The 461,373-nt window shown below is 33.6% G+C and carries 410 protein-coding genes and 9 tRNA genes (1 of these 419 running past the window's edge); 220 read left to right on the top strand and 199 right to left on the bottom strand.

Translation table 11 applies throughout. From position 1 onward, the window contains the following. Nucleotides 1-200 precede the first annotated feature (200 nt). Nucleotides 201-863, top strand: coding sequence for a ribulose-phosphate 3-epimerase (rpe, locus tag BB050_RS05820; RefSeq protein ID WP_066032930.1), 663 nt, complete (start codon nucleotides 201-203; stop codon nucleotides 861-863). On the opposite strand, the gene BB050_RS05825 is transcribed toward rpe, so the two are convergent. Then, on the bottom strand, nucleotides 840-1,625 hold the full coding sequence (locus BB050_RS05825; protein WP_236940424.1) for a DNA/RNA non-specific endonuclease: 786 nt from the start codon (nucleotides 1,623-1,625) through the stop codon (nucleotides 840-842). The genes rpe and BB050_RS05825 overlap by 24 nt on opposite strands. A 92-nt stretch (nucleotides 1,626-1,717) precedes the next feature. Next, the gene (locus tag BB050_RS05830) at nucleotides 1,718-3,901 is read right to left on the bottom strand and encodes a carboxy terminal-processing peptidase (protein ID WP_008466486.1); all 2,184 of its coding nucleotides are present in this window, start codon (nucleotides 3,899-3,901) and stop codon (nucleotides 1,718-1,720) included. Nucleotides 3,902-4,113: 212 nt separating this feature from the next. Between BB050_RS05830 and surE the strand changes: the two genes are divergently transcribed. The 5 genes from surE to BB050_RS05855 all read left to right on the top strand — a co-directional run bounded on the left by surE (nucleotide 4,114) and on the right by BB050_RS05855 (nucleotide 8,917). Continuing rightward, entirely contained in the window at nucleotides 4,114-4,893 is a 780-nt protein-coding gene (gene surE / locus BB050_RS05835; protein WP_008466485.1) for a 5'/3'-nucleotidase SurE, read from the top strand. Next, on the top strand, nucleotides 4,886-5,155 hold the full coding sequence (locus BB050_RS05840; RefSeq protein ID WP_008466484.1) for a hypothetical protein: 270 nt from the start codon (nucleotides 4,886-4,888) through the stop codon (nucleotides 5,153-5,155). Before surE ends, BB050_RS05840 begins: the two co-directional genes overlap by 8 nt. 66 nt (nucleotides 5,156-5,221) lie before the next feature. Further along, nucleotides 5,222-6,343 carry a lipid-A-disaccharide synthase gene (lpxB, locus tag BB050_RS05845; protein ID WP_066032932.1) on the top strand — a complete coding sequence of 374 codons (1,122 nt, stop codon included), beginning with the start codon at nucleotides 5,222-5,224 and terminating at the stop codon, nucleotides 6,341-6,343. A gap of 6 nt (nucleotides 6,344-6,349) precedes the next feature. Then, nucleotides 6,350-6,835, top strand: a complete 486-nt coding sequence (locus BB050_RS05850; RefSeq protein WP_066032933.1) for a C40 family peptidase — start codon at nucleotides 6,350-6,352, stop codon at nucleotides 6,833-6,835. A 51-nt stretch (nucleotides 6,836-6,886) separates the two neighbouring features. Next, on the top strand, nucleotides 6,887-8,917 hold the full coding sequence (locus BB050_RS05855) for a ComEC/Rec2 family competence protein (RefSeq protein ID WP_066032934.1): 2,031 nt from the start codon (nucleotides 6,887-6,889) through the stop codon (nucleotides 8,915-8,917). Between the two features lie 2 nt (nucleotides 8,918-8,919). Here BB050_RS05855 and BB050_RS05860 read toward each other — a convergent pair whose 3' ends face one another. The 6 genes from BB050_RS05860 to BB050_RS05885 all read right to left on the bottom strand — a co-directional run bounded on the left by BB050_RS05860 (nucleotide 8,920) and on the right by BB050_RS05885 (nucleotide 16,182). Then, nucleotides 8,920-9,318: a thioredoxin domain-containing protein gene (locus BB050_RS05860; RefSeq protein ID WP_008466480.1), complete on the bottom strand. Its 399-nt coding sequence runs from the start codon at nucleotides 9,316-9,318 to the stop codon at nucleotides 8,920-8,922. A gap of 308 nt (nucleotides 9,319-9,626) precedes the next feature. Then, entirely contained in the window at nucleotides 9,627-10,079 is a 453-nt protein-coding gene (locus BB050_RS05865; RefSeq protein ID WP_008466479.1) for a hypothetical protein, read from the bottom strand. Between the two features lie 215 nt (nucleotides 10,080-10,294). Continuing rightward, nucleotides 10,295-10,762, bottom strand: coding sequence for a thioredoxin family protein (locus BB050_RS05870; RefSeq protein WP_008466477.1), 468 nt, complete (start codon nucleotides 10,760-10,762; stop codon nucleotides 10,295-10,297). 47 nt (nucleotides 10,763-10,809) lie between these two features. Then, the gene (locus tag BB050_RS05875) at nucleotides 10,810-12,294 is read right to left on the bottom strand and encodes a peptide MFS transporter (RefSeq protein ID WP_066032935.1); all 1,485 of its coding nucleotides are present in this window, start codon (nucleotides 12,292-12,294) and stop codon (nucleotides 10,810-10,812) included. A gap of 5 nt (nucleotides 12,295-12,299) precedes the next feature. Next, entirely contained in the window at nucleotides 12,300-13,976 is a 1,677-nt protein-coding gene (locus tag BB050_RS05880; RefSeq protein ID WP_066032936.1) for a peptide MFS transporter, read from the bottom strand. A 34-nt stretch (nucleotides 13,977-14,010) separates the two neighbouring features. After that, nucleotides 14,011-16,182, bottom strand: a complete 2,172-nt coding sequence (locus BB050_RS05885) for a S9 family peptidase (RefSeq protein WP_066032937.1) — start codon at nucleotides 16,180-16,182, stop codon at nucleotides 14,011-14,013. A gap of 180 nt (nucleotides 16,183-16,362) precedes the next feature. Here BB050_RS05885 and BB050_RS05890 point away from each other — a divergent pair, with 180 nt between their 5' ends. Together BB050_RS05890 and BB050_RS05895 are read left to right on the top strand one after the other, a co-directional pair. Continuing rightward, nucleotides 16,363-17,676: a hydroxymethylglutaryl-CoA reductase, degradative gene (locus BB050_RS05890; protein ID WP_066032938.1), complete on the top strand. Its 1,314-nt coding sequence runs from the start codon at nucleotides 16,363-16,365 to the stop codon at nucleotides 17,674-17,676. Between the two features lie 94 nt (nucleotides 17,677-17,770). Continuing rightward, complete coding sequence (locus BB050_RS05895) at nucleotides 17,771-18,679, top strand: GYDIA family GHMP kinase (RefSeq protein ID WP_066035105.1); 909 nt, start codon at nucleotides 17,771-17,773, stop codon at nucleotides 18,677-18,679. Nucleotides 18,680-18,690: 11 nt separating this feature from the next. Here BB050_RS05895 and BB050_RS05900 read toward each other — a convergent pair whose 3' ends face one another. The 7 genes from BB050_RS05900 to BB050_RS05930 form a co-directional block, all read right to left on the bottom strand. Then, nucleotides 18,691-19,134, bottom strand: coding sequence for a hypothetical protein (locus BB050_RS05900; RefSeq protein ID WP_008466471.1), 444 nt, complete (start codon nucleotides 19,132-19,134; stop codon nucleotides 18,691-18,693). 270 nt (nucleotides 19,135-19,404) lie between these two features. Further along, the gene (locus tag BB050_RS05905; RefSeq protein ID WP_066032939.1) at nucleotides 19,405-21,504 is read right to left on the bottom strand and encodes a peptidylprolyl isomerase; all 2,100 of its coding nucleotides are present in this window, start codon (nucleotides 21,502-21,504) and stop codon (nucleotides 19,405-19,407) included. 107 nt (nucleotides 21,505-21,611) lie between these two features. After that, on the bottom strand, nucleotides 21,612-22,868 hold the full coding sequence (locus BB050_RS05910) for a hemolysin family protein (protein ID WP_066032940.1): 1,257 nt from the start codon (nucleotides 22,866-22,868) through the stop codon (nucleotides 21,612-21,614). A 3-nt stretch (nucleotides 22,869-22,871) separates the two neighbouring features. Next, nucleotides 22,872-23,066 (bottom strand): hypothetical protein, encoded by a 195-nt coding sequence (locus BB050_RS05915; protein ID WP_008466468.1) that lies wholly within the window; start codon nucleotides 23,064-23,066, stop codon nucleotides 22,872-22,874. A 4-nt stretch (nucleotides 23,067-23,070) separates the two neighbouring features. Next, entirely contained in the window at nucleotides 23,071-23,628 is a 558-nt protein-coding gene (lptC, locus tag BB050_RS05920) for an LPS export ABC transporter periplasmic protein LptC (RefSeq protein WP_008466465.1), read from the bottom strand. 51 nt (nucleotides 23,629-23,679) lie between these two features. Next, nucleotides 23,680-24,909, bottom strand: coding sequence for a membrane protein (locus tag BB050_RS05925; protein WP_008466463.1), 1,230 nt, complete (start codon nucleotides 24,907-24,909; stop codon nucleotides 23,680-23,682). Continuing rightward, nucleotides 24,902-25,636, bottom strand: coding sequence for a type III pantothenate kinase (locus tag BB050_RS05930; RefSeq protein ID WP_066035106.1), 735 nt, complete (start codon nucleotides 25,634-25,636; stop codon nucleotides 24,902-24,904). Before BB050_RS05930 ends, BB050_RS05925 begins: the two co-directional genes overlap by 8 nt. 99 nt (nucleotides 25,637-25,735) lie before the next feature. Here BB050_RS05930 and BB050_RS05935 point away from each other — a divergent pair. From BB050_RS05935 to BB050_RS05950, 3 genes are all read left to right on the top strand, one after another. Further along, nucleotides 25,736-25,808, top strand: a tRNA-Phe gene (locus BB050_RS05935). A gap of 296 nt (nucleotides 25,809-26,104) precedes the next feature. Next, on the top strand, nucleotides 26,105-27,598 hold the full coding sequence (locus BB050_RS05945) for an MFS transporter (RefSeq protein WP_066032942.1): 1,494 nt from the start codon (nucleotides 26,105-26,107) through the stop codon (nucleotides 27,596-27,598). Nucleotides 27,599-27,611: 13 nt separating this feature from the next. Then, a complete protein-coding gene (locus BB050_RS05950) occupies nucleotides 27,612-27,845 on the top strand; it encodes a DUF6814 family protein (protein WP_008466457.1) in 234 nt (77 codons plus the stop codon). Between the two features lie 139 nt (nucleotides 27,846-27,984). On the opposite strand, the gene BB050_RS05955 is transcribed toward BB050_RS05950, so the two are convergent. The 4 genes from BB050_RS05955 to BB050_RS05970 all read right to left on the bottom strand — a co-directional run bounded on the left by BB050_RS05955 (nucleotide 27,985) and on the right by BB050_RS05970 (nucleotide 36,396). Next, a complete protein-coding gene (locus BB050_RS05955; protein ID WP_066032943.1) occupies nucleotides 27,985-30,858 on the bottom strand; it encodes an alpha-amylase family glycosyl hydrolase in 2,874 nt (957 codons plus the stop codon). 79 nt (nucleotides 30,859-30,937) lie between these two features. Then, the gene (locus BB050_RS05960) at nucleotides 30,938-31,753 is read right to left on the bottom strand and encodes a SusE domain-containing protein (RefSeq protein ID WP_066032944.1); all 816 of its coding nucleotides are present in this window, start codon (nucleotides 31,751-31,753) and stop codon (nucleotides 30,938-30,940) included. Nucleotides 31,754-31,777: 24 nt separating this feature from the next. Next, complete coding sequence (locus BB050_RS05965) at nucleotides 31,778-33,385, bottom strand: RagB/SusD family nutrient uptake outer membrane protein (protein ID WP_066032945.1); 1,608 nt, start codon at nucleotides 33,383-33,385, stop codon at nucleotides 31,778-31,780. Between the two features lie 35 nt (nucleotides 33,386-33,420). Next, nucleotides 33,421-36,396 carry a SusC/RagA family TonB-linked outer membrane protein gene (locus BB050_RS05970; protein WP_066032946.1) on the bottom strand — a complete coding sequence of 992 codons (2,976 nt, stop codon included), beginning with the start codon at nucleotides 36,394-36,396 and terminating at the stop codon, nucleotides 33,421-33,423. Nucleotides 36,397-36,632: 236 nt separating this feature from the next. On the opposite strand from BB050_RS05970, the gene BB050_RS05975 reads away from it, so the two are divergent. The 13 genes from BB050_RS05975 to BB050_RS06035 all read left to right on the top strand — a co-directional run bounded on the left by BB050_RS05975 (nucleotide 36,633) and on the right by BB050_RS06035 (nucleotide 53,196). Further along, nucleotides 36,633-37,664: a LacI family DNA-binding transcriptional regulator gene (locus BB050_RS05975; RefSeq protein WP_008466448.1), complete on the top strand. Its 1,032-nt coding sequence runs from the start codon at nucleotides 36,633-36,635 to the stop codon at nucleotides 37,662-37,664. 175 nt (nucleotides 37,665-37,839) lie between these two features. Beyond that, complete coding sequence (locus tag BB050_RS05980) at nucleotides 37,840-39,195, top strand: MFS transporter (protein WP_066032947.1); 1,356 nt, start codon at nucleotides 37,840-37,842, stop codon at nucleotides 39,193-39,195. An 18-nt stretch (nucleotides 39,196-39,213) separates the two neighbouring features. Continuing rightward, a complete protein-coding gene (gene pgmB, locus BB050_RS05985) occupies nucleotides 39,214-39,867 on the top strand; it encodes a beta-phosphoglucomutase (protein ID WP_066032948.1) in 654 nt (217 codons plus the stop codon). A gap of 76 nt (nucleotides 39,868-39,943) precedes the next feature. Next, nucleotides 39,944-42,247: a glycoside hydrolase family 65 protein gene (locus tag BB050_RS05990; protein ID WP_066032949.1), complete on the top strand. Its 2,304-nt coding sequence runs from the start codon at nucleotides 39,944-39,946 to the stop codon at nucleotides 42,245-42,247. Nucleotides 42,248-42,275: 28 nt separating this feature from the next. Beyond that, a complete protein-coding gene (locus BB050_RS05995) occupies nucleotides 42,276-44,390 on the top strand; it encodes a glycoside hydrolase family 97 protein (protein WP_066032950.1) in 2,115 nt (704 codons plus the stop codon). 142 nt (nucleotides 44,391-44,532) lie between these two features. Beyond that, nucleotides 44,533-46,395, top strand: coding sequence for a glycoside hydrolase family 13 protein (locus tag BB050_RS06000; protein ID WP_066032951.1), 1,863 nt, complete (start codon nucleotides 44,533-44,535; stop codon nucleotides 46,393-46,395). A gap of 195 nt (nucleotides 46,396-46,590) precedes the next feature. Continuing rightward, entirely contained in the window at nucleotides 46,591-48,252 is a 1,662-nt protein-coding gene (locus BB050_RS06005) for an alpha-amylase family glycosyl hydrolase (RefSeq protein WP_066032952.1), read from the top strand. A 115-nt stretch (nucleotides 48,253-48,367) separates the two neighbouring features. Then, nucleotides 48,368-49,045 carry a glycerophosphodiester phosphodiesterase gene (locus BB050_RS06010; protein ID WP_066032953.1) on the top strand — a complete coding sequence of 226 codons (678 nt, stop codon included), beginning with the start codon at nucleotides 48,368-48,370 and terminating at the stop codon, nucleotides 49,043-49,045. A 142-nt stretch (nucleotides 49,046-49,187) separates the two neighbouring features. Continuing rightward, the gene (locus BB050_RS06015; RefSeq protein WP_066032954.1) at nucleotides 49,188-50,423 is read left to right on the top strand and encodes a BaiN/RdsA family NAD(P)/FAD-dependent oxidoreductase; all 1,236 of its coding nucleotides are present in this window, start codon (nucleotides 49,188-49,190) and stop codon (nucleotides 50,421-50,423) included. A 4-nt stretch (nucleotides 50,424-50,427) separates the two neighbouring features. Beyond that, nucleotides 50,428-51,075, top strand: a complete 648-nt coding sequence (locus BB050_RS06020) for an HAD family hydrolase (protein ID WP_066032955.1) — start codon at nucleotides 50,428-50,430, stop codon at nucleotides 51,073-51,075. A gap of 4 nt (nucleotides 51,076-51,079) precedes the next feature. Next, nucleotides 51,080-51,652 (top strand): Crp/Fnr family transcriptional regulator, encoded by a 573-nt coding sequence (locus BB050_RS06025; RefSeq protein WP_066032956.1) that lies wholly within the window; start codon nucleotides 51,080-51,082, stop codon nucleotides 51,650-51,652. A gap of 61 nt (nucleotides 51,653-51,713) precedes the next feature. Then, on the top strand, nucleotides 51,714-52,391 hold the full coding sequence (locus BB050_RS06030) for an MBL fold metallo-hydrolase (protein ID WP_066032957.1): 678 nt from the start codon (nucleotides 51,714-51,716) through the stop codon (nucleotides 52,389-52,391). A 73-nt stretch (nucleotides 52,392-52,464) separates the two neighbouring features. Continuing rightward, nucleotides 52,465-53,196 carry a hypothetical protein gene (locus BB050_RS06035; RefSeq protein WP_066032958.1) on the top strand — a complete coding sequence of 244 codons (732 nt, stop codon included), beginning with the start codon at nucleotides 52,465-52,467 and terminating at the stop codon, nucleotides 53,194-53,196. A 41-nt stretch (nucleotides 53,197-53,237) separates the two neighbouring features. Here BB050_RS06035 and BB050_RS06040 read toward each other — a convergent pair whose 3' ends face one another. Then, nucleotides 53,238-53,714: a TspO/MBR family protein gene (locus BB050_RS06040; protein WP_008466421.1), complete on the bottom strand. Its 477-nt coding sequence runs from the start codon at nucleotides 53,712-53,714 to the stop codon at nucleotides 53,238-53,240. A 252-nt stretch (nucleotides 53,715-53,966) separates the two neighbouring features. Between BB050_RS06040 and BB050_RS06045 the strand changes: the two genes are divergently transcribed. The 6 genes from BB050_RS06045 to BB050_RS06070 all read left to right on the top strand — a co-directional run bounded on the left by BB050_RS06045 (nucleotide 53,967) and on the right by BB050_RS06070 (nucleotide 59,207). Next, nucleotides 53,967-55,073 (top strand): diphosphomevalonate decarboxylase, encoded by a 1,107-nt coding sequence (locus BB050_RS06045; RefSeq protein ID WP_066032959.1) that lies wholly within the window; start codon nucleotides 53,967-53,969, stop codon nucleotides 55,071-55,073. Nucleotides 55,074-55,102: 29 nt separating this feature from the next. Next, on the top strand, nucleotides 55,103-55,453 hold the full coding sequence (locus BB050_RS06050; RefSeq protein ID WP_066032960.1) for a four helix bundle protein: 351 nt from the start codon (nucleotides 55,103-55,105) through the stop codon (nucleotides 55,451-55,453). Nucleotides 55,454-55,483: 30 nt separating this feature from the next. Next, entirely contained in the window at nucleotides 55,484-56,422 is a 939-nt protein-coding gene (locus BB050_RS06055; RefSeq protein WP_066032961.1) for a mevalonate kinase family protein, read from the top strand. Nucleotides 56,423-56,487: 65 nt separating this feature from the next. After that, nucleotides 56,488-57,078 (top strand): DUF502 domain-containing protein, encoded by a 591-nt coding sequence (locus tag BB050_RS06060; RefSeq protein WP_066032962.1) that lies wholly within the window; start codon nucleotides 56,488-56,490, stop codon nucleotides 57,076-57,078. Nucleotides 57,079-57,137: 59 nt separating this feature from the next. Next, a complete protein-coding gene (locus BB050_RS06065; RefSeq protein ID WP_008466409.1) occupies nucleotides 57,138-58,094 on the top strand; it encodes a geranylgeranylglycerol-phosphate geranylgeranyltransferase in 957 nt (318 codons plus the stop codon). Nucleotides 58,095-58,298: 204 nt separating this feature from the next. Beyond that, on the top strand, nucleotides 58,299-59,207 hold the full coding sequence (locus BB050_RS06070; protein WP_008466407.1) for a pseudouridine synthase: 909 nt from the start codon (nucleotides 58,299-58,301) through the stop codon (nucleotides 59,205-59,207). 63 nt (nucleotides 59,208-59,270) lie between these two features. Here the strand turns inward: BB050_RS06070 and BB050_RS06075 are convergent, their stop codons facing one another. After that, nucleotides 59,271-59,873: a DUF937 domain-containing protein gene (locus BB050_RS06075; RefSeq protein ID WP_008466405.1), complete on the bottom strand. Its 603-nt coding sequence runs from the start codon at nucleotides 59,871-59,873 to the stop codon at nucleotides 59,271-59,273. 284 nt (nucleotides 59,874-60,157) lie between these two features. Then, nucleotides 60,158-60,658: a DUF456 domain-containing protein gene (locus tag BB050_RS06080; protein WP_066032963.1), complete on the bottom strand. Its 501-nt coding sequence runs from the start codon at nucleotides 60,656-60,658 to the stop codon at nucleotides 60,158-60,160. 153 nt (nucleotides 60,659-60,811) lie between these two features. Here BB050_RS06080 and BB050_RS06085 point away from each other — a divergent pair, with 153 nt between their 5' ends. Next, complete coding sequence (locus tag BB050_RS06085) at nucleotides 60,812-61,297, top strand: hypothetical protein (protein ID WP_066035107.1); 486 nt, start codon at nucleotides 60,812-60,814, stop codon at nucleotides 61,295-61,297. Nucleotides 61,298-61,406: 109 nt separating this feature from the next. Here BB050_RS06085 and BB050_RS06090 read toward each other — a convergent pair whose 3' ends face one another. Together BB050_RS06090 and BB050_RS06095 are read right to left on the bottom strand one after the other, a co-directional pair. After that, nucleotides 61,407-62,510, bottom strand: a complete 1,104-nt coding sequence (locus tag BB050_RS06090) for a glycosyltransferase family 2 protein (protein WP_066032964.1) — start codon at nucleotides 62,508-62,510, stop codon at nucleotides 61,407-61,409. Beyond that, a complete protein-coding gene (locus BB050_RS06095) occupies nucleotides 62,507-63,451 on the bottom strand; it encodes a lysylphosphatidylglycerol synthase transmembrane domain-containing protein (protein ID WP_066032965.1) in 945 nt (314 codons plus the stop codon). The genes BB050_RS06090 and BB050_RS06095 overlap by 4 nt, the downstream gene beginning before the upstream one ends. 102 nt (nucleotides 63,452-63,553) lie before the next feature. On the opposite strand from BB050_RS06095, the gene ruvC reads away from it, so the two are divergent. The 7 genes from ruvC (at nucleotide 63,554) to BB050_RS06130 (ending at nucleotide 68,215) form a co-directional block, all read left to right on the top strand. Further along, a complete protein-coding gene (ruvC, locus tag BB050_RS06100; protein ID WP_083219901.1) occupies nucleotides 63,554-64,108 on the top strand; it encodes a crossover junction endodeoxyribonuclease RuvC in 555 nt (184 codons plus the stop codon). Nucleotides 64,109-64,175: 67 nt separating this feature from the next. Then, nucleotides 64,176-65,321: a radical SAM family heme chaperone HemW gene (gene hemW, locus BB050_RS06105; protein ID WP_066032966.1), complete on the top strand. Its 1,146-nt coding sequence runs from the start codon at nucleotides 64,176-64,178 to the stop codon at nucleotides 65,319-65,321. Nucleotides 65,322-65,400: 79 nt separating this feature from the next. After that, nucleotides 65,401-66,150: a cyclase family protein gene (locus BB050_RS06110; RefSeq protein WP_066032967.1), complete on the top strand. Its 750-nt coding sequence runs from the start codon at nucleotides 65,401-65,403 to the stop codon at nucleotides 66,148-66,150. Nucleotides 66,151-66,317: 167 nt separating this feature from the next. Next, nucleotides 66,318-66,719, top strand: coding sequence for a GNAT family N-acetyltransferase (locus BB050_RS06115; protein WP_066032968.1), 402 nt, complete (start codon nucleotides 66,318-66,320; stop codon nucleotides 66,717-66,719). Beyond that, nucleotides 66,716-67,066 (top strand): DUF4260 domain-containing protein, encoded by a 351-nt coding sequence (locus tag BB050_RS06120; RefSeq protein WP_066032969.1) that lies wholly within the window; start codon nucleotides 66,716-66,718, stop codon nucleotides 67,064-67,066. Before BB050_RS06115 ends, BB050_RS06120 begins: the two co-directional genes overlap by 4 nt. 6 nt (nucleotides 67,067-67,072) lie before the next feature. Next, a complete protein-coding gene (locus BB050_RS06125; protein WP_066032970.1) occupies nucleotides 67,073-67,432 on the top strand; it encodes an MmcQ/YjbR family DNA-binding protein in 360 nt (119 codons plus the stop codon). A gap of 81 nt (nucleotides 67,433-67,513) precedes the next feature. Beyond that, entirely contained in the window at nucleotides 67,514-68,215 is a 702-nt protein-coding gene (locus tag BB050_RS06130; RefSeq protein WP_008466384.1) for a PH domain-containing protein, read from the top strand. A 137-nt stretch (nucleotides 68,216-68,352) separates the two neighbouring features. On the opposite strand, the gene BB050_RS06135 is transcribed toward BB050_RS06130, so the two are convergent. Next, complete coding sequence (locus BB050_RS06135; protein ID WP_008466381.1) at nucleotides 68,353-69,453, bottom strand: DUF4407 domain-containing protein; 1,101 nt, start codon at nucleotides 69,451-69,453, stop codon at nucleotides 68,353-68,355. Nucleotides 69,454-69,692: 239 nt separating this feature from the next. Here BB050_RS06135 and BB050_RS06140 point away from each other — a divergent pair, with 239 nt between their 5' ends. Further along, nucleotides 69,693-72,503: a TonB-dependent receptor gene (locus BB050_RS06140; protein WP_066032971.1), complete on the top strand. Its 2,811-nt coding sequence runs from the start codon at nucleotides 69,693-69,695 to the stop codon at nucleotides 72,501-72,503. Between the two features lie 76 nt (nucleotides 72,504-72,579). Beyond that, nucleotides 72,580-73,638, top strand: coding sequence for a phytase (locus tag BB050_RS06145; RefSeq protein ID WP_066032972.1), 1,059 nt, complete (start codon nucleotides 72,580-72,582; stop codon nucleotides 73,636-73,638). 126 nt (nucleotides 73,639-73,764) lie between these two features. On the opposite strand, the gene pckA is transcribed toward BB050_RS06145, so the two are convergent. Next, nucleotides 73,765-75,369: a phosphoenolpyruvate carboxykinase (ATP) gene (gene pckA / locus BB050_RS06150; RefSeq protein WP_066032973.1), complete on the bottom strand. Its 1,605-nt coding sequence runs from the start codon at nucleotides 75,367-75,369 to the stop codon at nucleotides 73,765-73,767. Between the two features lie 301 nt (nucleotides 75,370-75,670). Continuing rightward, on the bottom strand, nucleotides 75,671-76,057 hold the full coding sequence (locus tag BB050_RS06155) for a DUF423 domain-containing protein (RefSeq protein ID WP_008466361.1): 387 nt from the start codon (nucleotides 76,055-76,057) through the stop codon (nucleotides 75,671-75,673). Between the two features lie 187 nt (nucleotides 76,058-76,244). Here BB050_RS06155 and BB050_RS06160 point away from each other — a divergent pair, with 187 nt between their 5' ends. Next, entirely contained in the window at nucleotides 76,245-77,609 is a 1,365-nt protein-coding gene (locus BB050_RS06160) for a saccharopine dehydrogenase family protein (RefSeq protein ID WP_066032974.1), read from the top strand. A gap of 111 nt (nucleotides 77,610-77,720) precedes the next feature. On the opposite strand, the gene BB050_RS06165 is transcribed toward BB050_RS06160, so the two are convergent. The 6 genes from BB050_RS06165 to BB050_RS06190 form a co-directional block, all read right to left on the bottom strand. Further along, nucleotides 77,721-78,944, bottom strand: coding sequence for a M56 family metallopeptidase (locus BB050_RS06165; RefSeq protein ID WP_236940425.1), 1,224 nt, complete (start codon nucleotides 78,942-78,944; stop codon nucleotides 77,721-77,723). Beyond that, nucleotides 78,941-79,315, bottom strand: coding sequence for a BlaI/MecI/CopY family transcriptional regulator (locus tag BB050_RS06170; RefSeq protein WP_008466353.1), 375 nt, complete (start codon nucleotides 79,313-79,315; stop codon nucleotides 78,941-78,943). Before BB050_RS06170 ends, BB050_RS06165 begins: the two co-directional genes overlap by 4 nt. Further along, nucleotides 79,312-80,274, bottom strand: coding sequence for a DUF6624 domain-containing protein (locus BB050_RS06175; protein WP_066032975.1), 963 nt, complete (start codon nucleotides 80,272-80,274; stop codon nucleotides 79,312-79,314). The genes BB050_RS06170 and BB050_RS06175 overlap by 4 nt, the downstream gene beginning before the upstream one ends. 19 nt (nucleotides 80,275-80,293) lie before the next feature. Further along, on the bottom strand, nucleotides 80,294-80,725 hold the full coding sequence (locus tag BB050_RS06180; RefSeq protein WP_066032976.1) for a hypothetical protein: 432 nt from the start codon (nucleotides 80,723-80,725) through the stop codon (nucleotides 80,294-80,296). Between the two features lie 204 nt (nucleotides 80,726-80,929). Continuing rightward, nucleotides 80,930-81,385: an energy transducer TonB gene (locus tag BB050_RS06185; RefSeq protein WP_066032977.1), complete on the bottom strand. Its 456-nt coding sequence runs from the start codon at nucleotides 81,383-81,385 to the stop codon at nucleotides 80,930-80,932. Nucleotides 81,386-81,619: 234 nt separating this feature from the next. After that, entirely contained in the window at nucleotides 81,620-83,008 is a 1,389-nt protein-coding gene (locus BB050_RS06190; protein ID WP_008466344.1) for a dipeptidase, read from the bottom strand. 110 nt (nucleotides 83,009-83,118) lie between these two features. Between BB050_RS06190 and BB050_RS06195 the strand changes: the two genes are divergently transcribed. From BB050_RS06195 to BB050_RS06205, 3 genes are all read left to right on the top strand, one after another. Beyond that, nucleotides 83,119-83,200: transfer RNA gene (locus tag BB050_RS06195), tRNA-Leu, on the top strand. Nucleotides 83,201-83,425: 225 nt separating this feature from the next. Beyond that, the gene (locus BB050_RS06200; RefSeq protein WP_066032978.1) at nucleotides 83,426-84,400 is read left to right on the top strand and encodes a DNA cytosine methyltransferase; all 975 of its coding nucleotides are present in this window, start codon (nucleotides 83,426-83,428) and stop codon (nucleotides 84,398-84,400) included. A gap of 13 nt (nucleotides 84,401-84,413) precedes the next feature. Continuing rightward, entirely contained in the window at nucleotides 84,414-85,415 is a 1,002-nt protein-coding gene (locus BB050_RS06205) for a BsuBI/PstI family type II restriction endonuclease (protein ID WP_066032979.1), read from the top strand. A 202-nt stretch (nucleotides 85,416-85,617) separates the two neighbouring features. Here BB050_RS06205 and BB050_RS06210 read toward each other — a convergent pair whose 3' ends face one another. After that, nucleotides 85,618-85,857: a hypothetical protein gene (locus tag BB050_RS06210; RefSeq protein ID WP_066032980.1), complete on the bottom strand. Its 240-nt coding sequence runs from the start codon at nucleotides 85,855-85,857 to the stop codon at nucleotides 85,618-85,620. An 87-nt stretch (nucleotides 85,858-85,944) separates the two neighbouring features. Between BB050_RS06210 and BB050_RS06215 the strand changes: the two genes are divergently transcribed. Both BB050_RS06215 and BB050_RS06220 read left to right on the top strand, forming a co-directional pair. Further along, the gene (locus BB050_RS06215; RefSeq protein WP_066032981.1) at nucleotides 85,945-86,175 is read left to right on the top strand and encodes a helix-turn-helix domain-containing protein; all 231 of its coding nucleotides are present in this window, start codon (nucleotides 85,945-85,947) and stop codon (nucleotides 86,173-86,175) included. A gap of 18 nt (nucleotides 86,176-86,193) precedes the next feature. Then, on the top strand, nucleotides 86,194-86,955 hold the full coding sequence (locus BB050_RS06220; RefSeq protein ID WP_066032982.1) for a hypothetical protein: 762 nt from the start codon (nucleotides 86,194-86,196) through the stop codon (nucleotides 86,953-86,955). 94 nt (nucleotides 86,956-87,049) lie between these two features. Here BB050_RS06220 and BB050_RS06225 read toward each other — a convergent pair whose 3' ends face one another. Beyond that, nucleotides 87,050-87,406 carry a GIY-YIG nuclease family protein gene (locus BB050_RS06225; protein ID WP_066032983.1) on the bottom strand — a complete coding sequence of 119 codons (357 nt, stop codon included), beginning with the start codon at nucleotides 87,404-87,406 and terminating at the stop codon, nucleotides 87,050-87,052. Nucleotides 87,407-87,410: 4 nt separating this feature from the next. Beyond that, on the bottom strand, nucleotides 87,411-88,001 hold the full coding sequence (locus BB050_RS06230) for a TetR/AcrR family transcriptional regulator (RefSeq protein ID WP_066032984.1): 591 nt from the start codon (nucleotides 87,999-88,001) through the stop codon (nucleotides 87,411-87,413). A 301-nt stretch (nucleotides 88,002-88,302) separates the two neighbouring features. Here BB050_RS06230 and BB050_RS06235 point away from each other — a divergent pair, with 301 nt between their 5' ends. Continuing rightward, nucleotides 88,303-89,094, top strand: a complete 792-nt coding sequence (locus BB050_RS06235; protein WP_066032985.1) for a hypothetical protein — start codon at nucleotides 88,303-88,305, stop codon at nucleotides 89,092-89,094. Nucleotides 89,095-89,343: 249 nt separating this feature from the next. Here BB050_RS06235 and BB050_RS06240 read toward each other — a convergent pair whose 3' ends face one another. From BB050_RS06240 to BB050_RS06280, 9 genes are all read right to left on the bottom strand, one after another. Beyond that, on the bottom strand, nucleotides 89,344-90,003 hold the full coding sequence (locus BB050_RS06240; protein ID WP_008466331.1) for an HAD family hydrolase: 660 nt from the start codon (nucleotides 90,001-90,003) through the stop codon (nucleotides 89,344-89,346). 309 nt (nucleotides 90,004-90,312) lie between these two features. Continuing rightward, nucleotides 90,313-91,896, bottom strand: a complete 1,584-nt coding sequence (locus BB050_RS06245; protein WP_066032986.1) for an MFS transporter — start codon at nucleotides 91,894-91,896, stop codon at nucleotides 90,313-90,315. A 1-nt stretch (nucleotide 91,897) separates the two neighbouring features. After that, a complete protein-coding gene (locus tag BB050_RS06250) occupies nucleotides 91,898-92,947 on the bottom strand; it encodes an HlyD family secretion protein (RefSeq protein WP_066032987.1) in 1,050 nt (349 codons plus the stop codon). 120 nt (nucleotides 92,948-93,067) lie between these two features. Beyond that, the gene (locus BB050_RS06255; RefSeq protein ID WP_236940426.1) at nucleotides 93,068-94,360 is read right to left on the bottom strand and encodes a TolC family protein; all 1,293 of its coding nucleotides are present in this window, start codon (nucleotides 94,358-94,360) and stop codon (nucleotides 93,068-93,070) included. A gap of 435 nt (nucleotides 94,361-94,795) precedes the next feature. Beyond that, nucleotides 94,796-95,617, bottom strand: a complete 822-nt coding sequence (locus BB050_RS06260) for an AraC family transcriptional regulator (RefSeq protein WP_066032989.1) — start codon at nucleotides 95,615-95,617, stop codon at nucleotides 94,796-94,798. Between the two features lie 183 nt (nucleotides 95,618-95,800). Continuing rightward, nucleotides 95,801-95,874: transfer RNA gene (locus BB050_RS06265), tRNA-Asp, on the bottom strand. Between the two features lie 694 nt (nucleotides 95,875-96,568). Further along, nucleotides 96,569-96,642: transfer RNA gene (locus BB050_RS06270), tRNA-Asp, on the bottom strand. Nucleotides 96,643-96,728: 86 nt separating this feature from the next. Beyond that, nucleotides 96,729-97,655, bottom strand: a complete 927-nt coding sequence (locus BB050_RS06275; RefSeq protein WP_066032990.1) for a DUF58 domain-containing protein — start codon at nucleotides 97,653-97,655, stop codon at nucleotides 96,729-96,731. Beyond that, on the bottom strand, nucleotides 97,652-100,219 hold the full coding sequence (locus BB050_RS06280; RefSeq protein ID WP_066032991.1) for a M1 family aminopeptidase: 2,568 nt from the start codon (nucleotides 100,217-100,219) through the stop codon (nucleotides 97,652-97,654). Before BB050_RS06280 ends, BB050_RS06275 begins: the two co-directional genes overlap by 4 nt. 992 nt (nucleotides 100,220-101,211) lie before the next feature. Here BB050_RS06280 and BB050_RS06290 point away from each other — a divergent pair. The 4 genes from BB050_RS06290 to BB050_RS06305 are packed head-to-tail and all read left to right on the top strand — an operon-like array spanning nucleotide 101,212 to nucleotide 105,602. Then, a complete protein-coding gene (locus BB050_RS06290; RefSeq protein WP_164085577.1) occupies nucleotides 101,212-101,643 on the top strand; it encodes a DUF4625 domain-containing protein in 432 nt (143 codons plus the stop codon). Further along, complete coding sequence (locus BB050_RS06295; protein ID WP_066032994.1) at nucleotides 101,640-102,110, top strand: DUF4625 domain-containing protein; 471 nt, start codon at nucleotides 101,640-101,642, stop codon at nucleotides 102,108-102,110. The genes BB050_RS06290 and BB050_RS06295 overlap by 4 nt, the downstream gene beginning before the upstream one ends. A 10-nt stretch (nucleotides 102,111-102,120) precedes the next feature. After that, nucleotides 102,121-104,328: a TonB-dependent receptor gene (locus BB050_RS06300; protein ID WP_236940427.1), complete on the top strand. Its 2,208-nt coding sequence runs from the start codon at nucleotides 102,121-102,123 to the stop codon at nucleotides 104,326-104,328. Between the two features lie 50 nt (nucleotides 104,329-104,378). Beyond that, nucleotides 104,379-105,602, top strand: coding sequence for a hypothetical protein (locus BB050_RS06305; RefSeq protein ID WP_066032996.1), 1,224 nt, complete (start codon nucleotides 104,379-104,381; stop codon nucleotides 105,600-105,602). A 228-nt stretch (nucleotides 105,603-105,830) separates the two neighbouring features. Here BB050_RS06305 and trxA read toward each other — a convergent pair whose 3' ends face one another. Beyond that, nucleotides 105,831-106,148: a thioredoxin gene (trxA, locus tag BB050_RS06310; RefSeq protein WP_008466289.1), complete on the bottom strand. Its 318-nt coding sequence runs from the start codon at nucleotides 106,146-106,148 to the stop codon at nucleotides 105,831-105,833. Nucleotides 106,149-106,380: 232 nt separating this feature from the next. On the opposite strand from trxA, the gene BB050_RS06315 reads away from it, so the two are divergent. Both BB050_RS06315 and BB050_RS06320 read left to right on the top strand, forming a co-directional pair. After that, entirely contained in the window at nucleotides 106,381-108,852 is a 2,472-nt protein-coding gene (locus tag BB050_RS06315) for an AsmA family protein (RefSeq protein WP_066032997.1), read from the top strand. A 184-nt stretch (nucleotides 108,853-109,036) separates the two neighbouring features. Next, on the top strand, nucleotides 109,037-109,822 hold the full coding sequence (locus BB050_RS06320; RefSeq protein ID WP_066032998.1) for an HNH endonuclease: 786 nt from the start codon (nucleotides 109,037-109,039) through the stop codon (nucleotides 109,820-109,822). A 45-nt stretch (nucleotides 109,823-109,867) separates the two neighbouring features. Here BB050_RS06320 and BB050_RS06325 read toward each other — a convergent pair whose 3' ends face one another. After that, the gene (locus tag BB050_RS06325; RefSeq protein WP_066032999.1) at nucleotides 109,868-110,101 is read right to left on the bottom strand and encodes a hypothetical protein; all 234 of its coding nucleotides are present in this window, start codon (nucleotides 110,099-110,101) and stop codon (nucleotides 109,868-109,870) included. Nucleotides 110,102-110,443: 342 nt separating this feature from the next. On the opposite strand from BB050_RS06325, the gene BB050_RS06330 reads away from it, so the two are divergent. After that, nucleotides 110,444-110,758: an HPF/RaiA family ribosome-associated protein gene (locus tag BB050_RS06330; RefSeq protein WP_066033000.1), complete on the top strand. Its 315-nt coding sequence runs from the start codon at nucleotides 110,444-110,446 to the stop codon at nucleotides 110,756-110,758. A gap of 222 nt (nucleotides 110,759-110,980) precedes the next feature. On the opposite strand, the gene BB050_RS06335 is transcribed toward BB050_RS06330, so the two are convergent. Next, a complete protein-coding gene (locus tag BB050_RS06335; protein WP_066033001.1) occupies nucleotides 110,981-111,640 on the bottom strand; it encodes a hypothetical protein in 660 nt (219 codons plus the stop codon). Between the two features lie 232 nt (nucleotides 111,641-111,872). Here BB050_RS06335 and BB050_RS06340 point away from each other — a divergent pair, with 232 nt between their 5' ends. From BB050_RS06340 to BB050_RS06360, 5 genes are all read left to right on the top strand, one after another. Then, the gene (locus tag BB050_RS06340) at nucleotides 111,873-112,361 is read left to right on the top strand and encodes a nuclear transport factor 2 family protein (RefSeq protein WP_066033002.1); all 489 of its coding nucleotides are present in this window, start codon (nucleotides 111,873-111,875) and stop codon (nucleotides 112,359-112,361) included. A gap of 263 nt (nucleotides 112,362-112,624) precedes the next feature. Next, a complete protein-coding gene (locus BB050_RS06345; RefSeq protein ID WP_066033003.1) occupies nucleotides 112,625-114,007 on the top strand; it encodes an ammonium transporter in 1,383 nt (460 codons plus the stop codon). A 137-nt stretch (nucleotides 114,008-114,144) separates the two neighbouring features. Then, a complete protein-coding gene (gene trmB / locus BB050_RS06350) occupies nucleotides 114,145-114,822 on the top strand; it encodes a tRNA (guanosine(46)-N7)-methyltransferase TrmB (protein WP_008466277.1) in 678 nt (225 codons plus the stop codon). Between the two features lie 42 nt (nucleotides 114,823-114,864). Further along, a complete protein-coding gene (locus BB050_RS06355) occupies nucleotides 114,865-115,503 on the top strand; it encodes a lysine transporter LysE (protein WP_008466275.1) in 639 nt (212 codons plus the stop codon). Nucleotides 115,504-115,586: 83 nt separating this feature from the next. Beyond that, nucleotides 115,587-115,913: an MGMT family protein gene (locus BB050_RS06360; RefSeq protein ID WP_066033004.1), complete on the top strand. Its 327-nt coding sequence runs from the start codon at nucleotides 115,587-115,589 to the stop codon at nucleotides 115,911-115,913. Between the two features lie 169 nt (nucleotides 115,914-116,082). On the opposite strand, the gene BB050_RS06365 is transcribed toward BB050_RS06360, so the two are convergent. Together BB050_RS06365 and BB050_RS06370 are read right to left on the bottom strand one after the other, a co-directional pair. Beyond that, nucleotides 116,083-117,408, bottom strand: coding sequence for a sensor histidine kinase (locus tag BB050_RS06365; RefSeq protein ID WP_066033005.1), 1,326 nt, complete (start codon nucleotides 117,406-117,408; stop codon nucleotides 116,083-116,085). Between the two features lie 137 nt (nucleotides 117,409-117,545). Further along, nucleotides 117,546-118,898: a sigma-54-dependent transcriptional regulator gene (locus BB050_RS06370; RefSeq protein WP_066033006.1), complete on the bottom strand. Its 1,353-nt coding sequence runs from the start codon at nucleotides 118,896-118,898 to the stop codon at nucleotides 117,546-117,548. A 160-nt stretch (nucleotides 118,899-119,058) separates the two neighbouring features. Here BB050_RS06370 and BB050_RS06375 point away from each other — a divergent pair, with 160 nt between their 5' ends. The 3 genes from BB050_RS06375 (at nucleotide 119,059) to BB050_RS06385 (ending at nucleotide 123,679) form a co-directional block, all read left to right on the top strand. Then, nucleotides 119,059-120,309 carry an efflux RND transporter periplasmic adaptor subunit gene (locus tag BB050_RS06375; protein ID WP_083219811.1) on the top strand — a complete coding sequence of 417 codons (1,251 nt, stop codon included), beginning with the start codon at nucleotides 119,059-119,061 and terminating at the stop codon, nucleotides 120,307-120,309. A 102-nt stretch (nucleotides 120,310-120,411) separates the two neighbouring features. After that, nucleotides 120,412-121,119, top strand: a complete 708-nt coding sequence (locus tag BB050_RS06380; protein WP_066033008.1) for an ABC transporter ATP-binding protein — start codon at nucleotides 120,412-120,414, stop codon at nucleotides 121,117-121,119. Between the two features lie 133 nt (nucleotides 121,120-121,252). Then, entirely contained in the window at nucleotides 121,253-123,679 is a 2,427-nt protein-coding gene (locus BB050_RS06385; RefSeq protein WP_066033009.1) for an ABC transporter permease, read from the top strand. A 65-nt stretch (nucleotides 123,680-123,744) separates the two neighbouring features. On the opposite strand, the gene BB050_RS06390 is transcribed toward BB050_RS06385, so the two are convergent. Next, nucleotides 123,745-125,346 carry a L,D-transpeptidase family protein gene (locus tag BB050_RS06390; RefSeq protein WP_066033010.1) on the bottom strand — a complete coding sequence of 534 codons (1,602 nt, stop codon included), beginning with the start codon at nucleotides 125,344-125,346 and terminating at the stop codon, nucleotides 123,745-123,747. A gap of 406 nt (nucleotides 125,347-125,752) precedes the next feature. On the opposite strand from BB050_RS06390, the gene BB050_RS06395 reads away from it, so the two are divergent. The 4 genes from BB050_RS06395 to BB050_RS06410 all read left to right on the top strand — a co-directional run bounded on the left by BB050_RS06395 (nucleotide 125,753) and on the right by BB050_RS06410 (nucleotide 128,275). Beyond that, a complete protein-coding gene (locus BB050_RS06395) occupies nucleotides 125,753-126,883 on the top strand; it encodes an Mrp/NBP35 family ATP-binding protein (RefSeq protein ID WP_008466265.1) in 1,131 nt (376 codons plus the stop codon). 79 nt (nucleotides 126,884-126,962) lie between these two features. Continuing rightward, on the top strand, nucleotides 126,963-127,202 hold the full coding sequence (locus BB050_RS06400) for a NifU family protein (protein ID WP_008466263.1): 240 nt from the start codon (nucleotides 126,963-126,965) through the stop codon (nucleotides 127,200-127,202). A 215-nt stretch (nucleotides 127,203-127,417) separates the two neighbouring features. Then, nucleotides 127,418-127,897 (top strand): hypothetical protein, encoded by a 480-nt coding sequence (locus tag BB050_RS06405; protein WP_066033011.1) that lies wholly within the window; start codon nucleotides 127,418-127,420, stop codon nucleotides 127,895-127,897. A gap of 60 nt (nucleotides 127,898-127,957) precedes the next feature. Next, on the top strand, nucleotides 127,958-128,275 hold the full coding sequence (locus BB050_RS06410; protein WP_008466258.1) for a 2Fe-2S iron-sulfur cluster-binding family protein: 318 nt from the start codon (nucleotides 127,958-127,960) through the stop codon (nucleotides 128,273-128,275). 68 nt (nucleotides 128,276-128,343) lie between these two features. Here the strand turns inward: BB050_RS06410 and BB050_RS06415 are convergent, their stop codons facing one another. From BB050_RS06415 to BB050_RS06430, 4 genes are all read right to left on the bottom strand, one after another. Continuing rightward, nucleotides 128,344-128,853 (bottom strand): SMI1/KNR4 family protein, encoded by a 510-nt coding sequence (locus BB050_RS06415; RefSeq protein WP_066033012.1) that lies wholly within the window; start codon nucleotides 128,851-128,853, stop codon nucleotides 128,344-128,346. Between the two features lie 120 nt (nucleotides 128,854-128,973). Further along, entirely contained in the window at nucleotides 128,974-129,963 is a 990-nt protein-coding gene (locus tag BB050_RS06420; RefSeq protein ID WP_008466254.1) for an aspartate-semialdehyde dehydrogenase, read from the bottom strand. A 175-nt stretch (nucleotides 129,964-130,138) separates the two neighbouring features. Then, a complete protein-coding gene (gene mscL, locus BB050_RS06425; protein WP_008466253.1) occupies nucleotides 130,139-130,519 on the bottom strand; it encodes a large conductance mechanosensitive channel protein MscL in 381 nt (126 codons plus the stop codon). Nucleotides 130,520-130,718: 199 nt separating this feature from the next. Beyond that, nucleotides 130,719-133,190 (bottom strand): bifunctional UDP-N-acetylmuramoyl-tripeptide:D-alanyl-D-alanine ligase/alanine racemase, encoded by a 2,472-nt coding sequence (locus BB050_RS06430; RefSeq protein WP_066033013.1) that lies wholly within the window; start codon nucleotides 133,188-133,190, stop codon nucleotides 130,719-130,721. Between the two features lie 199 nt (nucleotides 133,191-133,389). Here BB050_RS06430 and BB050_RS06435 point away from each other — a divergent pair, with 199 nt between their 5' ends. Next, nucleotides 133,390-133,995 carry a hypothetical protein gene (locus BB050_RS06435; protein ID WP_035691522.1) on the top strand — a complete coding sequence of 202 codons (606 nt, stop codon included), beginning with the start codon at nucleotides 133,390-133,392 and terminating at the stop codon, nucleotides 133,993-133,995. On the opposite strand, the gene BB050_RS06440 is transcribed toward BB050_RS06435, so the two are convergent. Then, nucleotides 133,990-134,694: a porin family protein gene (locus tag BB050_RS06440; RefSeq protein WP_008466247.1), complete on the bottom strand. Its 705-nt coding sequence runs from the start codon at nucleotides 134,692-134,694 to the stop codon at nucleotides 133,990-133,992. The genes BB050_RS06435 and BB050_RS06440 overlap by 6 nt on opposite strands. A 227-nt stretch (nucleotides 134,695-134,921) precedes the next feature. Here BB050_RS06440 and BB050_RS06445 point away from each other — a divergent pair, with 227 nt between their 5' ends. The 4 genes from BB050_RS06445 to BB050_RS06460 all read left to right on the top strand — a co-directional run bounded on the left by BB050_RS06445 (nucleotide 134,922) and on the right by BB050_RS06460 (nucleotide 141,224). Continuing rightward, complete coding sequence (locus tag BB050_RS06445) at nucleotides 134,922-135,275, top strand: hypothetical protein (RefSeq protein WP_066033014.1); 354 nt, start codon at nucleotides 134,922-134,924, stop codon at nucleotides 135,273-135,275. Between the two features lie 160 nt (nucleotides 135,276-135,435). Next, entirely contained in the window at nucleotides 135,436-137,643 is a 2,208-nt protein-coding gene (locus BB050_RS06450) for a TonB-dependent receptor (protein WP_066033015.1), read from the top strand. A 160-nt stretch (nucleotides 137,644-137,803) separates the two neighbouring features. Beyond that, nucleotides 137,804-139,912 carry a prolyl oligopeptidase family serine peptidase gene (locus tag BB050_RS06455; protein WP_066033016.1) on the top strand — a complete coding sequence of 703 codons (2,109 nt, stop codon included), beginning with the start codon at nucleotides 137,804-137,806 and terminating at the stop codon, nucleotides 139,910-139,912. 316 nt (nucleotides 139,913-140,228) lie between these two features. Next, nucleotides 140,229-141,224 carry a Gfo/Idh/MocA family protein gene (locus BB050_RS06460; RefSeq protein ID WP_066033017.1) on the top strand — a complete coding sequence of 332 codons (996 nt, stop codon included), beginning with the start codon at nucleotides 140,229-140,231 and terminating at the stop codon, nucleotides 141,222-141,224. Nucleotides 141,225-141,335: 111 nt separating this feature from the next. Here BB050_RS06460 and BB050_RS06465 read toward each other — a convergent pair whose 3' ends face one another. Both BB050_RS06465 and dnaE read right to left on the bottom strand, forming a co-directional pair. Then, nucleotides 141,336-142,268, bottom strand: coding sequence for an outer membrane beta-barrel protein (locus tag BB050_RS06465; RefSeq protein ID WP_066033018.1), 933 nt, complete (start codon nucleotides 142,266-142,268; stop codon nucleotides 141,336-141,338). Nucleotides 142,269-142,445: 177 nt separating this feature from the next. Continuing rightward, on the bottom strand, nucleotides 142,446-146,981 hold the full coding sequence (gene dnaE, locus BB050_RS06470; protein ID WP_066035110.1) for a DNA polymerase III subunit alpha: 4,536 nt from the start codon (nucleotides 146,979-146,981) through the stop codon (nucleotides 142,446-142,448). Between the two features lie 337 nt (nucleotides 146,982-147,318). On the opposite strand from dnaE, the gene BB050_RS06475 reads away from it, so the two are divergent. The 6 genes from BB050_RS06475 to leuB all read left to right on the top strand — a co-directional run bounded on the left by BB050_RS06475 (nucleotide 147,319) and on the right by leuB (nucleotide 154,699). Next, the gene (locus BB050_RS06475) at nucleotides 147,319-148,122 is read left to right on the top strand and encodes an SDR family oxidoreductase (protein WP_066033019.1); all 804 of its coding nucleotides are present in this window, start codon (nucleotides 147,319-147,321) and stop codon (nucleotides 148,120-148,122) included. A gap of 77 nt (nucleotides 148,123-148,199) precedes the next feature. Beyond that, entirely contained in the window at nucleotides 148,200-149,120 is a 921-nt protein-coding gene (locus BB050_RS06480) for a helix-turn-helix domain-containing protein (protein WP_066033020.1), read from the top strand. Nucleotides 149,121-149,636: 516 nt separating this feature from the next. Continuing rightward, on the top strand, nucleotides 149,637-151,031 hold the full coding sequence (leuC, locus tag BB050_RS06485; protein ID WP_066033021.1) for a 3-isopropylmalate dehydratase large subunit: 1,395 nt from the start codon (nucleotides 149,637-149,639) through the stop codon (nucleotides 151,029-151,031). Between the two features lie 112 nt (nucleotides 151,032-151,143). Next, nucleotides 151,144-151,740, top strand: a complete 597-nt coding sequence (gene leuD / locus BB050_RS06490; protein WP_066033022.1) for a 3-isopropylmalate dehydratase small subunit — start codon at nucleotides 151,144-151,146, stop codon at nucleotides 151,738-151,740. A 219-nt stretch (nucleotides 151,741-151,959) separates the two neighbouring features. Next, nucleotides 151,960-153,480 carry an alpha-isopropylmalate synthase regulatory domain-containing protein gene (locus tag BB050_RS06495; protein WP_066033023.1) on the top strand — a complete coding sequence of 507 codons (1,521 nt, stop codon included), beginning with the start codon at nucleotides 151,960-151,962 and terminating at the stop codon, nucleotides 153,478-153,480. Nucleotides 153,481-153,643: 163 nt separating this feature from the next. After that, entirely contained in the window at nucleotides 153,644-154,699 is a 1,056-nt protein-coding gene (leuB, locus tag BB050_RS06500) for a 3-isopropylmalate dehydrogenase (RefSeq protein ID WP_066033024.1), read from the top strand. Nucleotides 154,700-154,818: 119 nt separating this feature from the next. Here the strand turns inward: leuB and BB050_RS06505 are convergent, their stop codons facing one another. After that, nucleotides 154,819-155,163 carry an RNA recognition motif domain-containing protein gene (locus BB050_RS06505; RefSeq protein WP_012023384.1) on the bottom strand — a complete coding sequence of 115 codons (345 nt, stop codon included), beginning with the start codon at nucleotides 155,161-155,163 and terminating at the stop codon, nucleotides 154,819-154,821. A gap of 110 nt (nucleotides 155,164-155,273) precedes the next feature. Next, complete coding sequence (locus tag BB050_RS06510) at nucleotides 155,274-155,768, bottom strand: DUF6252 domain-containing protein (RefSeq protein WP_066033025.1); 495 nt, start codon at nucleotides 155,766-155,768, stop codon at nucleotides 155,274-155,276. Between the two features lie 189 nt (nucleotides 155,769-155,957). On the opposite strand from BB050_RS06510, the gene BB050_RS06515 reads away from it, so the two are divergent. The 4 genes from BB050_RS06515 (at nucleotide 155,958) to BB050_RS06530 (ending at nucleotide 158,405) form a co-directional block, all read left to right on the top strand. Then, complete coding sequence (locus BB050_RS06515; RefSeq protein ID WP_008466226.1) at nucleotides 155,958-156,518, top strand: 30S ribosomal protein S16; 561 nt, start codon at nucleotides 155,958-155,960, stop codon at nucleotides 156,516-156,518. Nucleotides 156,519-156,533: 15 nt separating this feature from the next. After that, a complete protein-coding gene (gene rimM / locus BB050_RS06520; protein ID WP_066033026.1) occupies nucleotides 156,534-157,058 on the top strand; it encodes a ribosome maturation factor RimM in 525 nt (174 codons plus the stop codon). 202 nt (nucleotides 157,059-157,260) lie between these two features. Next, nucleotides 157,261-157,611 (top strand): four helix bundle protein, encoded by a 351-nt coding sequence (locus tag BB050_RS06525; protein WP_066033027.1) that lies wholly within the window; start codon nucleotides 157,261-157,263, stop codon nucleotides 157,609-157,611. Nucleotides 157,612-157,697: 86 nt separating this feature from the next. Continuing rightward, entirely contained in the window at nucleotides 157,698-158,405 is a 708-nt protein-coding gene (locus BB050_RS06530; protein WP_066033028.1) for a tRNA1(Val) (adenine(37)-N6)-methyltransferase, read from the top strand. On the opposite strand, the gene BB050_RS06535 is transcribed toward BB050_RS06530, so the two are convergent. The 4 genes from BB050_RS06535 to BB050_RS06550 form a co-directional block, all read right to left on the bottom strand. Next, complete coding sequence (locus tag BB050_RS06535; RefSeq protein WP_066033029.1) at nucleotides 158,402-159,697, bottom strand: HlyD family secretion protein; 1,296 nt, start codon at nucleotides 159,695-159,697, stop codon at nucleotides 158,402-158,404. The two genes, BB050_RS06530 and BB050_RS06535, sit on opposite strands and share 4 nt — an antisense overlap. A gap of 2 nt (nucleotides 159,698-159,699) precedes the next feature. Continuing rightward, entirely contained in the window at nucleotides 159,700-161,892 is a 2,193-nt protein-coding gene (locus tag BB050_RS06540) for a peptidase domain-containing ABC transporter (protein WP_066033030.1), read from the bottom strand. Between the two features lie 749 nt (nucleotides 161,893-162,641). Beyond that, nucleotides 162,642-162,803: a hypothetical protein gene (locus BB050_RS21815; RefSeq protein WP_162927158.1), complete on the bottom strand. Its 162-nt coding sequence runs from the start codon at nucleotides 162,801-162,803 to the stop codon at nucleotides 162,642-162,644. 82 nt (nucleotides 162,804-162,885) lie between these two features. Continuing rightward, a complete protein-coding gene (locus BB050_RS06550) occupies nucleotides 162,886-164,442 on the bottom strand; it encodes a vitamin K epoxide reductase family protein (RefSeq protein WP_066033031.1) in 1,557 nt (518 codons plus the stop codon). A gap of 517 nt (nucleotides 164,443-164,959) precedes the next feature. Here BB050_RS06550 and BB050_RS21820 point away from each other — a divergent pair. Both BB050_RS21820 and BB050_RS21825 read left to right on the top strand, forming a co-directional pair. After that, nucleotides 164,960-165,109, top strand: coding sequence for a hypothetical protein (locus tag BB050_RS21820; protein ID WP_164085578.1), 150 nt, complete (start codon nucleotides 164,960-164,962; stop codon nucleotides 165,107-165,109). 40 nt (nucleotides 165,110-165,149) lie between these two features. Continuing rightward, nucleotides 165,150-165,299, top strand: coding sequence for a hypothetical protein (locus BB050_RS21825; protein WP_164085579.1), 150 nt, complete (start codon nucleotides 165,150-165,152; stop codon nucleotides 165,297-165,299). Between the two features lie 11 nt (nucleotides 165,300-165,310). Here the strand turns inward: BB050_RS21825 and BB050_RS06555 are convergent, their stop codons facing one another. Then, on the bottom strand, nucleotides 165,311-167,077 hold the full coding sequence (locus tag BB050_RS06555) for an AraC family transcriptional regulator (RefSeq protein ID WP_066033032.1): 1,767 nt from the start codon (nucleotides 167,075-167,077) through the stop codon (nucleotides 165,311-165,313). Between the two features lie 165 nt (nucleotides 167,078-167,242). Between BB050_RS06555 and BB050_RS06560 the strand changes: the two genes are divergently transcribed. From BB050_RS06560 to BB050_RS06585, 6 genes are all read left to right on the top strand, one after another. Beyond that, nucleotides 167,243-168,421 carry an acyl-CoA dehydrogenase family protein gene (locus BB050_RS06560; protein WP_008466210.1) on the top strand — a complete coding sequence of 393 codons (1,179 nt, stop codon included), beginning with the start codon at nucleotides 167,243-167,245 and terminating at the stop codon, nucleotides 168,419-168,421. A 91-nt stretch (nucleotides 168,422-168,512) separates the two neighbouring features. Further along, nucleotides 168,513-169,295: a DUF3050 domain-containing protein gene (locus BB050_RS06565; protein WP_066033033.1), complete on the top strand. Its 783-nt coding sequence runs from the start codon at nucleotides 168,513-168,515 to the stop codon at nucleotides 169,293-169,295. Nucleotides 169,296-169,427: 132 nt separating this feature from the next. Next, nucleotides 169,428-170,201, top strand: coding sequence for a helix-turn-helix domain-containing protein (locus tag BB050_RS06570; RefSeq protein WP_066033034.1), 774 nt, complete (start codon nucleotides 169,428-169,430; stop codon nucleotides 170,199-170,201). A gap of 67 nt (nucleotides 170,202-170,268) precedes the next feature. Next, nucleotides 170,269-170,697, top strand: a complete 429-nt coding sequence (locus BB050_RS06575) for a hypothetical protein (protein ID WP_083219812.1) — start codon at nucleotides 170,269-170,271, stop codon at nucleotides 170,695-170,697. 52 nt (nucleotides 170,698-170,749) lie between these two features. Then, nucleotides 170,750-171,502, top strand: a complete 753-nt coding sequence (locus BB050_RS06580) for an SGNH/GDSL hydrolase family protein (protein WP_066033035.1) — start codon at nucleotides 170,750-170,752, stop codon at nucleotides 171,500-171,502. A 189-nt stretch (nucleotides 171,503-171,691) separates the two neighbouring features. Further along, nucleotides 171,692-172,198 carry a GNAT family N-acetyltransferase gene (locus BB050_RS06585; RefSeq protein ID WP_066033036.1) on the top strand — a complete coding sequence of 169 codons (507 nt, stop codon included), beginning with the start codon at nucleotides 171,692-171,694 and terminating at the stop codon, nucleotides 172,196-172,198. On the opposite strand, the gene BB050_RS06590 is transcribed toward BB050_RS06585, so the two are convergent. The 10 genes from BB050_RS06590 to BB050_RS06635 all read right to left on the bottom strand — a co-directional run bounded on the left by BB050_RS06590 (nucleotide 172,188) and on the right by BB050_RS06635 (nucleotide 180,445). Beyond that, entirely contained in the window at nucleotides 172,188-173,219 is a 1,032-nt protein-coding gene (locus BB050_RS06590) for a hypothetical protein (protein ID WP_008466195.1), read from the bottom strand. The two genes, BB050_RS06585 and BB050_RS06590, sit on opposite strands and share 11 nt — an antisense overlap. Next, nucleotides 173,197-174,825: a flavin monoamine oxidase family protein gene (locus BB050_RS06595; RefSeq protein ID WP_083219813.1), complete on the bottom strand. Its 1,629-nt coding sequence runs from the start codon at nucleotides 174,823-174,825 to the stop codon at nucleotides 173,197-173,199. Before BB050_RS06595 ends, BB050_RS06590 begins: the two co-directional genes overlap by 23 nt. After that, nucleotides 174,800-176,320, bottom strand: coding sequence for a polyamine aminopropyltransferase (locus BB050_RS06600; RefSeq protein ID WP_008466191.1), 1,521 nt, complete (start codon nucleotides 176,318-176,320; stop codon nucleotides 174,800-174,802). Before BB050_RS06600 ends, BB050_RS06595 begins: the two co-directional genes overlap by 26 nt. Further along, entirely contained in the window at nucleotides 176,313-176,528 is a 216-nt protein-coding gene (locus BB050_RS06605; RefSeq protein WP_008466189.1) for a DUF350 domain-containing protein, read from the bottom strand. The genes BB050_RS06600 and BB050_RS06605 overlap by 8 nt, the downstream gene beginning before the upstream one ends. 15 nt (nucleotides 176,529-176,543) lie before the next feature. Then, nucleotides 176,544-176,729 carry a hypothetical protein gene (locus tag BB050_RS06610; protein ID WP_236940428.1) on the bottom strand — a complete coding sequence of 62 codons (186 nt, stop codon included), beginning with the start codon at nucleotides 176,727-176,729 and terminating at the stop codon, nucleotides 176,544-176,546. A 1-nt stretch (nucleotide 176,730) separates the two neighbouring features. Then, nucleotides 176,731-177,960, bottom strand: a complete 1,230-nt coding sequence (locus BB050_RS06615) for a DUF4178 domain-containing protein (RefSeq protein WP_066033038.1) — start codon at nucleotides 177,958-177,960, stop codon at nucleotides 176,731-176,733. A 3-nt stretch (nucleotides 177,961-177,963) separates the two neighbouring features. Next, entirely contained in the window at nucleotides 177,964-178,326 is a 363-nt protein-coding gene (locus BB050_RS06620) for an S-adenosylmethionine decarboxylase family protein (RefSeq protein ID WP_066033039.1), read from the bottom strand. A gap of 309 nt (nucleotides 178,327-178,635) precedes the next feature. Then, a complete protein-coding gene (locus BB050_RS06625) occupies nucleotides 178,636-179,271 on the bottom strand; it encodes a transposase (protein WP_206352869.1) in 636 nt (211 codons plus the stop codon). A 154-nt stretch (nucleotides 179,272-179,425) separates the two neighbouring features. Continuing rightward, a tRNA-Ser gene (locus tag BB050_RS06630) sits at nucleotides 179,426-179,512 on the bottom strand. A gap of 60 nt (nucleotides 179,513-179,572) precedes the next feature. Beyond that, nucleotides 179,573-180,445, bottom strand: a complete 873-nt coding sequence (locus tag BB050_RS06635; protein ID WP_066033040.1) for a LysR substrate-binding domain-containing protein — start codon at nucleotides 180,443-180,445, stop codon at nucleotides 179,573-179,575. A gap of 91 nt (nucleotides 180,446-180,536) precedes the next feature. Here BB050_RS06635 and BB050_RS06640 point away from each other — a divergent pair, with 91 nt between their 5' ends. After that, complete coding sequence (locus tag BB050_RS06640; RefSeq protein WP_066033041.1) at nucleotides 180,537-181,778, top strand: MFS transporter; 1,242 nt, start codon at nucleotides 180,537-180,539, stop codon at nucleotides 181,776-181,778. Between the two features lie 120 nt (nucleotides 181,779-181,898). Here the strand turns inward: BB050_RS06640 and BB050_RS06645 are convergent, their stop codons facing one another. From BB050_RS06645 to BB050_RS06670, 6 genes are all read right to left on the bottom strand, one after another. Next, nucleotides 181,899-182,927 carry an asparaginase gene (locus BB050_RS06645; RefSeq protein ID WP_066033042.1) on the bottom strand — a complete coding sequence of 343 codons (1,029 nt, stop codon included), beginning with the start codon at nucleotides 182,925-182,927 and terminating at the stop codon, nucleotides 181,899-181,901. Next, the gene (locus BB050_RS06650; RefSeq protein WP_066033043.1) at nucleotides 182,917-184,053 is read right to left on the bottom strand and encodes a 1-acyl-sn-glycerol-3-phosphate acyltransferase; all 1,137 of its coding nucleotides are present in this window, start codon (nucleotides 184,051-184,053) and stop codon (nucleotides 182,917-182,919) included. Before BB050_RS06650 ends, BB050_RS06645 begins: the two co-directional genes overlap by 11 nt. A 64-nt stretch (nucleotides 184,054-184,117) precedes the next feature. Beyond that, nucleotides 184,118-184,897: a TatD family hydrolase gene (locus BB050_RS06655; protein ID WP_066033044.1), complete on the bottom strand. Its 780-nt coding sequence runs from the start codon at nucleotides 184,895-184,897 to the stop codon at nucleotides 184,118-184,120. A gap of 379 nt (nucleotides 184,898-185,276) precedes the next feature. Continuing rightward, nucleotides 185,277-186,926, bottom strand: a complete 1,650-nt coding sequence (locus BB050_RS06660; protein ID WP_066033045.1) for a S41 family peptidase — start codon at nucleotides 186,924-186,926, stop codon at nucleotides 185,277-185,279. Between the two features lie 133 nt (nucleotides 186,927-187,059). After that, nucleotides 187,060-187,785, bottom strand: a complete 726-nt coding sequence (locus BB050_RS06665; protein WP_066033046.1) for a tetratricopeptide repeat protein — start codon at nucleotides 187,783-187,785, stop codon at nucleotides 187,060-187,062. A gap of 2 nt (nucleotides 187,786-187,787) precedes the next feature. Further along, nucleotides 187,788-188,372: an RNA polymerase sigma factor gene (locus tag BB050_RS06670; protein ID WP_066033047.1), complete on the bottom strand. Its 585-nt coding sequence runs from the start codon at nucleotides 188,370-188,372 to the stop codon at nucleotides 187,788-187,790. Nucleotides 188,373-188,502: 130 nt separating this feature from the next. On the opposite strand from BB050_RS06670, the gene BB050_RS06675 reads away from it, so the two are divergent. From BB050_RS06675 to BB050_RS06695, 5 genes are all read left to right on the top strand, one after another. Next, nucleotides 188,503-188,802, top strand: coding sequence for a hypothetical protein (locus BB050_RS06675; protein ID WP_066033048.1), 300 nt, complete (start codon nucleotides 188,503-188,505; stop codon nucleotides 188,800-188,802). Between the two features lie 179 nt (nucleotides 188,803-188,981). Continuing rightward, nucleotides 188,982-189,965, top strand: coding sequence for a hypothetical protein (locus BB050_RS06680; protein WP_066033049.1), 984 nt, complete (start codon nucleotides 188,982-188,984; stop codon nucleotides 189,963-189,965). Nucleotides 189,966-190,077: 112 nt separating this feature from the next. Further along, entirely contained in the window at nucleotides 190,078-192,030 is a 1,953-nt protein-coding gene (locus tag BB050_RS06685) for a DUF7849 domain-containing protein (RefSeq protein WP_066033050.1), read from the top strand. Nucleotides 192,031-192,182: 152 nt separating this feature from the next. Further along, complete coding sequence (locus BB050_RS06690; protein ID WP_066033051.1) at nucleotides 192,183-194,786, top strand: CHAT domain-containing protein; 2,604 nt, start codon at nucleotides 192,183-192,185, stop codon at nucleotides 194,784-194,786. Next, on the top strand, nucleotides 194,755-195,192 hold the full coding sequence (locus BB050_RS06695) for a retropepsin-like aspartic protease (RefSeq protein ID WP_066033052.1): 438 nt from the start codon (nucleotides 194,755-194,757) through the stop codon (nucleotides 195,190-195,192). The genes BB050_RS06690 and BB050_RS06695 overlap by 32 nt, the downstream gene beginning before the upstream one ends. Before the next feature lie 67 nt (nucleotides 195,193-195,259). On the opposite strand, the gene BB050_RS06700 is transcribed toward BB050_RS06695, so the two are convergent. From BB050_RS06700 to BB050_RS06725, 6 genes are all read right to left on the bottom strand, one after another. Further along, nucleotides 195,260-196,510 carry a TCR/Tet family MFS transporter gene (locus BB050_RS06700; protein ID WP_066033053.1) on the bottom strand — a complete coding sequence of 417 codons (1,251 nt, stop codon included), beginning with the start codon at nucleotides 196,508-196,510 and terminating at the stop codon, nucleotides 195,260-195,262. Between the two features lie 333 nt (nucleotides 196,511-196,843). After that, nucleotides 196,844-200,020: an efflux RND transporter permease subunit gene (locus BB050_RS06705; protein ID WP_066033054.1), complete on the bottom strand. Its 3,177-nt coding sequence runs from the start codon at nucleotides 200,018-200,020 to the stop codon at nucleotides 196,844-196,846. 91 nt (nucleotides 200,021-200,111) lie between these two features. Further along, the gene (locus BB050_RS06710) at nucleotides 200,112-201,179 is read right to left on the bottom strand and encodes an efflux RND transporter periplasmic adaptor subunit (protein WP_008466154.1); all 1,068 of its coding nucleotides are present in this window, start codon (nucleotides 201,177-201,179) and stop codon (nucleotides 200,112-200,114) included. Between the two features lie 12 nt (nucleotides 201,180-201,191). Further along, nucleotides 201,192-202,523, bottom strand: a complete 1,332-nt coding sequence (locus tag BB050_RS06715; protein WP_008466153.1) for a TolC family protein — start codon at nucleotides 202,521-202,523, stop codon at nucleotides 201,192-201,194. An 88-nt stretch (nucleotides 202,524-202,611) separates the two neighbouring features. Beyond that, the gene (locus BB050_RS06720; RefSeq protein ID WP_008466151.1) at nucleotides 202,612-203,211 is read right to left on the bottom strand and encodes a TetR/AcrR family transcriptional regulator; all 600 of its coding nucleotides are present in this window, start codon (nucleotides 203,209-203,211) and stop codon (nucleotides 202,612-202,614) included. Nucleotides 203,212-203,318: 107 nt separating this feature from the next. Further along, entirely contained in the window at nucleotides 203,319-203,840 is a 522-nt protein-coding gene (locus tag BB050_RS06725; protein WP_008466148.1) for a YceI family protein, read from the bottom strand. A 264-nt stretch (nucleotides 203,841-204,104) separates the two neighbouring features. On the opposite strand from BB050_RS06725, the gene BB050_RS06730 reads away from it, so the two are divergent. Both BB050_RS06730 and BB050_RS06735 read left to right on the top strand, forming a co-directional pair. Next, nucleotides 204,105-205,079, top strand: coding sequence for a polyprenyl synthetase family protein (locus tag BB050_RS06730; RefSeq protein WP_066033055.1), 975 nt, complete (start codon nucleotides 204,105-204,107; stop codon nucleotides 205,077-205,079). 75 nt (nucleotides 205,080-205,154) lie between these two features. Beyond that, nucleotides 205,155-205,508, top strand: coding sequence for a hypothetical protein (locus tag BB050_RS06735; protein ID WP_008466146.1), 354 nt, complete (start codon nucleotides 205,155-205,157; stop codon nucleotides 205,506-205,508). Nucleotides 205,509-205,529: 21 nt separating this feature from the next. Here BB050_RS06735 and BB050_RS06740 read toward each other — a convergent pair whose 3' ends face one another. After that, complete coding sequence (locus tag BB050_RS06740) at nucleotides 205,530-205,925, bottom strand: hypothetical protein (protein WP_066033056.1); 396 nt, start codon at nucleotides 205,923-205,925, stop codon at nucleotides 205,530-205,532. A gap of 74 nt (nucleotides 205,926-205,999) precedes the next feature. Then, entirely contained in the window at nucleotides 206,000-206,551 is a 552-nt protein-coding gene (locus BB050_RS06745) for a hypothetical protein (protein ID WP_066033057.1), read from the bottom strand. A gap of 117 nt (nucleotides 206,552-206,668) precedes the next feature. Between BB050_RS06745 and BB050_RS06750 the strand changes: the two genes are divergently transcribed. The 7 genes from BB050_RS06750 (at nucleotide 206,669) to BB050_RS06785 (ending at nucleotide 217,147) form a co-directional block, all read left to right on the top strand. Next, nucleotides 206,669-209,446, top strand: a complete 2,778-nt coding sequence (locus tag BB050_RS06750; RefSeq protein WP_008466143.1) for a 2-oxoglutarate dehydrogenase E1 component — start codon at nucleotides 206,669-206,671, stop codon at nucleotides 209,444-209,446. A gap of 97 nt (nucleotides 209,447-209,543) precedes the next feature. Beyond that, the gene (gene odhB, locus BB050_RS06755) at nucleotides 209,544-210,794 is read left to right on the top strand and encodes a 2-oxoglutarate dehydrogenase complex dihydrolipoyllysine-residue succinyltransferase (protein WP_008466142.1); all 1,251 of its coding nucleotides are present in this window, start codon (nucleotides 209,544-209,546) and stop codon (nucleotides 210,792-210,794) included. 217 nt (nucleotides 210,795-211,011) lie between these two features. Further along, entirely contained in the window at nucleotides 211,012-213,501 is a 2,490-nt protein-coding gene (locus tag BB050_RS06760) for a TonB-dependent receptor (RefSeq protein WP_066033058.1), read from the top strand. A gap of 52 nt (nucleotides 213,502-213,553) precedes the next feature. After that, complete coding sequence (locus BB050_RS06765) at nucleotides 213,554-213,823, top strand: hypothetical protein (RefSeq protein WP_236940429.1); 270 nt, start codon at nucleotides 213,554-213,556, stop codon at nucleotides 213,821-213,823. A 77-nt stretch (nucleotides 213,824-213,900) separates the two neighbouring features. Further along, complete coding sequence (locus tag BB050_RS06770) at nucleotides 213,901-214,200, top strand: hypothetical protein (protein ID WP_008466135.1); 300 nt, start codon at nucleotides 213,901-213,903, stop codon at nucleotides 214,198-214,200. Between the two features lie 5 nt (nucleotides 214,201-214,205). Continuing rightward, nucleotides 214,206-215,756 (top strand): PepSY-associated TM helix domain-containing protein, encoded by a 1,551-nt coding sequence (locus BB050_RS06775; protein WP_066033059.1) that lies wholly within the window; start codon nucleotides 214,206-214,208, stop codon nucleotides 215,754-215,756. A 278-nt stretch (nucleotides 215,757-216,034) separates the two neighbouring features. After that, nucleotides 216,035-217,147 carry a PepSY-associated TM helix domain-containing protein gene (locus tag BB050_RS06785; RefSeq protein WP_066033061.1) on the top strand — a complete coding sequence of 371 codons (1,113 nt, stop codon included), beginning with the start codon at nucleotides 216,035-216,037 and terminating at the stop codon, nucleotides 217,145-217,147. Nucleotides 217,148-217,205: 58 nt separating this feature from the next. On the opposite strand, the gene BB050_RS06790 is transcribed toward BB050_RS06785, so the two are convergent. Further along, nucleotides 217,206-217,553: a toxin-antitoxin system YwqK family antitoxin gene (locus BB050_RS06790; protein WP_066033062.1), complete on the bottom strand. Its 348-nt coding sequence runs from the start codon at nucleotides 217,551-217,553 to the stop codon at nucleotides 217,206-217,208. A 211-nt stretch (nucleotides 217,554-217,764) separates the two neighbouring features. After that, nucleotides 217,765-218,760, bottom strand: a complete 996-nt coding sequence (locus tag BB050_RS06795) for a TlpA family protein disulfide reductase (RefSeq protein ID WP_066033063.1) — start codon at nucleotides 218,758-218,760, stop codon at nucleotides 217,765-217,767. A gap of 158 nt (nucleotides 218,761-218,918) precedes the next feature. Between BB050_RS06795 and aspS the strand changes: the two genes are divergently transcribed. The 18 genes from aspS (at nucleotide 218,919) to BB050_RS06885 (ending at nucleotide 238,974) form a co-directional block, all read left to right on the top strand. Next, entirely contained in the window at nucleotides 218,919-220,670 is a 1,752-nt protein-coding gene (aspS, locus tag BB050_RS06800; RefSeq protein ID WP_066033064.1) for an aspartate--tRNA ligase, read from the top strand. A 308-nt stretch (nucleotides 220,671-220,978) separates the two neighbouring features. After that, nucleotides 220,979-221,173, top strand: a complete 195-nt coding sequence (locus BB050_RS06805) for a cold-shock protein (protein WP_007137066.1) — start codon at nucleotides 220,979-220,981, stop codon at nucleotides 221,171-221,173. A gap of 243 nt (nucleotides 221,174-221,416) precedes the next feature. After that, on the top strand, nucleotides 221,417-221,782 hold the full coding sequence (locus BB050_RS06810) for an NADH-quinone oxidoreductase subunit A (RefSeq protein WP_008466117.1): 366 nt from the start codon (nucleotides 221,417-221,419) through the stop codon (nucleotides 221,780-221,782). Between the two features lie 149 nt (nucleotides 221,783-221,931). After that, nucleotides 221,932-222,480 carry an NADH-quinone oxidoreductase subunit B gene (locus tag BB050_RS06815; protein ID WP_008466114.1) on the top strand — a complete coding sequence of 183 codons (549 nt, stop codon included), beginning with the start codon at nucleotides 221,932-221,934 and terminating at the stop codon, nucleotides 222,478-222,480. 1 nt (nucleotide 222,481) lies between these two features. Next, entirely contained in the window at nucleotides 222,482-223,003 is a 522-nt protein-coding gene (locus BB050_RS06820) for an NADH-quinone oxidoreductase subunit C (RefSeq protein ID WP_066033065.1), read from the top strand. A 21-nt stretch (nucleotides 223,004-223,024) separates the two neighbouring features. After that, nucleotides 223,025-224,263: an NADH-quinone oxidoreductase subunit D gene (locus BB050_RS06825; protein WP_066033066.1), complete on the top strand. Its 1,239-nt coding sequence runs from the start codon at nucleotides 223,025-223,027 to the stop codon at nucleotides 224,261-224,263. A gap of 90 nt (nucleotides 224,264-224,353) precedes the next feature. Next, nucleotides 224,354-224,884 carry a complex I 24 kDa subunit family protein gene (locus BB050_RS06830; RefSeq protein ID WP_066033067.1) on the top strand — a complete coding sequence of 177 codons (531 nt, stop codon included), beginning with the start codon at nucleotides 224,354-224,356 and terminating at the stop codon, nucleotides 224,882-224,884. Nucleotide 224,885: 1 nt separating this feature from the next. Further along, on the top strand, nucleotides 224,886-226,253 hold the full coding sequence (gene nuoF / locus BB050_RS06835) for an NADH-quinone oxidoreductase subunit NuoF (RefSeq protein ID WP_066033068.1): 1,368 nt from the start codon (nucleotides 224,886-224,888) through the stop codon (nucleotides 226,251-226,253). An 82-nt stretch (nucleotides 226,254-226,335) separates the two neighbouring features. Beyond that, nucleotides 226,336-227,367 (top strand): NADH-quinone oxidoreductase subunit G, encoded by a 1,032-nt coding sequence (locus tag BB050_RS06840; RefSeq protein WP_008466109.1) that lies wholly within the window; start codon nucleotides 226,336-226,338, stop codon nucleotides 227,365-227,367. Nucleotides 227,368-227,370: 3 nt separating this feature from the next. Next, complete coding sequence (gene nuoH / locus BB050_RS06845) at nucleotides 227,371-228,423, top strand: NADH-quinone oxidoreductase subunit NuoH (RefSeq protein ID WP_008466108.1); 1,053 nt, start codon at nucleotides 227,371-227,373, stop codon at nucleotides 228,421-228,423. Between the two features lie 87 nt (nucleotides 228,424-228,510). Beyond that, on the top strand, nucleotides 228,511-229,056 hold the full coding sequence (locus tag BB050_RS06850) for a NuoI/complex I 23 kDa subunit family protein (protein WP_035691504.1): 546 nt from the start codon (nucleotides 228,511-228,513) through the stop codon (nucleotides 229,054-229,056). After that, nucleotides 229,057-229,596: an NADH-quinone oxidoreductase subunit J family protein gene (locus tag BB050_RS06855; protein ID WP_066033069.1), complete on the top strand. Its 540-nt coding sequence runs from the start codon at nucleotides 229,057-229,059 to the stop codon at nucleotides 229,594-229,596. Then, a complete protein-coding gene (gene nuoK / locus BB050_RS06860; protein WP_008466103.1) occupies nucleotides 229,596-229,916 on the top strand; it encodes an NADH-quinone oxidoreductase subunit NuoK in 321 nt (106 codons plus the stop codon). The genes BB050_RS06855 and nuoK overlap by 1 nt, the downstream gene beginning before the upstream one ends. 6 nt (nucleotides 229,917-229,922) lie before the next feature. Continuing rightward, nucleotides 229,923-231,806 carry an NADH-quinone oxidoreductase subunit L gene (nuoL, locus tag BB050_RS06865; protein ID WP_066033070.1) on the top strand — a complete coding sequence of 628 codons (1,884 nt, stop codon included), beginning with the start codon at nucleotides 229,923-229,925 and terminating at the stop codon, nucleotides 231,804-231,806. A gap of 10 nt (nucleotides 231,807-231,816) precedes the next feature. Further along, nucleotides 231,817-233,256 carry a complex I subunit 4 family protein gene (locus tag BB050_RS06870; protein ID WP_066033071.1) on the top strand — a complete coding sequence of 480 codons (1,440 nt, stop codon included), beginning with the start codon at nucleotides 231,817-231,819 and terminating at the stop codon, nucleotides 233,254-233,256. A 67-nt stretch (nucleotides 233,257-233,323) separates the two neighbouring features. After that, on the top strand, nucleotides 233,324-234,715 hold the full coding sequence (locus BB050_RS06875) for an NADH-quinone oxidoreductase subunit N (protein ID WP_066033072.1): 1,392 nt from the start codon (nucleotides 233,324-233,326) through the stop codon (nucleotides 234,713-234,715). A 163-nt stretch (nucleotides 234,716-234,878) separates the two neighbouring features. Continuing rightward, nucleotides 234,879-235,649, top strand: coding sequence for a Bax inhibitor-1/YccA family protein (locus BB050_RS06880; protein ID WP_066033073.1), 771 nt, complete (start codon nucleotides 234,879-234,881; stop codon nucleotides 235,647-235,649). A gap of 469 nt (nucleotides 235,650-236,118) precedes the next feature. Further along, a complete protein-coding gene (locus BB050_RS06885; protein ID WP_066033074.1) occupies nucleotides 236,119-238,974 on the top strand; it encodes a pectate lyase family protein in 2,856 nt (951 codons plus the stop codon). A gap of 62 nt (nucleotides 238,975-239,036) precedes the next feature. Here the strand turns inward: BB050_RS06885 and amaB are convergent, their stop codons facing one another. Beyond that, nucleotides 239,037-240,590, bottom strand: coding sequence for an L-piperidine-6-carboxylate dehydrogenase (gene amaB, locus BB050_RS06890; RefSeq protein ID WP_066033075.1), 1,554 nt, complete (start codon nucleotides 240,588-240,590; stop codon nucleotides 239,037-239,039). A 181-nt stretch (nucleotides 240,591-240,771) separates the two neighbouring features. Here amaB and BB050_RS06895 point away from each other — a divergent pair, with 181 nt between their 5' ends. Beyond that, entirely contained in the window at nucleotides 240,772-241,728 is a 957-nt protein-coding gene (locus BB050_RS06895) for an MBL fold metallo-hydrolase (protein ID WP_066033076.1), read from the top strand. A gap of 46 nt (nucleotides 241,729-241,774) precedes the next feature. On the opposite strand, the gene BB050_RS06900 is transcribed toward BB050_RS06895, so the two are convergent. Continuing rightward, a complete protein-coding gene (locus tag BB050_RS06900; RefSeq protein WP_066033077.1) occupies nucleotides 241,775-242,314 on the bottom strand; it encodes a 3-hydroxyanthranilate 3,4-dioxygenase in 540 nt (179 codons plus the stop codon). 105 nt (nucleotides 242,315-242,419) lie between these two features. Then, entirely contained in the window at nucleotides 242,420-243,511 is a 1,092-nt protein-coding gene (locus BB050_RS06905) for an endonuclease/exonuclease/phosphatase family protein (protein WP_066033078.1), read from the bottom strand. 229 nt (nucleotides 243,512-243,740) lie between these two features. Between BB050_RS06905 and BB050_RS06910 the strand changes: the two genes are divergently transcribed. The 3 genes from BB050_RS06910 to BB050_RS06920 all read left to right on the top strand — a co-directional run bounded on the left by BB050_RS06910 (nucleotide 243,741) and on the right by BB050_RS06920 (nucleotide 245,911). Next, entirely contained in the window at nucleotides 243,741-244,640 is a 900-nt protein-coding gene (locus BB050_RS06910; RefSeq protein WP_066035114.1) for a S66 peptidase family protein, read from the top strand. Nucleotides 244,641-244,758: 118 nt separating this feature from the next. Next, complete coding sequence (locus BB050_RS06915; RefSeq protein ID WP_008466089.1) at nucleotides 244,759-245,130, top strand: YraN family protein; 372 nt, start codon at nucleotides 244,759-244,761, stop codon at nucleotides 245,128-245,130. 124 nt (nucleotides 245,131-245,254) lie between these two features. Further along, a complete protein-coding gene (locus tag BB050_RS06920; protein ID WP_008466087.1) occupies nucleotides 245,255-245,911 on the top strand; it encodes a hypothetical protein in 657 nt (218 codons plus the stop codon). A gap of 505 nt (nucleotides 245,912-246,416) precedes the next feature. Here the strand turns inward: BB050_RS06920 and BB050_RS06925 are convergent. From BB050_RS06925 to BB050_RS06935, 3 genes are all read right to left on the bottom strand, one after another. Next, nucleotides 246,417-246,971 carry a DUF5683 domain-containing protein gene (locus tag BB050_RS06925; RefSeq protein WP_066033079.1) on the bottom strand — a complete coding sequence of 185 codons (555 nt, stop codon included), beginning with the start codon at nucleotides 246,969-246,971 and terminating at the stop codon, nucleotides 246,417-246,419. Nucleotides 246,972-247,146: 175 nt separating this feature from the next. Next, nucleotides 247,147-250,512 (bottom strand): transcription-repair coupling factor, encoded by a 3,366-nt coding sequence (mfd, locus tag BB050_RS06930; protein ID WP_066033080.1) that lies wholly within the window; start codon nucleotides 250,510-250,512, stop codon nucleotides 247,147-247,149. Next, a complete protein-coding gene (locus tag BB050_RS06935) occupies nucleotides 250,505-251,113 on the bottom strand; it encodes a hypothetical protein (RefSeq protein WP_066033081.1) in 609 nt (202 codons plus the stop codon). Before BB050_RS06935 ends, mfd begins: the two co-directional genes overlap by 8 nt. A gap of 322 nt (nucleotides 251,114-251,435) precedes the next feature. Between BB050_RS06935 and BB050_RS06940 the strand changes: the two genes are divergently transcribed. Beyond that, the gene (locus tag BB050_RS06940) at nucleotides 251,436-252,374 is read left to right on the top strand and encodes an L-threonine 3-dehydrogenase (protein WP_008466080.1); all 939 of its coding nucleotides are present in this window, start codon (nucleotides 251,436-251,438) and stop codon (nucleotides 252,372-252,374) included. A gap of 75 nt (nucleotides 252,375-252,449) precedes the next feature. On the opposite strand, the gene BB050_RS06945 is transcribed toward BB050_RS06940, so the two are convergent. Both BB050_RS06945 and BB050_RS06950 read right to left on the bottom strand, forming a co-directional pair. Continuing rightward, nucleotides 252,450-254,330 (bottom strand): M1 family metallopeptidase, encoded by a 1,881-nt coding sequence (locus tag BB050_RS06945; RefSeq protein ID WP_066033082.1) that lies wholly within the window; start codon nucleotides 254,328-254,330, stop codon nucleotides 252,450-252,452. A gap of 64 nt (nucleotides 254,331-254,394) precedes the next feature. Next, complete coding sequence (locus BB050_RS06950) at nucleotides 254,395-256,029, bottom strand: S8 family peptidase (RefSeq protein ID WP_066033083.1); 1,635 nt, start codon at nucleotides 256,027-256,029, stop codon at nucleotides 254,395-254,397. 598 nt (nucleotides 256,030-256,627) lie between these two features. Here BB050_RS06950 and BB050_RS06955 point away from each other — a divergent pair. Continuing rightward, nucleotides 256,628-261,676 carry an RCC1 domain-containing protein gene (locus tag BB050_RS06955; protein ID WP_066035115.1) on the top strand — a complete coding sequence of 1,683 codons (5,049 nt, stop codon included), beginning with the start codon at nucleotides 256,628-256,630 and terminating at the stop codon, nucleotides 261,674-261,676. A gap of 71 nt (nucleotides 261,677-261,747) precedes the next feature. On the opposite strand, the gene BB050_RS06960 is transcribed toward BB050_RS06955, so the two are convergent. Then, on the bottom strand, nucleotides 261,748-262,605 hold the full coding sequence (locus tag BB050_RS06960) for an MBL fold metallo-hydrolase (protein WP_066033084.1): 858 nt from the start codon (nucleotides 262,603-262,605) through the stop codon (nucleotides 261,748-261,750). Nucleotides 262,606-262,679: 74 nt separating this feature from the next. Beyond that, complete coding sequence (locus BB050_RS06965; protein WP_008466074.1) at nucleotides 262,680-263,600, bottom strand: coiled-coil domain-containing protein; 921 nt, start codon at nucleotides 263,598-263,600, stop codon at nucleotides 262,680-262,682. Nucleotides 263,601-263,932: 332 nt separating this feature from the next. Here BB050_RS06965 and BB050_RS06970 point away from each other — a divergent pair, with 332 nt between their 5' ends. The 4 genes from BB050_RS06970 to sufD all read left to right on the top strand — a co-directional run bounded on the left by BB050_RS06970 (nucleotide 263,933) and on the right by sufD (nucleotide 268,046). Further along, nucleotides 263,933-264,262 (top strand): HesB/IscA family protein, encoded by a 330-nt coding sequence (locus BB050_RS06970; protein ID WP_008466073.1) that lies wholly within the window; start codon nucleotides 263,933-263,935, stop codon nucleotides 264,260-264,262. Nucleotides 264,263-264,347: 85 nt separating this feature from the next. After that, nucleotides 264,348-265,796: a Fe-S cluster assembly protein SufB gene (sufB, locus tag BB050_RS06975; RefSeq protein WP_008466071.1), complete on the top strand. Its 1,449-nt coding sequence runs from the start codon at nucleotides 264,348-264,350 to the stop codon at nucleotides 265,794-265,796. A 120-nt stretch (nucleotides 265,797-265,916) separates the two neighbouring features. Continuing rightward, nucleotides 265,917-266,663, top strand: a complete 747-nt coding sequence (sufC, locus tag BB050_RS06980; protein WP_008466070.1) for a Fe-S cluster assembly ATPase SufC — start codon at nucleotides 265,917-265,919, stop codon at nucleotides 266,661-266,663. A gap of 66 nt (nucleotides 266,664-266,729) precedes the next feature. After that, nucleotides 266,730-268,046, top strand: coding sequence for a Fe-S cluster assembly protein SufD (gene sufD, locus BB050_RS06985; protein ID WP_008466068.1), 1,317 nt, complete (start codon nucleotides 266,730-266,732; stop codon nucleotides 268,044-268,046). 278 nt (nucleotides 268,047-268,324) lie between these two features. Here the strand turns inward: sufD and BB050_RS06990 are convergent, their stop codons facing one another. Continuing rightward, nucleotides 268,325-269,674: a serine hydrolase domain-containing protein gene (locus BB050_RS06990; RefSeq protein ID WP_066033085.1), complete on the bottom strand. Its 1,350-nt coding sequence runs from the start codon at nucleotides 269,672-269,674 to the stop codon at nucleotides 268,325-268,327. A gap of 218 nt (nucleotides 269,675-269,892) precedes the next feature. Between BB050_RS06990 and BB050_RS06995 the strand changes: the two genes are divergently transcribed. The 6 genes from BB050_RS06995 (at nucleotide 269,893) to BB050_RS07020 (ending at nucleotide 274,042) form a co-directional block, all read left to right on the top strand. Then, on the top strand, nucleotides 269,893-271,107 hold the full coding sequence (locus BB050_RS06995) for an aminotransferase class V-fold PLP-dependent enzyme (RefSeq protein ID WP_066033086.1): 1,215 nt from the start codon (nucleotides 269,893-269,895) through the stop codon (nucleotides 271,105-271,107). An 86-nt stretch (nucleotides 271,108-271,193) separates the two neighbouring features. Beyond that, nucleotides 271,194-271,547, top strand: coding sequence for a hypothetical protein (locus tag BB050_RS07000; protein WP_008466061.1), 354 nt, complete (start codon nucleotides 271,194-271,196; stop codon nucleotides 271,545-271,547). A gap of 2 nt (nucleotides 271,548-271,549) precedes the next feature. Next, nucleotides 271,550-271,975: a SufE family protein gene (locus BB050_RS07005; RefSeq protein WP_066033087.1), complete on the top strand. Its 426-nt coding sequence runs from the start codon at nucleotides 271,550-271,552 to the stop codon at nucleotides 271,973-271,975. Nucleotides 271,976-272,106: 131 nt separating this feature from the next. Continuing rightward, nucleotides 272,107-272,430: an SUF system Fe-S cluster assembly protein gene (locus BB050_RS07010; protein ID WP_008466058.1), complete on the top strand. Its 324-nt coding sequence runs from the start codon at nucleotides 272,107-272,109 to the stop codon at nucleotides 272,428-272,430. A gap of 72 nt (nucleotides 272,431-272,502) precedes the next feature. Then, complete coding sequence (locus BB050_RS07015) at nucleotides 272,503-273,012, top strand: DUF2480 family protein (RefSeq protein ID WP_008466057.1); 510 nt, start codon at nucleotides 272,503-272,505, stop codon at nucleotides 273,010-273,012. A gap of 79 nt (nucleotides 273,013-273,091) precedes the next feature. Next, complete coding sequence (locus BB050_RS07020; RefSeq protein ID WP_008466056.1) at nucleotides 273,092-274,042, top strand: DUF3078 domain-containing protein; 951 nt, start codon at nucleotides 273,092-273,094, stop codon at nucleotides 274,040-274,042. A 143-nt stretch (nucleotides 274,043-274,185) separates the two neighbouring features. On the opposite strand, the gene hflX is transcribed toward BB050_RS07020, so the two are convergent. The 12 genes from hflX to BB050_RS22035 all read right to left on the bottom strand — a co-directional run bounded on the left by hflX (nucleotide 274,186) and on the right by BB050_RS22035 (nucleotide 289,684). Beyond that, nucleotides 274,186-275,418: a GTPase HflX gene (hflX, locus tag BB050_RS07025; RefSeq protein WP_008466055.1), complete on the bottom strand. Its 1,233-nt coding sequence runs from the start codon at nucleotides 275,416-275,418 to the stop codon at nucleotides 274,186-274,188. Between the two features lie 166 nt (nucleotides 275,419-275,584). Then, nucleotides 275,585-276,442, bottom strand: coding sequence for a hypothetical protein (locus BB050_RS07030; RefSeq protein WP_008466054.1), 858 nt, complete (start codon nucleotides 276,440-276,442; stop codon nucleotides 275,585-275,587). A gap of 136 nt (nucleotides 276,443-276,578) precedes the next feature. Next, entirely contained in the window at nucleotides 276,579-277,913 is a 1,335-nt protein-coding gene (locus BB050_RS07035) for a DUF5689 domain-containing protein (protein WP_066033088.1), read from the bottom strand. A gap of 20 nt (nucleotides 277,914-277,933) precedes the next feature. Next, nucleotides 277,934-280,753 (bottom strand): carboxypeptidase-like regulatory domain-containing protein, encoded by a 2,820-nt coding sequence (locus BB050_RS07040; protein WP_066033089.1) that lies wholly within the window; start codon nucleotides 280,751-280,753, stop codon nucleotides 277,934-277,936. Nucleotides 280,754-280,975: 222 nt separating this feature from the next. Beyond that, nucleotides 280,976-282,190 (bottom strand): MFS transporter, encoded by a 1,215-nt coding sequence (locus BB050_RS07045; RefSeq protein WP_008466050.1) that lies wholly within the window; start codon nucleotides 282,188-282,190, stop codon nucleotides 280,976-280,978. A 461-nt stretch (nucleotides 282,191-282,651) separates the two neighbouring features. Continuing rightward, a complete protein-coding gene (locus BB050_RS07050) occupies nucleotides 282,652-283,695 on the bottom strand; it encodes a Gfo/Idh/MocA family oxidoreductase (RefSeq protein WP_066035116.1) in 1,044 nt (347 codons plus the stop codon). A gap of 64 nt (nucleotides 283,696-283,759) precedes the next feature. Then, complete coding sequence (locus tag BB050_RS07055; protein WP_066033090.1) at nucleotides 283,760-284,830, bottom strand: NADH:flavin oxidoreductase/NADH oxidase; 1,071 nt, start codon at nucleotides 284,828-284,830, stop codon at nucleotides 283,760-283,762. A gap of 116 nt (nucleotides 284,831-284,946) precedes the next feature. Continuing rightward, nucleotides 284,947-287,097, bottom strand: coding sequence for a peptidase domain-containing ABC transporter (locus BB050_RS07060; RefSeq protein WP_066033091.1), 2,151 nt, complete (start codon nucleotides 287,095-287,097; stop codon nucleotides 284,947-284,949). Beyond that, the gene (locus BB050_RS07065) at nucleotides 287,098-288,240 is read right to left on the bottom strand and encodes an HlyD family secretion protein (protein ID WP_066033092.1); all 1,143 of its coding nucleotides are present in this window, start codon (nucleotides 288,238-288,240) and stop codon (nucleotides 287,098-287,100) included. It lies immediately after the preceding gene. 911 nt (nucleotides 288,241-289,151) lie between these two features. Next, nucleotides 289,152-289,304, bottom strand: coding sequence for a hypothetical protein (locus tag BB050_RS21830; RefSeq protein ID WP_164085580.1), 153 nt, complete (start codon nucleotides 289,302-289,304; stop codon nucleotides 289,152-289,154). Between the two features lie 53 nt (nucleotides 289,305-289,357). Then, the gene (locus tag BB050_RS21570; protein WP_083219814.1) at nucleotides 289,358-289,525 is read right to left on the bottom strand and encodes a class IIb bacteriocin, lactobin A/cerein 7B family; all 168 of its coding nucleotides are present in this window, start codon (nucleotides 289,523-289,525) and stop codon (nucleotides 289,358-289,360) included. A gap of 12 nt (nucleotides 289,526-289,537) precedes the next feature. Beyond that, nucleotides 289,538-289,684, bottom strand: a complete 147-nt coding sequence (locus BB050_RS22035; RefSeq protein ID WP_236940430.1) for a class IIb bacteriocin, lactobin A/cerein 7B family — start codon at nucleotides 289,682-289,684, stop codon at nucleotides 289,538-289,540. Between the two features lie 323 nt (nucleotides 289,685-290,007). Between BB050_RS22035 and rseP the strand changes: the two genes are divergently transcribed. From rseP to BB050_RS07080, 3 genes are all read left to right on the top strand, one after another. Then, a complete protein-coding gene (gene rseP, locus BB050_RS07070) occupies nucleotides 290,008-291,351 on the top strand; it encodes an RIP metalloprotease RseP (RefSeq protein ID WP_066033093.1) in 1,344 nt (447 codons plus the stop codon). An 83-nt stretch (nucleotides 291,352-291,434) separates the two neighbouring features. Then, a tRNA-Asn gene (locus BB050_RS07075) sits at nucleotides 291,435-291,508 on the top strand. 39 nt (nucleotides 291,509-291,547) lie between these two features. Further along, nucleotides 291,548-291,621: transfer RNA gene (locus BB050_RS07080), tRNA-Asn, on the top strand. Between the two features lie 530 nt (nucleotides 291,622-292,151). On the opposite strand, the gene BB050_RS07085 is transcribed toward BB050_RS07080, so the two are convergent. Together BB050_RS07085 and BB050_RS07090 are read right to left on the bottom strand one after the other, a co-directional pair. Further along, nucleotides 292,152-292,832, bottom strand: a complete 681-nt coding sequence (locus tag BB050_RS07085; RefSeq protein WP_066033094.1) for a hypothetical protein — start codon at nucleotides 292,830-292,832, stop codon at nucleotides 292,152-292,154. A 119-nt stretch (nucleotides 292,833-292,951) separates the two neighbouring features. Further along, nucleotides 292,952-293,230, bottom strand: coding sequence for a hypothetical protein (locus tag BB050_RS07090; protein ID WP_066033095.1), 279 nt, complete (start codon nucleotides 293,228-293,230; stop codon nucleotides 292,952-292,954). Nucleotides 293,231-293,405: 175 nt separating this feature from the next. On the opposite strand from BB050_RS07090, the gene BB050_RS07095 reads away from it, so the two are divergent. Then, nucleotides 293,406-293,798: a helix-turn-helix domain-containing protein gene (locus BB050_RS07095; protein ID WP_066033096.1), complete on the top strand. Its 393-nt coding sequence runs from the start codon at nucleotides 293,406-293,408 to the stop codon at nucleotides 293,796-293,798. Between the two features lie 5 nt (nucleotides 293,799-293,803). Here the strand turns inward: BB050_RS07095 and BB050_RS07100 are convergent, their stop codons facing one another. From BB050_RS07100 to BB050_RS07190, 18 genes are all read right to left on the bottom strand, one after another. Then, nucleotides 293,804-294,886 (bottom strand): hypothetical protein, encoded by a 1,083-nt coding sequence (locus BB050_RS07100; RefSeq protein WP_066033097.1) that lies wholly within the window; start codon nucleotides 294,884-294,886, stop codon nucleotides 293,804-293,806. Then, the gene (locus tag BB050_RS07105; RefSeq protein ID WP_066033098.1) at nucleotides 294,870-296,645 is read right to left on the bottom strand and encodes a restriction system-associated AAA family ATPase; all 1,776 of its coding nucleotides are present in this window, start codon (nucleotides 296,643-296,645) and stop codon (nucleotides 294,870-294,872) included. The genes BB050_RS07100 and BB050_RS07105 overlap by 17 nt, the downstream gene beginning before the upstream one ends. Beyond that, entirely contained in the window at nucleotides 296,642-296,959 is a 318-nt protein-coding gene (locus BB050_RS07110; RefSeq protein ID WP_066033099.1) for a hypothetical protein, read from the bottom strand. The genes BB050_RS07105 and BB050_RS07110 overlap by 4 nt, the downstream gene beginning before the upstream one ends. Nucleotides 296,960-296,973: 14 nt before the next feature. Beyond that, nucleotides 296,974-298,032: a restriction endonuclease subunit S gene (locus tag BB050_RS07115; protein WP_066033100.1), complete on the bottom strand. Its 1,059-nt coding sequence runs from the start codon at nucleotides 298,030-298,032 to the stop codon at nucleotides 296,974-296,976. Beyond that, on the bottom strand, nucleotides 298,029-299,651 hold the full coding sequence (locus BB050_RS07120) for a type I restriction-modification system subunit M (RefSeq protein ID WP_066033101.1): 1,623 nt from the start codon (nucleotides 299,649-299,651) through the stop codon (nucleotides 298,029-298,031). Before BB050_RS07120 ends, BB050_RS07115 begins: the two co-directional genes overlap by 4 nt. A 310-nt stretch (nucleotides 299,652-299,961) precedes the next feature. Then, entirely contained in the window at nucleotides 299,962-301,158 is a 1,197-nt protein-coding gene (locus BB050_RS07130) for a C1 family peptidase (RefSeq protein WP_066033103.1), read from the bottom strand. Nucleotides 301,159-301,371: 213 nt separating this feature from the next. Next, nucleotides 301,372-302,532 carry a BamA/TamA family outer membrane protein gene (locus BB050_RS07135; RefSeq protein ID WP_066033104.1) on the bottom strand — a complete coding sequence of 387 codons (1,161 nt, stop codon included), beginning with the start codon at nucleotides 302,530-302,532 and terminating at the stop codon, nucleotides 301,372-301,374. Between the two features lie 86 nt (nucleotides 302,533-302,618). Further along, the gene (locus BB050_RS07140; RefSeq protein ID WP_066033105.1) at nucleotides 302,619-303,794 is read right to left on the bottom strand and encodes a helix-turn-helix domain-containing protein; all 1,176 of its coding nucleotides are present in this window, start codon (nucleotides 303,792-303,794) and stop codon (nucleotides 302,619-302,621) included. Nucleotides 303,795-303,923: 129 nt separating this feature from the next. After that, nucleotides 303,924-304,502, bottom strand: coding sequence for a DUF4136 domain-containing protein (locus tag BB050_RS07145; RefSeq protein WP_008466016.1), 579 nt, complete (start codon nucleotides 304,500-304,502; stop codon nucleotides 303,924-303,926). Nucleotides 304,503-304,771: 269 nt separating this feature from the next. After that, nucleotides 304,772-306,172, bottom strand: coding sequence for a DUF2252 domain-containing protein (locus tag BB050_RS07150; protein WP_066033106.1), 1,401 nt, complete (start codon nucleotides 306,170-306,172; stop codon nucleotides 304,772-304,774). 13 nt (nucleotides 306,173-306,185) lie between these two features. Then, nucleotides 306,186-307,004, bottom strand: coding sequence for a hypothetical protein (locus BB050_RS07155; protein WP_066033107.1), 819 nt, complete (start codon nucleotides 307,002-307,004; stop codon nucleotides 306,186-306,188). A 91-nt stretch (nucleotides 307,005-307,095) separates the two neighbouring features. Next, nucleotides 307,096-308,112 (bottom strand): HAD family hydrolase, encoded by a 1,017-nt coding sequence (locus BB050_RS07160; protein ID WP_083219815.1) that lies wholly within the window; start codon nucleotides 308,110-308,112, stop codon nucleotides 307,096-307,098. Between the two features lie 58 nt (nucleotides 308,113-308,170). After that, nucleotides 308,171-309,847, bottom strand: a complete 1,677-nt coding sequence (locus BB050_RS07165; protein WP_066033108.1) for an arylsulfatase — start codon at nucleotides 309,845-309,847, stop codon at nucleotides 308,171-308,173. A gap of 603 nt (nucleotides 309,848-310,450) precedes the next feature. Then, the gene (gene pyk / locus BB050_RS07170) at nucleotides 310,451-311,884 is read right to left on the bottom strand and encodes a pyruvate kinase (protein ID WP_008466005.1); all 1,434 of its coding nucleotides are present in this window, start codon (nucleotides 311,882-311,884) and stop codon (nucleotides 310,451-310,453) included. 5 nt (nucleotides 311,885-311,889) lie between these two features. After that, nucleotides 311,890-312,378: an IPExxxVDY family protein gene (locus tag BB050_RS07175; RefSeq protein ID WP_008466002.1), complete on the bottom strand. Its 489-nt coding sequence runs from the start codon at nucleotides 312,376-312,378 to the stop codon at nucleotides 311,890-311,892. Nucleotides 312,379-312,503: 125 nt separating this feature from the next. Next, entirely contained in the window at nucleotides 312,504-313,244 is a 741-nt protein-coding gene (gene rnc, locus BB050_RS07180) for a ribonuclease III (protein WP_008466000.1), read from the bottom strand. 10 nt (nucleotides 313,245-313,254) lie between these two features. After that, entirely contained in the window at nucleotides 313,255-314,508 is a 1,254-nt protein-coding gene (gene fabF, locus BB050_RS07185) for a beta-ketoacyl-ACP synthase II (protein ID WP_008465997.1), read from the bottom strand. A 239-nt stretch (nucleotides 314,509-314,747) separates the two neighbouring features. Continuing rightward, a complete protein-coding gene (locus BB050_RS07190; RefSeq protein WP_007137004.1) occupies nucleotides 314,748-314,984 on the bottom strand; it encodes an acyl carrier protein in 237 nt (78 codons plus the stop codon). 175 nt (nucleotides 314,985-315,159) lie between these two features. Here BB050_RS07190 and purN point away from each other — a divergent pair, with 175 nt between their 5' ends. After that, nucleotides 315,160-315,723, top strand: coding sequence for a phosphoribosylglycinamide formyltransferase (gene purN / locus BB050_RS07195; protein WP_008465995.1), 564 nt, complete (start codon nucleotides 315,160-315,162; stop codon nucleotides 315,721-315,723). A gap of 149 nt (nucleotides 315,724-315,872) precedes the next feature. Beyond that, the gene (gene rnhA / locus BB050_RS07200) at nucleotides 315,873-316,352 is read left to right on the top strand and encodes a ribonuclease HI (RefSeq protein ID WP_008465993.1); all 480 of its coding nucleotides are present in this window, start codon (nucleotides 315,873-315,875) and stop codon (nucleotides 316,350-316,352) included. Nucleotides 316,353-316,416: 64 nt separating this feature from the next. Here rnhA and BB050_RS07205 read toward each other — a convergent pair whose 3' ends face one another. Then, nucleotides 316,417-316,764, bottom strand: a complete 348-nt coding sequence (locus tag BB050_RS07205) for a DUF6249 domain-containing protein (protein WP_008465992.1) — start codon at nucleotides 316,762-316,764, stop codon at nucleotides 316,417-316,419. A 308-nt stretch (nucleotides 316,765-317,072) separates the two neighbouring features. Here BB050_RS07205 and BB050_RS07210 point away from each other — a divergent pair, with 308 nt between their 5' ends. The 4 genes from BB050_RS07210 (at nucleotide 317,073) to BB050_RS07225 (ending at nucleotide 321,157) form a co-directional block, all read left to right on the top strand. Beyond that, nucleotides 317,073-317,660: an RNA polymerase sigma factor gene (locus tag BB050_RS07210; protein ID WP_066033109.1), complete on the top strand. Its 588-nt coding sequence runs from the start codon at nucleotides 317,073-317,075 to the stop codon at nucleotides 317,658-317,660. Next, nucleotides 317,644-318,048: a hypothetical protein gene (locus tag BB050_RS07215; protein ID WP_066033110.1), complete on the top strand. Its 405-nt coding sequence runs from the start codon at nucleotides 317,644-317,646 to the stop codon at nucleotides 318,046-318,048. Before BB050_RS07210 ends, BB050_RS07215 begins: the two co-directional genes overlap by 17 nt. 206 nt (nucleotides 318,049-318,254) lie before the next feature. Then, nucleotides 318,255-319,178 (top strand): PfkB family carbohydrate kinase, encoded by a 924-nt coding sequence (locus BB050_RS07220; RefSeq protein WP_008465988.1) that lies wholly within the window; start codon nucleotides 318,255-318,257, stop codon nucleotides 319,176-319,178. Nucleotides 319,179-319,258: 80 nt separating this feature from the next. Beyond that, on the top strand, nucleotides 319,259-321,157 hold the full coding sequence (locus tag BB050_RS07225) for an amidophosphoribosyltransferase (protein ID WP_066033111.1): 1,899 nt from the start codon (nucleotides 319,259-319,261) through the stop codon (nucleotides 321,155-321,157). Between the two features lie 849 nt (nucleotides 321,158-322,006). Here BB050_RS07225 and BB050_RS07230 read toward each other — a convergent pair. The 4 genes from BB050_RS07230 to BB050_RS07245 all read right to left on the bottom strand — a co-directional run bounded on the left by BB050_RS07230 (nucleotide 322,007) and on the right by BB050_RS07245 (nucleotide 325,395). Continuing rightward, nucleotides 322,007-322,618: a superoxide dismutase gene (locus BB050_RS07230; RefSeq protein WP_008465979.1), complete on the bottom strand. Its 612-nt coding sequence runs from the start codon at nucleotides 322,616-322,618 to the stop codon at nucleotides 322,007-322,009. A gap of 139 nt (nucleotides 322,619-322,757) precedes the next feature. Further along, a complete protein-coding gene (pth, locus tag BB050_RS07235; protein ID WP_008465978.1) occupies nucleotides 322,758-323,387 on the bottom strand; it encodes an aminoacyl-tRNA hydrolase in 630 nt (209 codons plus the stop codon). 381 nt (nucleotides 323,388-323,768) lie between these two features. After that, entirely contained in the window at nucleotides 323,769-324,380 is a 612-nt protein-coding gene (locus BB050_RS07240) for a 50S ribosomal protein L25/general stress protein Ctc (protein WP_008465977.1), read from the bottom strand. A gap of 73 nt (nucleotides 324,381-324,453) precedes the next feature. Further along, complete coding sequence (locus BB050_RS07245) at nucleotides 324,454-325,395, bottom strand: ribose-phosphate pyrophosphokinase (RefSeq protein WP_008465976.1); 942 nt, start codon at nucleotides 325,393-325,395, stop codon at nucleotides 324,454-324,456. Between the two features lie 288 nt (nucleotides 325,396-325,683). On the opposite strand from BB050_RS07245, the gene BB050_RS07250 reads away from it, so the two are divergent. Then, a tRNA-Leu gene (locus BB050_RS07250) sits at nucleotides 325,684-325,763 on the top strand. 112 nt (nucleotides 325,764-325,875) lie between these two features. Here BB050_RS07250 and BB050_RS07255 read toward each other — a convergent pair. The 9 genes from BB050_RS07255 to BB050_RS07295 all read right to left on the bottom strand — a co-directional run bounded on the left by BB050_RS07255 (nucleotide 325,876) and on the right by BB050_RS07295 (nucleotide 335,475). Then, entirely contained in the window at nucleotides 325,876-326,400 is a 525-nt protein-coding gene (locus BB050_RS07255) for a GNAT family N-acetyltransferase (protein ID WP_083219816.1), read from the bottom strand. Further along, entirely contained in the window at nucleotides 326,384-326,677 is a 294-nt protein-coding gene (locus BB050_RS07260; protein ID WP_066033113.1) for a type II toxin-antitoxin system TacA family antitoxin, read from the bottom strand. Before BB050_RS07260 ends, BB050_RS07255 begins: the two co-directional genes overlap by 17 nt. Before the next feature lie 513 nt (nucleotides 326,678-327,190). Next, entirely contained in the window at nucleotides 327,191-327,655 is a 465-nt protein-coding gene (locus tag BB050_RS07265) for an OsmC family protein (protein WP_066033114.1), read from the bottom strand. Between the two features lie 25 nt (nucleotides 327,656-327,680). Further along, complete coding sequence (locus BB050_RS07270) at nucleotides 327,681-328,172, bottom strand: DUF4468 domain-containing protein (protein ID WP_066033115.1); 492 nt, start codon at nucleotides 328,170-328,172, stop codon at nucleotides 327,681-327,683. A gap of 154 nt (nucleotides 328,173-328,326) precedes the next feature. Then, nucleotides 328,327-329,511 carry an aldose epimerase family protein gene (locus BB050_RS07275; RefSeq protein ID WP_066033116.1) on the bottom strand — a complete coding sequence of 395 codons (1,185 nt, stop codon included), beginning with the start codon at nucleotides 329,509-329,511 and terminating at the stop codon, nucleotides 328,327-328,329. A 108-nt stretch (nucleotides 329,512-329,619) separates the two neighbouring features. Then, entirely contained in the window at nucleotides 329,620-331,128 is a 1,509-nt protein-coding gene (gene araA, locus BB050_RS07280; RefSeq protein WP_066033117.1) for an L-arabinose isomerase, read from the bottom strand. 151 nt (nucleotides 331,129-331,279) lie between these two features. Further along, the gene (locus tag BB050_RS07285; protein ID WP_066033118.1) at nucleotides 331,280-331,981 is read right to left on the bottom strand and encodes an L-ribulose-5-phosphate 4-epimerase; all 702 of its coding nucleotides are present in this window, start codon (nucleotides 331,979-331,981) and stop codon (nucleotides 331,280-331,282) included. Continuing rightward, nucleotides 331,965-333,656: a ribulokinase gene (locus BB050_RS07290; protein ID WP_066033119.1), complete on the bottom strand. Its 1,692-nt coding sequence runs from the start codon at nucleotides 333,654-333,656 to the stop codon at nucleotides 331,965-331,967. Before BB050_RS07290 ends, BB050_RS07285 begins: the two co-directional genes overlap by 17 nt. Before the next feature lie 274 nt (nucleotides 333,657-333,930). Continuing rightward, nucleotides 333,931-335,475, bottom strand: a complete 1,545-nt coding sequence (locus BB050_RS07295; protein WP_066033120.1) for an alpha-N-arabinofuranosidase — start codon at nucleotides 335,473-335,475, stop codon at nucleotides 333,931-333,933. A 533-nt stretch (nucleotides 335,476-336,008) separates the two neighbouring features. Between BB050_RS07295 and BB050_RS07300 the strand changes: the two genes are divergently transcribed. After that, a complete protein-coding gene (locus tag BB050_RS07300) occupies nucleotides 336,009-336,698 on the top strand; it encodes an NUDIX hydrolase (RefSeq protein ID WP_066033121.1) in 690 nt (229 codons plus the stop codon). Nucleotides 336,699-336,708: 10 nt separating this feature from the next. Here the strand turns inward: BB050_RS07300 and BB050_RS07305 are convergent, their stop codons facing one another. Next, nucleotides 336,709-337,701, bottom strand: coding sequence for a GntR family transcriptional regulator (locus BB050_RS07305; protein ID WP_066033122.1), 993 nt, complete (start codon nucleotides 337,699-337,701; stop codon nucleotides 336,709-336,711). A gap of 109 nt (nucleotides 337,702-337,810) precedes the next feature. Here BB050_RS07305 and BB050_RS07310 point away from each other — a divergent pair, with 109 nt between their 5' ends. The 5 genes from BB050_RS07310 to BB050_RS07330 all read left to right on the top strand — a co-directional run bounded on the left by BB050_RS07310 (nucleotide 337,811) and on the right by BB050_RS07330 (nucleotide 344,102). Then, nucleotides 337,811-338,863, top strand: coding sequence for an aldose epimerase family protein (locus tag BB050_RS07310; RefSeq protein ID WP_066033123.1), 1,053 nt, complete (start codon nucleotides 337,811-337,813; stop codon nucleotides 338,861-338,863). Nucleotides 338,864-338,896: 33 nt separating this feature from the next. Continuing rightward, nucleotides 338,897-340,057: a galactokinase gene (gene galK / locus BB050_RS07315; protein ID WP_066033124.1), complete on the top strand. Its 1,161-nt coding sequence runs from the start codon at nucleotides 338,897-338,899 to the stop codon at nucleotides 340,055-340,057. A 16-nt stretch (nucleotides 340,058-340,073) separates the two neighbouring features. Next, the gene (locus tag BB050_RS07320) at nucleotides 340,074-341,132 is read left to right on the top strand and encodes a UDP-glucose--hexose-1-phosphate uridylyltransferase (protein WP_066033125.1); all 1,059 of its coding nucleotides are present in this window, start codon (nucleotides 340,074-340,076) and stop codon (nucleotides 341,130-341,132) included. A 251-nt stretch (nucleotides 341,133-341,383) separates the two neighbouring features. After that, nucleotides 341,384-343,072 (top strand): sodium/sugar symporter, encoded by a 1,689-nt coding sequence (locus tag BB050_RS07325; RefSeq protein ID WP_066033126.1) that lies wholly within the window; start codon nucleotides 341,384-341,386, stop codon nucleotides 343,070-343,072. Between the two features lie 250 nt (nucleotides 343,073-343,322). Next, nucleotides 343,323-344,102: an SDR family oxidoreductase gene (locus BB050_RS07330; RefSeq protein ID WP_008465924.1), complete on the top strand. Its 780-nt coding sequence runs from the start codon at nucleotides 343,323-343,325 to the stop codon at nucleotides 344,100-344,102. A gap of 140 nt (nucleotides 344,103-344,242) precedes the next feature. Here the strand turns inward: BB050_RS07330 and BB050_RS07335 are convergent, their stop codons facing one another. Then, complete coding sequence (locus BB050_RS07335) at nucleotides 344,243-345,106, bottom strand: AraC family transcriptional regulator (protein ID WP_008465922.1); 864 nt, start codon at nucleotides 345,104-345,106, stop codon at nucleotides 344,243-344,245. Between the two features lie 171 nt (nucleotides 345,107-345,277). Between BB050_RS07335 and BB050_RS07340 the strand changes: the two genes are divergently transcribed. From BB050_RS07340 to BB050_RS07360, 5 genes are all read left to right on the top strand, one after another. Next, nucleotides 345,278-346,933 carry a UxaA family hydrolase gene (locus tag BB050_RS07340; RefSeq protein ID WP_066033127.1) on the top strand — a complete coding sequence of 552 codons (1,656 nt, stop codon included), beginning with the start codon at nucleotides 345,278-345,280 and terminating at the stop codon, nucleotides 346,931-346,933. A gap of 36 nt (nucleotides 346,934-346,969) precedes the next feature. After that, nucleotides 346,970-347,734: an SDR family NAD(P)-dependent oxidoreductase gene (locus BB050_RS07345; protein WP_066033128.1), complete on the top strand. Its 765-nt coding sequence runs from the start codon at nucleotides 346,970-346,972 to the stop codon at nucleotides 347,732-347,734. Between the two features lie 152 nt (nucleotides 347,735-347,886). Next, nucleotides 347,887-348,741, top strand: coding sequence for a fumarylacetoacetate hydrolase family protein (locus BB050_RS07350; protein ID WP_066033129.1), 855 nt, complete (start codon nucleotides 347,887-347,889; stop codon nucleotides 348,739-348,741). Between the two features lie 9 nt (nucleotides 348,742-348,750). Continuing rightward, a complete protein-coding gene (locus BB050_RS07355) occupies nucleotides 348,751-349,086 on the top strand; it encodes an L-rhamnose mutarotase (protein ID WP_066033130.1) in 336 nt (111 codons plus the stop codon). 160 nt (nucleotides 349,087-349,246) lie between these two features. Next, nucleotides 349,247-349,852, top strand: a complete 606-nt coding sequence (locus BB050_RS07360) for a hypothetical protein (protein ID WP_008465914.1) — start codon at nucleotides 349,247-349,249, stop codon at nucleotides 349,850-349,852. A gap of 14 nt (nucleotides 349,853-349,866) precedes the next feature. Here BB050_RS07360 and BB050_RS07365 read toward each other — a convergent pair whose 3' ends face one another. Then, a complete protein-coding gene (locus BB050_RS07365; protein ID WP_008465912.1) occupies nucleotides 349,867-351,117 on the bottom strand; it encodes an NAD(P)/FAD-dependent oxidoreductase in 1,251 nt (416 codons plus the stop codon). 101 nt (nucleotides 351,118-351,218) lie between these two features. On the opposite strand from BB050_RS07365, the gene flxA reads away from it, so the two are divergent. The 36 genes from flxA to dusB all read left to right on the top strand — a co-directional run bounded on the left by flxA (nucleotide 351,219) and on the right by dusB (nucleotide 386,321). Continuing rightward, nucleotides 351,219-352,739 carry a flexirubin biosynthesis tyrosine ammonia-lyase FlxA gene (gene flxA, locus BB050_RS07370; RefSeq protein WP_008465911.1) on the top strand — a complete coding sequence of 507 codons (1,521 nt, stop codon included), beginning with the start codon at nucleotides 351,219-351,221 and terminating at the stop codon, nucleotides 352,737-352,739. Between the two features lie 251 nt (nucleotides 352,740-352,990). Beyond that, nucleotides 352,991-354,202, top strand: coding sequence for a WG repeat-containing protein (locus BB050_RS07375; RefSeq protein ID WP_066033131.1), 1,212 nt, complete (start codon nucleotides 352,991-352,993; stop codon nucleotides 354,200-354,202). 95 nt (nucleotides 354,203-354,297) lie between these two features. Continuing rightward, entirely contained in the window at nucleotides 354,298-355,029 is a 732-nt protein-coding gene (flxB, locus tag BB050_RS07380; RefSeq protein WP_008465909.1) for a flexirubin biosynthesis SDR family reductase FlxB, read from the top strand. 83 nt (nucleotides 355,030-355,112) lie between these two features. Continuing rightward, the gene (locus BB050_RS07385) at nucleotides 355,113-356,348 is read left to right on the top strand and encodes a beta-ketoacyl-[acyl-carrier-protein] synthase family protein (protein WP_066033132.1); all 1,236 of its coding nucleotides are present in this window, start codon (nucleotides 355,113-355,115) and stop codon (nucleotides 356,346-356,348) included. Beyond that, the gene (locus BB050_RS07390; RefSeq protein ID WP_008465907.1) at nucleotides 356,341-356,595 is read left to right on the top strand and encodes an acyl carrier protein; all 255 of its coding nucleotides are present in this window, start codon (nucleotides 356,341-356,343) and stop codon (nucleotides 356,593-356,595) included. The genes BB050_RS07385 and BB050_RS07390 overlap by 8 nt, the downstream gene beginning before the upstream one ends. Then, nucleotides 356,596-357,480: an LpxL/LpxP family acyltransferase gene (locus BB050_RS07395; RefSeq protein ID WP_066033133.1), complete on the top strand. Its 885-nt coding sequence runs from the start codon at nucleotides 356,596-356,598 to the stop codon at nucleotides 357,478-357,480. It begins immediately after the preceding gene. Between the two features lie 286 nt (nucleotides 357,481-357,766). Continuing rightward, nucleotides 357,767-358,669: an NADPH-dependent FMN reductase family protein gene (locus tag BB050_RS07400; RefSeq protein WP_066033134.1), complete on the top strand. Its 903-nt coding sequence runs from the start codon at nucleotides 357,767-357,769 to the stop codon at nucleotides 358,667-358,669. A gap of 17 nt (nucleotides 358,670-358,686) precedes the next feature. Then, nucleotides 358,687-359,820, top strand: a complete 1,134-nt coding sequence (gene darB, locus BB050_RS07405; protein WP_008465904.1) for a dialkylresorcinol biosynthesis protein DarB — start codon at nucleotides 358,687-358,689, stop codon at nucleotides 359,818-359,820. Then, nucleotides 359,820-360,251, top strand: coding sequence for a hotdog family protein (locus tag BB050_RS07410; protein ID WP_066033135.1), 432 nt, complete (start codon nucleotides 359,820-359,822; stop codon nucleotides 360,249-360,251). Before darB ends, BB050_RS07410 begins: the two co-directional genes overlap by 1 nt. Before the next feature lie 7 nt (nucleotides 360,252-360,258). Continuing rightward, nucleotides 360,259-360,723: a hotdog family protein gene (locus BB050_RS07415; RefSeq protein WP_008465902.1), complete on the top strand. Its 465-nt coding sequence runs from the start codon at nucleotides 360,259-360,261 to the stop codon at nucleotides 360,721-360,723. 322 nt (nucleotides 360,724-361,045) lie between these two features. Continuing rightward, complete coding sequence (gene DarG, locus BB050_RS07425) at nucleotides 361,046-361,450, top strand: flexirubin biosynthesis protein DarG (protein ID WP_066033137.1); 405 nt, start codon at nucleotides 361,046-361,048, stop codon at nucleotides 361,448-361,450. Beyond that, nucleotides 361,451-362,449 carry a BtrH-related acyltransferase DarH gene (gene darH, locus BB050_RS07430; protein ID WP_066033138.1) on the top strand — a complete coding sequence of 333 codons (999 nt, stop codon included), beginning with the start codon at nucleotides 361,451-361,453 and terminating at the stop codon, nucleotides 362,447-362,449. A gap of 63 nt (nucleotides 362,450-362,512) precedes the next feature. Continuing rightward, entirely contained in the window at nucleotides 362,513-363,211 is a 699-nt protein-coding gene (locus tag BB050_RS07435; RefSeq protein WP_066033139.1) for an ABC transporter ATP-binding protein, read from the top strand. Then, nucleotides 363,201-364,484 carry an ABC transporter permease gene (locus BB050_RS07440; protein WP_066033140.1) on the top strand — a complete coding sequence of 428 codons (1,284 nt, stop codon included), beginning with the start codon at nucleotides 363,201-363,203 and terminating at the stop codon, nucleotides 364,482-364,484. The genes BB050_RS07435 and BB050_RS07440 overlap by 11 nt, the downstream gene beginning before the upstream one ends. Then, nucleotides 364,459-364,908, top strand: a complete 450-nt coding sequence (locus BB050_RS07445; RefSeq protein WP_066033141.1) for an acyl-CoA thioesterase — start codon at nucleotides 364,459-364,461, stop codon at nucleotides 364,906-364,908. Before BB050_RS07440 ends, BB050_RS07445 begins: the two co-directional genes overlap by 26 nt. A gap of 114 nt (nucleotides 364,909-365,022) precedes the next feature. Further along, nucleotides 365,023-366,162 carry a beta-ketoacyl-[acyl-carrier-protein] synthase family protein gene (locus tag BB050_RS07450; RefSeq protein WP_066033142.1) on the top strand — a complete coding sequence of 380 codons (1,140 nt, stop codon included), beginning with the start codon at nucleotides 365,023-365,025 and terminating at the stop codon, nucleotides 366,160-366,162. A 1-nt stretch (nucleotide 366,163) separates the two neighbouring features. Beyond that, nucleotides 366,164-366,847, top strand: coding sequence for a hypothetical protein (locus BB050_RS07455; protein ID WP_066033143.1), 684 nt, complete (start codon nucleotides 366,164-366,166; stop codon nucleotides 366,845-366,847). 15 nt (nucleotides 366,848-366,862) lie between these two features. Beyond that, nucleotides 366,863-367,321, top strand: a complete 459-nt coding sequence (locus tag BB050_RS07460) for a hypothetical protein (protein ID WP_066033144.1) — start codon at nucleotides 366,863-366,865, stop codon at nucleotides 367,319-367,321. A gap of 4 nt (nucleotides 367,322-367,325) precedes the next feature. After that, the gene (locus BB050_RS07465) at nucleotides 367,326-367,943 is read left to right on the top strand and encodes a 3-oxoacyl-ACP synthase (protein WP_066033145.1); all 618 of its coding nucleotides are present in this window, start codon (nucleotides 367,326-367,328) and stop codon (nucleotides 367,941-367,943) included. Between the two features lie 2 nt (nucleotides 367,944-367,945). After that, the gene (locus tag BB050_RS07470; RefSeq protein ID WP_008465883.1) at nucleotides 367,946-368,203 is read left to right on the top strand and encodes a phosphopantetheine-binding protein; all 258 of its coding nucleotides are present in this window, start codon (nucleotides 367,946-367,948) and stop codon (nucleotides 368,201-368,203) included. A gap of 139 nt (nucleotides 368,204-368,342) precedes the next feature. Further along, nucleotides 368,343-369,539, top strand: coding sequence for a beta-ketoacyl-[acyl-carrier-protein] synthase family protein (locus BB050_RS07475; protein ID WP_066033146.1), 1,197 nt, complete (start codon nucleotides 368,343-368,345; stop codon nucleotides 369,537-369,539). Continuing rightward, a complete protein-coding gene (locus BB050_RS07480; RefSeq protein ID WP_066033147.1) occupies nucleotides 369,539-370,603 on the top strand; it encodes a beta-ketoacyl synthase N-terminal-like domain-containing protein in 1,065 nt (354 codons plus the stop codon). The genes BB050_RS07475 and BB050_RS07480 overlap by 1 nt, the downstream gene beginning before the upstream one ends. Then, nucleotides 370,600-371,376: a polysaccharide deacetylase family protein gene (locus BB050_RS07485; RefSeq protein ID WP_066033148.1), complete on the top strand. Its 777-nt coding sequence runs from the start codon at nucleotides 370,600-370,602 to the stop codon at nucleotides 371,374-371,376. The genes BB050_RS07480 and BB050_RS07485 overlap by 4 nt, the downstream gene beginning before the upstream one ends. Before the next feature lie 119 nt (nucleotides 371,377-371,495). Further along, on the top strand, nucleotides 371,496-372,122 hold the full coding sequence (lolA2, locus tag BB050_RS07490) for a flexirubin biosynthesis/transport protein LolA2 (protein ID WP_008465876.1): 627 nt from the start codon (nucleotides 371,496-371,498) through the stop codon (nucleotides 372,120-372,122). Beyond that, nucleotides 372,088-372,723 (top strand): flexirubin biosynthesis protein LolB2, encoded by a 636-nt coding sequence (gene lolB2 / locus BB050_RS07495; RefSeq protein ID WP_066033149.1) that lies wholly within the window; start codon nucleotides 372,088-372,090, stop codon nucleotides 372,721-372,723. Before lolA2 ends, lolB2 begins: the two co-directional genes overlap by 35 nt. A gap of 37 nt (nucleotides 372,724-372,760) precedes the next feature. Beyond that, the gene (locus BB050_RS07500; protein ID WP_066033150.1) at nucleotides 372,761-373,348 is read left to right on the top strand and encodes a porin family protein; all 588 of its coding nucleotides are present in this window, start codon (nucleotides 372,761-372,763) and stop codon (nucleotides 373,346-373,348) included. Nucleotides 373,349-373,350: 2 nt separating this feature from the next. Next, complete coding sequence (locus BB050_RS07505) at nucleotides 373,351-373,962, top strand: outer membrane beta-barrel protein (protein WP_066033151.1); 612 nt, start codon at nucleotides 373,351-373,353, stop codon at nucleotides 373,960-373,962. A 5-nt stretch (nucleotides 373,963-373,967) separates the two neighbouring features. After that, nucleotides 373,968-374,339 carry an ApeI family dehydratase gene (locus BB050_RS07510; protein ID WP_008465872.1) on the top strand — a complete coding sequence of 124 codons (372 nt, stop codon included), beginning with the start codon at nucleotides 373,968-373,970 and terminating at the stop codon, nucleotides 374,337-374,339. Nucleotides 374,340-374,341: 2 nt separating this feature from the next. Next, nucleotides 374,342-374,827 carry a hypothetical protein gene (locus BB050_RS07515; protein ID WP_008465871.1) on the top strand — a complete coding sequence of 162 codons (486 nt, stop codon included), beginning with the start codon at nucleotides 374,342-374,344 and terminating at the stop codon, nucleotides 374,825-374,827. 16 nt (nucleotides 374,828-374,843) lie between these two features. Beyond that, the gene (locus BB050_RS07520; protein WP_066033152.1) at nucleotides 374,844-376,019 is read left to right on the top strand and encodes a DUF2062 domain-containing protein; all 1,176 of its coding nucleotides are present in this window, start codon (nucleotides 374,844-374,846) and stop codon (nucleotides 376,017-376,019) included. A gap of 89 nt (nucleotides 376,020-376,108) precedes the next feature. Continuing rightward, nucleotides 376,109-379,783 (top strand): 1-acyl-sn-glycerol-3-phosphate acyltransferase, encoded by a 3,675-nt coding sequence (locus BB050_RS07525; RefSeq protein ID WP_066033153.1) that lies wholly within the window; start codon nucleotides 376,109-376,111, stop codon nucleotides 379,781-379,783. Beyond that, nucleotides 379,783-381,300 (top strand): phytoene desaturase family protein, encoded by a 1,518-nt coding sequence (locus BB050_RS07530; protein ID WP_066033154.1) that lies wholly within the window; start codon nucleotides 379,783-379,785, stop codon nucleotides 381,298-381,300. Before BB050_RS07525 ends, BB050_RS07530 begins: the two co-directional genes overlap by 1 nt. Before the next feature lie 6 nt (nucleotides 381,301-381,306). Next, a complete protein-coding gene (locus tag BB050_RS07535; RefSeq protein WP_066033155.1) occupies nucleotides 381,307-382,971 on the top strand; it encodes a C45 family autoproteolytic acyltransferase/hydolase in 1,665 nt (554 codons plus the stop codon). Next, a complete protein-coding gene (flxY, locus tag BB050_RS07540; RefSeq protein WP_066033156.1) occupies nucleotides 382,968-384,254 on the top strand; it encodes a flexirubin biosynthesis putative acyl-CoA ligase FlxY in 1,287 nt (428 codons plus the stop codon). The genes BB050_RS07535 and flxY overlap by 4 nt, the downstream gene beginning before the upstream one ends. Before the next feature lie 143 nt (nucleotides 384,255-384,397). Then, entirely contained in the window at nucleotides 384,398-385,237 is an 840-nt protein-coding gene (locus tag BB050_RS07545) for a toxin-antitoxin system YwqK family antitoxin (RefSeq protein WP_083219817.1), read from the top strand. 91 nt (nucleotides 385,238-385,328) lie between these two features. Continuing rightward, nucleotides 385,329-386,321 (top strand): tRNA dihydrouridine synthase DusB, encoded by a 993-nt coding sequence (gene dusB / locus BB050_RS07550; protein WP_066035118.1) that lies wholly within the window; start codon nucleotides 385,329-385,331, stop codon nucleotides 386,319-386,321. A 57-nt stretch (nucleotides 386,322-386,378) separates the two neighbouring features. Here the strand turns inward: dusB and BB050_RS07555 are convergent, their stop codons facing one another. The 5 genes from BB050_RS07555 to rbfA form a co-directional block, all read right to left on the bottom strand. Continuing rightward, complete coding sequence (locus BB050_RS07555; RefSeq protein ID WP_008465857.1) at nucleotides 386,379-386,591, bottom strand: hypothetical protein; 213 nt, start codon at nucleotides 386,589-386,591, stop codon at nucleotides 386,379-386,381. Nucleotides 386,592-386,607: 16 nt separating this feature from the next. Continuing rightward, a complete protein-coding gene (locus tag BB050_RS07560) occupies nucleotides 386,608-387,150 on the bottom strand; it encodes a DUF6934 family protein (RefSeq protein ID WP_008465856.1) in 543 nt (180 codons plus the stop codon). Nucleotides 387,151-387,231: 81 nt separating this feature from the next. After that, complete coding sequence (locus BB050_RS07565) at nucleotides 387,232-388,659, bottom strand: MATE family efflux transporter (RefSeq protein WP_066033158.1); 1,428 nt, start codon at nucleotides 388,657-388,659, stop codon at nucleotides 387,232-387,234. A gap of 172 nt (nucleotides 388,660-388,831) precedes the next feature. Next, on the bottom strand, nucleotides 388,832-390,031 hold the full coding sequence (locus tag BB050_RS07570; RefSeq protein ID WP_066033159.1) for an ABC transporter permease: 1,200 nt from the start codon (nucleotides 390,029-390,031) through the stop codon (nucleotides 388,832-388,834). A 1-nt stretch (nucleotide 390,032) separates the two neighbouring features. Then, on the bottom strand, nucleotides 390,033-390,425 hold the full coding sequence (gene rbfA / locus BB050_RS07575; RefSeq protein WP_008465852.1) for a 30S ribosome-binding factor RbfA: 393 nt from the start codon (nucleotides 390,423-390,425) through the stop codon (nucleotides 390,033-390,035). Between the two features lie 124 nt (nucleotides 390,426-390,549). On the opposite strand from rbfA, the gene BB050_RS07580 reads away from it, so the two are divergent. After that, nucleotides 390,550-390,969: a CBS domain-containing protein gene (locus tag BB050_RS07580; RefSeq protein ID WP_008465851.1), complete on the top strand. Its 420-nt coding sequence runs from the start codon at nucleotides 390,550-390,552 to the stop codon at nucleotides 390,967-390,969. Between the two features lie 29 nt (nucleotides 390,970-390,998). Here BB050_RS07580 and BB050_RS07585 read toward each other — a convergent pair whose 3' ends face one another. The 18 genes from BB050_RS07585 to BB050_RS07675 form a co-directional block, all read right to left on the bottom strand. Then, entirely contained in the window at nucleotides 390,999-392,252 is a 1,254-nt protein-coding gene (locus BB050_RS07585) for a murein hydrolase activator EnvC family protein (protein WP_008465850.1), read from the bottom strand. A 24-nt stretch (nucleotides 392,253-392,276) separates the two neighbouring features. Then, complete coding sequence (lolB1, locus tag BB050_RS07590) at nucleotides 392,277-393,056, bottom strand: lipoprotein insertase outer membrane protein LolB1 (protein WP_008465848.1); 780 nt, start codon at nucleotides 393,054-393,056, stop codon at nucleotides 392,277-392,279. Further along, complete coding sequence (locus tag BB050_RS07595; RefSeq protein ID WP_066033160.1) at nucleotides 393,057-394,415, bottom strand: tetratricopeptide repeat protein; 1,359 nt, start codon at nucleotides 394,413-394,415, stop codon at nucleotides 393,057-393,059. It abuts the gene before it with no gap. Between the two features lie 48 nt (nucleotides 394,416-394,463). Further along, nucleotides 394,464-395,480 carry a sugar phosphate nucleotidyltransferase gene (locus BB050_RS07600; protein WP_066033161.1) on the bottom strand — a complete coding sequence of 339 codons (1,017 nt, stop codon included), beginning with the start codon at nucleotides 395,478-395,480 and terminating at the stop codon, nucleotides 394,464-394,466. A gap of 56 nt (nucleotides 395,481-395,536) precedes the next feature. Beyond that, the gene (dut, locus tag BB050_RS07605; protein WP_008465845.1) at nucleotides 395,537-395,971 is read right to left on the bottom strand and encodes a dUTP diphosphatase; all 435 of its coding nucleotides are present in this window, start codon (nucleotides 395,969-395,971) and stop codon (nucleotides 395,537-395,539) included. 27 nt (nucleotides 395,972-395,998) lie between these two features. Continuing rightward, a complete protein-coding gene (locus tag BB050_RS07610) occupies nucleotides 395,999-397,459 on the bottom strand; it encodes a lipopolysaccharide biosynthesis protein (protein ID WP_008465844.1) in 1,461 nt (486 codons plus the stop codon). Nucleotides 397,460-397,555: 96 nt separating this feature from the next. Next, a complete protein-coding gene (locus BB050_RS07615) occupies nucleotides 397,556-398,002 on the bottom strand; it encodes a GNAT family N-acetyltransferase (protein ID WP_008465841.1) in 447 nt (148 codons plus the stop codon). Between the two features lie 665 nt (nucleotides 398,003-398,667). After that, nucleotides 398,668-399,528: an ATP synthase F1 subunit gamma gene (gene atpG, locus BB050_RS07620; RefSeq protein WP_008465839.1), complete on the bottom strand. Its 861-nt coding sequence runs from the start codon at nucleotides 399,526-399,528 to the stop codon at nucleotides 398,668-398,670. A gap of 85 nt (nucleotides 399,529-399,613) precedes the next feature. Next, nucleotides 399,614-401,191, bottom strand: coding sequence for a F0F1 ATP synthase subunit alpha (gene atpA / locus BB050_RS07625; RefSeq protein ID WP_008465838.1), 1,578 nt, complete (start codon nucleotides 401,189-401,191; stop codon nucleotides 399,614-399,616). A 37-nt stretch (nucleotides 401,192-401,228) separates the two neighbouring features. Further along, entirely contained in the window at nucleotides 401,229-401,762 is a 534-nt protein-coding gene (gene atpH, locus BB050_RS07630) for an ATP synthase F1 subunit delta (protein WP_008465837.1), read from the bottom strand. A 4-nt stretch (nucleotides 401,763-401,766) separates the two neighbouring features. Beyond that, on the bottom strand, nucleotides 401,767-402,267 hold the full coding sequence (locus tag BB050_RS07635) for a F0F1 ATP synthase subunit B (protein ID WP_008465836.1): 501 nt from the start codon (nucleotides 402,265-402,267) through the stop codon (nucleotides 401,767-401,769). Nucleotides 402,268-402,357: 90 nt separating this feature from the next. After that, nucleotides 402,358-402,555, bottom strand: coding sequence for an ATP synthase F0 subunit C (gene atpE / locus BB050_RS07640; RefSeq protein WP_008465835.1), 198 nt, complete (start codon nucleotides 402,553-402,555; stop codon nucleotides 402,358-402,360). A 34-nt stretch (nucleotides 402,556-402,589) separates the two neighbouring features. Continuing rightward, nucleotides 402,590-403,765 carry a F0F1 ATP synthase subunit A gene (atpB, locus tag BB050_RS07645; RefSeq protein ID WP_008465834.1) on the bottom strand — a complete coding sequence of 392 codons (1,176 nt, stop codon included), beginning with the start codon at nucleotides 403,763-403,765 and terminating at the stop codon, nucleotides 402,590-402,592. A gap of 568 nt (nucleotides 403,766-404,333) precedes the next feature. Continuing rightward, nucleotides 404,334-404,495, bottom strand: coding sequence for an AtpZ/AtpI family protein (locus BB050_RS07655; RefSeq protein WP_418251618.1), 162 nt, complete (start codon nucleotides 404,493-404,495; stop codon nucleotides 404,334-404,336). A 46-nt stretch (nucleotides 404,496-404,541) separates the two neighbouring features. Beyond that, nucleotides 404,542-404,940 (bottom strand): bactofilin family protein, encoded by a 399-nt coding sequence (locus BB050_RS07660; protein ID WP_008465829.1) that lies wholly within the window; start codon nucleotides 404,938-404,940, stop codon nucleotides 404,542-404,544. A gap of 12 nt (nucleotides 404,941-404,952) precedes the next feature. Further along, nucleotides 404,953-407,481, bottom strand: coding sequence for a type IX secretion system periplasmic lipoprotein PorW/SprE (gene porW, locus BB050_RS07665; RefSeq protein ID WP_472342780.1), 2,529 nt, complete (start codon nucleotides 407,479-407,481; stop codon nucleotides 404,953-404,955). Nucleotides 407,482-407,655: 174 nt separating this feature from the next. Next, nucleotides 407,656-408,351, bottom strand: a complete 696-nt coding sequence (locus BB050_RS07670) for an ABC transporter ATP-binding protein (RefSeq protein ID WP_066033164.1) — start codon at nucleotides 408,349-408,351, stop codon at nucleotides 407,656-407,658. Nucleotides 408,352-408,444: 93 nt separating this feature from the next. Continuing rightward, a complete protein-coding gene (locus BB050_RS07675; RefSeq protein ID WP_066033165.1) occupies nucleotides 408,445-409,905 on the bottom strand; it encodes a DUF5687 family protein in 1,461 nt (486 codons plus the stop codon). A gap of 127 nt (nucleotides 409,906-410,032) precedes the next feature. On the opposite strand from BB050_RS07675, the gene BB050_RS07680 reads away from it, so the two are divergent. The 3 genes from BB050_RS07680 to BB050_RS07690 all read left to right on the top strand — a co-directional run bounded on the left by BB050_RS07680 (nucleotide 410,033) and on the right by BB050_RS07690 (nucleotide 412,081). Then, nucleotides 410,033-411,085, top strand: coding sequence for a 2Fe-2S iron-sulfur cluster-binding protein (locus tag BB050_RS07680; RefSeq protein ID WP_008465821.1), 1,053 nt, complete (start codon nucleotides 410,033-410,035; stop codon nucleotides 411,083-411,085). 118 nt (nucleotides 411,086-411,203) lie between these two features. Then, nucleotides 411,204-411,512 carry a hypothetical protein gene (locus tag BB050_RS07685; RefSeq protein WP_066033166.1) on the top strand — a complete coding sequence of 103 codons (309 nt, stop codon included), beginning with the start codon at nucleotides 411,204-411,206 and terminating at the stop codon, nucleotides 411,510-411,512. 137 nt (nucleotides 411,513-411,649) lie between these two features. Continuing rightward, entirely contained in the window at nucleotides 411,650-412,081 is a 432-nt protein-coding gene (locus tag BB050_RS07690; protein WP_008465819.1) for a hypothetical protein, read from the top strand. 209 nt (nucleotides 412,082-412,290) lie between these two features. Here BB050_RS07690 and BB050_RS07695 read toward each other — a convergent pair whose 3' ends face one another. Both BB050_RS07695 and BB050_RS07700 read right to left on the bottom strand, forming a co-directional pair. Beyond that, nucleotides 412,291-413,301, bottom strand: a complete 1,011-nt coding sequence (locus BB050_RS07695; RefSeq protein WP_066033167.1) for a glycosyltransferase family 9 protein — start codon at nucleotides 413,299-413,301, stop codon at nucleotides 412,291-412,293. A 43-nt stretch (nucleotides 413,302-413,344) separates the two neighbouring features. Then, on the bottom strand, nucleotides 413,345-413,950 hold the full coding sequence (locus BB050_RS07700; RefSeq protein WP_066033168.1) for a DUF4254 domain-containing protein: 606 nt from the start codon (nucleotides 413,948-413,950) through the stop codon (nucleotides 413,345-413,347). 110 nt (nucleotides 413,951-414,060) lie between these two features. Here BB050_RS07700 and upp point away from each other — a divergent pair, with 110 nt between their 5' ends. Next, nucleotides 414,061-414,714 (top strand): uracil phosphoribosyltransferase, encoded by a 654-nt coding sequence (gene upp, locus BB050_RS07705; protein ID WP_066033169.1) that lies wholly within the window; start codon nucleotides 414,061-414,063, stop codon nucleotides 414,712-414,714. Here upp and BB050_RS07710 read toward each other — a convergent pair. After that, a complete protein-coding gene (locus BB050_RS07710) occupies nucleotides 414,709-415,638 on the bottom strand; it encodes a DUF6427 family protein (RefSeq protein WP_008465815.1) in 930 nt (309 codons plus the stop codon). The two genes, upp and BB050_RS07710, sit on opposite strands and share 6 nt — an antisense overlap. A 141-nt stretch (nucleotides 415,639-415,779) precedes the next feature. On the opposite strand from BB050_RS07710, the gene BB050_RS07715 reads away from it, so the two are divergent. Further along, nucleotides 415,780-416,010: a DUF6341 family protein gene (locus BB050_RS07715; protein ID WP_008465813.1), complete on the top strand. Its 231-nt coding sequence runs from the start codon at nucleotides 415,780-415,782 to the stop codon at nucleotides 416,008-416,010. 43 nt (nucleotides 416,011-416,053) lie between these two features. Here BB050_RS07715 and purD read toward each other — a convergent pair whose 3' ends face one another. Then, complete coding sequence (gene purD, locus BB050_RS07720; protein ID WP_066033170.1) at nucleotides 416,054-417,328, bottom strand: phosphoribosylamine--glycine ligase; 1,275 nt, start codon at nucleotides 417,326-417,328, stop codon at nucleotides 416,054-416,056. A 134-nt stretch (nucleotides 417,329-417,462) separates the two neighbouring features. On the opposite strand from purD, the gene BB050_RS07725 reads away from it, so the two are divergent. Continuing rightward, nucleotides 417,463-418,773, top strand: coding sequence for a phenylacetate--CoA ligase family protein (locus BB050_RS07725; protein WP_066033171.1), 1,311 nt, complete (start codon nucleotides 417,463-417,465; stop codon nucleotides 418,771-418,773). A gap of 44 nt (nucleotides 418,774-418,817) precedes the next feature. Then, entirely contained in the window at nucleotides 418,818-419,348 is a 531-nt protein-coding gene (locus BB050_RS07730; protein ID WP_066033172.1) for an ORF6N domain-containing protein, read from the top strand. A gap of 75 nt (nucleotides 419,349-419,423) precedes the next feature. Here BB050_RS07730 and BB050_RS07735 read toward each other — a convergent pair whose 3' ends face one another. From BB050_RS07735 to BB050_RS07800, 14 genes are all read right to left on the bottom strand, one after another. After that, entirely contained in the window at nucleotides 419,424-420,191 is a 768-nt protein-coding gene (locus BB050_RS07735) for a glycosyltransferase family 2 protein (protein WP_066033173.1), read from the bottom strand. Between the two features lie 29 nt (nucleotides 420,192-420,220). Then, nucleotides 420,221-421,204: a UDP-glucuronic acid decarboxylase family protein gene (locus tag BB050_RS07740; protein ID WP_066033174.1), complete on the bottom strand. Its 984-nt coding sequence runs from the start codon at nucleotides 421,202-421,204 to the stop codon at nucleotides 420,221-420,223. Beyond that, complete coding sequence (locus BB050_RS07745) at nucleotides 421,201-422,523, bottom strand: O-antigen ligase family protein (RefSeq protein ID WP_066033175.1); 1,323 nt, start codon at nucleotides 422,521-422,523, stop codon at nucleotides 421,201-421,203. The genes BB050_RS07740 and BB050_RS07745 overlap by 4 nt, the downstream gene beginning before the upstream one ends. Then, nucleotides 422,483-423,571 carry a DUF1972 domain-containing protein gene (locus BB050_RS07750; protein ID WP_008465804.1) on the bottom strand — a complete coding sequence of 363 codons (1,089 nt, stop codon included), beginning with the start codon at nucleotides 423,569-423,571 and terminating at the stop codon, nucleotides 422,483-422,485. Before BB050_RS07750 ends, BB050_RS07745 begins: the two co-directional genes overlap by 41 nt. After that, the gene (locus tag BB050_RS07755; RefSeq protein WP_164085581.1) at nucleotides 423,568-424,680 is read right to left on the bottom strand and encodes a glycosyltransferase family 4 protein; all 1,113 of its coding nucleotides are present in this window, start codon (nucleotides 424,678-424,680) and stop codon (nucleotides 423,568-423,570) included. The genes BB050_RS07750 and BB050_RS07755 overlap by 4 nt, the downstream gene beginning before the upstream one ends. A gap of 1 nt (nucleotide 424,681) precedes the next feature. After that, nucleotides 424,682-425,743: an O-antigen ligase family protein gene (locus BB050_RS07760; protein WP_164085582.1), complete on the bottom strand. Its 1,062-nt coding sequence runs from the start codon at nucleotides 425,741-425,743 to the stop codon at nucleotides 424,682-424,684. Between the two features lie 173 nt (nucleotides 425,744-425,916). After that, nucleotides 425,917-426,723: a glycosyltransferase family 2 protein gene (locus BB050_RS07765; protein ID WP_066033177.1), complete on the bottom strand. Its 807-nt coding sequence runs from the start codon at nucleotides 426,721-426,723 to the stop codon at nucleotides 425,917-425,919. Continuing rightward, on the bottom strand, nucleotides 426,724-427,998 hold the full coding sequence (locus BB050_RS07770; RefSeq protein WP_066033178.1) for an oligosaccharide flippase family protein: 1,275 nt from the start codon (nucleotides 427,996-427,998) through the stop codon (nucleotides 426,724-426,726). 65 nt (nucleotides 427,999-428,063) lie between these two features. Continuing rightward, nucleotides 428,064-428,588: a hypothetical protein gene (locus BB050_RS07775; protein ID WP_066033179.1), complete on the bottom strand. Its 525-nt coding sequence runs from the start codon at nucleotides 428,586-428,588 to the stop codon at nucleotides 428,064-428,066. Nucleotides 428,589-428,604: 16 nt separating this feature from the next. Next, nucleotides 428,605-429,606 (bottom strand): hypothetical protein, encoded by a 1,002-nt coding sequence (locus BB050_RS07780; RefSeq protein ID WP_236940431.1) that lies wholly within the window; start codon nucleotides 429,604-429,606, stop codon nucleotides 428,605-428,607. Between the two features lie 7 nt (nucleotides 429,607-429,613). Continuing rightward, the gene (locus BB050_RS07785; RefSeq protein WP_066033180.1) at nucleotides 429,614-431,293 is read right to left on the bottom strand and encodes a DUF6909 family protein; all 1,680 of its coding nucleotides are present in this window, start codon (nucleotides 431,291-431,293) and stop codon (nucleotides 429,614-429,616) included. Nucleotides 431,294-431,425: 132 nt separating this feature from the next. Further along, on the bottom strand, nucleotides 431,426-432,049 hold the full coding sequence (locus tag BB050_RS07790; protein ID WP_066033181.1) for a transposase: 624 nt from the start codon (nucleotides 432,047-432,049) through the stop codon (nucleotides 431,426-431,428). A 69-nt stretch (nucleotides 432,050-432,118) separates the two neighbouring features. After that, nucleotides 432,119-433,606, bottom strand: coding sequence for a GH3 auxin-responsive promoter family protein (locus tag BB050_RS07795; RefSeq protein WP_066033182.1), 1,488 nt, complete (start codon nucleotides 433,604-433,606; stop codon nucleotides 432,119-432,121). Nucleotides 433,607-433,617: 11 nt separating this feature from the next. Continuing rightward, nucleotides 433,618-434,124, bottom strand: a complete 507-nt coding sequence (locus BB050_RS07800) for a hypothetical protein (RefSeq protein WP_008465791.1) — start codon at nucleotides 434,122-434,124, stop codon at nucleotides 433,618-433,620. 213 nt (nucleotides 434,125-434,337) lie between these two features. On the opposite strand from BB050_RS07800, the gene BB050_RS07805 reads away from it, so the two are divergent. Continuing rightward, nucleotides 434,338-434,517 (top strand): Sec-independent protein translocase subunit TatA/TatB, encoded by a 180-nt coding sequence (locus tag BB050_RS07805; RefSeq protein WP_008465789.1) that lies wholly within the window; start codon nucleotides 434,338-434,340, stop codon nucleotides 434,515-434,517. 91 nt (nucleotides 434,518-434,608) lie between these two features. Here the strand turns inward: BB050_RS07805 and BB050_RS07810 are convergent, their stop codons facing one another. Continuing rightward, the gene (locus BB050_RS07810; RefSeq protein WP_066033183.1) at nucleotides 434,609-436,732 is read right to left on the bottom strand and encodes a Tex family protein; all 2,124 of its coding nucleotides are present in this window, start codon (nucleotides 436,730-436,732) and stop codon (nucleotides 434,609-434,611) included. Nucleotides 436,733-436,848: 116 nt separating this feature from the next. Here BB050_RS07810 and BB050_RS07815 point away from each other — a divergent pair, with 116 nt between their 5' ends. Then, entirely contained in the window at nucleotides 436,849-437,118 is a 270-nt protein-coding gene (locus BB050_RS07815) for a DUF1294 domain-containing protein (RefSeq protein ID WP_066033184.1), read from the top strand. Nucleotides 437,119-437,257: 139 nt separating this feature from the next. Here the strand turns inward: BB050_RS07815 and rpiB are convergent, their stop codons facing one another. Together rpiB and BB050_RS07830 are read right to left on the bottom strand one after the other, a co-directional pair. Further along, a complete protein-coding gene (gene rpiB / locus BB050_RS07820) occupies nucleotides 437,258-437,689 on the bottom strand; it encodes a ribose 5-phosphate isomerase B (RefSeq protein WP_008465784.1) in 432 nt (143 codons plus the stop codon). Nucleotides 437,690-438,492: 803 nt separating this feature from the next. Then, nucleotides 438,493-438,726: a putative signal transducing protein gene (locus BB050_RS07830; RefSeq protein ID WP_008465783.1), complete on the bottom strand. Its 234-nt coding sequence runs from the start codon at nucleotides 438,724-438,726 to the stop codon at nucleotides 438,493-438,495. A 110-nt stretch (nucleotides 438,727-438,836) separates the two neighbouring features. Here BB050_RS07830 and rnr point away from each other — a divergent pair, with 110 nt between their 5' ends. The 3 genes from rnr to BB050_RS07845 are packed head-to-tail and all read left to right on the top strand — an operon-like array spanning nucleotide 438,837 to nucleotide 442,405. Beyond that, the gene (gene rnr, locus BB050_RS07835) at nucleotides 438,837-441,020 is read left to right on the top strand and encodes a ribonuclease R (protein ID WP_066033186.1); all 2,184 of its coding nucleotides are present in this window, start codon (nucleotides 438,837-438,839) and stop codon (nucleotides 441,018-441,020) included. A gap of 22 nt (nucleotides 441,021-441,042) precedes the next feature. After that, a complete protein-coding gene (locus tag BB050_RS07840) occupies nucleotides 441,043-441,711 on the top strand; it encodes a head GIN domain-containing protein (RefSeq protein WP_066033187.1) in 669 nt (222 codons plus the stop codon). A gap of 13 nt (nucleotides 441,712-441,724) precedes the next feature. Further along, the gene (locus tag BB050_RS07845) at nucleotides 441,725-442,405 is read left to right on the top strand and encodes a LysE family translocator (RefSeq protein WP_008465780.1); all 681 of its coding nucleotides are present in this window, start codon (nucleotides 441,725-441,727) and stop codon (nucleotides 442,403-442,405) included. A gap of 368 nt (nucleotides 442,406-442,773) precedes the next feature. On the opposite strand, the gene BB050_RS21835 is transcribed toward BB050_RS07845, so the two are convergent. Together BB050_RS21835 and folB are read right to left on the bottom strand one after the other, a co-directional pair. After that, nucleotides 442,774-442,844, bottom strand: a tRNA-Cys gene (locus tag BB050_RS21835). A gap of 94 nt (nucleotides 442,845-442,938) precedes the next feature. Further along, nucleotides 442,939-443,298 (bottom strand): dihydroneopterin aldolase, encoded by a 360-nt coding sequence (gene folB / locus BB050_RS07850; RefSeq protein WP_008465779.1) that lies wholly within the window; start codon nucleotides 443,296-443,298, stop codon nucleotides 442,939-442,941. Between the two features lie 107 nt (nucleotides 443,299-443,405). Between folB and BB050_RS07855 the strand changes: the two genes are divergently transcribed. From BB050_RS07855 to BB050_RS07875, 5 genes are all read left to right on the top strand, one after another. Continuing rightward, nucleotides 443,406-445,523: a glutamine--tRNA ligase/YqeY domain fusion protein gene (locus BB050_RS07855; RefSeq protein WP_066033188.1), complete on the top strand. Its 2,118-nt coding sequence runs from the start codon at nucleotides 443,406-443,408 to the stop codon at nucleotides 445,521-445,523. A 1,205-nt stretch (nucleotides 445,524-446,728) separates the two neighbouring features. Beyond that, nucleotides 446,729-447,208 (top strand): hypothetical protein, encoded by a 480-nt coding sequence (locus BB050_RS07860; protein ID WP_066033189.1) that lies wholly within the window; start codon nucleotides 446,729-446,731, stop codon nucleotides 447,206-447,208. A gap of 93 nt (nucleotides 447,209-447,301) precedes the next feature. Continuing rightward, nucleotides 447,302-447,628 carry a YtxH domain-containing protein gene (locus BB050_RS07865; protein WP_066033190.1) on the top strand — a complete coding sequence of 109 codons (327 nt, stop codon included), beginning with the start codon at nucleotides 447,302-447,304 and terminating at the stop codon, nucleotides 447,626-447,628. Between the two features lie 75 nt (nucleotides 447,629-447,703). Then, complete coding sequence (locus BB050_RS07870) at nucleotides 447,704-448,054, top strand: competence protein (protein WP_066033191.1); 351 nt, start codon at nucleotides 447,704-447,706, stop codon at nucleotides 448,052-448,054. A 2-nt stretch (nucleotides 448,055-448,056) separates the two neighbouring features. Next, nucleotides 448,057-448,311 carry a DUF6327 family protein gene (locus tag BB050_RS07875; protein WP_066033192.1) on the top strand — a complete coding sequence of 85 codons (255 nt, stop codon included), beginning with the start codon at nucleotides 448,057-448,059 and terminating at the stop codon, nucleotides 448,309-448,311. Between the two features lie 19 nt (nucleotides 448,312-448,330). Here BB050_RS07875 and BB050_RS07880 read toward each other — a convergent pair whose 3' ends face one another. Together BB050_RS07880 and gltX are read right to left on the bottom strand one after the other, a co-directional pair. After that, a complete protein-coding gene (locus BB050_RS07880; RefSeq protein WP_066033193.1) occupies nucleotides 448,331-449,314 on the bottom strand; it encodes an SPFH domain-containing protein in 984 nt (327 codons plus the stop codon). Between the two features lie 254 nt (nucleotides 449,315-449,568). Continuing rightward, entirely contained in the window at nucleotides 449,569-451,074 is a 1,506-nt protein-coding gene (gene gltX, locus BB050_RS07885) for a glutamate--tRNA ligase (RefSeq protein ID WP_066033194.1), read from the bottom strand. Between the two features lie 163 nt (nucleotides 451,075-451,237). On the opposite strand from gltX, the gene BB050_RS07890 reads away from it, so the two are divergent. From BB050_RS07890 to BB050_RS07915, 6 genes are all read left to right on the top strand, one after another. Then, nucleotides 451,238-454,639 (top strand): DUF4175 family protein, encoded by a 3,402-nt coding sequence (locus tag BB050_RS07890; protein ID WP_066033195.1) that lies wholly within the window; start codon nucleotides 451,238-451,240, stop codon nucleotides 454,637-454,639. After that, a complete protein-coding gene (ybeY, locus tag BB050_RS07895) occupies nucleotides 454,636-455,055 on the top strand; it encodes an rRNA maturation RNase YbeY (protein WP_066033196.1) in 420 nt (139 codons plus the stop codon). The genes BB050_RS07890 and ybeY overlap by 4 nt, the downstream gene beginning before the upstream one ends. A gap of 783 nt (nucleotides 455,056-455,838) precedes the next feature. Further along, complete coding sequence (mnmG, locus tag BB050_RS07900; protein WP_066033197.1) at nucleotides 455,839-457,710, top strand: tRNA uridine-5-carboxymethylaminomethyl(34) synthesis enzyme MnmG; 1,872 nt, start codon at nucleotides 455,839-455,841, stop codon at nucleotides 457,708-457,710. Nucleotides 457,711-458,134: 424 nt separating this feature from the next. Continuing rightward, entirely contained in the window at nucleotides 458,135-458,983 is an 849-nt protein-coding gene (locus tag BB050_RS07905) for a class I SAM-dependent methyltransferase (RefSeq protein ID WP_066033198.1), read from the top strand. 239 nt (nucleotides 458,984-459,222) lie between these two features. Next, nucleotides 459,223-459,807, top strand: a complete 585-nt coding sequence (locus BB050_RS07910; RefSeq protein ID WP_066033199.1) for an OmpH/Skp family outer membrane protein — start codon at nucleotides 459,223-459,225, stop codon at nucleotides 459,805-459,807. A gap of 104 nt (nucleotides 459,808-459,911) precedes the next feature. Continuing rightward, on the top strand, nucleotides 459,912-461,373 hold the 5' portion of the coding sequence (locus BB050_RS07915; RefSeq protein WP_066033200.1) for a helix-turn-helix domain-containing protein. 818 nt of this gene lie beyond the right edge of the window; the window shows 1,462 of its 2,280 coding nt (coding positions 1-1,462); the start codon lies at nucleotides 459,912-459,914; its stop codon lies off the right edge, out of view.

Here is a 461,373-nt window from a genome sequence, read left to right on the forward strand (position 1 = left end):
TGAACGTTTTTTACCGCAAAGCACGCTAAGAATTACGCAAAGTTCGCTAAGTTTTTTTAAGATATATTTTTAATAGAATTCAGAAAACACAAAGCTTTGCGAACTTCTCATCCTTAAATAATTTTGCGAACTTTGCGTAATTCTTAGCGTGCTTTGCGTTTAAACTTTATCTTTGTAATAAAACAACACACAACACTACAATGAAAAATACATTTATTGCCCCTTCAGTCCTTGCTGCCGATTTTGGCAATCTGCAACGCGATGTCGAAATGATCAACAACAGTCAGGCTGATTGGTTTCATATCGATATTATGGATGGAGTTTTTGTACCAAACATTTCTTTTGGAATGCCAGTTTTAGAAGCCATTTCAAAACATGCCAAAAAATATATCGATGTCCATTTAATGATTATCGATCCTGACCGTTACATTAAAACTTTTGCTGATTTAGGCGCAAATGGATTGACTGTTCATTATGAAGCTTGCATACATTTACACAGAACACTGCAAGCTATTAAAGCTGAAGGAATGAAAGCAGGCGTAGCCATGAATCCGCATACCAATGTAGATTTATTGGAAGATATTATAAACGATATTGATGTAGTTTGCATTATGAGTGTAAATCCTGGGTTTGGTGGACAATCATTCATCGAAAATACTTATGATAAAGTAAAAAAACTAAAAGCGCTTATAACACGTAAAAATGCTTCAACACTAATCGAAATTGATGGTGGTGTGACCAGCAAAAATGCAAAACAATTAGTAGAAGCGGGCGCAGACGTTTTAGTTGCTGGAAGTTTTGTTTTTAAGGCTGAAAACCCAACAGAAACAATTGCAGATTTAAAAGTTCTTACTGCTTTTTAGGTTTTTAAGATTCGGAAAGAAATCAATTCCAGTCATTTTCTCCAAAGTTTCAATTGGAACTACAAAATCATAAATCGATTGATCACTTTTTTCGTTTGGAACCAAGAAAGCAATTGCTTTATGCTCTTTCCCTGTTTTAGCCAAAACAATTTTATAGAAATATTTAGGAACAGCCACTTTTTCTGTTCCTATTTTTTTATCCGAATCTTTTGCAATCCCGCCAGTTACCACATAAATATCGTTGTATTTTCCTGCCCAATAGCGAGTCTTCTGCTCTATCCTATTCCAAATTCCGGCATTAAAATCTCTTTTCTGAGGAGAAATATTCGAAGTATAAAAAGTGTCATTATAAGCATCTTTGCTGAACTCCATATCCCCTGCAGGACAAAGATGACCTTTATCGTAACCTGATTTTTTATAATTTCTCCAATCTGCAGAACCTGTAGTTACTTTTGGATCTTCTATAAAATAGGGACGTTTATAATCATTATTTTTTAAATATTCCTTTTTCAATTCGTAAGCTACCCACTCTGCCTGCTCAAACTTTTCATTGTAAGAAAGCGTATAATATTGATGCTTTACAATCTGTTTGGTTGTTGAAGTCGGGAGATAAGCAGTGGTATATAGAGAATCTCCATAAGTAGAATTTCCTTTAAAAGAAACAATTTCATTACTATTTATTTCTTGAGTATTTTTTACATTTTCTTTTTTACATGACAGTAATGCAAAACCTAGTAAAATCAAACCAAAACAACCTTTCATATTTTTATTTTTAAAAGCTAAACTTACAAAAAAACGCTCCATAAATTCAAAATTTATAGAGCGTTTTTAAACAAATTAAATTCTATTCGAACTTAAGACTTCACTAGTTTATCCTTTTTCATTTTAGGATTAACTGTATTTTTTACCAAACTTTTCGTTTGCAAATCATCCAATACATTTAAAGCTTCTTCTACATAAACATCTTTAGATAATGCTTGATGCCATGCTTCTCTTTTCTCTTTTAAAGAAGCGTCAGCTTTCATTTCTTCTTCTTCATAAGGAAGCGATTTAAAAATCAGATTGTTTTTGTAATCAGAAATTGGTTTATATTTTTTTCCTTCGTTTTCAACTTGTTCCTGAGTCTCTTTAAAACTCTTAATATTCAAACTATAAACATTTTCTTTATTCTTGACATCGATCCATTTTGCATTATCATCAATTAATTTGAATTGAGGATTTTGTGCAATTCTGTTTCTACTGTTATTGATAGCTTTAGTAAAGTTTTCATTAGAAGTCCAAGTACTATAATCAGCTGGATCAATTTTATCCCAAGGCATTGCATTATCAATATCTCTCTCACCCATTTTCAAGTAAGCATAACGATCTGGCATTACAACATCACTATGAACTCCTTCTAGCTGAGTAGAACCACCATTAATTCTATAAAACTTCTGCCCTGTAATTTTCAATGCTCCAAGATCTCCATAATTTGCGTTACGCACAAATTGATTTAAATCAAGTACATTTTGTACAGTTCCTTTTCCATAAGTTTGTTTGCTTCCGATAATTACACCACGTTTGTAATCTTGAATGGCAGCAGCTAAAATTTCAGACGCCGAAGCAGAAAAACTGTTTACCATGATAACCAATGGACCATCCCATTCGATTTTTTTATCTTTATCATATAAAACTTCTTTCTTTTTACCAGCAGATTTCACCTGAACAATTGGTCCGTCTTCGATAAATAAACCAGCAATATCAACAACTGTAGAAAGAGATCCTCCACCATCATCACGAACGTCAAGTACAATTCCGTTGATGTTTTCTTTTTTCAATCTTTCTACTTCACGAGCAATATCTTTTCCTGCATCACGTCCGTCTTTATTTTCAAAGTCGATATAGAATTTAGGAAGATAAATTACTCCATATTTCAAGCCGTTTTTCTCAACAACACTAGATTTTGCATACGTTTCTTCAATTTCAACAACATCACGAATGATAGAAATTACTTTAATAGAACCATCAACTTTTTTAACTGTCAGTTTTACTTCAGTTCCTTTATGACCTTTAATTTTTTTCACGACATCATCCAAACGCATACCCACAACATCCACAGGCTCCTCATTTCCTTGAGCAACTTTCAAGATTAAATCACCAGCCTCAAGCTGTTTTCCTTTCCAAGCTGGACCTCCAGAAATTAACTCGTCAATTTGAGTAAAATCATTTTTCTTAGTCAAACGAGCTCCAATACCTTCTAGTTTTCCACTAATATTTACATCAAAACGATCTTTTTCTTCTGGTGCAAAATAACTTGTATGCGGGTCAAAACGAGCCATAATCGAATTCAAATACACAGAAAACCAGTATTCTCTATTCAAATCTTTAATTACACCAAAATTATCATCTAGCGATTTTAAAGAGCTTTCGCGAGTTTCTTTTTCTAAAGTTTCAAAAGATTTCTCTTTGTAAGCTGGGTCTTTTTTCTTCTTTTCTTCTTCAATTTTTTGTTTGGTCACTAAAGAAGAAAGAGTCGATAATTTAATTTGTTTTCTCCATCTTTCATTAAGCTCCGTTAAGTTTTTTGCATACGGAATGTGCTCATAATCTGCATTAAAAGTCTCGTCAACATTATAATTAAAAGGCTGAGCTAAAATCGTTTTATAACGTTTTTTACTTTCCTCCATACGCTTCATCAACCTGGTATAAGTAAGGTTAAAGAAAGTAATATCTTTATTCAAAAATTGATCATCAAGCATTAATTCATATTGCTTGAACTCGTCAATATCTGACTGAAGGAAAAATCTTTTTGAAGGGTCTAGAGCGTCAATATAATCCTTAAAAATGCCTTTTGAAAATTCATCATTTATTTCTGCTGGACTATAATGCCCTTTTTCAATAACAAATGCTAATAATTCTAAAAGTGTCTTGTCTCTATTTGGATCTGGGTCGATTGTCCTATCGGCATTCATCTTAAATGCAAACAAGGTAAGCGATAAGCACAATACGGCTATGAGTATCTTATAATTTCTTTTCATAAACTTTATAATAGCATTCATCAATTTTTTTATCTAAGTTACGTTAAAAACTATGCCACGAGAGCTAACGCTTCGATAATTTTTTGTTAAAGATATAAAAATGTTTAATTCGCAAAAAAGTTCTTTACCTTAGTTGACAAATTTTACACTATTTGTGACTTATCGCAAATAATTGTGATTAATTTTGTTCTTAAAATCCTACAATTGTTAAATCTACACATAATATTTATTAAATGAAAGCTGAGAAACCACTAATATTAGTGACTAACGATGATGGTATTTTGGCTCCCGGAATTAGAGCCCTTATTAGCGTTATGGAAACCATAGGCGATGTCATCGTTGTTGCGCCAGACAAACCTCAAAGCGCAATGGGGCACGCCATCACAGTCAACAATACCTTATTTATAGATAAAATTTCGAAAGACGATGACACAATTGCAGAATACAGCTGTTCTGGAACTCCTGTGGATTGCGTTAAATTGGCAGTAAACGAAATCTTAAAACGCAAACCAGATTTATGCGTTTCAGGAATCAACCATGGATCAAATTCTTCTATCAATGTCATTTATTCTGGAACCATGAGTGCAGCTGTCGAAGCTGGAATAGAAGGCATTCAGGCTATAGGATTTTCTCTTTTAGATTTTGATTGGAACGCTGATTTTGAGCCGATCAAATCTTTTGTAAAAAAAATTGCTTTAGAAACTCTGGCTAATAAACTACCTCCGGGAGTAGTTTTAAACGTCAACTTTCCAAAATTAAAAGAATCTGAAATTAAAGGAATTAAAGTTTGTCGTCAAGCGAAAGCTTATTATGCGCAGAAATTTGACAAAAGACAAACTCCCTTCGGAAAAGATTATTACTGGCTTGCGGGCAAATTTGTAAACGAAGACAAAGGCGAAGATACCGACGAATGGGCTTTGGCAAACGGATATATTTCAGTGGTTCCGGTACAATTTGACTTGACTGCCCATCACTCTATTCAGCAACTTAATACTTGGAAATTAAATGACTAAAGAAATACTAATCGGTTTTTTAATCGGAATTTTTACGGCTCTTCTGGGAAGCTATCTGTTCATTACATTTTTTACCACATTTGACATTTCATCAGGATTTAAAATGATTCGAGAATACGGATATCTCGGAAAAATAATTACCATAGGAACACTTTTAGACCTTGGTGTATTTGCTATTCTTTTAAAAAGAAACAAAGAATACATGGCTCGAGGTGTGATTTTAGCCGTGATTGTATTGGCAATTTCGACATTAGTTATTTAAATCTTATCTTTGCGAGGTTAGCGCTTTCGCGGATTTACAACTTAGCACATTTACAAAAAAACCAACATGAAGTATTACATAATTGCAGGAGAAGCCTCTGGAGATTTACATGGTTCAAATTTAATGAAGGCATTATATGTTGAAGATCCCGAAGCAGAAATTAGATTTTGGGGCGGAGATTTAATGCAAAAAGCAGGTGGAACTCTGGTAAAACATTATCGCGACTTGGCTTTTATGGGCTTTATTGAAGTGGTTTTCAATTTAAAAACCATTTTAAACAATATTAAAATCTGCAAAAAAGACATCACGGAGTTTAAACCAGATGTGATCATTTTTATTGATTACCCGGGTTTTAATATGCGTATTGCAAAATGGGCAAAAGAATTAGGCTATAAAACACATTATTATATTTCTCCTCAAATTTGGGCTTGGAAAGAAAACCGAATTAAAGCGATCAAGCAAGACGTCGATAAGATGTACGTAATATTGCCTTTTGAGAAAAGCTTTTACGAAGACAAACATCATTTCCCTGTAGATTTCGTTGGGCATCCGCTTATCGATGCGATTCAGAATCAGCCAGCCTTTGATGAAGCTTTATTTAGAAAAGAAAATAATCTAGGCGAAAAACCAATCATTGCAGTTTTACCTGGAAGCCGCAAACAAGAAATTACCAAAATGCTGAGTGTAATGCTGAGCGTTGTTGATGATTTTCAGGATTACGAATTTGTTATTGCTGGAGCTCCAAGTCAGGAATACGAATTTTATCAGCAATTCTTAAAAAATAAAAACATTGCATTTGTTTCCAATAAAACGTACGATTTGCTTCGTTCTTCGACAGCCGCTTTGGTAACTTCTGGAACGGCGACTCTTGAAACAGCTCTTTTTAAAGTCCCTGAAGTTGTTTGCTATAAAGGAAGTGAAGTTTCATATCAGATTGCAAAACGCATTATCACTTTAAAATATATTTCTCTTGTCAATTTGATTATGGATCAGGAAGTTGTGACGGAATTAATTCAGGAAGATTGTAATAAAAAACGAATTAAAGAAGAGCTCCAAAAATTATTAGAGCCTGACTATCGCAATAAAGTGCTGCAAAATTACGATATATTAGAACAAAAATTAGGCGGAGTTGGCGCAAGTAAGAATACAGCGAAACTCATTGTTGCCGATTTAAAACAAACTAATTAATCTATTTTGAAAAGAATACTCCTTTTTCTGCTTTTAGCAATTGCTTTTACTTCTTGTAAATCAACTTCTTCTGTTGCAAACAAAAACGAATCTAAAAAAGAAAACAGATCGTTGGTAAATAATTTAATTGAAAAAGCAACAGACAATATTGGCGTGCGCTACAAAGCTGGAGGAACTACAAAAAACGGATTTGATTGTTCCGGATTGGTTTATACTACATTTGAAAGTGAAAATATACAACTTCCGAGAAGTTCTTATGAGCAAGCAAAAATTGGAAAAGTAATTCCATTAAACGATGCCCGAAAAGGCGATCTAATCTTCTTTAAAACCAATAAAAGCAGACAAATTAACCATGTCGGATTAATTACAGAAGCCAATTCTGATGAAGTAAAATTTGTACATTCGTCAACCTCAAAAGGAGTTATTATTTCTTCTACCAAAGAGCCTTACTACAAGAATTCTTTCGAACAGGTAAATAGAGTCATTCCTTAAAAATTCATTTTATTTATTATTTTTCTTACAAATATTTAATACTTTTATGCCATGAAAGTATTAGATTTTCCGTTAGTAAAAATCACACTTGCGTTTATTCTTGGCATAATCGCTTCTTATTACCTGCATTTTTCTATTTCGATTATTGCCTTTTGGGTTTCAGTTAGCTTTATAGCATTTTGTGGTGCTTTCTTTTGGAATTTAAAGCATAATAATAAATCTATTTTATTTGGAAACACCTGTTATGTTTTGTCTTTCTTTATTGGAGCATTGACACTTTTATGCCACACACAAAGTCTTCAAAAAAGCAATTACACGCATTGTAAAATAGCTTTCAAAAATCCCGAATTTATCACATTAACTTTAAGAGAAAAATTAAAGAGCAACGATTATAGTGATCGTTACATTGGTCTTGTGAAAACAATATCAGGAAAAGCTTATTCGGGAAAAATAATTGTAAACGTTCAGAAAGACAGCATTCGAAACCCATTAATTGTAGGGAGTAGTATTAAAATTCAAACCATTTTAAAGCAAAACAAACCCAGTAAAAATCCGAATCAGTTTGATTACAGCAAATATTTAGCAGACAAACAAATCTACGCTCAGATCTATTGCCAGAAAAAAGAAATTTCGGTCAGCAAAACGATTCAAAAAGACATTTGGTATTATTGCGCACAATTGCATTCCAGAATAATTTCCAATCTTGAAAAATCAAAATTTAATACAGCTGAAATGAATGTTGCTTTGGCTTTAATTTTAGGGCAGCAGCAAGAGATTTCACAAGATATTATCCAAGATTATCAATATTCTGGAGCTACGCATATTTTATCTGTTTCGGGGCTTCATGTGGGCTTTATAATGCTTTTCATCACTTTCATTTTAAAACCTATTCCCAACACAAGAAAAGGCTCTTTTTTAAAACTGACTTCAATTCTAATTTCTTTAACAGGTTTTGCCATAATTTCTGGTTTATCTCCTTCCGTTTTGAGATCCGTAGTTATGTTCTCTTTTGTTGCAATTGGAAGTCATTTACGCCAAAACGGCAATATCTATCATACTTTACTAGTTTCTATTTTATTGATTTTACTTTTTGAACCCTATTTCTTATTTGATGTCGGTTTTCAATTAAGTTACATCGCATTATTTTTTATACTTTGGCTACATCCCATTTTAAAAAACATCTATAAACCGAAATACAAGATAATCATTTACATTTGGGAAGCTCTCACCGTTTCTTTTGCTGCACAAATTGGCACTTTGCCTTTATGCCTTTACTATTTCCATCAATTTCCCGGTTTATTTTTTGTCACAAACATTATTATATTACCTATCTTATCATTCATTATGATTGCAGGAATTGTAGTTATGATTATCGCTATTTTTACAAGTCCGCCATTATTTATGATAATGATTTTTGAGAAAAGCATTTATTTGCTAAATTTCATGATTCATGCAGTTGCTTCTGTCGACTCATTTGTTATTCGAGACATCAGCTTTAATTTATATCACTTGTGGGCATTCTCATTCTTCATAATTTGTACGGTAGTCTGGATTAAAAAACCAAGCTTTAATAAATTGACTTTAGTGCTGGTTTCAATTATCTCAATCCAACTTGCTTTCATTTTTACTAAGGCCGAAACTGAAACCGAAGAGGAGTTAATCGTTTACAATGAAAAAAACAACACGCTTATTTCTGAGCGCTTAGGAAGAAACATAGTACTCTATAGTAGAGATACTATAGATAAAAACATGAATAAAAGAAATATAAATTCTTATCTCGTTGGAAATTCAATTACTTTGTCTAAAATCAAAGAGATTAAAAATGTGCTTTACTTTAAAAATACTAAAATTTTAATAATTGATAGTACTAAAGCTTTCTCAGAAAAAATTCAGCCAGACATTCTAATTATTACCCAAACCTCGAGAATAAATCTAGATCGACTGTTACTGCATATTCATCCAAAAATCGTGATAGCTGACGGTTCGAATTCCAATTCAATTCAGAAATACTGGAGAAACAGCTGTCTTAAAAAAAATATCCCTTTTCATTCAACAAAAGAAAAGGGATACTATCAATTATAATTTTATTCTGGATTTAAAATTGAATTGGATTCAGAAATCCAACTTTTAACGCCAGACCCTGTATAGCCAATAAGTCCTAACTTATTAAAGTTTGTCTTTCCTTTTCTGACCGTTACTTCAGAAAAGCACACTTGAGGAATATCTTCTATACCGAAAGCATTCTTCAACATTAGGTTTTGTTCTTTAACAGCATCAGAAGCTGAAGAATCTGAAAGGTCTAGTTTTACCAATATGACATTTCGCGACCATTCTTCAAAATCTCGGGTAGCAAAAATTTCATTTTGAAGTTGAGGACTTACGCCTTGAGCAGTAAAAAAAATCAATAACGGTTTTCTTTTTTCTGCACTTACGGCTACAGCATCATTAATGTCGGTTTTCCAAATTATATTTTGAGAATTCATACAAAATGGACTTAAAAATAATAGCAGGATGAGTAATTTTTTAGGCATATAATTTAGGGTTTGGTTATGTTAATAAAACTAAAATAACACAAAAAAAGAATTCAATAAAAATTTTTAATGAATTAAAAACCAAGTTATAAGCATTAAAATCAAATTAACAATAAATGGCTGATTTTTTAATAAATGTTAAATAAACACTAATAAAAATAATCAAATTCTCTGTTTCGATTTAGAAAAAAAAATCCCCTCTCTGTAAAACAGAAAGGGGACTAAAAAAAATTAAAATAAAAGTCGAATGAAATCGTTTACTATTCTACTGGATGCAAAATTGCATTTGATTCTGCAATCCAAGCTTTCGCTCCTCCAGGTTTGTAGGCTATTTTTCCTAAAGCGCTAAATGTAGTTTTGTTTTTTCTTACTGATGCCATTGCAAAACATACTTCAGGAAGATCCTGCACTCCAAATGCATTTTTCAATTTTACATTCTGTTCACGATCACTATCTGAAGCGTTCATATCAGATAAATCTAATTTTACTAGGACCACATTGTCTCGTGACCAAACAGCAAAATCGGGTGTTTTGAAGATTTCGTTTTGAAGATTTTCTGCTACACCTGAGGCAGTGAATAAAATCAGCATTGGTTTTTTCTGTTCATTACTTATAGCAATAGCATCTGTCATGTTTGTTCTCCATGCTAAATTTTGTGCTTGCATCATAAATGAACCTATAAAAAACACTAGGGCAAGTAGTTTTTTAGTCATATAAATTGGTTTTTGGTTAGATTAGCAAGACGAAATTAACATTATATTTTAATTATCCAAATTATATTAATATAAAAAATATATTATGTGTTTTTTTACATGCAATAAAATAATAAATACTCAATTTAAAGCAACTTTTACAAAGCGTTTTTCCTACTAAATAAAAAAGGTCCCTTACAGAGTAAGAGACCTTTCATTATTTTTAAAATTAAAATTTACATTTTCTTCGGATGCACTATTCCTTCTGCAACAGTTAACCAAGCTGATGGTCCGCCGGCCACATATCCTGTTTTACCAAGACCTTTAAAGTTAACTCTACCATCTTTTGTTTCTGCACTAGTAAAGAATATAGTTGGAAAACCTTGAATCCCAAAAGCTTGCTGCAATTCATTATTCTGGCTTTTAAGTTCTGGTGTCTGAGGAACAGATCTAGGATAATCCAACTCAACTAAAACAACATTATCTGTTGCCCATTTTTTAAATTCTGCTGTCTTTAAAACTTCATTTTGCAAACGAATACACCATCCGCACCAATCACTACCAGTAAAAAACATCAACATTGGCTTTTGTTCTTTATTACTTACAGTAATTGCTTCTCTAACATCTGTATACCATTTTAATTCTTGTGCCTGAAGATTTGCAGCACCAATTAAAAACAAAGCAATAAGTACTATTTTTTTCATAATGAGAAATTTTATACAAATTTATGCAAAAACTAATTACAATATAATTATTTAACTTCTTGCATTAATTTTCTAATCAACGGAGTTAGCACAATAAATGCAATCCCAGCAACAAGTGCATATAAAGCTAATTGATAATATCCATCCGTGTAAGCAATAAGTTTAGACATTAATGTAGTTCCAGTGTTGGCATCAGACATTTCAGCTCCTAATTTTCCTGCAGCAAATTGGCCAAATGCACTTGAAAGAAACCATAATCCCATCATCATTCCGAACAATCTTTTAGGCGATAATTTTGTTATCACAGACATTCCGATTGGACCAATACATAATTCCCCTAGTGTATACAAAAGATATCCTAAAGCAAATACATCCAACGAACTTAATCCGTCTTGGTTTACAAAATATCGAGCAGCATAAAAAATAAAGAACCCTGCCGCTAATAAAATAAATGACAAACCAAATTTAATAACGGTATTAGGCTCTATTTTTCGTTTAGACATATAGATCCACAAAAATCCTAATAATGGACTAAAAATAATAACATACAATGAATTTATACTATTATTTACCACATTTGGATCGATATTAAAGAACAATAATTTATTGGTCAAATTATCTTTCGCAAATAACGACAATGAACCTCCTGACTGTTCAGAGATTGCCATAAACATAAAATATGCAAAAATAAAGATAAAGGCAGCAAAAAACTTAAGTTGTTGCTTTCTCTCTTTTATCATTATCAATTCATACAAAAAATATCCCAATGCCAGAACCCCGATTGTATACATAAAATACTCTGTAAAATCAGAATTAATAACCATTATATACACTAATGGAATTACAGCAAAAGAACCTACATAAACGGCTATTTCAGAAAGATTACGTTTTTTAGATGTCTGATTTTCTAATGGGGAATTTCCAATCGGCGCTAAGTGCTTTTTCGTTAAAAGAAAAGTTACAACTCCAATTATCATAACAATTGCTGCAGAAAGGAAGCAAAGACTCCAAGAATAGTTTTTCCCTAAATAAATAGGAATCGCCCCTCCAAGCATTCCTCCAATATTAATTCCTGCATAAAACAGTCCGTAACCTGCGTCACGACGACCGTCGCTCTCATGATACAATTCGCCTACCATTGAAGAAACGTTTGGTTTAAAAAAACCGGTTCCAATAATAGAAAGTGTTATTCCGTAATAAAAGAAATCATGTGGATTTGCCGCAATAAGCAAATTCCCCAAAATCATCACGATTCCTCCAAAAAGAAGTGATTTTTTAAACCCTAAAATTTTATCAGCAAAAATTCCACCGATAAAAGTAAATGCATATACAAAAGCCTGAATCGCCCCATATTGCAAATTTGCTTTCCCTTCAACCAAACCTAATTGATCTACCATGAAAACTGCTAAAACCCCTCTCATTCCGTAGAAACAGAAACGTTCCCACATTTCAACCAAAAACAAGTACCACAATTGCTTTGGGTACTTGCCTTTAAAATTTTGAATTTCTTCTAAAGTAATATTGTTTTCCATTCTAATTATCTAACACCGTGCATTAATTTCTTCAATAGTGGTGTTAAAGCAAACAATAAAATCGCTGCAATACCAGTCAAGACAACAAATACCATAAAGAATTCATATAAATTATGGATTTCAAATCCTGCAAATATTGGATTTTGCGCACTAATCTGATGTTGATCCAATAAAGCCAATTGGTCTGCTGAAAGCGTTATTTTTTTATCTAAAACTGCCTGAAGATCTATTCCAAGTTCTTTTGCTTTTGCAAATTTATCACCAGTTGCTGGTAAAATAGAACCTAAAGTTCCTCCTAACGCATATCCAGACGCATTAGACAAAAAGAATACTCCATATAATAATGATGCAAAACGTTTTGGAGATAATTTACCTACCAATGATAAACCAATTGGAGATAAACACAATTCAGCACATGTATTTAAGAAATATAATAAGATAAGCCATTTAACTAATAAAAGCCCTGAAGTTCCGATATAAGAAACCTGAGTTGCAATCATAAAGAAACTGATAGAGATGATTACTAATCCCGCTGCTAATTTTACTGGAGAAATTGGCTCTTTTCCTTTAGCTCTTAAAGTATCCCAAAGAACACTGAAAGGAACTGCTAAAACCACAACAAACATTCCGTTAAAAATTTGAACCATCGATGGCGGCATTGCCCAGCCAAAGAAATGTCTGTCTGTTTGGTTATCTGCAATAAAAGTTAATGATGAACCTGCTTGCTCAAATGCCGCCCAAAAGAAAATAATAAAGAACGACACGATATAAATTACAATAATTCTATCTCTTTCAACTTTAGTTAAAGAGGTGTCAGAAATAATTAATCCTGCTAAAGCCAAACCACTTGAATAAATCAAAGTATAAATCAAGTTCTGACCTACAACGTAATGGAAAAAGAATCCTAAAGCAACAAATGCAATTCCTGCACCAATAAGAGCTTTTGTAGAAAAGTTTGCTTTTTGCGCTTCTCCTTCTTCAAAATCCGAAGCATCATTTTTAGAAGGAAGCCCTCCTAATGGTTTTCCTTCTGGAGAAACCACATATTTATTTTTTAAGAAGTAAAAAAGAATTGTACCTAATAACATAGCCACAGAAGCCGCCATGAACCCCCATCTGAAAGCATGGATATCTCTAATTCCTCCTGCATCTTTAACATCTCCTAATAAAGGACAGATAGACTGACCTAAAAATGCTCCAATGTTAATTCCCATATAGAAAATAGTAAAAGCACTATCAAGTTTTGTTTTCTCTTGTTTTGGATACAAACTTCCAACCATACTAGAAATATTTGGTTTAAAGAATCCGTTACCAAAAACAATTACTCCTAACGCGGAGTACATAATGATTTTTGCCAAGCCTAAATTAGATTCGAAAACACTTCCGCTGGTAAACAAAAGCATTTGCCCTATCGCCATTAATAATCCTCCTAATAGGATACAATTTCTGTTTCCTAAGTAACGGTCAGCAACAAAACCGCCCAACATTGGTGTCAAATAACAAAGTCCAAGAAAACCTCCATAAATTAATGATGCTTCTTCTTCCTTCATCAATAATGAATTCACAAGAAATAAGGTCAATAAAGCGCGCATTCCATAAAAATTGAATCGCTCCCACATCTCCGTTCCAAATAATACCCAAAGACCTTTTGGATGCGCTGTTTTTACTTGAGTTTCTCCCATACTATTCTATTTAATTAGGTTTAATGTTTTTAGATTATAAATTTTCTTTAATAAAGTTGGTCATTTTGGTATAAAGCTGAACTCTCGTTTTTCCGCCATAAATACCATGATCTTTATCTGGATAAATTTGAGAATCAAATTGTTTATTTGCCTGAATTAAAGCTTCCATCATTTGCATTGTATTCTGAACATGAACATTGTCATCTGCAGAACCATGAATCAATAAGAACTTTCCTTTCAATTTACCAACGTGATTTATAGGAGAGTTTTGATCGTATCCGCTTGCATTTTCCTGCGGAGTCTGCATATATCTTTCTGTGTAAACACTGTCATAAAATCTCCAGTTTGTAACTGGCGCAACAGCAATTGCCATTTTGAAAACATCGTTTCCTTGGAAAATACAGTTCGAAGCCATAAATCCACCATAGCTCCATCCGAAGATTCCGATTCTTGAAGCATCCACATAAGGATAAGCACCTATTACTTTTGCCGCATCAATCTGGTCTTCAACTTCGTATTTTCCTAATTCTTTTTGAGTTACTTTTTTGAAATCGGCTCCTTTGTAACCTGTTCCTCTTCCGTCAACACAAGCTACAATGTAACCTTGCTGAGTTAATGAAGCGAACCAATAATCATTAGAATTATTCCACTGGTTAGCTACCTGTTGAGATCCTGGACCAGAGTATTGGAACATGAAAACAGGATATTTTTTTGAAGGATCAAAATCTTTTGGTTTTAAAATCCATGCATTCAATTCGTTTCCTTTAGCTGTTTTTAAAACAAAGTATTCTTTTGAAGGAAGATCATACGCTTTCAATTTATCAGCAAGCGCCTGATTATTTTCGATAACCTGAATTTCTTTTCCTGTTTTAGCCTCGTTTAAAGTATAAGTTGTAGGCTGTGTATTACTTGAGAAAGTTGTAATAAAATATTGGAAATTCGGACTGAAAGTCGCTGCACTTGTTCCTGTTTTTGAAGACAAACGCACTTTATTTTTTCCATCTAAACCAATTCTATAAAGATCTCTGTTGATAGAACCATTTTCTGTAGATTGGTAGAAAATAGTTTTTGTTTTTTCGTCGAAACCGTAGTATGAAACAACTTCCCAGTTTCCTTTTGTAACTTGATTTTTAAGTTTTCCGTTTTTATCATACACATAAATATGATTAAAACCATCTTTTTCGCTTGTCCAGATAAAACTGTTATCTTTTAAGAAAGTCAAGTTATCAGTAATATCAACGTAAGCTTTATCTTTTTCATTTAAAACTACTTTTGCAGTCGCTGTATTACCATCAACAAACAATAAATCTAAATTATCTTGATGACGGTTTAAAACCTGTGCAGAAAGTACATTTGCATCATTTGTCCATTGCATTCTTGCAATGTAGAAATCATTATATTTCCCTAAATCTACTTTTTTAGTTGCTCCAGCAGCGACATCATAGATATGCAATGAAACTTCTGAGTTTTTTTCACCTGCTTTAGGATATTTAAAAGTTTCAATTTTAGGGTATAAATCTTTATGGAAGATTGACATTGAAAACTCAGGAACTTGGCTTTCGTCAAAACGAATATACGCTACTTTTTTACTGTCTTTACTCCAGTCGAATGCACGCACAAAAGCAAATTCTTCTTCGTAAACCCAATCAGTAATACCATTTATAACCGCATTTTTCTTTCCGTCAGTAGTAATCGGAGTAGATTTTTTTGAAGCTACATCGTACACATATAAGTTGTTTTCTCTTGCATAAGCGATTTTAGTTCCATCAGGTGAGAAAGTTGGCTCTTGAATTTGGAAATCAACAAGTTTAATCAGAGATTTTGCTGCGATATCGTAAAGGTAGTAATCAGCAGTGAAGGAGTGACGGAAGATTTTAGAAGAATTACAAGCAATTAAGATCTTTTTTTCAGAAGCATCAAAGGTATAGCTATCAATTCCGTCGACAAGTTCTTTGTAGTTTTTAGTATCAATAAGATTCGATACTTTTTTTAGGGTTGCAAAATCGTATAAATCAATCTGCATACTTCTGCTCGCCTGGTCAACATTTAAAACAGTATATTGATTTGTATTTTTCAGCGATTGCAGTTCATCCATTCCTTTAGCCCGGAAAGTACCGCTAAAAACATTTTCGACAGTTATTTTCTGCTGTCCAAAAACAACCGCAGTTAAAAATAAAAATACTGCAGTAAATTTACTTGTATTCATTAGAATTATTTTAAATATAAAAAGAGCCCAATTTTAGTAAAAAAAATAAACATAATACACATTTTAAGTGTTAAATGTTAAAAAAAATAACGATTGCGCACTTTCATGTCTGAAATAGATTGCAATCAAAACTCTTAAAATAGTATCTTTGCCGCAACAATATTATTTAATACATTGAGAATGAACAACGCTGTTGCCGGATTTTCTAAATTATCCAAAAAAGAAAAAATTGACTGGATTGCAAATGAATACTTTTCAAATCCAGAAGAGGCACAAAATATTATAAGAAATTACTGGAATTCAGACGAAAAGCTTCAGCAGCTTCATGATGAATTTATAGAAAATACGATCACAAATCTTTATATCCCACTTGGAGTTGCTCCTAACTTTTTGATCAACGGAAAATACAAAACCATTCCGATGGCTATTGAAGAAAGTTCTGTGGTTGCAGCAGCTTCTAAAGCAGCAAAATACTGGTCCACTAGAGGAGGATTTAAAGCCACTATAATCAATACCGAAAAAATTGGCCAGGTTCATTTTACTTATAGCGGAGATGCAGAAAAACTGAACAACTTTTTTGAACAGATAAAACCTAAATTCTTCTCAGAAACGCAAAGCATAACCAAAAATATGCAGCAACGTGGTGGCGGTATTCTTGATATTAAATTAAAAGACAAAAGAAGTTTACTAGAAAATTACTATCAGCTTCATGCTACTTTTGAAACCAAAGACAGCATGGGAGCCAATTTTATCAATTCTTGTTTGGAGCAGTTTGCTTCTACTTTAAAAGAAGAAGCTCAGAATTCTGACTTATGCCAAAATGGTGAAAAGCTGGAAGTTATTATGAGCATTCTCTCTAACTATGTACCGCACTGTCTTGTTAGAGCCGAAGTTTCTTGCCCAATAGAAGATTTAGCAGAAAAACATATTACCAATCCGCAAGAATTTGCAGAACGTTTTGTTCAAGCAGTGCAGATCGCAGAAGTTGAACCTTTTAGAGCGGTTACACATAATAAAGGCATTATGAATGGTGTAGATGCTGTTATTTTGGCAACAGGAAATGATTTTAGAGCTGTAGAAGCTGGCGTACATGCTTATGCTGCCAAAAATGGACAATACGCAAGTTTATCACATGCCAAAATTGAAAACGGAATTTTCACTTTTTGGCTTGAAATTCCTTTAGCCGTTGGTACTGTTGGAGGCTTAACCTCTTTGCATCCTTTAGTAAAATTGTGTCTTGAAATTTTAGAAAAACCTTCTGCTCCAGAATTAATGGAAATCGTAGCCGTGGCAGGATTGGCACAAAATTTTGCTGCATTACGCTCCTTAACCACAACAGGAATTCAGGAAGGACATATGAAAATGCACCTTAATAATATCATCAATCAATTTGAAGCTACCGATGAAGAGCGTCATTTAATTAAAACGCATTTCAAAAAAACAGCCGTTTCTCATAGCGCTGTGGTAGAATTTATTGAGAATTTAAGAAAATAACCTAGTTAAGAAAATCCAATATTTTAATTCCAAATTCCAATGTTAGTTCTTGGAATTTGGAATTTCAGATTTGGAATTTATAATAAAAACAAGTATGCCTACAACCTTTTATAGTAACGGAAAACTTTTTATCGCTGGTGAATATCTCGTTTTAGACGGAGCAGATGCTTTTGCATTGCCTACAAAATTTGGCCAAGATTTGGTCATTGAAGATTTAGACAACAAACAGATCGAATGGAAAAGTTATGATTACGACAAACACTTATGGTTTGAAGAAACAATCTCGTTTGATGAAATTATAAAAGGTTCAGATCCGCAAATTGATAGCGTAAAATCAACTCTAGTCAATATTCTGCATGAAGCTTATATTTTAAATCCAAAATTTATTGATAGTGCTAGTGGATATAAGGTAAGCACGCACTTAAGTTTTCCAAGAAATTGGGGATTAGGAACTTCTTCCACTCTTATCAATAACATTGCTCAATGGACTGGAATTAACGCCTATACTTTACTGAAAAACAGTTTTGGCGGAAGCGGTTACGATATTGCATGTGCACAAAACAACACTCCAGTTTTATACCGAATAAAAGATAATTTTGTACAGCAAGTTGAATTTAATCCCGATTTTAAAGAACATCTTTATTTTGTTTATCTGAATAAAAAACAAAACAGCAAAGCTGCTATATATTCATACAACAATCATAAAAATAGCCATTTATCAGAAAGTGTCGCTCAAAACAACAAAATCACAAACGCGATACTTCATGCCAAAACATTAAAAGAGTTTGCCGCTGCGATACAGAAACACGAAATTCATCTTAGTAATGTTTTAGAAATGCAGACTATAAAAGAGGCTGTTTTTCCAGATTTCAATGGCGTAATAAAGAGTCTTGGAGCTTGGGGCGGAGATTTTATTCTAGTGGTTTCTAAAGAAAATCCGAAAGAATATTTCTTTAATAAAGGATATGAGACCATTTTGACTTATGAAGAAATGATTCTATAAAGCAAATACAACTAATAATTTGCTTTTTTAGTTTTAACGTGTTTTGTTTCCAAACGACGAACCGATTTGCTCTCCTGCTCGTTTGATTCTATAAGTCTATTATGCAAGCGCTCTGCCATTTTTTCGATGCTATTGGTAATTGAATCGTAAACCACTTCCATACGTCGGTGTTTTTCTTCTTTTACGGCTTTTAGCACATCTTCAACAAAAACCTTATCGTATTTTTCAGCTACAGAATCATGCGTATTGGTTAGCCTGATTACATAATCATTACTCAAAATAGTAACTTTAAAATGCTGTTCTTCGTTACTCAAATAATACTTTCCACCCAATTCATCAACATTGATGTCGGTGCTGCTCACTTTTAAAAGCTCTGTAATAATACCATAAATATGACTTTCTATTTTGGTATATACTCTTGGCTTCCTTCTAAAAAATTTAAAAGTAAAAAACATTAAATGATTTATTATTAAGCTTTTTGTTTATTGGATAATTTATTTTATTGTGTGGCAAAAGCCAAAAATATGTTAAAGTTAAAAATCGAGCAAATTAACTGTAATATTTTGAAAATCACAAGTTTTTTAAATTAAATTTCGATAATTCCTATATACTTTCAGAAAATTAACAGTAAAAAATTACAAAATATAATTACTGCTAGATTCTAAAAAGAAAAACCCGAAACACTTAAAGCGTTTCGGGCCTTTATAAGCTCGATTACTGTTTAATTAGTAATTAAATTGTAATCTGTTATCTTCAATTTTAGCGTTGTTTTTCAAAGCTGGCAATACTCTGTTCACATCAGATGCGCTTTGAGCTTTTACTTTCTCTACATAAGCAGCATGATTAGCAATTGCAGGAGCTTTTACAGTTTTAATGTTTTTAACTACATATACACCTGTATTTCCTTCAATTGGAGCAGAGATTTTGTTTGCTGTTAAAGCAAATGCATTACCTACCACTCTTGGCTCTTGTCCAACTCCTCCAGGTAAAACTGGATTATCTAGAGTTACATCAGTAGCTTGCTGAACAGCAACTCCTGCTGCTTTAGCGATAGCCTCAAGGCTTGAACCTTGCATTTTAGCCTTTAACAATTCAGCCTTTTTCTTATTTTTCAAGATTGGCTCTACATACGGTCTTGCCATATCAACAGAAACTAAACCAGATTTGTTTTCACCTTTATATTGTGCGATAACGTGCCCTACGTTTGCAATTTCAAAACGTTTTACATCTCCTTTATCTGTTTCTTTATCAAAAGCCCATCTTACAATGTTACGTTGGTTTCCTAATGGTCCAAACGCTTCATCCATAGCTTTAGCATTAACTGGCTGAGCAACTTTTAAACCTAATTCTTTTGCTGCAGCATTGAAGTCTTTCTCAGCAGCATCCATTTCAAATTTAGTTGCTAATGTAAATACTTTATCAGAAGTAGCTTCAGATGGCTCGATTTTTTGAGCAATTGTCGCTAAACGAATTCCGTCTTGTTTGTCTGTAATTTTGATAATGTGAAATCCGAAAGGAGTTTCAACTAAACCAACTTTACCAATTCCGTTGCTGAATACAAAATCATTGAAAGGTTTTACCATTTGGTTTGGCCCAAAATATCCTAAATCACCACCTTGCTGAGCAGATGAATCATCAGAACTTGTGAAAGCCAACATCATAAAACTATCTGGATTAGCTTGAACTTGTGCTAAAATTTCTTCAGCTTTAGCTTTAGCTTCTTCTTTAGTTCTTTTTTCTTTTGGGTTTGGAGTTTGAGATCCTTCATAACCAATTAAAATATGGCTAGCTTTTGCATTAACACCAGCTTTAAATCCTTGAGATTTAGAAATTGCATAGTATCTTCCGTAAACATATGGTCCGTAGATTGCTCCAGCAGGCAAGCTGAATAATTTGTCAGCATCAACAGCTGGCAATGCATTTTTAGGAACATAAGTAGAATCGTAAGGAACATCAGAATTTGCATTTACAAATTCAGCAATGTTTGTAGCGTTTTTAAATCCTGGCAATGTATCATTTTTACCAGTTTTTGCGTTATAAACAACACTTCCTGATAATAATGCAGTTAATTTAGCTTTAATTTCAGCCTCATCTTCTTTAGAAGCTTTGTCTTCAACTAAAACGTATTGAATTTCGCGAGTTGCATCTGCTTTGAATTTTTTCTCGTTTTTCTTCATGTAAGCAACAATCTCATCGTCAGAGATTTTTACTTCACTATCTTTAATAGAAGAATAAGGAGCTGCAGCAAAAGCAAAACTTACTTTGTTAGTTTCCATTTCATACTTTAATTTTCCTTCACTAGCAGTTGTGTAAAGTCCTGATTTAATTAAAGTATTATAGATTTGAAATTTTGCGTTCAATTCAGCATCTTTCTCTTTTTGAGCAATATATTGTGCTGCTTCTGGGTTTGATTTAAAATAATCTTTGAACTTAACAACATCAAAAATTCCTGCTGCGTTTAAGAACATTGGGTTTTTACCAATATTTGGATCTGATTTTAAAACCTCTAAAATGTGTTTTTCACCAACTCTCAATCCTAATTTATCAAATTGCGATGACAATAAAGCGATTGAAACTTCTTGATCCCAAACTCTGTTTGCAGCTTCAGTGGAAGTTATACCTTGCCCACTTTTTTCAACATTACTAACTTTAACTCTAAAGTCTTCAAATGAAATATCTTTTCCATCGATGCTTCCTACATCTTTTGAACTTTGACCAAATGTTCCTCTTGTGAATAGATCTTGTATTATAAATGCAAATAATGCAAGTGCAATAACTCCTATCAATAAAGCGGAACGCTGTCTAATTTTTGCTAAAACTGCCATTTTATTATCGTTAATTTTATATTCAGTTTGCGAAAATACAATTATCTAGTTAATAACAATACAACTAGCGTTTTATTTTCAACATTTTTTTTCATTAATTTAAAAAATCACTCTTTAATTGTCAATTTGACTAGTTCTATTTTCTTATTTGAAGCCTCTACAATAGAAAAATGAAACTTATCTATTACAATCTTATCCCCTTTTTGTGGGATTTCTTTAGTATGATTGACAATGAAACCTCCTAATGTGCCATACGAATCTTCTTCGGGAATCATCAATTTATAGGTTTCATTCAAGTATTCAACATCCAATCGGGTTGAAAACAAATATTTGCCCTCTTCTATTTCTTCTTCAATTAATTCTTCGTCTAAATCATGCTCGTCTTCGATTTCGCCAAAAAGTTCTTCTACAATATCTTCAATGGTAACAATTCCAGAAGTTCCTCCATATTCATCCAAAACTACTGCAACGTTTTTTCGTTTTTTGATCAATAAATTCAATACATCTTTGATCAAAATTGTTTCAGGAACAAATTCGACAGTCATCAAAACCGATTTTATCGTTGATGGTTTTTTAAACAGATCAAAGGAATGAACATAGCCTACAATGTCGTCTAATGAATTTTGGCTAATAATAATTTTAGAATATCCTGTTTCTATAAACAAAGCCTTCAGATCTTCGACCGTATCAAACAAATCAATATCTACAATTTCTGTTCGAGGCGTCATAATATCGCGCGCCTTTACATTTGAAAATTCTAAAGCATTCTGAAAAATCTGGATTTCAGAGTCCACCTCTTCATCTTCTTCAACTGTACTCATTTGTTCTGTAATATAATTTCCCAGCTCAATACGGCTAAACAAATGGATTTGATTTCCTTCTGTTCTAAAAAATTTACTTAGCACAAAATCTGCGATCCAAATAAAAAATGTAGAGATGTAATAGAATAATCGGTAAAATAAATAAGCGGGAAGTGCCAGAATTTTAATTAAAGAATTGGCATAAATCTGAAAAAACACCTTCGGAAAAAATTCTGAAGTCAGCAAAACTACAAATGCTGCAAGTAGTGTTTGGATAAGAATATTCCACCAATTAGAGAAAAATAGACCAAAATAAGCCATCCAACCTAAAATCAGATCGCCCATAAAAAAACCGTAAATCACCAAAGCCACATTATTGCCAATAAGCATGGCCGCAATAAACTTAGATGGATTTTCGGTCAGTTTTGTTAAGATTCGAGACAAAAAATCGTCTTGTTTCTTTTCAATTTCGAGATAAATTTTGTTGGCGGATGTAAAAGCGATTTCCATCCCAGAAAAAAAGGCGGCTAGTATTAAACAGATTATTATAATACTAATTTCCATTTTTTATTGTTTTTTGTTTCTGTCGTTATGCCTGTTAAGAAATCTTCTTCTAAAGAAAAACATAAAAACAGCCATCCCTGCAATCACAAAATATAAAGGATAGCTCTCATCACCCTCATTTAGTTTTACGATACCATCATAAGTAAAGAAAACTGCAAAAAGGATGTAAACATATTGTGTATATTTTAAATAACCCATAATATTATAATTCTTCGTTTGATTCAATTTCACCACTTATTCGTTGCGAATTAATCACTTTAAAATCTTTGCTAAAATCTATTCCCTGCCCATGGGAAACTCCTTTTGTATCGGTCAATTTAAATTTTCTTTCCGTGTAAAACCATTCGTTTTTCTGGTCAAAATACAATTGTTCTGTTTCTAAAACCTGTCCAGCTTCTGAAGTGATTTTTACTTTTCCTATCAGATCAATGATTCCTGTATTCTTATACGAAACTGCATAATTTCCTCTTATAAAGGTACGTTTCTGCTTTTTATCGTATAAGGTAACATCAATCCCTTTAGGAAATTCTGTAAAAGGAAAATCAAGATTTGAATAATCTAGCATTTTCGGACTTATCAAAACGCCTGTAATGCGTCCAGAATCTGTATATTTAATATTTACAGTATCGGCATCGCTGGCAGGAACAAATTCTGAGAAGTTAATTTTCTGAACTTCTTTAAAATTACTTTCGCATCCAAAAAATAGTGTCACAGCAAAAACTGTGACAGCTACGAGACTATATCTTTTTGGTAAATTCATTTGCCAAATGTAGTAAATTGTAATGAGCTTCGAAAAGATAATATGTTTTGATTATTGGTATTTGCTCTTCACGAACCATTTGTCGTTGAAAGAGAAACTCACACTGAAATTAACGTAATTCTCTTGCACTAAATCTGCAGAAGTTGTACCGCGTTTACCAAATTCAATTCCTAAGTTTACATTTGAAAATGATCCCGGAATTGGAATTCCTGCTCCCAATGACATTCCGATATCTTTAATTGATTCATTATTTACAATCAAACCAATTTTTTCATATTTCAAACCTGCTCTATAGGTAATTCTGCTCATATAACTTGTAAAAGAAGAGTAATTTGGAAGATAGTATCCTCCAAGAGCATATTTAGAGTAGCTTTCGTATCTTACGTTTTCAGCTGCATTGTAATAATTTGCCAACTGTCCGTCTCCTTGAAAAGTCATATTTGCTCCCACAAGCCATTTTCTAGCCTCACCAACTCCTAATCCAATACTTAATTTATTTGGCAGTTTTAATTTTGTTGACTCTGTTGGAACCACATAAGGATCTGGATCTCCTTGAACCGAAATAACTCTGGTATTATCTGAATTCAGGTTGCTTGAGAAAGTGTAACTTAAACTAGAAAACATACTAACCTTTTTGTATATTTTTTTCTGATACATCGTTCCAAAACTAAATGCTGTACCCGAAAGCTCAGAAGTATTTACCTCTGCTGTTCCGTTTTGTACCCCTGTAATTGCTTCAACGCTTGTTGTGGTAATTTTTCCAAAATTATACTGTGCATCTACCCCAATATTCCAGTCTTTCATTATTTTATATGATAAACCAAAATATACCTTATTTACACCACCTTTTCCGTCAAGCTGTGAACTTGTTGCCCCTTCTGTTGCAGAATTATCGTTACGAATTTTATATCCTACTGAAGTTACTGGTATCAAACCGAATGAAGCACCAAATTTTCCCATTGGAATTCCTAATGCCAAATAATCAAAAGTAGAACGCTGTGCTTTTTCTGATGCAGAAGTTGTTTTTAAATTTGAAGTCGCAAATGTTCCTCCAACTGTAAAAGTTGTTTGAATTAAGCTGGCATAACTTGCTGGATTTTCTAAATTTAAGTGAATCGTATCTTGCTCTACTGCAACTCCTGCCATAGATCTGTTTTCAAGAGTTCCCTTGAATCTCACATCTCCTATTCCGAAAAAAGAATAAGGTGAAGCAGTACCTTGTTGAGCGAATGAAACGAACGATATAAGCAAACAAGCGCTTAGTATTACTTTTTTAATCATTGTCGATTTTATATTGATATGTTTGGCTCAAACTCTCCAGAAGGAAATTTGAATTGGCAAATATGGTATTTTTTAATCGTTTAGCCAAAAAATCTGCATCGCCTCCCGTTAAAATTATGATAAAATTTGAAAACTCTTTGCGATATTCATCGATAAAACCGTCAATCTCATAGACGAAACCATTCACAACGCCAGAATGTATGGCTTGCGCGGTAGAGTTTCCTATATAAGAATCGGGAGCTTCTAAGCTTAATAACGGCAGCCTAGCAGTAAAATTATGCAGTGATTCATATCGCAAACGAAGTCCTGGAGAAATGGCTCCTCCCAAATAATTATCATTTTCGTCGATAAAATCGTAAGTAATGCAAGTTCCTGCGTCTATAACCAAACGGTTTTGTTTTGGAAATTGCAATGTCGCCCCTGCTGCCAAAATCATTCGGTCTATTCCCAAAGTTTTTGGAGTTGCATATTTATTGTGAAACGGAAAAACATCTTCGTGAGTAAAAAAATGAACTTTAAGTCTATTTTCGAAAGTTAAAAAGGATTGTTTTTCGATACTTCCGACTGAAGCAACGACCAAATCGGAGCATTTTGGATATTTTTCTAAAATTTTTTCAATTTTTTTTTCGAGTTCGTTTTTTTCAAAAACAAAATTTTCGAGAGCAGTATTATCCTCAAAGACAGACGCTTTAATTCTGGTGTTTCCGACATCAACCGTTAAAATCATATTTTCTTTTTTGCTTTTGCGAAGATACGAATTGATTTTTTCTAAAAAATGTTTTGCACAAACCAAAAATGATTATATATTTGCACCCGCAACAAGCACGGTACCTTAGCTCAGATGGTAGAGCAATGGACTGAAAATCCATGTGTCCCTGGTTCGATCCCTGGAGGTACCACAAAACCCGAATAGAAATATTCGGGTTTTTTGTTTTTTATACTTTTCTGTTTTATCTAACCGCAAAGAGCGCAAAGAAAAAAAGCGCAAGGTTCGCAAAGTTTAAAAATAACTTTGTGAACCTTTGCGTAAATCTTTGCGCTCTTTGCGGTTAAATCCTTTTTCACTTCGAAATCAATTGTCAACAAATAAATAGTTTTTGTTAAAAAAGTATTGACCGAATAAAAAATAATCTTATATATTCGTAAAACTGTATTTTTATATTTCATTCATTAATAAGATCTCAAAGCAGTTTTTATGAGTAAAACTTCTACTAAGGGCATTTGGAAAGTAATTTCGGCCTCTTCTATGGGCACCATGATTGAATGGTACGATTTTTACATTTTTGGCAGTTTGGCTGTCGTTATTTCAACAAAATTTTTCCCTAGCGATAATCCAACCGCAGCGTTTCTATCTACTTTAGCCACGTTTGCTGCCGGATTTGTAGTTCGTCCATTTGGAGCTTTATTCTTTGGAAGGCTTGGAGATATTATTGGACGAAAATATACTTTTATGGCTACCTTATTATTAATGGGCGGTTCAACCTTTTTAATAGGATGTATTCCAAGTTATGAAACAATTGGTTTTCTAGCTCCAATATTAGTTTTGATTTTACGCCTGCTTCAAGGCCTTGCTCTTGGGGGAGAATATGGCGGCGCTGCTACTTATGTGGCCGAACATGCACCAGCAGGAGAAAAAGGATATTGGACTTCTTGGATTCAGACTACTGCGACTGTTGGTTTATTTATTTCGCTAATGGTTATTCTGGCCACGAAAAGTGTGCTTTCTGCAGAAGCTTTTGATTTATGGGGATGGCGCGTTCCTTTCTGGGTTTCGATTGCTATGGTTGGAGTTTCTTATTTAATCAGAAAAAACATGGATGAATCTCCTGTTTTCGCGAAAGCTAAAAAAGAAGGAACAACAAGTGCAAATCCGTTGAAGGAAAGTTTTGGAAACCGCTACAATTTAAAATTTGTTCTTTTAGCATTATTTGGAGCCACAATGGGACAAGGCGTTGTTTGGTACACTGGACAATTCTATGCAATGAGTTTCATGAAAACGGTGATGAATATTGATTCTTCGCAAGTTGATGAATTATTAGGAATTGCGCTTTTAATTGGAACTCCATTTTTTATTGTTTTTGGATGGTTAAGCGATAAAGTCGGACGCAAATACATTATGATGCTGGGAATGCTACTGGCTATTTTTTCTTATAGACCAATTTATAAGATGATGTATGACACAACGGATGTAAGCAAGAAAACGGAGATTCTTGAAACTCCAAGAATTACAACTGAAAACAAGACTAACGGAAGCTCTATTACAATTACGGAAAAAAAATACACAGACGGAACATCCGTTGTGGAGAAAAAAACGTATCTGGACAAAAAAGACACTCAAACTAACGTATCAATAGTAATCAATTCAAGCGATAAATGGACATTGACTTTCCTAGTTTTTATTCAAGTATTATTTGTAACCATGGTTTACGGTCCGATTGCGGCATTTTTAGTCGAAATGTTTCCAACTAAAATCAGATATACTTCTATGTCACTTCCTTATCATGTTGGAAATGGAATTTTTGGCGGATTGCTTCCTGCCATATCAACTTACTTTGTATCACACGCCAAAACAGCAGGCAAAGCCGATTTTTATTTGGACGGATTATGGTATCCTATAATTATTGCTGGAATCTGCTTTGTTATTGGAATGATTTATATTGAAAACAAAAACAAAATTACTCACCTTTAAAATTTAAAAAAAAATGAATGCGATTAAACAAGTTTTAGGGGCGTTATGGATTGCTTTGGCTGCGGCGGCTGCCTATTTTTGCGTGTTTGAATTTGGTTTGCCTAAACTTCTTTCAGACCAACAAGACGATTTGGTATTTGGTGCAATTATTCTATTTATACTGACGCCGCTTATTGTTATGGGCTTAGGAACATTTGGATATTATTCTTTAATTGGGGAGTATAATGATCCTAAAAAGAAAAAATAAGTAAAAACAATTACGGTTAAATCATAGAACTCCATCGACTTATTTAATCACCTCAAAAAACATATTTATATTACAAAAAACTACTTTAAGCAAAAAAGGCTGTCCATTTCTAGACAGCCCTTTTCATTACTAACCAAACCTAATTTTTAATTAACTTCACAACGCGAACTTTATTATTCTCATCAAACGTCTTTACGAGATACAACCCAGAAGCTAAACTACTTACTGAGAATTGATATTCTGTATTTCCGTTTGTATTAAATGTTTTTACTAATTGCCCCGTAATAGAATAGATATCTACTTTTAAAGTTTTAAACCCTAAAGTAAAATAATCGGCAACAGGATTTGGATATAAAGCAACTTGATTTCCTTTTTCAAAATCTTCTATTGCCAAATTTGCTTGTTTATTGCCATAAATTCGATATTCTCCTGGAGCAAGATTTATTGGAGTATTTACATCGGCAACATTAATCGTTGAATTATCCATTAAGTTGTACCACGCTCCAGTATATTGAAATCCTGGAATCATATTTTGTGCTGTTGTATCAAAATTGGCCAAAATCACAACATCTTTAAGCTGAGCCGAAGTCAAATTGCTATTTGTAATTTTGATATTTACTAGTAAAGTAGTCGCATTGGCCATTGTTGCTGTTCCTAAAAATACTGGTTCTGTTTTTTTAAGGGTAATCATCTTAGCCCAATCGTTGTAAATCTTGTTTCGATTAGCATCGCCCAACCAATTTTCTGTCCATTGTGGCTGTGGTTTTGTATCCAATTTACAATCTCCCGGAGTCGCAGACGATTCATCATTTACAGTTCCGTTATTACAGCTAAAAATAGAATCGTCCATTCCCAGTTCTCCAAAATGCCAGATCATTTTTGGACCAGGAATCAGCAAAGAAACTGCTCCAATAGCAGACATTCTAGATAATGCCGTATTTAATGTTTTTACATTATAACTTCCGTTTGAAGCGCCATACTGCACATTTTTATACATCAAACGTTCTTCATCATGACTTTCTGCATAACCCATCAAACGGTTTGCTGCGAAGCCGCGGTTTGCACTATTCATTCTAAAAATATTACTTTCAGAAACATATCCCATAGACAATTGATTATACTCTTTTGTCATTTTTCCCCACATCATTACACCCTTGCTTGGTGTTTCTGTTACTCTGTAATTTGCCCATTGCTGTTCTTCAGCATCAGACCCTAAGTGCTCAAAAATAGTATAATGCGTTGGATCTATTGCCCAAGAAAAATCAGCGTATTTTTTCAGAATATCAACACGATCTTGTTGGTACGAATCGGTACAAGCATTATCGCTTGACGTACATGATTGCGTAAATCCTTTGGTCAAATCCCAACGGAAACCATCAATTTTATATTCTTCAATCCATTGTTTGATAACACGATTTACATAATACTGTGTTTTTAAAGATTGATGATTAAAATCTTCACCAACGTTATAACTATGTTTTGCTACTGTATTGAAATATGGATTTTCTGCAGTTGGCGAACCAAAACCATCTCCATCAGGATCATTCATCCACATTCTTACCATCGGATTTCTTCCGAAAGCATGATTTAAAGCTACGTCGAGGATTACCGCAATTCCATTCTGGTGGCATAAATCAATAAACTCTTTTAACTTATCTGACGTTCCGTAAAACTTATCTAAAGCCATATGAAACGAAGTATTATAACCCCAACTTTCATTTCCTTCAAACTCCATTACCGGCATTAACTCGATAGCATTAATTTTTAGATTTTTAAAATAATCTATTCTATCAATTAAACTTTGATAGCTTCTTGATGCATCGAAATCGCGAACTAAAACTTCATAAACAACTAATTTCTCTTTTGCTGGTTTTTCAAAATTTGTTACCTGCCAATTGTAAGGAGTCTGTCCTGTTTTTAAGACTGTAACCTCAAAATTTTGTCCTGTCGGATAAACTGGCATATTTGGATATTTTGAAGCAGGAATTGAAGGATCATCGTAAGGAGATAACACTAAAGTAGAATACGGATCTGCTGTTTTTACCATTGCTGGCGAATTCGCAAGTGGCGTTGTATCGACAACCCAATATTGATACATATTGTTTTGCCCCGAAACCAAGCCAGTTATTTCCAACCAAAATTTTCCCGAAGATGGATCTTTTTTCATGGCATAAGCTGATGTAGGCTGCCAATTGTTAAAACTTCCAGCCACATATACAAAATCTTTTAAAGGCGCATCTAAGACCAAAGTCGCTTTAGTAGCGTCTGAAGCATTGTAATTAATCCCGTCAACCAAACCTGCGGGCATCGCCTCAGAAACAGTATTTGGATTTACAACTACCGCAAATTTCTTAGAAACTGTAGTCGCTCCTTGAGTTGCAATTAATTCGTAACTCTGATTTCCTGTAATATTGGTATGTGTATAGGAATAACTTGAAGTGCTGGCGTTTGTATTAATTATTGTTCCATTAGCTTTTAAAGTATAACTACCTGCTCCTCCTGTGTTTGTTGCACTAATAGTAAAATTTGAGCCAGAATTGATGATCGAAGTGCTATTTTCAACCGGAGAAGTCAAAGTAACTTGGAAAGATCCGACTTCAACCAAAATATCTTGCGATTTTTTATCTCCTGTTCCGTCTTTAGCCTTAACCAAAAAACCAATTCGTCCTATTCCGTTTCTTGCAAAATATGTAGCAGGTGTAATTGTTTTAGTATAAGTATCAGTTCCTGCGTTATAGGTAAATTTACTTGCTTCGTTGGATGAAGTCCAAGTCCCGTTGGACGGACTATCCGATTGATTAGTATCATTTACATCATACGACCATGACCAAAGATATAAAGCATTGCCTGTAACGCTCCAAGTACCTTCGTTTATGCTTGCACCCGCGATTGAAATAGTAATCGAAGTTGTTTCTTCAAAAGTGGAGGGATTTATTGAATAAGTAACTGTTTGAGGCTGGGCAAAAACGGTTACTGCCATCAATAAAAATATTGATAGTAAAATTTTTCTCATAATCTCGTGGTTTTGTGTGGTTAGTTAGATTAAAAAAGGGCTATCTGGAGATAGCCCTTTTTATAATTACATTTAAACTTTAGTCTAATGTTATTTTTTTCGCACCATTGTCAATAGTTAAAACTCTTGGTCCAGTTGGTCCAGTATATTTGAAGTTACTATCGCCATCACCAGCATTTACCAATTCGTCATCTATTGTATAACCTAAGTTTGAATAATAAGTATAATTATGGCTTTGATCCCAGTTACCATCGCTTGTAAAGTTATTACCTAAGAATTCTCTAAAAGCTTCTCCACTTTTAAGAACAATAGTTACTTTATAAACATTTGTTGTGCCAACTACTAATGGGAATTCAGTTTCAGCATCACCAGCCCATGTCCAACCTCCTGGAGTAGCCGCGCCAACTAACCAGTGAGAACTTGCTAATGGCACGTGATATGGCGTAGCTGTAATTGTATAAAAGTTAGAATATTGAGGAAGTCCTGAAGCACCAACAACAGCTTTGATACGAATATCAACTTTATTTGCCTCTTTCTCAACAAAACCACCATTTACTAACGCTGAATTTAATTCAGACACCGTTAAGGCTACAAATTTTTCTGTTGTATTTGTTACAGTGATAGGGGCTGCAAATTTTGTTCCTGCTTTAGCTATCTCAACAGTATAATTTACTACAGTTTGCATTCCAGTATATGCAGCATTATCCCACACAACAGTTGTTGCAACCTCATTTTCAGTCTCTTTTGAAAGAACGATCGTAAAATCAGATTTAGGGTTCAACAGAACAGGAGCTGTTGCTGCTTCGATTACTGGTCTGTCTTCTACATCATCAGCATTACATGAAACTGCTAAAACACCGATGAAAGCAATTAAAATTTTATATATATTTTTCATTTTTAATATTTTTTATAAGGTTAGTTAGTATCCTGGATTTTGTTTTAAAGTTGGGTTTGCCTGTATAATTCTAGAAGGAATTGGCATTAAATCTCTATAAGATTCAGTTGCAATTCCGTTTATAGAACCACCTTTCCATTGCCAAATTTTTGATCCTCCCGTGAATTTACCAAAACGAATTAAATCCGTTCTTCTATGACATTCCCAGAACAATTCTCTTCCTCTTTCATCCAAAATAAAATCAAGATTTAATTGAGATGCAGTAATATTTGCAGCATTTGCTCTTGTACGAAGCTGATTAATATAACCAACTGCTGTTCCTATATTAGCAGATGAGGCTCCTCTTACAGCTGCCTCAGCATACATCAAGTAAACATCAGACAATCTGAACATTGGAAAATCTGTATCAGGAATATCGTTTCTTTGTGCAGCAGATCCGTCAGACTTTTTATTAATATATTTCGTTACCGCATAACCATCAGTAAATGTTCCAACATTATTAATATCTTTTGATTGCCCATTTGTATAAAAAGTTCCTCTTTTATCTCCAGTTGCAGTTTCATCAGGGAAAATATTTACAAACTCTCTACGAGTTCTGATTCCCTGCCATCCACCATCCATACCTCTCGAGGCAGCATCCATACTACCTCCAATAGATGCATGAAGAATAAAACTCATTCCTCCTCCTGTTGCTCTAATGGCATTACCATCACTTATAACTGGAAAAATAAATTCATTTTGAGCTCCATTTACGTCATTATCAGCAGAGAATAAGTAGCTATAAGGGACATTTGCAAATGTATATCCTGAATTATTAATAATATCAGCACATAAAGTTCCAGCATCATTGAATCTGTCTGTACCAGTATAAACTTTAGAGTTTAGATAGATTTGAGCTAATAAAAATTTAGCTGCAGTTTTATCAACTCTTCCATATTCATTTGTTCTTGAAGCTACTAAACTATTGTCTAGATCTTTTAATTCAGCTTCAACAAAAGCGAAAACTTCAGCTCTTGTTTTTTGTACTGGATAGAAGAATCCTACAGGATCTGCTTCTGTTGTAATTGGCACATTTCCGAACAAATCCATTAAATTAACATAAGAAAAAGCTCTTAAAAAACGAGCTTCAGCTCTAAATTTAGCGATATCGGCTTTTAAGCTTGCATCAACTCCTCTTGCATTTAGCTTTTCTTCTGTTGTTTGTCTTAAAAACTCATTGGCAACACTAATTTCATAGAATGCTCTCGAATATGTTCCTGCCAAAAATTCATTTGCAGGAGACCATGTTTGAGAATTTAATGTAGGCAATGTTCCGTCTGCCCATGCAATAATAGCCTCGTCTGTGGTGAACTCTTGTGTCACAAAAAGCAAACGCAAATAACTGCTAAAATCTCCTCCAATTCCAGAGATATCTGGCTGGCCATCACCATCATTTCCTCCTACATAAAGACCTGCATATAATTTCGCTAAAACTTGTTTATATGATGCTGGATCCTGAAAGAATTGCTCTGACAAAAACTCATCATCATCAGTCGGAGTAACATTCAAATCGTCCGTACATGACGTAAGCGTCATATTCAATCCTAAAACAAGTAGGAAAAAATAAGATATATATTTAAATGATATTTTCATTTTATATTTTTTTAAATTTATTTTTCAATAATCTACTAGAAACTTGCATTCACACCAAACAAGAAAGTTCTAGCTCTTGGATATACATTATTATCAATTCCATTGAATCTCTCTGGATCTAAACCATTGTATTTTGTTAACACAAATACATTTTGAACTCCCGCTGTAAATCTTAAAGAAGCAGCTTTTAATAAATTTTTATCGAAAGTGTAACCTAAAGTAATATTATCTAATTTGATAAAAGAAGCATCCTTAATATAATAATTAGACAAATAACGTTGTGTACCATTATCTTCATATCTAAAACCAGTATTCAAATAATCTGCGCTAACATTTGATAAATCTGTATCTCTTCTTAAAGCAGCATCAGAATATCCTAAGTTTGAGCTTACGTTATCGAAAATATAATTTCCTAAACTTGCTCTCCAGTTCATTGTAAAATCAAACTTTTTATAATTTAAAGTAGAGAATAAACCAAATGTGTAATCTGCTGTAGGCTTATGGAATCTGTAACGATCTGAAGCATCAATTTTTCCGTCACCATTTCTATCTACATAAGCACCTGCTATAGGCTTTTTATTTGCATCATATAGTTGCTCATAAACCAGGAATGATCTTGGAGCATAACCTACAGAGTTAACTTGTATCTGATTTCCTGACCCCCCTGCAATATTATCACCAGTTAAATATCCTTGAAAACCAGGAACTGTAGTACCTAAATTGTCAATTTTCTGATCTATATAAGTAGTATTAAAAGCAACATTCCAAGTTAAATTATCATTTTTAATAACATCTGATTGAATGCTAAACTCAACCCCTTTTGTTCTAACACTACCAATATTATAAGTACCTTGATTTCTAATATTTGCTCCATCAGGCACGACAACATCAGCTAACAAATCGCTTGATTTTTTATCAAAATAGTTTACAGATCCTGTAATTTTATCATTTAAAAATCCGAAATCAATACCAATGTTCATCTCTGCTAATTCCTCCCATTTAATATTTTCATTATAACCTTCTGGTCTTGCAGTTGAATAGACTTTACCACCGAAAATATACTGAGTATTAATTGTTCCAAGAGTCACTCTTCTTAAGTAATCATATGCTGCAGAAATATCTTGCTGACCAGTTGTTCCATAACCAAATCTTAGCTTAAGACTTGACAAGGTTTCATTATCTTTCAAAAAAGCTTCTTCAGCCACATTCCAAGCTAAAGCAACTCCACCAAAATTACCCCATCTGTATTTTTCAGAAAAACGAGAACTTCCATCTCTTCTATAATTTACAGTTGCTAAATATCTACTATCATATCCTAAGTTAACACGGCCGAAATACGATTGTAAATTAATATCTGGACTTGTAATGACATCTGTGTTAGGATTTGGCTGTCTTAATTCTCCTGATTGATATCTTTCTCTCTGGAATAATTGGTAATTGTAACCAGCTGTTGCATCAACTTTAAACTTGCCTAAATCCTTAACATAATTAAAGTAAGCATTTAAGTTCTTATTTTGAAGCATATCTGTGTACTTAGAATAGTTTCCATAATTTACATAATCAGGACCGTTAAATGGTTTTGGCTGATATCCTAAGATACTTTCTGTACTTACCGTAGTATTTCCATTACTGTCAAATCTATCAATACCAGCTTCAACAACGGCTCTTAAATCTTCAAAGAAGTGAAATTTGTAATCCAATCTAACATTCCCCCATTTTCTAGTCGAAGTAGCTCTTCTATTATCTTGATTTAATCTTGCAACCGGGTTTCTTGCCGGTAATAATGGCACATTCCCATTAGCTTCTAACCATTCAAAATATCCTCCATAACGAGATCCTTCTTCATAAACTGATTGTGTTGGATCAAACCCGATAGCACTTCCAATAACAGCATTTTCATCTTGAAATTGATTTTTTCCAAAAGCTAAGTTTCCGTTAATATCAATTTTCAAATGATTATCAAATAAAACAGGATTTAACGATATCGATGTCGTAGTTCTTTCAAAAGAAGTATTTCTAAGAATTCCAGGATTATCAACATTTCCAACAGATAAACGTACAGGCAATTTATCAAACAAAGCCCCACTAACAGAGATATTATTGTTAGTTGTTAAAGCTGTATGGAATATTTCATCCTGCCAATTTGTATTTGCTGTTCCTAACAATGCTTTTTGAGCAGGAGAACCTTTTTCGTTAACTAACGCACGAAATTGATCTGCATTTAAAACATCTACTTGATTTGCAACAGTATTTATACCAACTTGAGAACTAAAATTAACTTTCACTCCTCCTTTTGATCCTTTTTTTGTAGTAATAACGATTACACCGCTAGCTGCTCGAGATCCGTAGATTGCAGCCGCTGAAGCATCTTTCAATACCGTAAATGACTCAATATCATTTGGATCAATTGTAGATAAAATACTAGTAGCTCCATTAGGAACGTCATTAGTTAAAGGAAGCCCATCTAATACAATTAAAGGCTCATTCGATGCACTTAATGAAGACCCACCACGAATTCTAATATCTGCTTTTGCTCCTGGAGCTCCTCCACCAACAACATTCACACCAGCAATACGTCCACTGATTAATGTTTCTGGAGTTACGTTAATTCCTTTATTAAAATCTTTTGCTGAAATTTGAGAAACAGATCCTGTTGCATCTTTTTTCTTAACAGTTCCATATCCTACTTGCACTACAACCTCTTTAAGCTGATTGGTATCTTCTTCTAAAGAAACGTTAAGTGTTTTTTGACCTGTGTACTCAATTGTTTCTGTTTTATAACCGATAAAAGAAACAACGATTTTATTACCATTTTTAACATTTGACAGTTGGTAATTTCCATCAAATCCTGTTGATGCGCCGCTTGGAGCACCTTGTACATTTACATTTACCCCCGGTATTGGCTGACCTGTTGCTTTGTCAACAACAGTCCCTTTTAAAGTGTTCTGAGCCAACACTGTAAAAGGCAACAATAGGAATAAAAATAACAACTTTTTGTAAATTGTTTTCATACTTTTTGTTTAAATTAGTTTTGAGTTTTTGAATGTTAGTTAAGTTTTTAATTTTACTTCGAATTTCAAAATTATGAATTTATTAACATGCTCAACCAGAGACATTTTTTATTGCTTTACGAAAACGTGGTAGTGTTGAAAACTTTCTATATTTTGTAATCTTTTAGCGTTAAAATTGTCAATTATAAAAATTTCAGATACCTTTATTATTAAATAGATTTTTTTCAATTAACTACATGAAACGAAAAATAACCCTAAAACAGATTGCAAAAGAACTGGATGTTTCTATTTCAACTGTCTCAAAATCACTTAGAAACAGCCTTGAAATTGGAGAAGAAACAAGGCTAAAAGTGCAGGCTTTTGCTAAGTTTTATAACTACAAACCCAACAATATTGCCCTTAGTTTAAAAAACCGAAAAACGAAAAGTATTGGGATCATTATTCCTGAAATCGTACACTACTTTTTCTCTACTGTAATCAACGGAATTGAACAGGTTGCGAACGAATATGGCTACAGTGTTGTCATATGCGTATCTGATGATTCTTTTGATAAAGAGGTTCTAAATATGGAGATGTTAGCCAATGGAAGTATCGACGGTTTTATCATGTCTCTTTCTAAAGAAACCCAATATAAAGGCGACTTTCACCACATCACAGAAGTGATCAATCAAGGAATGCCGGTTGTCATGTTTGACCGCGTTACCAATGATATTTTATGCGATAAAGTAATTATTGATGATAAATCTGCAGCTTATGAAGCCGTTCAGAGCTTAATTGACAGCGGACGAAAAAAAATTGCACTCGTAACAACTGTTGATTATGTAAGTGTTGGAAAACTGAGAACAGACGGTTACGAAAAAGCTTTATTAGATAACGGACTGCCTTTTAATGAAGATTTAATCATAAAAATTGAAGATGTCGATACTTGCGAAATAACCATTTCTGAGCTGCTGCACGCCAGAGCTTTTGATGCTGTTTTCGCGGTAAATGAACTTTTCGCAGTAACTATTATCAAAACTGCAAATAAAATGGGGTTGAAAGTTCCCGAGGATTTAGCCGTAATTGCTTTTACAGACGGAATTATTTCAAAATATTCTACTCCAACCATAACTACTGTTAGCCAGAGCGGAGAAAAAATGGGGAATAAAGCAGCCAAAATGCTTATAGAAAGAATAGAAGCCGAAGAAAATGAGGATGAAGAGCACACTGAAAATTACATTACAGAAGTTATAGAAACTCATCTCATAAAAAGAGAATCCACTGACTAAATTTCTTAAAATCAATACTTTCTAAAGCCATAAAGAATATTTATGGCTTTTTTATTAGCATATATAAAAAAATAATTTATAATTTTACGCCCGTCAAGGCTTTTAGTTTTACTTCGAAAGAAACAAAGTTTTGATAAGCAAAGCGCTTATCGTATAATTTTCACAAATTACGATAATGGAAAAGCGTAAATTAAGTTTCTGGGAAATCTGGAACATGAGTTTCGGGTTCTTGGGAATCCAAATGGGGTTTGCACTTCAGAATGCAAATGCCAGCAGAATTCTTCAAATTTTTGGTGCCGACGTACATGAACTTTCGTGGTTCTGGATTATTGCTCCCCTTATGGGATTAATAGTGCAACCCATTATTGGTCATTACAGCGATAAAACCTGGGGAAGATTCGGCAGACGAAAACCTTTCTTTTTAGTGGGGGCCATTTTAGCTTCGGTAGGATTAATTCTAATGCCGCAAGCTAACATTTTCATTTCTGTTTTACCGGCCTTATGGGTTGGAGCTGGAATGCTAATGATTATGGATGCCTCTTTCAACATTGCGATGGAGCCTTTCAGAGCACTTGTTGGAGACAATTTAAGAACAGATCAGCGTACTGCAGGATTTAGCATCCAAACTTCTTTAATTGGTTTTGGAGCCGTAATTGGTTCTGCATTGCCATACATTCTTACGAAATATTTTGGCGTACCTAATAGCACAGTTCCTGGAAGCGTTCCATTAAACTTAACCTTGTCATTTATAATTGGCGCGGCAGTTTTAATTGGTTCAATCTTAGTTACGCTATTTACAACCAAAGAATATTCGCCAGAAGAATTGGCAAAATTTGAAGATCCTCAAAATGATGCGATTTCCGATTCTGAAGAAAAGTCAAAAATTACAGACATCTTTACCGATTTTGCAAAGATGCCTGTTACAATGCGCCAATTAAGCTGGGTGCAGTTTTTCTCTTGGTTCGGATTATTTGGTATGTGGGTTTTTACCACGCCAGCAATAGCACACCACATTTACGGGTTGCCATTAGAAGATACTTCAAGCCAGCAATATCAAGATGCTGGTGACTGGGTCGGAATTCTGTTTGGCGTTTACAACTTAGTTTCTGCCATTGTCGCTTTGTTTTTCTTGCCTTATATCGCTAAAAAAATTGGAAGAAAAGCAACACATTCTCTTTCATTGGTTATTGGAGGAATCGGTTTAATCTCTATTTATTTCATGCCAAATGAAGACTGGGTTGTACTGCCAATGATCTTAATCGGAATTGCTTGGGCGAGTATCCTAGCAATGCCTTACGCGATTCTTGCGGGTTCTATAACACCTAAAAAAATGGGAGTTTATATGGGAATCTTCAACTTCTTTGTTGTTATTCCTCAAATTGTAAACGCTCTAATTGGTGGTCCAATCGTAAAATACCTTTACAATGGAGACGCTATTTATGCCTTAGTTACAAGCGGAGTTAGCTTTCTAATTGCTGCTGCGTTAGTTTCTAAAGTAAAAGACGTAGACGACTTTACTCAAAAATCATAATTAAGAATTTTCCATACAATGAGCAAAAAAGCATTCATATTCGATCTTGACGGAGTGATCGTTGATACCGCTAAATACCACTTTTTGGCTTGGCAAAAAATTGCCAAATCGTTAAATATCAATTTTACGCACGAAGATAACGAACTTCTAAAAGGTGTTAGCCGCGTTCGTTCGCTAGACATTATACTTGGGTTAGGAAATGTTCAAGCTACTCAAGAACAAAAAGATCAATGGTTAATTCAAAAAAATGAAGATTACCTATCTTATTTAGTTGACATGGATGAAAGTGAGGTTCTTCCAGGAGTTTTAAAAATTCTAAAACTATTAAAAGATAAAAATCAAGGAATTGCACTGGGTTCTGCCAGTAAAAATGCAAGACCAATCTTAGAAAAAACAGGCGTTCTGTCTTACTTCGATGTTATTGTTGATGGAAATGATGTGAGCAATGCAAAGCCAGATCCTGAAGTTTTCTTAAAAGCGGCTCAATTATTAAACATTGATCCAAAAAATTCAATCGTATTTGAAGATTCTGTTGCTGGAATTCAGGCAGCAAACATAGGAGAAATGGTAAGTGTGGGAATTGGTGAGGAAACAATTTTACATGAAGCTGACTATATTTTTAAAGATTTTACCCAAATCACAGCAGACTTTATAGAAAAATTAATCAATTAGAAAATGTGCCAATTAGATAATTTCTGAATCGTACAGTTATCTCATTTTCTAATTAACTCATTATCAAATTAAACAAATGAATCAAGATTATATAAAACCAGACAATTGGTCAATTATCGAGGAAGGATTTGACGCAGAGCGCGTAAAATCGTCCGAAAGTCTTTTTAGTATCGGAAACGGTGCTATGGGACAACGTGCGAATTTTGAAGAAACATATTCTGGCAAAACTTTTCAAGGAAGTTATATTGCTGGAATCTATTACCCGGACAAGACAAAAGTGGGCTGGTGGAAAAACGGTTACCCAAAATATTTCGCTAAAGTTCTAAATGCTCCAAACTGGATTGGAATTGACATTGAAATCAACGAAGAAAATCTTGATTTGAACACGTGTACAGAGGTTAGAAACTTCCGCAGAGAATTGAATATGAAAGAAGGATGGTACAATCGTTCTTTTGAAGCTGTTCTGAAAAATGGAACCGAAATCGCGGTAAACATCCGTCGTTTTCTTTCATTAGATTTAGACGAAGCCGGAGTCATCAAATACGATATTACACCTTTAAACAAAGATGTAAAAATTGTTTACAAACCATATATCGACGCTGGTGTAACCAATGAAGATGCCAACTGGGAAGAAAAATTCTGGGAGCCTTTGGAGGTTAAAAAAGGAACCAACGAAGCGTTTGTAACGGCTCAGACTTTCAAAACGCATTTTAAAGTTACAACTTTCATGCACAATACGATTTTTGCTAACGGAGAAAATGCAAATATTTCACCTTCAACAATCGATTCTACGGTAGATAAAGTTCAGTACACTTACGGAACTATTATCGCAAAAGGACAAACCTCATCAATCCAAAAAATTGGTGGATATACGGTTTCTTTAAACCACGAAAATACTTTGGCTGGAGCCGAAAAAGTAATCAAATCTGCTGTTGCTTTAGGTTACGAAACCTTGCTTCAAAACCAAATCGATGCTTGGGCAAAAGTTTGGGAAATGTCAGATATTACTATTGAAGGTGATGTAAAAGCGCAACAGGGAATTCGTTTCAATATTTTCCAATTAAACCAAACGTATTCAGGAAAAGATTCTCGTTTAAACATTGGTCCAAAAGGATTTACTGGAGAAAAATACGGGGGATCTACGTATTGGGACACTGAAGCTTATTGCATACCGTTTTACATGGCGACAAAAGATCAGCAGGTGGCGAGAAACTTATTGACATACCGTTACAATCAATTAGACAAAGCGATTGAAAATGCTAAAGACAATTTAGGTTTCAAAAACGGTGCTGCTTTATACCCAATGGTTACCATGAACGGTGAAGAATGCCACAACGAATGGGAAATCACACACGAAGAAATCCATAGAAACGGTGCGATTGCTTTTGCGATTTACAACTATAACCGTTATACGGGCGATTACTCTTATATTCCCGAAAAAGGCTTAGAGGTTTTAATCGGAATTGCGCGTTTCTGGCATCAAAGAGCTTCTTTTTCAAAAGATAAAAATCAGTACGTAATTCTGGGAGTTACTGGTCCAAACGAATACGAAAACAACATCAATAATAATTTCTACACCAATTATATTGCAAAATGGTGTATTGATTTTGCTGCGGAGCAAATCGAAAAAGTAGCTTCAGAATATCCTGCAGATCATAAAAGAGTAATGGAGAAAGTAAATCTTTCTGCAGAAGAAATCAAAGAATGGAAAAAAGTGGCAGATGACATGTATTTCCCTATTTCTGAAGAGCTTGGAATCTACTTACAGCAAGACGGTTTCTTAGATAAAGAATTAGTTCCGGTAAAAGATTTAGATAAATCACAGCGTCCTATCAACCAAAAATGGTCTTGGGATCGCGTATTACGCTCACCATACATTAAACAAGCCGACGTTTTACAAGGTTTTTATTTCTTCGAAGATCATTTTTCGAAAGAAGAATTAAAACGCAATTTTGAATTTTACGAATCATTTACAGTTCACGAAAGTTCGCTTTCGCCTTGTGTACACTCGATTCAAGCTGCTGCTTTAGATAAAATGGACATGGCATATACCTTTTATTTAAGAACTTCTCGTTTAGATTTGGACGATTATAATAAAGAAGTGGAAGAAGGTTGTCATATCACATCAATGGCTGGTACTTGGATGAGTATCGTAGAAGGTTTTGGAGGAATGCGTGTGAAAAATAATCAGCTTCATTTCTCTCCAAAAATTCCAAAGGAATGGAAAGGCTATACGTTTAAAATCAATTTCAGAAACCAAATTCTTAAAGTATCTGTAAATCATAGCGAAACAACTTTTACTGTAGACGGCGATCAAGATTTAACAATTATCGTTAACGGAAAACCTGTAACTGCAAGTAAATTTGTACAAATAAATTAAATTACAATACATCTAAAATCTAAAAAACATGAAAAACTTATTTTTCGCAAGTTTAATTTTGTTTGCGTTCAGCACTGTTGCAAAAGCGCAGCAATTAAAATCACCCGAAGGAAAGTTCGTAATGGAATTTTCTCTTCAAAACGACGGAACTCCAGTTTACAATTTAAAATACAAAAACAAAGAAGTTATTAAAACCAGTAAACTAGGTCTTGAACTTAAAGATGACAAAAAATCTTTATTGAACGACTTTACAATTGCTGACACGAAAACTTCAACTTTTGATGAAACTTGGAAACCAGTTTGGGGAGAAGTAGATCACATCAGAAATCATTATAATGAGCTGGCGGTTACTTTAAACCAAAAAAGTACTGACAGACAAATCGTTATCCGTTTCCGTTTATTCGATGACGGTTTAGGATTCCGTTATGAATTTCCAGCGCAAAAAAATCTTACTTACTTTGTAATCAAGGAAGAAAGATCACAATTTGCCATGACTGGAGATCATACCGCTTTCTGGATTCCAGGAGATTACGATACTCAGGAATATGATTACACAAAATCAAAATTATCAGAAATTAGAGGTTTATCTCAAAAAGCGTATACAGCAAATGTTTCTCAAAAATCATTTTCACCAACAGGGGTTCAGACTTCGTTGATGTTAAAAACAGTTGACGGAATCTACATCAACTTACACGAAGCTGCTTTGATTGACTATTCTTGTATGCACTTGAATTTAGATGATAAAAATTTCGTTTTCGAATCTTGGTTAACTCCAGATGCAAAAGGAGACAAAGGTCATATGCAGGCGCCAAATCACTCTCCTTGGAGAACGATTATGGTAAGCGATGATGCTAGAGAAATCTTAGCTTCTAAAATGACTTATAATTTAAACGATCCATCAAAAATTGACGATACGTCTTGGATTAAACCAGTAAAATACGTTGGTGTTTGGTGGGAAATGATTACAGGAAAAAGCTCTTGGTCATATACTAATGACTTCCCAACAGTTCAATTGGGAGTTTCTGACTTTTCAAAAGCAAAACCAAACGGAACTCACGGAGCAAACAATGCGAATGTGAAAAAATATATCGATTTTGCTGCTGCAAATGGTTTTGACGCTGTTTTGGTAGAAGGATGGAATCAAGGATGGGAAGACTGGTTTGGCCACTCAAAAGATTATGTTTTTGATTTCTTAACTCCTTACCCTGATTTCGACGTAAAAGGTCTTCATGAATACGCAAAATCGAAAGGTGTAAAAATCATCATGCACCACGAAACTTCTGGTTCTGTTCGCAACTACGAACGACACATGGACAAAGCATACCAATTCATGAAAGACAATGGTTACGATGCTGTAAAAAGCGGTTACGTAGGCGATATTTTGCCAAGAGGTGAAAACCACTACAGCCAATGGATTGTAAACCACTATCAATATGCAATTGAAAAAGCGGCTGATTACAAAATTATGGTAAACGCTCACGAAGCAGTTCGCCCTACGGGAATTGCAAGAACGTATCCAAACTTAATTGGAAACGAAGCAGCAAGAGGAACAGAATACCAAGCTTTTGGAGGCTCTAAACCAAATCACGTTACGGTACTTCCATTCACTCGTTTAATCGGTGGCCCAATGGATTATACTCCGGGAATCTTCGAAATGGATATTAGCAAAATGAGTCCTGATAACAAATCTCATGTAAACAGTACAATCTGTAACCAATTGGCTTTATATGTTACAATGTATAGCCCACTACAAATGGCTGCTGACACTCCAGAGAATTATAACCGTTTTCCAGATGCATTCCAATTCATTAAAGATGTAGCTGTAGATTGGTCAGAAAGTAAATATATTGAAGCTGAACCTGGAGATTTTATCACAGTTGCCCGTAAAGCAAAAGGAACAAATAACTGGTTCGTTGGAAATGTAAACGGAGAAACGCCACGTACTTCAAACATCGATTTCAGTTTCCTTGAAAAAGGCAAAAAATACACTGCAACAATTTACGCTGATGCAAAAAATGCGCATTACAAAACAAATCCGCAAGCTTACACTATCAAGAAAATTGCTGTAACAAGCAAATCAAAATTATCTCAGTTTTCTGCTCCTGGAGGAGGATATGCGATAAGCATTATAGAAAACAAATAATTTTTTAAAGACAAGTAATTTCCCCCATGATTGCTTGTCTTTTTTTTAATCAACATCTTTTTGTCACATCGAGCGGAGTCGAGATGCCGCAAAGGTTTTCGACTCCGCTCGAACTGACAATGAAGAATAATTTCTTATTACTATGAAAACCCAAAAAACATCATTTATCTATAAATTAGTCTTAATGGTTTTGTTGTTTTCCGCTTCCGCGAAAGCACAAATCCAAAAAGTAGAACCTCCGTTTTGGTATGCAGGAATGAAAAATTCGGAACTGCAGATTATGTTCTACGGAAAAAACATTGCTCAATATGAAGCTTCGGTTTCAAATAATGTTGTGATTAAAAATGTAGAGAAAACAGAAAACCCAAACTATCTTTTCGTAACCATCGATACGAAAGACATAAAAGCTTCTGAATTAACTTTTTCTTTCAAAAACAAAAACAAAGTAGCTTTTACTCAGAAATATACGCTAAAAGAAAGAAGAGCCAATTCGGCCGATAGAAAAAGCTACGATGCATCTGATTTGATTTACCTAATCATGCCTGATCGTTTCGCTAACGGAAATCCTAAAAACGACAGCGATACTTCTTTAACTGAAAAAGCAAACCGTCAAGATCCAAGCGGACGCCACGGTGGAGATATCGAAGGAATCATCAAAAACTTAGATTATATTTCTTCTCTTGGTGCAACAACAATTTGGAGCACGCCTTTATGCGAAGACAACGACAAACAGCATTCGTATCACACTTACGGGCAGTCGGATGTTTATAAAATAGATCCACGTTACGGAACCAATGACGATTACGCTCGTTTATCGGCAGAAATGCACAAAAAGAACATGAAACTGGTTATGGATTATGTTACCAATCATTGGGGAATTACGCATTGGATGGTGAAAGATTTACCAACAAAATCATGGCTTAATCAATTTGAAAACTACACACAAACTCACCACAGACGTGAAGTAATAACCGATATTCATGCTTCAAAAATCGATCAGGAAGTTTGTATTGATGGATGGTTCGTTCCTTCAATGCCTGATTTAAATCTTAGAAATCCGTTAGTAGCAAAATACTTAACGCAAAACGCTATTTGGTGGATTGAGTTTGCAAATCTTGACGGATTCAGAGTAGATACTTATAATTACTCAGATAAAACGGCAATGGCAAATTGGGCAAAGTCTATTACAGATGAATATCCAAACTTTAATATTGTGGGTGAAATCTGGATGCACAATCAGGCGAATTTAGCTTTTTGGCAGAAAGACAGTAAAATTGGTGCAATTGAAAACTACAATTCAAACCTTCCAAGTGTAATGGATTTTACGCTTCAAAGCCAAATCACTTCTGCTTTCAGTGAAGATGAACCAAACTGGGACAGCGGATTGATTAAATTCTACAACAATTTTGCAATGGATTTTCTATATCCAAACACGAATAACATTTTGGTTTTTGCCGAAAATCACGATACAGACCGTATGAACGAAAAGTTCAAATATGATTTGCCAAAATACAAACTAGCTATGACTTTATTGGCAACCGTTCGTGGAATTCCGCAAATCTATTACGGTTCAGAAATTGGAATGGGCGGTGATAAAGGTAAAGGCGGAGATGCCGATATCCGTCAGGATTTTCCAGGCGGATGGGCTGGCGACAAAAACAATGCTTTCACAGCAGCAGGAAGAACTGCTCAACAAACTGCTTTCTTTGATTTCTCTTCAAAATTATTCAACTGGAGAAAAACAAACGAAGCCGTTCATTTCGGTAAAATGACACATTACATTCCAGAAAACAATACTTATGTATATTTCAGATATACTGATAAAAAAACGGTTATGGTAGTTTTCAATAACAATGCAAAAGAGCAAGTTGTAAAAACAAATCGTTTCAAAGAAAGCATCAAAAACTATAAAACAGGTAAAGATGTTATCACAGGTAAAACATTTGATTTAGCTACTGAAATCACTTTAGAACCAAAATCGGCCTTGGTTTTAGAATTGGAATAACGATATTTTTTCTCTCGCAGATTTTGCAGATTGAGCAGATAATTAAAAAAGAAAATCTGCCGAATCTGCGAGATCTGCGAGAAACTATTTTTCCGCCACAAATTCACGAATTACTTTTGACAATCTTTGAGAATAAAATTCGTGAATTCGTGGCTATTTTTTTCAACGCAATCCATCCTAAAATATTCTAAAATAATGAAAAAATACACTTTCCTTTTTTTATCTTTAGTATTCATAATTACGGGTTGTTCTGGCTCAAAATCAGTTACAATGAATACTACTTCGAAAACACCTTTCGTTTGGGAAGGAGCAAATGTTTATTTTTTACTTACAGATCGTTTTTACAACGGAGACACTTCCAACGATGTCAATTTTAACCGAACCAAAACTCCTGGAAAACTACGCGGATTTGAAGGCGGTGACATCATCGGAATCACTAAAAAAATCGAATCAGGTTATTTTGAAAAACTAGGAATCAATGCCATTTGGCTTACGCCGATTGTTGAGCAAATCCACGATGGCGTTGATGAAGGAACTGGATTGAGTTATGGCTTTCACGGTTATTGGGCAAAAGACTGGACAGCTCTAGATCCAAACTTTGGAACAAAAGAAGATTTGGCAAAACTGGTAAAAAAAGCACACGAAAAAGGAATCAGAATAATTTTGGATGGCGTGATCAATCATACAGGACCTGTAACTCCAGAAGATCCCGTTTGGCCTTCTGATTGGGTTAGAACTGGTGTGGTATGCGATTACAAATCTTTCGAAAATACTACGATGTGTACTTTAGTTGAAAATCTTCCAGATGTTAGAACAGAAAGTACACAAGAAGTCCAACTTCCTCCTTTCTTAATCGAAAAATGGAAAAAAGAAGGGCGTTATGAAAAAGAAATTGCTTCATTAGATGCATTTTTTAAAAGAACAGGCTATCCAAGAAGTCCAAAATATTACATTATAAAATGGTTGACCGATTATATTCTGGAATTCGGAATTGACGGTTACCGCGCCGATACTGTAAAACATACAGAAGAAGGCGTTTGGGCCGATTTCAAAAAGGAATGCGATTACGCTTTTGAAACTTGGAAAAAACACCATCCTTTACAAGTTCTAGATCAAAACCCATTTTATACGATTGCCGAAGTTTACGGTTACGGAATTAGTGGCGGACAGGATTATGATTTTGGAGATCGAAAAGTCAATTATTTTCAGAATGGTTTCAATAGTCTAATCAATTTTGAGTTTAAATGGAATGCAGCTCAAAACGATTACGAAGGTTTATTTTCTAAATATTCGAATGCATTAAATAATGATTTAAAAGGATATTCTGTCCTTAATTATATGTCTTCTCATGACGACGGACAGCCTTTTGATGCCAACCGCACAAAAAGCATTGAAACTGCCAATAAATTACTGCTTTCTCCAGGAATGTCTCAGGTTTATTACGGAGATGAATCGGCTAGATCTTTAGTTATTGAAGGCACTCAGGGCGATGCAACCTTACGTTCAAATATGAATTGGGATGATATTCAGAACAATCCTGAAATTCAGAAAACACTTTTACACTGGCAAAAATTAGGGCAGTTTAGACGAAATCATCCTGCTGTTGGTGCGGGCGTTCATAAACTAATTAATCCATATCCTTATACTTTTTCGCGAACGTTTACAAAAGGTTCTTTTACAGATAAAGTAGTTATGGGAGTAGATTTACCAAAAGGTAGAAAAGAACTTCCTGTTGGTGATATTTTCCCAAACGGAACAAAACTAAAAGACACTTACTCGAATCAAGAAGTTGAAGTAATTGATGGAAAAGTGATTATAGATAATGATTTTGATATTGTTTTACTCGAACTGATCTAAAGGTTTAACCGCAAAGGTCGCAAGGGAAAATCGCAAGGTTCGCAAAGATTATAAAAAACTTTGCGAACCTTGCGTAAAACTTTGCGACCTTTGCGGTTAAGAAAAAAACTGTAGAATGCTAAAAATAGCTCACAGAGGCGCCAAAGCCTACGAACCTGAAAATACTTTACAAGCTTTTCAAAAAGCATTAGACCTAAATTCAGACGGAATTGAACTCGATGTTCATTTGAGTTCAGATGGATATTTAATTGTAATTCACGACGAAACCATTGATAGAACCACTAACGGAAAAGGTTTAGTCAATGATTTTACTTTAGCAGAATTAAAATCATTTTTGATTGATGGAAAATATCAGATTCCAACTTTAAACGAGGTTTTCGACTTAGTAAATAAAAAATGTTTCATCAATATCGAATTAAAAGGTTTAGAAACTGCTCCTAAAGTTGTCAGCTTAATAGAGGAATATATTTCAGAAAAGGACTGGAAATACGAGCATTTTATTATTTCAAGTTTTGATTGGAACATGCTAGAAGAAACATCAAAACTAAATCCGAATATCTCAATTGGTGTTTTAACAGAAGAAAACATAGATACTGCTTTAGCTTTCGCCGAAAAAATAAAAGCAAAAGCCATTCATCCTGATTTTAATTTATTGAATGAAGAAAATGTTCATCAAATTCAGGAAAAAGGTTTTCTAGTTTTACCTTGGACAGTAAACTCAGAAGAAGACATTCAAAAAGTAAAAAGTTATCAAGTAAACGGAATTATCTCTGATAATCCAGACAAAATATAAGTTTAAAAATAGCACAGATTAAAATTTTTTTTGCCACAAATTGCACAAATTTTCACAAATTAATTATTGCATTTAAATTTGTGAAAATCTAGCTAAAAAAATTAGTGCCAATTCGTGTAATTCGAGGCAACCAAAAAATAATATGATCAAAAATTTCGACATAATCATCGTTGGCGGGGGCGCTGCCGGTTTTTTTTCTGCGATTAATATTGCTGAGAAAAACCCAAAACTGAAAATCGCTATTTTAGAAAGAGGAAAAGAAGTGCTTTCTAAAGTTCGCGTTTCCGGAGGCGGACGATGCAATGTAACGCACGCTTGTTTCGAACCCAACGAATTAGTGAAGTTTTATCCTCGTGGAGAAAAAGAACTTCGCGGGCCTTTCCATCAGTTTTGTTCCGGCGATACAATCGAATGGTTTGAAAAACATGGCGTAGAATTGAAAATCGAAGAAGACGGAAGAATGTTTCCTGTCTCTAATTCGTCACAAACGATTATAGATTGTTTCCTAAAAGCAACCGAAAAACTAGGTATAAAAGTTTTGACAGGTCAAAGCGTTCAGTCGATTTTCAAAAAAGAAAATCATTGGAAAATTGATACACAAACTGACAATTATGCTGCTGAAAAATTAGTAATGGCAACAGGAAGCAATCCTAAAATCTGGGAAATGCTTCAGGAACATGGTCATGCCATTGTAAGTCCTGTTCCTTCCCTATTTACTTTTAATATCAAAGATTCACGAATTAAAGAATTACCGGGAGTTGCAGCACAAGTTTCGGTAAAAGTAAAAGATACTAAACTAGAATCTACTGGGCCTTTGTTAATTACGCATTGGGGAATGAGCGGTCCAGCAATCCTGAAACTTTCAGCTTGGGGCGCGCGAATCCTGCATGATAAAAATTATCAGTTTACGATTTTTGTGAATTGGCTAAATGATGTCGATTTTGAAGATGCTGAAAAAATCCTAAAAGATTTAAAACAGGAACACGCTAAAAAAGCCGTTTCTAAAAAATCACCTTTTGACTTTCCGAATCGTTTATGGGAAAGTTTGGTTTTGGCTTCGGGAATTGATTCTGACTCGAGCAATAGCGAACAGGCGAAGCAAACGAAATGGGCAGATTTATCTAAAAATCAATTGCAGAATTTGGCTTCACAACTCACAAAAGCCGAATTTAAAGTCAACGGAAAAAGCACTTTCAAGGAAGAATTTGTAACCGCAGGTGGAATCGATTTAAAAGAAATCAATTTCAAAACCATGGAAAGCAAAATTCATGAAAACCTTTATTTTGCTGGGGAAATTGTCAATATCGATGCTATTACCGGCGGATTTAATTTTCAAAATGCCTGGACGAGCGGGTTTATTTTGGCTCAAAATATTTAATAGAATGAAATTTAAAGGAATTATTTTTGATTTAGACGGAACTTTAGTCAATTCATTACATGACATTTCAGATGCTATGAATAAAGTGCTTACCGCTCTAAATTATCCTACACATAGTTATGACACTTATCAATATTTCATCGGAAGTGGTTTACGAAATCTGGTAAGCAAAGCTCTGCCAGCTGCAAACAGCTCTGATGATGAAATTGAAAGTTGTTTTGAATGTATGGTTGATGAATATACTAAAATCTGTACACTCAAAACAAAACCGTATGACGGAATTGTAGAACTACTTGAAAAACTGACTTCACAGAACATTAAAATGGCTGTTTTCTCTAATAAAGCCGATGAGTTAACTAAAAAAATTGCTCATGAATTATTTCCTGAACAATTTGACACAGCTGTTGGTTTAAGCACAGAAGAACTTAAAAAACCAAATCCGTTTGAAGCGATTGAGATCAGCAAAAAATGGAATTTAAAACCAGAAGAAATACTTTTTGTTGGCGATTCTGATATTGATATGAAAACCGCAGTAAACGCTAATATGTTTCCTGTTGGTGTTACCTGGGGTTACAGAACCGAAGAAGAATTGAAAGCCAGCGGTGCAAAAACGGTTATTAATACTGCTTCGGAACTGATTGCTATTTTATAAAATCATGAATCCTTCTTTAAAAAAACAAATACTATCAATTGCTTCGTTTTCTGAAAAAGAAATCGAAACGATAGATTCGTGTTTTGAGTATGAAAAATTCAATGCTAAAGAATACCTTTCGTTAATGGGAAAAATCAGCAACAAGATTTTCTTTATTATTGAAGGATTGGCGCGAGTTTATTATCTTAAGGATGGAAAAGAAATCACGACTTACTTAAGCTGTGACGACGGCTTTATTGCTTCGTATTCAAGTTTTATAAATCAATCTGTTTCTTTTGAGAATATTCAATGCATTGAAGACTGCAAAGTGCTTTCGATCACTTTTGAAAAAATGCAGTTTTTGTATAACGAAATTCCAAATTGGGAACGTGTCGGAAGAATTCTTGCTGAACAAAATTACCTTTGTATGGCAGACAGAGTTTTAAAACTTCAAATGATTCCTGCCAAAGAAAAATACCAGACTTTTTTAGCTTCGGCTCCAGCCAAAATAATCCAGCGAACACCTTTAATTTATATCGCCTCTTTTCTCGGAATTACACCAGAATCGCTGAGCAGAATCCGTCAGGATATTTCTTAACATTTATCAAGTGAGTTGAAAAACGGAATTCGAATCTTTGCCAAAATAAAAATTGAAAAAGATGAAGAATATTGCCAAAGACGTTTATCAAATTCCCCTATTTCCAAGAAATGCCATTAATTGTTATTTGATTGAAGATGTTTTAATTGACGCAGGAATCAGAACTTCTGCAAATAAAATTTTTAAAGCAATTAAAGACAAAACCGTTGCCAAACACGCATTAACACACGCCCACGCCGACCATCAGGGAAGCAGTAAAATAATCTGCGAAACCTTGAAAATCCCTCTTTTATGCAGTGGACCAGAAAAAGAGTTTGCTGAAAGCGGTAATGTATTTACAGAATACCCAAATCCGAATCATATTTTTTCAAAATTTCAGAAAAACTTCTGGGCGGGTAAAGGAACTCCTGTTTCTGAAACTTTAAAAGAAGGTGATCAAATTGGCGGATTTACAGTTATTGAAACTCCTGGACATTCCAGCGGTCATATCTCATTTTTTAGGGAGAAAGACAGCGTTTTGATTGTTGGCGATGCCATGACCAATATGAATCTGCTCACTACAAAAGTCGGATTGCACGAACCTCCACATTTATTTACCGCTGATAAGGAAACCAATAGAAAATCAATATTAAAACTTGCATCTTTAAAACCCAAAATATTGTGTTTTGGCCATGGTCCTATTTTGTTTAATAACGGTGAACTTGAAAAATTCATCCAAAAAAGCAACATTGCTTATTAACAAGAATTTACAGATTCTGTAAGTTTTCATTAAGACTATTCTAATAATTTTACTCTCAACTAATTAATCCTATATGAGAGTAAAATTACTTACCACAATTTCTTTTTTCACCTATCAACTCACTTTTTCTCAATCCGAAAAACTATTAACTGGGAAAGTTCTTTCACAAAACATTCCGCTTAATAAAGTAGAAGTAATTAATAAAACAGCTCAAACCAGTACAAGAACAAATGAACTTGGTGAATTTTCGATTCTGGTTCGTCCAAAAGACAGTCTGTTGTTTTTCTCTAAAGATTATTTTTTTAAAAGGCTTAAAATTTCTCAAGAAAATATAGACCAGAACAATATTGTGGTAAATATGATTCTGAAACCTGAAGAATTGGATGAGGTCTTAATCACAACTATAAAATTCCCCCACGTAGGTCCAGCTGCAGAAGTTTCAGATTCGATTGCATCAATAAAAGCTTCCAATAATTTAAGTAAATATACCGGCGTTTACGATGGCACCATTACAAACGGAATGAATTTTATCGCAATGGGAGAAGGACTTATTAGATTATTTAAAAAGGAAAAAGAAAAACCTAAAAAGAAAACCCCTGAATTGGATTTCAAAACATTCGTAGAATCAACTTGCCCGTTGGACTTTTTCACAAAAGACTTAAAATTAAATCCCGATGAAAAAGCTCTTTTCCTAGACTTTTGTACAGCCGATCCGCAATCGGAAATTATTCTAAAAAAGAAAAATTTACTGTATACAATGGATTTTTTGTTTACCAAAAATGAAGAATTTAAGAAACTGAAGTAGCCTAACTTGAAACAAAGAAAACTTGAAACTTAAAACAAAACTTATTTATTCAACCACCAAATACTGGCATTTAAAACTGTTGCAAACCCAACCCAAGCTAAATATGGAATCAATAAATAACCAGCAGTTTTATTGATTTTGATGAATTTCAAATACGTTTCGTAAATCATCAGCCATAAAAGCACAATTTCAATTAAAGCTAACATCGGGTTCTTTAATCCGAAGAATAAATAAGACCAAATTGAGTTTAAAATCAATTGAATAATGAAGAAAAGCAGAGCTTTTTTAACTTCCTCGGTATTTTCTTTTATTCTATCCCAAACCAACGCTGCCGCAACAGCCATTAAAATATATAGTACTGTCCAAACCGGCATAAAAATCCAATTCGGCGGATTAAAAACTGGTTTTTCTAGCATGACATACCAAGTTTCAATACTGGGTCTTGTTACTAAACTGGCAGAATATCCTACTGTTAAACAAATTACTAAAGCTATAGCGATTTTTACAAACTTATTCATGACATCAAATTTTGAATTCAAAAATAGGCAAAAGAAAATTTAAACCATATAAGTTATAATAAGTTCATTTGAAGGATTTAATTCTGTGTTAGGCTGAGCGGAGTCGAAGCCCTTTCCAATTCATAAGCCTTAGACTCCGCTCGGGATGACAATCATGTCAAAGTTCATTTTTAGTAAACCATGCTTATAATTTCTTAAATAACTTACATGTTGAAAAATGAAAAAGTTATCTTTGCCAAAATTTTATAATTCATGTTAACAGCAGCTGATTTTATTCCAAATAAATATACTTCAACAATCGAAAACGGGAACTTTGAATGGAGCGCTCCAAGCAACATTGCCTTAGTAAAATACTGGGGGAAAAAAGAGAACCAGATTCCAGCAAATCCTTCGGTAAGTTTTACGCTTAACAACTGTAAAACAATTACGAAATTGGCTTTTTCTAAAAAAGGCGCTTCGACTCCACCGAGCGGAGCAAATGGTTTTTCTTTTGATTTGCTTTTTGAGGGAAAACCAAAAGAAGATTTCAAACCTAAGATTCAGAAGTTTTTGGAAAGAGTTGAGGTTTATCTGCCATTTTTAAAGGATTATCATTTTACGATTGATACTCAGAATACATTTCCGCACAGTTCAGGAATTGCTTCTTCAGCTTCTGGAATGGCTGCATTAGCGATGAATTTTATGAGTCTGGAAAAATTACTGAATCCAGAAATGACTGATGATTACTTCTATCAAAAAGCTTCATTTTTGGCTCGTTTAGGTTCAGGAAGTGCTTGTAGAAGTGTAAAAGGAAATGTTGTAGTTTGGGGAAATCAGGCCAATATCAAAGGAAGCACTGACTTGTTTGGTGTTGAATTTCCGTACACAATTCACGAGAATTTCAAGAATTATCAAGATACTATTTTATTGGTTGACAAAGGCGAAAAACAAGTTTCGAGTACGGTGGGACACGATTTAATGCACAATCATCCGTATGCAGAAAGACGTTTTGCTCAAGCACATGAAAACCTGGATAAATTAATCGCCATTTTTGAAAGTGGAAATTTAGACGAATTCATTAAAGTTGTAGAAAGTGAAGCACTGACTTTACATGCTATGATGATGACTTCAATGCCTTATTTTATTTTGATGAAACCAAACACGCTTCACATCATAAATGCGATTTGGAAATTTAGAAATGAAACCCAAATTCCAGTATGTTTTACGCTTGATGCTGGAGCAAATGTGCATGTACTTTATCCTGAAAACGTTGCAACGAAAGTACTCGAATTTATTCAAGACGAATTAGTTGTATTTTGTCAGAATAGTCAATACATTTGCGACAAAATTGGAAGCGGTGCATTATTAATTAACAATTGATAGTTGTTAATTAATAATTGATTAAATTTATGGAGAAAAAAAACGTTATTAAAGAAAAATCTTTTGCTTTTGCAATTGAAGTGGTTAATCTTTATAAAGTTTTGGCTGAAAAGAAAGAGTTTGTTTTATCTAAACAAATGTTGCGATCAGGAACATCAATTGGAGCAAATATTAGAGAAGCTGAACATGCTCAAAGCAGAGCTGATTTCATTCATAAATTATCAATTTCATTAAAAGAAGCAAACGAAACGGAATATTGGCTAGATTTGCTACATGAAACGAAATTTCTGTCTGAGATGGATTTTCAAAATATTAAACCTAAAATAACAGAGTTATTACGATTGTTAACAAGCATTGTAAAAACTTCAAAAAGTATATAATTATCAATTGTTAATTATCCATTTTCAATTATGAAAGGACCTTTATTTTACTCAAAAATATTACTCTTTGGAGAATACGGAATTATCCGCGACTCTAAAGGACTTTCTATTCCTTATAATTTTTATAATGGCGCTTTGAAAAAAAGCGAAGAACCTACAGAAGAAGCTATTGCTTCTAACAGAAGTTTAAGAAGTTTTGCGGCTTATCTTGAAGTGCTGCATACACAACAGCCAGAATTGGTTACATTTGATTTAGAAACTTTAAAAAATGATGTTGAAACTGGAATGTATTTCGATTCTAGTATTCCTCAAGGATATGGTGTTGGAAGCAGCGGCGCGCTTGTTGCGGCTATTTATGACAAATATGCTACAAACAAAATCACTGTTCTAGAGAATCTGACTCGCGAAAAATTATTGCACTTAAAAAATATATTCTCTCAAATGGAAAGCTTTTTTCACGGAAAAAGTTCTGGTTTAGATCCTCTAAACAGCTATTTGAGCATTCCAATCCTGATTAATTCAAAAGACAATATTGAAGCAACTGGAATTCCAACCCAAAGTTTTGACGGAAAAGGTGCTGTATTTTTGTTAGATTCAGGAATTGTTGGAGAAACTGCTCCAATGGTTAGCATTTTTATGGAAAATTTAAAAGATAAAGGTTTCCGTGCGATGCTTAAAAATCAGTTTGTGAAATATACAGATGCCTGCGTAGAAAACTTCTTGCATGGCGATATGAAATCTTTGTTTACCAATACCAAAAAGCTTTCTAAAGTTGTTCTAAATCATTTTAAACCAATGATTCCGGAACAGTTTCATGGAATCTGGCAACACGGAATTGACTCTAATGATTATTATCTAAAACTTTGCGGTTCTGGAGGCGGCGGTTATATCCTTGGATTTACTAAAGATTTAGAACGTGCAAAAGCAGCTTTAAAAGACTATAAATTAGAAGTTGTTTACCAATTTTAACGCTTTAAACCCAGAAATTATTTGAGTAAATTCCCATAAGTTTTCATCCTAAAAAGTTATTTATTATGAAAAGTATTTTTAAAATAATTAAAGCAACTTTTTTAGGAGGAATTCTCTTTTTGGCACCATTGGTTGTACTGCTCGTTATTCTAGAAAAAGGTTATGGCATTATTCAAAAAATCACGCTTCCGCTGGCAGAACACCTTCCTAGAATACATGTTTTAGGAATTGCTCTTCAAGAACTTGCTGGAATAATAATCATAATCCTTATTTGTTTTGTTGCGGGTTTATTGGCGAAAACTGCCAAAGCAAAAAATTTGATTCAGAAATTAGAAGATGGCATTCTGAGCTTTGTTCCTGGATATTCATTTATGAAAAACATGAATGAAAACATTATGGGACTTGAATCTAAGGATGATTTAAAAGTCATTTTGGTACCAACAGATGCTGGATTGCAATTTGCTTTTTTAATTGAAGAGATAAACGAAAACAAATTTGCCGTTTTTATTCCAGATGCGCCAAATCCATGGAGTGGATCTGTAGTTTTTGTTGAAAAGAAAGACATAACAGATGTTGATATTTCTCAAAAACAAGCTTTGGCCTGCATTAGAAAATTAGGATTCGGTTCTAAAGTTTTATTAAAAAACAAGCTTTAATTCCTCTAGAAAAAATAATAGCCTTAAATTACCACTATAAAAACTATAACCTATAAGAAATGCTGAGCAGACAAAATAAACTTTTAATAATGAAAATTGTTAGTTTGTTCTCTGTGGTGAGAGGTTATAACATTCCAATAATCGTTTTAGCACAATATTTATCGGCAATTTTTATATTGGCGCCAGAAATTAGAGCACTAGATATTCTGTTGGATTTTTATTTGTTTCTAATTGTTTTTGCTTCGGCTATCACAATTGCTTCAGGCTATATTATCAACAATTTTTACGACAGCCAGAAAGACTTAATAAACAGACCCAACAAGTCTATGCTAGATCGTTTGGTAAGCCAGAAAACAAAACTGAATGTTTATTTCAGCTTGAATTTCTTAGCAGTTTTAATGGCTTCTATTGTTTCGTGGCGCGCTTTTTTATTCTTTTCCGCGTATATTTTCATGATTTGGTTTTATTCGCATAAAATTAAAAAGTACCCAATTATCGGAAATCTAATGTCGGCATTACTGGCTGTCACTCCATTTTTTGCCATTTTGCTGTACTTCTACAATAAAATTTCGTTTGAAGAAATCGAAAATCATATGAGTCATTTTGTCGTGATCTCTGCTCATGCGGTTTTCTTGTTTTTACTTTTATTGATTCGCGAAATGATAAAAGATCTTGAAAATCTGAAAGGCGATTTAGTAACCGATTATAGAACCATTCCTGTTTTGTATGGCGAAAAAATTTCAAAACAAATCATTACGGCTTTGACTTTTTTAACCATTGTGCCAGTTTATGTTTTGGTCAACATACATGATGTGGGTTATATGGATATCTATTTTTATATATGTTTTGGTGTCCTGCTTTTCTTCCTGATTTATTTATGGCAATCCAATTCTAAAGAACAATTTCTAAGGCTCCATAATGTTTTAAAATTCCTGATTGTTTCTGGCGTTTTCTGCATTATACTGATTAATCCTAGTGTTTTATGGCATGGAAAGGAATTGATTTCTAATTATTAAGCTATATTCCACGGAGATACACAAAGATTTTTCTGCGAGACTTTGTGTCCAACTTTATGAATCTTTGCAAAATATTCAAAATGTTTAAACGAAGCCAATTATCACGCTTCTAATTTATTAAAAAATCAGCGCTATTAATCTAAGAACATTGAACTTAGGATTTATTAGCAGGAAAAAACTATCTTTGCACAAATTAATGATTCTATGAACAATAAGGAAGGCAACAATAAAAGAGGCGGATCGAGACCAAACAGCTCACGATCAAACTCTAACAAGCCAAAACCTGCTTTACCAAAACGCGCGCAGGGACCGAAAAAAGTAAAACCTGAAGTAAAAGCAGCTCAAGAAGCAGCAGCTGAAAAATTCAGAAAACAAAATCAGCCGGCTAAGAGACAAAAAGCTTCAGATGAAATTCGCTTAAACAAGTACATTTCTAATTCTGGTATTTGTTCTCGTCGTGATGCCGATATTTACATTCAGTCTGGAAATGTAAAAGTTAACGGAACGGTGGTTACTGAAATGGGGTATTTGGTAAAATTAAATGATGTTGTAAATTTTGACGGCGTTACTCTAACTCCAGAAAAGAAAGAATATATCTTATTGAATAAGCCTAAAAACTTTACGACTGCGCTTGACGAAGGCCAGGAATATCGTAACGTTCTAGAGCTAGTTCGTGGTTCTACAAATGCAAAAATTGCTCCTGTCGGAAGAATGGACAAGAATACAACTGGTTTGTTATTGTTTACTAACGACACCGATATGATTCGTAAATTTACGTTGCCAAATCAAAAATCGTCTAAGATTTACCAAGTTTCTTTAGACAAAAACTTAAAATTTGAAGACTTAGAAAAAATCAGCAAAGGTCTTGTTCTTGACGGACACCGCGTTTTTGTTGAAGAAGTAAGCTATATCGATAATGAGCCAAAAAGCGAAGTTGGCCTTAAATTGCGTACTGCTAACGTAAAGGTGGTGCGTGCTATTTTTGAATCGTTTGATTATAATGTATTACGAATTGACCGTGTTTCATTTGCCGGACTGACCAAAAAGAATCTTCCTCGTGGAAATTGGCGCTTTTTGACCGATCAAGAAATTATCAATTTGAAAAACATGTAATTGTTTTTCAAATTAAATCATAAATGAATCCTGTTTTCTTCTTGAAAATGGGATTTTTTATTTTTAAAAACTAAAGAAATTATGTCCGAAAAGGGTAAAAATAGATCTTCCGATAGATTGGTTTTTGTCTTCTACTGTTTCGTAATTTGAAAAACCTAGGATGATTTTGATTCCGGGAGGAATGCTGTTTAAAATATCTCTTTTTTGATCTTCTAAAAGGAGTTTTAAACTTTCAATTAATTGAAGATTATATCTTAAGTAAGACATTACAAGTAATGCTGAAAAGTTTAGTATTTCTCTGGCTGTTTCGCTTTTTATGCCAACTTCGTTAGAAACCATTTCTGAAATTCTGCCTTTTTTATTTGAAAACAACTCTTTCAGCAATACATTTCCCTCTAAACGGTAGCAGTCGTCGACTGATAAAATTCTGCCTGCATTAAAATCTACTTCTTGGTAAAAAGTGGAATCTTCTTGGATTAGCGAGACAATTTCGGAATAAAAATCAGATTCTTCTGCTTTGTTGTAGAGTCCCATCAGAATTGTGCCGATCGAGACATCTATTCCTTTGATTAAAAGCGCATCATTTTCAAAATAAAACTTGTTTAACTTGGAGACAACATTAGAAGAAATAAAGCGTCTAAGTTCAATTTGTAGGTTTGGGGTCATACTCATAACTTAAAAAATGATTATTTATACTTATTTAAAATAACCGATAAAATGAGGCTTTTCATCGATTATCGTGATAAAAATATAAAATATTTTAACATTTCCAAAAATTAAGTTAAAAATTTAGGTGGTCGATTTTCAAGCATTTAGCCCTAAAAAATGAGGAAATGAGCAAATATAAAGCTTGACGTAACCTATAAGATACAAAAATTATTTCTAAAATTTTAAGAGTTTTTTTCAAAAAATCAAAAATATAAGAAAAAGCTTAAAGTCAAAATTACCATTTAGAAAATAAGCGCTCTATTTTGCCAAAGGATAGTCAGAAAAATCCCGAGATAAATTACTGAAAAAAAGAAGTTCACAAAACTCGAAGCCAAGAATCCGAGAACAGAACCTGTAGCCGCTTTTAGCGCACGTTTATGATTTTGAGAGTCGAATAATAATTCGCCAATAAGCGCACCTACAAACGGACCAATGATGACTCCAAACGGAATTGGCGCTATAATCCCGACAATCAAACCAATATTGGTTCCCCAGATTCCATAAGAACTTCCTCCAAACTTTTTGGTTCCCTTAGATGGAATCACATAATCTAAAATGGTAATCGTTACCATCAAAACAAAAGTGATTCCAAGAACCCAATAATTGTTTTCTACTGCCTTGGTTAGATACAGGAGCAACAGCCCAACCCAACAGCTTGATAATCCAGGCAACACAGGGAGAAAACTTCCAAAAACACCTACTATTACGCATATAAACCCCAACAGCACTAAAAGTAAATCCATATTATTTTTATCAATTTATTTTTACAAATTACTACTTTATTTTTTTTCGTACAAACCTTAAAATATGTATCTTTAAAGTATGAAGATGCCATGAACCTAGGCAAGCTTCACAAAAAAAATTGTATTTTTGTTCATTCATTCAATTTTAAAACTTTGAGGCAGTTTTTCCCTTTTTTTATTTGTATTCTTTTCAATTCTTGTCAATATTTTGAGAAGCAGGTTCCGTCTGAAAAAGAATTACTTCAAAAAGAGCTAAAGTCAATCAATTGGAAAGAAGTTGACGAATATCCTTCTGTTCCTAACTGTGATAAAATTGCAGATAAAAAACTTCGTCAGCAATGTTTTTTTGAAGTTATGTCAAACCTTATCCAAGAAAAACTAAACGTAGATACTTTATCGATATTATATCCAGAATTGGATACTATCGAAGTGAAAGTTACTGTCTTTCCAAATTCAACCATGAAGTTTGAACCTCAGTTTCCTAAAGATTCAGTAGCGTATGACACCATAAAAATCGACAGCATTCTGCATGCTCGCTTAGTCGATTTCCCAAAAGTAAATCCGGCTATAAAACGTGGTATTCCAGTAAAAACACAATTTATTCTACCTGTTATTCTAAAAGCAAAAGACGATAAATAAGTTTTATAAGGAGCTGATTCCTGCTGTCCGCTATATTTTTTGCTTTTTAAAGAAAAAAGCAAAAAGATGCCGCTCCCATCAGGGCTAAGGCACTCTATTTCAAAAGAAATTATTTTTTAAACTGACGATCTTTCCATTCATAAGAGCCAAACAAACTATATAGGGCTATTGTTGAGCTAAAAAACGGATACAACAAACTACTCAACAAAAGACTTTTTATTCTGTTTTTAGTCAAAAATTGATTCGTTATTGAAAGCAAAACATAATCGATTGCAAACTTAAAAAAAGCAAAAAGCACAAAAATCGGATAAGACCAAATTCCGAAAAGAAGAAAGAAAAATCCAAAAACAAAACTCAAATTTCCGAAAAAAACAATCAACCCGAGAAATTTACCAAAAGTGCTTTTATATGATGTTGTTTTGGCCGCCCAGCGCACTCTTTGATAAAATAATGATTTCCAGTTTTCGGTTGGTTTTGTAACGACAATTGCTTCGTCAGCTTTTAGATACTGAACTTCTTTTGGAAATTTTTCAATTGCTTTCTGCAGTAAAAAAACATCATCTCCGCTGGCGATTTTTTCGTTTCCTCCAAAGCCATTCAGTTTTTCGAATAATGATTTCGTATAGGCAAAATTAGCTCCATTGCACATAAAACCTTTATTGATTCCGAAACTTCCAATGGTTGCACCTTGCAAACTTGTCAAGTCTAATTGCTGAAAATGATCTAAAAAAGAATTTTCACATTGATACCTTACAGCACCAGCTAACATCGAAACTTTGTTCTCCTGAATGTAATTATCAAAGGCCAAAAGCCAATTTTTCAGAACAATGCAATCAGCATCTGTGGTAATAACCCAATCGGTTTTTACATGTTGCATTGCCGTTGTAATCGCGTCTTTTTTTGGAGAATTTGAAATCCGAATATTATCGATTATCGAAACTTGAAACCTGAAACTTGAAACCTGAAACTTTTCATTTGAAGAATCATCAACCAAAATCACTTCAAATAAATCTGTTGGGTAATTTAAGTTCGAAATGCTGTTTAAAAGATTTGGCAGATTTTCTTTTTCATTTCGAAACGGAACTATAATCGTAAAACTCGTTTGCGGTTTTAAATCTGTTTTTTGATATTTCTTCACTTTAAAAAAACCATAAATCAGCAAAAAAATGCTAACAATATAAATTGCTAATATGCTGAATAATATCAATGTCATTCTGCTATTCTGGTTTTAAAATTCAGCACAAAATAACTTCCTAAAACTACTGGCAATACTACATTCAAAAACCACATTAAAGTGCTGATGAAAATTACAATCCATTCGTTTACACCCAAAATTCCGAAGAAATATATCGCAACGCTTCCTTTTACGGCAAAGTCTAAAAACTGAAAAGTTGGTAAAGACGAAGCCAAAAAGTAAACCGAAGTTATCGCTGCCATTAAAGTCAAATAAGGAAGATCGACATCAAAACCTAAAAACAAAAAGTAATATTGATGCGAAAAAACCAAATAGCGGCAGATTCCCAAAAAGATATTTTTTTGATGAACCGATTTCGGAATTTCATTGATTTTATGAACCAGCTTTTCAATCGAATAGCCTTTTACTTTTATTTTTTTAATGGAGAATAACAGAATCAAAATCAGCATAAATCCGCCAAAGAGAATCAGGACTGTTTTGGTTGTAATTACATTAAATTCAGCGTTAAAATATAATAATCCGAAAATTCCAAAAATGATGGTTAGAATCATTTGGATTCCGTTGCAAATCAGGTTTAAAAAAACAACTCTCTTGGCTTCAGATTTTGCATAATACAATGCTTTTCCAGCATACTCACCTACTCCATTTGGCGTAAAAATTCCAGCTGTTAATGCCGCTAAAACCTGTTTTGTGGCTTCGTAAACTGATATTTTATGAATAACCTGCGCAAGATTCTGCCATTTTAAAATCTCAAAATAACGATTCAAAACACTCAAAAGAAGAATAAACGAAATCCCTAAAACCGACTGGTTTTTCTTGAACAAGACAATAAACTTCTGCCAATCTAATTTGTCGTTGTTAGCCAGTTGATTGTAAATAAAATAAAATGCGCCGCCAACAATCAAAAGTTTGGCCAGAAGAACTAGGAATTGCTTAGCTTTGTGAGGAATTGAAATCATGCCGCAAAAGTAATCAATTTGAAAATGTGGCAATTTGAAAATGAGAAAATGAATTGTTTGATTTTCAAAAAACTTGAAACTTCAAACCTGAAACAAAAAAAATTGACACAAGAACGCATCATATTAGGTATTGACCCTGGAACCACAATTATGGGTTTTGGATTGATTAAAGTAACAAATAAAAAAATGGAATTTCTGCAGTTAAACGAATTGCAACTTTCCAAATACGATAATCATTACCAAAAACTAAGAATCATTTTTGAAAGAACCATCGAATTAATCGAGACGCATTGCCCAGACGAAATTGCGATTGAAGCACCTTTTTTCGGAAAAAACGTGCAATCTATGCTGAAATTAGGTCGCGCGCAAGGCGTTGCCATGGCTGCGGGACTTTCAAGAGGCATTCCTATTACAGAGTATGAGCCTAAAAAGATAAAAATGGCGATTACCGGAAACGGAAATGCAAGTAAAGAACAAGTTGCCAAAATGCTCCAACAGCTTTTAGGCTTAAAAGAATTACCCAAAAACCTTGACTCTACAGACGGTTTGGCGGCTGCAGTTTGTCATTATTTTAATTCAGGAAAAGTCGTAGCCGGAAAGAGTTATTCGGGTTGGGACGCTTTTGTGAAACAAAACGAAGATCGAATTAAAAAGTAGTTTTCAGTCACAGTCACAGTTTACAAGCTGAGACTGAGACCGAAAACTGAGACTGAAAACTAAAAAAATGAGCGGTATCTACATCCATATTCCTTTTTGCAAACAAGCTTGCCATTACTGCGACTTTCATTTTTCGACTTCGATGAAAAAGAAAGACGAGATGGTTTTGGCTTTGGCTAAAGAAATTGGTATGCGAAAACCCTTCGGCTCCGCTCAGAATGACAATATCATTGAAACGATATACTTTGGCGGAGGAACGCCTTCTGTTTTAAGTAATGACGAAATAAACTTTTTAATTTCTGAAGTTTACAAAAATTATAAAGTTATCGAAAATCCAGAAATTACTCTTGAAGCCAATCCTGATGATTTGTCTACGGAACGTATTTTAGAGTTATCCAAAAGTCCGATAAACCGACTAAGCATCGGAATTCAGTCTTTTTATGAAGAGGATTTGAAAATGATGAATCGTGCTCATAATTCGACGGAAGCCAAAAAATGTTTGGAAGAAGCGACAAAATATTTTGATAATATTTCACTCGATTTGATATATGGAATTCCTGGAATGAGTGACGAAATGTGGAGACAGAATATCCAAACCGCTTTAGATTTTGGTATTCCGCATATTTCGAGTTATGCTTTGACGGTTGAACCGAAAACAGCTTTAAGCAAATTAATTCAGACTGGAAAAATTGCTGAACCTCAAGATGAAGTAGCTTCCAACCATTTTATGATTCTGGTTGAAATGCTTCAAAAAAATGGTTTTATTCATTACGAATTATCGAATTTCGGAAAAGAAAACTATTTCTCTAAAAACAATTCAGCTTATTGGCTGGGCAAAAAATATATCGGAATCGGACCATCGGCACATAGTTATGACGGCGAAAAAAGAGGCTGGAATATTGCAAATAATTCATTGTATTTAAAAGCAATTCAAAACAACGAACTTCCAATTGAAACAGAAGTCTTAACTACTTCAGATCGTTATAATGAATATATTATGACAGGATTGCGAACGATTTGGGGTGTTTCTTTAGATCGAATTGAAAAGGAATATGGTTCAGAATATTTGAATTATTTATTAGAACAATCTCAAAAATTCTTAAATGATGATTTGCTTTCGATTGATAACAATATCCTAAAACCAACACTTAAAGGAAAATTTTTAACGGATGGAATTGCTTCAGATTTATTTTATCTAAATTTGGAAGAATAAAATTAGCCACGAAGGCACAAAGGCTCAAAATTATTAAACTTTGTGACTTAGCGTCTTTGCGGCATAAAAACCCAAATTTGTGTTAGCAAAAATCAACAACTTCGAAATAGACTTATCAAAACCCATTGATATCTCTATCCCATTAACAAATACTGACGAAAACCCAATTGCTTGGTACATCGAAAAGCCTTCAATTGAACCCGTCATTTTTGGCGATTGGATTGGAAAAGTTTCGGAAGGAAAATCATCTACGAATTTTAATAATATTTTTTTCAATCCGCATGGACATGGAACGCATACGGAATGTTTGGGACATATTACAAATGATTTTTACAGCATCAATCAATCCTTAAAACAGTTTTTCTTTTTTGCTAAATTGATTACAGTTGAACCTGAAAAAATTGGAGAAGATTTTGTGATTACGAAAGAGCAAATTGCGAGTTTAATCACTGAAAAAACGGAAGCATTAATTATCAGAACGCTTCCAAATCAGCTGGAAAAAAAATCAAGAAAATATTCGAATACGAATCCGCCGTATTTGTCTGAAGATGCTGCGATTTTCATCCGCGAAAGCGAAATTCAGCATTTATTGATCGATTTGCCAAGTGTGGATAAAGAACATGACGAAGGAAAATTATTGGCTCATAAAGCGTTTTGGAATGTTAAGGACACACATAATCTAAATCCTGACGCGAGATTTAGTGCCACAATCACCGAAATGATTTATGTTTCAGACGAAATTGAAGACGGAGATTACATACTAAACCTTCAAATCGCTTCGTTTGAAAATGACGCTAGTCCATCGAAACCAATACTATACAAAATTTAAAATCAACCACAAATTACACAAATTTTCGCGAATTTCTTTTTTTATTTTGCCACTCCCAATAGCTATCGGGATAAAAAGATTTATACAGATTTAATCATTTGTAAACTTTAATCTTAAAAAATAATTTGTGAAAATTTGTGTAATTTGTGGTTAAAAAACATCCCTTAATGATAACAGTATCAACTGACAAAACAAAACTCGATGTTCCGTTTATACAGAACTTTTTAAAAGATATTTATTGGGCTGCCGGAAGAACTATAGAAGAAGTGCAACGTACCATTGATGCTTCGGTTTGTTTCGGAATTTATTTGGATGGCAAACAAATTGGTTTTGCGCGCGTTATAACCGATTATGTTGTTTTTGCTTATTTAATGGATGTTTTTATTACCAAAGAACACCGCGGAAAAGGATATTCGTCCATTTTAATCGAAACGATGGTGAATGAGCCTCAACTCCAAGAAGTCAAAATCTGGCGATTGGCAACAACCGATGCTCACTTTTTATATGAGAAATTCGGATTTACAAAACTGAATCATCCTGAAAAGATGATGGAAAAAATAGTCAAATGAAAACAGTCTTAAAACTCGAAGAAGCCGCTTTATTTATTCTCGGAATATTTCTTTTTAACCGCTTAAGCTATGAATGGTGGTGGTTTCTGGTTTTGATCTTGGCTCCTGATTTATCGATGATTGGATATGTTTTTGGAAATAAAATTGGTGCTTTTACTTATAATTTATTTCATCATAAAGGAGTTGCACTTTTAATTTATGCCATTGGATGTTATTTAAGTATTGAAAGCATTCAATTAACAGGAATTATTCTATTTTCGCATTCGGCTATGGATCGTGTTTTTGGTTATGGCCTTAAATATGAAACAGGCTTTAAATACACTCATTTGGGTGAAATTGGTAAATAAACAGTTATGAATTTAGAAACGTTTTACGAATATTGTCTTTCGAAGAAAGGTGTCAGTGAACATTTTCCTTTTGATGAAGATACTTTGGTTTTTAAAGTTGGCGGCAAAATGTTTGCCTTATCTTCTTTATCGCAATGGGAAAAAAACGAGCAATCGGTCAATTTAAAATGCGATCCAGACCGCGCGCAGGAACTCAGAGCCGAATATGACGAAATTCAACCTGGATATCACATGAGCAAAGTGCATTGGAATACCGTAGATCTCAACGGAAACTTAGCAGATAAATTTGTAAAAGAGCTCATAGACCATTCGTATGAATTAGTTTTCAAAAGCTTAACAAAGAAAATTCAGAGCGAAATTATCTAATTATAAAATTAGGCATTACATTTGTAGCATCAGTGAAAAACTCAGCGACTTAGTAGCTTAGCAACTTAGAACCTTAAAAAAATGAAAGAACAATTTAAAAAATTTCTAAACGAAGAACAAGATCCAAAAGCGATTGAAAAAATCACTTCGAAACTTAACGATTTATTGATGAAAGGCGAAGAAGTTGGATACATCGCAGTGCAAAAGAAACCTGCTATTACTGTTTTTCCAGACAGCATTGTATTAACTAACAAGCGTATTATTATCTGCAAGCCTAAAAATTTAGGTCTTTCTATGGATTTTACCGATTATACTTGGGATGATATTGCGAGTACTTTTGTAAAAGAGAACATTTTAGGTTCTGAATTTTCATTTGGCACTAAAACAGATTTAGCTGTTTCTATTGATTATATTCCGAAAATTCAGGCTAGAAAAATTTATACTTATGCTAAAGAACAATTGGATTTATTGAAAAATCCTGTTCAAACAGCAACTCCAATTCAGGAAACTGCTGAACCTGTTTTTGAAGAAGAAGCAGAGGAAATTGAAGAAGTTGAAACAGAAGAAGTAACAAGCTTTGCAGAAATTTTACCTGCAGCGCCGGCTGTTACAGAAACTTATGAACCGCTTCCGACTCAGCCAGCAGGAGAACGTAAATTGAGCGATTTATCTAAAGAAGAGCTTTTCGATAAATTACAGAATTACAAAAAACTTCTTGATAATGGTTTGATTATGCAAGGAGAATATGATGCTTATAAAAAAGAGATTTTAAGTTATATGTAGTTTAAAAGTACAAAGTTCTGAGTACAAAGTACAAAGATTATTGACTTTATCTAAAATAAAAAAGGCCCGAAATAGAGATTCTATTTCGGGCTTTGTATTTAAACTTTGCACTTAGAAACTTTGCACTTTGTACTCATTTACAAAGTCGCCTTCTGTTTTTCTACAAATTTATGCGATTGCAGTTCCAGCAATTCTTTTGCATTTTTTCGCTGTAAATCAAATAATCCTTTGTCTTCTGAGATGTCAGCGTAAACTTTATCGTGCATTTCGGCACTGGTTTTCACTAATAAATCGCGTTGGTATTTATTTTGTGCCAAAGTAGCTTTCATTGCAGTTTCGGCTTCTTCTTGTTTGAAATCGAATTCACCTTTTGGCGCCAATAATTTGGCAATAATTGGTGAAGTTTCGATTGCCAAAAACAACAGCATAATGAAAAATGAAGGCAGCCAAGGCAGTTTATTCAAAGCATTAATTCGCGCCATTAATCCATCGAAACCTTCAATGATGGGTTGGGTTTGCGAAACTTTTTTGTCTAAATCGGCTTGAAGCTGTACGCCTGCTTTTTCTTTTTCAGCAATTTTAGCTTCGTTTGTCTTTTTTAAAGTTTCAAACTCTTTAAGAGCGGCGTCGTGTTTTTCACGTTTTTCTTTATAAACTGGACCTTTTCCTAGCTTTTTAGTTCCGGCAGTTCCTTCTGCTTCTGTAATGTAAGTTGAATATAAAGCGTTTACTTCTTTCTCTTTTTTTACAATATCAGCTTTTAAAGCAGCTATTTCGGCTTTATTTTTATCTAAATCTGTTTTAAAATACGTTCCGATTTGTTTTTTATTGGCCAATTCCATTTCATTTTTTTCTTTCAATAAAACGGTATTGATTTCTTTTTCGAAGATTTTAATTTCCAAAGGTTTCGAAATTACGATGGCAATAATAATAGCCAAAGCAATACGCGGAGTTGCTTGCAGGAATTCGTCCAGAAAACGATCTCTTTTTTTAATCGTAGAAACGATAAATCGATCTAAATTAAAAATCAATAAACTCCATACAAATCCAAAAATCAAAGCGGGATAAATAGAATCAAAAACGGTAAAAAGCGCATACGCACTGGCCAAGAAAGCCATAACTGCTGTAAAGAAAACTGTGGCACCAATACCAACATATTTGGTTTGTTCGCCTTCTGAACAGTCTTTCAAGAGGTCTCTATCGACTCCTGAGCATAGGATAAAAAATTGTTTTAACATGATTGATGATTTTTGATTGTGATTGATACGGCAAATTTAACGCCAAATTTTCAAATACAGTCAAATTATTGTTTTTCTTTTTAATTGTGAATCAATTATTTGTCAGCTTTAGTGTTATTTAAACATTAATAAATTTCAAATTTCAATGGACAATCATAACACTATGTTAATTTTTTTTCAAGGCTTTAGTAATACAGGGGTTTTAGCTTCGCAATCGAAAATCAAACTAAACACACACAATGAAGAAATTTTATCTATTAACCGCATTCTTTTTATTCGCCTTTACAGGTTTTGCTCAGAAAGCGATTATATCTGGAAAGATATTAGACGCCGATGACAAACTGCCTCTTCCTGGAGCTATGGTTCAAATTGTAGGCGAGAAAAAATATACTGTTTCTGACTATAACGGCCGTTTCGAGTTATTAAATATTAATGAAGGAACTTACAAAGTTGAAGTAAAATATATTGGATATACTGCTTTAACTCAAGAAATAAAAGTGGAGCAAGGAAAGAACAATGTAATTGACTTTGCGCTTAAAGCTTCTCAAAACGAACTAAAAGAAGTTGTTGTTGGAGACATCTTAAAAGGTCAGGCAAAAGCATTGAACCAACAGAAAAACAACAAAAATATCGGAAACGTAATCTCTTCTGATCAAATGGGACGTTTTCCAGATGCTAACGTGGGAGATGCTTTAAAACGTGTTCCAGGTATCACAATGCAGAATGACCAAGGTGAAGCTCGTAACATCATTATTAGAGGTTTGGCTCCATCTTTAAACTCTGTTACTTTAAATGGAGATCGTATTCCATCTGCTGAAGGAGACAACAGAAACGTACAAATGGACTTAATTCCATCTGATATGATTTCAACTATCGAAGTAAATAAAACATTGACTTCAGACATGGATGCTGATGCGATTGGAGGTTCTGTAAACTTAATTACAAGAGCCACTCCAAACGGAGAAAGAATTTCTGCAACAATGGCTGGAGGATATTTGCCAATTCGTGACCACGCTTCTTATACTGCTGGTTTAGTTTATGGAAATCGCTTTTTTGATAATAAATTAGGCGCTGTTTTCAGCGGATCATACAATAATGTAGATTATGGTTCTGATAACATCGAAAACGAATGGGTAAAAGATGATTTTGGAAATGAGTATTTACAAGCATCAGAAATTAGAAAATATGATGTACAGCGTATCCGTCGCAGTGCTTCTGTTGCTTTAGATTACAAATTCGATGACAACAACACCATTTTTGCAAATGCAATCTACAACTGGAGAGATGATAGAGAAAACCGTTTTAGAACCACTTACGATGATATCGAACCTCTTTATAATGGTGAAGAAATTGTTGGTTTTGAAGGCCGTGTAAAACGTCAGACAAAAGGGGGTTTAGACAATAACAGAAATAAAAACAGAAGATTAGAAGATCAAAGAGTACAAAACTATTCTATTCGCGGAGAGCATTTAATCAATTCGACATTAGATTTAGATTGGTCTGCTAACTATGCAAAAGCAAGAGAATACCGCCCAGGTGAGCGTTATATCGAATACCGCCAAAAAGGTTTAGAAATGTTTGAAGATTTATCAGACATCAGATTTCCTCTAATGACAACTGTTGGCGAGTCTGTTGACGAATTTAAATTTGATTCTGTTACTGAAAACACAGATGAAACAAGCGAAAGCGAATTCGGTGCAAAAGTAAATATCCGTTTCCCATTCTCTGTTATTGCTGGTGAAAAAGGAAGATTGAGAACAGGTCTTAGACTTCGTTTAAAAGAAAAAGAAAGAAATAATATGTTCTATTCTTATACTCCAATCAACGACGACATGGAATTATTATCTCAGGTTCCAACCTCTTATTTTGATGGAAAAGATTTTAATCCAGGGAGTAAATATGTGCCAGGAACTTTTGCTTCTGCAGCTTTCTTAGGAAGTTTAGACTTAAACAATGCAACTTTATTTGAAAAAGAAGCTGATCCAGCAGAATATTTAGCGGTAAACTATAATGCCAAAGAAAGAATTACTGCTGCTTATGTAAGATGGGATCAGGATTTTAACGATAAACTTTCAATGGTTTTAGGTTTCCGTGTGGAGAATACTCATATTGATTATACTGGAAACCGTGTATTAGACGAGGAAGAATTGGAGAGTAAAATCAACAATACCAACTCTTACACTAATTTATTGCCAAGTATTTCATTGCAATATAATGCAACAAAAGATTTAGTTTTAAGAGCTGCCATAACAACAGCATTAGCAAGACCAAACTATTACGCATTGGCTCCTTATGTAAATAATATTGCTGCCGACAAAGAAATTACAGCTGGAAATCCAGACCTTAATGCTACTTATTCATACAATTATGATTTCATGGCAGAGAACTATTTCAAATCGGTTGGTTTAATTTCTGGAGGTGTTTTCTACAAAAGATTAAACGATTTTATTTACAACTATAGTGACAATCAATATACTGCTGATAAATTTGCTGCAGATTTCCCTAATCAGGTAAATCCAATTCCAGCGGGAGAAAACTGGTCATTTTTACAATCAAGAAATGGGGAGAATGTTGATGTTTACGGGTTTGAAGTTGCTTTCCAACGTCAGTTGGATTTCCTTCCAGGCAAATTCTTAAAAGGTTTTGCTGTATACTTAAACTATACTTACACAAAATCTAAAGCAAGCGGAATTGCTGATGAAGACGGAAATGAAAGAAAAAATATCAGTCTTCCAGGAACAACGCCTCACATGTTTAACGGATCTTTATCTTGGGAAAACAAACGTTTTTCTGCAAGAATCTCAACTAACTTTACATCTGATTATTTAGATGAATTAGGTTCTGAATCTTACAAAGACAGTTACTATGACAAGCAGTTTTTCTTAGATGCCAATGCTTCTTATAAAATCACTCCAAAACTTCGCTTTTTTGCAGAGGCAAATAACCTAACAAATCAGCCATTACGTTACTACCAAGGAGTGGCTGCACATACAAAACAAGCTGAATATTACCAGCCACGTTACAATTTCGGATTGAAACTAGACTTGTAATCTGCACTTTTTTAAAATTCTTAAATTAGACAGAGTTTTGCGCTCTGTCTAATTGCATTAAAAATATATAACACAAATGAAAAATACATCTTTAATTGCTTTTTTACTTTTAAGCTTATCCTTTACAGCTTGCAAAAAAGATACTTTAGCTCCAATTCAGCCAAATGCCGTAAAACCAACAGCGGTTACAGAAGCTTTGCCTCACGATACAGATGATCCTTCAATCTGGATTAATCCAACTGATGCTTCAAAAAGTATTATTATAGGAACAGACAAAGACACAGATGGCGGTTTGTATGCTTTTGATTTAAATGGAAAAATCCTTAAAAAATCAATTCCGTTAAAGCGTCCAAACAATGTTGATATCGCTTACGGATTAAGTATTAACGGAAAAAAAGTAGATGTTGCTGTAACGACGGAACGTGAAGAAAATAAAATCAGGATCTTCAGTTTACCTGATTTAGCGCCAATTGATAACGGCGGAATTCCTGTTTTTGAAGGAGAAACGCAACGCGATCCAATGGGAGTTGCTTTATACACTCGCCCAAGCGATGGGAAGATTTTTGCTATTGTAGGAAGAAAAACAGGCCCTTCTGGAAGTTATTTATGGCAATATGAACTTTCTGGAAATGGAAAATTCGCTGCTGCGAAAGTGGTTCGCAAATTTGGAACTTACAGTGGCAAAAAAGAAATTGAAGCAATTGCTGTAGATAACGAATTAGGTTTTGTTTACTATTGCGATGAACAAGCTGGAATTAGAAAATACAAAGCAGATCCAGCTTTAAATGATAATAAAGAATTGGCATTCTTCGGTCAGAAAGATTTTAAAGCAGATCACGAAGGAATTGCCATTTACAAAAAGACAGATTCTACAGGATATATTTTAGTATCAAATCAGCAGGCAAATTCTTTTATGGTTTATCCAAGAGAAGGCGCCAACGGAAACCCGAACAATCATCCTTTATTGGCAGAAGTTCCAACTTCTACAATCGAATGTGATGGTGCAGATGTTACAAGCGTAAACTTAGGTCCAAAATACAAAAACGGACTTTTCGTAGCGATGAGCAACGGAATGACTTTCCATTATTATGCTTGGGATTTAATCCAGAAACGTATAGACGAAGCTAAAAAATAAAAGTTTCAAGGTTTTCAGTCGCAGTCCCGTGTTCAGTGTCTATTTTTTTTACTGCGATTGGAAACCAACTAAAAAAAAGCTGTTCATTTCTGAACAGCTTTTTTATTTTGAATCAAATAATTCCTTTTATTCTGTAATTGGTGCGCCTGCTAAGATTTCAGCATTGGCAAACTCTTCAAATTTGGCAAAATTAGCTTTAAATTTGTGAGCTAATTCTAGCGCTTTTTTATCGTATAAATCTTTGTCTTCCCAAGTATTTCTAGGATTCAAAATCTCGTTTGGAACATTTGGACAATCTTGAGGAATTTCAATTCCAAATACTTCATGATTTTTAAACGCTACATCATTCAATTCTCCTTTTAATGCAGCAGTAATCATAGCACGAGTATATTTCAACTTCATACGGCTTCCTGTTCCGTAAGCTCCACCAGTCCATCCTGTGTTAATTAACCAAACTTTTACTCCCGCATCTTTCATTTTCTTGCTTAACATTTCAGCATAGCGAGTTGGGTGCAAAGGCATAAATGGCGCTCCAAAACAAGCAGAGAAGTTTGGTTGAGGCTCAGTTACACCCGCTTCTGTTCCAGCAACTTTTGCTGTATATCCAGAAATAAAGTGGTAAGCCGCCTGACCTGGAGTCAATCTTGAGATTGGAGGCAGAATTCCGAAAGAATCCGCCGTTAAGAAAAATATATTTTTTGGATTATGTCCAACCAAACCTGGCTGTACATTATCAATATGCGTAATTGGGTAACTTACACGAGTGTTTTGTGTGATAGAAACATCATCAAAATCAACAACGTTTGTTCCTGCTTTGAAAACCACATTTTCTAAAAGCGCTCCTTTTTTGATTGCTCTAAAAATGTCTGGTTCATTTTCTTCTGTTAAATTAATAACTTTTGCATAGCATCCGCCTTCAAAATTGAAAACAGTGTTTTCATTTGTCCAGCCGTGCTCATCGTCTCCGATTAATTTACGTTCTGGATCTGCAGATAAAGTTGTTTTTCCTGTACCAGACAATCCGAAGAAGATTGCTGTGTCTCCTGCTTCACCAACATTGGCGCTACAGTGCATTGGAAGTGTATTTTTGAAAACTGGAAGAATAAAGTTTAATGCAGAAAAAATTCCTTTTTTCATTTCTCCTGTATAACCTGTTCCACCAATTAAAGCAATTTTTTTAGTAAAATCTAAAATAGCAAAATTAGACTGGCGTGTTCCGTCTACAGCAGGATCTGCCATAAAACTTGGAGCACAAACTACTGTCCATTCTGGAGTAAAGTTTGCCAGTTCTGAAGCTTCTGGGCGTAAGAACATATTGTAGCAAAACAAATTTGACCAAGCTGTTTCTGTTACAACACGAACATTCAATCTATAATTTGGATCAGAGCACACATAAGAATCGCGAACAAAAACTTCTTTGTTTGATAAAAATGCTGTTACCTTATTATAAAGCTTTTCAAAAGCTTGGGGCTCAAATGGGATATTTACATTTCCCCACCAAACTTGATCTTTAGTAATATCGTCTTTTACGATAAAACGATCTTGTGGAGAACGACCTGTAAATTCGCCTGTATTAATCGCTAACGCTCCGGTAGAATTCTCAACACCTTGACCTGACTGCAAAGTAATCGCATGTAATTCATCTGCAGATAGTTGATAACGAACTTTTGCATTTTCAATTCCTAACTCTTTTAACGAAATCGATTGCGCGAAAACTGTATTAGTGTCCATAAATTTTTAAGTTGTGTGTGATTTTTTGTTTAAAGCAAAATTACAGATTAATTTTTATTTCTTTCAAAATACTTAAATTTCACTTTGATTTATACGAAAAAAGAGAAATTTCACTTTAAAAATTACAAAAAGAAAAAAATAACCGCTTCTAATTTGTTTAATTACAACTTATTAAGTGATTTTGTTATATTATTTTTGTTTAACAAGAGAAAATACAAAAAAGTCACACAAATAAAGTTATATGTTATTTATGTGACAAAATTAAAGATTAATTCTTAGACAGAATTTTTTTTTCGGGATTTTATGATTTTCTCTTCAAAATCGTAAAGAATAATAGCGTCCAAGCAATAATTAATAAGAAACCACCCAAAGGTGTTGCGAATACGATAATTTTAGATTCAAACAAAGTGTAGTCTTTTGTCGCCAATAAATAGATTGAACCGCTGAAAAGCAAAACGCCAGCCACTACCAAATTATAGATCGTTTTTAAGGTCTTTTCTGCAAGGTCTTTTTGCGTTGATAAAAAAAGAAGAAAAAGAGCGTGGTACATTTGGTAACGAACACCAACTTCAAAAGTATTTAATTGGTCAACCGACAGATATTTTTTCAATAAATGAGCACCAAAAGCACCCAAAATAATAGCCAACATACCAATAAAAGCTCCAGTTAAAATGATTCTTCTTTTCATAATATATCTCTTTTGAAATTTCTAACAAAAATACTTCAAACGAACTGAAAAACCGTCTTTGTTTCTAGATTATTTAGAACAAAATCAGATTATTTTTTGGGTTTTGCGAAAAAAATAATTTTATTTTCTTTAATTTGAATTGTTATACTTATAACATTTAAATATATTTGTGTTAAATATTTAAGACATGAGAAACATTTTAATATTTGGAGCAGGAAGATCTGCATCTTCTTTGATTCGCTATTTATTATCAAAATCTAATGAAGAAAAACTGCATTTAACGGTAGCTGACCTTTCATTGAATCTTGCGAAAGCAAAAACACAAGATCATCCAAATGCCACTCCGCTTGCCTTAGATATTTTTAATGCCGACGAAAGAAAAAAAGCTATTGAAAATGCATCAATAGTTATTTCGATGCTTCCTGCGCATCTGCATATTGAAATTGCAAAAGACTGCCTTGAATTCAAAAAACATCTTGTTACGGCATCTTATATAAGTGACGCTATGCAGGCTTTAAACGAAGAAGCCATCAAAAACAATCTGATTTTCATGAACGAAATTGGTCTTGATCCAGGAATCGATCATATGAGCGCCATGAAAGTCATTGACGAAATCAGATCGAAAGGCGGTAAAATGCTTTTGTTTGAATCTTTCTGCGGTGGACTTGTAGCTCCTGAATCGGACAATAATTTATGGAACTACAAATTTACTTGGGCGCCAAGAAATGTAGTTTTGGCGGGTCAAGGCGGTGCTGCAAAGTTTATTCAAGAAGGGACTTATAAATACATTCCATATAGCGCTTTGTTTCGCAGAACCGAATTTCTAGAAGTAGAAGGTTACGGAAAGTTTGAAGCGTATTCTAACCGCGATTCTCTTAAATATCGTTCGGTTTATGGTTTAGATGATATTCTTACTTTATATAGAGGTACAATTAGAAGAGTGGGGTATTCTCGCGCTTGGAATATGTTTGTACAGCTTGGAATGACTGATGATAGCTATATTTTAGAAGGGTCAGAAAATATGAGTTATCGTCAGTTTATCAATTCTTTTCTTCCGTATCATCCGACAGATTCTGTCGAAATTAAAACTCGATTGATCTTAAAAATCGATCAGGACGATATTATGTGGGACAAGCTTTTGGAACTGGATTTATTTAACCCAAACAAAAAAGTAAATCTGCCAAATGCTACTCCAGCACAAATTTTAGAAAAAATCTTGACCGACAGCTGGGCTCTTGAACCTGAGGACAAAGATATGATCGTGATGTATCATAAATTTGGTTACGAACTGAATGGCGAAAAGAAGCAAATCGATTCTAAAATGGTTTGTATTGGCGAAGACCAAACGTATACTGCAATGGCAAAAACAGTCGGACTTCCGGTTGCGATTGCCACTTTGTTAATCTTGAACGGAAAAATCACAACTCCAGGCGTTCAGCTTCCGATTAAAAAGGAAGTTTACGAACCAATTTTGAAGGAGTTAGAAGAATATGGGGTAATTTTTAACGAACAAAATGTACCTTATTTTGGATACAATCCAGATTTGTTCTAGTCTGGATCTGCATGTTTATTTTAGAATTTTTTTTAATTAGTTTTTAATTTTATCCGCTTCTCCCATCAAGAAGCGGATTTTTTTTGAAGCAACAAAGAAGCAACGACTTTCTTATTTGGGTGCCTGAATCGTAATTGGTAAATTATAAGTAACTCTGACTGGTTTTCCGTTTTCAGTTGCGGGAATCCATTTTGGAGAAAGCTTTAAAACTCTTACGGCCTCATCTCCAACCCCATAACCTAAATCTTTCACTATTTTAAATTCAGACAGACTTCCATCCTTTTCCACCATAAACTCCATAAAAATTTTCCCCTCCATCTTTTGTTTCGCAAATTCTGTAGGCATTTTAAAGTTTTGGCCAACAAACATGTAAAATTTTTCTATTCCTCCCGGAAATTGTGGTTCTTTTACACTTGTAGTGTCGTAACTTATTTTATAATCATTTTGATTTTTTGCATTAATACTGGATTGTGCAATTACTTCGGTATTAAATACAAATAGCAACAGAACATAGACAGTGGTTACAGAACCTACTTTCAAAATCATTCTAATCGGAGACTTTTCTTTAGCCATCATAAGCAAACGTTTTTTGGTTATTAAATAATTGAGATTACTCGCCAACGGAAGAGTATTTTTATGAGAGACAAAATCTAAAAGCAGATTCTGATAATTTCGGACTTCTCCAAATTTTTTATTCACCGCTTCATCCGCTAAAAATTCATGATTGAGTTTTATTGCTTTTTCATACAATAGATATAAAGGATTAAACCAAAACACAATTTTCAAAACCTCGACAAAAAGAATATCAACCGTATGTTTTTGTTTTAGATGTGCTTTTTCATGAACAATTAATTCTTCCGGAATCATATCATTTTCAAAATCTTCCTGATTAATAAAAATGATATTCCAGAATGAATGAGGCAATACTTTTTCTTTTGTCAAAACCACTTTTCCTCCTTTTACAATTTCCACCTTACTCTTTTTCATTCTGAAATAAAAGGAGAATAAATTTCGAATAAATCGAACAACCAAAATTGTTGTAACTACTCCATAAACTACAGCTAAAAAATAAATCAGAATTTGACTGTAATTTATCTTATCTAAAACCGCTTTACTGGTTACAATCATAATTTGATTTAATTGAATCTTTTGGTTTCCGTTTGAAAAAACAGATCCAAGTGAAAACAATTGCAACGGAATTGTCAAACTAAAAACTATACTCGCGAGAAGATAAATACGATTAAAATGAAACATTTTTTCGTTTTCCAAAAGAATTTTATAAACAATATAAAATACAGCAAGCAGCAAACCCGATTTTAAAAGATACGTTATCATTTTTTCTTTTTTTGAATTTCTGAATCGATTATTTTTTTAAGATCTTCCAATTCTGAAGCCGATAAATTGGTTTCGGTTGTAAAAAACGAAGCAAATTGCGAAGCCGAATTATTAAAGAAATTACTAATTAGTCCTTTCACATGTTTGGCAAAATAGTCTGTTTTCTTTACCAGCGGATAATATTCTCTCGAATTTCCAAATTCGTTATACGCCACAAACTTCTTGTCAATCATCCTTTTCAATAAAGTTGCAACCGTTGTTGTGGCCGGTTTTGGTTCTGGATACGATTCTAGTAAATCTTTCATAAAAGCTTTTTCAAGCTTCCATAAATGCTCCATTAACTGTTCTTCTGCATTTGATAATTGTATCATGGTTTCGTGTTTTCAAGTTTTTCTGTTTCAGCCAATTCCTTTTTATATTCCTCCAAATTCCATTCAATATTCAATTTTGTTGCATATTCGGCCATTGTGCCAAGTCCGACCTCTGCACGTCTTTTGTCTACATTATCTGGATCTATCATTGGCGCTATGCATATTTTACCAGTCTTTTTATTCTTCGAACTCTGACTGCCATAAATTTGTTTTTTTCCCTCTCTCAAAGCTACTCGATCTTCTAAATACGCTAGATTTCCTGGATTGGCATTGCCATTTTTAACGGCCTCTCTCATCATAGGCAGATATTTTTGCTGATATTGTAAATCGGCATGCTGAATAACCAGAAACAAAGTCTGATTTCCCTGTGTTCCTACCACATTTTTTCCCAACCAGCCTCTTTCATCCAGTATTTTCATCACCTTAATGAGGTTGATACTGTCTTTTCTTTCCATAATCTTTCCAATACTGTCAATTTTCTTTTTATCAGGTTTTGTAGCTCTGTAAACATTCATAAACTCTCCACGAATTTCCTGATCTTCGGTATAAATTTCTGCAAGTTGTTTTTCTAGCGCCTTATCGTAATTTGCTCCAATAACATCCAATTTCTTTTGCAGTTTTTCAATTGTTTTATTCCACTGTTTTTCTGAATGCAAGTGCTTTAAATCTTCATCAATTTTTATATGAGCCATATTCTCATATCCGTTATCAATAGAGAGATTCAGCCATTTAAATGCTTTTTTATGCTGCCCAGCCATAGAAGCCGAACAGCTAGCATTATATAAATCAGACCAAGATTTCTGTTCTATTTTAAACGCTTTATCATAATATGAAACAGACAACTTATAATTTTTTGCCGTGTAGCAAGAATCTGCTTTATGAACCCACTCTTTATACGTTTGAGCTTGCATAAAAAGACAGGGCAGCATAATAAAGCAAAGCGTGATTATTTTTTTCATGGTTTAGGGGTTGGTTAGTTTATTTAATATTTTGTTCCGAAATCAATTGTCCTTGATCGTAATTTTTGATTTCCTTTAATTTTCCTTTGTCCGAATAAAACTTCCATTCTCCAAAATAAAACCAATGCGTTTCAACCGAATTCGTTTCTAATTTTGTTTTCCCTTTCGATTCCAGTTTTCCGTTTTCGTAATAACTTTTTACGATACAGATTCCGTTTTTATATTTTTCTGTTTTGTAGATTTTTCCGTTAATGTACGTTCTCCATTTTTTAACCGGAAGATCATTTTTATAATATTCATACGATTTGTAATTCGTTCCATCTTGCGAATAACTATCAATCCAAACACCTTCTTTTTTCTTGTCAATTTTCTGATTGATCGGTTTGCTTTTACAACTCAAAAGCATTAATCCGCAAAACAATAGTAAAAAAAGGGTTTTCAAATTCTTCATTGTTCTACAATTATAGATTTGTTTCTACAAATGTAGAGTTAAATTTTAAATATGCAAGAAAAAGAAGTCTTTTTTTTTAGTTACAAAGGTTCAGAGAGACAAAGTGACAAAGGTTTTTCTTTTAAATTTTAAAAAGTTCAAAATATTGGAAACAAAAAAATCCGCTCATTTCTGAACGGATTCTAAACTTACTTACTATGTATATTACTTCTTTTCAAAATAAATGCGCTTACTTTCTTCATTTTCTGTATCAATATAAATTGAAAAGGTTTTTAAACTTTTAACTTTTTTTCCATTTAAAGAAGCATATTTCCATTTTGGCGAAAGCTGAACAACACGCAAAGCTTCTTCATCTAAACCAAAACCCAGATTCTTCAAAACCTTGATATCTGACAAAGAGCCATCTTTTTCCACTACAAACTGCATCGAAATTTCTCCCTTCACTTTTTTTCTCACAGCCTTTTTAGGAATCTTAAAATTGGTTTTTACAAAATCACGAAATCTATAAATTCCGCCTGGGTAATCAGCTTCGATATGAACAGCAACAAAAATATCATCATTTGACTGATCGCTTTTTTGTGATGTAAGATCCTGAGCCATACTTTTGGCGCTAAACAAAATCATTATCAATATAAAACCTTGACTTAGTATTTTTTTCATATCTGTAATTTCTGTCTTTTGCAGACAAATATAATTGTTTAGTTCAATTTAAATTGTTCTGATATTATCCTGTCGAAAAATCTCAGCGTATAATTTAACCGCAAAGAACGCAAGGATTTTATTTTAGGCTTGCACATAAAAACACAAAGTTCGCAAAGCTACGAGATGAAGCTTTGCGAACTTTTATAATCTTATTTTTAAAGAACCTTTGCGCTCTTTGCGGTTAAAAAAAACTTATTTAGAAAGCTCCACAAAATACTTGTAAAACAACGGAATAGTCTCAATACCTTTCAAGTAATTAAAGATTCCGAAATGCTCATTTGGCGAGTGAATAGCATCGCTGTCCAAACCAAATCCCATTAAGATGGTTTTACTTTTTAATTCTTTTTCAAACAAAGCCACAATCGGAATACTTCCTCCAGAACGAACCGGAATTGCAGGAACTCCAAACGTTTCTGTATACGCTTTGTTCGCTGCCTGATAACCAATGCTGTCAATTGGCGTTACATAACCCTGACCACCGTGGTGAGGCGTTACTTTTACTGTAACTCCAGCCGGAGCAAGACTTGTGAAATGTTTTGTGAAAAGTTCTGTAATCTCTTCCCAATCCTGATTTGGAACCAAACGCATCGAGATTTTAGCAAAAGCTTTGCTCGCAATAACCGTTTTAGCACCTTCACCAGTATAACCGCCCCAGATTCCGTTTACGTCTAAAGTCGGACGGATAGAGTTTCTTTCGTTGGTTACATATCCTTTTTCGCCGTAAACATCAGCAATGTTTAAAGCATTTTTATATTTTTCTAAGCTGAAAGGCGCTTTTGCCATTTCTGCTCTTTCTTCTGCAGATAATTCTTCTACTTTATCGTAGAAACCTGGAATTGTAATATGATTGTTTTCGTCGTGAAGCGAAGCAATCATTTTTGCCAGAATATTAATTGGGTTTGCCACAGCTCCACCGTATAAACCTGAATGCAAATCGCGATTCGGACCTGTAACTTCTACTTCAACATAACTCAAACCTCTTAAACCTGTCGTGATAGACGGCTGTTGGTTGGAGATCATTCCTGTATCTGAAATCAAGATTACGTCGTTTTTCAGTTTTTCCTGATTACGTTCTACGAACCAAGCCAAACTTGCAGAACCTACTTCTTCTTCTCCTTCGATCATGAATTTTACGTTACAAGGCAACGTATTGCTTTGCACCATTAATTCAAGCGCTTTTACGTGCATGTACATCTGACCTTTGTCGTCACACGCTCCACGGGCGAAGATTGCGCCTTCTGGGTGAATATCTGTAGTTTTAATAACCGGTTCAAAAGGTGGTGAAGTCCATAATTCTAATGGATCTGGCGGTTGTACGTCGTAGTGACCGTAAACTAAAACCGTTGGAAGATTTGGATCTATTATTTTCTCTCCGTAGATAATTGGGTAACCTGGAGTGTCGCAAGTTTCAACATAATCGCACCCTGCTTTTGATAAACTTTCTTTTACAGCCTCTGCTGTGTCAATAACATCTTGAGAATATGCAGTGTCGGCAGAAACCGACGGAATTTTTAATAATTCGATCAATTCGTTGATAAACCGATCTTTATGTTGTTGAACGTAGGACTTAATATTTTCCATTTAAATAATTTTTATAGAAACCCAAAAGTACAAAAAAGAGAATTAAAAAAAATTTTGAAAAAATGCTTTGATAATTCAAAAGTATGCCTATCTTTGCACCCACAATTACCGCGGATATGGCGAAATTGGTAGACGTGCCAGACTTAGGATCTGGTGCCGCAAGGCGTGTAGGTTCGAGTCCTATTATCCGCACTAAAAAAAGCTTCTGAATATCTTTTTCAGAAGCTTTTTTGCTTTACTGCATTTTGTTTTTTTCAAAAACCAACAACTAGTCATAAACAAGCATTTTTATGATGACTTTAATACGCGATATTTAACATCATAATTTACGTAATCCATTTAAAAAAGGATTAGATCACAATTCTAAGACAAAAATTAAATCCTATATTTGCATAACCATCCTGTCTAAAAAATCTTATGCAATACATCAAATCAATCAACAAACTTTTAATTCCGAAGATTACTGAAAAAGCAGTAGTACTTGATCTTTTTGCAGGTTGTGGCGGCTTATCGTTAGGATTTGAAGCTGCCGGATTTTCTACTATTGGTTATGAAATGAACCTTGATGCGGCAACAACATACAATAACAACTTAAAGGGCACGTGCAAAGTTGAAAAATTAAACCTTGATTTCGAATATCCGAAAGCTGATATTATAATTGGTGGACCTCCTTGTCAACCCTTTAGCGTTGGAGGAAATCAAAACGGGGTCAATGACTCCAGAAATGGCTTTCCTTTTTTCATTGATGCCATAAGAAAAGTAAAACCAAAGGTTTTTCTGTTTGAAAATGTTAGAGGTCTTTTATATGCTAATAAATGGTACTTAGAAATTATCATTGAAGAATTAAAAAGTTTAGGTTACACTGTTGATTTTAAACTTTTGAATGCTGTTAATTTTGGAGTGCCGCAAAATAGAGAACGTTTTTTTTTAATAGGTCATAATTCAGAATTTAATTTTCCTAAAGAAGAAAATACTAAAGCTACTGTCTGGGATGCAATCCATGACATTATGAAAACAACTCCCCCAGAAAGCAAGTTTTTAAATGAAGCTCAAGATGCGTATATAGCCAAATATGAAAAAGCATCTAAATGTGTTAATCCTAGAGACCTGTATTCTGATCGTCCGGCAAGAACATTAACTTGCAGAAATCTATCTTCGGCAACTGGAGATATGCATAGAATAAAACTAGAAGATGGAAGACGACGCAGAATTCTTATACGTGAAGCTGCTAGATTACAAAGTTTTCCAGATAGTTTTGAATTTTCAGGAAAAGAAACAAGTATATTTAACCAAATTGGAAATGCAGTACCTCCTTTATTAGCTTACAAAATGGCTCTAGCAATTAAAGAATGCTATTACAAAACAGTTAACCTAGAATTAAGCACGATATAGATTAAGAAAACTTATGATTGATCACCTTCCAAATTCTTCAAAATCAGAAAACATTAAAACCTTAATTAATGAAGCTCTTGATATACTTCAATCCGTTGGAGTTCCTTTTTCTGGTAAAAGAGCACGCGGATTAGAAAGTATGGCTATGAGTTTTTTAGCTGTTGCCGGAGTGACTAAATCATGGAAGGAAGCGAAAGGACAAAATGAATACAGGAGTTTAAAAACAAGAGAAATCATAAAATTTATTAATGAAAATTTTGAAGAAAACATCTCTCCAGGCTCTTATGACGATATTAGACGTAAGCATTTAAAACTATTAGTATTAGGGGATCTAATTTTAAATAGTGCTAATAATCCCAGCGCCGCTCAAAATGACCCTACACGAGGCTACACTTTAAGTGGCGAATTTAAATCTTTAGTCAATTATTACGGAACCAATGAATGGGAAATTAAATTAAAATTATTCAACAAGAATCGTCCAACACTTACAGAAATTCTACAACGTAAAAGAGACCTGCCTAAAGTTAGAGTAACATTACCAACAGGACAAATCTTAGATTTTTCGCGTGGCGGACATAATCAATTACAAAGAGAAATCATCGAAGAGTTTTTACCTCGCTTTGGGGCAGGTTGCAAAGTTTTATACATTGGTGATGCAACGGATAAATTTTTAATTAGAGAAGATGATATTTTAAAAGATTTAGGTTTTTTCGAATTAAACCACGATTCTCTACCTGACATCGTTGCTTATAACGAGGATAAAAATTGGATTTTTTTGATTGAAGCATTTTTTACATCAGGCCCTATGAGTGAAGAACGAATTCTTGAGCTGAAGAAATCTTTAAAAGATTGTACTGCCGATTTAATATTTATCACCGCTTTTACTTCAAAAAATGATTTTCGAAAAAATATTACGGATATAGGATGGGAAACAGAAGTATGGACAGCGGACAATCCTGATCATATGGTTCATTTTAATGGAGGTAAGTTTTTCGGTCCTTATTCTGAAAAATAACCTTACTCCTCTTTATCACATTCCTTTCTTCAATACATTTATATTTAGGAAATTTTTCACATCACCTTGACGAAAGGAGCTTTTCAGCATGACCAACAGGTTGTACACTATGAAAAAAATTGCGGAAATCACTCTGGAATTTTTTGTCGGTTTTGCTTTTGGTTTCTCCTTTCGTCAAAATGAACTTTTATAGTTTTCTTAATTACTCCACTTCCAAATACGGATGCAAAATTTCGGCTAATTCATTCAGCCAATAAAAACCTTTTTCTAGGTTTTCTCTTTGGGCATAAACATATCCTCTTTCATCATCTTTCATAATAACTAATGCAATTGCATAATTTAATTGACGTATTGCTTTTGCCAAATCTTTAGCATCAATAACATTATTAAAAAAATCTAAGAGTCTTTTTTCTGTTTCTTTTGATAAATCACTTGTAGCCATTGTCTTATTTTTTAAACACTCCAAATATAATACTTTTGACCACATAAATGTGACCAAGCCAAAAATAAATCTTAGGAATTTTGAAATATGGATATTTCAGAGGAAATCTTTATTGCAAATCTTGGGACTCACGTAAGACAATTGCGTGAAAAAAAAGGCTTATCGCAGCAGGCTTTGGCTGATGATTGTGATATCAAAAAAAATCAGATTGGTAGAATTGAGAGAGCCGAAATAAATACTACAGTAAGAACTCTCGTAAAAATTGCCAATGCTTTAGATATTGAACCTAAAGAGTTGCTTGATTTTCCTTTGAAATAGAAACATTTATTAAAAAAGATGGCTATAAAAAAATATTTTTTATACTTTTTTAATGATTGGCGAAGACCAATATTATTTTGGATAATTTCTATTTTTCTTTTAGTCGCTTCTAATTTTTTTAAAAATCCAATCTTTGAAAACATTTGCTTTACAGTATTTGGATTAGGACTGTTGTTTCTACTGATTTCAGCTTTTTATCAATTACTTCAAAAGAAATGGCTCAAAAGCATAGGAACATTCTTTTTATTGGGCGGAACAATTTTTGCATTTTCATTTTACATGATTATTCTATTTTTTATAGAACAAAACACTCCTGATACTTGGGCGGATAATTTAACAATTCCGAAAAACATACCGATTAATAATCCAGTTGACCTTGACTATTATGCAAAATTCGAATCGCAAAGACCTGATAGCATAACAAATAAAGTTGTAACAAAAACAGAATTTCAGCTTTACAATTCGTTTCAGCCTGGACTTTATGAATATGATTTTTGGATTGGTCAAATCGAAAAAGGAACCATTTATTTAAAAGCTTTTGAAATCACCCAAAATGAAGCTCTATCTGTTAAGCAATTAAAAAGAAGAAGTTCTATTAAAGTTTTCAATCCTTCTCACGACATAAAAAAATTTGGTACGGTTGGCGACTTCATAATTTACGAAGGAGATTGGGGAAAACCATATGCCGCAAGATTTGAAGTTTGGTTTAAACCTGATAATAAAGAAAAAGAAAGGAAATTATTTTCTAAAAATTATAAAATTGAAGGCTGGATGAGATAGAAATATTTTCGGCTAAAGCCTTTTCCTTTTCAGACATAAAAAAAACCTCCAGCTAAAGCGGGAGGCAATTCATAAAACTTCATGCCTTAACAGGCTATTTTTTCTTTTTATTATATCCTTTTTCATCAAAAGGTTTTATTTCATCCAAAAACATTTGCTCTAAAAGTTTCAAATCTTTTGGGTCAGATTTTACGGCTGTATCATTTTCTTTTATTTCGCTCAGGATTTCAAATTCGAATTTGTCTTCTCCAAGTTCTTTCCAGTCTTTTTGAAGTTCTGCCACAGGATGATTCCCGCAGTTAAGCTGAAATTTTTGGCGTTTAAAAATAGCATCAAGATCAGCACTGCTATCTATATATACTTTTTTGTTTACGGTATTTCGTATTTGAAAAACACCTTTCTTGAACTTCATTTCCTTGTATTCGTCTCTAAGTTCTTTTTTGGTTTTCATGCGATTATTTTTTCATTGTTTTTTCTATTTGTGATTTTAAATTTTTAGTAAAATCACCATAATCAGACGGATAATTTCGGTTTAAATACAGCAGTAAAATCCCCGTAATTAAAAAATTAAGCTCTTTTGCTATTTCCTGAACTTCTTCGGCTGTAAAACTCTTTTGATCAATGCAATATTGAAATTCTTCTTGACAGAGTTTTTCAAGAAAAGAGGAAATTAATTCTGATATTCTGGCATTTTCAGCCGAATTAGGGAGTTTTTCGATAAAAAAGATTTCAAAAACACTTGGATACTGCACAAAATATTCGGCGTAGGAAATCGCAGTTGCAATAATTTTCTTTTCCCCTCTTTCTGTATCTTTTGTTTTATCTTCAACATATTCCTGACATTCCTGCTGAAAATCTTTCACACAAAGAAAAATCAGTTCTTTTACATCTTTAAAATAATTGTAAAGTGTAGCAAACGAATATCCCGCTTTTTCGGCTATACTTCTTACGCTTAAAGCCTGAATGCCTTCTCCTTTTAAAATTTCTTTGGTAGCCTGAATGAAATAATCTTTCATTCTCTGCTCTTGTATTTCTTTTCTGTTCATATTGTAAACGCTATTACAAAATATGAACAATGTTCATATTTTGAACAAAAGTAAAAATAATTAATAAAATTACAATTTTTTTACCCTAAAAACTTCCGTTAAAACAGGAAACAATGTGATAAGTACACCTTTTAATTTTTAATATACCGACAACTATCGGGAGCGACAAAACAAAAAGCGATTCAGAAATTTCTTTAATTATTTTACGCTTTAGTATTTAAATATTCTTACTTTTAAAAAACCAAAAACCTAATTCTCAAAATTTCGCTTGTTTTTAAATCTCAAAAAACATTTAGAACACATGAGAAAATACAGATTATTAGTCCTTTTTTTAGCAATTATTGCTGTTTTTTATTTTGCGAGAACGGTTCGAAGCTTTACCGTTCAACACGAAACACGAACTCTTAAATCGGAGCATTTTATCGTTTCCTATACCGGAATTTATAAAAGTGAAGCTGAAAAAGTCAGCAAACACCTTGAGGAAAACTATTCTAATATAAGAGAAAATTTAAAAGATGTAGAACACGACGCGATAAAGGTTTTTGTTTACGGTTCGCAATTCAAGTTTAATGAAGCGACAGGTTTAACAGAAAATACAAAAGGCACAAGTCGTGGTCCAAACGAATTTCATTTTGTATGGACGAATTGGTTTAATTCTATTTTTCCAGACGATCCTCTCAAAACGGCTTTGCATGAGTTTACACATTGCGTTCAGCTCAACATATTAATCTATAAAGCAAAAGACACCATCATCACCCAAGACCGACTGACTTTTGATAAGGAATTTGATAAAAAGTTCAAAGCCGAATATCCTCGCTGGCTCTGGGAATCGATCAGTATTTTTGAAGCAGGAGAAGTTAATTCGCTAAGCGTAAAATACGCCAAAAGCAAAAACCTGACTTTAGAAGATCTTAATCACGGCAATCAGATTTACAACATTGGCTACACCATAATCGAATATATGACTCAAAAATGGGGAAAAGACATTCTACCCAAACTGATTGCGTCTTTCGGCAACATCGAAAAAACATTGAACGTAACGCAAGAGGAATTTGAAAAAGGCTGGATGGCTTTTTTGGAGGAGAAGTATTAGGTTTACAATTTCAAACATCTAGTTTGTCATTCCGAGGAACGAGGAATCTCACGCGGGATTCGACACAGATTGGCTTTTCGTTGCGGAGTTACTTACGGAGATTTGCTTCGCCTATTCGCTATCGCTCGAGTCTCCTTCGTCGAAATGACAAGATTTTGGTTACAATATGAAAAAAAACCTTTGTCAAAGTTTAAAACTTTGACAAAGGTCTCGTATCACTTGGAATTTGGGATTTTAAAAAATTGGAATTTATTTCCCTAATAATTCTAAAATCTTATCCACATTTACTTCACTATAATCATTAATATAAAAATCGCATGGCGGAAGCTGTTCTTTTGTATGCGTACTCAAAACGCCTACGACTTTCATTCCGGCATTTAATCCTGCTGTAATACCCGAAAAAGAATCTTCGAAAACCACACAATCTGACGGAGAAACACCAACACGTTCTGCCGATTTTAAATATACTTCGGGATTTGGTTTATGAAACGTAACATCTTCTGATGACATCATCGAATCCATTTTTTCGCCTAGTTTTAGGAAGTTGGCAATTAAATCCAAGTTCGCGCGAGGCGCCGATGTTGCAACTGCGGTTTTGAAACCACGAGATTTTAATTCGTTTAAAAAATCCATATAATGCGGAATCGTTTCGACTTTGTCTTTGTAAATCTCACGGAACATCCCTTCTTTTTCATCTTCCAGTTTTATCAATTCTTCTCCCGCAATCGGACGTTTGAAGAAATGCGTCATGATATAACTATTGTGTTTTCCATACATATGTTCTTCAAATTCTTCCTGAGTGTACGGAATATTATATTTATCGAAAAATTTTTCAAAAGCGATCACATGATGCGGATTTGTGTGTGAAATCACGCCGTCCATATCAAAAATTACACATTGCTGGCTCATATATTTTATCTGTTTTTTAAACGGATGCAAGATAAGGGTTTTTCCGCGGAGATTCGCGGAGGTTTCTCGCAGAGATTCACTCAGTTTTTTTGTTTCACGCAGATTAAAAAAGATTTAAGCGGATGTGCACAGATTATTTATCTCTAAAATTTCAAAAATTAAATCTGCAAAAATCTGCAAAATCTGCGTGAAACAAAATCCTTTTAATCTTATAATCTGTTGCAAAAAACAAAAACTTTGCGACTCTGCGACTTTGCGAGATTAGATTATTTTTGGAATTTGGAATTTAAAAAAATTGGAATTTGGGTTTTACCCAATCCAAATCTTGCTTTTCACCAAAGTCATCGTCTGTCTCAAATGCTGATTGCACGCAATAAGAATTATCAGAACCAAAAGACAATATCCAACAATGGTATAAATTTCCATATCGGCCAATAGAGTCGATTGTTTGGCAATACTTCCAAAAATCTTTTTCATGGCTAAAACATTGGCATTATCTGCCGAATATCCTTTGGCAATAAAACTCTGCGTGGTGCTGGCGATGGTTTGCTGCGCTTCGGGATTTTCGCCGGTTACGAATTGGCTTAGTTTAAAAAAGTGCTTTTTATTTAAAAATACTGTTGCATTCTGCATCACGCAAAACCCAATTGTACTTCCCCAGAAACGTCCCGAAACGCCGACAATTCCCGAAGAAACCGCCATATTTGCAGGAACCGAAGAAGTGGTAAAGAGAATTAACGGAACAAATAAAAACCCCACTCCGATTCCCTGCAAAACATAGGGAACAATAATATCTGACAAAGCCACATCGGGCACAAATAGAAACGTAAACCAAAAATGAAACAGCGCTATAAGCGTAAAACCAATTATAAAGATGATTTTAGTTGAGACAGATTTCATTAGAAAAAAAGCGGCTAAAATAAGTCCGATTACATTTCCCAATCCGTTAATGTACTGCACGCCCGCAACACGCGACGGATCCCAATTCCAAATCGAATACATAGCCGAATGGCAAAGACTCAACGTTGCTCTGCTGATGTAAAAAAGGAAAAACAATAAAAACCCAATTCTCAGATTGGCGTATTTAAAAACTTCAAAATCAAAAGTTGGCCTTTTAACCAAAAGCTCTTTGAAGATGAACAAACCTCCCGTAATGAGTGCCATAATAAGCATTAAAACCATTTGGGAAGATTCGAACCAATATTTTTTCTCGGCATACACAAAAAAGTAGGCACCGCAAAGAATAGCTGTTAAAACCAAAAAATAGCTCATCCAGTCGATTTGATACAACGGGATTTTCTTTGTGATTCGGTGCCCACGAAAAGTAACCAAGATTAAAAAGACATTTAAAACCTGTAATCCGCCAGAAACATACAGCATGTATTTCCAGTCGTAATGATCCAGAAACCAAACCGCAATATTCATAATAAAAGGCGTTGACAACAGTAGAGAACCATAATAAAAGGAAAAACCAATTATAATGGCGTTTTTAGAATCAAACTGCTCAATAAGCAATTGTCTGATGGTAATGGCAGGAAGCGCCATTAAGATTCCTTCGGCAACTCTCAGCAATAGAAAAACCGCAAAATTATCGACATAACCCGACGCCACAATCGTAACTCCAATTAAGGAATAAACTCCTATGAGGTAATTTTTGGCAGGGAAAAAACTCGAAAATCGGCTTTCTATGAGAATTGTAGCCAGCAGAGTTCCGTACGTAACACACATTGCAAACTGCAAATCTTCGGGCTCGATGTCCAGAAAACTTGCCGCATACGTTACGTTTGACGTATAAACTCCCAATAAAATCATGGAATGCAAGAGGCAAACAAACAAAATTGTAATGATTGCCCATTTTGGAACCCATAATTTAAATATACTTTTATCTTCCATTTTAGTGTGCTGCGATCACAGTAATATTCATTCCCGCTCTTAAAAAGTCAGTTTGTTTGTCGCTGTCTTTCAACTGAATTCTAACCGGAATTCTTTGTTCGATTTTTACGAAGTTACCCGTTGCATTATCTGGAGGAAGCAATGAAAATCTTGCCCCGCTCGCTGGCGATAAAGACGCAATTGTTCCTGTAAAAGTCTTATCGCTCAAAGCATCGGCTTTTATTTCAACATCCTGTCCAACTTTTAAATATTGCAATTGCGTTTCTTTAAAATTGGCCGTAATCCATTTTTCTTTACTTACAATTGACAATAAAGACTGACCTTCTTTTACCAATTGTCCTGGCTGTAGAGTTCGTTTTCCAACCCAACCGTCATAAGGCGCTGTAATTATAGTGTACGAAAGAAATAAAGCCGCGTTATCAGCTACAGCTTGTTTTGAAGCAATATTCGTTTGTGTTGTAGGAACGTTTGCTTCGGCAACAGAAGTGCTTAAAGCCGATGAATGAATTCTGTTTTTCATTTCCTGAAAATGCGCCTGTGCTGACTCGTAATCTGCTTTTACTTTTTCTAATTGCTGAGAAGTTGCTGCCTCTTCGCTTACCAAAGCTTTGTATCTTTCGTATTCCAATTTGGTTTTCCAAAGATTCGATTTTGCAGCTTCTAACTGCGCTTCGTTAATCGCTGTTGCGCTTGCTGTATTTATGGCATTTTTCTCAGCCACAACGCTATTTTGTTTCGCATTCTGAACATCGGCAAGAGCCACATTCAATTTCGATTGGTATTCTCTGTTATCAATTACAACCAAAGTATCGCCTTTATGCACAAACTGATTTTCGTTAAAACGAACTTCCTGCACATAACCTGTAATTCTCGACATAATTGGCGTTACATATTGCTCCACCTGAGCATCATTCGTTTCTTCGTGATTTCGGTTAAATACATAAAACCAAATTCCCAAAATAACACCACTTATTACCAGCGTGCACGCAATAATCGTTATTAGTATATGAAACGTTTTATTTCTTCTAGTTTCATTTTTAATCTTAACCATATCTTTCTTTTCTCTTTAACTTAGTTCTTTTCTAAAATGTCTTTTCTCTTGCCTCTTTCTTTTATCAAGTCTTGCTTCTTGCCTCTTTTTTCTTAAGGCTTTAGCCTAATCTCTCACCATCTAGCTTTGCGGAAGCATTCCCGCCGTATGAAGCAGTTCATAATGTTTTAAAACCGCATCCAATCGCGTAGAAATTTTGTTGTATTTCGCCTGAAGCAAGGCATTATCGGCATCAACCATTTCGGTAATTAAAACCAATTGGTTTAAGTATTTCAGCTTTACGATTCGATAGTTTTCTTCGGCTAAATCCAAAGCTTTGTCAACCACCACAAACTTTTCAAGGATTTCCTGATATTGCGTGTGCTCTTTATACAGCTTATCCTGAATTTCCTCTTTTACAATTTCATTCTGCATTTCCTGCCATTTGATTTTGGTGTTGGCCTGCTCCATTTTGGTCTTATTTTTATACAAAGACGAAAGGTCAAAAGTGGCTTCGATCCCCACTTGTCCCAAAGTGTACAAATACGGATTTGGCGGAAAGAATTTGTAGTTTGGATAATAAAAACCGTAGTTTCCAAAGAAATGAACACTTGGCAGATAATTTCCTTTAACCAATTTCAGTTCCGTTTTGCTGATGTTTAACTCTTGGCTTGCAATACGCATTTCTTCGTTCTGCAAAGCTTTAGTCATATAAAAATCATACGGATCTAGACCGTTCATTTCATCAAGACTTGACGTAGTGTCGATTGCAATTTCTTCGTTTTCCGGAATCTGGATCAGCGTTTTCAGATCGTGAAGTGCGATTTTAATGTTTTTGGAGTTAGTTAACGCATTCAATTCGCGATCTGAAAGCTGTAATTCGGCACGAATAACTTCGTTTTTCGTAACCGTTCCATGTTTTTGAAGCGATTGCACTTCTTTCAGTCGGCTTTTTTCTTCTTTGATGTTTTCTTCGAATATTTTCTGAAGTTCCATCATTTTATAAATCGCCAGATAGTTTGCCACCACTTCAAGCTCGATATCATTTTCGGCCTTTTCGGTTTTTATTTTAGCAATTTCGTTTTCCTGATTCGCAATTTTGATGGCATTATTAATCTTATTTCCAGCATAAATTGGCATTTTAAAGGTTGTATTTACCTCGTAAATTTCAGGAATTGCTGGCGTAACTTCTTTGTCTTTCAAAAACCCGCTTCCTTTGAATTCAGTAATATTCGTGATGCGAGAGTACATGCCATTTAACTGTACGTCTGGCAGTCGGAGTTCTTTTCTTTCTTTAATATTTTGCTCTGCGAGCGTGACCTCCAATTGAGATCTAAGGATTTTTTTGTTGTTTTCTTTGGCCAGTTTCAAAGCTTCTTGTAATGAAACCGTGTGGACTTCCTGCGCTTGTAAGCCATTGAATGCTAATATCATTAAGATTAACAGCAGCATTCTGGGAAAACAATCGTCTGTAGAATTTGTTGTTTTGCGGCACATAAATATATTAATATTTGATGCTGCAAAGTTCCTTCATTTTTCTCGTGACTGATAATTCTAAAAAGCCAAGAACATATTCATTTCGGACAAATGTTAAAATTCCATTTCCCGAAAACGTTATATTAAAACACTGAAAAACAATTTATTACAAAATAGATTTGGATTGTGATATTTCACGCAGATTTTAATAGATTTTAGCAGATACGCGCAGATTTTTCTTTTTACTCTTGCAAATTTGTCAGATTGTGCAGATTATAAAGCATTTAAAAATCTCTGAAATCTGCGGAATCTGCGAGACTTTTTTTTACGCATGGAATAAAAAAGAATCTGCTAAATCAGCTAAAATCTATTAAAATCTGCGTGAAATAAAAACTATTTACTTTCTAAAATCTCTTCACCATTTAAGTAATCGGAAGGTCTTTGACCTAAAATCTTGAAGAAAGTATTACTGAAAGTTGGAACGCTATTGTAACCAACTTCTTCGGCTACCTCTTTTACTGAAAGTTTCCTTTCTAATAAAAGTTCGATTGCTTTTAAGATTCTTCTAATGGTATAATATTGAATAAAGGACATTTTGAGATCTTTTTGAAACAAACGATACAAAGAGCGTTCGCTAAAGCCAAATTCATGAGCTACATCGGCAAACAGAATCGTTTCTCCAAGATTGTTTTCGATATGGCGCAGAATTTTTCCAAGACGTTTGTCTTTGGGTTGTGGCAATTCTAAGGGTAAATTATTAGTGCAAATTTGAGGAAGAATTGCTTTTATCGCTTTGGCAATGGTAAAATTTGGAGTCCCTTTTTTAAGATCTCCATTCCATCTATTGGTAAAAAGCATCATTTGCAACAACAAATTGTTTACTGGATAAATTCCTTCTATTTTATAAAAGTCATCTTCTTCTTTTTCAACAGGAAAATACAGATTTCGCATTGTAACACTTTCCGATTTCGGCTCGATACTATGCTCCACTCCACTCGGAATCCATATAAAATGCCTTGCTGGCAAAAAATAAGTTTTGGTTTCTGTAGTTACAAAAACAACATCGCCTTCAGCGTATAAGAGCTGTGCTTTCTGGTGTCTGTGTGGCGGAATAAACAATTCACCCATCAAATCGTGGTGGCAGTAAATGCTCTTTTTATCAGCATCTACTTTCTTAATGTAGTATTTATCGAGTTTCTGACCGGAGTGTTCCATAATATAAAGATAGGAAGAAATTTAACCACAAAGCACACAAGGTAAAAGCACAAAGTTCGCAAAGATTAAATAAAACCTTTGCGAACTTTGCGTAAAATCTTAGCTCCCGATAACTATCGGGATTGCGGTAAAATTTAAAAACAAAAAAGCCTTTCCGTGAAGAAAGGCTTTTAACAACTTAGGCGGTCTGGACGGGACTCGAACCCGCGACCCCATGCGTGACAGGCATGTATTCTAACCAACTGAACTACCAAACCCTGCGTTATTGCGAGTGCAAAAATACAACAGAATTTCGTTTCTGCAAGCGTTTTTACGAATAAAATTTGAGAAATTTTTAATTGGTTAAACTCCAATATTTTAAAAATTCACGTTTTAATAAAAAAGTAGGAACTTTCTTTTACTTAACCGCAAAGAGCGCTAAGATTTACGCAATCCCGATAGCTATCGGGAGCAAAGTTTTTTCGCGTAACATCATTTAGCCCGTTTTTAAACATAGCCCGTGGTTTCAACCACGGAAACGTATTGATTGATATAGATTGTGTCCCCATGGTTGAAACCACGGGCTATATTTTAATATATAAATGAAAAATCTTTGTGGAATTACTTGCGGAGATTTCTCCTTCGTCGAAATGATAAACTGTTCGTTGAAATCAGAATCAAGCAAAAAAAATCGCAAAGCTTAATCAATTCTAAGCATTGCGACTTTGCATTCTTTAAAAAATATCTTTGCTCCCGATAGCTATCGGGATTGCGTATCTTAGCATTCTTTGCGGTTAAAAACAAAAGTGTCTTAAATCAAAAAAGCCATCCACAAAAGTGGAAAGCTTTTCATTGGTCTAACTACTAAACCAGCTACGAGTTACAAAGTCGTAGCAAAACAACACAACTAATCTTAGATACCGTTTTTGGGCAAAAAAGCCTTTCTGTTAAGAAAGGCTTCTCCCAATATTGCGGTCTGGACGGGACTCGAACCCGCGACCCCATGCGTGACAGGCATGTATTCTAACCAACTGAACTACCAAACCTCTGCGTTATTGCGGTTGCAAAGATATAACAGAATTTCATTTCTGCAAGCGTTTTTATAAAAAAAATGAAATTATTTTTTAATATATTATCCAAAGTTTTGTTTTTCAACCAAATATGTAGTCAATATTTTTTCAAAATTGTCGCCCACATTTACCGGAACGTACTTAATTTGGTTCTTTGCGCAGGTTAAAGCCAAATTTTTAAAGTACGCCTCTACCCTTTTTTCGTATTGCTCTTTTACGTTATCAGCAAAAATAGAAACCTCATCTCCCGATTCTAAATCTATGAATTTTCTAGGCGTATTATCAAAATCAAACTTCAATTCGGTTTCATTATCAACCACATGAAATAAAACTACTTTATGTTTGTTATGTTTTAAATGTTGTAATGCGTTGAATAATTTCTCATCATCTTCTGTCTGAAACATATCGGTAAACAAAATAATCATCGAACGGCGATGCATTTTTTCCGCAATTTGATGCAAATATGTAATCGTATCGGTTGTTTTTTTGACTTTTGGTTGAACCAATAATTCTTCCAGTTTGTTTAAAAGCATTCTATGATGGCGATCGCTTCCTTTTTCCGGTGCGTAATATTCGTATTTATCTGAGAAAACACTTAAACCAACGGCATCGCGCTGTTTCTTTAAAATATTCATCAAAACCGCCGAAGCCAGAACTGCAAATCCAATCTTCTTTTCATAAAATGGCTGATTCGATTTCAATTCCGGATAATGCATTGATGACGAATTATCTACAATCAAATGACAGCGTAAATTGGTTTCTTCCTCAAAACGTTTCGTATACAAACGATCGGTTTTGGCGAATAATTTCCAGTCTATATGTTTGGTGCTTTCGCCTGCGTTATAAACTTTATGCTCAGCAAATTCAGCCGAAAATCCATGAAACGGACTCTTGTGCATTCCCGATATAAAACCTTCCACAACCTGATTCGCCAGCATTTCGAGGTGCTGAAAACTGGAGACTTTCTCTATTTCCGATTCAATTTTCATTCGGTTTCTTTTTTTATGTTTTGTGCTTTATAAAGCAAATCTGTCGCCATGAATAATTTGCGTTTCAAGATCGGACTAAAATTAGGATTTTCTTTTAAGAATCGCTGTACTTCATCAAAAGCAAATTTCGAAGAATACTTCCCAATCGTATTGTCCAGCCAATCTTTCGGGAAGAAAATATCTCCCGTACGCTGAATTTCATCAACCAAATCTAATGAAAATCTAATATACTTTTGCGCACTTTCCTGACGAAGCGGATGATTTATATTGGCTAAACCTACAGAAACCCAAGATTCTTTCTCACGATTTGCATCGTCTTTTAAAGATTCCATAAAAGCATTTCGAACCGACTCATCTTTCGATAAAGAAGGAAGCAAGAATTCAAAACGTTTTTGTTTATCAGGATTTGTAAATGAAGTTCTTGTTTTCTCCAAGATTCCATCAGCCAGTGGATGTTTGAAAATCGCCAGATTCATAGCCATATTGGTATAATCGTCTTCATTTAATTTCAAATTCGGAATCGAAATTTCTCTATTCCAAACCTTATATAAACTGGCTTTTGCAGAATTGGAATAGGCAATTGAACTGAATAATCCGAACAATGTCTTTTTGATATTTGCAGATAAATTGGCCTGTAAACGATCATTTAAAACGCCTTCAAGCTGTTTCTGAACTTTATTTTGCTGTTTTTCAGTCAGAAAGCGCCAATAAATTGTATTTAAATTTCCTGTTGCAATTCGAAGAACCAACTCGTTTTCTTCCGATTGAATTCCTTTTAAAAAGCATTCAAAAGCTTTTTCTGGCGAAACATTTCCAATCAAAGTATTTTCATAAAGATTACTATAACTCGAAGCTCTAGCCATTTCATCTTTCAAAGAAGAAATATAATTTAAATTATTCCCGTCAAGCGGAAAAACGCCGTATCCAAAACCATTATAATTGTAAACAACAGCAATTGGTTTTTCAAGTCCGATGGCTTCTTTTACGACAGTATTTTTATCATTAATATTAACTGATAAAACTTTTACCTCTTTAGCATAAACCAACCCAATCTGAAAAATCTGAGGCCAGATATTCTCTGATTGGTCTTCTGCTTTTTGCTGAATTTCAAAACTTTTAATTCGGTTTTTAGAATCGTATTCAACTTTATCTGTAAAGATTGCTCTCCCCGATTTGTTAACCCAGACATCGCTCCATTTTTTCATATCAAGGGGAGTTTCAGCATCTAGAAGTTCTACGAGATTATTCCAGTCGGCGTTATCATTGGCGTATTTCTGAATATATTTTTGAATTCCTTTCTGAAAAGCTGCTGCCCCCATTGAAGCTTCCAATTGGCGCATCATGATTGGCGCTTTGTTGTAAATAATGGCTCCGTAAAGCGAACCTGCATTTTTTAAGTTTGCTAAATGCTGTTTGATTGGATGTGTTCCCAAAGATCGATCTTCCGCGTAAGCGCTAGGATAATGCGCGGTGAAAAACTGCAGATTATGATTGACTTTCGGGAAAATCGGATTCATGATTTTATCGGCCATGAAGTTGGCAAAAACCTCTTTCATCCAAACATCGTCAAACCATTTCATCGTAACCAAATCTCCAAACCACATGTGTGAGGTTTCATGTGCGATTAATTTGGCACGGTTTAATTTCTCCGTGTCAGTTGCGCTATTGTCCAAAAACAAAGTCGATTCTCTATACTGAATTGCACCAACATGTTCCATTCCGCCATACTGAAAAACAGGAATCGAAGCGAAATCCAGCTTTTGAAAAGGAAATTTATAATTGGTATATTTTTCTAAAAAGTCCAAAGATTGCTGATGTAGATTGAAAATAGTATCAGCGCTTACGCGAAATTTCTCTGGACTATTTTCACGATACAACATCGTCATTTCTAAACCTGGTTTCTGTGTAGTGCTTTTGAATTTTCCTGCTACAAAAGAGAATAAATACGTACTCATTTTATCTGATTCTCCAAAAGTATAAGCTGTGAAATCTCCTTTTTCGAGTTTTTCTACAACATCAGCTCCAGCCAAAACAGACCAATCTTTTGGTACAGAAAGACTCAGTTTATAAGTCGCTTTTAAATCGGGCTGATCCAAACAAGGAAATAAAGTACTCGCGCGATCTGGAACTAACAAAGTATACAAAAAATCGTCATTTCTGTTTAAAGATAAATTACCTGCAATAAATGAAATTGAAAATGTATTTTTTCCTGAAACCAAAGCCGAAACCGGAATTACAATATGTCCATTTTCATGAATAATAGAAAGCTTTTTTCCGTTTGCTTCAACTGTTTTTATGTTGGAAGTTTTCTCTTTAAAATCAAAAATCAAAGGCTGGCTTAAGTCAGATAAACTCAAATTTACAATCAAACTAGAATTTATATTTTCTGATTTCTGATTCGGAATTTCGAAAGACAAAATGTATTGAAGATCTGAAATCTGCTTTTTACGAAATTTCGCCAGCTGTTCTAAAACACCATTTTCTAATAATTCATTTTCTTTTACCTGAGAAAAACTATTGAAAATCAATATAAAAAAACAAAGAAAGCTGTAGAAAATTTTCATTTTTAAGGAATATAAGATTTGCTAAAATTAGCAAAAGCATTGATTTTTTACAAACAATTATCGCAACAACATTGCATTTAAAAATAAGATTTCTATATTTGCAACACTATTGCATTAATTCTGGGTGAAAATATCAGAAGTAATTTTAACGAATGAAAAAGAAGCTTAAATTTATAAATCTCTTCATGCCTTTGATTGTATTGTTCGCAATACTTTTTCCGGCTGTCCATTCGTATGAGCATATTTTGGACACTCATTCGCAGAAAGAGAAAATAGAATTTTCAGTTTCAGAAAAGCCACAATTCAAGGCCAAACTGCATTCGTTTCATAAATGTTCAATTTGCGATTTTAAGTTTAGCGCTGTTGGCACATTTGAATTTCATGCTTTTCAGTTTTTCAAGAATAATCCTGTCGTTAAACACATTAGTTTTTACAGCAAACCGCATTTTGCATTTTTTAAGGGCGCTCTTTTCTCACTTCGAGCCCCACCTTTTACATTTTAGTATTTTTTTGTGTTTCTCATTGTTTTGCAATTCGGCTATTTAGTTGTTTTTATGATTACAAAATCTTAATACATTCAACAGCTATTTTATTCATTTTAAGAATATAACGAAATGTATTGATATTGATATTGATATTGATATTGATATTGATATTGATATTGATATTGATATTGATATTGATATTGAAATAACTTTTTCTACACAAAAACTTCCAAATTTTTATCGATTAACATATTAGAACTAAACTTAATTCAGCTTTTAGTTACTAGTGTGCTGTTTGACTAGAGAAAAGATATATGTCGCCTCGCTGAGGCTTTTGCATAGGTCCTAAATTCTTTTTTACAAATATTTCGTCCCGCTGGGACTTACCCAAAAATGGCAAATATATTTCTACCAATATTTTGTCCCTCTGGGACTTATAAACTTTGCAATAGGCTTCTTATATAACCCAAATACCTTTATAAAATGATCAAAATCAAATCAGAAAAAATGAAAACAACAAAACTCATTCTGGCTTCGCTTTTTGCGGCAATTGCTTTTACAGGCTGCAGTAACGACGATTCAGAACAAGAACAAGCAATTCCTAAGATTGACAAAATCGAATTGGGTCTTAGCAACAGCGAAACAGCGACTATTGGCGCAGATTTCCATTTTAATGCAGAAGTGACTGCCGCTGATAAAATCGAAAATGTACAGGTAAAAATTGTGCAAAAAAACACCGAAACATATTCTAAAGTGTGGTCACACGAAATTACGTGGACACAATATGCGGGCGCAAAAAATGCAACGGTTCACAAACATTTTGACATTCCAGAAGATGCCGCAGAAGGAAAATACGACTTCATCATTATCGTAAACGATCAAAACGGAAGTAAGCTGGAAGTGAAGAAAAACCTAACGATTGTAAATCAAAAAATATGAAAAAACTAAAGCTTCTTTTAGGTGTTTTGACACTTGCCTTTATAACATCTTGTTCAAGCGATAATGCCGAAATCGACACCGAATATCCTGTGATTGACATCACTGGGGCAAATGCTTTTCCTATTCAATGCAGCACGATTGAACGCGGAAAGACCTTTACTTTCAAAGCCACTTTTAATGATAATGTCGAATTGGGTTCTTACAGTTTGGACATTCACCACAATTTCGACCATCATACGCATAGTACAGAAGTAAATACCTGCGAAACCGAAGCTGTAAAAAGCCCTGTAAAACCTATGCTTTTCATTAACAATTACACTATTCCAAATGGAATGAAAAGTTACGAAGCAACAGCACAAATCACCATTCCTGCCGATGTTGATCCGGGAGATTATCATTTTATGATCCGCTTGACGGACAAGGAGGGCTGGCAAACGCTGAAAGGCTTAAGTATTAAAATTTTATAAGATCAGATTAATGAAGAATGCCCTATCCATGTATTGGAAATATTGTTTTTTACTCATCGGTTTATTGGTTTCAGTTGAAGCTTTTTCTCAAAATCAGCCCTCGGAAAAAAAATCAGAAATTAAAGAGCTAGAGGAAGTTTTAATCAGCAATAATACCGTTCAGAAACGCAAAAAAGAAGAATCGCTAAATGTTGAAACAGTAAACAATAGCTTTATTCAGCGTAATCTTGGCGGAAGTTTGATGCAGTCTTTGCAGAAATTGCCAGGCGTTAAAACTATTTCGATTGGTTCTGGAGGTTCGAAACCGCTTATTCGAGGTTTGAGTTTCAATCAGGTTATTGTGGTCGAAAACGGATTGAAACACGAAGGCCAGCAGTGGGGCGCCGATCACGGATTGGAAATCGATCAATATGCTGTCAATCGGGTAGAAATTATAAAAGGCCCTTCTTCATTTATTTACGGATCTGATGCTGTTGGCGGTGCGATAAATATTAAACCGCTTCCTCTTCCGTCTCAAAATACTTTTGGCGGAAGCGTTGACCTTACCGGAAAAAGCAACAATGCACAATTTGGAAGTTCTATTAATTTATTCGGAAGAAACAAAAACTGGTTCTTTGATTCCCGTGTCACCACAATGGATTATGGCGATTATCGCGTTCCAACCGATGTGGTTCATGTATACAGTTATGCTGTTCCGTTGTACAAAAATCATTTGCGAAATACGGCTGGGAAAGAACTTGATTTTCATTTGAGCACGGGTTATTCGGGCGAGCATTTTAAATCGGTTTTCTATTTCAGCAATGTGCATACCAAAAGCGGATTTTTCGCGAATGCGCATGGACTCGAACCTCGAAATGTTGATCTGGAATTGCACGATAAATCGAGCCGTGATATTTTGATGCCGTATCAGCAAGTCAATCATTTGAAAGTGAGCAATACGACTTCTTTTCAATTGGGAAATCATGCTTTTGAGACGCAAATTGGTTTTCAGAATAACTTTAGAAGAGAATATAGCCATTATGTGAATCATGGTTATATGCCGGCAATTTATCCCGAAGACATGTACGCTCCTCAAGATTTGGAACGCCAATATGATAAAGATGTTTGGTCATTTTCTGCTAAAGATGAATTCCGATTGAATCGCCATCAAATTACTGTCGGAACCAATATTGCTGGACAGGAAAATGTCATTGGCGGATGGAGTTTTTTAATTCCTGCTTTCATGCAATTCAACGCTGGGTTATTTGCTTACGATAAAATTGAACTGAATGAAAAATGGTTTCTGCACGGCGCTATTCGTTACGATTACGGAAAAATTAGAATGAAATCGTATTACGATTGGTTTCAAAGTCCTGTATCTGAAAACAATCAGACGCAAATGGAATATTTACAGCGTTCTCAAGATTTGACTAAAACTTTTGACAGCTTTACGTGGTCGACTGGGGTAAATTACAATCCAGGAAATTTGACTTTGAAAGCTAATTTGGGTTCTAGTTTTAGAATGCCAATTGCTAAAGAACTGGCTTCAAACGGCGTAAATTATCATTATTTCAGATTCGAAAAAGGAAATCCAAATCTGGATGCTGAACGTTCGTATCAATTGGATTTGGGAATCGAATGGAATCAGCAAAACTGGTCTTTTCAGCTGACACCGTTTGTGAACTATTTTCCAAATTTCATTTATCTGAATCCAACCTCAGCTCATGATATTTATTATGGAGCAGGAAATCAGGTTTTTGAATACGAGCAAAGTAAAGTCTTTCGCTATGGTGCGGAATTCCAGACGCGCTATTATTTCCTAAAATCTTTAAGTGCAGAAATTAGTGCCGAATATCTTTATTCAGAACAAAAATCAGGAAGCAAAAAAGGCTATACGCTTCCATTCTCGCCTCCGCCTTCTGTTTTGTTGGGATTGAATTATGAACCGCAAATTAGCTTTTTAAAAGAACCTTATTTCTCTGTTGATTATCGTTTTACGGCACAGCAAAACAATATTGTTCCGCCTGAGAAAAAAACGGCTGAAAGTCATGTTTTTAATGTGGCTTTTGGCTCAAAAGTAAAATCAGGAAACCAAGACATCTCCATCAATATTCAGATCCAGAATTTATTCAATACAAAATATTTAAATCACACCAGCTTTTACCGTCTTATCGAGCTTCCGGAAGCGGGAAGAAACATCATTGTTTCTATGAAAATTCCGTTTTCCTTTTCGCGATAAGCAAACCATTCAAAACTCAATTATTTACAAATTTTAAATCCTTCATTACAATGAAAAACAAGTTTTACAAACTACTATTTTTATTTGCAGTTTCGCTTTTTGCGGTTTCGTGCAGCAACGACGATGACAACCACGACGATCACGATCATGACTATGACACTTCAGAAGAACATACTTTTGTTCGAGTTTTACTTTCTGACGAAAAAACTACGGAACTAACGCTTTTTGATCCGCATGAAGATAAAATCAGTTCTTTTACGGCAAAATTTGCTAAATCTTCTTTGTACACAACAGAATCTGGACGTTATGCAGGAATTGTTCACAGAGACAATAATTTCGTAGAAACTTTTGACAGCGGATTGGAATTACACGGCGATCACATTGATGTTGATGATGTTCCGAAATTTGGAATTTTAGCCACAAGCGCATTAAAACCAACGCATTTTAAAAGTAAAATTGGCGAAATCCTAACTTTTAACGACGGCGACGGAACGCTTTCTGTTGGTAAAGAAGCCGATGTAAACAAAGCTGGTGCAACATTCAAAACGATAAATTCAGGTTTATTGGCACATCACGGTGCAATGGCGACTTTTACAAACGGAACTTATGCCATTACGGTAAAAGATAATTCGGTTACGGGAACGCTTCCTGAAAAAGTAAAAATCATCGACAATACCGGAAAAACGCTTTTTGATGCTAAAATTCAAACAAAAGGAATTCACGGAAATGCCTCAGACGGTGTGTATGCTGTTTTTGGTTCGTCAAGCGGCATTTTGGTTGTAGAAAGCAACGGAAATCAAAAATTGATCAATCATCCAGAAGATTTTGGAACGGCTTGGTTTGGAACTATTTTAGAAACGGCTTCTGCTGGAAAATTCATTGGCTATACAGCCGCAAAAGGCGCATATTTAATTGATGTTGTGGCTAATACTGTAAAACCAATTATTCAGAACACAACCATTATGCAATGCAAAACAAGTTACGATCGTAAAAAACTGGCTGTTTTATTGCATTCTGGAGAATTTAAACTTTATGATATCAGCAGTTTGCAAGCGGTAAAAGAAACTAAAGCAACTGCAGAAACAGCTACAGATGCTACATTAAAACCTCAAATGGCAGTTACAGACCGTTTTGCTTACATTACTTCGCCAACCACTGGAGAATTAGTGCGAGTAAACCTTACTACATTGGAAATTAAAAAGACTAAAGTTTCTAGTACGCCTTATATGATTACGGTTTTGGGTTATGAAAACAGCGAAACTCACAGCCACTAATTAATTTTCGAACAACTATTGCAATTATTTTAACACATAGAAACATAGCTTATCTTTGAGTATAGAGACGTTTCACTTATTTAAAACCACATAGCTATGTGTAAAAACTAGTTTTCTCTAAACTCTTTTATGAGCATAAAATCTATGTTTCTATGTGTTTAAAAAATTCAACACATAAAAAAGGTCCAACTTTCGTCGGACCTTTTTTATATTAATCGTAATCTAAGATTACAATAAAGCGTCTAAACTATCTGCGTAGGCCTGTTTCGGAGCTACTCCTACTTGTTTTCCTACTACTTCACCATTTTGAAACACCAAAACGGTTGGTATGTTACGCACACCATATTTTGCAGCAAATTCTTGGTTAGCATCTACATCTACTTTACCAACAACTACTTTACCAGCGTACTCTTCGCTTAATTGGTCAATGATTGGACCAACCATTCTACAAGGACCACACCATGCTGCCCAAAAATCCACCATTACTGGTTTATCTGATTTTAAAACTACTTCATCAAAAGTAGCATCTGTTATTGCTAATGCCATAATATATTAAGATTAAAATTAGGTTCGAAATATTAACTTTCAAACTACAGTACAAATTTAAAAATTTAAAATAAATCAAACACCATTACTAAATTAGTTTTCATTATAAATGTATTGTCAATAATTATAAACTGTATAACGCTAAATTTACAATTTATTTACCTGAAAATCAAACCAATAAACTTTTTAGCATTTTTTTAGTATCTTTAGTATATCCAAAAATACGATTAACATGAAAGAAACTTTATCCAAAACAAAATCCTTTCTGCAATCTGATTCTTTTAAAAAATATGCCAAACGTTTTGGATATTTTATTCTTGGCCTAATCGCGATTCTTCTACTTGCCTGCGGGGGTTTGTCAATATATTTCAACCGAAATAAAGCCGAAATTATTGCCAAAGTCAATACCAAAATCAACGAAAATATAAATGGCAAATTTCATATTGGCGATTTTCATTATAAGTTTCTAACGGGTTTCCCAAACTTCACATTGGCGCTGAATGATGTCGAAATAAAAGACAATCAATGGCAAAGCCACAAACATACTTTGCTGAGAGCAAAAGAAATTGAAGCGCGTTTGAATATTTTGAGTTTATTGAAACACGAAATCAATATTCATAAAATCTTAATCAACGACGCTGATATTTATATCTACAAAGCCGAAAACGGTTATTCTAATGCCAATATTTTTAAACCCAAAAAGAAAAAGCCTCAAACCGATAAAGAAAAGCCCGAAACTACGATTGATGAAGTAAACCTCAACAAAGTTCATGTTATTATTGACAATCATTTGGGACATAAATTGTTTGATTTTGATGTGGCGAGTTTAGATTCAAAAGTAAATTATGAAGATGACAGCTGGCAGACCAATTTGTTTTTGAAAACTAAAATTAATAGTCTTGCCTTTAATACCGTTCACGGAAGTTTTGCCAAAGAAAAAGTTCTCGAAGGCAATTTTGACATTTCGTATGCCGAAGCCAATCAGAAAATAGATATTAAAACCAAAGGACTTAAAATTGGTTCTGATGTTTTTAATATTATCGCTTTCTTTAATATCGGAAAAAACAATTCGCTTTTTGGAATCAATATCGGAACGGATATTTTATGGCGAAATGCTTCCGATTTATTATCAGCAAACATTAGCTCGAAACTCAACCAATTCGACATCAAAAAACCGATTAAGGTAAACTGCGACATCAAAGGCGATTTGAATGTCGAGGGCGATCCGAAAATTGTGGTTCAAGCAGATGTTCGCGATAACGAATTAACGATTCCTGACGGTTTGTTTACCAATTGCACTTTTAAAGGAATTTTTACTAACACTTTTAAACCCGAAAAGGAGTCCAGCGATCCAAATTCCGCTATTATTCTCACCCATTTTAAAGCCGAATACGAAAGCATTCCGTTAAAAATTGCGCAAGCCGTAATTAATAATCTTGAAAAACCAATTGCCACCGGAGTTGTAAATGCCGATTTTGACATTTCGAAACTCAACGGAATGACGAATGAAAAAATTCTTCATTTTGAAAGCGGTCATGCCAAAGCCAATTTGAAATTTCAGTTTGATATTGTCGATTTGTACATCAATAAACCCAAATTTACAGGCGATGTTGATATTGCTGATGCAACATTCGATTATCTTCCGAAAAGAATTCATGCCGAAAAAACTGCGGTGCAACTGTCCTTTACACAAGAGGCGCTTTACATTAAAAAAATAGCCTACAAACACAAAAAGAACATTATTCGTATTGACGGAAAAATCGATAATTTCTTGAATCTCTATTACGACGCACCAGAAAAAATGGTTGTAAATTGGAATATCTATTGTCCAAATATTGACGTAAAACAGTTTTTGGGCGTTTTGCAAAATTCGCCGAAACAAAAAGTGGCAGTAAAAAAAACCGTTAAGCAAAATGTCAATTTTACGAACCAATTAAGATCGGTAATCGAAAAATGTACCGCTGTAATTAATCTCAAAGCCGATAAAATCACGTATGGCGCACTGACGGCAACCCATACGCAGGCTACACTGCAAATGCTAAATTCTAAAATCCTGCTTAAAAACGGAACATTAAATACTTCTGGCGGAAGCATAAACTTTAGCGGTTCTGTTGAGCCAAGCGGAAATCGTTATGTTTTTACTTCAAACGCGCAGGTAAACCGTGTAGATATTGCAAGTTTTTTAAGGTCTTTCAATAACTTCGGAATCAAATCTTTCAGTCCGAAAAACATCCGAGGGCGATTAACTAGCAATGCCAATGTTGCTGGTTTAATGAGCAGCACAGGCGATTTGATCATGAATTCTATGAAAGGAAAACTCGATTTTAATGTCAACCAAGGTGCCTTAATCAATTTTGAACCGATTATGAAAGTCGGCAAATTTGCTTTTCCGCTTCGCGATGTTGAGAATATTACTTTCAGCGATTTATCAGGCTCGCTCAATCTTCGCGGAGAGCAAATCGATGTCAATAAACTCACCATAAGTTCCAGCGTTCTTAACATGGATGCAGAAGGTGTTTATTCTTTCGGCAGAGGCACCAATCTCGCGCTTACCGTTCCGCTAAGAAATTCTAAAAACGACGCCAAACTCGCCACCAAAGAAGAACGAAAAGCCGTTCGCGAAAAGGGCATTGTCCTGCATTTGATTGCTTATGATAATGAGGGAAAAATGAAGGTTAAGTGGGGGAAGAAGGATAAGGGGTGATTTCATTTCTTTGAGCAATTTCACATTTTTGTCATTCCGAGGAACGAGGAATCACACTCGAAACTCGACAAAGATTGGAGAATTTCTTTGCGGAAATACTAGTGTGATTCCTCGTTCCTCGGAATGACAAAACTTACTTAATAATTTATTCTTTATATTTACTGAAGAACAAATTATCCAAAAAATGCCACAACTTAAACCAACACGTAGACTATGGTCTCGTGAAGAATTAATCCTTGCATTTAATTTATATCTCAAAATTGAATATGGGAAAATTCATGATCAGAATCCAGATGTAATTCAATTAGGAAACCTTATTGACAGAACGCCAGGTTCAATATCAATGAGATTAGCAAATTTTGCAAGCATTGATCCCTTTCACCAAGAAAGGGGTGTAGTAGGTTTAAAAAATGCAATGAATCAAGTTCAACCGATTTGGGATGAATTTTTCGAAAATAAAGAAGAATTATTGTTTCAAAGCGAAGAAATCTTAGCTCAAAAAGAAAATACTCCTCTTCGAAGCAAATACAAAGATATTCTTGAAGATTTAAAAGATTTAAAGGGAGAAACTGTTCTTCGTGAAGTAAAAACTAGAGTAAATCAATGCGTTTTTAGAAAAATAGTTCTAGCAAACTATGCACACAAATGTGCAATCACCCGAATTGATATTCCAGAATTATTGTTTGCTAGTCATATTGTACCTTGGTCAGCAGATGAAAAATATCGTTTAGAGCCTGAAAATGGTATTTGTTTCTCAGCGCTTTATGACAAAGCCTTTGACAAGGGTTTAATCGGAATTAATACAGATCTTAAAATCATATTTTCTGATTCATTAAAAAAGAAAAAAGATACCGAATACTTTCAGAAATATTTTGCTCCTATTGAAAATCAAGAAATACTTAAAGCCCAAAAATATTTACCGAGGAAAGAATTTTTAGAACATCATTTAGATACAATTTTCAATAAATAAGTTTCATAAAAAAAGCCACTTTCTCAAGTGGCTTTTTCTCATTTCTTACTCAATCCCCAGATAAGGATCAAGAATTTCTGCTAATTCATTTAGCCAAAAGAAACCATCTTCAATATTTACGGTTTCAGTTTTCATAAATCCATCTTCTCGTATGGCATTTAACGCAATTAGGAAATTTACTTGCCTAATGGTTTTTGCCATACTTTTGGAATCAATTGAATTGTTGAAGAATTCTGTTAACCTCAATTCGGTTTCTTTGGAAAGGGTGTTTGTACTCATAATTTTGCATTTAGGAATTATAAAACCCGCATAGCTTAGGTGTCCTACGCTGCAAAGAGCGTTGCGATTGTTTCCAATATCGCCACCATACCATACGGGCAAGAAGTTTTTTTTGTATTCATATATTTTGCATTTAGGAACTCCAAATATATGAAAAACAAAAATTAATTGTAGGTTTTTTCTTTATTTTAAAAATAAGATACTATAAGTATATTTTCTGCCAATCGAAATTACAAAATTGAAAAAATAAATCTCAGATAATTCATAATATTTCCTTAACTCACTTGCCTTTTTCCGCCAAAATGGATAAGTTTGAGAATGAATCATTAAATTTTATTTGTTATGAAAGTACAAATCAACACCGACAAAAACATTGAAGGAAGTGCAAGATTAGAAAGTTATTTTTCTGGAGAAATAGAGAAAAGCTTAGATCGTTTTCAAGATAAAATTACTCGTGTAGAAGTTCACTTTGGAGACGAAAACGGGGAAAAGTTTAGCTTGCATGACAAAAAATGTGTGATTGAAGTTCGTCCTGTAAAACTACAGCCAATTACGGTTACAGAACATGCCGAAACACTCGAAAAAGCTTTCAGCGGTGCATTGGCCAAAGTGAAAAAATCGTTGACTACGACTTTCGAAAAAATAAAAACACATTAATATTTTAAACCATATAAGTGATATAAGTTCATTTTAAGTTTACTGGAAAATTTTATATCACAAAAAAAGCGAAGCACTTTTAGTACTTCGCTTTTTTTTGTGTGAAAATCTTAAATTCTCTTATATCACTTATATTTAAAGAATGACAAAGGTGCAAAGTGACAAAGTGACAAAGGAAAAAACTTAGAACCTTTGCTACTTTGCACCTTTGTCACTTTTCTATTATTTAGGAAGAGGAGCTCCAACTGCAATATCGCAACGGTGACCTGGTTTTCCATGTGGTGGATTCATTCCTTCTGCAACTGTCGCCTCATTTCCTTCTGTGCTTAACAACGCTGGAACTGGGTTTGATGCTGGAGGAGTAACGCTAAAGTTTTGAGTAACTGTTCCGCTTTGAGCCGTATTTGTGGTTGTCGGAGTTGCTGTCGCTTTAGGCGAGTTTAGAGGCGCTCCAACAGGAATATCACATCGATGTCCTGGCTGTCCGTGTGGCGGATTCATTCCTTTTGCCACTTTAACTGGCGCGGCAGTTGTAGTCGTAACCATTTTCTGCTGATTCGGATTTATCTGTACGGTTTGTCCTTGAGTTGCTTGAACTTGCTGTGTCGGCGCAGAATTTAAAGGCGCTCCAACTGCAATATCGCAACGGTGGCCCGGCTGTCCGTGCGCAGGATTAATTCCTTTGGTATCGCTTAAAACTGTATTTGGATTTGCTGCAGGATTTTGCACCACTGGCGCAGCAGGTTTAGTTGTATCTTTTGCAAGTCCTAATCTTACTAATTCGGAAGTTGCTGTACTTTCTTGCGGTTCTAATTCCTTTTTACAGGAAACGAACAATAGAGAAGTTACAGCGAGTGAACTTATAAGTAATTTTGCCTTCATGACTGGGGTATTTGTATTGATGAATCAAATATAGTGGTTTTTTGAGAGATTAAATGACATGAATATTGTTAATGATAATTTAATGAGGTACAAAGGTACATAGTCATTAGGCATCCTAAAATAAACTTTGCGCTTTGGTGCCTTTGTGGCAATAATTGGTTTTTTTTTAGTTTTCTTATATCACTTATATGGTTCAAAAAAATTATACCTTTAAAGTCAAATAACATATCTCATGAAAAAAATACTTTTACTTCTTGTATTCGCTGCAACTTTTGCAAATGCACAAACCGACAAAAACAAAATCAATCAAACTCTTGACGCGTGGCATAAAGCTGCGGGCGAGGTAAAATATGATGCTTACTTTAATGTATTGGCAGACGATGCAATCTACATTGGAACTGATGCAACTGAAAATTGGACTAAAAAAGAATTTGCTATCTGGGCAAAACCATTTTTTGATAAAGGAACAACTTGGAATTTTAAAGCCTTAGAGCGTCATATCTTTTTTGGTAAAAGCGGAAAAATTGCTTGGTTTGATGAATTACTAGACACGCAAATGAAAATCTGTCGCGGTTCTGGAGTCTTAATAAAAGTGGGGAACGAATGGAAAATTCAACATTATGTTTTATCCATGACGATTCCGAATGACGAAGTTGATGCTGTAACTAAGATAAAAGCGCCAATTGAAGACGCTTTGATTGCGAAACTTCAGAAAAAATAAAACATTTTACGGTTTTCTTATTATAAACGTAACTTTTTGAGCATATTAGAAGCGATGTTAGCAGATTAATTTTAATTAATTCGGCAAAAACAGCGCTTTTTTGTAACTTTAGAATAAGATACTGTCAAAAAAATGAGCTGTATTTTACAAAATTGATCAAAATAAAACCCATACCTCTATTTTAACAGCCTTTAAAACAAGAATCTTTATTTTTTTCTAACTTTGACCCCAAAAAAAATAGGGTTAAACAAAGTATTTTAAAAATGAAAATAGAAAAACGCTGGATTATCTCCTTTATCATGATAAGCGTCGTATGTACGATAGGGGCATTTTGGCCAACAGTTACAGAAAATAATTATGTTTTATCAGAATTCGGAACTATAGATCATATCGTTCCTGCTGATGTTGCTTGGATGCTTACTTCGAGCTGTTTAGTTTTAATTATGACACCAGGATTGTCTTTCTTCTATGGTGGAATGGTTGGCAAGAAAAACGTTATTTCGACCATGCTACAAAGTTTTATCTGTTTGGGTGTCGTTACACTTTTATGGGTTGTCGTAGCTTTTAGTTTGGCTTTTGGAGAACCGGTTGGTTTTGGTTCTGGAGATCATTTTTATAGCTTTTTCGGAAATCCGACTACTTTTGCTTTTATGGATTATGTTGGTGTTCTGCCTCATAAACAATTGGCCAATACGATTCCGTTTATGCTTTTTGCTTTGTTTCAGATGAAATTTGCCATCATTTGCCCTGCAATCATTACGGGTTCGTTTGCTGAGCGTGTTCGTTTTATTTCTTATTTAGTTTTCATTAGTTTATTCACGATATTCATTTATGCTCCTTTATGTCACGCAGTTTGGTACCCAACAGGTGTTTTAGGAAGCTATTTTGGTGTTAAAGATTTTGCAGGAGGAACTGTGGTGCACATGAGTTCTGGTTTTGCAGCTTTGGCAGGCGTTATTGTTTTAGGAAAAAGAAAAAATAGCCAGCATATTCCAACCAATATTCCGTTTGTATTATTAGGAACGGGAATGCTTTGGTTCGGCTGGTTCGGATTCAACGCTGGATCTGCTCTTGCTGCCAATGGAACTGCAGCTATGGCTTTTGCAACCACGACAACTTCATCGGCTGCAGCCATGTTAACTTGGATTTTCTTTGATAGAATGAATGGAAGAAAAGTTTCTGCTCTTGGAGCATGTATTGGAGCTGTTGTGGGTCTTGTTGCCATTACACCAGCTGCCGGATTTGTTTCGGTGCCAGAAAGTATGTTCTTCGGTTTTATTACGGCTTTGGTTTCTAATACAGCTGTAAACTGTAAATATTCTAAAAAATTCGACGATACACTTGATGTTTTTGCTTGTCACGGTGTTGGCGGAATTATGGGAATGATTCTAACTGCTATTTTCGCTCACGGCGAAGATGCAAGCTTACTTCACGGCGGATGGAATGTTTTCGGACATCACATGATGGCGTTGGTTTTAGTTTCGATTTTTACTTTCTTCGGAGCTTATTTCTTGTTCAAAGTAACCAATTTCATTATTCCTCTGAGAGTTTCAGAAGAATCAGAACACATCGGATTGGATTTATCTCAACATGATGAATCACTTGATCCAAAATTAAAACCAATTACAGAACCTCATTACGGTTAATATTATTTTTTCCGCCACGAATTCACGAATTATTTTTAAAATAAAATTCGTGAATTCGTGGCGGAAAACTTTTTAAACCTAATTACGCTATTTTCATTCGTTTATATTCCTTAATTTTGCCGAAAATTTTTGTAAAAGTGGGAAGTAAAAATAAACTAAAAAGATTCAGAGAAAACGAAACATTTCAAAACGTTTTTCAACCAACCAGAGAAGAAGTTGTAGGTGATTTAATGCCTTTAAAAGGAAAATGGAATTCTGATTTCTTTAAAAATGATAATCCATTAGTTTTAGAATTAGGATGTGGAAAGGGAGAATATTCTGTTGGATTAGCAGAAAGATATCCTGACAAAAATTTTATCGGAATTGACATTAAAGGTGCTCGTTTCTGGCGTGGTGCTAAAACTGCTGTAGAAAACGGTCTTCATAATGTAGCTTTCGTTCGCACGCAAATCGAATTGATCAATCATATTTTTGCTGAAGGCGAAGTTGACGAAATCTGGATTACTTTCCCAGATCCGCAAATCAAATACAAAAGAACCAAACATAGAATGACGAATTCTGAGTTTTTGAAATTGTACAAAAAAATCCTGAAAAAAGACGGTGTCGTAAACCTTAAAACCGATAGCGAATTTATGCACGGCTACACTCTTGGATTGCTTCATGGCGAAGGTCACGAGGTTTTGTATGCCAACCATAACGTATATAAAAACGAAGGAAGCCCTGAAGTTGTGACTTCTATTCAGACTTTCTACGAAAAACAATATTTAGAAATTAATAAGGCAATTACGTATATTCGTTTCAAAATTAAAGACTAACTTTAATTTTGAAACCTTTATCTAACCCATTTTAATAGCTAAATGACCTACCTTACTCCTTTACTTTCGGGCTTTATTGCCGCTGCCATTGGAACTATTCCGCCAGGATTGCTCAATATGACGGCTGCCAAAATAAAAATGAAAGAAGGAAAAAAGAATGCTCTGTCGTTTGTAATTGGTGCGGTTTTAATTATTTTTTTTCAGGCTTACATTGCGGTATTGTTTGCTCGTGTGATAGACAATCGCCCAGATGTTGTAATATTATTGCGTGAAGCTGGTTTTATCATTTTTTCGATCTTAACCATTTATTTTTTCTTTTTTGCAAAAGATCCAATAGCAAAGAAAAAAACGAAACTAAAGAAGACCAGCAAAAAAAGCAGTTTCTTTCTCGGAATGCTGCTTTCGGGATTAAACTTCTTTCCTATCCCGTATTATGTTGTAATAAGTGTAACGCTTGCTTCATATCATCTTTTCGTATTCGAAAACACTATTATTCTAACCTTTGTATTGGGCTCGGTTCTTGGAGCTTTTGCAATTTTATATAGTTATATTGCTTTCTTTGGAAAAATAGAAAAGAAAACCGATTATTTCATGCGAAACATGAATACCATTATCGGAACTATCACAGGATTGGTTGCACTTGCGACACTTTTTAATATCTTGAATTACTACTTCGGATAAATAAACCTAACCATTAAGAGATTAAGAAAAATTAAGTTTTTATTTTTATTAACTTCATATCGGAATGGTAAAAATATTTTAAAATGACTGAAGAAAATTTTTTCGAAAGAGTGTATGTAATCGTCAGACAAATCCCATTTGGAAAAGTTACTTCTTATGGCGCTATTGCAAAAGCTTTAGGTGCTGCCCGCTCAGCAAGAATGGTGGGCTGGGCAATGAATGCCTGCCATAATATGGACGATGTTCCTGCGCACCGAGTTGTAAACCAAAAAGGACTACTAACAGGAAAGCATCATTTTGACGGAACCAATTTAATGCAGCAACTTTTAGAAAATGAAGGAATTAAAGTAGTCAACAATCAGATTGTAGATTTTGAAAAGCATTTCTGGAAACCGGAAGTCGAATCGTAAAAATCATTTATACCATATAAGTGATATAAGTTCATTTTAGAAGAAAGAATTTATATTTTTATTTTTCTCTCGCAGATCTAGCCGATTTTCTTTTTTTTTAAAATTCAAAATCTGCCGAATCTGCAAAATCTGCGGGAACCAAAAACTTTGCGCCTTTGCGGCAAACCTACTAAATCAAACAAATCACAAAACTTGTTTTATCTTCATCCGTTTGATAGCTTAGATAACCTCCATGTGCTTCTATAATATTTTTAGAAAGCGTTAATCCAATTCCCGCTCCATCTTTTCTAGTGGTAAAAAACGGAAGAAAAACTTTATCTCGAATCTCAGCATCAACCCCTTTTCCATTATCGGCAATCACAATAAAAAAGCGATTGTTTTCAGTATAACTCGAAATTAGTAGTTTCTTTTCTGTTTTTTCTTTTAATGCATGAATACTATTGGTAATCAAATTGATAATCACTTGCTCCATCTGATTTTTATCAATCATAATAGAACGTGAACTGTGTATTTCATTTATCAATTCGATTCCTTCGTCTTTCAAGATCGGACTCATAATTCGTAAACAATCTTCAAATAAAGCATTAATTGGCGTCATTTGCTTGTTTGGCGTTGGCAGCATTGCCAGTTTACGATAATTCTCCACGAAAAACTGCAAATGATCACTTCTATTGATAATGGTTGAAATACTGCTTTTGATGTCTTCAAAATCATCTTCTTCTAATTCTTCCTGATCTACAATATGAAGCAAATTCTGCGAAAGCGCACGAATCGGCGTTAAAGAATTCATTAATTCATGCGAAATAATCTTCATTAAATTAATCCATGCTTCTTTTTCTTTTTTCTCGATCACTCGCTGAATGCTATCTAGCAAAATGATAAAATACTCTTTATTATACGTTTGAGTATGCGAAGTCTGAAGCATAAAAGTCTGAAGGTCTTGATCTTCAATTTTGATAGAAATAGCAGTCTTAAGTTCTGTAAAACCAACCTTTTCAATCTCACTGCACAAACTCGGAATATAGTTTTTAAGATATTGCCAATGGCTTACTTTTGGCACTTTGAAGAGATTTGAAAAACAGTCATTCATTATAAAAACAGACCAAGAATCGTTTTCTTTCTCTAAAATTAAGGCTGCAGTATCTATACTGTTCAAAATCGAACGATAGATTATTTCTTTGGAAGTCTGTTCTTGTCTCTGTGTCTTTAATGTATCATACAATTGGTAGAGACTGTTGAAATTATCTCTTTTATGCTCTTCCGGAAAATGGGCAGAAAAGTCATCATGCAAAATTGAGTGTATGGTTTTATCATAAAACAGCAACTGATTTTTGACGAAAAAATACATTTCGAAAAGGAAAATCAAAACGAAAACTCCAGCCAAAATACCATTGAATCGAAATCCTTTATAAAACAATAAAGCACTGCAAAGAAAGAGTGCCATGACAAACACTACTCTTACGAACAACGCGTTATAAAATTTCCAGTTTTTCATTTAGTTTTTTTGTTTGCCACTCCCGATAGCTATCGGGATAAAAAGATTAAAGTTTTTTTTATCTGCTAAATTTGCAAAATCTGCGTGAAACTAAAATTTAAGATAAAGTAAAAATCTTAACTCTTGCTTCTTTTTCTCTAATTCTTCAAATCGTATTTTTCTATTCTTCTGTATAATGCAGCGCGCGACAAACCAAGTTCTTCAGCCGTTTTACTGATGTTCCCGTTGTGTTTGAACAATGCTTTTTCAATGGCGCCTTTTTCCATTTCCGATAATGGATTTTCATCATTTTCTTGAATTTCCTCAAAATCCAAAATATCTAAATCCATTACCGAAATGGTATTGTTTTCAGCCAAAATCAAAGCGCGTTCGATTTTGTTTTCCATTTCGCGGACATTTCCTTTCCACGGATATTTTTCCAGATATGGTGCCGCATTTTCCTCAAAATGCCAGTTTTCCTGATTGTATTTTTCAGCAATCTGTTCCAGAATAAAGTTTGCCATTGGTACAATGTCATCTTTTCTTTCGCGAAGAGATGGAAGATTTATTTCCATTGTATTTATTCTGTACAATAAATCTTCACGGAACGTTTTATTCTTTACCTCAGTTTTTATATCACTGTTTGTAGCTGCGATTACGCGAACATTCAATGGTCTTGGCTTGCTTTCGCCCAAACGCGTTACGGTTTTGGTTTGCAAAACATGCAATAATTTAGCTTGAAGATGTAGCGGAATATTCCCAATTTCGTCTAAAAAAATAGTTCCGTTTGAAGCATTCTCGAAACGGCCTGGAGTATCGATTTTAGCATCTGTAAAAGCACCTTTTGCGTAACCGAAAAGTTCGCTTTCAAATAAATTATCACTTAACGAACCCAAATCTACATGCACAAAAGGCTGGTTTCTTCTTTCTGAATGCTGATGAATATATTCTGCAAAAACATACTTTCCTGTTCCGTTTTCGCCCAAAATCAAAACATTGGCATCTGTTCGGGCCACTTTTTCGGCTATAGAATACGCTTGCTTTATTTTTGCCGAAGTCCCGACAAAATATTTTTTCTCGGTCTTTTCTAATTTTTCTGAAGTTGTTTTTTTACTGTTTTTTCTGCTTTCGATAACTGCTTTATCAATAACTTCTAACAGTTTTTCGTTGTTCCAAGGCTTTAGAACATAATCAAAAGCTCCAATTTTAATGCCTTCTACAGCAGTTTCAATTTTTCCAAAAGCGGTCATTAAAATCACAATAGTTTGTGGAGAAAGCTCTTTAATTTCTTTCAGCCAATGAATTCCTTCGCGCCCGTCTTCAAAACCAATTCGGTAATTCATATCCAGCAAAACCACATTTATGTCATTTTCGCTTAAAATTGAAATGATTTTTTTGGGACTATTGGTTGTAAAAATGGTTTCGAAATGCTTTTTAAGAATCATTTTTGCAGAAAAAAGAATTTCTTCCTGATCGTCGACAACTAATATTTGGGCTAGTTTTTTTCTCATGTGGTCTTTTTTCTGTCCGCTTACGAACGGTCAACTGTTCATTATCGGACACTGCTTTTTTGAAGTGTTTTCTGAAGCCTCTTTAAAATCAATACTTTACAAATAATAAATTCTATGGCACAGTATTTACCTATTGATTATCAGTAAAATATTTAAAAAAATGGACACGATAATTCCTCGTAAAAATAAAAAATTTAGATATCTCGCAATAGCAATTGCTGTTTTTTTAGTTTTGCTTACCATCTCGGTTTTCGCTTTTAACACCAAAAGAACTTTAAATGTAAAAGCAGACGAATTGGTAATTCAAAAAGCGGAAAAAGCTTTTTTTGAAGATTTTGTCGTTTTTCAGGCAAAAGTAGAACCTTTGAATGTTATGCTGGTAAACGTTACCGAAGGTGGTTCTGTAAAAGAGATTTTTGTAGAAAATGGCGCAATGGTCACCAAAGGGCAATCTCTGGCTCGTTTGTATAATCCGAACACAGAATTGAATTATCTGACTCAGGAAACTGCTATTATTGAGCAAATCAACAATTTGAATACGGGGAAATTAAACATCCGAAATCAGGAATTAAACTTAAACAAAGATTTAGTTTTAATTGAACATGATTACAACGATGCCAAAAGATTGTACGATATGAATGCAAAGCTGTACGAGAAAGATGTAATTTCTAAAAATGACTGGAATACTTTTAAAGAAAGCCTTCGTTTTCAAGAAGAACGTAAAAAAACAATTCAGCAGAGCATTCAAAAAGAAAAACAAAGCAATCAGGTTCAGATTTCTCAAATAAACCGTTCGATCCAGACTATGGAAAAGAGTTTGGATATTCTTAGAAATAACAAAAAGAACTTTTTAATCACAGCGCCAGAAACAGGTCGACTGACTTCTTTTGAACCTGTTCTAGGGAAGACTTTTCAGGCAGGCGCAAGTATCGGAAAAATTGATTCTAATAAAGGATACAAATTGACTGCCGAAGTTGACGAATTTTATTTGGAAAAACTTAGAGAAGGATTAAAAGGACAAGTGGAATTTAAAGGCAAAAATCTTGAAGTTATTGTTACTAAAGTAATTCCAGAAGTTAAAGGCGGAAGATTTACCGTAGAATTGGCTTTTGCATCGAAAGAAAATATTGTGCTTCAGGATGGACTTAGCTTTGGCGTAAAATTGATTTTATCTGAAAAGAACAAAACTTTAGTTATTCCGAGAGGCGCTTTTAATCAAGAAGCAGCCGGAAAATGGATTTTTGTAGTAAACGGAAATAAAGCCGTAAGAAGAAATATCAAATTAGGACGCGAGAATCCTTCTTACTACGAAGTTTTAGAAGGCTTAAAAGAAGGCGAATCTGTAGTCACTTCTTCTTATACCGATTATATAGATATTGAAGAGCTTTCTCTTGAGTTGCAGTCACAGTAGACAGTCGCAGTTTTACAATTCACAATTCACAATTCACAATTATAAAAGATCAATCATCAATCAAAAAACGATTTTAATAACATTTCAAAACCTTAAAAAATTATGATCACAATTCAGAATTTAACCAAAGTTTTTAGAACAGAAGAAATAGAAACTGCTGCTTTGAGCGGTATCAATTTAGAAATAAAAAAAGGTGATTTTCTAACTATCATGGGGCCTTCGGGCTGTGGAAAATCGACTTTATTAAACATAATCGGTCTTCTTGACGGCGCTAGTGGCGGAAGCTACAAATTACTAAATCAAGAAATGATTGGTTTGAAAGAAAAAGGAAGAGCGCAGGTGAGAAAAGAAAACATTGGTTTCATTTTTCAAAATTTCAACCTAATCGATGAGCTTTCTGTTTACGATAATATCGAACTGCCTTTGCTTTATAACAATGTAAAAGCTTCTGAAAGAAAACAAAAAATTGAGGCTATTGCTGAGAAACTTAATATCTCTCATCGTTTGAAGCATTTCCCGCAACAGCTTTCTGGAGGTCAGCAGCAGAGAGTTGCCGTTGCAAGAGCTTTGGTAAATGATCCGAAAATTATTTTGGCCGATGAGCCGACCGGAAACTTAGACAGTAAAAACGGCAATGAGGTAATGGAGCTTTTAACCGATCTACATGCTAAAGGCGCTACTATTTTGATGGTTACCCACTCTGATTATGATGCTTCTTTTTCGCAGAGAACCATTCATATGAAAGACGGAGTTATATTTTCTGAAAAGTTAAACCAACGAAATGTTGATGTTTTTATGGACGCTAAATAATAAAGTGATGATTAAAATTATTGTTACTGCACTTGTAGTTCTGGTAGAATTAGTGTGCAAAATATTTACTATGATTTAAAACCGAAAGGTTTCGAAAAAAACTGCCATATCAACTATAAAAATATATATCAAAATGATTTTTAACTGGTTTAAAATATTTATATATCATTTAAAACAAAGCAAACTGTTTTCGTTTTTAAATGTTCTGGGATTAAGCATCGGAATTGCTTCAATTATTTTTGCCATTCTTTACTGGAATAATGAGCATTCTTACGACCAATGGAATCCGGAAAAAGAAAACTCTTATTTGGTTCTTAACAAAATTGGCTCGGGAGACATTTGGGCTTCCAATTCGATTCCTTTTGGAGAAACTTCCAAAGCAAGCATACCAGAAATTGAGGAAATATGCTTTATGAACAACTGGTACGACGAAGAAGTGATCAAATATAAAGATCAAAAACTGTTGACTAAAAACATTATGGTTTCTGATGAAAATTTCTTCGACTTTTTCCCTTTCGAAATCGTAAAAGGTGCCAAACAGAATATCCTAAAAGAAAAAAATAGTGTAGCCATTTCTACTGAACAAGCCGAATTGCTTTTTAAGAATGAAGATCCTATTGGAAAATCTATTTCATACAATAATAACATTTACACTGTTAAGTCGGTTTACCGATTAATTAAACCTTCATCAATTGAGCCAACTTACGTTTTTAGCGGTGTAAAAAGAGAAGGAGATTTAAATAGCTGGGGGAATTTTAATTATGGCTTAATGGTCAAAATTAAAGATGGAGTTGATCCTGCTCTTGTTTTAAAGAAAATGCAGAATGTAGTTTATATAAACAGAACGGTAAAAGATGCTAAAGAAAGCGGGCAAACTGTCGAACAATATATTAAAGAAAATGGTGAAGTAAAAGTAATTATAGACCAACTGAAAACATCTCGTTTGCACGGTACAAAAAGTTCAGGAGGGAAAAATTTTCCAGAAGGTTATGGCAATTTAAAATTGCTTTATATTATGCTAGGTTTATCTGTTTTGATTTTAGTTTTATCATTGGTAAACTATATCAATTTGGCGACAGCATCGGCAATAAAACGCGCCAAAGAAGTTGGAGTACGCAAAATCGTAGGCGCCTCTAAAAACCAGATTATTGCTCAGTTTATTTTTGAAACTGCCATAATCGTAACATTAGCCATTTTATTTGCTTTGGCTATTGTAGAACTATCATTGCCTTACTACAACAACTTCCTGAACAAAACACTAACTATAAATGGCAGTGAATTCTACCTGCAGCTTATTTTAATATTTGGATTAGTAATCATTTTTGCAGGTATTTTCCCTGCCATTTATATTTCAAATTTTGAGACTTTAAAAGTTTTGAAAGGGAATTTTTCAAGAAGTAAAAGTGGTATCTGGATTCGAAATTCTATGCTTATTTTTCAATTCGGAATCGCTGCATTCTTTATTATTGGCGCATTAATTGTCAATTCTCAAGTTAATTATATGATGGAAAAAGATTTAGGTTTCAGCGGAGATCAGGTAATTTCTATTCCATTTAATAACCTTGATAGATCTAAACGAACAGACCAATATTTAGCCACCAAACAAGAAATCAAAAAAATACCCGGCGTTTTAGGTGTTTCTGCTTTTGCAGGATCTTTTGGAGGAAGCACCAATTCTAGCTCTGGCTTTAAGCACAATGGCATTTTTGTACAGCCAAGAAATGTGGAAATGGATTTTGGTTTCCTTGATATGATGAAAATCAAAATTGTAAAAGGGCGTGATTTGTCTCCTCAATATGCTTCAGATACCATAAGCAGCATGCTTATGAATGAAACCTTAGTAAAAACACTTAATCTTAAAGACCCAATAAATACTATTATAACATCTGGATGGGGAAATGATAAAGGTAATTTGAAATTTAAAATTGTAGGGGTTGTTAAAGATTTTAATATCACTGGCCTTCAGGACAAAGTCCCTCCAATGGTATTCATAAACTTACAAACTTTAAAATGGAATAATTTTAATAATGTGCTTGTAAAGGTTTCTCCTAATAATTTAACAGAAACGTTAGAAAAATTGAAATCATATTGGGAGAAGAATGTCAATCCAGATTATCCGTTTGATTACGAATTTGTTAACAAAGGATTTGCGAAGACTTACGCGGAGCAAGTAAAGCAGAAAAATCTGTTTTTCATCTTAAATTTGGTTGTAATTGTAATTGCTGTATTTGGATTGTTTGCTTTGGCATCATTTTCGATGGAGAGAAGATTGAAAGAAATCGCCATTCGAAAAACATTAGGAGCCGAAACAGATATCCTCTTAAAAGAATTATCGAAACAATATATTGTTTTCTGTTTAATAGGATTTGGAATCGGAATTGTTCCTGCTTATATATTATTACAGAAATGGCTTGAAGATTTCGCTTTTAGAATTGGAATTTCGACAGTACCTTTTGCAATTGCCTTGATTTCTCTTTTGATTTTAACTTTAGTAATCGTTTTAACAAAAGCATTTCAGGTAACCAAAATAGATGTCTTAAAATATTTAAAATACGAATAAGCTTGTAGACCATTTTTTTTAAAGAAGCCCGACAGATTTCAGTAAAATCCGTCGGGCTTTTATGTTTAATCTCTCATGGTTACGGCATCATTATAAATTAGCTTGTCTAAACTCTGATCTCGATCATAGACATCTGGAAAAAAGTTGACTTCTCCGTTGTCCTGAACCCAACAGGTAAAATAACCTATATAAACTGGAATTTTGCGTTTTAGCATACAAGTTGTTTCTTTTTCTCCGCTCATAGCACTGTCAATTTTATCTACAGGCCAGTCTGGATCGTCTTTTAGAATATGCAGTGCAAGCTGTTTGGCTTCTTTAACATTTATACAGCCATGGCTAAAAGTGCGCTTTTCAAATTCGAACAAACTTTTTGCTGGCGTATCGTGCATATAAATATCGTTTGGATTGGGGAACATAAATTTTACTAATCCAAGAGAATTCTTTGGTCCAGGTTTTTGTCTCACTTTCCCTCCATTCCATTCCATATTATGATCTGCCAAATAATTTTTATCATTTGCAATTTGAAGTTTTAATTCGTTTTGAATAATACTCGTTGGCACATACCAATACGGACTAAAAACAATTCGATCCATATTGCCGCTAAAAATTACAGTCTCACTAAGTCTGTTGCCAACAAAAATATCCGAAACCAAATCATATTTTCCGTCCTTAACATAAAAAAGCCTGAATGAAGGAATATTAACCATAACATACTCTTCAGCCTTGGCCAATTTAGTCGGAATCCATCTGCATCTTTCCATATTCAGCATAATCGTTCTGATTCTTTTGCTGATTGGCTCATTCATCTGATTGATAATATCTCTCGTTAGAGCATAATTAATTTTTAGATTGTATCTCTTTTTATAATTTAAAACTCCTGCCATCAATTCTTCATCATAAATATCGCTTCCAGAATCTTGTTTTAAATCTCCGACCACAAATAAGCGATTTCTAATTTGTTTTATGGCAATAGCTGTATCATCTGGTCTTAAATCTTTAAAAGTAGCACTGTAAATCGTAATTTTCTGCCATAGGTTATCGGTTTCTATTTTGCGGTATTTTTTTAGTGCATCTTTCAATCTGTAGTATTGGCTAAATAAAAGATTATCATCTTTATCCAATCGATCAGAATCTACCATTAATGAATCTAGAATGTGAGTATACGAAATAGATTTTGCAGGAAGGTACCAGCCTATTTTTTTCAATGTCGCAGGATCAACTCCAGAATATACATTACTGGCATAAAATACATACATGCTTGTCAGCAGTAATTCGGTATCTAGCTGTGATGGTTTACTGGAAGCGCTCTCGTTAAAAGCCTCATCAATTTGTTCTTTATAGGGCATTTTCTCTTCAATTCCCTGATCTTTCAGAACATTTACTTTCTGATATAATAATGAGCCGAATTCTGTTATACTTTTATCATCATACCAAATAGATTTATAATCTTTGGCTTTGTAAATACCCTCAACATCTTTCTGATATTTTTTAAGTTTAGGATATCTTTTAAAAAAGGCATTAATCGAAGCTGCGTCAAGAGTAATGACAGAAACAGCTTTTGAATTTGTTATATCAGCCTTGCTTTTGGCACTATTGGAAAATGAATTGAATGAAAATGCAAAAAAACTGACTGTAACAATAATTAAAGAAGAAGTAAAATTTCGCATATTTTTAAAGTTTTAAATTGGTAGAAACAACTTTAAAAAAAATACCGAAAACCCAATAAATTGCTCAAAAAACCTTAGTTTTCACATATTTTTTTCATATCTGACAATCATCGATTTGGGCTATCAAATATAATGAAGTTTTGTGAGAATTTTATTTAAACGGAAGAAAAACTTATATAAAAATATTCAGCTAAATCGAAAAAGTTTTTCTCAAATCATCAAATCAGTTTTATCATTTTTTATAAAAATTACTTTTGAATAATTTTGAATAATCTCAATATCAATAATTACAATTCAAAAACGCTTAATTTCCGAACTTAATCTGTTATCTTTGCACCCTGAAATCAGTTTAAATAAATATAATCTTATAAGATTGATTTTGGAGAATAAAAAAAAGCCCATTACAATGAAACTAGATAGAAAAGAAATTCTAAAAGCTTTAGAGACCATCACTATTGCTGGAGAAGGAAAAAATATGGTTGAAAGCGGTGCCGTAACCAATGTAATTACATTTGGAGACGAAGCTGTTGTAGACCTTGTATTGCATACACCTGCTATGCACATCAAAAAAAGAGCGGAAGATGATATTAGAAAAACAATTCATGATTTAATATCTCCTGATGCAAAAGTAAAAGTAAACATTAAAGTTGAAGCTCCAGAAAAACCGGAAATTAAAGGCCGTGCGATTCCTGGAATCAAAAATATTATTGCAGTTGCTTCTGGTAAAGGAGGAGTAGGAAAATCTACCGTAACTGCAAACTTGGCTGTTACGCTTGCCAAAATGGGTTTTAAAGTTGGTGTTTTGGATGCCGATATTTACGGACCTTCAATGCCAATTATGTTTGATGTTGAAAATGCGAAACCTGTTTCTGTAACAGTTGACGGAAAATCAAAAATGAAACCAATTGAAAGCTACGAAATCAAAATGCTTTCAATCGGATTTTTTACAGCTCCAAGCCAAGCTGTAATCTGGAGAGGGCCAATGGCCGCAAAAGCATTAAACCAAATGATTTTTGATGCAGATTGGGGAGAATTAGATTTCATGCTTCTTGATTTGCCTCCTGGAACTGGAGATATCCACCTTTCTATCATGCAATCGCTTCCAATTACTGGAGCTGTTGTAGTAAGTACTCCGCAAGCGGTGGCACTTGCAGATGCTAAAAAAGGTGTGGCGATGTTTATGCAAGACAACATCAATGTTCCTGTTTTAGGAATTATTGAAAACATGGCATATTTTACACCAGAAGAATTGCCAGAAAACAAATACTACATTTTTGGACAAGAAGGCGCTAAAAACCTTGCCGAAGATTTAGGCGTTCCATTTTTAGGAGAAGTTCCAATTGTACAATCTATTCGTGAAGCAGGAGATTACGGTCGTCCAGCAGCATTGCAGACTGCGTCTCCAATAGAAAAAGTATTTGAAGGAATTACTAGAAATGTTGTACAAGAAACCGTGAACAGAAACGAAAGCTTGCCTGCAACAGAAGCAATCAAAATTACAACAATGGCAGGCTGTTCTGCAGTTAAAAAGAATTAGATAATTGAGATAATGAGATAATTAGCTAATTTTAAAAAATTTTCTAATTGGCACATTTTCTAATTGACACATTAATATTATGACAACAGAAGAAATAACAAGCAATGTTTTATTGGCCTTAGATGAGATAAGACCATTCTTAAAATCTGACGGTGGAGATATTTCATTAATCTCTATTGAAGATGACAAACATGTAAAAGTTCGTTTGGAAGGAGCTTGCATTAGCTGCAGCGTTAATCAAATGACCCTAAAAGCGGGTGTTGAAACTACAATAAAAAAATATGCTCCGCAGATCGAAACTGTGGTAAATGTAATGTAACAAAACATCGTCTTTTTATAAGAATTGAACCTTTAAAGTTTAACAAGAATAATAAGTGTTTTGTTATTTGATTAAGAAAATGACAATATAACACTAAAAAAAAGACGTTTTTTGTCACATTCATAAAAAACAACGCAAAGATTTAAGAGTTTCAGTTAAGGAATTGTTACATTTTTAACTTAAATTTGTCAACATTAACCCTTAAATCTTAAACTATGAGAAACTTTTACGCTCTTTTTTTATTATTTTTTATAAGCGCAGTAAATGCACAACAGGGTCAAACACTTTTTGCTGACAAAGCTTGGGTAAATGAATCTGAAGAATGGTCAGATTTCCAATATTCTGGACAAATTATTTTTTCTACGAATGGAAAAACTGAAGAAGGCGCTTTAAGAATTGGCAATTATGATTTCTTATATGATCTTTGTGGTGGAAAAGCAAAGTTTGCAAATAAAGCAACCTATAGTTCTGCCGATTTTTCGCATCCACGAAAAATTAGTGCGCAAACAGACAAACAAGGAATTTTGAACTCTACTTATGAAGGAGCCCTAATTTTCCAGTCTGACAAGGATTATTATTCCGTTATCTCTTTAGTAACAATATTAGAAAAAGGAGGTAATATTATTGGTGTAAAAATGCGTCTTAAAGACGGCAATCAAAAGGAATATGCTTTTAGCTTAAAAGAGAAAAGTTAAAAATTAATAAAGAATTTGGACACGTTTTCAAGTTCTCCAGTAAAAATTCCAATAATTAAAATGGATGTATTAATAAAGATTAAAGATCGAGAAGGAGTTGTACACGAATTACAAGCTCCAACCGATATGGCAATGAATATAATGGAGTTATGCAAAGCATACGAACTTCCTGTTGAAGGAACCTGCGGAGGAATGGCCATGTGCGCTTCTTGCCAGTGTTACGTTCTAAATGATGTTGCATTACCAGAAATGGGTGACGATGAAGAAGCCATGCTTTCGGAAGCATTTTATGTGAAGTCTAATAGCCGTTTAGGCTGTCAGATTCCAATTACTGAAGATTTAGAAGGATTGGAGTTAGAGTTGGCACCAGAATACTAAAAAAACAAATTTACAATACTATAAATTCCAAATTCTAAAGCATCTTCTGCTTTGAATTTGGAATTTTTTTAATTGGAATTTAACAGACCACTTGGATCAAAAGGCTCAAATTCTCTTTCAGAAAAAGCTTCTGTTAAGATTCCAGAGGAACACAGCCAAGAAATGGTTTCTTCCAATGTATTTCCTGCTTTATAAATCATTTCGCTATATCTAGGCAGAATATAATATTGATTATTTAGAAATATAATTTCATCGCCATCAAAAGTATCTCCAATTCGGATAGATTTCAGCACTTCTTCCTTGGTTAAAACTTCTTTTCCTTCATCCCAAAACCAATATTGAGTAATACGGTTTCTCCATTCTTCCAAGGTTAAAACAATAGTTTCAGGAAGATAAATCCGTACATAAGTACCTCCAAGAATACCGCTTCCATATTTTTGAACATACTCTTTATAATCTTCATCAAAAGTTATGTTTAATGTTTTCTCACAAGCCAGTATATCTTCTTCATCGGCTGTAAAAAGATCTGTTTTATTGGTGTTATAATTAGGGATTATTTTATAGTTATCGAAATTCATAGAGTTTAAATTTTAACCGCTAAGTTACCTATTTATTAAAACTATTTCTCACAAAAAAACCGTAATTACATTGCTGCAATTACGGTTTTTCCTTTATAACAATTTAATTTAATCTCCCGATTATACCAAACCTGCTTTAATTAAGTATTCAGCGATTTGGATGGTGTTTGTTGCAGCTCCTTTTCTTAAATTGTCAGCAACAATCCACATGTTTAAAGTATTTGGCTGGCTTTCGTCACGACGAATTCTTCCAACAAACACCTCATTTTTACCTTCTGCATATAATGGCATTGGATAAGTAAAAGTATCTAAATTATCTTGAACCACAACTCCATCTGTATGGTGCAGAATTTCACGAACTTCATTTACATCAAAATCATTTGTAAACTCAACGTTCACAGCCTCACTGTGTCCGCCTACAACTGGCACACGAACTGCAGTAGCTGTAACTCTGATGGTATTATCACCTAAGATTTTTTGAGTTTCGCGAACTAATTTCATTTCCTCTTTAGTGTACCCGTTTTCTTCAAAACTATCGCAGTGTGGAATTGCATTTCTGTGGATTGGATATTTGTAAGCCATATCTCCCTGAATTCCTGCGTACTCGTTTTCTAATTGTTTAACTGCTTTTACACCAGTTCCTGTAATAGATTGGTAAGTAGAAACGATAATTCTTTTAATGTTGTATTTTTTGTGCAAAGGAGCCAAAGTCATTACCATTTGAATAGTAGAACAGTTTGGGTTTGCAATAATTTTATCTTCTTTAGTTAAAACATCAGCATTGATTTCTGGAACTACCAATTTTTTAGTAGGATCCATTCTCCATGCAGAAGAGTTGTCGATAACAGTTGTTCCGGCAGCAGCAAATTTAGGAGCCCATTCTAATGAAGTATCTCCTCCAGCAGAGAAAACAGCGATATCCGCTTTCATATCAACAGCCGTTTGTAATCCTACTACTTTATATTTGGTTCCTTTGTATTCGATTTCTTTTCCTACTGATCTTTCTGATGCAACAGGAATTAATTCTGTAACAGGAAAATTTCTTTCTGCTAAAACTTTAAGCATTACTTCGCCTACCATTCCAGTAGCGCCTACAACTGCAATTCTCATTTTTATATTTTTAAATAATCAATTAATCTAATTTGTAACACAAAAGTAAGTATAATAAAAGTCATGACAAGGTGATTCACAAAAAATAACAAAATGTTTAATTTGTAACATTTTGTAAAAAAACCGCCTCTTTAGAAGGCGGTTAAGTTAGACTTAGTGTAGCGGTATTATATTTTTATTTATTTTTCAATAAATCTCTAATTTCTGTAAGCAATTCTTCTTGGGTTGGTGCAGCAGGCTGATTAGGTGCTGGCTCCTCTTTCTTTTTAAGACTGTTTAGTGCTTTAATAATCAAGAACAAAACAAAAGCAACAATGATAAAGTTAATTACTGCTGAAAGAAACATACCGTATTTAACTCCTCCGAAAGCAGTTAAATCTTCAATTTTTGACAAATGAGCTGCATCTAAAGCAGGTTTTAATACCAGCGGCGTAATTACATCCTCAATAAATGAGCTTACAATTTTACCAAAAGCTGCTCCAATAATTACTGCAACAGCAAGATCAACTACGTTGCCTTTCATTGCAAATGCCTTAAATTCTGAAAAAAATCCCATATCTGATTTGTTTAGTTTTTAATAAATGAATATCGAAAATACGCAATTTTATTGAAAAAAACACATTCGGCATCCTCTTTTGAACCATAAGTTATAATAGAAATTATAAGCGTCACGCAATTGAAATGCATAGTACGCTAAAAAAAGAAGTACATTTGGACAAAGATGGACTTATATATCTTATATGGTCTAAATACTATTATCTAAAAAATACCCTCTTAACGCGCTGCGAAATACTCGTCATGATCTCATATGGAATTGTTTTTAAGGCTACAGCCATCTCTATCACAGTCGGACTTTCGCCAAAAATAATTACCGAATCGCCTTCTTTGCAATCTATATGACTTACATTAACCATCAGCATATCCATGCAGACACTGCCTACAATTTTTGCTTTTTGATTTTTAATGGTTACATACCCAACTTCATTTCCCCATAATCTCGAAATTCCATCTGCGTAACCAATTGGGATCGTCGCAATTTTGGTTTCTCGGTCTGCCATAAAACGACGTCCGTAACCTACGCTGTCGCCTGCAGGAATGGTCCTAATTTGAGAAATTATAGATTTCAGAGTTCCAACATTTTCCAAATATTTCTGTTCTGCAGGATCGTTTGAAACACCATACAAACCAATTCCTAAACGAACCATACTGTATTGTGCATCAGGAAAATTGCTAATTCCCGAAGTATTCAAAATATGTCGAATTGGATTGATATTTAATTCTGATATCAATTTTGAAGAAAGTTTTTCGAACAAAGCAATCTGCTGTCTTACAAAATCAAAATGTTTTGATTCGTCACTTGTCGCCAAATGCGATAAAATACTCTGAACACGAACTGTCGAATTGCCCTTTAAAGTCGCAATCAGCTCATCGATTGTATTATTTTCAAAACCTAAACGATGCATTCCCGTATCCATTTTGATATGAATTGGATAATCTTTTAAATTCTTTTCACGAGCAATTTTTAAAAAGGCATTCAGTCCTTTCAAGCTATAAATTTCAGGTTCTAGCTGATACTGAATCATAGATGGAAAACTCGTCGATTCTGGATTCAAAACCATAATTGGCACTTTTATGCCGCCATTTTTTAGCGATATTCCTTCGTCGGCGAAAGCCACACCCAAATAATCAACTTTATGATGCTCCAAAAGTTTAGCAATTTCTAAACCTCCATTTCCGTAGCCAAATGCTTTTACCATAACCATCATTTTGATACCTGGTGCCAATTTCGATTTATAGTAATTAAAATTATGGCTGATGGCATCTAAATTTATCTCTAGAATGGTTTCATGGGTTTTCTCTTCTAGCAACGAAACGATTTCTTCAAATTCAAAAGATCTTGCTCCTTTTATTAAAATCGTTTCATTGTGGAAATTAAAATCATCGATTGCAGCAATAAAATTGCTTGTGTTTTCAAACATAGTACTATTTGGAAACTTAGCTGCAAAAGAAGATATTATTGGTCCAATACCAATTATACGATTAATTTTATTGTCTGAAATTAACTGAGCTACTTTAGAATATAATTCTTCATTTGTAAACCCGCTCTGAAAAATATCTGATAGAATGACTGTTTTTGAAGCTCCTTTTTTCTTCTGGCTTTCCAAGAAATCTAAAGCAATTTTAAGCGACTGAAAATCGGAACTGTAACTATCGTCAATAATACTGCAATTATTAATTCCGTTTTTCACTTCCAAACGCATTCGAATTGGGTACAGCATCTGGATTCGACTTTGGATTGTCTCCTGATCGTAATTAAGATGCAGTAAAACCAATAAACATGAAATTGTATTTTCTATAGAAGCTGAATCGTTAAACGGAACTTCTAAATTGAAAGTTTCATTTTGATAATGGTATTGAATAAAAGTATGGTCGTTTTTATATTCTCGTTTTTCAATAAAAACATCAGCTTTTTTATCTGTAAAACTCCATGAAAAAAGCTTTCGCGGATGAATCATATATTCTGCGGCAAACTGAGTCAGGCATGATTCTACAACCTCTGTTTTTTGATAAATAATGATCGAACAGTCTTTAAACAAAAGCAATTTTTCATCAATCTTTTGTACTAAATTCAAAAAGCCTTCATCATGCGCACTTCCAATATTGGTGAGTACACCTATTGTTGGTTTAATGATTTTCTCCAGTTTAACCATTTCATTAACTGTCGAAATTCCAGCTTCGAAAATGCCTAAATTATGTTTTTCATTAATTCCAATTACCGAAAGAGGAACTCCAACTTGAGAATTATAACTTTTTGGACTTCTAATAATATTATAGTCAGGACTTAATAAAAAATTAAGCCATTCTTTTACAATGGTTTTACCGTTGCTTCCTGTTAATCCAATAACCGGAAAATGGAAAAGACTTCTGTAATAGGCTGCAAATCCCTGAAGTGCAAGAAGCGTATTTTCGACTACCAAAAAATTAGCTTTATCAGCGTAACCCTCTGGAATATATTGAACAACAAAATTCCGAACATTGTTTTCTATTAAATCGGGAATAAAAGAATGAGCATCGTTATTAACACCGGCCAAAGCAAAAAATAAGGTTTGCGATCCGTTTTGAAGCGAACGGCTGTCAATTGAAATATGATCTATTAAAATAGCAGCATTTGAGCCAGTCCATTTGGCATTTAACACTGAAATCAGGCTTTTTATATTTATGCTCATTTAGAAATTTCTTTTTTTCAAATTTAAAAAAGGTTTGCCACTAATTTCCCAAATTTTCACTAATTATTCTATTTGCATCTTTCTTAAAACTATGGCTATAGATTAAAGGATTTTGTAAATGAATTGCTAAAATTCGTGTAATTCGTGGCAGAAAACATTTATTGAGTATATTTGTTTTTACACCACAAATTTCCATGTTTTGAAAAAAGTACTTCCCATATTCTCCTATATATTACATCCGATTTTTATATCGCTATACGCTACTTTGTTTTACTTATTTTATAAAGACGATATTTTTAGTACGCAGGAAAAATATTTCGTTTTAATACAGATTTTGGTCATTAATGTAATTGTTCCTGTCTTATTTTATTTATTGTTAAAATCGACTGGCCATGTAAAATCAATAATGTTGAGTCAGACTTCAGAACGAACGATTCCGCTCATTTTGCAGTGTTTTTTATATATTTTGCTCGTAAAAAGAAGTATCGTAATAACGCGTTATCCTGAGCTTCATTTCTTTTTTCTTGCCGCTTTATTCAGCACTATTTTAGCATTGGTGTGTGTGCTTTTTAAGACAAAAGCAAGTTTGCACATGGTGGCTATCTCAGGATTAACGATTTTTATTATCGGATTAAACATTCATCTTCAGCTACATAATCCGTATTGGCCAGCTTTGCTTATTTTATTGTCAGGGATTGTGGCTTCATCGCGTTTAGAAATGAATGCTCATACTTCAAGAGAAATACTAATCGGATTGTTTATTGGAATAATGCCACAGCTTTTATTTTTATATCTATGGTTATAAAATATAAAAAATAAGTCCCGCGTTTAAGGTTTTCATATTGATCTTTTCGCCATTCAAAGTCGTTGCTGACTTAAACAATGGACTTAAACCATAATACACATACAAATTCCAAGTATTGTATCCTGCGGCAAGATAGGGTCCGTACTGAAATTTATTAATATCAGCATTATTGTTGATTTTATATGTTTTTTCACCATCATCAAGAGTAGATGCGCTCGAAAAAATATAACTCAGTTTTACGCCGCCATAAATACGCCAGAACTTAGTGCTTTCATAAGTAGAATTACGCCATCTAAACTCAATTGGAAGATCTACAGAATATTGTCTATACCGATTAGAAACAAATTCGCCATAATCGTTAACTCCATATATTATAGATCCTGAACCGTCCTCGGAAATGGTCAGATTTTGATAATAATTTTGATAACTTAAACCTAAACCCGCAGCGATAGCAACGGTTCTGGATTTATTAACGGGCATGTCACGCAAGAAACCTCCTGAAAGTCCAAGAGAAAATTTATTCTGCTTAAAATTGATTGGAATATCGGTAAACATATTATAGGTAACCGAAAAATAAAATTGGTCTTCTCGATACAGAGAGTCTATTTTTATAACTGGTTTTATCTCAGGTTTAACTTCTTCTTGTGCAAAAGAGTTAAAAAAAGTGAGTAAAAATAAGCAGCTAAAAATAATTCGCATATCGTGGTCTGGTTTTTTTAAAGAGATAATTATAAACAAACGTTTTTATACGCCCATTTATTTCACATACAAATATAACATAATGCTTTCTGCAGTAAAGATACAAAGTAAAAATATTCTCATTTTGACTGCGAATAAAATTAATTGCTGCATTATTTTCAATAAATCCATTCTCTGAAATAAAAAATTAATCAATTTTGTTTTTATCTTTTATACCTTTGCAGAGTATGAAGAAAAAACAGCTCATATTAAGTCTATCATTTGCTGTAACGATATTGTTCTCGATATTGTTTCAGTCGATACACAGTTATGAGCATATCGTAAAACAACTTTCAGAAAAACAATGTCATCATAATTACAATGATCCGAGCGGAGAAATAACGCATCAGCATCATGATTATGACATTTGTTTTGTTTGCCATTTTGCGTTTGAATCTTTTATTCTTCCGCAAAATTTCTCTTTTGAATTTCATGCATTTGATAAAGAAACGCCTTATTTCTTCCCATTTTCAGAGAAGATTTTTTCTATTTCAAACACTTCGTATTTCTTACGAGGTCCACCTGCCGCTATAGTTTCTTAAGTTTCGATTATTCGAAAAAAATTACATTTCTTTTAATTCAAATTCAAAAAACATTGAGTTTCCTAATCCTATTTTATCAATTAGGATCAGAATGCTTTATTGTTCGTTTTTGGTTTCGATTCGAAGAAAAAAATCCATTTAACTATAGCATCATTTTCAAATGAAAAAATTTATAATTGCCCTTATTTTAGGGTTTTCGGGCGTACTGACTGCTCAAAATTCGGTTTCAGGAACTGTAACCGATAATCAAAATAATCCATTGCCAGGAGTTTCTGTTTATGCTCCAGAATTACATAAAGGGACAACGACAGATGCAAACGGAAAATACGAATTGAATAATCTTCCAAACGGAAGCCTTCGCATTGCTTTTACATATGTTGGATATGCGAATCAAAATAAAACTATTGCAAAATTGCTTAAGCAAAACACATTAGACATTACTCTTGAAGAGTCTATTTTAGAAATGGATGAAGTAGTGGTTTCGACTCCTTTTAACAAACTGCAATCGCAAAACGTAATGAAAATTGAGCACGAAAGCATTAAAACATTACAGCAGAAAGGAACTTCAACTTTGATTGAAGGTTTGGCGACAATCCCGGGAGTTTCTCAGATTTCAACGGGAACTTCTATCGGAAAACCTGTAATTCGCGGACTTAGCGGTAATCGTGTTTTAGTGTATTCACAAGGTGTTCGTATCGAAAATCAACAGTTTGGAGACGAGCATGGTTTAGGTTTAAATGATGCGGGAATTGAAAGCGTTGAAGTTATCAAAGGCCCTGCTTCTTTATTATACGGTTCTGATGCTTTAGGTGGAGTTTTGTACTTTAATCCAGAAAAGTTTGCTGATGCGGGCGATTTTAAAGCTAATTTCAGCCAAAAATATTTTACCAATACACAAGGGAGCAATTCATCAATTGGATTAAAAACTTCTACTGATAACTGGAAATTCTTAGCTAGAGGAAGCTACAACACACATTCTGATTATAAAATTTCAGGTGGCGATCGCGTTACAAACTCACGTTATAACGAAACTGATTTTAAAACTGGAATCGGTTACAGTAATTCAAGTTTTTCAAGTGTTTTAAGATACAACTACAACAAACTGGATATTGGAATTCCTGAAGACGGAATTGCAGAACAATCTTCAAGCAAAGACACTCAATTTCCGCGACAGGGGATTTTCAATCATTTATTGAGTTTAAACAATGTAATCTTTTTTGAAAATTCAAAACTGGATGTTGATTTAGGATATATTGCTAATGACAGAAGCGAATTTGAAGACAGCAATGAAGCTTCTCTACATATGAAATTGAATACTTTCAACTATAACGCAAAATATCATTTTCCTAAGTTTGGAAAAATTGAAACTATTCTGGGAGTTCAGGGAATGCACCAAACCAATAAAAATTCTGGTGAAGAATACTTAATTCCAGACGCCACAACCAATGATTTTGGTGTTTTTGGAACTGCAAATTACGAATGGGACAATAGCGTTATTCAAGCAGGACTGCGTTTTGACAACCGAAATATTACTTCAATCGCTCACGGAATTGAAGGCGAAGAAGGCTATTTTCAAGCTTTAGACCGATCTTTTGACAGTTTTAATGCTTCTTTGGGATACAAAACCAAATTTGCAGAACCTTTAACTTTCCGTCTGAATGTTGCGACAGGATTTAGAGCTCCAAACTTAGCTGAATTAACTTCAAATGGTGTTCATGAAGGAACAAACCGTTACGAAATTGGAAATGCAAATCTGAAAACAGAACAAAACGTTCAGACCGATTTAAACTTAGAATACAAAAACTCACACTTTGAATTTTTCGTAAACGGATTTTACAATCACGTAAACAACTACATCTATACTTCGCCAACTGGAGAAGTTCTAGATGACAATGACGTTTTTGCATACGTTCAAGATAATGCTCAATTGTATGGTGGTGAAGTAGGTCTGCATTTTCACCCGCATCCGTTAGATTGGCTGCATTTTGAAACTAGTTTTGAAACCGTTACTGGTAAAAAAGAAAACAAAGATTATCTGCCTCTAATTCCTGCAAACAATTGGAATAATACTTTGAGAACTGAATTTAACATCAAAAACTGGCTAAGCGAAGGTTTTGCTTCGTTAAATGTTTCTTCAACTTTTAGCCAAGATAATGTAAGTGGTTTCGAAACGGCTTCTAAAGGGTATACTTTGGTAAATTTAGGTTTTGGCGGAACTGTCAAACTAGGAAAAACGGCTTTCGATATTACCCTAAACGGAAACAATTTATTTGATAAAAAATATATTGCGCACCTTTCTAGATTAAAAACAGATGGTATTCCGAATATTGGAAGAAATATCGTTTTGGGCGTAAATTTCAATTTATAAGATTTGTTTAACCGCAAAGAACGCAATGAAAAACGGAGAGCGCGCAAAAGCTTTTATAAACTCTGCGAACTTTGCGAAAAACTCTTTGTGTTCTTTGCGGTTAATAACACAACAATCTCACAGAAAGTGCTATTTTTGTTACAACAGATAAAAACTAACTATGAAAAAAACATTTTTATTAATGGCAATTACAACCGCTGGAATTTCGTTTGGACAAGGTAAAATGCAATATCCGCAAACTAAAAAAGGAGAAACTGTTGATGTTTATTTTGACACCAAAGTAAGCGATCCGTACCGTTGGTTAGAAGATGATAAATCTGCCGAAACCGGTGCTTGGGTAAAAGCTCAAAATGAAGTTACTTATGCTTATTTAGATAAAATTCCGTTTCGTGAAGAACTTAAAAAACGAATGGAAAAACTTTGGAACTACGAAAAAATTGGAGCTCCATTCAAAGAAGGAAAATTTACTTATTACTCTAAAAACAACGGACTTCAAAATCAATCTGTTGTTTATAGAAAAGATGAAAGCGGAAAAGAAGAGATTTTCTTAGATCCGAATACTTTCTCTAAAGATGGAACCACTTCTCTTGGCGGACTTGATTTTTCTGAAGATGGAAGCAAAGCTGCTTATGCAATCTCTGAAGGAGGAAGCGACTGGAGAAAAGTTATCATCATTGATGCACTTTCTAAGAAAGTTTTAGAAGATACTTTGGTTGATATAAAATTCAGCGGTATCTCTTGGCACGGAAATGAAGGTTTTTACTATTCTAGTTATGACAAACCAAAAGGAAGTGAATTATCTGCTAAAACAGATCAGCACAAATTATATTTCCACAAACTAGGAACTTCTCAAAAAGACGACAAAGTAATTTTTGGAGCTGACAAAAAAAGAAGATATGTTGGCGGATATGTTACTGAAGATAATCGTTATTTAGTGATTACAGCTGCCAATTCTACGTACGGAAATGAATTGTACATTAAAGACTTAACTAAGGCCAACAGTCCAATCGTTACAATCGTTGACAACTTTGATAGTGACAGTGGTATCATTGACAACCAAGGAAGCAAATTGTTTATTGAAACAGATTTTAATGCTCCTAATAAACGTGTTGTAACGGTAGATGCTGCAAATCCAAAACCTGAAAACTGGAAAGATTTTATTAAAGAAACCAAAGATATTCTATCTCCATCAACTGGCGCTGGATATTTCTTTGCAAACTATACTAAAGATGCTGTTTCATTTGTACAGCAATATGATTACAATGGAAAACTAGTTCGTGAAATCAAACTTCCAGCTGTCGGAACTGCAGGTGGTTTTAGCGGAAAAAAGAACGAAAAGATTTTGTATTACAGCTTTACGAATTACACTACACCTGGAAGTATTTACTCTTTTGAACCAAAATCTGGCAAGTCTGAAATCTACCAAAAACCAAAAGTAGATTTCAAAAGCGAAGATTATGAGTCAAAACAAGTTTTCTATACTTCAAAAGACGGTACAAAAGTTCCGATGATTATTACATATAAAAAAGGAACAAAATTAGACGGTAAAAACCCAACAATCCTTTACGGTTATGGTGGATTCAATATTAGTTTGACGCCAAGTTTCAGTATTGCTAATGCGGTTTGGATGGAAAACGGCGGAGTTTATGCAGTTGCTAACTTAAGAGGTGGCGGTGAATACGGAAAAAAATGGCACGATGCGGGTACAAAACTTCAAAAGCAAAATGTATTCGATGACTTTATCGCTGCTGCGGAGTATTTAATTGCTCAAAAATATACCTCATCTGATTATTTAGCTATTCGTGGAGGATCTAATGGAGGATTATTAGTTGGTGCCACTATGACGCAGCGTCCAGATTTAATGAAAGTAGCATTGCCTGCGGTTGGAGTTATGGATATGCTTCGTTACAATGCCTTTACAGCAGGTGCAGGTTGGGCTTTTGATTACGGAACTGCTCAAGACAGCAAAGAAATGTTCGAATACTTAAAAGGATATTCACCTGTTCACAACGTTAAAAAAGGAACTCATTATCCAGCAACAATGGTTACTACTGGAGATCATGATGATCGTGTAGTTCCTGCACACAGTTTTAAATTTGCATCTGAATTACAGGAAAAACAAACAGGAGAAAACCCAGTTTTAATTAGAATTGATGTAAAAGCTGGACATGGCGCAGGAAAATCTGTTGCCGCTACTATTCAAGAGAGTGTAGATATTCAAGCTTTCACGCTTTACAATATGGGTTTTAAAGCTTTACCGAAAAAGTAAGACTTTAAGCTGAAATTTTTTAAGCCACGAATTCACGAATTATTTTCTGAATATCGTGGCTTTTTCTTTGCCTTGAATTACACGAATTTTCTTTTTTTCTTCCTCTCGTAGATTTTGCAGATAGAGCTATTAAAATAAAAATCTGTATTAATCTGCTTAAATCATTTTATCCCGATAGCTATCGGGAGCGTGAAATAAATTTGTGCAATTTAATAAACAATTTTAAACGTGTAGATTAAAATAATTCGTGAATTCGTGGCAGACCTTTTTTAAACAATCCATTTCTCTTAAATTTGAAAAACTTAAAACTTACACAATGGAAATTATAAAATGGGGAATTATTGGCTGTGGTAATGTGACCGAAGTAAAAAGCGGACCTGCTTTTCAGAAAGCCCCAAATTCAGCTTTAGTTGCGGTTATGCGAAGAGATGCGGCTCTTGCTGAAGATTACGCAAAACGTCATAACGTTCCGAAATGGTATTCTAACGCTGAAGATTTAATAAATGATCCAGAAGTTGATGCCGTTTATATTGCCACTCCTCCTTCTTCTCATAAAGAATATACCCTTTTATGTGCAAAAGCTGGCAAACCAGTTTATGTAGAAAAACCAATGGCTCTGACTTTTGAGGAATGTAACGAAATGATCTGCGCTTGTAAAGAACACAATGTCCCTTTATTTGTAGCTTATTACAGAAGAGCTTTACCACGTTTTTTAAAAATAAAAGAAATTATCGATCAGGGAAAATTAGGAACTATCAGACATGTAAACTGTGTTTTATACCATCCTTTTGAAGCACGTTATGATGACGAAATCAATCTTCCTTGGACCGTTTTACCGCATATTTCTGGTGGCGGAATCTTTGTTGATTTGGCTTGTCATACTTTAGATTTTCTTGATTTTGTTTTAGGTCCGATAAAATCAGTTCGCGGACATGCGACTTCTCAGTTACTGGCTTATCCTGCCGAAGATGCGGTTTCGATGTCATTTTTATTTGAAAATGGAATTCACGGATCTGGCATTTGGAATTTCGCGAGTTTTGAACGTTACGACAATACTGAAATTGTGGGTGACAAAGGGAAAATTTCATTCTCTACTTTCGGAAACGATCCGCTTCATATTCAATATGCAAATGGAGAAAAAGAAAGTCTCACTATAGAAAACCCGCTTCACATTCAGCAGCCATTTATTGAAACTGTTATTGCTGAATTATTAGGGAATGAAGGCGCTTCTCCATCTAAAGGAACTTCTGGCGCAAGAACCACTTGGGTTATTGATCAGGTTTTGAAGGAGTTTAGAGAGAATTCGAAATAGTTCGCACTGTTTGTCATAGAAATCGAAATGACAAAAAATGAGCATAAAAAAGAGGATATTCTTTCGAATATCCTCTTTTTGTAAACTATAAACTATAAAAAAATTGGAAAATTATAGACTGTATTTAAGTCCAAAAGTCAATCCAAGACCTGAGATACCAACGTAAGAACTAATATCGTCTGTTGCTTTTGTATTATCAAAACCTGCTGCATTCGTAACTTTACTATTCGAAGTAGTGTTAATTTGCTCTACATATTTTGTATGACTTGCAGAATAAGATGCGTCAGGACGGAAAGATGTTGGAGTATTTAATTTATCTACACCATTTTCAGTATACACTTCTGTTTCTTTAGTTTTCCCATGAACTGTAAAATTGCGGTACTCTAATTCAGCAAAAATCGAAATATGGCTGCCTAATTTATAAGATGTCCCTAATGCTGCCATAAATCCAACTGTAGGATTAGGCTTTACCACATCTTTAGTATAACTGTTAACTACTCCAGCTGGATTAGTATATGTTCTGTTTGTTTCAATTGTTAAATCTCCATGAATTGGAACAATAACCCCTACTTTTGTATAAGGCTCAAATCCATGTGTTTGACCCAAGAACAAAACCAATGCAGGAGCTACATCAAAAGCTCTAATTTTTCCTTCTGCTTTACCTGTTGCAAAAGTTGGTCCTGCAGCTACTAATCTATTTGTTGTTTCAACCATAGTTTTACTGGCACTGCTAAAATAATTAAAACCTACCTCTACTCCTAAACGTGGAGTAAAACGATATCCTGCAGTTAAACCGTTACGAAAACCTTCACCAAAAGAACCATGATTTGTTTCTCTAGAGATTAAAGTCGTACCGTCTGCTGCATAAACATCTGTATTAGGCAAGGCTCCTGAAACAGTTGGAAATTCTGTTGCAGCCGTTTGAATAAAATATGATCCTCCTAATTTAAAATACCAGCTTTCTGGTTTTTCTGCTTTTTCTGTCTGCGCCACTGTCGCCATTGAGCAAACTAATAATCCTAATAAAAATAGGTTCTTTTTCATAATTTTGATTTATTGATTAGTACAAACATAGAATATTTTAACACATTCGTACAGTTTGTAAAGTTAGACTTGGAACGAAAACGTTGTAATTTGGCGCAATATTACTAAAAAAGTATTATGCATGCATATTTTTAACACAAAAAACTAACATCTGTTTAAATTTTAACTGTTAATTTTTTAGTTCAATTTAAAATTAATCTGCATTTTCTCCAGTTCCTGCAATAATTCAGTTGAGATTCTAACCTTCACACGGCGGCTAGGCATCGTTAATTTGGTTACTACTTTTATTTCTTCAACTTCATTTACCTCTTGCACTTTTGTACTTTCGAGTGCCGCATCTTCATTTTCATTCTCATCTTCAAAAACGGCATCATCGGCTTCAAAATCGGTTGGCGTTTCTACCTCAACTAGACGCTTTATTTTTTCTAATTCCATAATTTCAAAAGTCACTGAATTCTCTCCTTTATTTTCAGCAAACAAATGACTTAATTTATGAATAAACTCCGGATGCAGATCTTTGATATTCAATAGTACAATTAGTTTTTTAGCGAAAGCTTCCAAAATATCCTGCAATTGGCGAATCTCCACAAACTGCATTCTAGGATCCGATTTTTTACCAGTATCGTGATTTACCCATCCATCTTTAATCAATATTTTTATAAAAGCAAAATTGTTCTGAATTAAGAAATGGCGGAATTTCAAATATTCTTCTCCAAAAATCTTAAACTCATAGCTCTCATCATAACCTTCTAAGTTGAAAGCTGCCCAACCTTTTCCGTTTTTAGCCACACGATGTTGGACGTTATTAATAATTCCAGCAAACATTAGATTTTTCCCCACATACTCGTTCATACTTTTTAATGCTTCTAAACGGGCATTACAGAAATATTTCATTTCGAATCTAAAATCATCAAGCGGATGTCCAGAAATATAGATTCCGACAACTTCTTTCTCTTTAGCCAGTTTTTCCATTGTACTCCAGTCTTCGCAAGGTGGCACAACAGGCTCTGCGATTTGCACTTCGCTGGTTTCGCCAAACAAACTTACCTGAGATGAATTTTCGTTTTCCTGAAACTTAGATCCGTAGCGCATTGCTTTTTCATAGAATGTGATTCCGTCTCCATCGTCATGGAAATACTGCGCTCTTGTCGTTCCTTCAAATGAATCAAAACCACCTGCTAAAGCTAAATTCTCAATCGCTTTTTTGTTGGCTGCACGCAGATCAATTCGCTTCGCTAAATCAAAAATCGATTTATATCTCCCATCTTTTCTGTTTTCTACGATCGTTTCTACAGCTCCTGCTCCCACGCCTTTAATAGCCCCCATTCCGAAACGAACCGCGTAATCATCGTTTACTGTAAATTTATAGTATGACTCATTTACGCACGGTCCTAAAACCTGCAATCCCATACGTTTACATTCCTCCATAAAGAACGAAACCTGTTTGATATCATTCATGTTATTGGAAAGTACCGCTGCCATATATTCGGCAGGATAATGCGCTTTCAAATAAGCTGTTTGGTATGCAATCCACGCATAACAAGTCGAGTGCGATTTGTTGAAGGCGTAACTCGCAAAGGCTTCCCAGTCTTTCCAGATTTTCTCCAAAATTTTGGCATCGTGGCCTTTTGCTGCAGCTTGTTCAACAAACTTCGGCTTCATTTTGTCTAGTACGTCTTTTTGTTTCTTACCCATCGCTTTACGCAAGACGTCGGCCTCACCCTTTGTAAATCCTGCCAAAGACTGAGACAAAAGCATTACCTGCTCTTGGTAAACGGTAATTCCGTACGTTTCAGATAAATATTCCGCACAGGCATCTAAGTCGTATTTAATTTCTTCGTCGCCGTTTTTTCTTCGAACGAAAGACGGAATATACTCCAAAGGTCCTGGACGATATAAGGCGTTCATGGCAATTAAATCTCCAAAAACCGTTGGCTTCAGGTCTTTCATGTATTTCTGCATCCCAGGCGACTCGTATTGGAAGATTCCAACAGTTTCACCTCTTTGGAAAAGCGCATACGTTTCTTCATCATCGATTGGGAAAGTATCTGGATTCAATTCAATTCCCGTTCTATATTTTACCAGTTTTACGGTATCTTTTATCAGCGTAAGGGTCTTCAGACCCAAGAAGTCCATTTTCAGCAATCCGGCACTTTCTGCAACCGAGTTGTCAAACTGCGTTACATATAAATCGGAATCTTTTGCGGTTGTTACGGGAACATAATTCGTAATATCCGATGGCGTAATAATTACCCCGCAGGCGTGAATTCCCGTGTTACGCATAGATCCTTCCAAGATTTTTGCCTGCTGAATGGTTTCTCCTGCCAAATCATCTTCATTTGCAATGGCGATTAATTCTTTTACATTGTCAAATTCGTCCGAACGAAGGGCTTTTTTAATCTCTTCTTCACTTTCTGAAATAAAACGCGCCAAATTCCATTTTGACGGCATCATTCCCGGAATCAGTTTTGCGATTCTATCGGCTTCAAATAATGGCAAATCCAGTACACGAGCTGTATCACGAATTGCCGATTTGGTCGCCATTTTACCATACGTGATAATCTGTGCCACCTGTTTTTGACCGTATTTGTTGATTACGTATTCCATTACACGCCCACGACCCTCGTCATCAAAGTCAATATCAATATCGGGCATCGATACACGGTCAGGATTTAGGAAACGCTCAAAAAGCAAATCGTATTTAATCGGGTCAATATTGGTAATTCCGAGACAGTATGCAACGGCAGAACCCGCTGCAGAACCACGTCCAGGCCCTACCGAAACGTCCATTTTTCTTGCCTCGGCGATGAAATCCTGTACAATCAAGAAATACCCAGGATAACCAGAATTTGAAATTGTCATCAACTCAAAATCCAGACGTTCCTGAATTGATTCGGTGATTTCGCCGTATCTTCTTTTGGCACCTTCCATAGTAAGGTGTCGCAAATAAGCATTTTCACCGCGAACACCATTGTCTTTTTCGTCTTCAGGATCAACAAATTCATCTGGAATTTCGAATTTCGGAAGCAATACGTCTCGATATAATGAATATCCTTCGACCTTATCAATAATTTCCTGAATATTGATAATGGCTTCTGGCAAATCGGCAAAGAGTTTTTTCATCTCGTCTTGCGACTTGAAATAATATTCCTGATTTGGAAGTCCGTAACGGTATCCTCGTCCACGTCCAATAGGCGTTGCCTGCTTTTCACCATCTTTTACACAGAGTAAAATATCGTGAGCATTGGCATCTTCTTTATTTAAATAATAAGTATTATTAGTTGCAATTAATTTTACATCGTGTTTTTTAGAAAACTCAATCAGGGTTTTGTTGACACGATTTTCATCTTCCTGATTGTGGCGCATTACTTCTAGATAGAAATCTTCACCAAATTGTTCTTTCCACCAAATCAAAGCTTCTTCAGCTTGGTTTTCACCGATGTTCAAGATCTTACTCGGAATTTCTCCATACAAATTCCCAGACAAAACCATGATATCACCTTTGTATTGTTCTACAATCGTGCGATCTATTCTCGGAACATAATAAAAACCATCTGTATAGGCAATCGAAGCCATTTTCGCCAAATTGTGATATCCGGCTTTATTTTTAGCCAATAACACAACTTGGTAACCATTGTCTTTTTTACTTTTATCTAAATGGTTGTCGCAAATATTAAATTCGCAGCCAACAATTGGTTTAATTTCGGTTTCCGTCGGTTCTTCTCCTGCTTCAACCAAAGCTTTGTTTTTTGCGGAAGCCCCTTTGTTGTGGTTCATGACAGCACTCACAAAGTGGAAAGCTCCCATCATATTTCCAGTATCGGTCATAGCAACAGCCGGCATTCCATTTTTAGCGGTAGCAGCCACAATATTACCTATTCCTATAGTCGATTGAAGTACCGAAAACTGTGTATGGTTATGTAAATGCGCAAATTTTGCTGCTTTAAAATCGGCTTTGTCTTCTTCTGAAACAACATTTTGCTGCCCTTCTGCAGCTAAAGCTTTAAGCTGTTCCCTGATTTTATCAGAAGCCGCTTTTAAGTTGATGTGTTTTAAACCAATTAACTTAAATGGCTCTGGATTTCTTTCCTGAAAATCTTTGAAATATTCTTTCGGAACGTCAAGCTCTTCTTTAGTAAAAACTTCTCTTCTAACCAATTCTAAGAAACAACGCGTAGTTGCCTCAACGTCGGCAGTTGCGTTGTGCGCTTCCGCGAAAGGAACATTGAATAAATATTCATGCAATTCGGTCAAAGTTGGAAGTTTGAATTTTCCTCCACGACCTCCCGGAAGCTGTAACAATGAAGCTGTAACTTCGGTACAAGTATCCAAAACAGGGATTGAAGCCATAGTAGAATCTACTCCCATTCTATGGAATTCTGCACCCATAATATTCACGTCGAAACCTAAATTCTGTCCAACAATGAATTTAGTTTTACTTAAAGCAATATTGAATTTCTCTAAAACTTCGGCCAAAGTGATTCCATCGGCTTCAGCCAATTCAGTCGAAATTCCGTGGATACGTTCAGCATCATACGGAATGTTAAATCCTTCTGGTTTTACCAAATAATCCTGATGTTCAACAAGCTGTCCCATTTCATCATGAAGCTGCCACGCGATTTGTATACAGCGAGGCCAGTTGTCAGAATCGGTAATTGGGGCGTCCCAGCGTTTTGGTAATCCGGTTGTTTCGGTATCGAATATTAAGTACATAGAATTATAAAAGTCAAGTTTTAAAGCTCCAAATCCCACACCTTTCATGTTGTAAACCATTGACAACATGAAACATAATAAAATGCGGAATGAAAAATCGGAGGAATTCAAATTTACGCTTTTTTTACAGAAATAAAGAAGCTAAAGTTGTTAACAAAAAGCACAATTAACATCGTTGTTCTTCAAATGTAAAAACGGCCAAATTTCATTCATTTTTTTTCTTAAAAAAGTCCAATTATTCATTTTGGATACTCATTGCACCAAAATGAACACTTTTAAATTGCAGTGTATCCTGAACTTTGCTTCATCAAATTATAACAATTAAAAAATAAAAATCATGAAAACAATTTTTATCACAGGAGCATCATCAGGTTTAGGAAAAGCAACAGCAAAATTATTCCACGAAAAAGGATGGAACGTAATCGCAACCATGAGAACACCTGAAAAAGAAACAGAACTTTCTCAATTACCAAACGTAACGCTTTTACCTTTAGACGTTACCAATTTTGATCAAATTCAAAATACAGTTCAAAAAGCGCTTGAAATTAGCGATATAGATATTGTTTTTAACAATGCTGGTTATGGATTAATAGGCCCTTTGGAAAGCCTTACGGATGATCAAATTACAAAACAGCTAAACACTAATTTATTGGGAGTAATTCGCGTTACAAATGCTTTTATACCGTATTTCAGAGAAAGAAAAAGCGGTTTGTTTATCTCTACAACTTCTATTGGCGGATTGATTGCTTTTCCTTTAGGATCAATTTATCATGCAACAAAATGGGGATTAGAAGGCTGGAGCGAAAGTATGGCTTACGAACTAAATCCGTTTGGAATAAACATTAAAACAGTTTCTCCTGGAGCAATCAAAACTGAATTTTTGCATGGTTCACTTGACACAAGCACTCTTCCAGAATACGAAGCAATGACCAATAAAATGTTTGGAAGCGTTGACGTTATGTTTGAAATGGCCTCAACTCCTGAACAAATTGCTGATGTTGTTTACGAAGCTACAACTGACGGAAAAAACCAATTAAGATATGTTGCCGGAGAAGATGCAAAAGCATTTTACAAACAAAGACTAGAAGTTGGAGACGAAGTTTTTCGTTCTGAATTTGGCAAACAATTTTTTGGAGAATAATTCATTTCAAACTAATACCGTTCAGGTTTCAAGAAGCCGAACGGTATTAGTCTTTTAAATTTTCATACTTTTATATCATGGAAAAGAAAAACAATAATCCAGCAAAAATCTCTTCTATATCGCAGTTTCATGATCTATTTCAACTCCCAAAGCCACTTCATCCGATGGTGAGTTTGGTAGATAACACACAATTGGTCATAAATGAAAATTTAGCGAATCACGCCTTTTTGCTCGATTTTTACAAGATATCCTACAAGTTTTCTACCAACGGAAAAATGGGCTACGGTCAAGGCTATTATGATTTCAATGAAGGCGGACTCATGTTTGCTTCTCCAACTCAATTAATTTTTACTGAAAATGAAGAAGGAGTTGAATATGGAGGTTATACCCTATTATTTCATCCTGATTTTATTCGAAATTATCCTTTGGGAAAAAGCATCAAAAAATATGGTTTCTTCTCTTATGACACCAATGAAGCACTGCATCTTTCCGACAGTGAAAAAACAATTATTATTGGATTATTACAAAGTATCGACAACGAACTCAATACCACAATAGATGAAATGAGTCAGGATGTAATTGTTTCTTATATTGATGTTTTGCTGAATTACAGCAATCGTTTTTACAAACGCCAATTCATTACCAGAAAAACTATCAGTCACGATTTATTATTAAAAGTTGAAGAGACTCTGGACAACTACATCAGCAACGCAGAAACCTTGAAAAAAGGATTGCCAACAGTAGAATTTCTAGCTTCACAAGTTAATGTTTCAAGTCATTATTTAAGCGACATGCTTCGCAATTTGACTGGTTTAAACGCACAACAACATATTCATTCGAAATTAATTGAAAAATCAAAAGATTTTCTGATTACGACAAATCTTTCTGTAGCAGAAATTGCCTATCAATTAGGTTTTGAATATCCGCAATCGTTCAGCAAATTATTCAAAAAGAAAACCAGTCTTACTCCATTAGAATTTAAAAATTCACTGAATTAACTTTCAGAAATACTACTTTAAAAAAATCAGTTTTTGCTTCAAAAAAACATAAAATTTCATAAAAATACACTTCTTGGATGTCGTAGTTTTTGATGTTTTATTGAATCTAAATAATGTCAAAAAAACTCTTTTAAAAGCTTTAAAAAACTCAAAAAGCGCTCTTTAAGCAAAATTTTTAAAACTAACAATTATTACTATTTTTATGCAATTTGTTAGATTTTTTCAATCAAATTCTTATATTTTATATTGATTTTGAGATAAATTTGCAAACTATTAAAACATAAAATAAACAAGAAAAATTAAAGCCGAAAAAGAAAATCTAAATCAGTTTCTTTATCATTTTTCTGTCAAATTTTAGTTGCAAAAGCCATTTGGCAATTTGTAAATTAGTTTGGGTATCGTATATAATGAAATATCGAAATTGACGCTTTTTTATCTTTTTTTACTTTTGTTTTGCTATTATAATGAACAGGAAATTGCTGTGGTTATAGAAATTACAATTTAAAAAAATAAAAAATGAGTAAGACATTATTTGACAAAGTATGGGATTCACATGTTGTGCGTAAAATTGAAGATGGGCCAGATGTGTTTTTTATTGACCGCCATTTCATTCATGAAGTTACGAGTCCTGTTGCTTTTTTAGGATTAAAATCAAGAGGCGTTAATGTATTATACCCAGAACGTACTTTTGCAACTGCCGACCACAATACACCAACCATAAACCAACATTTACCAGTTCAGGATCCGCTTTCTGCAAACCAGCTTAAAGCTCTTGAAGACAATGCAAACGAATACGGAATTTCGCACTGGGGATTAGGCCACCAAAAAAATGGAATTGTACACGTAGTGGGTCCTGAAAACGGAATTACTTTGCCAGGTGCTACTATTGTATGTGGAGATTCGCATACGTCTACTCACGGTGCTTTTGGAGCTATCGCTTTCGGTATCGGAACATCTGAGGTTGAAATGGTGCTTTCTACTCAATGTATTATGCAGCCTAAACCAAAGAAAATGCGCATCAACGTAAACGGGCAACTTAGTAAAGGTGTTGGTCCAAAAGACGTTGCGCTTTATATTATCTCTAAATTAACTACTTCTGGAGGAACTGGTTACTTTGTTGAATACGCTGGTGATGTTTTTGAAAACATGACTATGGAAGGCCGTATGACAGTTTGTAACTTAAGTATCGAAATGGGTGCTCGTGGAGGAATGATTGCTCCTGACCAAACCACTTTCGATTTCTTAGAAGGAAGATTATACGCTCCAAAAGGAGAAGCTTGGACAAAAGCTGTTGAATACTGGAAAACTTTAAAAACAGATCCAGATGCTGTATTTGATGCCGAACTAAATATCAAAGCGGAAGACATCGAACCAATGATTACTTATGGTACAAACCCAGGAATGGGAATTGGTATCACAAAACATATCCCAAGTGCAAAAGAAGTTGAAGGCGGCGAGGAAACTTACAAAAAATCTTTAGCTTATATGGGCTTCAACGAAGACGACGTTATGATTGGAAAACAAATCGATTATGTTTTCTTAGGAAGCTGTACAAACGGACGTATTGAAGATTTTAGAGCTTTTGCTGAAATTGTAAAAGGAAGAAAAAAAGCAGATAATGTTACGGCTTGGTTAGTTCCGGGTTCTCACGTTGTGGAAGCGCAGATTAAGGAAGAAGGAATTTTAGATATTTTGACAGAAGCTGGTTTCGTATTACGTCAGCCGGGTTGTTCTGCTTGTTTAGCAATGAACGATGATAAAGTTCCTGCTGGAAAATATGCAGTAAGTACTTCAAACAGAAACTTTGAAGGTCGTCAAGGTCCTGGTTCAAGAACACTTCTTGCAAGTCCAATTATGGCCGCAGCTGCTGCTGTTACAGGAAAATTGACAGATCCAAGAGAACTGTTCTAGTCAATGACAATTGCAAAAACAATTTCAAAAATTCAATAAAATTGCTTTTAGATTTATTATAGATTCTCATTTTAAGAAATCTAAAATCTAAAATCCAAAATCTAAAATTAAAATGGCATACGATAAATTTAATATACTTACAAGCAGTGCAGTGCCACTGCCAATTGAGAACGTCGATACAGATCAAATCATCCCAGCTCGTTTCTTAAAAGCTACAAAACGCGAAGGCTTTGGAGACAATCTTTTTAGAGACTGGAGATACAACGGAGATGATACTCCAAAAGCAGATTTCGTTTTAAACAATCCAACTTACAGCGGAAAAATCTTGGTTGGAGGAAAAAACTTCGGTTCTGGATCTTCAAGAGAGCACGCTGCTTGGGCAGTTTATGATTACGGATTCCGTGCTGTAGTTTCTAGTTTCTTTGCTGATATCTTCAAAGGAAACTGTTTGAATATTGGTGTACTGCCAGTTCAAATCAGCCCTGAGTTTTTAGAAAACATTTTCAAAGCTATTGAAGCTGATCCTAAAACAGAATTAGAAATCAATCTTCCAAACCAAACCATTACTTTGTTATCAACTGGCGAGCAAGAATCATTTGCTATTAACGGTTACAAAAAGAACAATTTAATTAATGGTTTTGACGACATTGATTACTTACAAGATATGAAGGAAGATATTAAGGCTTTCGCCGATAAACTTCCGTACTAATAGAAATATCATTCAGTCTATTAGACCCGACAGGCTTCAAAACCTCTCGGGTCTTTCTAGAATATAGAACGCGGATGAAACTGATTTGCTATCGCAAAAGCACGGATTAAGGCAGATTTTATTTTATTCAATAATAAAAAATCCGTTTTTATCCACGTCTTCGTGAAAGCGAATCCGTAAAATCTGCGTCAAATCACATCAGAATTATAGAATATCAATATGGAAAAAAGAAAAATTGAAATAATGGATACGACACTTCGTGATGGTGAACAAACTTCAGGAGTATCATTTTCTGCTGCAGAAAAACTAACCATTGCGCAATTGTTGTTGGAGGAATTAAATATTGATAGAATCGAAATTGCTTCTGCGCGAGTAAGCGAAGGAGAATTTCAGGCCGTAAAAGGCATTACTTCTTGGGCTGAAGAAAAAGGATATAGCAACAGAATTGAAGTCCTTACGTTTGTTGATGGAGGTGTTTCGATCGACTGGATGAAAAAAGCGGGTGCTAAAGTGCAGAATTTGTTGACCAAAGGCTCAATGAATCACTTAACGCATCAATTAAAAAAAACTCCAGAACAACATTTTTCTGAAATCGCTCAAATCATTGCTTTAGCCAAAGAAAACAACATTGAAACCAATGTTTACCTAGAAGACTGGAGCAACGGAATGCGAAATTCTCCTGAATATGTTTTTCAATTTTTGGAGTTTTTATCAACTCAGCCAGTCAAAAGAATTTTACTTCCTGATACTTTAGGCGTTTTAATTCCGTCTTTGGCTTTTGAATTCATTTCAAATATTAAAGCAAAATATCCGCAGATTCATTTTGATTTCCACGCACACAACGACTACGACTTAAGCGTTGCCAATGTTATGGAAGCCATAAAAGCTGGAATCAACGGACTTCACGTAACGGTAAACGGAATGGGAGAACGCGCCGGAAATGCACCGCTTGAAAGTACTGTTGCCGTAATCAACGATTATCTGCCACAAGTAGACATCAACGTAAAAGAAACTTCATTGTATTCTGTAAGCAAATTGGTTGAAACATTTACAGGCTACAGAATTCCTGCAAACAAACCAATTGTCGGCGACAATGTTTTTACGCAGACAGCTGGAATCCACGCTGATGGAGACAATAAAAACAATCTTTATTTCAATGATCTTCTTCCGGAACGTTTTGGAAGAAAACGAAAATACGCCCTCGGAAAAACTTCTGGAAAAGCCAATATCGAAAAAAACCTTCAGGAATTAGGCTTAAAACTCAACAACGAAGATTTGAAATTGGTTACCCAAAGAATTATCGAATTGGGCGACAAAAAAGAAACCGTAACGAAAGAAGATCTTCCATACATCATTTCAGATGTTTTGGATAGTCACACTTACGAAGAAAAAATCACGATAAACTCGTATATGCTGGTACATTCTAAAGGAATGCGTCCCTCTACGACTTTATCTTTAAATTTAAACGGAGAAATAATCGAAGAAAATGCCCAAGGAGACGGTCAGTTCGATGCTTTTATGAATGCTTTATCCAAGATTTACAAAAGCAAAAAATTAACACTTCCTAAATTGATCGATTATGCCGTGAGAATCCCGCCAGGAAGTAGTTCTGATGCGTTGTGCGAAACCATTATCACATGGGTCAACAACGGAAAAGAATTCAAAACCCGCGGATTAGACTCAGATCAAACTGTTGCAGCGATTATTGCAACGCAAAAAATGTTGAATATAATTACTTAAGGTGCTAAGAGACTAAGGTTCTGAGGTTCTAAGATTTTTATTTGACCTTAGAACCTTAGCAACTCAGAACCTTAGAACTTAAAAAACAAACTAAGCCACTTAAGAGAAAAAACCTTAGAACCTTAGCAACTCAGAACCTTAGAACCTTTTAAAAAAATATAGAATGAAATTAAACATAGCCCTTTTAGCCGGAGACGGAATCGGACCAGAAGTAATCAATGAAGCTGTAAAAGTATCTGATGCTGTTGCGAAAAAATTTGGACATGAAATCACTTGGAAACCTGCTTTAACTGGAGCTGCAGCAATTGATGCCGTAGGAGAACCTTATCCAGATGCAACTCACGAAATTTGTAAAAATGCTGATGCGGTTCTTTTCGGAGCAATCGGACACCCAAAATACGATAACGATCCTTCTGCGCCAGTACGTCCAGAGCAAGGTTTATTAAAAATGCGTAAAGCATTAGGTTTGTTCGCAAACGTAAGACCAACTTTTACATTCCCATCTTTATTAGACAAATCGCCGCTAAAAAGAGAAAGAATCGAAGGAACTGATTTGGTTTTCTTAAGAGAATTAACTGGAGGAATTTACTTTGGTGAAAAAGGAAGAAAAGACAACGGAGATACAGCTTATGACAACTGTGTTTACACTAGAGCCGAAGTACAGCGTTTAGCTAAAAAAGGTTTCGAATTAGCCATGACACGTTCTAAAAAATTATGCTGCGTTGACAAAGCAAACGTTTTGGAAACTTCACGTTTATGGAGAGAAACAGTTCAAGCAATGGAAAAAGACTATCCAGAGGTTGAAGTGAGCTACGAATTTGTTGATGCTGTTGCTATGCGTTTGGTTCAATGGCCAAATTCTTATGATGTATTGATTACTGAAAACTTATTTGGAGATATCTTAACAGACGAAGCTTCTGTAATTTCTGGTTCAATGGGATTAATGCCTTCTGCATCTATGGGAGCTGAAGTATCTTTATTTGAACCTATTCACGGTTCTTATCCACAAGCTACAGGATTAAACATTGCAAACCCAATGGCTACTATTTTATCTGCTGCTATGATGTTCGAAAACTTCGGATTAATGGAAGAAGGTAAAGCAATGAGAGACGCAGTAAATAAAGCTTTAGAAGCGGGTGTAGTTACCGAAGATTTAGCGAATGGAGCAAAAGCTTATGGCACTAAAGAAGTTGGTGACTGGTTAGCTGCGAATGTATAATTTTGTTTCAGGTTTATTTGTTTCAAGTTTCAGGTTTTTCCAACTTGAAACTTGAAACAAAAGCAACAAAAAAAGGGATAAACATAAGTTTATCCCTTTTATATTTTAGAAAAAAAACATTAATATTCTCTTCTGTTTCCGCGATCTCCGCCACGGTTGTTTCCGTAACCACCACGATCGTTTCCTCCGCGGTTGTTATTAAAACTTCTTCTTTCGCCCTCTGGTTTTGGCTCAGACTTATTTACAACGATTGTACGACCTGAAACAACAGCACCGTTCAATTCATCGATAGCTTTCTGTGCTTCACTATCATTTGGCATTTCAACAAAACCAAAGCCTTTACTTCTTCCAGTAAATTTATCAGTAATAATTTTAACAGAGTCAACTGTTCCATAAGCCTCAAAAGACTCTCTTAAATCTGCTTCCTCAATACTGAATGGAAGGCTCCCAACGAAAATATTCATAGATATTTATTTATAATAAGAAGCAAATGTAGTCTTATTTATATCTAATCTACTATGTTATGGATTTATTTAAGTTTTTATTCTGATTTGATCAGGCTCAAATTAGGAAATTAATTGTTGACTGGAACAAAGTTAGGCCCCTGTGTCACTGGAATTTTATAAAAAACACCTTCCGAAAAATGCATAGTTTGTTTTTCAGCATTTTGATCACTATTAACCGCTGTAAATTTAAACGTTCCTGAAATAGTGTTATCAATAGTATTGTATTCTGTAACGATAATTTCTCCTGTTCCTTTGCCTGTTCCAGTGCTAAATTCTGCTTCCTGCCCTTTATAAGTATCCTTATAAATGGCTTTTACATCATCATTTATACCTAAAACATATGTTTTCTTAGACGGTTCAGGAAGCTGAAGTTTGATTTGCTCGTAGCCCAAAGACCCCTCAATAACAAAAAAATCATTCGTTTCGATTCCAGCCTCATAAACTTGGGCTCTCCAAAAAGTATTATCTTTTAAGGTCTGAAAAGCTGGATTATTAAATTTTATATCCTCGGTACAAGATACAAGCAGAAGTAAAAGTGATAAAAAATAAAAGTATTTTTTCATATTTAGAATGAATTTGATGCAAAAGTATCGCATTAAGAGCTAAATACTTAAATTAAAAAGTCAAAAAAATGCTAAAAAAACAATTCAAATAGATTTAATCTCTTTTAAAACGCATTTTTCATAAAAAAATTATATCTTTGCGCCCTTAATTAACAGAGGTCGAGTACCTCAAAATTTAATCACTAGATTATGTCAGTAAAAATTAGATTACAAAGACACGGTAAAAAAGGAAAACCTTTTTACTGGGTAGTAGCTGCAGATGCACGCTCAAAAAGAGATGGTAGATACTTAGAGAAAATCGGTACTTACAATCCAAACACTAACCCAGCAACTGTTGAGTTAAACCTTGACAGCGCAGTTAAATGGTTACACAATGGTGCTCAACCAACTGATACTGCTAGAGCTATCCTTTCTTACAAAGGTGCTTTATTGAAACACCACCTTGATGGAGGAGTTCGTAAAGGTGCTTTAACACAAGAGCAAGCAGATGCTAAATTAACTGCTTGGTTAGAAGCAAAAGCTGGTAAAGTTGATGCTAAAAAAGATGGTTTATCTAAAGCTAAAGCTGATGCTAAAGCAAAAGCTTTAAAAGCTGAGCAAGAAGTTAACGCGAAACGTGTTGCTGATGCTGCCGCTGCACAAGCTGAAGCTGCTGCCGCTGCACAAGCTGCTGAGGCTACAGAAGAAGTTGCTGAAGCTACTGAAGAAGCTCCTGCTGCTGAAGAGAATAACGAAACAACTGAAGCATAATTTTACTTAGCGATAATGCGTAAAGAAGATTGTTTTTATTTAGGTAAAATCGCTAAAAAATTTAGTTTCAAGGGGGAAGTCTTAGTCTATTTAGACACAGATGAACCTGAGTTATACGAAAATCTGGAATCAGTGTTTGTTGAAAACAACAAACACTTGGTTCCTTTTTTTATTGAAACTAGCTCATTGCACAAAAACGACTTTCTTAGAGTTCGTTTTGAAGATGTAAATACCGAAGAAGATGCAGATGCCCTAGTAGGTAGTCCCATTTATCTTCCATTAACCATGTTGCCAAAACTTACTGGCAACAAATTTTACTTCCACGAAGTTATTGGTTTCGAAATTGAAGACAAACGTTTAGGCGTTTTCGGAAAAATAACTTCTATTAATGATTCAACTGCACAGCCTCTTTTTGAAGTTTTAAATGGTGAAGTCGAAATCTTAGTTCCTATGATTGATCAATTTCTTGTAAAAATCGATCGTGAGAACAAAAAAGTTATCATGAATCTTCCTGAAGGTCTTATTGAGATGTACCTTTAGGTTAAATTCCAATATTAAAAATCCAAATTCCAAACCTTAATAAGGTCAAATCTCATTTTTTTTAAATTCCAAATTCCAAAGCTTTAGTGGAGTTGAATTTCAAATTTTTTAAATAGGGATGTTTTACTTTTTTTGAAAGAAAAAACTTACTAATTAATAATTCCTTTATATATTCACACTTTATAAATTGGAATTTAGCTAAATGAAACCATACAATTTAGAAGAGAGGATCTTTTTGTTCGCAAAAGAATGCAGAATCTATATTCGTACTTTACCCAAAAACATTTCAAATATTGAAGATGGAAAACAACTTATAAGATCCTCTGGTTCTGTTGGTGCGAATTATATTGAAGCAAATGAAAAATTAGGTGATAAAGATTTAATTTTCAGATTAAAAATTGCCCGTAAAGAAGCAAAAGAATCTAAATTTTGGCTTCAATTGCTAAATGATTTAAACCCAGATCAAAAGTCAACTTCAGAGTCTTTACTATTCGAGGTGGAAGAATTAAGAAAAATTTTATCCGCAATAATTAGTAAAACTTCAAAACAATAAATTAATATTTAATCTTATTTTTGCAGCTCAACAAAATTATCCACTTCATTGGAATTTGGAATTTAAAAAATTTAGAATTTTAATTTATGTTTCAGTTTAAGCAATTTTCTATTAAGCAAGACAGAACCGCTATGAAAGTTGGCACCGATGGCGTTTTATTGGGTGCTTGGACTCCTATTTCTAATAATCCATTTAGTGTTTTGGATATTGGTGCGGGAACAGGAATTATTGCTCTGATGCTAGCACAGCGTTCAAAAGCAGAACAAATTGACGCTCTAGAAATCGATGAAGATGCTTATGAACAGGCTGTAGAAAATTTTGAAGCTTCTCCTTGGGCCGATAGATTATTTTGTTTTCATGCTGGCCTGGATGAATTTATTGATGAACCAGAAGATGAATACGATTTGATAGTTTCGAATCCTCCTTTTTATTCTGAAGATTATAAATCCGAAAATGAACAGCGTGATCTAGCACGTTTTCAGGATGCAATGCCTTTTGAAGAAATTGTTGAAGCTGCCGATTTATTACTTTCAGAAAACGGAATACTTGCTTTAATTATTCCTTTCAAAGAAGAAGAAAAATTTATTGCTCTGGCGAAAGAAGCCGAGTTATATCCTCTAAAAATTACTCGAGTAAAAGGAACTCCAAAATCAGAAATTAAACGCAGTTTATTGGCTTTTAGCAGAAATAAAGTTTCTGAAATTGAAATAGATGAATTAGTGATTGAAATCGATCGCCATGTTTACACTCCAGAATATATTGAGCTGACTAAAGATTTTTATCTTAAATTTTAAACCTGTTCAAATATACTTTTAAACTGATACAGAATTCTTTCAATCAATCTCAAATCTTCGGTTACAATTTCTGCACTTCCTTTCATTTCCTGCTGAAATGTAATCTGTTTATTATACGATGTTTTCAGTCCATTTGGAAGCGCAACATCTATAAGAAGATTGCCATCCTTATCGGGCACCAATGAAATATTTTTGATTTCGCCTTTCAAAACGCCAAACTCCCTATCTGGGTAATTCGCCAAACGGATATTGACACGCTGCCCCACTTTTATTTTTCCTGAATTTAAAGCTGGCGCTTTTACCTTTCCTATAAAGCTGTTCTTAGCATCTGGGATTATAGAAAATACATTATCTCCAACATTTATGGTCTGATTTTCATTCCACACCTGCAGAAAAGTTACTTTACCGCTGATGGAAGATTTTAATGCATAAGCCAACTCCCAGTCCCTAATCACTTTTTTCAGCTGATAAAACGACTGCGACACGTTACGTCCAAGATTAACTTCTTCTCTAGTGCTGTTTATCTGCGAATTCTGACTTGATTTTGTGTTGTCAATCAAAGAAGACCTTAATTGGGAAATCGACGACAATAAGCTTCTATAATTTTTCTGTGCCTGAAGAAAACTCAGTTTTTTAGCTTCCATTTCTTGGGCAGAAATAATTCCTTTATTAAATAAAGTCTCAAAGCGTGCCACTTCATTTTTCTGAAGTTCTAGCTCATGTTCGTTAATTGTTTTCTGCTGCTGCAGGATTTCTATTCTTTGGGTTATCTGGATTTTTTCAGACTGCTGTGCTCTGCTTTCCACCTGATAAGGATGAAGGTCTTTATTTAGTTCCTGAGCCTGATAATCTTTCTGAAAACCTGCGAAAGCACTTTCTATTTCGCCGAGCTGTTTATTTTGCAGGAGATTAAAAGGAAACTCTTTTGTTGAACTGCTTATATCATAACTGTCCACAATTTTTTTCAGCAGAAAAACATCTTTATAATTCGCCGTATTTTCAATAATGGCCAGCGTGCTATTTTTATCCACCTCTGTTTTATCTTTTACTAAAATCGCTTCAATTCGTCCAGAAGACTTTGATACTATTTTTTCTGGCGGAATATTAGTTGTAATTACAATTTCTGTTTTTACAGTATCTGGATATTTGACGAACCAAGAAACAAAAAACAGCATGATGATAATAGCAAATATCAGAACGGTTCCCCATCGTATCATCCAATGTGGAACTTTGGTCAGGATATCCTGAACCTCTTCACTTCTTAATTCAAATGTATCGTTGTTTTCTGCCATGACTAATTTCCTAACTGCAATTGATTTTTAACCAATTCAAAATAATTTCCTCTTTGTTCTACCAGTGTGGTATGGTTCCCTATTTCAATAATTTTACCTTTATCCAAAACCACAATCTGGTCTGCATTCATAACTGTGCTTAATCGATGCGCAATTACAATTACGGTTTTGTTTTTAAAGAAAATATCAAGCTTCTGCATAATTTCTTTTTCATTGTTGGCGTCAAGGGCAGATGTTGCTTCATCGAAAAACAAAATTTCAGGATTTTTATATACTGCTCTGGCAATCAGCAATCGCTGTTTTTGCCCGGTGCTCATTCCCAATCCTTCTGCTCCAATTTTGGTGTTATAGCCCAATGGGAGCTCGCTTACATATTGTGTAATATTTGCGACATCAGATGCATAAAGCAATCGTTCTTTGTCGATTTTATCAGCCCCAACTGCAATATTATTTGCAATTGTATCAGTGAAAATATACCCCTCCTGCATAACCGCTCCAATATTAGATCTCCATGCTTTCTGTGAAATATTTTTCAATTGAGCACTCCCAATACTGACTTCGCCTTTGTCTGGATTGTAAAACTTCAGCAAGAGTTTCATCAAAGTTGTTTTTCCGCTTCCGCTTACTCCCACTATTGCTGTCACTTTATTAGCTGGAATCTTTAAACTTAAGTTATCTAAAACAGGAACATCTGAACCTAAATACCTATAAGTAACACTTTTTAATTCGATATCTGAATCATACGGCACATCAATGGACTGATGCTCTTCTTCTTGCGTTTCGTCTTCTTTTTCGTGAATTTCTGATAATCTTGCCAATGAAATTTTAGCATCTTGAAGCTCTCTCACAAATTGGATCAGCTGTGTAATTGGCCCATTCAAACTGCCTACAATCGAATTAATGGCCAGCATCATCCCCAGCGTTATAGAACCATCAATAACTAATTTTGCAGATAAAAACGTAATGAAAATATTTTTCAGTTCATTTATTACTGACGAACCAATGCTTTGCGACTGCTCTAAAACCAGACCTTTTATAGAAACTCTAAACAATCTTGCCTGAACATATTCCCAACCCCAGCGTTTCTGTTTTTCTGCATTATGGAGCTTAATTTCCTGCATTCCGTTTATCAGCTCCATTACCTTGCTTTGCTCTACAGAAACTTCAGCAAAACGTTTGTAATCCAAAATTTCTCTTCGTTTTAAAAACATACTTATCCAGCCAAAATAAAGAAGGCTTCCAACAAAAAACACCAGAAATATCTTGAGATTAAAATAAGCCAGAACTGCCCCCAATACAAACATATTGATAACAGAAAATAGCACATTTAAAGAGGATGTTGTAAGTATTTTTTCGATTCTACGATGATCATTAATTCGCTGCATGATATCTCCTGTCATCCTTACATCAAAAAAAGAAATCGGAAGATTCATTAACTTGATAAAGAAATCAGAAATTAATGAAATATTAATGCGGGTGGAGAGATGAAGCAGTATCCAGCTTCTTATGAGTTCTAAACCTGTTCTCCCAGCAAAAAGGAACAGCTGAGCAAATAGGATCAGATAAATGAAATGAATATTCTGATTCTGGATTCCGACATCGACAATGCTTTGGGTTAAAAATGGAAATATCAACTGTAATAAACTACCCGCAAAAAGCCCTATAGCAAGCTGAATAAGAAATGATTTGTATTGAAAGAGGTATTGAGAAAGGAATCTGAATCCCAACCCTGAATCTTCTTCTTTATCAAAATTAGATTGAAAAAATTTTGGAGTCGGTTCAATCAATAATGATATTCCTTCTTTTATCTCATCATGAGCATTATTTCCAATCCAGAACTTTACAAATTCATCTTTACTGTATTCCAAAAGACCAAAAGCTGGGTCTGAGATATAATATTTGCTTTTCTTTATTTTATAAAGTACAACATAGTGATTATCGTTCCAATGCAAAATACATGGCAGTGGAGCTTCTTCGATTCTTTTTACAGAGAGTTTTACCCCTAAAGTTCTAAATCCAATTTTTTCAGCAGCATCACTTAAAAAAAGCAAATTACTTCCTTCACGAGTTGTTTCGCTAATATTTCTCAACTCCTGAATGTTGATTGTTTTACCGTAATATTTAGCAATAATTTTTAAACATGTCGGTCCGCAATCTTTGTTATCTGCCTGTTTATAATGAGCGAATTTTTTCAATTTATTATGATTTATTCCAGACCAAATTAAGAAAAAAATTTCTTGTTAATCCATAAAAAAACAGAGAAGACCTAAATCTTCTCTGTTTCAGTATTTAAAAACAAATTTTTTAGCAACACAATTTCTTTAGGACATGGCCGCGGTTACCCTAACCAAATAAAAATAACCTTGCGACCAACTCCTAAGAATCTCAGTACCAATCATCAATACTGAGAATATGCTCAATGTTCCACGATCGAGCGCCTATACATTAAAAAAAACATGACTAAATTCTAAATAAGGCTATATCGTATTACTTTTAAAAAAGTTAAAAATCAACAACAAAGACGACTTGTATCACAAATACCTGATGATGTATTTAGCGGACAAGTTTCGCCTGACGGTATTAAAAAACATCCTGCTTCTAAGGCTTGAACCCAACATTCTGGAATTCCTCCTTTCATGGTTTTCTGTTCATTTTTGTTAATGGACTGAGCACCTTCAAGACTTAAAATTTTCTTTAACATAATCAATACCTTTTTTATCTAGTACAACAGTTTGTTCTGTCTAACTATTTAATATTTCTCAACAACAGTATCATGGCAATTGATATCTTCTGAATATTCATTGCCCAAGATGTTTTTCTGCTCTTTTTTTGTCAGCTTTCTTGTTTCCTTACTTTTTAAAATCTTTTCTAACATAACTGGCTATTTACATTTTTTGGTTTAAGCCTCAAATTTGCAATAACTTGATGCTTAAAAAAATCCTCTTTAGCAACTTCCGACATAATTATTTGGTATGCAGTTCCAGTATGCTGGCACAGTACCAAATTCTGTACATCTTTTAGCTTTAAATCCATCTTCACAAATAGGAGTATGATCTCTATTCATTGTTTTCAGTTCACTTGCAGTCAATTCTACTGCACCCTTCAATTTTAAAATATTCTTTAACATCACTGCAGGTTTAAAGTTGGGGTTAACTAATTTCTATTTTAACAGTCTAAATTTCTGTTTCTTAGGCTATTTTTTCTAACACTTGAACTTCTTCTACATAATCATTTAAGAAATATTTCAATTCGTTCAATTCATATTCATTTGGAAATAACCTTTCGTTTACAATCTTAATTGGTGTATAATTAAAATTGTTCATCGAGCACCAATCATATTGCTTCTGAATTTCCTGATTTATCATCATGCTTACAGAATCAACATTCCATTTTTTTAACCACTTTTTGTGAGTCATTCTTTTAATGTACCAATCTGAAATCGCTTCAACTGTTTTTCCAGGTGTTGTTCTGTTAATAGTTAAAAGCCTTTCTACAACTGCTTTGTAAGGGTTGTCGTTATTTTCTGGATTAATATTAAAAAGAACGTTCAAAAATATTTTATCTGGAAACTTTAATACCAAGTCAAAAGCTTCTTGAAAAGTTTTATAACAGTGTCCGCAACTTGGGCTAAGAATTACAGAAAGTCTAACTCCTGCATTTCTATTTCCAAATGTCAAACCTCTTAAGTCTTCAAACCCTTTGTTATATTTTACTTTTTTAGATAAGAAATTCAATAAGGAATAGTTTCTTTTGAATTTCTTAAGTTCTTTGAGCGAGTTTTCATTATCAAGCATTTTTCTAATCATCACTTTAACTGCCGCCCAGATTGGTATTAAAAGCAACAAAGAGAATACATAAGGAAAAATTTCATTAAAGCTGAAACTCAATGTAAAAAGATCTGAAGAAAACCAAACAATGCTCTGTGCCAATATTAAAAATGATATTGCTAAACACATTATACACCATTTTTGAATCTCAAATTTTTGAATCCATATCGAGCAAACTATTATTGGAATAGCTAATAAACTTAAGAATCCAACAAAAATCGCTGAACTTAAAGGCTGAACCAATATTGCTATAATACTTGAACTAAAGAAAAGCAATGGCAAATCTGAAAAACTCAACCATTTATTTGCTATATCATCATTAAAGCTTATTACCGAGTGACAAGAAGAATTAGTACTTAAATTACAGAATTTTGAAATTACAGTATTTTTAACTCCCCACTTCTCTTGAACTATAAAGATACTTACGATTAAACCAAGAACTGATGTCACCAAAAATGAAGCGCTAAACCAATCAAAACGATTATAGAACAAAGACAACCCTGCTACAAGCGCAAGAGGCAGAAAATATTTTAGCCAGTTATATTCTATTTTTAGATTATCTCTTGCTACAACATTGTTTGGTTCAATGGCCACAATTACTCCATTCCAATCTAAAAGGAATTTATCATAAGATAATTTTTGGCTTCCTTTTTTTGAGGTTGTGATTCTAACACCGCTTTTAATCTTTTCAACTAGTGTCAATTCATCTTTAAAATATGCCAAAAAATTTGATGGCAAATCTTCAATCTGTTCTTTCGAAACTCTTACAGCAGCATTCTCTACAGAAAGCAAATCAAACGAGTCTGTAATGGCAAACAAACTCGGATAATTTGGATGAGACAAAAACAGATCCTTAAACTCATTTTTGATATCTGAGTAGCGGTTGATTTGCAGAAATTTTTGGACAAGTTTTAACATCGCTTTTGATCGTTTTTAAATCATTTTACACTGCAAAGATTGGGGATTTTATTGATAAAAATCGCATAAACACATACATTTTATTAATTATACCACATACAATTTATAAATTATACCAAGTATAGTATTCTTTTTAATGTATTGATTTACAATTATTTACATGTTTGTTTTTTGAATAAAAAGCTTAGAAAGTCCATTTTCGATTAACGGTTTTGCTTTTTATCTAGTTTTGGAAAAGCAATAATCTAAACATTAAAAAACATGAAAAATGGGCTCATAAAAACAGATGTGTTTGGAAGAAAAAATAAATGAAAAAAAATCTGTAAAAGCCCAAATCTGAAGCAAAAGTTCCTGGTAAAAATCAAAAAAAATCTTATCCAACAAGTTTTATCTCATAAATAAATTCAGAGGTGGCACTGACTCCACCAATCTTCTACAAGTGATCCTCTAAAAACTAAAGATGGAGGAAATGGCTGATTCTCATATAATAATATAAACGAAACTAAAAACTTAAATCATGAAAACGAAAAAGATGACATTTAAAGATTTTGAAGTAGATAAAATAGACTTAAAAACTCAAAGAATTATTCGAGGAGGCGAGAACGAATCTGTTGATCCGCCTGTTGTGAGCTATCCTATTAAAACTAACGGAGGAGGAAATGGCTGATTCTCATTTATAATAATACAAACAAACTAAAAATTTAATCATGAAAACGAAAATAATGACATTCAAAGATTTCGAAGTAGATAAAATAGACTTAAAAACTCAAAGAATTATTCGAGGAGGCGAGAACGAATCTGTTGATCCGCCTGTTGTGAGCTATCCTATTAAAACTAACGGAGGAGGAAATGGCTAATAATTCAAGCTTTAAATATTGTTCGCAAATTGAGCTGGAGATACTCCAGTTCTTTTGCGAAACGATTTTGCAAATGAAACTGCATTTTTAAAACCAACACTTTCTGCAATTGCCTGAGTTGAATATTTTCTATACAAATGATTGGTAATCATCTGATTAATAACATAATTAATTTTCAACTCATTAGAATATTCACTAAAAGATTTTCCGAATCTCTTATTCACTACATAAGATAAATAAGTTGTATTGGTTTTGATTTTTTTGGCCGCATATGAAAGCGTAAAATCGGCATTTAGATATTCGAGTTTTTCTTCTAGCGCAAGCAATTTTTCTACAATTTTATTTTCTTTCGCCTCATCAATACTTAGATTTGCATTTTCCTTTTTAAACTGAGGATCTTCTTGCTCTACAAACTCTTCTAAAACTGTACTTTTTTCTAATGCTGCTTTTTCAATTTCCTTTTTCTCGAGATTAGCTTTAAACTCTTCAATTAAAGCATTCATTTTTTTCTGCGCTTTATTCTTATCTCTAATATTTTTAATTAAAAAAAACACAATTCCAACAACTAAAACAACATAGATAACTTTTAGGGCTTTATTCCATAAAACCTCATATTTATACTTCTGCTGAATACTCAACATCTCATCGCTCAGATTAGCAGTGCCGAGTTTGTAATTAACCTCTAAAGCTTCTTCTCGCAGTTGTCCCTGATATTTTTCATAAGAGTCTAAATAAATTTTAGAATGCTTGAAAGCTAATTCAGGTTCGTTTTGAATATTATAAATTTTGGCTTGGATATAATTAGATTGAAAATAACTCATATCTATTTTGTTTTCCTTTAAATAAAGAGAATCGACTTTTTTCAAGAAAACTAAGGCTTTATCGTATTTTTTTTGAGAATAATAGAGATCACCCAAATTGTAATTTGCAGTCTTATAATAGCTTTCATCATTATTTTGTTTCGCATACATCGAAATATCAAAATAAGCTCTCTCTGCATTTTTAAAATCCTTTTTCAACAAATAGATATTTCCTAGACTTAAAGTAGCTGTCATTTTATTATCTATATAGTTTTGTGAATAGGTTATTGCTCTTTTGTAATAGTATTCGGCCGAGTCGAGTAAAACTAATTTACTTCGATTCTTCATATAGTAGCCTTCATACACATTTCCTAAATTGGTATAAATATTACTTTTACTATTTTGAAATTGGTCTTTCTCATAAAGACTTTCATTTTTATCTAAAAAATCACTGTTTTGTCTAAGGTTTTTTACAGCAAGTTCATAATTACCTACAGCTTCATTAACTAAAGCAATATTGCTTTTAAATTTTACAGTCTGAATAACATCATTAGTTTTAATAGAAAGCTTAATTCCTTCTTGATAATTACTAAGAGCATTACTGAAATTTCGTCGTTTCCACTCTGTCAATCCTCTATAATTATATAAATAAGCTCTAAGATTTATTTTTTGAACAGATTCTGGGAGTTTATTATAATGAGCTATCGCCTTGGCAAACCATTCATCACATTTAACTTTATTGCCTTTCAATTGATATAGATAAGATCCTGCACCATAAGCAAAAGCTTTGTGCTCATCATTATTAGATTTTTTTAATTCAGCTGCATATTCAAGTCCTTGATCAAAATTACCATTCATGCTAAAACGGATTTTATCCTGTAATTCTAAGTACTTTTGTTCCGTGAGTTCTCCTGTAGTTTGAGCAACCCCACTGGAATAGATTAATAGTAAAAAGAAAAAAGAGATGATCAGCCTCATTTAGTTTGTTTTTGGAATTCAAAAATAGTCTATAAATTATCAATAAACTACAATTTATTTGCCAAATTCCTATTAATATTATTTTTGCTATAAATAAATATAACATTTTAACATGTATTTGTTATATTTTTATTATGTAAATTTGCTTTGCTAAATTTAAAAATCATGAAACCAGACCTATTTCAATCTCCAGATTATTTTAACTTAGACGATTTACTATCTGACGAACATAAATTAGTTCGCGAATCTGCTCGTGCTTGGGTTAAAAAAGAAGTTTCTCCTATTATAGAAGAATACGCGCAAAAAGCAGAATTTCCTAAACAAATTATTAAAGGTCTTGGAGAAATCGGTGGTTTCGGACCTTATATTCCTGTAGAATATGGCGGAGCAGGATTAGACCAAATTTCTTATGGTTTAATTATGCAGGAAATAGAAAGAGGTGATTCTGGTGTAAGATCTACCTCATCTGTTCAATCTTCACTAGTAATGTATCCAATCTGGAAATATGGAAACGAAGAACAAAGAATGAAATATCTTCCAAAGCTTGCTACTGGAGAATATATAGGCTGTTTCGGATTAACTGAACCAGATCATGGCTCCGACCCAGGAAGTATGATTACCAATTTTAAAGATATGGGAGATCATTATCTTTTAAATGGTGCCAAAATGTGGATTTCTAATGCCCCTTTTGCTGATATTGCGATTGTTTGGGCTAAAAATGAAGAAGGAAGAATTCACGGTTTAATTGTAGAACGAGGAATGGAAGGCTTTACAACGCCAGAAACGCATAATAAATGGTCATTACGTGCTTCTGCGACTGGAGAATTAATTTTTGATAATGTAAAAGTTCCAAAAGAAAATCTTCTACCAAATAAATCTGGTCTTGGCGCCCCTCTTGGCTGTTTAGATTCTGCGCGTTACGGAATCGCATGGGGAGCAATCGGAGCTGCAATGGATTGTTATGATACAGCTTTAAGATATTCAAAAGAAAGAATTCAGTTCGGAAAACCGATTGGAGGAACTCAGTTACAGCAGAAAAAACTGGCAGAAATGATTACCGAAATCACAAAAGCACAACTATTAACTTGGCGTTTAGGTGTTTTAAGAAATGAAGGTAGAGCAACTTCTGCTCAAATTTCGATGGCAAAACGCAACAACGTAAATATGGCCATTACCATCGCTAGAGAAGCAAGACAAATGCTGGGAGGCATGGGGATTACTGGCGAATACTCCATCATGCGTCACATGATGAACCTTGAAAGTGTTATTACGTATGAAGGAACTCACGACATACATTTATTGATAACGGGAATGGATGTGACTGGAATTCCAGCATTTAAATAAACACTAATTATTAAAATATACATAAAATCAATCTAAAAAGCTTCTTCTTGACGGAGAAGCTTTTTATCTTTGCATCAAAATTTTTTCAAAAATGAATATCGAAACGATAAACAAAAGCATTCAACCTCAAAAAGACCAACTATTAAACCACTCTTTATACAATAAGATTCAAAATATAAATGATCTTCATAGCTTTCTAGAAACTCACGTTTTTGCTGTTTGGGATTTTATGTCACTTTTAAAAGCCTTACAGGCCAAACTTACTTGTACAACAACACCTTGGTTTGCTACCAAAAATCCAGAAACACGTTATTTGATTAATGAAATTGTTCTTGCAGAAGAGAGTGATTTAAGTATTGATGGAAGAAGACAAAGCCACTACGAAATGTATCTTGAAGCTATGGAAGACTGTGGCGCAGATACAACAGGAGTTTTAAAATTCTTATCAGAGGTGACCTCTCTTCATAATATATTCGTAGCAATCAAACAAAGCTCACTGCATCCCAATGTAAAAGCCTTTTTAGATTTTACTTTTAGAGTTATCGAAGAAGGAAAACCACACGAAATTGCAGCAGCATTTACTTTTGGAAGAGAAGATTTGATTCCGAGTATGTTTACTGAAATTTTGAAAAACTTCCAGAAAAACCTTCCGGAAACCGATTTAGCAAAATTACTATACTATTTTGAAAGACATATCGAATTGGATGCCGATGAACATGGGCCAATGGCTATGCAAATGATTACAGAACTGTGTGAAAACGATTCTCAAAAATGGAAAGAAGTTGAAGAAGTTTCGATTCTTGCTCTAGAAAAACGCATCGGACTTTGGAATGCTATCGAGGAAGAAATTTTGATGAAAGCCGAAATGGTTTAAAATTACTATAAGTTATGTAACATAGCTTATTTCTTAAAAATTCCAATAACTGAAACTGTTTAATGACAGATAAGTTATTGGAATTTTGTTTTTTCATACCTTTGACATTCAGCCTGTTGAAAACACTTTCAAATGAACATTATCGATTTCATTCCAACAGAACAGTTAAGGCCTTTTATTAAGACTTACAGAATTATCGAAAGCGAAGACGAATTGGTAAACCGGGTTTTACCCAGCACCTCTCTAGCAATTGCTTTTCGCTGCAAAGGCTATGTTAATTATATTAAAGAAAATCAGCACGAAAAACTGCCCGTTTCTACAATTTCAGGTATTCGCAAATCAGTACGATTAATTAATTACGCAAAAGATACGGCAACTCTTATCATTCAGTTTAAAGAAGCTGGAGCTAAAGCTTTTTTTAAAGAACCGCTTCATGAATTATTCGAAGAAAGTGTTTCGCTCGACAACTTTATTCCACAGCAAAAAATTGCCATTATCGAAGAACTTTTAATGGAAGCCAAAACCAACAATCAAAAAATTGCAGTTATAGAACAGTTTCTTTTATCAAGACTGCACAATTACAAACCCGACGATCTAATCTCTGCTGCCATTACTATCATACAATCAAAAAAAGGCATCGTTAAAATAAAAGAGCTTGCTGATGCGCTTTTTATCAGTCAAGACGCATTTGAAAAAAGGTTCCGAAAAACAATTGGATCTTCTCCGAAACAATTTTGCTATGTTGTTCGCATAAAATCAATTATCGATCACAAACAAAAAAATCAAAACCTCATCGATCTGGCTATTGATGCCGGATATTTTGACCAGCCCCATTTTAATAAAGATTTCAAGTTGTTTACAGGACAAACTCCAAGTGAGTTTTTCAATTTTCCTTCTTTTTGGTAAATCAATGATTTTTTACAAGGATTAAGTTTTCACAATTCTGAATTTTACATCAATAAAAACAGGAGTTATGAAAACAAATATTTTAATCGGAATTGTCTTTTTGATATTATTCAACTATAGAACAAATGCTCAATCAACAACAATCAATTCACAAATTGAACTTAAAAAATCAGAAAACATGCAACAAATTTTTATCGATAAATTTATTGTTCCCGAAAAATCAAAACAAGAATTTTTAGAACGAGTATGCATTAACCGAAACTTCATAAAACATTTAAACGGCTTTGTAAATGACAATGCGTACGAACGCATTGACGAAAATGGAAATTTAATTTACCTAACGATTGCTGTCTGGAAAAATGAAACAGTCTTGAAAAGTGCCAAAGAGGCCGTGCAAGCTTACTATAAAAAAGAAGGTTTTAATATCTCTGAAATGTTTGAAAGATTAAATATCACCATGGAAAGAAATATTTATAAGGAAACCACAAAACCGTAACAACTTATTTAACGTAACTACTTGTTTAAAGCCATTTTAATTTAAACAAATTATGAAACCAGATTTTAAACAAATAATTATTGTTATACTCTCAGGATTTCTTTTGAGCTGCAGTTCAGATGAGCCCTCATCTCCTATTACAACAATTCCTCCAATTGTAAATCCACCCACTACAAATCCTCCAATTTCGAGTTCTGTAAATTATTTGGCATTAGGCGACAGTTATACTATTGGTCAGAGCGTTTGCGAAACATGTCGTTTTCCAGAACAGCTCAAAGCAAGTTTAAACGCCATGTACTCTAGTACAATTTCATTAAAAATAATTGCAACAACTGGCTGGACAACATCTAATTTGCTTTCAGCAATCGAATCGCAAAAACCAGAATCCAATTATGATTTGGTTACACTTTTAATTGGAGTTAACAATCAATATCAGCACAAAAGCTTTTCTGTTTATGAAAAAGAATTTCCTGAATTGGTCAACAAAGCTATTATGCTGGCCAAAGGTGATCGAAAAAATGTTGTTGTCATTTCTATTCCTGATTATGCTTACACGCCCTATGGACAAAGTTTATTTGGACAACAAAGTGCCACAATTTCTGCAGAAATAGATCAATACAATTCTTTTGCAGAAAACTATTGCAATAACAGTCAGGTTGCTTTTGTTTCGATTACAGATATTACGCGTATGGGGTTAAGCAATCCAAATCTTGTTGCCTCAGACGGTTTACATCCTTCCCAAACAGCTTACAAAATGTTTGTAGACAGAATGATGCCGAAAGTCAAAATCGCTTTACAGAATTAGTTTTTTAATTTCTTGAAGCAGAACATTCATTTTCAAAACAAATTTAGTCCCGCTATCCACTATATCTTTTGTTCTGAACCCCAGAACAAAAGGATATCGTTTCTATCGGGGCTAGATTAGAAGTTATCCGCTTTAAGAAAATATACTTAATTTTGCCTGGATAAATTCTTAAAATACAAGCACTACGTAATGATTATTTTTAAAACTACAATACAAGATATCGATGCCGTTTTCGATATTTACAATCAAGCTACATCATATCAAAAGACAGTAAACAATAAAAGCTGGAGAGGTTTTGAAAGAGCATTAATAGAAAAAGAAATTGCTGAAAATCGCCATTACATAATCAAAGAAGGAATCGAAATTGCTTGTACATTTGTGATTACTTTTAATGATTTAATTATTTGGAAGGAAGCCAGTAAAGATCCTGCTATTTACCTTCATCGCATTGCTACCAATCCAAAATTTAGAGGACGATCTTATGTCAAAAAAATTATTGAATGGGCTAAAGAATATGCCAAACAAAAAGGTAAAGAATATATTAGGCTTGACACACACAGCGGAAATGAAAGAATAAATAAATATTACAGCAGCTGTGGCTTCACTTACAAAGGAATAAGCACTATCGAATGGACAAACGAATTACCAGAACATTATAAAGAAGGTTCTTTTAGTTTGTTTGAAATTAAACTCTAGATTTAGTTTTGGTTTTCCAAATAAAACCATCCAATAAATAATGTGTAAACTGTGGTACGGTCAATAAAGGAACTAACAAAATCTGCCAGCTTGAAAAATCAAAATTTGTGATGCTGATATTTTCATTCCAAACAAAAAATTCCCAAAGAAATTCTTCCGAAAAAGCAATCAAAAGCAAAATTCCAATGTAAATTAAAAGACCTTTATACTGTTTTAAAAAAGATAAACGCCCCAATTCTGTTTCCGATTTTCCGTCAATTTCTTTAAAATAAACCAAAGCCATATACGGAATTCCATGCGATACGACATTTAACAAAGTAAAAATCAAATCGTCATTAAAATACACAATTCCAAAATACCAGGACAAAGCAGTTCCCAGAATAATGCTGTTTTTTGGAATATTAAAAAATCGGTTCTGAATTGATTTTACAGCCGTATAAACCACATACAGAATCAAAATCCCAATATAAACCCAAAACAGGATTTCTAGAATTCTTTGATTTTCAAACCTAAAAAATTCATTTTCTACAAACCAGTTGAATTTTCGCTTAGACGAAAAAAACCAATATAGCATCGGGTATCCAGTTGAAGCATAAATCGCAAGATTATCAATCCAAATCGAGATTTTGGTCTTCGTTTCTTTTCTGGCGTACAATCTCATAAAACCATATTGCTGTCTTATAAAATGAAAAACAGCTACGTAAGCCAAAAAAGACCAAAAAACTAAACTTCCGAAAGAGAAAAGCACAATTCCGGTTACGAAACAAAAAAGCGGCAACAGAATCAATCTTCTTTTTTGTTTCTGAAATTCATCTGCAACAAAATAAGTTTTGAATAAAGTTGCATAAACGTGTGCAACATCAATAAACACAATCAGGAAAAGCCAAGTATAAAAAGAATAATATTCTTCAATCTGAGCAATATAATCCTGAAAAATGAAAATGATCGCCAAAACAAAAAATGACGGACCAATTATAAAAGCTAAATCGGTTTTGGCTTTATGAATCCACGGTTGTTCCATCTATAATTTCATTTACAACATTAATTCCCTGATGAAAAGCTTCTTCAAAAATCGAAATTCCTGATAAATCGCTATGAGCAAAATATATTTTATTTTGAATGTTTTGCTTGGCTTGTTTTTTCGCTTCTCCAAAAATAAAGCCTGGAGCAGGCGAAATCATTCCGTGCCCCAAAAGAAACACTTCTATATCTTCTGTACATTCTTCAATATCTGGATGCCCCACTTTTAAGTCATTCAAAACAAACTGTTTCCAATATTCTTTGTCTTTTTTATACAGCTCTTTTCTGGTTTTCTTTAAATCGGCAGACGAAAAACTATAATAATATGTAATCACTTTTTTGTCCTGAACCTGATTCACGGTCTGATGCTGATCGTAAACATATCCCAAACCTTTTGCATCATAAATTACATTGTCCCAAGAAAGCGGAAAACTAAAATCATCTGATAAATCATTTACAATCAGCGTTGCCAAAAGCCAAGGCGTGTAATGAAAATATTCAGTAAACGCTTTTCTGTCTTCAATCAAATATTGATTCACAAACTGCGGAGAACTCATAATCACTTTATCAGCAATTATTTCAACCGAGGTTTTACTTACATCATCAAAAGCTTTTGCAATCACTTTATTGTTCTCTACTTTGACTTCATAAACCAAATGATTTTTGAGCGTTTTGTCTTTCGTATATTTTTTCAAATGATTGGCTAAACGCGAATTTCCTTCTGACCACGTTAAAACGCTGTCGTGTTTTTCGGGTGTCGAATCTTGTTTTCTTCCGGCAAAATAATGGATTCCCGCCCAAGCCGAAACATATTCGATTCCTAAACCAAAATCATCTTTACAGCAATAATCGATATAATTGAACAAAGGCTCAGACGTAAAATGATTGTCTTTGCACCACTGTTTCATGGTAATTTTATCCAAAGCTCTTGTTTTGATATCAGATGAAGAAAGATAAAGCGGAATATCAAATAAATATTTCTGGTCTTCTCCTTTGGCGATTCTAAACGCATCCATTTTTTTGAAGAATTTGTCAAACTCTACATCATCAGAAATCAAATTTCCTTCTTTTGGAACGACGCCTTCCTGCCAGTTATTTTTATAGAACAAACGTTCGTCTGGCGCAAAAGTCAATTGCAATTCATCAAAAATTGGAAAACCTTTTTCACTATAACCTAAAATTATTTTTTCTTCTTCTAGAAAACGAAGCAGTTCTTTATCTTGGAAATTAGGCAAAGGCAAATAATGCGCTCCCAAAGGATATTTGGAATATTTATTTTCTCCATTAGAAGAATTTCCGCCCAAATGATTTTCTAATTCTACTATCAAAAAATCTGAAATTCCTTTTTTATGAAATTGGCGCGCTGCACTTAAACCCGAAATTCCTCCGCCGACAATTAGATACGGAATCTGGATTTGTTTCGTTGGTTTAGGAAAATCTTTAATCCACAAACGATGACCAAGCAAGTGTTTAGTTCCAGATAAACGAATCATCATCGCCGCAATTTTATCCGAACAAAACTGCAGAAACGGAACTGCAATTAAAGCCGCGCCAACTACTTTTATAAAGCTCCTTCTGGATTTATTGCAGTTTTCCCCACTCTTCATCAAAATAGCGTACTAAAATCTGGTTGTCTAAACGATTGATTTCAATTTGGTTTGAAATCATATCGTTTGTAAAATAATTGAATCGATCGAATTGATAATTGTAAAATTTCAATCCGTCTGCTTTTCGGTTTACGGTATTAAAAGTTGTTCCAAAACCGTTTATGGCAATCGTATAACCCCATTCTCCAAAAGATGGCACATAAGCGTGATAGGCATCAACTTGCGGAAAAACCTGCATGACCGTTTTATTAATACACCAAAAAGATTTTGGCGCAAAATATGGCGATGTAGTTTGTATCACAACTGTAGCATCAGGTTTTAAAATGGTATTTATGGTTTGATAAAAATTCAGCGAATACAATTTCCCCAAACTATAATTGGATGGATCTGGAAAATCGATTATCGCCACATCGTATTTTTCTTTATTGTTTTTCGCCCAAATATAAGCGTCGGTATTGATTACGGTAACTTTAGGATTATTCAACGAATTCTGATTGAAATTCGTCAATACCGAATTGGTTTTGAACAGTTTTGTCATTCCTTCGTCCAAATCTACCAAAGTCACTTTTTGAACGTCTTTGTATCTCAGAATTTCACGAACCGCGAGACCATCTCCACCACCCAAAACCAAAACGTTTTTGACGCTTTTAGCCATCGACATTGCGGGATGAACTAAAGCCTCGTGATAACGATATTCGTCAGCAGAACTAAATTGTAGGTTATTATTCAAATAAAGCCTGTAATCGCTCTTATTATGTGTTAAAACGATACGCTGATACGGTGTCGAATTCGTATAAATGATATTTTCTCCGTATAATTTCCCTTCTGAATACGCGAGAATATCATTGGAAAAAATAAAAACAACCAATAATAATACAAAAGATAAAACGGCTTTTGCTCTTAATAAAGAAGGTTTCTTCAATTCTCTTTTCAATAAAAAACATAAGGCAATAGCAATGCTCACATTGATCATTCCGAAGAAAAGAGAAGTTCCCATGATGCCCAATTTTGGCACCAGAACCAACGGAAATAAAATAGAAGCTAAAAGCGCTCCGATATAATCAAAGGTAAAAACATTCGAAACCAGATCTTTAAATTCGACTCTATCTTTTAAAATATTCATTAATAGTGGAATCTCCAATCCGACCAAAAATCCGGTTACGAAAACAAATAAATATAAAATGAATTGAAAAGAACCCACATTTTCAAACAGCAGAAACAAAATTACTGAGCTTAGACCACCGATAAGTCCGACCAAAATTTCGATTTCTACAAAAGTATTAAGCAGATTCTTATTGAAAAACTTTGAAAAAAAAGAGCCTATACCCATAGAAAATAGATATACGCCGATAATAAATGAAAACTGTTTTACCGAATCGCCTAATAAATAACTGGCCAAAGTTCCTGCAACCAACTCATAAATAAGTCCGCAAGTGGCAATTATAAATACGGCAAAGAGTAAAAGAAATTCAAATCTAAGAAACTTTTTACCCATGAATTGCGGCACTAATAATCATGGAAATCCCGATGATAAATGCTGCCAAAACAATGGCAACAGCAACATTATTTTTTTCTACAACTTCTTTCCAAGTATTCTCTGGAGTCAATTTTTCGATAATATAATACCCGATTAATAAGATTACAATTCCTAAAAAAGAATAAAGAATTGAGTTTACTATTGGCTGTGCGTGAAATAATTCCATATTTGATAGTTTTTTTTATTTGTGATAAAAATGATTGTATGATGAACGGCTTCCGCTCGTTGTTGATTTATAATTTTCTGTAGTTTCGCAATCACAGATTCTGTTTCCTGCAAGAGCAAAATAGATGTAAACCCCAAAGCAAAAGAATCCAATTACTAATGGCGCCCAATTATTGGCAAAGAAATCTGAAATTTTTTTCATATTATTCATAAGTTGAGTAGGAACTGTCTGCCCATCTCTCTTTTTCAAATTGATTTTTAAAATATCGTATGATGAAATAAATTATAACCATACCTAGAATAACTAAACCTAAATTTCGACTTGAAGGCTGATTCCAGACCACATTAACATTCATTTCGCTATTAGAAGAATCTTCTGGAGCTTTCATTGGTGTAATCAAAAGATGGTATTTTCCTCCTTTTACACCACAGATATTAAACTTTTCATACTGGCTTCCTTCTGTCCAAGATTCTCCGTCAGAGTAACCATGATAGTATTCGATGTCTTTATTAGCATAAATTTCATCGCCATTATCTTCATTAATTAAAGCGACATTTATATTGGCCCATGAATTATTAACCTCAGTCGAAACGCTAATCGTCATAGGAGCCGAAGCGCCTTTGAGCACAAAAGATGGAGTGGTAATTTCTTTATTATCAAATTCGCTGAACTTAATTTTACTATTAAAAACGTTTTGTTCAACCTGATCTTTATAAATATACCAGTTTGCAGTTATAATCAATAAAGCAAAAAGACAGAAAATAATGGCAGTATTGCGAAGGTCAAAACGAGACGGTTGAATCATGTTTACGCCAAACTGATACGGCATTGTTCTTTTCGGAAAGGCTTTCTGAATGACGCTTTTTTTCACATACTCGCCATGAAATGCTGATTGCACATTGTTCATCCTTTCTATAGAGATGATGTTTGGCGGATTTATAAATTCTGCCAAATGAATTAATTTGTTTTGAGGAAGTGCAAAATCAAAAAAACCTTGCGCGTCTATGATTTCAGCATCCGAATGTTCAAACAAATCGTAATCTATACCATCATGGTCTAAAACTGTAACTCCTCCTCTTAATTCTGCAATATTTTCCATTTCGGTAAGCATCATCCAATGCCCGTTTGAAACAGAAAGATATAGAAACTCTTTAGCTCCGTTCTGCAGAATAAACTCTGTCCAAGTAAAATCAGGATGCACTTTTTTTCTCAGCAAACCTGTGACTTTGTATTCGCTACCCTTCAAAAACCCAACATCGCCAATTTCCAATGGATAATCTCTGAGTACGTTTTTATACTGAGATCTTCTTCTAAATTGCCCCTCCTTATCACGAGCGTATAAACTCTGACATTTAGGGCAAACAAAATTGACTACTTCAAAACCAACCTCTAATTCGGTTTCTACATTACAATCGTAACAAGGAATCTTCATATCTTATCGGTTAATTTCAAAATCCTTAATAATTTCTGCTTCAAAATAGGCAACATAATCGGCCATAACGGCACGCACTTTATGCGAGTTATCCTGAAGATAATTGCACAAATAAACGTCCAAAGTCAACTGATTGTATTCTGGCCAAGTGTGTATACAAATATGTGATTCTTTTAGGCAGTACGAGATTGTAAAACTTTCGTTCTCGAAGTCATGCACTACAACTCCAACCTTCTCAAGTTCGTATTTTTCTAAAATGGAATCGGTAACTGCAACAAAACCTTTGCTATTGGTAAGCTTAGAAATTTCGTCTACATGTAGAGTAACCAGTTTATGCAATCCTGGCGAATAAGGAGGTAAATCCATTAAGTTATTTATATTACACAGGAGCCAAATATAAAATATTTCTAGAATAAAAAAATGCGGGAAACCGTATTTTGAAAATAACTTTTTAGGACTATGTGTTTATGATTTTTTTTTGATTATTAGCAAAATATGATAAATCAAGATTTTTTGATTATAATCATCAAACTTTTTGTTCTAAATCAATATATTCAAAACTGATTCTATTTTTAATCGAATAATCTTTCTAATAAGTAGAGACGCGATTAATCTTTCTAATAGATAGAGACGCGATTAATCGCGTCTCTACCGTTATTTCGGATTGTTTTTGTATTATTTTCCATAAAATTTGTCTTTATTCCAATTCAACGGATTGTTTTCTATATAATTTTGTATGGTTTCAAAAGATTTTTCATTTCTAATGATATAATCATGAAAACGCGGTTGCCAACCAAAATCTGCATGTATTTTTTTCATCTCAAAAGAACATCTTCCTTTATACCATCTTATAATTTTCGAAATATTATCGTGTAGCATAGGGTTTTTATCCCCAGCAAAACCACCTGTTTTATATATTGTTTCGGGTGGAGACGCGATTAATCGCGTCTCTACGGAAATCGATGCGTTTTTATCGATAATTAAAATCCCATGAACGTGATTTGGCATAATCACAAAATTACCCAATTCGACATACGGAAAATGTTCTGGAATATCTAACCAATATTTTTCTGCCAATATTCCTAATTCCGATGCCTCTAATTTAGAATCAATAATATCTCCAAAATAACATTCCCTATTGTTAGTACAAATAGTTATAAAATAAGCACCATTTACACCATAATCCCAATTTTGCAATCGCGAAGATGGAATTCGATATTTATTTTTAAATTTTTGAGACATTGTTCGACAGATTTTTCGAAAGGTGTTCGCAATATATAATCCTGAAACTAATTCCGCTGATTTACTCATGCAAATATTATAAAATCGAAATTGCCCAAAGTTTTTATTCAATAAGTTTTTTTGGACGTTTGATATAGTAATTTATAATTTGGTAATAGAGACATTAATAAAAAAACCTCGAAATATACATTTCGAGGTTTGGTATTATTTTAATTAAAATTTGCAGAGAAGAAGGGATTCGAACCCTCGATACAGTTACCCATATACTAGCTTTCCAGGCTAGCTCCTTAAACCACTCGGACACCTCTCTATTTTGGTCTGCAAATAACACAAAAAAATCTGACTTTACAAAAGTAAAATCAAAGTTACTTCAGATGCTCTTTCTAAATTCTTCCATAAATAGTTTTACGGCCTTTTTCTGGTAACCCCCCATTGTCAACATATATGAATCTCTTTTGGTCGAAACTCCCGTAATTTGTATTGCTTTAAGGCTATGTTCCCAACCTTTCAAAGCTTTTTCAGCTACAATAGTTGCCCAATCGCTATTTTCTACCATTTGCAGTAAAGCATGAATCGAATTTAATTCGATCGAAATTTTTGGTTTCATGTTATGTTTTACAAACAGCAACTCTACGTATTCGCGCGAATTAGAACCTTTTCCCGGAAGGATCAAAGGTACTTCAGCTATTTTTTTAAATGGTATTTTGTCTATTTCAGCCAAAGCATGATTTTTTGAAACTGCCATAACCATATTTGAAGTAAACAAGGGCACTTTCTGAATTGGAGGACCAATTTCGTGAGACGAAATTACCAAAACCAAATCCAATTCGTTATTAATCAGTTTTTGCTCTAAAGCTTCTGTTGTACCATATTCTACAATTATTCTCAAATTCTGGTATCTTTTGGCAAATGCATTAACAACAGGCAGAATCAATAATCCAAAAATATAGGTTACGCCAATTCGGAGTTCTCCGCCAATCATTTCGTTTAAATCCTCAATCGCCTGTTTACCGTTTTCTAGATTTTCGACCACTTTTTTAGCATGAATCAGAAAAACGGCTCCTGCTTCTGTCAACTGCACTTTTTTTCCAATTCGCTTAAACAATGGCATTCCGAGCTCTTCTTCTAGCTTTTTAATTTGCTGCGAAAGTCCTGATTGCGTTACAAAACACAACTCTGCCGCTTTTGTAAAATGCAAAACTTCAGCGGTTTTAATAAAATACTGCAATTGATAGATTTCCATATTGATAAGTTTTAATACTTATTATAAGTAAAATTATTAATTTTTCTAATGAAATCATAATTCCGAACTTTGTAATCAAATAATAAAGATCATGTTTAAAGCCTTAAAATCTAAAAATTTCAAGTTATTCTTTTACGGACAATCTGTTTCAGTTATCGGAACCTGGATGCAGAAAACAGCCGTAAGCTGGATGGTTTATAGTATAACAGGATCGGTATTTTTATTGGGATTAGCGACTTTTTTAAGTATGATACCGTCTCTGTTTCTGGCACCTCTTGCCGGAAGTATTATCGGGCGTTATGACAGACACCGCGCTATGATGGTATTGCAGTCTTTGGCAATGCTTCAGGCAGGAACTTTAGCGCTACTTATTTATCTCAAAATTTATAATATCAATTTTATTCTGGCACTCAGCCTTGTTCAAGGAATTATCAATGCTTTTGATATGACTTGCCGCCAAACTATGATGATTGACATTGTTGATAATAAAGAAGACCTTCCAAACGCAGTTGCACTTAACTCGACTATGAACAATTTTGCCCGAATCGCGGGGCCTGCGCTTGCGGGAATTATTCTGCATCAATATGGAGAAGACATCTGTTTTATTGGAAACTTTGTGAGTTATGTGCCCGTTTTAATTTCGCTAATGCTAATGAAAATTACACCGCATATTAAAGCAGAAAACAAGCTTAAAATGCTGGACGATCTTATAGAAGGGCTTGATTACGTAAAAAAAGAAAGCGAAATGGCAAGAATGCTCTTAATGCTAACTTCCAGCAGTTTGTTTGTAATTTCTTTTAATACCTTGATGCCTGTTTTTGCGAAAGACATTTTTAGCGGAAACGCCGAAACTTTCAGCTGGTTTGAAAGCGCAGCCGGAGTCGGCTCAATTTTATCTGCTATTTATCTTGCTAATTTAAAATCGGCTGAAAATATGGGAAAATTAATGATTGCGGCCAGTCTCTTACTTGGGTTTAGCATTATTATCCTAGCCGTTTCTAATAGCATTACAATTGCGCTAATCTGTATGACTCTGAGCGGAATCGGAATGATGGGACAAACTTCATCTATCAACATTTATATTCAGACGCATAGTATTGTGAGTATGCGCTCTAGAAGTATCAGTTATTATATGATGGCGTATCAGGGAATGATTCCTGTGGGAAGTTTAATTATTGGTTATGTTTCGCACTCGCTTGGCGTAAGAGCCACAGTTGCTATTCAGGGAATAATCTGTATTCTTTCTGTTTTGATTTATATCTATTACAAAAAACACAAAGCTTCTGATGAATTGGAGACTTGCCCGGTAACTTATAAAAATTCCAAATTTTAAAATGAAATCTCAAATTCCAATTTTCCACAAACTGTGGTTAAGCGAAAATTTCAATAAAAAAATCCCAAATTCCAACTTTAGATTTTGGAATTTGGGATTTTTAAAATATTGCAATTTAAACTATGATATTTCCCCGCGAAGTGCAGTTTCAAAAATATCTTTAAACTCGTTTTGCGGAATATTATGTCCAAGCAAATACATTAATTTTGTAATTGCTGCCTCCGTTGTAATGTCTTTTCCAGAAATAACTCCTAACGATTTCAAAGCTGTACTAGTTTCGTATTGTCCCATGTTTACACTTCCGCCTGAACATTGCGTTACGTTTACGATATGTATTCCAGATTTGATGGCTTTTTCGATTAAGTTTAAAAACCAATCTTCAGTTGGTGCATTTCCAGAACCGTAAGTTTCGAGAATAATTCCTCTCAAACCTTTAGTTGCAAGGATGGAAGCCAGAACAATTTCACTCATTCCTGGGAACATTTTGATGATGGCAACGTGATTGTCTAAATTCTTATGAACAATAAGTTTTGCATCTTTATTTACAGGAAGAAATAAATGTCTGTTTAATGTTAAATGAACACCAGATTCTACCAATTCAGGATAATTTGGTGCTGTAAAGGCCCTGAAATGTTCAGCATTTACTTTAGAAGTTCGGTTTCCGCGGTATAATTTGTATTCAAAATATAAGCAGACTTCTGTAATAACTGGCTTTCCATTTTCCTGAAGAGAAGCAATTTGAATTGCTGTTATCAGATTTTCTTTGGCGTCGGTGCGCAAATCCCCAATTGGCAATTGCGAACCTGTAAACACAACTGGTTTTGACAAATTCTCCAGCATAAAACTCAATGCCGAAGCCGAATACGACATGGTATCAGATCCGTGAAGGACAACAAATCCGTCGTAAGAATTATAATTTTCCTCAATGATTGTGGCGATTTTGGTCCACATTTGAGGATTCATATTTGAAGAATCTATTGGATGTTCGAAGGAAATCGACTCGATTTCGCAATCCAATTGCTTGATTTCTGGTATTTTCTGAATTAATTTACCAAAATTGAAGGCTTTCAGTGCTCCAGTTTCAAAATCTTTGCTCATACCGATGGTTCCTCCGGTATAAACCAATAATATTTTTGCTTTAGATGACATCTTGGTATTTTAATTTGTTGACAACAGGATTGGCATACATAGCTAAAAATCCTTGTCTTGTCACAGGATTATCACTTCCGATACGCATTTCTAAACGGCGCTCAAAAAGCTGTTTTTCGCTCTCTTTATATTTATGAGCAAATTTGTCTGTTTCGTTTAAAATATCGTAAGCAATAAAATTTGTTGGCCATAATTGATAATTTTTCAAGATTACATCATCAATAGCCTGCGCCAACGCTTGAACCTGTTTGTTTACATTATCATTTTCTGCCACAATGTGATCGATTTCACTATCTAAAACATCTCCGACAGAAATGTGTATTCTCTTTTTAGTTCCCATGATACCGCTAATGATATTCATGAAATCTTCGTTTTTATCTTTTACGTACACTTCGTTGTTTGCTTCTGCCATTAATTGCGGCATCTTTAAAACATCTGTCGGATCGTATTCGTATGAAATAGAGACAGGAACGATTTTTAATTTCTTAAAATAATTCATCAAATCTTCTTCATCAGAAGCCATTCCAATCATTTTTAAAACTCCTGGATTGGTTTCGTCATTTCCATCTTTCGTTCTTCCTTCTCTTTGAGCAATCCAAACCGAACGGTTTTCGCGAAGCAGCAATTGTCCCATATATTCAGACAACAATTTTGAACTTTGAAGCATTTCTCTTGGAGACAAACCTCTTAGAACCAAGAAGTTTCTATTTAATTTTGCCAAAGTTGCCAAAAAAGCTTTCTTTACTAAATTGTCTCCAATTGCCGAAGCTGTCATTACTAAACCATGTTCAAACAAACAGACATTTAGCAAGGTTGTATCCAAAAGAATATCTCTGTGATTTGAGATAAATAGATAAGAAGTATTGGGTTCCAGTTTTTCAAAACCTGATGTGGTAAGACCTTCAGAGCTTTTTTCTAAAACTTTTTGGATCGTGTTATAAATAAAGTTGCATTGAAAATCTCGTATAGAATGGGTTTTCTTCAATTGTTCCTTCCAAACCTCATCTTCTACATCCGGAAAAGTAAAGTTCATCATGGTTTTCATCATAGGATGATTGACCACCGCATGAAGTGCTTCATTTATTTCGGAATCATAAAACGGTCGAATGGCATCAAATTTCTGCATTATTTATAATTGTTTAAAGTGGGCAAAAGAACAAAAAAAAATTTAAAGTTTTGTAAGGCTCAGGTTAAATCCCAAAAACGTCTTTTGAGTTTTGGGTTGTGATTGCTGCAATTTCTTCTGTAGAAACGCCATACACATCACTTAATTTAGCTATAACGTTGACCAAATAACTGCTTTCATTTCTTTTTCCTCTATATGGAATGGGCGCTAAGTACGGTGAATCGGTCTCTAAAACGATATGTTTTAAATCGATTTGATTTAAAAACTGATCAATTTTCCCGTTCTTAAAAGTAACAACTCCACCAATTCCCAATTTCATATTATAAGAAATGGCGCGCTCTGCTTGTTCTAAAGTTCCGGAAAAACAATGAAAAATCCCAAACAAATCTTCAGATTTTTCTTCTTCTAATACTTCAAAAATCTCATCAAACGCTTCTCTGCAATGAATTACAATGGGTAATTTATACTGTTTTGCCAGCTGAATTTGTCTTTTAAAAGCAATTTGCTGCTCTTTTAGATGTGTTTTATCCCAATACAAATCGATTCCGATTTCGCCAACTGCGTAGAATTTTCTTTTAGACAATTCTGTTTCCACATGAGCTAATTCTTCCAAATAATTATCTTTCACGTAAGTGGGATGCAAACCCATCATTAGAAATATATTTTCAGGATAATTTTTTTCTAAATCGTACATCGATTGTGTTGCTGCAGCATCGATTGCAGGAATAAAAAAACGTGTAATTCCCGCATCAATAGCGCGCTGAATCATTTCGTCACGATCCTGATCAAATTCTTCAGAATATAAATGCGTGTGGGTATCGGTAATAATGGGTGTTGAATTCAAGGCTGTAATTTTAAAGTGCCAAAATTACGACAATATTAAAAGAATAGCAATTCTGTTGCGATTGAGGTACGCGGATGAAACGAATTCACTTTGTGAAAACACGAAATGTCACGGATTTTATTTTTGTCACGCTGAGCGGAGTCGAAGCCCTAATCGCTAATCTTTATGGATTCTCAATGCGATCCTTCGACTTCACTCAGGGTGAAAAAAAAACCTTTGTCAAAAGTTGTACACTTTGACAAAGGCTAGAACAATAACAACCTATTTTTTATCATTCTAAGGAACGAAGGACCTCACAAGAAGCTTCGAGGAGAAAACCCCCATTTTTTCTCTCGATCAGCTAGTGCGATCCCTCGTTACTCAGTACGACAAACTGGGTTTATTTTCCTGTTTCTATATATAGCAAAGCGCGTTCCAAAACTTCATCTCTGCCTTCTTTTATCCCTTTTATTGTTGGTTTTACCTCAATATCGGGTACAATTCCTACACGTTGGGTTTCTCTTCCATCTGGATAATAAACTCCAATTCCTGAAAAGCCTGTATGAAACCCGCTAAAATCAAATTCAAAAACGTTTCCGTCTGCTCCTGCAGTCTGACTTCCTATTATTGTGGTATTTCCCGCTGTTTGAAAACACATTGCTGTCCATTCTGACTGGCTTATAGAATCTTCATTAAGCAATACAATGACTTTCCCTTTATAATTTTCTTTATTTTCGGTTCCACATTTTCTTCCCTCTGTCCATTCATAACGTCCAGGATAGTTTAAATAAGGCATTGTGTACTGGCAAAATTCTTTTTCCTTCGAATTCAAAAATGCAGCAATCTCTTCAAAAGTTCCGTTTGGATAATTTCTCATATCAAAAACAATTGCTTTTGTCAATTTGAGAGCATCAATCATATCAGGAACATTTTTAGGTTTAATAACGCCCATGTTTACATAACCGATATTATGATCCAAAAGTTTGAATTTATCTTTCTTTTTCTGAGCTCCTTTTTTAAATTCATTTCGGTGTGAATCATGATAATTAAACCAAGTCATTTCTTTTGTCTCGCATTTTCCATCGTTCATAAATTCTACATTTACCTTTTCAGATTCGCTTACTAAAATTGAGCGTAGAACTTTGTCCAGAAAAGCGGCTTCGTTTGAAGCAGAAATCATATCTCTTTTCTCTTCGATAATTTCTCTGATGCTCCTATTGTTTATTTTAGTAATTACAGTTCCTATTTTGATGTTGTCAGCTTCTGCCAGACTATCTCCCAAAATCTCGGTAATTACCAATTTTTTATCTATTACTTTACCAGTCGCAGGAAAATAATAAAAGCTCTTTTTGGCTGTTGCTGAAGAAGGATATATATGAAACTCTACATGACTGTCATCGAGTTTTGCCGCTGTTTTTCGTAATACTTTATAAAAATCTTCTGGAGTATTCGACTGAACAACAGAAGGTAAAATTTCATTTAAAGTTTTATCCCATCTCTGATCCATTACATATTTATACGGGAAATAATATTCTACCACATTCCAATATGCATAAAGCATCAAAAGCTTTGTGTTTTTATCAGTATAATCTAGATTAAAATAATTTTTTAAATTTTTAAAACAGTCAAAACTTGGCCCAAATTCCTCATTGCTTTGAAATCTATTTTCTTCAATAAATTTTAATTTTTTTGAAAGTTTTTTAGAAAACAATTTGTCATTAAACCAGCTTAAATCGAAATTTTTGTCAAAGAATTTAACATCTTTTGACAGAACAATCGGAGCAACTTCTTTTACAGTTCCCAAATCATCAATCCAATTTTCTAAAATTAAAGAAAACTCTTCTTTAGTTTGTGCTTTTTCAATTAAAGGCAATTTTTCTAAAAGCTGATTGTCCCAATTCAATTCTCCGCTGGCAATTTTTGGATGATAATATTTTAAAAATCCCCAAACTTTGCAAGTTGCAGCCAATTTTTCGGTCTGGGTAATGCTACCCAAACCAAAAATGGTCTGAGAAAAAACAAGAAGAAAAATTATTACAACTTTTTTCATTTAGCTTTTCTGGTTAACTTAAATTGTTTTTGGAACAAGTTCTTGTAAAAAGAAAATCGAATTTAGAACTAAAATTCCAAATTCGATTGAGGTTTCCCGTAAAGAGGTAAATTTTTTCTTAAATAATTAGAATTTAATCCAATTCTTCTAAAAGCTGTTCAACTTCATCATAATCTTCATAGTCTTGTGAAATTGTCTGTAAAATGGCTTTACAGTCATCATATTTTCCTTGTTTTAATTTAGATAAAGCTAGATTCCATTTTGCTTTTTCTTTATAAACAGAATTTCCGGCTTCCAATTCTTTAAATATATTTTCTGCTTTTACGTATTTGCCAACTTGCAATAATGAAACGGCATAGAAATATTTAATCTCGTCTGAATTGTTTTCTTTTAAAATCATTTCAAAAATCGGAATCGCTGTTTCATATCTTTTTCCGTTGAAATTATTCTCTGCTTGTTTTAAAATGGCTTCAGAAACGCCTCTTTCTGTAAAATAAGCACTTTCTGGATGATTATAATCTTCAAAATTTGGATAATGCTTGTAATCAAAGAAAAACAGCCCGAACATAATAATTATAGATGCCGCTGCCGCAAAATACCACGGTTTAAGTGAAGCTACTTTATTTTCCTTTTTATTAAAATATTTATCTGAAATTCTGGTCAAGTTTCCTTTAAAGATTTCTCTTTCCTGTTCTTGTCCGAATTTATTCTCCAACTGAAAATGCATTTCTTTGAAACTTTCAAACTCCGAAGCTAATTCAGCATCCTCAGATAATTGTTTCTCAAAATTGTTTTTTTCATCAACGGTCAGTTCGCCTTGAAGATATTGGTCAAATAATATATAGCGTTCTTCGTTCATGATTAATTGTTTTTTAAAGAGTTAAAATTTTTCGCTTCTTGAATCCACTGCGTCAGCTGGCCTACACACAACGATTTCTTTTTTCGGACATAACCGTAAGTCACATTGAGTTTTTGGGCTACTTCTTCCATTGATTTTAGAGAAAAACTGAGTTTCAAAACTTCTTGGCATTTCTCTCCCAATTTTTGGAACATGGTTTCGAAAAGCTTCTGTTTTTCATCAAATTCTTCTGCCTGTGCAATCAATTCGTGAGCAGATTCATTGATAGATACCACATTCTCATAAATTGTTACCCCTTTATTGGCAGAATTTTTCAATTCGTTTAGCCAGCGTCTTTTGCAGAGCAAGAAAAAATAGGCGTCAAACGGACAAGTGAGCTGAAGTTTCTTGGCTTTCGCCTGATTAAAAAGCAAAATCATAATTTCCTGAATCACATCCTGCGCCTGATCTTTATCTCCAGAATTATTGGTGATAAACTGAACTACTTTGGGCGCAAATTTTTTATATATCATTTCGATAACTAGTGAATCGTTTGCAGCAAGTCCGTCGATATATTTTTGATCAGGATGAATTTTATTTTGATCCATAAAAAAGCATTTTACAGCTAATTTAAAAAAAGAATCTTAAAAATTTTCAAAAATAAGAGGTAACAATATTACAATCAATTGTATATATCGAAACAAAAGTCTTTTAAAAACCTTTAAAAAATTAAAAGAAATGGAAAGTTACCAATATATCAATGAAAAAAATCTAGATCGGTTTTACGAAATAATCGCTGCTAAAACACGTAACGGTTTTGTAATTACAGAACAAAATGAAAAACTGCCTTATGTGGTTTTGTCTAAAGAAAAGAAAAACATAAATCATACTTTTCATTTGTTTCTAAGCGTATTCACTTTTGGCATCTGGCTAATTGTCTGGATTTATCTTATTCTAAAATTCTCCCGCAAAAAAGACATTTTGGTCGCTGTTGACGAAGATGGAAATCTTTTTGAAGACAAATGCATTTCTATTTAAATAAAACTGAGGTAACAAATTTTGACGTCAATTGATATAAGCACATAAAAGCCCTTTAAAATATTTTTTGAAAAAGAGGGTAACAAAATCTAACCCGAGTTGATATAACATTAAAATTAATTAACCAAATCTGAAAACTACTTGAAACAATCAAGCCAGATTTATAAAAACTAGAAATTATGAAAACAAATTTTAAAAAAATCGGACTTTTAATAATAGCGATGACAACGTTCGCAAGCTGCGACAATAGCGACGGAGAAGATATCAAAATTTCGCCTCCAACTTCTGAAGCGTTTAAAAGCATTAGCGAAAAAGGAGTAAAAAGAAACACGCAAAATTTTACTATGACCGCAGGAAACGGCATTGTTACATTAACTTCAGCAAAGGGTGTAAAGCTTTACATTAACGGAGATTGTTTAACCAAAAACGGAAATCCTGTAACTGGGCAAGTCGATATTGAATACATCGAACTTTTTGATAAAGGAAATATGCTGGTTACCAACAAACCAACTATGGGAATTACCGCAGACGGGAAGAAAAATCTTTTAATTTCTGGAGGAGAATTCTTCATCAAAGCAACTCAGGGAGGAGTCGAATTGCAAACTTCTTGCAGTATGAACATGATTGTTCCGACGGCACTGACAAATGGTTTTGATAACTTAATGACTTTGTGGACTGGAGTTATCGAGGAAGATGGCAATTTGGCTTGGAGGGAAGCAAAAGCAAATGCTGATGGAACTGATGGAAAAGGCGGTGTACAAGGTGAATTAAACAATTATTATGTGACTTTCGGTAAATTCGGTTGGACCAACGTAGATCGTTTTTACCACGATCCAAGACCAAAAACAACTCTTTTAGTTGATGTTCCAGACGGATACAACAATACAAACAGTGCCGTTTTTCTTTCTTACGATGGAGAAGGCAAAAATGCACTTGCTCAATTGGACACTTATACAGCTGAAGGATTGTTTAGCGAACATTATGGACAAATTCCGATTGGTTTAGCTTGCCATATCATTTTTGCAACAGAAGATAACGGAAACTGGCGCTATGCGATAAAAGGCGTGACAATTTCTGCAAATGCGGTTTACGAATTTAATTTAGCCGAAACAACAGTCGGTACAGAAGCTCAACTAGTTGCTGCAATTAATGCCATACAGTAACTTCTAAATGCTTTTTTTGAGAAAAAGTGGTGATTTGCTCATCACTTTTTTTTACATTTAATCTTGTTTGAGATTTCATTCAGAAATTTTTAAACCTCAAAACTATCTAGTTATGAAACCACAACTGTCTATTTTCTTTATTCTATTTTCTATTTTTTCAATAGGACAAACCAAAGTGAAAGACACCATAACACGAAGAGCCAATATAGGTTTTATTCAAAACGGAAATCAGGTTAGTTTTAAACCAGAAACTCCGCCTTTGATTCCGATTGCGGGTGCTCCAAAACCAAGTTATTCTTATTTATGGGAATTAGGAGACGGCCATTACAGCAAAGAAGCCGAACCTAAACATGTTTATAAAAACAAAGGAACTTACACGGCAAGACTTGCTGTAACGAATAATTATGACAACGGAAAACCTCCGGCAACTCGCCCAAAGAAAGTGGCCATAAACGATATTACAGACACCAATTATAAAGACATTACTTCTATTGCCGATCAGAATGGTTTTGCGATTATTAAAAACTGTGATCCAATTCCAGAACAAGAAATGGTAGTTGTGGTAAGTTATCAGAATCTTGAAAATTATGTTTCTAGCGGAAAGCTTTATTTATTTTATAATGAAAAGCAATTCAAACACAATAATTTCGAATTAAGTGATTTCAGAACGTATGCGGGCGAACGTGAAGTGAAAGAAAATCTTGTTGCTTCGACTGATGATTTAAATGACTCGAATACTTTTTTGGCTTCCGCCGAAGGGAATTTCAAAACCAAAAAATATAGAAATACCACAACTGAAGAAGATTTGGAAGCTTCACTTTCAGATGCCAATAAAACCTATCACAATGTTTCTATTTTAGAATTTGATGATGCGAATCCGGGAGAAACTCGAAATGTTTTTTACACTTTCAAAACAACTCCCGAAATGATAAAAGATACCAGTGCAACAGTTACGATGCGAGGAATTTTTGTACCGAATAGAAGTTATAAAAACCATAAAGTGAAAAATCTGGAAATGGAAATTGTAACTTCTCACGATCCAAACAAAATGGGTTCTAACGGAAGTTTCATGAATTACAGATTAGTGCGTTTCAAACGAGTAAATTTTAAAACCCGTTTTCAGAATAATGGTGAAGGTCCTGCAAGAAAGATCCGTTTGGAAACCGATGTTCCCGACATGTTTGACAAAAAAACTTTTCAGATTGAAAGCATGTATCCCGAATGTCCGATTTGTCCAAAAGGAGAAGAGCCAACCGTAAGCTGTCTCGATACGATTATCAAACAGAAACAAATCATTTTTACTTTTAAAAACATTTATCTTCCAGGAAGCGAACAGAAAAATGTACACGAAAAAGATTCTACAAAAGGTTTTGTTAAATATTCCATGAAGTTTGGTGAAGATTTTCATAAGGTAAAAACCAAAAGCCGAACTGCCATTATTTTTGATAAAAACGAACCTATTATTACCAACTATGCCACTACTCGATTCCTGCCCGGAATTTCGATTGGCGCCAAAGCAGGTTATAATTTTTACCCAGATCTAGATAAATCGACGAGCTATTTTGTGGGCGCGACGCTTTCGCCTTTTAAATCGTATCGTTTTTATTGGCAGGTAGAATGGGAAAATGCTTTAAACCAATATGACAGCAAAGTAAACGTTTTGGAAGAATTTAATACAAATGCCAACGGAACCAGACAATTGGTACGCACAACGACGGCAACCGAAAATAAAAATGTCAATTGGGAAATTCCTGTTTTAATTCGATATAATATCAATAACTACATTGGAGTTGGAGCGGGAATTCAGGCGAATGTAAATGTGTATTCAGAACAGAATCAAACGATCACGGTCGATACTTTTGAAGGCGATAAAGAAAACTTTTTGATCAGTTCGACAACAAGTTCTAATACGATAAAAAACAATTTCTCAGGCTTTAAAACAGGGCTTTTATTTGACTTAACAGCTGGTTTTGCTAGAATCGGACCTAGTTTGGGCGCGCGCTATGTGATTAATTTTGAACAGAATTTTAATTATTTTCAGGTGTATGGAATTTGGAAGTTTTAGAGGTTATACCGCAGAGATGCACTAAGGTTACGCAGAGATACGCAAAGAATATTTTGCCACGAATTTTCACTAATTTCCACTAAATTTAAGTAATGCTATTTTGAGTTTCGATTTGTGAAAATTCGTGAAATTCGTGGCAAAAACAATATAATATGAACTTACATCACTTATATGGTTTTATTTTCCTTTTCCTGTGTCTGAATGTTTTCGGACAAAGTCAGGAGGATAAAATATATAATGCTGTTGACAGTTTTACCGCGAATCCTTCCGCGGAAGCGTTGCAGAATTTAAGAAACATAGAAAGTGATTTCTTTAAAAGTGCCAAGACCAAAACCAAAGATGAATTGTTGGCAATTGTCATTTTAAATTGCAATAAAGCGTATTATGAAAATCAGTTTGGACAGAATTTAGATGCGGTGAAAAGCTACGAAAAAGCTTGGATGATTTATCAGAAAAACAAACTTAAAAATTATGATATAATTGAATTCTGCCTGAAACCTTTGGGCAATTTATATACCGTTTTGGGCGATTATGAAAATGCCGAAAATACGATAAAACAATATTATTTTATTGCCAGCCAGGAGAAAAACAAGAGCCAAAAAACGGCCGCCATTCTTAATCTTTCAAATGTTTATCAAAATACTGGTAACGTTTATAAAGCGATAGAATTGATTGAAAAAACAATCCAGATCGAAAAACTTTCTGCTGTTGAAAAAGGTCTATTATTGAATAATTTGGGAACAAACTATGTTTTATCTTCTAAAAAGGCTGAAGCTGAAACTTCATTTTTGAAAGCGGTTTCTCTTTTAAAAAATGACAAATCGCAAACCGAAACTTTAGCAAATGCATATCGAAATTTGGCTCAGTTAAAAGTAGATCAAAACGATTTTAAAAAAGCTTCCGAATTTTTCGAAAAGGCGAAAACAGAATTCAATAAAAATCCGAAACGGGAACCTCGAAAAATAGGACAATTTTATTATGAAGCCGCTTTTATTTCTTTTTCTGAAGGCAATATAGTTGATGCTCAGCAAAATCTAGAAATAGTTTTTAAAACACTTCTTCCCAGTTATTCGGCTTCCAAAAATAGGCTCCCAAATGAAAATTCGCTTTATGCGGAAACGGTTTTATTAGATGCTTTAGATTTGCAAGCCTTAATTTATTTAGCCGAAAATCAGCCAAAAAATGCCTTAAAAAGTTATGAGCTTTCTTTTAAAATCGAAGAAATGATTCAGTCGCTTTTGGTTTATGAAAATTCTAAAATTATAACACAAGTAAGAAACCGAAACAGAACAGAAAAATGCATTGAAATTTATCTTTCATTGTTTGAAAGAGAACGAAAAATGAATTATATCGAAAGTGCTTTTCTATTGTCTGAACAAACAAAATCGGTTGTTTTAAAAAAGCATCTTAAAAATATTGAAACGATTTCAAGAGAAGAAAAACTGATTTTGCAACAGCTTCAAAATTGGAATACCGCCATTCTGAAAGAACAGCAAAAATTAGAAGCGGCTAATATTTCTAAAATAAATGAAGCCGTTAAAAAACAGAATGAATTGATGCTGCTTTTGAAAACAAAGCAAAACAAAACCGATCAGAAAAAGAGTGCTGAATTGGACTTGGCTAAGTTATACGACAAACTGAAAAAAGACAATGCGGTATTACTGGAATATTTTTTTGGAAGTCATTGCATCTATAATTTCATTCTCGAAAACAAAAAAATCACACTGCACAAAATTGAAACAGCTGATAAGGAATTGCTTTCATTCATTGACTTTTTTAAAGATCCATCTGCAATTGCTAACAATCCTAAAAAGTATAATGCACTTGGAAATAAAATCTATCAGAAACTTCAAATTCCAAAAGTTGAAAAACATAAAAATTTGATTCTTGTTCCAGATGGAATTCTGTCTTTTCTGCCTTTTGAAGCTTTAATAAGCGAAACCTCAAACACAACCAATTTTACAAAAATGCATTATCTGCTGGATAAGTTTGATGTTTCTTATAACAATTCTGCAGAATTATATTTGAACACAAATCCGCTTTCAAATGGCAAAAAGAATATTTTAGGCCTTTTTCCAATTTTCGAAAAAACCAATTACGAACTTCCTTTTTCGAAAAATGAATTGCAATCTATAAAACATAATTTTGACGGACAGTTTTTTGAGAATAAAAATGCTGATTTCTCAAACTTTAAAAACAGCGCAATAGGAAAATCGATTATACATCTCAGCACGCATGCCTCTTCGGGCGATCTGGAAACTCCGGCAAGTATCAAATTCTACGATCAAGAAGTTTTATTTTCTGAATTGTATAATTTACAGCTCAATCCTGATTTGGTGGTTCTGAGCGCTTGTGAAACCGGAATTGGAAAACTCTATAAAGGCGAAGGCGCTCTGAGCGTAGCAAGAGGTTTTCAGTTTGCGGGAGCACAAAATCTATTATTTTCTTTGTGGAATGTAAACGATTATACAACTTCTGTTTTCATGGATTATTTTTATAAAGAGGTAAAACATAATTCGTCTTTTGCACAGGCAACGGCAAATGCAAAAAGGGAGTTTTTAAAAGATGAAAACGTTCCAAATGCAAAAAAGTCACCTTATTATTGGAGTGCTTTTGTGTATTATGGCACTCTTGAAAAGCCTGAAAAGCAAACCAATTATATGTTGTATATCATTAGTTTTTTGGCGATAATTGGCTTATTTTTGGTTTTCAATCATTACAGGAATGGAAAATCTTCACGAAATTCTCAAAATTGAGAAGTACAAAAAAATAAAGTTTAAAATCACCAAAACCCAGCATTTGCAGATAAAAGCCAAAATAAACGGCATTTCTGGAAATTTCATTTTAGACACTGGCGCATCCAATACCTGCGTAGGCTTTGAGTGTATTGAACGCTTCGAACTTTCTGCTAAGAACTCTAAAACAAAAGCTTCTGGAGCAGGCGGAACTGGAATGACAACACAGATTTCGTCTCAAAATAAATTGCAGTTAGGAAGCTGGAAAAGCAAAGATTTCAGCATCGTAATTTTTGATCTTTCACACGTAAATGAGGCTTTAGAATCTTTTAAAGCAAAAGCTGTTCATGGCATTATTGGCGCTGATGTTCTATTGGAAGGAAAAGCGATTATTGACTATTTTAATCATTATTTATATTTGAAATAGAAATTCCAATCAAAAAAATCTAAATTCCAAATAAAAAAGTCTTCATTAAAATGAAGACTTTTTAGCTTTATACTATTTCTTGATTATCAATTTGTGTTTTCGGAACCGCATGTTTTTTCAACGAAAAATAAGCTACAACTGTACTCAACAACATTAAAACTCCTCCTAAAATAAAAGGCGCTCCAGCAAATTTAAACGGCGCATCGTCGTGCGTGAAAAAATAAAATGTATTGGCCATCATTGGCGGACCAATAATTGAAGAAGCACTCATTAAACTGGTTAAAGTTCCTTGAATTTCTCCTTGTTCGCTTGGTGCTACTTTACTTGCTACAACAGATTGCAATGCTGGACCAGCAATTCCGCCAAGGCAATACGGAATTAAAAACACAAACATCATCCAGCTTTCTGTTGCAAAAGCAAATAATAGCATTCCGATTGTATATAAAGCTAAACCAATGTAAATGCTTTTTTCATTTCCGATCTTTGGATTGATGTAACGAACTAATCCTCCTTGAACAACTCCAACCAATAAACCGATTATTCCCAATGAAATTCCGATCATTCTTTCGTCCCAATTAAATTGATAGATGGTGAAGAAACTCCAATTGCTTTGCACCGCATGAGAACCCACATATAGTAAAAAAATGGCAACGATTAATCCGATTAATGTTGGGTGTTTTCTTAATCCTAAAATAGCTCCGATTGGATTGGCACGTTTCCAATCGAATGGTCTGCGGTTTTCTTTTTTAAGTGATTCAGGTAAAATGAAAAATCCGTAAAGGAAATTCAGCATACACAAAACTGCGGCAGCATAAAAAGGGACTCTCGAGCCATATTGACCTAAAAGTCCGCCAATAACAGGTCCGATTATAAATCCTAATCCGAAAGCGGCGCCTACTAATCCGAAGTTTTTAGCTCTGTTTTCAGCTGTACTAACATCGGCAATATAAGCGGAAGCAGTTGTAATACTCGCGCCTGTTATACCCGCAATAATTCTTCCAACAAAAAGCCAGATAATAGTTGGCGAAAATGCCAATAAAAGATAGTCTAAAGAAAATCCGAAAAGGGAAATTAAGATAATTGGTCTTCTTCCAAATTTATCACTTAAATTTCCAATAACGGGAGCAAATACAAACTGGGTTATCGCATACGCGAAAGTCAACCAACCGCCAATTTTTGCAGCTTCGCTGATGTCTCCGTGAATCAATTCTTCGATTAATTTTGGTATTACAGGAATAATAATTCCCCATCCTGTAATGTCTATTAACATGGTTATGAAAATAAAACCAATTGCTGCTGACTTATCTTTTTGTAGCATAATAATTTTTGTAAGGTGATGCAAATAAACGAAAAAGCTGACATTTTTTATATCATCTTTTTAATTCACAATGAAAAAAATCTAAAATTCCGATTTGAAGGACTTAGTATTGAATTATTAAAATTGGTGTATTTTTTCACGCAGATTTAAAAAAGATTTAAGCAGATACACGCTGATCTTTTACAATTAATCTGGTAAAATCTATTGAATCTGGGTGAAATATTTAAAAGAATCAATCAAAAAAATCCCAAATTCCAATTGAAGGAATCTGGGATTTTTCATTGTGAAATTCCGAATTCGGGCTCGGAATTTCACTATCAAAAATTAAAACTATTAATGAGTATGTTTAGGATTAAAACCATCTTCGCTTAATTCTGTTGGTGTATAATCGGCATGCATTTCTGCTTCGTAGTCGATTTTTTCACCTTTAGAGAATTTTCTAATGATTTTCTCCATAATATCATAGATTACAGGAACTACAATTAACGTAAGGAATAATGAAGAAATCAAACCTCCAATAATTACCCATGCCAATCCGTTTTTCCACTCAGCTCCCGCTCCAGATGCCAATGCAATTGGGAACATACCAAATACCATCGCAATTGTTGTCATCAAGATCGGACGTAAACGAGCGTGGTTGGCTTGAATCAAGGCATTTCTGATAGATTCTCCAGCCGCTCTACGCTGATTGGTATAATCTACAAGCATGATCGCATTCTTACACACCAGACCGATCAACATAATTACCCCCAAGATGGTAAAGATATTTAAGGTATTGTTTGTTAATGCCAGTGCAAATAAAACCCCAATGAACGAAAGCGGGATAGCAAATAATACGACAAACGGGTGAACGAAACTGTCATACAATCCAACCATTACAAGGTAAACCAAAATAATAGCGGCTAATAATGCGATTCCTAAAGTACCAAATCCTTCCGATTGGTTTTCTTGGTCACCACCCCAGATATAGTTAACTCCGGTTGGTTTTTGCAATTTATCTAATTTTGCCTGCCATTGCTGAACAATTGTTCCCGCTGGCACCCCAACGTTCTGACCTTGGACAGTTACAGAAGCAGTTTTATCTCTACGCTCTAATTTACTTGGTCCAGAACCTTCTGTAATTGTCGCGAATTGGTTTAATTTAATCTGCTGACCAGCATTGTTGATGAAAATCAAATTACTAACGTCTGTGATGTTTTTTCTATCAAATTCGTTGTATTTAATATTGATGTCATACTCGTATTCACCAGCTCTAAATTTACCATCTGTGTTACCACTGTAAGCAGTCTGCATGGTTAAACCAACTGTTTGAAGTGTTAATCCTAACGCAGCCATTTTATCTCTGTCAACTTGAACGTTGATCTCAGGGTTTCCATCCTCAACTGTTAATTTAATCTCAGTTGTTCCAGGAATTGTACGCAATTCAGCTTCGGCAAGTTTAGCAAATTTCATGGCACTTTCTACGTTTGGACCAGTTACGATCAAACCTAAAGTAGCATCTTCAGCAGTACCTAAGATACCTACAGGAACTGTTTTTACTTTTGCTCCAACTAAAACTTTTTCCAATTTACGCTTCACTTTTGCTGCGTATACGTTGGCGTCATCTGTACGATCTTTTTGATCGATCATTTTAACGTCAATCTCTGCTTTGTAAGCTGTTGCTTGAGCTGCTCCTAAACCTTCACTGGTTTGACCAACTGTTGTAATCTGGCTGAAAACATATTTCTCTCCTTTTAAGAAAGCTTCTGCTTTTTGCGTCATAAAGTTTGTCTGCTCTAATGAAGCATCTTTTGGCATCTCAATTTGAACCAAGAACTCTCCACTATCAGATGATGCAAAGAACTCTCCTCCAATGTATCCGCCTCCCATTAACCAGAAGATCGTTCCAAAGAACATTACCACAATGGCAACCATTGTTTTAATATAGTGATCTAAACACCAATTTAATAAGTTCGATACCCAGTCAGTAAAACGAGTTAAGTAGCTTTCAAATCCAAGGATAATTCTTCCAAAAAGATTTTTACCTTCAATGTGCTCCAATTTTCCGAAACGTGATGATAACCATGGAATAATTGTAAATGAAGCCAATAATGAGAACATTGTGGAAATAATTACCGTAACACAGAATTGTGTAATAATGTTTGACACTAATCCTGTACTCATTGCAATCGGTAAGAACACCACCACAATTACTAAAGTAATCGAAGTTACAGTTGCACCGATTTCGGCTGTTCCGTCATAAGCGGCACGAATTCGACTTTTACCCATCTCCATGTGTCGGTAAATGTTTTCCAATACCACAATCGCGTCGTCCACAAGAATACCAACCACAAGAGATAAACCAAGTAAAGACATTAAGTTAAGCGTGTAACCTAATAAATAGATTCCGATAAATGTAGCGATCAAAGATGCTGGAATAGATACCATTACGATCAATGAGTTTCGAATACTGTGCAAGAAGAACAACATTACGAATGCTACCAGAATAACCGCAATTAACAAGTCATGCACAACAGAATCGGCTGCTTCAAGAGTAAAGACTGTACTGTCTTTTGCTACTTCTAATTTTAATTGAGCCGATTTATAGTCGTTCTCTAAAGTTTTAATTGTTTTAATCAACTGCTCACTTACCGCAACGGCATTAGCATCTGATTGTTTTACAATTTGAAGTACAATCGCGCTTCTTTGATCTACACGCGCAATTTTTTCTGCAATTTTTTGAGTATCCTGAACATCTGCAATTTCTCCTAAACGAATTTGGATTCCGTTTTGAGAAGAAACTACTAAGTTTCTCAATTCTTCAACACTTTTATATTTACCCGCTAAACGGATTAAGATTTTTTGGTTACGAGTCTGGATGTTACCTGTAGGGAAATCCAAATTTGAACTCAAAATGGTCTGCTGCACTTGCGGAACAGAAAGCCCGTAACCTTGCATTTTTACTGCGTCAAGGTTTACCTGAATCTCACGCTCTTGACCACCAATAATGTTTACCTGAGCAACCCCTTGCACACGAGATAAAACTGGAGCAATCTTTTTATCGATCAAATCGTAGAAAGCTGCTTCGTCCATTTTACCATTCGCACCAAGCGTCATAATTGGTAAATCACTCAAAGAGAATTTAGTCAATGATGGTGGATCTGCATCATCTGGAAGATCACTTAAAATGGCATTGATTTTACGCTGTGCATCATTCATCGAAATATCAACATTCGCGTTTGAAGTCAATGTGATCGATACAATCGAAAGACTCTCGTAAGATTTCGAGTCGATTTTCTTGATATTTTCCAAAGACGCAATCGCATCTTCAATTTTCTTTGTTACTGTATTTTCAACCTCACTTGGAGAAGCTCCAGGATAAACAGTTGAAACCGTAATTACGTTGGTTTCGAATTTTGGGATCAGCTCGTAGCCTAATTGGCTGTAACTGAACAATCCACCTAGTGTCAGAATCGTAAACAATACAATTACTAACGACGGACGTTTTATGGATATTTCGGCTAATTTCATATATTTTTTCTTTATGCTTTAAGCTGTAGGCAGTAGGCTTTAAGCTTTTAAATTGCTTATAGCCTATCGCTTAATGCTTATAACCAAATAATTATTTAATAATTTCTACTGTATTTCCGTCTTGTAGGTTGATTTGACCTGTAACAATTACAGTTTCTCCGTCATTTAAACCGCTGATAATTTCAACTTTATCTCCTAAAATTCTTCCAGCAACTACTTTTCTTAATTTAGCAACACCGTTTTCTACAACAAAGATTTCGTTACTGCTCACACTACCAACAAATGCATTTCTAGGAACTACTTTTAAGTTTTGTTTTTGGTTTGTAGAACCGAAAGTTGCAGTTCCGTACATACCGGCTTTTAAGTCATTGCTTGCATTGTTTGTAATTTCAATTTCAACAGGGAAATTTAAAGACGCATCTGCTTTTGCAGCGATGAAAGTAATTTTTCCTGAGAAAGTTTTGTCAGGGTAAACGCTTGCAGTAATATTTACTGTGCTTCCTAATTTTAAACTTGCTACTTGAGTTTCGTTTACAGTAACATTCAATTTTAATTTAGAAACATTTACGATGTCAAATAATGCTGTTGCTGGCATTCCAGCTAAAATAGAACCTGGCTCAATATATTTTTTGTTGATGTATCCATTTATTGGCGCTTTTACTCTTGTATCTCCAACATTGATTTTTGCTTGAGTATAGTTTGATTGAGCATTTGTTAAAGCCAATTTTGCCTGATCTAATTGCTGTTTTGTAACACCGCCAGTTTTAAAAGCGTTTTCATATCTAGCATAATCAGATTTTGCATTTTGGTAAGCTGCTTCAGCTGCCTGAGCATTTACGTTGATGACGTCTCCTCTCACTGTTAAAAGAGTTTGTCCTACTTTTACATAGTCACCTTCTTTTACTAAAACACTAATTACTTTTCCAGATTTTTCAGCAGAGAAAGTCAATTCCTGAATTGGCACAAAGTTTCCATTAGCAGTAAAAGCCAAATTAACATCTTCTGTTTTTACTGTTGCTACTTTTACAGAAACTGCTGCATTTTTTTCTGCTACAATTGCAGTTTTCGCTTCGTTTTCTGCTTTGTTCTTATTTAAAATGTAGCTCACTCCAAAAAAAGCTACAATTATGATTACGACTGTTATAATTATTTTCTTCATTGTAATAATTTGTTATTTAGTAAGAGATTTAAGTTCGCCTTTTGATTTGATTAGAGATATTTCGGCAATTTTATAATTTAAAACCGCTCTTGTAAAGTTGTTTTGAGCTTCAAGTGATGCGTTTTCTGCGTCTAGCAAATCGGTTAAAGATGCTAAACCTTGAAGGTAATTATTTTTGGTATTGCTTAGAATTTCTAACGCTAAACGCATATTCTCTCTCTGATTTTCAATTGTTACAAGATTATTATTAATCTGTGTCATTGCATTTCTATAATCTAAATCAAGAGAAAGTTTAGTGTCTTTAATATCTTCCTGAAGTTCTCTGATTTGAACATCAGCTTGTCTAACTTTTGCACGTGTTCCAAAACCTGTAAAGATTGGCACGTGTAAGTTTAAAGCAATAGCTGAGAAATCTGACCAATACACACCTTTTTCTGGTTTTGCAAACCAAGGCATTTCAGGTCCTTGGCCGATATAATTGTAACCTGCAGATAATGAAAGTGTAGGATAATAACCTGCTTCAACAGCTTTTTTATTGAATACTAAAAGTTCTTCTTGTTTTTTCAAAAGCAAATATTCTGTTCTGTTTTCAATATTTGGTTCTTGTGTTAAAGCAGCTGGCACAACTTCAAATTCTTCTTTTGGCATCACGATTTGAGTTTCGATAGGCATACCCATGTAAAACTTCAATGCATTTTCCTGTAACTCAATTTGATTTTTAACCTGCTGACGATCTGTATCAATGTTAGACAGTTTTACGATAATACGGTCTAAATCAATTTTTTTAGCCAAACCGTTATTAAACTGCCCTTGAACAATATCACGAACTTTTTGTGTATTTACATAGTTGCTATCTAAAAGGATAAGTCTTTCTCTTTGCACATAAACTGAATAATAGTTATTTGCAACTCTCTCAATAACTTGTTCTTCAGTTAACTGATCATTTATTTGATAAAACTCACGAGTCGTTTTTGCTGCTCTTAAACCTGTAAAAACAGACTGATCAAATAATGCCTGAGTCAAAGAAATCCCCGCAGTTGATGTCCATTTTTGGCCAAATGCTGCCTGAATCGTAGTTCCTGGTGCGCCAAATGCTGCTCCATCAATAACTGTTGTCTGAATTACCGGATTATATGTTAAATTCCCGTTTGCACTAATTTGCGGTAAGGCTCTCGAACGTATTTCCTGAATCTGATACTCACTATTTTCTACCTGAAGTTTTGCTTTTTTAGCATCGGCCTTATTTTGAAGCGCATAATTGACCGCGTCTTTCAGGGTTAAAGTGGTTTGTGCGTTGACAGAGAAGCCAATGGTGCACAAAAATATAAGAAGGATTCTTTTCATAAGTAGTTAAATATTTATTTTTAAATTTTGAGATAGTATCGTCATTTTCCGTCCTCGTTCAGAATAATGACGATTGAATATATTTGGATTAATTATTTATTCTTTTTAGCTGTTTTTCTAATTCTTCGACTCCTTTTTCAGTAGCCATTGCACGAGTATGATATTCTAATGCCTCAAGCTCGATTCTTTGTGCTTCGCTTTCAGAAACCGTATTTTCGTTTATATGAAAAACTAGTGTATAGTAAAACTTAACATAAACCTCCACATTCAAATCACTTCTGTAAAGCCCTTCGCGAATTCCTTTTTCGATGTTATCTCTAAAACACTGTGTACACTGATCGATTTCAAAAGAAAGGATATTTTGGTAAATCTCAGGGTAATGTTTTTTTAACTGATAAATTGGAGACGTGTCTGTATTATTTTTAAACATGTCGCGGAACATTTCTCTGATCTCAAAATTCTCGTGAATAGCATTATAATTCTTCGCTATAATGGTATCCATAATTTCGTGAACTTGTCTATGAACCATTGAGGTACTTTCTTCAATCAAAACTTCCTTATTGCAGAAATATTTGTAAATCGTTTTTTTTGAAATACACATTTCACCTGCAATATCATCCATCGTAACACTCTTAAAACCAAGCTTCAAAAATAATTCACTTGCTTTTGCTATAATCTTCTCTTTCATTTTAAATTCTCGATTGCATCACAAATATACTTTGGAAACTAAAATTAAAAAAATAGTTTCCTTATTATTTGTAATAATTTTACATCAAATTATTGATTTGGTAAGATTTATATGCTAAATTCTAAATTTGCTATAAGTTTAATATCTTTACCTAAAGCACCTCCCGAAGCATGGTTGAAAGAACTGTAATCTAAACCAAAGTCCTCACGTTTGATATTTCCTTTGATTTCAAAAGCTACCTTCTTTTCGCCATTATAAATATTTTCTCCTAGAAATTCAGCGTCTAATTCAACTACTCTAGTGATATCTTTTATAGTTAAATCTCCTTTGAAAAAATTGATGTTCTGATTTACTTTTTGAAACGATGTCGATTTGAAACTGATGATCGGATGCTCATCTTCTTCAAAAAAATCCTGAAGCTGTAAATAAGCATCTATAGATTGGAAACTTTCATTTTTGTTATTGATGTCTAATGAGAATTCGACAGAAGCATCTTCAATTTCATTATCTTCAATATTCACATACCCATCAAATTTATTTGCATCTCCTCCCAAATAAGCAGTTCTTGATCGTCTCATTTTCAATAAAACATCTGACTGGCTAGAATCTAAGGTCCATTTTGTTTTCATAAATACTTGATTTAATTGATTTTACGAATCATTAAAACTTTTCATGGAAACTTTTACAGTGTTCTCGGTTTCCATTTTATCGCTGCAAATATAGACAGGAAACTTTGAATACCAAAAAAGTTTCCAAGTTTTTTGATTTTTTTTTAACATATTAGAAATGAGAAAGGTTAAAAGCCCTTTTTAATGATCTATACGCTTTTAACATTTCATCTCCAGAAATTAATATTTGAATTGTATCTTTGGGGCTCGAAATCAGAATTCATTATGCACGATATAAGTCAGTACCAGGATTTTTTCATTAATTATCTACAAAGCCAAAACATACATAAAGAGCCTAAAAATCTTTACGAACCTATAGAATACATTTTAGGACTTGGCGGAAAACGTATCCGTCCAGTTTTAACATTAATGGCCGCAGAAGTTTTTGATACTGAGTACCAGACGGCACTTCCGGCAGCAATGGCAGTTGAAGTTTTTCATAACTTTTCGTTGGTTCATGATGATATTATGGATGATGCCCCTTTGAGAAGAGGACAAATTACCGTGCACGAAAAATGGGATTTAAATACAGGAATTCTTTCTGGAGATGCCATGCTTATTTTGGCATATCAATATTTCGAACAATACGAACCAAGTGTTTTTAGAAACTTGGCCAAATTATTTAGCAAAACAGCTCTTGAAGTTTGCGAGGGACAGCAATGGGATGTAGATTTTGAAACTCGCAAAGATGTTACGATTCCTCAATACCTTAAAATGATTGAATACAAAACAGCTGTTTTGGTGGCGGCTGCCATGAAAATGGGTGCCATTGTTGCTAAAACTTCTGAAAAAGAAGCTGATTTAATTTATGATTTTGGATTAAATTTAGGTTTGGCTTTCCAACTTCAAGACGATTATCTAGATGCTTTTGGCGACCCAGAAACATTCGGAAAACAGGTTGGAGGAGATATTATAGAAAACAAAAAAACGTATTTATATCTGAAGGCTTTAGAATTTTCTTCTGATGAAAAAGCTTCTGAATTAGAAAAATTATTCACGCTTCAACTGGAAGATAATACAGAAAAAATAGCAACCGCTAAAGCCATTTTCAACGAATCCGGAGCATCAAAAGCCACTCAGGAAGCAATCGAAATGTACACTTTTAAAGCTTTTGAAACGTTAGAAAAAATGGAAATAAGCAATGAGAAGAAAAACGTTTTGAGAACTTTCGGAGAAAATTTAATGGGACGTAAAGTTTAAAAACTAGCAATTCAAAAATCAATTTCAATAACAAATTCTACAATCATAAATCAGTAATCTCAAATCTAAAATCATATGTTTGTAGCACCAACAAATACCGAATCATTATTAGCGCAGGCGCAAGCAGAGACTTTATATCTGAGTCTTATTGAACAGCTTAATAAAGATTTTAATTTAGCGAATGAAGGAATTGATTTTCCAATGAGCATTTCTCCAGATGAATTAAAAATTCAGCTTCACGAAAAAGTCTATAGAATGATTCAGTATAAATTTGCTGAATATTTAAATCTCCTTTATATCATTGACGTTCCCGAAAATGAAATCAAACAATTAGATGGTTCTGATTTAGTCATTCTTGCTGAACAAGTTGCTTTCTTAATTTTAAAAAGAGAATGGCAAAAGGTTTGGTTTCGAAATTATTATAAATAAGGTTCTAAGTTTTTTCAATACTTATATCTCATCCCATACATATAACTTTTCATCTTCTTTTACATCTATCTCATCATTTTTATCTAATGGAATATATTTACCATCTTCCAAAATAAAAACCTGTTCGTTATTTAAAATTTTATTTAGTTCTTTAGTCAATAGCTCTAGCTCTTCATTTAGGCTATTTCCTCCTGAAGCTCCAATGTGAAAATGCCAATCACATTCTTTATTATGATTTTCAAAACCAATGGTTATTTCCAAATCATAAGTCGCTACCCACAAAAATCTGTTTCCTTGGATACTTTTAATAAAACAATCAAAAGATTGATCTTTTTTAAAATCAATATTTCCTACAAAATCAGGATAATTCTCTTTTAAATATTGCAAGGTTATTTTAGAAAATAAAGCTTGGTCCACTTAAATATTTTTTTTTACAAATTGAAGACTTAGAATCTTAGCATCTCAGTCCCGATAGCAATCGGGATAGCAACTTAGAAATACACTCTCACAAAAGGCATAAATCCTGAGCCGTAAAGACTTTTATTGGGATCATACAAAACATCGTAACGTGCTCCAATTGTTACATTTTTTGTTCTATAACCTGCTCCTAGATATAAAGCTGTGTTCCAATAAGAATCGGAAAAACCTGGATGATAATAATTCTCTTCATAGTCAGTATCAACCCTAACCTGCTCCAATTCAGCTGATAATTGGATTTCGGGAATTGGATTTACCAAACCGATAAGACTTCCTCCCCAAACGAAAGATTCGTAATAATTTTTTTGATATAAATAGCCAAATTGAAGACCCGCTCCAACTGCTACAATTTCGTTAACATTGTAAATGGCACTTGGCATTACCGAGATATTGGTATATCCTGAACCAAATCCGAGACCTAAACCACCCCCAAATTGAACTTTATCCCAAAAATGGTTACTATTGTCAATGACATATTTTTGTTGTGCAATACTATAACTTGAAAATAAGACAGCCAAAATCACAAAAAAATATCTGCAATCGATTGAAAATTGAATTTTATTCATAGTTAACGTTTATTTTAACAAATTTTTACGTAAAAGTACGTAAAAAAAAGATTTAAATAAATGCGATTGTTGTACTTTTGCCTTTCTATATAACAAAAAAGTATATTCACTCATATTATGGATAGGTTTTCATTTTTAAACGCAGCGCATACTGAGTTTTTTGCACAATTATACGATCAATATTTAGTTAACCCAGACAGCGTTGAGCCTAGCTGGAGAAGTTTCTTTCAAGGTTTTGACTTTGGGCAAACGACTTATAATGACGAAAATCCAGTGCAAACGATCGTTGAGTACGTGACTAGCGATAACACAGATTACAGTCAGATTTCTGAAAAACTAAAGAAAGAATTTAACGTTCTTAAATTAATTGACGGATACCGTACGCGCGGGCATTTATTCACGAAAACAAATCCTGTTCGTGATCGTAGAACTTCATCTCCAACTTTGGATATTGAAAACTTCGGATTATCTACAGCAGATCTTTCAACTGTTTTTGACGCTGCTCAAACAATCGGAATGGCGCCTTCTTCATTGCAAGATATCGTAAATCGTCTAAAAACTATTTACTGCCAGCATATCGGTATTGAGTATATGTACATTAGAAATCCTAATGTTGTAAAATGGATTCAGGACAAATTAGCTGTAAATACAAATCAGCCTAATTTCTCTACAGAGGAAAAGAAAATAATCTTAAATAAATTAAACGAAGCCGTTTCTTTTGAGAACTTCCTTCACACTAAATATGTTGGACAAAAACGTTTCTCATTAGAAGGTGGAGAATCTATCATCCCAGCTCTTGACGCTTTAATTGAGCAAGCTGCAGAAAAAGGTGTTGAACAATTCGTAATGGGAATGGCTCACCGTGGTCGTTTGAACGTTTTGGCAAATATCTTCGGAAAATCTACTCAAGATATTTTTGGTGAGTTTGATGGAAAAGACTACGATCAAGAGTATTTTGACGGTGACGTAAAATACCACTTAGGTCTTACGGCAGACAGAAAAACAAGATCTGGAAAAAGCATCAATATCAATTTAGCGCCAAACCCTTCTCACTTAGAAACTGTTGGAGCGGTAATTGAAGGTATCACAAGAGCAAAACAAGAAAGACATTTCCCAGAAAATATTTCAAAAGTATTGCCAATTGCTGTTCACGGTGATGCGGCTATCGCTGGTCAGGGCATTTTGTATGAAATCATTCAAATGTCTTTATTGGACGGATACAAAACTGGCGGTACAATTCATATCGTAATCAACAACCAAGTTGGTTTTACAACAAACTATTTAGATGCTCGCTCATCTACTTACTGTACAGACGTTGCCAAAGTAACGCTTTCTCCAGTATTACACGTAAATGCTGACGATGCAGAAGCTGTTGTTCACGCGGTATCTTTTGCATTAGATTACAGAATGCAGTTTGGACGTGACGTATTTATCGATTTATTAGGATATAGAAAATACGGACATAACGAAGGTGATGAGCCACGTTTTACTCAGCCTGTTTTATACAAAATCATTGCTAAACATAAAAATCCAAGAGACATCTACGCAGAAAAATTACTTTCTGACGGTGTAATCGATGCTTCTTATGTAAATGCTTTAGAAAAACAATACAAATCTCAATTGGAGGAGAATTTAGAAGCTTCTCGTAAAAAAGATTTGACTATCATTACTCCATTCATGAAAAATGAATGGGAAGGTTTTGTTCAGGTTACAGACACGCAAATGCTTCAAAAAGTTGATACTTCTTATCCAAAAGAAAAATTAACTCAAATTGCAAATGCACTTTCTAATTTGCCTGAAGACAAAAAATTCATCAGTAAAATTCAAAAATTAATCAACGACAGAAAAACAATGTTCTTCGAAACTAATCTTTTAGATTGGGGTATGGCTGAGCATTTAGCATACGGATCTTTATTGCAAGAAGGTTTTGATGTTCGTATTTCTGGACAAGACGTAGAAAGGGGAACTTTCTCTCACCGTCACGCTGTAGTTAAAGTTGAAGATTCTGAAGAAGAAGTAATCTTAATCAACAGCTTAGAGGACAAAAAAGGAAACTTTAATGTTTACAACTCTCACTTATCTGAGTACGGAGTTTTAGGTTTTGATTACGGATATGCATTGGCAAGTCCAAAAGCTTTGACAATCTGGGAAGCACAATTTGGAGATTTCTCTAACGGAGCTCAAATTATGATTGACCAATACATTTCTTGTGGTGAAGATAAATGGAACAACCAAAATGGTATTGTTCTTTTATTGCCTCACGGATACGAAGGACAAGGTGCTGAGCACTCTTCTGCAAGAATGGAGCGTTATTTACAGCTTTGTGCAAGACATAATATGTATGTTGCAGATTGTACAACGCCTGCTAACTTCTTCCACTTATTAAGAAGACAATTAAAAACAAATTTCCGTAAACCGCTTGTAGTATTTACTCCAAAAAGTTTACTACGTGATCCAAGATGCGTATCTCCAGTAGAAGATTTAGCAAATGGAAGTTTCCAAGAAACTATTGACGATACTACAGTTAACAAAAAAGATGTTAAAACATTAGTTTTCGTTACGGGTAAATTCTACTATGATATTACTGCAGAAAGAGAAAACAACGGAAGAAAAGACGTTGCTGTTGTTCGTATCGAGCAATTATTTCCTTTCCCTGTTGAGCAGCTCAAGGAAATCATCGCACAATATCCAAATGCAGATGACTATGTTTGGGCTCAGGAAGAACCTAAAAACATGGGAGCTTACAGCTATATGTTAATGAACTTTGATCTAGTAAAATGGAGATTGGCTTCATTAAAAGCATATTCTGCTCCAGCATCAGGAAGTTATACACGTGCTAAACGCCGTCATGCTGATGCAATTAGAATGGTATTCGATAAAAATTTATTTAGATAATTAAAAAATAATTGTTTCAAGTTTCATGTTCCAAGTTTCAAGTCTAACATCCTGAAACATGAAACTTGAAACGATAAAAACCTTAAACAAAAACAAGATGATTTTAGAAATGAAAGTCCCATCACCAGGGGAATCAATAAAAGAAGTTGAAATTGCAACTTGGTTAGTAAAAGACGGAGATTATGTAGAGAAAGATCAGGCTATTGCTGAAGTTGATTCAGATAAAGCTACTCTTGAATTGCCTGCTGAAATGAGCGGTGTAATTACACTAAAAGCTGAAGAAGGTGATACAGTTGCAGTAGGTGCTGTAGTTTGTTTAATTGATACAGATGCTGCTAAACCAGCAGGAAGCGGATCTGCAGCTCCAGCAGCAGAAGCTCCAAAAGCTGAGGCTCCTAAGGCTGAAGTAAAAGCAGAAGCTCCAAAAGCTGAGCCAGTTCAAGCTCCAGCTGCTACAAGCTATGCAGCAGGAACTCCATCTCCAGCAGCAAGAAAAATATTAGACGAGAAAAATATTGCTCCAGCTTCTGTAACAGGAACTGGTAAAGGTGGCAGAATTACTAAAGACGATGCAGTAAATGCAACAGCTGTAGCTTCAATGGGAACTCCAACTGGAGGAAACCGTGGAACTGAGCGTACAAAATTATCTATGTTACGTCGTAAAGTAGCAGAAAGACTAGTTTCAGCTAAAAATGAAACAGCTATGCTTACTACTTTCAACGAAGTAAACATGACTCCAATCAACAATATTCGTAATGAATACAAAGATGCTTTCAAAGCTAAACACGGTGGTTTAGGTTTAGGTTTCATGTCATTCTTTACAAAAGCAGTTACAAGAGCACTTCAATTATATCCAGATGTAAACTCTATGATCGATGGAGATTACAAAGTAGGATACGATTTCTGTGATATCTCTATCGCTGTTTCTGGACCAAAAGGATTAATGGTTCCTGTTGTTCGTAATGCTGAGAATTTAACTTTCCGTGGAATTGAAGCTGAAATCAAAAGATTAGCTTTAAGAGCTCGTGATGGTCAAATTACAGTTGACGATATGACTGGAGGAACTTTTACAATCACTAACGGTGGTGTTTTTGGAAGTATGTTGTCTACTCCAATCATCAACCCTCCTCAATCAGGAATCTTAGGAATGCACAACATCATCGAGCGTCCGATTGCTGTAAACGGAAAAGTTGAAATTCACCCAATGATGTATGTAGCTCTTTCTTACGACCACAGAATCATCGACGGACGTGAGTCGGTTGGTTTCTTAGTGGCTGTAAAAGAAGCTTTAGAAAACCCATTAGAATTATTAATGAATGGCGACGCTAAACGTGCTTTAGAATTGTAATTTTTAAATAATTTTCGACAATACAAAAGCCTGTTCTTTCATTAGAATAGGCTTTTTTTGCTTAAAATTAGCTTAAGATTAGCTTAAGATGTTAATTTTTTGAATTATTGAAAATTTTATCCTTTAAAAAATATTTTATTTAGAATAAATAAAAACAACTTGCTTGATTGCTCTCCAGCAATTAAATTTGCACTATCAAAATTAATTCTAAATAAAAATGAAATTAAAATTTACGATTTCGCTCTTAACTTTATGCTTGGCTCTACTTACAGGAACATCTGTTTTTGCACAAGAAAAAGCGACAATAAAAGGTCAGATTAGTTCGGATAGTGGAACAGCAGATAACATATCTGTTGCTTTAAAAGGAACAAAAATCGGAACAAACACAGACACCAAAGGTAACTATGAAATAAAGAACCTAAAACCTGGAACTTACATTATTAGAGTCTCAGCAGTTGGATTTACATCTAAAGAAAAAAGCATTACGCTTAATAGCGGAGACGAATTAATTGAAAATTTCAGTATTACCTCAAACTCTGAGCAGTTAAGTGAAATTGTAATTAACGGAAACGGCAGAAAAAACCCTCTTGCTCGTAAAGAAACACAGCAAGTATCAAGATTACCTCTTAAAAATCTTGAAAATCCACAAGTATATACTACGATTACAAGCGAACTTTTAAAAGAGCAAGTAGTTACAAACCTTGATGATGCTCTTAAAAATGCTCCAGGATTAAATCCGTTATGGGCTTCTACAGGTCGTGGAGGTGATGGAGCAGGATATTTCTCTTTAAGAGGATTTGCTGTACAGCCAACAATGATTAATGGATTACCAGGCTTAACAAACGGAAGTTTAGATCCTGCAAACATCGATAAAATTGAAGTAATTAAAGGACCTTCTGGAACTTTATTCGGAAGCAGCCTTATTTCTTATGGTGGCTTAATCAATATGACTACTAAAAAACCTTACGACCGTTTTGGCGGAGAAGTAACATATACAGCTGGAAGCTACGGATTAAACCGCGTGACTGCTGATGTAAATACTCCATTAGACGAAGAACACAAAATTAACTTCCGTCTTAACACAGCTTATCACAGCGAAAACAGCTTTCAAGATGCCGGATATAGAAAATCTTTCTTCTTTGCTCCTTCATTATCTTATGAAGTAAATGACAGACTTTCATTTTTCATCAATACTGAATTCATGAAAAACGAAGCAACAAACCCAACTATGCTTTTCTTGGATAGAGGCGCTGCATTAAGAGTTCACAATATTGACGAATTGGGTTACGACAACAAACGTTCTTACACAAGTAACGAACTTGCAATTCAAACGCCATCTTACAGTCTTCAAGGACAAATGAACTATAAAATCTCTGACCAATGGACTTCTCAAACAGTAGTTTCTAGAGGTTCATCAAAATCTGAAGGATATTATACTTATTTATATGAAGGAACAAGATTTATTCCTGAAATTACTGAAGGAATTGTTTTAGGACGTTCTATGAATTACCAAAACTCTACAACTTTAACAACAGATATTCAACAGAATTTCATTGGAGATTTCAAAATTGGAAGTTTAAGAAATCGCATCGTTGCTGGTTTAGACTACTTCAATAGAGGACAAATCGATAACGGATCAGGCTATGTGGCAAACGGAAGAGTTTATATTGGAAATATGGATTTAGCAACTGTAAACCAATACGTATTCGGCATTACAGATCCAGACAAGTATATTACAACTGGTGACAATGGTAATTTGACAAAAGCTGGTTCAGATAAACTTTTAGCAGAAGCTGCAGCAAATAACAATAAAACAAAACAAGAAGTTTTTAGTGCTTATGTTTCTGATGTTATCAACATTACTCCTTCTCTTTCTGCAATGGGAAGTTTACGTGTAGACCGTTTTATGACAGCTGGAGATGTTACAACAAAAGCAGATGATTACAACCAAACTGCTTTTTCTCCAAAATTTGGTTTAGTGTACCAACCAATTATTGATAAGGTTTCGATTTTTGCAAACTATATGGACGGCTTTGCAAACTCTGCTCCAACAAGTGATATTTTACCCGACGGAAGTTCTAGCCCGAGAACTTTTAAACCAGAACACGCTAATCAATTTGAAATTGGAACAAAATTAAATGTTCTTAAAGACAAAGTATATGCAACATTCAGCTACTATGATATTCAAGTAAAAGATCAAGTGTACACAGTATATGGATCTAACGGTTCTATCAACACTCAAACTTCTTATCAAGACGGAGCTCAAAGAAACAAAGGTTTTGAAGCAGAAATCGTAGCAAGTCCAGTTGCTGGTTTAAACATTGTGGCAGGTTATAGCTACGTAGATGCAGTCTTAAATGCTGGAGATCCTTCTTTCGTAGGACGCAGACCAGAAAGCTCTGGACCAAGAAACTCTGCAAACTTCTGGGCAAGCTATAAATTCTTAGAAGGAGATTTACAAGGATTTGGTTTAGGTTTTGGAGGAAATTATGCTGACAAAAACTTAATAATGAACAGAAACGGCGTTGGTCAGTTTACAATACCATCTTACACTGTTTTAAATTCCTCTATTTTCTACGGAACAGAAAAATTCACATTGACTCTTAAACTAGACAACATAGCAAATGTTGATACTTATGATGGATGGTCAACTATACATCCAAGAAATATGAGAAGTGTTGCGGCAAGTTTCGCTTATAGATTCTAATAAACAACAAAACACCTTCCTTTATCGGAAGGTGTTTTAAATTTTAATGATTATGATTACAATTGCCAGTCTTATCGTTTTCTTAGCTTTTTACACACTGTATTATACTTCTAAAAGAGCAGTGTTGTCGTATGATTTAGGTTTTGAAAAATGGATGCAGAAAAATCCAAAGCAAACCAAAATTATTGGATTAATGCTTTTGCTTTCTGCTTATGCAATATGGCTTTTTACACAATCATTGGGTTGTGGCACTTTGATGTTTTTCATTCAGCTAATGACTGTGGGAAGTTTAATCATTATCCTTACGCCTTTAAAAAAATAAACAGCAAGTTACTTTTGGCCTTACTCATTTTTGTTGCTGTAACTGAACTTTATTACAACTAAAATCCACTTTAAAATATGCCAGCAAATCCAAAATATCTAAATCCTTCTTTTTGGCCTCGTTTTTCCAAAATTACTGCTGCAATTTTAGGAGGATACTTTGTTTCTGTTACTTTTCATTTGGCTTTAGCGGCTTGGTTTAGCCGAAAAGATGTGTTAATCACAATGGCTTTCAGCGGTTTTATTCTTTGGGTGGCATTAATGATTATTGCTTTCTTAGCGAAAAACGGCTGGAAAATCTGGGGAGTTTACATTTTGCTATCTCTACTTTTTTGTCTTTTCATTTATCTCGGTCAAACCTATAATACGGCACAATAATATTTATGAATAACCGTCATTACAATATCTATTTTCACACGCATACTGTCAGCGGAATCGTTATCAGCGTAGTTCTTTTTGTAATTTTCTTCGCTGGATCTTTTTCTTTTTTTAGAGATGAAATCATCAATTGGGAAAGAAGTGAATCTACAGCAATCACAAGAGAAATTCAATTAGATTACAATGATGCACTTCAGCATCTTGACAAAAAATATGTTTTGTACGGAAGAAATCTTACCATTTCTAAACCGTCTGTAGAAAATAGAGTTGCTGTATATATGGAAGGGACTAAAGATACCTTAGCTCCAAAAAAACAGCAAGCGGGAGAGTTCTTTTATCTAGACAATAAAAATTACAAAACCTACACTTACGAAGAGTCTTATTCATTAGGCGAACTTTTATACCGTCTTCATTTTTTAGCACAAATTCCTTATCCTGCAGGGTATTATTTGTCTGGATTTACGGCTTTGTTCTTTTTGTTTGCTATCATAACAGGAGTTTTATTGCATTGGAATAAAATTGTTTCTAACTTTTACATGTTCCGTCCGAAAGAAAAATTAAAAACGCTTTGGACAGATGCGCACACGGCTTTAGGAATGATTGGCCTGCCATTTCAATTTGTATATGCGGTTACCGGAGCATTTTTTATGATTAAACTTTTGATTGTAGCTCCAGCTGTAATGGCTCTTTACAAGGGAGATCAAGATAAATTATATAAAGAACTCGAATATACTGATCCAGATTATACCTTTGAAAATAAAAAATTGGCAAATCCATTTAATATTAATGCACTGGTTGCCAAAACTAAAAAGAACTGGGATGATTTTGAAATTACTCGTGTTTTCATCCAAAATTATGGAGATGCCAATATGCACGTTTTGGTTGAGGGCGAACTTTTAAGCCATAAAAAATTTACAGGAATTGGAAAAGTAGTATACAGAGTTTCTGACGCAAAAGAAATTGCCAAAAAAGATCCAATTGCTCATACTAGTTATTTAGATGTTGTAAAAAATGTTTTGTACCGAATACATTTTGGAGATTATGGCGGATATGCTTTAAAAATTGTTAGTTTCCTTTTAGGAATTATAACTTGTTTTGTCATTATCTCTGGAGTTATGATTTGGCTTGTTGCCCGACAGAAAAACAATATGCCAGAAAAGAAAAGACGTTTCAACGCTGCTGTTGTTCGTATTTACTTGGCGATTTGTTTAAGCATGTATCCAATTACAGCTTTGGCATTTATAGGAAGCAAAATTTTCTATCCTTTAAGCCAGTCTAATTTATATGCGCTTTATTTTGGAGGTTGGCTCTTGCTGACTATTTTCTTTATCATTAAAAAAAATGACGCTTTCACCAACAAATTCTCTCTGATTTCAGGAAGCATTTTAGGATTCTTAATTCCAATTACAAATGGAATTGTTTCTGGAAATTGGTTTTGGAATTCTTTTATGGATAATAAATTTCAGATTTTCTTCATAGATGTTTTTTGGATTTTCCTTGCTGGAATTTCTTTATACACAGCGTATCATTTAAAACCTAAAAAAGCAGTTTCTTAATCATGACTTTTGCCACAAAGGCACGAAGGCGCTAAGTTTTTATTCAAAGCTACAGATTAGAAAATTGGAATGATTGTCTCGCAGATTCTGCAGATTCTGCAGAAAAAAATATTAAAAAAATCTGCTCAATCTGCAGAATCTGCGGGAAACAAAATCTTTCCGACTTTGCGACTTTGCGAGATTTTTCTTTTGCTAACACTTACCTTTACAAACAAAATGCTTTGGAATTATTTGCCGTATATAGATTTTGAGCATACTTTTACACTTTTAATCAACAAATGGGATTCAAAACCAAAATACGTTTTATACATAAATGGCTCGGATTAATTTCTGGGGTTATTGTTTTTATAGTCTGTATTACAGGTTGCATTTTCTGTTTTCATGATGAAATAAAAGACATTACCAGAAAAGAATGGCGTTTGGTTGAACCCCAAAACAAACCTTTTGTGCCACCATCTCAACTGCAGGAAAAAGCAAAAGAAGTCGTTCCTAATAACAAAGCCACAATGATCGCTTATTATGGAAAAAACAGATCGGCGATTGTTTATACTTATTCTGATGAGGGAAGTCTCTACTTATATTTCAATCCGTATAATGGGAAATATCTGAAATCTGAAAATCCAGAAACTGACTTTTTCATTATTGTAGAATACATTCATTTGTATCTCCTTCTACCCCATTATATCGGAAAGCATATTATTGGCGGAGCGACCATCATTTTTATTTTATTGCTCATTTCAGGAATCATACAATGGTGCCCAAAACGAAAAAGTGACATTAAAAGAAGTTTTACCATAAAATGGTCAGCAAAATGGCGACGCGTCAATTACGACTGGCATAATACTACAGGTTTTTACATTTCTATAATAGCCTTAATTTTAGCCATAACCGGACTTACTTTTACCTATGAATGGGTTGGCGACGAAATTTATAAATCTTTCAATTTTGGAGGAGACAAGGGTGTTGAAACAAAAACACCTATAATTGACACGACCTCTTTCAAAGCAAATTCGGTTACAGCAATTGACAAAGCATTTGTTCAAACTCAGAAACTGCAGCCAAAAGCAGAAATGTTTTTTATAATGATTCCGCAGAAAAAAGGCGATATTGTCAGCACAGGTGCTTATCCGCATACGTTACGCTATGATCAGCAGAGTAATTATTATTTTCATCCGTCAAGCGGAAAATTAATCCAAAGCCAAACTTTTGATGAAAAAAGCCTCGGACTGCAAGTTGTCGAAATGAATTACGGAATACACACGGGACAAGTTTTAGATCTTCCAGGAAAAATAATAGCTTTTATTGTGAGTTTAATTGCTGCCGCACTTCCTGTCAGCGGATTCATAATTTGGTTTGGAAGAAGTAGAAAATCTAAAAAAAGTAAAGCATAAAAAAACCGTCTCATTAAAAACGAAACGGTCTTTTTATAATTGATTTTTGAAATTATGACTAATTTCTGTTTGCTAAAGCATTTTTCTGTAAACTTTTAACTGAGCTTACTTTGTTGTCTACATAAGCAACTTCGCTTAAACTGTTTTCATTAAAGTAAATCCATTTTCCTGTTTTAACTCCGTCTGTGTATTCTCCAACGGCTTTTTTATTTCCATTTTCGTCATAAGATACCCAGACACCGTCTAATTTACCGTCTTTAAAAAAGCCTTCTTGCTGCACTTTACCATTGTCATAGTAATACGTTGCTTTTACCTTATTCCCAGCAGCTTCTAATTCAGGCTTTCCTTCTTGTGCAACTACAATTCCAGAGAACAATATTGCAGCTAAAATTACACTCTTTTTCATATCTTTAGGTATTTAATGTTAAGAAATCTTTATCAAATATAGTTAATTGTTTACATTAAAAAAACTTTTGCTTAACAATTTGGTAACATAGAATAAAAACTTAACATTGGAAAAATGCATAAAATAAAAAAACCAGCGCTAAGGCACTGGTTTTACTGGTAGTCTAGAAATATTTGAGTTTTACGATAACGTTGTAAATTTCGTAAATAAATTAGTTCAATAATGCGCTAAGTTGTTTATCTAGTTCAGGATCAGATGGTCTTGATGCATCAGATTTCACAATATTTCCTTGTGGGTCTATTAAGATAAATCGCGGAATTCCTGTCACACCATAATTCACAACAAACTCAGATTCCCAATCTTTATCTGCAAACAATTGAACGCCTCCCAATTTTTTATCGGTTACAAACTTTTTCCATTTTTCATTGTCTTTTGCTTTGTCAATAGAGATGCTTACAAATTCAATATTTTTTCCATGGTATTTCTCTTCAATTTTTTGCAAATACGGGATCTCAGCTCTGCAAGGCGCACACCAAGTAGCCCAAAGATCGATATAAACATATTTTCCTTTTAAATCAGAAAGCTTTGTTTTTCCTCCTTTAAAATTTTCGTAGTCAAATCCAGGAGACGGTTTTCCTACCATTTTATTTGCTTTAGAAACTCTTTCATACTCTTCGGCTGCATATTGGTGGAAACTTTCAAAACTGCGTTTTAGAGCTGTTTTAAATTCTGGAGCAAAATTTCCTTTTTCTAAACTCTCTGTATCTGCTTTTAATTTACTATCAAGCAAAGCAGTAAATTCGCCTGATTCTTTAGCAAAAGCATCTTTCTGAAAGCTTTCGTCTTTTAAAGCCTGTTGTGCCAAAAAATTACTTTCATCCACACCTTTACCTTTATATACAATCGTTTCATCAAATTCTTTGGCATTCATGGTTAAATTAAGTTCAGAATTTGGCTTTAAATATAAATTAGACGATTCTGTTCCATCAGAAAAAACATAGAATCCTTGAGGAGCATCAAAAGTAGCAGCAAAAATTTCTTTTTTATCAATTGGAATTACTTGCCTGAAATTATCTCTTCCTTTAATCACTAAAGTATCACTATTTCTATTGGCAATTTTAGCTGTGAACTTAATTGAATTTTTGCTTTGGGCAACAATATAAAGTGCATTGAAAATTACCAAACCTGCAACAAAAAGTTTTTTCATAGGTATTAATATTAGTTTTTAGATGAATCAAAACTAAAGAAATTAAAGCTTCGGATTTTTAGAATTAACAAAATATTTAAAATTATTCTGAATCAACTTATCACTTTACTATATTAATTTGAATTTTGTGTTTACTTTTGCAGTCTAAAATTTTGATTATGTATAGAAGTCATAATTGTGGCGAATTAAACGCTTCAAATATTAATACCGAAGTTACACTTGCGGGCTGGGTTCAAAAATCACGTGATAAAGGATTTATGAATTGGGTCGATTTACGCGACCGTTATGGAATCACACAACTTATTTTCGACGAAAGTCGTACCGATAAAACTGTTTTTGAATTGGCCAAAACTTTGGGTCGTGAATTTGTAATTCAGGTAAGAGGAACTGTTATTGAGCGTGAAGCCAAAAACAAAAATATTCCAACTGGTGAAATCGAAATTTTAGTTTCTGAATTAACAATTTTGAATACTGCTCTTACTCCTCCATTTACAATCGAAGATGAAACTGACGGTGGAGAAGACATCAGAATGAAATATCGTTATTTGGATATTAGAAGAAATCCTGTAAAAAACAGTTTGTTATTCCGTCATAAAGTGGCAATGGAAGTTCGCAAATATCTTTCTGATCTGGATTTCTGCGAAGTTGAAACGCCTTACTTAATTAAATCTACTCCAGAAGGAGCAAGAGATTTCGTTGTGCCAAGCCGTATGAACGAAGGTCAGTTTTACGCTTTGCCACAATCTCCACAGACTTTCAAACAATTATTGATGGTGGGTGGAATGGATAAATATTTCCAAATCGTGAAATGTTTCCGTGACGAAGATTTACGTGCAGACCGTCAGCCAGAGTTTACTCAGATTGACTGCGAAATGGCATTCGTAGAACAAGAAGATATCTTGAATATTTTTGAAGGCTTGACAAGACATTTATTAAAAGAAATTAAAGGCATTGAAGTAGATAAATTCCCAAGAATCACATACGACTATGCCATGAAAACATACGGAAACGATAAACCGGACATTCGTTTCGGAATGAAATTTGGAGAATTGAACGAATTTGCACAGCATAAAGAATTCCCTGTTTTTAATGCAGCCGAATTAGTTGTCGGAATCGCTGTTCCTGGAGCTGGAAATTACACTCGTAAAGAAATAGATGGATTAATTGACTGGGTTAAACGTCCTCAAGTTGGAGCGTCTGGAATGGTTTACGTAAAATGTAACGAAGACGGAACTTACAAATCATCTGTAGATAAATTCTACGATCAGGATGATTTAACAAATTGGGCAAAAGCAACGGAAGCAAATCCTGGTGATATGATTTTTGTTCTTTCTGGTCCAGCAAATAAAACTCGCGCACAATTATCTGCACTTCGTATGGAATTGGCAACTCGTTTAGGATTGCGTAATCCTGAAGAATTTGCTCCATTATGGGTTGTAGATTTTCCATTGTTAGAGTTAGACGAAGAAAGCGGCCGTTACCATGCTATGCACCACCCTTTTACTTCGCCAAAACCAGAAGACATGGCTTTATTGGAAACAGAACCAGGAAAAGTTCGTGCAAATGCATACGATATGGTTTTGAATGGTAATGAAATTGGAGGTGGATCTATTCGTATTCACGATAAAGCGACACAACAATTAATGTTCAAATATTTAGGATTTACTGAAGAAGAAGCAAAAGCGCAATTCGGATTCTTAATGGATGCTTTTCAATTTGGAGCACCGCCTCATGGAGGGCTTGCTTTTGGTTTAGACAGACTTGTTGCTATCTTAGGAGGACAAGAAACCATTAGAGATTTCATTGCATTCCCTAAAAATAATTCTGGACGCGACGTCATGATCGATGCCCCTGCAGCAATTGACGATGCACAATTGAAAGAACTTCGTATAAAAGTTGATATTGCTTAAAAGCAGTAAAATAATCATAAAAAATAAAAAAGCCGCTGAAAATTCAGCGGCTTTTTTATTTTAACAAAATGTTAAGAAAAATCTTAAATGATAATTTTTTTAAATTATCATATTCTTACAATTTTAATATTTTTATATTCTTACAATTAATGATTCGCAAATTATGCTATTTTATAAACAAATTGATGCAATAAACCGCGTAAAAACACTGTAAATCAATAATTTTTACAAAAAATTAACACGTATTTGTCTTTTGTATGATTTTATATGTTACATTTGTTTTATTATAAATTATTATTACAATTACAATGCGTACAGGTACAGTAAAATTTTTCAATGAATCTAAAGGTTATGGGTTCATTACAGACGAAGAAACAGGAAAGGACATCTTCGTTCACGCTTCAGGAATTAACGCGGAAGAATTACGCGAAGGTGACCGTGTAAGCTACGAAGAAGAAGAAGGAAGAAAAGGGAAAGTTGCTGCTAAAGTAGCAGTGATCTAAGAAAAATATAGCAATTATTTTTTTTTGCCTCTGAATGGTCTCAGAAGACGTCCCGAAAATATCGGGACGTTTTTTTTACCCCAAATCTTAAAAAAATATTAAAATACCACCTTGTTATTTATAATGAATAAAAATTAGACATAAACGCCGTTTGGCACCCTACTTAAATCCTTTTTTAACTTGTGTTTTACAGACTTCCAAGTTATCTTTGTGGCTCATTTTTTAAGTATAAAATCAAAGTTTATGCAATCTGATCAATACAGTTACATTCCTATTTTAATGCAGTTTATTCTAGCTGTTGGCTTTGTGGTAGGAACAATCATCATTTCTGGGAAATTAGGACCAAAAAGATCCTCTGAAGTTAAAGATCAAAACTTCGAATGCGGTATCGAATCTGTTGGTAATGCCCGTATTCCTTTTTCTGTAAAATACTTCTTAGTTGCCATTTTGTTTGTATTGTTCGATGTAGAGGTTATTTTCCTTTATCCGTGGGCAGTAAACTTCAAAGACTTAGGAATTGAAGGAATGTTAAAAATGTTAGTTTTCATGTCTTTGCTTTTGGTTGGGTTCTTTTACATCATCAAAAAGAAAGCATTAGAGTGGGAATAACGATTTAAGATTTTAGATCTGAGATTTAAGATTATCTAATTCTGAGATATAAAATTTGAACTCAAAATTTAAAGTACTGATTTAAAAAATTGATTTTACTTTTTTAGAATTACAAAATCTAAAATCTAAAATCAGAAATCTAAAATAAAATGAGCGATTCAAAAGTAAATATGGTTGCACCGCCAGAAGGAGTTGTTGGCGAAGGTTTCTTCGCGACAAAACTTAATGATGTTGTTGGTTTAGCAAGAGCCAACTCATTATGGCCGCTTCCTTTCGCGACTTCATGCTGTGGTATCGAGTTCATGGCAACAATGGCATCTCACTATGACTTAGCTCGATTTGGTTCTGAGCGTGTGAGCTTCTCGCCAAGACAGGCAGATATGCTTTTAGTAATGGGAACTATTTCTAAAAAAATGGCGCCAATTTTAAGACAAGTATACGAGCAAATGTCTGAACCTCGCTGGGTAATTGCTGTTGGAGCCTGCGCTTCTTCAGGAGGTGTTTTCGACACGTATTCTGTTCTTCAAGGAATTGATAAAGTTATTCCTGTTGACGTTTATGTGCCAGGATGCCCGCCAAGACCAGAACAAATTGTTGATGGAGTTATGAGACTTCAGGAATTGGTAAAAAGCGAATCGGTGAGACGAAGAAGCTCTCCAGAATACCAAGAATTATTAGCTTCATATAATATCTCATAAGATGGCCTTAGAAAACACCCTGATTCAAGACAAACTTGTAGAAACATTTAATAATGATGTTTTTAACTTTCAGCAAGAAAGAGATATTTTTTCTTTAGAAGCTTCGGCTGATAAAATTACAGCCTTGATTCTATTCCTTAAAAACGATCCAGAATTACGTTTTCATTTCTTAACAGATTTATGCGGAATTCACTATCCAGATAACGAAACAGAACGTCAGTTTGCGGTTGTTTACCATTTACACAACTGGTATGAAAACAAACGATTAAAAATCAAAGTTTTCTTAAATGGTGAAAAACCAGAAATCAAATCGATTACCAATATTTTCTTGAGTTCAAACTGGATGGAAAGAGAAACTTACGATTTCTTTGGAGTTAACTTTATAGGACACCCTCAATTGAAACGTATTTTAAATATGGACGAAATGCAGTCTCACCCAATGAGAAAAGAATTCCCACTGGAAGACAGCGGAAGAACTGACAAGGACGACAGATTCTTTGGAAGAACAACATCAAATTGCTAAAAAATAATTCAACATTATAAAATGTCAGAACTATTATTACCACCAGAGCATCGTTATGCTAAAATAATTAAGGACAGATTAAACGACGACGGAAGCGAACTTTCTGTACTGAATTTAGGTCCTACACACCCTGCCACACACGGTATTTTCCAAAATATCCTGCTGATGGATGGTGAAAAAATTCTTGAGGCTGAGCCAACGATTGGCTACATCCACAGAGCATTCGAAAAAATTGCCGAAAATCGTCCTTTTTATCAAATTACACCACTTACAGACCGTATGAACTATTGTTCATCTCCTATTAATAATATGGGATGGTGGATGACAGTAGAAAAACTATTAGGTATTGAAGTTCCTAAAAGAGCTCAGTATTTAAGAGTTATCGTTATGGAGCTGGCTCGTATTACAGACCACATTATTTGTAACGGGATTTTGGGTGTAGATACTGGTGCGTATACTGGTTTCTTATACGTTTTTCAATTTAGAGAGAAAATCTACGAAATCTACGAAGAAATTTGTGGAGCTCGTTTGACTACAAATATGGGAAGAATTGGTGGTTTTGAAAGAGACTGGTCTCCAGAAGTTTTCAAAAAACTAGACAAATTCCTAGAAGAATTCCCACCTGTTTGGCAAGAATTCCAAAATTTATTCGAGAGAAATAGAATTTTCCTTGATAGAACTGTAAACGTTGGTGCAATCACTGCTGAAAAAGCAATGGCTTACGGATTTACAGGTCCAAATTTACGTGCTGCTGGAGTCGATTACGACGTACGTGTTGCACAACCTTACTCATCTTACGAAGATTTCGATTTTATTGTTCCTGTTGGAAAATCAGGAGACACTTATGATCGTTTCTGTGTTCGTAATGCGGAAGTTTGGGAAAGTTTAAGCATTATTCGTCAGGCATTAGAAAAAATGCCTCCAGGAAACGAATACCACGCTGAAGTTCCAGATTACTACCTTCCTCCAAAAGAAGATGTTTACACTTCTATGGAATCTTTAATTTATCACTTTAAAATTGTAATGGGAGAAGTTCCTGTACCAGTTGCAGAAATCTACCATCCAGTAGAAGGAGGAAATGGAGAAATCGGTTTCTATTTAATAACAGACGGAAGTAGAACTCCATATAGATTACATTTCAGAAGACCTTGCTTTATTTATTATCAAGCATTCCCAGAAATGATTAAAGGTGCCATGCTTTCTGATGCAATTATCATTCTTTCAAGTTTGAACGTAATTGCAGGAGAATTAGACGCCTAAAAAATTTAGATTTTAGTTCCGATAGCTATTGGGAAGAATTTGAATTAAAAAATTTGTGCCTTTGCGCCTTTGTGGCAAAACAAGAATAAAATGGAAAGAAAACATTACAAACAAGAAATAAACATGACTGAGTCATTGATGAACCGCATCAATGAATTAATCAGTCATTATCCTGAGGGCAAACAAAAATCGGCTTTATTGCCTGTTTTGCACGAAGTTCAGGATGCACACAACAACTGGCTAAGTATTGAACTGCAAGATAAAGTTGCCGAGATTCTTCAGATAAAACCAATCGAGGTTTATGAAGTGGTTACTTTCTATACGATGTTCAACCAGAAGCCAATTGGTAAGTACATGTTTGAATTCTGCCAGACTTCTTGTTGCTGCTTACGTGGTGCCGAAGATTTAATGGATTATACTTCTGAAAAATTGGGCATTAAAATGGGTGAAACAACTCCAGACGGAATGTTCACTATTGCCGGTGTAGAATGTTTAGGTGCTTGCGGATACGCTCCAATGATGCAATTGGGAGATTTCTACAAAGAAAAACTGACAGAAGAGAAAATCGATCAGATCATTGCTGATTGTAGAGAGGATAAAATAATATTACACGATAAATAAGATGTCACAAAAAATATTATTAGATAAAATCAATATTCCTGGAATTAAAACCTACGAAGTGTATCGCCAAAATGGCGGTTATGCTTCTGTAGAAAAAGCTTTAAAAACACTTACTCCAGATGAAGTTACTGAAGAAGTAAAAAAATCAGGATTACGTGGTCGTGGTGGTGCAGGTTTCCCTGCTGGAATGAAATGGAGCTTTATTGACAAAAAATCAGGAAGACCAAGACACTTAGTGTGTAATGCCGACGAATCTGAGCCTGGAACATTCAAAGATCGCTATTTGATGGAATTTATTCCTCACCTATTGATCGAAGGAATGATAACTTCAAGCTACGCTTTGGGCGCTAACCTATCATATATCTACATACGTGGAGAATATATGTGGGTTTTCAAAATCTTAGAAAGAGCAATCGCCGAAGCAAAAGCTGCCGGTTGGTTAGGAAAAAATATATTAGGTTCAGGTTATGACTTAGAACTTCACGTACATTGTGGAGCTGGAGCATATATCTGTGGAGAAGAAACAGCATTGATCGAATCATTGGAAGGTAAAAGAGGAAATCCTCGTATTAAACCACCTTTCCCAGCCGTTTCTGGTCTTTGGGCAAATCCAACTGTTGTAAACAACGTTGAAACTATTGCAACTGTGCCTTGGATTGTAAACAATTCTGGAGATGATTATGCTAAAATTGGAATTGGACGTTCTACAGGAACTAAATTAATTTCGGCTTCTGGACACATTAAAAATCCTGGTGTTTACGAAATAGAATTAGGTTTAAGCGTAGATGAGTTCATGAATTCTGACGAATATTTAGGAGGAATGTCTTCTGATCGCCCTTTAAAAGCATTTGTACCTGGAGGTTCATCTGTGCCAATCTTACCTGCTGATTTAATTTTTAAAACAGCAAACGGAGAAGATCGTTTAATGACTTACGAATCTCTTAGTGATGGTGGTTTTGCTACTGGATCTATGTTAGGTTCTGGAGGATTTATCGTGTATAATGACACAGCTTGTATCGTTAGAAACACTTGGAACTTTGCCCGTTTCTACCACCACGAATCTTGCGGACAATGCACGCCTTGCCGCGAAGGAACAGGATGGTTAGAAAAAATCTTATGGAGAATCGAAAACGGTCAAGGCCGTGAAGAAGATATCGAATTATTGTGGAGCATTCAAAGTAAAATTGAAGGAAACACAATTTGTCCGCTTGGTGATGCCGCTTCTTGGCCAGTAGCAGCTGCAATTCGTCACTTTAGAGATGAGTTCGAATATCATGTTCGTTTCCCAGAAAAAATTAAAAATAGAGATCACTTTGTTGCCGAGCCTTTCTCACAAGTTAAGCATTTAGTTGGCAAACAAACAGTATAAAATAGTTTAAAGTTTCAAGTTTTTTTAGTTTCAAGTGAAAACCTGAAACCTGAAACCTGAAACTAAAAAAACAAAATAAGAGATGAAAGTAACCATAGACGGTCAAAGTATAGACGTAGAACCAGGAACAACGATCCTGCAGGCTGCACGTATGATTGGTGGAGATTTGGTGCCGCCAGCCATGTGCTATTACTCAAAATTAAAAGGCAGCGGTGGAAAATGTCGTTGTTGTTTAGTTGAAGTTTCTAAAGGTAGTGAAGCTGACCCAAGACCAATGCCAAAATTAATGGCATCTTGTGTAACAGGATGTATGGACGGAATGGAAGTAAACAGTAAATCTTCTGCCAGAGTTACCGAAGCGCGTAAATCTGTAACAGAGTTTTTATTGATCAACCACCCATTAGACTGCCCTATTTGTGATCAGGCGGGAGAATGTGATTTACAGAATTTAAGTTTTGAGCACGGAAATCCGAAATCACGTTACATTGAAGAAAAGAGAACATTTGAACCAGAAGATATTGGTCCAAATATCCAACTTCACATGAACCGTTGCATTTTATGCCAAAGATGTGTACAAGTTGCAGATCAATTGACAGACAACAGAGTTCACGGAGTATTAGATCGTGGTGATCACGCTAATATCTCAACTGGTATTTCTAAAGCTATCGATAATGAGTTCTCTGGAAACATGATTGATGTTTGTCCGGTTGGAGCTTTAACAGATAAAACTTTCCGTTTTAAATCAAGAGTTTGGTTTAACAAACCTTATAACGCGCACAGAGAATGTACTACTCCAGGGTGTTGTGGTAAAACTACAGTTTGGATGTTTGGAGGAGAAATTCAGCGTGTAACGGGTCGTAAAGACGAGTACCATGAAGTTGAAGAATTTATTTGCAACAGCTGTCGTTTTGATCACAAAGATGTTAATGACTGGGTAATTGAAGGACCAAGAGAGTTTGAAAAAGACTCTGTAATCAACCAAAACAATTACACTCAAAAATTAGAGAAAGTTCAAATCGATACAGAAAAGAACATTCTTTTAGGTAGAGATATCGACCGTAAAAAGATTAGTATGGCAGCAATTCCATTAACTGATAAAGACCAAAAACAATAAGAAATGGAAAGTGCATTTATTATAGAAAAGAGTGTTGTTATTGTTGTCGTTTTTGCGGTAACAATGATTATGGCAATGTATTCTACTTGGGCAGAACGTAAAGTTGCTGCTTTTTTGCAAGACCGTGTTGGACCAAACCGAGCTGGATGGGGAGGTTTATTACAGCCACTTGCTGATGGTATGAAATTATTCTCAAAAGAAGAGTTTTTCCCAAATACGCCAAATAAATTTTTATTCGTTGTAGGTCCGGCAATTGCAATGAGTACAGCCTTGATGACAAGTGCTGTAATTCCGTGGGGAGATCGCTTGCATCTTTTTGGAAGAGACATTATTCTTCAAGCTACCGATGTAAATATTGCTTTATTATACATTTTTGGAGTTCTTTCTGTTGGAGTTTACGGCATTATGATTGGTGGATGGGCTTCTAACAATAAGTTCTCTTTGATGGGAGCTATCCGCGCAGCTTCTCAAATGGTTTCTTACGAGATTGCAATGGGATTATCAATAATTGCTTTATTGATGATGACAGGAACAATGAGCTTAAAAGAAATCTCATTACAGCAACAAGGAATGAACTGGAATGTTTTTTATCAGCCATTATCATTCTTAATTTTCTTAATCTGTTCATTTGCAGAAACCAACAGAACTCCTTTCGATTTAGCAGAATGTGAAAACGAATTAATTGGAGGTTACCATACAGAATATTCATCAATGAAAATGGGATTCTATTTATTTGCTGAATACGCAAGTATGTTTATATCTTCTACTATTATTTCTGTTTTATTCTTTGGCGGATACAACTACCCAGGAATGCAATGGATGGTAGAAAATGTAGGAGTAAATGCAGCTAACTTATTAGGGATCGCGGCATTGTTCGTTAAAATATGTTTCTTCATATTCTTTTATATGTGGGTGCGTTGGACAATTCCAAGATTTAGATATGACCAATTAATGAACTTAGGCTGGAGAATTTTAATTCCGCTTTCGATTATTAATATCATGATTACAGGTGTTGTTATTTTAAGACACGATATTGCAGCAGCTTTAGGATTCTAAGAACCGTAATAAGCTTCAAATAAAAACAAAATAGATTTTGAATTTGATTGAATATCAAATTGTAAATCATAAACTATAATAGTAAAAATGTCAATAGAAACTATATCATTATCGGGTAGAAAAAAGGTGGTCTCAAATAAGGAGATGTCTTTTGTTGAGCGATTGTATCTTGTGGCGATTGTAAAAGGTTTAATCATTACTGTCAAACACCTTTTCAGAAAAAAAGTTACCATTCATTACCCAGAACAGGTTCGTGAAATGAGTCCGGTTTACCGTGGTCAGCACATGTTGAAACGCGATGAGCAAGGTCGCGAAAACTGTACTGCTTGCGGATTATGTGCATTATCATGTCCTGCTGAAGCAATCACTATGAAAGCTGCAGAACGTAAACCTGATGAAAAACACTTATATAGAGAAGAGAAATACGCTGAGATCTACGAAATCAATATGCTTCGTTGTATTTTCTGTGGTTTATGTGAGGAAGCTTGTCCAAAAGACGCTATTTACTTAACTGAGTCTAAAGTGTTAGTTCCTGCTAGTTACAACAGAGAAGATTTCATTTTCGGGAAAGATAAATTAGTAATGCCTTTAGAAATGGCTTTGAAAAATGCTCAACTTAAAAACGCGAACTAAATGATACATATTCCTGATTTTGCACACGCAACAACTATTCAAGTTATCTTTTGCTTTTTAGCGTTTATTACCGTTATTACTGCTTTCTTGACTATTTTCAGTAGAAACCCGATTCACTCGGCTATTTACTTAGTGATTTGTTTCTTTTCTATTGCTGGTCATTATTTACTATTAAATTCTCAGTTCTTAGCTGTTGTTCATATAATAGTCTACTCCGGAGCTATTATGATTCTGTTCCTGTTTACCATCATGTTGATGAACCTGAACGAACAGCGAGAAGTTCACCGTCCTAGAATTACACGTTTAGGTGCTATTGTGTCCTTCTGTTTAATATTGATTGTTTTAATTGCAATCTTTATTAACTCAAAACCAATTGTTGGTGAATACGATTCTACTGGAGAAGATTTCCAATCAATTAAAGTTTTAGGTAAAATCTTATTGGACGAGTATATGGTTCCTTTTGAATTTGCTTCGATCTTGCTTTTGGTTGCTATGATTGGAACAGTTCTATTGTCTAAAAAAGAAAAATTAAATAAATAATGGGTAATATATTAAATCAAATAGGTATTGAAAACTACATCTTTTTGAGTGTTGTACTTTTCTGTATTGGTATTTTTGGTGTATTGTACAGACGAAATGCTATTATCGTTTTCATGTCTATCGAAATTATGTTGAATGCGGTAAACCTTTTATTTGTTGCTTTTTCAACTTATCATCAAGATGCGCAGGGACAAGTTTTTGTGTTCTTCTCGATGGCGGTTGCTGCAGCCGAAGTTGCGGTAGGATTGGCCATTTTAGTTTCTATCTTTAGAAATATCGGATCAATCAGTATCGATAATTTAAAAAATTTAAAAGGATAATCAGAAATGGATACCAATTTAGCTTTAATTTTAGTTTTAACTCCTTTACTAGGTTTTCTAGTAAATGTCTTTTTTGGAAAAAGCTTAGGAAAAACAGTTTCTGGTGCAATCGGAACTATTGCCGTAGCAATTTCTTTTGTAGTTTCTCTTTTACTTTTTAATCAAATAACTTCAACTGGAAAAGGAATTGAAGTTACTTTATTTGATTGGATACAAATTAGCAACTTAAAAATCAATCTAGGATTTTTATTAGATCAATTATCTATTCTTTGGTTACTTTTTGTAACTGGAATTGGATCTTTGATTCATTTATACTCTATCAGTTACATGCACGATGATGAAAATATGCACAAATTCTTTGCCTATTTAAATCTATTCGTATTCTTCATGATTACGCTTGTAATTGGAAGCAACTTATTAGTTCTTTTCATCGGATGGGAAGGTGTTGGACTTTGCTCTTACCTATTAATTGGATTTTGGCATAAAAACCAAGATTACAATGATGCTGCAAAAAAAGCTTTCATCATGAACAGAATTGGAGATTTAGGTTTATTAATCGGAATGTTCATCATCGGATCGATGTTCTCTACATTAGATTATGCAACTTTAAAAACTGCAATTGCAGGAGCGACTAACTTAAATTTACCATTACTTTCTTTAGCTGCTTTATGTTTATTTATTGGAGCTTGTGGTAAATCTGCTCAAATCCCGTTATACACTTGGTTACCTGATGCGATGGCTGGTCCAACTCCAGTTTCTGCATTAATCCACGCGGCAACAATGGTTACCGCTGGTATTTTTATGGTAACAAGATTAAACTTTGTTTTTGACCTTGCAACAGATGTTCAATCTGTTATTGCAATTATCGGAGCAATCACTTCATTGGTTGCTGCTACAATTGGATTAGTTCAAAACGATATCAAAAAAGTATTGGCTTACTCTACAGTTTCTCAATTAGGATTAATGTTTTTAGCATTAGGATTTGGAGCTTATGAAGTAGCTGTTTTCCACGTAATCACTCACGCTTTCTTCAAAGCTTGTTTATTCTTAGGATCTGGATCTGTAATTCACGGATTACACGGAGAGCAAGATATGCGTAATATGGGAGGTTTGCGTAAAGCAATGCCAATCACATTCTGGACTATGTTAATTTCTTCATTAGCAATTTCTGGAGTTCCATTCTTTTCTGGATTCTTCTCTAAAGACGAAATTTTATTGACAGCATTCCACCACAGTATTTCATTATACGTTGTTGGATCGATTGCTTCAATCATGACAGCTTTCTATATGTTCCGTTTAATGTTCTTGACTTTCTTTAAAGAATTTAGAGGAACTGAAGAACAAAAACATCATTTACACGAAAGTGGTTCATTAATTACTATTCCACTTATCATCTTAGCTTTTTTGGCGACTTTTGGAGGATTGATCAGTTTACCTGGAAACAGCTGGCTAAATCATTACTTAGCTCCTCTTTTCACGAAAGTAGCTGGTGAAGAACACCACTTAGGAACTACTGAATACACTTTAATGGGTGTTGCAGTTCTTGGCGGATTATTAGGAATCTTGATTGCTTACGTTAAATACTTTAAACAAGATAATGTTCCAGAATCTGATGAAAACATTACTGGTTTAAGCAAAGTTTTATATAACAAATATTATGTAGACGAAGTTTACGATGCAGTATTTGTTCAGCCAATTAATAGTTTATCTAAATTCTTTAGAGACTATATCGAGACAGGATTATCTGCTCTTGTTTTTGGATTAGGTAAAATAGCAAACGAAATTGCTTTCCAAGGAAAAAAATTACAAACCGGAAGTATAGGATTATATCTATTTGTTTTTGTTTTAGGACTTTGCGCAATTGTTTCCTATATATTTTTAGCTCAATAATATTATTACTATGAACGTTTCTACTATATTAATTATACTTTTAATTGGTGCATTTGCCACTTATTTTTCTGGTGACAAACTAGCTTCAAAAGTTGCTTTATTATTTAGTTTAGCAGCTTTAGGATGTTCAATTGTATTATTGAATAATTATAATGCTGGCGAAAATATCAGCGTAATCAACAGCTGGATCAATCAGCCAAAAATTTCTTTCGCTTTAAATGGCGATGGACTTGGGCTTGCAATGGTTTTATTAACCGCAGCATTAACTCCGATTATTATATTTTCTTCTTTCGGAAATGAATATAAAAATCCAAAAGGCTTTTATGGATTAATCTTGTTTATGGCTTTTGCTATGGCAGGAACTTTCTTAGCAGCTGACGGTCTTTTATACTATATCTTCTGGGAGCTAGCACTTATTCCAATCTACTTTATTGCTTTGATCTGGGGTAATGGCGATGCTGAAGAACGCAGAAAAGCAGTGGTTAAATTCTTTATTTACACACTTGCTGGTTCATTATTCATGTTAACTGCTTTTATTTACTTATACACAAAAGCTGGTTCTTTCTTAATTGAAGATTTATACAAAGTAAACTTATCTGCTTGCGAGCAATTCTGGGTTTTCTTGGCTTTCTTCTTAGCTTATGCTATTAAAATTCCAATTATTCCTTTCCATACTTGGCAAGCAAATGTGTACCAAAAAGCACCAACAGTTGGAACAATGCTTCTATCTGGTATCATGCTAAAAATGGGATTGTACAGTGTTCTACGTTGGCAATTGCCACTTGCACCAATCGCGGCTAAAGAATATATGCATATTTTTATTGCTTTAGGAATTGCTGGAGTTATTTACGGCTCTATCGTAGCTTTAAGACAAAAAGATTTAAAGAAATTATTAGCTTATTCTTCTCTTGCTCACGTTGGATTAATTGCCGCTGGATCTTACACTTTGACTCTTGACGGTTTTAGAGGATCAGTTATGCAAATGATCGCTCACGGTTTTGTTGTGGTAGGATTGTTCTTTGCTGCTGAAGTAATTTTTAGAAGATACGAAACGAGAGAAATTGGCGAAATGGGAGGAATCCGTGCACAATCTCCAAGATTCACTTCAATGTTTTTAATCTTAGTATTGGCTTCTGTTGCATTACCAAGCACATTTAACTTTGTTGGAGAGTTTACAGTATTATACAGTTTATCTCAAATCAACATCTGGTTTGCTATTCTTGGCGGTAATACTATTATTCTAGGAGCTTACTATATGTTAAGAATGTTCCAGCATGTAATGTTAGGAGAAACTAATTCTAAAGCTTTTGCAGATGTTACGCTTAACGAAGGAATTTCATTTGCTGTAATCATTGCAGTTTTATTATTCTTTGGTTTCTATCCAAAACCAATCACAGATTTGATTACACCAAGCTTGGAAAACATTTTACAAGTTATCAATAAGAACTAATATTTTAAACAAAAAATAAATTAGGATTTAAGCTTAAAAATTGAAATCCTAAATCAAAAAGATAAAAATGAATACATTAATAGCTATAACAGGATTGGGTATTTTCTGCCTATTGTTTGAAATTCTTAATTTAAGAAAGGCGATCGTTCCTATTACCATTTTGGGTTTATTAGGGGTATTGGCACTTAATTACTGTGAATTTGGAGCAGAACAAAGTTATTACAACAACATGATAGCAGTGAGTAAGTTTTCTACAGCTTTTTCATCATTGTTTATCGTTTTGACTATTTTCCTTGTAGCATTAAGCCATAATTTTTACCATAATCACCCAACGAAAATTTCTGATTATGTTGCTATTAAAGTTTTCTTACTAGCTGGAGCTGTAGCAATGGTTTCTTTTGGAAACTTAGCAATGTTCTTCTTAGGAATCGAAATTCTATCTATTGCTTTATATGTTTTAGCGGCAAGTGACCGTTTGAATATAAAGAGTAACGAAGCAGGTATGAAATATTTCTTAATGGGATCTTTTGCTTCTGGAATTATTTTATTCGGAATCTGCTTGATTTACGGAGCAATGGGAACTTTTGATATCAGTGAAATCCACGAAAGCGCTTTATCTGCAGAATTACCGATCTGGTTTCCTATTGGATTGATTTTAATGATTATCGGAATGTTATTTAAAGTGGCAGCTGTTCCTTTCCACTTCTGGGCTCCAGACGTTTACGAAGGTTCTCCAGCTCTAACAACTGCCTTGATGAGTACTTTGGCAAAAGTAGTAGCTATTGCAACTCTATTTAAGCTAATCTCTGGCATGAATGTAATTGCTTCACTCGACAATCAAGATCTTTTACATACGTTTGAAGTTATTGTAGTTATCATTTCTATTGCTTCAATGTCTGTTGGTAATATCATGGCATTACGACAAGTAAACGTAAAACGTATGCTTGCTTTCTCTGGAATTTCTCATGCAGGTTTCATGTTAATGACATTATTAACGGTTTCTGCTTCTGCTGGAGTTCTATTGTATTATACTACCGCATATGCATTGGCAGGGATCGCGGCTTTCAGTGTAATCTTATATGTTTGCAGAGATCATGATAATGAAGATATTACAAACTTCCATGGTTTAGGAAAAACAAATCCGCTATTAGCAGCAATCCTTACAGCTTCATTATTGTCAATGGCAGGAATTCCAATTTTCTCTGGATTCTTTGCCAAGTTATTCTTATTCGACCAAACCATTCAAGCAGGATATATTGGTTTAGTAATCGTTGCAGTAATCAACTCAATTATAAGTGTTGGATATTATTTTAAACTTATTATTGCAATGTATTCTAAAGAACCTAATCAAGAAAGAACAGGAAAACCATTCCTTATTTATGCTACAGCTGTGGTATCAATTGCTTTAAACATTGCATTAGGTTTATTCCCATCATTAGTTTTAGACTTATTGAAATAAGATAACCTCTTGATTTAAAATACTCGAAAATCCATTAAATTAATTTTTAATGGATTTTTTTTATGCCTTACATAAGAACAGAAATTCATGTTAAAAAATTCTTTCCAATAATTGCACTTCAAAAAATCTCCATATATTTGAGTTCAATTAAATGTATTAAAATATGAACTTTAATTCAAAAAATCCATTTTTAAACAGTAAGCGTTTTTCATCAAACGCTGAACCAAGAACAGAAGTACACCAAGCTCAGATTATTGACTACAATCAAGAAATGACGGTGTCTGGAACTATCAACAAAACAGCAATCTTATTCCTTATTTTGTGTGGTGCTGCTATGGTAACATGGTGGATGACTTTTAACGGAATAAATCCGATATTGCCTACAATTGGCGGTGCTATTGTTGGTTTCATTTTAGTATTAGTTTCTTCGTTTAAACCGCAATTATCTCCTTACCTAGCTCCAGGATATGCCCTATTTGAAGGATTATTCATAGGAGGTATTTCTGCAATATTTGAATTAAAATTTCCTGGAATCGTAATTAATGCAGTTGGTGCAACTCTTGTTACTTTCTTGGTTTGTCTTGGTTTGTATAAATTTAGAATCGTTAAAGTTACAGAACAATTCAAATCTGTTGTCGTTGCGGCTACATTAGCAATTGCAACATATTATTTAATTTCTTGGGTTGTATCAATGTTTTCAAGCTGGACACCTGTTCATTACGGAAATTCTATGATGAGCATCGGTATCAGTGTTTTTGTTATCATCATTGCTGCTCTTAATCTTTTCTTGGATTTTGATTTAATTGAAAAAGGAGCAAGAGAAAAAATGCCAAAATTTATGGAATGGTATGGAGCAATGGGATTGATGATTACTTTGGTTTGGTTGTATATCGAATTCCTAAGACTTTTAACAAAAATTTCTAGTAGGGACTAACAGTCTCATTTAAATAATCCAAAAGCCTTTTTGAGTAAAATCAGAAAGGCTTTTTTTATTTCAACCCAATTATTTTTCTGATTCTAAAAATTAAAACTTTAAGAATAATCTTTTATTTAAAACACTAAAAGAATCTATTTCTTACAAAAAATGAAAATGTAATTTATGTAATAAAAAAAAATTACAGATTCCCACTCCTTCTTTTTGCTTAAGGTTTAAAATTGTATAAAGCGAGAAAAATTCAGCATTCTTCATCTGATTTAGAATATGCAATAAATTACAATTAATGCAATTTATTACATTTTTAACATTTTAAAAGCTAAAAAATTTAACTATCCTCTTTTTTTTAGTAAAAAAATTATACTATTAAAAATTAATATATAATTTTGTGTAATCGATTACAATTAAACCACTTGGAATCGTAAGTAAAACCACTTACTTATTTTATTAACTATCTTAAACAAACCTTATGAAAAAAAACCTACTTTTCGTAGCTGTCTTTCTTATGACAGTTCAATTATGGGCTCAAACCATTCAGATTAATGAAGCTTCTGGCTGGCTGGAATCTGCTTTTGTAAAATGGCAACCAGTCAGCGGTGCCCAGACCTATAATGTGTATTATACGGGTAACGGATTTACAGACCAAAAAATAGATGACCAGCTAATTAGAAGTTATGGCTCCTATTTTCGCGCTGATATTCCTGGACTTAAAGCTGGAACCTATACTGTAAAAGTAAAACCTGTAGTAAATGGTACTGAAGGAACAGGAGCAACGACAGGAAGCCTTACAGTGTCGGCACACGACAGAAATGGATTTGCATTTGAAGGCGGACGTGTTCCAGGAGGGTACAAAGCAGACGGAACTCCAAAAGACAATGCCGTAATTCTTTACATTACGCAAAACACCAAAAATACCATTTCGATGAATATTACTGGGGCTAGTGCAAATCCTTGCATTGGTCTTCAAAATATTCTTTACGCGATTAAAAAAGGAAAAGATACACGTCCTTTTATCATTCGTTTAATTGGAAATATTACCGATATGACCGTTATGGAAGGTGGCGACGTGGTTATCGAAAACGCAAACAATGCTTCAAGTTACGTTACTTTTGAAGGTATTGGAGACGATGCAGTTGCAAATGGATGGGGAGTTAGATTGAAATCTGCTTCAAACATAGAAGTAAGTAATCTCGGATTTATGAACTGCAACAGCACTGCAGGGGATAACGTAGGAATGCAGCAGGACAATGACCATGTTTGGGTTCATAACTGCGATTTATTCTATGGAAATGCAGGAAGCGATGCTGACCAGATAAAAGGTGACGGTGCACTTGACAATAAAACTTCGACCTATATCACATTATCTTACAACCACTTTTGGGACAATGGAAAAGCAAGCCTTTTAGGTTTAAGCGAAGGAACAACTTCAGGACTGTACATCACGTATCACCATAACTGGTTTGATCACTCAGATTCTCGTCATCCTCGTGTACGTTATTATTCAGCGCATATTTATAACAATTATTATGATGGAGTTTCTAAATATGGAGCAGGATCAACTCTTGGATCATCGCTTTTCATGGAAGGAAATTATTTTAGAAATAGCAAACACCCAATGCTGACTTCTTTACAAGGTTCTGATATTTGGGATGAAGCCAATCAAGTAAATAACGCTGGAACAATGGGAACATTCTCTGGTGAAGCTGGAGGAAGCATCAAAGCTTTCAACAATACTTTTGATGCTTCTAACGGAACAAATAATATGCGTTTTGTAGCTTATAATGATCCGAATCCGTTGTATAATATCTCTGGAAAAATAAGCTCTACAACAGATTTTGATGCTTATGTGGCTGCTACAAGGGGCGAAGTGGTAAGCAGTGCAGTAAAATCTAAATCGGGCGCTAATGTTTACAACAACTTTGATACCGATGCGAATTTATATGTAAAAAATTTAGTAATTGATAGTCCAGCAACAGCTAAAGCTAAAGCTACTCAATATGCAGGACGTGTTTCTGGAGGAGATTTAAAATGGACATTCAACAATGCTACAGATGATACTTCTTCTTTAGTTATTACAGCATTAAAAACTGCTCTTACAAACTATACTGGAACTTTAGTTGCTGTACAAGGAGAAGGAAATCCGCCTGCTGGAACGCAGACTTTAACTTTGACTTCTGCTTCAAACAACAATCAAACTGTTGCAAGCGGTACAGCAATTTCTTCTATCGTATTTACATGGGGAGGAGATGCAACCGACGCAACTGTTACAGGATTACCTGCTTCGGGATTGACTTTTGTAAAGAATACTACAGCAAAAACTATCACCATTTCAGGTACGCCAACTGCAACAGTTTCATACTCAATTGCAACTTCTGGAACTAGTGGTTCTCCAGCCACTGGCTCAGGAACTGTAACAGTTACTGCTGCTGGAAACCAAACTTTAACTTCAACAGGAAATAATAGTCAGACTGTTTCTTCTGGAACTGCTATCGCTTCAATCGTGTTTACTTGGGGCGGAAACGCTACAGATGCAACTGTAACAGGATTACCAGCTTCTGGTTTATCTTTTGTAAAAAATACAACTGCAAAAACCATAACTATTACAGGAACTCCAACTGCAAATGTTTCATACTCTGTAACAACTTCAGGAACTGCGGGAACTCCTGTAACGACATCAGGAACTATTACGGTAACAACAGGTTCTACTGGCGGATCTGAAATTCATAACTTTACAACTTCTGGAAAGACAAGTACATTCTACTCTATTACAGGAAATATGAATTCAACACCAGGTTCTGTAACCTACAATGGATTAACTCTTACTGAGCGTCTAAAAATTGAAACAAGTACCTCCATAACATATACAACAGCTAGTGCATCTACCTTGACTTTGGTTTTCGATTCAAGTTTTACAGGAACTATTAAAGTAGACAACGTTTCATACACAGCATCTTCAGGTATTGTAACTGCATCAATCGGTGCAGGTTCTCACACTATCACAAAAGGTTCTGTAGCCAACCTATATTACATTAGTACAGTTTATAGTGGCAGCACTTTAAGAATGGCCACTGCAACTGAAAATACTGCAAAAGAAAGTACAGAAACACAAATAATTTTATACCCAAATCCTGTTTCGAGCACATTATACTTATCTGATCCAGAACAAAAAGTGCAAAAAGTACTTATCTACAATATCTCTGGAAATCTGGTAATTAATTCCGGGAACTCTACTAGTATCGATACAAGCGGTTTAATTCCTGGCACTTACCTAGCTAAAATTTATACTGTCGACGGATCATTTAATCAAACACTAATAAAAAAGTAAAACTAACTTAACGAAAAAGGCTTCCAAATTTGGAAGCCTTCTTCTTTTATATAATAACACAATTACAAATCAAATTTAATTCCCTGCGCTAATGGAAGATTTGTAGTATAATTGATTGTATTAGTTTGACGTCTCATATAAATTTTCCAAGCATCAGACCCTGATTCACGTCCGCCTCCTGTTTCTTTTTCACCACCAAAAGCTCCGCCAATTTCTGCTCCAGAAGTTCCGATATTTACGTTTGCAATTCCACAGTCTGAACCTGTAGCAGATAAAAATCTTTCTGCTTCACGCAAATTATTCGTCATAATTGCAGAAGACAATCCTTGCGCAACACCATTCTGAATTTCGATTGCATTCTCTACTTCGCCTGAATATTTAATTAAATATAAAACAGGTGCAAAAGTTTCATGCTGAACAATATCAAATGAATTTTCAGCTTCAGCAATCGCAGGTTTAACATAACAGCCACTTTCATAACCTTGTCCAGAAAGCACTCCTCCTTCAACTAAAATTTTTCCGCCTTCGGCTACAACTTTATTTAAAGCCGCTGCATACATTTCCACTGCGTGAGTGTCAATTAGGGGACCAACATGATTGTTTTCGTCAAGAGGATTTCCGATTCTTAACTGTTTGTAAGCTGCCACCAATGCATCTTTTACTTTATCATAAATACTCTCATGAATAATCAGTCTTCTAGTTGAAGTACAACGTTGTCCAGCCGTTCCAACAGCTCCGAAAACAGCTCCGATAACGGTCATTTTAATATCGGCATCAGGAGTCACAATAATAGCATTGTTTCCTCCAAGTTCTAATAATGATTTGCCTAATCTTCCTGCCACAGTCTGAGCAACAATTTTTCCCATTCTGGTTGAACCTGTCGCAGAAATAAGCGGAATTCGAGTATCAGCAGTCAATAACTCTCCTATTTTATAATCACCGTTTATCAAACATGAAATTCCTTCTGGAAGATTGTTTTCTTTAATAACCTGAGCTATAATATTCTGGCAAGCAATACCGCAAAGAGGTGTTTTTTCAGAAGGTTTCCAAACACAGACATCTCCAGAAATCCAAGCTAAAGCAGTATTCCAAGACCAAACTGCAACTGGAAAATTAAAGGCCGAAATGATTCCAACAATTCCCAACGGATGATATTGCTCATACATACGGTGTCCTGGTCTTTCAGAATGCATTGTTAATCCGTGAAGCTGACGAGATAAACCAACTGCAAAATCACAGATATCAATCATTTCCTGAACTTCTCCAAGACCCTCTTGAAATGATTTTCCCATTTCGTAAGAAACCAGTTTCCCAAGAGCTTCTTTATTTTGTCTCAATTTTTCTCCAAACTGACGTACAATTTCACCACGCTGTGGCGCAGGAATTAATCTAAAAGTTTTAAACGCTTCTGCAGCACTCTGGATTGCTTTTTCATAATCTTCTGCTGTTGACATTTTTACCGAAGCAATTAATTTTCCGTCAACTGGCGAATAACTTTCTAGAATTTCTCCAGATGAAAAATTATTAATTCCTGTTGATGTTCCTTCATTTATTGTCTTGATGCCCAATTTTTCAAGAGCTTCCTTCATTCCAAATTGCGATGCTATTGTTGTCATTGTAACTTTTTTGGTTAAAATTGTTATATTTTTATGTAAAGATATTGTTTTCGAATTAATTTCCCATTGAAGTTAATTCATAAATGAAAGTAAATTTAAGTTTATTTTATAGTATTAACAGAAACAAAAACTTCAATATTGAATTTATTTAATGAAATTTGCATTACTTAAAATTAAAAATATGAACTCTTACATTAGGCTTCTCCTTTGTTTTCTTTTAGTAACAACCAATATATTTTCTCAAAAAGCAAAATCCTCATTTCAAGTAGTTCCTTTAGGAATAAAAGGCGGAATTGACGAAAAAAATCTTTCCGCTTATTTAATAGCTCCATCAAACACAACCGATTATATCTGTCTCGACGCTGGAACTGTAAATGCTGGAATAGAAAAAGCCATAGAAAAGAAAACGTTTAAAGTTTCTACAAGCGAAGTTCTAAGAAAATATATCAAAGGATATTTGATTTCCCACGCCCATTTAGATCATGTTTCGGGATTGATTATAAATTCTCCCGCCGATTCTTCTAAAACGGTTTACGCTACCAATAAATGTATCGAAATGATGGAAAACCATTATTTCAATGATCAGACTTGGGCTAATTTTGGAGATGCAGGCCCTGGTTTTCCTTTAAAAAAATACCATTTTCAAACTTTGAATCTGGGAGAAGAAACTTCTTTAACTAATACCAAAATGACAGTTAAAGCTTTTTCTCTTAGCCATGTTAATCCGTTTGAGAGTACTGCTTTCTTAATTAAAAATGAGAATGACTATGCATTATATTTAGGAGACACAGGCCCTGATGAAGTAGAAAAAAGCAATAATCTTCGCGATTTATGGACAGCAGTTGCTCCATTGGTAAAAGAAAAGCAATTAAAAGGAATTTTTATTGAAGTTTCGTTTCCTAACGAACAGCCTGACAAATTTTTATTTGGTCATTTAACCCCAAATTATTTAATGAAAGAACTTCATGTCCTAGAGGATTTAGCAGGAAAAGGTTCTCTTGAAAACTTTAAAATTATCATCACACATTTGAAACCGCCTGCAAAGAGTATTGCTAAAATAAAAGAGCAGTTAAAAGCTCAAAATGATTTAGGCTTGAAGATTATCTATCCTGAGCAAGGGAAAAAATTAGAATTATAAATCAAAAACAAACCCGACAAGTTTAAAATTTGTCGGGTTTGTTTTTTTATTTCTTCGCTACAAACCTAGAATCAGTTTCCATAACAGTTCCGCAATTTTTACAAGTTCTTAATTCCTCTGAATTGTAGAAATGTTCAAAATGAGACAGAAAATCTTTCTCGATATTATGAAGTTCAAAATACACTTCGTACAATTTATGATTGCAATTGTCACAATGCCAAAGCAAACCATCTGTAAAACCTTGTCCGGCACGTTTACGCTCAATTACAAGTCCGATAGAGCCTTCTGAACGAACAGGAGAATGAGGGACTTTTGCTGGATGTAGATACATATCGCCCGCATTTAATTCCATTTCTTTACGCTGGCCATCTTCCTGAATGACAACCTTAATATTTCCTTCTAGCTGATAAAAAAGCTCTTCTGTTTCGTTATAATGATAATCTTTTCTTGCATTTGGTCCCGCCACAATCATTACAATATAATCTCCAGAATCTACGTAAAGATTTTTATTTCCAACTGGCGGTTTTAATAAATGACGGTTTTCGTCAATCCATTTAGTTAAGTTGAAAGGTTTTGCTATAGCCATTTTTATTCAAAATTTATGAAAAAGCTAAGGTAGTGAAAAGTATTCAGTCTCAGTCGCAGTTTTTCAGTTTTACTGTGGCTGAATACTGCGACTGAGACTGAGTACTTATTTAAATTCTTTTATCAAATACACATAAACTGGAAGATGATCACTAAAACCTGCTTCACTAAGTGTATTTCGTAATGGATAACCTTTATATGCACCTGAATTTTGAATAAGATAAGGTCTGCTGAAAATACCTGCTTTCCAAAAATTAAAACTCGAAAAATCCGATTTGACCAAAGAAGCTGTCATGATAATCTGGTCAAAAATATTCCAAGAGTCACGATACGCAATAGTTCCTAAACCTTTATTGGCAAGTTCTTCAAACGGATTAAAAACATCAAATTCCGCAACTTCTGTTTTTAAGCTCTTTGCTCCTAATCCAACTTTTATACTTTTATTAAATGGTCCGTCATTAAAATCTCCCATTGTTAATACTTTTGCCTGCGGATTAATACGTTGTAATGAATCGATAATTTTTCGGTTTAATTTTCCTGCAGCTTCGCGGAATAAACTCGTAGCCTTTTCTCCACCCGATCTGGATGGCCAGTGATTAACGATAATATGTATTTCTTCATTTTCTAAAAATCCAGAAACCAAAAGCTGGTCTCTTGTAAAAACACGATTTTTGCTTTCTTTTTTAGCTTCAATTTCATCGTCTACAACTTCTGTTTCTTCTTTTTGAGGAATTTCTTTTTTATAAATAATCAATGGAATATTCGAATAAGAAGTCGGTCTGAAATATTTTTTCTGATAAAGCAACGCCACATCAATACCGCGTTTATCTGGAGAATCAAAATGAATAATTCCTAAATCTAACGATTGTAGTTTCGGCTCTTTTATTAGATCTTCTAAAACACCTCGGTTTTCGATTTCTGCTCCACCAATTAAAGTGGGCGCATTTGAATTTTCTGGCGCTCCAATTTCAGATAAAACTCTTGCTAGGTTTTTTAATTTTTGCTGATATTTTTCTGTTGTCCAATGCTGTGCTCCATTTGGCGTCCATTCATCATCGTTTGTAAATATATCATCTACAGTATCATACAGGTTTTCGAAATTGTAAAAAGCCACTGTGTGTATTTTATACTTTTTGGATTGAGATTGCGTTTGAATTGAAAAAAATAGAACTATTAAAAAGGCTCTGAAAAAGTGCATTATTTAGTATTTTAAAAAACATTCCAATATTACTCTTTTTTATTTAATTGTAAGAAATTTCGAATAAATTTAAAATCTAAAATTTCTATATTTGTTTTTTCATACAAATGAAAAGAAGCAAATGATGATTATGAAAAACCTTTTAAATACTAAGAAGCCAAATATTCTGTTTCAACTCGCATTTCTTATTTTTGCTTTAGAATCATTCAACTGTCAATCTCAACAAAACATGATAACACCGCCTTATTTACAAAAAGGAGATACTGTAGCACTTTTGGCAACAGCAAGAAAAAATATCGATGACAATTTAAAACCAACAATAGATTTATTACACAGCTGGGGTTTAGAAGCTGTAATCGGATCAACAATTGGTTTGGATTATCATCAATTGGCAGGAACAGATGAACAGAGAGCTGCCGATTTCCAAAAACAATTAGACAATCCAAATATTAAAGCAATTTGGTGCGTTCGAGGCGGATATGGCACTGTTAGAATGTTAGATTTATTAGATTTTACTAAATTCAAACAGCATCCAAAATGGGTCATTGGTTTTAGTGATGTAACCGTTCTCCATAATCATTTGAATACAATGGGTTATAAATCTATACATGGTATTATGCCAGTAACAGTTCCCAGAGCAACTCCAGATGCTGTAAGCTCATTAAAATCAGCTTTGTTTAACGAACCAATTTCTTACTCAATCAGCCCATCTCCAATGAACCGTTTAGGAAGTGCAACGGGTGAATTGGTTGGAGGTAATTTATCTATCCTATATAGTTTATTAGGATCTCCATCTGCAATTGACTGCAAGGATAAAATTTTATTTATTGAAGACTTAGATGAATATCTGTATCATATCGACCGTATGATGATGAATTTAAAACGCAACGGGTGCATTGAAAACCTTAAAGGAATTATCATTGGAGGCATGACGAGCATGAAAGACAATGAAGTGCCGTGGGGGAAAAATGCTTTGGAAATTATAGATGACGTAACCAAAAAATACAATATTCCGGTTATTTTTAATTTCCCAGCAGGACACATTAGAGACAACAGAGCTCTCATTATGGGAAATATCGTTACGATGGAAGTTACTGCTTCTGGAAGTACAGTTACTTTTAAAAAATAATACCACATAAAATCTCGCAAAGACGCGAAGTTGCAAAGTTTTTAATACTCTTTGTGCCTTCGCGTCTTTGCATGCAAAAAACTTGAAACTTGAAACCTGAAACAAAAAAACAAAACCCATGGCAGAACATAATGATTTAGGAAAATTAGGCGAAGATCTCGCGGCTGCATATCTTGAAGAAAACGGATATTCTATTGTAGAACGAAACTTTGTTATCCAAAAAGCAGAAATAGATATTATTGCGCAAAAAGATTCCATTTTAGCCATTATTGAAGTTAAGACCCGTTCGAGTTTAGATTTTGGTTCTCCACAAGATTTTGTCAAGCAAAAAAAGATTCAATTACTCATTAAAGCAGTAAATGCCTACATAAACGATAGGGAAAAGGATTTTCAGGAAGATTTAGAAATCCGTTTTGACATCATTGCGGTCCATAAAAATGGGGAATCATTTGCAATTGAACATCTTACTGACGCTTTTTATCACTTTTAACATAATTTTTTATTGTTATAATTGTAACAATTTGTTTTTTTATTTATATTTGCAAAGAATTATAACATCGCAATGTTAAATTAACAAACCAACTCAACTGTTACCAAAAAAAAAAAAAAGAATTATGAAAACTGTTTCTTCTATTGTAGAAAACTACATTAAAACAAAACCATTTTTATTAAATGCCCTGTCTCTCGGAATTATTAACCTAACATCACTTTCGCGAAATATTATGACCGAATTAGAAAGTGAGTTTGGAAAAGAAGTAAAACAAGGCGCTGTAGTAATGTCTTTAAAACGACTGACGGAAGAACTAGATTTTAAACTGAACCACAAAATCAATAAAGTAATAAAAAATATAGGTGAAATCACCGTTCGTTCTGAACTTACAGATTACACTTTCGCAGCATCTGAAACTGTCTTAAACAAACAAGCAGATTTAATTTCGGATATTAACGCTTTATCGGATATTTTTTATACCTCATCTCGTGGAGTAAATGAAACCAATATTGTAGTAAGCAGCAGTGTAAATCATTTAGTTGAAAAACACTTTATGAGAGAAAAATTAATTCAGAAATTAGATAATTTAGCTTCTATCACTGTAAAATTACCTAAAGAAAACATTGTTGTTCCTGGTATTTACTATTTCATTTTCCAACGTTTGGCTTGGGAAGGAATTATCATTAACGAGGTAATTTCGACTTCAAATGAGTTTACCATTTTAGTTGGAGAAGATCAAGTTGATGTAGCGTTTAAAGTAATTAAAGACTTGAAAAACTAAATTAAATAAGATATTAAGAATCGTTTGATTCTTCTTATAACAAAATCCTTTTATCTTTTTAATGAAAGATGAAAGGATTTTTCTTTGAGTAAAATAACGCCTAAGTATAATTCCATTTTTATCAAATAAGAATATTCTCAAAAGACAGTCCTAAAATAAATTTTATTTCTGCAAAAGCGTCAATATGACACTTACTTGCAAAAGGCCACTTTACACTGCATTTTACGTCTTTTATATAAAAAACTAACAAAAAATCCGAATTAAGTTTTTTTAAATATAATTTATTACGAATAATATTTTTATATATTTGCTAACACATCAAAAAACAAGAGAGATTTTTGACTGTACGGCCGAACTAATATTGAATTAAATTGTTTTGAAAGAAAGTGGCTTGTTAGAATTAAAATCAACACTACTTTTTTCAAATTGACGATACAATTATCTAACCAAAACCACAATAATGCCATTAAATCACTCTTCGGAGTGATTTTTTTTTTTACAAATATCAAAAAGAGTAATTTAGAGCAAACCCAAAATTAGTATTCAATGTGATATCATTTTTTATAACAGCAGGTTTAAATGCCAACCTTTCATCAACATTAAATTGTGATAAAGCAGCATCTATATTTGCGTCTATAATATTTAAAACATAAAATCCGACTATAAATAGAGCTGATAAATCTCTGTATCGTTGATATTCTTTTTGAGCAGTTGTCAATTGGCTTTCTGATAAACGTGCTAAAAATTCAGAATCGCTTTTTTTACCTTCAAGCCTATTTTTATATTCGTCTCTGTATAGATTATATTTTTTCTGATTATCAATATAAAAATAAGTGCACGTGCCAATTGCCCCGTAAACTAAAGGAATCTTCCAATATTTCTTATTGTAAATTTGTCCTAAACCTGGTAAAACAGCCGAATAAAATGCTGCTTTTGCTGGACGAAGCGGGTCAATCGTTTCCGATTTTAAAGAATCTTTTAAAACGATTTTATCTTTTCCTTGAGCGAAGATTGTAGTGAATCCTAAAAATAAAAATAGAAGAATAAGCTGGTTCTGCATATAAAGTTGTCTTTGAAAATTTGACTCAAAGAAAACTTTTTAGTTCTAAGATTTTTCTTAAATAAAAGATAAAGAAAGCTTAATTTTTTATATACGTTTGCCACGAATTACACGAATTTTCACGAATTACATTTAAGATTAGTGGAAATTCGTGTAATTCGTGGCAAACTTTATTTTACTCCTCAAACAACTCCATCAACTCGAAAGCTCGTTTAATTGACTTCACATTTTCAAAAGTCAATAATAAACGTAATCCGTTTACGGTTTGTTTTTCTTTCATTTTGCAAAGCGTCGCATGTTTTTGAACGAAGTTCAAGACATTTCTAAACTTCACCGATTGATAATAATCAGATTGCTGATCAGATACAAAATAGCCAATCATTTTACCTTGTTTCAAGACCAATTTCTCGATTCCAACTTTCGTTGCAATCCATTTGATTCTGATGCTGTTTAACAATGCAACAGCTTGTTTTGGCAATGGACCGAAACGGTCAATTAGTTTTTTCTCAAATTCCTGTAGACCAGCTTCGTCTTTTATAGCGCCCAATTCGTTGTATAAAACCAAACGTTCCGAAACGTTATTGATATATTCATCTGGGAATAAAAGCTCAAAATCGGCATCGATTTGAATGTCTTTTACATATTCTTTTGTGTCAATATCATTTTCCTCTGGATACAATTCTTTGAATTCGTTTTCCTTCAATTCTTCGATCGCTTCGTTCATGATTTTCTGATACGTATCAAAACCAATTTCATTGATGAAACCACTTTGTTCACCTCCTAATAAATCTCCTGCACCACGAATTTCAAGATCTTTCATGGCAATGTTGAAACCGCTTCCCAATTCGCTGAATTGCTCTAATGCCTGAATACGTTTTCTGGCATCTTCGGTCATCGATGAATATGGCGGACAGATGAAATAACAAAATGCCTTTTTGTTGCTTCTTCCTACTCGACCTCGCATTTGATGCAAATCTGAAAGTCCAAAATTGTTCGCATTATTGATGAAAATTGTATTCGCATTTGGTACGTCCAAACCGCTTTCGATGATTGTGGTTGCCACCAAAACATCAAAATCTCCATTCATGAAACCTAACATCAATTCTTCGAGTTTTGCTCCGTCCATTTGCCCGTGACCAATACCGACCCTTGCATTTGGAACCAAACGCTGAATCATTCCTGCCACTTCTTTTATATTTTCAATTCTATTATTGATAAAGAAAACTTGTCCGTTTCTCTGAATTTCATACGAAATCGCGTCACGAATAATTTCTTCATTAAAACCAACCACATTCGTTTCAATCGGATAACGATTTGGTGGAGGCGTTGTAATTACCGATAAATCTCGAGCAGCCATCAATGAAAACTGTAAAGTTCTTGGAATTGGCGTTGCTGTCAAAGTCAATGTATCGACATTTGCGGCAATAGTTTTTAATTTATCTTTTACGTTTACTCCAAATTTTTGTTCCTCATCAACAATCAATAAACCAAGATCTTTAAAAACCACATTTTTGTTTACTAACTGATGCGTTCCAATTACGATATCTAGTTTTCCTTCGGCTAAATCTTTTAAAGTCTGCGCTTTTTGTTTCGCCGTTCTAAATCGGTTCAAGTAACCAATTGAAACTGGCATATCTTTCAATCGCTCAGAAAAAGTTCTATAATGCTGATACGCCAAAATGGTTGTCGGAACCAAAACGGCAACTTGTTTGCTATTGTCAACGGCTTTAAAAGCCGCACGAATGGCAACCTCTGTTTTTCCAAAACCAACATCACCACAAACCAAACGATCCATTGGGCGATCGCTTTCCATATCGGCTTTCACTTCTGCCGTTGATTTCATTTGATCTGGAGTATCTTCATAAATAAACGAACTTTCCAATTCGTTTTGAAGATAACTGTCTGGCGCAAACTGAAAACCTTTTTCCAAACGGCGTTTCGCATACAGCTGAATCAAGTTGAACGCAATATGTTTGACACGCGCTTTGGTTTTCTGTTTTAAAACCTTCCAAGCGTTCGATCCAAGTTTATAGATTTTCGGTGGCGTTCCGTCCTTTCCATTGTATTTCGAGATTTTATGGAGCGAGTGAATGCTCACATACACAATATCATTATCGGCATAAACCAGTTTTATCGCTTCTTGCGTTTTGCCTTCAACTTGAATTTTCTGCAGTCCGCCAAATTTTCCAATTCCATGATCGATATGCGTTACATAATCTCCTACAGAAAGCGCAGTTAATTCTTTTAAAGTGATATTTTGCTTTTTAGAATATCCATTTTTGATGTTGAATTTATGATAACGCTCAAAAATCTGATGATCGGTATAAGCCGTTATCTGATTTTCTTCATCAATAAAACCTTGGTATAAAGGCAAGACAATGGTATGATATTGCTTTCTGATATTTTCTGAATTGGCTTCGTCTAAGCTTTCAAAAATATCGTGAAAACGTTTCGCCTGCGTTTCATTTGAACAAAACAGATAATTCACATATCCGTTAAAATGATTATCGCTCAAATTATTCAGCAATAAATCAAATTGTTTGTTGAAAGAAGGCTGAGGCTGAATATGGAATTCGAATTTTTTAGTGGTTTTAAAAACTGGTCTTGAAGCCAATTCTACAACCGAAAAATCCAATGCTCGTTTTATAAATGACGCTTGATTTAAAAACAATTGCTCTGGCGTGGCATGTTTTATCTCTTTCGACAATTTCTCAAAAGCTTCTTCTGCTCTTGCAAATTGTTTATCTAATTGACTAAAAAGCCCTTCGGTATTTTGAATGAAAAGAACGGTTTTCTCTGCAATATAGTCTAAGAAACTTTCACGATTTTCCTGAAAAAGTTTATTCTCGACATTCGGGATAATCGTGATTTTTTTATGTGTTTCTACCGATAATTGTGTTTCAACATCAAAAGTTCTGATGCTGTCTACTTCATTTCCAAAAAACTCAATTCGATACGGATGATCATTTGAAAAAGAAAACACATCGACAATTCCACCGCGAACTGAAAATTCTCCAGGTTCTGTGATAAAATCTACCCTTTTGAATTCATATTCGAATAAAACTTCGTTGATAAAATCAATTGAAATTTTATCATTTAAAGCCACTTTTAAAGTGTTTTTATCTAGTTCTCTTCTGGTAACTACTTTTTCAAAAAGCGCTTCTGGATAGGTAACAATTACAGCCGGTTTTTTTCTAGAATTGATTCGGTTTAAAACCTCAGCGCGAAGCAGAACATTGGCATTATCGGTTTCGTCAATTTGATACGGACGTCGAAATGAAGCTGGATAAAACAATACATCTTGTTCTCCAATCATTTGTTCCAAATCGTTTAGGTAATACGCAGCTTCTTCTTTGTTGTCTAAAACAATCAAAAAAGGCAGTTCTGTTTTCCTAAAAACGGAACGGATAATAAATGAAACAGCAGATCCCAACAATCCGCTGATATTCATTTTTACCTGATTTCCTTCCAGTAAACTTTTGGCAATCTGCTCTGCTTTTGGCAGATTATCGTATGTAGTATATAAGGCGTTTTTACTCAACTTTTGGTATATTTGGATCTATTGGCGGTGCCGAATTCGGAATCGCGCGTGTTGTGTCTAACATTCTAAGGAAATCTTCTTCTCCTTCTTCTTTCGGGATTTTGGCTTTTTCGACAATTTTATCCATTTGTCTCTCCAGCGAAATCAGTTCTTTGTTGATTTCTTGTATTAAAAAAACCACTTTATCGTCTGGAATGTTATTTAAATGGATGAACAAATCCAGCATTCTGATTTTGGTAATCAAAATAGAAATACGGCTTTTAATCTGAGGCTGGTTAAACTGAGCCGGAATATTATTGTTTAAAGCCATCGCCTTTTTAGAAATAGCTGCGGATTTTTTCTGAAATGCACCAATTGTCTTTCTAGGCTTTTCTCCGATTTCTTTTATAAATTCACGCCACTCTGTCCAAGAATTCAATTGCGATTCTGAGATTTCATTGATTGGCTCATCTAGAAAAGTCCAGCCTTTATTTATATTATTAAAAATAGCTTCTTTCTTTTTCGCTTCTTTTGCATTTTCTGCAAGGCGTTTTTCATTTTCATTTTGGCAAGAAAATAACACAGTTGTCAAAAGCAGAAAAAGAGATATTTGGTATTTCATTGATAAAATATAGTTAGGCTGCAAAGTTACGAAGTAAATTTACAATTATGAATTCTGTTTTTTGCTAAAGATTCTATAAATCAAGGTTATTTTTTTGTCTTTTAATGGTAATTCGGATGATAATTTGAAATATTTCATTTGATGGTTTTTCCAATAAAATAGCGCTTTTTCACGGATTTACAAAAAGGCACAAAGACACACTCTTAAAAGAGAATAATATAACAAACAAACTTTTTAATTATTGAATTTATAATTTACCCTTTAAAAAAGCGCAAGTAATTGCGAAAACGTTATATTTGTGTCTCTAAAAAATCATCAAAAAATGAATCCTAAAATATTGATCATTGGCGCCTGCGGTCAGATTGGAACAGAACTGACGCAAAAACTGCGTAAATTATACGGAACTGATAATGTCATCGCTTCTGATATTAGAAAATTAAATACTGATGTTGTTAATTCAGGCCCTTTTGAAGTGGTCAATGCTTTAGATTTTAATCAGATTGAGCATTTGGTTGAAGTGCATAAAATTACAGATGTTTATCTGATGGCAGCACTTTTATCTGCAACTGCCGAAAAGAATCCTGCTTTTGCATGGGATTTAAATATGAATTCGCTTTTTCATGTTTTGAATTTAGCGAAAGCAAAAAAAATCCAGAAGATTTTCTGGCCTTCAAGTATTGCAGTTTTTGGTCCAACGACTCCAAAAGAAAATACGCCTCAATACACTATAATGGAACCTTCTACGGTTTACGGAATCAGTAAACAATCTGGCGAAAGATGGTGCGAATATTACCATAATGTTTATGGCGTTGATGTTCGCAGTATTCGTTATCCAGGCCTAATCAGCTGGTCTACTCCTCCAGGCGGCGGAACTACAGATTATGCTGTTGATATTTTCTACAAGGCTATTGCCGATAAAAAATACGAGTGCTTTTTGTCTTCTGAAACTAAAATGCCAATGATGTATATGGATGATGCCATTGATGCAACTATTAATATCATGAAAGCACCAGCAGAAGAAATCAAAATACATTCTTCATATAATTTGGCGGCTATGAGTTTTACTCCAACTGAAATTGCTGCTGAAATCAAAAAACATATTCCTGAATTTGAAATTACTTATAATCCAGATTTCCGTCAGAAAATTGCTGACAGCTGGCCAGCAAGTATTGATGATGCTGAAGCAAGAAAAGATTGGGGATGGAATCATAAATTTGATTTGGAAACTATGACAAAAGATATGCTGGAGCATTTGAGTTAAATTTCAATTACCATAAAAAACAAAAATCCCGTTTAGAAATTCTAAACGGGATTTTTTTATATTCTAATTTGAATACTATTTTACTTCAAAAACATTGTTCGTTTGTTTTACGTCAGCCATTAATCCGCTTGGATCAATAGTGATTTTTTTGATTGACGTTTTGTTTTTGTCAATTGTAAAACTATAGTTTTGTTGTGCCCAAGCCCAATCTTCTAGAACTGTTCTTTTTTCGTTCGGATTTGGATTTGGTTTAACAAAATTCATCATTCTTAACGGAATATAAAATGTCTCAGATGTTCCGTCAGTGTATTCTACTTTTAAATCGATTGGCATTGGCATTCTTCCAATTCTTTCTAAAGAAATTGTTGTTTTTCCTGCATTATCAGCAACATCTTTAATTCCGTAATCGATCGTGTTGGTTGTTTGTGTCCAATCAATCAAATACCAATCTAACTCAGCTCCGGAAACTCTTTCAGCTGTTCTTTTGATGTCGTTTGGAGTTGGGTGTTTGAATTTGAAATCGTTGAAATATCTTTTTAAAGTTGCATCAACATTCTCTTTTCCGATTACATATTCTAACTGAGAAAGGAAAAGACTTCCTTTGATGTAAGAAGAAATACTGTACGGACGGTTTTCGTCATAACGATCTCCGTGAGTTGTCTGTGGCTGTTCTTTTCCAGAATTTACCAAACTGTAATATGCTTTATAATTTCCAACAAAAGGGTTTACTTCTTTTTTGTCTCCTTTTAATTCATTCAAAGCACTGTCTTCGATGTAAGTTGTAAAACCTTCATCCATCCAAGGGTGTTTTGATTCGTTTGAAGCCAGAATGTGTTGGAACCAAGAGTGTCCTAATTCGTGCGTTGCAGTTCCTAGAATTCCTTCAAGGGTTCCGTTTCCTAACATTAAAGTACACATTGCGTACTCCATTCCACCGTCTCCACCTTGAATAAATGAATATTGTTTGTATGGATAAGCTCCAACTCTTTGGTTGTAATATTCCATTACCTTAACCATTAAAGGCTCTAATTGTTTCCAGTTTGCCGTTGTTTTTTCGTTGTTCTTGTAGAAGAAATGCAAATCAACATCATTTGGTCCTTTTACAATATCATGTGTATATTCCTTGTCAGCAGCCCATGTAAAATCGTGAACATTGGGCGCAATAAAATGCCATGTAAGTGTTTTAGCTTTTTTAGGATATGCAACCGTTACACCTGCATCTTGGTAACCGTGACCAATTGAATTTTTGTCTTGCAAATATCCTGAACCACCAATTGTGTAATCTTTATCGATTGTAATTTTTACATCAAAATTACCCCAAACGCCATGAAATTCTCTTGCGATGTACGGATCTGCATGCCATCCTTCAAAATCAAATTCAGCTAATTTTGGATACCATTGTGACATAGAAAGTTCTACTCCTTCAGAATTATTTCTTCCTGAACGACGAATCTGAACTGGAACTTGTCCGTCAAAATCTAATGTAAAAGTCGTTTTAGAATTTGGAAGGATTGGTTTTGCCAAAGTCACTTCTAAGATAGTTCCTGAAACTCTGGTTTGAGCCGTAACACCATCTTGTTTGAAGTTTGCGATTTTTAAGTAACCAACTTCATTTGGCTTTAAAGTTTCAATACGGCTTTGTTTTACTTCTTTTCCATCAGCTTGTTTTACTTTGTTTACCATTCTTCCGTCTGGATCTTTAATAAAATGAAGACGCGCATCCATTTCGCTTCCTGGTTGAAAAGCATTTGGATATAAATGATAGAATACCTTTTTTAGAGTATCAGAAGAGTTGTTGGTATAAACCAATTCTTGTTTTCCTTTGTACTGATAGTTTTTTACATCCATCGAAACCTCCATTTTATAGTCAGCGTGCTGCTGCCAATATGGAGCGCTTTGTGCAAAAGCCGAATTAAACCCTAGGCTAAGGAAAGAAAGTAAAATAATTTTTCGCATGTTAATATGTAATAGAAAATGGAAGAGCTTTCGCCCTTCCATTGGATTAATAGTGTATTATTGTTTATTTTTTAGACATCTTTTCAGCCATTAATAAAGCATTATAAGCGTTTACCATCTTAGCTGTTTTTGATGATTCTACAGAAGAAACTGCTTTTGGGCTTTCACCTGGATTTTCGCTTTCACCCAAAACAACCATTGAAGGAAGCGCTACTCCAGAATCCATTAAAATCTTTTTAACTTGAGCTGCTTTTAATTTTGGATAATATGAACGAATCAATGCTGCAACACCTGCCGCATTTGGAGATGCCATTGATGTTCCTTGCAAGTATTTGTATTTATTGTTCGGAACAGTTGCATAGATTTCTTCACCTGGAGCAAAAACGTCTACATTGATTTTCCCGAAGTTTGAGAATGGAGCCACAACATTTTCTCCATACGATTTATTAATCGCTCCAATTGTAATTAAATTGTCTGCAAACTCTTTTACGTTGTCTTTAGAATCGTTCGGATAATTGATGTTTTTTGCTTCATCAATATTATAACCATCGTTACCTGCTGCATGAACAATTAAAACGTCTTTTTTAGCTGCATAGGCAATAGCATCATAAACCCATTGTTTGTGTGGAGAAAAGCTTTTTCCAAAACTTCCGTTGATTACTTTTGCTCCATTGTCTACTGCATAACGAATTGCCAAAGCAATATCTTTATCATACTCATCTCCGTCTGGAACGGCTCTAACAGTCAAAATTTCAACATTGTTTGCTACTCCGTCTCCACCTAAATTATTTCCTCTAACCTGAGCAATAATTCCTGCAACGTGAGTTCCGTGCAATGCTTTTTCTTTATCTGGACCAAAAACTACATTATTACCATAACGGTTGTTTTTAATATCTTCAGGATTATCGCCAACAATTTTTCTTCCGTCGTATTCTTTGTTCAAGTTGTAGTTTAATTGGTCGTCAACTTGTTCTTTATATTCTCCGAAATCAGCTTCTGGATCAAAAGTTGGACCTGCATTTGTAAAAATCTGAGTCATAATTGCTTTACTTCTTGCCACTTTAGGGTCTGTTGAAGTAATAGCGCTTAAGTCTTCTATTTTGTATGTTGACTTATTAAGCTCTTTTTTAATGGTATTGTGAACCTCAAGTAAAAAATCTACTTGCTGTTTATCTTTTAACGCTTTTTCATATTTCTCTGTATATTGCGCCAAAGCTGCTTTGTATTCTGGAGAACCATCATCAGCTTTTTTTACGATACGTGTCATTTCTAGGTTTTCGTGAACAGCATCTCCAAGGAAGTTCCATCCGTGAATGTCATCGATAAATCCGTTTTTATCATCATCGATTCCGTTTCCCGGAATTTCTTTTTTATTCGTCCAGATCATTCCCTGCAAATCTTCATGCTCGATATCGACACCAGAATCTACAACTCCTACAATTACTTTCTGCCCTTTTTTACCTTGCAGTAATTCAGCATAAGCTTTGTCAACACTCATTCCTGGAATAGAATCTTTTATTAAATCTAGATGGCTCCATCTTTTTAATTCATTTTCGCTAAGAGGCGCTTTTTTCACAACCGCCGCCGGCGCTGTAATAAACTCCTTTGAAGTAGAAACCTGCGCTTGAACTGTAGCGCTGCATCCTGCTAAAACAAGCAATGCAAAAGCAGATAATTTAAGAGGTTTTATATGACTCATGTATCTATAAATATAAGTAAAGTTAAAAGATGGGTCTAAATTATGCTTTTTTGTTACAAAAAACTAACTGTTAACAATGTGTTATGAATTTTTGACGAAAAATACTGAAATCTATAATATTCGCAAACATTTACCTATCAAATCATTATAGATGTAATTGTATTCATTCAAAAATATACTTATAATGGTTTGAACCGTAAAAAATCAATAAAAAATATAGTCTTTACGGCTTTACGTAAGGTTTACTCCTATAAATCGCTTATACTTGTGCGGCCTAACTCTTAATCATATTTTATGGAAGATAAAACTACTCTTATTGTTGCAATATTAGTTCAAAACCATTCGAAGTTGCGCTTCAACCAACAATATTGCAATTGGTTAAAACAAAAAAATTCATTGTGATTCATTGAAAGTGGGATTTTTCACAACATAATTTATTCGTTATGCCTTTCGGTAAAAAAATCTAAAACGAATATTGCACAATTACTCTGACAAAATCTATGAACAGACTTATCAAAACAAACGATTTGTTGCTGTTTTTAGCAGATTTTTCAATTTAAATTCGTCTCACCAATTAATTAACCCAAATATTTACTCTATGAGGAAAATTTTACTTTTAATTTTAATTCTCTCTTTTTTACAAATAAATGCCCAATGTTGGCAAACAGTAACTTCTGGATACAGCTATAATGCTGCTCTACAAACAGATAATAGTTTGTGGAGCTGGGGCAGCAATAAAGATGGGCAATCAGGAGATGGCACTTTACTAAACAATTCTTCGCCGAAAAAAATCGGAAAAGATACTGATTGGAAAACAGTAGTTACCGGAACTAATCATACAGTTGCTTTAAAAAAAGATGGCTCTTTGTGGGCTTGGGGCAACAATAAATATGGGCAATTAGGAGACGGTACCAGCGTAAACAAAAGTATTCCCACACGCATAGGGTCTGCTACTGATTGGCAAACAATTACTGCAGGAAATCAATATACAGTAGCCTTAAAAAAAGATGGAACTTTATGGGCTTGGGGAGATAATTATTTTGGACAATTAGGCAATGGTAACAGTTCAGATCCCAGCATCCCTACACAGGTTGGAACAGATAAAGATTGGAAAACGATAACGGTAGGGTATTTTCACACAATTGCCTTAAAAACAGATGGCAGTTTATGGACTTGGGGAGGAAATGATGATGGACAGCTAGGAGATGGTACAGTAACTAAGAGTTATTCTCCAAAAAAAGTAGGAACAGATACTGACTGGAAGACAATCTGTGGAGGAGGGAGTCATACCCTTGCTATAAAAACAGACGGATCTTTATGGGCTTGGGGACAGAATACCTATGGCGAGTTAGGAAACGGTACAACTATAAATAGCTCTATTCCGACAAAAATAGGAACATCCACAGATTGGAAAACTTTAGGCGCGGCGGGAGATCATTCAATTGCAATAAAAACTGATGGCTCTTTATGGACCTGGGGATATAATTCGCATAACGAATTAGGAAATGGCACATATTCAAACAGCCTTACACCAGTACAAATAGGAAGTGGAAAAAGCTGGCAGGCAGTAACCGCAGGCTGGTACTACACAACTGCAGTAAGTACTGATGGTGTTATGTGGACTTTTGGAGATAATGCAGATGGACAATTAGGTGATGGTACAACTGTTAATAAAAATGTCCCTGTAATTGTTCCTTGCTCCGATATGTTGAGTCTTAATATAAATGTGGTAAATGTGACTTGTTTAGGCATGCACAATGGTTCTGCAACTGCTATTGTAGGAGGAGGAACCGCTCCTTACACTTATTTATGGTCTAACGGAGGAACAGGTTCTTCAGTAAAAGATTTAGCGCCTGGCACATATACATGCAAAGCAACAGATGCGTCTTCATTAACAACTATAATTGCGTTTACCATTACTGAACCCAATCCTATCTTTTTTACTGCAACAAGCGTTGATGCTTGTAATGGCAATAACGGAAGTATCACCATTATCGCAAATGGAGGAACAAAACCTTATCAATATTCTATTTCGTCCCCTTTTTATCAATCTTCAAATATATTTACTGGTTTATCTGCCGGAAATTATGATGTCCTTGTAAGAGATGCTAATGGGTGTATTTTTTTGAGTAGTATAACAATTAGCAACAATAATACAGCGCCGCCAATTGCAAATTCACAAATATTTGATGAAGGAGCAACTGTTGCCAATTTAGTAGCCAGCGGCACAAACATTAAGTGGTATGCTGATCCTATATCGTCGAATGTTTTAAGTTCATCAACTGTTTTACAAACAGGTACATATTATGCATCGCAAACAATCAACGGATGTGAAAGCTCTTCAAGATTAGCAATAAGTATAACTATTAAGCCAATTCAAATTGAAGACAAAATACCTACAAATGGCTTGATCGCTTACTTTCCTTTTAGTGGCAACGCAAATGACGTTAGTGGAAATAACTCAAATGGATCTGTTGCAGGTGCTGTTTTAACAACTGATAGGTTTGGAAACAGCAATAGTGCCTATAGTTTTAACGGAACTGGCAGTTATATTGATGCTACTATTGCCAGTATTCCTCAAGGCAATGCCGCAAGAACAATTTCTGGCTGGTTTAAAACAAATACTCCAAATCCAGGAGAAAATGGAGATGTCTGTATTTTTAATTATGGTGCGTTATCAAGATTTCAAAGATTTGGACTTACTGTTTACTCGAAAGGTTATCTTGAAACTTCAACCGGGCCAAATGCCATAGGTGATGATTTTTATGTAAACAACTTTAATTACTTAAGTAATGACTGGTATTTTTTTGCAATTACCTATAACGGAACCAAAGTATCATTATATGTAAATGGTGTATTTGTTTCAGAAAAAAATGTTGCCTTAAATACTACGAACAATCTTTTTAGAATAGGAAGACGAATTTCAGGAGATACAACTAATGAGTATTTTAAAGGAGAAATCGATGATATTGGTATCTGGAATCGTGTTTTGACTCCAGAAGAAATTTCAGCTTTGTATACCCCTGGAGAGCAACCTGCTTATACTTTAATTCCAGATCCAAATTTTGAACAAAAATTAATCAATTTAGGAATAGATAGATTTCCACTTGATGGAAAAATCCATACATCTAACATTAACACCTTAACTTCTTTAGATGTTAGCAAAAGTAATATTTCAGATTTAACAGGAATACAAGACTTCGTAGCATTAACTGATTTGAATTGCAGTCAAAATTCATTAACAACATTAAATGTAAGTAAAAATACCGCTCTAACTACTCTAGATTGTAATACCAATAGAATAACCTCTTTAGACGTAAGTAATAATATTGCTTTGCTTAATTTGATCTGCTATTCGAATCAATTAACATCTTTAAATGTTAAAGCAAATACGGCGCTAACAAAATTGGACTCGGGTTCAAACCAATATACTTCTTTAGATGTAAGCTCAAATACTGCGTTAACATTTTTAGGCTGTAATACAAGTCAATTAACTCGTTTAGATGTAAGTAATAATACAGCTTTAAATTTGCTGGATTGCCGCGAAAATAAATTAACCTCATTGGATGTTTCCCAAATTACTACTCTAACAGAATTGTATTGTCAATCTAATCAATTAACAAATTTGAATCTAAGCAAAAATAAAGCTTTAGAATTTGTAAATTGTTCAAAAAACCAACTAACCACTTTAGATGTTAGCGTAAATACTTCGTTAGTTGGATTATATCCTAATTCCAATCAATTAACGAGTCTAAATTTAAAAAATGGAAACAATAATAAACTTGTCTATCTAAATTTTACCAATAACCCAAGTTTAACTTGCATACAGGTTGATGACGTGGCTTACGCTAATGCAAACTGGTCAAGCAAAAAAGATCTCACTGCAAACTTTAATGCGAACTGTAATGACGGCTATACTTTAATTCCTGATTTGAATTTTGAAAAAGCTCTAATCGCTAAAGGAACTGATTCTGGAACTCCAGACGGAAGAGTTCTTACCTCAAAAGTAGCTTCGGTAACTGAATTGTTTATTATGAACAAATCAATTACCAGTTTATCTGGAATTGAAGATTTTAAGTCTATAAAAACTCTTTTTTGCGATGGAAATCAAATTACCAGCATCGATCTTTCTAATAATATTGCTTTAGAAGATTTATCTATAGGCGATAATCAGTTAACAGCTTTAGATGTTTCTAAAAATATAGCTTTAAAAAGTCTCTACTTTCACAACAACCAACTAGACAGTATAAATGTTTCTAAAAATACAGCTTTACGATGGTTATATATGACTGGAAATAAGGTAAAAGATTTAAACGTTTCAAAAAATACTGCTTTAGTGCACTTAACCTGTAGTTCCAATTTATTAACTACCCTTGATCTTTCTCAAAATAAAGCTCTTGAAGATTTAATCTGCGATCATAATCAATTGACAGAATTAGATATTTCTAAAAATATTTTACTAAACGGTTTGTATTGTAACAGCAACAAACTAAACGTTTTAAATACTTCAAAAAACACTAATCTGGTCAGAATCGAATGTGATTCTAATAAAATTACTCGTTTAGATACTTCTAATAATCTTTTATTAAGCGGTTTAAATTGCAATTCTAATTTATTAACGTCTCTTGATATTTCAAAAAACACTGCTTTAGACTATCTAAAATGTGCTTCTAATCAATTAATTAATCTTAATTTAAAAAACGGAAACAATACCAAATTTATCAATACCACTATGGTTGATAACTTGAAAAACAACCAGAAATTAACCTGTATTCAAGTTGATGATGTAGCTTATGCGAATAAAAACTGGATGAATGCTAAAGATTCTTGGGCCACTTACAATACCACTTGCGCAGTAGAATATGTAGCGCTTCTTGACACTAATTTTGAACAGAGGTTAATTGATTTAGGAATTGATACCGATGGTCCTAATGGAAAAATCACAGTTGCCGATGCAACTTCGATAACAAGTTTAGACCTTTCAAATAGCAATATTAAAAATCTGACGGGTATTGAATATTTTACTTCATTAACAACTTTAGATATAAGCAATAACCAAATTACCTCTCTTGATGTAAGCAACAATTTACTTTTGGAAACGTTGAATGCTTCTTCAAATCAGCTTACGACATTAGATTTATCCAAAAATACTAGACTTAGAATTGTTTATGTTGTTAATAACCCTTTGGTTTACTTAAATCTTCGAAACGGAAACAATGCTAATTTTATTCTGCCATCAAATACTGGAAAGAAATCTGCTGCTGCATTGTATACCACTTTCTTAGGACTTACCTCTCTAAGCTGTATACAAGTTGATGATGAGAATTATTCAAATGCAAATTGGTCGAACATCAAAGAATCGACTACCACGTATTCTAATACTTGTAAAAGTCTAGGGATTGACAAATCTGAATTTAGTCAAGTCATTGTATATCCTAACCCGACAAAAGGAGAAATAAACATTAGCAATATCGCTTTAGACAAAGCAACAGTTTACAACTCTTTAGGGCAATTGGTAAAATCTTTCACTTTAAACAATGCAAATACAAATAATACGATCGATTTATCTGGCTTGCCTAGAGGAGTTTATTATGTGTATCTAATCACTGGAGATGCTGCTTCTGCGAAAAAAGTAATAATAGAATAGGTTTAGAATTTAATTTGATTTAAAAATCCCGTTTTCAGAATGTTGAAAACGGGATTTTTTATTTGATTTTGCTACAAAATCTCTTCGCAAGTAAAAACATCTTTCAATCGAACACCTTTTTCGGTATGTTCAACAGTAATTATTTGATTGTGGGCATCGTGTTCTAAAAACAAATAATGATTTTGATCTGCTGCCAAATTCAAGAATTTTGATTTCTCCGGCATTGTCAGCAAAGGTCGCGTATCGTAACCCATAACATACGGCAACGGAATATGTCCCGCTGTTGCTAATAAATCGGCACAAAAAACAATCGTTTTATCTTGATATTTGATATAAGGAATCATCTGTTTTTCGGTGTGGCCATCGACATAATAGATGTCGAAATTTAATTCTTTCGAAAAGCCAAAATCAGATTCAGGTCTCTCAATAAAATGTAATTGACCGCTTTCTTGCATTGGCAGAATATTTTCAGACAAAAAAGAAGCTTTTTCTCTCGCATTAGGTTTTGTTGCCCATTCCCAATGATTTTCGTTTGTCCAAAATTTAGCATTTTTAAAAGCTGGCTCATAACCTGTTCTGTCAGCATTCCATTGAACACTTCCTCCGCAATGATCAAAATGAAGATGCGTCATAAAAACATCGGTAATATCATCTCGATTAAAACCATATTTTGCCAAAGACTTATCTAAAGAATGCGAACCCCAAAGCGAATAATACCCAAAAAACTTTTCAGATTGCTTATCGCCCATTCCGGTGTCAATTAAAATAAGACGATTTCCATCTTCAATCAATAAACATCGAGCAGCAATATCAATTAAATTATTAGCATCGGCAGGATTTGTCTTGTTCCAGATTGTCTTCGGAACAACACCAAACATAGCGCCTCCATCTAACTTAAAATTTCCGGATTCTATAGGGTAAAGTTTCATGAGAATAATTTTCTAAAAGAACAAAGCTAGAAAATTCAAACTCCTTTTGCTAAATTTTAAAGTCAAAAAAACTTTTATTCTAAAGTTACCGAAGTGCTTCCCATTATTTCCTGCTTATCAAAGTAATTCACAAAATAAGTTCCCTTCTTAAACTGGTCAGCATTCAAAATTCCGTATGCATTTACCGATTTGCCTTGAAAATCTGTACTTACTATAAAACTGTAAACAAGTGCTTTATCATTACCAAACTCAATTAGCTTATTATCACCCAAAACAGTGTTTTTCTGATCTAAAACTTGAACATAAAAAACTCTTTTTCCTGTTTTTGCAACGGCATTTCCGTTAACAGTAAAACTAATTTTAAGTTTTTTTGTATTCTTTGCTTTCGTTGTTTCCAATTCGGCTCCAGAACTTTTTTCACGAAGCGCAACTGCTTTAAAATTGCTTAAATACAATTTTGAAGCGTCCTTTAAAGTCGATTCTAACTTTTTTTGTTTAGAAACCAAAGTGTCATTTTCTAACTTTTGTTTATACATGACAACATTCTGGGTTTCGATTTCGGTCAATAAATTTTTATTTTGAGATTTCAGTTTTTTAATTTCCTGAACTCTGTTTTCTAATGACGCATTCAAATCTGAAAGCTGATTTCTATAAACTCTAATCTGCTCCGCCGATGGATTATTAGAAGCTTTAATAATTGCGACTAAGTTCTCAACATTTTTACGCTCTAACTCTAATTCTTTAGATAAAGCTGTTTTTTCTAAAATAGCCTGATCGTATGCATTTTTTAATGTATTTAGAGAATCCAAAATATTCTTTTGCTCACTTGTTTCCTTACTTTCAAATGAGATGGTATTGGCAATACTTTCCTCTTTTACTTCGCTATTATTCTTATCAGGTTCACTGCTAAAAACCCAGACCACAGCACCTACTCCTAAAACAAAAATTATAGCAAACATGGGTTTAAACCACTTTATTTCATTTTGTTTTTTCATAATTACTCCAAATTTTTTGCAAAAATAATTGAATAAAAAATGGCTTTAATCAGTAGAAATACTTGTTTTTTAACATTTAGGAGCGATATTTGCAGCTTAATTCTAAAAAAGGATTTCTTTTTAAATTTTAGAACTGTTTTTAAGATCGATTTTGTCAAAATAAGTATTATCTATTTTCTCATTTGTTATAATAATGTGAACCGTTATGGAAAAAGGTTTTTAAGTCGTATCTTTGCAGACAATTTCTATTTAACATTGAAAATTAGCACTTTAAATCTGTAATATTTTTTATACAGAAATAAAAAGTCATTAAAAACAAACATCTAAGAACCATGATAAAAGTTTCTGATACTGCCAAAAAGAAAATCATCGACTTAATGAAAGACGACGGTTTTGATGCTGCGCACGACTACGTAAGAGTTGGTGTTAAAAGCGGCGGATGCTCTGGTTTATCTTATGAGTTAAAATTTGATAAAACCAAAAACGACGACGACAAAATATTTGTAGACAACGATATATCTATTGCTGTTGAAAAAAAATCATTCCTTTATTTAGCTGGAACAATCTTGGAATTTTCTGGCGGATTAAACGGAAAAGGATTTGTTTTCAATAATCCTAACGCGAGCAGAACTTGCGGATGCGGAGAATCATTTTCTCTTTAGTCAAAAGCTGAAAGTTCTCAAGTCATAAAGACTTTGATTGACTTTTCGAATTTAGACTTCAAAACATTAGACAACAACAAAAATAATGAGCAAATACACCGAAGACGATTTAAAGATCGAACTGGAAACTAAAGAATATGAGTACGGATTTTATACCAATATAGAATCTGAAACTTTCCCTATTGGCTTAAACGAAGAGATTGTAAGAGCTATTTCTCTTAAAAAAGAAGAACCTGAATGGATGACCGAATGGCGTATTGAAGCTTTCCGCGCTTGGAAAGAAATGATCGAGCCAGAATGGGCAAACGTAAGTTATGAAAAACCAGATTTTCAGGCAATTTCATATTATTCAGCTCCAAAACAAGTAGATCCTAATAAAACTCTAGACGATGTTGATCCAGAATTATTAGAGATGTACAAAAAGTTAGGAATTTCTATCGACGAACAGAAAAAAATGAACAATATCGCAATGGATATTGTAGTCGATTCTGTTTCTGTTGCTACAACGTTCAAAAAAACTTTAGCGGAAAAAGGAATTATTTTCTGTCCAATTTCTGAAGCGATAAAAGAGCATCCAGAATTAGTAAAAAAATATTTAGGGACTGTTGTACCTCAAAAAGACAACTTTTACGCAGCGTTAAACTCAGCGGTTTTCTCTGACGGGAGTTTCTGTTATATTCCAAAAGGCGTAAAATGTCCAATGGAACTTTCAACTTATTTCAGAATCAATCAGGCAGGAACCGGACAATTCGAAAGAACTCTAGTTATTGCAGATGAAGGAAGCTACGTTTCTTACCTTGAAGGATGTACTGCTCCAAGCCGTGACGAAAATCAATTGCACGCTGCTGTGGTTGAATTAATCGCTTTGGATGATGCTGAAATTAAATATTCTACAGTTCAAAACTGGTTCCCTGGAAACAAAGAAGGAAAAGGTGGAGTTTACAACTTTGTAACCAAAAGAGGTTTGTGCGAAACAAACGCTAAAATTTCTTGGACACAGGTTGAAACAGGTTCTGCTGTAACTTGGAAATATCCTTCTTGTGTATTGAAAGGAGATAATTCTGTAGGAGAATTTTATTCTATTGCTGTAACTAATAATTTCCAACAAGCTGATACTGGAACAAAAATGATCCATTTAGGAAAAAACACTAAATCGACTATTATTTCTAAAGGTATCTCAGCTGGAAAATCTCAAAACAGCTACCGTGGTTTAGTTCAAATTTCACCAAGAGCAGAAAACGCAAGAAATTTTTCTCAATGTGACTCATTGTTAATGGGTAACAATTGCGGTGCACATACTTTCCCTTATATCGAAAGTAAAAATCCAACTGCAAAGATCGAGCACGAAGCTACAACCAGTAAAATTGGAGAAGATCAAGTTTTCTATTGCAACCAAAGAGGTATTCCGACTGAAAAAGCGATTGCCTTAATTGTAAACGGTTTCAGTAAAGATGTCTTAAACAAACTTCCAATGGAATTTGCTGTTGAAGCACAAAAATTATTAGAGATTTCTTTAGAAGGATCTGTAGGTTAAGAACCGAGTTTTTAACCATTAAAAAAGAATTTTATATCATATTAAAATAAAAGATTTTTCAAAGTTTCGTTTTTTAGCACAACTGAGAACTTGAAACTTGAAACTTTAAACAAAAAAAAGATGTTATCAATAAAAAACCTTCACGCCGCAATTGGTGATAAAGAAATCCTTAAAGGAATTAATATAGAAGTAAAAGCTGGAGAAGTTCACGCTATTATGGGACCAAACGGTTCTGGAAAAAGTACACTTTCTGCTGTAATTGCAGGAAACGAAAACTATGAAGTTACAGATGGTGAAGTAATTCTTGATGGAGAAGATCTTGCTGATTTAGCTCCTGAAGAAAGAGCGCACAAAGGAGTTTTCCTTTCTTTTCAATATCCAGTAGAAATTCCTGGAGTTAGCGTAACTAACTTTATGAAAACTGCTATCAACGAAACTCGTAAAGCAAACGGACAAGAAGAAATGCCTGCTAACGAAATGTTGAAAGTAATTCGTGAGAAATCTGAATTATTAGAAATCGACCGTAAATTTCTTTCTCGTTCTCTTAACGAAGGATTTTCTGGAGGAGAGAAAAAAAGAAACGAGATTTTCCAAATGGCAATGTTAGAGCCAAAATTAGCTATCCTTGACGAAACCGATTCTGGTCTTGATATCGATGCTTTAAGAATTGTTGCAAATGGTGTAAACAAATTAAAAAGCGACAAAAACGCTATTATCGTAATTACACACTACCAGCGTTTGTTAGATTATATCGTTCCTGATTTCGTTCACGTTCTTTATAACGGTAGAATCGTAAAATCTGGAGGAAAAGAGCTAGCGTATGAGCTAGAGGAAAAGGGTTACGATTGGATCAAGGCAGAAAACTAGTTTAGAGTTATAGTTTGCAGTTTGCAAAAACTCATAACTCATAACTCATAACTTACAACTAAGAAAATGGATTTAAAAGAAAAATTAGTATCGTCTTTTATGGCTTTTGAAGAGCGTGTCGATGTACATTCAGATTTACATGACATACGCACAAATGCCTTAAAAAACTTCGAAAATAAAGGTTTCCCAACCAAAAAAGAAGAAGCTTGGAAATATACATCGCTAAATGCCATCTTAAAAAATGACTTTACGGTTTTTCCAAAGCAGGAAAATGCAATCGAATTTAACCAAGTAAAAAAATACTTTTTACACGAAATTGACACTTACAAATTAGTATTTATCGATGGGGTTTTCAGTTCGCATTTGTCTTCTACAACCCACGATGGAATCGATGTTTGCTTAATGTCTTCGGCATTGACCAAACCAAAATATAAAATGGTTATTGATACCTACTTTAATCAAATTGCGAGTAAAGATGACAGCTTGACTTCATTGAATACGGCTTTTGCAATTGAAGGTGCATTTATCAATATCCCAAAGAAAAAAGTAGCGGACAAACCAATTGAGATCATGTATTTCTCAACCGGAAATGAAGCCGCTTTAATGGTTCAGCCAAGAAATTTGGTTATTGTGGGTGAAAATTCACATGTTCAAATTATTGAGCGCCACCAAAGTTTGAACGAAAATCCGGTTTTAACAAACTCTGTTACAGAGATTTTTGCCCAAAAACGCGCGATTGTTGATTATTACAAAATTCAAAACGATAATAACGAAGCGAATTTAATTGACAATACTTACGTTTCTCAGCAGCAAGAAAGCCATGCCTCTGTTCATACTTTCTCATTTGGAGGAAATTTAACTCGTAACAACTTAAACTTTTACCATTTCGGAGAAAGATTGACAAGTACACTTAACGGAATTTCTATCTTAAATGACAAACAACACGTTGACCATTATACTTTGGTAAACCACGCAACGCCGAACTGCGAAAGTTTCCAAGATTATAAAGGAATTTTCTCTGATCGTTCGACAGGAGTTTTCAACGGAAAAGTTTTGGTTGAAAAAGAAGCTCAAAAAACAAATGCTTTCCAAAAAAGCAACAACATTTTATTGAGCGACAAAGCTACAATCAATGCAAAACCACAATTGGAAATTTTTGCTGATGATGTAAAATGTTCTCACGGATGTACTGTTGGACAGCTTGATGAAACAGCAATGTTCTACATGCAGTCTCGCGGAATCCCGAAAAAAGAAGCTAAAGCTTTATTGATGTACGCATTCTCAAATGCCGTTATCGAAAGCATCAAAATACCAGAATTAAAACAAAGAATTACTAAAATCATTGCCATGAAATTAGGCGTAAATTTAGGATTTGATTTGTAGTATTGTTTAACCGCAAGGTTCGCAAAGATTTACGCAAAGTTCGCAAGGTTTAGTTTTAATCTTTGCGAACTTTGCGCTTTTTTACTTAGTGTCTTTGCGGTTAAATATCATCCTCTAATTCTTATTATTGATAATATAATACCTAAGAAAAACAATCCCAATCCAAGTAACAAACAGATCGTATTTAATGGATGACCAATATTGGTAGACCAAGCAATTCCATTTAAAACAAAACCGATTATTAATAAAACAATAGGATGAAATAGTTTCTTCATAATTTATTTTTTTACCGAAGAAATTATCCCCTTCAAAAACCCATTAAAATCAAATCCTGGTTCTTCTTCCCTCACTCCCATTCTCACAATCACCATATCTTTTGATGGAATAATCGCCACCATTTGACCTTGATAACCACTACAATAAAACATATCACGAGGAACATCTGGGAATTTTCCTCCTGCGTTTAACCAGAATTGTGCTCCGTATTTTCCTTCAGAAGTATTGGTTGGAGTTGCTGTATATTTTACCCAGCTTTCATCAAGGATTTGCTCTCCGTTCCAGTTTCCTTTTCTTAGGTATAATAATCCAAATTTTGACCAATCGCGCGGTGTTGCCCATCCGTATGAAGATCCTACAAAAGTTCCAGACATATCTTGTTCAACAATCATCGAATTCATTCCGATTTTGTCGATTACGGCACTGTACCAAAAATCTAGATATTCTTGCTGTGTTTTAAAATGCCTTCTTAAAATCAGTGACAATAAATTGGTTGTTCCTGAAGAATAATTCCAATGAGTATTTGGTTTAAATTGAGCAGGTTTTTCCAATTGTACTTTTCCCATATCTTCGGCTTGAAAAAGCATTTTTGTTGCATCGCAAATTGTGCTGTAATTCTCTTCCCATTCTAAACCAGAATTCATGTGAAGCAAATCGTTAAGCGTAATGTTTTTTCGTTCATCATTTTGCCATTCCACAACTGGTGCAGGTTTATAGATGTCAATTTTCCCTTGTTTAGCTAAAACTCCAAAAGCAGAACTTGTAATACTTTTGGTCATCGACCAACCTAAAATTTTACTGTCTTTGTTAAATCCTGTATCATACTTTTCGGCAATCAAATAATCTTTGTATAAAACCACAACTGCACGAGTTCTTTTAATTCTTCCTCCCGTTTTATCAAAAGCATCATCAACCGCTTTTTTCAATTTGGAATAATCAATATTCGCGAAAGTAGAATCTTTTGGTTCGTTGTTTCCGTATGGAAAAGGAAGGTTATTTTCTAATTTTGTTCTTTTTGGAAGCAGATATGGTTTTGTAATATCAAAATCATCATTAATCAAAGTCGCTCCTAAGCCTTCTCGGTAAATTGCTTTTCGTTCTTTCAATCCGTAAACAGAAGAAATCGCAAATTTCCCAGCATCATCGATTGAGTTTTTAGCCAAATCAACCAAATTGATATCATTGTCGGTTTTCTGAATTAAATCCAACGGACGATTGTCAATAAAATGACCTGACGCAACACTTTTGGCCGAAAAACCCGAAATTAAATCAAGTTTCGGATAAGTTGTAAATCCGAAATACAAAAAAGCAAGAACCAATACAAGCAAAAGTACTTTTAGAAATTTTTTCATGATGAGTTAGTATTTTTATTGCAATATAAATAATTTATGTTCACGATTTTAGAACTCAAATTAGAAATCTGTTTCGGATAATTCAGAAAAGCAAATCATTTTTTGCAGAATCAGTATTTGCTCCTGTAACAATGGCGCCATAAAAGGAAATTATAGAATTACTGTATAAACAAATTTAGTTTTAGTACTTTTGTAAATAGATTTTTTCTAAATAAGACATGCTAGATATTCAAAAAATAAGAGCTGATTTCCCGATACTTTCACAAACTGTAAACGGAAAGCCATTAGTATATTTCGACAACGGAGCTACTTCGCAAAAACCACAAGTTGTAATTGATGCTGAAGTAAAATATTATAACGAAATTAATGCCAACATTCACCGTGGCGTTCACACTTTAAGCCAGTTAGCAACTGATGCTTATGAGGTTGCGCGCGGAAAAGTAAAAGATCACATCAACGCAAAACATGCCCATGAAGTGCTTTTTACTTCAGGAACAACACATGGTATTAATTTAGTTGCAAACGGATTTGCTTCGATCTTAAAACCAGGTGATGAAGTGGTTGTTTCTTCTTTGGAACATCACAGTAATATTGTGCCTTGGCAGATGTTATGCGAAAAAACAGGTGCTATTTTGAAAGTAATTCCAATTGATGAAAATGGAGAATTAATTATTGAGGAATTTGATAAACTGCTTTCAGATAAAACGAAAATTGTTACTGTAAATCATATTTCAAATGCGTTGGGTGTAATCAATCCAATCAAATATATTATTGACAAAGCGCATGCAATTGGCGCCGCAGTTTTAATTGACGGCGCGCAGGCAGTTCCGCATTTAAAACCAGATGTTCAGGAATTAGACTGTGATTTTTATGCTTTTTCTGGCCATAAAATGTGCGGTCCAACAGGAACTGGAATTTTGTACGGAAAAGAAGCTTGGCTGAACAAACTTCCTCCTTATCAAGGTGGTGGCGAAATGATCAAAGAGGTGACTTTCGAAAAAACAACTTACGCAGATTTACCTCATAAATTTGAAGCGGGAACGCCAAACATAGCTGGTGGAATTGTTTTAGGAACTGCTATTGATTATTTAAACAGTGTTGGTTTCGAAAACATTCAGGCTTACGAACACGAACTTTTAGAACACGCTACAAAACGTCTTAACGAAATTGAAGGTATTCGAATTTACGGAAACACCAAAAATAAAGCGTCTGTAGTTTCGTTTAATATTGATGGAATCCATCCGTATGATGTTGGTTCTATTATAGATAAATTAGGAATTGCCGTTAGAACTGGACATCATTGCGCACAACCCATTATGAATTTCTTTTGTATTCCGGGGACAATTCGTGCTTCGTTTTCTTTCTATAATACTAAAGAGGAAATCGATCAAATGGTTGGTGCAGTTAAGAAAGCACAAACTATGTTAAGCTAACAAAAACAAATTATATGCGAATAGTATCATTATTACTCCTGACGCTTTTTATTGCTACGGGATGCTGCAGTCAAAAAAAAGCAGATATGAAATCTACACAAATTGAATATTCTGCAATGTCGAGAGGCTATTACAAAAGTATTGTAGTCCAAAATAAATCGGTTTCTGTTGTTAAAGAACGCAACGCCGAAGCTGTTAAAAGCAATATTGATGATGCAAAATGGAATAAAATTGTTGATGCCTATTCAAAAGTAAATTTAGAAAGTCTTTCTTCCTTAAAAGCACCAACAGACAAACGCACGTATGACGGTGCCGCAATAGGAAATTTAAAAATAACTAAAGACGGAAAAACATACGAAACTGCAGGTTTTGACAATGGTTTTCCGCCAAAAGAAATCGAGAAACTAGTAAACTTATTAGTTGATTTTGCTAAAGAATAATTATGACGATAAAAGAAATACAAGACGAAATAATAGACGAATTTTCAATGTTCGACGATTGGATGCAGCGTTATGAATACATTATCGAACTAGGAAAAAGTCTTCCGTTAATTAAAGAAGAATACAAAACCGATAATAATTTAATCAAAGGCTGCCAATCAAAAGTTTGGCTGCAGGGTGAAGAACAAGACGATAAAATCGTTTTTACAGCAGACAGTGATGCTATTTTAACGAAAGGAATAATTGCGATTTTAATTCGTGCTTTCTCTAATCAAAAAGCAAAAGATATTCTGGAAGCTGATACTGATTTTATAGACGAAATCGGCCTAAAAGAACATTTATCTGCAACTCGTGCCAACGGTTTGGTTTCGATGATCAAAAACATCAAAATGTACGCTTTGGCTTTTGACGCTAAAAACAAAAATTAAGAAATTTTAAACCATTAAGGCATTAAGGTTCATAAAGCTTTATGCTTAATTTTCTAAGTAATTAGAAGGGAATTAAGTAAACTGTAAAACTTAATTTTCTTAATCTCTTAATGGTAAAACAAATACACAAAATGGAACAAGAAATTGATACAAACGAATTAGGAGAATCAATCGTAAGAGTTTTAAAAGGCATTTACGATCCTGAGATTCCAGTAGATATTTACGAATTAGGATTAATTTACGACGTAATGGTAAATACAGATTACGAAGTAAAAATCCTTATGACGCTGACTTCACCAAACTGCCCGGTTGCAGAAAGTTTGCCAAGAGAAGTAGAAGAAAAAGTAAAAGCAATCGAAAACATTAAAGATGTTGATGTTGAAATTACTTTTGATCCGCCTTGGAGCAAAGATTTAATGAGCGAAGAAGCTAAATTAGAATTAGGAATGCTTTAAAAAAGTATACAGTTTACAGTCACAGTCTCAGTTAAAAACTGCTACTGTGACTGTGACTGAAAACTAAAAAAAATGGAAGAAATCATCAATAAAGTTGCCAATAGTGCTTTAGAAGTTTTTGATCTTGAGGATTATTACCCAAAAGGAATGCGAGTGCAGATTGACATTTCGCAATGGCTTTTGGAAGGATTTTTATTGAAAGAAAAGGACTTTAGAGAACATCTTAAAAATCACGATTGGTCACAATATCAGGATCAATATGTAGCTGTAAACTGCAGTACAGATGCGATTATTCCGGCTTGGGCATTAATTTTAGTTGGTGTTCATCTGGCTCCTTTTGCTAAAAAAGTAGTAAACGGAACTATAGAAGATCTTGACGCAAGCCTTTATGAAGAGCTTTTAAGCAAAATAGATTACTCTGTTTACAAAGGCAAACCGGTCATTGTAAAAGGCTGTTCTAGAAAGCCAGTTCCTATGCGCGCTTACATTTTAGCTACAAATTATTTACAGCCATTTGCCCGCAGTATTATGTACGGCGAAGCATGTTCGGCAGTGCCTTTATACAAAGAGTCTAAGAAATAACCTGCAATAACACTACAGCAAACCTTAACTTTCCATTGGTTTTTAGTATATTTGGTAATACACTTCTAAACTAAAGACCATGAGAAAGCTAACCCTATTACTTTTCATTTTAGTAAATTTCACATTTGTACAAGCCCAAAATTCAGAAAAAGAGTTAATTCAAAATACTGAAAAAGCAGTAAAAAAAATTAACGATACTATAGAAGGAGAAGGGTGGAAAACAAAAGGAACTGTTTCCCTTTTATTAAACCAATCGAGTTTTAACAACTGGATTGCAGGTGGAGAAGATAGCTTTTCTGGAACATTAGGAATCAATTATGATTTCAATTACAAAAAGGACGATTTAACTTGGGACAACAAAATTTTAGCATCGTACGGTCTTCTTCAAACCAAAAATGATGACTTCACAAAAAAAACAGATGACCGTTTAGAATTCAATTCTATTCTCGGAAAAAGAGCCTTTGGAGAATGGTATTATTCATACTTCTTAAATTTTAGAACACAATTTTCAACTGGCTACATTTATGATCAAGATGCCAATGGAAAGCAAATAAGGACTGAACAAACCAAATTTATGTCTCCTGGATATCTTACCACAGGGCCAGGTATTTACTGGACAAAAGATGACAATCTTAAAATAAATTTTGCTCCGCTAACTTCAAAATTCACTTTCGTAGACAGTGCCTATACAACTGGAATTGATAGATTTACAGGACTGCCATATGTAGACGGCAGTTATTTTGGCGTTGATGAAGGCAAAAGCATACGTTATGAGCTTGGTTTTTATGCTTCAGTTTATTATAAATTGGCAATCATGACAAACGTGACTGCCGAAAACACACTTAACCTTTATTCCAATTATCTCGAAGACCCACAAAATGTCGATATAAATTATTCCCTAAATGTTATAATGAAAATCAACAAGTTTCTATCTGCTAATTTATCATTTCAGGCTATTTATGATGATAATGCATTTGCCGGACTTCAAACTAGAGAAGTATTTGGTCTAGGCGTTAATTTTGGGTTTTAATTATTGCATGAGCAAGATTTCAACAAATAGATTCAAAAAAATATGAATACCGCAGATTAAGGAATTATTAGATTAAATTCATTAAAATTTTTAATCTGCAACAAAACAAAAAAACGGCTTTTGATATCTCAAAAGCCGTTCCTTTATTCTTCTTCATCCTTTTCAACTGCATCCTTATAATCTGGATACAAGAAATTGTTGTAAGGAAAACGCGTAATATGAATCTGGCGAACCGCTTCATAAACTGTTTCTCTAAATTCTTCGAAATTCTCTTTGTTTCTGGCAGAAATAAACAACGCTTTATCCTGCCCAACATTACTCATCCAAGTTTGTTTCCACTCGTCAAGTGTCCAGTGTTTTCTGGTTCTTTCTGTAATCAAATCATCTTCATCGATAGTAAGATGTTTGTAGGCATCGATTTTATTAAAAACCATAATAGTTGGTTTGTCGTTGCTTTTTATTTCCTGTAAAGTCTTATTTACAGACTCGATATGATCTTCAAAATCTGGATGCGAAATATCTACCACATGAAGCAATAAATCCGCTTCACGAACCTCATCTAAGGTACTTTTAAAAGAATCAACCAATTGTGTTGGCAGTTTTCGAATAAATCCTACCGTATCAGAAAGTAAAAAAGGAAGGTTTTTAATCACCACTTTTCTAACTGTTGTATCTAAAGTTGCAAACAATTTATTCTCAACAAAAACATCACTTTTACCAATTGCATTCATCAAAGTCGATTTTCCGACATTGGTATATCCAACAAGAGCTACACGGACCATTGCTCCGCGATTGCTTCGCTGAATACTCATTTGTTTGTCGATTGTTTTGATTTTATCTTTCAATAACGAAATTCGGTCACGCACAATACGTCTATCGGTTTCAATCTCTGTTTCTCCAGGCCCACGCATACCAATACCCCCTTTTTGACGTTCAAGGTGTGTCCATAAACCAGAAAGTCTCGGAAGTAAATATTGACATTGTGCCAATTCTACCTGAGTTCTTGCATATGAAGTTTCGGCTCTTTGCGCAAAAATGTCTAGAATTAAGTTTGTTCGGTCTAGAATTTTACAGTCAATAATTCTTGATATATTTTTCTGCTGAGATGGCGTTAATTCATCATCAAAAATTACAGTCGATATTTTGTTTTCTTTTACAAAAAGATTGATGTCATCAATTTTCCCTGTACCCACAAAAGTCTTCGGATTAGGGCGTTCCATTTTTTGCGAAAAGCGTTTAATAACTTCACCTCCTGCGGTAAAAGTCAGAAACTCCAATTCGTCTAAATATTCATTTAGTTTTTCTTCACTTTGATTCTGAGTGACAATACCAACAATTACTGTTCTCTCAAAATTTATAACTTCTTTTTCTAACATAGTCTTGAATAAGGTGCAAATTTAATCATTTGTCAGCTACAATCAATTATACAATTTTGTTTTTACATTTATATTTAAAAGAATACATTACAAAAAAAATGGAACCCGTTAAGATAAACTCAACTAAAGTTCCACTTTTCAAATGAATGGTCTAAGTTTAAAACCCTTATTCGTAAATAAACGTTTTTTCCGTTTTCACAATTCCGTTTTCTTCTATCTGAGAGCAAGAAATCGGATAGTTTAATTTGTTGTATTTGTATTTTCTGCTTATTGCAACTAATGCTGTAGATGATGGACTGAAATTAACTTCATTATTATAAGAAATTGATTCAAACTCAAATTCTTCTTCGTGATATGAAATCATAGGTACAATTACTTTGTAATTATCTCCAAAAAGACTTTGAACGATTAACTGATCAACCGATTTTTTATCATCATAAGTAAATGATTTAGAGATTTTATCTCCAACCAATCCTTTATGTCTTGACACATTATCGTTTACATAAACGTATTCTAGTTTTCCAATGATGGCCTTGTTTCTATCGCGTGACGTACGTCTTACAATAATTCCGTTTTCAACAAGATATTCAATATCATCTACTAAATTCTGATGATTGGTGCTCTTTTTTGTTGTTACTTTTACTCTTGCTCCTTCATACACAAATGAAACAGTCTTGGTAATGTAATTTGGACCTTCCTGGTATTTTTTTACAAATTTGGTAATATTGTTGTCGGCGTTATAAGTATAGTTGATTACTTCTTTCCAGTCGCTTCCTACCTTATCTTTTACAGTCATATCCAGCAATCCGTTTTTGTTGTAATAAAAATGCTGTACAACATCTGAAGTGGTTATTGTTTGAAGCTTACCGTCTTTAAAAACCATTGTTTTGTTAACAATTTCTCCGTCTTTAGAGTTTTGGTAATTTGTTTTTACAATGTTGATCTGCTTTAGCTTAACGTTGTCTTGACTGTGCATCAAGAAAGGAAACACCATCCATAAGATGGCAATAAAGTAGGTTTTCATGTGGTATTTGTATTGATTTGGGATGACCAAAGTACAAAATTCATTTAGATTTTAACTATTTGAAATACAAAAACTACAAACTTTTAAACAAAACACTAAAAATCAATACATTATTTATAAAAATAAAATTCACGCCTTATTTTTCTCCAAATATCTTAATATCGTCAACCATAAAAGCACCATTTAATGTTTTGTCTTTTCCTGATCCGATGTATTTAAAGGCAATATTTATGTTTCCAGAATAAGCCGAAAGATCGATTCCTCCAGAACTGATAAACTCACGCGAAGGAGTCGAAAGTGTTGGAACTTTTGCTTCCAATTTTGTCCATTTTGCTTTGGTCACGCTTGCGCCATCAAAATTAGTTGAAACGTAAACCTCTAATGTATTTAACGGAGAATCAATTTTCAAATCGTGTTGCGCACTTCTAAAAGAAAGCACTGCATTTTTATATCCCGTTAGATTTATTTTAGGCGAAACAAGCCAAGCCACGTTCTCGGCTGCAGTTGTGCTTGTTGTATTGAATTCTGCATAGCCATTACCAGAATATACCATACTTTTCCAGAGTTTTGTTGCTTTCTCTACAATGTTGCTCCATCCCGGAAGTGCAAAATTGACATTGTTTTTAACAGACTGAAAATCTTCTGAAAAAAATGGAGTATTTCTTTTTCCATTCATCACAATATCACTTTCGTATCGAACCATAAACTGGTAATCTGTACCAAATTTGGTTAGAATTCCTTTCACTTTTCCGCTTCCTTCCGGTACAGCATGATCTGCAAATTTTGAATAACTACTGGTTCTAAAAATAATCTGATTTCCTGTTTTGTCTCTCAAATACCAGTTTGTTGAACCTCCAACATTATTAGATTCTTCAAAATAATGGCGTCCTAATGCGGCTTCGGTAAATTCCACATCTTTTAATTCTATCAAAGTATTTAGCTTAGAATCTGAAAGCGCTTCTTCCACAGAAAGTGATTTAACCAACTGGTTCTCGTCTATATTTGTGCACGAAGCGTTTAATACATTTTTATATTCGTTTTGGGAAATTCTGCCAATTGTCGGATCACCAGCATTACTCACATACAAACTTCCAATTCTTAAACCGCCGTAATACAAATCTGTAAATTGATTTTTAAGTTTTACAAACACTTTATTTCCCACTCGGAAATCTATATAAGTATTTGTGGCATCAATAGGCACGCTGAAACCAATTGCTGGCGCTTTTTCAGTTTCTTTGGTCTGCAATGAAATAGTCTTAAAAAAATTGCCTCCTTCGTCGCTCGAAACTACGTAAGCTTCAATAATGTCGTCATACAAATATTGTTTCGCTGTTGTACCCGAAAGCTCATAGACTTTTTCTACACTTTTATTTACAGGAAGATTGGGCTGAGTGCAAGCTAATTTTGGAGTTTCAACTTCTTTAGTGCAACTAATTAGGGATAATGCAAACAATAAAATAATTTTTTTCATGAGAAATAAGGTTTTCTGTTTTATAAACCGATTGTAAGATTTAGAAAATAAGTTCGTCCATAACCATAATAATATCTTGGTCCAAAAGATGGTGTTCCGCTTGAAACATCTTGATTCAATGCTCTAAAATTGGCATTTCTTGCCTGTTCAAAACCGCCTGTTTTGTACATTAAATCCAAAACATTATTGACACTGGCAAAAAGTCCTACATATTTTTTATGAATACGCCAAGATTTGCCTCCGTTAAAATTCAGCAACATGACAGGTTGAAATTTTTCTTGTTTTAGCAATTCTTTCCCTCTTTCGGAAGTTGCCTCAGGAAAAGGAAAACCATTTGCCGGATTGATGTAAAATTGAGATGTTCTAGAAATTGGCGAAACATCTATATAACTCTCTGCCAAATAATTGATATTGCCACCAACCCACCAAAACTTCGGATCGCGATATTCTACTCCAAATGAATAGGCTTGCTGAGGAGTTCCTGACTGTTTATAATTTTTTAAATAAGCGGGGCCAAAATCAAAAGTAGTTTGCGCTCCTTCTTTTGCTCTATTGGCATCGTTTACAATCATTACATTTGGATTGCTGCTATAGACGTAATTTCCAAATGCTGCCGATAAAGTTGTTTTTAATGTTGGCCAAATTTGATATTCAAAACTTAATTCTGCTCCCGTATTTTTCTTATCTAAATTGGTCAGAGTCTGGCTGACAAATGCATTTGTCGAATCATAACCAGAACCATTGTCAAAAATACCTTCAGCATAGAAATAAGAAGTTCTGGAAGTATTTTTAATTGCTGTATAATAGGCTGTTAAGCGTAATTTGAGTTTTGCTGAACGATATACATAATTAGCCTCAGCACTGCTGATATTTTCACTTTCAATTCCGTCTACGACATTATTATTCAAACGTGAATTTGAAAAAGTATTCCGCAGAGAAGGCGCTCTTGTAAAATGTGCAGCATTAAAAAACAACAATTGTTTTCCTGAAATTTTATAAGTGAAACCGCCTTTGAAACCGAAATTCTCAAAATTTACTTTCTCACTTTTTCCTAAAGAATTTGTCGGATACAATCCGTTTTGATACAATCCTTCTCTCTGATAATCTGTCATCGAATAAGATTGTGTCAAGAAGAATTCTGTTTTATTATAACTAAATTTAAACTGCGTAAAAACATCTAAAGTATTAGCCAATAAATTGTAATTGTATCCGTAAATATCTCCTTTTACGACTTGACGATTTGGATGCAGCAAATCTGATTGCGAAAGATTTCCTTTGTAAAACGGATCTATATCTTCAAAATAGGCTCCGCCAAGAAGATCCAATAAATACTGAAAATTATGTGATTTTAATTTCTTAAAAATAAACCCTCCATCAAAAGAAATATTAGAAGTTATCTGTGTATTCAGATTTGAGTTTACTGCCAAAGTTCGATCATCTGTTCTGTCTTCATAAAGCACGTAATGGCTCTGCGCAGGCACATAACTACTCTGTTCTATTTTTTGATTGGCAAAATACATTTCGTTCCAATTAATCTGGGGATTTGCTAAAAATGCTATTTTGCTTTTTTCTGCATTTTCATAATCTGGGGTAAATTCACCCGAAAACTCTCCTTGATCTTTAGCATAAAGCGAACTAAAATAACTTGGCATTTTTTTATAATAAACAGGGTCCGGGCTATCAGCATTTTGGTAATCGATATTGCTATTTCCAACTTTTCCGAACTGATACATTATACCTGAATTCAGATTGGTTTTATCATCAATTTTAAAATAGTGATTGAGCATAAACAGTGGCTCTTCTACATTTTTTGTTCTTGCATTTCTCTTTTCACCGTTCTGAAATCCCCAATATGAGTTGTATTTTTCGCTCATTAAATCGGTTACTTCACTAGTATTCGCTGAGTTCTTTCCTCGTGAATTTGGCGTATAAAATCCTGTAAAATTGATTGAATTCCTGCTGTTTAATTTCTTTTCAACACTAAGAAAAAAAGAATTGGCATCGAAATTTGTGCCTTCAAAATATCCTTCATCGGCCCAGCGTTTTCCAGCTGATACCACAAAAGCCCACCCAGAAGCATTCATTCCTGAGGCATAAGTTCCGTTTGCTCGCCATAAATAAGTGGTATTGCTTCCAGAAAACGTGAGCGACGCTCCTTTTCTATACAAAGAAGCGCGTGTAAAAATCTGCTGTGTGCCTAAAATACCTCCAAAAGTATAATTGGAAGCTGCAGTTCCAACCGAGAATTCCTGATTTCTAAGCACATTGTTTAAACCTCCCCAATTGCTCCATTGCGGTCTGCCATCGTAGATTTTGTTCATTGCCATTCCGTTAAGCATCGTGATTGCATTTTCGCTGTCTAAACCACGCATGCGAAATCGAGCTTGTCCCCAATTGAAAGCTGCCGCCTGCATAAAAGCATCTCTTGATGATTGCAAAAGTCCCGAAGTCATTTCAGACGAACTATTATCCTCTGAGAAATCGCTATCTGATAAAGTGATTAATGCAGCAGGAACCTCATCTGAATAAGTGTCTTCTAACTGTAATATTCCGAGATTAATATTCTGTCCAGCATTGGACTTTACTTTCAAAAGAAAATCTTTGTATCCTTGGCTTCTTAGTAAAAGTAATTGTTCTTTTTTGGGAAATATATGAAGTTCAAATTTTCCCGATTTTGAAGTAAGCTGCATCACAGCTGTGTTCTGTATCGTCACCACTACATTTTCGAGCGGATTCTGCGTTCGGGCATCAATAACAATTCCTGTTACTGTTATTTCTTGTTGTGAAAAAGCAAAATTAAAGAACCAAAAAATAAAGAAAACTGCGTAATTTTTTATCATTAAAACCTGTTATTAACTTTTAAATATTCTTAGGATTGACACTCCTTAATTCAAAAGATAAAATTGGTTTTTGGAAAAAGAGAAACTTCTAACTTTAACGTCTAAGTTAGAAATTCAAAAATAAACAAATTATTTAAACATAAGTAAATTCTTTCAATTTTATTTCAATTTAAGTAAATAATAGCTAAAAATAATAAATCTTAAAAGACAATTATATTAAGCCTATGTCCTAATTTTAGAAACCATAAAAGCAATCAGAACGCCAAAAATTCCGATAAAGGCAAAAGAAAACTGCAGTCCAAAACTTTGTGCAATGTGACCAATTACTGGCGGCCCCATTAAGAAACCTAAGAAACTTACGCTCGAAACAATCGTTAAAGCTTCGCCCGCTGGAACTGTCGGGTTTTTACCTGCAATGCTGTAAACAGTAGGAACAATCGTTGCAACGCCCAAACCTACAAACATAAAAGCAATGGTACACGGGATGATATAAGGAAGAAAAACCGCTGTAAAAAGTCCAGCCGAAATCATAACACCGCTAATCTGCATGACACGTTCGCGTCCAAATTTATTGATTAATCCGTCGCCAAGAAATCTTCCGCTGGCCATCATAATCATAAAAGAAGTATACCCTAAAACAACCAATGGTCCTGGAGCTTTTACAATATCTTTAAAATAAACTCCGCTCCAGTCAAACATAACACCTTCGCTGGCCATACTGCAAAATCCGATAACACCTAGCCAAAGCAGAGCCGTGTCTGGTTTTACAAATAGTTTTTTGCCTTCTTCTTTGGGTTTCTTTTTTTCTTTGGCTCTAACCAAAAATTTAAAGTTAAATGCCACCATCAATAAAACAATTCCGGCTACAATAATAAAATGATGCAGCGGACTTAATTTTAAAGCCAGCATTCCTAAACCAACCAGTGCGCCTGTAAATCCGGCAAAACTCCACATTCCGTGAAACGAAGACATAATTGTTTTTTTAAACAACACTTCGGTATAAACACCTTGTGTGTTTACAGCAATATTGGCTAAGTTTCCAAAAAGACCAAATAAAAATAATCCGAGGGATAATTGTAATGATGTTGTTGCCAAACCTAAATTAATAAGGCACAAAACATACATTATTAAGGAGAAAATCAAAATGCGATGGCTTCCAAATTTAGTAACCATTTTGCCCGAAAAAGGCATAATAACCAATTGCCCAACCGGAAGCGCAAAAAGTATAGAACCCAAATCACCTTCTGTTAAATGCAAAGCTGTTTTGATATCTGGAATTCTACTCGCCCATGTGGCAAAACTCAAACCCATTCCGAAATAAAACATTCCAACAGCAAAACGAATGCGATTTAAATAGGAAGCTTTGGCTTCTCTAAATACTTTCTTGATTTTTGCTTTGGTCTGAAAAAGCGATAATGGATTAATGTTTATCAGCATATTGATTTTTATTGGAATGTTGTCAAAAATACTAAAAACGCTCGTCAAAGTGCATAAAGCCTAAGATTATCTACAATATACAACGTTATTGTTTATAAATTCAGAGGTTTTTAATTGAATTCTTATTATTAAAATTACGATTTTTCGGGTTTACTAGAATTATAATTTGTTTCATTTTTTTATGTAAACAAAAAAAGGGATTCTCAATTTTTGAGATATCCCGTTCTATTTACATTTCGTTGTTCCGTAGGAACATTTCGTCGGTAGAAAAAAATAATATCCCATCACATTTACGTTCCGTAGGAACGTTTGATTTTGGTGTCATTTTAACAATTTAATGTATCAAACGTTCCTACGGAACGAAAAATTTACCGACGAGACATTCCTAATGGAATGTTTTTAATATATGCTTATCACCTTTTGCTGTGCATTCTACCAATCAGACATTCCTACGGAACGTTTTATGATATGCCTATTACCTTTTGCTGGGCATTACTTGCAATCGCGGCTTCTATAACCTGCATTACTTTTACGCCTTCATCTGCGGTAACGGGTTCTTTTTTATCATTTGCAATCGAGTCGTAAACGCCATCAAAGAAACTGAAATAATTGCCTTGAAGCGTAGGAATTTTTTCTCTCACAATTTTACCGTCTATTTCGGTATGCAAAAGTCCCTGCAAACTTTCGTCTTCTGTTCCCCAAGAATCTAAATTTGGCTTTTTGCCAATTTTCAATTCGTCTTCCTGCACATCTCCACGAGGTTTTAAAAATGAACCTTTTTTTCCGTGAAGTGTATACGCTGGATTCGCTTCTCTAACAAAAAATCCTGCTTTTAAACGGACTCTGAAATTAGAATAAAACAAAGTCAAATCGATCCAATCGTCTACAACAGAGTTTTCTCTGGTTACGCGAATGTCGCCAAAAACAGCTTTTGGACATCCAAACAGACTTATTGCCTGATCTATAATATGCGGACCTAAATCTTTTAGAACTCCAGCTCCGTCATTGGCCGTTTCTTTATGTGCTTTTGGGCTTAGCAACGGATTGTATCTGTCGAAATGAAATTCGGCTTCGACCAAATCTCCCAAAACGCCGTCATCAATTACTTTTTTCACGGTTTTAAAATCGCTGTCCCATCTTCTGTTCTGGAAGACAGCCAATTTTAAACCCTTTTCTTTTGCAATTTTTGCCAATTCTTTTGCTTCTGCGGCCGTTGTTGTAAATGCTTTTTCTACCACAGCATGTTTTCCTGCCAAAAGCACTTTTTTAGCATATTCGTAATGCGTCCCGACTGGCGTATTTACAATTACCAAATCGACATCGTCGCTTAATAATTCGTCTAGCGAAGCGTAACTTTTTACGTATGGATAATCTTCTTGAATTAATTTTTTGCTTCTTTCCCAAGAACCTAATAGTTCAAATCCTTCATGAATATCTAAAAATGGAGCGTGGAAAACTTTCCCCGACATTCCGTATGATAATAGTGCTGTTTTTATCTTCTGCATTGGTATAGTTTTTTTGTTTGCCACGAATTGCACGAATTAACACAAATCGGTACGCATAAAATTTTTAAAGTTTAGCTCTTTCGTATTGTTTTGGCCATTGAATATCGTCGTTTAATGTTGCGGCAAAATCTAAAGGCAAGTTCGGATTTCTCAAAGATTCTCTGGCGAATAAAATCAAATCGGCTTGATTTTTATTTAAAATTTCTTCGGCTTGTTTGGCTTCTGTAATTAATCCGACTGCTCCTGTTGCGATATCTGCTTCAGCTTTCACTTTTTCAGCAAAAGGAACTTGATAACCTGGTCCTAATGTTATTTTTTGATGCGAAACCAATCCGCCTGACGAAACATCAATTAAATCTACACCCTTTTCTTTTAATATTTTAGAAAGCTGAACAGATTCTTCTGGATTCCATCCGTTTTCTGCCCAGTCGGTTGCCGAAATTCTAACAAACAATGGCAAATCTGAAGGCCATTCTGATTGAACCGCTTCTACAATTTCTAATGTAAAACGGATTCTGTTTTCGAAACTTCCTCCATATTCGTCTGTTCTTACGTTTGTCAGAGGGGATAAAAACTGATGCAATAAATAACCATGAGCCGCATGGATTTCTACAACCTTATATCCTGCTTCAACCACTCTTTTTGTCGCGGTTTTAAAATCGGAGATCACTTTTTGAATTCCGTTTTTGTCCAATGCTTCCGGAAGAAATGGTTCATTTTCATGATATGGAATCGCGCTTGGCGCTACAGTCTGCCATCCGCCTTTAGCGAAATCTAACTTTTTATTTCCAAGCCACGGAGCCGAAACGCTTGCTTTTCTTCCTGCATGCGCTAATTGAATTCCGGGAATAGAATTTTGAGAAACAATAAAGGCATTAATTTGTTTTAGTTTTTCGATATGTTCATCTTTCCAGATTCCAAGATCGGAAGGAGAAATTCTAGCTTCTGGAGAAACCGCCGTTGCTTCCTGAATAATAAGTCCGGCACCTCCGCTGGCACGGCTTCCTAAATGAACCAGATGCCAATCGTTTGCAAATCCGTCAATTGCAGAATACTGGCACATTGGCGAAATCGCAATTCTATTTTTTAAGGTGATATTTTTTATGGTAAAGGGAGAAAATAATTTCGTTGCCATATACTTGTAACTTTTAATGATTTTATACTACCAATTGAGTGAGGCAGTGTTCGAAAAGTAAAGTTACGGCATCTTGTTAAAACGAGAAATCGAAATGTTTATTAATTAACAAACATTTAAACCAAATTCTGCTTATTCCATAAATTATAATATTCCGTTTTCTGTTCCAATAAGTCAAAATGGTTTCCTGACTCTACAATTAATCCATTTTTCATAACCAATATACTATCCGCATTTGCTATTGTGCTTAAACGATGCGCAATAACAATTATCGTTTTCCCTTGCGATTTAAAATTATCAATGACTTCTTTTACAATTTGTTCAGAGTTCGTGTCTAATGACGCTGTTGCCTCATCCATTAATAATATTTCAGGATTTTTGTACAATGCACGTGCAATCGCAATTCTTTGCTTTTGTCCACCCGAAAGCATTGCTCCGTTTTCGCCAATTTGTGTTTCAAATCCGTTTGGCAATTTTTCGACAAACTCATGAATGCCAAGTTGTTTTGAAAGCTCTAAAATTCTCTGAATATTTGGAAACGATTCCCCTAAAGCGATATTTTCTATAATATTTCCAGAAAACAAATTAAGCTGTTGGGGAATAACACCAATAATTTTTCTTAAACTCTTATAATGGACATGTTTAAGATCAAAATCTCCAATATTAATTTTACCTTCTTTTATTGGGTAAAGGTTTTGCAAAAGCGAAATCAAAGTAGTTTTCCCACTACCGCTTTCACCTACAATAGCTGTCGTTTGATTTTTCTTAAATACAGCATTAAAATTTTTAAAAACTTCGATGCGAGATCCATATCGAAAAGAAACATTTTCAAATTCTATATCTCCCAAATTTTCTTTTGTTAATTCAATCTTGTTTTCTGTTTCCTCTCTTTCTAAATCCATAATTTCAAAAAGCCTGTCAGCAGCAATCAGAGCGTTTTGCGCTGTTTTATTCATATTAATTAAGGATGCAACAGGCGAAGTAAAATAACCGATTAACGCATAAAAGGAAAACAATTCCCCAGGAGTAATTGCTCTATCAATCACATAACCCGAACCAATCCACATCAAGATTACAGTAAATATAGATGCTAAAAACTGTGTTGAAGTTGTAGCAAAAATGCCATTTAAACCAGATTTATAAGTTATGAATAATAGTTTTACAAATTTATTTTCGGTTTTTAAATTTGAAAATTCTTCAATCCCAAATTCTTTAACAGTTCTAACATGCGTAATGCTTTCAACCAATTGTGTCTGCAGTTCTGCAGCATTCTCCATTATGTTCCTTTCAACCTTTTTGTTGAATTTGTTTAGCAGAAAATAAATTAAAACATAAAACGGAATAACTAAAACAATGACCAAAGCCAATTTCCAATAATAGGTAAACATTAATGCAAAAGAAAAGATGACAATAAAAACATTTACAATCATTTCGATTGCGGTTTCATTTATAAAGGATCGTATTTTTACTGCATCATTTATTCTTGATGTAATTTCTCCGATCTGCATGGTATCGAAAAATCGTTGAGGCAAATGAAGCAGATGTTTATAATAGCCTAAGATCAATTTAGCATCTATTAACTGGCCTGTTTTCATCACAAAAATGCTTTTCTTTGAGCCAATATATGCTTGAAGCAAAATAATTGCAATCATAGAAACACTTAATAAATTAAGTAGATTTCTATTGCCATCTACCAAAACGTAATCTGTTATTTTTTGGATATAAATAGACATTGCCAATCCTAAAACTGTAAATAAAATAGCGCCAAATAATGCCTGAATTAAAATAGTTTTATGTGGCTGAATTAAATTCCAAAACCTTTTTAAAGGTGAAGTTTTTTCATCTAATGTTTTAAAATCTTCATTTGGTGCAAAAAGAATTAAAACGCCTGTCCAGATTTTTTGAAATTCTTCAAAAGTGTATGTCTCCATTTTACCAAAACCTGGATCCATAACCGTAATTGCAGATTTTTCAACTTTGTAAATAACTAAATAATGTTGATACTGCTCTTTTGTTATAATATGGGCAATGGCTGGAAGCGGAATTTTATCTAAGGCATCTAAACCTCCTTTTACGCCTTTTGCTGTAAATCCCATTTTCTCAGCTGCTTCAGTTATTCCAAGAACATTTGTACCGCGTTTATCTGTATTGGCATACTGACGTATTCTCGCTATGGGAAGATTAACTTTGAAATGATTTCCGATAGAAGCCAGACAAGCAGCACCACAATCTTTAATATCATGTTGTTTTATTTTTATTGAAGCCATTTATTTTTTAGCTGATAATTGTTTTGGGTTTAGCCAATTGTCTATTTTATCAAATAGCAAATCGAATAAACTTCGGCGTGTAATTATATATCTTGTAGTTAAGGTCATTCCTTTTGAAACATCAGTTTTGTAACCTGATTTTAGATGTAAAGTTTTAGAATCTAACGTACAACGCACTTTAAAAAAAGCCTGTTCTCCCTGTATTGTTATATTATGGTCAATATCAATCACTTTCCCTTCCAACAAACCCCATTGGTTATAATTGAAAGCATCTAACTGGAATTTTACTTTTTGATTTTTCTTAATTAAACCAATATCATTTGGAGAAACATTATTCTCAACAATAAGGTGATCTGGAGAAGAAATTGTTGCAATAGATTGTGATGCATTTATAAAAGATCCTTTTTGAATGCCTGAAAAGTTTTCTATAGTTCCCGAAATAGGAGCCAAAACAAAATAATTATTCGATTCAACTTTTATTTTAGCAACAGTTCCATTAAGATTTTTTAATCGTTCTTCTAAATCTCTTTTCTGATTTTCCCAAGCTGCTTTTTGTTGGCTTACAAAACTTTGCAAGGCTTGTTTGTTTAACCGTAATTCGTATTCAAGTTTTTCAAAATCTGCCTTAGCAATAATATCTTTATGAAAAAGAATTTTATTGCGGTCATAATTATTTTGCGATTGCGAAATTTTGCTTTGCAGTTCGTTCTTTCCTGATTGAAATTTTAATAAATCTTCACGTGCTGTAGAAGTAAGCAAATTTTTTGTTTGATTGTGCAGTAAGTTATTAATATCGCTTAGCAATAAAGAAACCGAACTCAACAATACATCTTGAGTTCTTTTTTCGCTTTCCAGATTTTCTTTAGAGATTTTTATTAATGTGTCTCCTTTTTTTACAAAAGCATTATTTCTTAAGCCTATCCAATTGATCTTACCGTTAACAATTGTTGCAACTGGAACATTATCTGTTTTACTGCGAATTATTCCTCTACTTTGACTGCTTATATCTAATTTAATTATGGGTAATGACCCCAATAAAATGATAACAGCAAGAAGAATTATCAAATAAATTGAAAAGCTTTTTGTTTTATTTCTTGCTATAAGATTTTCAAGTGTGTTTATTGGATCTGAACTGAAATTCATACTTTTTAAATATGGAAAGAATATTCTTTTTCAACTATTTGTTGGAAAGAGAATACTTTAAAGAGTTAATGGCATATATAATATGCAAGTTTGCCACACGCATAACCTGCCCAATACAACAAAAAAATAACATTGCACCTATTAATAAAGCAATTTTAAGAGAGGCATCTTCTTTTATTTTTTTTAGAATTACTAATGAGTAAAATAAAATAAAGCTTCTCCACAAACTCTACCAAAAAAGTATAGCGCAAAAACTAAAATTAAAAAACACATAAACAAGGGTTAAAAAAAAATTATCTTTTGTCCCAATAAAAGTTTTGATCTTCATATCAATATTTATGTAAAATGAGGGATTTTCAATTCTATCCCTCATTTATTTTAATGTGCTAGTGTTTTTCCAAAAGCCATTCCTTTTTCAAATATGTAAATACTAATAGATAAAAAAATTATCACTGCATATAGTATTATAAAATAGGTTCTATTTTTTGTTTTCATTAATAATTTTAAAGTAATCATTTGCAAACCTAAAAGACCATATTCTAGCAACAGTATGATACAATTGATTCAATTTCAATACTACCTTTAATCTCCCGTTGTTCAATCATCAACAACTCTACTAATTCAGTTCATTAATCAAAAAAAAAATTTCAATTTCTGATGGGATTATTTTGTTTTGCTACTATGCCTTAAATCGTATTTGGCACATTCATGCCCTAAAGAATAGCATAAAACAGCTACAAAAAGCGCGAGAAAACATATTCGCACAATTAATTTATCTCTCATAATTCAATTTTAAAGATTATGCCTTCTATCATATTTATTGCAAACAATCCTGTTTTGGTTAATTAAATCTAAATCTTTGCGCAATACTTAAAAAAACTTGGGGATTTATTGCCAAGTTTTTTTTGTTTTTAATGAGTTGCAAAATACAAAGTGTCGCCCAAAATTTTTCCAGCAAAATAAGACATGAAACAAAGCAAAATGGATATATAAATTATAGTCAATAGTTTTTTATTCTTTTTGCCCAAAAGAAGATTTTCAATAAACAGTTCCTTTTTTTTCATTTTTTACTTTTTTAACACACGAGAAACAATCCCGTGTGTTGGTTAATAAACTATTAATGAGTAGCATACCATAAAAAGTCCCCAGCTGCCTGACCAGCAGCATATGCAGCTCCCATTAAAGCACAGCAAGCTAAAACAGTTTGAAAAATACCCCCATCAATATTTTCTTTCTCTTCAAAAGTTAATTCTTTTAATTCGTTAATCTCTATTTCTATCAACATAATTTGCTTAATTTAGTGGTTATGGCTTTGATATTGGTTATACATTCCAACTGCGAACGCAATTACTAAGGGATTTTGAAGTAATAGGAAAATTCCCCCTTCAACTTCGAGTTCTTCCTGAGTATTTAGCTCAACTAAATTCAATTCTTCTAAATTCATAACTTTAAAATTTAAATGGTTAATTAATAAATTTCAACAAAATCATTTTTCTCGAGAACGTTTTCGTTGAGATAAAATTAGAATTGCTGTTTTAAAAAACACTACCCAATAAGCTTTAAAAATATCAGAATAAGACAAATTGTAACATTTTAACTAAATGAGTTACTAATTCTAGTAGAATAAGAATTGAGATTTACATTTTTGTTTAATAAAAACTAATATAATTATTAACAAACATTTAAAATCTTAAACACTATCTTGCATACTTATATTAAAATAGAAAACGCTACTTTTGTGCGTTAAATACGAATTAAAAACAACAAATGGATATAGTTATCAAACTGTCTCAATTTCTATTGAGTTTATCTTTACTTATTATTCTTCATGAATTAGGGCATTTTATCCCTGCTAAATTGTTTAAAACTAGAGTCGAAAAATTTTATTTATTTTTTGATGTTAAATATTCACTTTTCAAAAAGAAAATCGGAGAAACAGAATATGGTATCGGATGGCTGCCGCTGGGTGGTTATGTGAAAATTTCTGGAATGATTGACGAAAGTATGGACAAGGAACAAATGGCTCTGCCTCCTCAGCCTTGGGAATTTCGTACTAAACCGGCTTGGCAACGTTTAATTATTATGCTTGGCGGTGTTACCGTAAACTTTATCTTGGCTTTTATTATCTATATCGGAATGGCATTTGCTTACGGAGATACTTATATTGCAAATGCTGACTTAAAAGATGGTGTGGCAATTGAAAATCCTGCTATGCTTAAAGCTGGTTTTAAAACGGGTGATAAAATTATTTCTATAGATGGTAAAGCTGTAGAGAATTTTGACAGCGACATGAACATGAATGTGATCATGGCTAAACATATTCTGATCGAAAGAGACGGAAAACAGCAAACTATTACAATGCCAACAGATTTTGTGGATCAGCTTTCTAAAACAGAAAAAGGAATGCTAATCGATATCCGCAGACCTTTTGCTATCGGAAAAGTTGGAGAAGAATCGCCAAACCAAAATTTGAAAGCAAAAGATTTGATTCTTTCTCTTAACGGACAAAAAGTTAAATATTTTGATGAAGCAAAAGCAATCTTAGCAGCTAATAAAGGAAAATCAATTTCTGCAGTTGTTTTACGCGATTTAAAAGAAACACCACTTACCGTGAAAGTTTCTCCAGAAGGAACTTTAGGTGTTTTTGCTGGTGGTTTAGACATGAAATCATTGGAGAAATTAGGATACTATAAAATAAGCACTAAAGAATATGGTTTCTTCGAATCTATTCCGATTGGTCTTGAAAAAGGAAAAGATCAATTAGTAGGTTACGGAAAACAATTGAAAATGATTTTTAACCCAGAAACTAAAGCTTACAAACAAGTGGGCGGTTTTGCGGCTATTTACAACATTTTCCCTAGTTCTTGGAGCTGGGAAGTTTTCTGGTCAATCACAGCTTTATTGTCAATTATGCTTGGCGTTATGAATTTATTGCCAATTCCGGCTCTTGATGGTGGACACGTAATGTTTTTATTGTATGAAATTATTAGCGGCAAAAAACCAAGCGACAAATTCCTAGAGAATGCGCAAATGGTTGGTTTTGTTTTACTTATTTCACTGCTACTATTTGCTAATGGTAACGACATTTACAAGGCCATTGTAGGCAAGTAAAAAAAAGTCAAAAAAAGAGTGGAAATGTTTTTGAGAAACTAAAAATAGTTTTATATTTGCACTCGCTAAAAAGAGCAACACTTTCCTCCTTAGCTCAGTTGGTTAGAGCATCTGACTGTTAATCAGAGGGTCCTTGGTTCGAGCCCAAGAGGGGGAGCAACTTTTTTTAGCAAACATATTAACCTTTTAAGGTGATTCCTCCTTAGCTCAGTTGGTTAGAGCATCTGACTGTTAATCAGAGGGTCCTTGGTTCGAGCCCAAGAGGGGGAGCAGAAAAGACTATCAGAAATGATGGTCTTTTTTTTGTTCAAATTCCAAAGTTTTAAAATTCCAAATTCCAATATTAGGATTGTTTATTTAACCGCAAAGGGCGCAAGGTTTTTACGCAAAGCTCGCAAAGCTTTTAAGCAGAGGACACGAAGAGTTTTTTTTTTTCGAGACTTAAATAAGAATCTATAAAGGAGATCGCAAAGGTTACCAATCTTTGTCGATATGCGAGTGTGATCCTTCGTTCCTCAGGATGACAAACTGTAGATAAAACAAAAAATTCGCAAAGTCTTATACAAAGCTTTGCGAACTTAATCTTTAGATTTAACTCAAAAATAATCTTAGCGAACTTTGCGTAAACCTTAGCGCCCTTTGCGGTAAAAAAACCTCACACAAAAAAAGCTCGCAGAGCTTTATAAACAAAGCTTTGCGAACTTAATCTTTAGATTTATCTCAAAATAAAAATAACCTTAGCGAACTTTGCGTAAAATCTTTGCGTTCTCTGCGGTTAAAAAAACACACAAAGAAAAACCCTATTTCATACTCAAAGTTTCACTCTTGAATCTTTTCATCAAAGTATTTGCTTTTTCATCTTCATTTATTGCTTTTAAAGACTGAGCATATCTATAATAATAAATAACATCCAAATCTTTGGCTTGGTCAAATAATTGGGTGTAATAGCCAGCTGCTGCGGTTAGATTGCCTTCAAAATAAAAACGGTCGGCTACTTTTTTAAGCATATCGACAGATTTATACCCTTTATCAATCACTTTTTCATAAGTGTCCACCATATTAACGGTTATATATTTTGAAGTTGAAGGCGCAGGAGCTGTAACTTCAACCTTAACAGGCGCTACAGAAGTATTCGCACTTGCAACAAGCGTTTTGGTTTCTATTGTATTTGGAGCAACTTTAGGTTTTCTTTTTACGTAATTCGGAATTACGGTTCTTGTATTATTAGGACCCAGATCGTAAGTATCGACCATGTCCAATTTTGAAACTTGGTAGGTAATAATTCTACCTCCAAAAAGTTTATTTATTCTTTCTTCTACATAATACGATTGAATTACCATATCATCTGTAGGGAGACTATCCGTCAATAATGTCGTTTTTCCAGGTGCTGGAGAAGCAGAGGCACTGTTTGTGCTCTGAGCAAAACAGCCGAGAGAAAATACGAACGCAAGTGTACATAAAATTGCTTCATACTTTTTCATGATTTTTTGAATAAAATTAATGCTCCTATTAAAAAACTCAGACTAAAGATACTGATTTTCTTTTACTTAGCTTTTATTCTGACCATGAATTACTTAGAAAGCCGATAAAGTACTTCTTTTTACACCTTTATCATTTTAACGCAGGCTTTTTGCACTTCTTCGTCTGAAAATGGTTCTAGCGCTTTTGCCAACATTTTACTGGTTCTAATGCAGCTTAACATTTTAATTCGCAACGAACGGCTGTCTCCTGATTCTGTTTCTAGAAGATGCTCAAAAATCTCGGTTAAGTATTCTGGATGATTTTTATATTCTCCGTCGAAACCAATATCTGATATCAATCTGGCTACCGATTCTATTATTTGGTTCTCATTGGCATTGCTTTCATTTTCTGTTTTCATGGCGTTTATTTATGATTTTGGTTACGAAAAATTATTGTACGAAAAATTGTATTTTTACCTCAGCTAAATAAACGATAGAATACATTCTAACAAAACATTGGGTTTGGTAATTCACCAAAAAAGATAGTCTTTTACCAATATCTTAATTTTTAAGGATTTTTAATATCTTTGATGTATGAGCACAGCAACAAAACCAAAACATATCGGGAGAAACATAAGCCGCATTCGTGAGCTTAGAGGAATGAAACAAGAAGCACTTGCCATTGCTATTGGCATGAGCCAACAGACGATTTCTAATATTGAAGGAAGCGAAACGATAGATGACGAAAAACTAAATGTCATTGCAGAAGCTCTTGGAGTTTCAGCTGAAGCAATTAAAAATTTTTCCGATGAAGCAGTTTTAAATGTTATTGGAAATACTTATACCAATAATGACATTGTAAATGCTGGGCTAAATTACAACTGCACTTTCAACCCTATTGATAAAATTGTAGAACTTTATGAGCGTTTAGTTCAAGCTGAAAAGGATAAAGTGGAGTATTTGGAGAAGTTGATGAAGGGGAAATAGGTTAATTATACTCTTAAATTTCTTAGTAATCCATGCAGATATGCATCACTAGCTCTTTCGATTAAATAATCAATGAAGGCTCTGTAAATTAATGCCCCAGGTCTTCCTTTAATTTTAAAAGTAGATTTCCAGTTTTTAAAATTAGATTTTAATTCAGTAATATTTTGAGCATGATTTAAATCGTTATCAGGATCTAATATATGCTCTTTATAGTCTGATTCCCATAGTGGAAAGACATCTTTTTTGAAATAATCATTATATCTGATTTCAATATTCATAATCGAATTCCAGTTTTGGAAAATATCATCCTCTAAAGGATCTATAGCTCCTATAATTAAACTCCAATCATCGTCTTTTAAATCGTTGCCATTAGGTTCATTAATGAAATTAAAAATAACTTTAAAACCACCATGTAATGAATAAGGATAGTATGATTTATTAAGTCTTGAATTATTTATTTCGTTAACAAGAATGTTTTTATTTCCTTTAGCTGGTCTCTGATTACAACCTTGGCCTATTGGGACTAAATTATTTAAATTTACAGATGCCATTGGGAAGAAATCCTTGCATAACCAATGATCTAGAGATAATCTAGCCTGTCCTTCAATATTAATAAAACTCTCCAATCCACAAAATGGACATACAACTACTTTATTTTTAATTATAAACCTATCGATAGTTTTTCTTAATGTATCATCAACATAAGTTTGAAAACCATGATAATTAATTGCGGTATTATATAAGTAAGAAAATAGACGATCTAAGCTGCCTCTTATTGTAAGAGGTAAATCAGTGATAATAATCATTGGTACTCCCAAGTTGTTATTACACAGATCTTCAATTTTATTTGTGTTCGTAAATGCTTCAATAATCCTTGATCTCGAGTTTGAATTATTTATTGCCTTGTATATATTAAAAATTTCTTCAAATTTATTTTTTAAATCAGTTGGAGCAAATACATCTATAGCCCAATTTGGGAATAGATGATCTCCAAAATCCTGTGATTCTTCTAATAGGGAAAAGAATTTTTTAGGGATATTTTGAATGAGACCTAATCTGCTATTAGTTTTTTCAATCGATACTATCATCCTTTAAATCTAATTTTTCATATATTTTTTTATATAAAAATTGTTTTGTACTTGATTCCCCAAATTTTTCTATTGCAAATTGGAGTTCTTTGATAGTACCATTATCTATAACATCTTTTAGTTCTTCAAGTGATTTATTAGATATAAGATTTGTTTTAAAGAAATTTTTAAGAATATAATCAACGCTGGAACCATAAGTTTTGAAGCCCAATTGAGAAGCTTTTTTTGCTTCAAGGAAGTCATGATCTTTCTTAAAAAATATTACATTGTCCGGCATGCAATCAGAGATAATAAAGGGAGAATGTGAAGTCAATAATATATCTTTCAATGCATGAATATTGAATTTATCATTATTTTCATTTATGTTATTCCCAGCAGTTATACTATCTTGTAAAATCTTAATGAATTTTGCCCTCCAGCTTGGATTAAAGTGGGTTTCTGGTTCGTCAAGGAGGAGCAAGCTTCTCCTCTCTTTAAGCATTAAACAAATGCCTAAAGTATGTAAGAACTGATGTTCTCCATCTGAAAACTCTCGTAATAACAATTCTTTAGGAGTGATTTCTCCTTGAATATTTTTTATTATATAAAAGTCTTCAAAGAAGAAGACATTCCCTTTTGGTGTTTGCGGAGGGATTTTCCAATCAGTATAGAACCCTTTTGATTTATAAACTTCTTCTTTGGATTCTATTGATATTGAATTTGCATTAAGCTCATATAGCACTTGAAAGAAACGGAATAGTTCAAATGAAGTCGGAAAATATTTTCTAAAAATTTGTTTTATATTTTCATCAACATGAAAATCCAGTATTAAAGTAGAAAATAGACCTTCTCGAGATTCAGATCGGCTAGGTTCAAATTCTTGATAAAATGAGGCGCATTTTTTTAAATTATCAATAATTTTAGGAATATGTTGTAAAATAGGAACAGCTTCTGTTCTTTCGTCGTCCACATATAAAGATTGTAGATTTAAATTCATTCGAAAGCTTTTTAATCCTAAAATCCCCAGTTCTTCTCTAATTGGTTTTAAAGTCATTTCATCTTCATATAGAAGACAAGATAGCAAAACTGCTTGACTCATATCACTATCAATATAGATTAAACTATTCTCAGGTTCTTCATATTTATAACCTCTAATATAGTCTTCTCTATATTTATCATAATTTATTAAACGACTTTTCCTAAAAGGAAGACTTAATATTTCATTTTCTCCCGAAGAGTAGCCAACTACAATATCAGGCAAGTAATTTTTGCCTTCAGCTGCTTGCGGAAATTGTTTGTCAAATCTCGGACTTAGAGAAATTGATTTCCTTTTTTCTTTTTTTGTAAAAGGATAAGATTGTCTGTACATTTCAGGTCTTTTACCTACCTCTTTTACAATACTTATTTTTTCATAATAATCTAATGAATATGGATGCCCATTATGCTGCCCAATTAAATATTCTAATGTAAAAGCATCTGGATTGCAATCTTCTGCTCTAAAATGCTTTTCAAAATTTTTAGGTTTGAATTTTGCAACGCAAGATTCTAAATGAAAAAATATATTGGCTAGTGCCTCTAATACATTAGATTTGCCACTACCATTTAGTCCAGCTAAACAAAAAGGATTAAATGAATCCATTGTAGAAACTCCTTTTTCGTCTATTTCATCAAAACCGTCTGTAGTATAAAGATTATGAAAGTCAATTTTGAAACCAGAATGTAGGCTTCTAAATTGCTTCTCTTTTGGTAGTTCTCCTATTTCAAATTTAAGTAATTTCATATTAGAGCTAGCCTTATGCTTGATGTTTTCTCATCAATTACTTGTATTACTCTTCTTTTCTCCTCACTTTCATTCATCAGTTGAAATGCTATCGATTTTGCTTTATCGTAAAGTTCTTTTTCTTTAAAATCTTGATTGTTTAGTCTATCAATCAATTTTTGTAGATAAGCAATATCTCCAGTTATATCTTGTATATCATTTTCCTTTTTTTGTAAATCAATTTCATTAATTAATGCATCTAATTCAAAATCAATATTAAAATTTAGTTGATCATTAAAAGCCTTTTGAATAAGAGAATTAAATAATTCTTTCAAATTTTCAATTGATTTTACATGTAACGATTTATTTTTTTAATGTTTAAAAAATATTTTTCAAATTCTTTTTGTCGACTAAAAGAGCTTTTTGGAATTGGGAATTGACTCACTTGTTTTTTATTAACGGTAGCGATGCCTGTTGTTTGTTTTGCTTGTCTTAAAAAATAATATTTGCCAAACTCACTACTAATTAAATACATTAGCCAATATGATGAATATTTTGTTAAATCTTTGATTCTAAGCCTATAAAGATGATTTTGATATATATATTTATTTTCTTCTAGTTCCCATACAGATCCTCTGCCTAATTTATCAGGATCTCCTCCTTCTGTTATTAGTAAATCTCCTTTTAGAATGTTATAATTGCTAATTTCTCTTTCTGTAGCACTAATATATTTTATTTCTTTTAAATCAAAATATCCATCTTGTGCATTAGCCACACGTAGATAAGGTACGTCTATGGTTTCTTTTTCTTTAGTTTTTCTACCTTTGGTCAATCCTGAGTTAATTGACACTATGTCATTCAAATTAGTTTTGCTTTTTTTAAAGTTAACTAATTCATTTTGAAACATTTCTAAAAATTTCGCTCTTGTTAATTCATCAAGTACTTTAATGCTATCTTCTCTTTTTTTTATTATTGAATTAGCTTTATCTAATACGGCAACAATTTTATTCTGACTTTCAATAGAAACAATAGGAATTTCTATATTTTCAATATATTTCTTAGATATATGTTTTAAACCCGCGCCTTTAAAGCCTCTTTCTATTAGATGTATATTTCCAGTTAAATAATAATAAACATATTTAATATTTATTTCATGTTCTCCATATGTGCTTTTTGCAACAATACAATCAGTAGAAGTTGAAAAAGGTTCTTTACTATAATGAACACTTGCACTTCCTCCCGTGCCAAAAATTAATGCTTCATCAAAATATTGAGCTTTATTAATTTTTTTTTTGAGTATTGAGCTTGAAGTGAAAAAAGAAAAGTTTCCTTCATCTAATCCATCTCCTGCCTTAATTTTTGAATTGGGTAAGAAATCAAATAATGATATAAACTTCTTTGTGATCATCCTATTAAATTATTTAATTCTTTCAATTCTTTTAATATATCATCCTCAAGCAAAATTAACTTAGCTAGAATTTCTTTTGGAGGATCATATGTTTGTTCTACATAAACATATTCTTTGTAACGATTATAGCTTAAATCTAAATCGTTTTCTTGTATTTCAGAAATCGGAACATAAAAATGACTTTTTCGATCCTTCATTTTTATTTTATTCCTTTTTTCGAAATTATTGACAGTTTCCGGTAAAGGAAAATCTTTTAATCGTCTTCTATTATCATCAAGAGAATATCCGTCACTGTTAAGTTCATAAAACCAAACATTTTGAGTATTCCATTCTTTACTATCTTGCTCGATTTTTGTAAAAACTAAAATTGCAGTTTTTACACCTGTATAAGGTTTAAAAGTTCCACTTGGTAAAGAAATTACAGCCTCTAAATTGTTATCTTTGAGTATAATTTCTCTGGTCTTTTTTTGAGCATTTAAACTACTAAATAAAACGCCTTCAGGTATAATAACAGCAGCTTTTCCTCCTGTTTTAAGCATTGAAGAAATTCTATCTAAAAACAACAATTCACTTGATGAGGTATCAACTCTTAAATTAGGGTTTAAATCATCTTTATCTAATTTTCCAGTAAAAGGTGGATTTGCAAGGATAATATCATAACAATTCAACTCACTATATGATTTACTTAAAGAATCTTTATAATCTATTTTTGGATTATCGATTCCATGCATAATGAGATTCATCAATCCTAGACGAACCATAGTAATATCAATGTCAAATCCATAAAAACTTTTATCAATAATAGATTTAGTTTTAGTATTTAGCAATGATGAGAATGCACCAATTTCAAAACCATCTTCATCTTTTTCAATTTTTACATCTTTATCTTTTTTTGCTAAATCGGTTAATATATATTGAAAAGCACCTAGTAAAAAACCAGAAGTTCCACAAGCTGGATCTGCTATTTTATCTCCTAGTTTTGGTTTGACAAGTTCAGCCATTAATTTTATGATATGTCTTGGTGTTCTAAATTGACCATTTTTACCTGCCTGAGCTATTTCACTTAGAAGCATTTCATATACATCACCTTGAATGTCTTGAAAATTATGTCCACCTTCTTTAGCATCTTTTTCAATTTCAACAAAAATTTCATCAATTTTATTGACTGCATCGGCCAAAAGAGAGGGTTTTTCAATAATAAAAACCGCATTAGACATATACTTTGTGAAAGTTGAGTCCTCACTATTCAAAGTTTTAATAAATTGAAAAACGTTATAACGTGTATGCTTCAATAAATCTTCATTTGATTCTAACTTACTAAAATTACTCCATCTTAATTCTGTTTTTGGTCTCTGAATTTTTTTCTTTGATTTTTTTTCAGACTCAGTTTCATTTAGAATAAATTCAGGGGTGTATGTTCCTGAAAATTTTGACAAATATTTTTTTCCTTCTTTAGTTGCTTCACTTTCTCTTTGTTTTTCTATCTCATCTAATCTTTTCATGAATAACAAATAAGTGATTTGTTCTATTGCAGATAGCGGGTTTGCAATTCCACCTCCCCACAGTACAGTCCAAAGACTATTAATTAATGACTTTAGTGCAGGATTGTTATGTAGCATATTATTGTTCTTTTGTACTTTAAATTATATAAATCTAGTTCTTATTTAAAAACTAATCGATTATGCAAAATATAATTATCTAAAGATAAATCTTTTAAAATTTTATCAATTGTTTTTACATGAATTAAAAAAAAATATTTTTTCATGACAAATCTATTCCATTTTTCATTAAATAAAGGGATTTCATACTGAAATCTATCTAAAATTTCATTAGAATATTCAGATATCAAATTTTAAGCTGAAACAAAAAAAGCACCGCAATCTTAATGATTACGGCGCTTTTCTGTTTTCTGTAAAACTATCAGGATAATTAAACCCCTAATTTCTTAGCAATTTCAGCAGGAATACCTCCTTTGTTTACTAGTAATGCAGTAGTTTTATATTTTACGAAGTTCTTAGTTACAAACAAGAAACCTTTGTAGTCGTTTGTTTCTCCCCAAGAATTTTTTACGATATAGTATTCTTTTCCAGTTTGATCTTTTGCAAGACCAATAATGTGCATTCCGTGGTCGTCTGTTGTTGTGTAGTTATCAAACGCAGCCTGACGCATTTCTGGAGTAATTTCTGGTTCAGCTTTTGGTCCGTTAAACATGTCTGCTTTTTCTTCAGCCGTCATGTCGTCGAATTTTTTAGTTGCTACGTAAGCTACACCGTTTTTCCAGCTAAAGCTTTTCTCGCTAACATCTGTTGCCCAAGCTACAGTATATCCTTTTTTAAGCGCATTGTCGATAACGTCTGTCATATCGTTCAATTTTACGTTGTAAACTTGATCCAATGACCAGTTGTCTGGCACCATCATAGTTGTTTTTTGGTAGTAAGGCGCATTTGTAAAAGATGACATTTCTACATAATCATCTGGGTTAATTCCTACTACTTCTTTAGCAAAAGATTGTGGCGTATAGTTTTTTCCTTTGTATGTAAAGTTTTCTGGCACTTTTCCTAAGTAAGAATCAATAACAGCAGAATATGCTTTTTGCCAGTTTGGAGTCAATTCTCCGTTCGGGTTTTTCACCACTGCTGCCAAAACACCTTCGATAAGAGCGCTCATTTCGGCAAATTTGTTTTTGTCTGTTCCGTAGTTTAATCCTGTATAAACTTCTCTTGGCACAGTTCCGTATTTTTTGTACATATTAATTACATCGTGAAGAGCTCCTCCATCTCCAAGCGTAATGGCTCCGTGCATACGAACATAGTTAATACCTTTTTCTACATACACGTTTCTTGCAGAATAAATTTGAGAAAGCTCAACAGGCTGTTTTCCTAAACGAATCATTTCTGACTCTAAGAATGAGTTTGTTGAGTAGCTCCAGCAAGTTCCAGATGATCCTTGAGATTTTACCGATGTTGTTCCTAGGTTAATTACTTCTGTAAATTTGAAGTTCTCTTTACTTTTGTCGCTAGCATTTAGTTTAAGTGAATTTACTAAAATGTCTTGCGCAAAACAGCCTGCAGTTCCAGCCAAAAATATTGAAGCGGCAAACACTGATTTGAATGAAAATGTATTCATAAGTTATGTTTAAGATTTACTAAAATTAGTCTCAAATGTTTCCAATTTGTTACAAAACAATTAAATATTATACAATTTGTGTAATGTTTAGTTGTTAATATTTTCTTAATGGGCCTGATTATTAAGATATTTAACACAAAAAACCTCGATACAGGAGCATCGAGGTTTTTTATTTTACAAACAACTTCTTACAAGTTTTTTCTGTTTCTTTATTTATCGCATCCAGTTGCTACCAAAAACGATATAGTAAGCCCATTCTTCTGGCCCTTTGGCAACGTCTACTCCCATACGGAGTTTAAATTTTCTGGCAATGAGATATCTAAAACCTGTTCCGTAACTGTACACAACGGGTTTGGCAAAAGCTTGATCCCAATCGTTAAAAGCGCTTGCGAGACCTCCATAGCCCATGAGACTCCATCTTCGGTACAAATCCCATCGAAATTCTAACTCGCTCACAATACTGGTGTTTCCCATATATCTGGCTGCGGGAATTCCTCGCATATTAATTCCTGGTTTTAAATAAAAAGGCGGACTTCCCAACGCCTGCTCCCCTTCAATCCTTAGTCCGCCAATTAGAGTTTTCGCCAACGGATAATATCCAATTGCCGATAAATTGATACGCCATGCCTGATAATCGCTCCCCAATGCTTTATCAGACCAGAAAAAATCGGTTTGGATTCTTATTCCTTTATCTGGCGTAAATATGTTGTCACGTCCGTCAAACTGAAGCGCGGCGCCAAGCTGACTTATCGTGCTTTTAATATCTTTTGGATCAACAAATGGCGGCGGAAGATTAAAATCGGGCAGATTTATTTTAGAATTTAAAAATAAGTACTGCGGTCCTGCGCTCCATTTTGCATTATTAAATTGTTTGAGCCATTGCGTGTAAAAAATAGTCGATTTAAAATTGAGTTTAAATTCTTCGTCTTTCCGATTCGGAAGATTATTGGCATAAAATGATAAATTCATATCGCCGTAAGCTGCAAAAGCACGATACAATATTTTTGGCTTTACCAATGTTGCCGAACGAAAAGCTCCTGCCAACCAGCTTTTATTGGCCGTATACATTCCGATTCCTCCCGTAATGTCTGGATTTATAAATCGTTTTTTACCGTTTTCATCCACAACAGGAGCACGTTTTTTTAGGAAAACTGGCGCAACAGCACCTCCAAATCCTCCAACGGCGGGTTCTGTAATAATGGTGGGCACGACTATGAATCCGTTGGCATAAATTAGAAAGTCGCTCAAATCGAAAGCGCCATCTAAAGAATCTTTCATAACGGTATGATGCTTCTGTGCATTTAAAACATTAAACGATACTACTATCCAAAGTAAAAACAGGACTTTTTTGTGTATTGTTTTTTTGTTTTCCATAGAATGTTATCGTTTATATTCAAACTCACCTCTTAAAAAAAATAGAAACTACCGCTAGTATTAAACTCATGTATTCCGAAGTACGACTATTTAAAGTAATACGCGTTTGTATGCTCCGGATTTATTCGAATGGTTTTAAAGTATTCTGAAGGAGATTTTCCGGTGTGTTTTATAAATGCCCTAAAACAAGTAGTTCGAGATTTAAAACCAGAACCCCAAGCCATGCCTTCTAAAGACAAATCTTTCCATTCTGGATCGTTTATTTTGTCTTTAAAATACTCTATCCTTTTGAGGTTAACGTAATCCTGAAAGTGAAGCCCAAATTCAGAATTAATCAAATTGGATAAATGGTGCACAGATATTCCGGTTTCATCTGACAAATCTCTGATTACAAAATCTTTTTTTAAGAATAGATGCTGAGAGTTCAAAACATGATCTAGCTTTAAAAGATATTCTTCTCTTTTTTCGAGCGTCAGTTCGTTTGTTATCGGAATTGTATTCTTAGTTTCTTTTGTTTTTACCTCTATTGTATTATCAACAACAAAATCGAAGGTTTCTTCTTGATCATGAAAAATATGAGGTCTGAAATAAAGCCAGCCGACCGTAAAAAACAATACAGAGGAAATAAGCACATAACAAGAAAGGTCTGTTGCATCTATTTTTCTTAATAGGAAGTGATGAACAAAAAGCGCCGAAAATAAAAACAGAATCATGAGATTATACACTCTAATCCAGTTAATTACTTTAATTTGATGAAATTGGTTTCCTCTAAATTTTTTCAGATCATAGTTTAAAATCAACATGGTTTGAAAAAAGACATAGAAAAGCCAAATCGTCAGGGTTAAAACAGAAAATGGATTTTTGATTAATTCTGCAATATAATCGACCGCTTTTATATTGGTATGGCTTCCAACATAAACAATTAGCGTTAAAAAGAAATAGATCACAAAAGGCATAAAATGCAGCCAATCGTATTTTCTAAAACTTTTATTTAATGATAAAATGTTTCTAACATATAAAAAAGAGCATGGAGCGGTTAAAAATATAAACGCTTTTGTGATAGTAAATAGATCTGGGAAATTTTTAAATAAGTTGGCCGACAGATAAAAATTGTAGATACTTACTACCGCCAAACTCAATAAAAACATTCCTAAAAAGAAACTTTTTGAATAGTTTTTTTTGGAAAACAAAACCATAATTGAAGTTGCCAAACCTGCAATTGTGGCAATAAAAAAGAAAAGTGAGAGTAATATATCGATCATTTTTTTAAGTTTAATTTGCGTGGGTATTATTTTTTCTTAAAATCTTAAAAATAGAATACGATGGGGGCGTATGGAGAAGTAGAAATAATTGTACTTGCCGTACTTTCGGCAAGTACAATTATGTATCAATTATTTTTTAACTGCTCCGGGAGGGAAACCAGCTAATATTTTTTTGATTGCATCGTTGATGAATTGTTCTGGATTATCTGGTTTGCTGTCAATTTCGGCATTTCCGATTCCTTGCCAAACCAGTTTATCGGTTTTTGTAGATACGATATCTATTACCAACGAGCCGTCAACATAATCATAGCTGTTGAATGTTGTGGTACCGCCGCCCATCATGGCACCGCCGCCCCAATATCCGTATGGACGATACATTCCGCCATAGCCATAAAAATTAGTATCGGCTGTCACTTGGGTTTTGTTTTTTAATATCGAAACCGCATTTACTTTTAAATCAGGATTGCTAGATTCTGTAAATCCTTTTGCGAGCATTTCATTTCGGATTGCTTTTGCAACACGATCAACATTTAACTGATTTACTTGGCCTTGCTGTGCTTTTAAATCATACACCGCAAAAGTTTTGTATTCGCTGAAGTTCGCAGCATGATCATAATCAGTTGTAACTTTTACAGTTGGAGAGCAGCTGTAAAACAAACCCAAAAATAAGATTGGGATTATACGAAGACTTGTTCTTTTAATATTCATGTTGTGGTATTTATTAAATTAATAATTAAATCAGTTTAACTCGAATGTATTAAAGTCATAAAAATCTTGAACGAAGAGGAAAGCATCTAAATAATTGTAAAAAATACACAAGTACCTATTAAACAGTTACTTAGACCACTATCAAAGATAAATCATTTTATTTAATTAACAGTATTAAATAAATAAAATCTTACTTTATCCTTTTTCTGAGGTGTTGTATGCAAGATTTTCACATTTTTTTTTTTGCCAAATTTTACTCTTTGGCTACCCTAAATTTCACCCGCTATAGGAAGTTTACCATGTTTTATTGCTTCTAGCATTTTATTATAATCCAATTCATTTTGATTAGCATATAAAAGCGAAAATTCCGAAATAGCATCGGCAAATTCGTCTGATTCTCCAATATACCCTGAAATCATGGAAGGGTCTCCCGAACGCGCATGAGCTCTTGCAAGTGCCCATCCGCAAGCTTTGGCATATTCTGCCATGTTTTTGGGTTTCATAACTTCTAGAACCGGCTTTATTTTGGCATCTCTAAGCTGTCTGATATAGAAGAATCTATCTTTACTATCGTTTGTCCAGCCTAAAAACATATCTGATGCAGACTGCATAAGCTTTTGTCCCATCACAATACGTTCTCCCTGATGGATATATTTTCCTTTAATTTTTACATTTTCTTCGAGCACACTTTTTCTGGCTTCTTTGAACTGCAAAAAAATAGGTTCGCCTGTAGCAGACATTAGCAAACTGATCCCGCAAAGTGTTCCAACACTTCCTACACCTACCACTTTTATGACAATATCATGAAGTTTATACCTGCTTAGCAAAATCTGCTTTTCTTCTGAAAGAGATTCTATATATCTTTTATGAACAATTTCTCCTTCTTTAGCAACCAGTTTTTCGAGATCTCCGCTCGGGTGAAATATTAAAGGCGGATCATCTTTTATGCGTGCTCTGGCTCCATCAAAATATGTCATTTTTGCAAACTCCTTTTCGTGAGCGGTATATTCTGAAGCTTTTTTTATTCTCTTTTGTTCAAACTCTTTTAGTTCCTTATCATGCCCTAATTCTATGAGCTCTGCCAAATCGATATCTGCATACCAAATTTGAAGCGCCGATAATTTACTGTAATCCAACATATGGCGCTTATAACTATCAGCAACATGCCAGGCAAACTCTTTACAATTTTTATTGGAGAATTTTCGCCATCTTCCTGCAATCACAAAACTGGCTGCCAGTCTTTTTACATCCCATTCCCACGGTCCAGGAAAGGTTTCGTCAAAATCATTTATATCAAAAACCAATTTGCGTTCTGGAGTTGCAAATCCGCCGAAATTCATTAAATGGCAATCACCGCAGAGCTGTAAATTTATTCCCGATACAGCAGTATGAGCTAAGTCGGCTGCCATAATCGCGGCAGCTCCTCTATAAAATGCAAAAGGCGATTCCATCATTCTGCTATACCGAATTGGCACCAGACTTTCAACTCTTCCCACACTGGTTTGAATTAAAATATCTACAGGATCTTTTCTATTTTTAAAAGAATTCCATTCCTGATGTTTTGCTAAAGGCATTTTTTTTCTAATCGAAGCGCCTTTTTCATAACGCTGCGCCTTTGATGCAATAGGATCAAACTTAATTTCGTCTGTATTTTTAAGTACATCAGCCATTCTTGATAAAATATTATGATCCAGGAAACACAAAAGAAATTACAGCTCTCAAGCCCCAATCGGGTTTTATGGACTGATGTCCGACAATTGGAATAAGTGGTTGAACTGAAAACTGTACCACTTGGTCACCAAATTTGGTAATACCCCCCATCATTGGGTTTAAAGAGATTAAAGTAGTATTTCCTTCCCAGTTTTGGGTAATTTCGGCATTTACGCCCCAGTTGGCACCACTTTTATAACTGTGCGAAAGAAATATCTGGGTGTAAAACTGATTAAAATCGGCACGGTCAGAGGCTCCAGCTACAGACCAGATCTGATTGGCAATAAAACCAACTGAAAGGCCTTTGCCCTGATGCATTACTAAAACGCTTGGTCCGACACCAAATTTTTCTGTTCCTAATAATTTATCTGTAGCCGTTGGTACTAAAAATGCTGGTCCTACTCCATAGATTATTTTTTCAGTTTTTGGAGCAAAAAATGCTGTCACTGTGGCATCGCTCAAACCAAATTCGTGTGTATTTAATCCAGTTATATTTCGCTGATCTACAACCGGCAAAATCCATCGGCTTATTAAGTTTAGGTTGTCACTCAATTTAAATGGAATAACGGGCTGAATATTAACCGTATATTTGACGCCATTGTATGGTCCGATTCCATAATTCAAATTATTCTGAAGTGGCACACTAATTAAACTCGCCACTGGATTTGCCAATTTATCAGCCAGTTCCTGAGGACTATTTCCTGGTTTATGTTCTTCTTGAGCATAAGAACTATAGCTTACAACGAAAGAGATTGTACCCAATAGTAATCTAATAAATTTATGAAACTCCATAGGCGTTCTTTTAAAATTTTGTAAACATTTTAAAATCAAAATGAAACAGCCAACCAATAAACTGTTTCACTTCAATTTTAACTAACTCAATCTAATTGTCTGCAAAAACTTTTTTCCAGTCTTTCTGCATATCTACCACATGCCATTTGTTTTTTGCAGCGGCATTTAATGAAGCATTATCCTTTTCTTGATATTTGTATTCTCTTATTGAATCATTATGATTTACAAGCAGTTGAAATGACGGATATTTATTTCCCTGCGAATAGGTAAGCATCGCAATATCTCCTGCTCCGCCTTCATTACCGCAGGCAAAAACAGGTCGCTTACCAATATGCAGCTGAATGCCTACTGGTTTTCCTTCTTTATCATTAAAATGGTCTAAAGCTGTTTCTCTCTGTACGACATTTTTAGCTTCATCATATTTGTATTTAAAAGAAGTTCCCACCACTTGATCTTTTGGAATTCCGTAAAAATCTTGAGATATTGCTCTTACCACCTCTATTGTTCCGCCAGTAACGATGTACGTTTTAAATCCGTTTGCGCGTAAATAATTTAGTAATTCCAATTGCGGCTGATAACGTATTTGTTTCACTGGAACATTTTTACCAGGATATTTTGCGCTTTTAAAGAAATCATTAACTGAAGCTTCAAATTCATCTTCGGTCATCCCGGTATGAGTTGCCGCAACCAGTTCTATAAGTGCTTTATCGCCCCCCTTTTCAAAAAAGGTTTTGTCTTTTTCTATTACCGCTTTAAAAGGCTGTTTTTGGGCTAATTCTGGTTTGGCTTCTACCATTTTCTGCACTTTATAAAAAGCAAAAAGTTCCTGTACATAAGGCTTTTCAGCCCATAAAGTTCCATCGTTATCAAAAGTCGCAATTCTATATTCTTCTGGAATAAAATCTGGACTTCCTTCTTTTGTTACTTTTTCAACATAAGCAATTATATCGCTTTTTAAGGCTCCGTCATTCCAGCTTGGCAAAGGGTCTCCGCTTGCAATAGTTTCCGTTTTTTTACTCTCTGTGTTTGGAGAAGTTATTGTATCTGATTTTTTACAGGAAAAGCAAAACAAAACTGCGAGAGACAAAATGTATATATTTTTTCTCATGGTGTTTATTTTATTAAGAGATTCAGATCTTATTTATCTGAATCTCTTTTTGATTAATTTATTTTTTCTTTTTTGAAGCTGCCTCTTCTTCTTTCACTTTTGGTAAAATGTTTTTCTCAACATATTCCCTCGCTTTTATATCTTTTATTGCGTCTTCCATGATAGTATAAGCAGAGAAACTTGGCGGGATTGATCTTGGAGGATATTCTTTAAAGGTTTCTGCAAATACCGTCACATCATATATAGCGCCATATACCATCTGTACATGATTCATTACCCAATCCCAATATGTATTTGAGGTTATATCGGCTCTCTCAAATGGGTCTTGGTATAGATTGAATATTTTCTGTAAACGCAATTTAGTAAAAGGCTCACCCCAAACTCCCAATGTTCCTTGCATACGCTGTTCTGCAAAAACATATTTATAATCTCCTTCTCTTAAACCAACCAAAAGACCATCATCATCTGTATAGAAGAATTTGTCTCTGGCGCTTTTTTGTGTTTTTCCTAGTAAAAAACTACTTTGGTCATAACCATCTAAATGCACTTTATAATTTTTACCGTTAGCACTATATCCTTTTAAAAGTTTGTTAACTATATCTGGTTCTCCTGCAATAGAAGCCAAAGTTGGAATCCAATCGTTGTGACTCATCAATTCGTTAGTGATTCCTGGTTTGATATGCCCTGGCCATCTCACGATACAAGGTACACGGAAAGCTCCTTCCCAGTTAGTGTTTTTTTCTGAACGGAATGGAGTCATTGCCCCATCAGGCCATGTGTTCATATGAGGGCCATTGTCTGTTGAATAGATTACAATTGTATTATCAGCAATTCCTAAATCATCCAATGCTTTTAAGATACTTCCAATAGTTTCGTCATGTTCGATCATACCATCAATATATTCACTGTCTCCGTGAGTATATCTCCCTCTATGCTCTTTTCTAACGTGCGTACGAAGATGCATACGAGTAGCGTTGAACCAGCAGAAAAATGGTTTTCCAGCTGCACTTTGTCTCTTGATATAATCAATTGCTGCTGCTGAAGTCTCATCATCTATCGTTTCCATTCTTTTTTTAGTAAGTGCTCCTGTATCTTCAATTTTTTGTTTGCCTACTCTTCCAAAACGAGGATCTGTTGTTGCATCATCGACATTTGTAGCTGTACATTTCAGAACGCCTCTAGGACCAAATTTTTTCAGATATTCTGGATCTTTAGGATAATCTGGTAATTCTGGTTCTTCTTCGGCATTTAAGTGATACAGATTCCCGAAAAATTCATCAAAACCATTTACTGTTGGAAGATTTTCATTACGATCTCCCACGTGATTTTTACCAAATTGTCCGGTTGCATAACCCAAACTTTTCATGATTCCACCAATTGAAGGATCTAGCTGGCTCATGCCCATTGGCGCACCCGGATATCCCACTTTTGTAAGTCCTGTACGAAGACCATGCTGTCCTGTTAAAAAGGCCGCACGCCCTGCTGTACAGCTTTGTTCTCCATAATAGTGTAAAAAACGCAATCCTTCATTGGCCAACTTGTCTATATTAGGAGTGGTATACCCCATAAGGCCATCACTATAAGCACTAATATTAGTTGTTCCAATATCATCGCCCCAAAGCACCAAAATATTGGGTTTCTTACTTTGTGCAGTAACAGAAACACCAGATAAAAATAGTATTGCAAATAACTTTATGGCATTTATAAATCCGCATTTTAATTCGATTTGTTTCATGATAAAAAAAATTCGTTAGTAATTCTTATGTATGAGTTTGAAAATCCAAAAAAATAAATGGGAAATAGTAATTTCCAAAAAAACGCTTTTACATCAATGTTGCATCTTTTCGATATGTTTCAAATTCATTTTATATTAAAAATTTGAAACATGATATTTTAACTTTTTCTTAAGTATCTCAAAATTAACTAATAAAAGAGCGAACAATCGTATTTATTCGGCATGAGCTTGTTTCATTTTATAAAATGAAACAAGAAAATTGGAGAATCTGCAACAAAATGTTTCATTTTAGAAGATGAAACACATCAAACCGCCAGAAAATTAATCAGTTATGTTTTTATTGAAAAACGGCAAAAAAGAAGTTATTAATCGTCAAAAGATTTTTTTTGAATAGACGATTTTTAAATTTTTAGTAAAATGAAACAAAAAATTCTTTTTTTTGTCTCAAATTTTATCAGATTATTAAAAAAATTATAGATCCAAATTTTCACTAAAGACAAAATATAAATAGCGAAATCAGTTTTAATTTTTTAAAGACTCTTTAAAAACAAAAAACCGCTTAAAAAAATTAAGCGGTCTTTTTAAAATTATTTGAAGAAGTTGTTATTCGATTTCAGAAACTCTCATCGTATTAACCATCCCTTTATCTTTAATTGGCATTGCAGCAAGGTTAATTAAATAATCACCTTTTTGTGCATAACCTTTGTCAACTGCAATTTGATTCACATCTGTTACAGTATCGTCTGTACTTTCTTCATTATCATAGTAGAAAGATTTAACTCCCCATAATAAATTCAATTGTGTTAAGATTCTTCTGTTTGAAGTAAATACTAAAATATGAGCTGTTGATGGTCTCCAAGCTGAAATTTGGAAAGCTGTGTAACCGCTATTTGTCAAGGTACAAATTGCTTTAGCTTCGATTTCATTTGCTAATAAAGCCGCTTGGTGGCAAACCGTTTTAGTAACAAAACGTTTCGTTTTAATTTGCGGTGTATTTTGAGGCACTTGAATAAGCGGAGAGTTTTCTACAGCTTCGCAAATTTGTGCCATTCTTTGAATAACTTGTACTGGATAGTTTCCTGTAGCAGTTTCTCCAGACAACATTACAGCATCTGCACCATCCATTACTGAGTTAGCAACGTCATTTACCTCTGCTCTCGTTGGAGTTAAACTTGTAATCATTGTTTCCATCATTTGAGTAGCAACGATAACTGGAATTCTAGCCGTTTTAGCTCTTCTGATCAAATCTTTTTGAACCAATGGAACTTCGTGAGCTGGAAGCTCAACACCAAGATCTCCACGAGCCACCATTAAACCGTCGCAGTATGCTACAATTTTATCCATGTTCTCAAGAGCTTCTGGCATTTCAATTTTAGCAATGATTGGAATTTTATATTCAGAATGCTTAGCAATTAATTCTTGTAAATCTTGCAAATCGCGAGGAGTTTTCACAAATGAAAGTGCGATCCAGTCTACTTTTTGTTCGATTGCAAAAATAGCATCTGCAATATCTTTCTCTGTTAAAGCTGGTAAAGAGATTTTTGTATTTGGAAGATTAACTCCTTTTTTAGATTTTAATTCTCCGCCTTGAATAACTTTAGCAACAACTTCAGTTTTTTTATCTGTAGAAACAATTTCAAAAATAAGTTTACCGTCATCAAGCAAGATTCGTTCTCCTGGGTTAACATCATTTGGGAAATTCTGATATTTCATGAACACTCTTTTTGATGTTCCGATAATATCTTCGGCAGTTGTAAAAGTGATTTCATCTCCATCGTTTACAACAGTACCTTCTTCCATTACACCAACTCTAAGTTTTGGTCCTTGCAAATCTCCTAAAATTGCTGTCGTGTAACCAAACTCTTCGTTTAAGCCTCTAATGATATTAATTCTTTCTTTTACTCCTTCGTAATCTGCATGCGAAAAATTGATTCTAAACACATTAACACCTGCATCGATCATATCTTTAATGATCTCTCTTGTACTACAAGCGGGGCCAAGTGTAGCAACAATTTTGGTTTTCTTGTTTGTTAGCATTTTTTTTAAAAAATTAGATTGTTTTTTGATTTTATTTTGTCTGTATCAACGGCATAAATAGCCACAATACTTTCTATTGTGTTTAATTTTTGTTGAATTTCTGAAAAATTAAGCGCCTCTTCGCCATTATCAATTTTCAAGAAAAAATCGACTTTTTTGAATTCAGGAAGTAAATGAATTGTTGTCGAAACCTCACTTGTTTCATTAGAAAACAAATTCTGGAAATCATTTGTACTCACAGAAATGATTTCATTTTTATTCTGAATTAAATTCCAGGAAACAGCTTTTTCTTCATCATAATAATAGAATCTCGAAAAATTTGCTTCACCTTCCTTAGTCTGAGCATGGATCTCGTTTTTGCTCTTACTTAAGTTGATCGGAAGGATTTTATTGATAAAATAGGCTAATCTATAATCTTCTAATGAAGTATGAATTGCCATTAAATAATAATCAATTTCGTCAAATTCGTCTAAATCCAATTTATGAATAGCCATGTCTTGAAAAATCAAGTTGTAAATATACTATTTCTAAACGGAGCATCAACAGTTATGACATGCTTGTTTTGTTAAATTATAAACGAAAACGATGTAGCCTTGTGAGAGTTACAACATTTTTGCAGCTATTTCTTGTCAATTTTTTCTTGAAACGCAAAATAAGCTCTCTGCGATGCTTTTTCTTCTGCTTTCTTTTTTGAAGTTGCTCGCGCTCTTGCGACAACTTTATCATCAATACTCAATTTAACACCAAATAGACGCTGTCCGTCTATACCGTTATCTTCAAAAATGTCATAATGAAAAACTCTTTTTTCTTTCTGGCACCATTCGATAACAAGGCTTTTATAACTTATCACTTTTCCTTCTAGTCGCGCAATATCTACATAAGGCGTCACTACTCTTTTTTGGATGAATTTCTCGCAAAAAGTATAGCCTTTGTCTAAATAAATAGCACCTATTAGGGATTCAAAAATATTACCGTGAATGTTTTCTCCAAAATGCTGAATCGGCACTTTGCTCTCTACAAACTGCACTAAATTTAAGTCTTTACCTAATTCGTTCAAATGTTCACGACTCACTATTTTCGAACGCATTTTGGTTAAATAACCTTCATCTCCATTTGGAGCTTTATTAAATAAATGTGCAGCAATCACGGCACTTAACATAGCGTCTCCTAAAAATTCTAAACGTTCATAATTAATAGGATGCCCATTTTGATCTAGTTTATTAGACGAACGATGGGTAAATGCCCGTCTATAAAAATCTACGTTAGAAGGCTGAAAACCAAGAATTTTCTGAATAGTGTCAAAAAAAATCCCGTCTTCTTGAGAACGGGATTTCGAAAATATTTTTTTGATAATATTCATATACAGAAAATTAATCAGCTAGTTTTTTAAACAATACGCAAGCATTGTGTCCACCAAAACCAAATGTATTACTCATAGCAACATTTACTTCTCTTTTTTGAGGTTTGTTTAGAGTAAGATTTAAAGATGGATCAATGTTTTCGTCAACAACTGTATGGTTAATCGTTGGAGGAACAATTCCGTGCTGCATTGCCAAGATAGAAGCAATAGCCTCAATAGCTCCAGCTGCACCCAATAAGTGTCCTGTCATAGATTTTGTAGAGTTAATATTGATGTTTTTAGCATGATCACCAAAAACAGCACTAATTGCTTTTAACTCAGCAACGTCTCCTAATGGCGTAGAAGTTCCGTGAGTATTGATATGATCCACTTGATCGGGAGTCATTCCAGCATCTCTCAATGTGTTTTCCATTACTGCGATAACTCCAATTCCTTCCGGATGTGGTGCAGTTAAGTGGTAAGCATCAGACGACATACCGCCACCGCCAATTTCGCAATAGATTTTTGCCCCTCTTGCTTTAGCATGTTCATACTCTTCAAGAACTAAAGCTCCTGCTCCTTCACCTAAAACGAAACCATCTCTGGTTGCATCAAAAGGCCTAGAAGCTGTTTCTGGGCTTTCGTTTCTTGTAGATAAAGCGTGCATTGAGCTAAATCCTCCCATACCTGCAATTGTAACAGCAGCTTCAGAACCACCAGAAACAATAACATCGCACATTCCTAAACGAATGTAATTGAAGGCATCGATTAATGCATTTGCAGAAGATGCACAAGCAGAAACCGTAGTATAATTTGGTCCCATATACCCGTTACGCATAGAAATATGTGCAGGAGCAATATCGGCAATCATTTTAGGAATAAAGAAAGGATTGAACTTTGGAGTTCCATCACCTTTTGCATAATACAATACTTCATCTTGGAAAGTCTCTAAACCTCCAATTCCTGCTCCCCAGATAACACCAACTCTTTGTTTGTTTACGTTATCATTTGTGATTCCAGCATCTTTAATAGCTTCATCACTGGCAGCAATTGCGTATTGTGCAAATTTATCTAATCTACGAGATTCCTTGCGATCCATGTAATCTTCAATATTGAAGTTTTTTACTTCGCAGGCAAATTTCGTTTTGTGTTTCTCGGTATCATAATATGTGATTGGAGCGGCTCCGCTAACTCCATTCACAAGTGCATTCCAATATTCTTGGATATTATTCCCAATAGGAGTAAGTGCACCTAATCCTGTTACAACAACTCGCCTTAATGCCATAAATATGTGTTTTGTACTTTAAACAAATAAAACCCACGCTTTCTTAACTTATAGTTATTTAAGAGCCATGGGAATTACAATATAAATATATCTTTTTGATTGAAAAATCAATCGAAATTTAAATTTAAAAAATAATAACACCCGATTTCTAGAAATTCCAATTCTTTAAAAAACAAATTCCAATTTTGGGATTTGGATATTCAAATTTTGAGATTTTTTAGAATTCGGGTGTGGTATTATTATTTTTTTGCTTCTTCGATATAAGAAATAGCTTGACCAACAGTAGCAATGTTTTCTGCTTGATCGTCTGGAATTTGAATATCAAATTCTTTTTCGAATTCCATAATAAGCTCAACAGTGTCTAGTGAGTCAGCTCCTAAATCATTAGTGAAGCTTGCTTCTGTTACAACTTCGTTTTCGTCAACACCTAATTTGTCTACGATAATCGCTTTTACTCTTGATGCAATGTCTGACATAATCTTTAATTTTAGAATTTAATTTGTTGGCAAAAATAAAAAACTTTATTTTAAAACAACTATTTAGTTTATAAATGTGACACTAATTTATAAAATTAATTTCAAGAAAGGTCTTTTAAAGCTATTTATTTTCGATTTTTATTCCGTTTTTTGCACTCTCAAAACACACAACTTTATGAAAAAAATTATCGTTTTTGCCTCAGGATCAGGAACTAACGCAGAGAACATTATAAAATATTTTTCGAACACTGAAATTGCAAAGGTCGTTTCGGTCTTTACAAATAATGCTTCGGCAAAAGTGATTGAAAGAGCAAAAAATCATCAAATTCCAGTCGAAATCTTCGAAAAAAACGAACTTTTAGAAAGAAAAGTGCTACAAAAAATACAAAAAATCGACCCGGATTTGATAGTTTTGGCTGGTTTTCTACTCAAATTCCCAGAAAACATAATTGAACAATATCCAAATAAAATAATCAATATCCATCCTGCACTTTTACCTAATTATGGGGGCAAAGGAATGTATGGAATGCACATCCATAGAGCAATTATAAATAATAAGGAAAAAGAAACTGGAATATCTATTCATTATGTTAACGAAAACTACGATGAAGGCGCAATCATCTTTCAGGCAAATGTGGCTTTGACAGATGAAGACACTCCAGAAACAGTTGCAGAAAAGATTCATGAGCTGGAACAAAAACATTTTCCAGAAATCATACATAGATTATTAGAAATTTAGACTATTAGACTTCTTAGACATAAGACTACTTAGATTTTAATCTAAAGCATTTTAAAAAATCTAAGCAGTCTAAAATCTAAAGATGTTTAATGTCTAAAAAAGAAAATCTAATAGTCTAAAAATCTAAAATCTAAGCAGTCTAAAATAAAATGAATCACGAAGTACATATATATACCGATGGCGCGGCAAAGGGAAATCCAGGAAATGGCGGTTATGGAGTCGTGATGGAACTGGTGGGCACTCCGCACAAAAAAGAATTCTACGAAGGTTTTCGTCTTACTACTAATAATAGGATGGAACTTTTGGCTGTAATTGTGGGGTTAGAAAAACTGAAAAAACCCAACATGAAAGTCCTTGTGGTTTCGGACTCTAAATATGTTGTCGATTCTGTTGAAAAGAAATGGGTGCTTGGCTGGGAGAAAAAAGGTTTTGCTGGAAGAAAAAATGCAGATCTTTGGAAACGCTTTTTAATCGTCTACCGCAAACATCAAGTCGATTTTAAATGGATTAAGGGACATAACAACCATCCGCAAAACGAACGCTGTGATCAACTGGCCGTAATGGCATCTATGCAACCCAAACTTTCAATCGATTCTTATTACGAAAACATCGATTCTAAGTTGCTATAAAAAAGATAACGTATCGAAAACCTAAATTCTCGATACGTTATACTCAAATTACTAATTTCAATTTTTACTCTTTATCTAGGTCTTTTGCAGTTTTAAATCCTGTCAAAAGTCCGATTCCTGACATTATAAAAATAATTGAAGGATAAACCGCACCATCATTAAGAGATGTATAAGTGGTGATTAATAACGCAAGAAAAATTCCAACACCGCTTCCTATTAATAAGAATGCTAGATTTACTACAAAGATTTTCCAAGCTGGAACTCCACTTCCCTTTCCTTGCAAAAAGATACTGGCATCTACCCCTTTTTCTATTAGAGCCAGACGCTCTCTGTTTCTTGTTGAATAAATTAAATAAACGATTCCGAAGATCATTAAGAAAAGACTGATTGGAATTAAAATTTTTTCGTCCATGATATTTTATGTTTTTAATTGATTGATATACCTCATATGACGAGGGTTTTTAAAATGAGGTTACAACTTTTGGTAAAAAATTTCAAATTTTAAATTCCAAATTCCAAAACTAACTGATTATCAATTAATTTTGATTCTGAGAAACTTTGTCAAAGTTTAAAACTTTGACAAAGCTTATACTATTATATAATAAGTATAATTTGAATTTTAACTCTGATAGTGATTAGATTGGAATTTGGGATTTGCTTTTGGAATTTATTTTCAAATTTCTTGTAACCTAAATTAACATTCTGTCGTCCTATATAATTATGAGCACATTAACTGATCAACATTATATCGATAAAATCCTGAAGGGCGAGACCAGTGCTTTTGCCGTTCTTGTGGATCGTTATAAAGATATGATCTTTACGCTGGCTCTAAAAATGATTAAAAATCGGGAAGAAGCAGAAGAAGTTGCACAAGATACTTTTATAAAAATTTATAGTTCGCTGACAAAATTTAAAGGAGAATCTAAGTTCTCAACTTGGATTTATAAAATTGCCTATAATACTTGTCTAGACCGTTTAAAGAAAAACAAAAAAGAAGATTTGAATATTTCTATTGATGATTTTTCGTCTCATTTAATCAAAACAATGGACAATGCTTTAAGCGCATTAGAAGAAAATGAACGAAAGCAGACCATTCAGAAATGTTTGAATTTAATGCCAAGTGATGAAAATTTCCTTTTAACCTTATTTTATTTTGACGATCAGAATTTAGAAGAAATTGGAAAGATTATGAATATATCGGCCAATAATGCAAAAGTGAAATTATTTAGGAGTCGACAGAAATTAGCCGTAATTTTGAGACAGCAGTTAGAACCAGAAATAATAGAATGTTATGAAAGAGAGCGATAAAAATATAGAACAACTTATTGAGAAAATGATGGCTGAAGAAAAACTGCAGTCACCATCAGTAGATTTCACTTCAAAAATAATGGCTGAAGTTCATATACTAGAAGAGAAAAAACTCAAAGCATACAAACCTTTAATTTCTAAACCAATCTGGATTTCGATTGGCTTAGCTGTGGCGGCATTAGTGATTTATGTTTCTCTGTTTTCTGTTTCGAATAATGATTTTAAAATTGACGTAATCGGGAAATTATATTCTGATAGAATCTCAACAGCGTTTTCTAGAATTCATTTTTCTAAAAACATCTTATATGCCATTTTGATTGTTCCAATTATGATCTTGGTTCAAGTCGGTATTTTGAAGAATTATTTTGATAAGAAATATAACCTGTAAAATATTCGCAATTATTTTCAAAAAACTTGCAGATTAATTCTGAAAAATCTATTTTAAGCTTCATTAAAAACAGTTTTTAACCAATTCATTTACAGTATTTTCACTCCAAAATCGATGTCATTTTTTTAAGAAAATTTTGAGAACCTAAACCGTTGCAAGATTGTAACTTATGAAGTATCTTTGCACCCTAATTCGAAATTCATAAAATGAATAAACTATTGATTGTTGGAACAGTTGCTTTCGACGCTATTGAAACTCCTTTCGGAAAAACAGATAAAATATTAGGTGGTGCTGCAACGTACATCGGATTATCAGCGTCATTTTTTAACTTGCAATCGGCCATTGTTTCTGTAGTTGGCGACGATTTCCCTCAAGAACATTTAGATCTTTTAACTTCAAAAAATATTGATATCTCTGGTATCGAAATTGTAAAAGGAGGAAAGACTTTTTTCTGGAGCGGTTTATACCACAACGATTTAAATTCTAGAGATACTCTTGTAACTGAGTTGAACGTTTTAGCTGATTTTCAGCCAAAAGTTCCTCAAAACTACAAAGATGCTGATGTTGTAATGTTAGGAAACTTACACCCATTAGTACAAAGCAGTGTTCTAGATCAAATGGAGAAAAAACCAAAATTAGTAGTTTTAGACACTATGAACTTTTGGATGGACTGCGCTCTTCCAGAATTATTAGACGTTATTAAACGTGTAGATGTTATTACAATCAATGACGAAGAAGCAAGACAACTTTCTGGAGAATATTCATTAGTAAAAGCTGCCGCTAAAATCCAAGACATGGGACCAAAATATGTGGTGATCAAAAAAGGAGAACACGGAGCACTTTTATTCCACAATAGAGAAGTTTTCTTTGCACCGGCTTTACCATTAGAAGATGTTTTTGATCCAACAGGAGCTGGAGACACTTTCGCAGGTGGTTTCTCTGGATTTATTGCACAAAGCGAAAACATTTCGTTTAACAACATGAAGAATGCAATTATTTACGGTTCAAATTTAGCTTCGTTCTGCGTTGAGAAGTTTGGAACTGAAAGAATGGAATCATTAAGCAAAGCCGAGGTAGCGATTCGATTACAGCAATTTAAGTCGTTAACTCAGTTTGACATAGAAATATAATGCCTAAGAGCCTCGATAAAACGGGGCTTTTTTATTACGAATACACACAACTTACAACAACACACAAATAACAAAAAACAATGAGCGACGCTTTAAAACACGAATGTGGGATAGCTTTAGTTAGACTACTTAAACCGCTTGAATATTATAAAGAAAAATACGGAACTGCTTTCTACGGAATCCAGAAGATGTATTTAATGATGGAAAAACAGCATAACCGTGGACAAGACGGAGCTGGTTTTGCAAGCATTAAATTTGATGTCGATCCAGGACAGCGCTACATTAGTAGAGTTCGTTCTAATCATGCACAACCTATACAAGATGTTTTTAAACAAATCAATGAAAGAATCAGCGAGGAGTTAAAAGTACATCCAGAATTGGGAGACAACATGAAAGAGCTAAAAGCAAATATTCCTTATGTTGGAGAATTGTTTTTAGGTCACGTTCGTTACGGAACTTTTGGAAAAAACAGCATCGAAAGCGTTCACCCATTCCTGCGTCAAAGCAACTGGATGCACCGTAACCTGATTTTGGCAGGAAACTTTAACATGACAAATGTTAAAGAACTTTTCGAAAACTTGGTTGAACTTGGCCAGCACCCAAAAGAAATGGCTGATACCGTTACGGTAATGGAAAAAATCGGTCACTTCTTAGACAAAGAAGTAATGCAGTTATACCAAGATTGTAAAGCTGAAGGCTACTCAAAAAGAGAAGCTTCTCCAGTAATTGCAGAACGTTTGGATATTGCTAAAATCTTAGCTCGTTCAGCTAAAAATTTAGACGGAGGTTATGCTATGGCTGGTTTACTAGGTCACGGTGACGCATTTGTTTTTAGAGATCCTGCAGGAATTCGTCCAGCTTATTATTATCAAGATGACGAAGTTGTAGTTGTCGCTTCTGAAAGACCAGTTATTCAAACTGTATTTAATGTTCCTTTTGAAAGTGTTCAGGAAATCAATCCAGGAAATGCATTGATTATCAAGAAAAATGGTAATGTTACCATGAACCAAATCTTGGAACCAACTACTTTAAAAGCTTGTTCTTTCGAAAGAATCTATTTTTCAAGAGGAAGTGATGCTGAAATTTATCAAGAACGTAAAAATTTAGGAAAATTTATTTTACCTGCTGTTCTTAAAGCAATTGATAGCGACACAGACAACACTGTTTTCTCATATATTCCAAATACAGCCGAAACATCATTCTATGGTTTAGTTGAAGCTGCTCAGGATTTCTTAAATCAGAGAAAAAATAATTACATTCTAGAAAATAGAAACACATTAACTGCGGAAACACTTCAGGAGCTTTTATCTGTAAAGATACGCACAGAGAAAGTGGCTATTAAAGATGCTAAACTTAGAACTTTCATCACAGAAGATAGCAGCCGTGACGATTTGGTGGCTCACGTCTACGATGTTACTTATGGCGTAATTAAACCAGAAGATAACTTAGTAATTATTGACGACAGTATTGTTCGTGGTACTACATTGAAAATGAGCATCATCAAAATGATGGATCGTTTAAAACCAAAGCGTATTGTAATTGTTTCATCTGCACCTCAAATTCGTTACCCTGATTGTTACGGAATCGATATGGCAAAACTAGAAGGTTTAGTTGCTTTTAGAGCAGCACTTGCTTTATTAAAAGAAAGAAACCTTTATCATATTGTAGACGAAGTTTATGCCAAATGTAAAGCTCAAGAAAATTTCGCAGATAAAGATGTTGTGAATTATGTTACAGCAATATATGATCAATTTACTGACGAAGAAATCTCAGATAAAATTGCAGAAATGCTAAGCTCACCAGAAATAAATGCAGAGGTAAAAATCATCTTCCAAACAGTAGAAGATTTACACAGAGCATGCCCTAAAAATTTAGGCGATTGGTACTTTACGGGAGATTACCCAACTCCTGGCGGAAACAGAGTTGTAAATCGTGCTTTCATGAATTTTTATGAAGGAAAAGACGCTCGAGCGTATTAATAAAATACTAATAAAAGGTTAAATAGTGCATTTCATCGGTTTTTTTTGCCGTTCATCCCATTTCTTTGGTGAAATTGAAAAGCTATGATACTTTTGAGATACCATAACATTAGTAGGTTAAGTTTATGGTAGATTTGGGGCAAAAAGGGTGGAAGCAATTCCACCTTTTTTATTGAAATAAACTCAACCTATTTATAAACAGCCGATTATATCTCTTCATCGGATTTACTTCCCTTTCATCTAAAAATTTTTACTCGAAAAAATAACTGTCATACATTTACTAGACCATAACGTTAGTAGGTTAGTTTATGGTAGATTTGGGGCAAAAAAGGTGGAGTAACTTCCGCCTTTTTTATTGTCAATTATTAACAAATTGACAATCAAAGTATTAATGTCTTTTTATCGAGTATAATTGCATTTCATCTAAATTTTTTTCTTTATAAAAATTCCCGCCATACCTTTACTGGACCATAACATTAGTAGGTTAGTTTATGGTAGATTTGGGGCAAAAAAGGCGGAACTTCCTTCCGCCTTTTTTATTGAAATATATCCCATAACTTTAACAAACAGCCATTATAAGCGTTTTATCGGATATTAATGCCTTTTATCTGAAATGTTTCCTTCAAAAAAATATCTCCCATACCTTTACAAAACCATAACATTAGTAGGTTAAGTTTATGGTAGATTTGGGGCAAAAAAGGCGGAACTTCTTTCCGCCTTTTTTATTTTCTCTTTTTTTGAGAATAAATAAAAGAAAATAGAGTAAAGATTATATACGAAATGTATAGATAAAAAAAGACGAGCACCTTTTGGCACTCGTCTTTTCTCTATATTCTTTACTCTATTCTCTTATTTTTCTAAAGCAAATCTTCTAGCAACTTCTGTCCAGTTAATTACATTGAAGAAAGCTTCGATATAATCTGGTCTTCTGTTTTGATAGTTTAAGTAGTAAGCGTGCTCCCAAACATCCATCCCTAAGATCGGAGTTCCACCGTGACCAGCAACTTCTGGCATTAATGGATTATCTTGATTTGGAGTACCTACAACTTCTAACTTTCCTCCTTTTTGAACTGTTAGCCAAGCCCATCCAGAACCGAATTGCGTAGCACCAGCTTTAGCAAATTTTGCTTTAAATTCTTCGAATGATCCGAAAGAAGACTCAATTGCAGCTAATAAATCACCTGTTGGCAATCCTCCTCCGTTTGGAGACATTACAGTCCAGAATAAATTGTGATTGTAAAAACCTCCACCATTGTTACGAACTGCTGCGTTAGATTTGTCTAAGTTGATTAAGATATTTTCGATAGTTTTTCCTTCTAAATCTGTTCCAGCAATAGCAGCGTTAAGATTTGTAGTATATGCGTTGTGGTGCTTTGTATGATGGATTTCCATTGTACGTGCATCAATATGTGGTTCTAATGCATCGTATGCATAAGGTAATTGTGGTAATTCAAAAGCCATGGTATTATGATTTTTATGGTTTATAATAATTTATTCCAAATTTAGACATTTAACTTTGGAATTGAAAATACTATTTCGTTATAATTAAATTAAATTCACTGATAATTTACATTTTTAGGATATAAACACCTGAAAATCTTTATTTTCCATTAAATGTAGTCATTGTATTTTCTAAACCAGCAGTTCCGAAAGTTTTTATAATTTCAGCAGAAGTTTCTAAACGCTCTGGCAATTTTGCTTCTTCTTCGGCATTCCATTCTCCTAAAACATAATCTACCTGCTGTCCTTTTTTAAATTGGTCGCTGATACCAAATCTATAGCGGGTATAGTTTTGCGTATTAAGAACTAAATTGATATTTTTAAGTCCGTTGTGGCCGCCATCGCTTCCTTTTGGTTTGATGCGGATTGTGCCAAATGAAAGGTTCAAATCATCTGTAATAACCAGAATGTTCTCTAACGGAATATTTTCCTTATCCATCCAGTATTTTACTGCTTTACCGCTAAGATTCATGTAAGTGTTTGGCTTTAAAAGAAAAAAGGTTCTTCCTTTAAATTTATATTCAGCCAATGCACCCAATTTTACGGTTTCGAATGAAAGCCCTTCTTTTTTAGCGAAAAAATCAAGCACTTTAAATCCGATATTGTGTCTGGTGTTTACGTATTCAGCTCCGATATTTCCTAATCCTACGATTAAATATTTCTTCATATTGTCTTCTTTGTTCTCTTCTTTTGATGTTGATGAAAACAGTTTTGTTATCCATTTTATCATAATTGCAAAAGTAAGATTAATTAGAGAATGCGGCAATTGGATAATTAGATAATTTGAAAATGCGGCAATTAATAATTTCTTACTGGCCGTGGCTTAACCGCAAAGTTCGCAAGGGCTTACGCAAAGGACACTAAGATTTCTTGTCCTTCTTGTCATCCAGAGCGAAGTCGAAGGACCACAAAAAGAAGGTCGACAACCTAAATTCCATACTTTGAGTTGGCTTCGGCTCCGCTCAGCCTGACATGTTCAATATTTGTCAAGCTGAGCGGAGTCGAAGCGTTACATAGCAAAAACCTTAGAATCTTAGCATCTTAGAAACTTAGAAGCCAAAAAAAAGCCCCAATCGAAAGATTGAGGCTTTTTGTATAGTTTGAAAAAAAATTATTTTTTCTTTCCTTTTGCAGGAGCTTTTGCAGCTTTTGCAGCCTCTTGAGCAGCTTTCATAGCAGCACGAGAGATTCTCACTTGACAAACTACAGTGTTGTCTGGGTGCATAATTTTGTACTCTGGTTTTCCAACTTTAGTAACGTATAATTTGTTACCCATTTCAAGTGGAGTGATGTCAGCTTCAACAAAATCAGGAAGATTTGCTGGTAAAGCTTTAACTTTTAATTTACGTTGGTTTAAACGTAAAACACCTCCCGCAAGAACACCTTTAGATGTACCAACGATTTTCACAGGAACTTCCATTGTGATTTCTTTATCATCAAATAATTGGAAGAAGTCGATGTGTAAAATTTTGTCAGTTACTGGGTGAACTTGGATATCTTGCAAAATTGCATTGAATGATTTTCCTTTTCCAAGTTCGATCACAACTGTGTGAGCGTTTGGAGTGTAAACCAAGTTTTTGAATGCAGTAACGTCTGCAGAGAAGTGTACTGCCTGGTTTCCTCCGTATAAAACGCAAGGTACCTGTCCAGCATTACGTAAGGCTTTAGTTGACACTTTGCCCACGCTTTCTCTTTCTGATCCTTTAATTGTAATCGATTTCATTGTAAAAAAATATAGTTATTAAATAAATATTCTAATTTTTAGTGTAGTGAGATTGCTTCGTTCCTCGCAATGACTACATTATAAATTTTCCACTGATGGAATTGTTATGGTGAACCATTTGCATTACCTCAGCAAATAGAGGTGCGCAGCTTACCACTTTTATTTTCTTTGATTCTCTCTTTAACGGAATTGAATCTGTTACGATTAATTCTGTTAGTTTTGAGTTTTCAATTTTCTCATACGCTCCGCCAGATAAAATAGCATGCGTACAAATTGCTCTTACACTTAGCGCTCCTTTTTCGATCATTAGGTCTGCCGCTTTCGCTAAAGTTCCTCCTGTATCGATCATGTCGTCTACTAAGATTACGTTACGTCCTTTTACTTCACCAATAAGCTCCATAGTATCGATAACGTTGGCTGCTTTTCTTTGTTTGTAACAGATTACTACATCTGATTCTAAAAACTTAGAGTAAGCATATGCTCTTTTTGAACCTCCCATATCTGGAGATGCAATGGTTAGATTTTCTAAATTTAAACTTTCTACGTATGGTAAAAAGATAGTAGAGGCAAATAAATGATCTACCGGTTTTTCAAAGAATCCTTGAATCTGATCTGCGTGCAAATCCATTGTCATGATTCTTGTTGCTCCTGCAGCTGTTAGTAGGTTTGCCACTAATTTAGCTCCAATCGGAACTCTTGGTTTGTCTTTTCTGTCTTGTCTTGCCCAACCAAAATAAGGCATAACAGCTGTAATATGTCTTGCTGATGCACGTTTTGCCGCATCAATCATTAACAACAATTCCATCAGATTATCTGCACTTGGAAAAGTTGAGCATACGATAAATACTCGTAAACCTCTAATTGATTCTTCGTAAGACGGCTGAAATTCTCCGTCACTATACGTTGACATCGTTACTTTTCCTAACGGAATCCCGTAATCTTTTGCAATTTTTTCTGCAAGATAAACACTTTGTGAACAAGCAAAAATTTTAGCTTCTGGTTCTAGGTGCGACATTGTAATTTGTTGTTTTATTCCGTTACTTTTCTACAATTCAACTTTATTATTTAAATAAAGCAGAAAGCGTATAAATGTCTCGGATGTAGTTAGTTGTGTGTGCTTCGTTTTAACGAGCTGCAAATTTATAAAATTTATTGAACACTGAAAGTAAAAATTTAAGTATTTTTAGTAGTTGGTTTAAAATTATTTTTTACATTTGCACCGTGTTAAAGGAATGGCGCCATTTATGACTTCATTCTATTGCGTTAAAATAATTGATTTATCATTTATTTTTTCGTCTGCTACGCCCGGATGGCGGAATTGGTAGACGCGCTGGTCTCAAACACCTGTGGGAAACCGTGCCGGTTCGACTCCGGCTCCGGGTACTTAAAAACCTCTTCTTAACGGAAGAGGTTTTTTCTTTTTTATCTATATTCTTAATTAAAAAAGACATCATTATGATGTCTTTTTTAATTACTTAAGCTAATATTTTTAAGCTTAGCTTTTTGATGACTTTTGAGAGAAAAGATCCTCTAGTGTGTCAATCGTAATAAACATTTTATTTACATCTGGCATCATTACAAAACCATACCTTTCATAAAATGTCACTGCTTTAGCATCAATAGGATCAACTATTACGCCTGCAATCCCTATTTGTTTTGAAGACTCAAAACATTTTTTTAGCGCACTGTATAACAATATCTCTCCAAAATCTTTTCCCTGCTCATTTAAGTCAACTGCCAACCTGCCTAATAAAACTGTTGGTATTGCGTAAGATTTTGGAATTTTTTTTGCCAACTCTTCCGGCCAATCATCCCATGGCACAGAATTATTAGATAATGTGTAATAACCTAATACTTTTTTTTCGTCTATATCTTTATCTGTAAGCACATAACATACAGAAAGATTTTTTCTTGCGTCTTGTCCTGACTGCTTATGCAAATAAGTATCTAGCAGTTCATTTCCACAATTAAATGTTTTTTTTTCATGATCCTTTTTTAGGATTTCAATCGTCAGTTTCATTAGCTTCAATAAATTTAAAATGGTTCATTTGAGCCCTCTTAAGATTATCATTAGCAAGTGGTGGATTTAAAATTGTATCTAAAAATATTTGTTTGTCCCTAAAGCTTTGCAAGACAATTTCATTTTCTTTAATGATCTTAGTTGCTTCCGCATTTGCGCAATAAACTACAAATTCAGTTAAATTTTTAAATCCTCGCAATACTGATGCATACTTAATCAACTCCTTTTGCTCTTTGCTAATACGAACATCTATACGATCGTTGATTGTGTGTGACATAATATAAATTTGTTAATGTGTTTTTAAATTTGATTTTTAAATTGGTTCTAATTTATTATCTGTTTCGTATTTTTTATTTTAATGTTTATAAAATTTAATTGTAAAGTAATTTAGTGTTTATTCATTCATTGGTTTTGCTTGTCGCATTTCTATTGTCTTTTGCCTTGTCTTTCCTCCTTTTTATACTAAAATCGTATTTCTATTATTACGCTATGCTTTGAGTTAATTAATGACATTTGTACTAGACTTTATAACCGTTCTTCATTTAAGAAGACAGATTTCGTATTAGCTTTTGCAAATGTACGTATTTTTTACGTACAACAAAAGCAATTTAGCATCTAAATTTATTATACTCCTATTAGAAATTATTATCAGCGACTTTTATCTAATTAAAAAGAGTAGAGTTTTAAAATTAAAACAATGGTACTGTTGAAAAAAACGGAAAAACGAAACTAATATAAAGACTATTTTTAAGCACTCTATTTTATTAAAACATTACCGTTATTAATAAATTTATTTCACAAAAGCCTCATGCAAAACAGGAAAATTGCAGGAATTAGCAATAAAACACAATTGATTTGCTTTCTGATGCAACTCTAAAGCCAATTCAATTTGATCTGAATTTGAAATTTTTACTTTTGGATGTAATCGAACTTCTGTAAAACGTCCGCTTCCGTCTGGATTTACTTCTAAAGTAGCTTCGGCATTGTCTGAATATTCTAAAACTTCTATTCCGTTTTGAGAACAGACGTATAAATAGGACATCATATGGCAGGAAACTAAACTGCTCAACAATAAATCTTCGGGATTGTATAATTCTGGATCACCTTTGAAGGCTTTTGCCGCTGAAACATCTAAAACTGGTTTTCCTTCAATTTTAATTTGATGGGTTTTGCTATAGAATCTTTTAGACGATTCTTCTTGATTTTGTCTGGAATTCCAGTTTAATTTTGCTTTGAATGTATGTTTGAAAGTCATTTTTCTCAATTAAACAATTTTACTTTTACCAATCATCTTTTTTATTGGAATTTTGTATATATTTTTTTAACTTTTCAATTGATTCTTTTATGTCCTTTTCTGTAGATTTAATTAAAGATTTTTTGAACGCTAAATTTTTACTTTCAAAACTTAACTCACCTGATCCTTTACTATAATATGAAAAATCAGTATAAGTATATCGTAACTTTCCATCTTTAAATTCTAAGATTAAAGTATGAAAAATTGAACCTTCTTTCATAAACATGTCAGATTTAAAATTGCCCTTATTAATGATTTTCAAACTTTCTTTATCTGCAAGCTGAATTACATCATTTGCCGATCTATAATTTAAAGTAATCCATTCTTTAGCCTTCGAAAATATTAAATCTGCTTTAAGATTTTCAAACTCTAAAATACCCTGTGTTTGATATAGTCCAGAAACTGAATCTTTCTCAATAGTTTGGGCGCTAGAATTAAATGAGTAGACTAAAATTATAATTAAAAAAAGATATTTCATCTTGCTGTATTTATTGATTTTAAAAATGTAAGAAAAAAATTATTTTTCAAAAATAAACATTAATGTCTTTACTTATAAAATTTTTATAAAAAAACCTCGAAAGCAAATACCTTCGAGGTTTTAAAAAATTACTAAATTAATTAAATTCTAAAATTTATTTTTGAACTGAAAACTTAAAGGTTGTTTTCGTTTTATAATTTTCTCCTGGGTTTAGAACCGTTGTTGGGAAGTTTTTTTGGTTTGGAGAATCTGGATAATGTTCTGTTTCTAAACATAATCCTGTTCTGTGTGCAAAAGTTCCTCCGTTGGGCATTGGCAATGTTCCATCAAGGAAATTTCCAGAGTAAAACTGAATTCCAGGTTCGTCTGTTGTCATTTCCATAACTCTTCCGCTTGCTGCGTGGTATACTTTTGCAATGATTGTTTTTCCTTTTTCAGGATTGTTCAATACCCAGCAATGGTCGTAACCTTTTCCTTTTTCTAACTGGTCATTTTTAGCATTGATATCTTTTCCAATTAATTTTGGCGTTCTGAAATCGAAAGGTGTACCAGCAACATCTTCTAATTTTCCTGTCGGAATTAAATCAGCATCAACTGGAACAATTTTATCTGCATTTAAAGTCAATTCATGATCTAAGATGGTTTTGGTGAAATCTCCAGATAAATTGAAATAAGAATGCTGTGTTAAGTTTACAACTGTTTTCTTATCAGTTGTTGCTTCGTATAAAACTTCCAACTGATTATCTTTTGTCAATGTGTAAGTCACAAAAACTTTCAAAGTTCCCGGATAACCTTCTTCCATATCTTTACTTACATAAGATAATTTTAAAGAAGCCGTTTCACCAGATTTAACCTCATCGGCTTTCCAAACTACATTGAAGAATCCTTGCGGGCCGCCGTGTAAAGCATTTGGAGCATTGTTGATAGCTAACTGATATTCTTTTCCGTCTAAAGTAAATTTTCCTTTAGCAATACGGTTTCCGAATCTTCCAATCAAAGCTCCAAAAAATGGATTTTCTTTTTCATATTGTGCCAAAGAATTAAATCCTAGTACAACATTTTCTGAAACGCCAGCTTTATTGGGCACTTTCAAATCGGTAATTCTTCCTCCAAAAGTGATGATGTCCACTTCCATCCCATTTTGGTTTTTCAGTTTATAGCTCTCCACTTTTTCGCCTTTGGCTGTTGTTCCGTATTCTGATTTTTCAATTGTAACTTCTCCTTTTTTATCTGAAGAAACTGTAGTGTTATCCATTTTTTTATCGCTTTTGCATTGAACTGTAACTATAGCAATACCTAGCATGCTTAGTATAAAAAGGGAACGTTTTAATACATTCATAAATGATAGTTTTTTAAGTTAGTAAAGTCTCAAAGTCGAAAGTCTTAAAGTCAATTCCTCAAAGTAACTAAATCTTTAAGACTTTATGACATTAGACTTTTGACTAATTTAAAGTCCGTGCTGAAACAAATGATAGTATGCTTCGTTGGCATTGATTTTATCTTTAAACTCTCTTATCGTAGTTTTTTCATCAATAACCAACAATTCGATTCCGGCAATATCGGCAAAATCTTCCATATATTCTGTTGTTAAAGACTGGCTGTAAACCGTGTGGTGCGCTCCACCAGCCAAAATCCAAGCTGTTGCCGCAACTTCAAGATTTGGTTTGCAATCCCAAAGAACGCGTGCAACTGGAAGTTTTGGTAATTCTGCCATTGGTTTTACTGCTTCAACTTCGTTTACAATTAAACGGAAACGAGTTCCCATATCAACCAAAGAAACATTGATGGCATCTCCTGCAGGTGAATTAAATACCAAACGAGCTGGATCTTCTTTTCCGCCAATTCCTAAAGGATGCACTTCGCAAGAAGGTTTCCCGTCAGCAATTGATGGACAGATTTCTAACATGTGAGATCCTAAAACATACGATTTTTGTGGTGTGAAGTGGTAAGTGTAATCTTCCATGAAAGAAGTCCCTCCTTCAAGACCAATATTCATTACTTTTAAAGCTCTAACCATTGCAGCTGTTTTCCAATCTCCTTCTCCACCAAAACCATAACCATCGGCCATTAATCTTTGTGTTGCAATTCCTGGCAATTGTTTCCAAGCACCAAGATTTTCGAATGTATCTGTAAAAGCTCCAAATCCTCCTTCTTCAAGGAAAGCTCTTAAACCTAATTCGATTTTTGCCGCTTCAACCAAAGAACTTCTTTGAGCGCCGCCTTCTTTTAAAGAATCTGTCAAGTTATAAGAAGATTCATAAACTGCTAATAAATCGTTTAATTGTTTGTCTGTTACTTTATCGATATGTTTCGTAACGTCTGAAGAATCGTATCCATTTACCGAAACGCCAAAACGAATTTGTGCCTCAACTTTATCACCTTCTGTTACGGCAACTTCACGCATATTGTCTCCAATGCGGGCAACTTTTAGATTTTGAAGTTCATCCCACCCTAAAGCAACTCTTGACCAAATGCCTAATTTTTTCTGAACTCTCTCGTCTTCCCAGTGCCCAACCACAACTTTACGTTTTTTACGTAAACGAGACATAATGAAACCGAATTCACGATCTCCGTGAGCCGATTGGTTCAAGTTCATGAAATCCATATCGATGCTTCCCCACGGAATTTCAGCATTGTATTGCGTGTGTAAATGGCATAATGGTTTTTTAAGGATATTTAATCCGCCAATCCACATTTTTGCCGGTGAGAAAGTGTGCATCCAAGCAATAATTCCGATACAGTTTTTAGCTGAGTTCGCTGCCAAACATACATCTAAAATCTGAGATGGAGATTTTACCACATCTTTGTAAACCACTTTTACAGGAATACTAGTCGAAGCATCTAACCCTTTTGCAATAATTTGCGAATGTTCTGCTACTTTTCTAAGCGTTTCTTCACCGTATAATTCTTGGCTGCCTACTACAAACCATACTTCTTTTTGAGATATATCAATCATTTTGTTTAATCGTTTATTTGTTTAACCGTCAAATCGTTTTTCTTTATCTAAAAATTCACGATTAACGAAAGTCTTTTCTCTATGTTCTTTATTCTATTTTCTTTATTCTATTTTCTTTAATCTAAAATCTGCACTCTAAAATCTAAAATCACTATTGTCCGTAATACGAATCTTTTCCGTGTTTACGGTTGTAATGTTTCTTTATTAATGAATCTTTTAATCTTGGTGCATTTGGGTTGATTTGCAAAGTCAGATAAGCCATTTCTGCCACGACCTCTAAAACCTTACTATTGTAAACTGCTTTTGCTGCGTTTTTTCCCCAGGCAAAGGGACCGTGATTTCCAATAAGGATCATTTCTACTTCTTCATAAGAAAGATTTTTTTCTTTGAAACAATCCAAAATCTGAATTCCGGTATTGTGCTCGTAATTTCCTTCAATTAAATGATCTGCCATCGGGGGCGCACACGGAATATCTGCCGTTAAATGATCGGCATGTGTGGTTCCGAAAATTGGAATATCTTGTTGTGCTTGTGCCCATGCAACCGAGTACGTTGCATGCGTGTGAGCCACTCCGCCAATATTTGGCCAATTCTTGTATAAATACGCGTGCGTTTTGGTATCTGACGACGGACGCAGATTTCCTTCTATAACATTATTGTCAAAATCGACAATTACGATATCTTCCGGTTTTAAATCTTCGTAAGGGACACCGCTTGGTTTTATAGCAAAAACACCATTTTTTCGGTCAACGGCACTTACGTTTCCAAAAGTGTATACCACCAAATTCAATGCATTTAGTTGCATGTTGGCTTCATAACACTCTTGTTTTAAATCTTTATAAAGAGAGCTCATGTTGCGATATTTTAAGGTTTGGATCTGCAAAAGCACTTAGTTTTTCGTACCCTAAAAGCAGTTTGTGATAGGCTTCAACTTTGTCTGTCTGAGGGAAATATTCTCCATCAAAATCACTTCCGATTTTTTGGCTTGCTTCGATTACGTTTGGATAAATTCCGGCTGCAACGGCTGCGTAAATTGCCGCACCTAAAGCTGGAGTTTGGTCTGAAGCCGCAATTTTAATTGGCTTGTTTAAAACATTTGCCAAAGTCTGCATAATGAAAGGCGATTTACGAGCAACACCGCCAATTCCGATAACGCTGTCGATTTTTACACCTTCTTCTTCAAAACGATCTACAATTTTCTTCGCTCCAAAACAAATTGCGTTTACTAAAGCTTTGAAAATATGTGGTGCTTTTGTTCCTAAAGAAAGGTTAGAGATAGCACTTTTTACTTCTTGGTTCGCATCTGGAGTTCTTCTTCCATTAATCCAGTCTAAAGCAATTGGAAGACTTTCTGAAACTGGGATTTTCTCTGCTTCTTTTGTTAATTCCACAATTAATTTATCGCTGAATTCTTCTCTTAATTGTTCTTTTTGCGCATCATTTAAAGTTGATGAAGAAGCTAATAAATGTTCTGTCGGCCACATTAATAATTCTTTGTACCAAGCTAATAAATCACCAAAAGCAGATTGTCCCGCTTCTAAACCGATAAATCCTGGAATAACAGAACCATCAACTTGTCCGCAGATTCCGCGAACGGTTTTTGTTCCCACTTCATCATAAGAACCCACTAGGATATCGCAAGTTGAAGTTCCCATAACACGAACTAAAGTATTTTCTTCAATTTTAGCTCCAACTGCACCTGAATGCGCGTCGAAAGTTCCAACAGCTACAACTGTTTCTGTAGAAAGTCCTAAACGGTCTGCCCATTCTTGGCTTAATTTTCCGGCAACTAAATCTGAAGTGTATGTTTCATCGTATAAATTGCCACGAAGCTGTGCCAAATACGGATGTAATTTTTCTAAGAATTCAACCGGTGGTAATCCGTTCCAGTCTGTGTGCCACATGGCTTTGTGACCCGCTGCGCAACGGCTTCTTTTGAAGGTTTTTAAATCTTTATCTTCAATTAGCAAGTACGTCATTAAATCGCAGTGTTCCATCCAAGTGTGCGCTGCATTTCGAACGGCTTCATCTTGTCTTGCAATGTGAAGGATTTTTGCCCAAAACCACTCAGACGAATAAATTCCCCCAACGTATTTTGTAACGTCTTCTCCGCCCCAGCTTACTGCCAATTCGTTGATTTCGTTTGCTTCGTTTATCGCAGTGTGATCTTTCCATAATACCATCATCGCGTTTGGATTTTCCTCAAAACCTTTTGTCAGGGCTAATGGTGTTCCGTCTTTTGTAACCGGAACAGGAGAAGATCCTGTTGTATCAATACAGATTCCACGAACCAATGACGGATCGACTTTACTTTCTTTGACAACATTCTGTATCGTAATTTCCAATCCTTCGATATGATCTAAAGGATGCTGGCGAAACTGATTTATAGAGGCGTCACAATATTGTTTGTTTTTCCATCTTTTGTAATGAGAAACATTCGATGCCAGCTCCTGTCCATTCTCAGTATCAATCAGCACCGCGCGAACAGAATCTGTTCCGTAGTCCAATCCTATTACATAATTTTTCATTCGTATTTTATTTTAAAATATTGACAAATATAGACATAAATATTTTATAAGTGTACAAAAAACACTTAATTGAAAATGCATAATTAATTTTTGCTATAAATGCATTAAAACAGCATTTTAGCCCTAAATCAGAAAATAAATGTCAATGACACATTTATAATATTGCGATTATTTCATCCTAAAACAAAAGTCAATTGTTTTAAAAATTGCATTTTGTTTGCTTAAGCTGTAAAATCCGTTCTTTTTTCCGAACAGATTTTAAGATTTTCATCAATTACTTTCCTTCTAAAACCAACACAGAATAAGGAGGCAATGTTATTTCAAGTTTCCCTTTTTTATTTTCAAAACCTTTAAAAGCAACAGGAACAATTTTATTTGGATTTTCGAAAGAGTTATAATCCTGAAGTTTTGAAGCAGTGATTACACTTCCTGAAAAACCTTTTACACCTAGATCTTTTACATCAATTTCTATTTTGTTTTTATTTACTGGGTCAATATTTACCAGCGAAATATGAACAGAACCGTTCTGATCTTTTGAAGCTGAAGCCGAAACTGCTGGGATACTTTGTCCCTCAAAAACATAAGAAGGCGATTTAAAATCTATTGGCAATAATTTAGCATCCTGATGCACACTGTACATTTTCATGACATGATAGGTTGGCGTCGTGATCATTTTTGCTTTGTCTGTTAAGATTACAGCTTGAAGCACATTAACACATTGGGCTAAGTTTGCCATACGAACACGATCTGCATGATTATTGAAAATATTTAATGTTGCTCCAGCCAAGACAGCATCTCTCATGGTATTCTGCTGATATAAAAATCCTGGGTTTGTTCCTTTTTGAACATCGTACCAGCCTCCCCATTCGTCAACAATCATGGCTACTTTTTTTTCTGGATCATATTTATCCATAACGGCAGCATGTTTTGTCACTAATTCTTCCATTTTCAAGGCAGACTGCATCGTTAAAAAATATTCTTTTTCGGTAAAATCAACATCTGAACCTTTTTTCTCCCAATTGATTACCGCATAATGATGAACACCGACACCGCCAAGCATATTTAAAGGAATGTTTTTCATTAAAACTTCTGTCCAATTATAATCGGAACTGTTGGCTCCAGACGCAATTCTTGTAATTCCGCCTGTATTTCCCCAATCAGACATAAAAGTGGCAAACTTTTTATATTCGTTTGCATAATAATCTGCAGTCATATTTCCTCCGCATCCCCAAGCTTCATTTCCTATTCCCCAGTATTTTACTTTCCAAGGCTCGGTTCTTCCATTTTTCTTGCGAAGGTCACTCATAGGGCTTTTTCCTCCGAAATTGGTGTACTGCACCCAGTCAGCCAATTCCTGAACTGTTCCGCTTCCAACATTTCCAGATAAATACGGTTCTGCTCCAAGCAATTCGCACATATTTAAAAAATCGTGTGTCCCGAAACTATTGTCTTCCGTAACACCTCCCCACCATTGGTTTACAATCGTTGGGCGCTGTTCTTTCGGACCTATTCCATCTTTCCAGTGGTATGTATCGGCAAAACATCCGCCTGGCCATCTTAAATTTGGAATTTTTAAATCTTTTAGTGCTTTTACAATATCATTTCTGACTCCATTGGTATTTGGAATTTTAGACGTATCTCCAACAAAAAATCCTCCGTAAATACAATGTCCCAAATGTTCTGCGAAGTGACCATATATATTTCTATTTATAGTTGGCGCCGAAGCATCATTTTTTACTGAAATAATTACGGACTCTTTCTGTGCAGATATGTTTTGAACGCAAAGCGCAGTAAACAATATCAGTGATAGCTTTTTCATGGTTTTTTAGTTTTTTGGTTTTAGAAATAAGACATAGCTTATTTTTCAATGCTTTTGGTTTTTAAATTATAAGTGTTTGTTTAACATTTGTAAATTTAAATAAAAAAAAGCCACATAAAAAAATAAAAACATCAAAACAACTGGTTGCAAAAAATGGATTTCGCAATTAGATCTTAAAAACCAACATAAATACAGAATTCTTTAGAATATGAAAATGTAAAAACCAAAAAAAATCGACAAAAAACCTTTTGACAGTGGTATTTGTAACAAAATTTAAAAAATTTTGAATCTTGAACGCGAAATAATAATCCTTAGATCAATTCTCTTTTAAAAATGTTTCTACCTTTGACTTGTCATTTTGATATAAAACTGAGGACGAAATATAAAAGAACTTCCTTTCATCATGATCTTATTAAAATTGATTGTCAGAAATTCTTTTTTTTGCAGCCTTAGTATTAAGTGTAAAATTGACATTAATAATTTATGATACGTTTTAAGAAGTTTATATATTTACCTATCCAAATTAATTATATATGCTAAACAGTTATAGTTCTGCTGATAAAGTTTTACTGGCGGTGGACTGCATCATTTTCGGATTTGACAATGAGGGTCTGAAAATCCTTTTAATTCAAAGAGATTTTGAGCCTGAAAAAGGAAAATGGTCCTTGATTGGAGGATTTCTAAAGCGTGATGAAGTTTTAGATGCTGCTGCAACCCGAATTTTAAATACCTATACTGGTCTCAACGATATTTATATGGAGCAGCTGTATGCTTACAGCGAAATTGATCGTGACCCGGTAGAAAGAACCATTTCGGTTTCTTATTTTGCTTTGATTAATATCGAAAACCATAATGCAGAACTAATTAAAAATTATCACGCAGAATGGTTTCCTATTAATGATGCGCCAAACTTAATTTTTGACCATAACGAAATGGTCAAAAATGCCATTAAGAGACTGCGCTACAAAACTTCCATCAAACCAATTGGTTTCGAATTGCTTCCTGAGAAATTCACCATGCGTCAGCTTTTAGAATTGTATGAAGCTATTTTGAGCAAAGAACTCGACAAAAGAAATTTCATCAGTAAAATTAATTCTCTTGAAATTCTAAATAAATTAGACGAAAAAGACATGCAGTCTTCTCGAAAAGGTTCTTATCTGTACACTTTTAACAAAGAGAAATACGAAGAAAAACTACTAAATAATTTTGTGCTCAATTTATAATTGGCATTTCCTATAAAGAATTCCTGAGTATAAGAGCAGATTTGTTTTCAATCTGCTCTTTTATTCCCTGCAAAACCATATCGGCCAGAATTTTTCCCATTAATTCAAAATTGGTCGAAATTGTCGTAATTCCGTTTGCCGCAATTTTTTTCAATGGCGTTTCATTGTACGATATAATTCCGAAGTCTTCTCCTAATTTCAAGTTTCTGCTCATTGCATTTTCTATCACCAAAAGCAAATCACGGTCGTGCGGAATAATATATAAATCTCCCAAAGCAATAGACTGATCACTGAAATCTGAAATAATTTCATAATCAAAACTGTAGGCTTGGCAAAAAGATTCAAAACCCAGTTTCATTCCTGGAGGCTCTCTAAATCCAGGGAAAATTAAAATTAGTTTCTTATATTTTGACAATCGAGATTTACCTTTCATTAACCCTTCGTAAATATCTTTTTGGTGGTTCTGGTAAATCGCTGGGAACATTTTTAACTCTGGATTGGTCTGATCCAATATAATTACATCGTTTACTGGTAGGGTTTTTATCGAGTCGACAATATCGGTTAGGTTGGTCGGCATGATAATATATTTTGTATAATTTCCATTACTGTCATTTATGAGTTTTTTGAAAACCTGAACATTAAAATGATGAAAGAAAATATCAACCTGCACATTTTTTCCAATGTTTTTTAAAAACGAATTATAAATATCTTCTTTAAAAATATTCAATTCATCAAAAAGCAAGAAAATCTTCTGAGTTATAGTGATTTCAACACTTTTAACATAATATCCTTTGCCCGGAATGGCATAAATTATTCCTCTTTTCTTTAATTCGTCATACGCCAATAAGACCGTGTCTCGAGACAAGGAAAAAGCCAAACAGACTTTATTGACAGATGGAAGCCTATCTCCTTTAATTAAATTCTCTTCTTCAATTGCTTTTTCGATTGAAAGAATTATCTGCTTATATTTTGGCAGACCAATATTATTTTGAATTGAAATCATGCTCTACGATAAAGTCGTTTTGACTATTTATAATTAAAAACTGGTAGGTACTGGTATGCAAATATAGAAAATGTTTCTACTTTTGGATTTCATTTTTGCTAAAAATTATATGAAAATAAAACACATATCGCATTTAAAAGAGATTCATAATTGCAAATTGTTTGGTTTAATGCCCAATCAGGAAGAAATTTATTCTTTTGATTTGGTTAACAAAAATGGAATGAAAGTTCAAATTATCAATTATGGCGCAACGGTTACTTCCATCCAGATTCCGATCAATGAAAAACTTACAGATATTGTTTTAGGCTTTGATAATTTAGAAGCATATTTAGAATCTTACAATTTGCCAAGCGCACCGTATTTTGGAACAACGGTTGGCCGTTATGCTGGACGAATTCACAATGCTACTTTTAGCCTTAACGATAAAAAATTTCAACTCTGCAGTAACAATAACGGCAATTCACTGCATGGTGGAGAAATGGGGTTTGGGAGAAAAGTCTGGAATGTAACTGATGCAAAAACTGGTGAAAATCCTTCCATTACTTTTGGACTATTGAGCGAGCATTTAGATGAAAATTTTCCTGGCGAAATGACTGTTTATTTAACGTATACTCTGACAGAAGAAAATGAATTAAAACTAGAATATAAAGCAACCTCAACCGAGGATACCATTATCAATTTGACGCATCACAGTTATTTTAACCTTGACGGTCACGACGGAAATGTTCTAGAACAGCAAATGTTTATCAAATCGGCTAAAATGCTGGAAACAAATCCAGATAATATTCCGACCGGAAATTATACTGATTTAACAAATCATGATTTTGATTTTAGAACTCCAAAAAAATGTCTGTTTCCAATTGACAATTCTTTTGTGGTAAATTCTAAAACTGAAATTGTAGCGCAATTAATCAGTTTAAAAAATAAATTGAGAATGAACGTGTACACCGATCAGCCAAGTGTACACATATATGTAGGCGGAAATTGTTTCGGAAAACTGAAAGGAAAAGAAAATGTTGATTACAATGCTCAAAGCGGAATCTGTTTTGAAACGCAGAATTTTCCAGATGCGCCAAATCATCCTCATTTCCCAAATGCTGTTCTTAAAAAAGGAGAACAATATTCTCAAAAGACACTTTACAAATTTGAAACCTTAAACTAACTATTTATACAATATACCAATTACACAACTATAATGAATGATATTTTAATACAAAATACTGTTGCTTTTTTTGAGAAATCTTTCGGGTCTTCTCCAGAGAAAACGGTACTTTCTCCTGGCAGAATCAACATCATTGGAGAGCATATTGATTACAATGACGGTTATGTTTTACCTGCTGCAATTGATAAAGTAATTTGCTTTGCTTTTGCAAAAAACAACACAAAAACATCTAAAGTAATTGCTATTGATTTAAACGAAGAGTTTGAAATCGATTTGACTCAAGAAGTAAAGCTAAGCGATGTCGTTTGGACCAATTACATCCGTGGCGTTATCAAACAATTGCAAGATAACGGATTTTCTTTTGAAGGTTTCAATTGTGTTTTCAGCAGTAATATTCCGGTTGGTTCTGGATTATCTTCTTCGGCAGCTTTAGAATGCGGAATGATTTTCGGAATCAAATCTCTTTTCGATTTAAAAATTGAAAAAAAAGACATTTCACTATTAGGACAAAAAGCAGAACATTGGGTTGGAATCAACTGCGGAATTATGGATCAGTTTTCGAGCGTTCATGGTCTTGAAAATAAAGTAATCCAATTAGATTGCAACACTTTAGAATTTGAATATCATAATGCCGACTTTAAAGACTATTCTTTGATTTTATTTGATTCTAATGTAAAACATTCGCTCTTTACATCAGAATATAATACCAGAAGAATTGAATGTGAAGAAGGTTTATCGATCATAAAAAGTCATTTTCCAGAAGTAAAAACTTTTAGAAATGCTACAGAAGAACAGGTTTTGAGCCTTAAAGATAAAATGACTGAAAAAGTTTTTGCCAGAGTTCATTTTGTAGTAAAAGAAATCAATCGCGTTATCAAAGCTTGCAAAGCTTTAGACCAAGGAAATATTGAACTTTTAGGAGAATTGCTTTTTGAAACACATTACGGATTGTCGCAAGAATATGAAGTAAGCTGCGAAGAATTAGACATGCTTGTTGATACAGCAAAAGAAGATGATGCCATTATTGGTTCCCGACTTATGGGGGGCGGTTTTGGCGGCTGCACTATCAATTTAGTTAAAAAAGGACATGAAAATGAGGTTAAGCGTAAGTTTTCAAAGCTTTATTTAGATACATTTGGAATTGAATTAAAATTCTATGATGTAAAAATATCAAACGGAACAACGCTACTTTAAAACCACACACACTACAATGAAAAATTTTGACATTAACGAAGATCCGCACAGACGCTTCAATCCATTAATTAACGAATGGGTATTAGTATCGCCACATCGTGCAAAACGCCCTTGGCAAGGACAAAATGAAACCATTTCTACAGAAGAACTTCCTAAATATGACCCAACTTGCTATTTGTGTCCAGGAAATGTTCGTGCTAACGGAATGAATAATCCGCAATACGAAAACAGTTTTGTTTTTGAAAATGATTTTGCCGCTATGAAACAGGACGAAATCATTTTTGAAGATGATATTAAACATACTTTTTTTAAGGCAAAGCCAGAACAGGGTATTTCTAGAGTAGTTTGCTTTTCTCCAAGACATGACCTGACTCTTCCAGAAATGGAAATTGCCGATATTGAAAACATCATCAAAACTTGGCAGAAAGAATATACCGATTTAGGAAGCATTAAATATATCAACCACGTTCAGATTTTTGAAAACAAAGGAAGTGTTATGGGCTGCAGCAATCCGCATCCGCACGGACAAATTTGGGCTCAATCTTCTCTTCCTACTCAAGTTGAAAAAACACAAAACAGCTTAAAATCATATTACGATAAAAACGAGAGAACTTTATTGGAGGATTATGTTAAAGCTGAATTGAAAGCTGGCGAAAGAATCGTAATCGAAAATGATCATTTTGTTGCGCTAGTTCCTTTTTGGGCAATCTGGCCTTACGAAACAATGATTGTAAGTAAAAGAGCCGTAAACAAAATCACCAATTTTACTGCTGAAGAAAGCACCGCTTTCGCGAAAATCTTAAAACAGTTAACTACGAAGTACGACAATTTATTTAATACTTCTTTTCCATATTCATCAGGAATTCACCAATCGCCAACAGACGGTTTACTGCATCCAGAATGGCATTTCCACATGCATTTTTATCCGCCGTTATTAAGATCTGCAACCGTAAAAAAGTTTATGGTTGGATACGAAATGCTAGGGGAATCGCAAAGAGACATTACACCAGAAAAAAGTGCTGAAATTTTGAGACAACTTTCGGATGTACATTACAAAAGAACTGTAAAAGTATAATAGCCTTCTCGTTGTAATAAAGCCAAGAATAAAAATTTAACATAATAATTATCAAATAAATGTAAAAAACACATTTACTGATGACTGATTTCTAAATTTTTATTTTACATTTGGCTTCTGCTTTTATTTTCGCAAAAAAATAACAGAAATAAAACACATCTTGCATTTTAAACAAGATTTAACAACATAAAAGCAAATTTAAAACCACATAAACAAACAACCTATAATAATTATTTAAAATACTACTAACAATGAACCAAAACCTCGCTTTCGCTGACTATGCGGTTTTTATTATTTATTTTATCGTAGTCTCTGTCTACGGTTACACCGTTTACCGCAAACGTAAACAGGACGAACATGATGCTAAAGCTTACTTTTTGGCTGAAGGAAATTTAACTTGGTGGGCAATTGGAGCTTCTCTTATTGCTTCTAATATTTCGGCAGAACAATTCATCGGAATGAGCGGTGAAGGTTTCTTCTTAGGAATCGCTGTCGCTGCTTATGAATGGCTTGCTGCCGTTGCCCTAATTATCGTGGCTGTATGGTTTATTCCTGTATATCTTAAAAACAAGATTTACACGATGCCACAGTTCTTAAAAACACGTTACAACGAATCTACTGCGCTTATCATGGCAGTATTCTGGCTGTTTTTATATGTTTTTGTAAACCTTACTTCTATTTTATATTTAGGAGCAGTTGCGATTAACAAACTTGCTGGTGGAGAATACCTTCACGTAATTATGCTTGGATTGGCTATTTTTGCTTTGTTTATTTCGCTTGGAGGAATGAAGGTTGTAGCGTATACAGACGTTATCCAAGTTGCCGTTTTAATTATCGGAGGTTTGGTGACTTCTTATATTGCCTTAACAACAGTTGCGGAAGCTTTTGGTGTTGGTCAAAATGCAATTGCCGGTTTTAAAGTTTTAATGCAGCAGGCTCCCGAACATTTCAAAATGATTATTCCGAAACCAACTGCAACATCTTCTCAACTTGAAATCGATAAATATTTAACTTTCCCTGGATTGTTATCTTATGCTGCTGGTATCTGGATTATCAACTTAAATTACTGGGGATGTAACCAATACATTACGCAGAGAGCACTTGGAGCAGATTTACAAACAGCTCGTACAGGAATTTTGTTTGCTGGTATGCTTAAATTATTAATGCCGCTTATTGTAATGCTTCCTGGTATTGCTGCTTACGTTTTATACACAAGCGGACACTTACCTCAATTGGAGGGAGGAGTAAAAGATGAGGCATATTCTGCTATATTAACATTCCTTCCAACCGGATTAAAAGGACTTTCAGTTGCTGCTCTTACTGCTGCAATCGTAGCTTCTTTGGCAGGAAAAGTAAACAGTATTTCTACAATCTATACATTAGACGTTCATAAAAAATACATTCAAAAAAATGCTGGCGAAAAACAGCAGGTAAACATCGGTCGTCTTGCCGTTTTTGTTGCTATGCTTTTGGCCGTTTTATTTACATGGAATGACGTTTTAGGAATTGGTGGCGTTGGAGGATTTACCTATATCCAAAAATACACTGGATTCATCAGCCCTGGAGTTTTTGCCATGTTCTTCTTGGGTATGTTCTGGAAAAGAACTACTGGAACAGCGGCAATCGTGGGTGTAATCTTAGGATTCTTATTATCTGTTTTATTTAACGAATACGCTCCAGCTTTATTTGGAAACGATACACTTTTATACACAGCTTACCCTAATGGAAAAGGAGCTTTCGAAATTCCGTTCCACATCTGTATGGGATTATCATTCTTATTCACAATGATTGCAATGATCTTAATAAGTTTTGCTGGTCCAAAAGTAAACCCTAAAGCATTCGAAATTGATTCTGAAATGTTTAAAGTAAAACCGCAGACAACAGTCTTAATCGTTATTACGCTATTGATTATTGCTGCGCTTTATGTTAAGTTCTGGTAATAAATTATCAGTTCTATTCTCTCTATTTTTACAGCTGTTGTTTGTCATGAACAACAGCTGTAAATTTTTAAAAATGTTTTAACACATAGAAGCATAGATTTTTAGCCCATAAGAAAGAGCAAAAAACAAATCTAGATTTGAACACATAGCTATGTGCTTTAAAAAAAATGAAATGCCTTTTTAGGCAAATTAAAACTATGTTTCTATTGTGTTTAAAAATGTTAGCAATAAATTATAATAAAATAAAATCATGCAGTTATCATTAACCCAAAAAATCATTATCGTTACGGGAGGAGCAAAAGGAATCGGTTTAGGAATCGTTAAGGTTTTAGCCGAGGAAAACGCTATTCCGTTTATCGTTGGACGTAACGAAAATGATAACATCAAAGCCGTAGAAGAATTAAAAGCCATCGGAAAGGAAGCGCATCAAGTTGCTGCCGATTTAACAAAACCTGAAGATTGCAAAAAAGCCGTTGAAGCTGTAATCGCAAAATTCGGAAGAATTGACGGACTTGTAAACAATGCCGGAGTTAATGACGGTGTTGGATTAGAAAACGGAAATTATGAAGATTTTGCCGCTTCGCTTCACAAAAACTTAGTGCATTATTATTTGATGGCACAGCATGCACTTCCGTATTTGAAAGAATCGAAAGGCGCCATTGTGAACATCGGTTCTAAAACTGCCGAAACGGGTCAAGGCGGAACCTCAGCTTATGCCGCTTCGAATGGTGGAAGAAATGCGTTAACTAGAGAATGGGCTGTTGAATTATTGAAATACCGCATCCGCGTAAATGCCGTAATTGTAGCAGAATGTTACACACCACTTTACGAAACGTGGATTAATACTTTTGAAAATAAAGAAGAAAAACTAGCTGCAATTACCAAAAATATTCCGTTAGAAAACAGAATGACAACAGCTGAAGAAATCGCCAATATGGTGGTTTTCCTTCTTTCAGAAAAATCAAGCCATACAACGGGACAAATCATTTATGTTGATGGCGGTTACACACATTTAGATAGATCTATTTAGTTTTTTCGCAATTTTTTTCGCCACGAATTCACGAATTTTTATAAATCATAATTCGTGAAATTCAAGCTAATTTCACACACATATACTTCATCATTTTAATTCGTGAATTCGTGGCTATTTTTTTTAAGGATTGAGCAAAATTATATAGCACTATTCTTAAAATCAGAAGGTGTAATTCCTTTAACCTTTTTGAAGAGTTTATTAAAGTTTGAAGCTGTTTTATATCCACATGCGTATGCAATTTCAGACATGCTTTTATCAGTTTCTAGCAACAATTTACAGGCATTCGAAATTCGTATTTCGTGCAGATAATCCACAAAATTTTTCTTGGTTTTTACTCTAAACATTCTGCAGAAAGAAGTCCGCGTCATATTCGCGACAGCGGCAATTTCTTCTAAGGAAATATTCTTTTTATAATTCTTATTGACATATTGAAAAACCTCTGAAAGACGATCTACTTTCGAATCTTTCTGCATTAACGAATAAATTTCGTCGTTGATGTAAATCTTATCCTGACTTTCCGAAAGAATAGACAAAATCTCAAAAAGTCCGATAATAACTTCGAAGTCTTTTTTTGAAACTAATTTCTCCAGTTTTTTAGCAATCTGTTTATTGGTTTTTCCGATAATCGAAATTCCTTTTCCCGCCTGAACAAAAAGTTCGTTGATTTTTTGGGTTTCTTTTAATTCATAAAAAGTTGGTCCGAAAATATCTTTATGAAAATATACGACAATCGAATTGGCTCTTAAATCCTCAATTCCCTGATAATATTTCTCATCATTCAGCCAAACATGCGGAATATCAGAACCTAAAAAAACCATATCACCAGGCTCAAACGGCATTACCGAATTTCCGATAATACGTTTTCCATAACTCTCTTTCACATAAACCAATTCCAATTCCGGATGCGAATGAAACGGCGCCTGAAAAAACGGTTCAATGCGATTGAGCACCGAAACTTTTGTGTTGAGATAAGACGCTATTTTGGTTTGTTCCAATTTCATACTGCAAAGATAATTAAAGATTAGATACGGATAATATTAGACTATTAATGAATAGGTAAAAAGGCTAATTTTATTTTTCGTTAACTGCCCGAATTCTATACAAAATCAGAAGATTAAAATGTTATAAAATGAAAGCAGTGACATCAAAAAAAGAAAAAAAACAACAACACAATGTCTGAGAATAACACAAAAAAACTGGTTGTAAAACTGCATCCAGATGATAATGTATTGGTTGCCTTAACCGATCTTCAAAAAGGCGATTCGATTCATTTTGAAAACGAAACTTACGTTTTGCAAGACCTCATCAAAGCCAAACATAAATTCTACATGCAGGACATGAAGCAAGGAGAAGAAGTAAACATGTATGGCGTTTTGGTTGGAAAAGTGCAAAATGATGTGGCAAAAGGAAGTTTAATGACGACCGAGAACTTAAAACACGCCGCAGATCCTTACGCTTACAGAAATGCTTCATACGAATGGAATGCTCCTGATGTTTCAAAATTCGAAAATAGAACTTTTAAAGGTTACAAAAGAAAAGACGGACGCGTTGGAACGGCCAATTACTGGCTTTTTATCCCAACTGTTTTTTGTGAAAACAGAAATTTGGATGTTATTAAAGAAGCCTTACACAAACAATTAGGTTATGCTGTAACGGATAAATACAATCAATTTACGCATGAACTGCTGGAAAGTTATTTGAACGGAAATGACATTAACGATATTCATATTGAATTGAATCCAACTCCAAAAAACAAACGTGTTTTTGAAAATGTAGACGGAATCAAATTCTTAAATCACCAAGGCGGCTGTGGCGGAACGCGTCAGGATGCTTCTACTTTGAGCGCCTTATTGGCTTCTTATGCAAACCACCCGAACGTTGGCGGAATCACACTTTTGAGTTTAGGATGCCAGCATTTGCAAGTTCAGGATTTTGTAAATGATGTCAAAAGACAAAACCCAGATTTCGATAAACCATTATTTATTTTTGAACAGCAACAGACAGAAAGCGAAGAAGTTCTAATTACCAATGCCATCAAAAAAACTTTTGAAGGTTTAATCGAAATTAACCAATACGAAAGAACCGATGCGCCATTAAGCGATTTATGTATCGGTGTAAAATGCGGAGGAAGCGACGGTTTCAGCGGTGTTTCTGCAAATCCTGCTGTGGGCTACACTTCAGATTTAGTCGTAGCTTTAGGCGGAAAAATTCTTTTGGCAGAATTCCCAGAATTATGCGGTGCAGAGCAGAATTTAATCGACAGATGTGTTACCGAAGATAAAGCTAGAAAATTCATCAATTTAATGGAATCTTATGATGAACTGGCACATAAAGTAGGTTCTGGTTTTCATATGAATCCGTCACCAGGAAATATCAAAGACGGATTAATTACGGATGCCATCAAAAGTGCTGGAGCAGCCAAAAAAGGCGGAACTTCTCCTGTAGTTGATGTTTTAGATTATACTGAATTGGTTACAAAACCAGGATTAAGTTTGGTTTGCACGCCAGGAAATGACGTAGAAGCGACAACTGGAAAAGCAGCTTCTGGAGCAACTTTAATTTTGTTTACAACGGGATTGGGAACACCGACAGGAAATCCAGTTTGTCCTGTAATTAAAGTGGCAACGAATTCTGTTTTGGCAACAAGAATGAAAGATATTATCGATATTGACTGCGGACCAATTATCAGTGGTGAAAAATCTATTGAAGAAATGGGCGAGGAAATTTTGGAATACTGCATCAAAGCGGCAAGCGGCGAAATTATTCCGAAAGCGGTTCAATTAAACCAAGACGATTTTATTCCGTGGAAACGCGGCGTATCTTTGTAAAAGACTCAATTAAAATAACTTAAAAAAATTATATAAATGTTTTCATTACAAAATAAAAAAGCAATTATCACAGGCGGAGGAAGCGGAATTGGAAGAGCGATTTCTGTTTTATTTGCTAAACAAGGAGCTGAAGTTCACATTTTAGAATTGACGGAAGAAAGCGCAAAAGAAACGGTTGAAGAAATCAAATCTGCTGGAGGAACTGTTTTTGCGCACGCTTGCGACGTTTCAAATCACGAACAAGTTAAATCAACTTTTGAGAAAATCGGAAATATTCATATTCTGGTAAACAATGCTGGAATCGCACACGTTGGAAAAGTAGACACAACTTCTGAATCTGATTTTGACCGTATCATGAATGTAAACGTAAAAGGTGTTTACAACTGTCTTCACGCTTCGATTCCGGCGCTAAGAAATTCTGGCGGAGGAGTCATTTTGAATTTAGCCTCTATTGCAAGCTGGGTTGGTATTCCAGATCGTTTTGCTTATTCTACTGCAAAAGGTGCTGTTATGGCGATGACTTTATCAGTTGCTAAAGATTATTTAAACGATAAAATCAGATGTAATTCTATTTCTCCTGCGAGAGTGCACACGCCTTTCGTAGATGGATTTATCGCTAAAAATTATCCTGGAAAAGAAGAAGAAATTTTCGAAAAGTTATCTCAATCACAGCCAATCGGCCGTATGGGAAAACCAGAAGAAATCGCCACTTTAGCCTTATTCTTATGCAGCGACGAATCGTCTTTCATCACAGGTTCTGATTACCCAATTGATGGCGGATTTATAAAATTAAACAACTAAAAAAGGAAATAGCCACGAATTCACGAATTAAAATGATTAAAAAAAATCTGTGAAATCTGCTTAAAAAATTAAGCTAAGAATTTCACGAATTGTAATTTTTATAATTCGTGAATTCGTGGCTAAAAAAAAACATTACTAAAAAATAAAAGATTATGAAACTTATTAGATTCGGAGAAGAAGGAAAAGAAAAACCAGGAGTTTTACTAAATGATAAAAGATACGATGTTTCGTCTATTGTAACAGATTACAACGAAGCTTTTTTTGAAAACGACGGTTTAGCAAAATTAGAAGAAGCCTTAAAAAATAATCCTTCTTTACCAGAAGTAAGCGATTCAGTTCGTTTAGGTTCGCCAGTGGCGCGTCCGTCAAAAATTATCTGCATCGGATTAAATTATGTCGATCACTGCGAAGAAACTGGCGCTGCAATTCCAGAAGAGCCAATTATTTTCTTCAAATCAACCACTTCTTTATGCGGGCCAAATGACAATTTGATCATCCCGAAAAACAGCGAAAAAACAGACTGGGAAGTGGAATTGGCATTTGTTGTAGGTAAAAAAGCAAGCTACGTTTCTGAAGAAGATGCGCCTAATTATATTGCAGGATATTGCCTTTTAAATGATTACAGCGAAAGAGCATTCCAAATTGAGCGTGGCGGGCAATGGGCAAAAGGAAAAGGTTCTGATACCTTTGCTCCTCTTGGGCCAATTATGGCAACTCCAGATGAAGTTGATGATGTTAATAACCTAAAAATGTGGCTTACTGTAAACGGAAAAACATTCCAAAACAGTAACACTTCAAACTTAATTTTTAAAATTCCATTTTTAGTGCATTATTTAAGTCAATTTATGACATTGCTTCCTGGCGATGTAATTAGTACAGGAACGCCTCCAGGGGTTGGATTAGGAATCAAACCAGATCCAATTTACATTAAAGCAGGTGACGTAATCGAATTAGGAATTGAAGGTTTAGGTACAAGCAAACAAACTGCTGTAGCTTACCAAGGATAAATTTAGATTATGGCAACTCAAAAATTCTATCTGGCTTTAGACCTAAAAGATGATGCCAATTTAATTGCAGAATACAAAGAACTGCATGAAAATGTCTGGCCAGAAATCAAGAAAAGCATTCAAGATTCTGGAATTGAAGTCCTTGATATTTATTGCACTGGAAACCGATTGTTCATGATTATCGAGGCTGATGCCGATTTTACTTTCGAAAAGAAAGATCAGGCTGATGCTGCAAACGAAAAAGTTCAGGAATGGGAAACTTTAATGTGGAAATTTCAGCAAGCTCTACCATGGGCAAAACCAGGACAAAAATGGGTTGTAATGGATAAGATTTTTGGATTATAACTTCTAACTTTCTTCAAATGATAAAAAAAGGATTTCAACTTTGGAATCCTTTTTTGTTTTGAAGCAAAATGAGATTAAAACTTTAATATAAAATAAATTATATATTCATCCTTTTGATTATTTTAGTCGCATAAAAATCAAACCTAATTAACCAAAAAAAATGAAAAAACTAATTATTGCATGTTTCCTTATTTCAGGAGCTATGTTTGCCCAAGACATTAATATTGTTCAAGGAAATTTTGACTTTTTAAAAGATCAGAAAGAAATCAATACCATATTTGATTATAGTAATTTTACTATGATGAAAGAGAAAAAATCTGAGGCGCAATATGTAAAAGAACACAAAGCTGATTTAGACGAAAAAGCAAAAGGAAACGGGAATCTTTGGGAAAAAAGATGGATTGTGGCAAAAGATCAAATATGGACTCCAAAATTTTTGGAAATTGCAAACATTGTTTTGACTAAAGAAAAGAAAGACTTAAATTTTCAAGAAGGAATAAATACCCCTTATACTTTAATTGTACAGGCTGTTTGGATCTATCCAGGCTGGGACGCAGGAATTATGAAGCAGCCAGCAAAAGTAACAACCAATTTGAAGTTTGTTGAAACGGCTAACAAATCAAATGTATTGTTAGAAATTAACAGTGAAGAAGCTCCAGGAGACCAATGGGGAAGCAATTTTAATAATGAAACCCGAATTGGTGAAGGATTCGCAAAAACAGCAAAAACACTGTCAAAACTTATAGTGAAAAAAGCATATAAATAAAAAAAAAGCTCTGATTATTCAGAGCTTTGTTCTTTTTGCATATTTAGCAAATACGCCATATTGGCAATTACGTGATCATGTTTTTTGACAAACGAATTTTCTTCGTTCCACACATAACCAGCTAAAACGGCACATATTTTTTCTTTAACTTCTGGATTTTCTGGCTGATGGAAGAATAATGTCTGCAGATTTCCTGTATACCATTCTTGCACGTAAGTGGTGAAAACAGCAATTCCGCGTTTCATGTATTGTGTAAATTCAACTTCCCAATCAACAGGAATTCCTTGTGATTCTTTTAAGTATAATTTTGCTGCCAACATTCCAGATTCGGTTGCAAAAGCTACACCCGAAGAGAAAACTGGATCTAAGAATTCTGAACTGTTTCCTGTTAAAGCAAAACCGTCACCATACATTCTTTTTACAGCTCTTGAGTAGTTTTCTAATTTAACCGGTTCAAACAAAAATTCTGTTCCAGCAAATCTTTTAATATAATAATCTGATTTCTGAATGGCATTTCGTAAAGCCTCAGCATTATCTTTATTTTCAGAAAGCGAATTGATGAAATCTGTTGGCCCGACAACACCCAAACTTGTATTTCCGTTAGAAAATGGAATTACCCAAAGCCAAACTTCGGTTTCCAGAATATCAAACGAAATTTGAGTTCCCTCTACCCCTTCTTCTCTATTAATATCTTTAACATGGGTAAAAATAGAAGAATGCGGATCTAATTTTGAAGGCGTATCCAAATCTAAAAGCCTTGGCAATACTCGTCCGTATCCGCTCGAGTCGATGATAAATTTAGCGTGAATTTCTTTTAAATTTCCATCTTTATCTTTTACAATAGTTTTTGAATTTTTCCCTTCAAAAGAAACTTCCAGAACTTCTGTTTCAAATTCTAAATCAATTCCTTTTCTTATAATTTCCTGAGCCATTGTATTGTCAAAATCAGCTCTTGGAACCTGCCAAGTCCAGTCCCATCCTTCGCCAAATTTTACGCTGAAATCAAAATTGCATATTTCTTCTCCTCTGATAAAACGAGCTCCTAATTTTTTTTCGAAGTTCATCGCATCTAGGGCGTCAAACAATTCTGCTTCAGCAAAATGGTCCATTACACGCGGAATAAGACTCTCGCCTACTACAAGTCTTGGAAACTTTGTTTTTTCTACAACTTTAACCTTTACGTTGTTTTTAAAAAGGTACGATGCCGAAACACATCCAGACGGTCCCGCACCAATCACTAAAACATCAACAAACTCCTTTGTCATATTAGAATTATTATCATTAATTAGCCTACATTTGCCATCATCAAAATAACTACATTTATTTTGATAAATAAAATTAAATTAGCGCAACCAAAATCGATTTGATGAATACAATAAATGAATATCTAAGTTTAGCAGAATTTGAAGCCATAATCTTTGGAAAAAACAAAGTTGCCATAAGCGATGTGGTCTTAAATCGAGTAAACGAAAGTTTTAATTTCTTAAAAGAATTCTCAGGAAATAAAGTAATCTACGGAGTAAATACAGGATTTGGTCCAATGGCTCAATACAGAATTAAGGAGTCAGACCAAATTCAATTGCAATATAATTTAATCAGAAGCCATTCTTCTGGAACTGGAAAACCTTTAAACGCTGAGTGCGCAAAAGCAGCAATTTTGGCAAGGTTAAATACACTTTCTTTAGGGAACTCAGGAGTTCATTCTTCTGTTATTCATTTAATGGCAGAATTAATCAATAGAGATATTACGCCTTTAATTTTTGAACACGGCGGTGTTGGTGCCAGCGGAGATTTAGTGCAATTATCACACTTAGCTTTGGTTTTAATTGGCGAAGGCGAAGTTTTTTATAAAGGCGAAAGACGAGCAACTGCAGAAGTTTTTGAAATTGAAGGTTTAAAACCCATTCAAGTAGAAATTAGAGAAGGTCTGGCGTTAATCAACGGAACTTCTGTAATGACAGGAATTGGAGTAGTAAATGTTCATTATGCAAAAAAATTATTAGACTGGTCGTTAAAAGCTTCTTGTGCAATTAACGAATTAGTTCAAGCTTATGACGATCATTTCTCAGAAGAATTAAACCAAACCAAACGTCATAAAGGACAGCAGGAAGTTGCTGAAAGAATGAGACAGAATCTTTCTGACAGTACTTTGATCCGTAAAAGAGAAGACCATTTATATTCTGGCGAAAACACCGAAGAAATCTTCAAAGAAAAAGTTCAGGAATATTATTCATTAAGATGCGTTCCTCAAATTCTTGGGCCAGTTTTAGAAACTATTAATAATGTCGCTTCTATTTTAGAAGACGAATTTAACTCGGCAAACGATAATCCAATCATCGACGTGAAAAACAAACACGTTTACCACGGCGGAAATTTCCACGGAGATTACATTTCGCTTGAAATGGATAAACTGAAAATCGTTATTACGAAATTAACGATGTTGGCAGAACGCCAATTGAATTATTTATTGAATTCTAAAATCAACGAAATTCTTCCTCCATTCGTAAACTTAGGAACATTAGGTTTTAATTTCGGAATGCAGGGTGTTCAGTTCGTTGCCACTTCAACCACTGCAGAATGCCAAACATTATCTAACCCAATGTATGTGCACAGTATTCCAAACAACAATGACAACCAAGACATTGTGAGTATGGGAACCAATGCGGCGGTAATTACCTCAAAAGTTATCGAAAATTCTTTTGAAGTTTTAGCAATCGAATTAATCACTATTGTTCAGGCAATTGATTATTTGAAACAAAAAGATCAAATCTCGTCTACGACTAAAAAATGGTACGACGATATCAGAAATATAATTCCAGAATTTAAAGAAGATCAAGTAATGTATCCTTTTGTTCAAAAAGTAAAAGATTATTTGATCAACAGTTAACTGCTGGTTATAATTATTTTTAAACACATAGAAACAATAGATTTTAGTTTTAAATAAAAGAAAAAAGGTAAAAGAAAAAACTAGTTTTCACATATAGCTATGTTTATTTCAAAAAAGTGAAACGCCTTTTATTGACAAAAAACTATGTTTCTATGTGTTAAATTAAATCTTGGTTAATTTGTAATTTCATCCAAAGGTTTAAAACAGTTAAAAATCTTTAATTTACAGTATTAATATTGAATCTTAAAACCATGAAAAAGTCACTTGTTTTTTTATTGCTATCCTGCATTCAATTTGTTAATAGCCAAGAATTAGCATTAGTTAAGAAAAATGCTAAAATTGGATATCTGTCTAAAGACGGATCTTTTAAAATAGAGCCTCAATATAAATCTGCCAGAAGTTTTTCTGAAGGTTTAGCAGCTGTAGAAAATGGCGGAAAATGGGGATTTATCGATGCAAAAGGAAGCTGGGTAATTCCAGCCGATTTTAAAGATGCTAAAGATTTTAACAACGGAATTGCAGTTGTACAAAAAGACAAAGACTGGGTTTACATTAATACAAAAGGAGAAATTCAAAAAGCACCTGCTTCAGAAAAATTATTTGATTTTAATGACGGCGTTGCTTTTATCAGACAAAATAATAAAGTTGGGCTAATCAACAATAAAATGGGAGTGGTTTTAGAACCAAAATACGACCAGATCAAACCATTTGAAAATGGGTACGCCAGAGTTGAATTAAACAAAAACTGGGGAATTATTGATACTAACGGAAAAGAATTGGTTGAACCTATTTATGCCGAAGTTGGAAACTATTTTAAAGGAACAACTTGGGCAAGAAAAGACAAAACTTTCGGCTTGGTAAGCGGCGGAAAATTTATCCCGGTTGACGGAGCTGAAAAAATCTGGGATTTTGAAACTCAAGATTTGACTTACGCTAAGAAAAACGGAAAAATCGGATATATAGATTTAAAAGGAAATTGGGCAATTCTTCCTATTTATGATAAAGGAAAAGCTTTCTCAAAAAATTTAGCTCCAGTTTTAGTTGGAAAAAAATGGGGATTCATTAACCCACAGGGGAAATTTGTAATTGAACCAACTTACAACGATGCTGAAGTTTTCAGCACAAACGGTTTAGCACCAGTAAAAGAAAGTAACTGGGGATTCATTAATGAATCTGGAAAACTGGTAATTCCAACTCAATATGGGATCACTACAAATGCTATTATTGCCATGTTTACACAACAAGACAAAGGATTTATTGGTGGTGTAGCCAGAGTAAAAAACGAAGGGAAATGGGGATTTCTTAAACCTGACGGAACAGTTTTGGCCAACCAATGGTTTGAAAATGCGGAACTATTCTCTAAAAGTGCAGAAAAACCTCAGCCTGCTGCAGCTCCAGCCGAAAAACCAAAAGAAGAAACTAAACCAATAGCTAAAAAACCAGCAGCGAAAAAAAAGAAATAATATTTATCTCCAAATAAATTAGAAATTTGCATAAATGAAATCGCATTCTATAACGCGGTTTCATTTATGACGAATAAAAATAAAACCAACATTAAATGAAATGTGTATTAGTAACAGGCGGTTCGAGAGGAATTGGAAGTGCGATTTGTAAAAAACTAGCCGTAGAATCCGATTATCATATTCTGATTAACTATCATTCAAATAAAACGGCTGCCGAAGAAACATTGCAAGAAGTACAAAAATTAGGTGCAACAGGCGAAATCTTAGGATTTGATGTTTCTAATTTTGAAGAAGTACAAAATGTTTTAACAGCTTGGCAGGAAGCCAATCCTGAAAAATTGGTTGAAGCCATTGTAAACAATGCCGGAATTACCAAAGATGGTCTTTTTATGTGGATGACACCAGAAGACTGGAACGGCGTTATGAACACAAGTGTTAACGGTTTCTTTAATGTTACGCAATTTTTTATTCAAAAAATGTTACGCAATAAATATGGCCGAATCGTAAATATGGTTTCGGTTTCTGGAGTAAAAGGAACTGCAGGACAAGCCAATTATTCTGCGGCAAAAGGTGCGATCGTAGCAGCAACTAAGGCCCTAGCGCAAGAAGTTGCCAAAAGAAATATTACTGTAAATGCTGTTGCTCCTGGCTTTATTAGAACCGATATGACGAGCCAACTGGACGAAAAAGAATTATTAAAATTAATTCCGGTAAATCGTTTTGGGGAAGCAGAAGAAGTAGCAGATTTGGTAAGCTTTTTGATTTCTAAAAAAGCAAGCTATATTACAGGAGAAATTATCAACATAAACGGCGGAATATATTCTTAAGAATGGTATGTTTGCGAGATTATTTTAAGATTGTTAAACATATAAATTACACTTTAAGGATAAAAAATTACTTTTGAAAGACGATGAATAGAAGAGTTGTAATTACTGGAATGGGAATTTATTCTTGTATCGGAACTTCTTTAGACGAAGTAAAAGATTCGTTGTATGAAGGAAAATCTGGTATTCAGTTTGATTCTGAACGAAAAGAATTTGGTTTTCAATCGGCCTTGACAGGAATGGTTCCGAAAACCGATCTTAAAAATTTATTGACAAGAAGACAACGTATGAGCATCGGCGAAGAAACCGAATATGCTTATATGGCCACTATAGAAGCATTGAAAAATGCGAATATTGATGACGCTTTTTTTGATACTCACGAAGTAGGTATTATGTACGGAAACGATAGTGTTTCTAAAGCTATTATTGATGCAACAGATATTATACGCGAAAAAAAAGATACTGCTCTAATTGGTTCTGGAGCCATTTTCAAATCGATGAATTCTACCGTTACGATGAATCTTTCAACGATTTTTAAACTTCGCGGCATCAATCTTACCGTTAGTGCGGCCTGTGCAAGCGGTTCTCACTCTATTGGTTTGGCTTATTTTTTAATTAAAAGCGGTTTTCAAGACATTGTAATTACTGGCGGAGCTCAAGAAATCAATAAATACGCAATGAGCAGTTTTGACGGATTAGGTGTTTTTTCTAACAGAGAAGGAGATCCAACAAAAGCGTCAAGACCTTTTGATGCTGGTCGTGATGGACTTATCCCGAGTGGCGGAGGAGCCACTTTAATTCTTGAAAGTTACGAATCTGCAATTGCGCGCGGTGCCAATATTATCGCAGAAATTGGCGGTTACGGATTTTCTTCAAACGGAGGACACATCTCAACTCCAAACGTCGAAGGGCCTGCGACAGCAATGAAACGCGCACTTGACGATGCAAAATTAGAAGCTTCAGATGTTGAATATATAAATGCTCATGCCACCTCAACTCCTGTTGGAGATGCAAATGAAGCAAAAGCCATTTTTGAAGTTTTTGGAGAAAAAAATCCTCCGGTAAGCTCTACAAAATCTATGACAGGCCACGAATGCTGGATGGCTGGAGCAAGCGAAATCATTTATTCTATCTTAATGATGCAGCACGATTTCATTGCACCAAACATCAATTTGGAAAACCCAGACGAAGATGCGTCAAAATTAAATTTAGTTAAAACTACGTTAAACAAAAAATTTGACATATTTTTGTCCAATTCTTTCGGTTTCGGAGGAACCAACTCTGCGTTGGTGGTTAAAAAGTTTAAATTGAACAATGAATAAAGAAGAGATTATAGCAAAAATTAATGGTTTTTTAGTTGATGAATTTGAAGTTGATAATGACGACATTGAACCAAATGCTAATTTAAAAGATACACTTGGGTTAGACAGTCTGGATTATGTTGACTTAGTCGTTTCAATAGAGGCAAACTTTGGTGTAAAACTAGTTGAAGCAGATTTTGTTGGAATTTCTGATTTTCAAAGTTTTTATGACTTAATCGAAACTAAAATCAAAGCCAAATCAGCTTAAATGAGTCAATGGGATGGTAAATCCAAAGGAACTGTTTTAGGTTATAAAATATTCGTTTTTTTAATTCAAAAAGCGGGTGTAAAAGCTGCTTATGTCCTACTTTACTTTGTTGCTTCTTATTATTTTTTATTTCTAAAAAAAAGCAACAGAGCCATTTTTTATTATTTTAAAGAAAGACTTCAGTATTCCTATTTCAAATCTAAAAAGATGGTTTTCAAAAGCTATTATACTTTTGGGCAAACCATTATTGACAAAATTTCTATTTCGGCAGGAATGCGCAACAAATTCACGTACGAATTTGATGGAATAGAAACACTAAAAAAATTACTTGCCGAGAAAAAAGGCGGTGTTTTAATTAGCGCTCATGTTGGTAATTTTGAAATTGCAGAACATTTTTTTGGAGAAATCGATCTTGATTTCCAAATCAATCTTGTTACAACAGATTTAGAACATTCTGCCATTAAAAATTATCTGGAAAGCGTTTCTAAAAAACCTACCGTAAAATTTATTATCATCAAAGAAGATCTTTCTCATATTTTTGAGATCAATGCTGCTTTGGCCAAAAACGAACTGATCTGCTTTACAGGTGACCGTTATTTTGAAGGAACAAAATCACTTTCCGAGAATCTTTTAGGCAAAGAGGCCAATTTCCCTGCAGGTCCATTTCTAATTGCTTCAAGATTAAAAGTTCCTGTAGTTTTTGTTTATGTAATGAAAGAACCAAATCTTCATTATCATTTGTACGCAAGAGAAGCCGAAGTAAAACACCGTGACGAAAAAGCGCTTTTGAAAGAATATGTAAAAAGCGTAGAGAGCATCCTTCATCAATACCCTTTACAATGGTTCAATTATTTTGATTTTTGGAACGATATAAAGGAGTCTTAAATTTTTTCCGCCACGAATTCACGAATTTTCGCTAATCATTTGTGTCGAAATTTTAATCCTGAATTTCACCAATTTTCATTAATCTGTTTTTGTAAAAATCAAAACTTTTGCACGAATCATCATTCGTGAAATAAAATATCATTCATAATTTATACAAAATCATTCAGCATTCCAGCATTTTGAATAATTTGTGAATTCGTGGCTAATAAAAAACGTTGGTCGAATTAAGAAAATTCGTTTAAATAAATTTACTTACTTTTGCGAACCACCAAAGCCAAAAGACCTAATGAAAAATGTTCTCGTAATTTATTATTCTCAATCTGGACAATTGGAATCTATTGCAAGAAATATTGCAAAACCGTTTCTAAATTCAGAAGAAATAAATCTTACTTTTCACGAAATACAATTGGAGAAACCGTTTCCGTTTCCTTGGAACAAAGAATCATTTTTTGATGCGTTTCCAGAATCGTTTTTACAGATTCCGACTGCATTAAAACCTGTTCCAGAAGAAATCTTAAACACAAAGTTTGACTTAATTTTATTTCATTATCAGGTTTGGTATTTATCGCCTTCAATTCCAATCAATTCATTTTTGAAAAGTGACGATGCCAAGAAAATTTTGAACAATACGCCAGTTATCACCATAAGCGGTTCAAGAAACATGTGGATAATGGCTCAGGAAAAAATCAAAGTTCTGCTAAGAAAAGCCAATGCCAATTTGGTTGGAAATGTAGCTTTGGTAGACCGCGTTGGAAATTTAATCAGCGTTATAACCATTGTAGAATGGATGTTTTCTGGAGTAAAGAAAAAATATTTAGGTATTTTTCCGCTTCCGGGAGTTTCAGAAAAAGACATACAAGAATCGAGTCAGTTTGGAGAAATCATGCTTGATTCTTTGCAAAAAGATAATTTAACACAATTACAGCCAAAATTGGTCGAGGCTGGCGCTGTAAAAATAAGTTCCTATTTAGTGACTGTTGACAAAACGGCCAATAAAATTTTTAATAAATGGTCAAACATCATTTATAAAAATCAAAAAAAGCGAAAACAGCTGCTTAAAGTATTTAATATTTATTTATTCCTTGCGATATGGTTAATTTCACCAATAGTGTATATATTGCACCTTATTACCTATCCGCTTAAGTTCAAAAAAATAAAAAAGGAAACTCAATATTATCAGGGAGTTTAGAAGACGAAATTTAGATTATGTTTGAAGTATATATTACAAAAGCTGCAAAGTATTTGCCAAACGAAGCCGTTTCAAATGACGAAATGGAAGCCTACTTAGGCCTTATCAATGATACTGCTTCAAAAGCAAGACGTATTATTTTGCGCAACAATAAAATTACAAGCCGATATTACGCTGTTGACAAAGAAGGAAAGAGCACTCATAGTAATGCCGAATTAACAAGAAATGCTATTTTACCGTTATTCGACGAAAATTTTACGCCTCAGGATTTAGAAGTACTTTCATGTGGGACCTCAACTCCCGACATTTTTCTGCCTTCGCATGCTGCGATGGTTCATGGTCTGCTAAAAAACAAATCGGTAGAATTAAACTCTTCAACGGGGGTTTGCTGTGCTGGAATGAACTCTCTTAAATTTGGTTTTCTTTCTATTAGATCCGGAAATTCTAAAAATGCAATCTGCACAGGATCTGAAAAAGTTTCTACCTGGCTAAATGCTCAAAAATATAATCACGAGGCTGACAATTTAAAAAGCCTTGAAGAACAGCCAATCATTGCCTTCAAAAAAGATTTCCTTCGCTGGATGTTATCTGATGGTGCTGGAGCTTTTTTATTAGAAAATAAACCAAGAGGACCGATTTCGCTAAAAATCGAATGGATGGAAGCTTTTTCGTATGCGTACGAATTGGAAACGTGCATGTACGCTGGAGGTGATAAATTGGAAAATGGAGAAATTAAAGGCTGGAGCGATTATTCTCCAGAACAATGGCTGAACGAATCTGTTTTCTCAATAAAACAAGACGTTAAATTATTAGACGAATTTATCCTGTCTAAAGGTGCAGAAAGCATGAAAGAGGCAATGGATAAAAACAATATTAAATCGGAAGATATCAATTACTTTATTCCTCACGTTTCTTCTAACTTTTTTGTGGAAGGACTGAAGAAAGGATTAAACGAAAAAGGTATCGGAATGAGCGATGACAAATGGTTCATGAATCTTTCTAGAGTTGGAAATGTTGGCTCTGCTTCTATTTACCTGGCTCTTGAAGAATTAATGAATTCAGGAAATTTGAAAAAAGGAGATAAAATTTTATTATCTGTTCCAGAAAGCGGAAGATTCTCTTTTGCTTATGCATATTTAACGGTTTGCTAATGGAAACAATGGCACTTCTAGAAAAAGAAATGGTAGAAAATTTATTGCCGCAAAAGTTTCCTTTTGTGATGGTAGATACCATGCATTCTTATTCTGAAACTTCTTTGGTTTCTGGTTTAGAAATTAAGCACGATAATATTTTCGTATCAAATGATGTTTTTCTTGAAGCCGGACTAATAGAACATATGGCACAGTCTGTAGCGTTGCATACTGGATATCAATATTTTTTAAGAAACGAAATTGCTCCAACGGGCTACATTGGTTCTATTAAAGAAATTGAGATTAAAGAGCTTCCAAAGACAAACGACAATATTCAATCTGAAGTAACAATTCTGCAAGAATTTGCTGGAATTACTTTGGTTGATATTGTGACGACTTTAAACAATGAAGAAATTGCCAGAGGACAAATGAAAACTGTTTTGGCAAAATAAAACTATAATGAAAGCTACTGCTGTCGACATACAAAATTATTTACCGCACCGAGCGCCAATGCTTATGGTGGATTTGATTTTGAATATTGATTCAAGTTCAGTAGAAACTGTTTTTCTTGTTGAAGAAGACAATATTTTCGTTCAAAACAATATTTTTATTGAAGCAGGTTTAATCGAAAACACCGCTCAGACTTGTTCGGCAATTGTTGGAAAAAAATACTTTTTTGACGACAACGGACTTGAAAATGAAAACGTAAACGTAATCGGATTTATCAGTGCTTTGAAAAATGTAAAAATTCATGCGCTTCCAAAAGTCGGTGAGACTATTATAACCAAAGCTGATTTAGTTTCGAAATTTACTGGCGACGATTATACTTTATGTACAATGAGCTGTCAAAGTTCTGCTGAAGACCAGATACTCTTAGAATGCGAAATTAACTTGTTTATTCAAAAAACAATTTCGGTTGGATAATACAAAGAAAATTATTTTACATCTTGTAATCCGAATCGGAATTCTGATCCTTTTGCTTGGTTTGGTTTTCGCGTTTTGGCATTTTTCTTTTGACCCTCATAAATATTGCGACGAAACGAAACACAGGCATGTCGACGGTGGATTAGGATTATTTATAATCGCATTTCTAATAACACAAATGTTTTATCTGGGATTGTTTATAGAAATGATTTATTTATTCGTGAAGAAAAAGCGAATTTTAGCTTTCGCAAATCTTGGATTTTTAATAATTAGTTTATGTATAGTTTTAATCTATATGTTTCTAATAAATTAAATTAGCAAAATGGAAAAAGATAAAGTACCTCAGGATCAAAGCAATTTAACGAAAAACAACGTTAAAGAACTTTTGTACGCAACAGATGAAAACGGTAATTATACCACAACTTTAAGTACAGGCTGGGAACCTAAAACAATAGCGCTTTCAAATTCTATTGATGAAATAAACGAGCGAATTGCCGATGCCAAACAGCAGGTTTTGAATGGCGAAGCAAGTCCGATTGTGTATTTTATGGAAGCCAATAAAATGGATCTTAACATATTATCAAGTTATGTGGGATTTTGGAAATGGCGTGTAAAAAGACATTTTAAACCTAGTGTTTTTGCCAAACTAAACGATAAAATCCTGAAAAAATATGCTGATGCTTTTGGCGTATCAATCGAAGAATTAAAAAACAGCATTACCAAATAAATGGAATTAACTTTCACACATCATCAGTCTGCTCATTGCGAGAATGGAGTAGCGTCAAATCTGCTAAAAAACAGCGGACTAAACATTAGCGAACCGATGGTTTTTGGTATTGGCTCTGGATTGTTTTTTGTATATCTGCCTTTTATAAAAGTGAATCATGCGCCAGCAATCAGCTATAGAACTTTGCCTGGACAGATTTTCAATAAAGTTGCAACCCGTTTAAATTTAAAAATAAAAAGACAAAAATTTTCTTCTATAGCAAATGCCAATAAAGCATTAGACGAAAATTTAAAAAATAATATCCCAACCGGATTACAAGTTGGCGTATACAATTTAAGTTATTTTCCAGACGAATATCGTTTTCATTTCAACGCGCACAATTTAGTCGTTTACGGAAAAACCGAAACAGAGTATTTAGTAAGCGACCCTGTAATGGAAACCGTTACGACTTTAACTTACGAAGACATGAATAAAGTACGTTTTGCCAAAGGAGCTTTTGCGCCTCGCGGACAAATGTACTATCCGATTCAAATCCCAAAAGAAGTTGATTTAAAAAGCGCTATCATAAAAGGGATCAAAAATACATGCCGAGATATGCTTGCGCCAATGCCAATTGTTGGTGTTCGCGGTATCAAAATGGTTTCTCGCCAAATTCGTAAATGGCCTAAAAAACACGGAGTTAGAAAAGCCAATCATTATTTGGCGCAAATGGTTCGTATGCAAGAAGAAATTGGAACTGGTGGAGGCGGTTTCCGTTTTATTTATGCGGCATTTTTACAAGAAGCTTCAGTTATTTTGAATAATGGAGAATTAAAAACACTTTCTAAAGAAATGACTCAAATTGGAGATTCATGGCGTGATTTTGCTGTTGAAGCTTCACGAATCTACAAAAATAGAAGTGCCAAAGAAGATGCCTACAACACTATTGCCGATGAACTTTTGGACATTGCCAATAGAGAAGAAATCTTTTTCAAAAAATTAAAAAAAGCGATCAGCTAAAACACTATTTTGCAGTCTATCATTCAAATAGAATCCCTTTCGAAAAAGTACAAAAATGCAGAAATGTATTCTTTGAACAATGTTTCGCTAAATATAAATGAAGGTCAGATTTTTGGTTTGCTCGGTCCAAACGGTGCGGGAAAAACCACTTTGATTTCCATGCTCTGCGGATTGGTAAAACCAACTTCGGGGCATTTTACCATTGATGGTTTAGATTATCAGCATCATTCCTCAAAAATTAAAAAAATCATAGGCGTTGTTCCTCAAGAATATGCTTTGTACCCGACTTTGACAGCCAGAGAAAATCTGCACTATTTTGGAAGCATGTACGGTCTAAAAGGTTCCGATTTGAAAGACAAAGTTATCGAAACGCTTGATCTTTTGGGTTTATTGAAATTTGCCGATAAACAAGTTCAAACTTTTTCAGGCGGAATGAAACGCCGCGTCAATCTGATTGCGGGAATTCTTCATAATCCGAAAGTTTTGTTTTTGGATGAACCAACAGTGGGTGTCGATGTACATTCTAAAACTGCTATTATTGATTATTTAAAAGTGTTGAACCAAAACGGAACGACTATTATTTATACCTCACATCATTTGGCTGAAGCCGAAGATTTCTGTTCTCAAATTGCTATTTTAGATCAAGGGCAGATTTATGCGCAAGCAACTCCGTCAGCATTAATTGAATCGACAAAAGATGCTCGAAATCTTGAAGATGTTTTTATTTCATTAACTGGTAAAGCGTTGAGAGATGATATATAAAATTTGGATGTCGGTAGTAAAAGAATTCCTTTTGCTAAAAAGAGATTTAGGCGGATTGATTATTTTATTTGTCATGCCTTTGGTTTTGGTAATTGCCGTAACCTTAATCCAAGACAGCACTTTTAAAGCAGTAACCGATTCTAAACTTCAGATTCTTTTGGTCGATAAAGACCACGGATCTGTTTCTAAAACCGTTTTTGAAAATTTAGAAAAAAGCAAATATTTTACCGTTGTAACACAAATTGACAATAAACCGATTACCGAAGAAATTGCAAAGGAAAATGTATACAAAGGAAAATTTCAACTGGCAATTGTAATTCCAGAAAATTTAAGTTCTGATTTGCAAGAAAAAGTAAATCAAAATGTAGAGAAAATTGTGAGTAATTTAGGTTTGAGCGATAGTACCTCAACCACCGAACCTCAACGCGTTATTAAAGAAAAAGAAGTAAAACTGTATTTTGATCCAGCCGTTCAGATGAGTTTCAAAAATGCGGTTATGAGTTCGATTGACAAAATGATTTCGCAGATTGAAACCAAATCGATTTATTCAACTTTTCAAAAACAATTAGGAGAAGAAACGATCGATTTTGAGCAAAAGAATTTTATCACTTTCAAAGAAATAATTCCGAGAATCAACAACAAAGAAGTTCGACCAAATTCGGTTCAGCATAATGTTCCCGCTTGGACACTTTTTGCGATCTTTTTTATTGTAATTCCGTTATCTATCAATATTGTAAAAGAAAAATCGCAAGGGACTTTTGTTCGATTAAGAACCAATCCGGTTTCTAATTTAGTGGTGATTATTGGAAAAACTATCACCTACTCTATCATTTGTATGATTCAGTTTTACATGATGGTTGCCGTTGCGGTTTTCTTATTTCCATCAATCGGATTGCCTTCTTTAAATATCGAAGGTCATTTCTTGCTTACTAGTGTTGTGGCATTATTTTCAGGTTTTGCTGCAATCGGATTCGGAATTTTATTAGGAACTGTTGCCAGCACGCAAGAACAATCTGCTCCTTTTGGCGCGACAAGTGTGATTATTTTAGCCGCGATTGGTGGTGTTTGGGTTCCTGTTTTTGCTATGCCGAAAATTATGCAGTATATCGCAAAATCATCTCCAATGAACTGGGGATTAGAAGCTTTTTACGATGTTTTATTGCGTAACGTTTCTTTCGTCGAAATCATACCAAGAATAAGTTTATTATTTTTGTTTTTCATTATTACCACTTCCATCGCATTATTTTATGATAAAAAGAAAAGAGCAGTTTAAAGAAGCTACAGACTTGACCGTTACACATGAAATTAGGATTCGTTTTAACGAAACGGACCCGCTTGGAATTGTTTGGCATGGCAATTATATCACGTATTTTGAAGATGGACGAGAAGCTTTTGGGCGTCAGCATGGACTTACTTATCTGGATATTGCAGCAACAGGCTATACAACTCCAATTGTAAAATCAACCTGCGAACATAAATTGTCTTTGCGTTACGGAGATGTAGTAACAATTGAAACAACGGTTGTTGACACTCCAGCAGCAAAAATGATTTACCGTTTTAAAATTATTGACGATAAAGGAGAAGTTGCCTGCACAGGAGAAACGACTCAGGTTTTTTTAGATAAAGAAGGGAATTTAATGCTGACGAATCCTCCTTTTTATGAGGAATGGAAACGAAAAGTGGGGTTATTAAAATAAAGTTTTAGCCACTCCCGATAGCTATCGGGATCACGAATTAGAAAAAATTAAAATCAGAATCTGCTTAATCTGCCAAATCTGCGAGCAAAACTTTCACGAAATTAGAATCATAAAATGTTAAGAGAAATATATATTAACGAAACTAACTGCATCACCCCTTTAGGTTTTGATGTTGAATCTAATATTAGCGCCATTCTTAATGGTGATTCTGGAATTCAGCTTCATAATGATGTTTCTTTGATGCCGAATCCGTTTTATGCTTCGATTATTTCTGATGAAAAAATAAACAGTGCTTTTTCAAAAATCAGCACTGAAACCAAATATTCGCGTTTAGAGAAAATGATGATTTTGGCTTTAGAGCCAATCATCAAAAATTCTGGAGTAGCGTTAAATTCAAAAACAGCTTTTATACTTTCTACCACAAAAGGAAATGTAACCGCTCTAGCAAATGATTCTGAAGAAAGTTTCAACAACGCACATTTGGATGTTTTAGCTAAAAACGTTGCCGATTTCTTCGGATTCCAGACACAACCCATTGTAGTTTCAAATGCCTGCGTTTCTGGAATTTTAGCGGTTTCAGTTGCCAAAAGAATGATTCAATCTGAACTTTACGACAATGTTTTTGTGGTGGCGGGCGACGAAGTTTCAGAATTTGTTTTGTCTGGTTTTAATGCTTTTCAAGCGATGAGCGAACTGCCTTGCAAACCGTATTCTAAAAATAGAACCGGAGTAAGTTTAGGTGAAGCAACAGCAGCTGTTTTAGTTTCGGCGAATCTGGCAACTGCTAAAATAAAAGTAATTGGCGACAGTTCGATAAACGATGCCAATCATATTTCGGGTCCATCAAGAACGGGAGAAGGTTTGTTTAGAAGTATTCAGAATGCTTTGAAAGAAGCTCAAATTGAAGCCAACAAATTAGACTATATTTCAGCTCACGGAACTGCAACGCCTTACAATGACGAAATGGAAGCGATTGCTTTAAATCGTTTAGATTTACAAAATGTTCCAGTAAATAGTTTAAAAGGATATTACGGTCATACTTTAGGCGCTTCGGGATTATTAGAAACGGTAATTGCAATAGAATCTGCCAATCAAAATAAACTTTTTGAATCAAAAGGTTTCGATGAAATTGGAGTTAGTGAAGCTATCAACGTGATTGGGAAAAATGAAGAGGCTAATATTGAATTTTTTTTGAAAACAGCTTCGGGATTTGGAGGTTGTAATACGGCGGTGGTTTTTGAGAAAGTGAAATAACATGAAACTATCAAAATTCATATTTATAACTCTAGTTCTTCTTTCATCTTTTGGATGTAAGAAGAAAGAAGTACCTAAATCTGAATTTGAAAAAGAGGTTTTAAATAGTGTTTTTGTCGAAATTGTGGATTCAATTTATATGGATCGAAGAATGATGCTTGGACCACCACCTCCATTATTTAATTCTAAAACAAATAAAATAGATACTACAGGACATGCTGCCGAATTAAAGAAATATTGGCGTTATACAGACAGTATAAAAAACGACAAAAAAAGAATTTTATTAGGCGTATATGATCGTGTTGGAAAGATTAGTTCTTTCGAAACAGAAATGATTTCTAAAGAAGTTAATCTTTCAAACTTTACTTATGACACTTTAAAAGAAGACGAAGAATTTAAATTTGATTTAAAACCTTTTAAGAATAATAAAAAGTTTCGTTTTGAAAATACTTCTAAATATCTTCATGAAAAAGAATGGAACTTAAATGATAAAAGTAATTCTTTGATACCTGTTGGAACTATTTTTATATCTAGAATTCAATTTGATAAAACAAAAAAAACAGGAATTTTGTCAGCTGGTGCTTCATGTGGCGGAGGAAACTGCGGAAGAGGTTTTCTTGTTTTAATTGAAAATAAGGCTGGGAAATGGAAAGTAAATAAAATTATTCAAACTTGGGTTTCATAAAAATTAATCCTTAAAATGATTCAAAAATCTAAGAAAAATATATTAAAATTTGGTGGTTTTTTACTGGCTATTTTTCTCCTTTATAAGTTAGCAAATGCATTTGCCCCAGGAAGCTATCCTTATGCCGAGCATTATGAATTTAATTATTCCGAGCAAAAAGTAGTAGAAGCAATCGAAATAATTAAAAGAGAAAATATAAATTTAAAAGTCGGAAAAGGCTGGGAAGACACTAACCCAGCAGATCATTGGAATCATATTTATTTTAATTTTCATAACCGAATGTTGTTAACATGGTTACGATCAAATGGAGATAATAACACAACATTTGCATTTGTAAGTGTACAAGATAAAAATTCAAATTGGAAATCTATCAATAATGATTTCGGTTATTTCGAAAATCAAAAAATTAAAAAGGAATTTGAGAAAGAGATCGTAGAAAAGATAAAAAAACAATTAATGAAAAGTTCTCATTAAACAAATGACTCAAAACATATCCTACATACAATCCTACATCACCATTCAAAACAACGAAATTGTTTTGAACGGAATTTCTGTGTTTAAAATTGAACCAACAGATTTTGCAGATTTCTCGAAACAAGCGTATCGCAATTTTGAAATGCAGTATCCAAAGTTTTTCAAAATGGATGCTTTGAGCAAACTGGCTTTTTTAGGATCAGAATTGCTTTTGAGTCCGATAACCTCAACAGAACAGGAAAATAATATCGCTTTGGTTTTGGCCAATAAATCGTCGAGTTTGGATACCGATGTAAAATATCAGGAATCTATTTCAGACAAAGAAAACTATTATCCGAGTCCAGCGGTCTTTGTTTATACGCTGCCAAATATTTGTTTGGGCGAAATAAGTATACGCCATCAGCTGAAAAGTGAAAATTCTTTTTTTATATTTGATGCTTTCAATGCCGAATTTTTGTCGAACTATTCGGAGATTTTGTTAAACACAAATAAAGCAGATTCTGTTTTGTGTGGCTGGGTAGAATTTTTTAATGAGAGTTATAAAGCGTTTCTTTGCATCGTAAGTGCAGACGAAAACACAAAATATACAAACGAAACAATCAATACATTATACAATAAATAATCATGGAAGCATTAAAAGAAGAATTAAAAAATAAAATCATAACGACTTTAAACCTTGAAGATATCGCAGTTGAAGATATTGCTGATAACGATCCATTGTTTGGAGACGGTTTAGGTTTAGACTCGATTGATGCACTTGAATTGATCGTGATTTTAGATAAAGATTACGGAATTAAATTGGTTGATCCGAAAGAAGGAAAAGCTATTTTCCAGTCAATCGAAACTATGGCAGCGTATATCAGCGCTAACAGAACGAAGTAAGACTTCTTAGACTCACTTAGATTTTTAGACTTCTTAGACAATGTTTTCCAAAAATCTAAGAAGTCTAATATCTAAAACTCTAAGCCAGTCTAAAAAAATCTAAGAAGTCTAAAATTCTAACAATCTAAGAAGTCTAAAAATGAAAGGTGTTGCAATAACGGGAATGGGAATTATCTCTGCGATTGGCAATTCGGTTGAGGAAAATTATATTTCACTGACCGAAAACAAAATCGGTATTTCTCGTATTCAAAATATTTCGACTGTTCACGCAGATATAATTAAAGTTGGCGAAATCAAAAAAACCAACGAAGAGCTTATCGATGAACTGAAATTAAATGAGAATAATAACTTCTCCAGAACTGCTATGATTGGCACTTTGGCAGCAAAACAAGCTGTTGAAGATGCTGGCATTACCGATATAAATGAATTTAGAACCGGACTTATCTCAGCTACGAGCGTGGGCGGAATGGATATGACGGAAAGACATTATTACGATTATTTCGAAAAGCCAGAACTGGTTAAATATATCACTTGTCATGACGGCGGAGATGTTGCCGAAAAAATTGCTGAAGAATTAGGTTTAAAAGGAATGGTTACGACTATTTCTACGGCTTGTTCTTCTGCTGCCAATTCGATTATGTTAGGTGCGAGATTAATCAAAACGGGGAAATTAGACCGTGTCATTGTTGGCGGTGCCGATGCTTTGGCAAAATTCACCATCAACGGATTCAAAACTCTGATGATTTTATCTGACGATTACAATAAACCTTTTGACAATACAAGAAAAGGATTAAATCTTGGGGAAGCTGCTGCATTTTTGATTTTAGAATCGGATGAAATTGTAGAAAAGCAAAACAAAAAAGTGCTGGCAAGAGTTTCGGGTTACGGAAATGCAAACGACGCTTTTCACCAAACTGCTTCTTCAGAAAATGGAGACGGCGCTTATTTGGCGATGAAAAAAGCGTTTGATGTTTCGGGTTTAAAACCTTCTGAAATTGATTACATTAACGTTCACGGAACTGCAACTCCGAACAACGATTTGTCTGAGGGAAGAGCTTTACTTCGAATTTATGAAAACGAAAAAGTTCCAGATTTTAGTTCTACAAAACCTTTTACAGGACATACTTTAGCGGCTGCTGCTGCGATTGAAGCCGTTTACAGCGTTTTGGCTATTCAAAATAATGTGGTTTATCCAAACTTAAATTTTGAAACTCCGATGGAAGAATTTGATTTGAAACCGCAAACCTCATTAAAAAATAAAAACATTGATCACGTTTTATCCAACTCTTTTGGTTTTGGAGGAAACTGTTCAACTCTTATATTTTCAAAAAGCTAATGACAAAAAAAACATATATAAATGGAGTAGGCTGTATTTCGACTCAAAAAACATTTGATACTGTTTTTTTGGAAGAGGCCAATGTTAATCACGACGAAAATGTACTGGCAATTGTTCCGCCAGCGTACAAAGATTATATTTCGCCAGCAGCCAGCCGACGCATGGCAAAAGGTGTAAAAAACGGAATTGTAGCTTCGGCTTTGGCCATGAAAGATGCGAATGTTGAAAGCGTTGATGCGATTATTACAGGAACTGGTTTAGGATGTATTGAAGATTCTGAAAAATTCCTGAAAAGCATTTTAGATAATAATGAAGAGTTTTTGACTCCAACTTCTTTTATTCAATCAACCCACAACACAGTTGGAGCGCAGATTGCTCTTTTACAGCAATGTAAAGGTTATAATTTTACTTACGTGAATGGTGCGGTTTCTTTTGAATCGGCATTGATTGATGCTAAAATGCAGATTGAAGAAGATGAAGCCAATTCAATTTTAGTGGGCGGTGTTGATGAAAATGGAGATTATACTACTGCACTTTTCAAATTAAATGGACGTATTAAAAAAGACAATTCGGCTCCTTATGATGTTTTGAACTCAACTACAAGCGGAGCAGTTTATGGTGAGGGCGCGAGTTTTTTTGTTTTAGAAAACGAGAAAAAAGAAAACACTTATGCTGAACTTCTTGATGTTTCCATTATAAATACTTTGGAAGAAAATGAGGTTGAAGCAGCTGCTGTTTCTTTCTTAAAGTCAAATAATTTAGAAATTTCAGACGTTGATGCGGTAATTTTAGGTTTTGACGGAAATGCTGATTTTGAGAATTATTATAGAAATCTTGCCGAAAATTCGTTTGCCCAAACTCCTGTTTTATATTACAAACATTTGAGTGGCGAATATGATACAGCTTCTGCTTTTGCTTTTTGGATGGCTGCTAAAATTTTGAAAAATCAGGAAATTCCAGAAATTGTAAAAGTAAATGCGATCCAAAAATCAGATTACAAAACAATTTTATTATACAATCAATTAAACGGAAAAAACCATAGTTTTACGCTGCTGTCAAAATGATAACGCACAAAAACATATCGCTGTTTTTTATCTTTTTATTGCTTTTATTGTTTCTTCTGAATCTTTACATCGCAATTCATTTTCTGTGGTTTATTGTTATAATTCTAATTTGGATTGGAATAAATGCTTTTGGTTCTGCACGAATTTCTTCCAATTATCATGTAAAAGCATTTTGCAGTAATCCGTTCGAAACAGAAAAAAAAATCGCGCTTACTTTTGATGACGGTCCGAGCATTTATACTTTGGACGTTTTAGCGCTTCTGAAAAAATACAATGCCAAAGCGACTTTTTTCTGCATTGGAAAAAACATTGAAATGCATCCTGAAATCCTTCAAAAAGTAATTTCCGAAGGTCATTTAGTTGGAAATCATTCGTACTCGCATTCTAAATTTTTTGATTTTTATAATGCTAAAAAAATAACCGAAGAAATTAAAAGGACAGATATGCTTCTGGAAAAATTCACTTCCAGAAAAATCAACTTCTTTCGTCCGCCTTATGGAGTTACGACGCCTTCAATCAGAAGGGCTTTAAAAGTAACGGGACATAAAACAATTGGTTGGAATATCCGTTCTCTTGATGGAGGAACCCAAAATCAGGAATTAATTTTCAATCGCTTAATTAAACATATTTCTCCCGGCGGAATCGTACTTTTGCACGACACGGGCAAGCATTCGGTTTTAGTACTGGAACAGTTTTTGCAATTTTTACAGCAAAATAATTATCAAGTCGTTTCGATTGAAGAACTTTTGAATCTTAAAGCTTATGAAAATTGAACGCGGATGAAACAAATTCGCTTTCGCGAAGACGCGGATAAAAACGAATTTTATTAAATTAAAATTCGTGAAAATTGGTGTAATTCGTGGCAGAATAATAAGCACATTTTTGAAAAAATATGAAAACTAAAATAGCATTACTCATTCTATTTATATCTAGCAATTTGTTCGCGCAAGAACAAAAAATGACCGATGCCGAAATCGCGTCTTTTAAGCAAGACGTGAATGTTGTGGCGAAAAAAATCAAAACCTTAACTACTGATTTTGTTCAGTACAAGCATTTAGATTTTTTATCGAAAGACATTGAAACTTCAGGAAAAATGGTTTTTAAAGAACCAGCTTTACTTCAATGGCAATATAAAAAACCGTACAACTACAGCATTACTTTCAAAAACGGAAAAATTTTAATTAATGACGAAGGAAAGAAAAGCGCCGTTGATATCGGAAACAGTAAAATATTCGCTCGAATCAATAAATTAATTGTGGGAAGCGTAAGCGGAAATATGTTTGATGACAAAGAATTTACGATTTCGTATTTTAAATTGAAAGGTCAGAATCTGGCGAAATTCATTCCGAAAGACGCGACGCTGAAAAAATATATCAAACAAATTGAACTGACTTTTGATAAAGAAGAAGCAACTGTTGTTCAGGTAAAATTGTTAGAATCATCTGAAGATTATACTAGAATTGTACTTAAAAATAAAGTGATCAATGCAAAAATCGACGATTCAGTTTTTACTAATTAATTGCTTTCTGACAATTGTTTTAATTTCTTGCGGCTCGGTCACAAAAAATTATACGCCTAAAAAATTAGATAAAACATCTTATACAGTTCCGTATTTCACAGATTCAAAAACCGATTATGTTTATAAAACCAATATCAGTGTTTACGGAAATGAATTGTCTGGAATTTTCATTGCCAAGAAAATAAACGACACGACACACCGAATTGTTTTTACTACCGAATTCGGAAATAAATTGATGGATTTTGAAATTTCAGAAACCGATTTTAAAATCAATTCTATTGTTTCAGAATTAGATAGAAAAATATTGATCAACACTTTAAAAGAAGATTTTAGACTGCTTTTAAAGAAAGAATATCCGATTCAGGAACAATTTGAAAACTCTTCAAATGACATTTACAAATCGGCAGATGGAAAACGGGACAATTATATTTTTATCTCCAAAAAAGATCAGAAATTAGAAAAGATAGTTCATGCTTCTAAAACAAAAGAAAAATTTACACTACTTTTCAATTCAGAAAACAATATTTTTGCTGAGAAGATCCAAATCATCCATCAGAATATTAAACTGAAAATTGAGCTGAATTATTTCAAATCAGAATAGAAAATTAAACAAACCATAAACTTTAAATCAATTAAAAATGAGAAATTTTGTTGTACTTGCATTTGTTTTATTAATCGGAATCCAGGCAGAAGCGCAGGTAAAAGTTAGCCCTGGACTTAGAGGCGGTTTGAATATATCAACACTAAGCAATATTGATGATAACAGTTCTAAAACTGATTTTTATGTTGGTGGATTGGTAAATATTAAATTCAATAGATTTTTTTCGGTTCAGCCAGAATTAAATTATTCAAGACAAGGTGATGAAGGAAGATACTTTGAAAATGGTCGTTATTATTCTGAAAAGTATGAGTTGAATTATATAACACTTGGAGCGGTTGCAAAATTTAACTTTAACGGTGGCGGTTTTCATCTGTTAGCAGGGCCATCTTTAGATTTAAAAGTTAGTGATAACTATATAAACACTAAACCTGAAGATTACGATCTTTCATTTGTTGGAGGTGTTGGTTATACTTTGCCAAATGGCTTAACTTTTGAAGCTCGATTCAAACAAGGGTTAATTGATATTTATGGTTACGATGGAATCGACGATGGTTATTATTATGATCAAGTAATTTTAAATCAGGTTTTCCAGCTTGGTATTAGTTATACGTTTAAAACTAAATAAAAATGAATAAAAGAATATTCTTCTTTTTTGCTGTTTTTTTTACGGTTTTAAATATTCAGGCTCAAGTATCGGCGAAACCTGGTTTAAGAGCAGGATTTAGTTTTTCGACCATTTCTGAAATGCATGCCGATTATAAAACTGATTTTTATGCTGGTGGTTTTACTGATATTAAGATTACAAAAATTTACTCGCTACAGCCAGAAATTAATTATAGCAGACAAGGTTCTAATAATGTTGCGCGAAATTATTATGACGAAGCTAGTCAAACCAATAAGATAGAATATTTAGATTTGGATATCAATTATTTGTCACTTTCTGTAATCAATAAATTTACTCTGCCACAAGGAATTCAGTTTCAAGCGGGACCAACTTTAGATATTTTATTAAATGATAATCTTGCGGTTAGAAAAGCACAAAATGATCTTGGTTTGGTTTTGGGTGTTGCTTATGCTCTGCCTTCTGGATTAACATTTGAAGCTCGATTTAAAAAAGGTTTGCTCGATGTTTTAAGCAGCGATTATTATCAAAATGACTCCAATAATTATTATTTATTTGGAGATTATAACACAAATATTAATTTTCAGTTAGGAGTTTCCTACTCATTTGGAAAATAAAAAATATGATTTTACAAGATTTTTATAAAATACTATCAGAAGAAAAAATATCTGATTCAAAATATATTGTTACCATTTTAGTCAATGAAAAACATGAGGTTTTTAAAGGGCATTTCCCTGGAAATCCAATTATGCCTGGTGTTTGCATGATTCAGATTATCAAAGAACTTACAGAATCGATTACCAAAAGTTCATTGATGATTCAGTCTTTGGCAAATGTAAAATTTATGGCACTTATTAATCCTGAAGTTACACCAGAATTAAGATTGGAGCTTGATGTTACAACAACTGAAGACGGTTTAGTAAAAGTGAAAAACACGACTTACTTTAACGACACAACAGCTCTTAAATTGAGTAATGTGTACAAAAAAATATAATTATGAAACTATTATTGACATTCCTTTTATGGGTTAGTTTTGCTGGAACGCCAGATTTGGCTTCGATCCGCAAAATGTATGCTGATGTAGCAAAATCAGAAAGCAATGCCAAAGATTTTGTCGCAAAACTTTCTGGAGTTTCAAATAACGATGATAAAATTTTAGTAGCTTACAAAGCAGCTTCAATTTTAGTAGATTCTAAATTTGAAAAGAAATTAAGGCAAAAAATGGATCGTTTTAAAGAAGGTGCAAAATTGCTTGAAGCAACGATAAAAAGTGACCCAAGTAATATTGAAATGCGAATGATCCGATTAAGCGTTCAGCAAGATGTTCCTGCTATTACGGGTTATAAGAAAAATATCAAAGAAGATAAAAAATTCATAACAACGTATTATGCATCACAAGGTGCCGCTTTGAAAGATTATCTTAAAGACTTTGTTTTACAATCTGAAAGTTTCTCTGAAAAAGAGAAACAATTTGTAAAGTAAGCTCAAAAAATACCACATGAAATCACAGCAAGAATTACTTAGTTCGATTCACTTTTGCGTTATTGTGCCTACTTACAATAACCAAAAAACACTGAAAAAAGTACTGGATTCTATTTTAGATTTCACCACAAATATTATCATTGTCAATGACGGTTCGACTGATTCTACTAGCGAAATTTTAAAATCGTATTCGCAAGTGACTCAAATTCATCATCCTAAAAATTTAGGAAAAGGACGAGCGCTAAGAAATGGATTTAGAAAAGCGTTGGAAATGGGTTTTGAATATGCCATTACAATCGATTCTGACGGACAACATTTTGCCGCTGATATTCCTGTTTTCTTGAAAGCAATACAAGACGAGCCAAACGCTCTCTTGATTGGAAGCCGAAATATGACACAGGAAAATGTTCCGAAGAAAAGCAGTTTCGGAAACAAGTTTTCGAACTTTTGGTTCAAGTTTGAAACTGGAATCAAGCTAGACGATACACAGTCTGGATTTAGATTATATCCGCTTCGATTGCTTCCAAAACGTTTTTTCACTAATAAATTTGAATTTGAAATCGAAGTTATTGTGCGTTCAGCATGGAAAGGAATTGTGGTAAAAAACATTCCGATTCAGGTTTTGTATGATCCTGCTGAAAGAGTTTCGCATTTTCGTCCGTTTCAAGATTTTACCCGAATTAGCATTTTAAATACGGTTTTGGTAACCAATGCCTTGCTGTATATAAAACCAAGAGACTTTTTTAGAAGAGCAAAAAAAAAAGGTTTTAAAAAATTCTTTCTAGATGATATTTTAGAAAGCAACGATTCTAATTTTAAAAAATCAGCTGCAATTGCGCTTGGTATTTTTATCGGACTTTCTCCTTTTTGGGGATTTCAAACCGTATTGCTTTTTACGTTTGCAGCTTTGTTCAGACTTAACAAAGTCATTGCTTATCTCACTTCAAACGTAAGTTTTCCGCCTTTTATACCGTTTATTATTTATGCTTCGCTTCAAGTTGGGAGTATTTTTGTCAGCAGCGAAACGCCACTGGTTTTGGACAGTTCAATAACTCTTGATGATATTCAAAAAAATGCTACGCAATATATCGTAGGAAGTCTTATTTTAGCAACCGTTTCAGCACTATCAGTTGGCTTTATAAGTTATTTGCTTTTAACGGCTTTTAGTTCTAAAAACAAAACAAATATTTAAGCTATGTTTCCTTCGAATTTCACAAATTAGCACAAATTAATTCGTGAAAATTCGTGAAATTCGTGGCTTAAAAAACTTAAGCGATAATCATGCATCAATATTTCTACGCCATTCATTTGTTTGTTAATCGAAGAAAATCTCTTTCGATGCTATTGGCTATTTTGATGCTTTTGGTTTTTGGATTTTTCGCTTCAAGATTAAAGTTTGAAGAAGACATTACCAAACTTATTCCAACAAACGACAAAACCGATGTTACCGCCAAAGTTTTAAAACAATTAAACTTTGCCGATAAAACCACCGTAATTTTTAGCTTAGATAAAAATGGTTCTGCAGATGATTTGAAGGAAATGGCAACCATTTTTTCAGACAGCGTTTCTAAGTCCTGCAAACCTTACATAACGGGAATTCAGGGAAAAATTGACGAAGAAAACATTCAAGAAACTATTGATTTTGTTTACAATAATTTGCCGCTTTTTCTAAATGACAAAGATTATGATGCTATAGAAAAGAAACTCCAAAAAGACAGTATTGCAGCAACCGTTCAAGGAAATTACAAATCGATTATTTCTCCGTCTGGATTTATTACCAAAGATTTTATTCTTCAAGATCCGTTTGGGATTTCTTTTATTGCTTTAAAAAAATTACAGCAATTAAATATTGGAGACGATTTTACTCTAGAAAATGGTTTTGTTATGACCAAGGATAAAAAGAAACTACTGCTTTTTATCACTTCGAATATTCCATCTAGCGAGACAGAAAAGAATACCATTTTTGCTGAAAAACTAAAATCAATTCAGGAAAATCTAAATACACAGTTTAAAGGAAAAACTTCTGTCAGTTATTTTGGTTCTGCTTTAATTGCCGTTGCCAATGCTAAACAAATTAAGGGAGATATTATTCTCACGACTTCAATTGCGATGTTTACCTTAATGCTAATCCTAATTTTATTTTATCGAAAACTGTTAATTCCGCTGATTATATTTTTGCCGACAGTTTTTGGAGGTTTGTTTGCGGTTGCGTTCCTATACTTCGTTAGAGAACAAATCTCAGCAATTTCATTAGGAATCGGTTCAATTTTACTCGGAATTACGATTGATTATTCCATTCATATTCTCACACATTACAAACATAACAGCGATGTAAAAACTTTGTACAAAGACATTACAATGCCTGTCATTATGAGCAGTTCTACAACTGCCGTTGCTTTTTTATGTCTGCTTTTTGTAAAATCGGATGCGCTAAATGATCTCGGAATTTTTGCCGCCGTTATCGTTATGGCTTCTGCTGTTTTTTCGCTTTTAATTGTTCCGCATTTATACAAACCAAAAGAAAATCCTGCAGATCATAAAAAGAATGTGATCGATAAAATGGCTCATTTTTCTTTTCACAATAATAAAATCTTAATCGCACTTTGTGTTATCATTACCATAATTTGCTGTTTCACTTATAATGATGTTGGTTTTAATAACGATTTATCACAGCTGAATTTTATTCCGAAAGAAATTAAAGCGGCCGAAAAACAGTTGGAAGAAAGTACGAGTTTAACTTCCAAAACGATTTATGTTGCTTCTTACGGAAAAACTATTGAAGAAGCTTTGCAGCATAACAGCAAACTTTTTGACGATTTATCCAAAGAAAAAAATCAGGAGAGAATTTTAAATTTCAGTTCTGTTGGCGGCATTGTGCTTGCTCAAAAAGAACAAATCGAAAAAATTGAAAAGTGGAATTCGTTTTGGACACCGCAAAAAAAACAATTCATACAATCAGAATTAATTGCTGAAGGTTCAAAACTTGGCTTTAAACCCACAACTTACAATTTATTTTTTGATCATTTAGATTTTGACTTCAAGCCTGTTTCGGCAGATGAATTTTTAAAAATTAAAGCACTTCAATTACAAGAATTTATAACCGAAAAAAATGGCTTTTATACCATTTCAACTTTAGTAAAAGTATCACCAGAACAACGAGATGCTTTTGTAAAATTGGCCTCTGCAAAAGAAAACGTAATTGCAATTGACCGTCAGCAGATGAACGAAACATTTTTCAGCAATCTAAAAACCGATTTTAATTCACTGGTAAATTATTCTTTTGTTGCTGTCATTTTAATTCTGTTTTTCTTTTTCCGAAGAATTGAATTAGTAATTATCAGCTGTATTCCGATTGCATTAACGGGAATTGTAACTGCCGGAATTATGGGCATTTTTGGCATTCAGATGAACATTTTCAGTATGATTGTCTGCACCTTAATTTTTGGTCACGGAGTCGATTTTAGTATTTTCATGACCAGTGCGTTGCAAAAAGAATACACCAATGGAGTCAACGAAATTGCCATTTATAGAACCTCAATTATTCTGGCGGTAATCACAACCATTTTAGGAATCGGCGCGATGATTTTTGCCAAACATCCTGCGCTTACTTCAATTTCACTAGTTTCATTAATCGGGGTCTTTGCAGCACTGATCATTACTTTTATATTCTATCCGATTTTATTCAAACTGTTTTTATCCAATCGCCCGAAAAAAGGAAATCCGCCATTTCAATTGCGAACTTTTGTTCATGGCGTAATTTCCTTTGCGTATTATGGTTTGGGCGGAATCGTAATGTCGATTTTCAGCTTTACGATTATGCCGATTTTGCCTTTCAGCAAAAAATCAAAAATGAAAACTTTCCGATATGTGATTTCAAAATTCATGAAATCGGTTTTGTATTCAAATCCGTTTATTCGCAAAAAAGTCGTTAATAATTTCAACGAAACTTTTGAAAAACCTGCCGTAATTATTGCCAATCATTCTTCTTTTCTGGACATTTTAGCCATCGGAATGTTAAGTCCAAAAATCATTTTCTTGGTAAGCGACTGGGTTTACAACTCTCCTATTTTTGGCGGTGTTGTGAGAAAAGCAGGTTTTTATCCTGTTTCTGAAGGTCTTGAAGGCGGAGTCGAACATTTGCGTAAAAAAGTAAACGAAGGATATTCTTTGATGGTTTTTCCAGAAGGAACGCGATCAGAAAATAATGTGGTAAAACGATTCCATAAAGGAGCATTCTTCCTTGCCGAAGAATTTAAAATAGATATTATTCCTATTGTTATTCATGGCGCATCAGAATTGATTCCGAAAGGCGATTTTGTCATTCATCACGGAAAATTGACGGTTACCATTTTAGAAAGAATCACGCCTGATAATCTTTCATTTGGAGCCAATTATGTTGAAAGAACCAAGCAAATAAGCACTTTCTTTAAAGCTGAATACCGCAAAATAAGACAAGAACTTGAAGGTCCTGATTATTTCAAAAAAATGCTTATTAACAGCTACGATTATAAAGAAATCGAGGTTGGAAATAGCGTGAAAAAGGATTTAAAACAAAACCTAGAAAGGTATTACAGCTTAAACAAATACATTCAGCCAAAAGCAAAAATCCTACATTTAGCAAATGATTTTGGGCAATTGGATGTTTTACTGGCTTTACAGGAACCACAGCGAAAAATATTTTCTTTTATAAATGATAAAGAAAAATTGCTGGTTGCCAAAACGAATTATATTGTTACAAAGAGAAAAATATTTTATCTCGACAATTTAGAATCGGCACTTGAAAATCATTACGATATTCTTTTAGTTTCAGACGAAGATTATCAGGATCAAATCGGGAAAATAATTTCGAAAGCTACTTCTATAATTTTAGTGAATTGTTCCCATTTAAGAAATCAGTTTGAGGATTTTGAAATTGTTTCTGAAGAAAATGCTTTATTAGTTTTAAAGAAAAAATAATGAAAAAACAATACGATGTAGTTATAATTGGCAGCGGTTTAGGCGGATTGGTTTCTGCCGTTATTCTGGCAAAAGAAGGCTACAGCGTTTGTGTACTCGAAAAAAACAATCAATATGGAGGAAATCTGCAGACTTTTGTAAGAGATAAAACCATTTTTGATACGGGAATTCATTACATCGGAGGTTTAGGCGAAGGCCAAAATCTCCATCAATATTTCAAATATATTGGAATAATGGATCATTTGAATCTGAAAAAAATGGACGAAAATGGTTTTGATATGATTTCTTTTGATGACGATAAAACCGAATATCCGCATGCGCAAGGTTTCGAAAATTTCATTCAACAGCTAACCAATTTATTTCCTGAAGAAAAAGAAAATCTAGAACGTTATTGCCAGAAAATAAAAGCGGTTTGCAAAACATTTCCGCTTTACAATCTGGAATCTCAAGGAAAATATGACGATGAAATTTTAATGCTTAACGCGAAAGAAACCATCGATTCTTTTACTGAAAATGAAAAGCTAAAAGCAATTTTGGCAGGTTCTAATTTTCTCTATGCGGGAATTCCTGATAAATCGCCTTTTTATGTTCATGCCCTTATTGTCAATTCCTACATAGAAAGTTCTTGGCGCTGTATAAATGGCGGAAGCCAAATTACCAAACAATTACTGAAACAACTTAAAAAATTTGGCGGTGAATTTTTTAAACATAAAGAAGTTACAAAAATTGAAGTTGAAGACCAAAAGGTAAATTCGATACAAATGAAAGACGGAACCAAGGTTTCGGGAACGTTTTTTATTTCGAATATCGAACCGAAAACGACTTTAAAAATGGCCGGCCAGGAAAATTTCAGAAAACCATTTTTCAATAGAATTCAAAATCTCGAAAATGTACTTTCTGCTTTTAGTTTATACATTGTTTTTAAACCTAAAACTTTCAAATACATCAATCATAATTATTACCATTTTAAAAGTGCAAATGATGTTTGGGCCGCACACGAATACGACGAAAATTCATGGCCCAAAACCTTTATGGCATGTATGAATCCGTCGAAAAAAGATGAGGAATGGGCAGACGGAATGACATTTTTGACCTATATGAAATATGATGATGTCAAAGCTTGGGAAAACACTTTCAACACTACTTTCGAAGAAAATGATCGCGGAGAAAGTTATGACGAATTCAAAGCCAAAAAAGCCGAAAAGCTTTTAAAAGAAATCGAAAAAAAATTCCCAGGCATAAAAGATTGCATCAAATCGGTTCATACTTCTACGCCACTTTCTTACCGCGATTACATTGGTGGAGACGGTGGAAATATGTACGGATATGTTAAAGATTCAAATAATCCAATGAAAACTTTGATTCCGAACAAAACTAAAATAGAAAATCTTTATCTTACAGGCCAAAGTATTAATATGCACGGTGTCTTGGGTGTTACAGTTGGAGCGGTCATAACTTGCTCTGAAATTGTAGGAAAAGAATATCTGCTGGAAAAAATAAAAAAAGCATCTGAATAAATTATTATGAAAAACCGCATCCTATATATTTTCTTCGTCGGTTTTTTTAGTTTGCTGATTTCCTGCGGTACTTCAAAATCAAAAAAACACACGCCTGATATTACCGCTTTCAACAATACAAAACCCATTGTACAAAAATTATCAGACAGCATTTTTCTTTCTGGAAAAAATTCGCTTTTAAAAAATAAACAAGGCCTTTGGGAATTATATGTAGAAGGTGATCCTCTCGAAATTGGACTTTCTACTGGTGCTTTGACTGATTCGCTTTTGCACAAACAGCAGCGCATTTTTTTCTCTAAAATTACCGATTTAATTCCGTCAAAATTTCAGCAAAAACTGCTTCGCCAGTTTCTGAAATGGTACAATCGAAAATTGTATTTGAATGTTCCCGACGAATATCAAACGGAGATTTATGGCGTTTCGCAATATACTTCGAATGATTTTGATAATATCGCACCTCAATATCAGCGCAGTTTGTATCTGCATGCAGCGCACGATATTGGGCACGCTTTGCAAGATTTGGCTCTGGTTGGCTGTTCTTCTTTTGCTGCTTGGAATGAAAAATCGGAAGATGGAAATTTAATTCTTGCTCGAAATTTTGATTTTTATGTGAATGACGCTTTCGCGGAAAATAAAATCGTGGCCTTTATAAAACCAGAAGAAGGTTATCCGTTTATGATGGTCACTTGGCCCGGAATGATTGGCGCCGTTTCTGGAATGAATTATGAGGGGTTGACCGTAACGATAAATGCTTCGAAATCTAAAATTCCACTTAGCGCGAAAACCCCGATTTCAATCTTGACCCGCGAAATTTTACAGCATGCTAAAAATATAGACGAGGCTGTTGCAATCGCAAAAAAAAGAAAAGTATTTGTCTCTGAATCGATTATGGTCGGAAGTGCCAATGACAACAAAGCGATTTTAATTGAAGTTTCGCCAAATAAAATGGACGTTTATAATGTTTCAAATAGCGATCAATTAATTTGTTCAAATCATTTTCAAGGTGAAGCTTTTAAGGAAGATAAAAGAAATCTGGAACAGATTGCCAACAGCCATTCTGAATATCGTTACGAAAGAATGAAGGAATTGCTATCTGAAAATCCAAAAGTAAATCCTGAAATTGCTTCGGAAATCCTTCGAAACAAAGAAGGCTTAAAGGACATTTCTTTAGGATATGGAAATGAAAAAGCGCTCAATCAATTGCTTGCCCATCACGGAATTATATTTAAACCAAAAGAAAAATTGGTTTGGGTTTCGGCAAATCCCTATCAATTGGGCGAGTTTGTCTGCTATGATTTAAATGAGATTTTTGGAGAAAACAAAAATACAGTAAAATCTTTTCAAAAGGAAAATTTAAACATTGCCAAAGATCCTTTCTTAGAAACAACTGCCTTTCAGAATTTTAAAGAATTCAAAATAGAAGATCATAAAATGGACTCGATTTTAAAAAAGAAAGAAACTGTTTCTCCAGAATTTCTTGAAGATTATCAAGCACTAAACCCTACTTATTGGGTTGTATATTATAAGGTAGGATTGTACTTTTACCAAAAAAAGGAATTTCTTCAGGCAAAGCTTAATTTTGAAAAAGCTTTAAGCCACGAAATCACTACAGTTCCCCAAAAAGAAGAGATTGAAAAATATTTAAAAAAAGTCAAAAGAAAAGTACAATGATTCCAGCAATAGAAAAAGATTCTTTAGAAGAGATTAAAATTTTTCAAGAAAAAAAATTAGCCGAACTTTTAGCTTATATCGGCGAAAATTCTCCTTTTTATAAAAGACTTTTTGCGGGACAGAATATTGATATTTCGAAAGTAAAAACGCTGGAAGATTTACAGCATTTACCTGTTACCACCAAAGAAGATTTACAGCAATATAATGATGATTTTTTGTGTGTTCCACAACATAAAATTATCGATTACGCCTCAACATCGGGAACTTTAGGAGATCCTGTTACTTTTGGCCTAACCGATTCTGATTTGGATCGTTTGGCTTATAATGAAGCGATTTCTTTTGCCTGTGCCGGAATTGCAGAAGGCGATGTGGTGCAATTAATGACTACAATTGACAGAAAATTTATGGCTGGTTTGGCTTATTTTCTAGGTTTAAGAAAACTGAAAGTTGGCGTAATTCGAGTTGGAGCCGGAATTCCAGAAATGCAGTGGGATTCTATTTTAAAATACAATCCTAGTTATTTGATTACTGTTCCTTCATTCCTTTTGAAATTAATTGAATACGCCGAAATGCACGGAATCGATTATAACAATTCGAGCATAAAAGGTGCCATCTGCATTGGAGAATCTTTGAGAGAACAGGATTTTTCAATGAATATTTTATCAAAAAAAATTACAGATAAATGGAATATTAAGTTGTTTTCGACTTATGCCTCTACTGAAATGAGTACTGCTTTTACAGAATGCGAACATGGAAAAGGCGGACATCATCATCCAGAATTGATCATTGTAGAAGTTTTAGACGAAAATAATCAGCCTGTAAAAAATGGTGAAACTGGAGAACTTACTTTTACTACTTTAGGAATTGAGGCGATGCCTTTACTGCGTTTCAAAACAGGCGATATGGTTCAGTTTCATGACGAGCCTTGCGCTTGCGGAAGAAATACTTTACGTGTTGGCCCAGTTGTTGGACGCAAAAAACAAATGATCAAATATAAAGGAACGACACTTTATCCGCCAGCGATGAACGATGTTTTGAGCAGTTTTGACAATATCGAAAATCATTTAATCGAAATCTCTACCAACGATTTAGGTACTGATGAAATCCTAATTAAAATTGCCGTTAAAAATCAAACCCCAGAATTTTTACAGGAAATAAAAGATCATTTTAGAGCCAAATTAAGAGTTACGCCAAAAATAGAATTTGCTTCAAAAGAAGTTTTAAATCCGTTGGTCTTTAATCCAATGAGCCGAAAACCAATTCGATTTTTTGATTATCGTTAAATTAGATTCAGAGCAACAAAGATTTCATTATCCAATTTAAACCGATTTCTATTATCATTTCTCCTTTATCGAAATGACAGAATTCTAATCATAAACTATTAATTTATCAAAGCACCTAACTATCTAATTATAAACATTCTAAAGTGAAATTTTCAAAATTAACTATAATTATAATTTTATTATTTTTTGTGAAAATATATTCGCAAAAAAAATATATTGTTAATCACGAAAATGGAAAAATTAAAATTGAAGGCTATATAACGGCAAATACATTTGATAGTATTTACAAGGAATATTATAATACTGGAATCTTAAAAATTGAAGGAGTCTATAAAAATTGTGAATACAAAACTAATCATAAAGGCATTTACATCGTTGGTTGTGGTGTTGAAAGCAATTTAGATACAATTAAATTTGGAAAAAAACAGGGTGTTTGGAAAACCTATTATGAAAATGGAAAATTAAGTTTATGTTCTAATTTTCATTGTGGAATAATTCAAGGCAATCAATTTTCATATGACATTAATGGAAAACTTGAAAGTATAGAATTTTATAACGAAGGACATTTAATGTATTCACAAGATTTTAATTCATCTGGTATCGTTATTAAAACTTCAAGTTATGAATATAAATTTGGGAAAAATGAAAATTTTAAGAAAATAAATTCTTTCGAATTTTATGACAATGGAGATTTAAAAAGTAATCAAACAATAGAGGGAAATCCTGAAAAAGAAGATGAGACTTTTAAAGAATATTATTCTAATGGTTTTCTTAAACTTGAAAAACATACCATAAATGGAAATAAATTGGGTATTTATAGAGAATATTATGAAAACGGAAATGTTAAGTATGAAGGACTTTTTAAAGACAATAATCCATTAAAAAAACAATATTTTTATAATGAAAATGGAAGCATATCAAAAATTGAAAGTTGGAAGAATAACAAACTTGTAAAGACCCAAATTTTGGATAATAAATCATAAAAATCCTTTCTTCCTTTGTCCCTTTGAACCTTTGAATCTCAATTTGGCACAAATTGAACTAAATATTGTAATTTTGCAAAAAATTACGAAGATGGTCAAGATTGGCAACATAGAATTACCCGAATTTCCTTTATTACTAGCACCGATGGAAGATGTTAGCGATCCGCCGTTTCGCAGGTTATGCAAAACACACGGAGCAGACATGATGTACTCTGAATTTATTTCATCGGAAGGATTAATTCGTGACGCTATAAAAAGCCGCATGAAGCTGGATATTTTTGATTACGAACGTCCTGTTGGAATTCAGATTTTTGGTGGTGATGAAGAGGCAATGGAAATGTCATCTAAAATTGTTTCGACTGTAAAACCTGATTTAGTAGACATCAACTTTGGTTGTCCGGTAAAAAAAGTTGTTTGCCGTGGCGCTGGAGCTGGAGTTTTAAAAGATGTCGATTTGATGGTTCGTTTGACCAAAGCGGTTATCAAAGGAACTGATTTGCCTGTTACGGTAAAAACCCGTTTAGGTTGGGACGAAAACTCTATCAACATTGATGAAGTTGCAGAAAGACTTCAAGACATTGGTGTTCAGGCCTTAACAATTCACGCCAGAACTCGTGCACAAATGTACAAAGGCCATTCTGACTGGTCGCATATTGCTCGTGTCAAAAACAACCCAAGAATTACAATGCCAATTTTCGGAAATGGCGATATCGACAGCCCAGAAAAAGCATTACAATATAAAAACGAATACGGAATTGACGGTATCATGATTGGCCGTGCCGCTATTGGTTATCCATGGATTTTTAACGAAATCAAACACTATTTCAAAACAGGAGAACACTTACCTGCACCAACGGTTATTGATCGTGTTGAAGCGGCAAGAAATCATTTAAAATGGTCTATGGAATGGAAAGGCGAACGCTTAGGAATTGTAGAAATGCGTCGTCATTATACTAATTATTTCAAAGGGATTCATTCGTTTAAAGAATTCAAACAAAAACTAGTTACCACAGATGCTCCTGAAGATTTATTCGCTATTATGAAAGAAATCGAGGAAGTTTATGCAGGATATGAATTTGTTTAAAACATAAAAAAGACCTTCAACTTTGAAGGTCTTTTTTTATATACATTTTAACCAAAATTATTCTAATGCATTTCTTTTGGCTAAATCAATAGCTGATTTTAGTTCAGAAAAAAATAATTTTGCTTCTTTCTCATTTCGAATTGATTTAGTTAGGTTATCGTTATTATTTGATTCCATAACATCTCTGCTGTTTGCAATATTTTTCTCCGAAGCAGAAGCTAAAGCAATTTCCTGAATTTTATTAATCTTATTTTGAATAGAATCTTTCATAAAGCAAATTTAAACATTATTGATTTAAACTAAACATATAATATCTATAAAGATCATTAGTTTTTCTTTGAAAATCAAAAGGTTCAGGTTTTGGTTTAAAAAATGCCAATCCATTATTATCTAGTTCAATTGTTCCGTTTCGAAGTAATCTTACATACCAATCTACTCCAATAATTACCAGAAAATCTTTCAAGTTTTTATAATTATATCTAAACATTCTATGATATAGATTTGCTCGTAAATCATCTGAACCATCAATGCCAATTGAGATATGAGGATTGTTTTTTAAAAAAGTTATCGAAAACAAAATGATTGTCGAAAACACTTTATTACTATCCTTATGTTTAAGATTTACAGAATCATTTATTTTTCCATTTGCATCAAATGGACCAAAAGCCAAATTATAAACATTAGGTAGTAATGATTCAGCTATGTTTGTAAACTTAACTTTAAGTGGAGTTATTGTATTATCCTTTAATTGCGATTCAAAAATATATTGGTCAAAATTGGGACTTACATATGTGGCTTCAAACGTATCTTCTAAATTAATTTTAATCATAAAAAACAAATTTTACAATACAAAATTAAAGTATTTTTCTTACAAAAAATTATTTAACTTAACAAAACTTTTATTTACAAACTAAACTTGTACCCTCTTCCACTTTCCTCTTTTATAGAAAACAATTCCAGTTAAAGTAATTGCGGTTTCTGCAACAGGAATGGCAATAAAAACTCCTGTTGGTCCCATATTAAAATGTTTTGCAAGAACAAAAGCTAATGGAATTTGGAACAGCCAAAAACCAAAGAAGTTAATTCCAGTTGGTGTCCAGGTATCTCCTGCTCCATTAAAAGTATTGATTAAAACCATTCCAATTCCGTAGAAAATAAATCCTATGCTCATGATCTGCAAAGCTTCAATCGCAATGGTTTTGACCTGCTGATCATTCGTGAAAAACGAAATAATATATTGTCCAAAAACCAAAGTAATAATCATAATCGAAGCCATAAAAATTACATTATATCTTGCGGTTGTATAAACCGATTTTTCTGCACGTTCAATTTGTTTGGCTCCTAGATTTTGACCAACCAAAGTTGCGGCGGCATTGCTCAATCCCCACGCAGGAAGAATAAAAAACATCATAATTCTCAAAGCAGTCTGATATCCTGCCGAACCATGATCGCCTCCTGTTGTTGCGACTAATTGTGCTAAGAAAATCCAGCTGCAAGAAGCAATTACAAATTGTAAAATTCCAGGTGCCGCAATTTTTACTAAAGCTTTTATCTGTGTAAAATCTGGAGCGAAATATGGTATTTTAATTTTTAAAATGCTATTGCCAAAAAACAAATGATAGACTTGATATAAAACCCCGATACTTCTTCCAATTGTTGTTGCCAGAGCAGCGCCTACCAATCCGAAAGCAGGAACTGGTCCAAAACCGTTAATTAAAATCGGACATAAAATGATATTGCAAATATTGGCAATCCAAAGACTTTTCATTGCAATTGCAGCATTTCCAGCTCCACGAAAAATTCCGTTTATCAAGAACAAAAGCATAATACACAAACTCGAACCAATCATAATTTGCGTAAATCGGAAACCATGTTCGGCAGATTCTATTGAAGATCCCATTAGAATCAAAATATCTTTTGCGTATATAATTCCGAGAATGCTCATTACACTATTAATAACAAAAGCTACAATAATGGCTTGCATTCCCGCTTTTGCAGCGGCAACTGGATCTTTTTCTCCAATACGTCTTGCTACAACTGCTGTTGCGGCCATGCTCATTCCGATCGCAAGTGAATAAATTACAGTCAATACCGATTCGGTCAAACCGACAGTCTGAATAGCAAAACTGCTGTGTTCCAAATGTCCGACGAAATATAAATCGACCAAAGCAAAAACCGATTCCATCATCATTTCCAAAACCATCGGAATGGCTAATAGAATTACAGCTTTTTTTATACTTCCAGAAGTATAATCAAATGAATCATCGCCTTTTAAGGCTTGTTTTAAAGTGGTAAAAATTTTAGAAAAGAAGCTTTTCTTTATAGTTGTTTCTGTCATGATTATTTAGGATAAATGATAAAATTGGTCCAGATGTAATTTTCAATCTGAACTAAAAAGTAAAACGTAAGTATCCTAATTATTCTAAAAAATAAAATAGGATTAGGCAGAAACAATCATATGCTGTAGATTTTCAAGGCGGTAAATATAAGTAATATTTTTAAAGGAGAAATTAATCTAGTAATTTTTTACTCACTCGGCTGCTTGCAATTAGCGAAGCAATAAACCCTAAAGAGATAATTGTCGTCATTACAATGATAACATTTTCAACTGTAAAAACAACTGGATAGGCCAAGGTTGGCGTAATCATGATAAGTTCAAATTTCTGCTGTAATATCACGAGAATAATACCTAAAACAAGTCCGATCAAGCCACCAAAAACACTTAATAAAGTACCTTGAAGCAAAAATATTTTGCGAAGATCGCCAATGTCAGAGCCCAAATTGAAAAGGGTTTTAAGATTTCCTTTCTTTTCTAAAATCATCATAATCAAGGCGCCAATCAAATTAAAAAGTGCTACAATGATAACGAGAGTAAAAATCAGATAAACCGCAATGTTTTCGGTATTGAGCATTTTATACAAAGACTCGTTTAACTGCGCTCTATTTTTTAAAGTGATCTTATTTTTAAAAATAGAATTAAGTTTTGATTTTACAGCGCTTTCATCTGCGTTTTCTTTTAATTTAAATTCTAATCCCGAGATTTGATTGTGCTTGTACATTAGCAATTCTTGCACTAAACCTAAATCTGCAAATACATATTTTGAATCTAAATCTTCGCTAATGGAGTAAATCCCAACTGGTAGAACATCGGTTTTATTGAAAGCCTCTTCGGGATTTTCGATTCCGCCTTTTCCTGGCTTTGGAGCAAAAATTTGAAGTGGATTTTCAAAATCTAAAATTCCCATGGAAAAATTTTGAGCCAAACCATAGCCAATTACAACCTGAAAACTATCCGGTTTTAGCCATTGACCATTAAAAAGTTTTTTCTTGATATCGTTAACAACTGGATATAAACTGTCAACCCCTTTTAAATACGTAACTTGCTGTTTGTCTTTGAATAAAAACAAAACACGCTCTTCTATGATTTTGGTGTAAGAAGCAACACCCTCTATTTTTTTGATTTGTTTTTCCTGATCGGGTGTAATTAAAAATGATTTTCCATAGGTACTTGTCAATTTCAAATCAGGATCGATTTCGTTTGTAAACGAAAGACTAAAAACCTTTAATCCGCTGAAAACAGATAAAACAACAAACAAAGCCATTGTACCAACAATGATTCCCATGCTGGCAATACGGTTGATGATATTGATAGCATTGTTTTTACTGCTGCTAAAAATATAACGTTTGGCTATGTATAAAGGGAAATTCAAATTATGACTTTCTTCTCTTTTCTAAAAGATCACGGTTTTCTATTGGGTTTTCTTTTCCTGCAAGTGCATTGTCAATTTTCTCTATATAATCTAGAGAATCATCTATAAAGAATACCAAATTTGGAACACGGCGCAATTGCAAACGTACACGCTGTGCCAAATCATGTTTGATTAAATTTGAATTTGTTTTTATGGCTTCTAAAGTTTCTTTGGCTTTTTCTTGCGGAAAAATGCTTAAATATACTGTCGCTATAGATAAATCTGTAGTTACACTTACTTTGGATACTGAAATTACCAAGTTCGTAATTCCGTTTTTTCTCACTTCACCTTGCAAAATGTCAACCAGATCTTTCTGAAGAACACCGCCTATTTTTTTCTGTCTATTTGTTTCCATACTGCAAAAATACTAAAATTTAGTCGTATTACATGTTCTTTTAATTCTTTTAAAAGCTGATAAAGGTCATAGCGTTTGAGGGAATTATTCTACATATTTGATATAAATATAAAACTAATCTATCATGAAAAAAAGAGAACCAATTAGCCACATTATGACAAAAACTGTTGTGACTGCAAACGAAAAAGATGATCTTAAAACAGTGGTCGAAAAATTAAAAGCAAATACAATTCGTCACATTCCAATTGTAAGAGGCAAAGAAGTAATTGGAATTATCAGCCGAACAGATATTAACCGATTGACTTTTGGCGCTTTGTTTGAAGGTCAAGACAATGCTGATGAAGCCATATTAGAAATGTTAACCGTTCCTCAAGTAATGACTTCAAAACCAAAAACAGTTTCGTCTGATACTATAATAAGAGATTTAGCCGAAATTTTTGTAAAAGAAGATTTCCATGCTCTTCCTGTTGTTGACAATAGCGAACTTAAAGGTATCGTAACAACAACAGATGTTGTGAGGTACTTCTTAGAACAATACGATTAAAAAAGGGAGCTTTCAGCTCCCTTAAATTTTTATCTGCTTTGCAGCCATCCTTCTGGATTATTGTTTGATGTGTTTTGTAGAATCAGGAATTTAATGATTGTTTTTCCTGTATCTCCACTTGTTCTAACTCTTCCGATAGTCTGTTTAGTTGTCACTTTATCTCCTTGGCTTACCGAAACCGAACTTAAGTTTTGATATACTGTAAAGTAGTCTCCGTGCTGAATTACAACTGCTTTATTTACTGGTGATAATACAATAACCTTAGAAACTTCTCCAGCAAATACTGCTCTAGCGCTTGCGCCATCTTCGGTAGTAATCTCAACTCCAGAATTATGAACAGTGATTGATGGATGCAACGGGTGTGGCTGATCTCCATAACCAAGCGAAATAAATCCTTTTTCTACTGGCCAAGGCAATCTTCCTCTGTTTGCTTTAAAGTCAGCCGCCAGAATTTTATCTTCTGGTGTCAATGCAATTTTTGAAGAAGAAACCGGTGCTTTTGCTTCGCTAGAACCTGGATTTGCTTTTGCTCGTTCTGCAGCTGCTTTTCTGTTTGCTTCGGCAATTGCTTCACGAATTAAACGATCAATCTGTCTGTCAATTCTTTTTGCTTCACTTTGTTTTGATCTAATATCTGCGGCAATTTTATTTTTATCTTTTTTAAGCGCATTAACCAATTTCTGCTGTTCTTTTTTCTCTGCTTCTAGAGTAACTTTCTCTTTTTGATTTTCAGCAATTATCTTCTTTTTTACTTGTCTTTGCCCGTCCAGTTTAGCATTAAATTCTACCAATTGAGCCGTTTTTGACTGAATTTCAAGACCTTGGTTTTTTCTAAAAGCAGTATATTGCTTTAGATATTGTGCTCTTTTGTAAGCTTGTAAAAAACTTTCAGAAGATAAAATGAACATGGCACGACTCTGTTCAGAACGACTTTTGTACGATTTTAGAATCATCTCAGCATAATCTTCTTTTAGAACTTTTAATTCTTTTTTAAGTTTATTTACCTGAACTTGATTAATGTACATGTCGTTACTAATCAGCCTTTCTTGTTTTGCTGTTGTATTGATTAATTTCTCTTTAAGTTTGATTTTATTCGCTTGGATTAAATATTCGTTCACAGCAGATTTCTCTTTTTTTCGAACAGATTGCAACATCTTTTCGTTATCTCTGATTTCCTGCTGAATTTGAGCTTTACGCTGCTCCAGTTTTTCTTGCTGAGAATCCTGCGCCCATACAAATGTAGTGGCACAAATTAAAACTAGACTTAGGAGAAATTTTGGCATGTTTCTGTTTTTATTTTTGCAAATTTACTTAATTGTAACTTTTTTATAACCGCTTGGAACACTATACGGAAAAGAAAGCTCTTCATTAAATGAAATGTTGTTGTAATTTAAATTAATACTTGTTTTGCCTTTTGGCTGAACGGCATTGATTTCTATACTTGTCGGTAATATTCCCTGATCAAAAGTTTTAGTGTCGGAATAAGCAATTTGCAATGTTCTGTTTTCAGACGGTTGCGAAATCTCTTCTTTCTGAATTAAATATTTTTCTCCATCTAAGAAAAAAGTCTTTTTTAAATTAGCATCTTTTTCTTCGTCAAGTCTAAAAAGATTTTCTACGATTGTCTGCGTATATTTTCCTTTTCTTAAATCGTCAAAAGCTTCTCCAACCAATAGATTTTGAACTTTAGAATAATCTAAATCTGTTCCAAGCCATTTGCTTAAACTTGTAAAATCTCCTTCGTAATAAGTACTGTTTATTTTCTCATAATAACTTACTGCATCAGGAGTTATTAACGCTTTAGCCATTGTAATTCCTAAGAAACGCACACTTATTAAAATCTGTTTGTCTTTTTCGATTCTAATTTCAGCCGTAACATTTTGGCTTTGTTTTTCATCAGCGTATTTTGCACTCGCTTTTATATACAAAGTAGAAAAATCTAACTTATTGTTGTAATGTTTTTCGATTACTTTTTTGTCTTCTTTCTCTACAATGGTCTGGCTTGTATTTCCTTGCACTGCTACTGCTTTTGATTTGCATGAAATTACGGCAATAGACAATACTAGTATTGATATATATTTTTTCATCTAAATTTTATTTTTCTTTTTTAATAATTCATTTGCCTTCAAAAAGTATTCCTCTTTTTTCTTTGCATCTCCCAATCCATTGTATGCCTCTCCTAACTGAATATTAAAATTTGATTCTAATTTTACGTCATCCACTACATAATCAAGACCCATTTCTAAGACGGTTTTTGCATTTTTAAATTGTTTCTGCTGATTGCTCCCCAAACCAGCATAATAGTAAAATTGAGCCTGACTCGGATAAACTTCAATCAGCATCATGGCTCTTTTGGTCATTGGCTCGTATTGTTTTGCTTGTGCATAGGCTTCCAACAATAGCATATTGGTTTCAAGATCTGTATCTGAATTCGCTTTTAAATCTTTTTCGTAATATTTAATCGCATTTTCAAATTGTCCCTTGCTATGATAAAATTTTCCAATTTCTTTGGCAACGTCAACCTCTTTATCGTTATCAAAATAAGAAATAGCTTTTTCTAAATCGGCAGCATACTGTGGATTTTTATTTACATAAATCAAAAATTCATTCAAAGTTCTATGTTTGATTTTTGAATCGATTTTTGAACTTGCTAAAATCACATTCATCGATTTTATAGCTTTATCTGCCTGATTGGCATCCAAGTAGGTTTTGAACAAACTTACCTGTCCCCATTCTGAATTTGGAATTTCTTTAGCCAACTGTTTTGCTACTTCAAGCGATTTCTCATTTTCATTGTTTTTTGAATACAATAAAATAAGATTCAAATAATTGGATTCTTCTTTCGGATCTTTTTTAATCTGTTGAATTAGATTATCAATTTCAGCATTCTGATATTTTCCTTGAGATAAAATCTGAGCTTTATAAATTTCGCGATCAGAAGATTTTCCGAACTTATCGTTCATTTCATTAATCGCGGTCAATGCCTTGTCATACTGATTGGTAATCATGTATAACGAAATTAAATCATCTTTATATTCTTCGTCAAAAACAATTATTTTTTGAATAATTTCAATCGCCAAAGGATAGTTTTTTGTCTCGTAACTTACATCGTAAATTCCGAGCCAGAACCATTTATTTTTAGGATCAAGCTGTGCCGCTTTTTCAAAAGCAGTCTGTGCATTTTGATATTCTTTCAGCGCAAAATAGTTTTTTCCTAACTCAAAATAAGCAACTGCATCATTGGGTTTAAGTTTAATACATTTCTCCAATGATACAATAGCTTTATCATAATTTTCAATTCCTTTTTGTTTTAATGATTCATAAAATGAGTCTTGATATTCGTCTGTTGCCATAGCAATATCCTCGGGTTCTGTCTGTGCAAAAACCGAAAATGGTGTGCCTAATAAAGCAAAAACCAATATTGTGAAAACTCTTTTTTTAATCATTTCTAAAAATTACATTTTAAACAAAACGAAACTTTCTTAATTTTTATTTTATTCTAAAACAGCGTAATCGCCAATGCTGATACTAGTAAATTTGCCATCGTAACTTACATGGTTTCCGATCATTGCATTATCTAAAGCAGCATTTTTAATTTGAGAATAAGTTTGAATCAAACTATTTTTGATTGTACTGTCTGACACGTGGCATCCTTTTCCAAGAGAAACATTTGGACCGATTGTCGTGTTTTTCAGAACAACATTCTCTCCAATATAACAAGGAGGAATAATAGTTGAATTTTCTAAAGTCACACCATAATCTACTAAATGCTCTCCATCATTATGAAGAAAACCTAACATTCTTGTGTTTGTTTCAACTGTAACATCTTTGTTACCACAGTCCATCCACTCATCAACACTTCCTGTTTTGAAAACTTTTCCGTTTGCCATCATCGCTTTAATACCATCGTTAATCTGGTATTCTCCACCATTCTGAATATTATTATCTAAAACATTTTGAAGTTCATTTCTTAAAATTCCAACTTCTTTAAAATAATAAATTCCGATAACGGCCAAGTCACTAACAAACTCTTTTGGTTTTTCAACCAATTCTATAATTTCATTATTTTGGTTTAGTTTTACCACACCAAAAGCCTCTGGCTGATCAACTTGTTTAACCCAAATTACAGCATCTGCTTCTGGATCTAATTCAAAATCTGCTCTAATTAAAGTATCTGCATAAGCAATTACAGCTGGACCAGAAAGAGATTCTTTGGCACACATAATAGCGTGTCCAGTTCCTAGTGGCTGATCTTGACGATAGATTGAAGCTTTTGCTCCTAATCCTTTTGCTAGATCTTCTAAACTTGCTACAACGTCATCTCCAAAGAAAGCTTCATCTCCTAAAATAAAAGCAACTTCTTCAATTGGTTCTTTTAATATTTTTACAATATCTTCTACTAAACGGTGTACGATAGATTTCCCTGCAACTGGAATTAACGGCTTTGGAACCGTTAATGTATGAGGCCTCAATCTTGATCCGCGGCCTGCCATTGGCACAATTATTTTCATTATTTACTTGATTTTATGTGAAGATTAAAATCTTCGTTGGGTTTGGTCATCCTTTTTTATTTCACTCCAGTGCTCCCAAAGCCTCCTTCACCTCTTGATGTCTCAGAAAGTGTTTCAACTTCAATCCATTCAGCTCTTTCGTGTTTTGCAATAATCAACTGCGCGATTCGTTCTCCATTTTCGATTACAAAATCGTCATTAGATAAATTTACTAAAATTACTCCGATTTCTCCTCTGTAATCTGCATCAACAGTTCCTGGCGAATTTAAAACCGTTACACCTTTTTTTGCAGCCAAGCCACTTCTTGGTCTTACTTGTGCTTCATAACCAATCGGCAACTCGATAAAAAGTCCTGTTTTTACAATGGTTCTTTCTAAAGGTTTTAACGTGATAGGTTCTATAATATTGGCACGAAGATCCATTCCTGCAGAAGCAATCGTTTCGTAATTTGGTAAATCGTGCTGTGATTTATTGATAATTTGAATTTTCATTTTTGAATATAATTTTCTTAAAACGTCTTATTTTCTCTTCATTATTCCTTTTATGGTATCTTTTTCAAAATGATATACGAGATACATAAAAGCTAAAAGCAGTGGAATTCCAACATAATATTTTTCTCTAAATCCGTAAAATGATATTATTGAAAATAATATGGAAACGCCTAAATAAGCACCAATCTTGTTCATATCATAAGGAATCGGATAATATTTATTTCCTAAAACATAAGAAATAAGCATCATGCTTCCATAAGCCGAAATAGTTGCAATAGCAGATCCGTAATAGCTATATTTCGGAATTAAGAGATAATTTAAAATCAAAGTTACGATGGCGCCCACAATAGATATGTATGCTCCAATTTGTGTTTTATCAGTAAGTTTATACCAAACCGATAAATTGTTGTAAATGCCCAAAAAGAAATTTGCCAAAATAATGAGTGGCACGACTTTCATTGCTTCCCAATATGATTTGTTGTCTAATAACAAATATTTTAAAACGTCCGCAAAAACAATGACACCCAATAAAATCAACGATCCTAAAATCACAAAATACTTGGTAATAACGGCATAAGTCTGCGGTGCGTTTTCATTTTTTGCGTGGCTAAAAAAGAAAGGCTCAATTCCTAATCTGAAAGCTGTCGCAAAAAGAACCATAAATAATCCTAATTTGTAACACGCTGAATAGGCTCCAACTTCAGATTTTGCTAAATTTTCAGGAAGTAAATAACCCAACAAGATTTTATCGAAATGTTCGTTGACAGCAAAAGCCAATCCAGCAACCAAAATTGGAAGCCCGTATTTCATCATTTTTTTCCAAAGAACAGGATCGAATTTTCGTCCAAGCGAAAGATAATTTGGAGAAAGTACAATAAATGTGGCTAAACTTGCCAAAAGGTTTGCAATGAAAATGTAGGCAATTTGGAAATTTTGAACATATAAATTATCCCAAATAGAATTCGGACTTGCCTCTGCCAATTTTGGAAGATATATCAAGAAAAATATATTCAACAATAAGTTTATCACAACATTTCCAATCTTGATGGCCGCATAAACCATTGGTCTCTGATTGGCTCTAAGTTTTGAGAATGGAATTAAAACCAATGCATCTAAAACTAAAATCCAAATAGTATAGGTAATATACTGGACATCTACTTCTGCTAGATTTGCCAATGTATTTCTAAAAATCAATCCGGCGAAAAGAAAAATTATAGAAGTCCAAAATATTGAAATGGTAGATGTTGCGATTACATTTTTCTTATCCTCTTCGGCACTATAGAATCTAAAAAATGCAGTTTCCATTCCGTAAGAAAGCACCACGTTAAAGAAAACCATCCAAGACAATACAATAGAAACTTCACCATACTCTGCTGTAGGCAAAATTCCAGTATATAATCTCACTAATAAAAAACTCAGCATTCTTGGTAAAACTGTAGCCAGTCCGTAAATTGCCGTTTGTTTGAATAGATTTTTATATAATCCCAAAATATAATTCTAATAATGTTTGTAAGACAAAAATAACCATTTCTTTTGTTTAATGGGTGCTTTTGTTGATGCAATAAAGAAAACTTCTGATTGTTTTTAAACCGTTAATTTCTTTTCGTCCAAAATTTTTACAAAATGAAATCCTCGCGGAGCGTAACCCTGATTATAATAAAATCGATGAGCACCAAAATTTCCAGTAAATGCGTCCAAAACGATACTGCTGCAATTTAATTCGATAGCTTTTTTATCAACATAATCGGTAAGCATTTTCCCGATTCCTTTAGATCGATATTCTGGATTAACAACAAAATTGTCAATCTCAAGATATTTTCCTGTCCAAAGTTTTGTAGCCGACCAACAGCCAGTTAATCCAAGACAGATATCATCTTCAAAAACTGCAATTTGAATATAATTATGCGGAAGCATTTCAGAAAGAAATGATTTATATTTTTCAAGAGAGATATTGGGATATAAAAATCGAATCGTATTGATTTGAGCTGCCATCTCATCGATAGTAGTAAGCTCTTTTATTTGTAAAGCCATTGTTTAAAAGAAATAGGATTCAAAAATAATTAAAATATAGACTAATAAAATAGACTACATATTTGAAAAATAAATTAAACTTAACAAAAAAAAGAAGAAAAGTGTTACAATATATTCTTAAATTACTTATCTTTAGATAATTATATACGCTTTTTTAACACAACATGTGAAATATATAAAACAGAGGTGAAAATTATGTAACATTTTTTTAACAGTCTTTATTTAAATTTGTTACAAAGGGAATGAGAAAGCTAGTACAACCCTTTAAAAAAAGAAAGCACTGGGACTGATAAAGCTTGTTTGTTCCCATAAAAGACAAAGCATAAGGGATTGATTCAGCTGTATTGTAACCCTAATAAAAACAGAGCACTGGGACTAATAAAGCTTGTTTGTTCCCATAAAAGACAAAGCACAAGGGATTGATTCTGCTGTATTGTAACCCTTAAAAAAACAGAGCATTGGGATTAATAAAGCTAGTTTGTTCCCATGAAAGACAAAGCACACAGAGTTAATCTGTCTATTTTTATAAAATGGTAGTGATTCTCAACTTAACTATAATTTGAGAATCACCATTTTATAAAAGTATTTTTAAAAAAGAATAAAACTTCCAATAAAAAAGAAAAGCCAGCTAATGCTGGCTTTCTTTTTATTTATTATGTAATAGATTATCCATTTAAAGCTTCTGCTCCACCAACAATTTCCAAAATCTCACTTGTAATCGCAGCCTGACGAGCTTTGTTATAAGTTAATTTTAATTGGTTTCTTAAAGCTGTTGCGTTATCTGTCGCTTTGTGCATTGCAGTCATACGAGCGCCATGCTCAGAAGCGAATGAATCGCGGATACCTTTGTATAATTGTGTTTTTAAAGACTTAGGGATTAAAGCCAGTACAATTTCTTCTTTTCCTGGTTCAAAAATATAATCTCCAGAAGTTGCAGCTTTATCAGTATTAATAGGAGCTAACGGTAAAAACTGTTCTACTTGAACAATTTGAGTTGCAGCATTTTTAAACTGATTGTAAACTAATTCAATTCTGTCATATTCTCCAGTTAAAAACTTTTGTGTCAAATCATCTGCAATTCCAGCAACATTTTCAAATGTCAAATGATCAAAAATTGCATTATGATGACCGTGAACTTTATGAGTTTTGCTTAAAGCATCACTTCCTTTTTTACCAATAGCAAAAACATCAACTTGCTTTCCAGCATAAAAATCAGTACGATTTTTAATCTCTTTAATAATATTTGAATTGAAAGCTCCACATAAACCTCTGTTTGAAGTTACAGCTACTAACAATACTTTTTTTACTTCACGTTGTGTAGTGTAATCTCCTCCTACTTCACCTTCTAGTGTAGCAGAAAGATCTTGCAATAACTCTGTTAATTTCTCGGCATAAGGACGCATTGCAGTGATTGCATCTTGTGCTTTCTTAAGCTTTGCAGCAGAAACCATTTTCATAGCCGATGTAATCTGCATCGTCGATGAAACGGAAGTAATTCTATTACGGATTTCCTTTAAATTTGCCATCTATTGTAGTTGTTGGTTGTTAGTTGTTGGTTGATAGTTACTTGGATAATTCCAAAACAATCAACCAACAACCGTCAACTAATAATTAGTTATATTTTGCTGAAATTTCTTTTGCTGCTTTTTCAATAACGTCAGTAATAGCGTCATCTAATTTACCAGCTTTCAAAGCGTTAAGTGTATCTTTATGTTTGCTGTTTAAGTACGCTAAGAAATCTGCTTCGAATTCTTTTACTTTATTAACAGGAACATTTCTTAATAAGTTTTTAGAACCAGCATAGATAATAGCTACTTGGTTTTCAACTGTATAAGGATCATTTAAACCTTGTTTCAAAATCTCAACGTTTCTTTTACCTTTTTCAATTACGTTTAAAGTAACAGAATCTAAGTCAGAACCAAATTTAGCGAAAGCTTCTAATTCACGGAATTGAGCTTGGTCTAATTTTAAAGTCCCAGAAACTTTTTTCATTGACTTAATTTGAGCATTACCTCCAACACGAGATACAGAGATACCTACGTTAATTGCAGGACGAACCCCAGAGTTGAACAAATCTCCATCAAGGAAAATCTGACCATCTGTAATAGAGATTACGTTTGTTGGGATATATGCAGAAACGTCACCAGCTTGAGTTTCGATAATTGGTAAAGCAGTTAATGAACCGCCACCTTTTACGATAGATTTGATAGAATCTGGTAAATCGTTCATGTTTTTAGCGATACCATCATCAGCGATTACTTTACAAGCACGCTCTAATAAACGAGAGTGTAAGTAGAAAACGTCTCCAGGGTAAGCCTCACGTCCCGGTGGTCTTCTTAATAAAAGAGAAACCTCACGGTAAGCAACAGCTTGTTTAGACAAGTCATCATAAACGATAAGAGCTGGACGACCTGAATCTCTGAAGTACTCTCCAATAGCAGCACCAGCGAATGGAGCATAAACTTGCATTGGAGCTGGGTCAGAAGCATTAGCAGCAACGATAACTGTATAAGCCATTGCTCCTTTTTCTTCTAACATTTTCGCGATTCCTGCTACAGTTGAAGCTTTTTGTCCAATTGCAACATATATACAGAATACAGGTTTTCCTGCATCGTAAAATTCTTTTTGGTTTAAGATTGTATCGATACAAACAGTTGATTTACCTGTTTGACGGTCACCAATAACAAGCTCACGTTGTCCACGACCAACTGGGATCATAGCATCAACTGCTTTTACACCTGTTTGTAATGGCTCAGTTACTGGCTGACGGAAGATAACTCCAGGAGCTTTTCTTTCTAAAGGCATTTCGTATAAGTCACCACCGATTGGTCCTTTTCCATCAATTGGAAAACCAAGAGTGTTAACTACACGTCCTACCATTTGCTCACCAACTTTAAGAGAAGCAATACGTTGAGTTCTTTTTGCTGTAGATCCTTCTTTAATTCCTGTTGATGGTCCTAATAATACAACCCCAACATTATCCTCCTCAAGATTCAATACGATACCTTCCATACCGTTATCAAATTCCACTAACTCTCCATATTGTACATTAGATAGCCCGTAAACACGAGCAATACCGTCTCCAACTTGAAGTACTGATCCTACTTCCTCTAGCGTAGCACCAGATTCAAAACCTTCTACTTGCTTTCTTAATATTGCTGAAATTTCAGCAGGTTTGATTTCCGCCATCTTAATTTATAATTTAGACACTTTTTGTGTTATAAAACTAATTACTTAACTCTCTTTTTAATACTTGTAATCTGTATGCAACAGAAGCGTTGTACTGATTATCTCCTATTCTCAAAATAAATCCGCCAATGATTGAAGGATCTACTATATTTTCAATTGTAATTTTTTTATCTGATAAAGTTGCAATTTTAGCCAAAACTTTAGCTTCTAAAGCAGCGTCCATTGGAATAGCTGTTGTAACTTTTGCTACTTGAACGCCATTATTTTCATCAAATAATTTATTGTATTCTACTGCAATTGCATCTAGAATTTCAAATCTTTTGTTTTCGAATAATAAACGGAACAAACCTTTAGTTACTCCATTTACATTTGCAAAAACTTCTAAAAGAGCACCTTCTTTAACTTCAACAGTTGTTGTTGGGTTTTGAATAAATGTACTCAATTCTTGATTAGTCTCAATTGCAGTTGCAATTGATTTCATATCGTTATTGACAGCTTCGGCAACACCTTTAGAGTTTGCTAAGTCTAGAATTGCTTTTGCATAACGAATTGCTGCTCTTGTACTTGCCATAATCTTAGTTTAACTTTACGTCACCTAACATTTTCTCAACCAATTTAGTTTGAGATTCTTTGTTAGATAATTCTTCTTTCAATAATTTTTCAGCAATACTCAATGATAGAGAAGAAACTTGAGATTTCAATTCCGCCATTGCAGCATTTTTTTCGCTTTCGATAGCTGCTTTAGCTTGGTCAATCATTTTTTGACCAGCTTCTTGAGCTTCGTTTTTAGAATCAGCAATCATTTTCTCTTTCATTTCGCGAGCTTCTTTCAACATCGCGTCACGTTCAGCACGAGCTTCATTCAAAATTCTTTGATTGTCAGCTTGTAAATTTTCCATTTCTCTCTTTGCGTTTTCAGCAGAAAGCAATGCATTTTTAATACCTTCTTCTCTTGCAGTAATAGATTCCATAATTGGTTTCCAAGCAAATTTTACTAAAAGTAAAATCAATATTACCAAGATTAAAGCTTGCCAGAAGAATAATCCGAATGAAAAATCGTTAATTAACTTATCCATTTTATATAACTATATTAAATATTTAATTTCTTTTTTAAAAGTAACAACATCTTTAACCAACCGTTAAAGATGCTGTTATTTCTTTCTTTATTATTTTCCTAAGATTAAAGCAGCGAATGCTAAACCTTCTAATAAAGCCGCGATAATAATCATCGCAGTTTGAATTTTACCAGCAGCTTCTGGCTGACGAGCAATAGCGTCCATAGCAGATCCACCGATTTTACCTAAACCTAAACCTGCACCGATTACTACTAAACCAGCACCTACTAAAGTTGGAATTGTTCCCATAACTATTTATATATATAAAATTAAACTTCTAAAATTAAATAATAGCAGTTTCGTCTTCGTGGTGGTGAGCGTGATCATGATCTTGAACAGCCATACCAATAAACAATGATGATAACATTGTGAAGATAAACGCTTGTAAAAATGCAACTAAAACTTCAATAACAGAGATAAACAAAGTTAATCCTAATGAGATTGGCAAATCTGCTGCTAAATTTTTTCCAACAAAGATCATTGCAATTAAACTCATAATTACTACGTGACCTGCAGTAATGTTTGCGTACAAACGAATTAATAATGCGAATGGTTTTGTTAATGTTCCTAAAACCTCAATTGGAGCTAAGATAATTTTCATTGGAACTGGCACTCCTGGCATCCAGAAGATGTGTCCCCAATAATCTTTGTTTGCACTAAATTGAGTAATGATAAATGTAAAGGCCGCTAAACAAACTGTAATAGCAATGTTTCCTGTTACGTTGATTCCTAGTGGAGTCATTCCTAATAAGTTTAAAACCCAAACAAAGAAAAATACAGTTAATAGGTAACCCATATATTTACGGTATTTTTTCTCTCCAATATTAGGAACTGCAATTTCATCTCTGATGAAAATTACAAGTGGTTCTAAAACTCTACCAAATCCTGTTGGGATTGGTCCTTTTTTGTATGATTTTGCTAAACCAGTAAACATGAAGAACAATAATACTGATACGAAAAGCATTGAAACAACATTTTTAGTAATTGAAAAATCTAATGGTTTTTCGTTTGATGGATGACCGTGCTCATCAAAGTTGATTGTTCCGGCAGCATCTGTTTTGTAAATTTTACCGTGAACTAATTTGTAGTAGCTACCATCAACTTCTGCAACTTCTTCTCCGTGGTGTAATTTTGAAGAAGAGAAAACTTTTAAACCTCCATCAATAAGGATAACTGGTAATGAGAAACCGTAGTGTTTATTTTCTTTTTCATCTGAAAAGAAAACAAAGTCATGAGAATCTTGTAAGTGGTGATCAATAAAAGCATCCACTTTTGCCTTTGGGTCAAGAGCAACATGCTCTCCTTCTTGGTGAGCATTATGTGAAACTACTTTCTCTTCATGAGCAGTTTCAGTTTGAACATGCGTCGAGTCATTCTCTGGATTTGCAAAACCCATAATCGGTAGAGAAGCTACAAAAGCAGCAAGAATAAAGCTGAGTGGTTTGTTTGAAATCACCATATCGTGGAAAATCTTATTTTTTTACGTTTCTAAAATTTGGTGCAAAGGTACATTTTTTATTAATATTCAAAAGGATATGAAAAATTATTTTTAAACCTTGTTTTAAAGAATTGTTATTTTAAGGCTTTTCATTTAATAATCGGACAGTTAAAAGCGTCTGAAATAACAAAAACAGCACAAATGTTATAAAAAAACTGACTTTTTCAATATTGGTTTCCCCAGTTTGATTTTTTAAAATTGGCTGCAGAACTAAATAGGCTAATAACATTTGTGTAAAAGTTCCAAATAGAAATGTCATTCCAACGATTTCAAAATTCTTCTTTTTTACTACTAATAATATAAGGTATAATAAAGATGAAATTGCGAAAAAAGATATGTACAGTAATTCTAAACTGTAATGAAATTTGTCCGCATTAATTTCACTAAAGAAAAAAACGGCTTTATGTAGAATATAAGTTCCTAAAGCAAGGCATAACAAATAAAAAATCGGTTTGTAATTTTTTGAAAGCATTTGAAATAATTTTAGTGCAAAGATGCAACTTTTATCTCAAGTCATTTTATATACAAACTACTTTGTTTTATTGATATCATTTACTTGTCGGATTACATTATATAATGCAACTCCAACTCCGACTAGTACAAAAATGGTATTATAATACACTTTCGGGCTCGGATGTTCTTCGTCAAGCCAAGTCCCGAAATAAGAGAAAACAAAAATAATGACTCCCATTTGAAATGGAATATTAATAAATGCGAGCCATTTATTTCTCCTATTATTATTCGGCTCCTTTTCCATCTTCTAGCATGATTACAGGATTCGAATGGGCAAGCATGGTACAGGTTGCTGTGAAGTCCGCTCCTGGTTCTATCGAAAGTTTTCCTACTGCCACTTCTCCGTGTATTTGAGCAGTCGATTTAATATTAAGGGTTTCTAGAACTTTTATCTTCCCGTGAAATTCTCCTTCAATATCAGCATTGTTACAAATTATTTCTCCTTTAACAGCTCCTTTGGCCCCAATCACTATTTTGCCTTGCGAAGTAAAGTTTCCTATCAATTCGCCGTCTAATCTAAAATCGGCTTTTGAGACTATATCTCCTACGATTGATGTTCCTTCAACAATTCTATTTGTTCTTCCTAATTGTTCAGTTCCGTTTTTCTTTACTTTTTCAAACATGGCGGTTAAGATTTAAGGGGTTTTCGGGGTCAGGTATGCGTCTAAATTTTTTTTGATCTGAACGATTTTGTAATTATCATTTGATATTATTATAGCCTGATCTGGGATTTTATATTTTTTATCTTCTCTGAAAACTCCAGCAATATCATTTGCGTAAGCCTCAGATTTTAAACCATGAATAACTACAAAACTTTCTGTTTTATTGTATTTATCCAAAGATGTTGTCAATCTTTCGTAATTTTCAACTAATAAAAATACTCGGATAGCTTCTTCAATTCTTTTAACGGTTTTGGTATCGTTGTTAGCAACACGATACAATATTTTCCAGTTTTTAGTATCAGTTGTTGTAAAACTAAGTTTTTCTAAAACAGGTACTTGTTTCTCAAGAATTTCTCTGGCATTTTTACCTTCTTCACTATTCGGATAATTGTCTGCCACATTCTCAAGTCCTTTTTTATAAGCTTCTAAACCATTTACTTTTCCTAAAGTATTGGCTTTTAACAATTCGTATTTCGACACAATATCGTCTCCCGAATATTGATTAATAAGGTTGTCAATATTGGCTAAGACCTCGTCGAATTTCTCTTCTTCAAAAAGTTTATACCATTTTTGATATTCTTTATCGGGACTTGAATTTGGATCGTCTTCTTTATTGTTTAAAATATGGGCATATCTCGAATCTGGATATTTCGTAGAAATTTCTGCTTTTATAGCTTCTGCTTTTGCCGGATTTGTAATCTGATAAATTTTGTACAAATTATACATCGATGGCAATACGTATTTTTCTTCAGGGTTATTTTTAAGTAACTGTTCTAGTTTGTCACTAGCCAAATTATATTCTTTAAACTTCTCCTTATATATAAGTCCTAATTGATAGTATGAAAAATTACGTTCTTTACCAATACTATCCATCGCAGCTTGCGAAGTTGGAAGCTGTTCTACATAATATGCCACAGTATATTTTTCAGGAACAATAGTGTCTTTTAGCGCATTGGCAACTTCTTTCGTATTAATAGTGTCGTTCATTGCCGCATCGTTTGCAGATTTTACTCCTGCCAATCTCCAATTTCCGCCCAATGTTCTGCTTCCCCACATTTTTTTAAACTGCAGTTTTCCATAAGCAACCGTTGTTGGGTTGTAAAAATAAAAGGTACTTGCATTATCATTTCCGCCTGGAGGCATGCCAATTCCTTCTGGTTCTACTGGTTTACCTAAAGAATTCGGATTAACAGCTCCGTTTCCTGAAAAATCTGCTTGAGAATTTCTATCAATATTGGCCAATCGCTCTTTTTCTTTTTCTTCTAAAAGACGTTTTGCTTCATCTTTCTTTTTAAGCTCGGCGATATAGTTTTCGAAATAATCTTTCTTTTCGTTTGGTGGCAGGTTGAATACCTTAATAATACTATCGTTGCGTTTTGCAATAGCTTCGTATTTAATTACGTCATCAAGATTTTTTCTGTTTTTTTCTATAAAAGCGAATTCTCTGGTTTTAGGATCCAGTTTTACCAAAGTACTGTCATAGTATTTGGCTGCCATTGAGTAATCTGTATCTTTAAAATACATATTTCCAATATTTCTATAAGCCGAAGCCATCAAATATGGGTCTTTAGATTTTCTTCCTAAAGATTTATTGTAAAATTTCAAGGCATTTTCCTGATCTTTCTTTTTATCATAATAAACTCCCATTTCATAAAAAAGAACATCATAGTAAGGGCGATTTTCACGATCAGTCACCAATTTATTAAATGTCTTTAAGAAAATTGTATCATTATCTTTTCCATAATCAAACATCTGTGCTTTTTTCGCGTAAGCGTGCATCATATACTTACGATCTGCCTTTCTGTTTAAATCAATAACGGCATCATAGAAGTAAATGGCACTGTCACGTTTTCCTTCTGCTTGATACATCTGGCCAAGAATAAAACGATATCTTGCCCGTTCTTCGTTGCTTTTTGTAAATTGTTCAGCAACTCTAAGTCTAGAAACAGCGCTGTCTTTTTGTTCCAGATTTAAAAAAGCTTCTGCCAAAAGTGCATTGGCATCAGCATAAGTCTGTTTATCTAAATCTGTTTTTTTAAGTAAAATTTTGATGTTTTTAAGCGCAATTGCATCATTGCCTAAACGCATATTGGTTTTTTCTCGCCAGATTTTTGCAGTATAAATGTTATTGCTTTCTGGGTATTTATATAAAATATAATTAAATGCCTCAATTGCCGGGATAAAACGCTGGTCGTAATATCTTGCTTTTCCAAGCATTAGATACGCTTCATCCATCTGCCAGTTTCTTTCTCTTCCGCCAATATTCATGGAGTGTTTCTGAATGGCTTTTGTAGCTTTAGTCTCTGCTTTTTCAAAATCAGGATTTTTAGCTTTTTCGCCTTCAGAAAAATTTTCATCAAACTGCATTTTCTCAATTGGCAGCTGTTTCCAAAAATTATCTTCGTTATTGGCCTGAATAGATTTTAACCCTTTATCAAGTCCAATTCCTCCGTTATAAAGAATATTATATTTAGTCCCAATCGAGTGAGAACTTCGAGCCAAAAAGGTATTTTTTTTGGTAGAACAAGCTATCAAAAAGAATAAAAAAATGGGAATAAAACTATATTTAAGAGTATTCTTTTTCAATAGAAAAGAGTTTAAAACACATAACTACTAAAAACTAATTTTAGTATAATCACATGTAAAAATACGCTTCTTTTTGAAATATAGAAATTCTTACACGGCAAAAAATAATTCTAGTTCTTGTAAGGTCTCTTTTGAGGTCTGAATATCTTTGACAATCTCACCTTTGTTAAGCGCAACTATTCTATCACAAACCTCTACCGTATGCTGTAAATCGTGGCTTGAAACCAAAACGGTTACATTTGGATCGTCGGCTAATTCTTTGATAATTTTTTTTAATCGGCTTACTGTAGTTGGATCCAAATTTGCAAAAGGCTCGTCTAAAATGACTACTTCTGGGTTTCCAATAAGCGTCGCAATAATTCCCACTTTTTTCTGATTTCCTTTAGACAGATCACGAAGGTATTTTTTATTCTTTAAAATTTCACCATTAAAAAACTCTTCATGTTTCGCTAAAAGTGCATCAATATCTGCTTTGTTTTGATTGCGTAAATCTCCGATGAAATAGAAATATTCTTCTGGAGTCAAATATCCGATAAGGAAATTTTCATCTAAAAATGATCCTGTAAAAGATTTCCAGTTTTCACTTGTATTTACCTGAATATTATTACTTTTTATGTACCCTGTTGAAGGCTGAATAAGATCCAGAAGCAAACTGAAAAATGTTGTTTTTCCTGCTCCGTTATTCCCCACCAAGCCAAAGCTCTGTCCTTTTGGGATTTCTAAATTGCTAATGTTTAAAACTGTAGTTCCGTTATATTTTTTTGAAAGTTGATTTACTCGTATCATGATGTAATTGTAGATTTTAGATTGTTGATTTTAGATTAAAAAATTGTCTTTTTTATTTGGATTTTCTAATTGCCAAATTCTCTAATTATCAAATTAACTCTTTTGTTTATAAGCACTTATTGTACTGTATTTTTCAATTTTGTATCTTCTTTCTATTAATGAAAACACTTTTTCTTTGAACACAAATCCTAAGACTCCAGCTCCGGCAACCAATGCTAAACCAAGATTTTTATTATTCAAATAAAGTCCAATTGCATAAAGCCCCAAAGGCAGTAAAATTTTTGGAAGCGTCAATAACATTGCATTTACGTTGAAAGCTTTTTTATCTCCAAAAGCACCTCCGGCATTACTTAAATCTATTGGCGTTTTGGTAAATGCACCGCCCAGGAGCACTAAATGAGAATTGACCCCAATGTTATAAATTGCTCCAACTACAATTGTGAGATAAATTTCCCATCCTAAAAACAGATAAAAGGAAGCCAATATGGTAGAAAGAAAAGTTACAATAACAATGAGCCACCATTTTGAAGTAATGTAACCTCGATACGGAATATTTTGTGTCATCATTAATTGATAATACGAACTATCCCAGCTTGGTACAAACTGTCCAAATACAAACAAAAATCCGCCCGAAACAAAGATGCCAGCAAAAATGTGCATTACAGGGGGCTGATGAGAGTTTCCGAAAAAGAGAAATCCGTAGAACAAAAAGAGAACGCTCATGAAAATCGTTGTTTTAGATCTTTTGTTTCTTTTAATGAGTTTAATATCATTTTTCAAGAAAGTTCCCAAAGTCCCAAATTGATTAAGCCACGAAAAATTTTCTGTTGTTGCAACATCTTCTTTTACAGAAAGTCCTGCATCCAGATATAAATTGTTTTTAAAATATTTGAAAGTGAAAGCATATAAACCGCCTAAGATCAGAACAGGAATTAAAAATACCCCTTCAATATCGTAAAAGCTCTGAAAGAACGGAGTTGTAAATGTTGTGATATCAAAAAACTGGTAGTATTGTGCTCCCGCCAAAGCCAAAATTAGTACCACAAATACAACAAACAATTTTTCGATGTTGCTTAAAATAATATTCAAAAAATTGTTGATATAAATAAAAGCCATCGCTCCTACATACCAAAAAAAGATTCCCACAACATCGTATCCCTCCAAAATTAAGACAACTGAAAAAGGCACAAAAAACAAAGCGTGAACCCAATTGAAAAACGACAAAGCTGTTTTTCCTAATGAAAAATGAACAATTACTGGCTTCTTAAAAGGCAATACCAATAATGGTTTGATGTTTAAAACCGGTATTGATTGAAGTAATAATCTAATCACCAAATCAAAGAGGAAATAATAAATTAAAAATTTGTTTATTGTAGCCAATGGTTCCAAATTCATATCTTTAAGAACATAAAATGCGCCAACGCCCATTGCGACAAAAACTAATGAAAAATAGATCATCAGAAAACCTATTATAATTTTCATTGCCAGATTTTTACCAAAAGATGCCGACCTAATAAAAGCCTTCCATTCTAAATAAATAAACTTCTTAATCATGGTTTATGGTTTAGTATTTTTGTAGTAAGAGACCAAAAGTAGGAAAACGTTACAAAAAAAGTTAAAAAAAATAATTTCGTGCTAAACTTTTAATAGTGGTTTGCTACTTTTGCATAAAAATTCTATCATGCCTTCATTCTTAAAACTTATAATTAAAGAGGTTAAACGCGAAACTGCAGATGCTGTTTCTATTCTTTTTAATGTTCCTGAAGAACTAAAATCAGACTATAAATTTATAGCTGGACAATATATAAATTTAAAACTAACTCTTGACAACCAAGAAATTAGACGAGCTTATTCTATTTGCTCGGCACCAGACAGCGGCGAGTTAAGGATTGCTGTAAAAGCAGTAAAAAATGGTCTTTTTTCTCAGTTTGCCAATACTAAATTAAAAGCGGGAGATGTTCTTGAAGTGGGTCAGCCAGAAGGTAAATTTACTTTTGAGCCAGATGCTGAAAGACAAAGAAACTATGCGGCGTTTGCTGCTGGAAGCGGAATTACTCCAGTTCTTTCTATCATAAAATCGGTTCTTAAAAATGAGCCTAAGAGTTCATTTGTATTGGTTTACGGAAACAAAACTCCTGAAAGCACAATTTTTCATCAAGAACTTCACGATTTGCAATTGCAATATGTAGGCAGATTTTTTGTGCATTATGTATACAGCCAAGCAAAAGCTGAAAACGCTTTATTTGGAAGAATTGAAAAATCGGCTGTGAATTTTGTTTTAAACAACAAACACAAAGAACTTCAATTTGATAAGTTTTTCCTTTGCGGACCAGAAGACATGATCAATACTGTTTCTAATGTTTTGAAAGAGAAAAATGTAAAAGAATCTGCTATCAAATTTGAGTTGTTTACTTCTTCTTCTGAAGAACATGCAATTCAAGGTTCTCAAGAAGGACATACAAAAATTACTGTTTTGGTAGACGATGAAGAAACTACTTTCGAAATGTCTAAAAAACAAACTATTCTTGATGCTGCTCTAAAACAAGGCGTTGATGCTCCTTATTCTTGCCAAGGCGGAATCTGCAGCAGCTGTTTAGGACGCGTTACAAAAGGAACTGCCGAAATGACAAAAAATTCTATTTTGACAGACGGCGAAATTGCAGAAGGATTAATTTTAACTTGTCAAGCGCATCCAACTTCAGAAACTATTTATGTTGATTACGACGACGTATAATATTTGATAAATTCCAAAATATAAAATCCAAATTCCAAACTAAAACGGAATTTGGATTTTTTTATTTTTAAATTTGTCCTATTTGGAATTTGGAATTTTTACTATTAAGTATTTATAAATGAAATCGGTGCGAGAAATTTTTAGAAATAAGGAATATCTTCTGGATGAACCAGAAGTTATGAAGCTTGTTGATTATTGTGAAGAACTTCAGGATGATATTGTTGAACTTAAATTTCAAAAAACCGATAATAAAGAACTTGCTTTACTCGATATGATTAAAGAGGTTATAAAAGGATGTGATGCCATTGAAAAAGAGCAAATGGAACATGAACGCTATGGTTATGATGCACCAAATTACCAAGAAACCATAGCAAATCTAAAAAGCTATATTTACCGTCGCTGTCGTGATGAGAAGATTTGGCTCTAATTGAAATAAAAGCAAAATTTTATCGAAATATTGCTGAATTTTCATTAAATTAGGGGTAAAATTATAGCAATGGCAATCTCATGATTTGAGAATTTGCAGAGCTAATCAAACTTGTCAAACATTTAACATTAAATATCATGACAGCTCACGTTCACCACTTTCATCTATCTTTACTTATTATGCTGATTGTAACTGCTTCGCTTTGCGTTCTGGCAGTTATTATAAAAATGAAAAACAAAAAAGGCCCGAAGTTACTTGAAAGAGAAAAATACAATTCAACTTTGACCGAAAAAATGGAAGAAGTCCAAAAGACCGATTCGAATATTTTTAATATCTGGCCTTATGTAAGCAAACTTAAATCGGCTAAAGTTTTATCTAAAAAAATAAAAGATAATGACTTAATTTATAAAGTTTACAGAGATTCATCACAAAAATTCGAACATATTCTTTTGTCAACTGAGGACAAAAATAACTTTGTTTCCATTATAGTAAACAAAAAAAGAAAAAAAACAATAGGATATTCTTTCCTCGATTCTGATGAAAGATATTTAAACAAAAATATTGCTTAAAACATTGTTCATAGCAAATACCCCAGCGGGGTAAAATATTTATAGGATCACAATAAAAACAAAAGAAAAAAGCTCCAGCGGAGCGACATTATTATAAAAAACATGTCGCTCCGCTGGAGCTTTAATATTGTAGACGCATATTTTACTATAAATATTTCGCTTCTCCGAAGCTTATAAAAAGTGACGCCTTCTAGTTTATTTTCTAATCCTTATGAAAGCTGCTCTATAACCTTTTCAACGACCTGTTGTGGTAAAATTGTCCTCATAGCATCCTCATAACCTTCAACAACTTTATTGCCATAAACTGATGTTGGCAATTTTGGATATTGATTTCGGTCTGAAGTCAGTGCATTTTCTAAACTTTGATTAAAAGGCAAAAATCCTGCATAAGGATGTGTCGCGCCCCAAAGTGTAACGACTTTTACGCCAAGCATTGCTGCAATATGTGCGTTCCCAGAATCCATAGAAAGCATCACATCAAGATTGCTTATCAATTGTAATTCCTGCTGAAATTTGATTTTTCCAGCCATATTGATTACATTTTCAAAAGGCTCAGAAATTGAATCTAAAATTTCGATTTCTTTTTTTCCTCCGCCAAAAAGCAAAATTTTATAGGATGGATTTTCAGCCAATTTTGCAATTACTTCTTTCATTAAATCCAAAGGATAAACTTTAGAATCATATTGTGCAAAAGGCGCAATTCCTATTAGTTTTTGATTTTCATTTCTGATAATGTCTAAAATATCAGAACTTAAAACTGCCTTTTCAGGAAATACTGGTTTCGATAAATCTAAAGGAAAACCAAGAGCTGAAAACACTTTTGCATGTCTTTCGAACATGGTTGGCAATTGTTTGAAAACCTTATTTTCGGCTCGGGTTAATTCTTTTTTTCCTTCTCTCCCTTTATCAACGGTTGCTCTTTTTTTTCCGCTTAAAGCGAAAAGCAAACTCACCACTTTAGATCGTAAAACATTATGAAGATCCGCAAAAGCATCAATCTTCAATTTTTTTACATCTTTAAACAATCGTAAAAGTCCTGGAAATCCTTTATGTCTTTCTTTTTCATCAAAAGCAAAAAATTCAAGATTCGGAATCCCATCAAAAAAAGGTTTGAAAAACGGACGAGAAATAACGGTCAGTTTTACCGTTGGATATTGTTTTACAAAAGCCCGTAAAACAGGAACCGTCATGGCGACATCTCCCATTGCGGATAGTCTCATGACGGCTATATGTTTGATTTTGTTGTTGGACAACGCTGCCAAATTATTTCTTATTTTGATATAAAACTGGGTTCAATTCATCATCGTTGTACATTTTCATTTGTTTGTACACTTTCATGAATTTATCACCGTTTTCGATATCTGTCAATAATTCTTCAATTGCTGTAGATAAATCTGTCCTTTGCTCTAAAAGCACATTCAATTTTTCTTGGCATTTATCTCTATGTTCCTGAGAAGCTTCTGCACGATTTGCTTCTTCATGCATGTGATAAATTTTTAAAGCCAAAATCGACAATCTGTCAAAAGCCCACGCAGGACTTTCAGAATTGATTTTTGCCCCGTCTTTTACTTTTACATTGCTGTATTTTTGTAAAAAGTAACTATCAATATATTCCACCATATCAGTACGTTCCTGATTTGATGCATCAATTCTTCTTTTTAATGTTAAAGCCGCAACAGGATCAATATTTGGGTCACGAATAATATCTTCAAAATGCCACTGAACGGTGTCAATCCAATTTTTTAGATATAACAAATGCTCGAACTTATCTTTTGGATAAGGATTATTGATCGGCTGATCTACATTATCAAACTGGTGATAATCTTTGATACTTTGCTCGAAAACAGAATATGCTAATTTTGAAAACATGTCTTTATTTTTTTATAGATACAAAGATACTTTTTATACTTTTATGCTGCGAAGAAAAGAAATTATTTTTCGTTTCATCATTTTATCTCTAAATAAATTACAATTTCATCATGAAAATTCATTATATCTCTGAAAATAACAGCGTTTTAAATCATTTCTTAGGTCAAATTAGAAATGTAAATGTTCAAAATGACAGCATGCGTTTTCGTAGAAATATTGAACGCATTGGTGAAATTATGGCTTATGAATTGAGCAAAATTTTGCCTTATAAAAATGTTGAAATCCAAACTCCTTTAGGAATTAAAAAAACTACAGAAATTGATACGGATTTAGTTTTATGCCCTATATTACGTGCTGGATTACCACTTCATAATGGCTTTTTAAATTATTTTGATCATGCAGAAAACAGCTTTGTTTCTGCTTGCAGATTCCACCCAAATAATGACGACGAATTTGAAATTCGAGTTGAATATCAAGCTATTTCAGACTTAAATAATAAAACCGTTTTGCTTCTAGATCCGATGCTGGCTACGGGACAATCAATTGTTGCAGTTCACCAAAAATTGGTCGAAAACGCTATTCCAGCAGAAATACATATTGTTGTTGTTATTGCTGCTCCAGAAGGAATTGCTTATCTAGAAAAAAATCTTCCCGAAAATTGCCATCTCTGGGTTGCTTCTTTAGATGAGAAACTAAACGCGAAAAACTACATTGTTCCAGGTCTTGGCGACGCTGGTGATCTTGCTTACGGTAGTAAATTATAGCTGAGAGAAAAACGTAAATAAACTACACACAATCAGAGTGTAATAAACAATTTCGTTATTCAGTTTCTGTTGCATGTATTCTACGTGGCTCGTTGCCATAATGCTTAATGGTGCAATACTAAACAATAGCAAATCGTTGCTTTTATTTGGCGAAATGATGTAAACAATGGCTGCTATAAAAAAGCAAGCTACTATTTTCTTATACGAAGAATGGACAATTTGTGGTCTATTTGACAATGTCATTAGCATCGAAGTAACAAAAAATAAAGCGACAGCAGTGTATATTGAAAGTGCTGCATTTTCATAATTATTCTTAAAATAATCAATTCTAAAATCGATTACTGCTCTTTCCTGAATGAAAGCTACGGCATCAAAATTTAAAATTAAAGATGTCATGTAGAATAAAATTGTTACTGCCAAAAGTGCGATAAATGGCAAAACCCAGTTTCTATAATCTCTTGAAACGTGAAAAATAATAGAAATATAAACCAATATTAAGAAGAGAATACTCCAAAATTGAAATAAAGAAGCTATAAAAATCCAAAATGCTGCATCAAATATTTTTTCTTTTGATGCTTTGAGAGATTGGAGCGAAATCAATCGTCGAAGTGCCAATAAAATAAAAAAATTGGCGTAGATAACATTTGAGTCATTAAATATGGTTGGGAAAAATAGAACAAACAACAAGTAAAAAAGTATCGCATAACCATTGTCTTTACTGAGTCCATTCTTTTTTACAATGAAATTAATCATAAAAAAAGAAGCCAAAATAAAGCATAATAAACTCACTTTTTGAAAAGCCAAAAAATAAGAAGTAACCCAAGAAGGGTCTTTAATTTGGAACATAAAAAAGAAAACCAGTATTAAAATTACAACCAATGAATAATTTAATGGCGTAGATTTTTTAAAAACACTTGTTATCATAAGGATATTTTATACTTTTGTGATTGTAAAGATACTACTTGTTTAAAAGGAAAAACCTAACAAGTTGAAAAAAGATTTGGTTTACCGAATTTTATCTTCAAGGCATTACACAACAATAAATAACATATAATTTTTAAAATTATGACAGCTTTTTTCGAAGGAATTCAATACCTATTCGTTAACATTTTGTTTGCTCCTCTTGACTTTTTACGTCGTTTGGAATTAATTACATGGTTTGGTGCAAACACTATTAACTGGATTTTCATGATCATCTGTGCGTGCGCAATTGGTTATTGGATTAAACAATTACGTATTTTTGATGATGCCGGAACAGAAAACCAAGATACAACAGCTCACTCATTTTTAAAATAAAAACCAAACCCTTTAATTAAAAAGGGCTGGTTCTATTTATTTTTTAAATTAGATCGAAGCCAATATCTTTTCTAAAATACATCTTATCAAAGCTTAGTTTATCTATGTTTTGGTAAGATTTTTTTATGGCCTGTTGGAAATCGTCTCCATAAGATGTTACAGCAATTACACGTCCTCCATTAGTAACGATATTTTGGCCATCTAATTTTGTTCCCGCATGAAAAACTATAGAATCTGTAATATTTTCTAAACCAGAAATTACTTTTCCTTTTTCAAAATCTTCAGGATATCCGCCAGAAACAACCATTACAGTTGTTGCGCTTCGTGGATCAACTTCTAAATTAAAGTCTCCTAATTTTTGATCTGCAACAGACAAGAACAATTCAACTAGATCTGATTTTAATCTCGGAACCACAACTTCAGTTTCAGGATCACCCATTCTCACATTGTATTCAATAACGATTGGTTCACCTTTTACATTGATCAAGCCGATAAAAACAAATCCTTTGTACTCGATTCCGTCTTTTTGAAAACCTTCTATCGTTGGCTTTACGATGCGTGTTTCAATTTTTTCCATCAAAACTGCATCTACATAAGGAACTGGAGAAACCGCTCCCATTCCGCCTGTATTTAAACCCGTATCTCCTTCTCCAATACGTTTGTAATCTTTTGCTGTTGGAAGAATTTTATAGCTTTTCCCATCTGTTAAAACGAAACAGCTCAATTCGATTCCGTCCAAGAACTCTTCAATAACTACTTTTGAACTCGCTGTTCCAAATTTAGCGTGAACTAGCATGTTTCTTAATTCTGTTTTTGCTTCTTCAAGATCCTGAATAATCAAAACACCTTTTCCAGCGGCTAATCCGTCTGCTTTTAAAACATAAGGAGGTTGTAATGTTTCTAGAAATTTACATCCTTCTTCAACCGTTTCAGCAGTAAAACTATCATATGCTGCAGTCGGGATATTATGTTTCATCAAGAATTCTTTGGCAAATTCTTTACTCCCTTCTAATTGTGCGCCCAATTTTGATGGCCCGATAACTGGAATATGTTTTAAACTTTCGTCATTTTTAAAATAATCGTAAACACCTTTTACCAAAGGATCTTCTGGCCCTACGACTACCAAACTTATATTTTCTTTAAGCACTAATGCTTTTACTGCTTCAAAATCAGTTGGAGATATTGCAACGTTTTCAGCAATTGCAGCAGTTCCGGCATTTCCAGGCACTACAAAAAGTTTTTCGCAAAGCGGACTCTGTGTCATCTTCCATGCAAATGCATGCTCTCTTCCGCCTGATCCCAATAGTAAAATTGTCATGTGTTGTTGTATTTTAGTTGTGGTGCAAAAATAATTGCTTTTGAACGTAAAAAATAATTAAATCTTAAAAACTTCGTGATTCTTGATTGTTACTAATTGCTAAATATTATTTTTGACGAAAATTATCCCGAAAAATGATTCGCCTTTTTGATCTTTCACTCAAACTAAATGGTTTTCCAATTAAGGAAGCCAAAGCCGAATTGGATAAAATTGTTCACTTTTCTGAAGAAGAGTGCACTTCGTTTATTGAAAAGAAAAAGAAAGAAATTGTTGATTTTCATTTAAATAACAATTCTTTTTATCGTGATTTGCTTGGAAACAAAAAGATTGAAAACTGGAATGATCTTCCGATTTTGAACAAACAGAATCTCCAAAAACCTCTTGAAGAAAGACTTTCAAAAGGGTATTCGAAAAAAAACATTTATCTCAACAAAACATCCGGATCGAGTGGAACTCCTTTTGTTTTTGCTAAAGACAAATATTCTCATGCTTTGACTTGGGCTTCCAATATAATGCGTTTCGGCTGGTTTGGAATTGATTTTAATCATTCGTATCAAGCACGCTTTTACGGAATTCCGATGGATTTTATTGGATATCAAAAAGAACGTTTTAAAGATTTTTTGACACATCGTTTTCGTTTCCCCGTTTTTGATTTGTCTGATGCTGTTTTAGAAAAATTTCTAAAAAAATTCAGAACTAAAAAATTCGATTATATCAACGGATATACAAGTTCAATTGTTCTTTTTGCTAAATTTTTAGAACAGAAAAATATCATTTTAAAAGAAATATGTCCAACACTAAAAGCTTGTTTTGTTACTTCAGAAATGCTTTTTGAAACGGATAAAAGACTTTTGGAAAAACAATTTGGAATTCCAATTATAAGCGAATACGGCGCTTCTGAGCTAGATTTAATTGCTTTTGAAAATCCTAAAGGAGAGTGGCAGATAAACTCAGAAACACTTTTTGTCGAGATTTTAGATGAAAATAATAATCCTGTTCCACATGGAACGGAAGGAAAAATTGTGATTACTTCTTTATTCAATAAAGCAAATCCTTTTATAAGATACGAAATTGGCGACATTGGAATTTTGGACGAAAAAAGCACTCCTCAGAAACCAATTCTTAAAAAATTAATTGGAAGAACCAACGATGTTGCAATTCTTCCAAGCGGTAAAAAATCTCCAGGTTTGACGTTTTATTATGTAACCAAAAGCATTATTGAAGACGATGGAAACGTAAAAGAATTTATCATCAAACAAACCAAATTAGATACTTTTGAAATTGAATATGTCGCTGAAAAAGAATTAATTTCAGAACAAATTGAGAAAATAAAACAAGCAATCAATTTATATTTAGAACCGAATTTAAACTTCACTTTTACAAGAAAAACTATTTTAAAAAGAACCAATCGCGGAAAACTAAAACAGTTTAAATCTTATTTATAAATATAAATAAAATCTTACATTTGTTTTTTTTAATTGAAAAACTTATGGATAATCATTCTCTACTTTCTGAGGAAACAATTTCTAACAAAATATATTTTATTCGCGGGCAAAAAGTCATGCTTGATCGTGATCTTGCCGCACTTTATGGAATTGAAACTAAAGTTTTGAAACAATCTGTCAAAAGGAATGTTTCAAGGTTTCCAGAAGATTTTATGTTTGAACTTACTAAAATAGAATATGATTCTTCAAGGTCACAAATTGTGACCTTGAAGAATGGAAGAGGTTCCAACTTAAAATATCTTCCTTATGCCTTTACTGAACATGGAATTTTAATGCTTTCAAGCATTTTAAAAAGCGACAAAGCCATTCAAACCAATATTCAAATTATGAGAATCTTTACGAAAGTGAGACAAATGCTTTTGGATACAACAGAAATTAAAGTTGATATTTTACAGATTCAGAAGAAGTTAGAGAATCATGACAAAAACATTGAATTAGTATTTTCTTATTTAGATGAATTGACTGAGAAAAAAGAAAATGAATCAGAAAGAGTAAAGATTGGCTATAAAAAATAGTTCTTTAAGGTAACAATTTGTGATCTTAAATAATATTCCAAACTTGATGTCACAAATTGTGGTATCAAGTTTAATTTAAATTTTCTTAATATATTTTCGTTTTATAATCAATTGAGTAAATAAAAACCTCATCATCAGCAAAACAGAAAAAACAAGATTATATCCATGAAATTCTCTATAAACACCAAAATTGTGTTTTATTAGTTTAAATTTTGAAGAAGAAACAGAGTTTTTTCTAATTCTGTAAAAGGCCAAAGGTTCTGGAACTGGTTTTGCTATTTTAATTTGCTTTAAAATTGTTAACCAAATTCTCCAATCTTGGCGTTTTTGTGTAGTTTCCAGAATGATTTTTCCGAAATAATCTGCATCATAAATGGCGGTCAAATTGCCTACGTAATTGCAGAAAAACAATTCCTTATAAGTTAAAGGATTTGGTGACTCAACCCTTCTGCTTAAATTATTTCCTTCTTCATCAATAGAATCATAATAACTAAAAGTAAAAGGCTGATTATTCATTTTTAAAAACTGGATCTGCTTTTCCAATTTTTCAGAAAACCATAAATCATCTGCGTCTAAATAGGCAATATATTTTCCTGTGGCTTTTTCTAAAGCGGCGTTTCTTGCAAAACCGTTTCCGCGATTTTCTGGTAATTTAAAGAGTTTAACTCTACTGTCATTTTGAGCAAATTCTTCTATAATAGAAACGGTTTTGTCTGTAGAGGCATCATCTACTAGAATCATTTCCCAGTTTTGGTAGGTCTGATTTTGAACTGATTCTAAAGTTGCTCTAATGAACTTTTCAGTATTGTATGTTGGTGTTAAAATAGATACTAAATCGTTCATTAGATTTATTATTCTTTCAGAATCTTAATTTATTTTATATAGCTTGAAAAGTCTTTGTGTTCTTCTTTTGCCAGTTCTTCAGGAGATAATGATTTGAAATACTCATAAGTAATTTTCATTCCTTCTGCTCTGCTTACTTTGGCTTCCCAGCCCAACAATTCTTTTGCTTTTGTTGTATCTGGCTGACGCTGTAATGGATCGTTTATTGGCAGCGGATGATAAACTACTTTCTGATTTGTTCCTGTCAGTTTTATAATTTCTTCTGCAAAATCTTTGATTGTGATTTCGTCAGGGTTTCCAATATTTACTGGATATACATAATCTGAGTGTAGCAATCTGTAAATCCCTTCAACTTGGTCATCAACATAACAGAAAGAACGCGTCTGCATTCCGTCTCCAAAAATCGTTAGGTCTTCACCACGTAAAGCCTGACCAATAAACGCTGGAATTACACGTCCGTCGTTTAATCGCATTCTTGGCCCGTAGGTATTAAAAATACGAACGATTCTAGTTTCTACTCCATGAAAAGTATGATATGCCATCGTGATTGACTCCTGAAAACGTTTTGCTTCATCATAAACTCCACGTGGACCTATTGTATTTACATTCCCATAGTATTCCTCAGTTTGTGGATGTACTAAAGGGTCTCCATAAACTTCAGAAGTTGATGCAATCAAAATTCTGGCTTTTTTTACTCTCGCCAATCCAAGTAGATTATGGGTTCCCAAAGATCCCACTTTTAAAGTTTGAATTGGAATTTTTAAATAATCAATCGGACTTGCTGGCGAAGCGAAGTGTAATATATAATCTAAATCGCCTGGAACATGAACAAACTTAGTAATATCATGGTGATAAAACTCGAAATTTTCCAGTTTAAATAAATGTTCAATATTTTTAAGATCTCCTGTAATCAAATTATCCATTCCAATTACAAAGTAACCTTCTTTAATAAATCTGTCACATAAATGTGATCCTAAAAATCCTGCTGCTCCAGTGATAAGTATTCTTTTCATTTTAATATTTTCTGTTCATTATAATAATTTACTGAATTAAACATGCAGTAAAAAACTATAAAGAAAATTATTCCTCTTTGTCGACTCAAAAAAGATTCGGTCAAAAATAAGACTATCATTGTTACCGCAAAAGCAATATGAACAAAATCTTTATTTATAATTCCCTTTTTCAATGTAAAAAATAACATACTTAAAACTATCAAAAAACCAACTACTCCCAACTCTGCAAATATTTGAATATATTCATTATGAAAATTCAATTCTCCATAACTTACGTGTAAATTATGCTGCTTTATTTTCTCTCTAATTTTATATTGAGCAGCATCTAATCCAAATCCTGTAAAAAAAATAGATTCTTCCTGAACCATTTCTTTAAAAATTCTAATCTGAAACAATCGAAAAGCTGCTCCTGGGAAAAAATCGTTCTGCTGGAATTGATCCTGACTCCAAGCTTGCTTTAAACTTATATTATAAATTGGTCCTTGATTTTCTTCTGTCGCATTATTTAAAGAACTATCTACAAATATTGTTTCAAATTCAATCATAAATCTATTTCTAACCGGCTTAATAAAAAGCACAGAACTTATAGAGATAATTATAACCGCCAAAAGCATTATTTTCTTAGTTCCCCTAGAAACTGAAGAAAAAAACGAATAATAAACTATTATCATCATCAAATCTACGATAATGATATTCTTGGATGACAACAAAAATATAAAGACAATAAGAATCCAAAATCCTATTTTATCAATAATTGATTTTTCTTTTTTAACAAGAAAAAAAAACATGGCTAAAGAACCAAAAACAGCCATGTAAATTGCATTTAGTTCTAAACTGACTAATTCATGATAAAAGAAAACGCCCTTGTCTCCTGTATTTATGAATTTTACAATTGCCTTTAGAAAATAGAAAATAGAAAATCCAATCATAGTAAAACTGAACCACTCAATAGCCTTATCTACAACATTTCTATTCATTTTTGGAAATGTGCTAAATGCTAAAGGGATCACTAAAAACAATATTTCTTTTTGTAATCCCTTTATTGTCAGTTTACTTTCTATCGACCAAATTGAAGATATTAACATCAAAACATACAACAGTATTGGAAGCAGTAAAACTCCAGATAATGAAAAATCTGTTTTTTTTGCTTTGAGAAAGGAGACCAATAAAAAAACTATACAAGTTAAACTTCCAATATTATGTTTTAATGGAAGCGTAATAAACATTGCAGCTATCAAATAAGCTAGCAAACTTTTATTCTTCGATAAATCAGTCATTTTATTGAAGGCTTTTTTCAAATAATCTGAGATATGATTCATTTATTTTATTCCAATTAAATTCATTAATAATCATACTGAAGTTATCTTGAATTATTTGTTCATAATCTTCTCTTTTAATTTTTTTCAAGATTTGATTAATGTCTGAGGCATTTGAAAAGTAAAGTGCTCTATTCTCTAAAATGCTATAATTAAACTCATTTTTATGAGCCACAATCATAGCTTTGGCCGCCATTGCTTCAAGTAACGATGGATTGGTTCCTCCAACTGAGTGCCCATGAAAATAAATGTTTGAAAAAAATCTTAAGTTATCCAAATGTTCTTTGTTGTAAATGGCTCCAATAAATCTTAAATTTTGATTATTTTGAAATTTACGTTTAAGCTTTTTTCCAAAATTATTATCGGTATTTCCAATTATCAAAACTGTTTTTTTGTTATTACTTTGAACAATGCCCTCTAAAATTGTCTCTATATTATTCTCGGGTTCTAATCTTGCAATAATTAGATTATAATCATACTTGTCAACTTTATATTGTTTGATTAGGTTTTCATTTTCGTTTTCAAAAGGTTCTGCACCATAAGCAATATAATGAGCCTCTTTATCGTATTTTTCTTTTATATAGTTCTTAATTCCAATCGAATCAGCTATTAAATAATGACTTTTTTTTACCGCAATTTTTTCTGCAATTTTAAGGAACTCTTGAATTTTTTTTGAATACTTGCTCCTTCTCCATTCCAATCCGTCCATATTAGTAATGATAATTGTTTTTTTAGGTAAAAGAGAAGACCAAATAGAACTACTTGTATAACCTAATTGAAGGATAATGTCAAAATTTCTTTTTCTTGAATCTAATATACAATTCAAATCATATAAAAACTGCCCAGCCGTTCCAATCTTATACTCAGGATCATACTGGTGAATAATGTGAACGCCTTTAAATTTTTTGTGTTGATAAATGTGATTATGAGGACTGTAAACATAAATTTCATGATTTTTTTCTGCTAAATAAACAGCAAAAATTTCTGCAAATTGCTCAAATCCGCCATAATTATTTGGAATTCCCCTCGTACCAAGAATTGCTATTTTCATTTAGTTTTGGAGCTGTTATTATTTAATTCTTCTAGAAATAGCAAAGCAGAGTACTTCCAATTATATTTCTCTTTTATTATTTCCACATTATTCATTTTTTTACCTTTATTCAAATTTATTTTTATTTTTTCATTCAAATCGTTCTTGTCAAAAGGGTCAAATTCATTATCATGCAGGAAACTAAAATCTTTCATTGCTGTTCTATTAGAATATAGTGAGGGAATTCCAGCGGCGGCGGCTTCTAAAATCGGAATACCAAATCCTTCAGCAATTGAAGGATAAATGGAAACTTCGGCACCTTTTACAAGCAATTGAAGATCATCAAAACTAAGATTTTCTAGAATAATTATCTTATTTTTAATTGATTCGGGTAACGAATTATATAAATTATTAAACTTCTTATTTATTAAATCTCTTTTCCCCACCAAAACCAGAAAAAAATCTCGATAGTAATTGTTCTCAACAAATACTTCTAATAAAAAATTATGATTCTTTCGAGGTTCCCATCTACTTATATAAATAAAATAATCTTCTATTTTGTATTTTTTAGCAACGCTTAATTTAATTGTTTCTTTGTTATATTCTGCAAAAAAAACATCATTAACGGCATTAGGAGTAATCACAACATTATCGATATTAAAGAGTCTTTGAATTTGTTGTTTTGAATATTCTGAAACAGTCAATATTATATCGGAATGTTTTACACTCCACTTAAATAGAAATTTATTTTTAACTCTATACATCCACGGAAAATATTGTGGGTATTCTAAAAACAATAAATCGTGAATTGTGTTTATATATTTACAATATTTTATTGGCGGCACAATATATTGAAAATGGGCATATTGAATATTATTTGCCTTGATAAGCTTAGGAATATCAACCAGTAAACGATAAAATTTATTTTTATGTGCTAGTTCAAGATATTTAACATTCTCAGCAGTACCAAAAACTTCTTCAAGAATTGCGGTATTTTTTGCGGCAAAATAAAACGTTTTACTATTATCTTTTATTAGTTCTTGATACAAACCAGTAATATAGGTTCTTGTTCCTTCAAAATTTTTATCAAAAATATGACAGTCTACAAATATTTTTATTTTCTCTTCCATATTAAGAATCTTGTTTGAAGACATTTGGTCTTGAAGAAAATACCAATAACCCGCCCAAAATTAAAACAATTACATCTCTTGTATTATATATACCTGTAATTGTTAAGGTTGTGAAGAAAAATGACAAACCTATCACTCCAATAAAAACTGGAACAAATTGATATGCAAAATAAGTATATCGATAAAAACGAGATAAAAAATATAATAATAAAATTAACCCAATAATCCCAGTTTTGTAAAAAATATAAATGTATCCGTTGTGTGTTTCTGATATATATCTCATTCCTTCTTGGTCGAGAGGGGCTTTAAATTTTAGATCAATTAACGAACCAAAACCAGTACCAACAATATAACTTAAAGGATTTTCTTCCATTAATTTCAAAGCTCTTTTAGCTTCGTATCCACGCCAATGATCCCATAATTCCTTATGATTTTCCCTATCGATTTTTGTTTTAAACATTTCTTCGGGTGCAATCTTTACCTTATATAAAAAGGCTTCCAAACCTTTTGCGTTTCGATCTAATTTAACCGAAAACAAGTAAATATATAATACGCCAACAATTGAAACTAAACCAAGAAAAATTTTTATGTTTCTTGAGTTGATCTTTGTGTAGCCATAAATGGTTAAAACTGCTAGAACAACAACGGCAAGCATTGTTCTTGAAAAATATAAAATACAAGATACCAAAAGCGTAAAGAAAATTATATAATGGGCAATTCTTTTTTTGAATATTTTATCATCAAAAAATTTAGCATAAAAACACAAAAACAATAAACTAAAACATTCTAGAAAGTTATCTTTTCCAAAATCATTTCGAAGTTCATTCATATTCTCAATAGACAGCTTGCTGTTCGATAAAACTAAACAAATATGAAAAAGGGCCATAAAAAAGCCTGTAAGAATGATTGTTTTTACAAATGCTTTAAATTCTATTTTTTGAAAGAAAAGATAACCTAAGGTTAGTCCTAAAATAGGTTTTAAGAAATGCGTTATGTCTTTTACTAAATGAATAAACTCGAAATGATTTCCAAAAAAACCTAAAAACCCAATGGTAAAAATCAAAAATAACGGTGTAAGTAAACTTAAAATTTTCAGGCTTATTTTAAATTCATTTAGCAACAACATTACGAATAGAACAATAAATTGAATAACAAAATTTATTCTAAATGAAGAAAGATAAAGTTGTGAAAACACTACTATCAGAAATAAAAAAAGTATGACTTGCCTTATTTTCATTAAATATTTTTTGCAATTCTTTTTATAAGAATATTGATCGAAATCATTAATAATGCGAACTGTTTTTGTACTCCAGAAAAATGTTTGGAAGAATAAACTTGGTAACCTTGCATCAGGTTTCGATTTCTGGTCTTATTATGTCCAACAAAATGAATATAATCAATTGATGGTATAAAAATGCATATTTTTCCAATATTATGCATTCTTTTACATAAATCTACATCCTCAACATACATAAAGTAATCTTTATCAAAACCATGCAAATCTAGGTAATCTTTCTTTCTTAATAACATAAAGGAACCCGTTACCCAATCTACTTCATACGTTTTGCTCAAATTAAATTTGCCATGAACAAACTCTTTTCTTTTATCAGCTAAAAACGAAATTTTTAACAATTTTAAAGGAGAAGGAAATTTACCTACAGCACTAATATACTGTTGTTCTTTATTAAGCATGTTGATGGAGACAATACCAATATTGTTTTTTGAGTACAAAACCTCAACAGCTGATTTAAGATTGTTTAAAAGAATAGTATCATTATTTAACAGCAAAATGGTTTCTCCTTTAGCAAAAGAAACCCCAATGTTATTTGCTTTACCAAAACCTAAATTTGTTTGATTTTCAATAATAATTACATTGGGAAATTTTTCTTTAATAAAACTAATACTGTCATCACTTGAGCAATTATCAACTACTATTATTTCAAAAGACAAATCTCTTAAATAAGTATACAAAGAATTGAGACAATTTTCTAAATATTGAATACCATTATAATTTACAATAATAACTGAGATTAATTGCTCCATCTAAAATAAGGTATAGAAACCCAATTTTTTCTTTATATAATAAACACATAAAAAATTGAGCAGTAAGTTTGTAAATAATCCTGCAAGTGCGGCTCCAAGAATTCCATAATAGGAAATGAGTACAACATTTGCCATAACATTAGAAACGAAACAAATTAACGTAATGTTTCTTAAAATATGCTGATTATTGGTCATATTTAGTATCTGATCACCATTTCCTGACATCGCATTGACTAGAACACCCAAAATTAAAATAATTAATATGTTTCCAGCTGCAACGGCTTCAGAACTAAAAAAAGATAAAATTAACTGATTAAAAATTATGACTACTAAAACCAATGGAATTGTTAGAATTGATATCAGTTTTGTTGCGTTTTGAATCGTTATTTTTAATTCCTCATGGTTATTTTCACCAAATAACCGTGCAATTTTAGGAGTAGTTATTGTACTAATCGAAACAATTATAAGCAATCCTAAATTGGCTATTTTAAAAGCCACATTATAGATTCCGAGATCCTTCTCATTTACCATTAAGCCTAATATAACAACACTTGTAGCGTTTAATAGATATATTAAAAAACCGCTGAAAAATAAAGGCGAAGCCGTTTTTAGTAACTCTCCCGTGGACTGAACTTCCAAATTTTTGTCTGATTTCCATTTAAAAATTGTAATAATTTCAATAAGAACAGTGAAAAATATAGATAGTGAAAAAGCTAAAATGGTGAAATAACTGTCTTTACCTAAAAAATGGAATAGTGATAAAAATCCAATTAAAAGTATGTTTGGAATAACAAAAAAAAACAGGTTGAAATTGAAAAACTTCTTTGTTGCAACAAAAAAATAAACAAAAATTTCGTGGACCACAAAAAATGGTATAGATAAAGCAATTATTAAAAAATAGATGTAAAGGTCTGTGTTTTTAAAAACGGTATCTGCCAAAAAATGCGATCCGAAATAAAAGAAAATCATCGGAAATATCGCAAATAAAAGCACTATTTTACATCCTTTCAATAATAAATTTTTCGCTTCTAGGTAATTATAATTTTTATTTCCAATAACTTTAATAAGCGTGTTGGGAATTCCAAAAGTTATAAATAACGTACAAATCTGAGTAATTGTAACTACTAACGCATATGCACCATACGTGGCAACTCCGAAAAATCTATTAATTAATAAAACAATTAAAAAAGATATAGCCAGACCAAAAATTCTAAACTGAAAGTTTTTTACAAAAGAAGCTATCAAATTTTTATTTTTTTTATCAATCAACTTCATAATCGATTCTCCTTATAGATGCGGCTTCATTAATAAAATAATGTTTCTGTCATACAGCTATTGAACTATTGCTTCAATTCATTAGCCATTTTATCCATTAATAAATCATTCCCCAACAAATATGGATCATAAGAACCATTTACCGAGCTTAATTTATATCCATAATAATTCATGTCCCAAGTTACAAATTCATTGGGCGTAAACCAGTCTAGAAAAATTTCGTTTCCTCCATCAAGCGATTTATCTTTAAATTTTATTACAATATTTTTTATAGTAACATAAGATTGACTTGGATTTACTCCTAAATCTACTCTAAGATTTTTTGGTGTGACATCTTGAGGTAAATCTAAAACTATTTTTTGCATTTTATTAGATGCATAAATTGCCTGTGAAATAGAATTTTCATTACTCCAATCTTTTCCCTCTATTAAATAATAAACTTCCAATTTGTCATTTTTTTGAAAAAGCCCTTCTATTTCAATCGAATAATTATCTTTTTGTTCCTGCGTTTCTGTTTTAAAGGAATTTTGACAAGATCCAATTATTAATGATAGTGAAATAGTTAGAAAACTAAGAAATTTTGCTTTCATTTATTAAAATTAACTTTTAAAAATATTTATTTAATTTTTTTATCAATAAGTAACTGTTGCTTTCTATAAAAACTTCTGGATTTGATCCAGAATACAAACAACAATAAAAAATTAATGGAAGTAAAAAATTGAATTTAAGAAAGAATTTTTTTTTGTTTTCAATATTAATTGAAACACTGTTTTCTTTAACAATTTTATCAAAACCTATTAATTCAATCCTATGAAAAGACTGTTCATTTAGTAAAGCGTCTTTTGTTTTAATAATATCGTTTAATTGCGTGTTTTCATTGTAATACACCAATTTATCATTCTTAAGAGAACCTGTTGTTGTTTGAGAAAAATTACTTAAAACACCATCAATTTGTTTAATAATAGAGTCTATTTCTTTGAGTTTTGAAACAACATTAAAATAGGTTTCTTTTTGAATTTTAGAATAATATTCAGATTTGTTAAAGTATTTTAAAAGCGGCTGAATTAACTTCTTATCTGATGATTTTTGACTGGTTGATAAAATTATCAATTGGTTTGTATAATTTTTGCTGGTTATATTGTCTTCCAAAATCTTTTTTATATCACCATCTTCAGCCATCAATTTTATTAATTGAAAATTTTCCGGTTTATTAGTAATGAAATTATAAACATCTGCAATTGGTTTTATTTCAATACTTTTTAAGATTTTAGGCTGTTGAATACCTACTACATTTTTTAAAAAATTGGTATCTCTTTCATTAATTTTTGAATTGATTAAATCAATCTTAGCATATAGATAGTCTGTACTTTTAAAATTGGGTGTAACAATGATCTCGTGCTTATACGTTTTTTGAACGTTATCCAAAACTACTCCCAAAGCAAATCCAATAGCAACTAAAATCAAGATAATTACCCAATTTCTAATAAAGAATTGAATGCTTCTAAAAATCGAAGTATTTATTCTCCCAAAAAAAATATTGATTTTTTTAGAAATCTGCACCAAATCAATCTCTGGGTCATTTGAATTCTGCGGTACTTTTGTACTCATTTACGATTTATTTTATGTTGAAAATCTGCTCTAAAATTTTAATAGTAATCAAATAGGTTGGTTTTACACCAGTAGTTCCCAATCCGCCTGAAGCTAGTGTACTTCCGGTTTCCAGAGGATTATCTGAAGCATAATAAGCATAGCGAACTTTGATATCATGCGGAACACTTTTTCTAATTTTAGATGCTGATTGAATCGCTTTTTGGTAATAAGATCCTTCCATTTCAAGTCCAATTACTCCCCAAGTTGATTCGTGGAAGAATTTCAATAAATCTCTGTTTTGCAATGAAGTTCCAAGAACTGTCACCATTGCTCCTTCGTAAATATCAATATCATTTCCTTCAAACATGGCGCCTGTCAATTCATTTTCGAAGAAATAATTATCAGCTGTTCCTTCATTGATATGTGCTGTTGGAATCATGATATCTCCTTTTCCGCCTTCTAAAATTCCAGCTTTTCCCATAATCGAAACCGATTTTACATTCAATAAAGTTTCTTTCTTGAATGGTTTCAAAAGCTCGTCAATAGTTTCATAAGCCTGCTCACCAAAAGCATAGTCCATTACAATTAGAACTGGTTTTTCTTCGCCTACATTAGCATGTGAAAAAGCTGTTTTTGACCAGTCAATTTTGGCTGTATCAAAAATCTGAACGTCAATATTGGTTCCTGAACAATCTGGCAGCGAAATCATTCCGTTCTTTAAAGCTAAATCTTCTACTTGAGCTCTAATTTCTTTTGATCCTGAACCGCTTAATTCTTCATAAATAAAGAAATCTGTTTTTCCTTTATATTTTGTTTTTAACAACGGCGTTGCAAAAATCGAATTCATCACACTGTGCATATTCGCACTAATTACATGAATTGGTCTTTTTAGCAAATCGTTTGCTTTTAGAACTTCTTTAATATTTGTTGCCCAAATTTCTCCGTGAATATGGTGTCCTAATCTTTCGCGCAAAACTGGACTAAAAGTGATGGTACGCTTGTTGTTTTCAACAATTTCTTCAATCGCAAGTTTTCCTAACCAATAAATTACATGCAGGAAACGATCCGGTGCAGTTTCAGAACCAAATGAATCGTAAATATCTAAAACTTCTTCAAATGTTCTAGCCAAAATATTTGCTACGTGAGAAATTGCTTTTTCTTTTTCTACCAAAGTAAGCTTTTTGGTTTGCATAACAGCTTGTTCCAGTTTCTGCCAATCACGCGAAACTTCTCCTCCATCATCAATTAAAACTCTATTTTTAATTTTATGAGATTCAATAAAAATGAAAGTCAAATGTGTTAAGATATCATAAATGTCAGAACGTCCGCGAGTAATCTCAACGTTCATCTGTTCTTCGTCGATTCTGTAGCAGTTTCTTCTTCTTTTAGGAGGAACGATTGGCTGGAAATGCGATTTAGAATATCCTTCGTCTGAAGTTAAATTAATAAAACGGCACTGTTCAATTCCGATTGGAAGACGCTCAATTACATATAGAAGTCCGTTTAATTCTACTTTTTCTTCGGCTATATTTCCATAAATCTCTGGACGCAAAGCCAATAATGATTCGCGTAAGCTGTCGCCAGAAACCCCCATTGGTTTGTAAAAACCACGGTTGAATAAATGGCGCATTGTAATGTACATTTTTTCTATCGCTGCAGAAGATTCTTGCGCTCTAGATCTTGATATATGTTTAGTTTCTTTCATGTCTTTTGTATTTTAAAAATCATCTTCATTTTTAAAGAAGATGTAAATATTTCGATAAACGAAAGTAGGAAATATTAATATTATTTCAATCGAAAACTAAAAATGTGATTTAATTATAACGTTTATTTCAAATTAGGATTTACCATCTGTTTTAAATTTATCCTTTGCCCAATTTTCTGGATTTGAAACAATGTAATCAGAAATTCTTTGATATTGATTATTGTCTCTAATGATATTGTCATAAAATAATTTTTGCCATTGATGCGTGTATCCCAATCTATTGGCGTGTTTTGTTACAGCAGATTTATATGATCCAACAATTGACGAAATGGTGTTTTTTCCAATGTTTTGAAAACGTTTTAAACCTGGTTTTTGAAATTCGACAGGCGACGACGTTTGTAACATTTGTATTGATGGTAGAGACAGGGCATGCCCTGTCTCTACATTATCCATATTATCAACATTTACATTATCCAATTGTTTATCGATAATCAAAATTCCGTGAATATGATTTGGCATAACCACAAAATCACCCAATTCAACATTTTTGTGGTGCTTTGGAATTTGATGCCACAATAAATCGGCAATAATTCCGACATGCGATAAAATCATTTTATTATTTTGAATTTCTCCAAAATAATGTTCTCTGTTTTGTGTACAAATTGTTATAAAATAGGCTCCACTCCAACCATAATCCCACCATTGAGCTCTAATTGAAGAAATACGATATTTATTTTGAAACTTTCCTTGACTCATTTAATTTTCATTTACTTATCCATCCTAATTCATCTGAATAAATAACTGCTTAATCTTGGAAATATTATTTCATTTTGTAAGATTATCCGCAATATCCCTATTATTTGATAATCTCGGAATTTTATTCTGTCCGCCCAATTTCCCTTGCGATTTCATGTAATCTTGAAATCCGTTTTTAGAAACCTTTGTAATGACTACTTTTCTTAAAACATTTCCAGTAATTAAATCGTCGTAATAAATATTCTGCTTACGCATTGAATTATCAATCGTTTCAGCAAAAGCTTCCATATTTTCAGGTTCTTTTTCAAACTCAATCAGCCATTCATGGTAGGGTAAACCGCTGGCAGGCGTAATTTGCGGTGCTACTGTAAACTCGTTTATTACAATATTTGTCGCATTTACAGCTTCTTTCATCGCATTTTCGACTTCATTGGCAATAACGTGTTCTCCGAAAGCAGAAATATAATGTTTGATACGTCCAGAAACTATAACACGATAAGGAGCCAAAGATGTAAACTGGACGGTGTCACCAATATTATAACGCCAAAGTCCCGCATTGGTAGAAATAATCAAAACATAGTTCACTCCTACCTCAACTTCACCAATGGTGTAGACTTTCGGATTTTCATTAAAAAATTCATCTGCTTTTATGAACTCGTAGAAAATTCCAGAATTCAAAAGTAGTAACATTCCTTTTTCTTTCTGCGAATCTTGGTACGCAAAAAATCCTTCAGAGGCAGGAAACAATTCGATACTATCTACTTTTTTACCTATCATCTGCTCAAATTTAGCACGGTAAGGTTCGTAATTGACACCGCCGTAGATAAACAGATTAAAGTTTTTAAATATCTCACTAATCTTTTTACCGCCACTTTTTTGCTGTAAACGTTCAAAATACATCTGTACCCAAGACGGAATTCCCGAGATAACCGACATATCTTCTTTTATTGTTTCGTCTACAATAGCATCTACTTTGGTTTCCCAGTCTTCTATACAATTGGTTTCCCAAGATGGCATTCTGTTTTTCTGGAGGTATTTAGGAACAAAATGTGCTACAATTCCGGAAAGACGGCCGAATTTAATTCCGTATTTCTCAGTCAAGATGGGACTTCCTTGTAAAAAAATCATTTTCCCGTCAACAAAATCGGCTTTTCCAGTTTCGTTAATATAATGTAGAATGGCATTTCTGGCCGCTTCTATATGATAAGGCATTGATTCTTTGGTAAGCGGAATAAATTTCGCCCCCGAAGTCGTTCCCGAAGTTTTGGCAAAATATAATGGTTTCCCTTTCCATAAAATATCTGATTCTCCTTTTACAACCTTATCAACATAAGGTTTTAAATCTTCGTAATCCCTTACAGGAACTCGTTTCTGAAAATCTTCAAAAGTTTTTATCTGATTAAAATGATGATCTTTTCCAAATTCGGTGTTTTGTGCATTTTCAATCAGATTTTTAAAAATCTTTTGTTGCGTTTCAACAGGTTTTTGAGCCCATTTTAGTGTTTGTTTATATATTTTTCTGGCAAATATTTTTGCCGCAATTGACTTAATTGACATTTTCAGTGGTATTATTTTTTATCACTTTTCTTTTTGTCTTGAGATTTAGCCTTCAGTTCTTTTTCTGTTTCGGCTACATCTTCTCTCAGTTTTATTTCAGCATCAGATGCTTTCATATTTAAATCTGAAGCATCTTCAACAGATTCTGATAATATTGAATCTTTATTAAATTTTGAATATTCTAATTCGCCTTTTAAGACTTTCTGAATCCCTTTTATATAAGCTTCATTTTGTCTCAAAGCCGTTTCTAAAGAATCTGATTTAATGGCCAGTTTAGTAGCATTTCGTTTCAATTCTGTAGAAGAATATCCAGGGATAAATTCGCGAAGGGGCGTAAAAGCAATGATAAAAGTAGTAACCAAAATTAGAAATATTCCTCCTAAAGTAAACGTTACAAAGACATTCATTAAAGTAAGCCTAAAAGAAAATATTTCTTCAAAAGTGTCTTCATTTAAAATTACTAACCGGTTTTTAATGAACAGTTTTTTTCTAAAATTCTTTTTCTTTTTTTGAGTCATTATCCTTCTTTATGCTAGCAAATATAATAATTAATCAACATGATATTTATTCGAAAAATTACTTGAAGAGCTATAATTTACGATTTTATAAAATATTTAACGCGGTCTAATACGAATATTTTAAACTAAAAATACTTCTATTTCGTATATTTCTATATACCTTTGCGGAATAATTAAGAAAAATAATTTGCTTCGGCATTAAATATATTAGTCATGGGAAGATTAGGTCTTACAGAAATCCTTGTTATCGTAGGTATTGTGATATTACTTTTTGGAGGTAAAAAAATTCCAGAATTAATGAAAGGTTTAGGAAGTGGAATTAAGGAATTTAAAAACGCTGCTAAAGACGATCAACCTGCTGCTTCTAAAAAACAAGAGGAAGAAACAAAATAAGAAATTCGAAAAAATTAAAATCCCAGATTACAATGTAGTCTGGGATTTTTTTGTTTGTTCCAATTGGAATTTGGAACTTTATTTTTGAAATTTAAAGTATCATCGTCAACTGAATTCTCTTTCTATCTTCATCAACCTCAGTCACTTTCACATCGACATGCTGATGTAATTTCACAACTTCGTTTACATCGCTTACAAACCCAGCTTTTAACTGAGAAATGTGAACTAAACCGCTTTCTTTGATTCCGATGTCAACAAAACAGCCAAAGTTGGTTATGTTATTAACAATTCCCGGTAATATCATTCCGGTTTTCAAATCTTTGATTGATTTTACGTTTGCATCAAATTCAAACACCTTGGCCGACTTTCTTGGGTCCAATCCTGGCTTTTCAAGCTCTTTTATGATGTCTTTCAGCGTCAATAAACCAATTTCAGGCGTAACATACTTTTCGGGCTTAATAAGCGCTGTTTTCTCTTTATTGGCAATTAATTCATTCAAAGAAATATTCAAATCCTTAGCCATCTTTTCAACAACAGGATAAGCCTCTGGGTGCACGGCCGAATTATCCAGCGGATTTTTAGCATTTGTAATTCTAATAAACGCTGCTCCTTGCTGATATGCTTTATCTCCAAGACGAGGCACTTTTTTCAGCTGTTTTCTGTCTTCAAAAGGTCCGTTTTCAGAGCGGTATTGTACAATGTTTTCTGCCAGCTTCTCCCCGATTCCACTTACATAACTTAATAAGTGTTTACTTGCTGTGTTGATATTAATTCCAACCGAGTTTACGCAACGAATTACCGTGCTGTCTAATTCTTCTTTCAATTTAGTCTGATCAACATCATGCTGATATTGTCCTACTCCAATTGCTTTAGGATCAATTTTTACCAATTCGGCCAACGGATCTGAAAGGCGTCGCCCAATAGAAACTGAACCACGAACTGTTACATCATAATTTGGAAATTCTTCTCTCGCAATTTTTGAAGCAGAATATACCGAAGCTCCCGCCTCAGAAACCACAAAAACTTGAACTGGTTTGTCAAACGCGATTTTTTTGATAAAAAATTCTGTTTCGCGAGAAGCCGTTCCGTTTCCAATAGAAATGGCATCAATTTGATAAGCATTTACCATCGAACGGATTTTTTTTATCGCCATTGTTTCCTCGTTTTGAGGCGCGTGTGGATAAATCGTTTCGTTGTATAATAAATCCCCTTTTTCGTCCAGACAAACTACTTTACAACCGCTTCTAAATCCTGGATCGATTGCTAAAATACGCTTTTCTCCCAACGGCGGAGCCAATAACAACTGACTTAAATTGTTAGCAAAAACCTGAATTGAATTCGCATCTGCCTTGGCTTTTGCTTCTTGCAACGTTTCATTTCCAATTGCTGGATTCAGTAAACGTTTATAACTGTCCTCAATCGCTAATTGCAAATGAGCTGTTGTATTATTTTGTTTTTTAATGATGATTTCGTCAATTACATCATATGCGTCGTCGATATCAACATCAATTTTCATTTTGATAAAACCTTCATTTTCTGCACGCAACATTGCTAATAAACGGTGCGCTGGCGCTTTTGTCAACGGTTCTTCCCAATCAAAATACTGGCTGAATTTCTGTGCTCCTTCTTCTTCGGCTTTCTTTTTAACCACTTTTGTAGCAATAGTCGCTTTTCGCTGAAACAATCTTCTTAATTGTTTACGAACATAAATATTTTCGTTAATCCACTCGGCTACAATATCTCTTGCGCCTTGAATAGCGGCTTCTTCATTAATAACATTTTCATTAATATACTGAGTCGAAATAAAATCGATATCAACATCACTTTCAGATATAATCAATTTAGCCAAAGGTTCAAGACCAAATTCGCGCGCTACATCGGCTTTTGTTTTTTTCTTCTTTTTGTATGGAAGGTAAAAATCTTCTATTTCTTGTAAATCAAAACTGTCTTCAATTTTTTTCTTCAAATCTGGCGTAAGCGCTTTTTGCTCTTCAATAGATTTTAAAACGGCTTCTTTACGTTTAATAAGTGTATCATAATCTTTTTGAAGTTTTGCAATCTGCTCAATTACAGTTTCATCTAGATTTCCGGTTGCGTCTTTTCTATATCGCGAAATAAACGGAATCGTACAGTCCTCTTCTAATAATTTAACTGTGTTTTGAATACTGACTGCGGGTGCCTGAACAGACTTGGCAATGAATTGAATATTAGTCATACTTTTAATGAAATGATTTTCTTACTTAAAAATGATATAATTTACTTGTTAAAGCGTTTCTGCAAAATAGTAAATCATTCGGCTAAAATAATATCTTTGTTTTTAATTTTAAGCCAATGGAAGTTTTATTACTATATTTTTTATTTATAAACATTCTCGTTTTTATTTTCGCGGGATATGACAAATCTCAAGCCCGAAAAAATAACCGACGTATTCCCGAAAAAACCTTGTTTCTCATGGCTCTAACCGGTGGATCGCCAGGGTTATTAACAGCGATGTTATTATTTAGACATAAAACGAGTAAAACTTCATTTATTGTAAAGTTTGCTGTGATTTTACTAATTCAAGTGGCTCTTATACTTGCTTATGTAAATTATAAAAAGTAGATATTAACATTGTTGATAACTAAAAAATTACATTTTAAAATACTGAATAATAAACACTTAAAATAAAAAACCGAGCAAATTAAAAATCGGCCCGGTGTGGTTTATGAATAGGTGCGAAGCACCGAATTTTTTTGATTTTTTATGCGCAAGCAATTTTATTCACTCTATTTTGGTGTCTTCCGCCTTCAAAAGCGGTATCAAGGAATGTTTCAACGATTTCAACAGCTTGATGAATAGAGGTAAACCTTGCTGGAATACTCACAATATTGGCATCATTGTGTAAACGCGTCAAATACGCGATTTCTTTAGTCCAGCATAAACCAGCTCTCACTTTCGGGTGTTTATTAACAGTCATTGCGATTCCGTTTCCGCTTCCGCAGATTACTATTCCAAAATCAGCTTTTCCTTCAGATACATCATTGGCAACTGGATGTCCAAAATCTGGATAATCTACAGAAGCATCAGTATCTGTACCGTAGTTAGTTACTTCATATCCCCTAGCTTTAAGCATTTCAACAATTGCTTTTTTATATTCTGGTCCTGCGTGGTCGTTTCCTATCGAAATTTTCATTTTTCTATACTATTAAGTTGTGTTATGCAAATTTACTCAATTAATAAATGGTTGCCACGAATTACACTAATTTTCACAAATTTTTTTCTTTCAAATACTATATAAACATTCCAATATAAATTCGCGTCATTCGTCAAATTAGTGATAGAAAAATAAGAATCATAACTATCTTACTGTCAAAACCTTATAGGTTATTAACAATTTTTATAACTCTATAACTATCTCACAATCAATGAAGAATAAACAGAATATTTGTTAAAATTTTGAGGTGTTAATAGGAGTTTGTAATTGCTTGATATTCAATTAACTTTAAGTTAACAGAAAATGTTAATAAGTTCGAAAAGAAAATTAGAAGTTTTTTTTGGTTGTTTTCAAAAATTTCATAATCCAAAACTGAAATTAAATATGCAAGAAAAGTTTCGTGAATTTTTGGAAAAGTTATCAATATCAAAAATACCATTTTCAACAGAAATCAACATATCAACTTATCTACAAAATCAATTCAATTTTGGTTGTCAACCGTTGTTAATTAAAATACAAAAAGTCTTATAAATTAATCATTTAACCAAAAATAACTATGTTGATAACTCAGAATAAATAAGTAAAACGAGATTTCAATGGCTTCAAAAAAAAAATTATTCGACATATTAACAAGCTATAATAACAACCAAATTTTTTTAAATTTTAAAAATTCTTTTTTGTTGTATTTAATATATGTTGAAAACTAAAAAAGTTGAAATTGAAAAAATTTGATTTTAGTTTGAATTTTATTCTGATTTGAAATTGATTTTTGAATTTTTGTTTCAGACGATTTTAAGCGGATTGTTGAGATTGTCTAGAATTTGCTGGACTTCTTCGAAATCGTTTGGATGGACTTTGAGTTTGATTCCGCCCAGAGCAGCCGAGTATAAGGGAACGACTGAGAGCGTCATTTCATTTTCGAAAAAATAAGGGATTCCTTCTTGTTCCAGTAAGTGTTTGAGAACTACGGTTTCGTGCAGATAATTGAATACGGCGATCGTTTTAAAGCTTTCCATATTAGGTCTTTTTGTAAATGTACGAAAAGTTATAATTTTAATAATTCTATTTGTTAAAATCTGTAATCTGATTTCTTATTCGTAATTTTAAACCTTATTAGAAAAGATATATGAGTAAGAAAATTAGAAAGCCGATAAAAAAAGAGAAAGATTTCTCTGGGAAAATCCTGAAGATTTTATCGCAAAACGCTAATAAGCCATTCAATTACAAACAGATAGGAGCAAAGCTAGAACTTGATGATACCAAAAGCAGAAATCAGATTATAAAAGATCTAAAGATTCTGGCGGCTCAGAAGAAAATCATAGAAACAGAACCTGGAAAATACTTAGTAAAAGCAATCAGCCAGGATTACTACGAAGGAACGATAGATATGACGAGCAGAAAAACGGCATATTTTATTTGTGACGAGTTTGAAGAAGATGTTTTTATTCCGACCAATAATTTGAATCGTGCTTTAGATAAAGACAAAGTAAAAGTTTACGTTTATAACAGAAGAAAAGGAAAAAGACCTGAAGGTGAGGTAATTGAAGTTCTTGAAAGAGATAAAACAGAGTTTGTAGGTGTAATAGATATGCAGCCTAATTTTGCTTTTGTTTCTACTGCAAATCCTAAAATGTATACCGATATTTTTATTCCAAAAGATAAAATTGGTGAAGCCGAAAATGGAGATGTAGTTTTAGTGAAGATTGAAGATTGGCCAAAAAGAGCAGATAGTCCGTTTGGATCTGTAATTCGAGTTTTAGGAAAACCTGGAGAGCATAATACTGAAATTCATGCTATTTTGGCTGAATATGGTTTGCCAGCAGATTTTCCGGTAGAAGTAGAGGTTTTTGCACAAAAATTGGATACATCAATTCAGGAATCTGAGATTGCAAAACGTCGCGATATGCGTGATACGCTTACGTTTACGATAGATCCAAAAGATGCCAAGGATTTTGATGATGCCTTGTCTTTCAAAAAGTTAGAAAATGGAAACTTCGAAATTGGAATTCATATCGCCGATGTTTCGTATTATTTGGAAGAGGGAACCATCCTTGATGATGAAGCGTATCAAAGAGCCACTTCGGTTTATTTGGTAGATAGGGTAGTGCCAATGCTTCCAGAAGTATTGTCTAACTTTGCTTGTTCGCTTCGTCCGAATGAGGAGAAATATACGTTCTCAGCAATATTTGAAGTTTCTCCAACGGCGCAGGTTATCAGCCAATGGTTTGGAAGAACTGTAATTTATTCCGATCAGCGTTTTGCTTATGAAGAGGCTCAGCATATTATTGAAACAAAAGGAAATAATACAATTCCAGTTGATGTTTCTATTACTGGAGAATCTTATGTTGTATCCGATGAAATTGTTGAAGCGACTTTAAAACTAGATGAATTGGCTAAAATTTTGAGAAAGAAAAGAATGCAGCAAGGCGCTATTTCTTTTGATAAAGTCGAAGTGAAATTTAATCTTAACGAAGAAGGAGAACCAGAAGGAGTATATTTTAAAATATCAAAAGATGCCAATCATTTGATTGAAGAATTTATGCTTTTGGCTAATAGAAAAGTAGCAGAATACATTGGAAAACAGAAGAAAACCTTTGTTTACCGTATTCACGACGAACCAAATGAAGATAAGTTAATTGCAATGCAGACTGTAATTGCTAAGTTTGGTTATAAAATTGATTTTAGAACAAAAGGTGATATAGCAAAATCTATAAATGCTTTAATGGAAGAAGTTAGCGGTAAGAAAGAACAAAATCTTATTGATACTCTTGCTATTAGAAGTATGAGTAAAGCCAAATATTCGACCGATAATATTGGACATTACGGTTTAGCTTTTGATTATTATAGCCATTTTACATCGCCAATTCGTCGTTATCCAGACGTAATGGTACACCGTTTGCTGCAATATTATTTGGATGGAGGTGCTTCTGTGGATGAAGAAGCTTACGAAACCAAATGTCTGCATTGTTCAAACATGGAAAACTTAGCAACAAATGCTGAGCGTGACAGTATCAAATACATGCAGGTTAAATACATGCAAGATCATCAGGAAGAAGAATTCCTTGGTGTTATTTCTGGTGTGACCGAATGGGGAATTTATGTTGAAATCGTTTCTAACAAATGTGAAGGAATGGTAAGAATCAGAGAGATAAAAGAGGATTACTATACTTTTGACGAAAGGCAATATGCATTGGTTGGAGCAACTTCAAATCGTTTACTGCAGTTAGGAGACGAAATTTATGTGAAAGTTAAAAATGCCGACTTAGTGAAAAAACAATTGGATTTTCATTTTTTAAGACGAGCAGAATAAATATTAATTTAAAAATAAAAGTATGAAAAAGCTAATTATAGGAGCAGCAATTTTATTTGTACAAATGTCTTTTGGTCAAGTTACCAAAGAGTTAGGTGATTTTGATACCGTGAAAGTATTTGATAAATTAAGTGTAAAACTAGTTCAAGGATCTGAAAATAAAATTGTTATAAAAGGTACTAGAGAAGCAGAATTAGAAGCTGTGAACAAAAACGGTATTTTAAAGCTAAGAATGCCTTTTCCAAAATTGCTGTCAGGAAATGATCTTGAAGTAACTTTGTATTACAAACACATCGAATTGATTGATGTTAATGAAGGAGCAGAAGTAAAAAGCAGTGAAGCTATAAAAGCAACTTCTTTTAAAGTTAGTGCTCAGGAAGGCGGTATTATTAACGTTGATTTGGATGTTGATAAGCTAAAAGTAAGCTCAGTTTCTGGAGGTAAAATTACATTAACAGGTAAAGCTGCCAACCAAGATGCAAGTTTAGGGGCAGGAGGATATTTACTAGCAAGTAAACTTAGCACGTCTCAAACTACTGTAAGCGTTTCTGCGGGCGGAAAAGCCGATGTTAATGCTTCAACCCTTGTTGATGCAAAAGTGAGCGCAGGAGGCTCTATTTACATTTATGGAAAACCAAAGCAAATAAACCAGAAAACAGTTTTTGGCGGTAAAATAGAAGAAGTAAAATAACAAGTAGTAATTGATGATTAACGATATTCTAGCGGGACTTCCTTGGGGACTTGTTCTTAGTTTTATGGTAGGTCCTGTATTTTTTGTTTTATTAGAAACCAGTATTACAAAAGGATTTAGAGCTGCACTTGTTTTTGATTTAGGGGTAGTATTGGGCGATATTTTCTTTATTGCTATAGCTTATCTAGGAAGTTATAGATTGATTTCTAGTTTAAAAGACGATCCAGCACTTTTTATTTTTGGAGGAATAATTATGCTTACTTATGGTATTATTTCGTTTGTAAAGCTAAAGAAAGAAGAAAAAATAAACGATGAAGAGATCGACCGTGATATTCTGAAAAGAAATTATGGCAGTTTGTTTGTAAAAGGTTTTTTATTGAACGTTATCAACATTGGTGTTCTTGGTTTTTGGCTTGCTGTAATTATTTCTGTTGGGCCAAAATTAGATATGCAGACTTCAAGAATGATGACATTTTTTACTGCTGTAATCATCACTTACTTATTAATTGATTGTGCTAAGATTTTATTAGCCAAACAGTTAAAATCAAAAATGACTCCGAATAATATTCTTAAAATTAAAAAAGGAATTAGCGTTGTTTTAATGATTTTCGGATTTGCGTTAGTAATTCAAGGATGGTTTCCAAAAGAAAAAGAAATGGTTAAAAATGCTTTCGAAAGAATAGAAAAGAAGTAGTTGTTGATAACTCAAAACTATAAATTAAACCTCTGAATTTCAGAGGTTTTTTTGTGTTTATAACTGTTAGTTTTGAACTTTGTCAAAGTTTGAAACTTTGACAAAGTTGACAACAGTTTGTCATTTCGACGTAAAGAGAAATCTTCACGAGAAGCTCTACAAAGATTGGACAAATTGTTACGGAGTTATTTGTGAAGATTTCTCTTTACGTCGAAATGACAAGATTGTGGTAAAATTAAGCATAAAAAAAAGAGACACATTTCTGTATCTCTTTTTGAGAAATTGTTCGGATTCGAACCAATATATTTAATTAATTTTTTCTAAAAATTAGACATAAAAAAAACCTTCAAATTGCTTTGAAGGTTTTGAGGCATCGTCCGGATTCGAACCGGAGTAGGAGCTTTTGCAGAGCCCAGCCTAGCCGCTCGGCCACGACGCCATTACTTGAACGGTTGGCAAAAGTAACTAAAATCTTTAAATTTCAAAAGTTTCATAGTAACTATTTTAAAATTTTAGGATTTTAATTTTAAACATTACTTTCTAATTTCCGTCATTTTTATAGTAACTGACTCAACATCACCACCAATAGGCGGATTAATTTTAGAAACCCAAACTGTTGTTTTTTCTACAGTTTCTATCTCTGCCAATACTCTAAGATTGATTCTTTTGGCTACATGTTCTAATAAATGCGAACGAATTGCCATTTCTTCCGTCACAATTTTGTTCAAATGTACATAGTCAACAGTGTCTAAAAGATGATCTGTTTCTGCTGATTTCTGTAAATTGGTTTTAATTTTTAAATCTACTGTGTAATCAGATCCAATTTTTCCTTCTTCAATTAAACATCCGTGGTAAGAAAAAGTACGGATATTTTTCAGTTTTATAACTCCCATTTTTATGTTGTTTCACGTTTAAAGTTTCAGGTTTTGCGCTAGTTAAATAACTTTAAACCTGAAACCTGAAACCTTTTTTTTATCTTTGCTAAAATTACTATAAAATAATGGCATCAGAAGAGAAATCACTCAATTTTATTGAACAAATCATAGAGGAAGACGTAAAATCAGGTCTTTCAAATACTAAACTTCGCTTTCGTTTTCCACCAGAACCTAATGGTTATTTACACATTGGGCACGCGAGTTCTATTGCGTTAAATTTTGGTTTAGGAATTGATTATCAATCTCCTGTGAATTTACGTTTTGATGATACAAACCCTGAAAAAGAAGAACAGGAATTTGTTGATGCTATTAAAAAAGATGTAGAATGGCTAGGTTACAAATGGGCTGAAGAATGTTATGCATCAGATTATTTCCAACAATTATACGATTGGGCAGTTTTATTAATTAAAAAAGATAAAGCGTATGTTGACAGTCAATCTTCTGAAGAAATGGCGATCCAAAAAGGAACTCCAACAACTCCAGGAACTGACAGTCCATACAGAAATCGTTCTGTTGAAGAAAACTTAGATTTATTCGAAAGAATGAAAAACGGTGAATTTGAGGCTGGTACACATATTCTTCGTGCAAAAATTGACATGAAATCAACCAACATGTTAATGCGTGATCCAATTATGTACAGAATTTTACACAAACATCACCATAGAACTGGAGATGCTTGGAAAATCTACCCAATGTACGATTGGGCACACGGACAAAGTGATTATTTAGAGCAAATTTCTCACTCATTTTGTACACTTGAATTTTTGCCTCACCGTGAATTATACGATTGGTTTTTAGATCAAATTTTTGATGAAAATAAACTGCGTCCAAAACAAAGAGAGTTTGCAAGACGTAACTTATCACACACTGTTGTTAGTAAAAGAAAATTACAGCAACTAGTTAAAGAAAAGCATGTTAACGGCTGGGATGATCCAAGAATGCCAACTATTTCTGGATTAAGAAGACGTGGTTATACAGCTGCTTCTTTACGTAATTTTGCTAATACAATTGGTATTGCAAAACGTGATAATTTAATAAATGTATCGGTTTTAGAATTCTGTATTCGTGAAGATTTGAATAAAATTGCACCTCGTGTAATGGCTGTTTTAGATCCTATAAAATTGGTAATTACTAATTATCCAGAAGGAAAAGAGGAGTGGTTGGAAGCTGAAAATAACCAGGAAGATGAAAGTGCTGGTTTCAGAAAAGTGCCTTTTTCTCGTGAATTATACATTGAAAGAGAAGACTTTTTAGAAGAAGCTTCTGCTAAATTTTTTCGTTTGACTTTAGGAAAAGAAGTTCGTCTTAAAAATGCATATATCATTAAAGGTGAATCTGTTATAAAAGATGAAAACGGAAATATAACCGAAATTCATGTTACTTATGATACTGATTCTTTAAGCGGAAGCGGAACAGAAGCAAGCCAAAGAAAAGTATCTGGAACATTACATTGGGTTTCAATCAAACATGCATTGGAAGCAGAAGTTCGTTTGTACGATCGTTTGTTTACAGATGAAGCTCCAGACAGTTATAAAGAAAAGAATTTCTTAGATTTTGTGAATCCAAATTCATTAGAAATTGTAACTGGATATGTTGAACCAAGTTTATCAACTGCTCAAAATGAAGATAAATTCCAGTTTCAACGTTTAGGATATTTTACTGTTGATAAAGATTCAACTCCTTCAAAATTAGTATTTAACAAGACTGTTGGATTGAAAGATGCTTGGGAAGAAAAGGGTAAAAAAGAAGAAAACAGCATAAATAACTCTTTAAAAGAAATCAACAAATATTTTAAAGTTGAAACTAAAGCTGAAAGAATTGCAATTGAAAGTGCGATAGGCGATAACATTAAAAACATCTCTAGTTTTTCTCTTTTACAAAATTCTTTGAAGAAAAATATCAACAATAATAAGGCTTCGCTGTTGTTTTCTCAGTTTATTTTGAAATATTCAAACTGGAAATCAACAGATTTTGAAGAAGAAGATATTAAGAAATTATATTCAATGTCTTTAAAAAGTGAATCGACTTATGTGAGATCAAAAGCACTTTTAAATTTAAGAGATATTGAAAGTGAAGATTTGAGAAATCAATTTTCTGACGAAATTTTAAAATTATATTCAAATCCACCAAAAAATGCTTCTGAAAGAGAAATTGAAATTCTTTCTGAAATGGTGAAGAAATAATATCAACTAAATTTATGAAAAGCGCTTTTATAAGCGCTTTTTTTTATTATATAGAATAACTATTGAAAATAATAATTTTATAATTTTTATAAATTAAAAACGACTTTCATAAATTGATTTTAAAAGAAAATAAAAAAATGTCGGATAAGGAATTCATTTTTTTAATTTTTATCTACCTAGAAGCTTTATTTTGATTTTTGTCTTTTTTAGCTCCTAATTTTTCGCATCAAACTTTATAATATAGTTTTTATTAATGTTATTTATATGTTTAATTATATGTACTTATTATTTATAAAATCTATTATTTTTATAATTTTAATTTATTTTTTAGATTAAAAATGACTTTCATAAATTATCTTTAAGCAAGCATAAAAAATAGTTGAATAGAGAAGACCTTTTTTTGTTTTTCATCCCTTAAAATTCTTTATTTTAATTTTTTTGTTTTTCAGTTCTAGTTTTTTTCTCAAAAAACTGAAATTAAAGTTTTTTCCTATTTTTTAAGTTTTTAAATTCAATTTTTGTAATTATAAGTTTTGATTATTATTATAACTAAAAATTTAGATTATAATTATTATTTGTAAAACTGACTATAGAAGTTAAAACTATAGTTTTTTGTTATTTTTTTAAGTCTTTGATAATTATAAATTTTTATTATTTTTTTTTAAAATTTTTAGTTTTTAATTATTATTTATAAAAGTGATGTTAAATATAAAAATAATAGTTTTTATAAATTGATTTTAACCTTTATAAATTGATTTTAAGACGTTTTTTAAAGTGATTTGATAGATAACTCATTTTTTGAATTATTGTTTATCTAAAGCCTTTATTTTAATTTTTACTGTTATTTTAGTCAGTTTAACGGCTTGTTAACACACAATTGTTTATAAAGTTGCTATTTTTAACTCAATACCAAAAGTCAGAGATGATTTTTGTAAAAAATTAAAATTTGCCGTAAAGAATCTAAGTTGAAAATGTATTGTTTTTAGAAACTCGTAATTTTTATGACAATGGATTTTCAAAACTGATTTCCCAAAAAGACAATTTTATGTTCTCATTTTTATTATGATGCAATTTTGATAATATTTCCCGTAAAAGATATTTTTCAAATTATATTGTAATAACAAAATTCCATAATGTTGAATTTGAGTGAAAGTTTAGTTTTTAAATTTCAATTCTGACAATTTTTAATTTAAATCTAATTTATCATGAAAATTTTATATTTCGCAGTAGCACTATTATTTGCAAACGTAGCAATTTCACAAACACATCAAATTACAAAACACAATGGAGAACAGCTTGATGTAAATTTTATTAAAAACGAAAATGGTTTTGTTTATTATTCTTTAAATGGAAGTTCTGAACAAATCAAAATTAGCAAACATGCTGTTTCATCAATTACAAACAAGCAAACAAAACAAACTCAGAAAATTTCTGATAAAATAGTAGTTGATTCTAAAGACGATTACAAAATGGTAACTGTTCTTCCACAAGAAAAAACAATAGGACTGAAACAGGCAGCTAGTTTTACAGGAGTCTCAACAAGGACAAAAGGTGAACCGCCAATTGCAAATCAGAAACAGACTGCTATGAGAATCAAATCTAAATCGGCTTCAAATGGTTATCCTTTTGTTAGCATTGTCGAAAAAGCAGATGGTAAGTACGAAGCTGTGGCTTATATGTATTAATAAGATTGTTAATTTTTTGTAAATTACAAATAATCAAAGTTTTATCATTTTAAAAAAGAGTATCTTTATTAATAATTTTAAATTGTAACTACCATGTCTAAGAATTTAAATACAGCAGCAGCAATTTTAGCTGCAGCAGCTGCAGGAGCGGCGATCGGAATTTTATTTGCACCTGATAAAGGATCTAAAACTCGAGCAAAAATTAAAGAAGGTTTAGATGATGCAAGGCATAATTTGAAAGATTCTTTTGATGCAAGTTCAGAAGTTTTACGTGAAAAGTTTGCTCACGCAAAGAAAAACTTAGACGGAACGTATGATGATTTACTTTCGAATATGAGTTACAAAACAGAAGAAGTGATCACTTTTTTAGAAAGTAAACTTGCTGAACTAAAAGCACATAACGCTAAACTTCAGAAATAATATTTTTATAAAGCACATTACTTGCTTATTTTTATAAGACAGTTTTGTGCTTTTTTATTTAAAAAAATAGAATTTATGGCTTTTGAAGAATTAAAAGAAAACACTGAAAAAGTTCAAGATCAGGCTAAAGAATATATTGAAAGTCATTTAGCTTATTATAAACTTTGGGGTTTTAAGGTTGCAATGAAATCTACAACTTTGATCTTTAAGTTTACTTTGATTTTATTATGTTTCAGTATGGTTATGATTTTTGGATCTTTTGCCGCAGCGTATGCTTTTGGTTCTTTGTTTGGAAGTAATGCTCTCGGATTTTTGACAGTAGGAGGGATCTATTTGGTGCTGACTATTTTACTTTTCTTTGTAAAAGATAAAGTAGTAGAAGGGCCAATCTTGGAGAAATTTTCAGAAATCTTTTTTAATGATTAATTATGGAAAGAAAAAAATACTCTTCGTATGCTGAGATTGAAAGAGATCTGGAAATTTTGAAATTGGAAAAAGAAATCAATTATCAGAAATTGGTTTTAAGTTTTCAGAAAACAAAAGAAAGCATTACTCCACAAAATATTGTAAATGGTTTTATTTCATCTTACACAGGTTATGTCAAAAAATCATTTCCAGAAATTTTGCAATCCGTTTTACCATTTATTATCAATTGGTTTATAAATAGAAAAAGAGGCGATTAAGCCTCTTTTTGTTTTTCAATTATTGTTGAACATCTGGTTGAATGTCATCTTCGTAACCAGATTGTCTTGGCGTTTGTTTTGGTTTTTCAATTTTCTTATTTCCTTTTTTCATCATTTCGCCAACTTGGTTAGAAGCTGTAAAGGAAGCAACCATATTGTTCAACATATCACTTCCGGCTTGTGGAGAATTTGGAAGAAGAATTAAGTTTGAGTTTGTATCAGATCCGATAGATTGTAAAGTGTCATAATGCTGAGTAACTACAATTAGGGCGGAAGCTTCTTGAGAATTAATTCCAACTTGGTTTAAAACTTCAACACTTTCTACAAGACCTCTTGCAATTTCACGACGTTGATCTGCAATACCTTGACCTTGTAAACGTTTACTTTCTGCTTCGGCTTTTGCTTTTGCAACGATTCTAATTCTTGAACTTTCAGCTTCAAATTCTGCAGCAGTTTTTTCTCTATCTGCAGCATTGATTCTATTCATTGCATTTTTTACTTGAATGTCTGGATCAATATCAGTAACCAAAGTATTGATGATATCATATCCGTATGCAGACATTGCTTCGTTCAATTCGCGTTTTACTGCAACTGCAATATCATCTTTTCTTTCAAAAACATCATCCAATTTTAGTTTCGGAACTTCAGCACGCACCACATCAAATACATAAGAAGTAATTTGATCGTGTGGATATTCTAGTTTATAAAATGCTTCGTATACTTTTTCTTGTATTACTTTGAACTGAACCGAAACTTTCATTTTAATAAAAACGTTGTCTCTAGTTTTAGTTTCAATGATAACATCCAATTGCTGAATTTTAAGATTTACACGCCCGGCCAATCTATCAACCAACGGAATTTTAAGTTGTAATCCTGAATTTCTAACACTCTGAAATTTTCCAAATCGCTCGATAATAACAGACGATTGCTGTTTTACAGTAAAGAAAGACGACATAAAAATGAAGAATGCCAATACTAAAAAGATAATAAATGCTGTACTCATGGTTATTTAGTTTAATTTATGAATTTTGGTAAATTACGAAAATTCTTCTAAATTAAATTTTTTAAGCATTAAAAAAACGCTAACAACATTTTTTAAATGTTACTTAGCGTTTGCTTTTTTTAAACCATTAAGGTATTAAGATAATTAAGTCAAAACTTTGTCAAGACAATTAAGCTTTATGAACTTAAAAAACTTTCCTTTTTTTACCATTAAGTTGGGTTTAATTTTCTTAATATCTTAATGGTAAATTTTTTTTATAAAGTTGAAATTGCTTTCTGGATTCTAGAAATAGTTTCTTCTTTTCCAATGATTTCAACAATGTCAAAAAGGTGAGGACCTTTAAGAGCACCAACCAAACTTAGACGGAAAGGTTGCATTACTTTACCCATTCCGATTTCGTTTTTAGTTAACCAATCTTTTACGATTGCTTCAATATTTGCAGAAGTAAAATCTTCAATATTTTCTAAAACAGAAATCAATTCCTGCATTAAAGTTGGAGTTTCTTCTTTCCAGTTTTTGCTTGCTTTTTCATCGTATGATGTTGGAGATTGGAAAAAGAAATCAGTTAAATCCCAAAATTCTGATACAAAGTTTGCTCTTTCTTTTACAAGTGAAACAATGCGAGTTGTCACTTCGAGCGGAGTCGAGAAGCCTTTTTCTTCTAAAATAGGAGAGAAGGTTTTCGCTAAATCTGCATCATTTTGTTTTACTAAATATTGGTGGTTAAACCATTTGTTTTTTTCTGGATCAAATTTAGCTCCAGCTTTGTGAACTCTGTTCAAGTCAAAAGATTGAGCTAATTCTTCTAAAGAAAATAATTCTTTATCAGTTCCGTCATTCCATCCTAAAAGAGCAAGGAAGTTTACAACTGCTTCCGGGAAAAATCCCTTTTCTCTATAACCAGATGAAACACCTTCTTGAGTTTTCCATTCTAATGGAAATACTGGAAATCCCATTTTATCTCCGTCTCTTTTTGATAATTTTCCATTTCCAACTGGTTTCAAAATCAAAGGTAAATGTGCAAATTCTGGAGCTTCCCAACCAAATGCTTTGTATAATAAAACGTGAAGTGGCATAGAAGGCAACCATTCTTCACCACGAATTACATGTGAAGTTTCCATCAAATGATCATCTACAATATTAGCTAAATGGTACGTTGGCATTCCGTCACTTTTGAACAAAACTTTATCATCCAAAAGATTCGTTTCAAACTTCACATCTCCACGAATGATATCTTTCAAATGTAAAGTTTCATCAACCGGAGTTTTAAAACGGATTACATAATGTTCTCCATTTGCAATTCTTTTAGCAACTTCGTCAGCAGAAATTACCAAAGAAGTATCTAACTTTTCACGATTATGATGATTGTAAATAAATGTTTTTCCTTCAGCTTCGTGTTGTTTTCTATGTGCATCCAAAGCTTCCGGAGTATCAAAAGCATAATATGCCCAACCAGAATTGATCAGCTGATCTGCATATTGCTGATATAAATCTTTACGTTCGCTTTGTCTGTATGGACCAAATTTTTCATTTTTTCCAACCGTTTCCTCAGGAGCAATTCCTAACCATTCAAGAGCTTCCATAATGTAAGCCTCTGCGCCTGGAACAAAACGAGTTTGATCTGTATCTTCAATTCTCAGATAAAAAACACCGTTATGTTTCTTTGCAAATAAATAATTAAATAGGGCAGTACGAACTCCGCCAATATGTAACGGTCCAGTCGGACTTGGTGCAAAACGCACACGAACTTGCTTTGACATTTGTTTAAAATTTTGTTGCAAAGATACGACTTTCAATAAATTCAAATTTTTAAAAATTCCAAATTCCAAACTAGGTGAATCCTTAGAATTTGGAATTTAATTTTTTAGAATTTGAATCTTTATAATTACTACTTTTATAGGTTATAATTAAAACAGATTTATTTTGAAAACATCATCTGCTATATATCAAAAGTTAGAAGCTTTCATTAAGAAATATTATACCAACGAATTGATAAAAGGGATATTACTTTTTACCGGTTTTGGTTTATTGTATTTTCTATTTACGCTTTTTGTAGAGTATTTTCTTTGGCTAAAACCTATAGGAAGAACGTTTCTATTTTGGATATTTATTGCAGTTGAAGTTTTCCTTTTAGTCCGTTTAATTCTGTTTCCATTGTTTAAATTATTTAAACTTCAAAAAGGAATTGATTATACTCAAGCTTCAAAAATTATTGGAAATCATTTCACAGAAGTAAGTGATAAACTGACTAACTTTTTGCAATTGTCTTCTGAAAATAATGCTGAAAGTTCAGAATTGGTTTTAGCTTCAATAGAACAAAAAGCAAATTCTTTGCAACCAATTCCATTTGGAAATGCGATTAATTTTAAAGCAAATAAAAAATATTTGCCATTAGCTTTAGTTCCAATTTTGCTTTTTGCTGTGTTTTATATTTCTGGAAATAGCAATGTAATTTCTCAAAGTTTGAATAGAGTAGTGCATTTCAATTCTGCATTTTTACCACCAGCTCCATTTAAATTTGTGGTTTTGAATTCTAATTTGCAAGCAGAACAAAACAAAGATTTCGTGATCAAAATGGAATCTGTTGGAAACGTTGTTCCAGAAAATGTGATGATTCATATTGGTGATGAAAGCTATTTTATGGAATCTTCTCAACCTGGAAAGTTTGAATTTAAAGTAGAGAAACCAGTTGAGAATATTCAATTTTCTTTTGAAGGAAATTCGGTTATTTCTGAAGAATATGAATTGAAAGTGATCACAGTTCCATCGATTGCAAACTTCGAAATGGTTTTAAATTTTCCTTCTTATCTAAAGAAAAAATCAGAGACAATTCAAGGAACTGGAAACGCAATTGTACCTGAAGGAACCACTGTAACTTGGAAAATGAATACGAAATCTACCCAAGAAGTAGTATGGAAAAGAGATAATGAAGTATTTAAGTTCAATAAGGCCGAAAATGAGTTTAAATTGGCTAAAAATATAAGTCAAAATACCGAATATCAAATACTTACGTCAAATGATAAGGTTAAAAACTACGAAAAACTAGATTATCAGCTGTCTGTGATCAAAGATCAGTTTCCAACCATCAATGTAGGTCCTGCGCCAGACAGTTTGAAGCTTGATAAGAACTATATTCTAGGAAGATTGGGTGACGATTACGGACTTTCGAAATTACAAATTGTATACTACGAACGTAACAAACCACAGTCTGCTAAGCGTGGAAACATTCCTGTAAAGTCTGGAGTATTTGATCAGTTTGTTTTTAATTTTCCGAGTAACCTTCCAGTAGAAGAAGGAGTTTCATACGAATACTATTTTGAAGTTTTTGATAACGATGCACCACACGGATTTAAGTCTACAAAGTCTTCTACGTTTTCAGATCGTGTAGCAACAACAGATGAAATTCAGGATCAGGAATTACAACAGCAAAATCAAAACATCAATAGTTTATCTAAATCTTTGAAGAATCAAACGAAGCAGATTTCAGAAATGGATAAGCTTCAGAATACAGGAAAGGAAAAAGATAATTTAGAGTTTAAAGATCAGCAGAAGATTAACGATTTTATCAAACGTCAGAAACAACAAGACGAAATGATGAAACAATTTTCTGAGAAAATGAATCAGAATTTAAATAAATTCAAAGAGGATAAGAAGGATAAAATTGCCGAAGATTTACAAAAGCGTTTAGATAATGCACAGAAAGATTTAGAAAAGAATCAGAAATTATTAGACGAATTAAAGAACTTAAACGATAAATTAAACAGTGAAGAACTGTTTGATAAGATGGAAAAGTTCAAACAAATCAGTAAAAACCAATCTCGTAATTTAGAACAATTGGTCGAGCTAACCAAACGTTTTTATGTTTCAAAGAAAGCAGAACAAGTTGCAGAGAAATTAAATAAACTGTCAGAACAACAGGAACAGTTATCAAATAAAGAGAAAGAAAATACTAAAGAGAAGCAGGATGAAATCAATAAATCTTTTGATAAGATTCAAGAAGATTTAAAAGATTTGAAAGAGGAAAATAAGACTTTAAAAAAACCTTTAGATATTCCGTCTGATGCTTCAAAAGAGAAAGATGTAGACAATGATTTGAATAAAGCTTCTGAGGAATTGAGTAAAAAGAATACTTCTGGAGCTAAGCCAAAACAGAAAAGTGCGGCTAAGAAAATGAAGTCTATGACTCAGGAAATGCAGAGCGAAATGGAAGGTGGAGAACAAGAACAATTAGAAGAAGATGTTGCAATGCTTCGTCAGATTCTAGATAATCTTTTGGCTTATTCTTTATCACAAGAGGATGTGATGAAACAGTTTAAAGCAATGAAATTAGGTTCTTCAACCTTTACAAAGAATATCAAGATTCAACAGAATTTGAAACAGCAGTTCAGACATGTTGATGATAGTTTGTTTGCCCTTTCATTACGTAATCCAAAGGTAGCTGAAGATGTAACCAAAGAAATTGGGAATGTACAATACAACATGGACAAGGCTATAGAAACCTTAACCGATGTTCAAATTCCAAGAGGAGTTTCACACCAGCAATATGCAGTTTCATCTGCCAATAAGTTAGCGGATTTCTTAAGTGATTTATTGAATAACATGCAGATGTCTATGCCTAAACCGGGAGCTGGAAAACCTAAACCAGTAGACGGACAAGGAATGCAGTTACCAGATATTATTCAGAAACAAAAAGGTCTTGCTGATAAAATGAAAGAAGGAATGAAACCTGGACAGCAACCCGGAGATAAACCTGGAGAGGGTAAAGATGGGAAGTCTGGACAAGGACAAAACGGACAGGGTAAAGATGGTCAGGGCAAGGAAGGGCAAGGAAATAAAAGTGGCGATAAAGGCAATTCTGGTAAAGATGGAAAGAATGGAAAAGGGGAGAAGAACGGTAATGAAGGAAAAGATGGAGAAGGCGACGCAGAAGCAATAATGGAAATATACAAAGAGCAAGTTAAGCTTCGTGAAGCACTTCAAAAAGAATTAGCGAAGAAAGGTTTAGATACTCAAGGCAGATCTATTATTGATCAAATGAAACAATCTGAAAAGCAGATTTTGAATAAAGGATTTAAGAATGAGAACCTGCAACGTATTCTTAATATCCAGCAAGAATTATGGAAATTGAACAATGCAGTTCAGCAACAAGGACAAGATACACAAAGACAATCTGAAACAAATAAGGCAGAGTTTACAAATCGTTCCAATGCTTTACCAAGTTCACTATTGGAATATTTAAACAGTGTGGAGATATTAAACAGACAATCACTACCTTTGCGCTCGAATTTTAATCAAAAAGTTCAAGAATACTTTAATACAAAATGATAAATTTTAATTACGAAACAGATTTTACTTTAGGAGACGAGCAGGCTTTTAGTGACTGGTTAAGTGCTGTAATTGTTTCTGAAGGAAAGAATGAAGGCGAGATAAACTACATATTTTGTGACGATGAATATCTTCATAAAATCAATGTTGAATATCTAGATCATGATACTCTTACTGATATTATCAGTTTTGATTATACAGTTGGTAACGAGTTAAATGGCGATATTTTTGTTTCTGTAGAACGTGTTGCAGACAATGCAAAAGACTTCAAAGTTTCATTTGCCGAAGAACTTAAAAGAGTGCTGTCTCATGGTATACTACATTACTGTGGATATAAAGATAAGACAGATGAAGATGCTCAATTAATGAGGGCTAAGGAAGAGGAGAAGATGAAGATGTTTCACGTGGAACAGTAGTTAAACATCTTAAAAAAAAAAAAAAAATAATCTATGTTCCACGTGAAACGTTTTAGATTTTAAATTTTATAACGTTCCACATGAAACATATTAGAAGAAAGTAAAAGAATTTTATAACGTTCCACGTGGAACGTTAAAGTAAAGAATTTGAATAAAAGATTAAATCGTTCCACGTGGAACGATTTTTTAAGTTTGAGTTTAAAAGAAAAAGAATAAGATGTTTCACGTGGAACATGATTTTAAAATGGTCTTTGAAGTTTAGAATAGAAGTTTAGAATGGAAGTTTAGAATGGAAGTTTAGAATGGAAGTTTAGAATGGAAGTTTAGAATGGAAGTTTAGAATGGAAGTTTAGAATGGAAGTTTAGAATGGAAGTTTAGAATGGAAGTTTAGAATGGAAGTTTAGAATGGAAGTTTAGAATGGAAGTTTTTTAAAATGTTTCAAGCGAAATATTTTTGAAGATTTCAGTTTAAAGATTTTAGTTTAAAGATTTCAGTTTGAAGATTTCAGTTTGAAGATTTCAGTTTGAAGATTTCAGTTTGAAGATTTCAGTTTGAAGATTTCAGTTTGAAGTTTGAAGTTTTCAGTTTGAAGTTTGAAGTTTGAAGTTTGAAGTTTTGAAGATTCCAGTTTGAAGATCCTAGTTTGAAGATCCTAGTTTGAACTTGGAACTTGAAACCTCAAACTTGAAACAAAAAAAATATACGTTCCACGTGGAACAAGAAAAATATAAAAGTAATTCTAGAAACCGCGTTAGCGGTTTTTGGAGAATAATAAAACAAAATGTTTTTAGAAGAATACGATGTTATTGTGGTTGGTGCTGGCCATGCTGGTTCTGAAGCTGCGGCTGCGGCTGCAAATTTGGGGTCGAAAACTTTATTGGTTACAATGAGTTTGCAAAACATTGCACAGATGTCATGTAATCCTGCGATGGGTGGAATTGCGAAAGGACAGATCGTTCGTGAAATTGATGCACTTGGTGGATATTCAGGAATTGTTTCAGATCGTACGGCAATTCAATTTAAGATGTTGAATAAATCGAAAGGACCTGCAATGTGGTCGCCGAGAGTTCAAAGTGACAGAATGCGTTTTGCAGAAGAATGGCGAATGATGTTGGAGGCTACTCCAAATCTTGATTTTTATCAAGAGATGGTAAAAGGGTTGATTATCGAAGACGGAAAGATAAAAGGAATTAGAACTTCGCTTGGTGTGGAGATTCGTTCCAAATCTGTGGTTTTGACAAACGGTACTTTTTTAAATGGTTTGATTCATATCGGAGAAAAACAATTCGGAGGTGGTAGAGCAGGAGAAAGTGCTGCAACCGGAATTACCGAAGATTTGATTAAAGCAGGTTTTGAAGCTGGAAGAATGAAAACGGGAACGCCACCTCGAGTAGATGGACGTTCTTTAGATTATTCTAAAATGAATGAAGAAAAAGGAGATGCAAAGCCAGATAAGTTTTCTTATTCAGATATGACTTCTCCGTTAACGCATCAGCGTTCTTGTTACATGACATATACGTCTTTGAATGTTCACGATATTTTGAGAGAAGGTTTTGATCGCTCTCCAATGTTCAATGGAAGAATCAAAAGTTTAGGACCAAGATACTGTCCATCGATTGAAGATAAAATAAATCGTTTTGCAGATAAAGAGCGTCACCAATTATTTGTTGAACCAGAAGGATGGAATACATGTGAAGTTTACGTAAATGGATTTTCAACTTCTCTTCCAGAGGATATCCAATTCAAAGCGCTTCGTTCTGTAGCAGGTTTTGAAAATGTAAAATTTTTTAGACCTGGTTATGCAATCGAATATGATTTCTTTCCTCCAACTCAATTGAAACATACTTTGGAAACGAAGTTAGTTGAAGGACTATATTTCGCTGGACAAATTAACGGAACAACCGGATATGAAGAAGCAGCTTCTCAAGGTTTGATGGCAGGTATTAATGCACACTTGAAAGTGCATGAAAAAGATCCATTGATTTTAAAACGTGATGAAGCATACATTGGAGTTCTAATTGATGACTTGATTACGAAAGGAACGGAAGAACCATATCGAATGTTTACCTCAAGAGCAGAGTATAGAACTTTGTTGCGTCAAGATAATGCCGATTTCAGATTGACTCCAATGTCATATGAAATTGGTCTAGCTTCTGAAGATCGTTTGCGAAGAATGGAAAAGAAATTGAACGAGTCTGAAAAGATGGTTCAATTTTTTAAAGAAACAAGTGTTACAATTGCAGAAACTAACCCGATTTTGGAAGCAAAAGAATCTGCACCGATTTCGCAGGGAGATAAAATGTTTAAAATCTTTTCTCGTCCGCAAATTGAATTGGAAGATATGTTGAAGTTTGAAAAAGTTTCGGCTTACATCGAAGAGAATGATTTGGATGAAGAAATTGTAGAGCAAGCCGTAATTCAAGTAAAATATTCTGGTTATATCGAAAAAGAAAGAAATAATGCAGATAAGTTGAATCGCCTGGAAGAAGTAAAAATTCCAGACAATTTTGATTATAACAAAATAAAATCAATGTCTATTGAAGCCAAACAGAAATTAAGCAAGATTCGTCCTGTAACCATTTCTCAAGCTTCAAGAATAAGCGGGGTATCACCAAGTGATATTTCCGTGCTTTTGATTTATATGGGAAGATAAAAAAGTTTGCAGTCTCAGTTTTAAGCTTCCAGTTTTTACTGTGACTAAAAACTTTTAAATGTTCCACGTGAAACTATATTGCTTTTAGGTTTTTATTTCAGAATCGAGAATAAATCTAGAATCTAAAGTCTGAAATCTAAAATTGTTTCTGTTCCACGTGAAACCTTTTGCTGAAACAAGAATGATTTTTTTGAAATAATTTGAATTATTAGCCGTTTCAGATGGAAAGAAAATCAGAATTGAAAAGGATATTATTTTGCATAGAGGATGAATAAAGTAGATTTGTAATTGTATTGAATTATCAATTTTGAAGAAATCACAAAGAGTTTTAGAAGAATAAAAGAAAAAACAAAAATCCTAAAAGCGATAAATTTCGTTTTTAGGATTTGCTATAAATTAAACCCAATATCTATAAAATTAAAAAATGAACGTTTTAAATAAAAAACACTTTCTTACGGTAAAAGACCATTCTGTTTCAAAAGAAATTTTTGATTTGTATTACGATGAAGAATTAGATATGCTAATTACTTCTCCACAGCCTGAACTTCAAAATTTAGGTAAATATTACGAAAGCGAAGATTATATTTCGCATACAGACAATAAACGTTCGTTATTTGAAAAAGCCTATCATTTCGTAAAAAATATTGCACTTAAGAATAAATTGAATTTAATCAATAGCCAGCAACCGAAAAAAGGAAAACTTTTGGATATTGGAGCTGGAACAGGTGATTTCCTTTTAACAGCAAAAAATGACGGTTGGGAAACAATTGGAGTAGAACCGAGCGATCGTGCTAAAAATATTGCTAAAGAAAAAGGAATTTCATTTGTAGAAGAAATTAGCGCTTTAGAAAGTAATTCTTTGGATGTAATTACCATGTGGCATGTTTTGGAACACGTTCCAAATTTAGAACATCAGATCCAAGAATTAAAGCGTTTATTAAAACCAACTGGAACATTAATTGTTGCGGTTCCAAACTACAAATCATTTGATGCCGGGCATTATGAAACTTTTTGGGCTGCTTATGATGTGCCAATTCATTTTTGGCATTTTTCGAAAAAATCAATCCAATTGCTTTTTGAAAGAGTAGATATGAAATTAGAAAAAATACTTCCAATGAAGTTCGATTCGTTTTATGTGAGCCTTTTATCAGAAAAATACAAAACCGGAAAGATGAATTATATCAAAGCTTTCTTCATAGGTTTAAAATCAAACTGGAAGGCAAGAAGCTCAAAGGAATACTCATCTCATATTTACGTTTTGAAAAACAAGTAAAAATTAAAGAATCATTCTAAAGCCGTTTTGTCTCTAAAAGACAAGATGGCTTTTTTAGCTAATCCAAAAACAAGACAAAAAACATCCAAAATATAGCGATAACATTGGTTTATGGCTATATTTTTTACTATAAATAAAAACAATATCATAAAATTTACGCATTTTTTAAACTTTATGTTGATGCTATTGATTTTTTTATATTTTTGTCTTCAATACTTAAAAAAATAGAATTATTAAAAATGAAAAAAGCATTAGTTATTATCGCACTTTCAGTTTTCGCAGTTTCTTGTAACAAAACAGCAGAGGTAAAGGAAGTAAAAACAGCTTACGTGGATACTTCGGTTTTGATGAAAGAATACACTGAGGCAAAAGATTTAGAGGCAAAGTACAAAGCTCAAGCGGAAGAAAAAGGGAGACAATTACAAGCTGAGATTTCACGTTTTAAACAAGACGCTGCTAATTTTCAAAGTCAGGCACAAGCAAACGGTCAAGCTTGGGCACAGCAAAGAGGTGCTGAATTGCAAAAAAGAGAGCAGCAGTTAGGTTATGCACAACAAGCATTAGCTCAACAGTTACAACAAGAAAGTGGTGTTGAAATGGATTCTCTTGTTAGTGGAGTTAAAAAATTCATTAAAGATTACGGAAAGAAAAACGGTTACTCTTACATCTACGGAACAGGAGATGCTGCAACAATTTTGTATGCTGAAGAGAAATACGATATCACAAAAGAAATTATCAAAGCTTTAAATGATAAATACAAAGCAGAGCCAAAAGCAGATGCAAAACCAGCAGCTGAAACAAAAGAAGGCGAAGCAAAAAAATAAAAAACTACCAAACTAACTAAATTACTGAAAACCTAAATCCACTAAGATTTAGGTTTTTTCTTTTTATAAAAATGCGGTAATTTTATTTCTTTAATACAAGCCCAATGCAGAACGTTTCAGAAGCGGCAGCTTATACTTTACAATTCATCAATCAGACTCAGAAATCTATTTTCCTTACGGGAAAAGCAGGTACTGGAAAAACCACGCTTTTACGCGAAATTATCGCGACCACGCATAAAAATACGGTGGTCGTTGCACCTACGGGAATTGCAGCTCTGAATGCTGGTGGCGTAACCATTCATTCCATGTTTCAACTTCCGTTTTCTGCGTTTATTCCATCATATGATGTGAGCGCGCAGTTTACGGAAACGGTAAAGTTTGAAAACAAAGAATCGTTGCGTCGTCATTTCAAAATGAATAACGTCAAGCGAAATGTAATCAAAAACATGGAGCTTCTGGTTATTGATGAAGTCAGTATGCTTCGCGCCGATTTGCTTGATGCAGTCGATTTCATGATGCAGACCGTTCGTAGAAATACTCATCCGTTTGGTGGAGTCCAGGTTTTGTTTATTGGAGACTTGCTTCAGTTGCCGCCGGTTATTCGCGATGAAGAATGGCGAACGCTGAAAAACTATTATCGCGGAAAGTTCTTTTTTCATTCACATGTTCTCCAAACATATCCGCCAATTTATATCGAATTGTCAAAAATTTACCGACAGACAGACGATGCTTTTATTTCGGTTTTGAACAATTTAAGAAATAACCAGATCACTCCAGAGGACATAACTATTCTAAATCAGTATGTTAAGCCAGATTTTGACTTTAAAGAGAACAAAGGTTATATCACTCTAACAACCCATAATGCCAAAGCTGATTCTATCAACTCGCAGTCAATCAATGATTTATATGGAAAAGAGTACATTTATACGCCATTTGTAGTGGGCGATTTTCCTGAAAAGATATTTCCAGTTGAAGAAGAACTGAAATTGAAAGTTGGCGCGCAGATCATGTTCGTCAAAAACGATTTGTCTTTTGAGAAAAGATATTTTAACGGAAAAATGGGCATAATCAAATCGCTTTCTGATGAAGAAATCTTTGTTCACTTTCCAGAAGAGAACATGACATTGGAAGTTGAAAAGTACGAATGGAAAAATATCCGCTACAAAGTCAACGAACAAACCAAAGATATTGAAGAGGAGGTTTTAGGAACTTTTGCGCATTACCCGATCAAGCTGGCGTGGGCGATTACGGTACACAAAAGCCAAGGTTTAACTTTTGACAAAGCAGCGCTCGATGTATCGCAAGTTTTTCTGCCCGGGCAAGCCTATGTAGCACTTTCGCGTTTGCGTTCCTTAAATGGGCTTATTTTGCTTTCTCCGATGCAGATGAATGGTATTTCGAATGATCAAGATGTGATGGATTATGCTTTGAATCGGGCAACAGAACAGGATTTACAAAATTCTCTTCATTTCGAAACCAAAAATTTTATTCATAACTATTTGGTTAACAGTTTTAATTGGGGTGAATTGGCGCAAGAATGGCGAAATCATCGTTTCAGTTATAACG

Source organism: Flavobacterium anhuiense (assembly GCF_001705175.1).
Taxonomy (GTDB): Bacteria; Bacteroidota; Bacteroidia; order Flavobacteriales; family Flavobacteriaceae; genus Flavobacterium; species Flavobacterium anhuiense.

Bases quoted from the DNA above. Each gene is read 5' to 3' on its own strand.
- BB050_RS06365 (WP_066033005.1), bottom strand. From the start codon at position 117,408: ATGAAAAACTGGAAATTTTATAACGCGTTGTTCGTAAGAGTAGTGTTT.
- DarG (WP_066033137.1), top strand. From the start codon at position 361,046: ATGGAAAAAGATAAAGTACCTCAGGATCAAAGCAATTTAACGAAAAAC.
- BB050_RS06025 (WP_066032956.1), top strand. From the start codon at position 51,080: ATGAATCCTTCTTTAAAAAAACAAATACTATCAATTGCTTCGTTTTCT.
- leuD (WP_066033022.1), top strand. From the start codon at position 151,144: ATGGCATACGATAAATTTAATATACTTACAAGCAGTGCAGTGCCACTG.
- BB050_RS06440 (WP_008466247.1), bottom strand. From the start codon at position 134,694: ATGCGAATTATTTTTAGCTGCTTATTTTTACTCACTTTTTTTAACTCT.
- BB050_RS06400 (WP_008466263.1), top strand. From the start codon at position 126,963: ATGACAACAGAAGAAATAACAAGCAATGTTTTATTGGCCTTAGATGAG.
- BB050_RS07015 (WP_008466057.1), top strand. From the start codon at position 272,503: ATGGAAGAAATCATCAATAAAGTTGCCAATAGTGCTTTAGAAGTTTTT.
- BB050_RS07475 (WP_066033146.1), top strand. From the start codon at position 368,343: ATGAAAGGTGTTGCAATAACGGGAATGGGAATTATCTCTGCGATTGGC.
- BB050_RS07725 (WP_066033171.1), top strand. From the start codon at position 417,463: ATGATTCGCCTTTTTGATCTTTCACTCAAACTAAATGGTTTTCCAATT.
- darB (WP_008465904.1), top strand. From the start codon at position 358,687: ATGTTTGAAGTATATATTACAAAAGCTGCAAAGTATTTGCCAAACGAA.
- BB050_RS07205 (WP_008465992.1), bottom strand. From the start codon at position 316,764: ATGGACGAAAAAATTTTAATTCCAATCAGTCTTTTCTTAATGATCTTC.
- BB050_RS07100 (WP_066033097.1), bottom strand. From the start codon at position 294,886: ATGATAGTATCGATTGAAAAAACTAATAGCAGATTAGGTCTCATTCAA.
- BB050_RS07505 (WP_066033151.1), top strand. From the start codon at position 373,351: ATGAATAAAAGAATATTCTTCTTTTTTGCTGTTTTTTTTACGGTTTTA.
- BB050_RS05870 (WP_008466477.1), bottom strand. From the start codon at position 10,762: ATGAAAAAAATAGTACTTATTGCTTTGTTTTTAATTGGTGCTGCAAAT.
- BB050_RS07320 (WP_066033125.1), top strand. From the start codon at position 340,074: ATGAAAAATTTTGACATTAACGAAGATCCGCACAGACGCTTCAATCCA.
- BB050_RS07805 (WP_008465789.1), top strand. From the start codon at position 434,338: ATGGGAAGATTAGGTCTTACAGAAATCCTTGTTATCGTAGGTATTGTG.
- BB050_RS06690 (WP_066033051.1), top strand. From the start codon at position 192,183: ATGAACTTACATCACTTATATGGTTTTATTTTCCTTTTCCTGTGTCTG.
- BB050_RS06445 (WP_066033014.1), top strand. From the start codon at position 134,922: ATGAAGAAAAAACAGCTCATATTAAGTCTATCATTTGCTGTAACGATA.
- BB050_RS06735 (WP_008466146.1), top strand. From the start codon at position 205,155: ATGTTTGTAGCACCAACAAATACCGAATCATTATTAGCGCAGGCGCAA.
- BB050_RS07460 (WP_066033144.1), top strand. From the start codon at position 366,863: ATGATTCAAAAATCTAAGAAAAATATATTAAAATTTGGTGGTTTTTTA.
- atpA (WP_008465838.1), bottom strand. From the start codon at position 401,191: ATGGCGGAAATCAAACCTGCTGAAATTTCAGCAATATTAAGAAAGCAA.
- BB050_RS07740 (WP_066033174.1), bottom strand. From the start codon at position 421,204: ATGAAAAGAATACTTATCACTGGAGCAGCAGGATTTTTAGGATCACAT.
- BB050_RS06385 (WP_066033009.1), top strand. From the start codon at position 121,253: ATGATTTTTAACTGGTTTAAAATATTTATATATCATTTAAAACAAAGC.
- BB050_RS07150 (WP_066033106.1), bottom strand. From the start codon at position 306,172: ATGGCTGATGTACTTAAAAATACAGACGAAATTAAGTTTGATCCTATT.
- BB050_RS06185 (WP_066032977.1), bottom strand. From the start codon at position 81,385: ATGAAAAAAATACTAAGTCAAGGTTTTATATTGATAATGATTTTGTTT.
- BB050_RS07580 (WP_008465851.1), top strand. From the start codon at position 390,550: ATGAAAAAAAGAGAACCAATTAGCCACATTATGACAAAAACTGTTGTG.
- lolA2 (WP_008465876.1), top strand. From the start codon at position 371,496: ATGAAAACTAAAATAGCATTACTCATTCTATTTATATCTAGCAATTTG.
- BB050_RS06665 (WP_066033046.1), bottom strand. From the start codon at position 187,785: ATGAACGAAGAACGCTATATATTATTTGACCAATATCTTCAAGGCGAA.
- BB050_RS06685 (WP_066033050.1), top strand. From the start codon at position 190,078: ATGAAACCACAACTGTCTATTTTCTTTATTCTATTTTCTATTTTTTCA.
- BB050_RS07325 (WP_066033126.1), top strand. From the start codon at position 341,384: ATGAACCAAAACCTCGCTTTCGCTGACTATGCGGTTTTTATTATTTAT.
- BB050_RS07375 (WP_066033131.1), top strand. From the start codon at position 352,991: ATGAAAAAGTCACTTGTTTTTTTATTGCTATCCTGCATTCAATTTGTT.
- BB050_RS06055 (WP_066032961.1), top strand. From the start codon at position 55,484: ATGAAAGGACCTTTATTTTACTCAAAAATATTACTCTTTGGAGAATAC.
- darH (WP_066033138.1), top strand. From the start codon at position 361,451: ATGGAATTAACTTTCACACATCATCAGTCTGCTCATTGCGAGAATGGA.
- BB050_RS06040 (WP_008466421.1), bottom strand. From the start codon at position 53,714: ATGAATAAGTTTGTAAAAATCGCTATAGCTTTAGTAATTTGTTTAACA.
- BB050_RS06160 (WP_066032974.1), top strand. From the start codon at position 76,245: ATGAGAAACATTTTAATATTTGGAGCAGGAAGATCTGCATCTTCTTTG.
- BB050_RS07775 (WP_066033179.1), bottom strand. From the start codon at position 428,588: ATGAAAGCAAAATTTCTTAGTTTTCTAACTATTTCACTATCATTAATA.
- BB050_RS06370 (WP_066033006.1), bottom strand. From the start codon at position 118,898: ATGAGAAAAAAACTAGCCCAAATATTAGTTGTCGACGATCAGGAAGAA.
- BB050_RS06880 (WP_066033073.1), top strand. From the start codon at position 234,879: ATGAACTTTAATTCAAAAAATCCATTTTTAAACAGTAAGCGTTTTTCA.
- BB050_RS06640 (WP_066033041.1), top strand. From the start codon at position 180,537: ATGTTTAAAGCCTTAAAATCTAAAAATTTCAAGTTATTCTTTTACGGA.
- BB050_RS05950 (WP_008466457.1), top strand. From the start codon at position 27,612: ATGAATGCGATTAAACAAGTTTTAGGGGCGTTATGGATTGCTTTGGCT.
- BB050_RS07220 (WP_008465988.1), top strand. From the start codon at position 318,255: ATGAATAAACTATTGATTGTTGGAACAGTTGCTTTCGACGCTATTGAA.
- BB050_RS07880 (WP_066033193.1), bottom strand. From the start codon at position 449,314: ATGAGTACAGCATTTATTATCTTTTTAGTATTGGCATTCTTCATTTTT.
- BB050_RS05915 (WP_008466468.1), bottom strand. From the start codon at position 23,066: ATGGGTTATTTAAAATATACACAATATGTTTACATCCTTTTTGCAGTT.
- BB050_RS06600 (WP_008466191.1), bottom strand. From the start codon at position 176,320: ATGGGTAAAAAGTTTCTTAGATTTGAATTTCTTTTACTCTTTGCCGTA.
- BB050_RS06720 (WP_008466151.1), bottom strand. From the start codon at position 203,211: ATGAAAGAGAAGATTATAGCAAAAGCAAGTGAATTATTTTTGAAGCTT.
- BB050_RS05910 (WP_066032940.1), bottom strand. From the start codon at position 22,868: ATGGAAATTAGTATTATAATAATCTGTTTAATACTAGCCGCCTTTTTT.
- BB050_RS07730 (WP_066033172.1), top strand. From the start codon at position 418,818: ATGGATAATCATTCTCTACTTTCTGAGGAAACAATTTCTAACAAAATA.
- BB050_RS05875 (WP_066032935.1), bottom strand. From the start codon at position 12,294: ATGGAAAACAATATTACTTTAGAAGAAATTCAAAATTTTAAAGGCAAG.
- BB050_RS07755 (WP_164085581.1), bottom strand. From the start codon at position 424,680: ATGGAAGAGAAAATAAAAATATTTGTAGACTGTCATATTTTTGATAAA.
- BB050_RS07780 (WP_236940431.1), bottom strand. From the start codon at position 429,606: ATGAGTACAAAAGTACCGCAGAATTCAAATGACCCAGAGATTGATTTG.
- BB050_RS05825 (WP_236940424.1), bottom strand. From the start codon at position 1,625: ATGAAAGGTTGTTTTGGTTTGATTTTACTAGGTTTTGCATTACTGTCA.
- BB050_RS06260 (WP_066032989.1), bottom strand. From the start codon at position 95,617: ATGGAACACTCCGGTCAGAAACTCGATAAATACTACATTAAGAAAGTA.
- BB050_RS07145 (WP_008466016.1), bottom strand. From the start codon at position 304,502: ATGAATATTAAAAGAACAAGTCTTCGTATAATCCCAATCTTATTTTTG.
- BB050_RS07680 (WP_008465821.1), top strand. From the start codon at position 410,033: ATGCCTTCATTCTTAAAACTTATAATTAAAGAGGTTAAACGCGAAACT.
- BB050_RS06295 (WP_066032994.1), top strand. From the start codon at position 101,640: ATGAAAAAACTAAAGCTTCTTTTAGGTGTTTTGACACTTGCCTTTATA.
- BB050_RS07860 (WP_066033189.1), top strand. From the start codon at position 446,729: ATGAAAATTTTATATTTCGCAGTAGCACTATTATTTGCAAACGTAGCA.
- BB050_RS07000 (WP_008466061.1), top strand. From the start codon at position 271,194: ATGAAATCTACACAAATTGAATATTCTGCAATGTCGAGAGGCTATTAC.
- BB050_RS06895 (WP_066033076.1), top strand. From the start codon at position 240,772: ATGAACTCTTACATTAGGCTTCTCCTTTGTTTTCTTTTAGTAACAACC.
- sufB (WP_008466071.1), top strand. From the start codon at position 264,348: ATGAGCAAATACACCGAAGACGATTTAAAGATCGAACTGGAAACTAAA.
- BB050_RS07415 (WP_008465902.1), top strand. From the start codon at position 360,259: ATGAAAGCTACTGCTGTCGACATACAAAATTATTTACCGCACCGAGCG.
- BB050_RS07525 (WP_066033153.1), top strand. From the start codon at position 376,109: ATGCATCAATATTTCTACGCCATTCATTTGTTTGTTAATCGAAGAAAA.
- BB050_RS06615 (WP_066033038.1), bottom strand. From the start codon at position 177,960: ATGAAGATTCCTTGTTACGATTGTAATGTAGAAACCGAATTAGAGGTT.
- BB050_RS06290 (WP_164085577.1), top strand. From the start codon at position 101,212: ATGAAAACAACAAAACTCATTCTGGCTTCGCTTTTTGCGGCAATTGCT.
- BB050_RS06145 (WP_066032972.1), top strand. From the start codon at position 72,580: ATGAAAAATACATCTTTAATTGCTTTTTTACTTTTAAGCTTATCCTTT.
- BB050_RS06645 (WP_066033042.1), bottom strand. From the start codon at position 182,927: ATGTCATCTAAAGCAAAAATATTATTGGTTTATACCGGAGGAACCATC.
- BB050_RS06830 (WP_066033067.1), top strand. From the start codon at position 224,354: ATGGAAAGAAAACATTACAAACAAGAAATAAACATGACTGAGTCATTG.
- BB050_RS05905 (WP_066032939.1), bottom strand. From the start codon at position 21,504: ATGGCAGTTTTAGCAAAAATTAGACAGCGTTCCGCTTTATTGATAGGA.
- BB050_RS06785 (WP_066033061.1), top strand. From the start codon at position 216,035: ATGGGATTCAAAACCAAAATACGTTTTATACATAAATGGCTCGGATTA.
- BB050_RS07745 (WP_066033175.1), bottom strand. From the start codon at position 422,523: ATGAATCATATCTCAGATTATTTGAAAAAAGCCTTCAATAAAATGACT.
- BB050_RS07355 (WP_066033130.1), top strand. From the start codon at position 348,751: ATGGCAACTCAAAAATTCTATCTGGCTTTAGACCTAAAAGATGATGCC.
- BB050_RS07265 (WP_066033114.1), bottom strand. From the start codon at position 327,655: ATGACTTTCAAACATACATTCAAAGCAAAATTAAACTGGAATTCCAGA.
- BB050_RS07300 (WP_066033121.1), top strand. From the start codon at position 336,009: ATGCTAAACAGTTATAGTTCTGCTGATAAAGTTTTACTGGCGGTGGAC.
- BB050_RS21820 (WP_164085578.1), top strand. From the start codon at position 164,960: ATGAAAACGAAAAAGATGACATTTAAAGATTTTGAAGTAGATAAAATA.
- BB050_RS07710 (WP_008465815.1), bottom strand. From the start codon at position 415,638: ATGATAACAAGTGTTTTTAAAAAATCTACGCCATTAAATTATTCATTG.
- BB050_RS07790 (WP_066033181.1), bottom strand. From the start codon at position 432,049: ATGAGTCAAGGAAAGTTTCAAAATAAATATCGTATTTCTTCAATTAGA.
- BB050_RS07785 (WP_066033180.1), bottom strand. From the start codon at position 431,293: ATGAAAGAAACTAAACATATATCAAGATCTAGAGCGCAAGAATCTTCT.
- BB050_RS06000 (WP_066032951.1), top strand. From the start codon at position 44,533: ATGAAAACCCAAAAAACATCATTTATCTATAAATTAGTCTTAATGGTT.
- mnmG (WP_066033197.1), top strand. From the start codon at position 455,839: ATGTTTTTAGAAGAATACGATGTTATTGTGGTTGGTGCTGGCCATGCT.
- BB050_RS06020 (WP_066032955.1), top strand. From the start codon at position 50,428: ATGAAATTTAAAGGAATTATTTTTGATTTAGACGGAACTTTAGTCAAT.
- BB050_RS06175 (WP_066032975.1), bottom strand. From the start codon at position 80,274: ATGAAAAAAATAATCACGCTTTGCTTTATTATGCTGCCCTGTCTTTTT.
- BB050_RS06135 (WP_008466381.1), bottom strand. From the start codon at position 69,453: ATGTTAAAACAATTTTTTATCCTATGCTCAGGAGTCGATAGAGACCTC.
- BB050_RS06155 (WP_008466361.1), bottom strand. From the start codon at position 76,057: ATGAAAAGAAGAATCATTTTAACTGGAGCTTTTATTGGTATGTTGGCT.
- BB050_RS06530 (WP_066033028.1), top strand. From the start codon at position 157,698: ATGTTTCAGTTTAAGCAATTTTCTATTAAGCAAGACAGAACCGCTATG.
- BB050_RS06165 (WP_236940425.1), bottom strand. From the start codon at position 78,944: ATGATAACGTATCTTTTAAAATCGGGTTTGCTGCTTGCTGTATTTTAT.
- rpiB (WP_008465784.1), bottom strand. From the start codon at position 437,689: ATGAAAATTTCGATAGGAAACGACCACGCAGGACCAGAATATAAAAAA.
- BB050_RS07600 (WP_066033161.1), bottom strand. From the start codon at position 395,480: ATGAAAATAATTGTGCCAATGGCAGGCCGCGGATCAAGATTGAGGCCT.
- BB050_RS07215 (WP_066033110.1), top strand. From the start codon at position 317,644: ATGAAAGAGAGCGATAAAAATATAGAACAACTTATTGAGAAAATGATG.
- BB050_RS06450 (WP_066033015.1), top strand. From the start codon at position 135,436: ATGAAAAAATTTATAATTGCCCTTATTTTAGGGTTTTCGGGCGTACTG.
- BB050_RS06565 (WP_066033033.1), top strand. From the start codon at position 168,513: ATGAATATCGAAACGATAAACAAAAGCATTCAACCTCAAAAAGACCAA.
- BB050_RS07285 (WP_066033118.1), bottom strand. From the start codon at position 331,981: ATGAGCTCTCTTTATAAAGATTTAAAACAAGAGTGTTATGAAGCCAAC.
- ybeY (WP_066033196.1), top strand. From the start codon at position 454,636: ATGATAAATTTTAATTACGAAACAGATTTTACTTTAGGAGACGAGCAG.
- BB050_RS07130 (WP_066033103.1), bottom strand. From the start codon at position 301,158: ATGAATACATTTTCATTCAAATCAGTGTTTGCCGCTTCAATATTTTTG.
- BB050_RS07065 (WP_066033092.1), bottom strand. From the start codon at position 288,240: ATGAATTTCAGTTCAGATCCAATAAACACACTTGAAAATCTTATAGCA.
- BB050_RS06885 (WP_066033074.1), top strand. From the start codon at position 236,119: ATGAAAAAAAACCTACTTTTCGTAGCTGTCTTTCTTATGACAGTTCAA.
- aspS (WP_066033064.1), top strand. From the start codon at position 218,919: ATGTATAGAAGTCATAATTGTGGCGAATTAAACGCTTCAAATATTAAT.
- BB050_RS06700 (WP_066033053.1), bottom strand. From the start codon at position 196,510: ATGCTACAAAAAGATAAGTCAGCAGCAATTGGTTTTATTTTCATAACC.
- BB050_RS05855 (WP_066032934.1), top strand. From the start codon at position 6,887: ATGAAAGTATTAGATTTTCCGTTAGTAAAAATCACACTTGCGTTTATT.
- BB050_RS07045 (WP_008466050.1), bottom strand. From the start codon at position 282,190: ATGCTGATAAACATTAATCCATTATCGCTTTTTCAGACCAAAGCAAAA.
- BB050_RS07295 (WP_066033120.1), bottom strand. From the start codon at position 335,475: ATGAAAAAGCTATCACTGATATTGTTTACTGCGCTTTGCGTTCAAAAC.
- BB050_RS06075 (WP_008466405.1), bottom strand. From the start codon at position 59,873: ATGACCCCAAACCTACAAATTGAACTTAGACGCTTTATTTCTTCTAAT.
- rbfA (WP_008465852.1), bottom strand. From the start codon at position 390,425: ATGGAAACAAATAGACAGAAAAAAATAGGCGGTGTTCTTCAGAAAGAT.
- BB050_RS06680 (WP_066033049.1), top strand. From the start codon at position 188,982: ATGAAAACAAATTTTAAAAAAATCGGACTTTTAATAATAGCGATGACA.
- BB050_RS05925 (WP_008466463.1), bottom strand. From the start codon at position 24,909: ATGATTAAAAAAGTAATACTAAGCGCTTGTTTGCTTATATCGTTCGTT.
- upp (WP_066033169.1), top strand. From the start codon at position 414,061: ATGAAAATTCATTATATCTCTGAAAATAACAGCGTTTTAAATCATTTC.
- BB050_RS06430 (WP_066033013.1), bottom strand. From the start codon at position 133,190: ATGAGCATAAATATAAAAAGCCTGATTTCAGTGTTAAATGCCAAATGG.
- BB050_RS06670 (WP_066033047.1), bottom strand. From the start codon at position 188,372: ATGGATCAAAATAAAATTCATCCTGATCAAAAATATATCGACGGACTT.
- BB050_RS06030 (WP_066032957.1), top strand. From the start codon at position 51,714: ATGAAGAATATTGCCAAAGACGTTTATCAAATTCCCCTATTTCCAAGA.
- BB050_RS06410 (WP_008466258.1), top strand. From the start codon at position 127,958: ATGGATGTATTAATAAAGATTAAAGATCGAGAAGGAGTTGTACACGAA.
- BB050_RS07530 (WP_066033154.1), top strand. From the start codon at position 379,783: ATGAAAAAACAATACGATGTAGTTATAATTGGCAGCGGTTTAGGCGGA.
- BB050_RS07160 (WP_083219815.1), bottom strand. From the start codon at position 308,112: ATGAGAAAAAATATATACATTTTGTCTCTCGCAGTTTTGTTTTGCTTT.
- BB050_RS07815 (WP_066033184.1), top strand. From the start codon at position 436,849: ATGGAAGTTTTATTACTATATTTTTTATTTATAAACATTCTCGTTTTT.
- hemW (WP_066032966.1), top strand. From the start codon at position 64,176: ATGAGCGGTATCTACATCCATATTCCTTTTTGCAAACAAGCTTGCCAT.
- BB050_RS07225 (WP_066033111.1), top strand. From the start codon at position 319,259: ATGAGCGACGCTTTAAAACACGAATGTGGGATAGCTTTAGTTAGACTA.
- BB050_RS07770 (WP_066033178.1), bottom strand. From the start codon at position 427,998: ATGAAGTTGATTGATAAAAAAAATAAAAATTTGATAGCTTCTTTTGTA.
- BB050_RS06730 (WP_066033055.1), top strand. From the start codon at position 204,105: ATGCACGATATAAGTCAGTACCAGGATTTTTTCATTAATTATCTACAA.
- BB050_RS06065 (WP_008466409.1), top strand. From the start codon at position 57,138: ATGCTGAGCAGACAAAATAAACTTTTAATAATGAAAATTGTTAGTTTG.
- pyk (WP_008466005.1), bottom strand. From the start codon at position 311,884: ATGCTAACAAACAAGAAAACCAAAATTGTTGCTACACTTGGCCCCGCT.
- BB050_RS06920 (WP_008466087.1), top strand. From the start codon at position 245,255: ATGAAAACTGTTTCTTCTATTGTAGAAAACTACATTAAAACAAAACCA.
- BB050_RS06590 (WP_008466195.1), bottom strand. From the start codon at position 173,219: ATGGAACAACCGTGGATTCATAAAGCCAAAACCGATTTAGCTTTTATA.
- BB050_RS06045 (WP_066032959.1), top strand. From the start codon at position 53,967: ATGTTAACAGCAGCTGATTTTATTCCAAATAAATATACTTCAACAATC.
- BB050_RS06480 (WP_066033020.1), top strand. From the start codon at position 148,200: ATGGAAAAGAAAAACAATAATCCAGCAAAAATCTCTTCTATATCGCAG.
- BB050_RS06495 (WP_066033023.1), top strand. From the start codon at position 151,960: ATGGAAAAAAGAAAAATTGAAATAATGGATACGACACTTCGTGATGGT.
- gltX (WP_066033194.1), bottom strand. From the start codon at position 451,074: ATGTCAAAGCAAGTTCGTGTGCGTTTTGCACCAAGTCCGACTGGACCG.
- BB050_RS06050 (WP_066032960.1), top strand. From the start codon at position 55,103: ATGGAGAAAAAAAACGTTATTAAAGAAAAATCTTTTGCTTTTGCAATT.
- BB050_RS05885 (WP_066032937.1), bottom strand. From the start codon at position 16,182: ATGAATACAAGTAAATTTACTGCAGTATTTTTATTTTTAACTGCGGTT.
- BB050_RS06090 (WP_066032964.1), bottom strand. From the start codon at position 62,510: ATGACATTGATATTATTCAGCATATTAGCAATTTATATTGTTAGCATT.
- BB050_RS07555 (WP_008465857.1), bottom strand. From the start codon at position 386,591: ATGAAAGATTCTATTCAAAATAAGATTAATAAAATTCAGGAAATTGCT.
- lpxB (WP_066032932.1), top strand. From the start codon at position 5,222: ATGAAGTATTACATAATTGCAGGAGAAGCCTCTGGAGATTTACATGGT.
- BB050_RS21825 (WP_164085579.1), top strand. From the start codon at position 165,150: ATGAAAACGAAAATAATGACATTCAAAGATTTCGAAGTAGATAAAATA.
- flxA (WP_008465911.1), top strand. From the start codon at position 351,219: ATGAATACAATAAATGAATATCTAAGTTTAGCAGAATTTGAAGCCATA.
- flxY (WP_066033156.1), top strand. From the start codon at position 382,968: ATGATTCCAGCAATAGAAAAAGATTCTTTAGAAGAGATTAAAATTTTT.
- BB050_RS06775 (WP_066033059.1), top strand. From the start codon at position 214,206: ATGAATAACCGTCATTACAATATCTATTTTCACACGCATACTGTCAGC.
- BB050_RS07635 (WP_008465836.1), bottom strand. From the start codon at position 402,267: ATGGATAAGTTAATTAACGATTTTTCATTCGGATTATTCTTCTGGCAA.
- BB050_RS05890 (WP_066032938.1), top strand. From the start codon at position 16,363: ATGAACAACGCTGTTGCCGGATTTTCTAAATTATCCAAAAAAGAAAAA.
- folB (WP_008465779.1), bottom strand. From the start codon at position 443,298: ATGGGAGTTATAAAACTGAAAAATATCCGTACTTTTTCTTACCACGGA.
- BB050_RS06505 (WP_012023384.1), bottom strand. From the start codon at position 155,163: ATGAATATTTTCGTTGGGAGCCTTCCATTCAGTATTGAGGAAGCAGAT.
- BB050_RS07875 (WP_066033192.1), top strand. From the start codon at position 448,057: ATGGAAAGAAAAAAATACTCTTCGTATGCTGAGATTGAAAGAGATCTG.
- BB050_RS07765 (WP_066033177.1), bottom strand. From the start codon at position 426,723: ATGGAGCAATTAATCTCAGTTATTATTGTAAATTATAATGGTATTCAA.
- BB050_RS07245 (WP_008465976.1), bottom strand. From the start codon at position 325,395: ATGTCGCACCTAGAACCAGAAGCTAAAATTTTTGCTTGTTCACAAAGT.
- BB050_RS07660 (WP_008465829.1), bottom strand. From the start codon at position 404,940: ATGTTTGAAAAAGTAAAGAAAAACGGAACTGAACAATTAGGAAGAACA.
- BB050_RS06990 (WP_066033085.1), bottom strand. From the start codon at position 269,674: ATGAAAAAATTTCTAAAAGTACTTTTGCTTGTATTGGTTCTTGCTTTT.
- BB050_RS07905 (WP_066033198.1), top strand. From the start codon at position 458,135: ATGAACGTTTTAAATAAAAAACACTTTCTTACGGTAAAAGACCATTCT.
- BB050_RS06255 (WP_236940426.1), bottom strand. From the start codon at position 94,360: ATGATATTAGCATTCAATGGCTTACAAGCGCAGGAAGTCCACACGGTT.
- BB050_RS07390 (WP_008465907.1), top strand. From the start codon at position 356,341: ATGAATAAAGAAGAGATTATAGCAAAAATTAATGGTTTTTTAGTTGAT.
- BB050_RS06465 (WP_066033018.1), bottom strand. From the start codon at position 142,268: ATGAAAAAGAACCTATTTTTATTAGGATTATTAGTTTGCTCAATGGCG.
- BB050_RS06510 (WP_066033025.1), bottom strand. From the start codon at position 155,768: ATGAAAAAATACTTTTATTTTTTATCACTTTTACTTCTGCTTGTATCT.
- BB050_RS07340 (WP_066033127.1), top strand. From the start codon at position 345,278: ATGTCTGAGAATAACACAAAAAAACTGGTTGTAAAACTGCATCCAGAT.
- BB050_RS05955 (WP_066032943.1), bottom strand. From the start codon at position 30,858: ATGAGAAAAATTTTACTATCAATATTTTTATTGATGGCAGTAACCGTT.
- BB050_RS05975 (WP_008466448.1), top strand. From the start codon at position 36,633: ATGAAACGAAAAATAACCCTAAAACAGATTGCAAAAGAACTGGATGTT.
- BB050_RS06070 (WP_008466407.1), top strand. From the start codon at position 58,299: ATGAACAATAAGGAAGGCAACAATAAAAGAGGCGGATCGAGACCAAAC.
- BB050_RS07910 (WP_066033199.1), top strand. From the start codon at position 459,223: ATGAAAAAAGCATTAGTTATTATCGCACTTTCAGTTTTCGCAGTTTCT.
- BB050_RS06005 (WP_066032952.1), top strand. From the start codon at position 46,591: ATGAAAAAATACACTTTCCTTTTTTTATCTTTAGTATTCATAATTACG.
- dnaE (WP_066035110.1), bottom strand. From the start codon at position 146,981: ATGTACTTAATATTCGATACCGAAACAACCGGATTACCAAAACGCTGG.
- BB050_RS06390 (WP_066033010.1), bottom strand. From the start codon at position 125,346: ATGCGAAATTTTACTTCTTCTTTAATTATTGTTACAGTCAGTTTTTTT.
- BB050_RS07845 (WP_008465780.1), top strand. From the start codon at position 441,725: ATGATTAACGATATTCTAGCGGGACTTCCTTGGGGACTTGTTCTTAGT.
- BB050_RS07565 (WP_066033158.1), bottom strand. From the start codon at position 388,659: ATGACAGAAACAACTATAAAGAAAAGCTTCTTTTCTAAAATTTTTACC.
- BB050_RS07310 (WP_066033123.1), top strand. From the start codon at position 337,811: ATGAAAATAAAACACATATCGCATTTAAAAGAGATTCATAATTGCAAA.
- BB050_RS07585 (WP_008465850.1), bottom strand. From the start codon at position 392,252: ATGCCAAAATTTCTCCTAAGTCTAGTTTTAATTTGTGCCACTACATTT.
- BB050_RS07750 (WP_008465804.1), bottom strand. From the start codon at position 423,571: ATGAAAATAGCAATTCTTGGTACGAGGGGAATTCCAAATAATTATGGC.
- araA (WP_066033117.1), bottom strand. From the start codon at position 331,128: ATGATTGATATATCTCAAAAAGAAGTATGGTTTGTAGTAGGCAGCCAA.
- BB050_RS06650 (WP_066033043.1), bottom strand. From the start codon at position 184,053: ATGCAGAAATTTGATGCCATTCGACCGTTTTATGATTCCGAAATAAAT.
- BB050_RS06535 (WP_066033029.1), bottom strand. From the start codon at position 159,697: ATGGCAGAAAACAACGATACATTTGAATTAAGAAGTGAAGAGGTTCAG.
- hflX (WP_008466055.1), bottom strand. From the start codon at position 275,418: ATGTTAGAAAAAGAAGTTATAAATTTTGAGAGAACAGTAATTGTTGGT.
- BB050_RS06190 (WP_008466344.1), bottom strand. From the start codon at position 83,008: ATGGAAAATATTAAGTCCTACGTTCAACAACATAAAGATCGGTTTATC.
- BB050_RS07050 (WP_066035116.1), bottom strand. From the start codon at position 283,695: ATGCAGAAGATAAAAACAGCACTATTATCATACGGAATGTCGGGGAAA.
- BB050_RS07360 (WP_008465914.1), top strand. From the start codon at position 349,247: ATGAAAAAACTAATTATTGCATGTTTCCTTATTTCAGGAGCTATGTTT.
- BB050_RS07515 (WP_008465871.1), top strand. From the start codon at position 374,342: ATGAAACTATTATTGACATTCCTTTTATGGGTTAGTTTTGCTGGAACG.
- BB050_RS07085 (WP_066033094.1), bottom strand. From the start codon at position 292,832: ATGAAAAAGTATGAAGCAATTTTATGTACACTTGCGTTCGTATTTTCT.
- BB050_RS06220 (WP_066032982.1), top strand. From the start codon at position 86,194: ATGGCTATAAAAAAATATTTTTTATACTTTTTTAATGATTGGCGAAGA.
- BB050_RS07810 (WP_066033183.1), bottom strand. From the start codon at position 436,732: ATGACTAATATTCAATTCATTGCCAAGTCTGTTCAGGCACCCGCAGTC.
- BB050_RS07695 (WP_066033167.1), bottom strand. From the start codon at position 413,301: ATGAGACTATCCGCAATGGGAGATGTCGCCATGACGGTTCCTGTTTTA.
- BB050_RS07840 (WP_066033187.1), top strand. From the start codon at position 441,043: ATGAAAAAGCTAATTATAGGAGCAGCAATTTTATTTGTACAAATGTCT.
- BB050_RS06200 (WP_066032978.1), top strand. From the start codon at position 83,426: ATGCAATACATCAAATCAATCAACAAACTTTTAATTCCGAAGATTACT.
- BB050_RS06660 (WP_066033045.1), bottom strand. From the start codon at position 186,926: ATGAAAAAAGTTGTAATAATTTTTCTTCTTGTTTTTTCTCAGACCATT.
- BB050_RS06805 (WP_007137066.1), top strand. From the start codon at position 220,979: ATGCGTACAGGTACAGTAAAATTTTTCAATGAATCTAAAGGTTATGGG.
- BB050_RS06610 (WP_236940428.1), bottom strand. From the start codon at position 176,729: ATGAAAAAAATTTCAGATTTCTTTGCCAATAATTGGGCGCCATTAGTA.
- trxA (WP_008466289.1), bottom strand. From the start codon at position 106,148: ATGGCATTAGCAATAACAGATGCTACTTTTGATGAAGTAGTTTTAAAA.
- BB050_RS07055 (WP_066033090.1), bottom strand. From the start codon at position 284,830: ATGGCAACGAAATTATTTTCTCCCTTTACCATAAAAAATATCACCTTA.
- BB050_RS07020 (WP_008466056.1), top strand. From the start codon at position 273,092: ATGAGAAAGCTAACCCTATTACTTTTCATTTTAGTAAATTTCACATTT.
- sufD (WP_008466068.1), top strand. From the start codon at position 266,730: ATGGATTTAAAAGAAAAATTAGTATCGTCTTTTATGGCTTTTGAAGAG.
- nuoL (WP_066033070.1), top strand. From the start codon at position 229,923: ATGGATACCAATTTAGCTTTAATTTTAGTTTTAACTCCTTTACTAGGT.
- BB050_RS06605 (WP_008466189.1), bottom strand. From the start codon at position 176,528: ATGGAATTATTTCACGCACAGCCAATAGTAAACTCAATTCTTTATTCT.
- BB050_RS06395 (WP_008466265.1), top strand. From the start codon at position 125,753: ATGAAACTAGATAGAAAAGAAATTCTAAAAGCTTTAGAGACCATCACT.
- BB050_RS05945 (WP_066032942.1), top strand. From the start codon at position 26,105: ATGAGTAAAACTTCTACTAAGGGCATTTGGAAAGTAATTTCGGCCTCT.
- BB050_RS07005 (WP_066033087.1), top strand. From the start codon at position 271,550: ATGACGATAAAAGAAATACAAGACGAAATAATAGACGAATTTTCAATG.
- BB050_RS06925 (WP_066033079.1), bottom strand. From the start codon at position 246,971: ATGCAGAACCAGCTTATTCTTCTATTTTTATTTTTAGGATTCACTACA.
- BB050_RS06335 (WP_066033001.1), bottom strand. From the start codon at position 111,640: ATGAAGGCAAAATTACTTATAAGTTCACTCGCTGTAACTTCTCTATTG.
- BB050_RS05970 (WP_066032946.1), bottom strand. From the start codon at position 36,396: ATGAAAACAATTTACAAAAAGTTGTTATTTTTATTCCTATTGTTGCCT.
- BB050_RS05930 (WP_066035106.1), bottom strand. From the start codon at position 25,636: ATGATTTTAACGGTTGATGTCGGAAACACCAGAATTAAAGCGTCTGTC.
- lptC (WP_008466465.1), bottom strand. From the start codon at position 23,628: ATGAATTTACCAAAAAGATATAGTCTCGTAGCTGTCACAGTTTTTGCT.
- BB050_RS07035 (WP_066033088.1), bottom strand. From the start codon at position 277,913: ATGAAAAAAATTATTTTATTGTTTGCATTATCCCTAATTAGTTGCACT.
- BB050_RS07140 (WP_066033105.1), bottom strand. From the start codon at position 303,794: ATGATCGATATATTACTCTCACTTTTCTTTTTTATTGCCACAATTGCA.
- BB050_RS06130 (WP_008466384.1), top strand. From the start codon at position 67,514: ATGAAAGAACAATTTAAAAAATTTCTAAACGAAGAACAAGATCCAAAA.
- BB050_RS07030 (WP_008466054.1), bottom strand. From the start codon at position 276,442: ATGAAAACCTACTTTATTGCCATCTTATGGATGGTGTTTCCTTTCTTG.
- BB050_RS07010 (WP_008466058.1), top strand. From the start codon at position 272,107: ATGGAACAAGAAATTGATACAAACGAATTAGGAGAATCAATCGTAAGA.
- BB050_RS06375 (WP_083219811.1), top strand. From the start codon at position 119,059: ATGGACACGATAATTCCTCGTAAAAATAAAAAATTTAGATATCTCGCA.
- BB050_RS06550 (WP_066033031.1), bottom strand. From the start codon at position 164,442: ATGTTAAAACTTGTCCAAAAATTTCTGCAAATCAACCGCTACTCAGAT.
- atpB (WP_008465834.1), bottom strand. From the start codon at position 403,765: ATGGTGATTTCAAACAAACCACTCAGCTTTATTCTTGCTGCTTTTGTA.
- BB050_RS07345 (WP_066033128.1), top strand. From the start codon at position 346,970: ATGTTTTCATTACAAAATAAAAAAGCAATTATCACAGGCGGAGGAAGC.
- BB050_RS07615 (WP_008465841.1), bottom strand. From the start codon at position 398,002: ATGGCTTTACAAATAAAAGAGCTTACTACTATCGATGAGATGGCAGCT.
- atpE (WP_008465835.1), bottom strand. From the start codon at position 402,555: ATGGGAACAATTCCAACTTTAGTAGGTGCTGGTTTAGTAGTAATCGGT.
- BB050_RS06745 (WP_066033057.1), bottom strand. From the start codon at position 206,551: ATGAATAAAATTCAATTTTCAATCGATTGCAGATATTTTTTTGTGATT.
- BB050_RS06870 (WP_066033071.1), top strand. From the start codon at position 231,817: ATGAACGTTTCTACTATATTAATTATACTTTTAATTGGTGCATTTGCC.
- flxB (WP_008465909.1), top strand. From the start codon at position 354,298: ATGAAATGTGTATTAGTAACAGGCGGTTCGAGAGGAATTGGAAGTGCG.
- BB050_RS06625 (WP_206352869.1), bottom strand. From the start codon at position 179,271: ATGAGTAAATCAGCGGAATTAGTTTCAGGATTATATATTGCGAACACC.
- BB050_RS07290 (WP_066033119.1), bottom strand. From the start codon at position 333,656: ATGAAAAATTATGTAATAGGATTGGACTACGGAACAGATTCTGTTCGC.
- BB050_RS06035 (WP_066032958.1), top strand. From the start codon at position 52,465: ATGAGAGTAAAATTACTTACCACAATTTCTTTTTTCACCTATCAACTC.
- BB050_RS06815 (WP_008466114.1), top strand. From the start codon at position 221,932: ATGAGCGATTCAAAAGTAAATATGGTTGCACCGCCAGAAGGAGTTGTT.
- BB050_RS22035 (WP_236940430.1), bottom strand. From the start codon at position 289,684: ATGAATTTAGAAGAATTGAATTTAGTTGAGCTAAATACTCAGGAAGAA.
- BB050_RS07455 (WP_066033143.1), top strand. From the start codon at position 366,164: ATGAAACTATCAAAATTCATATTTATAACTCTAGTTCTTCTTTCATCT.
- BB050_RS07670 (WP_066033164.1), bottom strand. From the start codon at position 408,351: ATGATACGAGTAAATCAACTTTCAAAAAAATATAACGGAACTACAGTT.
- purN (WP_008465995.1), top strand. From the start codon at position 315,160: ATGAAAAAAATTATCGTTTTTGCCTCAGGATCAGGAACTAACGCAGAG.
- BB050_RS05880 (WP_066032936.1), bottom strand. From the start codon at position 13,976: ATGGGAGAAACTCAAGTAAAAACAGCGCATCCAAAAGGTCTTTGGGTA.
- BB050_RS06555 (WP_066033032.1), bottom strand. From the start codon at position 167,077: ATGAGGCTGATCATCTCTTTTTTCTTTTTACTATTAATCTATTCCAGT.
- BB050_RS06790 (WP_066033062.1), bottom strand. From the start codon at position 217,553: ATGAAAAAGAGTGTAATTTTAGCTGCAATATTGTTCTCTGGAATTGTA.
- BB050_RS06275 (WP_066032990.1), bottom strand. From the start codon at position 97,655: ATGAAAATTGAATCGGAAATAGAGAAAGTCTCCAGTTTTCAGCACCTC.
- BB050_RS07410 (WP_066033135.1), top strand. From the start codon at position 359,820: ATGGAAACAATGGCACTTCTAGAAAAAGAAATGGTAGAAAATTTATTG.
- BB050_RS07175 (WP_008466002.1), bottom strand. From the start codon at position 312,378: ATGGCTATTCATAAATTGGATTTAGACGAATTTGACGAAATTGATTAT.
- BB050_RS06120 (WP_066032969.1), top strand. From the start codon at position 66,716: ATGAAAACAGTCTTAAAACTCGAAGAAGCCGCTTTATTTATTCTCGGA.
- BB050_RS06515 (WP_008466226.1), top strand. From the start codon at position 155,958: ATGTCAGTAAAAATTAGATTACAAAGACACGGTAAAAAAGGAAAACCT.
- BB050_RS05990 (WP_066032949.1), top strand. From the start codon at position 39,944: ATGAATCAAGATTATATAAAACCAGACAATTGGTCAATTATCGAGGAA.
- BB050_RS07450 (WP_066033142.1), top strand. From the start codon at position 365,023: ATGTTAAGAGAAATATATATTAACGAAACTAACTGCATCACCCCTTTA.
- BB050_RS05980 (WP_066032947.1), top strand. From the start codon at position 37,840: ATGGAAAAGCGTAAATTAAGTTTCTGGGAAATCTGGAACATGAGTTTC.
- BB050_RS07275 (WP_066033116.1), bottom strand. From the start codon at position 329,511: ATGAATGTATTAAAACGTTCCCTTTTTATACTAAGCATGCTAGGTATT.
- BB050_RS06320 (WP_066032998.1), top strand. From the start codon at position 109,037: ATGCCACAACTTAAACCAACACGTAGACTATGGTCTCGTGAAGAATTA.
- nuoK (WP_008466103.1), top strand. From the start codon at position 229,596: ATGGGTAATATATTAAATCAAATAGGTATTGAAAACTACATCTTTTTG.
- BB050_RS06325 (WP_066032999.1), bottom strand. From the start codon at position 110,101: ATGAGTACAAACACCCTTTCCAAAGAAACCGAATTGAGGTTAACAGAA.
- dusB (WP_066035118.1), top strand. From the start codon at position 385,329: ATGGTCAAGATTGGCAACATAGAATTACCCGAATTTCCTTTATTACTA.
- BB050_RS06710 (WP_008466154.1), bottom strand. From the start codon at position 201,179: ATGAAGAAAATAATTATAACAGTCGTAATCATAATTGTAGCTTTTTTT.
- BB050_RS06010 (WP_066032953.1), top strand. From the start codon at position 48,368: ATGCTAAAAATAGCTCACAGAGGCGCCAAAGCCTACGAACCTGAAAAT.
- BB050_RS07685 (WP_066033166.1), top strand. From the start codon at position 411,204: ATGAAATCGGTGCGAGAAATTTTTAGAAATAAGGAATATCTTCTGGAT.
- BB050_RS06795 (WP_066033063.1), bottom strand. From the start codon at position 218,760: ATGAAAAAACTTTTTGTTGCAGGTTTGGTAATTTTCAATGCACTTTAT.
- BB050_RS06215 (WP_066032981.1), top strand. From the start codon at position 85,945: ATGGATATTTCAGAGGAAATCTTTATTGCAAATCTTGGGACTCACGTA.
- BB050_RS06230 (WP_066032984.1), bottom strand. From the start codon at position 88,001: ATGAACAGAAAAGAAATACAAGAGCAGAGAATGAAAGATTATTTCATT.
- BB050_RS06955 (WP_066035115.1), top strand. From the start codon at position 256,628: ATGAGGAAAATTTTACTTTTAATTTTAATTCTCTCTTTTTTACAAATA.
- BB050_RS07105 (WP_066033098.1), bottom strand. From the start codon at position 296,645: ATGAAATTACTTAAATTTGAAATAGGAGAACTACCAAAAGAGAAGCAA.
- BB050_RS07655 (WP_418251618.1), bottom strand. From the start codon at position 404,495: ATGGGAGTCATTATTTTTGTTTTCTCTTATTTCGGGACTTGGCTTGAC.
- BB050_RS07485 (WP_066033148.1), top strand. From the start codon at position 370,600: ATGATAACGCACAAAAACATATCGCTGTTTTTTATCTTTTTATTGCTT.
- BB050_RS06995 (WP_066033086.1), top strand. From the start codon at position 269,893: ATGCTAGATATTCAAAAAATAAGAGCTGATTTCCCGATACTTTCACAA.
- BB050_RS06945 (WP_066033082.1), bottom strand. From the start codon at position 254,330: ATGCGAAAAATTATTTTACTTTCTTTCCTTAGCCTAGGGTTTAATTCG.
- BB050_RS06910 (WP_066035114.1), top strand. From the start codon at position 243,741: ATGATAACACCGCCTTATTTACAAAAAGGAGATACTGTAGCACTTTTG.
- BB050_RS06280 (WP_066032991.1), bottom strand. From the start codon at position 100,219: ATGAAAATTTTCTACAGCTTTCTTTGTTTTTTTATATTGATTTTCAAT.
- BB050_RS06125 (WP_066032970.1), top strand. From the start codon at position 67,073: ATGAATTTAGAAACGTTTTACGAATATTGTCTTTCGAAGAAAGGTGTC.
- BB050_RS05960 (WP_066032944.1), bottom strand. From the start codon at position 31,753: ATGAAAAATATATATAAAATTTTAATTGCTTTCATCGGTGTTTTAGCA.
- BB050_RS06875 (WP_066033072.1), top strand. From the start codon at position 233,324: ATGAATACATTAATAGCTATAACAGGATTGGGTATTTTCTGCCTATTG.
- BB050_RS05865 (WP_008466479.1), bottom strand. From the start codon at position 10,079: ATGACTAAAAAACTACTTGCCCTAGTGTTTTTTATAGGTTCATTTATG.
- surE (WP_008466485.1), top strand. From the start codon at position 4,114: ATGAAAGCTGAGAAACCACTAATATTAGTGACTAACGATGATGGTATT.
- BB050_RS07480 (WP_066033147.1), top strand. From the start codon at position 369,539: ATGACAAAAAAAACATATATAAATGGAGTAGGCTGTATTTCGACTCAA.
- BB050_RS06380 (WP_066033008.1), top strand. From the start codon at position 120,412: ATGATCACAATTCAGAATTTAACCAAAGTTTTTAGAACAGAAGAAATA.
- BB050_RS06015 (WP_066032954.1), top strand. From the start codon at position 49,188: ATGATCAAAAATTTCGACATAATCATCGTTGGCGGGGGCGCTGCCGGT.
- BB050_RS06405 (WP_066033011.1), top strand. From the start codon at position 127,418: ATGAGAAACTTTTACGCTCTTTTTTTATTATTTTTTATAAGCGCAGTA.
- BB050_RS07090 (WP_066033095.1), bottom strand. From the start codon at position 293,230: ATGAAAACAGAAAATGAAAGCAATGCCAATGAGAACCAAATAATAGAA.
- BB050_RS07330 (WP_008465924.1), top strand. From the start codon at position 343,323: ATGCAGTTATCATTAACCCAAAAAATCATTATCGTTACGGGAGGAGCA.
- odhB (WP_008466142.1), top strand. From the start codon at position 209,544: ATGATTTTAGAAATGAAAGTCCCATCACCAGGGGAATCAATAAAAGAA.
- BB050_RS06635 (WP_066033040.1), bottom strand. From the start codon at position 180,445: ATGGAAATCTATCAATTGCAGTATTTTATTAAAACCGCTGAAGTTTTG.
- BB050_RS06820 (WP_066033065.1), top strand. From the start codon at position 222,482: ATGGCCTTAGAAAACACCCTGATTCAAGACAAACTTGTAGAAACATTT.
- BB050_RS06455 (WP_066033016.1), top strand. From the start codon at position 137,804: ATGAAAAAAACATTTTTATTAATGGCAATTACAACCGCTGGAATTTCG.
- BB050_RS07735 (WP_066033173.1), bottom strand. From the start codon at position 420,191: ATGAACGATTTAGTATCTATTTTAACACCAACATACAATACTGAAAAG.
- BB050_RS06240 (WP_008466331.1), bottom strand. From the start codon at position 90,003: ATGAGCCAGCAATGTGTAATTTTTGATATGGACGGCGTGATTTCACAC.
- rnc (WP_008466000.1), bottom strand. From the start codon at position 313,244: ATGAATATTATCAAAAAAATATTTTCGAAATCCCGTTCTCAAGAAGAC.
- nuoF (WP_066033068.1), top strand. From the start codon at position 224,886: ATGTCACAAAAAATATTATTAGATAAAATCAATATTCCTGGAATTAAA.
- BB050_RS07060 (WP_066033091.1), bottom strand. From the start codon at position 287,097: ATGGCTTCAATAAAAATAAAACAACATGATATTAAAGATTGTGGTGCT.
- mscL (WP_008466253.1), bottom strand. From the start codon at position 130,519: ATGGGATTTTTTTCAGAATTTAAGGCATTTGCAATGAAAGGCAACGTA.
- BB050_RS07535 (WP_066033155.1), top strand. From the start codon at position 381,307: ATGAAAAACCGCATCCTATATATTTTCTTCGTCGGTTTTTTTAGTTTG.
- BB050_RS06235 (WP_066032985.1), top strand. From the start codon at position 88,303: ATGAGAAAATACAGATTATTAGTCCTTTTTTTAGCAATTATTGCTGTT.
- BB050_RS06770 (WP_008466135.1), top strand. From the start codon at position 213,901: ATGCCAGCAAATCCAAAATATCTAAATCCTTCTTTTTGGCCTCGTTTT.
- BB050_RS06330 (WP_066033000.1), top strand. From the start codon at position 110,444: ATGAAAGTACAAATCAACACCGACAAAAACATTGAAGGAAGTGCAAGA.
- lolB1 (WP_008465848.1), bottom strand. From the start codon at position 393,056: ATGAAAAAATATATATCAATACTAGTATTGTCTATTGCCGTAATTTCA.
- BB050_RS07560 (WP_008465856.1), bottom strand. From the start codon at position 387,150: ATGATTAAAATTAATTTAGAAGATACGTTTGAAGCCACATATGTAAGT.
- BB050_RS06245 (WP_066032986.1), bottom strand. From the start codon at position 91,896: ATGGAAGATAAAAGTATATTTAAATTATGGGTTCCAAAATGGGCAATC.
- BB050_RS06180 (WP_066032976.1), bottom strand. From the start codon at position 80,725: ATGAAGAATTTGAAAACCCTTTTTTTACTATTGTTTTGCGGATTAATG.
- BB050_RS07335 (WP_008465922.1), bottom strand. From the start codon at position 345,106: ATGAAATTGGAACAAACCAAAATAGCGTCTTATCTCAACACAAAAGTT.
- BB050_RS21830 (WP_164085580.1), bottom strand. From the start codon at position 289,304: ATGAAAAAAAAGGAACTGTTTATTGAAAATCTTCTTTTGGGCAAAAAG.
- BB050_RS06340 (WP_066033002.1), top strand. From the start codon at position 111,873: ATGAAAAAAATACTTTTACTTCTTGTATTCGCTGCAACTTTTGCAAAT.
- BB050_RS06915 (WP_008466089.1), top strand. From the start codon at position 244,759: ATGGCAGAACATAATGATTTAGGAAAATTAGGCGAAGATCTCGCGGCT.
- BB050_RS07305 (WP_066033122.1), bottom strand. From the start codon at position 337,701: ATGATTTCAATTCAAAATAATATTGGTCTGCCAAAATATAAGCAGATA.
- BB050_RS07165 (WP_066033108.1), bottom strand. From the start codon at position 309,847: ATGAAACAAATCGAATTAAAATGCGGATTTATAAATGCCATAAAGTTA.
- BB050_RS06415 (WP_066033012.1), bottom strand. From the start codon at position 128,853: ATGAATTTCGATAACTATAAAATAATCCCTAATTATAACACCAATAAA.
- BB050_RS06300 (WP_236940427.1), top strand. From the start codon at position 102,121: ATGAAGAATGCCCTATCCATGTATTGGAAATATTGTTTTTTACTCATC.
- BB050_RS07435 (WP_066033139.1), top strand. From the start codon at position 362,513: ATGTATTCTTTGAACAATGTTTCGCTAAATATAAATGAAGGTCAGATT.
- galK (WP_066033124.1), top strand. From the start codon at position 338,897: ATGAATGATATTTTAATACAAAATACTGTTGCTTTTTTTGAGAAATCT.
- BB050_RS06675 (WP_066033048.1), top strand. From the start codon at position 188,503: ATGGAAAGTTACCAATATATCAATGAAAAAAATCTAGATCGGTTTTAC.
- BB050_RS07040 (WP_066033089.1), bottom strand. From the start codon at position 280,753: ATGATAAAAAATTACGCAGTTTTCTTTATTTTTTGGTTCTTTAATTTT.
- BB050_RS06570 (WP_066033034.1), top strand. From the start codon at position 169,428: ATGAACATTATCGATTTCATTCCAACAGAACAGTTAAGGCCTTTTATT.
- BB050_RS06575 (WP_083219812.1), top strand. From the start codon at position 170,269: ATGAAAACAAATATTTTAATCGGAATTGTCTTTTTGATATTATTCAAC.
- BB050_RS06585 (WP_066033036.1), top strand. From the start codon at position 171,692: ATGATTATTTTTAAAACTACAATACAAGATATCGATGCCGTTTTCGAT.
- BB050_RS06855 (WP_066033069.1), top strand. From the start codon at position 229,057: ATGATACATATTCCTGATTTTGCACACGCAACAACTATTCAAGTTATC.
- BB050_RS07190 (WP_007137004.1), bottom strand. From the start codon at position 314,984: ATGTCAGACATTGCATCAAGAGTAAAAGCGATTATCGTAGACAAATTA.
- BB050_RS06420 (WP_008466254.1), bottom strand. From the start codon at position 129,963: ATGAGAATTGCAGTTGTAGGCGCTACTGGAATGGTAGGCGAAGTAATG.
- BB050_RS21570 (WP_083219814.1), bottom strand. From the start codon at position 289,525: ATGTTGATAGAAATAGAGATTAACGAATTAAAAGAATTAACTTTTGAA.
- BB050_RS07675 (WP_066033165.1), bottom strand. From the start codon at position 409,905: ATGATTAAGAAGTTTATTTATTTAGAATGGAAGGCTTTTATTAGGTCG.
- BB050_RS06695 (WP_066033052.1), top strand. From the start codon at position 194,755: ATGGAAAATCTTCACGAAATTCTCAAAATTGAGAAGTACAAAAAAATA.
- BB050_RS07260 (WP_066033113.1), bottom strand. From the start codon at position 326,677: ATGTCACACACAATCAACGATCGTATAGATGTTCGTATTAGCAAAGAG.
- pth (WP_008465978.1), bottom strand. From the start codon at position 323,387: ATGATAAAATGGATAACAAAACTGTTTTCATCAACATCAAAAGAAGAG.
- BB050_RS07115 (WP_066033100.1), bottom strand. From the start codon at position 298,032: ATGATCACAAAGAAGTTTATATCATTATTTGATTTCTTACCCAATTCA.
- BB050_RS07350 (WP_066033129.1), top strand. From the start codon at position 347,887: ATGAAACTTATTAGATTCGGAGAAGAAGGAAAAGAAAAACCAGGAGTT.
- BB050_RS06970 (WP_008466073.1), top strand. From the start codon at position 263,933: ATGATAAAAGTTTCTGATACTGCCAAAAAGAAAATCATCGACTTAATG.
- BB050_RS07120 (WP_066033101.1), bottom strand. From the start codon at position 299,651: ATGCTACATAACAATCCTGCACTAAAGTCATTAATTAATAGTCTTTGG.
- BB050_RS06810 (WP_008466117.1), top strand. From the start codon at position 221,417: ATGCAATCTGATCAATACAGTTACATTCCTATTTTAATGCAGTTTATT.
- BB050_RS07870 (WP_066033191.1), top strand. From the start codon at position 447,704: ATGGCTTTTGAAGAATTAAAAGAAAACACTGAAAAAGTTCAAGATCAG.
- dut (WP_008465845.1), bottom strand. From the start codon at position 395,971: ATGAAAATTCAAATTATCAATAAATCACAGCACGATTTACCAAATTAC.
- BB050_RS06355 (WP_008466275.1), top strand. From the start codon at position 114,865: ATGACCTACCTTACTCCTTTACTTTCGGGCTTTATTGCCGCTGCCATT.
- BB050_RS06140 (WP_066032971.1), top strand. From the start codon at position 69,693: ATGAAGAAATTTTATCTATTAACCGCATTCTTTTTATTCGCCTTTACA.
- BB050_RS06940 (WP_008466080.1), top strand. From the start codon at position 251,436: ATGAATCCTAAAATATTGATCATTGGCGCCTGCGGTCAGATTGGAACA.
- amaB (WP_066033075.1), bottom strand. From the start codon at position 240,590: ATGACAACAATAGCATCGCAATTTGGAATGAAGGAAGCTCTTGAAAAA.
- BB050_RS06225 (WP_066032983.1), bottom strand. From the start codon at position 87,406: ATGAAAACCAAAAAAGAACTTAGAGACGAATACAAGGAAATGAAGTTC.
- BB050_RS05895 (WP_066035105.1), top strand. From the start codon at position 17,771: ATGCCTACAACCTTTTATAGTAACGGAAAACTTTTTATCGCTGGTGAA.
- BB050_RS06205 (WP_066032979.1), top strand. From the start codon at position 84,414: ATGATTGATCACCTTCCAAATTCTTCAAAATCAGAAAACATTAAAACC.
- BB050_RS05995 (WP_066032950.1), top strand. From the start codon at position 42,276: ATGAAAAACTTATTTTTCGCAAGTTTAATTTTGTTTGCGTTCAGCACT.
- BB050_RS06905 (WP_066033078.1), bottom strand. From the start codon at position 243,511: ATGCACTTTTTCAGAGCCTTTTTAATAGTTCTATTTTTTTCAATTCAA.
- rpe (WP_066032930.1), top strand. From the start codon at position 201: ATGAAAAATACATTTATTGCCCCTTCAGTCCTTGCTGCCGATTTTGGC.
- BB050_RS07715 (WP_008465813.1), top strand. From the start codon at position 415,780: ATGACAGCTTTTTTCGAAGGAATTCAATACCTATTCGTTAACATTTTG.
- BB050_RS06965 (WP_008466074.1), bottom strand. From the start codon at position 263,600: ATGAAAAAACAAAATGAAATAAAGTGGTTTAAACCCATGTTTGCTATA.
- BB050_RS05860 (WP_008466480.1), bottom strand. From the start codon at position 9,318: ATGAATTCTCAAAATATAATTTGGAAAACCGACATTAATGATGCTGTA.
- rnhA (WP_008465993.1), top strand. From the start codon at position 315,873: ATGAATCACGAAGTACATATATATACCGATGGCGCGGCAAAGGGAAAT.
- BB050_RS07700 (WP_066033168.1), bottom strand. From the start codon at position 413,950: ATGTTTTCAAAATTAGCATATTCTGTTTTCGAGCAAAGTATCAAAGAT.
- BB050_RS07255 (WP_083219816.1), bottom strand. From the start codon at position 326,400: ATGAAACTGACGATTGAAATCCTAAAAAAGGATCATGAAAAAAAAACA.
- BB050_RS06525 (WP_066033027.1), top strand. From the start codon at position 157,261: ATGAAACCATACAATTTAGAAGAGAGGATCTTTTTGTTCGCAAAAGAA.
- BB050_RS06935 (WP_066033081.1), bottom strand. From the start codon at position 251,113: ATGAAATACCAAATATCTCTTTTTCTGCTTTTGACAACTGTGTTATTT.
- BB050_RS06750 (WP_008466143.1), top strand. From the start codon at position 206,669: ATGGATAGGTTTTCATTTTTAAACGCAGCGCATACTGAGTTTTTTGCA.
- BB050_RS07520 (WP_066033152.1), top strand. From the start codon at position 374,844: ATGAAATCACAGCAAGAATTACTTAGTTCGATTCACTTTTGCGTTATT.
- rnr (WP_066033186.1), top strand. From the start codon at position 438,837: ATGAGTAAGAAAATTAGAAAGCCGATAAAAAAAGAGAAAGATTTCTCT.
- BB050_RS07795 (WP_066033182.1), bottom strand. From the start codon at position 433,606: ATGTCAATTAAGTCAATTGCGGCAAAAATATTTGCCAGAAAAATATAT.
- BB050_RS06825 (WP_066033066.1), top strand. From the start codon at position 223,025: ATGTCAGAACTATTATTACCACCAGAGCATCGTTATGCTAAAATAATT.
- lolB2 (WP_066033149.1), top strand. From the start codon at position 372,088: ATGCAAAAATCGACGATTCAGTTTTTACTAATTAATTGCTTTCTGACA.
- BB050_RS06960 (WP_066033084.1), bottom strand. From the start codon at position 262,605: ATGAAACTTTACCCTATAGAATCCGGAAATTTTAAGTTAGATGGAGGC.
- BB050_RS07395 (WP_066033133.1), top strand. From the start codon at position 356,596: ATGAGTCAATGGGATGGTAAATCCAAAGGAACTGTTTTAGGTTATAAA.
- pckA (WP_066032973.1), bottom strand. From the start codon at position 75,369: ATGGACACTAATACAGTTTTCGCGCAATCGATTTCGTTAAAAGAGTTA.
- sufC (WP_008466070.1), top strand. From the start codon at position 265,917: ATGTTATCAATAAAAAACCTTCACGCCGCAATTGGTGATAAAGAAATC.
- rimM (WP_066033026.1), top strand. From the start codon at position 156,534: ATGCGTAAAGAAGATTGTTTTTATTTAGGTAAAATCGCTAAAAAATTT.
- BB050_RS06360 (WP_066033004.1), top strand. From the start codon at position 115,587: ATGACTGAAGAAAATTTTTTCGAAAGAGTGTATGTAATCGTCAGACAA.
- BB050_RS06595 (WP_083219813.1), bottom strand. From the start codon at position 174,825: ATGAAGAGTGGGGAAAACTGCAATAAATCCAGAAGGAGCTTTATAAAA.
- BB050_RS07230 (WP_008465979.1), bottom strand. From the start codon at position 322,618: ATGGCTTTTGAATTACCACAATTACCTTATGCATACGATGCATTAGAA.
- BB050_RS06850 (WP_035691504.1), top strand. From the start codon at position 228,511: ATGTCAATAGAAACTATATCATTATCGGGTAGAAAAAAGGTGGTCTCA.
- leuB (WP_066033024.1), top strand. From the start codon at position 153,644: ATGAAATTAAACATAGCCCTTTTAGCCGGAGACGGAATCGGACCAGAA.
- BB050_RS07365 (WP_008465912.1), bottom strand. From the start codon at position 351,117: ATGACAAAGGAGTTTGTTGATGTTTTAGTGATTGGTGCGGGACCGTCT.
- BB050_RS07830 (WP_008465783.1), bottom strand. From the start codon at position 438,726: ATGGAAAGCTTTAAAACGATCGCCGTATTCAATTATCTGCACGAAACC.
- BB050_RS06460 (WP_066033017.1), top strand. From the start codon at position 140,229: ATGGAAATTATAAAATGGGGAATTATTGGCTGTGGTAATGTGACCGAA.
- BB050_RS06170 (WP_008466353.1), bottom strand. From the start codon at position 79,315: ATGATACAATTATCAAATGCAGAAGAACAGTTAATGGAGCATTTATGG.
- fabF (WP_008465997.1), bottom strand. From the start codon at position 314,508: ATGGCATTAAGGCGAGTTGTTGTAACAGGATTAGGTGCACTTACTCCT.
- BB050_RS07240 (WP_008465977.1), bottom strand. From the start codon at position 324,380: ATGAAATCGATTACAATTAAAGGATCAGAAAGAGAAAGCGTGGGCAAA.
- BB050_RS06760 (WP_066033058.1), top strand. From the start codon at position 211,012: ATGAAATTAAAATTTACGATTTCGCTCTTAACTTTATGCTTGGCTCTA.
- BB050_RS06080 (WP_066032963.1), bottom strand. From the start codon at position 60,658: ATGGATTTACTTTTAGTGCTGTTGGGGTTTATATGCGTAATAGTAGGT.
- BB050_RS07385 (WP_066033132.1), top strand. From the start codon at position 355,113: ATGAATAGAAGAGTTGTAATTACTGGAATGGGAATTTATTCTTGTATC.
- BB050_RS06580 (WP_066033035.1), top strand. From the start codon at position 170,750: ATGAAACCAGATTTTAAACAAATAATTATTGTTATACTCTCAGGATTT.
- BB050_RS07690 (WP_008465819.1), top strand. From the start codon at position 411,650: ATGACAGCTCACGTTCACCACTTTCATCTATCTTTACTTATTATGCTG.
- BB050_RS06210 (WP_066032980.1), bottom strand. From the start codon at position 85,857: ATGGCTACAAGTGATTTATCAAAAGAAACAGAAAAAAGACTCTTAGAT.
- BB050_RS06115 (WP_066032968.1), top strand. From the start codon at position 66,318: ATGATAACAGTATCAACTGACAAAACAAAACTCGATGTTCCGTTTATA.
- BB050_RS07445 (WP_066033141.1), top strand. From the start codon at position 364,459: ATGATAAAAAGAAAAGAGCAGTTTAAAGAAGCTACAGACTTGACCGTT.
- BB050_RS06840 (WP_008466109.1), top strand. From the start codon at position 226,336: ATGAAAGTAACCATAGACGGTCAAAGTATAGACGTAGAACCAGGAACA.
- BB050_RS07865 (WP_066033190.1), top strand. From the start codon at position 447,302: ATGTCTAAGAATTTAAATACAGCAGCAGCAATTTTAGCTGCAGCAGCT.
- BB050_RS07155 (WP_066033107.1), bottom strand. From the start codon at position 307,004: ATGGAGTTTCATAAATTTATTAGATTACTATTGGGTACAATCTCTTTC.
- BB050_RS06060 (WP_066032962.1), top strand. From the start codon at position 56,488: ATGAAAAGTATTTTTAAAATAATTAAAGCAACTTTTTTAGGAGGAATT.
- BB050_RS05900 (WP_008466471.1), bottom strand. From the start codon at position 19,134: ATGTTTTTTACTTTTAAATTTTTTAGAAGGAAGCCAAGAGTATATACC.
- BB050_RS06315 (WP_066032997.1), top strand. From the start codon at position 106,381: ATGAAAGAAACTTTATCCAAAACAAAATCCTTTCTGCAATCTGATTCT.
- BB050_RS06095 (WP_066032965.1), bottom strand. From the start codon at position 63,451: ATGATTTCAATTCCTCACAAAGCTAAGCAATTCCTAGTTCTTCTGGCC.
- purD (WP_066033170.1), bottom strand. From the start codon at position 417,328: ATGACAATTTTACTATTGGGATCAGGCGGAAGAGAGCATGCATTTGCA.
- BB050_RS06250 (WP_066032987.1), bottom strand. From the start codon at position 92,947: ATGGTTAAGATTAAAAATGAAACTAGAAGAAATAAAACGTTTCATATA.
- BB050_RS07470 (WP_008465883.1), top strand. From the start codon at position 367,946: ATGGAAGCATTAAAAGAAGAATTAAAAAATAAAATCATAACGACTTTA.
- rseP (WP_066033093.1), top strand. From the start codon at position 290,008: ATGGATATAGTTATCAAACTGTCTCAATTTCTATTGAGTTTATCTTTA.
- BB050_RS06560 (WP_008466210.1), top strand. From the start codon at position 167,243: ATGAAACCAGACCTATTTCAATCTCCAGATTATTTTAACTTAGACGAT.
- BB050_RS06725 (WP_008466148.1), bottom strand. From the start codon at position 203,840: ATGAAAACAAAATGGACCTTAGATTCTAGCCAGTCAGATGTTTTATTG.
- BB050_RS07210 (WP_066033109.1), top strand. From the start codon at position 317,073: ATGAGCACATTAACTGATCAACATTATATCGATAAAATCCTGAAGGGC.
- BB050_RS06900 (WP_066033077.1), bottom strand. From the start codon at position 242,314: ATGGCTATAGCAAAACCTTTCAACTTAACTAAATGGATTGACGAAAAC.
- BB050_RS05840 (WP_008466484.1), top strand. From the start codon at position 4,886: ATGACTAAAGAAATACTAATCGGTTTTTTAATCGGAATTTTTACGGCT.
- BB050_RS06305 (WP_066032996.1), top strand. From the start codon at position 104,379: ATGAAAAACAAGTTTTACAAACTACTATTTTTATTTGCAGTTTCGCTT.
- BB050_RS07135 (WP_066033104.1), bottom strand. From the start codon at position 302,532: ATGGAAAACAAAAAAACAATACACAAAAAAGTCCTGTTTTTACTTTGG.
- BB050_RS06705 (WP_066033054.1), bottom strand. From the start codon at position 200,020: ATGAAATTAGCCGAAATATCCATAAAACGTCCGTCGTTAGTAATTGTA.
- BB050_RS05965 (WP_066032945.1), bottom strand. From the start codon at position 33,385: ATGAAAATATCATTTAAATATATATCTTATTTTTTCCTACTTGTTTTA.
- BB050_RS07500 (WP_066033150.1), top strand. From the start codon at position 372,761: ATGAGAAATTTTGTTGTACTTGCATTTGTTTTATTAATCGGAATCCAG.
- BB050_RS07595 (WP_066033160.1), bottom strand. From the start codon at position 394,415: ATGATTAAAAAAAGAGTTTTCACAATATTGGTTTTTGCTTTATTAGGC.
- BB050_RS05830 (WP_008466486.1), bottom strand. From the start codon at position 3,901: ATGAATGCTATTATAAAGTTTATGAAAAGAAATTATAAGATACTCATA.
- BB050_RS07465 (WP_066033145.1), top strand. From the start codon at position 367,326: ATGACTCAAAACATATCCTACATACAATCCTACATCACCATTCAAAAC.
- atpH (WP_008465837.1), bottom strand. From the start codon at position 401,762: ATGGCAAGTACAAGAGCAGCAATTCGTTATGCAAAAGCAATTCTAGAC.
- atpG (WP_008465839.1), bottom strand. From the start codon at position 399,528: ATGGCAAATTTAAAGGAAATCCGTAATAGAATTACTTCCGTTTCATCG.
- BB050_RS07510 (WP_008465872.1), top strand. From the start codon at position 373,968: ATGATTTTACAAGATTTTTATAAAATACTATCAGAAGAAAAAATATCT.
- nuoH (WP_008466108.1), top strand. From the start codon at position 227,371: ATGGAAAGTGCATTTATTATAGAAAAGAGTGTTGTTATTGTTGTCGTT.
- leuC (WP_066033021.1), top strand. From the start codon at position 149,637: ATGAGTAAGACATTATTTGACAAAGTATGGGATTCACATGTTGTGCGT.
- BB050_RS06950 (WP_066033083.1), bottom strand. From the start codon at position 256,029: ATGAGTCATATAAAACCTCTTAAATTATCTGCTTTTGCATTGCTTGTT.
- BB050_RS07095 (WP_066033096.1), top strand. From the start codon at position 293,406: ATGAGCACAGCAACAAAACCAAAACATATCGGGAGAAACATAAGCCGC.
- BB050_RS06475 (WP_066033019.1), top strand. From the start codon at position 147,319: ATGAAAACAATTTTTATCACAGGAGCATCATCAGGTTTAGGAAAAGCA.
- BB050_RS06715 (WP_008466153.1), bottom strand. From the start codon at position 202,523: ATGAAAAGAATCCTTCTTATATTTTTGTGCACCATTGGCTTCTCTGTC.
- BB050_RS07440 (WP_066033140.1), top strand. From the start codon at position 363,201: ATGATATATAAAATTTGGATGTCGGTAGTAAAAGAATTCCTTTTGCTA.
- BB050_RS07855 (WP_066033188.1), top strand. From the start codon at position 443,406: ATGGCATCAGAAGAGAAATCACTCAATTTTATTGAACAAATCATAGAG.
- BB050_RS06765 (WP_236940429.1), top strand. From the start codon at position 213,554: ATGATTACAATTGCCAGTCTTATCGTTTTCTTAGCTTTTTACACACTG.
- BB050_RS07800 (WP_008465791.1), bottom strand. From the start codon at position 434,124: ATGACTCAAAAAAAGAAAAAGAATTTTAGAAAAAAACTGTTCATTAAA.
- BB050_RS06345 (WP_066033003.1), top strand. From the start codon at position 112,625: ATGAAAATAGAAAAACGCTGGATTATCTCCTTTATCATGATAAGCGTC.
- BB050_RS07270 (WP_066033115.1), bottom strand. From the start codon at position 328,172: ATGAAATATCTTTTTTTAATTATAATTTTAGTCTACTCATTTAATTCT.
- pgmB (WP_066032948.1), top strand. From the start codon at position 39,214: ATGAGCAAAAAAGCATTCATATTCGATCTTGACGGAGTGATCGTTGAT.
- BB050_RS07400 (WP_066033134.1), top strand. From the start codon at position 357,767: ATGAAAAATGTTCTCGTAATTTATTATTCTCAATCTGGACAATTGGAA.
- BB050_RS06620 (WP_066033039.1), bottom strand. From the start codon at position 178,326: ATGGATTTACCTCCTTATTCGCCAGGATTGCATAAACTGGTTACTCTA.